This is a genomic window from Paenarthrobacter sp. TE3676, from assembly GCF_056279165.1.
This window is the reverse complement of the sequence record NZ_JBWBQU010000002.1, coordinates 396,662-750,898: the sequence shown is the minus strand read 5'-3', so window position 1 is coordinate 750,898 and position 354,237 is coordinate 396,662. Positions and strand designations below refer to the sequence as shown.

374 protein-coding genes, 5 tRNA genes, 1 rRNA gene, 1 pseudogene and 1 riboswitch (1 of these 382 running past the window's edge) are annotated in these 354,237 nt (G+C 62.0%); of the genes and pseudogenes, 232 read left to right on the top strand and 149 right to left on the bottom strand.

Annotated features, from left to right (window positions below; genetic code table 11):
• Positions 1-189 precede the first annotated feature (189 nt).
• A 5S ribosomal RNA gene (gene rrf / locus ACZ881_RS07595) occupies positions 190-306 on the top strand.
• A 99-nt stretch (positions 307-405) separates the two neighbouring features.
• Here rrf and ACZ881_RS07590 read toward each other — a convergent pair.
• The 4 genes from ACZ881_RS07590 to ACZ881_RS07575 form a co-directional block, all read right to left on the bottom strand.
• Positions 406-1,299, bottom strand: a complete 894-nt coding sequence (locus ACZ881_RS07590) for a glucose 1-dehydrogenase (protein WP_178994066.1) — start codon at positions 1,297-1,299, stop codon at positions 406-408.
• A 187-nt stretch (positions 1,300-1,486) separates the two neighbouring features.
• Entirely contained in the window at positions 1,487-2,320 is an 834-nt protein-coding gene (locus ACZ881_RS07585) for an alpha/beta fold hydrolase (protein WP_091464543.1), read from the bottom strand.
• Between the two features lie 60 nt (positions 2,321-2,380).
• Positions 2,381-3,235, bottom strand: a complete 855-nt coding sequence (locus tag ACZ881_RS07580) for an alpha/beta fold hydrolase (protein ID WP_476113835.1) — start codon at positions 3,233-3,235, stop codon at positions 2,381-2,383.
• The gene (locus tag ACZ881_RS07575; protein ID WP_476113833.1) at positions 3,232-4,140 is read right to left on the bottom strand and encodes an alpha/beta fold hydrolase; all 909 of its coding nucleotides are present in this window, start codon (positions 4,138-4,140) and stop codon (positions 3,232-3,234) included. Before ACZ881_RS07575 ends, ACZ881_RS07580 begins: the two co-directional genes overlap by 4 nt.
• 75 nt (positions 4,141-4,215) lie before the next feature.
• On the opposite strand from ACZ881_RS07575, the gene lysS reads away from it, so the two are divergent.
• The 15 genes from lysS (at position 4,216) to ACZ881_RS07500 (ending at position 18,852) form a co-directional block, all read left to right on the top strand.
• Positions 4,216-5,745: a lysine--tRNA ligase gene (gene lysS / locus ACZ881_RS07570; RefSeq protein WP_178994060.1), complete on the top strand. Its 1,530-nt coding sequence runs from the start codon at positions 4,216-4,218 to the stop codon at positions 5,743-5,745.
• Positions 5,746-5,747: 2 nt separating this feature from the next.
• Positions 5,748-5,921 (top strand): hypothetical protein, encoded by a 174-nt coding sequence (locus ACZ881_RS07565; protein ID WP_011772935.1) that lies wholly within the window; start codon positions 5,748-5,750, stop codon positions 5,919-5,921.
• Positions 5,922-6,052: 131 nt separating this feature from the next.
• On the top strand, positions 6,053-6,379 hold the full coding sequence (locus tag ACZ881_RS07560) for a histone-like nucleoid-structuring protein Lsr2 (RefSeq protein ID WP_014920382.1): 327 nt from the start codon (positions 6,053-6,055) through the stop codon (positions 6,377-6,379).
• Positions 6,380-6,740: 361 nt separating this feature from the next.
• Complete coding sequence (locus tag ACZ881_RS07555; protein WP_178994058.1) at positions 6,741-9,233, top strand: ATP-dependent Clp protease ATP-binding subunit; 2,493 nt, start codon at positions 6,741-6,743, stop codon at positions 9,231-9,233.
• 152 nt (positions 9,234-9,385) lie between these two features.
• Entirely contained in the window at positions 9,386-10,603 is a 1,218-nt protein-coding gene (locus ACZ881_RS07550; RefSeq protein ID WP_476113828.1) for a glycosyltransferase, read from the top strand.
• A 129-nt stretch (positions 10,604-10,732) separates the two neighbouring features.
• The gene (locus tag ACZ881_RS07545) at positions 10,733-12,829 is read left to right on the top strand and encodes a S9 family peptidase (protein ID WP_476113825.1); all 2,097 of its coding nucleotides are present in this window, start codon (positions 10,733-10,735) and stop codon (positions 12,827-12,829) included.
• Positions 12,830-12,990: 161 nt separating this feature from the next.
• On the top strand, positions 12,991-13,500 hold the full coding sequence (locus ACZ881_RS07540) for an amino-acid N-acetyltransferase (RefSeq protein WP_017197002.1): 510 nt from the start codon (positions 12,991-12,993) through the stop codon (positions 13,498-13,500).
• Positions 13,501-13,671: 171 nt separating this feature from the next.
• Positions 13,672-15,120 carry an FAD-binding oxidoreductase gene (locus tag ACZ881_RS07535; protein ID WP_476113822.1) on the top strand — a complete coding sequence of 483 codons (1,449 nt, stop codon included), beginning with the start codon at positions 13,672-13,674 and terminating at the stop codon, positions 15,118-15,120.
• A 14-nt stretch (positions 15,121-15,134) separates the two neighbouring features.
• The gene (locus ACZ881_RS07530; RefSeq protein ID WP_476113819.1) at positions 15,135-15,323 is read left to right on the top strand and encodes a hypothetical protein; all 189 of its coding nucleotides are present in this window, start codon (positions 15,135-15,137) and stop codon (positions 15,321-15,323) included.
• Positions 15,324-15,508: 185 nt separating this feature from the next.
• Positions 15,509-16,510, top strand: coding sequence for a dihydroxyacetone kinase subunit DhaK (gene dhaK, locus ACZ881_RS07525; protein ID WP_476113817.1), 1,002 nt, complete (start codon positions 15,509-15,511; stop codon positions 16,508-16,510).
• A 2-nt stretch (positions 16,511-16,512) separates the two neighbouring features.
• Positions 16,513-17,175 carry a dihydroxyacetone kinase subunit DhaL gene (gene dhaL / locus ACZ881_RS07520; RefSeq protein WP_476113814.1) on the top strand — a complete coding sequence of 221 codons (663 nt, stop codon included), beginning with the start codon at positions 16,513-16,515 and terminating at the stop codon, positions 17,173-17,175.
• Positions 17,172-17,864, top strand: coding sequence for a dihydroxyacetone kinase phosphoryl donor subunit DhaM (gene dhaM / locus ACZ881_RS07515; RefSeq protein WP_474660193.1), 693 nt, complete (start codon positions 17,172-17,174; stop codon positions 17,862-17,864). Before dhaL ends, dhaM begins: the two co-directional genes overlap by 4 nt.
• A 90-nt stretch (positions 17,865-17,954) precedes the next feature.
• Positions 17,955-18,131, top strand: coding sequence for a CsbD family protein (locus ACZ881_RS07510; RefSeq protein WP_035760998.1), 177 nt, complete (start codon positions 17,955-17,957; stop codon positions 18,129-18,131).
• A gap of 97 nt (positions 18,132-18,228) precedes the next feature.
• Positions 18,229-18,489 carry a DUF4235 domain-containing protein gene (locus ACZ881_RS07505; RefSeq protein WP_091464564.1) on the top strand — a complete coding sequence of 87 codons (261 nt, stop codon included), beginning with the start codon at positions 18,229-18,231 and terminating at the stop codon, positions 18,487-18,489.
• A gap of 3 nt (positions 18,490-18,492) precedes the next feature.
• Entirely contained in the window at positions 18,493-18,852 is a 360-nt protein-coding gene (locus tag ACZ881_RS07500; RefSeq protein WP_476113809.1) for a VOC family protein, read from the top strand.
• Positions 18,853-18,881: 29 nt separating this feature from the next.
• Here ACZ881_RS07500 and ACZ881_RS07495 read toward each other — a convergent pair whose 3' ends face one another.
• Entirely contained in the window at positions 18,882-19,394 is a 513-nt protein-coding gene (locus ACZ881_RS07495; protein ID WP_476113807.1) for a VOC family protein, read from the bottom strand.
• 77 nt (positions 19,395-19,471) lie between these two features.
• Between ACZ881_RS07495 and ACZ881_RS07490 the strand changes: the two genes are divergently transcribed.
• Positions 19,472-20,281 carry a helix-turn-helix domain-containing protein gene (locus tag ACZ881_RS07490; RefSeq protein ID WP_476113805.1) on the top strand — a complete coding sequence of 270 codons (810 nt, stop codon included), beginning with the start codon at positions 19,472-19,474 and terminating at the stop codon, positions 20,279-20,281.
• Here the strand turns inward: ACZ881_RS07490 and ACZ881_RS07485 are convergent.
• The 3 genes from ACZ881_RS07485 to ACZ881_RS07475 all read right to left on the bottom strand — a co-directional run bounded on the left by ACZ881_RS07485 (position 20,258) and on the right by ACZ881_RS07475 (position 22,321).
• Complete coding sequence (locus ACZ881_RS07485; RefSeq protein WP_476113803.1) at positions 20,258-20,746, bottom strand: MepB family protein; 489 nt, start codon at positions 20,744-20,746, stop codon at positions 20,258-20,260. The two genes, ACZ881_RS07490 and ACZ881_RS07485, sit on opposite strands and share 24 nt — an antisense overlap.
• Before the next feature lie 28 nt (positions 20,747-20,774).
• Positions 20,775-21,257: a hypothetical protein gene (locus ACZ881_RS07480; RefSeq protein WP_476113801.1), complete on the bottom strand. Its 483-nt coding sequence runs from the start codon at positions 21,255-21,257 to the stop codon at positions 20,775-20,777.
• Between the two features lie 113 nt (positions 21,258-21,370).
• Positions 21,371-22,321: an HhH-GPD family protein gene (locus ACZ881_RS07475; protein WP_476113799.1), complete on the bottom strand. Its 951-nt coding sequence runs from the start codon at positions 22,319-22,321 to the stop codon at positions 21,371-21,373.
• A gap of 135 nt (positions 22,322-22,456) precedes the next feature.
• On the opposite strand from ACZ881_RS07475, the gene ACZ881_RS07470 reads away from it, so the two are divergent.
• The gene (locus ACZ881_RS07470) at positions 22,457-23,185 is read left to right on the top strand and encodes a hypothetical protein (protein ID WP_429331013.1); all 729 of its coding nucleotides are present in this window, start codon (positions 22,457-22,459) and stop codon (positions 23,183-23,185) included.
• 20 nt (positions 23,186-23,205) lie between these two features.
• Here ACZ881_RS07470 and disA read toward each other — a convergent pair whose 3' ends face one another.
• The 4 genes from disA to ACZ881_RS07450 form a co-directional block, all read right to left on the bottom strand.
• Positions 23,206-24,282 carry a DNA integrity scanning diadenylate cyclase DisA gene (gene disA / locus ACZ881_RS07465; RefSeq protein ID WP_017197017.1) on the bottom strand — a complete coding sequence of 359 codons (1,077 nt, stop codon included), beginning with the start codon at positions 24,280-24,282 and terminating at the stop codon, positions 23,206-23,208.
• A gap of 288 nt (positions 24,283-24,570) precedes the next feature.
• A complete protein-coding gene (locus tag ACZ881_RS07460; RefSeq protein ID WP_476113796.1) occupies positions 24,571-25,194 on the bottom strand; it encodes a Pr6Pr family membrane protein in 624 nt (207 codons plus the stop codon).
• Between the two features lie 55 nt (positions 25,195-25,249).
• Entirely contained in the window at positions 25,250-26,623 is a 1,374-nt protein-coding gene (radA, locus tag ACZ881_RS07455) for a DNA repair protein RadA (RefSeq protein ID WP_017197019.1), read from the bottom strand.
• 104 nt (positions 26,624-26,727) lie between these two features.
• On the bottom strand, positions 26,728-27,855 hold the full coding sequence (locus ACZ881_RS07450) for an FUSC family protein (protein WP_091467432.1): 1,128 nt from the start codon (positions 27,853-27,855) through the stop codon (positions 26,728-26,730).
• A 237-nt stretch (positions 27,856-28,092) separates the two neighbouring features.
• Between ACZ881_RS07450 and pstS the strand changes: the two genes are divergently transcribed.
• From pstS to pstB, 4 genes are all read left to right on the top strand, one after another.
• Complete coding sequence (gene pstS / locus ACZ881_RS07445; protein ID WP_364307172.1) at positions 28,093-29,214, top strand: phosphate ABC transporter substrate-binding protein PstS; 1,122 nt, start codon at positions 28,093-28,095, stop codon at positions 29,212-29,214.
• Between the two features lie 136 nt (positions 29,215-29,350).
• Positions 29,351-30,283, top strand: coding sequence for a phosphate ABC transporter permease subunit PstC (gene pstC / locus ACZ881_RS07440; protein ID WP_017197022.1), 933 nt, complete (start codon positions 29,351-29,353; stop codon positions 30,281-30,283).
• Entirely contained in the window at positions 30,284-31,387 is a 1,104-nt protein-coding gene (gene pstA / locus ACZ881_RS07435) for a phosphate ABC transporter permease PstA (protein ID WP_178994029.1), read from the top strand.
• A 69-nt stretch (positions 31,388-31,456) separates the two neighbouring features.
• Positions 31,457-32,236, top strand: coding sequence for a phosphate ABC transporter ATP-binding protein PstB (pstB, locus tag ACZ881_RS07430; RefSeq protein WP_011772968.1), 780 nt, complete (start codon positions 31,457-31,459; stop codon positions 32,234-32,236).
• Positions 32,237-32,396: 160 nt separating this feature from the next.
• On the opposite strand, the gene ACZ881_RS07425 is transcribed toward pstB, so the two are convergent.
• Positions 32,397-33,413, bottom strand: a complete 1,017-nt coding sequence (locus ACZ881_RS07425; RefSeq protein ID WP_454809093.1) for an inorganic phosphate transporter — start codon at positions 33,411-33,413, stop codon at positions 32,397-32,399.
• Between the two features lies 1 nt (position 33,414).
• Positions 33,415-34,032 (bottom strand): DUF47 domain-containing protein, encoded by a 618-nt coding sequence (locus tag ACZ881_RS07420; protein WP_043469600.1) that lies wholly within the window; start codon positions 34,030-34,032, stop codon positions 33,415-33,417.
• A 195-nt stretch (positions 34,033-34,227) separates the two neighbouring features.
• Here ACZ881_RS07420 and ACZ881_RS07415 point away from each other — a divergent pair, with 195 nt between their 5' ends.
• Positions 34,228-34,959, top strand: coding sequence for a hypothetical protein (locus ACZ881_RS07415; RefSeq protein ID WP_364307176.1), 732 nt, complete (start codon positions 34,228-34,230; stop codon positions 34,957-34,959).
• 235 nt (positions 34,960-35,194) lie between these two features.
• Here ACZ881_RS07415 and ACZ881_RS07410 read toward each other — a convergent pair whose 3' ends face one another.
• Positions 35,195-35,854: a hypothetical protein gene (locus ACZ881_RS07410; RefSeq protein ID WP_091464593.1), complete on the bottom strand. Its 660-nt coding sequence runs from the start codon at positions 35,852-35,854 to the stop codon at positions 35,195-35,197.
• A gap of 240 nt (positions 35,855-36,094) precedes the next feature.
• Between ACZ881_RS07410 and ACZ881_RS07405 the strand changes: the two genes are divergently transcribed.
• Positions 36,095-36,167 (top strand) — tRNA-Lys (locus ACZ881_RS07405).
• Between the two features lie 83 nt (positions 36,168-36,250).
• Here ACZ881_RS07405 and ACZ881_RS07400 read toward each other — a convergent pair.
• From ACZ881_RS07400 to ACZ881_RS07380, 5 genes are all read right to left on the bottom strand, one after another.
• Positions 36,251-37,615 (bottom strand): tyrosine-type recombinase/integrase, encoded by a 1,365-nt coding sequence (locus tag ACZ881_RS07400; protein ID WP_476113786.1) that lies wholly within the window; start codon positions 37,613-37,615, stop codon positions 36,251-36,253.
• 62 nt (positions 37,616-37,677) lie between these two features.
• Positions 37,678-38,022 carry an ImmA/IrrE family metallo-endopeptidase gene (locus ACZ881_RS07395; RefSeq protein ID WP_476113784.1) on the bottom strand — a complete coding sequence of 115 codons (345 nt, stop codon included), beginning with the start codon at positions 38,020-38,022 and terminating at the stop codon, positions 37,678-37,680.
• 113 nt (positions 38,023-38,135) lie between these two features.
• The gene (locus ACZ881_RS07390; protein ID WP_476113782.1) at positions 38,136-39,023 is read right to left on the bottom strand and encodes a DNA adenine methylase; all 888 of its coding nucleotides are present in this window, start codon (positions 39,021-39,023) and stop codon (positions 38,136-38,138) included.
• A 13-nt stretch (positions 39,024-39,036) separates the two neighbouring features.
• Positions 39,037-40,392 (bottom strand): ParB N-terminal domain-containing protein, encoded by a 1,356-nt coding sequence (locus ACZ881_RS07385; protein ID WP_476113778.1) that lies wholly within the window; start codon positions 40,390-40,392, stop codon positions 39,037-39,039.
• Positions 40,393-40,499: 107 nt separating this feature from the next.
• Positions 40,500-41,111, bottom strand: a complete 612-nt coding sequence (locus ACZ881_RS07380) for a helix-turn-helix domain-containing protein (protein WP_476113775.1) — start codon at positions 41,109-41,111, stop codon at positions 40,500-40,502.
• A 173-nt stretch (positions 41,112-41,284) separates the two neighbouring features.
• Between ACZ881_RS07380 and ACZ881_RS07375 the strand changes: the two genes are divergently transcribed.
• The 52 genes from ACZ881_RS07375 (at position 41,285) to ACZ881_RS07120 (ending at position 75,521) form a co-directional block, all read left to right on the top strand.
• Complete coding sequence (locus ACZ881_RS07375; protein ID WP_476113772.1) at positions 41,285-41,650, top strand: helix-turn-helix domain-containing protein; 366 nt, start codon at positions 41,285-41,287, stop codon at positions 41,648-41,650.
• Positions 41,647-42,279, top strand: a complete 633-nt coding sequence (locus ACZ881_RS07370) for a hypothetical protein (protein WP_476113770.1) — start codon at positions 41,647-41,649, stop codon at positions 42,277-42,279. Before ACZ881_RS07375 ends, ACZ881_RS07370 begins: the two co-directional genes overlap by 4 nt.
• A gap of 71 nt (positions 42,280-42,350) precedes the next feature.
• Positions 42,351-42,599, top strand: coding sequence for a helix-turn-helix domain-containing protein (locus ACZ881_RS07365; protein WP_476113767.1), 249 nt, complete (start codon positions 42,351-42,353; stop codon positions 42,597-42,599).
• A 136-nt stretch (positions 42,600-42,735) separates the two neighbouring features.
• Positions 42,736-43,320, top strand: a complete 585-nt coding sequence (locus tag ACZ881_RS07360; RefSeq protein ID WP_476113765.1) for a hypothetical protein — start codon at positions 42,736-42,738, stop codon at positions 43,318-43,320.
• Positions 43,317-43,586 (top strand): hypothetical protein, encoded by a 270-nt coding sequence (locus ACZ881_RS07355; protein WP_476113762.1) that lies wholly within the window; start codon positions 43,317-43,319, stop codon positions 43,584-43,586. Before ACZ881_RS07360 ends, ACZ881_RS07355 begins: the two co-directional genes overlap by 4 nt.
• The gene (locus ACZ881_RS07350) at positions 43,583-43,783 is read left to right on the top strand and encodes a hypothetical protein (protein ID WP_420179659.1); all 201 of its coding nucleotides are present in this window, start codon (positions 43,583-43,585) and stop codon (positions 43,781-43,783) included. Before ACZ881_RS07355 ends, ACZ881_RS07350 begins: the two co-directional genes overlap by 4 nt.
• A gap of 22 nt (positions 43,784-43,805) precedes the next feature.
• Complete coding sequence (locus tag ACZ881_RS07345) at positions 43,806-44,129, top strand: hypothetical protein (RefSeq protein WP_476113759.1); 324 nt, start codon at positions 43,806-43,808, stop codon at positions 44,127-44,129.
• A complete protein-coding gene (locus tag ACZ881_RS07340) occupies positions 44,126-45,466 on the top strand; it encodes a ParB/RepB/Spo0J family partition protein (RefSeq protein WP_476113757.1) in 1,341 nt (446 codons plus the stop codon). Before ACZ881_RS07345 ends, ACZ881_RS07340 begins: the two co-directional genes overlap by 4 nt.
• A gap of 79 nt (positions 45,467-45,545) precedes the next feature.
• Positions 45,546-45,839 carry a hypothetical protein gene (locus ACZ881_RS07335; protein ID WP_476113755.1) on the top strand — a complete coding sequence of 98 codons (294 nt, stop codon included), beginning with the start codon at positions 45,546-45,548 and terminating at the stop codon, positions 45,837-45,839.
• Positions 45,836-46,126 (top strand): hypothetical protein, encoded by a 291-nt coding sequence (locus ACZ881_RS07330; protein ID WP_476113753.1) that lies wholly within the window; start codon positions 45,836-45,838, stop codon positions 46,124-46,126. Before ACZ881_RS07335 ends, ACZ881_RS07330 begins: the two co-directional genes overlap by 4 nt.
• Positions 46,123-46,629, top strand: a complete 507-nt coding sequence (locus tag ACZ881_RS07325) for a hypothetical protein (protein ID WP_476113750.1) — start codon at positions 46,123-46,125, stop codon at positions 46,627-46,629. The genes ACZ881_RS07330 and ACZ881_RS07325 overlap by 4 nt, the downstream gene beginning before the upstream one ends.
• The gene (locus ACZ881_RS07320) at positions 46,626-46,919 is read left to right on the top strand and encodes a hypothetical protein (protein ID WP_476113746.1); all 294 of its coding nucleotides are present in this window, start codon (positions 46,626-46,628) and stop codon (positions 46,917-46,919) included. The genes ACZ881_RS07325 and ACZ881_RS07320 overlap by 4 nt, the downstream gene beginning before the upstream one ends.
• Positions 46,916-47,341: an ASCH domain-containing protein gene (locus tag ACZ881_RS07315; protein ID WP_476113744.1), complete on the top strand. Its 426-nt coding sequence runs from the start codon at positions 46,916-46,918 to the stop codon at positions 47,339-47,341. Before ACZ881_RS07320 ends, ACZ881_RS07315 begins: the two co-directional genes overlap by 4 nt.
• A gap of 107 nt (positions 47,342-47,448) precedes the next feature.
• The gene (locus ACZ881_RS07310) at positions 47,449-47,685 is read left to right on the top strand and encodes a hypothetical protein (RefSeq protein WP_476113741.1); all 237 of its coding nucleotides are present in this window, start codon (positions 47,449-47,451) and stop codon (positions 47,683-47,685) included.
• Complete coding sequence (locus tag ACZ881_RS07305) at positions 47,682-47,807, top strand: hypothetical protein (RefSeq protein WP_476113739.1); 126 nt, start codon at positions 47,682-47,684, stop codon at positions 47,805-47,807. Before ACZ881_RS07310 ends, ACZ881_RS07305 begins: the two co-directional genes overlap by 4 nt.
• A complete protein-coding gene (locus ACZ881_RS07300; RefSeq protein WP_476113736.1) occupies positions 47,804-48,202 on the top strand; it encodes a hypothetical protein in 399 nt (132 codons plus the stop codon). The genes ACZ881_RS07305 and ACZ881_RS07300 overlap by 4 nt, the downstream gene beginning before the upstream one ends.
• Entirely contained in the window at positions 48,195-48,647 is a 453-nt protein-coding gene (locus tag ACZ881_RS07295; RefSeq protein WP_476113734.1) for a hypothetical protein, read from the top strand. The genes ACZ881_RS07300 and ACZ881_RS07295 overlap by 8 nt, the downstream gene beginning before the upstream one ends.
• Positions 48,644-49,015 (top strand): hypothetical protein, encoded by a 372-nt coding sequence (locus tag ACZ881_RS07290; RefSeq protein WP_476113731.1) that lies wholly within the window; start codon positions 48,644-48,646, stop codon positions 49,013-49,015. Before ACZ881_RS07295 ends, ACZ881_RS07290 begins: the two co-directional genes overlap by 4 nt.
• On the top strand, positions 49,012-49,533 hold the full coding sequence (locus tag ACZ881_RS07285; protein WP_476113730.1) for a hypothetical protein: 522 nt from the start codon (positions 49,012-49,014) through the stop codon (positions 49,531-49,533). Before ACZ881_RS07290 ends, ACZ881_RS07285 begins: the two co-directional genes overlap by 4 nt.
• A gap of 158 nt (positions 49,534-49,691) precedes the next feature.
• On the top strand, positions 49,692-50,300 hold the full coding sequence (locus tag ACZ881_RS07280; protein ID WP_476113726.1) for a hypothetical protein: 609 nt from the start codon (positions 49,692-49,694) through the stop codon (positions 50,298-50,300).
• Between the two features lie 177 nt (positions 50,301-50,477).
• A complete protein-coding gene (locus ACZ881_RS07275) occupies positions 50,478-51,533 on the top strand; it encodes an HNH endonuclease (protein WP_476113723.1) in 1,056 nt (351 codons plus the stop codon).
• Positions 51,534-51,535: 2 nt separating this feature from the next.
• Positions 51,536-51,868, top strand: coding sequence for a VRR-NUC domain-containing protein (locus tag ACZ881_RS07270; protein WP_476113720.1), 333 nt, complete (start codon positions 51,536-51,538; stop codon positions 51,866-51,868).
• Positions 51,865-52,653, top strand: coding sequence for a hypothetical protein (locus ACZ881_RS07265; protein ID WP_476113717.1), 789 nt, complete (start codon positions 51,865-51,867; stop codon positions 52,651-52,653). Before ACZ881_RS07270 ends, ACZ881_RS07265 begins: the two co-directional genes overlap by 4 nt.
• 125 nt (positions 52,654-52,778) lie before the next feature.
• The gene (locus ACZ881_RS07260) at positions 52,779-53,075 is read left to right on the top strand and encodes a hypothetical protein (RefSeq protein WP_476113714.1); all 297 of its coding nucleotides are present in this window, start codon (positions 52,779-52,781) and stop codon (positions 53,073-53,075) included.
• 161 nt (positions 53,076-53,236) lie between these two features.
• Entirely contained in the window at positions 53,237-53,803 is a 567-nt protein-coding gene (locus ACZ881_RS07255; protein ID WP_476113711.1) for a hypothetical protein, read from the top strand.
• A 1-nt stretch (position 53,804) separates the two neighbouring features.
• On the top strand, positions 53,805-54,203 hold the full coding sequence (locus ACZ881_RS07250) for a hypothetical protein (protein ID WP_476113708.1): 399 nt from the start codon (positions 53,805-53,807) through the stop codon (positions 54,201-54,203).
• A complete protein-coding gene (locus ACZ881_RS07245; RefSeq protein WP_476113706.1) occupies positions 54,200-54,853 on the top strand; it encodes a P27 family phage terminase small subunit in 654 nt (217 codons plus the stop codon). The genes ACZ881_RS07250 and ACZ881_RS07245 overlap by 4 nt, the downstream gene beginning before the upstream one ends.
• Positions 54,807-56,597 carry a terminase large subunit domain-containing protein gene (locus ACZ881_RS07240; RefSeq protein WP_476113703.1) on the top strand — a complete coding sequence of 597 codons (1,791 nt, stop codon included), beginning with the start codon at positions 54,807-54,809 and terminating at the stop codon, positions 56,595-56,597. Before ACZ881_RS07245 ends, ACZ881_RS07240 begins: the two co-directional genes overlap by 47 nt.
• A 17-nt stretch (positions 56,598-56,614) precedes the next feature.
• Positions 56,615-57,952, top strand: coding sequence for a phage portal protein family protein (locus tag ACZ881_RS07235; protein ID WP_476113700.1), 1,338 nt, complete (start codon positions 56,615-56,617; stop codon positions 57,950-57,952).
• Positions 57,953-57,966: 14 nt separating this feature from the next.
• Positions 57,967-59,238: a head maturation protease, ClpP-related gene (locus ACZ881_RS07230; protein ID WP_476113697.1), complete on the top strand. Its 1,272-nt coding sequence runs from the start codon at positions 57,967-57,969 to the stop codon at positions 59,236-59,238.
• A gap of 2 nt (positions 59,239-59,240) precedes the next feature.
• Positions 59,241-59,597: a capsid cement protein gene (locus ACZ881_RS07225; protein WP_476113694.1), complete on the top strand. Its 357-nt coding sequence runs from the start codon at positions 59,241-59,243 to the stop codon at positions 59,595-59,597.
• Positions 59,598-59,613: 16 nt separating this feature from the next.
• Entirely contained in the window at positions 59,614-60,522 is a 909-nt protein-coding gene (locus ACZ881_RS07220; protein WP_476113692.1) for a phage major capsid protein, read from the top strand.
• Positions 60,523-60,525: 3 nt separating this feature from the next.
• Positions 60,526-60,897, top strand: a complete 372-nt coding sequence (locus tag ACZ881_RS07215) for a hypothetical protein (protein WP_476113690.1) — start codon at positions 60,526-60,528, stop codon at positions 60,895-60,897.
• A gap of 15 nt (positions 60,898-60,912) precedes the next feature.
• Complete coding sequence (locus tag ACZ881_RS07210; RefSeq protein WP_476113688.1) at positions 60,913-61,344, top strand: hypothetical protein; 432 nt, start codon at positions 60,913-60,915, stop codon at positions 61,342-61,344.
• Complete coding sequence (locus ACZ881_RS07205; protein WP_476113685.1) at positions 61,344-61,694, top strand: hypothetical protein; 351 nt, start codon at positions 61,344-61,346, stop codon at positions 61,692-61,694. The genes ACZ881_RS07210 and ACZ881_RS07205 overlap by 1 nt, the downstream gene beginning before the upstream one ends.
• The gene (locus ACZ881_RS07200) at positions 61,694-61,975 is read left to right on the top strand and encodes a hypothetical protein (protein WP_476113682.1); all 282 of its coding nucleotides are present in this window, start codon (positions 61,694-61,696) and stop codon (positions 61,973-61,975) included. Before ACZ881_RS07205 ends, ACZ881_RS07200 begins: the two co-directional genes overlap by 1 nt.
• A gap of 4 nt (positions 61,976-61,979) precedes the next feature.
• Positions 61,980-62,393, top strand: a complete 414-nt coding sequence (locus ACZ881_RS07195; protein WP_476113680.1) for a hypothetical protein — start codon at positions 61,980-61,982, stop codon at positions 62,391-62,393.
• A 69-nt stretch (positions 62,394-62,462) separates the two neighbouring features.
• Positions 62,463-63,041, top strand: a complete 579-nt coding sequence (locus ACZ881_RS07190) for a phage tail tube protein (protein ID WP_476113677.1) — start codon at positions 62,463-62,465, stop codon at positions 63,039-63,041.
• Positions 63,042-63,141: 100 nt separating this feature from the next.
• Positions 63,142-63,504 carry a hypothetical protein gene (locus ACZ881_RS07185; RefSeq protein WP_476113675.1) on the top strand — a complete coding sequence of 121 codons (363 nt, stop codon included), beginning with the start codon at positions 63,142-63,144 and terminating at the stop codon, positions 63,502-63,504.
• Positions 63,505-63,533: 29 nt separating this feature from the next.
• Positions 63,534-63,827 carry a hypothetical protein gene (locus ACZ881_RS07180; RefSeq protein WP_420179689.1) on the top strand — a complete coding sequence of 98 codons (294 nt, stop codon included), beginning with the start codon at positions 63,534-63,536 and terminating at the stop codon, positions 63,825-63,827.
• A gap of 11 nt (positions 63,828-63,838) precedes the next feature.
• The gene (locus ACZ881_RS07175) at positions 63,839-66,667 is read left to right on the top strand and encodes a phage tail protein (protein ID WP_476113672.1); all 2,829 of its coding nucleotides are present in this window, start codon (positions 63,839-63,841) and stop codon (positions 66,665-66,667) included.
• 12 nt (positions 66,668-66,679) lie between these two features.
• Positions 66,680-67,597: a phage distal tail protein gene (locus ACZ881_RS07170; protein WP_476113670.1), complete on the top strand. Its 918-nt coding sequence runs from the start codon at positions 66,680-66,682 to the stop codon at positions 67,595-67,597.
• A gap of 1 nt (position 67,598) precedes the next feature.
• Positions 67,599-68,621 carry a hypothetical protein gene (locus ACZ881_RS07165; RefSeq protein WP_476113668.1) on the top strand — a complete coding sequence of 341 codons (1,023 nt, stop codon included), beginning with the start codon at positions 67,599-67,601 and terminating at the stop codon, positions 68,619-68,621.
• A complete protein-coding gene (locus ACZ881_RS07160) occupies positions 68,618-69,031 on the top strand; it encodes a hypothetical protein (protein WP_476113665.1) in 414 nt (137 codons plus the stop codon). Before ACZ881_RS07165 ends, ACZ881_RS07160 begins: the two co-directional genes overlap by 4 nt.
• A gap of 6 nt (positions 69,032-69,037) precedes the next feature.
• On the top strand, positions 69,038-69,361 hold the full coding sequence (locus ACZ881_RS07155) for a hypothetical protein (protein ID WP_476113662.1): 324 nt from the start codon (positions 69,038-69,040) through the stop codon (positions 69,359-69,361).
• Between the two features lie 11 nt (positions 69,362-69,372).
• On the top strand, positions 69,373-70,170 hold the full coding sequence (locus ACZ881_RS07150; RefSeq protein ID WP_476113660.1) for a M23 family metallopeptidase: 798 nt from the start codon (positions 69,373-69,375) through the stop codon (positions 70,168-70,170).
• A gap of 2 nt (positions 70,171-70,172) precedes the next feature.
• A complete protein-coding gene (locus ACZ881_RS07145; protein WP_476113658.1) occupies positions 70,173-70,439 on the top strand; it encodes a hypothetical protein in 267 nt (88 codons plus the stop codon).
• A gap of 22 nt (positions 70,440-70,461) precedes the next feature.
• Positions 70,462-71,571 (top strand): hypothetical protein, encoded by a 1,110-nt coding sequence (locus ACZ881_RS07140; protein ID WP_476113656.1) that lies wholly within the window; start codon positions 70,462-70,464, stop codon positions 71,569-71,571.
• Positions 71,572-72,552, top strand: coding sequence for a tail fiber domain-containing protein (locus ACZ881_RS07135; RefSeq protein WP_476113654.1), 981 nt, complete (start codon positions 71,572-71,574; stop codon positions 72,550-72,552).
• Positions 72,553-72,918, top strand: coding sequence for a hypothetical protein (locus ACZ881_RS07130; RefSeq protein WP_476113652.1), 366 nt, complete (start codon positions 72,553-72,555; stop codon positions 72,916-72,918).
• A 3-nt stretch (positions 72,919-72,921) separates the two neighbouring features.
• Positions 72,922-73,539, top strand: a complete 618-nt coding sequence (locus ACZ881_RS07125; RefSeq protein WP_476113650.1) for a hypothetical protein — start codon at positions 72,922-72,924, stop codon at positions 73,537-73,539.
• An 11-nt stretch (positions 73,540-73,550) separates the two neighbouring features.
• On the top strand, positions 73,551-75,521 hold the full coding sequence (locus tag ACZ881_RS07120; RefSeq protein ID WP_476113648.1) for an SGNH/GDSL hydrolase family protein: 1,971 nt from the start codon (positions 73,551-73,553) through the stop codon (positions 75,519-75,521).
• A 3-nt stretch (positions 75,522-75,524) separates the two neighbouring features.
• Here ACZ881_RS07120 and ACZ881_RS07115 read toward each other — a convergent pair whose 3' ends face one another.
• Positions 75,525-76,364: an SGNH/GDSL hydrolase family protein gene (locus ACZ881_RS07115; RefSeq protein WP_476113646.1), complete on the bottom strand. Its 840-nt coding sequence runs from the start codon at positions 76,362-76,364 to the stop codon at positions 75,525-75,527.
• Positions 76,365-76,521: 157 nt separating this feature from the next.
• On the opposite strand from ACZ881_RS07115, the gene ACZ881_RS07110 reads away from it, so the two are divergent.
• Positions 76,522-76,905, top strand: coding sequence for a hypothetical protein (locus ACZ881_RS07110; protein ID WP_476113643.1), 384 nt, complete (start codon positions 76,522-76,524; stop codon positions 76,903-76,905).
• Positions 76,906-76,916: 11 nt separating this feature from the next.
• On the opposite strand, the gene ACZ881_RS07105 is transcribed toward ACZ881_RS07110, so the two are convergent.
• Positions 76,917-77,153, bottom strand: a complete 237-nt coding sequence (locus tag ACZ881_RS07105; RefSeq protein ID WP_476113641.1) for a DUF3263 domain-containing protein — start codon at positions 77,151-77,153, stop codon at positions 76,917-76,919.
• Positions 77,154-77,737: 584 nt separating this feature from the next.
• Positions 77,738-78,343 carry a class I SAM-dependent methyltransferase gene (locus ACZ881_RS07100; protein ID WP_476113638.1) on the bottom strand — a complete coding sequence of 202 codons (606 nt, stop codon included), beginning with the start codon at positions 78,341-78,343 and terminating at the stop codon, positions 77,738-77,740.
• A gap of 202 nt (positions 78,344-78,545) precedes the next feature.
• Between ACZ881_RS07100 and arfA the strand changes: the two genes are divergently transcribed.
• Positions 78,546-80,072 (top strand): arabinosylfuranosidase ArfA, encoded by a 1,527-nt coding sequence (gene arfA / locus ACZ881_RS07095; protein ID WP_476113636.1) that lies wholly within the window; start codon positions 78,546-78,548, stop codon positions 80,070-80,072.
• Here arfA and ACZ881_RS07090 read toward each other — a convergent pair.
• A complete protein-coding gene (locus tag ACZ881_RS07090; RefSeq protein ID WP_476113635.1) occupies positions 80,069-80,443 on the bottom strand; it encodes a hypothetical protein in 375 nt (124 codons plus the stop codon). The two genes, arfA and ACZ881_RS07090, sit on opposite strands and share 4 nt — an antisense overlap.
• A gap of 313 nt (positions 80,444-80,756) precedes the next feature.
• Here ACZ881_RS07090 and ACZ881_RS07085 point away from each other — a divergent pair, with 313 nt between their 5' ends.
• The 3 genes from ACZ881_RS07085 to ACZ881_RS07075 all read left to right on the top strand — a co-directional run bounded on the left by ACZ881_RS07085 (position 80,757) and on the right by ACZ881_RS07075 (position 83,683).
• Positions 80,757-81,761, top strand: coding sequence for a LacI family DNA-binding transcriptional regulator (locus tag ACZ881_RS07085; protein ID WP_476113633.1), 1,005 nt, complete (start codon positions 80,757-80,759; stop codon positions 81,759-81,761).
• Between the two features lie 47 nt (positions 81,762-81,808).
• Positions 81,809-82,909 carry a D-TA family PLP-dependent enzyme gene (locus ACZ881_RS07080; RefSeq protein WP_476113631.1) on the top strand — a complete coding sequence of 367 codons (1,101 nt, stop codon included), beginning with the start codon at positions 81,809-81,811 and terminating at the stop codon, positions 82,907-82,909.
• Positions 82,910-83,023: 114 nt separating this feature from the next.
• Entirely contained in the window at positions 83,024-83,683 is a 660-nt protein-coding gene (locus ACZ881_RS07075; RefSeq protein ID WP_476113629.1) for a biliverdin-producing heme oxygenase, read from the top strand.
• On the opposite strand, the gene ACZ881_RS07070 is transcribed toward ACZ881_RS07075, so the two are convergent.
• Entirely contained in the window at positions 83,669-84,190 is a 522-nt protein-coding gene (locus ACZ881_RS07070; protein ID WP_476113627.1) for a flavin reductase family protein, read from the bottom strand. The two genes, ACZ881_RS07075 and ACZ881_RS07070, sit on opposite strands and share 15 nt — an antisense overlap.
• 205 nt (positions 84,191-84,395) lie before the next feature.
• On the opposite strand from ACZ881_RS07070, the gene ACZ881_RS07065 reads away from it, so the two are divergent.
• The 8 genes from ACZ881_RS07065 (at position 84,396) to ACZ881_RS07030 (ending at position 90,893) form a co-directional block, all read left to right on the top strand.
• Positions 84,396-84,698: an urease subunit gamma gene (locus ACZ881_RS07065; protein ID WP_091464608.1), complete on the top strand. Its 303-nt coding sequence runs from the start codon at positions 84,396-84,398 to the stop codon at positions 84,696-84,698.
• Positions 84,699-84,706: 8 nt separating this feature from the next.
• Positions 84,707-85,078 carry an urease subunit beta gene (locus tag ACZ881_RS07060; protein ID WP_454809104.1) on the top strand — a complete coding sequence of 124 codons (372 nt, stop codon included), beginning with the start codon at positions 84,707-84,709 and terminating at the stop codon, positions 85,076-85,078.
• On the top strand, positions 85,075-86,805 hold the full coding sequence (gene ureC / locus ACZ881_RS07055) for an urease subunit alpha (protein ID WP_476113623.1): 1,731 nt from the start codon (positions 85,075-85,077) through the stop codon (positions 86,803-86,805). The genes ACZ881_RS07060 and ureC overlap by 4 nt, the downstream gene beginning before the upstream one ends.
• 8 nt (positions 86,806-86,813) lie before the next feature.
• Complete coding sequence (gene ureE / locus ACZ881_RS07050) at positions 86,814-87,287, top strand: urease accessory protein UreE (RefSeq protein WP_091464614.1); 474 nt, start codon at positions 86,814-86,816, stop codon at positions 87,285-87,287.
• A 138-nt stretch (positions 87,288-87,425) separates the two neighbouring features.
• Entirely contained in the window at positions 87,426-88,097 is a 672-nt protein-coding gene (locus ACZ881_RS07045) for an urease accessory protein UreF (protein ID WP_476113620.1), read from the top strand.
• 21 nt (positions 88,098-88,118) lie between these two features.
• Positions 88,119-88,736: an urease accessory protein UreG gene (gene ureG / locus ACZ881_RS07040; RefSeq protein ID WP_091464617.1), complete on the top strand. Its 618-nt coding sequence runs from the start codon at positions 88,119-88,121 to the stop codon at positions 88,734-88,736.
• 214 nt (positions 88,737-88,950) lie between these two features.
• The gene (locus ACZ881_RS07035) at positions 88,951-89,841 is read left to right on the top strand and encodes an urease accessory protein UreD (RefSeq protein WP_476113619.1); all 891 of its coding nucleotides are present in this window, start codon (positions 88,951-88,953) and stop codon (positions 89,839-89,841) included.
• Positions 89,841-90,893, top strand: a complete 1,053-nt coding sequence (locus ACZ881_RS07030; RefSeq protein ID WP_476113617.1) for a HoxN/HupN/NixA family nickel/cobalt transporter — start codon at positions 89,841-89,843, stop codon at positions 90,891-90,893. The genes ACZ881_RS07035 and ACZ881_RS07030 overlap by 1 nt, the downstream gene beginning before the upstream one ends.
• A 57-nt stretch (positions 90,894-90,950) precedes the next feature.
• On the opposite strand, the gene ACZ881_RS07025 is transcribed toward ACZ881_RS07030, so the two are convergent.
• On the bottom strand, positions 90,951-91,928 hold the full coding sequence (locus ACZ881_RS07025) for a serine hydrolase domain-containing protein (protein WP_476113616.1): 978 nt from the start codon (positions 91,926-91,928) through the stop codon (positions 90,951-90,953).
• 292 nt (positions 91,929-92,220) lie between these two features.
• Here ACZ881_RS07025 and ACZ881_RS07020 point away from each other — a divergent pair, with 292 nt between their 5' ends.
• From ACZ881_RS07020 to ACZ881_RS07005, 4 genes are all read left to right on the top strand, one after another.
• A complete protein-coding gene (locus ACZ881_RS07020) occupies positions 92,221-92,844 on the top strand; it encodes a hypothetical protein (protein WP_429331031.1) in 624 nt (207 codons plus the stop codon).
• Between the two features lie 24 nt (positions 92,845-92,868).
• Positions 92,869-95,361: a signal peptidase I gene (locus ACZ881_RS07015; protein WP_476113613.1), complete on the top strand. Its 2,493-nt coding sequence runs from the start codon at positions 92,869-92,871 to the stop codon at positions 95,359-95,361.
• A gap of 103 nt (positions 95,362-95,464) precedes the next feature.
• Positions 95,465-95,974: an RNA polymerase sigma factor gene (locus ACZ881_RS07010; RefSeq protein ID WP_420179727.1), complete on the top strand. Its 510-nt coding sequence runs from the start codon at positions 95,465-95,467 to the stop codon at positions 95,972-95,974.
• A gap of 5 nt (positions 95,975-95,979) precedes the next feature.
• Positions 95,980-97,014, top strand: a complete 1,035-nt coding sequence (locus ACZ881_RS07005; protein ID WP_476113611.1) for a hypothetical protein — start codon at positions 95,980-95,982, stop codon at positions 97,012-97,014.
• 67 nt (positions 97,015-97,081) lie between these two features.
• Here ACZ881_RS07005 and ACZ881_RS07000 read toward each other — a convergent pair whose 3' ends face one another.
• A complete protein-coding gene (locus tag ACZ881_RS07000; protein WP_476113609.1) occupies positions 97,082-99,871 on the bottom strand; it encodes an alpha-amylase family glycosyl hydrolase in 2,790 nt (929 codons plus the stop codon).
• A 318-nt stretch (positions 99,872-100,189) separates the two neighbouring features.
• On the opposite strand from ACZ881_RS07000, the gene ACZ881_RS06995 reads away from it, so the two are divergent.
• Both ACZ881_RS06995 and ACZ881_RS06990 read left to right on the top strand, forming a co-directional pair.
• Positions 100,190-100,387 carry a hypothetical protein gene (locus ACZ881_RS06995; protein ID WP_017197046.1) on the top strand — a complete coding sequence of 66 codons (198 nt, stop codon included), beginning with the start codon at positions 100,190-100,192 and terminating at the stop codon, positions 100,385-100,387.
• Entirely contained in the window at positions 100,384-100,614 is a 231-nt protein-coding gene (locus tag ACZ881_RS06990; RefSeq protein ID WP_054808809.1) for a hypothetical protein, read from the top strand. Before ACZ881_RS06995 ends, ACZ881_RS06990 begins: the two co-directional genes overlap by 4 nt.
• A gap of 74 nt (positions 100,615-100,688) precedes the next feature.
• Here ACZ881_RS06990 and ACZ881_RS06985 read toward each other — a convergent pair whose 3' ends face one another.
• From ACZ881_RS06985 to ACZ881_RS06965, 5 genes are all read right to left on the bottom strand, one after another.
• Complete coding sequence (locus ACZ881_RS06985; RefSeq protein WP_476113606.1) at positions 100,689-101,732, bottom strand: lactonase family protein; 1,044 nt, start codon at positions 101,730-101,732, stop codon at positions 100,689-100,691.
• A 2-nt stretch (positions 101,733-101,734) separates the two neighbouring features.
• Entirely contained in the window at positions 101,735-102,565 is an 831-nt protein-coding gene (locus ACZ881_RS06980; RefSeq protein WP_476113604.1) for an aldo/keto reductase, read from the bottom strand.
• 61 nt (positions 102,566-102,626) lie between these two features.
• Entirely contained in the window at positions 102,627-103,664 is a 1,038-nt protein-coding gene (locus ACZ881_RS06975) for an NAD-dependent epimerase/dehydratase family protein (protein WP_476113602.1), read from the bottom strand.
• Positions 103,661-104,632, bottom strand: a complete 972-nt coding sequence (locus tag ACZ881_RS06970; protein ID WP_091464631.1) for an aldo/keto reductase — start codon at positions 104,630-104,632, stop codon at positions 103,661-103,663. The genes ACZ881_RS06975 and ACZ881_RS06970 overlap by 4 nt, the downstream gene beginning before the upstream one ends.
• A 34-nt stretch (positions 104,633-104,666) precedes the next feature.
• Positions 104,667-105,488, bottom strand: coding sequence for an aldo/keto reductase (locus ACZ881_RS06965; protein WP_476113598.1), 822 nt, complete (start codon positions 105,486-105,488; stop codon positions 104,667-104,669).
• Positions 105,489-105,674: 186 nt separating this feature from the next.
• Between ACZ881_RS06965 and ACZ881_RS06960 the strand changes: the two genes are divergently transcribed.
• Positions 105,675-106,550: a helix-turn-helix transcriptional regulator gene (locus tag ACZ881_RS06960; protein ID WP_476113595.1), complete on the top strand. Its 876-nt coding sequence runs from the start codon at positions 105,675-105,677 to the stop codon at positions 106,548-106,550.
• Positions 106,551-106,612: 62 nt separating this feature from the next.
• Here the strand turns inward: ACZ881_RS06960 and ACZ881_RS06955 are convergent, their stop codons facing one another.
• Both ACZ881_RS06955 and ACZ881_RS06950 read right to left on the bottom strand, forming a co-directional pair.
• Entirely contained in the window at positions 106,613-106,822 is a 210-nt protein-coding gene (locus ACZ881_RS06955; protein ID WP_011773002.1) for a dodecin, read from the bottom strand.
• Between the two features lie 113 nt (positions 106,823-106,935).
• Positions 106,936-107,742 carry an SDR family oxidoreductase gene (locus ACZ881_RS06950; protein WP_476113589.1) on the bottom strand — a complete coding sequence of 269 codons (807 nt, stop codon included), beginning with the start codon at positions 107,740-107,742 and terminating at the stop codon, positions 106,936-106,938.
• A 160-nt stretch (positions 107,743-107,902) separates the two neighbouring features.
• Here ACZ881_RS06950 and ACZ881_RS06945 point away from each other — a divergent pair, with 160 nt between their 5' ends.
• Positions 107,903-108,334 (top strand): universal stress protein, encoded by a 432-nt coding sequence (locus tag ACZ881_RS06945; protein ID WP_054808808.1) that lies wholly within the window; start codon positions 107,903-107,905, stop codon positions 108,332-108,334.
• Positions 108,335-108,415: 81 nt separating this feature from the next.
• Here ACZ881_RS06945 and ACZ881_RS06940 read toward each other — a convergent pair whose 3' ends face one another.
• The 7 genes from ACZ881_RS06940 to ACZ881_RS06910 all read right to left on the bottom strand — a co-directional run bounded on the left by ACZ881_RS06940 (position 108,416) and on the right by ACZ881_RS06910 (position 116,684).
• The gene (locus tag ACZ881_RS06940) at positions 108,416-110,092 is read right to left on the bottom strand and encodes a thiamine pyrophosphate-binding protein (RefSeq protein ID WP_476113585.1); all 1,677 of its coding nucleotides are present in this window, start codon (positions 110,090-110,092) and stop codon (positions 108,416-108,418) included.
• Entirely contained in the window at positions 110,089-110,880 is a 792-nt protein-coding gene (locus tag ACZ881_RS06935; RefSeq protein WP_476113582.1) for a cyclase family protein, read from the bottom strand. The genes ACZ881_RS06940 and ACZ881_RS06935 overlap by 4 nt, the downstream gene beginning before the upstream one ends.
• 7 nt (positions 110,881-110,887) lie before the next feature.
• Positions 110,888-112,522: a phytoene desaturase family protein gene (locus ACZ881_RS06930; RefSeq protein ID WP_476113579.1), complete on the bottom strand. Its 1,635-nt coding sequence runs from the start codon at positions 112,520-112,522 to the stop codon at positions 110,888-110,890.
• A gap of 42 nt (positions 112,523-112,564) precedes the next feature.
• On the bottom strand, positions 112,565-114,319 hold the full coding sequence (locus ACZ881_RS06925) for a flavin reductase (RefSeq protein WP_476113577.1): 1,755 nt from the start codon (positions 114,317-114,319) through the stop codon (positions 112,565-112,567).
• 27 nt (positions 114,320-114,346) lie between these two features.
• Complete coding sequence (locus ACZ881_RS06920) at positions 114,347-115,588, bottom strand: styrene monooxygenase/indole monooxygenase family protein (RefSeq protein ID WP_476113575.1); 1,242 nt, start codon at positions 115,586-115,588, stop codon at positions 114,347-114,349.
• Between the two features lie 34 nt (positions 115,589-115,622).
• Positions 115,623-116,411, bottom strand: a complete 789-nt coding sequence (locus ACZ881_RS06915; RefSeq protein WP_476113573.1) for an SDR family oxidoreductase — start codon at positions 116,409-116,411, stop codon at positions 115,623-115,625.
• 123 nt (positions 116,412-116,534) lie between these two features.
• A complete protein-coding gene (locus tag ACZ881_RS06910) occupies positions 116,535-116,684 on the bottom strand; it encodes a hypothetical protein (RefSeq protein WP_175538765.1) in 150 nt (49 codons plus the stop codon).
• A 220-nt stretch (positions 116,685-116,904) separates the two neighbouring features.
• Between ACZ881_RS06910 and ACZ881_RS06905 the strand changes: the two genes are divergently transcribed.
• Positions 116,905-117,828 (top strand): AraC family transcriptional regulator, encoded by a 924-nt coding sequence (locus tag ACZ881_RS06905; protein ID WP_476113571.1) that lies wholly within the window; start codon positions 116,905-116,907, stop codon positions 117,826-117,828.
• 25 nt (positions 117,829-117,853) lie between these two features.
• Here ACZ881_RS06905 and ACZ881_RS06900 read toward each other — a convergent pair whose 3' ends face one another.
• The 3 genes from ACZ881_RS06900 to ACZ881_RS06890 form a co-directional block, all read right to left on the bottom strand.
• Complete coding sequence (locus ACZ881_RS06900; protein WP_476113569.1) at positions 117,854-118,846, bottom strand: Fic family protein; 993 nt, start codon at positions 118,844-118,846, stop codon at positions 117,854-117,856.
• A 293-nt stretch (positions 118,847-119,139) separates the two neighbouring features.
• The gene (locus tag ACZ881_RS06895; RefSeq protein ID WP_476113567.1) at positions 119,140-119,841 is read right to left on the bottom strand and encodes a FadR/GntR family transcriptional regulator; all 702 of its coding nucleotides are present in this window, start codon (positions 119,839-119,841) and stop codon (positions 119,140-119,142) included.
• A gap of 75 nt (positions 119,842-119,916) precedes the next feature.
• Positions 119,917-120,735: an alpha/beta fold hydrolase gene (locus ACZ881_RS06890; protein WP_476113565.1), complete on the bottom strand. Its 819-nt coding sequence runs from the start codon at positions 120,733-120,735 to the stop codon at positions 119,917-119,919.
• A 129-nt stretch (positions 120,736-120,864) separates the two neighbouring features.
• Here ACZ881_RS06890 and ACZ881_RS06885 point away from each other — a divergent pair, with 129 nt between their 5' ends.
• The 5 genes from ACZ881_RS06885 to ACZ881_RS06865 all read left to right on the top strand — a co-directional run bounded on the left by ACZ881_RS06885 (position 120,865) and on the right by ACZ881_RS06865 (position 126,229).
• Positions 120,865-122,355, top strand: a complete 1,491-nt coding sequence (locus ACZ881_RS06885; protein ID WP_476113564.1) for a four-carbon acid sugar kinase family protein — start codon at positions 120,865-120,867, stop codon at positions 122,353-122,355.
• An 84-nt stretch (positions 122,356-122,439) separates the two neighbouring features.
• A complete protein-coding gene (locus ACZ881_RS06880) occupies positions 122,440-123,342 on the top strand; it encodes an NAD(P)-dependent oxidoreductase (RefSeq protein WP_091464645.1) in 903 nt (300 codons plus the stop codon).
• Between the two features lie 101 nt (positions 123,343-123,443).
• The gene (locus ACZ881_RS06875) at positions 123,444-124,910 is read left to right on the top strand and encodes a GntP family transporter (protein ID WP_364307235.1); all 1,467 of its coding nucleotides are present in this window, start codon (positions 123,444-123,446) and stop codon (positions 124,908-124,910) included.
• Positions 124,910-125,785: a class II fructose-bisphosphate aldolase gene (locus ACZ881_RS06870; protein ID WP_476113560.1), complete on the top strand. Its 876-nt coding sequence runs from the start codon at positions 124,910-124,912 to the stop codon at positions 125,783-125,785. The genes ACZ881_RS06875 and ACZ881_RS06870 overlap by 1 nt, the downstream gene beginning before the upstream one ends.
• Before the next feature lie 51 nt (positions 125,786-125,836).
• Entirely contained in the window at positions 125,837-126,229 is a 393-nt protein-coding gene (locus ACZ881_RS06865; protein ID WP_054808805.1) for a DUF1304 domain-containing protein, read from the top strand.
• A gap of 24 nt (positions 126,230-126,253) precedes the next feature.
• Here ACZ881_RS06865 and ACZ881_RS06860 read toward each other — a convergent pair whose 3' ends face one another.
• Together ACZ881_RS06860 and ACZ881_RS06855 are read right to left on the bottom strand one after the other, a co-directional pair.
• Positions 126,254-126,673, bottom strand: coding sequence for a VOC family protein (locus tag ACZ881_RS06860; RefSeq protein WP_091464652.1), 420 nt, complete (start codon positions 126,671-126,673; stop codon positions 126,254-126,256).
• Positions 126,670-127,725: an Lrp/AsnC family transcriptional regulator gene (locus ACZ881_RS06855; protein ID WP_476113556.1), complete on the bottom strand. Its 1,056-nt coding sequence runs from the start codon at positions 127,723-127,725 to the stop codon at positions 126,670-126,672. Before ACZ881_RS06855 ends, ACZ881_RS06860 begins: the two co-directional genes overlap by 4 nt.
• A gap of 112 nt (positions 127,726-127,837) precedes the next feature.
• Between ACZ881_RS06855 and ACZ881_RS06850 the strand changes: the two genes are divergently transcribed.
• The 4 genes from ACZ881_RS06850 (at position 127,838) to ACZ881_RS06835 (ending at position 132,259) form a co-directional block, all read left to right on the top strand.
• Complete coding sequence (locus ACZ881_RS06850) at positions 127,838-129,256, top strand: MFS transporter (RefSeq protein ID WP_476113554.1); 1,419 nt, start codon at positions 127,838-127,840, stop codon at positions 129,254-129,256.
• The gene (locus ACZ881_RS06845; RefSeq protein WP_476113550.1) at positions 129,253-130,461 is read left to right on the top strand and encodes a M20 family metallopeptidase; all 1,209 of its coding nucleotides are present in this window, start codon (positions 129,253-129,255) and stop codon (positions 130,459-130,461) included. Before ACZ881_RS06850 ends, ACZ881_RS06845 begins: the two co-directional genes overlap by 4 nt.
• Positions 130,462-130,550: 89 nt before the next feature.
• On the top strand, positions 130,551-131,906 hold the full coding sequence (locus ACZ881_RS06840) for an acyltransferase family protein (protein WP_476113548.1): 1,356 nt from the start codon (positions 130,551-130,553) through the stop codon (positions 131,904-131,906).
• A complete protein-coding gene (locus tag ACZ881_RS06835; protein ID WP_476113546.1) occupies positions 131,903-132,259 on the top strand; it encodes a GNAT family N-acetyltransferase in 357 nt (118 codons plus the stop codon). The genes ACZ881_RS06840 and ACZ881_RS06835 overlap by 4 nt, the downstream gene beginning before the upstream one ends.
• A 32-nt stretch (positions 132,260-132,291) precedes the next feature.
• Here the strand turns inward: ACZ881_RS06835 and ACZ881_RS06830 are convergent, their stop codons facing one another.
• Entirely contained in the window at positions 132,292-132,669 is a 378-nt protein-coding gene (locus ACZ881_RS06830; protein ID WP_476113544.1) for a hypothetical protein, read from the bottom strand.
• A 287-nt stretch (positions 132,670-132,956) separates the two neighbouring features.
• Between ACZ881_RS06830 and ACZ881_RS06825 the strand changes: the two genes are divergently transcribed.
• The 11 genes from ACZ881_RS06825 to ACZ881_RS06775 all read left to right on the top strand — a co-directional run bounded on the left by ACZ881_RS06825 (position 132,957) and on the right by ACZ881_RS06775 (position 146,153).
• Entirely contained in the window at positions 132,957-134,519 is a 1,563-nt protein-coding gene (locus ACZ881_RS06825) for a pyridoxal phosphate-dependent decarboxylase family protein (protein WP_420179755.1), read from the top strand.
• Complete coding sequence (locus ACZ881_RS06820) at positions 134,516-135,859, top strand: lysine N(6)-hydroxylase/L-ornithine N(5)-oxygenase family protein (protein ID WP_476113541.1); 1,344 nt, start codon at positions 134,516-134,518, stop codon at positions 135,857-135,859. The genes ACZ881_RS06825 and ACZ881_RS06820 overlap by 4 nt, the downstream gene beginning before the upstream one ends.
• Positions 135,856-136,446 (top strand): GNAT family N-acetyltransferase, encoded by a 591-nt coding sequence (locus ACZ881_RS06815; RefSeq protein ID WP_476113539.1) that lies wholly within the window; start codon positions 135,856-135,858, stop codon positions 136,444-136,446. The genes ACZ881_RS06820 and ACZ881_RS06815 overlap by 4 nt, the downstream gene beginning before the upstream one ends.
• Complete coding sequence (locus ACZ881_RS06810; protein ID WP_476113537.1) at positions 136,443-138,284, top strand: IucA/IucC family protein; 1,842 nt, start codon at positions 136,443-136,445, stop codon at positions 138,282-138,284. The genes ACZ881_RS06815 and ACZ881_RS06810 overlap by 4 nt, the downstream gene beginning before the upstream one ends.
• A 185-nt stretch (positions 138,285-138,469) precedes the next feature.
• Positions 138,470-139,513, top strand: a complete 1,044-nt coding sequence (locus tag ACZ881_RS06805) for a LacI family DNA-binding transcriptional regulator (RefSeq protein WP_256870470.1) — start codon at positions 138,470-138,472, stop codon at positions 139,511-139,513.
• Entirely contained in the window at positions 139,510-140,493 is a 984-nt protein-coding gene (locus ACZ881_RS06800; RefSeq protein WP_256870471.1) for an ABC transporter permease, read from the top strand. The genes ACZ881_RS06805 and ACZ881_RS06800 overlap by 4 nt, the downstream gene beginning before the upstream one ends.
• 7 nt (positions 140,494-140,500) lie before the next feature.
• On the top strand, positions 140,501-141,460 hold the full coding sequence (locus tag ACZ881_RS06795) for a carbohydrate ABC transporter permease (protein ID WP_091464669.1): 960 nt from the start codon (positions 140,501-140,503) through the stop codon (positions 141,458-141,460).
• 77 nt (positions 141,461-141,537) lie between these two features.
• Positions 141,538-143,145, top strand: coding sequence for an ABC transporter substrate-binding protein (locus ACZ881_RS06790; protein WP_476113533.1), 1,608 nt, complete (start codon positions 141,538-141,540; stop codon positions 143,143-143,145).
• A 120-nt stretch (positions 143,146-143,265) separates the two neighbouring features.
• Entirely contained in the window at positions 143,266-144,774 is a 1,509-nt protein-coding gene (locus ACZ881_RS06785; protein ID WP_476113530.1) for a glycoside hydrolase family 32 protein, read from the top strand.
• 114 nt (positions 144,775-144,888) lie between these two features.
• On the top strand, positions 144,889-145,668 hold the full coding sequence (locus ACZ881_RS06780) for an SDR family NAD(P)-dependent oxidoreductase (protein WP_178992921.1): 780 nt from the start codon (positions 144,889-144,891) through the stop codon (positions 145,666-145,668).
• Positions 145,669-145,736: 68 nt separating this feature from the next.
• Positions 145,737-146,153 (top strand): hypothetical protein, encoded by a 417-nt coding sequence (locus ACZ881_RS06775; protein WP_476113527.1) that lies wholly within the window; start codon positions 145,737-145,739, stop codon positions 146,151-146,153.
• Positions 146,154-146,190: 37 nt separating this feature from the next.
• On the opposite strand, the gene ACZ881_RS06770 is transcribed toward ACZ881_RS06775, so the two are convergent.
• A complete protein-coding gene (locus ACZ881_RS06770) occupies positions 146,191-147,264 on the bottom strand; it encodes an FUSC family protein (protein WP_476113525.1) in 1,074 nt (357 codons plus the stop codon).
• Positions 147,265-147,398: 134 nt separating this feature from the next.
• Between ACZ881_RS06770 and ACZ881_RS06765 the strand changes: the two genes are divergently transcribed.
• Together ACZ881_RS06765 and ACZ881_RS06760 are read left to right on the top strand one after the other, a co-directional pair.
• On the top strand, positions 147,399-147,869 hold the full coding sequence (locus tag ACZ881_RS06765; RefSeq protein ID WP_178992923.1) for an SRPBCC family protein: 471 nt from the start codon (positions 147,399-147,401) through the stop codon (positions 147,867-147,869).
• On the top strand, positions 147,866-148,381 hold the full coding sequence (locus ACZ881_RS06760; protein ID WP_476113522.1) for a GNAT family N-acetyltransferase: 516 nt from the start codon (positions 147,866-147,868) through the stop codon (positions 148,379-148,381). The genes ACZ881_RS06765 and ACZ881_RS06760 overlap by 4 nt, the downstream gene beginning before the upstream one ends.
• A gap of 14 nt (positions 148,382-148,395) precedes the next feature.
• Here ACZ881_RS06760 and ACZ881_RS06755 read toward each other — a convergent pair whose 3' ends face one another.
• Complete coding sequence (locus ACZ881_RS06755; RefSeq protein WP_476113519.1) at positions 148,396-148,797, bottom strand: VOC family protein; 402 nt, start codon at positions 148,795-148,797, stop codon at positions 148,396-148,398.
• Positions 148,798-148,870: 73 nt separating this feature from the next.
• Positions 148,871-149,791: a DMT family transporter gene (locus tag ACZ881_RS06750; RefSeq protein WP_091464685.1), complete on the bottom strand. Its 921-nt coding sequence runs from the start codon at positions 149,789-149,791 to the stop codon at positions 148,871-148,873.
• On the opposite strand from ACZ881_RS06750, the gene ACZ881_RS06745 reads away from it, so the two are divergent.
• On the top strand, positions 149,790-151,205 hold the full coding sequence (locus ACZ881_RS06745) for an aminotransferase-like domain-containing protein (protein ID WP_476113515.1): 1,416 nt from the start codon (positions 149,790-149,792) through the stop codon (positions 151,203-151,205). The two genes, ACZ881_RS06750 and ACZ881_RS06745, sit on opposite strands and share 2 nt — an antisense overlap.
• Positions 151,206-151,316: 111 nt before the next feature.
• Here ACZ881_RS06745 and ACZ881_RS06740 read toward each other — a convergent pair whose 3' ends face one another.
• Positions 151,317-152,945: an MFS transporter gene (locus ACZ881_RS06740; RefSeq protein WP_091464689.1), complete on the bottom strand. Its 1,629-nt coding sequence runs from the start codon at positions 152,943-152,945 to the stop codon at positions 151,317-151,319.
• 286 nt (positions 152,946-153,231) lie between these two features.
• Positions 153,232-154,101, bottom strand: a complete 870-nt coding sequence (locus ACZ881_RS06735; protein ID WP_476113512.1) for a putative protein N(5)-glutamine methyltransferase — start codon at positions 154,099-154,101, stop codon at positions 153,232-153,234.
• A gap of 184 nt (positions 154,102-154,285) precedes the next feature.
• On the opposite strand from ACZ881_RS06735, the gene ACZ881_RS06730 reads away from it, so the two are divergent.
• Positions 154,286-154,486, top strand: coding sequence for a hypothetical protein (locus ACZ881_RS06730; RefSeq protein ID WP_043469623.1), 201 nt, complete (start codon positions 154,286-154,288; stop codon positions 154,484-154,486).
• 34 nt (positions 154,487-154,520) lie between these two features.
• On the top strand, positions 154,521-154,781 hold the full coding sequence (locus ACZ881_RS06725) for a hypothetical protein (protein ID WP_054809225.1): 261 nt from the start codon (positions 154,521-154,523) through the stop codon (positions 154,779-154,781).
• A 79-nt stretch (positions 154,782-154,860) separates the two neighbouring features.
• Here the strand turns inward: ACZ881_RS06725 and ACZ881_RS06720 are convergent, their stop codons facing one another.
• On the bottom strand, positions 154,861-157,395 hold the full coding sequence (locus ACZ881_RS06720; RefSeq protein ID WP_476113508.1) for an ATP-dependent DNA ligase: 2,535 nt from the start codon (positions 157,393-157,395) through the stop codon (positions 154,861-154,863).
• A 38-nt stretch (positions 157,396-157,433) separates the two neighbouring features.
• Between ACZ881_RS06720 and ku the strand changes: the two genes are divergently transcribed.
• A complete protein-coding gene (gene ku / locus ACZ881_RS06715) occupies positions 157,434-158,300 on the top strand; it encodes a non-homologous end joining protein Ku (protein ID WP_091464695.1) in 867 nt (288 codons plus the stop codon).
• Between the two features lie 68 nt (positions 158,301-158,368).
• Here ku and ACZ881_RS06710 read toward each other — a convergent pair whose 3' ends face one another.
• From ACZ881_RS06710 to ACZ881_RS06695, 4 genes are read right to left on the bottom strand one after another with little or no spacing between them, the layout of a single operon-like run.
• Positions 158,369-159,205, bottom strand: a complete 837-nt coding sequence (locus ACZ881_RS06710; RefSeq protein ID WP_017197094.1) for a carbohydrate ABC transporter permease — start codon at positions 159,203-159,205, stop codon at positions 158,369-158,371.
• Positions 159,202-160,173, bottom strand: coding sequence for a carbohydrate ABC transporter permease (locus ACZ881_RS06705; protein ID WP_476113504.1), 972 nt, complete (start codon positions 160,171-160,173; stop codon positions 159,202-159,204). Before ACZ881_RS06705 ends, ACZ881_RS06710 begins: the two co-directional genes overlap by 4 nt.
• A gap of 6 nt (positions 160,174-160,179) precedes the next feature.
• A complete protein-coding gene (locus tag ACZ881_RS06700) occupies positions 160,180-161,475 on the bottom strand; it encodes an ABC transporter substrate-binding protein (RefSeq protein WP_476113501.1) in 1,296 nt (431 codons plus the stop codon).
• A gap of 56 nt (positions 161,476-161,531) precedes the next feature.
• On the bottom strand, positions 161,532-162,686 hold the full coding sequence (locus ACZ881_RS06695; RefSeq protein WP_476113499.1) for an aminotransferase class V-fold PLP-dependent enzyme: 1,155 nt from the start codon (positions 162,684-162,686) through the stop codon (positions 161,532-161,534).
• Positions 162,687-162,995: 309 nt separating this feature from the next.
• Between ACZ881_RS06695 and ACZ881_RS06690 the strand changes: the two genes are divergently transcribed.
• A complete protein-coding gene (locus tag ACZ881_RS06690) occupies positions 162,996-163,688 on the top strand; it encodes a FadR/GntR family transcriptional regulator (RefSeq protein WP_476113497.1) in 693 nt (230 codons plus the stop codon).
• Positions 163,689-163,691: 3 nt separating this feature from the next.
• Here ACZ881_RS06690 and ACZ881_RS06685 read toward each other — a convergent pair whose 3' ends face one another.
• Genes ACZ881_RS06685 through ACZ881_RS06675 form a run of 3 tightly spaced genes read right to left on the bottom strand, consistent with a single transcriptional unit; the run spans position 163,692 to position 165,233 of the window.
• The gene (locus ACZ881_RS06685; RefSeq protein WP_091464697.1) at positions 163,692-163,958 is read right to left on the bottom strand and encodes a DUF7218 family protein; all 267 of its coding nucleotides are present in this window, start codon (positions 163,956-163,958) and stop codon (positions 163,692-163,694) included.
• A gap of 25 nt (positions 163,959-163,983) precedes the next feature.
• Positions 163,984-164,697 (bottom strand): DUF6766 family protein, encoded by a 714-nt coding sequence (locus tag ACZ881_RS06680; protein WP_476113494.1) that lies wholly within the window; start codon positions 164,695-164,697, stop codon positions 163,984-163,986.
• Positions 164,698-164,702: 5 nt separating this feature from the next.
• Entirely contained in the window at positions 164,703-165,233 is a 531-nt protein-coding gene (locus ACZ881_RS06675; RefSeq protein ID WP_476113491.1) for a DUF6328 family protein, read from the bottom strand.
• A 117-nt stretch (positions 165,234-165,350) separates the two neighbouring features.
• Between ACZ881_RS06675 and ACZ881_RS06670 the strand changes: the two genes are divergently transcribed.
• Positions 165,351-165,575, top strand: a complete 225-nt coding sequence (locus ACZ881_RS06670; protein ID WP_476113489.1) for a hypothetical protein — start codon at positions 165,351-165,353, stop codon at positions 165,573-165,575.
• Between the two features lie 109 nt (positions 165,576-165,684).
• On the opposite strand, the gene ACZ881_RS06665 is transcribed toward ACZ881_RS06670, so the two are convergent.
• The gene (locus ACZ881_RS06665; protein WP_017197102.1) at positions 165,685-165,855 is read right to left on the bottom strand and encodes a hypothetical protein; all 171 of its coding nucleotides are present in this window, start codon (positions 165,853-165,855) and stop codon (positions 165,685-165,687) included.
• Positions 165,856-166,161: 306 nt separating this feature from the next.
• Here ACZ881_RS06665 and ACZ881_RS06660 point away from each other — a divergent pair, with 306 nt between their 5' ends.
• Together ACZ881_RS06660 and ACZ881_RS06655 are read left to right on the top strand one after the other, a co-directional pair.
• Positions 166,162-166,641: a Dps family protein gene (locus tag ACZ881_RS06660; RefSeq protein WP_024819119.1), complete on the top strand. Its 480-nt coding sequence runs from the start codon at positions 166,162-166,164 to the stop codon at positions 166,639-166,641.
• A 40-nt stretch (positions 166,642-166,681) separates the two neighbouring features.
• The gene (locus ACZ881_RS06655) at positions 166,682-167,638 is read left to right on the top strand and encodes a DNA topoisomerase IB (RefSeq protein ID WP_476113485.1); all 957 of its coding nucleotides are present in this window, start codon (positions 166,682-166,684) and stop codon (positions 167,636-167,638) included.
• 98 nt (positions 167,639-167,736) lie between these two features.
• Here the strand turns inward: ACZ881_RS06655 and ACZ881_RS06650 are convergent, their stop codons facing one another.
• The 5 genes from ACZ881_RS06650 to ACZ881_RS06630 form a co-directional block, all read right to left on the bottom strand.
• The gene (locus ACZ881_RS06650; RefSeq protein WP_476113483.1) at positions 167,737-168,012 is read right to left on the bottom strand and encodes an HPr family phosphocarrier protein; all 276 of its coding nucleotides are present in this window, start codon (positions 168,010-168,012) and stop codon (positions 167,737-167,739) included.
• Positions 168,013-168,082: 70 nt separating this feature from the next.
• Positions 168,083-170,104: a PTS fructose transporter subunit IIABC gene (locus ACZ881_RS06645; protein ID WP_476113481.1), complete on the bottom strand. Its 2,022-nt coding sequence runs from the start codon at positions 170,102-170,104 to the stop codon at positions 168,083-168,085.
• Positions 170,101-171,093: a 1-phosphofructokinase family hexose kinase gene (locus ACZ881_RS06640; protein ID WP_476113478.1), complete on the bottom strand. Its 993-nt coding sequence runs from the start codon at positions 171,091-171,093 to the stop codon at positions 170,101-170,103. Before ACZ881_RS06640 ends, ACZ881_RS06645 begins: the two co-directional genes overlap by 4 nt.
• On the bottom strand, positions 171,090-171,881 hold the full coding sequence (locus tag ACZ881_RS06635) for a DeoR/GlpR family DNA-binding transcription regulator (RefSeq protein WP_091464715.1): 792 nt from the start codon (positions 171,879-171,881) through the stop codon (positions 171,090-171,092). Before ACZ881_RS06635 ends, ACZ881_RS06640 begins: the two co-directional genes overlap by 4 nt.
• A gap of 775 nt (positions 171,882-172,656) precedes the next feature.
• Positions 172,657-172,989 carry a hypothetical protein gene (locus tag ACZ881_RS06630; protein ID WP_243836644.1) on the bottom strand — a complete coding sequence of 111 codons (333 nt, stop codon included), beginning with the start codon at positions 172,987-172,989 and terminating at the stop codon, positions 172,657-172,659.
• A 285-nt stretch (positions 172,990-173,274) separates the two neighbouring features.
• Here ACZ881_RS06630 and ACZ881_RS06625 point away from each other — a divergent pair, with 285 nt between their 5' ends.
• From ACZ881_RS06625 to ACZ881_RS06615, 3 genes are all read left to right on the top strand, one after another.
• Entirely contained in the window at positions 173,275-174,039 is a 765-nt protein-coding gene (locus ACZ881_RS06625; protein WP_476113474.1) for a GAF and ANTAR domain-containing protein, read from the top strand.
• A gap of 219 nt (positions 174,040-174,258) precedes the next feature.
• Complete coding sequence (locus tag ACZ881_RS06620) at positions 174,259-174,717, top strand: hypothetical protein (protein ID WP_476113471.1); 459 nt, start codon at positions 174,259-174,261, stop codon at positions 174,715-174,717.
• Between the two features lie 39 nt (positions 174,718-174,756).
• Complete coding sequence (locus ACZ881_RS06615; RefSeq protein ID WP_476113469.1) at positions 174,757-175,893, top strand: glutamate--cysteine ligase 2; 1,137 nt, start codon at positions 174,757-174,759, stop codon at positions 175,891-175,893.
• Positions 175,894-175,984: 91 nt separating this feature from the next.
• On the opposite strand, the gene ACZ881_RS06610 is transcribed toward ACZ881_RS06615, so the two are convergent.
• Positions 175,985-176,386, bottom strand: coding sequence for a VOC family protein (locus ACZ881_RS06610; RefSeq protein WP_476113466.1), 402 nt, complete (start codon positions 176,384-176,386; stop codon positions 175,985-175,987).
• Positions 176,387-176,405: 19 nt separating this feature from the next.
• Entirely contained in the window at positions 176,406-176,846 is a 441-nt protein-coding gene (locus ACZ881_RS06605; protein WP_476113464.1) for a helix-turn-helix transcriptional regulator, read from the bottom strand.
• Between the two features lie 26 nt (positions 176,847-176,872).
• On the opposite strand from ACZ881_RS06605, the gene ACZ881_RS06600 reads away from it, so the two are divergent.
• The 5 genes from ACZ881_RS06600 (at position 176,873) to ACZ881_RS06580 (ending at position 182,280) form a co-directional block, all read left to right on the top strand.
• Positions 176,873-177,490, top strand: a complete 618-nt coding sequence (locus ACZ881_RS06600; RefSeq protein ID WP_091464724.1) for an alpha/beta hydrolase — start codon at positions 176,873-176,875, stop codon at positions 177,488-177,490.
• Between the two features lie 206 nt (positions 177,491-177,696).
• Positions 177,697-178,698: a LacI family DNA-binding transcriptional regulator gene (locus tag ACZ881_RS06595; protein ID WP_243836645.1), complete on the top strand. Its 1,002-nt coding sequence runs from the start codon at positions 177,697-177,699 to the stop codon at positions 178,696-178,698.
• An 8-nt stretch (positions 178,699-178,706) separates the two neighbouring features.
• On the top strand, positions 178,707-179,438 hold the full coding sequence (locus ACZ881_RS06590; RefSeq protein ID WP_091464727.1) for an HAD family hydrolase: 732 nt from the start codon (positions 178,707-178,709) through the stop codon (positions 179,436-179,438).
• Between the two features lie 31 nt (positions 179,439-179,469).
• Positions 179,470-181,824, top strand: a complete 2,355-nt coding sequence (locus ACZ881_RS06585) for a glycoside hydrolase family 65 protein (protein WP_178992939.1) — start codon at positions 179,470-179,472, stop codon at positions 181,822-181,824.
• A 51-nt stretch (positions 181,825-181,875) separates the two neighbouring features.
• Positions 181,876-182,280, top strand: coding sequence for a hypothetical protein (locus ACZ881_RS06580; RefSeq protein ID WP_178992940.1), 405 nt, complete (start codon positions 181,876-181,878; stop codon positions 182,278-182,280).
• Positions 182,281-182,485: 205 nt separating this feature from the next.
• Here the strand turns inward: ACZ881_RS06580 and ACZ881_RS06575 are convergent, their stop codons facing one another.
• Positions 182,486-183,970, bottom strand: coding sequence for an MFS transporter (locus ACZ881_RS06575; RefSeq protein WP_476113458.1), 1,485 nt, complete (start codon positions 183,968-183,970; stop codon positions 182,486-182,488).
• A gap of 127 nt (positions 183,971-184,097) precedes the next feature.
• Positions 184,098-184,562, bottom strand: a complete 465-nt coding sequence (locus ACZ881_RS06570; RefSeq protein WP_091464735.1) for a MarR family winged helix-turn-helix transcriptional regulator — start codon at positions 184,560-184,562, stop codon at positions 184,098-184,100.
• Between the two features lie 129 nt (positions 184,563-184,691).
• Between ACZ881_RS06570 and ACZ881_RS06565 the strand changes: the two genes are divergently transcribed.
• Positions 184,692-185,027 (top strand): hypothetical protein, encoded by a 336-nt coding sequence (locus ACZ881_RS06565; protein WP_178992942.1) that lies wholly within the window; start codon positions 184,692-184,694, stop codon positions 185,025-185,027.
• Between the two features lie 92 nt (positions 185,028-185,119).
• Here ACZ881_RS06565 and ACZ881_RS06560 read toward each other — a convergent pair whose 3' ends face one another.
• Entirely contained in the window at positions 185,120-185,911 is a 792-nt protein-coding gene (locus ACZ881_RS06560; RefSeq protein ID WP_476113454.1) for a TspO/MBR family protein, read from the bottom strand.
• 111 nt (positions 185,912-186,022) lie between these two features.
• On the opposite strand from ACZ881_RS06560, the gene ACZ881_RS06555 reads away from it, so the two are divergent.
• Positions 186,023-186,553 (top strand): MarR family winged helix-turn-helix transcriptional regulator, encoded by a 531-nt coding sequence (locus ACZ881_RS06555; protein WP_178992944.1) that lies wholly within the window; start codon positions 186,023-186,025, stop codon positions 186,551-186,553.
• Here ACZ881_RS06555 and ACZ881_RS06550 read toward each other — a convergent pair.
• From ACZ881_RS06550 to idi, 6 genes are read right to left on the bottom strand one after another with little or no spacing between them, the layout of a single operon-like run.
• Complete coding sequence (locus tag ACZ881_RS06550; RefSeq protein ID WP_476113452.1) at positions 186,548-187,753, bottom strand: prenyltransferase; 1,206 nt, start codon at positions 187,751-187,753, stop codon at positions 186,548-186,550. The two genes, ACZ881_RS06555 and ACZ881_RS06550, sit on opposite strands and share 6 nt — an antisense overlap.
• Positions 187,750-188,100 carry a lycopene cyclase domain-containing protein gene (locus tag ACZ881_RS06545; RefSeq protein WP_091464743.1) on the bottom strand — a complete coding sequence of 117 codons (351 nt, stop codon included), beginning with the start codon at positions 188,098-188,100 and terminating at the stop codon, positions 187,750-187,752. Before ACZ881_RS06545 ends, ACZ881_RS06550 begins: the two co-directional genes overlap by 4 nt.
• A complete protein-coding gene (gene crtI, locus ACZ881_RS06540) occupies positions 188,100-189,752 on the bottom strand; it encodes a phytoene desaturase family protein (protein WP_476113449.1) in 1,653 nt (550 codons plus the stop codon). The genes ACZ881_RS06545 and crtI overlap by 1 nt, the downstream gene beginning before the upstream one ends.
• Positions 189,749-190,684, bottom strand: coding sequence for a phytoene/squalene synthase family protein (locus ACZ881_RS06535; protein WP_476113447.1), 936 nt, complete (start codon positions 190,682-190,684; stop codon positions 189,749-189,751). Before ACZ881_RS06535 ends, crtI begins: the two co-directional genes overlap by 4 nt.
• Positions 190,681-191,829 (bottom strand): polyprenyl synthetase family protein, encoded by a 1,149-nt coding sequence (locus ACZ881_RS06530; RefSeq protein WP_476113444.1) that lies wholly within the window; start codon positions 191,827-191,829, stop codon positions 190,681-190,683. Before ACZ881_RS06530 ends, ACZ881_RS06535 begins: the two co-directional genes overlap by 4 nt.
• Positions 191,826-192,380: an isopentenyl-diphosphate Delta-isomerase gene (idi, locus tag ACZ881_RS06525; protein WP_091464750.1), complete on the bottom strand. Its 555-nt coding sequence runs from the start codon at positions 192,378-192,380 to the stop codon at positions 191,826-191,828. Before idi ends, ACZ881_RS06530 begins: the two co-directional genes overlap by 4 nt.
• A 103-nt stretch (positions 192,381-192,483) precedes the next feature.
• Here idi and ACZ881_RS06520 point away from each other — a divergent pair, with 103 nt between their 5' ends.
• Positions 192,484-193,071 carry a MarR family winged helix-turn-helix transcriptional regulator gene (locus ACZ881_RS06520; protein ID WP_476113442.1) on the top strand — a complete coding sequence of 196 codons (588 nt, stop codon included), beginning with the start codon at positions 192,484-192,486 and terminating at the stop codon, positions 193,069-193,071.
• A 26-nt stretch (positions 193,072-193,097) separates the two neighbouring features.
• Here ACZ881_RS06520 and ACZ881_RS06515 read toward each other — a convergent pair whose 3' ends face one another.
• Complete coding sequence (locus ACZ881_RS06515) at positions 193,098-193,916, bottom strand: CPBP family intramembrane glutamic endopeptidase (protein WP_476113440.1); 819 nt, start codon at positions 193,914-193,916, stop codon at positions 193,098-193,100.
• A 174-nt stretch (positions 193,917-194,090) separates the two neighbouring features.
• Here ACZ881_RS06515 and ACZ881_RS06510 point away from each other — a divergent pair, with 174 nt between their 5' ends.
• From ACZ881_RS06510 to ACZ881_RS06500, 3 genes are all read left to right on the top strand, one after another.
• A complete protein-coding gene (locus ACZ881_RS06510) occupies positions 194,091-195,209 on the top strand; it encodes an EAL domain-containing protein (protein WP_476113438.1) in 1,119 nt (372 codons plus the stop codon).
• 115 nt (positions 195,210-195,324) lie between these two features.
• Positions 195,325-196,629: a glycosyltransferase family 87 protein gene (locus ACZ881_RS06505; protein ID WP_091464754.1), complete on the top strand. Its 1,305-nt coding sequence runs from the start codon at positions 195,325-195,327 to the stop codon at positions 196,627-196,629.
• A 34-nt stretch (positions 196,630-196,663) separates the two neighbouring features.
• The gene (locus ACZ881_RS06500; protein WP_476113890.1) at positions 196,664-197,926 is read left to right on the top strand and encodes a glycosyltransferase 87 family protein; all 1,263 of its coding nucleotides are present in this window, start codon (positions 196,664-196,666) and stop codon (positions 197,924-197,926) included.
• A 36-nt stretch (positions 197,927-197,962) separates the two neighbouring features.
• On the opposite strand, the gene mptB is transcribed toward ACZ881_RS06500, so the two are convergent.
• Both mptB and ACZ881_RS06490 read right to left on the bottom strand, forming a co-directional pair.
• Entirely contained in the window at positions 197,963-199,570 is a 1,608-nt protein-coding gene (gene mptB, locus ACZ881_RS06495; RefSeq protein ID WP_476113435.1) for a polyprenol phosphomannose-dependent alpha 1,6 mannosyltransferase MptB, read from the bottom strand.
• A gap of 187 nt (positions 199,571-199,757) precedes the next feature.
• Entirely contained in the window at positions 199,758-200,633 is an 876-nt protein-coding gene (locus tag ACZ881_RS06490) for an SGNH/GDSL hydrolase family protein (protein WP_364307324.1), read from the bottom strand.
• 269 nt (positions 200,634-200,902) lie between these two features.
• Between ACZ881_RS06490 and ACZ881_RS06485 the strand changes: the two genes are divergently transcribed.
• Both ACZ881_RS06485 and ACZ881_RS06480 read left to right on the top strand, forming a co-directional pair.
• Positions 200,903-202,135, top strand: a complete 1,233-nt coding sequence (locus ACZ881_RS06485; RefSeq protein WP_476113432.1) for an MFS transporter — start codon at positions 200,903-200,905, stop codon at positions 202,133-202,135.
• Between the two features lie 77 nt (positions 202,136-202,212).
• Complete coding sequence (locus ACZ881_RS06480) at positions 202,213-203,322, top strand: DNA alkylation repair protein (RefSeq protein WP_476113429.1); 1,110 nt, start codon at positions 202,213-202,215, stop codon at positions 203,320-203,322.
• A gap of 31 nt (positions 203,323-203,353) precedes the next feature.
• Here ACZ881_RS06480 and ACZ881_RS06475 read toward each other — a convergent pair whose 3' ends face one another.
• Positions 203,354-204,181 carry a helix-turn-helix transcriptional regulator gene (locus ACZ881_RS06475; RefSeq protein WP_476113427.1) on the bottom strand — a complete coding sequence of 276 codons (828 nt, stop codon included), beginning with the start codon at positions 204,179-204,181 and terminating at the stop codon, positions 203,354-203,356.
• 86 nt (positions 204,182-204,267) lie between these two features.
• Between ACZ881_RS06475 and ilvD the strand changes: the two genes are divergently transcribed.
• Complete coding sequence (gene ilvD, locus ACZ881_RS06470; protein WP_474660036.1) at positions 204,268-206,130, top strand: dihydroxy-acid dehydratase; 1,863 nt, start codon at positions 204,268-204,270, stop codon at positions 206,128-206,130.
• On the opposite strand, the gene ACZ881_RS06465 is transcribed toward ilvD, so the two are convergent.
• The 3 genes from ACZ881_RS06465 to ACZ881_RS06455 all read right to left on the bottom strand — a co-directional run bounded on the left by ACZ881_RS06465 (position 206,127) and on the right by ACZ881_RS06455 (position 208,811).
• A complete protein-coding gene (locus ACZ881_RS06465) occupies positions 206,127-207,944 on the bottom strand; it encodes a thiamine pyrophosphate-requiring protein (RefSeq protein ID WP_476113424.1) in 1,818 nt (605 codons plus the stop codon). The two genes, ilvD and ACZ881_RS06465, sit on opposite strands and share 4 nt — an antisense overlap.
• 88 nt (positions 207,945-208,032) lie before the next feature.
• Positions 208,033-208,530 carry a hypothetical protein gene (locus ACZ881_RS06460; RefSeq protein WP_476113422.1) on the bottom strand — a complete coding sequence of 166 codons (498 nt, stop codon included), beginning with the start codon at positions 208,528-208,530 and terminating at the stop codon, positions 208,033-208,035.
• Positions 208,531-208,601: 71 nt separating this feature from the next.
• Positions 208,602-208,811, bottom strand: a complete 210-nt coding sequence (locus tag ACZ881_RS06455) for a hypothetical protein (RefSeq protein ID WP_476113419.1) — start codon at positions 208,809-208,811, stop codon at positions 208,602-208,604.
• 134 nt (positions 208,812-208,945) lie between these two features.
• On the opposite strand from ACZ881_RS06455, the gene ACZ881_RS06450 reads away from it, so the two are divergent.
• Positions 208,946-209,683, top strand: coding sequence for a GAF and ANTAR domain-containing protein (locus ACZ881_RS06450; protein WP_420179810.1), 738 nt, complete (start codon positions 208,946-208,948; stop codon positions 209,681-209,683).
• A 1-nt stretch (position 209,684) separates the two neighbouring features.
• On the opposite strand, the gene ACZ881_RS06445 is transcribed toward ACZ881_RS06450, so the two are convergent.
• Positions 209,685-210,536, bottom strand: coding sequence for a LysR family transcriptional regulator (locus tag ACZ881_RS06445; RefSeq protein WP_476113414.1), 852 nt, complete (start codon positions 210,534-210,536; stop codon positions 209,685-209,687).
• A gap of 86 nt (positions 210,537-210,622) precedes the next feature.
• Between ACZ881_RS06445 and ACZ881_RS06440 the strand changes: the two genes are divergently transcribed.
• Entirely contained in the window at positions 210,623-211,495 is an 873-nt protein-coding gene (locus ACZ881_RS06440; protein ID WP_476113412.1) for an EamA family transporter, read from the top strand.
• A gap of 338 nt (positions 211,496-211,833) precedes the next feature.
• Complete coding sequence (locus ACZ881_RS06435; RefSeq protein WP_476113409.1) at positions 211,834-212,214, top strand: META domain-containing protein; 381 nt, start codon at positions 211,834-211,836, stop codon at positions 212,212-212,214.
• On the opposite strand, the gene ACZ881_RS06430 is transcribed toward ACZ881_RS06435, so the two are convergent.
• From ACZ881_RS06430 to ACZ881_RS06420, 3 genes are all read right to left on the bottom strand, one after another.
• On the bottom strand, positions 212,215-212,622 hold the full coding sequence (locus ACZ881_RS06430; protein ID WP_476113407.1) for a DUF6855 family protein: 408 nt from the start codon (positions 212,620-212,622) through the stop codon (positions 212,215-212,217).
• Positions 212,623-212,652: 30 nt separating this feature from the next.
• Positions 212,653-213,957 carry an MFS transporter gene (locus tag ACZ881_RS06425; protein ID WP_476113405.1) on the bottom strand — a complete coding sequence of 435 codons (1,305 nt, stop codon included), beginning with the start codon at positions 213,955-213,957 and terminating at the stop codon, positions 212,653-212,655.
• A 100-nt stretch (positions 213,958-214,057) separates the two neighbouring features.
• A complete protein-coding gene (locus ACZ881_RS06420) occupies positions 214,058-214,222 on the bottom strand; it encodes a hypothetical protein (protein ID WP_178992964.1) in 165 nt (54 codons plus the stop codon).
• 199 nt (positions 214,223-214,421) lie between these two features.
• Between ACZ881_RS06420 and ACZ881_RS06415 the strand changes: the two genes are divergently transcribed.
• Genes ACZ881_RS06415 through ACZ881_RS06400 form a run of 4 tightly spaced genes read left to right on the top strand, consistent with a single transcriptional unit; the run spans position 214,422 to position 217,277 of the window.
• Positions 214,422-215,240 (top strand): hypothetical protein, encoded by an 819-nt coding sequence (locus ACZ881_RS06415; protein ID WP_178992965.1) that lies wholly within the window; start codon positions 214,422-214,424, stop codon positions 215,238-215,240.
• Positions 215,224-215,973: a LamB/YcsF family protein gene (locus ACZ881_RS06410; protein WP_091464778.1), complete on the top strand. Its 750-nt coding sequence runs from the start codon at positions 215,224-215,226 to the stop codon at positions 215,971-215,973. The genes ACZ881_RS06415 and ACZ881_RS06410 overlap by 17 nt, the downstream gene beginning before the upstream one ends.
• Before the next feature lie 21 nt (positions 215,974-215,994).
• Positions 215,995-216,789 (top strand): 5-oxoprolinase subunit C family protein, encoded by a 795-nt coding sequence (locus ACZ881_RS06405; protein WP_476113401.1) that lies wholly within the window; start codon positions 215,995-215,997, stop codon positions 216,787-216,789.
• A gap of 53 nt (positions 216,790-216,842) precedes the next feature.
• On the top strand, positions 216,843-217,277 hold the full coding sequence (locus ACZ881_RS06400) for a hypothetical protein (RefSeq protein WP_476113400.1): 435 nt from the start codon (positions 216,843-216,845) through the stop codon (positions 217,275-217,277).
• A gap of 1 nt (position 217,278) precedes the next feature.
• Here ACZ881_RS06400 and ACZ881_RS06395 read toward each other — a convergent pair whose 3' ends face one another.
• From ACZ881_RS06395 to ACZ881_RS06385, 3 genes are read right to left on the bottom strand one after another with little or no spacing between them, the layout of a single operon-like run.
• Positions 217,279-218,088 (bottom strand): MBL fold metallo-hydrolase, encoded by an 810-nt coding sequence (locus tag ACZ881_RS06395; protein ID WP_476113397.1) that lies wholly within the window; start codon positions 218,086-218,088, stop codon positions 217,279-217,281.
• Positions 218,089-218,101: 13 nt separating this feature from the next.
• On the bottom strand, positions 218,102-218,530 hold the full coding sequence (locus ACZ881_RS06390; RefSeq protein ID WP_178992970.1) for a VOC family protein: 429 nt from the start codon (positions 218,528-218,530) through the stop codon (positions 218,102-218,104).
• Positions 218,531-218,575: 45 nt separating this feature from the next.
• On the bottom strand, positions 218,576-219,922 hold the full coding sequence (locus tag ACZ881_RS06385) for a DUF445 domain-containing protein (protein ID WP_476113395.1): 1,347 nt from the start codon (positions 219,920-219,922) through the stop codon (positions 218,576-218,578).
• Between the two features lie 50 nt (positions 219,923-219,972).
• On the opposite strand from ACZ881_RS06385, the gene ACZ881_RS06380 reads away from it, so the two are divergent.
• From ACZ881_RS06380 to ACZ881_RS06365, 4 genes are all read left to right on the top strand, one after another.
• Positions 219,973-220,860 (top strand): glycerophosphodiester phosphodiesterase, encoded by an 888-nt coding sequence (locus ACZ881_RS06380; protein ID WP_474660019.1) that lies wholly within the window; start codon positions 219,973-219,975, stop codon positions 220,858-220,860.
• 98 nt (positions 220,861-220,958) lie between these two features.
• Positions 220,959-221,393, top strand: coding sequence for a DoxX family protein (locus tag ACZ881_RS06375; protein WP_476113392.1), 435 nt, complete (start codon positions 220,959-220,961; stop codon positions 221,391-221,393).
• Positions 221,390-222,148: an AzlC family ABC transporter permease gene (locus tag ACZ881_RS06370; protein WP_091464795.1), complete on the top strand. Its 759-nt coding sequence runs from the start codon at positions 221,390-221,392 to the stop codon at positions 222,146-222,148. Before ACZ881_RS06375 ends, ACZ881_RS06370 begins: the two co-directional genes overlap by 4 nt.
• Positions 222,145-222,456, top strand: a complete 312-nt coding sequence (locus ACZ881_RS06365) for an AzlD domain-containing protein (protein ID WP_091464797.1) — start codon at positions 222,145-222,147, stop codon at positions 222,454-222,456. Before ACZ881_RS06370 ends, ACZ881_RS06365 begins: the two co-directional genes overlap by 4 nt.
• On the opposite strand, the gene ACZ881_RS06360 is transcribed toward ACZ881_RS06365, so the two are convergent.
• On the bottom strand, positions 222,453-223,082 hold the full coding sequence (locus tag ACZ881_RS06360; protein ID WP_091464799.1) for a TetR/AcrR family transcriptional regulator: 630 nt from the start codon (positions 223,080-223,082) through the stop codon (positions 222,453-222,455). The two genes, ACZ881_RS06365 and ACZ881_RS06360, sit on opposite strands and share 4 nt — an antisense overlap.
• Before the next feature lie 92 nt (positions 223,083-223,174).
• On the opposite strand from ACZ881_RS06360, the gene ACZ881_RS06355 reads away from it, so the two are divergent.
• The 6 genes from ACZ881_RS06355 to ACZ881_RS06330 all read left to right on the top strand — a co-directional run bounded on the left by ACZ881_RS06355 (position 223,175) and on the right by ACZ881_RS06330 (position 227,507).
• Positions 223,175-223,507 carry a thiamine-binding protein gene (locus tag ACZ881_RS06355; RefSeq protein ID WP_178992977.1) on the top strand — a complete coding sequence of 111 codons (333 nt, stop codon included), beginning with the start codon at positions 223,175-223,177 and terminating at the stop codon, positions 223,505-223,507.
• A 40-nt stretch (positions 223,508-223,547) separates the two neighbouring features.
• The gene (locus ACZ881_RS06350) at positions 223,548-224,219 is read left to right on the top strand and encodes an O-methyltransferase (protein WP_091464802.1); all 672 of its coding nucleotides are present in this window, start codon (positions 223,548-223,550) and stop codon (positions 224,217-224,219) included.
• The gene (locus ACZ881_RS06345) at positions 224,220-224,723 is read left to right on the top strand and encodes an N-acetyltransferase family protein (RefSeq protein ID WP_476113387.1); all 504 of its coding nucleotides are present in this window, start codon (positions 224,220-224,222) and stop codon (positions 224,721-224,723) included. It begins immediately after the preceding gene.
• 145 nt (positions 224,724-224,868) lie between these two features.
• Positions 224,869-225,348, top strand: a complete 480-nt coding sequence (locus ACZ881_RS06340; protein ID WP_476113385.1) for a hypothetical protein — start codon at positions 224,869-224,871, stop codon at positions 225,346-225,348.
• A gap of 2 nt (positions 225,349-225,350) precedes the next feature.
• Positions 225,351-226,556, top strand: a complete 1,206-nt coding sequence (locus ACZ881_RS06335) for a cupin domain-containing protein (RefSeq protein WP_476113383.1) — start codon at positions 225,351-225,353, stop codon at positions 226,554-226,556.
• Positions 226,557-226,652: 96 nt separating this feature from the next.
• On the top strand, positions 226,653-227,507 hold the full coding sequence (locus ACZ881_RS06330; protein ID WP_476113887.1) for a sucrase ferredoxin: 855 nt from the start codon (positions 226,653-226,655) through the stop codon (positions 227,505-227,507).
• Positions 227,508-227,539: 32 nt separating this feature from the next.
• Here the strand turns inward: ACZ881_RS06330 and ACZ881_RS06325 are convergent, their stop codons facing one another.
• Positions 227,540-227,710: a hypothetical protein gene (locus ACZ881_RS06325; protein WP_166660204.1), complete on the bottom strand. Its 171-nt coding sequence runs from the start codon at positions 227,708-227,710 to the stop codon at positions 227,540-227,542.
• A gap of 118 nt (positions 227,711-227,828) precedes the next feature.
• On the opposite strand from ACZ881_RS06325, the gene ACZ881_RS06320 reads away from it, so the two are divergent.
• Positions 227,829-228,749, top strand: coding sequence for a spermidine synthase (locus tag ACZ881_RS06320; RefSeq protein ID WP_091464808.1), 921 nt, complete (start codon positions 227,829-227,831; stop codon positions 228,747-228,749).
• Here the strand turns inward: ACZ881_RS06320 and ACZ881_RS06315 are convergent.
• The 3 genes from ACZ881_RS06315 to ACZ881_RS06305 form a co-directional block, all read right to left on the bottom strand.
• Positions 228,732-230,486 carry an ABC transporter ATP-binding protein gene (locus ACZ881_RS06315; protein ID WP_476113380.1) on the bottom strand — a complete coding sequence of 585 codons (1,755 nt, stop codon included), beginning with the start codon at positions 230,484-230,486 and terminating at the stop codon, positions 228,732-228,734. The genes ACZ881_RS06320 and ACZ881_RS06315 overlap by 18 nt on opposite strands.
• Complete coding sequence (locus tag ACZ881_RS06310) at positions 230,483-232,204, bottom strand: ABC transporter ATP-binding protein (RefSeq protein ID WP_476113377.1); 1,722 nt, start codon at positions 232,202-232,204, stop codon at positions 230,483-230,485. Before ACZ881_RS06310 ends, ACZ881_RS06315 begins: the two co-directional genes overlap by 4 nt.
• Positions 232,205-232,344: 140 nt before the next feature.
• Entirely contained in the window at positions 232,345-233,241 is an 897-nt protein-coding gene (locus ACZ881_RS06305) for a LysR family transcriptional regulator (RefSeq protein ID WP_179017598.1), read from the bottom strand.
• A gap of 137 nt (positions 233,242-233,378) precedes the next feature.
• Here ACZ881_RS06305 and ACZ881_RS06300 point away from each other — a divergent pair, with 137 nt between their 5' ends.
• The gene (locus tag ACZ881_RS06300) at positions 233,379-234,767 is read left to right on the top strand and encodes an MFS transporter (protein WP_091467451.1); all 1,389 of its coding nucleotides are present in this window, start codon (positions 233,379-233,381) and stop codon (positions 234,765-234,767) included.
• A gap of 4 nt (positions 234,768-234,771) precedes the next feature.
• A complete protein-coding gene (locus ACZ881_RS06295) occupies positions 234,772-235,521 on the top strand; it encodes a 3-hydroxybutyrate dehydrogenase (RefSeq protein ID WP_091464813.1) in 750 nt (249 codons plus the stop codon).
• Between the two features lie 94 nt (positions 235,522-235,615).
• Here the strand turns inward: ACZ881_RS06295 and ACZ881_RS06290 are convergent, their stop codons facing one another.
• Positions 235,616-235,981: a winged helix-turn-helix transcriptional regulator gene (locus tag ACZ881_RS06290; protein ID WP_476113373.1), complete on the bottom strand. Its 366-nt coding sequence runs from the start codon at positions 235,979-235,981 to the stop codon at positions 235,616-235,618.
• Between the two features lie 106 nt (positions 235,982-236,087).
• Between ACZ881_RS06290 and ACZ881_RS06285 the strand changes: the two genes are divergently transcribed.
• Positions 236,088-236,951 (top strand): SDR family oxidoreductase, encoded by an 864-nt coding sequence (locus ACZ881_RS06285; protein ID WP_476113370.1) that lies wholly within the window; start codon positions 236,088-236,090, stop codon positions 236,949-236,951.
• 81 nt (positions 236,952-237,032) lie between these two features.
• Here the strand turns inward: ACZ881_RS06285 and ACZ881_RS06280 are convergent, their stop codons facing one another.
• Positions 237,033-238,469 (bottom strand): amino acid permease, encoded by a 1,437-nt coding sequence (locus ACZ881_RS06280; RefSeq protein WP_476113368.1) that lies wholly within the window; start codon positions 238,467-238,469, stop codon positions 237,033-237,035.
• 271 nt (positions 238,470-238,740) lie between these two features.
• On the opposite strand from ACZ881_RS06280, the gene ACZ881_RS06275 reads away from it, so the two are divergent.
• Positions 238,741-239,547 (top strand): IclR family transcriptional regulator, encoded by an 807-nt coding sequence (locus tag ACZ881_RS06275; RefSeq protein ID WP_054809310.1) that lies wholly within the window; start codon positions 238,741-238,743, stop codon positions 239,545-239,547.
• Here the strand turns inward: ACZ881_RS06275 and ACZ881_RS06270 are convergent.
• Positions 239,544-239,981, bottom strand: a complete 438-nt coding sequence (locus tag ACZ881_RS06270) for an SRPBCC family protein (RefSeq protein WP_476113365.1) — start codon at positions 239,979-239,981, stop codon at positions 239,544-239,546. The genes ACZ881_RS06275 and ACZ881_RS06270 overlap by 4 nt on opposite strands.
• 162 nt (positions 239,982-240,143) lie before the next feature.
• On the opposite strand from ACZ881_RS06270, the gene ACZ881_RS06265 reads away from it, so the two are divergent.
• From ACZ881_RS06265 to ACZ881_RS06255, 3 genes are all read left to right on the top strand, one after another.
• Positions 240,144-241,871, top strand: coding sequence for a urocanate hydratase (locus tag ACZ881_RS06265; protein WP_476113363.1), 1,728 nt, complete (start codon positions 240,144-240,146; stop codon positions 241,869-241,871).
• An 8-nt stretch (positions 241,872-241,879) separates the two neighbouring features.
• Positions 241,880-243,472: a histidine ammonia-lyase gene (hutH, locus tag ACZ881_RS06260; RefSeq protein WP_476113361.1), complete on the top strand. Its 1,593-nt coding sequence runs from the start codon at positions 241,880-241,882 to the stop codon at positions 243,470-243,472.
• Between the two features lie 199 nt (positions 243,473-243,671).
• Positions 243,672-243,920 carry a hypothetical protein gene (locus ACZ881_RS06255; RefSeq protein ID WP_476113359.1) on the top strand — a complete coding sequence of 83 codons (249 nt, stop codon included), beginning with the start codon at positions 243,672-243,674 and terminating at the stop codon, positions 243,918-243,920.
• 187 nt (positions 243,921-244,107) lie between these two features.
• Here the strand turns inward: ACZ881_RS06255 and ACZ881_RS06250 are convergent, their stop codons facing one another.
• From ACZ881_RS06250 to ACZ881_RS06225, 6 genes are all read right to left on the bottom strand, one after another.
• On the bottom strand, positions 244,108-244,329 hold the full coding sequence (locus tag ACZ881_RS06250) for a hypothetical protein (RefSeq protein WP_017198995.1): 222 nt from the start codon (positions 244,327-244,329) through the stop codon (positions 244,108-244,110).
• A 103-nt stretch (positions 244,330-244,432) separates the two neighbouring features.
• Positions 244,433-249,334: an NAD-glutamate dehydrogenase gene (locus ACZ881_RS06245; protein ID WP_476113356.1), complete on the bottom strand. Its 4,902-nt coding sequence runs from the start codon at positions 249,332-249,334 to the stop codon at positions 244,433-244,435.
• Between the two features lie 158 nt (positions 249,335-249,492).
• A tRNA-Cys gene (locus ACZ881_RS06240) sits at positions 249,493-249,563 on the bottom strand.
• A 226-nt stretch (positions 249,564-249,789) separates the two neighbouring features.
• Entirely contained in the window at positions 249,790-250,269 is a 480-nt protein-coding gene (locus ACZ881_RS06235; RefSeq protein WP_476113354.1) for a hypothetical protein, read from the bottom strand.
• Between the two features lie 84 nt (positions 250,270-250,353).
• A complete protein-coding gene (hutG, locus tag ACZ881_RS06230; RefSeq protein WP_476113352.1) occupies positions 250,354-251,301 on the bottom strand; it encodes a formimidoylglutamase in 948 nt (315 codons plus the stop codon).
• A gap of 156 nt (positions 251,302-251,457) precedes the next feature.
• Complete coding sequence (locus tag ACZ881_RS06225) at positions 251,458-252,900, bottom strand: NCS2 family permease (RefSeq protein ID WP_091464829.1); 1,443 nt, start codon at positions 252,898-252,900, stop codon at positions 251,458-251,460.
• Positions 252,901-253,014: 114 nt separating this feature from the next.
• Here ACZ881_RS06225 and ACZ881_RS06220 point away from each other — a divergent pair, with 114 nt between their 5' ends.
• Positions 253,015-253,647 carry a copper resistance CopC family protein gene (locus tag ACZ881_RS06220; RefSeq protein WP_178993493.1) on the top strand — a complete coding sequence of 211 codons (633 nt, stop codon included), beginning with the start codon at positions 253,015-253,017 and terminating at the stop codon, positions 253,645-253,647.
• Positions 253,648-253,821: 174 nt separating this feature from the next.
• A riboswitch (cyclic di-AMP (ydaO/yuaA leader) is annotated at positions 253,822-253,989 on the top strand.
• Positions 253,990-253,992: 3 nt separating this feature from the next.
• Positions 253,993-254,787, top strand: coding sequence for an NlpC/P60 family protein (locus tag ACZ881_RS06215; RefSeq protein WP_091464833.1), 795 nt, complete (start codon positions 253,993-253,995; stop codon positions 254,785-254,787).
• 183 nt (positions 254,788-254,970) lie between these two features.
• On the opposite strand, the gene ACZ881_RS06210 is transcribed toward ACZ881_RS06215, so the two are convergent.
• Complete coding sequence (locus ACZ881_RS06210) at positions 254,971-255,663, bottom strand: FAD-binding protein (protein ID WP_476113347.1); 693 nt, start codon at positions 255,661-255,663, stop codon at positions 254,971-254,973.
• 418 nt (positions 255,664-256,081) lie between these two features.
• Here ACZ881_RS06210 and ACZ881_RS06205 point away from each other — a divergent pair, with 418 nt between their 5' ends.
• Both ACZ881_RS06205 and ACZ881_RS06200 read left to right on the top strand, forming a co-directional pair.
• A complete protein-coding gene (locus ACZ881_RS06205) occupies positions 256,082-257,119 on the top strand; it encodes a universal stress protein (RefSeq protein WP_476113344.1) in 1,038 nt (345 codons plus the stop codon).
• Between the two features lie 20 nt (positions 257,120-257,139).
• Complete coding sequence (locus tag ACZ881_RS06200) at positions 257,140-259,884, top strand: PEP/pyruvate-binding domain-containing protein (RefSeq protein WP_476113342.1); 2,745 nt, start codon at positions 257,140-257,142, stop codon at positions 259,882-259,884.
• Positions 259,885-259,891: 7 nt separating this feature from the next.
• Here the strand turns inward: ACZ881_RS06200 and ACZ881_RS06195 are convergent, their stop codons facing one another.
• Both ACZ881_RS06195 and ACZ881_RS06190 read right to left on the bottom strand, forming a co-directional pair.
• The gene (locus ACZ881_RS06195) at positions 259,892-260,812 is read right to left on the bottom strand and encodes a cation diffusion facilitator family transporter (protein ID WP_476113340.1); all 921 of its coding nucleotides are present in this window, start codon (positions 260,810-260,812) and stop codon (positions 259,892-259,894) included.
• 10 nt (positions 260,813-260,822) lie between these two features.
• Positions 260,823-261,323 (bottom strand): metallopeptidase family protein, encoded by a 501-nt coding sequence (locus ACZ881_RS06190; RefSeq protein WP_091464841.1) that lies wholly within the window; start codon positions 261,321-261,323, stop codon positions 260,823-260,825.
• Between the two features lie 91 nt (positions 261,324-261,414).
• Here ACZ881_RS06190 and ACZ881_RS06185 point away from each other — a divergent pair, with 91 nt between their 5' ends.
• Positions 261,415-262,338, top strand: a complete 924-nt coding sequence (locus ACZ881_RS06185) for a carbohydrate kinase family protein (protein ID WP_476113337.1) — start codon at positions 261,415-261,417, stop codon at positions 262,336-262,338.
• Here the strand turns inward: ACZ881_RS06185 and ACZ881_RS06180 are convergent.
• The gene (locus ACZ881_RS06180) at positions 262,335-263,288 is read right to left on the bottom strand and encodes a DMT family transporter (protein WP_476113335.1); all 954 of its coding nucleotides are present in this window, start codon (positions 263,286-263,288) and stop codon (positions 262,335-262,337) included. The genes ACZ881_RS06185 and ACZ881_RS06180 overlap by 4 nt on opposite strands.
• A gap of 259 nt (positions 263,289-263,547) precedes the next feature.
• Between ACZ881_RS06180 and ACZ881_RS06175 the strand changes: the two genes are divergently transcribed.
• The 3 genes from ACZ881_RS06175 (at position 263,548) to ACZ881_RS06165 (ending at position 263,900) form a co-directional block, all read left to right on the top strand.
• Positions 263,548-263,620, top strand: a tRNA-Glu gene (locus ACZ881_RS06175).
• A gap of 84 nt (positions 263,621-263,704) precedes the next feature.
• Positions 263,705-263,778: transfer RNA gene (locus ACZ881_RS06170), tRNA-Asp, on the top strand.
• A 46-nt stretch (positions 263,779-263,824) separates the two neighbouring features.
• A tRNA-Phe gene (locus ACZ881_RS06165) sits at positions 263,825-263,900 on the top strand.
• Between the two features lie 385 nt (positions 263,901-264,285).
• Here the strand turns inward: ACZ881_RS06165 and ACZ881_RS06160 are convergent.
• Positions 264,286-264,624, bottom strand: coding sequence for a MerR family transcriptional regulator (locus ACZ881_RS06160; protein ID WP_178993486.1), 339 nt, complete (start codon positions 264,622-264,624; stop codon positions 264,286-264,288).
• Positions 264,625-264,691: 67 nt separating this feature from the next.
• On the opposite strand from ACZ881_RS06160, the gene ACZ881_RS06155 reads away from it, so the two are divergent.
• The 3 genes from ACZ881_RS06155 (at position 264,692) to ACZ881_RS06145 (ending at position 267,157) form a co-directional block, all read left to right on the top strand.
• Positions 264,692-265,276, top strand: coding sequence for an RBBP9/YdeN family alpha/beta hydrolase (locus tag ACZ881_RS06155; RefSeq protein WP_476113333.1), 585 nt, complete (start codon positions 264,692-264,694; stop codon positions 265,274-265,276).
• Positions 265,277-265,559: 283 nt separating this feature from the next.
• Positions 265,560-266,090 (top strand): RNA polymerase sigma factor, encoded by a 531-nt coding sequence (locus ACZ881_RS06150; protein ID WP_476113331.1) that lies wholly within the window; start codon positions 265,560-265,562, stop codon positions 266,088-266,090.
• The gene (locus tag ACZ881_RS06145) at positions 266,087-267,157 is read left to right on the top strand and encodes a CU044_5270 family protein (protein WP_476113329.1); all 1,071 of its coding nucleotides are present in this window, start codon (positions 266,087-266,089) and stop codon (positions 267,155-267,157) included. The genes ACZ881_RS06150 and ACZ881_RS06145 overlap by 4 nt, the downstream gene beginning before the upstream one ends.
• Positions 267,158-267,252: 95 nt before the next feature.
• Here the strand turns inward: ACZ881_RS06145 and ACZ881_RS06140 are convergent, their stop codons facing one another.
• Together ACZ881_RS06140 and ACZ881_RS06135 are read right to left on the bottom strand one after the other, a co-directional pair.
• A complete protein-coding gene (locus ACZ881_RS06140) occupies positions 267,253-268,029 on the bottom strand; it encodes an aminotransferase class IV (RefSeq protein WP_476113327.1) in 777 nt (258 codons plus the stop codon).
• 288 nt (positions 268,030-268,317) lie between these two features.
• Entirely contained in the window at positions 268,318-268,602 is a 285-nt protein-coding gene (locus ACZ881_RS06135; RefSeq protein WP_476113325.1) for a hypothetical protein, read from the bottom strand.
• 604 nt (positions 268,603-269,206) lie between these two features.
• On the opposite strand from ACZ881_RS06135, the gene ACZ881_RS06130 reads away from it, so the two are divergent.
• Entirely contained in the window at positions 269,207-269,338 is a 132-nt protein-coding gene (locus ACZ881_RS06130) for a hypothetical protein (protein ID WP_476113322.1), read from the top strand.
• Between the two features lie 209 nt (positions 269,339-269,547).
• On the opposite strand, the gene ACZ881_RS06125 is transcribed toward ACZ881_RS06130, so the two are convergent.
• Entirely contained in the window at positions 269,548-269,742 is a 195-nt protein-coding gene (locus ACZ881_RS06125) for a hypothetical protein (RefSeq protein ID WP_476113320.1), read from the bottom strand.
• 205 nt (positions 269,743-269,947) lie between these two features.
• On the opposite strand from ACZ881_RS06125, the gene ACZ881_RS06120 reads away from it, so the two are divergent.
• Positions 269,948-270,304 (top strand): DUF6984 family protein, encoded by a 357-nt coding sequence (locus ACZ881_RS06120; protein ID WP_476113317.1) that lies wholly within the window; start codon positions 269,948-269,950, stop codon positions 270,302-270,304.
• A gap of 82 nt (positions 270,305-270,386) precedes the next feature.
• Here the strand turns inward: ACZ881_RS06120 and ACZ881_RS06115 are convergent, their stop codons facing one another.
• Positions 270,387-270,791: a DUF6228 family protein gene (locus ACZ881_RS06115; protein WP_476113315.1), complete on the bottom strand. Its 405-nt coding sequence runs from the start codon at positions 270,789-270,791 to the stop codon at positions 270,387-270,389.
• Positions 270,792-271,116: 325 nt separating this feature from the next.
• Here ACZ881_RS06115 and ACZ881_RS06110 point away from each other — a divergent pair, with 325 nt between their 5' ends.
• The gene (locus tag ACZ881_RS06110) at positions 271,117-271,374 is read left to right on the top strand and encodes a hypothetical protein (RefSeq protein ID WP_476113313.1); all 258 of its coding nucleotides are present in this window, start codon (positions 271,117-271,119) and stop codon (positions 271,372-271,374) included.
• Positions 271,375-272,008: 634 nt separating this feature from the next.
• On the opposite strand, the gene ACZ881_RS06105 is transcribed toward ACZ881_RS06110, so the two are convergent.
• Positions 272,009-273,211, bottom strand: coding sequence for a hypothetical protein (locus tag ACZ881_RS06105; RefSeq protein ID WP_476113311.1), 1,203 nt, complete (start codon positions 273,209-273,211; stop codon positions 272,009-272,011).
• 169 nt (positions 273,212-273,380) lie between these two features.
• Positions 273,381-274,463: an IS30 family transposase gene (locus ACZ881_RS06100; RefSeq protein WP_476113885.1), complete on the bottom strand. Its 1,083-nt coding sequence runs from the start codon at positions 274,461-274,463 to the stop codon at positions 273,381-273,383.
• Positions 274,464-274,853: 390 nt separating this feature from the next.
• Between ACZ881_RS06100 and ACZ881_RS06095 the strand changes: the two genes are divergently transcribed.
• From ACZ881_RS06095 to ACZ881_RS06055, 9 genes and pseudogenes are all read left to right on the top strand, one after another.
• Complete coding sequence (locus tag ACZ881_RS06095; protein WP_476113309.1) at positions 274,854-275,045, top strand: hypothetical protein; 192 nt, start codon at positions 274,854-274,856, stop codon at positions 275,043-275,045.
• A 148-nt stretch (positions 275,046-275,193) separates the two neighbouring features.
• Positions 275,194-275,768: pseudogene (locus ACZ881_RS06090) on the top strand (recombinase family protein).
• A 124-nt stretch (positions 275,769-275,892) separates the two neighbouring features.
• A complete protein-coding gene (locus tag ACZ881_RS06085) occupies positions 275,893-276,138 on the top strand; it encodes a recombinase family protein (RefSeq protein ID WP_476113307.1) in 246 nt (81 codons plus the stop codon).
• Between the two features lie 335 nt (positions 276,139-276,473).
• Positions 276,474-277,475 (top strand): SIS domain-containing protein, encoded by a 1,002-nt coding sequence (locus ACZ881_RS06080; protein ID WP_476113304.1) that lies wholly within the window; start codon positions 276,474-276,476, stop codon positions 277,473-277,475.
• A gap of 81 nt (positions 277,476-277,556) precedes the next feature.
• The gene (locus ACZ881_RS06075; RefSeq protein ID WP_476113301.1) at positions 277,557-278,441 is read left to right on the top strand and encodes a PfkB family carbohydrate kinase; all 885 of its coding nucleotides are present in this window, start codon (positions 277,557-277,559) and stop codon (positions 278,439-278,441) included.
• Between the two features lie 94 nt (positions 278,442-278,535).
• Positions 278,536-279,642 (top strand): LacI family DNA-binding transcriptional regulator, encoded by a 1,107-nt coding sequence (locus ACZ881_RS06070; protein WP_476113299.1) that lies wholly within the window; start codon positions 278,536-278,538, stop codon positions 279,640-279,642.
• 210 nt (positions 279,643-279,852) lie between these two features.
• Positions 279,853-281,178: an ABC transporter substrate-binding protein gene (locus ACZ881_RS06065; protein WP_474659963.1), complete on the top strand. Its 1,326-nt coding sequence runs from the start codon at positions 279,853-279,855 to the stop codon at positions 281,176-281,178.
• 11 nt (positions 281,179-281,189) lie between these two features.
• Positions 281,190-282,161, top strand: a complete 972-nt coding sequence (locus tag ACZ881_RS06060; protein ID WP_476113296.1) for a carbohydrate ABC transporter permease — start codon at positions 281,190-281,192, stop codon at positions 282,159-282,161.
• On the top strand, positions 282,155-282,991 hold the full coding sequence (locus tag ACZ881_RS06055; protein ID WP_178993481.1) for a carbohydrate ABC transporter permease: 837 nt from the start codon (positions 282,155-282,157) through the stop codon (positions 282,989-282,991). The genes ACZ881_RS06060 and ACZ881_RS06055 overlap by 7 nt, the downstream gene beginning before the upstream one ends.
• A gap of 76 nt (positions 282,992-283,067) precedes the next feature.
• Here the strand turns inward: ACZ881_RS06055 and ACZ881_RS06050 are convergent, their stop codons facing one another.
• The 3 genes from ACZ881_RS06050 to ACZ881_RS06040 are packed head-to-tail and all read right to left on the bottom strand — an operon-like array spanning position 283,068 to position 286,344.
• Positions 283,068-284,435, bottom strand: coding sequence for an ABC transporter substrate-binding protein (locus ACZ881_RS06050; RefSeq protein WP_476113294.1), 1,368 nt, complete (start codon positions 284,433-284,435; stop codon positions 283,068-283,070).
• A 59-nt stretch (positions 284,436-284,494) separates the two neighbouring features.
• Positions 284,495-285,376, bottom strand: a complete 882-nt coding sequence (locus ACZ881_RS06045) for a carbohydrate ABC transporter permease (protein WP_476113292.1) — start codon at positions 285,374-285,376, stop codon at positions 284,495-284,497.
• Positions 285,373-286,344, bottom strand: coding sequence for a carbohydrate ABC transporter permease (locus tag ACZ881_RS06040; protein ID WP_476113883.1), 972 nt, complete (start codon positions 286,342-286,344; stop codon positions 285,373-285,375). Before ACZ881_RS06040 ends, ACZ881_RS06045 begins: the two co-directional genes overlap by 4 nt.
• 497 nt (positions 286,345-286,841) lie before the next feature.
• Here ACZ881_RS06040 and ACZ881_RS06035 point away from each other — a divergent pair, with 497 nt between their 5' ends.
• The gene (locus tag ACZ881_RS06035) at positions 286,842-287,588 is read left to right on the top strand and encodes an MgtC/SapB family protein (RefSeq protein WP_476113289.1); all 747 of its coding nucleotides are present in this window, start codon (positions 286,842-286,844) and stop codon (positions 287,586-287,588) included.
• A gap of 9 nt (positions 287,589-287,597) precedes the next feature.
• A complete protein-coding gene (locus ACZ881_RS06030) occupies positions 287,598-288,425 on the top strand; it encodes a glycerophosphodiester phosphodiesterase (protein ID WP_476113287.1) in 828 nt (275 codons plus the stop codon).
• A 26-nt stretch (positions 288,426-288,451) separates the two neighbouring features.
• Here the strand turns inward: ACZ881_RS06030 and ACZ881_RS06025 are convergent, their stop codons facing one another.
• A complete protein-coding gene (locus ACZ881_RS06025; protein WP_476113284.1) occupies positions 288,452-289,177 on the bottom strand; it encodes a PKD domain-containing protein in 726 nt (241 codons plus the stop codon).
• A gap of 232 nt (positions 289,178-289,409) precedes the next feature.
• A complete protein-coding gene (locus tag ACZ881_RS06020; protein WP_476113880.1) occupies positions 289,410-290,057 on the bottom strand; it encodes a DUF6318 family protein in 648 nt (215 codons plus the stop codon).
• Positions 290,058-290,249: 192 nt separating this feature from the next.
• Here ACZ881_RS06020 and ACZ881_RS06015 point away from each other — a divergent pair, with 192 nt between their 5' ends.
• From ACZ881_RS06015 to ACZ881_RS05965, 11 genes are all read left to right on the top strand, one after another.
• On the top strand, positions 290,250-290,786 hold the full coding sequence (locus ACZ881_RS06015; protein ID WP_476113281.1) for a hypothetical protein: 537 nt from the start codon (positions 290,250-290,252) through the stop codon (positions 290,784-290,786).
• 92 nt (positions 290,787-290,878) lie between these two features.
• Positions 290,879-291,325, top strand: coding sequence for an Asp23/Gls24 family envelope stress response protein (locus ACZ881_RS06010; protein WP_178993569.1), 447 nt, complete (start codon positions 290,879-290,881; stop codon positions 291,323-291,325).
• Positions 291,322-291,513, top strand: a complete 192-nt coding sequence (locus ACZ881_RS06005) for a DUF2273 domain-containing protein (RefSeq protein WP_026542624.1) — start codon at positions 291,322-291,324, stop codon at positions 291,511-291,513. The genes ACZ881_RS06010 and ACZ881_RS06005 overlap by 4 nt, the downstream gene beginning before the upstream one ends.
• On the top strand, positions 291,510-291,890 hold the full coding sequence (locus tag ACZ881_RS06000) for a hypothetical protein (RefSeq protein WP_054808722.1): 381 nt from the start codon (positions 291,510-291,512) through the stop codon (positions 291,888-291,890). The genes ACZ881_RS06005 and ACZ881_RS06000 overlap by 4 nt, the downstream gene beginning before the upstream one ends.
• 32 nt (positions 291,891-291,922) lie before the next feature.
• Positions 291,923-292,534: a DUF6286 domain-containing protein gene (locus ACZ881_RS05995; protein ID WP_476113277.1), complete on the top strand. Its 612-nt coding sequence runs from the start codon at positions 291,923-291,925 to the stop codon at positions 292,532-292,534.
• Positions 292,531-293,142, top strand: coding sequence for a hypothetical protein (locus ACZ881_RS05990; RefSeq protein ID WP_476113273.1), 612 nt, complete (start codon positions 292,531-292,533; stop codon positions 293,140-293,142). Before ACZ881_RS05995 ends, ACZ881_RS05990 begins: the two co-directional genes overlap by 4 nt.
• Before the next feature lie 121 nt (positions 293,143-293,263).
• A complete protein-coding gene (locus ACZ881_RS05985) occupies positions 293,264-294,100 on the top strand; it encodes a DUF4397 domain-containing protein (protein WP_476113269.1) in 837 nt (278 codons plus the stop codon).
• Between the two features lie 124 nt (positions 294,101-294,224).
• The gene (locus ACZ881_RS05980) at positions 294,225-294,905 is read left to right on the top strand and encodes a class F sortase (RefSeq protein ID WP_476113267.1); all 681 of its coding nucleotides are present in this window, start codon (positions 294,225-294,227) and stop codon (positions 294,903-294,905) included.
• 16 nt (positions 294,906-294,921) lie between these two features.
• Positions 294,922-295,536 (top strand): RNA polymerase sigma factor, encoded by a 615-nt coding sequence (locus ACZ881_RS05975; RefSeq protein ID WP_014920569.1) that lies wholly within the window; start codon positions 294,922-294,924, stop codon positions 295,534-295,536.
• Entirely contained in the window at positions 295,523-296,314 is a 792-nt protein-coding gene (locus ACZ881_RS05970; protein ID WP_476113263.1) for an anti-sigma factor domain-containing protein, read from the top strand. The genes ACZ881_RS05975 and ACZ881_RS05970 overlap by 14 nt, the downstream gene beginning before the upstream one ends.
• A gap of 96 nt (positions 296,315-296,410) precedes the next feature.
• On the top strand, positions 296,411-297,121 hold the full coding sequence (locus ACZ881_RS05965) for a DNA alkylation repair protein (RefSeq protein ID WP_476113261.1): 711 nt from the start codon (positions 296,411-296,413) through the stop codon (positions 297,119-297,121).
• A gap of 13 nt (positions 297,122-297,134) precedes the next feature.
• Here ACZ881_RS05965 and ACZ881_RS05960 read toward each other — a convergent pair whose 3' ends face one another.
• Positions 297,135-297,536, bottom strand: a complete 402-nt coding sequence (locus ACZ881_RS05960) for a helix-turn-helix domain-containing protein (protein WP_091464885.1) — start codon at positions 297,534-297,536, stop codon at positions 297,135-297,137.
• 250 nt (positions 297,537-297,786) lie between these two features.
• Here ACZ881_RS05960 and ACZ881_RS05955 point away from each other — a divergent pair, with 250 nt between their 5' ends.
• The 4 genes from ACZ881_RS05955 (at position 297,787) to ACZ881_RS05940 (ending at position 302,320) form a co-directional block, all read left to right on the top strand.
• On the top strand, positions 297,787-299,133 hold the full coding sequence (locus tag ACZ881_RS05955) for an ABC transporter substrate-binding protein (RefSeq protein WP_178993582.1): 1,347 nt from the start codon (positions 297,787-297,789) through the stop codon (positions 299,131-299,133).
• A 96-nt stretch (positions 299,134-299,229) separates the two neighbouring features.
• Positions 299,230-300,195, top strand: coding sequence for a carbohydrate ABC transporter permease (locus tag ACZ881_RS05950; RefSeq protein ID WP_091464888.1), 966 nt, complete (start codon positions 299,230-299,232; stop codon positions 300,193-300,195).
• Positions 300,192-301,157, top strand: coding sequence for a carbohydrate ABC transporter permease (locus ACZ881_RS05945; protein WP_091464890.1), 966 nt, complete (start codon positions 300,192-300,194; stop codon positions 301,155-301,157). Before ACZ881_RS05950 ends, ACZ881_RS05945 begins: the two co-directional genes overlap by 4 nt.
• Before the next feature lie 113 nt (positions 301,158-301,270).
• On the top strand, positions 301,271-302,320 hold the full coding sequence (locus tag ACZ881_RS05940; protein WP_476113256.1) for a LacI family DNA-binding transcriptional regulator: 1,050 nt from the start codon (positions 301,271-301,273) through the stop codon (positions 302,318-302,320).
• Between the two features lie 30 nt (positions 302,321-302,350).
• Here ACZ881_RS05940 and ACZ881_RS05935 read toward each other — a convergent pair whose 3' ends face one another.
• From ACZ881_RS05935 to ACZ881_RS05915, 5 genes are all read right to left on the bottom strand, one after another.
• Positions 302,351-303,238 carry a DUF8083 family protein gene (locus ACZ881_RS05935; RefSeq protein WP_091464893.1) on the bottom strand — a complete coding sequence of 296 codons (888 nt, stop codon included), beginning with the start codon at positions 303,236-303,238 and terminating at the stop codon, positions 302,351-302,353.
• A 48-nt stretch (positions 303,239-303,286) separates the two neighbouring features.
• Positions 303,287-304,093, bottom strand: coding sequence for an exodeoxyribonuclease III (locus ACZ881_RS05930; protein ID WP_476113254.1), 807 nt, complete (start codon positions 304,091-304,093; stop codon positions 303,287-303,289).
• Between the two features lie 74 nt (positions 304,094-304,167).
• Positions 304,168-304,734 carry an HdeD family acid-resistance protein gene (locus ACZ881_RS05925; RefSeq protein ID WP_476113252.1) on the bottom strand — a complete coding sequence of 189 codons (567 nt, stop codon included), beginning with the start codon at positions 304,732-304,734 and terminating at the stop codon, positions 304,168-304,170.
• Positions 304,735-304,761: 27 nt separating this feature from the next.
• The gene (locus ACZ881_RS05920) at positions 304,762-305,388 is read right to left on the bottom strand and encodes a response regulator (RefSeq protein ID WP_476113250.1); all 627 of its coding nucleotides are present in this window, start codon (positions 305,386-305,388) and stop codon (positions 304,762-304,764) included.
• A complete protein-coding gene (locus ACZ881_RS05915) occupies positions 305,385-306,605 on the bottom strand; it encodes a sensor histidine kinase (protein WP_476113247.1) in 1,221 nt (406 codons plus the stop codon). The genes ACZ881_RS05920 and ACZ881_RS05915 overlap by 4 nt, the downstream gene beginning before the upstream one ends.
• 197 nt (positions 306,606-306,802) lie before the next feature.
• Between ACZ881_RS05915 and ACZ881_RS05910 the strand changes: the two genes are divergently transcribed.
• Both ACZ881_RS05910 and ACZ881_RS05905 read left to right on the top strand, forming a co-directional pair.
• Positions 306,803-307,378, top strand: coding sequence for a GlcG/HbpS family heme-binding protein (locus ACZ881_RS05910; RefSeq protein ID WP_208295724.1), 576 nt, complete (start codon positions 306,803-306,805; stop codon positions 307,376-307,378).
• A gap of 10 nt (positions 307,379-307,388) precedes the next feature.
• A complete protein-coding gene (locus tag ACZ881_RS05905; RefSeq protein WP_476113243.1) occupies positions 307,389-308,123 on the top strand; it encodes an ankyrin repeat domain-containing protein in 735 nt (244 codons plus the stop codon).
• An 18-nt stretch (positions 308,124-308,141) separates the two neighbouring features.
• On the opposite strand, the gene ACZ881_RS05900 is transcribed toward ACZ881_RS05905, so the two are convergent.
• The 3 genes from ACZ881_RS05900 to ACZ881_RS05890 are packed head-to-tail and all read right to left on the bottom strand — an operon-like array spanning position 308,142 to position 310,808.
• Positions 308,142-309,356, bottom strand: a complete 1,215-nt coding sequence (locus ACZ881_RS05900; protein WP_476113240.1) for an acetyl-CoA acetyltransferase — start codon at positions 309,354-309,356, stop codon at positions 308,142-308,144.
• Positions 309,353-310,057 carry a CoA transferase subunit B gene (locus ACZ881_RS05895; RefSeq protein ID WP_091464901.1) on the bottom strand — a complete coding sequence of 235 codons (705 nt, stop codon included), beginning with the start codon at positions 310,055-310,057 and terminating at the stop codon, positions 309,353-309,355. The genes ACZ881_RS05900 and ACZ881_RS05895 overlap by 4 nt, the downstream gene beginning before the upstream one ends.
• 19 nt (positions 310,058-310,076) lie before the next feature.
• Entirely contained in the window at positions 310,077-310,808 is a 732-nt protein-coding gene (locus ACZ881_RS05890) for a CoA transferase subunit A (protein WP_476113236.1), read from the bottom strand.
• 182 nt (positions 310,809-310,990) lie between these two features.
• On the opposite strand from ACZ881_RS05890, the gene ACZ881_RS05885 reads away from it, so the two are divergent.
• Positions 310,991-311,755 carry an IclR family transcriptional regulator gene (locus tag ACZ881_RS05885; RefSeq protein WP_476113876.1) on the top strand — a complete coding sequence of 255 codons (765 nt, stop codon included), beginning with the start codon at positions 310,991-310,993 and terminating at the stop codon, positions 311,753-311,755.
• On the opposite strand, the gene ACZ881_RS05880 is transcribed toward ACZ881_RS05885, so the two are convergent.
• Positions 311,748-312,320: an N-acetyltransferase family protein gene (locus ACZ881_RS05880; RefSeq protein ID WP_476113234.1), complete on the bottom strand. Its 573-nt coding sequence runs from the start codon at positions 312,318-312,320 to the stop codon at positions 311,748-311,750. The genes ACZ881_RS05885 and ACZ881_RS05880 overlap by 8 nt on opposite strands.
• A gap of 211 nt (positions 312,321-312,531) precedes the next feature.
• On the opposite strand from ACZ881_RS05880, the gene ACZ881_RS05875 reads away from it, so the two are divergent.
• Positions 312,532-313,212, top strand: coding sequence for a fasciclin domain-containing protein (locus ACZ881_RS05875; protein ID WP_091464912.1), 681 nt, complete (start codon positions 312,532-312,534; stop codon positions 313,210-313,212).
• Positions 313,213-313,289: 77 nt separating this feature from the next.
• Here ACZ881_RS05875 and ACZ881_RS05870 read toward each other — a convergent pair whose 3' ends face one another.
• From ACZ881_RS05870 to purU, 11 genes are all read right to left on the bottom strand, one after another.
• Positions 313,290-313,478 carry a hypothetical protein gene (locus ACZ881_RS05870; RefSeq protein ID WP_476113232.1) on the bottom strand — a complete coding sequence of 63 codons (189 nt, stop codon included), beginning with the start codon at positions 313,476-313,478 and terminating at the stop codon, positions 313,290-313,292.
• 45 nt (positions 313,479-313,523) lie between these two features.
• Positions 313,524-315,563, bottom strand: a complete 2,040-nt coding sequence (locus ACZ881_RS05865; RefSeq protein WP_476113230.1) for a BCCT family transporter — start codon at positions 315,561-315,563, stop codon at positions 313,524-313,526.
• A gap of 386 nt (positions 315,564-315,949) precedes the next feature.
• Positions 315,950-316,756: an IclR family transcriptional regulator gene (locus tag ACZ881_RS05860; RefSeq protein ID WP_091464916.1), complete on the bottom strand. Its 807-nt coding sequence runs from the start codon at positions 316,754-316,756 to the stop codon at positions 315,950-315,952.
• A gap of 119 nt (positions 316,757-316,875) precedes the next feature.
• A complete protein-coding gene (gene fdhD, locus ACZ881_RS05855; RefSeq protein WP_476113227.1) occupies positions 316,876-317,754 on the bottom strand; it encodes a formate dehydrogenase accessory sulfurtransferase FdhD in 879 nt (292 codons plus the stop codon).
• Positions 317,742-319,022, bottom strand: coding sequence for a molybdopterin molybdotransferase MoeA (locus tag ACZ881_RS05850; protein WP_476113225.1), 1,281 nt, complete (start codon positions 319,020-319,022; stop codon positions 317,742-317,744). The genes fdhD and ACZ881_RS05850 overlap by 13 nt, the downstream gene beginning before the upstream one ends.
• Positions 319,023-319,146: 124 nt before the next feature.
• On the bottom strand, positions 319,147-320,364 hold the full coding sequence (gene fdhA, locus ACZ881_RS05845) for a formaldehyde dehydrogenase, glutathione-independent (RefSeq protein ID WP_179016476.1): 1,218 nt from the start codon (positions 320,362-320,364) through the stop codon (positions 319,147-319,149).
• Between the two features lie 197 nt (positions 320,365-320,561).
• Positions 320,562-322,880: an FdhF/YdeP family oxidoreductase gene (locus ACZ881_RS05840; protein WP_476113222.1), complete on the bottom strand. Its 2,319-nt coding sequence runs from the start codon at positions 322,878-322,880 to the stop codon at positions 320,562-320,564.
• An 11-nt stretch (positions 322,881-322,891) separates the two neighbouring features.
• Positions 322,892-323,794 (bottom strand): bifunctional 5,10-methylenetetrahydrofolate dehydrogenase/5,10-methenyltetrahydrofolate cyclohydrolase, encoded by a 903-nt coding sequence (locus ACZ881_RS05835; RefSeq protein ID WP_476113219.1) that lies wholly within the window; start codon positions 323,792-323,794, stop codon positions 322,892-322,894.
• Entirely contained in the window at positions 323,791-324,417 is a 627-nt protein-coding gene (locus ACZ881_RS05830; RefSeq protein ID WP_476113215.1) for a cyclodeaminase/cyclohydrolase family protein, read from the bottom strand. The genes ACZ881_RS05835 and ACZ881_RS05830 overlap by 4 nt, the downstream gene beginning before the upstream one ends.
• 95 nt (positions 324,418-324,512) lie before the next feature.
• Positions 324,513-327,005: a GcvT family protein gene (locus ACZ881_RS05825; RefSeq protein WP_476113211.1), complete on the bottom strand. Its 2,493-nt coding sequence runs from the start codon at positions 327,003-327,005 to the stop codon at positions 324,513-324,515.
• Between the two features lie 57 nt (positions 327,006-327,062).
• On the bottom strand, positions 327,063-327,977 hold the full coding sequence (gene purU / locus ACZ881_RS05820) for a formyltetrahydrofolate deformylase (protein ID WP_091464930.1): 915 nt from the start codon (positions 327,975-327,977) through the stop codon (positions 327,063-327,065).
• A 119-nt stretch (positions 327,978-328,096) separates the two neighbouring features.
• Between purU and ACZ881_RS05815 the strand changes: the two genes are divergently transcribed.
• From ACZ881_RS05815 to ACZ881_RS05800, 4 genes are all read left to right on the top strand, one after another.
• Complete coding sequence (locus ACZ881_RS05815) at positions 328,097-328,777, top strand: GntR family transcriptional regulator (protein ID WP_017199251.1); 681 nt, start codon at positions 328,097-328,099, stop codon at positions 328,775-328,777.
• A gap of 153 nt (positions 328,778-328,930) precedes the next feature.
• A complete protein-coding gene (gene pdxS, locus ACZ881_RS05810; protein WP_476113205.1) occupies positions 328,931-329,845 on the top strand; it encodes a pyridoxal 5'-phosphate synthase lyase subunit PdxS in 915 nt (304 codons plus the stop codon).
• 4 nt (positions 329,846-329,849) lie between these two features.
• The gene (locus ACZ881_RS05805) at positions 329,850-330,074 is read left to right on the top strand and encodes a hypothetical protein (protein WP_179016472.1); all 225 of its coding nucleotides are present in this window, start codon (positions 329,850-329,852) and stop codon (positions 330,072-330,074) included.
• Between the two features lie 134 nt (positions 330,075-330,208).
• Complete coding sequence (locus ACZ881_RS05800) at positions 330,209-331,612, top strand: MFS transporter (protein ID WP_476113203.1); 1,404 nt, start codon at positions 330,209-330,211, stop codon at positions 331,610-331,612.
• Positions 331,613-331,753: 141 nt separating this feature from the next.
• Here the strand turns inward: ACZ881_RS05800 and ACZ881_RS05795 are convergent, their stop codons facing one another.
• Positions 331,754-332,686, bottom strand: coding sequence for a LysR family transcriptional regulator (locus ACZ881_RS05795; protein WP_364307492.1), 933 nt, complete (start codon positions 332,684-332,686; stop codon positions 331,754-331,756).
• 161 nt (positions 332,687-332,847) lie between these two features.
• Between ACZ881_RS05795 and ACZ881_RS05790 the strand changes: the two genes are divergently transcribed.
• Together ACZ881_RS05790 and ACZ881_RS05785 are read left to right on the top strand one after the other, a co-directional pair.
• Positions 332,848-334,149, top strand: a complete 1,302-nt coding sequence (locus ACZ881_RS05790; RefSeq protein ID WP_091464975.1) for an aromatic ring-hydroxylating oxygenase subunit alpha — start codon at positions 332,848-332,850, stop codon at positions 334,147-334,149.
• A complete protein-coding gene (locus tag ACZ881_RS05785) occupies positions 334,146-335,555 on the top strand; it encodes a ferredoxin reductase (RefSeq protein WP_476113200.1) in 1,410 nt (469 codons plus the stop codon). The genes ACZ881_RS05790 and ACZ881_RS05785 overlap by 4 nt, the downstream gene beginning before the upstream one ends.
• 5 nt (positions 335,556-335,560) lie before the next feature.
• Here the strand turns inward: ACZ881_RS05785 and ACZ881_RS05780 are convergent, their stop codons facing one another.
• Positions 335,561-336,835, bottom strand: coding sequence for a helix-turn-helix transcriptional regulator (locus tag ACZ881_RS05780; protein WP_476113198.1), 1,275 nt, complete (start codon positions 336,833-336,835; stop codon positions 335,561-335,563).
• 150 nt (positions 336,836-336,985) lie between these two features.
• On the opposite strand from ACZ881_RS05780, the gene hxlB reads away from it, so the two are divergent.
• Both hxlB and hxlA read left to right on the top strand, forming a co-directional pair.
• Positions 336,986-337,576: a 6-phospho-3-hexuloisomerase gene (hxlB, locus tag ACZ881_RS05775; RefSeq protein ID WP_476113196.1), complete on the top strand. Its 591-nt coding sequence runs from the start codon at positions 336,986-336,988 to the stop codon at positions 337,574-337,576.
• A gap of 80 nt (positions 337,577-337,656) precedes the next feature.
• On the top strand, positions 337,657-338,280 hold the full coding sequence (hxlA, locus tag ACZ881_RS05770) for a 3-hexulose-6-phosphate synthase (RefSeq protein WP_017199258.1): 624 nt from the start codon (positions 337,657-337,659) through the stop codon (positions 338,278-338,280).
• Positions 338,281-338,283: 3 nt separating this feature from the next.
• On the opposite strand, the gene ACZ881_RS05765 is transcribed toward hxlA, so the two are convergent.
• Positions 338,284-340,437: an amylo-alpha-1,6-glucosidase gene (locus tag ACZ881_RS05765; RefSeq protein ID WP_476113193.1), complete on the bottom strand. Its 2,154-nt coding sequence runs from the start codon at positions 340,435-340,437 to the stop codon at positions 338,284-338,286.
• Positions 340,438-340,714: 277 nt separating this feature from the next.
• Between ACZ881_RS05765 and ACZ881_RS05760 the strand changes: the two genes are divergently transcribed.
• The 9 genes from ACZ881_RS05760 to ACZ881_RS05720 all read left to right on the top strand — a co-directional run bounded on the left by ACZ881_RS05760 (position 340,715) and on the right by ACZ881_RS05720 (position 349,834).
• Entirely contained in the window at positions 340,715-341,053 is a 339-nt protein-coding gene (locus ACZ881_RS05760) for a hypothetical protein (RefSeq protein ID WP_091464981.1), read from the top strand.
• A 92-nt stretch (positions 341,054-341,145) separates the two neighbouring features.
• Positions 341,146-342,549, top strand: coding sequence for a cryptochrome/photolyase family protein (locus ACZ881_RS05755; RefSeq protein ID WP_476113189.1), 1,404 nt, complete (start codon positions 341,146-341,148; stop codon positions 342,547-342,549).
• 42 nt (positions 342,550-342,591) lie between these two features.
• A complete protein-coding gene (locus tag ACZ881_RS05750; protein WP_476113187.1) occupies positions 342,592-343,164 on the top strand; it encodes a hypothetical protein in 573 nt (190 codons plus the stop codon).
• Between the two features lie 121 nt (positions 343,165-343,285).
• Positions 343,286-344,785 carry a CoA-acylating methylmalonate-semialdehyde dehydrogenase gene (locus tag ACZ881_RS05745; protein ID WP_091467471.1) on the top strand — a complete coding sequence of 500 codons (1,500 nt, stop codon included), beginning with the start codon at positions 343,286-343,288 and terminating at the stop codon, positions 344,783-344,785.
• Complete coding sequence (locus ACZ881_RS05740; RefSeq protein ID WP_476113184.1) at positions 344,785-345,846, top strand: enoyl-CoA hydratase/isomerase family protein; 1,062 nt, start codon at positions 344,785-344,787, stop codon at positions 345,844-345,846. The genes ACZ881_RS05745 and ACZ881_RS05740 overlap by 1 nt, the downstream gene beginning before the upstream one ends.
• 11 nt (positions 345,847-345,857) lie before the next feature.
• Positions 345,858-346,799, top strand: a complete 942-nt coding sequence (gene mmsB, locus ACZ881_RS05735) for a 3-hydroxyisobutyrate dehydrogenase (protein WP_178993449.1) — start codon at positions 345,858-345,860, stop codon at positions 346,797-346,799.
• A 45-nt stretch (positions 346,800-346,844) separates the two neighbouring features.
• Positions 346,845-347,624: an enoyl-CoA hydratase gene (locus tag ACZ881_RS05730; protein WP_476113180.1), complete on the top strand. Its 780-nt coding sequence runs from the start codon at positions 346,845-346,847 to the stop codon at positions 347,622-347,624.
• Positions 347,625-347,761: 137 nt separating this feature from the next.
• Positions 347,762-348,997 (top strand): FG-GAP repeat domain-containing protein, encoded by a 1,236-nt coding sequence (locus ACZ881_RS05725; RefSeq protein WP_476113178.1) that lies wholly within the window; start codon positions 347,762-347,764, stop codon positions 348,995-348,997.
• Positions 348,998-349,144: 147 nt separating this feature from the next.
• Entirely contained in the window at positions 349,145-349,834 is a 690-nt protein-coding gene (locus ACZ881_RS05720; protein ID WP_476113176.1) for a hypothetical protein, read from the top strand.
• 20 nt (positions 349,835-349,854) lie between these two features.
• Here the strand turns inward: ACZ881_RS05720 and ACZ881_RS05715 are convergent, their stop codons facing one another.
• From ACZ881_RS05715 to ACZ881_RS05700, 4 genes are all read right to left on the bottom strand, one after another.
• On the bottom strand, positions 349,855-350,811 hold the full coding sequence (locus tag ACZ881_RS05715) for a carbohydrate kinase family protein (RefSeq protein WP_476113174.1): 957 nt from the start codon (positions 350,809-350,811) through the stop codon (positions 349,855-349,857).
• A gap of 119 nt (positions 350,812-350,930) precedes the next feature.
• Entirely contained in the window at positions 350,931-351,725 is a 795-nt protein-coding gene (locus tag ACZ881_RS05710; protein ID WP_178993446.1) for an ATP-binding cassette domain-containing protein, read from the bottom strand.
• Complete coding sequence (locus ACZ881_RS05705) at positions 351,722-352,768, bottom strand: ABC transporter permease (protein WP_178993445.1); 1,047 nt, start codon at positions 352,766-352,768, stop codon at positions 351,722-351,724. Before ACZ881_RS05705 ends, ACZ881_RS05710 begins: the two co-directional genes overlap by 4 nt.
• Before the next feature lie 88 nt (positions 352,769-352,856).
• Positions 352,857-353,969, bottom strand: a complete 1,113-nt coding sequence (locus tag ACZ881_RS05700) for a substrate-binding domain-containing protein (RefSeq protein ID WP_178993444.1) — start codon at positions 353,967-353,969, stop codon at positions 352,857-352,859.
• A 176-nt stretch (positions 353,970-354,145) separates the two neighbouring features.
• Between ACZ881_RS05700 and ACZ881_RS05695 the strand changes: the two genes are divergently transcribed.
• On the top strand, positions 354,146-354,237 hold the 5' portion of the coding sequence (locus tag ACZ881_RS05695) for a LacI family DNA-binding transcriptional regulator (protein WP_091467476.1). Its footprint extends 919 nt past the window's final position; only the first 92 of its 1,011 coding nucleotides appear in the window; its start codon is at positions 354,146-354,148; its stop codon lies beyond the right edge, outside the window.

Genomic DNA, 354,237 nt, shown 5'->3' with positions numbered 1-354,237 from the left:
TAATAGGCCAACAACTTACACCACACACAACACACTGCACGCGTCCACTATGTGGTTCCCGAACAACAACCCGCTTGTTCCAGGAACCAACAACTGAATAACAACCAAGCACCACAGTTGTAACCACCACAGATTTCCCACCCCGGAAAACGCCCACACCAGGCAAACCACGGGGACGGGTAACAAGGTTACGGCGGTCATAGCGTGGGGGAAACGCCCGGTCCCATTCCGAACCCGGAAGCTAAGACCCACAGCGCCGATGGTACTGCACCCGGGAGGGTGTGGGAGAGTAGGACACCGCCGGACAACCATTAGGTAGAGACCCCCCAACCCACACGGGTCGGGGGGTCTCCCGCATTTAACAACAAAACCCACACCGCACGCTGACGGCGGGAACGGAACAAACTACGGAGTGGGGCTGCCACCGTTGACGTTCAGCGTTTCCCCGATCACGTAGCTGGACTCCGGTGAGGCAAGAAACACATACGCGGGAGCCAATTCTGCGGGCTGGCCGGCGCGGCCCAGGGGAGTGGATTGCCCGAACTCCGGTAGCGCTTCCTTGGGCTGGCCGCTGCTGACTTGTAGGGGAGTCCAAATGGGGCCGGGTGCCACGGCATTAACCCGGATGCCCTTGGGCGCGAGCTGCTGCGCGAGTCCCTTGGTGAAGTTGTTGATGCTGGCCTTGGTGGTGGCATAGTCCACGAGGGTAGGCGACGGGTTGTACGCCTGAATGGACGTGGTGTTGATGATGGTCGAGCCAGCGGGGAGGTGCGGAAGGGCAGCCTTCGTCAGCCAGAACATGGCGTACACGTTGGTCTTCTGCGTGTGGTCGAACTGTTCGTCGGTGATCTCGGCCAGGTCTTCCTGAGCTACCTGTTTGCCGGCGTTGTTGACCAGAATGTCCACTCCGCCGAGGACTGCAATAGCGGTATCCACCACTTCCTGGCATGTGGCGGAGTCCTTGAGGTCTCCAGGCACTTTTACGGCCTTGCGGCCCGCGGCTTCGATGATGCCGGCAATTCTTGCTGCGTCTTCTTCCTCTTCGGGCAGGTATGAAAGGACAACGTCTGCGCCCTCCCGGGCAAAGGCGATGGCCGTGGCCGCGCCGATTCCCGAGTCCGCTCCGGTGACGATCGCCTTGCGGCCTTCCAGTCGTCCTGTCCCCCGATAGCTCTCTTCACCCAGGTCCGCCTTGGGCGTCAGTTCAGCATCGAGGCCCGGCTCGGGCTGGTGTTGTTTGGGCGGTGAAATCTGTTCGTAGGCGGTGACCGGGTTTCGGAACGTGTACTGATCAGTCATGATGGTCCTCCTGTTGCCGAGGTCTGGAACACGAAAGGGTGGTGCCGGGAAACTGAACCGAACACAGCACCCGCCCCTCAAAAGGTAAGGGGGCTTATGATTTACAGCCTAAAGGGGGCGTCAAATATCTGCAAAGACGCCTTCCTGGGCGTCAACACAACTTCGGCTAATTGTGCTGCCGGGGGGCCTAGCCCGAGTAGAACTCGGACAACTCCGAGATGAGCTTGTCCGGTGCTTTGTTGGGCCCGTCATGCCCGAACCCGGGGAGGATGGTGTAGCTGGATCCTGACAGGACGTCGTGGATCTGGCCGCACGCGACTCCGAAGTATGCTGGACTCTTTTCGCCCACTACGATCAGGGTCTCCAGGGGCAGTTCAAGGAAAGGCTCGGCAGGCATGTCCGCGGCGATGACTGCTTTGATTTCGCGGACGCCGCAGGTCATCAGTTCGCGCATCTGCTTGCCCAATGGTGTCCCGGCTGCCAGCTTGTTGGCCAAGGTCAGCATGGACAGGGGCATTCTCGCGAAGGCGCCGCCGGTCTCCACTCCCTTGATGAGCACGGCGAGGGCGCGATCATAGTCTCCCGCCGCCGTCGCGCGTTCGTAGTCCGGTGTCCAGTCGGCTTTGACGCTGTGGTTGACCGAGACCGCGGGATCGTAAACCGCGAGGCGCTCGACCGGCAGCGTCCGGGCCGCGTGCAGTGCGACGGCGCCGCCGAAACTGTGCCCGAACACGTCGGTGCTGGACGTGTGCTTCATAACAGCTTCGAGGTCCCGAATGTCGGCTTCGAGCGTGTAATCCTCGGACTGCGGAGAGGAATCACCGCGGCCACGCCGGTTGAAAGTGTGAATGGGGCGGCCAAGGGCCTCGCTGAGTTTCTGGGCGAAACGCGTGTAGTCGGTGGCTGTCACCATGGAGGCAGGAACGACGACGACGCCGGAGCCTGCCGCTGCCAGCTCACCGCCCGTGGTGAGTACTTCGAGGTGTCCGCCGTCGTGGGTCATGATGATGTCGCGCGTCATGACTCGAGCCTAACCGAGCCACCTGAATGCGGGCAGCATGCCGGCGCTTATATGGACAAGTCAGCGCTTAAAGTAGTCCGTGATGTCGGAGACGAGTTCGTTGACCGCCGCCGGGACGGAGCCGTGGAAGCCCTTCGGGGAGACCTCCAACGTGCTGCCAGGGACGGCCCTGTTCAGGCGGGCTGCGGTGACCTTGTAGAACCGGGGACTCTTCTTGCCCACCATAAAGTGCGTGTTGGGAGGTAGGACCGAGAAATCCTGCGGCGTATCGGCGGCGTCGAAGGCTGCCTTGAGTTCACCGACACCCGACGGCATGAGCTCCCGGAAGAGCCTGTTGACCTTAGTCCCCGAGACCACTGCCATGAGTCCGGCCAACACCGGCTCCGGGACCCTGGCGAGGGCGGTTCCGGGATGCATGCCACGCTTCATCCGGGCCATCGCCCGTCCAACATTTCCCTGATTGACGGACTCCGCGAATCCGTCCAGCCAGCCCGTGTCCATGCTGCCGTCAATGTTCACGGCCGCGTCGTACACCGCGAGCTTGTCCGGTTGGTGGTGTGTGCCTGCGAAGGCCTGGGCTGCGTTGAGGGCTACGGCGCCACCCAAACTGTGGCCCATGATGTTGCGGGCACCCGTGGCGTCCATGATGGTGCGGACGTCGGCGATTTCCGTAGCCATGGAGTAGTTGTGGGGTTGCTCGGTTGACTTTCCCCGGCCCCGGCGATCGTACACGTCCACGGCCCAGCCATCGCCCAGGCCTTTTGACAGGGCAACGGAGAAGGGGCGGTAGATCAGTGCGGTGAGGAATGCACCTCCGATGAGCACTACGCGGCGTTCGCCGGGTGCGTCTTCTGTGCCGTAGCTATACAAGGCGAGGTTGCCGCCGTCGTGCGTTCTGATGTCCCGTTCCTTCACCGAAACATCCTAGGTGGCACTGGCGGGTCTTCCTCCAGATGGTTCCCGGAGAGGAAACGCGCAATGCGCGACGCGAGGCGCTTCCCGGGCCGGAGCGGGCCTTCATGGAACTGCAGAGGCACAATTGCGAAGTCAATGGAGGGCACCGCCCCGGCCAGGATCCGACCGGTCTCCGCGAAGTACGACGGACTCCAGCCACCGCTGAGCATGAGCGTGGGGGTGGAGAGTTTCATGAAGTCGTGAAGGTGGGCGTCGGCATCGAGGACGGCCCGCATTTCCGTGACCGCAGTGGGTAGGAGGGAGCGCATCTCCAGTCCCAGCCGCGTTCTGGCGGAGAGGACGCTAAGCGCACGGAGCGCGCCCATGGGCAGGTAGGAAATCGGCCCCGCGGTTCCCAACCCCTGCACCAAGTGGGCCCAGGCATGATCGAGCTGGCCCGCAGTCACGGCCTCCTCAAGTTCGGGCCGCCACCGGCCGCTGAGGTTGCCGGAGAGGGACACTGCCGCGTCATAGGTGACCAAACGGTTGATTCCGCCGCGGCGGGCGGCCTGCAACGCCACGAACCCGCCATAGCTGTGCGCCACAACATCCGTGGAGCCGCTCGTTTCCATGACCGCTTGAAGGTCCGCGATCTCTGTGTCGACGGAATAGCCGGGCGGTTGCGGTGCGGATTGTCCGCGACCACGGCGGTTGTAGCTGTGAACAGGGCGCCCCAGCATGACGCTCAACGTCCGGGCGAAAGGCCAATATAGGGAGTCGGTCACCAGGGTGCCATGAACAAGCACGACGCCGGCTGGTTCAGCGGGTGCCTTCGAACCCGGGAACGAAGCACCCGACGCCGGCCGGAAGGTATGCACCTCAAGCTGCCCGCCGCCGTCGTTCGTTTCAACCGTCCACGTTTCCACAGCCCGAGTCTATGCGTTTCCCTGATCTTGATGCCCGGAAGTAAAGGCCCGCAATCACCGGTAAACTTAAGGACTGTGACTTCCGCAAACACCCCCGCCCTGAACACCTCCGCAGAGCCCATCGACGCCAGCGAGCAAATGCGCATCCGTATGGAGAAGCGCGCCAAGCTGATCGAGCGTGGCACCGAGGCCTATCCGGTGGGTGTTGAACGGACCCATTCCCTGAGCGAAATCCGCGAAAAGTACGCACACCTGGAAGCCGATGAGACTACCGGCGATACTGTGGGCGTCACCGGCCGCGTCGTGTTCGTCCGCAACACCGGCAAGCTGTGCTTCGCCACCCTCCAGGAGGGCGGCGTGGACGGCAAGGGTGTTCGCCTTCAGGCGATGCTGAGCCTGGCGAATGTCGGCGAGGAAGCGCTGGCCGACTGGAAGGCACTGGTTGACCTTGGCGACCATGTCTTCATCAAGGGCGAGGTCATCTCATCCCGCCGCGGCGAGCTGTCTGTCATGGCCGACTCCTGGTCCATGGCGTCCAAGGCACTGCGACCGCTGCCGGTCCTGCACGCGGAACTAAATGAGGAAACCCGCGTTCGGCAGCGCTACGTGGACCTCATGGTCCGCGACGAAGCCCGTGAAATGGTTTACAAGCGCGCTGCCATCACCCGCTCGGTCCGCGACACCCTTGACCGCCACGGCTATGTGGAGGTGGAAACCCCCATCCTGCAGCTGGTCCACGGCGGTGCTACAGCCCGCCCGTTCGAGACGCACATGAACGCGTTCGACCAGAAGATGACCTTGCGCATCGCAACTGAGCTGTTCCTCAAGCGCGCCGTTGTTGGTGGCATTGACCGCGTGTACGACATGGGTCGCGTGTTCCGCAACGAAGGCGTGGACTCCACGCACAGCCCCGAATTCACCACGCTTGAGTGCTACGAGGCATGGGCGGACCAGTTCGTCATGGCCGACCGCATGAAGGAAATCATCTTGAATGTGGCCGACGTCGTAGGTACCCGCACGATTCAGACGGAGGCCGGCGAAATAAACCTCGACGGCGAATGGGCTTGGATTTCGGTCTACCCGGGTATTTCTGAAGCGGTGGGAATTGAAATTACTCCCGACACCACAGTGGATGAGTTGCTGGCAATTGCTGCCAAGCACGAGGTCAAGGTGGACCCCAAGTGGGACGCCGAAAAGATCGTGGTTGAACTGTTCGGCGAGATTGTGGAGCCCACCTTGCTGAACCCCACATTTGTCTACGACTACCCGCCATCCGCGCAACCGCTGGCCCGCCCGCACCGCGAAGACGGCCGTCTCATTGAGGCCTGGGACCTGATCATCGGGGGAATGGAACGCGGAACGGCGTTCTCCGAGCTCATTGACCCAGTAATCCAGCGTGAGCGCCTTACAGAGCAGTCCCGCCGCTCTGCTGCCGGCGATGAGGAAGCCATGCAGCTGGACGAAGACTTCCTCCGCGCCCTTGAATACGGCGCCCCGCCCATGGGTGGCATCGGACTGGGCATTGACCGCCTGGTGATGCTGTTCACTGGTGCCGGTATCCGCGAAACCATCCTTTTCCCATTGCTGAAGCCTGAAGGTCACTGATCATGGAGTACATCGCAGTCCTGGCCCCGTCCATTGTGGTGGGATTGATCTTCTGGTTTGCCATGAAGTCGATCTTCAATGCGGACAAATCAGAACGGCAGGCCGAAGCCAAGGCACAGGCCGAAGCGAATTTGAAAAATTCAGGACCTGCATCCGAGGGCCCCGCAGCTAAATAGCCTTCCAATTGGGTTCCGCTCACTGAAGAGAATCCAATAACGCTTTGACGTGGGTGCTTGCCGTGAACGATAATCATCAAAGGAATCCGGGGAATTTCTGATTATCCAACCCTCCAAATGAGAGGCAACTCATGGCACAGAAAGTAAAAATCATCCTCGTCGATGACCTGGATGAAGGGGCAGCGGACGAAACTGTCCGCTTTGGCCTCGATGGCGTGAGCTACGAGATGGACCTGTCCACTGCCAACGCAGCCTCGCTGCGCAAGGCATTGGAGCCCTACGTTGCTAAGGCAAGGAAGACTTCTTCCGGCCGGGCAACCCGGGGCCGTGCTACAGCCGCACGTAACCAGGATTCCGCGCAAATCCGCCAATGGGCCCGTGACAACGGTTACACGGTCAACAGCCGCGGACGTATTCAGGCTGAAATTCAGGAAGCGTACCAAAAGGCAAATTCCTGATTCCCCGATTCAATGCCCCGGCAGTCACTGCCGGGGCATTGGTGTTTAACCGGCCAGTTTGTGGTGGCTGTGCTGTGGGCTTGGAATATTCTGTGAACCGCCTGTGTGGGGAAGGTCTGAATACAGGCACTAATGCCCTCTGGGAAAGCGGTGGAACAACATGCCGCAAAATGTTCACGGGCGGCCGGCGTTCAGGCCACTCAGCCAAGGCGGGAGGGTGCCACCGAGGGGTAGCAGCGGTCAAGGGCTGGAACCGGATTTATTCCACAGCGGCGTCATGTTTCCCCTGTGGCGAACACGCTCCAAAAGTGTTGCTCCGGCACGTAGCATCAAAGTACGTCGTAGCTAGGAGTGTGGCGAAATGTTTGAGAGATTTACGGACCGTGCCCGTCGCGTGGTCGTCCTTGCCCAAGAAGAGGCACGGATGCTCAACCACAATTACATCGGTACCGAGCACATCCTCTTGGGTCTTATCCACGAGGGTGAAGGCGTTGCTGCCAAGGCGCTCGAGTCCCTGAGCATTTCGCTCGATGGCGTTCGCGAACAGGTGCAGGAGATCATTGGCCAGGGCCAGCAAGCCCCTTCCGGTCACATCCCCTTCACTCCGCGCGCCAAGAAGGTGCTTGAGCTTTCCCTTCGGGAGGCACTGCAGCTCGGCCATAACTACATCGGGACTGAGCACATCCTGCTCGGCCTCATTCGCGAAGGCGAAGGCGTAGCCGCCCAGGTGCTGGTCAAGCTTGGTGCGGACCTTAACCGGGTCCGCCAGCAGGTCATCCAGCTGCTCTCCGGCTACCAGGGCAAGGAGGCCGCAGGCAGCGGCTCGGGCCAGGGCCAGCCGGAAGGTACCCCTGCCGGTTCGGTGGTGCTTGACCAGTTCGGACGCAACCTGACCCAGGCTGCCCGCGAAAACAAGCTCGATCCTGTGATCGGCCGCGAGCAGGAGATGGAACGCGTCATGCAGGTCCTCTCCCGCCGTACAAAGAACAACCCGGTCCTGATCGGTGAGCCCGGCGTCGGTAAGACTGCCGTCGTCGAAGGTCTCGCCCAGGCGATCGTCCGCGGCGACGTCCCGGAAACCATCAAGGACAAGCAGCTGTACACGCTTGACCTCGGTTCCCTGGTTGCCGGTTCCCGCTACCGCGGTGACTTCGAAGAGCGCCTGAAGAAGGTCCTCAAGGAGATCCGCACCCGCGGCGATATCATCCTCTTCATCGACGAGATCCACACCCTCGTTGGTGCAGGTGCTGCCGAAGGCGCCATCGATGCTGCGTCCATCCTGAAGCCGATGCTGGCCCGTGGTGAACTCCAGACCATTGGTGCCACCACGCTGGATGAATACCGCAAGCACATTGAGAAGGACGCTGCTCTTGAGCGCCGCTTCCAGCCGATCCAGGTCAAGGAACCTTCTGTCGCTCACGCGATCGAGATCCTCAAGGGCCTGCGTGACCGTTACGAGGCACACCACCGCGTGACGATTACCGACGGCGCCCTCGCCTCAGCTGCGCAGCTGGCCGAACGCTACATTTCGGACCGCTTCCTGCCGGACAAGGCGATCGACCTCATCGATGAAGCCGGCGCCCGCCTGCGCATCCGTCGCATGACCGCTCCGCCGGAGCTCAAGGCCATGGATGAGCGCATCGCGGAAGTGAAGATGGAGAAGGAATCCGCCATCGACGCCCAGGACTTTGAGGGTGCTGCCTCGCTGCGCGACAAGGAGCAGAAGCTCATTGCCGAACGGGCAGAGAAGGAACGCACTTGGAAGTCCGGCGGCATGGACGATATCTCCGAGGTTGACGAGGACCTGATCGCTGAAGTTCTCGCGAACTCCACCGGCATCCCCGTCTTCAAGCTCACCGAGGAAGAGTCCTCGCGCCTGCTCAAGATGGAAGACGAACTGCACAAGCGCGTCGTCGGTCAGAACGAGGCCATCAAGGCCTTGTCGCAGGCCATCCGCCGCACCCGTGCAGGCCTGAAGGATCCCAAGCGCCCCGGTGGCTCGTTCATCTTCGCCGGCCCCACCGGCGTGGGCAAGACCGAGCTCGCCAAGGCCCTTGCCGAGTTCCTGTTCGGTGAAGAGGACGCCCTCATCACGCTGGACATGTCCGAGTACTCCGAGAAGCACACGGTTTCGCGTCTCTTCGGTGCACCTCCGGGCTACGTCGGCTACGAAGAAGGCGGCCAGCTGACCGAGAAGGTCCGCCGGCGTCCGTTCTCCGTGGTCCTGTTCGATGAAGTGGAGAAGGCCCACGCGGACCTCTTCAACTCGCTGCTGCAGATTCTGGAAGACGGCCGACTGACCGACTCCCAGGGCCGAGTGGTGGACTTCAAGAACACTGTGATCATCATGACCACCAACCTTGGTACCCGCGATATCTCCAAGAGCGTGGCAACGGGCTTCCAGTCCGGCACGGACACCCAGACGGGCTACAACCGGATGCGTGCCCGGGTCACGGAAGAGCTCAAGCAGCACTTCCGCCCCGAGTTCCTCAACCGTGTTGACGACGTCGTGGTGTTCCCGCAGCTGACGCAGGACGAGATCATCGAGATCGTGGACCTGTTCGTCACCCGCTTGGAGCGCCGCCTCAAGGACAAGGACATGGGCATCGAGCTCACCCCCGCTGCCAAGGTTCTCCTGGCCACGCGTGGTTACGATCCCGCCATGGGTGCCCGGCCGTTGCGCCGCACCATCCAGCGCGAGATCGAGGACCAGCTGTCCGAGAAGATCCTGTTCGGCGAACTCCACTCCGGTGACATCGTTGTGGTGGACGTTGACGGCGAAGGTGACGACGCCAAGTTCACGTTCGAAGGCAACGCCAAGCCGCGTATCCCGGAGATCGCTCCGACCGCATAGGGCTCTACAGCACTTAGCCCCGTCCGCTCCCGCAAGGAGCGGGCGGGGCTTTTGCTTTGTCCGGCCAGGAAGTTCTGTACAGATAAAGCCCTTATGGTGGCTTCTAAATAGCTTTATTCATACGAAAGACGGCAGCGGGAAGTAGTGGTGGCATGCGGATACTCATGGTGACTCCGGGGACGCGCGGGGACGTCGCGCCCATGGCCGGGCTGGGTAGCAGCCTGCAGAGCTTGGGCTACGAGGTGGCGATTGCGGCCAACCCCGCCTACGCAGGTCTTGTTGTTGAGTCGGGTTGCGAGTTCAAGCCGTTGCCTGGGGATCTGACCGAGTTGATCACGCAGCCAGCGCCCGGTGCCAAGGCTTCCTCCGGCAGCGTGCTCACCTTTTGGCGGAAGCTCACCGACTATATGGACAACGCTGCCACGGGCGCCCTGGCAGCGGCCGAGGCCGGCGCCGACGTGATCCTGGCCAATTCGGTGGCGCCCTATGCATACGACATCGCGGAAGCTATGGGGATTCCGGCCCTCGGCGCACATTTGCAGCCCACGGAACCCAGCGCAGCGTATCCACCTGTGATCATGAATTCGGCCCGAAGCCTTGGTGCGTGGGGAAACAAGATCATTGGCCAGCGCGCAGCGGCAGGCCCGGCGCCTTACGATGCCCCCAGTGCGCGTCTTCGCAAGGAGCTGGGGTTGGGCAAGCAGAGCCGCGCGGCCGGTGAGCGCCGCCGTCGTAAAGCGAATGCCACTATTCTTCACGGCATCAGTCCCTCGGTCCTGCCAAGGCCTGCTGACTGGCACCCGGGCCTGGTTATGGCCGGATATTGGTGGCCGGCAATGAAGCCGGACTGGCAACCGCCAACGGACCTCCTGGACTTCCTTGCCGACGGTACCCCGCCCGTTTTTGTTGGCTTTGGAAGCAGCGCCCACATTGATCCAGCATTCATTCTTGAGGCCACCCGCCGGGCTGGAGTGCGGGCTGTTGTGCAGGGCGTTGAGGGCGCGCTGGGCGACGATGCGATCGCCGTCGGTAGCATTCCGCATGAATGGCTGTTCCCGCGGATGGCGGCAGTGGTTCACCATGCCGGAGCGGGAACGACGGCGGCCGGCTTCCGGGCCGGCGTGCCGGCCGTGGGGATTCCGGTGTACACGGATCAGCCGCTCTGGGCTTCACGGATCGCGTCGCTCGGGGCGGGTCCCCGGCCGATTCCCTACAAGATGCTGACTCCGGAGCGCCTTGGTGACGCCATTACGGAAGCTGTCAGCACGCCGTCGTACGCGAAGAGGGCAGCGGAAGTGTCGGCTGCCATCGCGACTGAAGATGGAACCGGGCCAGTGGTCGACGCCCTGCGAAACCTGCCATCCAAGTAGCAGCAGGGCGCGTTATGAGCACTCAAAACGCGCCCTGCTGCGACTTACTTGGGTGAATATGTGAAAGTACTGTTTCACTGTGAGTGAACCACCCTGTGATCGGTGGCACAATCCGTGTTGAATCGGAACATGGACTCTGCTGACACCCAGGGCGGGCAGCCCGAAACCCCGTTTGACGACATCGACCATTACCTCGCCATCCCGCGGGTTGGCGGCCTCACCCTCAGCCCGGATGGCAAGCGCCTGGTCACCACTGTCACGACGCTCAACGCCCAGGGAACTGAGTTCGCCACCGCACTCTGGGAACTCGACCCCAGCGGCCGGAATCACGCCCGCCGCATTACCCGCAGCTCCAAGGGCGAAGCAGGTGCGGTCTTTGCTGCCAACGGCGACCTCTACTTCACCTCGGCGCGTCCTGATCCGGAGAGTCCTGACGCCGACCCCGTCAATGCACTGTGGCTGTTGCCTGCCGATGGGGGAGAGGCCCGTGTGGTGCACTCACGTGCAGGCGGCATCGCTTCAGTGATGGCCGCCAAGGATGCGGACGTCACCTTCGTCAACGCCGAGGTCCTGGCCGGATCCGCCGACGAAGCGAACGACGAGGAACGCCGCAAGGCACGCAAGGACAACAAGGTCTCGGCCATCCTGCACAGCGGCTACCCGGTCCGCTACTGGGATGCCGACCTTGGCCCGGCCGAGCCGCGGCTTTTCGCCGTGGAGCAAGGTGCGGAAGAAGAGCCCGGCAAGCCCTCCACAGTGGATGCATCAGCGCCGCTTCAACTCCGGAACCTGACGGCCGGCGTCGGGAGTTCGCTGCGCGAAGCCAAAACAGTGGTGAGCCCGGACGGCAAGACCATCTACACCAGCATGACCAAGGCGCTGGCGAAGGCTGACAGTCGTGAGGTGCTCGCCGCCGTCGACGTCGCCACCGGGACCGTCAAGGTGCTGCTCGACCACGAAGGCATGAGCTACTTCCCCGGGCCGGTCAGTCCTGACAATCGGACCCTGGTGGTCCAGAGCGAGAGCGATACGACGCCCACGCAGGCTCCCCACGTGAAGTTGCACCTGGTGGACGTCAGCGGCGGCGAGACCACGGATCTTGAGCCACTCGCGCACCAGTGGGACCGCTGGGCTACGCCCGTCGCATGGCTCCCGGACGGCACTGCGGTCCTGGTAACAGCGGACGACGACGGCGCGGGGCCGCTTTTCCGGATCGACGTCGCGGACGGTGCTGTCACCCGGGTGACGCCGGATGCTGCCGCCTATTCCGACGTCGTGGTTTCTCCGGACGGGACCACGGCGTATGCGCTTCGAAGCTCGTACGAATTCCCTGCAGAAGCCGTTCGGATCAACCTCGCCACCGGCGAAGTGGTCCGGTTGCAGGCGCCGGCGGAGCGACCCCTCTACAGGGGTCGCCTTGAACGCGTGGAAACGACGGCCGAAGATGGCTCGCGCGTACCGGCGTACTTGGCGCTCCCGGAAGGTGCCTCTGCGGGCAATCCGGCACCGCTCCTGCTGTGGATCCACGGAGGACCGCTGAACTCCTGGAATGCCTGGACATGGCGCTGGAACCCGTGGTTGCTCGTGGCCAAGGGCTACGCCGTTCTCCTGCCTGATCCTGCCCTCTCCACCGGGTACGGGCAGGAATTCATCCAGCGCGGTTGGGGCGAATGGGGAAAGAAGCCCTTCACCGACCTCATGACCATCACGGACGCAGTGGTTGCCCGGCCGGACATCGACGAATCGCGGACCGCGGCCATGGGTGGATCCTTCGGCGGCTATATGGCCAACTGGGTTGCCGGGCAAACTGACCGCTTCAAGGCGATCGTCACCCACGCAAGCCTCTGGGCGTTGGACCAGTTCGGCCCCACCACCGACGCGGCGCAGTACTGGCTCAAGGAAATGACCGTGGAAATGGCAATGGAAAACTCGCCGCACCTGAACGTGGGCAACATCAAGACGCCTATGCTCGTCATCCACGGAGACAAGGACTACCGCGTACCCATCAGCGAAGGACTGCGCCTCTGGTATGAACTCCTGTCCTCATCGCAGCTGCCCGCCGACGACAACGGCCAGAGCCCGCACCGCTTCCTGTACTTCCCGGACGAGAACCACTGGGTCCTGCAGCCGCAGCACGCGAAGGTTTGGTACGGCGTAGTGGAACACTTCCTGGCAAAGCAGGTGCTGGGCGAGGAAGTTGCTTTGCCGGAGGAGCTGGGTTTATAGGCGATTCGTCCGGGCGACAACCGGGACATTTGCCGCGTGCTCGCTCGTTCCTCGCTTAGACGCACGCTACACAAATGTCCCGGTCGTCGCCATCGTGCCCGCACTCCTTCATACGCGGTACTGAAGGATCCGGTACCTGTTTGCCTCGCTAGGATGGGGGAGTGAATTCGACCTTTAGCCTTCGCCCTGCCCGCACCAGTGATGTGGCGGCCATCAAGAGGCTTGTGGCGCCCCTGGCCGAGGAACGGATTCTCATGGCCAAGGAGACGGTGGCGTACTACGAGAGCCTCCAGGAATTCCGGATCGCCGAGTCTGATGAGGGTGAAGTCATTGGCTGTGGGGCCCTCCATGTGATGTGGGAGGACCTTGCAGAGATCCGCACCCTGGCCGCGGCTGACTCCTGGCGTGGGCGGGGTGTGGGGCACGTCTTGGTGGAGAACCTGCTGGAGGAAGCCCGGGCCCTTGGCGTGAGCCGCGTGTTTTGCCTGACTTTTGAGGTGGACTTCTTCAAGCGCCACGGGTTCGAAGTCATGGCGGACCAGTCTGCCGTGGATCCTCAGGTGTACTCCGAGCTGCTGCGCTCGCATGACGAAGGCGTGGCGGAGTTCCTGGATCTTGCCCGCGTAAAGCCCAATACTCTGGGCAACACCCGCATGATCAAGCAGCTCTAGCGCCCTCGGATAGCACTCGCGCGCCACTGATACCGCGCCTACACGGCGGGTCGATCAACCCTGCCCGATTATGAGTGATTTATTAGCTCTTCTCTTATATCCAGTTGATGGATAAACTGGTCTAGGCTTGCTGGGGAAGCTTCCACCACATCGGTCAATTGAGAGAAGATCATGCAGTCCCACGCGTCCTTTTCAGATGTTTCAGAACTCCAACTCAGCGTGCGCGGTCCCGTGTTCACGCCTGCCGATCCGGGCTTTGCTCCCGAAGTAGCGGCCTTCAACCTCTCTACACAACACCAACCTGATCTGGCCTTCGGCGCCCTCGACGCAGAGGACGTTTCCGCGGCTATTCGCTGGGCGGCAGAGCGGGGAATGCCCGTCGCCGTCCAATCCACCGGACATGGTGCCACTAACGCCATTGAAGGCGGCCTGCTCATCAGCACCCGACGAATGCTGGAACTCAGCATCGATCCCGTTGAGAAGACGGCCCGCGTTGGTGCGGGCGTCCGCTGGAAGGCCGTGGTGGATCTCGCCGCGACCTTCGGCTTGATGGGGCTCTGCGGTTCCACCACCGACGTCGGAGTGGTGGGCTACACCTTGGGCGGTGGCCTGCCCATCCTGGGGCGCAAATACGGCTTTGCTTCAGACCACGTGATTGCTTTCGAGATCGTCACCGCCGACGGCACGCAGCGCCGGGTGACCAAGGACGAGAACTCGGAGCTGTTCTACCTCCTCCGGGGCGGCAAGGGGAACCTGGGCATCGTTACTGCCATGGAATTCCACCTCTTCCCGGGATCGGACCTCTTTGCCGGCGGGTTGTACTACGACGGCGAGCATGCCGCTGCTGTCCTCGAGCAGTTCAGCGACTGGGTGACCTCGCTCCCCCAGGAGGCATCGGCGTCGTTGGCTTTCCTGCGGCTGCCGGACATGGACATCGTTCCCGAGCCGCTGCGCGGCAAGTTCGTCGTTCATCTTCGTTACGCCTACCAGGGTGACGCGGCGGTGGCCTCGCGGCTGCTGGAGCCGATGCGCCAGAGTGCGCCTTTCATGATGGACGGGACCGGTCCATTGGATGCCACACAGTTCGACATGATCCATCAGGACCCGGACCAGCCCGTGCCCGTGCGCGAGCGGGGCTTCCTGTTGGACCGTTTGGACAGTGGAGCAAAAGAGGCCATCCTGCGGCACTTCGGCCCCGGCGTCGAAAGTCCCGTGTTGATGGCTGAGCTGCGGCTGCTCGGCGGCGCCCTGGCCAAGAGCGCCGAAGGCGAGGACACCGTTGGCGCCCGCGACGCCGCGTTCAGCTTCTTCATGGCAGGCATGGCGGTCCCGCCGCTGGCGGAGCTGCTTCCGGTAGTGTTCGACGCCGTTCGTGAGGACCTGCGCGACGCCTCCAATGGCGGGACTTTCGTGAACCTGCACGGCCACTTTGTTGACGCTGAGGACCGGGAGCGAGCCTGGGGCCCGACAGTCCGCGAACGGCTGAGGAAGGCCAAAGCAGAGCTTGATCCGAAGAACATGTTCAGTTTCGGGCACGTTGTGGGGCTTCCGGTCATTGATCAGACCGTGCTGCTCGAGGACGTCGTCACCGCCGGCGGCGACGCCGTCCTGAACAGCTGAAGGGGATGCGGACAATGGACCATAGGGTCACGTTCCCGGATTTTTCCGCTTTTCAGATCGACATTCCCCACGGGTCATGGCAGCACGAAGCCTCATGGCAGGACGCGGGGCACTCGAACCCGGATCTGTACTCGGCCTTCTGGCCGGAGTACCGGGCCCGGAATGAGTCCGAGGTGGTGACAACACAAGCCGCCGAGGATTAGCGGATCCAATGGATCAGCGAAAGGGACAGTCATTGGGGGCTGTCCCTTCCGCTTTTAAGCGGTGGGCACCGTTCTTAGGCGCCGGCACCGCTATTTATGCACAGGCAAGGCCGCTAGGCCTACCGTGGCCCCAGCCGCCGGTAGTAGGGTCGGAGCACCAGCCACAGCACGCCCAGGAGCATCACATGAAAAAGCTCATCAATGATCCACGCGCCGTGGTGGACGAGTCCGTTGAAGGTTTCGGCATGGCCCATGCCGACATCGTGGACGTCCATCCCGAGCCTAAGTACGTCATCCGGAAAGGTGCTCCTGTAGCGGGCAAAGTCGCCCTGATTTCCGGCGGAGGCAGCGGCCACGAGCCACTGCATGCGGGCTTCGTGGGCCTCGGCATGCTGGACGCGGCAGTCCCCGGCGCAGTCTTCACCTCGCCTACACCCGACCAAATCATCCCCGCGACCGTGGCGGTGGACTCAGGCGCCGGCGTCGTCCATATCGTGAAAAACTACACCGGCGATGTCCTGAACTTCGAAACCGCCGCCGAAATGGCTCAAGCCGAAGGCATCCACGTACGTTCGGTGCTGGTGAACGACGACGTCGCCGTGGAGGACTCGTTGTACACGGCTGGCCGGCGTGGAGTTGGGGGAACTGTCCTTGTGGAAAAGATCGCAGGTGCATCCGCCCAGCGTGGCGACGATCTTGACGCGGTCACGGCCATCGCCGAGCGCGTGGTGGCCAATGTGCGGACCATGGGTGTAGCCCTGTCCGGCTGCACGGTTCCGCACGCCGGGACGCCGAGCTTTGAGCTCGCGGAAGATGAGATCGAGATTGGCATCGGCATCCACGGCGAGCCTGGCCGGCACAAGATCGCAATGGAAAACGCTGACGCCATCACGGACCGCCTCTTGGAGCCTGTCCTTGAGGACCTTGCCCTCGCATCCGGGGACAAGGTGCTGCTGTTCGTCAACGGCATGGGCGGCACCCCTCAAAGCGAGCTGTACATCGTGTACCGGCGGGCGGCCCAGGTCCTCGCCGAGCGTGGCGCCACCGTGGAGCGCTCCCTGGTGGGGAACTACGTGACGTCCCTGGAGATGCAGGGATGCTCAGTGTCGGTGCTGCGCCTCGATGAGGAGATGACCAGGCTCTGGGACGCTCCCGTCCACACGGCTGCCCTGCGGTGGGGAGCCTGAGCATGGGGTTGGATGTTGATTGGGCTGTTGATTGGCTGAAGCTCTCCGCAAAAGCCATGGCCGAGCACCGGGTGGAACTGATTGAGTTGGACCGTGCCATTGGCGACTCGGACCACGGCGAGAACATGGACCGAGGTTTCCAAGCCGTGCTGCAGAAGCTCGATGAGACCCCGCCTGAAACTCCGGGAGCAGCATTGAAAGCTGCGGCGATGGCGCTCATGTCCAAGGTGGGTGGGGCTGCGGGACCGCTCTACGGCACAGCGTATCTGCGGGCCGCCACCTCTTTGGGGGACATCAGCGATATTGATGCAGAGGCGCTGGCTTCGGCGCTCGCAGCCGCCCGGGATGGGGTGGTGGCCAGAGGTAAAGCCGAGCTCGGGGATAAGACGATGATCGACGCTTGGACGCCGGCCGTTGAAGCGGCCCAAATGGCCGCAGCGGGCGGCTCTGACCCCGTTGGCGTGTTGGAAGCGGCCGCGGAAGCTGCCGAAACAGGGGCCATGGCCACGGATCCGTTGGTGGCACGCAAAGGCCGGGCCAGCTATCTGGGGGAGCGCAGCGCAGGGCATCGCGACCCTGGCGCCGCTTCAACCGCCCTTCTCCTTCGCGCGGCCGCAGCTGCAGCTGCAGGCTCCACCAGTGACACGGGAACCGACGCCGTATGACGGTGGGGATAGTGGTTGTATCGCACAGCAGCAAGATCGCTGAGGGAGCGGTGGAACTTGCCGCGCAGATGGCTCCCGACGTCGAACTGGTCGCCGCCGGGGGAACCGACGACGAGCGCATCGGAACCAGCCTTGAGAAGGTGCTTGCCGCCGTCGAGCAGTCCCTGGTGGATTCCGGGGGCGATGGCGTGGTGGTGCTGACCGATCTGGGTTCGGCCGTGATGACAGCGGAGTCGGCGGTGGAGTTCGCCAGCGATCCGGACGCTGTGCTCCTTGCTGATGCGCCGCTGGTTGAGGGGCTCGTGGCCGCAGCCGTCGCCGCGCAAGGAGGTGCCGGCGTCGAGGATGTTCGCAAAGCGGCAGAGGCTGTGGCTTTTGGCAACGTGCCCGCAGGCGTGGGGGGTCCCGAGATCCCCGACGACAAGGATGAACCAGACGCAAGCGGCGACTTCGAAGTCATCAACCCCCTCGGAATGCATGCACGGCCTGCCGCGAAAATCGCCGGGGGCCTGTCCGGGCTGGACGCGGAGGTGACGGTCAACGGCGTCGACGGGATGTCCATCATGGCGCTGATGGCGCTCGCTGCGGGTAAGGGTTCCACCCTGCGGGTCGAAGCCCGCGGCAAGGATTCGTTGAAGGCGGTTGAATACGTGGGGCGGCTTGTGGAGGAAGGGTTCGGGGAGCTCTAGTTCAGGGAGATTTTCTCTCAAATATTGCTAAGTACACTGATTAGTGATGTTGTAGAGGTACAGGTTCACTACAAGGAAGAGGTGCGACACATGGGTGCTGACGACAAGATGGAGAACGCTGGCGAGAAGCTCGGTGGCAAGGCTAAGGAAGCCGCCGGAAAGCTGACGGACAACGAGCGACTGGAAGCCGAAGGCAAGGGCGACCAGACGAAGGCCGACCTCAAGGGCGCCGGCGAGAAGCTGAAAGACGCTTTCAAGAAGGACTAAGAATCCAGGCAGGGCCGCTGCAATTGCAGCGGCCCTGCCTTGTTTTGCCCCTTGTGAGGCGTCGCTCGGCGGCGCGCTATCTGATGGAGGAACTTCGTTGAACATACTGGTGAAAATTTTCGGCCTGGCAATTGGCCTCGGCGCCGGCGCGCTCGCAAACAAGACGCTGGAGGGCCTCTGGGAGAAGAAGACCGGCAAGCCTGCCCCCAAGGACAGCACGGACCTCAACGACTCACTCCCCGGTGTGCTGGTCTTCGCTGTTGTCTCGGCTGCCGTCGCAGCAGTAGTTCACGTTCTCACCCAGCGGGGCACCAAGAGCGCCCTGGCCCGCTTGAAGAAGACAGGTGACGAGGTTTAACAAATGGCTATAGCTAAATTCCCGAGTGTCGTCATCGATTGTCCCGACGCAGCCGCACTGGCCGCCTTCTACGGCGAGCTTTTTGGGTGGGAAATCGAGGACAAGGGCGACTGGTTCGACATCCGACCCAGCGACGGCGGCAACTGCATCTCCTTCCAGCAAGTGGAGGTGTACCAAGCGCCAAAATGGCCCGGACAGACCATCCCGCAGCAAATGCACCTCGACATGGTGGTGGAGGACCTGGACAAGGGCGAGGAAGCTGCGCTTTCCTTGGGAGCGACCAAGGCCGACCATCAGCCTGGAGAGACGTTCAGGGTGTTCCTTGATCCGGCCGGGCACCCGTTCTGCCTCTGCCTGAGCTAAGGTCTCCCGAGGCTAAGGCCTCCGGTGTCTTAGCCCTGCTGCGCGGCCCACTCGTCAACGCGGCGATTGCTCTCCTCCTCGGACAAGTCCTCGACGCGCGTCATGATGGACCAGCGAACGCCGAACGGATCACGGATGCTGGCGTAGCGGTCACCTGAGACGAAGGTGGACAGCGGCTCACGGATGGTGGCTCCTGCTTGCTCTGCTTTCCTGACGAGTCCGTCTGCGTCCTGGCAGTAGAGGCCGAGGGAATAGCAGTCGTCCTCCCCGCTCGGCGCCGGGACCAGGTGGAATTCCGGGTTGGGCTCGCCCAGTTGGAGGTGGCCGTTGCCGAAGTCGAGTTCGGCGTGGACCACGATCCCTCCCATTTCGGTTTCGCCCACAACCCGGGCCCCAAACACGTCACGGTAGAACGCGATGGCTTCCTTGGCGTTGGGCACCGCAAGGAACGGCGTGAGGCTGGTCAGACCGTTCGGGATGCCATGGGTGGTGTATTCGCCGTGGGCTGCCGTGGTGGACTCAGTGCTTGTAGTATCTGTCATGGTTATGACGCTACGGGCTTTCTGCCAGCTAGCGCTTGGAGTTTTGCGACAGCTTTGATGCGCTTGGGAAAGGTCCGATGGAGGATTCGTTCAAGGGCATCCTCTATCCGGCAAGACTGCCCACCTTCCATCGATTTCCGGCCCCGGCTTCCGTTGCAGACCTGGTGCAATGGTTCTGGATCCCGGAGTGGAACATCGAGCCCGGCCGGTCATCCCGGCAGCACGTCATCGCCTACCCCACGTCCAATCTGGTGGTGCAAGGCGACGTCGTCGAATTCTCCGGGCCCACTACCCGGGCGGCTTACCGCGACCTGACCGGCCAAGGTTGGGCTGTTGGCGCACTTCTCCGCCCGGCAGCGGTGCCGCTGTTCACCGACAATCCGGGAGCTCTCCGCGATCAGGAAATCGTTCTGGCGCTGGCTGACCTCCACGGGGCCGTGTCGGCAGCCATGACCCCGCCTTCCGGTGACAGGCACGACGGCGGCGCTCGCCGCGAGGGGGCCGTGGAAGCCTTTGTTGCGTGGCTGGTTTCCTTGGAGTTTGTTGCTTCAGAGGAGGCCTTGCTCGCCAACCGGATGGTGGACGTGATCGCTTCAGAGCCTGACGTTTCAAGAATTGAAGACGTGGCTGCTTCTCTGGCGGTCTCACCCAGAACGCTGCAGAGAATCGCCGGAAAGTACGTCGGGCTGAGCCCTTCAGCCCTGATCCGGCGTCGAAGATTGCAGGATGCCGCCGAGCGTACCCGGTCCGACCCAACGGCGGACCTTGCCGCGATCGCCGTCGAACTTGGCTACGCCGACCATGCGCACCTGACGAACGACTTCCGGAAGTACCTGGGGTTCACGCCGAGTTCCTACCGGCGGTCAGTTGAACCCCGGGAGTCCTGAGGTTTCTTTTCGATCCCTGAAATATTCGCACTGCCATTGCTGGGTCCTTATGGCCTGTCGGTTGCTCACTTCCGACCATGGCGGATAAACCCGGAAGCCGCGCTTTCCGCCGGAGCCTTTCACTGAAACGATGCCGTGCTTGACCAGCGCCGACGTGGGAAAGGAAAAGTGGCCCATGTTGCTCCCTTCCCGTACCGTCACCACCAATAGCCCGATGCCGTCTTCTGCGGGGAAGGGTTCTGTGGATCCGTCTTGGGCGCGGCGCCACACCGCAACGAAGAGGCCCACTTTCGTGGGGGTGAGCTTGCCAACGCGGAACCGGATCCGTTCCGGCCCGAGGCTGGCGACGGCGGCGCCATACTCATGATTGTCGGCCTCCGGCACTGGCAAGGAGTCCCACGAGACGGACTGACCCAGAGCCTTCAACGCCTCGGATACGTCGGGGTGGACATCATGATCAGGCACGCTCCCATCTTAGGACGCAGCCTCAGCCCTACCGCTGCCGCAAAGCTGCTCCGTCCAGCGTCAGGGCCGCGGAAATCACCCGGCCGCACTGCTCGCCATAGGGGTAGTCGCCCTTGGGTGTAAAGGTCAGCGTGCGGAGCGGCAACGCGGTTCCGGCGGGGGAAGTGCCGGTCACGGTCGCCTCGAGGGGGCTTTCACTGAGGGCGGGCAGCTCAAGAAAACCCTGAAGAGTCCCGTCCGGCGACGACGTCGCTGAGCACACGCCATCCGGAGTGCAGCCTTGGTCCACAGCTGTCGCCCCTGGGTTCAGCATGAGGTCTTTTTCCGTGCAGATTCCGTCCTGGCAGGCCTTCAACCGTAACGATGCAACGTCGTCCGCATAGTCCGCGGCGACGGCCAGGGAAACACCGGCTACGTGCCCGATCGCCGGGCAGGCCACAGGTTCGGCGAAGCAACCGGGAAGCAGTGCTGCGGTTCCGGCAAGGGTCAAAGCCAATCCGATTCTGCCCATGCTTCAGAGTAGGACGGGGCGCAGCAACTGTCTCCAGCGTCTGCCAAAGAGGCAGCTGCATCGTTACTCGTCGCCCAGTCCCGTGGCCGAACTGATACCGCAGCGGACGAACGCTACGCCGGAAGCCGCAGGCCGCCGTCGTGCATTTCCGCCAAACCGTCCACCAACAGGCCCGCAAGTGCCCGCTCCAGCTGCTCGGGCGCGGAGTTGAGCCGGTGCAGTGCGGCGAGCGGGATTCCGACGCCGGACGGCGCGAACCCGAGGTCTGCTGGCGCTTGCTCGAACATCTCGCGGGGGACCGGGGTGGCTGCTTCTCGGAGGACGGCCATCACGGCGCCGCGTACTTGGCGGTCCGTGCCGTGCCAGGACTGGCCCTTCGGGGTGTACGACGGCGGCGGCTCACCGGCCGCGAGCCAGGCGCAACTGGAGCGAACAGGACAGTCAGCGCACTTGGGGCTGCGGGCGGTGCAGACCATGGCGCCGAGTTCCATGACGGACGCGTTCCACCGCACGGATAAATCCTGGTCCTCGGGCAGGAGGGCGTCAGCCAGCCGCATCTCCCCGGCGGTCAAGGCAGGAGCGGGGAGCGCACTTCCGGAGATAAGCCGCGCGTGGACGCGCCGGATGTTGGTGTCCACCACGGTTTCGCGGCGGCCGAAAGCAAAGGCTGCGACGGCGGCCGCTGTGTAGTTGCCGACGCCCGGCAACCCCAGAAGTTCAACGTAATTATCAGGGACCTGGCCGTCATGCTGCTCGCGGATTGCGACGGCGGCCGCGTGCAGTCGCAGGGCCCGGCGTGGGTAGCCGAGGCGACCCCAATGGCGGACGGCAGCGCCAGATGGCTCGTCGGCAAGGTGGGCGGGTGTGGGCCAGCGTTCCATCCAGTCCAGCCACACGGGGAGCACCCGCACAACGGGTGTCTGTTGGAGCATCACTTCGCTGACCAGGATGCCCCATGGGCTGCAATCGGGCTCGCGCCACGGAAGGTCGCGGGCGGTCTCGGCGAACCACTGATCAAGGGCTTGGTGGAGGCCTGCCAGCTGGCCTGAATCGGGAAGTGTCATGCTGCCATCCACTGTAGTGGAATCCCGGGGCCGCCACCCTTGGCAGTGCTCATGGCCGACGTCACACAGGCCGGGATTGGACCCCTGCGGCGTGGAGGTTAGGTGCCCACGCGACCGCGAGCCTAGCCTAGAACCATGGCCAACAAGGGTAAGCAGCAGTCGACCGCGCGCACATCAGCGCCGGCGAAGGGTGCTGCCCGTGGCTCATCCCGCGCCGGCACGCCGGGCAAAAGTGCCCCGGCGAACAGGCGCCGACCTAGCCCTGCCGTGTATCGCCGTCGTCGGCAGGTGGTTTTTGGCGCCCTGCTGCTAGTCATCGCACTGATCGTTGGCGGAGTCGTGGCGCTCACGGGTGCGCTCGCCGGGAACCCGGAACCGCAGGCAGTCAGCACGCCGGACGTATCAACGGCGCCGACGCAGGGGACTGTGCCGACGGGATCAGCGGCGCCTTCGCCTTCGGCCTCGCCAACGCCTGTCTGCGATTTCAACCTGATGACCGTTGCCGCCAAGACCGACAAGCCCGCTTACGGCCCGGAGGAAAAGCCGCTGCTGACCATGACCATCACCAACGGCGGCACCGCCCCGTGCGAGGTCAACGTGGGCACCTCCCAAATGGAGTACCTGCTGATGAGCGGATCGGACCGGATCTTCTCGTCAAAGGACTGCCAGACGGGCGGCGAGGACCTCATCAAGACCATCCAACCCGGCAAGAGCGAGACCGCAAACTTTCCGTGGCAACGCAACCGGACGCTGGAAGGCTGCGCCGAGATCACCGCCAAGCCTGGCGCTGGAGGGGCCTACTACACGTTTGAAGCGCGCCTTGGGAACAAGTCCAGTGCCAAAGTTGCCTTCCAGCTGAACTAGCAGCCTTCGACGGCGGCGGGCTAGAGGAAGCGGTCCAGGAGGCTCGCCTCGGCCATGCGGCTCAAGCCCTCGCGGACTGTGCGGGCGCGCTGATCGCCGATGCCGTCCACGGTCATGAGGTCGTCGATCGTTGCTGCCATGAGGTTTTGGAGCCCGCCGAAGTAGTCCACCAAACGGTCCGCCACGGCCTTCGGCACGGACTTCAAGCCGGAGAGTAGCCTGTAGCCCCGCGGCTGCACGACGGCGTCCAGCTGCTCCACACCACCGGCGAAGCCGATGATGTGGGCAATCCGGCTGAGGTCGATCAGTTCCGTGGGGCCCAGATTGAGGAGGGCCTGGACGGCTTCCTCGATTTCCTCGGGCGTAGCGTTGGGATCGGAGTAGTCCCGGATGATGACATCGCTGCCCGGGCCGCGACCCACGGTGAGTTCTTCAACCTGGAGGGACAGCAGGCGGCCGTCTTCACCCAGTTCCAGGACGTACTGGGCGATTTCCTCGGAGATGCGGCGGACCATTTCCTGGCGCTGCAGCGTGACCGCGACGTCCCGAACGGTAACCAGTGCCTCGATTTCCAGGGCAGAAAGAGAGCTGGTGACCTGGTCCAAGCGGGCGCTGTACCGCTCCAGGGTTGCGAGGGCCTGGTTGGCGCGGGCGAGGACCTTTTCGGAGCCCTCCAGGACGTGGCGCAGGCCGTTCACGTAGAGCGCGATGATTTGCATGGACTGGCTGACGGAAATGACGGGAACGCCGGTCTGGATCGCGACGCGCTCGGCGGTGCGGTGCCTGGTGCCGGATTCCTGGGTTTCAATGCTTGAATCGGGGACCAGCTGGACAGCTGCCCGGACAATGTTGCTGGCGTCCTTGTCGCAAATGATGGCGCCATCCATCTTGGCCAACTCACGGAGGCGTGTTGGGGAGAAATCGATGCCGATGTCGAATCCGCCCGAACAGATGGAATCGATGGTGCGATCGTAGCCCAGCACAATCAAAGCGCCTGTGCGTCCACGGAGGATCCGTTCCAGGCCATCACGCAATGGAGTTCCGGGTGCGACTCTGGCCAAGGTCGCCTTGAGCGACTCTTCCGGACTCCGGGCCATAGGGTTTCCCTTCGAAGGTGCAAGCCACGGCTCACAGACAAGCTGAATCGGGCGTCAGCGCGCTCTCCGAAAAATGCCCACATGACGACAAGCACAATGATAGGGCTTCCGGGCACCGTTAACCGCACCAGCAAGCCCCAAAGTGGGTCATTTCGTTATGTTCGGCGCTGCTCGCAAGGTGCATTTTCCGAGCTGTCCGACAGGTGCACTTTGCGGAAGTTTGTCTACTGACATGGGCGAATATAGCCAGTTGCTGTAGTTAATGCGCCGTTCCTTGGGGAAGATCGCCTAGTAATCTACCTGCCGCTTGAGCTTGTTCCCGAGCCACAGCATCGCCAGGCTCACAACCATGAACCCGACGGAAATGGCTACGGCAAACACCACCACGCCGCCCCAGCCACCAGCACGGGCGGGATCGATGAACCAGTACGGGTACCAGTTGACGAAAGCCCCGCGGATGAGGCTATAGACCAGGTAGCCCACCGGGTAGAGCAGCCAGTACCAGATGTGCTTGGGGCGGAGCGTGGCCCGGGGCGGTTGGAAGAGCCAGTCCGCCACCATCACGACAGGCATGAGGTAGTGGACCACAAAGTTGACCCACGGGAGCAGGGAGCCGAGGTCTTCACCAGCCAGCAGCGCACCAAACACCAGCCCCACAACGGCCATGGCAATGGTGGCAGTGCCTCGGGTGACGTCATCGATTTCACTGGGCCGCTTTCGTATCAGAACGCGATAGCCACTGATCAGCAGCACAAGGGCAGCGAAAATGTTGGACAGGTTGGTGAAGTAGCTGAAGAAGTTCCAGAGGTCATAGCCCATGCCCAGATGAACTGTCAGCTGGGTTCCCACTGCCACCAAGGTCAGAAGGCCAAAGAAAAAGCGTCCCCCGATAAGCACATTCCGTTTGGTCATGTCTCTCATCCTCGCGGAAACCGCACCTCAGAAGGCTCCCGACACCCCGGCAGGATTACGTGATCAGCAGTTCAAGTGCCTCAGCCAAGTGGCCTACTTCGCGCACGGAGAAACCGTCCGGGATAACGCCGGCACCTGCCGGGCTTGCCGGAACGATAGCGTGCGTGAACCCGAGACGGTGAGCTTCCTGAATGCGCTGGTTGATGCCCGGCACGGGACGTACTTCGCCGGCCAGGCCCACCTCGCCGAACGCAATGAGCCGCTGGGGGAGTGCCTTGCGGGACTTAGCCGATGCGACAGCCAAGGCAACAGCCAAGTCTGTGGCCGGCTCCGTCAGCTTCACTCCGCCCACGGTTGCTACATAGGAGTCGTCCTTATGAAGCATGCAGCCGGCACGCTGCTGAAGTACTGCGAGCAACATGGCAACCCTGGAGCTCTCCAGTCCGCTAGTGGCACGGCGGGGCTGGGAATTGGCGCTCTCAGCGAGAAGGGACTGAACCTCCGCCAGCAGTGGCCTGCGACCCTCCATTGTCACCGTGATGCAGGTTCCGGAGACCGGCTCCCGGGTCCGCGAAACGAACAGTCCGCTGGGATCGGCCAACCCCTCGATGCCGGCCTCATTGAGATCAAAGCATCCGACGTCGTCCGTAGCCCCGTAGCGGTTCTTCACAGCCCGGAGCAGCCGCAGACGTGAGTGGCGCTCGCCTTCGAACTGGCACACGACGTCCACCAGGTGTTCCAGTAAGCGCGGCCCTGCGATGGTGCCTTCCTTGGTCACGTGGCCCACCAGCAGCGTTGTCATGTTGCGTCGCTTTGCCGCAGAAATGATCGACGCCGCGACCTCGCGCACCTGGGAGACGCCGCCGGCGCTGCCCTCCACGTCCGCACTGCTCAGGGTTTGTACGGAGTCAACAATCAGCAGCTTGGGCTCAAGCTTCTCCACCTGGCCCAGCGCCTGCCCCAGGTCGGTTTCCGCGGAGAGATAAAGAGTATGGGCGACGGCATCGATTCGCTCAGCGCGCAGCTTCACTTGCGCCGCAGACTCCTCACCCGTGATGTAGAGGACGTCCTGTCCCGTGCGGGCGAACTTCGCCGCGACGTCCAACAGCAGCGTGGACTTTCCGACGCCGGGTTCCCCCGCCAGCAGGATGACGGCACCTGGAACGAGCCCTCCGCCCAGGACGCGGTCGAGTTCGTCAACGCCAGTGGGCAGGAACGCCGCTGTGGTCCCATCCACCTCAGCGATACGGCGGGCAGGCTCCAAAACGGTAGCGGCCGCCGTCGTACGCGCTACCGTGGCGCCGTACTCCTCCACTGTTCCCCAGGCCTGGCACTCGCCGCAGCGGCCCACCCACTTGATGGCGGTCCAGCCGCATTCGGCGCACTTGTAGGCGGGTGTTTTGGATGCTCGGGAGGTCTTGGAAGCCATGGGTTCAAGCGTAGTGGCGGGCACCGACAGGATTAGCCGCCGAGGTTGCACTTAATGACGGTGTCAGGCCGTGGCATCGTCATCAAATGCCATCTCGGCGAAGGCTACAGCGCCGGGAGCACCGCCCGGGCCTCGTCCGGTTCCATCCCGCTCGCTTCCAGCAGGTCCACCATGAGCGGACGGAAAAGCATGACTACGGTTTCGCCCTCGAGCCTCTGGACGTCCAGCATCTTGGGATGCAGCCGGGCTGCGATATCTGAAAGATCATTCCGGGCACGGCGGAGATGCACACGGCGGGTACCCTCACTTTGCTCGGACAAGCCGATGTTCATCTCATCAATCGCGGCCGCAGTTTCCTGAAGGACATCGGAGATGCTGTCGATCGCTTCATCGGACAACGCTGCATGGTTGATTGCGCTGGTGAGGCGCCGCGCAAACACCCGGCTGTTACGGAGCGCGAGGTCAATGTACTCCAGCGAATGCTCCAAGCCGGCGAGTTCGTCGCGATGCCTGCGGTGGGCCGGAGCCAGGGTGGCAACTTCACCGGAAGCGCGCAAAGTCTGCCGCATCCGGTCCACCAATGGCTGGCAGTTCCGGCCGCGGATCAGGGCGTGCCAGGCAGTAGTGGAGTCGCTCTCGGTCAATGCCTTGGCGCACTCACGGAGCACCTCCGCGAGCTCATGAAGAATTTTCTGGACGTCCTTCCGGGGCTCCCGTCGCGGATCTTTGGGCACCAGGATGGTCACCAGCAACGCAAACACTCCACCGATCACGGCGTCGAGGCTTCGCGTAAACGGCCCGCCAGCCGGCGCCGGCAGCAGCACCACCAGCAACGACTGCAGTCCCAGCTGGGTGGTGAAGATCGTGCCGCTGTCCAGGAACCTGGCCAGCAGGATGGAGAAAAGAAGCACGACGGCGGCCTGCCAGATCCCGGCGCCCAGCCAGTGAAGCAACAGGTCACCAACCACGATGCCCAGCGTGCAGCCAAGGCCTACCTCGATCACGCGACGCAGCCGCGGATCGCGGGAGAAGCCAAGGGCAATCAACGACGAGGTCGCCGCGAACAGGGGTCCTTGGTGGCCCAGTACGTACTCGGCGAAAGCGTAGGCACCGACGGCGCACACCGTCATCTGAATGGCCGGAGTCAGGGAATTGCGGCTGCGGACCAGGCCCGTCCGGACTCTGGCGCGCAGGAACCTCTTGCTTGCAGAAAATCCTTTCGCGGCAGCCATGCCTTCCAGTCTATTTGCCCAACCCCCCTCAACTACCGCAAGCCGGGTGCCGCTCAAGGTGGCACGCGCCACATAACCCAATGGTCCGCCGTCGTTCACCTTCCGTTCACCTTTCACCGCAGATCCCGTTACCTGCACTCCTTACCTTCAGTAAAGGAACAAAAAGGTCCACAGCTCGCGCACGCCGAAATCTCCGTTCGGCCCGCATCGAAGAATCCCTGGAAGGGGCACATCCAAGTGAAGGCAACTCACTTCGGCCGCAACGCGGCAATCGCGGTCATCGCAGCCGGCGCTCTCGCGCTCACTGCTTGCGGTTCAGACAACGCAACGGGCACCACTGGCGGCACCCAGTCGGCAGCCTCCGGCCCCAAGGTCACCGGCACCCTGACCGGCATTGGCGCTTCCTCCACCGGCGCAGCCATGGACGCCTGGAAGGCCGGCTTCTCCGCCGCGAACTCCGGCGCAACTGTTCAGTACTCCCCCGATGGTTCCGGCGCAGGCCGCAAGGCCATCATCGACGGCTCGGCACAGTTCGCCGGCTCCGACGCCTACCTGAAGGACGAAGAGCTCGAGAGCTCCAAGGCCAAGTGCGGCCCCGAAGGCGCCATCAACATCCCGGTGTACATCTCCCCGATCGCTGTTGCCTTCAACGTTCCCGGCGTCACGGACCTGAAGCTGGACGCCACCACCGTGGCCAAGATCTTCCGCGGCCAAATCGCCAACTGGAACGATCCCGCAATCGCCGCCCTCAACGAAGGCGTCACCCTGCCGGACCTCAAGGTCACCCCCGTGAACCGCTCCGATGACTCCGGGACCACCACCAACTTCACCGACTACCTCGCATCTGCTGCACCCGAGGTTTGGACGGACAAGGCTGCCGGCATCTGGCCCGCAAGCCTCGCCGGCGAGAACGCCAAGGGCACCTCCGGCGTCGTCAAGACCGTCACCGACACCCCGGGTGCCGTGACCTACGCTGATGACTCCGCTGTCTCCGGCAAGCTGGGCACCGCGTCCATCAAGGTGGGCGAAGAGTTCGTCAAGATCTCCGCAGAAGCCGCTGCCAAGGCTGTCGAAGCAGGCAAGCCTGTTGAGGGCCGCGCCGCCAACGATGTCGCCATCAAGCTGGACCGCAAGACCACCGCATCGGGCGCCTACCCCGTAGTCCTCGTCTCGTACCACGTTGTCTGCAGCACCTACGAGACCAAGGAAGTTGCTGACCTGGTCAAGGGCTTCGAAAGCTACGTCGTTTCCGACGAGGGACAGAAGACCGCCGCTGACGCCGCGAAGTCCGCACCGCTCTCCAAGACGCTGCAGGACAAGGCCAAGGCCGCTATCGAAACCATCAAGGCCAAGGCCTAAGGTTTCCCGGCGGGTTTGCCGAACCCGGCTGAACACTGAAGTTCCCTGTCCCGCGCGACGTGGCCGCAGAGCCGCTCGCGCGGGGCAGGGAACTTAGCCATGTAAGACCAGTTCACTGAGACTGAAGGATCGTGAAGTGACCACCAACTCCCTGACAACCTCCCAAGGCGCAGGACGCGCCGGGGACAAGGTTTTCTCCGGGGCCGCCATGGCCGCAGGGTGCCTGATTCTCGCGGTCCTCTTCGGAGTCGCGCTATTCCTTGTGGTGCAGGCAATCCCCGCCCTCACTGCCCCGGCTGAGGACATCCAGGGCGGCAACGGCTTCTTCGCCTATATCGCCCCGATCGTGGTGGGCACATTGATTGCCGCCGTGATCGCCCTCGTCATCGCCACTCCCGTGGCCATCGGCGTGGCACTGTTCATCTCGCACTACGCCCCGCGCCGGCTCGCTTCGGGCCTCGGCTACGTGGTGGACCTGCTCGCCGCCATCCCCTCCGTTGTCTACGGCGCCTGGGGTGCAGCATTCCTGGCCAAGGAAATCTCCCCGGCCTACGACTGGCTGGCCACGTACCTCGGCTGGATCCCGATCTTCGAAGGACCGGCATCCGCCACCGGCAAGACCATCCTTACCGCCGGCATCGTCCTGTCCGTCATGGTCCTTCCCATCATCACCTCCCTGTCCCGCGAAATCTTCCTGCAGACCCCCAAGCTGCACGAGGAAGCAGCGCTCGCACTTGGAGCTACCCGATGGGAAATGATCAAGATGGCCGTGCTGCCCTTCGGCCGCCCCGGCATCATCAGCGCCATCATGCTGGGCCTCGGCCGAGCACTCGGTGAGACCATGGCCGTTGCCTTGGTGCTCTCGTCCGGTGTCCTGACTGCAAGCCTCATCCAGTCCGGCAACCAGACCATCGCCGCGGAAATCGCCCTGAACTTCCCCGAAGCCAGCGGTATCAAGGTCAACACGTTGATCGCAGCCGGCTTGGTGCTGTTCGTCATCACCCTTGGCGTCAACATGATCGCCCGCTGGATCATCACCCGGCACAAAGAATTCTCGGGAGCCAACTAAATGTCCGCCACAGTAGTCCGCAAGCGCTCAGCGCTCACCAAGGGCCAACTGCCCAAGTTCGCGCCCTACATTGTCCTGGCCGTCGCGCTCATTGTCGGCGCGGCCATCCTGGCGCTCATCGGCTTCAACGCCTTCGGCTGGGGCATCGTCTCCGCCATCCTGTTCGCGGTGGGGCTGGTCTCCTGGAGCGGCGCTGTTGAAGGTGCCCGCAAAGCCAAGGACAAGCTCGCCACGTGCCTGGTGGTCGGTGCCTTCCTGGTTGCATTGCTGCCCCTGATCTCGGTCATCGTCACCGTCCTGGTCAACGGCATCCCCGGGCTCATCACACCCGGCTTCCTGGGCACCTCCATGAACGGTGTTACCGGTGCCTTCGATAACAAGGCAGTGGAGGAAGGCGCACCCGTCCTCGGCGGCATCTACCACGCGCTGCTGGGCACCATCCAGATCACGCTACTTGCCACGGTGATCTCCGTGCCCGTGGGCCTCCTGACTTCCATCTACCTGGTGGAATACGGCAACGACCGTCCGCTGGCCCGCGCCATCACGTTCTTCGTGGATGTCATGACCGGCATCCCGTCGATCGTGGCCGGCCTTTTCGCGGCAGCGTTCTTCTTCGCCATCGTGGGCCCCGGCACCAAGACCGGTGCGGTGGCCGCCGTCGCACTATCCGTCCTGATGATCCCTGTTGTGGTCCGCTCCAGCGAGGAAATGCTCAAGATCGTCCCGAACGAGCTCCGCGAGGCCTCGTACGCGCTGGGCGTGCGGAAGTGGCGCACCATCACCAAAGTGGTCATTCCGACGGCGATCTCCGGCATCGCGTCCGGCGTCACCTTGGCGATCGCCCGCGTCATCGGTGAAACCGCGCCGATCCTGGTCACCGCCGGGTTCGCGACCACCATCAACAACAATGTGTTCGGTGGCTGGATGGCCTCGCTGCCCACGTTCATTTACACGCAGATCCTCAACCCGACGTCGCCGTCCAACCCTGGCCCCTCGGACCAGCGTGCCTGGGGCGCCGCGCTGGTGCTGATCATCCTGGTGATGCTCCTGAACCTCGGAGCCCGCCTCATTGCCCGTCTGTTCGCACCCAAAACGGGACGCTAGCCGGGCCGGCCAACGGTTACCCGGCGGCCCCTTCAAACTTCCACACCCCCCAAGGAACAAAGGAACACCATGTCTAAGCGCATCGACGTCAAAGACCTGAATGTCTACTACGGCAACTTCCTGGCCGTCGAGGACGTCAACATCAACATCCAAGCCAAGTCCGTTACGGCTTTCATCGGCCCGTCCGGCTGCGGCAAGTCCACCTTCCTCCGCACGCTGAACCGCATGCACGAGGTCCTTCCCGGCGCGCGCGTTGAGGGCGAGGTCCTCCTGGACGGCGACAACCTCTACGGACCCGGTGTTGACCCCGTGACCGTCCGCACCCAGGTTGGTATGGTTTTCCAGCGCCCCAACCCGTTCCCCACCATGTCCATCCGTGACAACGTGCTGGCCGGCGTGAAGCTGAACAACAAGAAGATCTCCAAGGGCGCAGCTGACGCCCTGGTGGAGAAGTCCCTGGTGGGAGCCAACCTCTGGAACGAGGTCAAGGACCGCCTGGACAAGCCCGGTTCCGGCCTTTCCGGTGGTCAGCAGCAGCGCCTTTGCATCGCCCGCGCCATCGCCGTCGAGCCCCAGGTGATCCTCATGGACGAGCCCTGCTCGGCCTTGGACCCCATCTCCACTTTGGCCGTTGAGGACCTCATCAACGAGCTCAAGGACCAGTACACCGTGGTGATCGTTACCCACAACATGCAGCAGGCTGCGCGTGTGTCCGACAAGACCGCGTTCTTCAACATTGCGGGCACCGGCAAGCCCGGCAAGCTGATCGAGTTCGCTGACACCACCAGCATCTTCAATAACCCTGGTCAGAAAGCAACGGAAGACTACGTCTCCGGCCGCTTCGGATAAGGGGTTCTACAGGTTCCGGCTTCTCTGGGGGGAGTCGGCACAGAACGACGGCGGCCGTCGCCTTGGGGGTACGGCCGCCGTCGTTTTTTCTTACCCAAGTAGGTAACAGCAAACGTCGCAATGAGCGCTCATTGCGACGTTTGCTGTTACTCAGTTGGTTTTACAAATCTGCGAGGGGCGAGAACGCCAGCTCCAGGATGAAGGCCGCGGCTGCCGTGATCAACGGTGTGGCCACCCAGAACAACAGCACCCTCCTGACCAAGCGCCTGTTGACGGTGTGGAACCGCTGGTTCACGCCCGAACCCAGCACGGAGGCGGTCAACGTATGGGTGGTGGAAAGCGGCAGGTGAAATCCGATTGCGCCGATGAAGAGCATCACGGACGTCAGGGTCTGTGCCACGAAACCGCGCAGCGGATCCACCCGAATGAGTTTGTGGCCGAGGGTGTGGGAGATTCGCCAGCCGCCAAACATGGTCCCTGCCGTGAGCATGATGGCGGTGAGCAGGAGGATCCAGAGAGGTACGTCGCTGCCGCTGGACAAGCCCGCGGCCACCATGGCCAGGACCATGACGGCGGCCGTGCGCTGGCCGTCCTGGAGTCCGTGGCCGAATGCCACAGCGGCGGTTGAGATGGCCTGCGCCCGCCGGAACCTCCGGTTCACAACGTTCGGTTGGGTGTAGCGCGCAGCCCACGTCACAGGCCACACCAGCAGGTATGCAGCCACGAACGCGATGACAGGGGAGAGCACCAGGGGCAGGGCCACCTGGGTCAGCAGGACATTGTCCATGCCTCCCACCGCGTTGCCGCCCACAAGGACACTCGCGGCCCCGGCACCGATCAGGCCGCCGACCAATGAGTTCGTGGAGGACAAGGGAATTCCTCGCCACCACGCGTACACGCCCCACAAGATGGCCGCGGTGAGCGCGGACGCCAGCATGGTGAGGCCACTGGTGCCCTCCGGCAACGTGATCCACGATTGCGTAAAGGCGAGGATGAAGGTGCCGCTGAGCATGGCACCCACAAAATTGAAGACTGCAGCCAAAAGCACGGCGACTGACGGCGTGAGGGCGCGGGTCCGCGTGGACAGCGCGACGGCGTTGGAGACGTCGCGGAAGCCGTTGAGGAATGCGAACCCGGAGGCCAGAGCAACCACGAGGACCAGGAATGCGATGGTCACGTCATGATTCCTTGACGATGATGCTGCCTACCTGGGTGGCGACCTTCCGCATGTCCTTGGTAACTTCCACCAGCTGGTTGGCGATGTCCCGGTGCCGAGCGTACTGCGTGGACTTCATATCCTTGAGCATCTCGGCCACCCAGATCCGGTGCGACCGCTCTGCACGTTTGGCCAGCCGAAGGATCTCGATCCAGTAGTCCTCAAGTTCGTCCAGGTCCTCAAGCTTCCGCATCGCATCCACCGTGAGCTCAGCCTGCCGGCTGATGATCTCCAACTGGTCTGCAGCGCGCTTGGGGAGCCGATCCAGCTTGTAGAGAGCTACAAGATCTCCGGCGGCGTCCAGCTTCTCCATGGCCTCATTGAGGTGGCGGGAGAGCGTGTACATGTCCTCGCGGGGGAGCGGGTTCACAAAGCTGGTGCGCATGTGCGTCAGCAGCGCGAAATGCAGGTCCAAGGACTTGGACTCGTGCTCGTGCAATTCTTCGGCGAGACGCTGGTGCTCACTGGCGGGCGCCCCGAGTATCTCCGAGAGCGTTCCAGTAGCGGCAACGATGACGCCGGCCATCTGCGCGAGCAGTACGAGCCCGGCAGGTTCCTGGGGAAAAAGGCGCAGCTTCATTTCGCTTCCGGGCTGGGGACGGATGGGCACGGGTGGTTTGACTTGACGCCGCCCGTTTCGCTCCCAACTTTACCGGCACTGCCACGGCGTCGGTGAAGGGCAGGACACCGTGACGGGGAGTAGTCCCCATCGCTGAGCCTCCGTAACCGTGCAACACTGGGTAAGCACTTAATTAATCCACTCAATGGGGGAACTATGCGATTCAACAATGTAGTGAAAATCACGGGCCTCGCCGCTGCCGGCCTGCTGGCCCTGACCGCCTGCGGCGGAGCAACGGCGGGCCCGACGACGGCTGGTCCCGAATCGTCGTCGTCCTCGTCTGCGTCCAACTCGCCTTCAGCGTCTGCTTCCCCGTTGGCCTCGACTTCGTCCGAAGGCGCCGGCACCTCCTCGGGTTCTTACAAGGTAGCGGCCTGGGCGCTGCCCATTTCGGAAGCAGGGGACAAGCTGGGCAGCCTCAAGGGCGATAGCTTCAGCGTGGACATCTACCAGGTGGCTACCGATGTCGCGTCCAAGGACAGCATGTTCGTGGACAAGGAAACCAAGGAAAACCTGCTCAAGAAGGGCGATCCGGTGGTTTACCTGAACTACGTGGTCACCAACACCTCGTCCGCGGACATTCCCCTGAGCCACTCGCTGATTACTCCCAGCGCGAAGTACACGGACTGGAAGTACATGGGCGGAATGCCTTCGGACTCCAGTAGCGACGGGTATAAGAAGCACGGGCTCAGCAGTTCCGGCACCAAGCTCAAGGAAGAGGCCCCGTTCGTGCTGAAGCCGGGCGAGTCCTTCAATATTGCGGAGAACTTTGCCTACACCGCGGGCAAGGAAACCGAGATCGAGGCGACCATGACTCCTGCTGCAGCAGACGGCAAGCTGGACCACGACAAGAAGGAAAAGGCCGAAACCACGGTCACGCTGAAGTAGTTTTCAGCGCGTTTGCCCGGGTCTGCCACAGTGCAAGCCCGGGCAAAGCTGCGTTTGGGCATAAAAATGGTGCCGAACCGGATACGCCTCTCGGCGGTAGGCCGCTCGAAGCGGCTGTAAGTTGAAGCCCGGGGGTTTCGCGGTTCGACACCAGTTTTAGTTTTCACCGTCAGGCGGGCTAAGTCAACATTGACAGTCCGGGCCCGACGTGGGTACGTTTTGCCCTTTTACCTGGTTAGTCGAGCTCTCCCAAGCGCCACGCATTGGCCGCGTGCTCGAGGTCTTCGGCAGTCTTCACCAGCTGGTGCGAATTACGTGTGAGCTTGCTGGCGTGGCCCTCGTTGCTGTGTTCCGCGCCGTCGGCAAGAGTCGCTTGGCCGAGTGCCACCACGCGGCAGAACGCGGCGGAGCGTTCCAGCGCGACGTCGAACTCGCCGTCGAAAGCGCCGGACAAAATGGCGTCAGCCATGGTCTTCATTTCGTCGGCTCCCGGCGGCTCTGCTGCGCCGGCCACCACGTTGGAAACCTGTGCGGTGTCACGTCCTGCCCTGAAGTAGACGGAGATCCGTTCGGGGTTCTGGATGGTGGCGGCACGGAGGGCATAGAGCCTCCAAAGAGCGCCGGGCAAGGAACGCGCAGGGCTCTCGGCCCACATCTCGGCGATGGCTTCGAGGCCCTGCTCGTCAGCCAGCTTCACCAGGCGGTGGGTCACCTTGGGGTCATCGCTGTCCCGGCCGCGTCTCACCAGCGCCTGTGCGGCCAGATGGGCTGCCTCCGAAACCCGGGCGGGATCTGCCCCGCCCGCGAACGGCTCGAAATCGATGGGCGCGAAGGGCTTGGGTTTGTGATGCCTGTTCGCTCCGCCGTACGCACGTGATCCTGGCTGTTCGCTCATGAGTTCACCGTACTCCTGTGCTCTGGTGGGGTCGAGTAACGGTTGCCGGGGCTGCCGGTCGTGCTCTCGGCGTGCCGTCACCACCTACTTTGCCGCCGCCCCGGGCCCGGCACGCCGCAGCCGCCGCGCACCGCCGTCGAACTTTCTCCCAAAGCAGGTGACGACGGCGCATGCCGCCTTGAGTTCCGCAACGGCCTTGACGTTGGGGTACAGTATTCATGGCTGTTTCTACAGCTGGAGGGGCCTTTAGCTCAGTTGGTAGAGCATCGGACTTTTAATCCGTGGGTCGTGGGTTCGATCCCCACAGGGCCCACCCTCCGAATCCCCCGGAACCACACGGTTCCGGGGGATTTTTTATGTGCCCGGCCATAGGGGCTTGAGGGCCTATTTGAGGGCCTATCCGCTGCGGCGCTTCCGGAACGCGGCCATATCGACCACGGGGGAGGGGGCTGCTGGTTCGGGCTCAGGTTCCGGTTCCGGGTCCGCTGCCCAGAGGGCGTTGCCGACCTTTCGGGCCGCGTCCACCTTCATTTCGTCCAAGACGTGCTGGTAGCGGGTGAGCATCGACATCTGAGACCAGCCCATGATGTCCATGACCACACGCCCGGGCACGCCCATGAGCAGCAGGACCGTCGCGGCCGTGTGGCGGGAGTCGTGGACGCGCACCTCATCGACACCGTTCTCCGTCAGGAAGTCTTTCCATGCCGCATGGTCTTTGCGGGCGTCAAGGGCTTTGCCGTTGCGTTGGCTGAAGACAAGATCCACCGTCTCACCGTTGGCCGAGGTGAACGGCGCCCAGCGGTCGCCTTCCTCGGCCCGGATCCGCAACTGCTCACGACGGTGCACACGGAAGGCCTTCACCAGGTCATCGGGGAGCGGGACATCACGCTTGCCGGCCTTAGACTTCGGCTCGCCCAGGTACAGGCCGCCGCCGTGACGCTTGGGGCAGTCCGCTCCGCGCTTACCTCCGCAGCTCGGCTTCTTCTCTGTCGCGCCTGGGCACCCGTGTTCCCACGGCAGCCGGAACAGCTCGCGGTGGATGCTCAGCTTGCCGCCGTCCAGATCCATCTTGTCCCACGCGAGGCCCAACACTTCGCCCTGCCGCGGTCCCATGGCCAGGGACACCAACCACCGTGCGCCGTTCTCCTGGTCAGTCACCGCGGCGCGCACCAGCTTCTTGGCATCGGCCGTGGTGAGGATCTGAGGTTCGAACGCTGCTGCTTGTGGGCCGTCCATCCGGTCGGTGGGGTTTGTCGCTATCCGCTGCCGTTGGACGGCGATCTTTAGGGCCCTGTGCAGAATGCGGTGCAGCTGCGCGATGGTGCTCTCCGATTTGCCCAGCTCGCGCATGCCGGCATAGGCCAGCTCGAAATGCTCAGGCTTGAGCTTGTCCAAGCGAACCTTGCCAAGTGGCTTGTCCTCAACCCAGACGCGGATATAGGAGCGGTAGCCCACCATAGTTCGCGGACGCACCCGTCCGGAGGTGGGGGCGATGGTTGTCAGCCAGTGATCCAGCCATACCTGCAAGGTGGGCGGACGGGAGGCTGAGAGGACGCCGTCTTCCTTCTGGCGGACGGCATCACGTAACGCCCTGTTGGCTTCTGCCCTGTTGGCACCGTAGACCGAGCGTCGGCGCCTCTTGCCGTTGGCGCCGATGCCGAGGTCTACCTCTGCCCGCCAGCGGCCATCCGCTTGCTGGTACGCTTCAGCGCCGTCACCTTTTGGCCGCCTCTTCTTCTTAGGCTTCTCTGGTTCGGACATGGCTTCCCCTCCATGATGCGAGTATGTGCAGGCGAGGCCGGAGGCGCTCGCGTGCTTGATTGTCAGTGCTGCTGTAGTTCGACGCCCAGGAGGATCGACCATTCAGCCTCGGTGAGGCTCTTGAATCGGTCCTGGAGGACCTCCGGCGTGACCCAGAGTTCATCGGCCAGCTCCCCGAAGGAGCGTGACCAGGCCAAACCTGCTGTCAGGTGCTCAATGCGGACGAGGCGTCGGGCTGTCTCTGCGCAAACCTCGGCTTCGATAGCTGGCGGCTGACAGCCGAGATGCTTACGCTCCAAGTGGATCAGTTCATGGGTGATTGCGCACCGGCGTTCAACCTGGTCGAGGGCCTTATCGAGCCAGATTGTGTCGATACCGTTGGTACGCCCAGGAGCCCCGTCGGGCATGACGATCCACGAAAGCCGTACGTGCGCCAGCGTTCTAAGAGCCCTCCAAGGATGAAACACCCCGAGAACATATCGTGGCGGTACGACAGTCTGGCCTGGAAGGATGCTGTTGGCTAGACAGCGTCAGCGGCAAGAGTAGGAAGGAATCTTCCTGTGCGATTCGGAGTGACTCGAAGATCAGGAACCGCTAAATCGGGGCTGAACAGCATGTATTCACTGCCGACATGCTGTTTTTGAGCCGTGTGAGAGATCTCGAAGATCGCGCATCGCAGTTCGGAGTAGAGCGTCTGCCGAATGTCTTTGTGCACGTCGTAGGTTAGGACCCAGGGAAGGCTTGTTGCGGCGAGGTGCGCGGAGAGACTGCCGTGTGATGCGCCGAAGGCGTGGAGGTACAGCCGTTCTCCCTCTTCGATGTAAGGGGGATCCACGTAGACGAAAGTGTCATTCCCGAGGGGTTCAAGGTCGTTAAGGAACGCTAGAGCATCCTTTTGGTGGATGGTTACGGCGTTGGAGTATTGGCCGAGGAAGCGAACCCGTTCTGCTAGAGCTGTCTTATTAAACCTGGCATCGATTTTCCACGTTCCTGTTTGGTCCAGCCCGCCAATCGGTCGAGCTTCCAGGATGCCTGATCGGTTCGCACGGTTCAGGAAGAACGTCGCGAATCCGAGATCGAATCGGTCTGCGTCTTCACCGGCGGCGTAAATCTGACGCCATTCGTGCCATTTCTCTAGCGAGACTTCTGCTGTTTCAATGGCTCGGGCGAAGCGCTCCGTGTCGTTGAACACACCTTCCCAGAATGCACCTATGCCAGGGTTGATGTCGTTGATGTGGATCCGATCGACATGTCCTTGCGTTAAGAGGGCAAGGGCGGCTCCGGCACCTCCGGCAAATGGTTCCGCGTATTGCCGTGGTCGGGAAGGCTGCGCGTCGATGAGTCGCCGAAAATATGGCGCCAGTCGAGCTTTCCCGCCGGGGTATCGGAGTGGGGAGATGTACCTCATGCTAGTGATTCTTTCAGGGTTTCGTGTTGGTGGCCACCGCGTTGCTGCCTGTGTCTCCGCGTTCCAACAGAGCCTTCAGGAGATCGTGGATGGTTCCCCAAATATTCTTGACCTCTGCGGGGGTGAAGACAGCCCACTCGTTGTGGTTCGCGGCATTCAACGCATCGGCAGAAAGCGTCCAGCTCTTATCCTTGCCAACGCTCATTTGCTGGACAGTGCCCTGAAATCTCTTCAGGTCATCTTGGAGTTGCACATGCCCGGACAGCCATTTCAGGCAATCGCCGTAGCCCACGAAGTTGCGGTGGGTTGGAATCTTCTCGCCCTGAAGGTGGGCATACGACTTGACTGTCTTCTCGACCAGGGTGCGAATGGCGTCGATAGTGATGTTGGGCGCATCGTCAACGTTAATTCTCCCAAGTTCGGCAACGAGCTTCCTGACGGAATTCGAATAGCCGTCATGAACCTTGACGCTGCTGAATCTCAATTTCGGACCAGCAAAGGGATCGCGCGGAGCTCTGGATGCACCGTTTGTCGTGCTGCTGCCCTCGGGAGCCGGTGGTCTTGCTCCGGGCCGCCCCTGGGTGGGTGCGTGCTGAGCTACGGGCTTGTCTTTCCTGAGTTCTTTGCTTGGGGCGGAAGACTCGGGTCCGTCAAGCCACTTATTTCGATGGTCTGTAGTGTTCCAGACGCGTGACCAAGGCGTCTGACCCACCGCCAGTGGCGTAGCCAACTTTTCGACCAGTCCGGAGAAGAATGGCTTGAGGTCCAAGGGGTCGTAGAAAGCGATGACCTGCCCGTCAGAGATCTCCAGGCCGAGCTTCTCTTTGGTCTCTTTCGCGTCCAGAATGCGATCGAGGTTGGTGTATTGGTTGCCGTGCACTACGGCATCCAGTTGTTCCATGAGCTGCCGGTCGTCTCCGTACCATGCCTCCATGGCGCTGATGATTCGCTCAAGATTACTGATGTTGCCAGTGCGCCTAGCTCGGAAATTCTCTTTCTGCCTCGCGCCCCAGCTCTTGATGCCGCGGCCGCTGGCTTGACTGTGCTTCATCTCTATCCAGTCATCCGCTTGGTCGCGATCGGCTGCGACAGCAACAGATGCAGATTTGATGGCCGCGACCCGGATCTTATTCAGCCGCTCATACTTCGACCGATCTTCTTCAGGCGCTAGCCTGGGCCGGTCCATTAGGCGAAGAGCGCAGAGCCGACGATTACCTTCTAGAACGATGAACCGCCCGCCCTCCTCGACGACGATCATGGGCTCGACAGGATTCAGCTGACCGCGCCTGGCGATGTCCGAAGCCAGTTTGAGGATGGAGTCCCCTTCGACTGCCAGCATTTCAGCGAGGGCCGACGGCTGATCCGTCATCACGCGGGCCAGCCGCGGGTTGCTGAGGTCAAGATCCAGCTTTGACACTGGAACTGTTTTCGTCTTCATTGGTCCCCCATATCTCGTGGCCGTTAGATCGGCCGGTACTAATTGTCAGTGTCAGAGTCCTGCGACTCTTCCCCTATGCCATCCCATTTGCGCTCGCGGTCTTTATGGCTCGTGGGGCCGGTGTACGCGGCAAGGTCCTGCCAGTTGTCCGGCAATGGAATATTGCCATCAGCAGGAGCGTCATGGTCTGACAGGAGAGACGCTAGGTTGGTCTTCTGTCCAGAGCGAGGGTTACGGCGTTTGCCGGCATCCCGGATGTCGGTTGGCTGTTCGTGGTCTGCGGTGTTACTGGCATCTTCGGCCTTCTCCAAGTCCACGAGGACCCGTGCCAGGTCGATCATGATCTTTCGCGACTTCGGCGAAAGATTATCGACTCCTGGTGGGAGTTCCTCGGCAAACGGTGGACCGGGGGCAGGTTGCCCCGCGGCCGTGAATGCAACCGAATCATCCACTCCGGCCAGCCAGGCTAGGGCACGCAGTGTCGGCTCCCTGGGGATCGACTTATAAGTGCCTTGGCGAATCTGGTTGATCGTCGTGTAGGTCACCGTGTAGCCGGCCCCTTGGGCCATCTGCGACAGAGCCAAGCCAGACGCGTCGTGACGCTGGATGGCCAGCTCCACGAGTTCCTTCAGGCTTTCAGGTTGCTTCACGACAACGACTCTCCCTTTTCGACATCACCTTGTGAAACCTGCTGATGACGGAACCATTACAAGTAGACAGCCCTACTTTACAGACGGGAGTAAGGGAAAACCCCTTGTGAGATTGACAAGTAGCTGCAATATGGTCAGACTAAGCTTGTAATCGCCACAACAAGGGAGTAGAAATGTCGGTATCAACATTCAGGCGCCGCAGGGCGCAGTCGAAGAAGGGGACGTGGATGAGGGTCAAGGACGCTGACCGAATCCGGCGCTGGCGCAAGCAGCGCAGGTTCTCCCAGGCTCAACTAGCCGCCCTGGTTGGATGCTCTCAGCAGATGATCAGTTACTTGGAGACCGGCGTTGAGAAGACGTGCACGTCTCCCCTCGGCGTCGCAATCGGCGCATGGCTCGAAGTGCCCTGGGAGGAACTCTTCGAGGCTGAAGAGTTTGAAGTTGTGCCAGGAGTTGCAAGTTCGAATATCAACATTTCTAATCCCCATGGGTCTCGCCGGAGCGGGTCCGGAACGCACCACCGAAGGATGTCGGCATGAACCAGTTTGAGAACCAAGAGGAGCTGGAGCCGAAGGCTGACACCGGTGCGGGAGCGGTGACCATCAACATTGTTGGAGCGCCCGAAGTAGATGCGACGGAGCTTGCCGCAGCGATCATCCGCAAGCGGCACCCGATCAGTCTCGCCATGAAACCTGCCCGGGCACACGCCCTGGCTGAAGTAAACGAGGTCATCGGCGGATGGCATCTGTATAGGGAGGTCGGTTGTGAGGACCGGGCCACACTCATCGTGGTGGACAAGCTGACCCGGTTCCTCAAAGACCTCCTAGGAGCGGCGGTCGTTGTTGATGACGAAGGCGGTCTGGGACTTCCCGACGATCAACGTGCCGAGAACATCACGCTCCTCACCCTCCAGAGTCGCGCCGTGGTACGTCGCAGTCTGGTCGCTGCTGAGAACGTCGTCGATGTCCTTCGCAAGCTGCTGGCGAGTAATGCCGTCAACGGTGTACCAATCCCCGTTGATGATGACCTGGGCCATGAATCTTCCCCTTCTGTAGGTGCACCAGATGGTGCGGTGTGTGACAACCCGAATCCTACAGACGGGGAACCCCTATCCGGCGCGGCAGCACCTTCCCCCGCTGCTGCCGCGCCGGACCCAAAGACCACATGAGAAAGCCCTCAGCTGATGCAACAGCTGAGGGCCTGAGTCGAAAACCCAATCCATCACGAAAGGAATCTCCAATGGGAAGCGTATCAATGTTCCCCGGACCGTCCGAGTCCAAAGCCGCCGAAAGAGGTGTCACCGCGCTCCTGAGCGTCGTTGACGCAGCGGCAGTTCTCGGCGTCTCCAAGCACTACGTCCAAGACAGGATCACTGCGGGGGAGTTGCGAGTCGTGGAGCTGGCCACGAACGTGCGCCAAAAGATCCGCGTCCGCGCTGACGATCTCCAAGCGTTCATCGACAACAGAACGTCAGCAGGTGCAGCATGAGCACCCTCGCAAAACGGCCAAGAACGATGCGCCGAAAGCTGGCGCGTGCCTCGTGGGAAGCATTCGTAACCGTGGGATGCCCCGCGATAGGCGCCCTTGCATTCTTTGCAATCGCCAAGGGCTTGGGGTGGTAGACGTGTCGAACAAAAAACCCGACCTCCTGCCCCGTAACTCCTACTTTCAAGCCGTCGATCGGCAGATGGAAACGGACTCCTTCCCGTCCAAGATCATCCCGACCGAACAGGGACGCCGGCACAAGCTGCTGACCCTCGCTATTCAGGATGCTGAGCACCTCATTGGTGCACTCAAGACTGCGAAGCACTTCGACCGCCTGGGCAACATTGAGCACGCCCTCCCGCAAATCAGCGATGCGCTCGCTGATGTGGTCGCGAAGGCAAACAACTTTGTTTCAGACGTGGAGGTATCAACGGATCGCTATCGCCGCGCCGTAGCCGATTCCTCCAATGAGGCTGCCGGGGGGCAGTCCTCTGATCCGGCAGCTGCCGTCGAATCCCCCGATGTGCCGGCGGCAGCTGCCTCCACTCCGGATGAAGAGGGCAGCAACATAGTCCACTTTGAGTGGAGTGGTCCCACGCTGGTGGGGACCGCGCCGAAGCCGGGACCGCATCTCGTTGCCTCAACCAGTCCGAGGCTTGTTTCGGTAGAGCAGATCCAGTCCAACGTGGAGCGCATCTTTGGTTTGAACGGTGGCAGAAGATGAAGGCCAGGAAGAAGTCGTTCGCGGTCGTTCATCCCATCGGACACCGGCCTTTCCAGGACACCTGCGATTTGCACTACCGCAGCACTGCGGAGTTCAAGCAGCAGATGACCGCTTATGCCCGTCGCAAGTGGCCGCTGCCCCAGGCGATCGAGATCGACCTTTCAACGAACACGATCGTTGTAAACGGTGTTGATCGGGGGAAGTTCTCGGAGCACGAGCACCGGGAGTCGGCCCGTAAGGCTATCCAGCTTGGGTTGGAACTGTGAGGCGCCCGACGGCGCGGGTCGGCCTGTATCGCCGCCGCGCCTGCCTTTACGGTCCCCTTGTGGTCCTGGGCGCAGCGCTGATCCTCATGACCAGCCCCAATATCAACGGCGCTTACCTCGCTGGTCTGCTGATCATGCTGACCGGTGCTGGTGGTTTCGTTCTCGAGTCGGGCCCGCAGCCCGGGCGTAGAAGATGATGGCCGGCGATTGGGGGTGCCGATGACAGATAGACCACCAGGCGCCCGCCCCGGCGCCGCCCCGTTACCCCAGACAGCGGACGCTGTCCCGGTCCTTACTCAGAAGGACCAGGAGAACGTCCACCGCCAGAGGCAGGAAGCAGCCACCGAACAAGAGTGGCTTGGCAACCCAGTAGTCCGTGATGACGCTGCGTTGCGCCTTCTCCGCATCGAACGTACGACCACCCGCGCCCTTTCGGCGTTGCAGGATGGCGAACTCGATGCAGCTATCAGCCGGCTACAGGCCGCGCTGACCCTTGCCCTGGCGGAGCAAGCACTTACCGAACCTTGCGAAGGACAATCATGACCACCATCGAAACAAGAAGAATCGCCGTCGATGACCTTATCGACAACCCCGACAATCCCCGTTCTGATCTCGGTTCCGACCAGGACCTTGTTGAACTGGCGAACAGCCTCGGCAAGGACGGCAACACCGACGACTGCCACGTAGTCCCGATCACCGAAGGCGTGGACGCTGGCAAATTCATGCTGCTGGAGGGCCACAGAAGAAAAGCCGCGGCCCGGCTGGGCAACGTCGCAGATCTCGCCTGCAAGATCCGGAATGACCTCGACACGAAGGCGAAGCAGATCGCTTTCATGATTGTGGCGAACACCCACCGCGAGAACTTCACGGAGATGGACGCGGCCCGCGGCGTGCAGTCCCTTCTGGACTGCGAGGGCATGAACGTCAAGGCTGTGGCCAAGTCCCTGAGCCGTGGTGAAAAGTACGTCCGTACCAGGTCGAAAATAACGAAGCTGTCAGAGGCAGCTCAGACCAAGATCGAAGACGCGACCCTGAACATTGATCAGGCTCTGGAGCTCCTCGCTTTCGCTGACGATGAGAAGGCAGAGGCGCGGCTGCTACAGGTGGCGGACAAGCCAAATGACTGGGAGGTACGGCTCGCCGCCGAGAAGGAAGTACGCGCTTGGAAGGAGAACCTTCCGCGCCTGACAGCTGAGCTGCAAGGAGCGGGAGTCGAGGTTGCCGACCGCCCCGAGGGTCCCCAGTGGGAGTGGAAGGAACTTTCACCGACGTACGCGGAAGCGACCGTGGCCGAAGCTGTGGCCGGTGATCTAATCGCCATCCTCCACCCGGACTTCCCTAAGATCACGTGGGCCAGGAAGCGCGTGCCCCATACGCCTTGGACGCCGCCCGAGAAGACGGCCGAGGAGATCGCCGCCGACGTGCGCCGTGGCGAGATCATCCGAGGCTTGGAGCTTGCTGCTCCTGTCCGTGAGGCGTTCCTCAAAGGCAGTCTGAAGAAGCCATCTGCCGACGTCGTGCACCAGCTCGCGCTGGACATGGCCGAACAGCTCGACCTTGGCTCCGTCAGTTTCTGGCTCGGCATTGAAGAGCACGAGGAGATCGACGAGCAGGAGGTCGTTGACGGCATCGCCAAGCTTTCCACTGACCAGCTCATCGTTCTCAACCACCTGGTGCGTCACGGCGGGAACAAAGAAGAGCTGCTCACGGACCTCGCCTCTTGGGGCCGCGATACCGGCTACATGTCCACTGGGCCTTGGCGCGAGTCCCTGGAACACTCCTACGGCTACAAGTGGACCGAAGCAGAACTGGAGGCCATCCAGTACTTCGCCGCCCAGAAGGCAGCTCTCGCGGAGGGCTCCGACGATGACGACGCCTAGCCACTTCCTCAAACGAAATGCTGACAACGAGCCGGTCTGCGCATGCGGTTTCCGGCCGGCAACTCTGGATACCTTCTTGGTGAGCAACCGGACTCACAAGTCCAAGACGAAGGTCCTGGACCACGTGGACGCCATGCTGGGATTCAAAGCCTCGGCACCGTTCGACGGGAACCCTGACCGCCGCTACCCGCGTGCTGGAGTCCGGCCAAGCGCCAGCGGTCGCTGGAAGCTCACGCTCTGGGACGAACCAGACGTCATGCACCCAGTCGAGAATCCCTGGCACGACACCGCCCGGGAAGCATTCGACTACGGCCAGCTCATAATCCACCAGCACCGCAAGGCTGGCACACGCCTGAACGGGATGGCCAAATGAGCAGCCGCCCATCATTCGCGGAGCAAAAGCTCAACGTCTACCGCGGACGCTACGACGAAGCATCACAAATCGTGGACGCGCTCAGGACCCGACGTCGGAACCTCCTGTACGCCATCGTCGCGGACGACCTGGACGGCAAAGACACCACGCTCGACTCCCGCCGCCTCCAGCAAACCGACGACGAGCTGGACCTCGCCCGGGTGAGCGAGTCCGCCGCATGGTTCGCACTCCGCGCCGAAGAACGCCGAGACCACCCCACCCACCAGCCACGAGAGGCCAGAAGATGACCGCCGAGGACGCCAAACGCCGGACTAAGCGCCGCTACGCCCACGAACTCTACCCACTTGGCGAAGAGTTCGAAGTGCGCCCCCTGGAAGTAGAAGTGCCTTACCTGTATGCCCGGGCCATCGGATTCCAGGTGTGGGGAACAAGCTGGTTCGATGGCGACACCGAACTCGCCAAGGAACAGAGACGCGCCCGCACATTGCAGATGATCGATGCCTGCCACATTGCACTTATGGCCGACGCGATGCACCAAGGTCTCAGCGGCCAGGAAGCATGGGCTTGGGCCGAGAGCCGCATGGACGAAAGCGGAGAGTGGATCTACCAGCGAGCCGTGCACTACGGCGTGGACCCCGGGCTGATCAAGCCATACCAGTGCGGCCCGGAGCCTGACAGCCACGATCACGACGAAGCGGTTGAAGGTGTCACTTGGACCCGCGTCCACCGCATCGAGGGCAAGGAGAGCGAGTGCGAAGAATGCACCGAACCAGTGGAGGAGGCATCGTGACACGGCCCAACACCGCGGACAGGGTGGTCAACGGGAAGCGCACCATGACCGTCAAGCGCTGCTGCGACGGCTGCGGCGAACCCATTGGTGATGCCACCGATCAGGAGCTGGAGGCCGCAGTTATGGGGCGCCTCCCCTCCGTCATCGACGAACACGGCTGCCACAAGCCCATAGCCCAGGCGGAAGAAGACGCTATGTGGGCCCAGCTCCTCAGCCGTCCAGCGAAGCTCAACACCTGTAGTGCCTGCAAGAAGGCGCTCAACGGCCAGGGCGAGTGTGATTGCTCATGAACGACGCCGAAGCACCCACCCTAAAAGCTGTCACGGTAAAGAACCCCTGGGCATGGTCGATCCTCCATGCAGGCAAGGACGTCGAGAACCGATCGCAGTCCATCAACCACCGTGGAACTCTCTACATCCACGCTGCGAAGCGGGACGACGAGGCCGGGTACGAGAACGAGACGTTCCGCCAGGCGCGAGCCGCGGCGCCGCAGACGGTCAAGAACCACCTCCACCTGAAGGGTCACGTGCTCGGCACGGTGGAAGTCGTGGGCTGCCACTACTCCACTGAATGCCGAACCGCAGACGGTTACTGCTCGGAGTGGGCCCGTCCCGGTTTCTACCACTGGGAACTAGCGAACCCGAGGCCGCTCGCGTGCCCGTTCCCTGAGATCGGGCAGCTTGGCCTGTGGAATCTGGCGGCGACTGCATGAGCCGACCCATGGAACTCACCATTCACCCACCCATTCCGACGTTCCCGCCAGAAGTGCCGCGAGGAGGCACGCCGTTTTCTCAGGCAGTTGGTAGCTTCCGGGCATCTGTGGAATGGCAGGTGGATCGGATCAAGGAAGCAGCACTATCGCAGAGTAAGCGCCTCACGGGAGTGGAACTGGCGGCCGAGTTCTGGCATGCGGCCCAGGTCGCCACCTACGCTCGCGGCCGTCTCGATTGGGGCTTGCCTGGCTACAGTCCGATCTCAGCGGACCGCGCCGAAGACATTGAGCACATTCTGTGCCGGTTCGCGGAGCTTCCCCACTACGACGAGGACGAACAGTGACAGCGGCAGCCGACGAACCCCCGCCGGCCGAATCGCAGACGCCCATCCTCGACCGGAAGCTGCGGAACCTCCCGCCCGAACAACTCCAAACCATCCTCACAGAGAAGGAAACGAACCGATGAGCGCAAACCTGGACGCGACACCCATCTACCGCATCACCGAGGAGATCTTGTGTGAGCGACTTCGCCAGCACGCCAAATGGGGCGAGCAGAACCACCCAAACGGCACCGGTGAGAAGACCACGCCCATGGCTGAGATCGTTCGCGGCCCGGCAAACGCGATCGTGAACAGGCATTTTGCCTTCGGCCTCGCTTTCCAAGCCAAGAGCGCCACTGACAACCATGCCAAGGAAGGCACTCTCACCTACGCTGACATCTTCCTTGAGGAAGTCTTCGAAGCTCTGGCTGAGGATGACCCGGAGAAGCTACGTGCCGAATTGATCCAGTGCGCGGCCGTCGCCACGGCGTGGGTTGAGAAGATCGACCGTGACACAGCGCGGGCGGCCACCAATGCCTGACATCACTGATTTGTTGCAGCCCCTGAAAGACCGACTCGCCGCAGCCACCGGCGCAGCACCTGTTCCTTGGCAGGCAGTCGGAACCGGCGTCCGAGGCGGTGACCACTGGTACATCTGTGCAGAAGGGCAGAGCATAGCCAGCATCGCCTGCAATGACGGCGAGAACGAAGAGCATCGCGAACCTCTCGCCCAGTTCTTTACTGCTGCCCCCACGGATCAGGCCAAGCTCATCGCAGCCATAGAAGCCGCCGAACGCGCCATGGCGGGAAGGGCCGAGTCCTACGGGGAAACATGGGAGCGGCTCAACCAGCAGGTCTTGGACCGCCGCCCTGACCGTGATCCCGAAGCGGCGGCGCGATACGCAAACTACGCCAACTCAGCCAATGCAGCACTTGACGCGTTCCGCCACGCGATCACCCAGGCACTGGGTGGTGACACGGCATGAGCGAGCCACAAAGCAACCATCCGCTTGGCATGTTCGAATGGTCCGAGTTCGGAGCATGGTATCCGGATACCTACTGCGAAGAGGGCATGCTTTTCGACGCTGACAGCAACTGCGGAGGAGAGATCCCCTGCATGTTTTGCAACCCCGCGGCGTACTGGGAATACCGATTCGATGGCGGCTACGTCAGCCCGACGTGCTCCAAGTGTGAAACGATCCTGCCCCACAAGACGCCGCTGGTGTTCCTTGACGGTGAGACCCTGAAATTCAGCGCATGCTGCCCCCGCTGTGGGGACCAGCCTATGCTCTACCGCGACTACGAGAACGTGGACGACTACAGTGCCGAGCCGGAAGGCTGGGTGGCGGCATGAGCACTGGAATGCCCCAAGGAATCTGGCTGAACAAATTCGGCGTCATTGTGGAGCAGGTATTCGGGCATACGCCTTACCATGTGGGGTCCTCGCTCAAATCGAAAGATTGGCGTGACATCGATGTGAGGTTGATCCTCCCCGACGACGAGTACGACGCAATGTTCGGGAAGGCCCGACTGAACTATGTGGATCCAAAGTTCGCGGGTCTGACACTTGCCTTCGCGGCGCTGGCCAAGGAGATGACCGGGCTGCCTGTCGATTTCCAGATCCAGCGGCAGTCGTACGCAAACAAGGTGTACGGCCAAGAGTGGAGGAGTGCTCTAACGGAGCACTCGCCCGTGCCTGATGAAGTAGCGAAGCTTGAGGAAGCCCTGGACGCTGTGGAGGCTCATTGCGAAGAGATCATCTCAAACGCAGACGGCCACAAGCCTCCGGGACCGCCTAATCCGACGCCGCAGCAGGGAGTGGCGGCCCGTATCAGGACGATCGTTCGCAAGGCACGAGGAGAGGGTCAGTAGGTGAGGCAAGCCCATGAAGCTGTGTGCTGATTGCGGCCACCACCATGGCGACCCTGATAACCGGTGGCCGTCTTGCAACGGCTACACCTACCCAGAGAATTCGAACGGTATTCGCCGGTGCGCGTGCACCGGCCCAGGAACAAGAACAGGAGAGGTAAATGAGCGCAGAAAATCAGACTGAACGAACAATGCTGGATCTCCTCCTGGCTCGATACAACACAGAGCGCCAAGGGACAATCGCAGACCGTTGGGTCAGGGCTGAGCATGTTCGGTCATCCCAATGCGTTTGGGAACCACTGAGCATCGCGGACTTCATTGCCATCGATAAGTACGCCAGCAGCCAGGCCATCCACGGCCACGAGGTCAAGGTGTCCCGCTCCGACTGGCTGACGGAACTGCGAGACCCGTCCAAGGCAGAGCGGATCAAACGATTTTGCCACCGCTGGTGGCTCGTCGTGCCGGACGCCAAGATCATCAAGCCGGGCGAACTTCCCGACGGCTGGGGCCTCATGGTCAAGAGCGGAAACCTCCTCCGAACTAAGAACCGAGCGCCGGAGCTGGAACCCGAACCGCTGACGCTCGACTTCGTAGCCGGCCTCACCGCAGCAGTCCAACGAACCGCAATGCGCGAACCGCTCCACCGCGATGCGCGCACGATCTCTACCTGGAACGAGCGCCACGGGAGCAGGCAGCTCTGTCAGGGCTGCGGCGAACTAGCGCCCTGCCAGCTTCACCAACCCCGAGCCGTAAAGAAGGAGGCGGCGTGAGTAAGCGGAACCCACATGACCTCGTTCAGTTTGCGGAGGAGGTGCTGGGCGTGGAACTTCTGCCTTGGCAGAAGGAACATCTACAGCGCATGGCTCTACCAAGGACCGTCGTACTGCACGGCGGCTATAGAAACAACATGCCGAGACCGGCGATCACCACGAAAGAAGGTCCAACCAGTGCCATGGCTGAAGCAGGGCGACGCGGCGGCGAATCACCCGATCGTCCTATCAGCAGTGGAGATGGAAGATGCAGATGACCGGATCCTGAACGAGTGCTTCGGATTCGTGGCCCGCTGCGCCACCCAGGCGGCAGCGTACGAGCAGGATTACATCATCAGCGTCGGCACAGCCAAGCTCATGGCCGGCTCGCTGGGGAGATACAACGAGCTGATCAAGGCGGCGAAGTTCTGCGGCTACCTCACAGAAACGTCGATCACCGTTGAAGGCGAAGAGCGCAGAGCTTTCAAGCTGGTTGAGGACAATGACCTCTTCCACATGATCCTCAAGGCAGAGCGCGAGTGGGACAACCAGAGAAAGAAGGACACCAGGAACAATGAGCTGACGTGGAGAGTAAGAGCCCGTGACGGCGACGCATGCAGATACTGCGGCAAGTCCGTGGCTTGGGGAGACACCAAGTCGGGCCGAGGAGCCACCTACGATCACGTCAATCCGGGCAAGGCTGCGACAGTAGACACGCTCGTTGTCTGCTGCCGCGAATGCAACGGCCGGCGCCAGAACGATCCAGAAAGCACTTGGAAGACCCTCCAGGTTCCGGCAGAGCCGATCATCGGCCCAGCAACGGCCGCTTTCATCGCCAAGCACGGCACACCGATAGAGCCCACCTACACCCGACCAGCAGCAACACCGGCCAGCAGCATCAAGGCAACGGACGACACGCACCCCGTAGAGCAGCCCACAGCGGCCGCTCCGGAACCAGGCGAGGCAACGGCTCACTCCGGCCCGTCCAGCGAAACACCGGCCCATACAGCACAGGCCAAGCACCAACCGGCAGCAACGGCACACCCGGCTGCAACGGGATCCAGGACCAACACCAGACCAAATCCTGACCCAGGACATAGGTCTCCCGGATCTGGATTCGTCGGGACGGGTAGGGACGGGACGGGTCTGGCAGGTAAGGGCAGTGAAGGGCAGGAAGCCCCGCACTCAACCCAAGGCAAACCCAAGAACCAAACCAAGAGACGAAGACGCCCCCGCAACCGAGGACGGAACTGAACATGCCTACCAAACGACTTTCATCGCACAACTCACCATCAGAAGATCAGCTCCAAGAGTCTGTCCTGGAACTCGCCCAGTACTTTGGCTATGAGCTTCGCTATCACAACCCAGATAGCCGGCGTTCGCAGGCTGGCTTCCCGGATCTCGTCCTTGGCAGTTTGTCCAGGCGGCGCGTCCTGTTCCGGGAGCTGAAGACTGCAACGGGCCGGGTGCGTCCTGCCCAGGTCATCTGCTTGAAGATCATGAAATTGGCCGGCCTCGATGCTGACGTGTGGCGTCCCGAAGATCTGCGGAGTGGGCGTATCCAGCGAGAACTGAGAGGGGACAAATGACCACCTGCACGACAGAGGACTGCGGTCAGCTGACCTCGCTGTACCTCTGCACTGATTGCATCGTGGAGCTGGACTCGCTGCTCCAGGACGTTGGGCCGCTCCTGAACTTCATCGGCGGTGCCATCGATCAGACAGCAGTAACCAGGAGCCCGGGCGCAAGCGGTGGCGGTGGCGGTGGCGGTGGAGGTGTGGCGAAGTCCCGCCCGGCGATGAACGTGGACGCCTACCTGCTCCGGGCTTGGCTTCACCAGCTGCCTGATCGTGCTTACGAAACGGCGGCGGAGAATCCGAAAGCCGGAGAGGTTCTGTGGATGGCGCGGGATTGGGTCAAGAGGGCACGAGATTTGGTATGGGGGCCGGAAGACACCCGCGTCTACGGACAGTGCGAGGAGCCTATTGAGCTGACACTCGAAGAGGCAATGGATGCTGAGGAAGGAGCCCCTCAAACCAAGCCATGCGTAGGGCGACTCGTAGCCCATCCTGACGATGTCTCGGTCAAGTGCCCTGAATGCAACACGGTCCACAACGTCACCGACATCATGGACAAGCTGAGGCAGAAAGTCAGAGGGGAGCCGATGCCACCGTCAGGAGTGCGGCAGCTGCTTCGGGCAAAGGCGAAGGCCATCATTACCAAGAAGGACATTGAGAACTGGGTAAGCCGCGGGAAGCTCCGCTACGTTCTGGACCACGTCAGCAGTACTGGCAAAGACCGGAAGATCTACTACCCAGGGGATGTGCTGAAGGTGTTCGAAGACATGCGGGCGCGGAGCAGAACGTCAATGTGAGATTGTGGCGCTGAATGTAGTACCCTCAAAACGAGGGGATAGCTGTCCCTACAGCTTTGAGTGAAGGCCTCGACGGATAACCGTCGGGGCCTTTGTCATGTCCAGCCAAAGGTGGTGAGACTGATGTGAACGGACTGAGCATCCCCTCGTGGTCAGGCAGGCGAGCAGGTGAAGCGCTGGCCAAGGTCAAGGCCGAGGGCCGACGACGCAACGCAGTCTGCTGCATCTGTAAGCAGAGCATCGATTACTCACTGTCGTATCCGCATAAGCAGTCGTGCAGTGTGCAGCATGTGAAGTCCCGCAAGCTGTACCCGCAACTGACGTGGGAACCGAGCAACTGGAAGCCCGCGCACTTGGACTGCAACAAGGCCGCCGGTACGGGCGAGGACCTCGGTATGGGCGTCACTTCCGAAGACTGGTGACCGTGCGGGCCTCGAAAAAATCCAGCAAGGCGAATCGCCGGACACTCCCCGCCTGCTCCTCCCTCTCCCCCCGGGAATTTCCCCGACGAATTTGCCCCCGAAATCGTTGAATTGGCGGGGAAAACGGACCCATCATAATACCTGAAAGGCGTGATCGAATCATGGCCAAGATCGGAAATCTCACAATCGTCATTTCCGCCAGGATCGGCACCGGAGAGCCACACGACATCGGCGAAATCGAACTTCCCGTCGTCACTGAGAACACTCACACCGCCGGCCACGTGACCATCACGGCTAGGGTCCGCGTAGACGAGGATGAACTGAAGCGCCGTTTGGACGAATTCTCTGCTGCCGTCTCCGATGAGATGGCAGCGGCCGCACCCAAAAAACGACATGCCTGGATACAGGAAGCGCTCGCATTTGCTGAGGCTGGTAGGCGCGTGGCCATCATCGAAACGAAAACCCAGGAGGCTCAAACTTGGTTCAATGAATTCGTGGAGGTCCTGGACGAGAGTCAAGTTACTCGAATCTCCCGGGTGAACGGCCGTCAGGGCATCGACTTCCGCTCCGGAGGTGTTCTGAGGTTCACCTCCGTCCGCAGCCAGGGAAGCCGTGGCGCGTCATTTGACCGTTTGTACGTTTCCGCCGCTGTCGGCCAGGAGGAGAAACTGCAACTCGCTCCTTTAGTTGACACCAGCGAAGAGCCGGCCATCATCAGCTTCCCCTGACATGCACGACCGTCCAGCTATCCGGGAACAGCGGGACGAGGGCAACTCCATCCGGAGTATCGCGAGGGAGCACGGAGCCTCTCGGAATGCCGTCCGCCGGGCAATCCGGCCGGGCGCTCGCGATGGCTACTACCGGCCCTCTGCAATTGACGAGGCTGAGCCGGCCGTTCGGGACGTCCTTGCCGACTATCCGCAGATGTGCGTCGCGGATGTCGCTCTCCTGATCGACTGGAGGAAGTCCCGCAGGCAGCTCTCAGACCTCGTGGCACGCCTCCGACCGAAGAGCGCGAACGAGTGGCCGACTGTTCAAGCCCGCACGCTCGAATCACTCGCCGCCGGCACGCTCACCACAAAGCCCCTCCAATGCGGCTCGATGAAACTCGGGGAGTTGAAACTATGACCTCAGCTGAGAATCACATCGACCCTCCTGACCACCTTCCGGAGCCTGTAGCGGATGTATGGCGGGAAATCGTCGCCAGCAACGACCTGGTGGGAAACGTGGACCGCTCTGCACTGGAGACCTTCTGCACCCTCATGGCGAGACTCCGCGAAGCACGAAAGCGCATCGAAGACGAAGGCATGGTGGTCACCGACCCCCGAGGCCGCGTCATCCCTCACCCGGCGCTCGCCGTCGAGCGGTCCACCGCTGAACAGATCCGGGCATGGGGTGACCGCTTCGCCCCACTCGTGAAGCCAGCAAGGAAGCGCGGCTACATGGCTGACGCGACGGCGCTCACCATCGCAGCAGCGAAGCACCTTGAGGGGGCTCGCTTCGCTGGCCCCGTGGCGGCTGTAAAGACCCTTGCTTGGATGATCGATGAGGCCCAGCGCGACAGCATGGAAGCCCTTCAGAAGGCCATGACCACCACAGTGCCGAATTACCTCAAGGCATGCTCTGAGCTGCAAATAACTCCTGCGTCTCTTCCATCTGGCGTCGGAGTCGCAGCCCCTCAGCCTGCCGAGGACGAAAAACCGGCAGAAGAGGGAAAGCCGGGGGTAGCGGGTGTCTCAGACTTCCAAGCTCGCGCCAGGGCACGCCGCGCCAGTTAGTGGTCCCAACGCGGTCGACCCGGGCGACCACTACCGCTCGGTTTGCCATGTCGCAGAACCTGATCAGTCCGGAGCTAAGCGGAAGAAGATATTCGGCTACGCGGAACCTCGGATCTGCACGCCGCCCCTCCGGGCCCTCACTCCGGAGACAACGCTCGGCTACGACGTCATTGACTTCGCACGCGATGTCTTGGGGCTCGACCTTTACCCGTGGCAGAAGGTCCTGCTCTGCCGCATGCTGGAGCTGCTCCCCGACGGGTCGCTGAGGTTCAGGACCGCAGTGGTCCTGATCGCCCGCCAGAACGGCAAGAGCACCCTTTCACAGGTCCTCGCCCTCTGGTTCATGATCGTTTGGGGCTGGCCACTGGTCATGGGTACCGCCCAGGACCTCGAAACGGCAGAAGAAGTATGGCAGGGCGCCGTCGATCTCGTGGAAGAGGATGAGGAACTCTCCAAACTCCTCAAACGCGTCGTCAAAGTCAACGGCAAGAAAGCCCTTGAGCTGAAGGCCGGCAGCAGGTACAAGGTGAAAGCTGCAAACCGTCGGGCCGGACGTGGTTTCACCGGAAATCTGATCATGCTTGACGAGTTGCGCGAGCACCAGAACTGGGAAGCCTGGGGAGCGATCACCAAAACGACCATGGCGCAGGCCGAGGCGTTGATTTTGGCGCTTTCCAACGCCGGCGACATGACGTCAATCGTCCTCAAGTACCTCCGCAAGATGGCGCACGAAGCCATCGGAGATCCTGACGGGATTTGCGAAGAGATCGGGGCCTCAGGCCCAACCGCATTGGACGTCGCGGACCTCACTGAGGACGACGAAGAGCTTGACGACGACGAGCTGGCCGACTTTGAACAGGATGAAGACACTCTTTTCCTCGGAGAATGGTCCGCTCCTCCAGGTTGTGACAAACGCGACCGTCAAGGTTGGGCGCAAGCTAACCCGTCGCTGAACTGGAACCCCGGATTCACGGAACGGACCATCGCCGCTGCATGCAAGACCGACCCTGAGTGGGTTTTCCGCACGGAGGTGCTCTGCCAGTGGTCTGAAGGCACGCTCCTTGGCCCATTTCCGCCAGGCACTTGGGATAAAGGCAAGAATCCCGTCCTGATACTCGAAGACGGCACTCGATTCGTCGCAGAAGAGCACCGGATAGTCCCAGGCTCAGAAGTCTGGGCCGGTGTTGACCAGTCCCACGACCGGTCGATGACATATGTAGCCTTCGGCGGCTTCAGGGCTGACGGCAAGGCCCAAATCGAGATTGTGGCGGCACGCCATGGCTCGGATTGGGTCAAGGGCTACCTGATGGACGAAAAGCGGCGGGGCCGGATCAAAGCTGTAGCCGGCCAATCAAAAGGTGCCCCGATTTCGCCGCTGATGGAGAGCTTGGCTGCTGACCGAGAGTTCAGCATCCCGGTTATCGAATGGTCAGGCAGTGACCTGACCAATGGGTGGGCCGATGTCTTCGACTCCGTTCGTGACGTGACCGTTTTCCACAACCCTCAGCCGGTGCTGGACACGGCAGCGGCGACCGCAGTGGTGAAGGTGTTCAGTGGCGGGGCTTCCATTCCCGACCACCGGGCCTCACCGGCCGAGGTAGCGCCCTTGATGGCATTTACAGCTGCCAAGTGGCTGATGGGCCGCCGCGAGATTGCACCACCTCCGGCAGCTCATTCTCCCGAGGCGCTACAAACCGCCGATACCGACTACGCAAGTGACGACGTCGCCCTCATGGGCTTCTGAAATGAGAGGAGCACCGCATGGCAGTTCCGGAATCCGCTAAGGGTTACGCGGTGAACACTTCTCCGTGGTGGGCCGCACCTGACGAAGAGGAAACACCAGAGCTTCAGTGGCCTAAAAACGTGCGGGTCTACGATTGCATGCGCCGGCAGGACGCCCAGGTTGTTTCCACCCTCCGGGCCATCACACTGCCTATCCGGAGGACAACGTACCGGATCGATCCCAACGGGGCTCGGGACGAAGTCACCCAGCAAGTCGCTGATGACATGGGCTTGCAAATCGTGGGAGATTCCGGCCGTTCCATCCTCCGAACCCGCAACAGGTTCTCCTGGGCTGAGCATCTGCGTCTGGCGCTGACCATGCTCCCGTTCGGGCACTCGTTCTTCGAGCAGGTCTATCGGATTGAGGGCGGAAAGGCGCGCTTGCGGAAGCTGGAATGGCGCCCGCCTCGCACGATCAGCAAGATAGACGTCGCATCGGATGGCGGGCTTGTGGCCATCGAGCAGTTCTCCGCAAAGGCAGGCACCAAAGACCCAAGAATTGCCGTGAACAACCTGGTGGCTTACGTCAATGACCGAGAGGGCGGCAACTGGCTGGGTCAGTCGGTCATACGGCCCGCTTATAAGTACTGGCTGCTCAAAGACCGGGCGTTGCGTGTCCAAGCGCAAACTCTGGACCGAAATGGCATGGGCGTTCCTGTCTACACAGCTTCGAAGCTCCCCGACGGTCTTGCTGAAGCCGAATACGTCAAACGTCAGAACGAAGAAATCAAGGCCGGCCTGAAGATAGCCAAGGGTCTGCGCTCAGGGGACAATTCCGGAGCGTCAATCCCCGACGGCGCCAAGCTCGACATGAAAGGCGTCGAAGGCGACCTTCCGGACGCTGATAAGCCGATTCGTTACTACGACGAGCAGATGGCGCGCGCGGTTCTCGCTCACTTCCTGAACCTCGGCACGGAAACCGGCTCATGGGCTCTGGGATCAACGTTCGCGGACTTCTTTACACTGTCACTCCAGACGGTTGCCATGCAGATCGCGGACGTCACGAACCAGCACGTTATCGAGGATCTGGTGGACCTCAACTGGGGGCCCGACGAACCAGCGCCGAAACTCGTCTTTGACGAAATCGGTTCACGGCACCCCGCAACAGCTGAATCCATTGCGCGTCTGATCGATGCCGGCGCTTTGACGCTCGATGACCCGCTGGAGGCCCACCTCCGGAATCAGTACAGCCTCCCGGCAGCAGACCCAGGCACGGCCCGCGAGAGGCCCGCCAAGTCACAGCCAAGCCAAGGGGCCGCGCCAACCAGACAAACGCCAGAACAGCGACCAAACCAAAACCGCTGGCCCGGCTCATGACAAGGAGAACTCAGATGAGCAGACCACTGAAGATGGCGACCGAGGGTAAGCAGTGGTACCGGATGGAAGCCAAATCCGGAGATGCCGCGGATGTCTACATCTACGACGTAATTGACAGCTACTGGGGTGTGAACGCATCCGAGTTCGTGACAGAGCTGGCCGCCCTGGACGTCGAGAACATCAACCTCTACGTAAACTCCCCGGGCGGATCAGTGTTCGACGGAACGGCGATCATGAACGCGCTGCGCCGCCACAAGGCACATGTGACCGCCACGGTGGACGGATTGGCAGCCTCCGCGGCTTCCTTCATCGTCCAAGCTGCCGACGAAGTGGTCATGGGCTTCGGTGCGGAAATGATGATCCACGACGCCTCAGCCGTGTGCTGGGGTAACGCCGCGGACATGGAAGAAACCGCCAAGGTCCTCAACCAGCTTTCCGAAACGATCGCTAGCGTCTACGCAGAACGCGCAGGGGGCACCACTGAAGAGTGGCGCACCGCTATGCACGCAGAGACCTGGTACACCGCAGAGGAGGCCGTTGCTGCTGGCCTTGCCGACCGCGTTGTTACCCGCAAGGGAAATGACGCGGACGACGAAGCGGAGGCCTCAACCGCCAAGTTCGATTTGTCGATCTTCGCCCATGCCGGCCGACGCGACGCGCCGCGGCCGATGGTCCCCACAAACCACTCCCGCAAGGAACGTCTGAGCCTCGCAAGTGGCCAGGCTCTCCAGAAACTAACCAACCTGGTCGATAAGACCTCCACAATGCCTCCGGCCGAGCCGAAGGACACCACCCACCCCCAAGAGGAAGGAACCGACACCATGTCGGATGCACTGAAAAAGGGGCTCCGTGAGCGGCTCGGCATCTCCGCCGAAGCAAACCTGGACGACGACGCCTTGCTGGCAGCCGTTGACGAGGTCCTCGCAGAGCAGGACACCGCTGCACCAACCGCAGCAGCAGGAACCGTCGTACTGGACGAAGCCCAGTACGCAGATCTCCAAGCCGCGGCTGCCGAGGGTCGCGAAGCCCGCAACCAGCAGCTCGCCGCAGAGCGGGAAGCCATTGTCGACTCCGCAGTGAACGATGGCCGGATCCCCCCGGCACGGCGTGACCACTGGATCAAAGCGCTCGCCGCTGACCCGGGAATCGCTGAGACCTTGGCGGGCCTCGCACCGGGCTTGGTCAACCTTTCCCCGGCTGGCTACACGGGAGGCGTCGACCAGGCGTCGGACGAAGACGACACCTACTACTCCAAGGTGTACCCCACTGAAAACAAGGAGGCCTGAGAATGCAGTACTTGCCGATCTTCCGTCCAGGAGAGACTGTCACGTTCGATGTCACCACGGCAGTAACCGGAGGACATCCGGTTGAGGTCGGAGCGGCTGACCGCTCCGTGGCCCCCGCTGCCGCTGCTTCTGCGAAGTACGTCGGCGTTGCCGGCCACGACGCAGCGGTTGGCGACAAGGTGACTGTTGAGGTCAACAAGCCCATCCATTCTCTGACCGCTCTTGGCGCTGTAACTCGCGGCCAGAGGGTAGAGACGGCCGGCGCGGGCAAGATCCGCACACTGGCAGCTGGCACCGCCATCGGCCTCGCTCTCACTTCCGCGGCCGACGGCGCAGCCGTACAGGTCCTCGAGTTCTAAGAAAGGACTACAGAGAATGTTGACCTACCCTTACACTCCGAGCCAGCTGGCAGCAGCCAGCGCTACGGACCTGATCGCTTTCGTCAAATCTCCGACTCTTCTTGCCCGGCGCCTTGGAGAAATCCTCAACGCCCAGCAGTTCATCGGAAACTTCCTCCTGCAAGGTCGTTACACCCTTCAGGGTGGAGCAATCGCGGTTCCGTCTAACGAGACGATCCGAACCGAACGCGGCGCCGAGACGGTGGCTCCCGGTGCAGAGTACAAGCTCACGACTATGAGCCGTGAGCAGTACGAGCTGTACACGGGGTCGAAGGAAGGCCTCGCAACCGAGATCGCGGACGAGGAAATTGGCCGCAGCCTGCGCCAGCCTGTCGATGACGCGATGACGTTCCTCCAGACCGAGATGGTCTTCAGCGCCAATGAGATCGCTCTTGGAGTCATCTTGTCGTCCGTAACGCGGACGCTGGCCGCCAGCGCTCCGTGGACCAATGGCAAGACGATCCTGCGGGATGCACTGCGCGTCCAGGCTGCCACGCGCAAGCTCAAGCTGGGCTACTCCATCGACACAGTGGTGTTGCCCGGCGAGCAGTACGCCGACGTCCTCCCCGAATTGCTCGACGTCCTTCCGGACAACGACAACACGGCACTGACCGGCAATTTCCCAACGATCTCGGGCATTACCTGGGTACCTGCTGACGACGACGACTTCACGAACCCCATGTTCGTGGACCGCCGTCGCCTTGGCGGTATCGCCCGCGAAAACATCCCGTCGCCGGAGTACAAGCCTGTCGGTGGGGACACGGGCGTGGAGATCGCTTCTTTCCGCGAGAGGTCGGACAAGACCCGCATCCAGGCACGCAACCCGCACGTGCCTGTCGTTACGAACCCGCTCGCCGGGGTCGTTCTTACCGGAACGGAGGCCTAAGAGATGGCAACTTTCTACCGAGCTAAAGCCAAGGTTGTGAAGGTCTCCATCGGCCCCGCATCCGGAAACCGAGTGGCACGCATCCTTACAGGTGGCAGTGTGATTCCGGAGGGCGTTGAGCAGGACCAGTTGGACCGTTTGGAGACGGCCAACCTCATCGAGAAGGTAACCGTTCAGGACGGGCCTACCGAGGAAGAGATCGCCGCCAAGGCAGCGAAGGCCAAAGCAGCCGCCGAAGCCAAGGCAGCTGCTGCCGCAAAGGCGAAAGCGGAAGCTGACGCGAAAGCAGCTGCTGATGCCAAGGAAGCAGCTGACGCTAGAACGGCGGCCGAAGTGGCGAAGGTTACAGCTGCCAAGACAACCCCAGCGAAGTAAGAGGAGGTGGACGCCATGGCTACTGATCTGGCAACAATTCCAACGATCGAGCAGGCATGGCGTTCACTCAACTCTGTGGAGAAGCCAAGGGCGGAGTACTACCTCGGCCAGGCTTCTCGCGCCATCCGGCGTCGTTGGCCCGACGTCGATCAACGCATTCTCAACCCTGACGATTACCTGACTGCGGATGACGTCTCTGACGTCGTGGTGCAGATGGTCCTCAGCGCGGTGGATGTTCCGCCCATACGGGGTGCGAAGTCCTTCTCAGAAGGTGTTGGGCCAATGTCGCGGTCAGCCACACTGCTGGCTGGCAGCACCAATCCGACCGAGATCCACGGCTGGATGGTGGAAGTGTTCGAAGGGCGCAGCGCAGCCCTTCCGGTTTTCCACTCGCCACCCTCAGGCCGCTATGAGGGCCTGTTCGTATGGCCGGAAGGGCGGTGCTGATGTTTCCCCTGGCGAACGGCGAGACGGCGGTTCGGGAACGGGCCCCACTCGTGAATGACAAGTACTCGGGCGAAGCCACCAAACGGGACTGGACGGACCCGGCCACGATCGACATTGAAGGTTGCGCCATTGCCCCGTCCAGCAGTGTTGAGACGCAGACGGAGAATCGGAACACCGTAACCACGGCGATGAGTCTCTACTGCGCTCCAGGTACGGATGTGCTTCCCCAGGATCGGATCAGGGCGCGATCTGGGCTCTGGCAGGTTGAGGGTGAGGTTGCTGACTGGCGCAACGCGCTCACTGGCTGGAATCCCGGCGTTGAGTTCCGTGTGACGAAGGTGGTGGGCTGATGGCCGGTGTGGACTTCAACGATTCATTCTTTGAGCAGCTCGGGCGCTCGCCGGCCGTGACCGGCTTGTGTGTGGAGAAGGCCAACCGGATCGCGGCCGCCGCCCGTGCATCGGCTCCGAGGGACAGCAACGCGTATGCGAACAGTATCCGAGTGGAGGTTGTTCGCCGCGGCCGCCGTAACGCGGCGCTCGTAATTGCGGATAGCCCTATTGCGTTGCTGGTCGAGTCCAAGACGGGCAACCTTGCCCGGGCTTTGAACCAGGTGAAGAAGAGTGGGTAGCCGCGTGATCCACTCTGACCTTGAGGAGTTCCTTACCGGGTTTATTCGTCGAGAGCTGGAGGCCATCGGATCTGCACTCGCTTCTGATGTGTTCGTGAGCAACGAATTTCCCGACCCGGCGCGGCCTAAGTCGGTGATCGTCCGAGATGACGGCGGCCCCGACGTCTCTATCGTCACGAATGAACCAACGGTCGGAATCACGGTCCTGACTGACGAAGACCCTACCGAGGGTGAGACAGCCACAAACCTCGCTTACCTGGTCAAGGCCATAGTGAAGGGCTGCGCTCGCGTAGAGCCGGGCAACCCAGTAGCTGCTGTGCTCGGCTTCAACGGCCCGTACAAGGTCCCCGACGAGTCAGGCAAGCCCCGGCGTTACATGACGGCCGAGCTGTCAGTAGCCGGCAAGGCACTCACCTAAAGCAACAACCTAAACCAATCAACCAGCCATTCACGCCTGTGGATGGTTTTTTCTATTTGGAGGCAAATAATGGCTGCTGATGAACTCGGCAACGACGTCGAAGCTGTTGGTGTACCGGTAACCGGTCACATCGGCTTTGCACCTTTCGGGACGGCTGTCCCGACCCCTGTGGCCGGTAAGGCTCTCGATTACGAACTTCCGGTCGATTTCAAGATCCCGGGTCTTCTCACGGAGGACGGCGGCTTTGAGTGGACCATGGAGGCCGACGGCGACGCGATCACCTTCTGGCAGGAGGGATACTCCATCCCGTCCGGCCTCGCCAACGTTGAACTGAAGGTCAAGTTCGCCCAGACCGACGAGACGGTGCGCCAGATCATCCGTGGCAAGACTGCGGACGCGAATGGCTACATGACCATCGACGGCGGCGGAACGTCCACCAGGTACGTGGCCTTCACCGAGGAGATCTTCAAGAACGGCGTGATCCGCCGGCGCGTGGCTGCCAACGTCGGTGTGAAGTCGGTCAAGGAAGACAAGTCCGAGCGCGGCAAGGTTCTTGGCTACGAAGTCACGTTCTCGATTTCCCGCGCACCGGAGCTGGAAAACCAGCACCTGGGCGAATGGCTGATCCCGCTGCCCGTCACCCCTTAGCCCTCCGGCTCCTTAGACCTGTGGTCCCGTGCTCTCGATGGGTGAGCGCGGGACCACAGCTTTTAACCCATCAAACCCATCGCACCCATTAGGAGTAGCAATGACCAAGCAGGAAGCAGCACCCAAGCCCAAGTTCCTCGTTGTCGAGAACGCCCTCAAATGCCAAACCGAAAACGGCGAGCTTTCCCTGCCGCTCTCGGTCAAGTTTGGAACCATCCGCAAGCTCATGGGCGGTGAACAGAAAACCCAGTACGAAGAGTTCGAATTCTTTATGTCGGAGATCTTCAGCGAAGCCGACAACAAAGCCTTGGATGAACTGGACGCTCCCGAGGCCGGCGAGATCCTCACGGAATACAGCGAGGCCCTTTCGAAGCGGTTCCAGGTGAGCATGGGAAAATCCGTTGGCTCGTCGGACTCCTCGGAGAGCACCGAGGAGCAATCGCCTACGACTTCCGAAAGCTAGGCATCTCGGTTGAGGACATTGGCGAGTCCTTGCCCGTCTGGGAGGCAGTTGAGCTTGCCGAGCAAATAGCCCTGGACATGGGCTCGCGCCTGTTCGCTGCGCTCGCCGGATGGTCCTTCCCGATGACCCGCGGGGAAATGATGGCCACAGCCTCATTCACCCGGGAGTTCAACGCAAACCGGGACAAGGACACTCCGCCGTTTGTCCCCGACTGGCCATGGCCCACTGAGGCGCCGGTTGAAGAAGTCACCCCCGAGGAACGCGCCCGAGCTGAGGCGCAACTGAGGCAGTACAGCGCCTTCGGGCAAATCAGAACTAAATAAGGGGGCCGCTGGTGTCTGAAGTCGGGTCCGGTCAAGTAGCAATCTTCCCCACATTTCGGGGGTTCCGGTCTTCAGTCAACTCAGAGGTTGCTGGCGCTGGACGCGAGGGCGGCAAAACGTTCAGCTCCGCGTTCAGCGCCGGCGCGGGTGATCCCGGCCAAGCGCTGGTCAAGAAGCTCAATGCACAGATCGCATCCGGCGCGAAGGCACTCTCAGCGGCACGTCTCCAGGAGCAGGACGCCACTGGCAAAGTCCGCGTAGCCGAAGCAGCGCTCAACGAGGCCCGCGCCAGGGGCGAGCAGGGTAGCGCTCGCGTTATCGCCGCAGAAGAGCGTCTGGCGACAGCGAAACGGAAGCTGTCCGAGGCCAGCGGAAAAACCATTGCGGCATCGGACCAGCTGCGGCAGTCCCAGACGAAACTGGCTGAGGCGATGGACTCCGCCGGATCTTCGGGCGAGCAGGCTGCCGGCCGCTTCGGGCGGGGCTGGCAGAGCCTGAAGTCAAAGCTTTCCGGGGCGGCCAAGAGCGCCGTGGACGACGAAGGCAACAAAGCCGCTGCCGCTGCTGACAAAGCAGGCCAAGACGCTGGCGGACGGTTCGGTAGGGGCTTCAAAGCTCTCGTAGGTCCGGCCATCGCCTTGGCCAGTGCAGGCGTGTTCGGTGGCTTTGTTGCTGAGGCGGCGCGGGCCAGCGATGCTACGGACAAGTTCAAAGCCACGATGGACTTCGCCGGACTCGACACCTCGGCTATCGATGCCGCGTCCAAGGCGGCGAAGGACTACGCGGATCAGACCGTATTTGATCTGCCAACCATTCAGAACACCATCGCGCAGCTGGCATCCAACGGCGTGCAGGACTACACCGGCCTGACGAAGGCTGCGGGTAACCTCAACGCCGTAGCCGGCGGCAACGCTGACACCTTCAAGTCAGTGGCCATGGTCATGACCCAGACCGCCGGCGCGGGCAAGCTCACGACGGAGAACTGGAACCAGATGGCTGACGCCATCCCTGGTGCAGCTGGTCCGTTGATGCGCTCGCTCGAGGAGGCCGGCGCTTACACCGGAAACTTCCGTGACGCGATGGCCGCCGGTGAGATCACCGCGGACGAGTTCAACGCCGCGCTGATGAAGCTCGGCAACGATCCCGTTGCGGTGGAGGCCGCCAAGTCCACCAAGACCTACGAAGGCGCGCTCGGTAACCTCACTGCCACGATCAACTCGGGCCTGATGGGCGCCCTGGACAAGATGAAGCCCGGCATCACCGGTGCCATCAACCTCGTCTCCGGCGGACTCGGCAAGGCCTTTGAGTGGACAGGCAAGGCCGCTTCTGGCCTGATAGATGTCTTCGCCAATGGCGACTTCACCACCAACTTGCGTGAAGCGTTCAACGTCGAGGAAGACTCTGGTTTCGTCGGGTTCCTGTTCAGCATCCGGGACGCGGCCCAAGAGGTAGGCGGAGGCTTCCGAGCCTTCGGCGCTGCCTGGAAAGCAGCAGACGGTGACGTAACCTCATCCGGTTTCCCCGGCTTCATGGAGCAGCTCGCCAACGCTGTCAGACCAGTCTTTGAGGCCTTCGGTGCGCTGGTCCCAACGGTGCTGGGGCTGTTTCAGTCCTTCTCACCAATCGGGCTGCTGTTCCAAGCTCTGCAACCGGTCCTTCCGGTTCTAGCCGCTGCGATAGGGCAGCTGGGCATGGCGCTCGCCGGCGTTCTGGGCTCAGCGCTGACAACCGTTCAGCCGTTGATTCAGACACTGGTCGGTGTGCTCAGCGGAGTGTTCATCGCGATCATGCCGAGCATCGTCAGCCTGATCTCGATGTTGGGCGACGCGTTCACCATGCTCTCTCCGGTGATCAGTATGGTTCTGGGAGCGGTGCTCCCGCTCATCACTACGCTGGTGTCTCAGCTCGCGCCGATCATCATCAGCCTGGTCACTTCGATCATGCCTCCGCTGATCAGCATCTTCAGCATGGTCATTGCGGCGATCGCTCCGCTGATCACCCAGATCATGGATCTCCTGATTCCGGTGATTCAGGCTCTGATGCCTGTTGTGGTGACGGTCTTTGGCGTGATTGCCGAAGTGATCAAAGCGGCGATGCAGATCGTGCAAGGCATCATCCAGGTAGTCACCGGGATTATTTCCGGGAACTGGTCGCAGGTTTGGTCCGGGATCCAGAACATCTTCGGCGGTATTTGGAACACCATCGTCGCAGTTGTCCGGGGAGCTATTCAGATTGTCGGTTCTGTCATTCAGGCGGGGCTGAGCATCGTCGGAAACGTCGTCTCGTCCGTTCTGGGGGGAATCGGATCGTTCTTCGCTGACACTTGGCGGAACATCACTAACGGCGTCTCCGGGTTCATCTCCGGTTTCCTCGGGTTCTTCAACGACCTCCCGGGGAAGATCATGAGTGCCCTATCCGGTGCCAGCACCTGGCTTGTGGACGTCGGTAAGAACATCGTCCAAGGCCTGATCAACGGCGCCAAGGGAATGATCGACGGCGCCGTGCAGGCCATCAAGGACGTCGGCGGGGCAATGCTCGATGGCGTCAAGGGATTCCTTGGCATCAAGTCACCGTCCCGGCGATTCCGGTTCGAGGTTGGCCAACAGGTCGGTGAGGGCGCCCGCCTGGGCATCCTCGACAAAGTGAAGTCCGTGGCAGAGGCCGCTAAGCGGCTGGTGACTATCCCGAACGTAACTGGTGTGGGTGGTGCCGGCGGGCTGAGCGGTACTGCGGCGGCTGTAGGGGCTGGCCAACACATCGAAGTCACCATCAATGAAGTGACTGACCCCAACGGGACGTCGGCTGCTGTCGTCAGGCGCCTCGGCGCACTAGCACCATAGGAGGGGCCTGACATGCCTTACCCATCCCCGATCACCTACCCGTCCAGGTTGCTGTTTCCGGGAACAACGCTCCCGGAACTTCAGGGCAGGTCACCCATTGCTTTGGGTGACCTGCTCATGAACTGGGTAGATGAAGACGGCACGATATGGGCGGTGGAGAAGAACCCCGGCTGGCTGGGCTCGCCGGCCTCCACCGCCCAGTTCAACCAACGCGCTCGCGGCAACGGGACGACAACAACTGAGGGGTTCCTGACAGGCAAGGTCCTGCCTATGGAGGGCAAGATCCGGGCGCGATCGCCTGAGGCACTGTCCTTCGCTATCGACAGGCTCAACGCGGCCGTCAGTGTGGACCCGTTCACTCTGCTGGTTTCGGAGTCTGGCAGGGTCCGTCACATGCAGGTGCAGCGTCAGGACGAGATCCTGACAGACACCCTCAGGGACGGGTTCACGGCCACGTTCAGCATTCAGGTGTTCGGCAAGGACCCCCGCAAGTTCGGAGACCTCGAGTCCGCATCGACGCTGCTGCCCTTCGCGAGAGGGGGCCGGACATACCCGGCCACCTACCCCATGGTCTACACAGGCGTTTCCAACACCGGACGGGTTCGTATCCACAACCCGGGAAACACCCAAGCCCCGGTCTGGCTGCGTATCGACGGGCCAATCCCCGCCGGTGGCTGGACTGTGACCCACACAGGCAAGAAACGAGCGCTCACGTTTGCTTCGGCGCTGGCGCTGGCTTCGGGCGAGTTCGTCACCGTGGACATGGACCGACGCGAGGTTCTCGCGCAAGGCCAGTCGGCAAGGCAGGGGTACATCACTTCCCGCGGCTGGTTCTCTCTGGATCCAGGGGATAACGACATTGCATTCAGCGCAGCCAATTACTCGGCTACCGCGCAACTGACCATACTCACGAAACCGGCTTGGAGCTGAGATGACTATTACTTGCCAGCCTATGGACGCGGCGGAGGGCACCGACGTTCCGGCCTACTCGGCGTCGAACGAGCGTCAGGCGAACGCTGTCATGTACGGCGGCGGCTCTGGTTTGCCGTTGGCTGCCCGGTCTGGCTTTCGCCCAGGGACCGGGAATGTCCTGACGGCCAGCTCGACCACGTGGACGCTGCAACCCTGTGCGCTCGCGATCTCGCCGAAGGCGACCACCGCTCAAGGGTCGTACCGATGGGCATCTGATCAAAACATCTCCGGTGGTCTCGTCGCCGCTAACTCGACGCTCCCGCGGAAAGACATCGTCTACATTCAGGTCAACGACGATTCCTCCGGGGACGGGTCAGGCGCTCTTAGCGCTCCCGTGGCGTACCTGGCCGGCACGCCGTCAGCGACTCCGGAAGCCCCGGATCTTCCGGAACGAAGCTTCTTGGTAGGGACGATCACGGTTCCGCAAGTCGGAGCAGGATCACCGACAGTGGTTCGCAACCCGGCGGTGTTCGTTTCGGCTGGAGGCATCCAGCCGGTTTCGGGTCTGACGGAGCGCGGCGAGCTGTCCGCATATGACGGCTTGGTTGTACGGCGCATGGATCTCCCCGGGCGTCCGCTCGATGTCCGCGACGCAACCGGGTGGCAGGACGAGACCCCCGCACCAATCACGTTCGCGGCCGGCGCCCCGCCGGAATACCGGAACGCTGGGACCTACTACGATGCCACGTTGGCCGACGCGGCTGTGACCCGCAACGGGCGCCGCATATCGGGCCAGGGCGCGATCGCCAACAACGTGCCCATCACGTTCTTGGCGAACACGGAGTACATCATCGGCACCGTACCGGCAGGCTTCCGTCCTTCCAGCAGGTCCCCACTCTTTCAAGTCGCGCCTGGTGGCTACGTCTGCAACATGTGGGTGACTCTCGCCGGACAGATCCGCGTCAGCTTCTTTGTGCCAGTCCCTTCGCAGGTCGTTGGGAAGATGCTCTGGCCGCTTGACGGGATCGGATGGAACGCATGATGCTCACGTTGCGTAACCTCTGGCTCAAGGTCCAAGAACCGCGGGCACTGTCTGTGATCTACTTCTTCGCGTACCTAGCAATCAGCGTCCTTGGCTTGGCGGTGGCTATAGACCCTCCACGCTCCGTGCAGTCCAGCATCGGCAGTCTGGTCATCGTCTGGGGTGCGCTGCTCCTCATCGGCGGGGCCATCGGATCAGCTTCTGTTCTTCCTGGAATCTGGTGGTTGGAACGGGCCGCGACCGGCTTCTGCATGACAGCGATATCCATCTACGGGGTTGCGGTGGCAGCCCTGCCGGTGACGCAGGTGAGCACTCGCATCGCGACTCTTTGCTTCGCGATCTTCGCGCTACTCGCGTTCGCTGCACGTCTCGTGAAAATCCGGCATTACGCCTATGACCCTGAAAAGTAGGCACGCATGGATCCCACTCAACTGCTCATCACGATCATCACGACGGTGGGTAGCACTGGCGCTCTTCTTGCGCTGACAAACGGTCTGATCAAGTACTTCAATGGCTCAGCTGGCCGTGAGCGTGCACGGAACACAACGCTGAAAGACCAACGGAATGAGGCGTGGAAGGACGCAGAGCGGGAGCGAGACAGGGCTGAGCTGGAGGCGCTGAACCGCCGCCGCACTGAGGAGTACACCTCCCGCGTGCGGCGTTTCTGCACCGAAGAGCACGGCACTGACAAGGACGAGTTCCCTGCATGGCCGCCGCTCCTGACCGAACTACCCAAGTAAAGGAGGCCCCGATGGGCAAGTATGCATACCCACACGAATCCAAATGGCCGATCTCGTACGTTGCCGGGATCCTCCGCACGTTCGGTTCCGCGCCAGGCGGTGTGAACCCTGTTCGTGGGCACACCGGCGAGGATCGGGCAGTGCCCATCGGCACGCCGGTCTATGCGCCGGCTGATGGATATATCGAGTTCGAGCAGTTCTGGCTGACTTTGGACGGCTCGGACAATCGATGGCTCATGACAGCCGGCGGCGGCCTCACGGTCGGTGTACAGGCTGACGACGGGCCACTTTTCATCGTGGCGCACCTGTCGGAAACGCTGGTGAACCGAGGCCAGCGCGTCCGCAAGGGTCAGCTCATTGCACTAAGCGGCAACTCCGGGATGTGGACCACTGGCCCTCACTCGCATTTTGAGGTCATCCCACCGCGCCCCAACTACAACAACGGCACATACGGCCGGGTTGATCCAGCGATCTATTGCAGCGAATACCCGGACCTGACTGCCGGTGCCTCACTTGGCCCGGCAGGCTCCATCACCACAAAACCCCAGGAGGACGACGACATGCCCGATATGCACACATTCCTGAATTACCCGGCCTACACCGGAGGCCCGACCATCTCTGACATGTTCGTCAAGATCGAGGTGGCCTGCAAGAAAGTGGATGCGATTCATGAGGCCATCTTCAACAACGAGGGGACCAACAAGTCCATCGTCGGCGGCGAATCTCTGCCTAGCCTGACCAACAAGAATGACCTCAAGATTCTGGCCCGCCTGGATGAGATCCAGCAGGCCGTGGAAGCGAAGGGCTGAGCATGTTCACGTCCATTCTGCGAACCATCGTCCCTGCCCTGTGGGGTTCGTTTATCGGCTGGCTCCTCGCACTCGTGCCAGTCCTGGAGCCGCTCCGTGAGGACCTGCTCGCCTACGCGGAGGTGCTCTTGCCGATCATCTCCGCGCTACTGATCGGCGCCTGGTATGCGTTCTGGCGTTGGCTAGAACCGCGCCTGCCGGACTGGCTGACACGAATCACTTTGGGCTCCGCCAAGGCGCCGGCCTACCAGGGGAAACACGAAGCGTAGCTTCCAAACGTAGGGGGCTCACTTGGCCATTTCTTGGGTTGCCGTGGATGCAAATGACGGCGCGATCATTGCGGACCTCCCAACGCTGTCCGTGGGCGGCGCTCTCAAGCAGACGCTGATGCGGTACGAGTCTCAGACGGCGAATCTGCCGATGGATGGCGCCCCTGAGAACTGGCGGGAGGCTACGCGGAAGGGCGCCGCATTCTTGGTGGCCCTTTCCGAGCCGGAAGAGAACGAACCTCGCGGCGTGCCCCTCTGGGGTGGTCTGATCATTCGTCGGACGCGGAAGGTCGGTAGCGGGGTAGACCTCAGCTTGGTGACAGCTGAGGGCTACTTCGATCGCGTCTACGTCGAAGACGAGGCCTTCACGGCCACTGCGCAGAACATCATCGTCAAGACCATGGTGGAGAAGTACGCCAAAACAACGGGAACCAAACGTGGCATCCCCATGCGCGTGCAGATCGTGGGCGGCAACGGCGTGCTGCGCGACAAGAACACTTGGAAGGACGCGGCCGACAAAACGCTGTACTCCGCACTGACGGACTTCTCCGGACTCATCGGCGGCTCAGAATGGACCGTCGGTTGGGAATGGGTAGACGAGGAGAAACTCGGCCTCGTCCTATACGTCGGTGACCGAATCGGCAGAACACCACCGGCAGGCCTCGGCCCGGCAGCCCAGTTCTACCTGCCCGGCTCCGTCACTGAAGCCGAACTGGTGGAAGGATTCGGAGCCGACGAGGGCGCCAACGACGTCATGGCCGTATCCACAGGCACGGAAGGCGCTCGCCCGCAGTCCCCACACCAAAAAGTCACCACAGACCTCCGGCCACGCTTCGAATACAGGTGGACCCCGGAGAGCGACATCAAAGACATCTCCACCCTCACGGCGCACGCTCAACGGGCGCTCGCCGCGATGAAGGACGGTTCATTGGCCATGACGTTGACAGCTAATCGGGGCGAAGCCCCGAAGCTGGGGCTGGATTGGTTCATCGGCGATGATGTGGGGTTCGACATTGAGGCCCCGGAGTTTCCCGATGGTCTAGTGGGCACGGCTCGCTGTGTCGGCTGGGAGCTCACTGACGAGACGATCACTCCGCTGATTGATGTAACTGCCGTGAGGGGGATCGACTAAATGGCTCAGCCAGGACTGCCGGGATCTCAGTTCCCGGGTGAGGACGCAATCAACCGCAGGATCCGAGAGCTGGAGCAGCGTGTCCAGCAATTCAGTGCGGCGAACATTCTTGCAACGGCCGGCATCAACGCTGCAGCTGGTGGAGTGCTGGTCAACGGCTTCATGCAGTTCCGGCGCACTGACGAAACAGTAGGCGTGCAGGTTGATCCGGAGACGGGAACCTTCACGGTGTTTGATGATGCCGGCGCTGCGCCTGTTACCCGCTTCGGTGAGCTGCTGGAGACTGCACCAGGTGAGTATGGCGTGGAAGTGCTGGTTGGTTCCACGTGGGTGCGTCTCGGTAACCAGGTCACAACATGGGATGCCGTATCTGGGAAGCCGGCGACCTTCCCACCGTCAGGCCACTCACACGCAGGGACTGAAATCACCTCGGCCGTAGCCAATGCAACCAACGCAGTGAACGCTACGAACGCGATCACGGCCACCAACGCAACAAATGCCACAGAGGCAACTCACGCGGCCCAAGCTGACGGATCGCAGTACGGGTGGACAAACAACGTAGCCGGTGGCACCTTCTATGCCCTCTGGGTGGGCAACGATGGCGGATACCACTTCGGACGGAACGTCTCCTCCATCAAGTACAAGGAAAACGTCACCAACGCTGACGTGGACCCACTCAACGTCCTCCAGCTGCGCCCGGTCAGATACGACCGGAAGGCTACCTACCGGTTCCCCCAGGACGCGGACGGCAACAGGCTCATAGGCCCTGAACAGCAATTCCTCGGCGCAAAGGGCGAGTTCGGCCTCATCGCGGAAGAAGTTGAGGAATGTCTACCCGAGATCGTCACCCGCTACGACGGCGAGGTGGACGGCGTCCGTTACGACCTGCTGGGCGTGGCACTCCTGCCCGTTGTCCAGGACCAACAAAAACAGATCGACAAGCTCACCGCGGCTGTCCGCGCTCTCGGAGGAGATATTTGAATGGCACGCAGGACCTGGGCCAACGGAATCATCGGAAACACCCCGCTGAACGCAGCCAGACTCAACGATCTGGAAGAGGACTTGGAAGCCGCGCTCATGCAGCTCGCGCGCTCGCCGGAAGCACTCTTCAGCGGCTCAGTGGTCGTGAACGGCGACGGCGCCCCAACCTCAGCCAACGTCGTCTGGCCAGACGGCTCCACCGGCGTTTACTCCGGCACGGCCTCCGTGGCGTGGCCGGGCGCAGTGAACTCCTACACCATCACCAAGACCGGCATCCCGGTACTGAAATTTACCCAGCCCATGGTCACCCGCAACGAGGCTGGCGACATCACCACCCGCCCAGCTATCACAGTCACCGAGGAGTAGCACGTGACCACCGTCCATATCTCCCTGGTCAACCCGCAACCGGACGGCTCTACAACGCCGGCCCGGGCAATCCACAGGTTCACCCCCACAAAGCGCCGGTCCCTGACAGAAGCGCCAGGCACCATCGTTCTGCCCACACCCTTCGAGGTGGCGCTCTCCGATGGAACGGCCGACGTCGAACTGGAATCAAACGGGCCGGATTGGGCGTGGCGCGTCGATGAGCTTGTGCCAGGAGCCGCAACCCGCACCACCTACGTGGCCGTCCCCGACGTTGCCGAGGTGGACTATCCGGAACTCGTGCAACTCGACCCGTCCACACTCGACCCAGCACCCATCCTGCAACCCGCCTGGATCGCAGCGCAGAACCTCGCGCTCGCCGCGACGCCTGAGCTGCTCATGGTGGGTGCGATTACTCGAGATGTGGACGGGGCACCGATGGCCGCTGCGGTCTTGTGGCCTGACGGGACTGCCGGTACCTACGCCGGCACGCCTTCTGAGGATTTCCCGGGTGTGGTCGATGCGTACAGCGTCACGCACGGGACGATCACCTACACCCAGCCCTTGGTCACCCGGAACGCTTCGGGAGAGATCACGGCAAAACCACCCATCACCCTTACCTGAGGAGCAGCCCTATGGGAATCCTGGACTTCAAGCGCGTGCCCGATAAGGCACTTCCGGAACGCCTTTCCGATGAGGCGCTTAATGCCACTTTTGGCCCTGCCGCGGAGGCCATGAAGCAGGCGTTTGCGCCAGTTCCTGGCCCGGCAACGGCGGCAGCAGGCACCCACCGTTACTTGTCACTGGAAGCGGAAGACCTCCGCGACTTGAGCGAGCTGTGGGTGGGTGACTCCATCGGTAACGAGCAGGTAGAGCACATCTTTCTTCTGCTCCAGGCGCGGGCCGCGCTCAACCCGACACGCAGCTACATCTACCACCTGATCGACTCCAGCACGGGAATGACGTGGCTGGCGCCGGTCACGATCCAGACTGGCACTGGAACTGGCGACGGCGGACAGCCGTTCGAGACTCACATCTGGAACTTCAGCGTCTCGGGGATGAACAGCTCTTACGCCTTGGGTGCCCGGTACCCCGCACTTATTGCCACCAACCCTGACATCATCGTCCTCTTGCATGGCAAAAACGAGGGTCAGACCTCTGGTGGCATCGGCGAGGACCATTGGCGCGGACAGTACCTGTCATTCACTGAGACCATCGTGCAGGACTTGCCTTACGCAGATCTTGTCTGCGTCCTCCAGATCCCGAACCGGGATGACAAGGAGATGGCGAAAAAGAACCGCGTCTACGCCCAGATCGCGGCGCTTCGGGGATATGGCGTCATTGATCTGCACCGGCTATTCCTCTCTGCCATCAGCAGTGCGGGTGGGACGCTCAACCAATACATGAAGGCTGACGGCATTCACCCCACAACGTCGGCTGACGCGCCTTCGCCGAACGGCTCTGCGCTTATGGCTCAGCTTGAGCTTCCGTTCTGGACTCACAGCGAGGAAACCGGCGCGGTACGGGCGCATCAGATCAGCTCCTTGGACGCGACGGCAGACCAGTTGCTGCCCAACGGTGACTTTTCAGCCTGGGCTGGCTCAGTCCCAGATGGGTGGGAGGTGATCAATGCCACGACCACGAAGGACACTCGCGCTGGCTACTTCGAGAAGGTCACGGATACCGGCTACGGGTGCCGGGTCCAAGCGGCATCAGCCGCGTCATCATCCATCAGGGTCAGCTTTGATGCTGAGTTCCGTGCGAAGTGGGCAGGCAAGCCAATCACGGCAGTAGTCCGCGTCCGGGCGGATACCAAGACTCCCACTGATTCTGTCTCCCAAGCCCGCATCGGCTGGTCTGACGGTATCCAGACGCTGAACTCTGGCAACTACGCCCAGGCGCGTGACGCCTTCCACTACCGTGTGTTGACCTTCACTCCTGACCCGGCGGCCATGTACCTCCGCCTGACGATCTACGCTGACAGCGCAGCCAACGCTTCTGCTGACATCACAGTTGCTCGGGTGTGGTTGGTCCCGGGGGTACTGCCTAGGCGGGGCAGCATGGGCCAGCAGGGTAACCAAGGGGCGCCGGGCGATCCCAGCCTGACACAGATCGACTTCTGCTCCACTGTTGGCAGCAACCCTGTGGTTGCTGCTCTGGCTCTGGGCACCTCGGCTGTCATAGGGGTGGCCAATGCCGGCATCGTCATGCCGGTCAAGCCCCACAGGGACATTGACCTCTCGGTTCTGGAGTGGAACGTTGGCTCCGTGTCCGCTGGAAATTATGACATCGGAATTCTGGATTCAGCTGGCGTCCGGTTGTGGTCCAAGGGATCAACGCCTTGGCCCGCCGTTGGCGCCATCGTCACTGAGACGGTGTCACCCATCGTTACCCTCACAGCTGGCGAGACGTATTACATCCTCCTGGTGGCCGACAATACGACCGCCACATACAAAGGGCTCAACACGTCCACAAACATGCTCAAGCTCGTGACTGGTCTGCCGCACTCTCGTGTTGCTGGAAGCGTGTTCCCAATCCCGGCCAACGTCACCCTTGGCTCGACAGTGACCGGGAAGCTGCCTGTGGTGATACTGCGGGAGGCCTAGTGGCTAGGCGTTGTCCAGCAGGTACCGCTGGACAACGCCGGCCCATATCGTGGAACCTGCGTCATTCACGTGGAGCAGGTCAATGTACAGGGACTCGAAATTAGGCGTCCTGTTGATTGCTTCGAAAACGCTGACGCTGGGGTATCCCCAAGTGCGGGACCAAGTCATCATGGTGCTCACGGTCATCCGTTGACGCTCGAAGCGCACCCCTGTCGCCGGGTTCTGTCCGACAATTAAGACTTGAGCGTTGGGCCATTTCCCCTTTATTGCTCGAGTGAACTTCTCCATGTCGGGAGAGACATTGGCAGGAAGCTGGTTGTGCCCGATTGATACGACGATGAGCGACGGATCTTCAGGGAAGAGCCCCTCGAACCGAGTCGTGATTGCCTCTGCTGTGGCGCCGGGGATGCCCACGTTGTATATCTCGACAGGCTGAGTTTCTGGCCCGTACACGCGCTTTTCTGCGTACCTGCTTGCCTGCGGGTTGTAGTTAGAGAACTCGACCCTTCGGTTTGCCTCGGTAGCTAGTCCTTGAGACATCTTTCCAACCCACTCGTCGGGACCGTTCCCAGTTGAGTCGCCCAAGACCCCGACCACGAAGCGCCCGTTTGGGTTCTTGAGAGCATCACTGACTCCCTTGAGTTTGGGCAGGGCGACATCCGTTGGCGCTGATATAGGTGCGGGAGTGAACGCGGCCGCTTCGGCGCGGTTAGCAGCCGCTGCCGACTGAGTCTCAGAGGCTTTGATGGCGATAAATGAACCCGCCCCAGCGAGGACCACAGCAGTCGCAGATGCTGCAGCAATTAGCTTCGCTCGCTTGTGTCGGTGAAAGCCAAAGCCCATGAGTGCGTCCCCCAAGATGAAGTTACAAGTTTGCGCCAATTCTAAGGCCGATGGAAGGCAACATAAGACCGGTTACCTTCCCCTGCGTCACAGATCCCCACCCTGCCGCTTTGGGGGTGGGGATCTTTTGTCGTACCCAGAGGCGCATTATGAGTGCATGAATGGGTATGACGCGGAAAAGTTCGAAGCGGATGCGCTGGCTGGCGACTGGAGGGCCGCCGTTGTCGTCCTTTCCAGATCGAACCTGCGACCAGAAGTTTTGTCGGCGCTTATGACAGAGGACGCACATCTGGAAGTGGTGCTGAGTGTCATCGGTCGCCAAGACGTGACTCCAGAACGTTTAGCCTGGGCGGCGACGTTCGACAATGCGCAAGTCCTCGGTCGAGTGGTTTCGAACCCAAAGACGCCAACGCCGTTAATCAGGGAGATTCGAGATCGGGCAGACGGTAGGGAGGCCGACATTTGGGTGCACCTGAGTGAGTACGCGGACAGAGTCCTGTCCCGGATCGACCGCGAGTCAGGTCTTCACGGCGGCCGCTGAAACCGGTCAGGCTAGCGGAGTAGACGACTGGCAGTCCGCACCATGGATCGACGTCTTGTCTTGAGCTGGGCGACGGTAGTGGGGCGGTAAGCAACGGCGGCCTCTGTCTGGATGAGTCGGTTCACCACTTGCCAGTACCTTGTCGGACTCATGCCGAAGCGTTCCATAGCAGCCGAGTCTAGAGAGCCTGCGCGCTTGAAGTGTTCGCCGGCCAAATCGAGTATGGCCTTCTGTTGGTCGGTGAGCATTGAGAGAGCTTATGACTTGGCACTGACAGTGACGGGTAGGCTCCTAAGATGGTCACCTCTTCCACCCGGCTGTCAACGGGTCCGTGTCAGTTGCCGCCAGAAGCCCAGCCCTACATCGCGGCCGCAGGCAGAGTCCTTGCCGAGGCGACGGCTCGCATGAACATGATGAGTGCTCGTGAGATTGCTGAGGCAGCCTTCACTCCTGGCGGGCCATCACTGGACCAGCTAGAGCGACTCGCGGAGGCAAGGTTTCGCGGGGAGTCAGCCCGGGGGATTGAGGGCCTATTTGAGGGCCTATCTTCCAGCTGACCCGTTCCCATCGGGTCCGCTATGGAGTGTAAAAACCCCTAGTTTCCGGGGTTTTGGATTACCCGTTCTGACCTGATTTCTTGCCTGACCAGACTTTTAATCCGTGGGTCGTGGGTTCGATCCCCACAGGGCCCACCCTCCAAGACAGGCCGGAGACGTTGAGTCTCCGGCCTGTTTTTTTGTTTCCCTCGCCCCACGAATCCTGCTTTGGTACGAATCTCCCGCCGCACAACGGCGGGGTGAGCAAACAAGGGTGAGTGGGGGTGTGCTGAAAGTCAGAGTTCCGCACGCCGGGCAATGATGGCGGCATGTGGGCGGGCTCCGGGGTTGACGCGGGAGTGGGTGCTGACAACTTTGAACCCGGCCGTCCGAAGCCGAGCCGACAGCTCCTCCACAGGCCAGAAGTAAGCCGGAGTCACCGCATGAGGGAAAACCTCAAGGGCGGGACCTTCGAAGAAACCGAGCAGAAGGCTCCCGCCGGGCTTGATGCACCGGGAGAACTCGTCCAGAACCGCATCCATGGCATCAGAGGGAGTGTGAATCACCGAGTACCAGGCGAGGATCCCTGCTAGTGACCGATCCGCCGTCGGCAACCTTTCCATTGATCCGACAGAGAATTGAGCGTCCGGGTAATGCTGCCTGGCAGTTTTGATGAACGCCTTGACCAAGTCCACGCCCTCGACGGACACTCCGGCGGAGTGCAGGAAGTCCGTCCAGTGTCCGGGTCCGCAGCCGGCGTCGATGACCTTGCCGGAAAGGCCCCGTGCCCACGCGAGAATCAGCTGCTGATCGGCCGGATGCGTGCAGCTGATCGACCCGAACAGCGAGGTGTACTCGGCTGCGCGGGCGGAATAGGCGGCTGTAACGTTCCCGGATGACATGCGGCTCAGCCTAACGTGGCATCCAGACCCGCACTCATCTGAATCTCCCGCCGCACAACGGTGTGCCCGGCAAACAAGAGCGGGCTTGGGAGAGTCGGGGGAAGAAAACCCTTGACTCGCACCCCTCAGCACAGTCAGCATAGTTTCTATAACGTTGTAGAAACCGGCAAAAGCAGCAACCCAGCAGATAAGGACTCACCCTTTGGGAAATCAAGAGAACCCCACGGCCAAAATCACCCTTGACCCCGCGTTCGTGGTCGGCCCCGTCAGGAGGAAGACGTTCGGCGCTTTCGTGGAGCACCTGGGCCGTTGCGTCTACACGGGCATCTTCGAGCCCGAGCACCCCAAGGCCGATGACGACGGGTTCCGCACCGACGTCCTGGAGCTCACCAAGGAACTGGGCGTCTCCACGGTCCGGTATCCGGGCGGCAACTTCGTGTCGGGCTATCGCTGGGAAGACGGAGTTGGGCCCAAGGAAGACCGTCCCACCCGGCTCGACCTCGCCTGGCATTCCAGCGACCCGAACTTGGTGGGCGTGGACGAATTCGCCAAGTGGTCCGAGAAGGCCGGCGTCGAGCCCATGATGGCCGTCAACCTGGGCACTCGAGGAACCCAGGAAGCTTTGGATCTGCTGGAATATTCCAACATCAAGGGTGGAACGGCCCTGTCCGAACAGCGCAAGGCGAATGGCGCCGTCGAGCCCCACAACATCAAAATGTGGTGCCTCGGAAACGAAATGGACGGCTTCTGGCAGATCGGCCATAAGAAGGCGGGCGAGTACGCGCGGGTTGCCGCCGAAACGGCGCGGGCGATGCGCATGGTCAACCCGGATCTTGAACTGGTTGCCTGCGGAAGTTCGGCACCCACCATGCCGACGTTTGGTGAATGGGAGCGTGTGGTCCTCAGCGAGACCTATGAACTGGTGGACCTGATCTCGGCGCACCAGTACTTCGAGGACTTCGGAGACCTGCAGGAGCATCTCTCCGCCGGCCACCGCATGGAAGCCTTTATCAAGGACCTCGTGTCTCATATCGACCATGTAAAGTCGGCCACCAAGTCCGAGAAGCAGGTCAACATTTCCTTCGATGAATGGAATGTCTGGCACATGTCCCGCGACGAGTCCAAGGCCCCCACCGGGGACAACTGGCCTGTCGCGCCCGTGCTGCTCGAGGACCGCTACACGGTGGCGGACGCCGTGGTGGTGGGCGACCTCCTCATCACGCTGGTGCGCAACACGGACCGCGTCCACTCCGCGAGCCTCGCGCAGCTGGTCAACGTGATCGCGCCGATCATGACTGAGCCAGGCGGCCGCGCTTGGAAGCAGACCACCTTCCACCCGTTCGCGCTCACCTCGCAGCACGCCTCGGGCACGGTACTGAATCTCGCCGTCGAATCCCCACGGCTTTCCATCGAAAAGACGTCCGGATTCACGTCGCTGTCAGCTGTGGCAACCTACGATGCCGAAGCCAACGAGGCCGTGGTGTTCGCTGTGAACCGCTCTGCCGCCGAAGCGCTGACGTTGGATGCCGCCGTCGGAAGCCTGAACCCCGCGAGGATCATCGAGGCTGTCACCTACACGAACAAGGACCCGTACTGGCAGGCGACGGCTGACGATTCGACCTCGGTCCTGCCGTCCGAAAACGTCAGTGTAAAGCTCGACGGCGGCCGCCTCACCGCAGAGCTTCCGGCCGTGAGCTGGAGCATGATCCGCCTGGCCCTCAACTCCTAGGCAATAGCCTGCGAGCCGTCCCTGAAGATCGGGTACGCCGAAATGGGCGTGACCGTGGCAGTCGGGGTGGGCTCCGGTGCCTGCGTTGCAGGCGCCGGGGCCGGCTCGTCGCCAGTCACGATTTCCATTGACTCCATGTCCAGCAGGCGGCGGCTGCCGGTTTCGTCCTGGAGCCAAAAAAGGTCGGTGCCGGCCACTGTTTTCACTACGGTTCCCCGATGATAAAGGCGGCCGTTGTGCCACGCCTCGATGAACTCGCCCGGCTTCAGCGCGTGTGGTTCATCCTGGCCTCCGGGCAACGTGCCGAACGCCTGCGCCAGGCTTGCCTGCGTCTTCAGTGCCTGGAAAAGATCCCTGTTTACAATGCTCATGTCTGCACCCCTCAGCTGGCTGCGCGTCTTCTATAGGACCAGCTTTGCGCAAGTTTGTTGCGGGCGCGTTGCAGGAAAATGTGCGGTGTGTGTCGGGTGGAGGGCTGTGATGGGATGTACTCAACCGACAAAAGAAGGGCGTCCATGCCCAGCGCAGTAAGCCTGATTCGCTCCAATAAGCTCAGTCCGTCGCCCAAACCGGAGGTAGTGCGTGCTGCCTTCGGAGATCGTGACGTCCCCAGCACCGTGATGGACCCCGTTTGAACGGCCTCATCTGCAACGATGTATGACAACGTACAGAAGGAGCACCTGCATGGCGGTCACCATGAACGACGTCGCACGCGCGGCGGGGGTCTCGTTGAAGACGGTCTCCAACGTCATCAACAACTACGAGTTCATCCGGCCCGCCACCAAACAACGCGTCCTCGATGCGATCGACGAGCTCGGCTACGAAACCAACCTGACGGCCCGCAGCCTCCGATCCGGTAAGACCAGCATGCTCGGATTGGTCCTCGCCGACCTCTCCATCCCGTACTACGCCGAGCTCGCATCGGACATCATGAAGGCGGCGTGGGCCCGCGGTTACCGTGTTCTGGTGGAGCAGTCCGGCAACGAGCCAGAGCACGAGAAAGCTGCGCTTCAAGGACAGTTCCGCAGCCTCACGGACGGCCTCCTCTTCATCCCGCTAGCGCTCGACGCCGAACAGATCATCTCCGCTGCCGGCAGGAAACCGCTGGTCCTCCTGGGTGAATTCGTACAGGACCCGCGGCTGGACATGGTCCTCATCCAAAACCAGGAAGCTGCCGCCGCGGTTACCACGCACTTGCTGGCGGGTGGCCGCCGTCGTATAGCAGTCCTGGGAGCGCACGACGGCGACGAAGCCGGCAGCAACGGCCTTCGCCTCCGCGGGTACCGGGCTGCGCTCGCTGCCGCAGGTGTGGAGCATGACCCGGCGTTGGTGGTCCCCTGCGATTGGCGTCGCGACGCCGGGGCGGACGCCACCGCGAGGTTGTTGGACAGCGGTGTGGAATTCGACGCGGTCTTCGGGCTCAACGACGTCCTCGCCTTGGGGGCGCTGCACGAACTCCTGGTGCGCGGCAGGAAGATTCCGGAGGAGATAGCAGTAGCCGGCTTCGATGACATTGATGAGTCCCGGTTCGCGTCGCCGTCGTTGACCACTGTGGCGCCGGGACGGACGGAAATTGCGGAGCGCGCTGTCGAACTCCTCATCCAGCGAATTGAAAGCAAGGACGCCGCGCATACTGTCCAGCAACCGACGGCGGCGTTCGAAATGCGCATCAGGCAGTCAGCGCCGTAGGGGTTTGGCTTCGGGGCGCCAGGGTCCCGGCCGTTAGTGTTTAAGGAATGAACGTGATTCCCCCTGAAGTCATCACCCCTGCCGTCCTGATCGACGTCGATGTCCTGGACCGGAACATCGAGCGGATGGCATCGAGTGTGCTCGGGCGTGGGCTGGGACTTCGTCCGCACGTGAAGACGCACAAAACGCTGGAGATCGCGCGTAAGCAGCTCGCGGCGGGAGCCGTCGGTATAACTGTCGCCACGATCGGCGAGGCCGAGGTCTTCGCGGCGGACGGCGTGAAGGACATTTTCATCGCCTACCCGCTCTGGGTTGAAGCGCCGCACGCGGAACGCCTACGCGCCTTGGCGGCTCAGTGCCGCCTCGCTGTCGGCGTGGATTCAGCGGAAAGTGCGACGGCGATGGGCGGCCAACTGGGCGCGGATGCCGGAAGCATTGAGGTACTCATCGAAGTGGACAGCGGGCATCACCGGAGCGGCGTACTGCCGGACGAAGTGGTGGATGTTGCCCGCGCTGCCGTCGCTGCCGGGTTGACTGTGTCGGGAGTTTTTACGTTCCCTGGGCACAGCTACAAGCCCGGCATGCCGACTGGCGCGGCGAGCAACGAGAACGAATCGTTGGCGCAGGCCGCTGAGGCTTTGACGCAGGCCGGCTTTGATGTGAAGACCATCAGCGGGGGATCCACACCTACTGCCCTGATCTCCGGTGACACCGCGGCAACCGAACTGCGTCCCGGAGTCTACGTGTTCGGCGATGCCCAGCAGTTGGAACTCGAACGTTGCGGCTGGGAGGACATTGCACTGACCGTTGCCGCCACCGTGGTCAGCAGGCACGAAGCCCGCGATGGGAACGTGCGCCGCGTTGTGGTGGATGCCGGCAGCAAGATCCTAGGCAGTGACCGCCCGGACTGGGCCACCGGATACGGGCGGCTTCCCGAATTCCCCGAAGCCAAGGTGACCGCACTGTCCGAGCACCATGCCACGGTTGTGTGGCCGGATTCTTCGGACTTGCCGCCCTTGGGCACGCGGCTCCGGGTCATCCCCAACCATGTGTGCCTCACCATGAACCTCGTGGATGCGGTCACGGTTGTCCGCGCCGGGGCCGTGGTGGAGCAGTGGGCTGTTGCAGCCCGCGGCCGGAACTACTAAGCCGGGCCAGCGCTCGCGGAACTGGCGCGAATAAGCTTTACCCCTTATGGGTCCTGTGACAGAGTGTCATCAAACAGCCTTTTGGTCCGTTTAGCGTGATGACTGGAGTCAACTATGACCGCCTTATCCGAGGAGCTCAAAAGCCATACAGCCTCCGCTCACGAGCATGCCGAGCAGGCTGGATTTGTCACTGAATTGCTGGCCGGCCGGATGGAGGCTAGCCAAGTAGCAGCCATGCTGCTGCAGAACTACGTCATCTACCGGGCTTTGGAATCGGCGTTGGAAGTCAACCCGGACCCTCGTCTCGCACCCTTCGCTGACCCGGCGCTCATGCGGGGCCCGGCACTGCAAAAGGACTTGGCGGTGCACTTCGGAGATGACTGGGAGCGGAAGCTCGGCGCTGGCCAACTGCATGTGACGCTCGGCGCCCAGACGTACGCCGATGAACTCGGCGCACTCGGTCCGGGCTCGGCCACGTATCTTATGGCACACCACTACGTCCGCTATCTGGGTGATCTTTCGGGTGGGCAGATCATTTCCGCTCTTGTTCAGCGGCACTACGGCGTCAACCCCGAAGGGCTCAACTTTTACGCCTTTGACAGCATTGGGAAAATTAAGCCGTACAAGGACTCATACCGCTGTCACCTGGACGAGGCCGATTTCTCGGACACCGAGAAGCAGGAAATCCTTCACCATGCCGAAGTGGCCTTCGAAACCAACCGGCAGGTCTTTGTGGACCTGATGGACCAGTACCTGCAGCTAAGCCACGGCTGACACACTCTGGAACAGGGTGTGGAACTCCCTGTTGTGGTAAACCAGTGGAGCTGAAGCTGACGGGTTGGACCTGATGTCCAAAACCCTCGCGGCCAGCAGCACCGAGCCGCCCATCGGTGCGCGGTGGATGATTTCGCACCGCAATGCCCAAATGGCCTCCTTGAGCAGGGGCTCTCCCGTGGGCAGTACCTCCCAGTCCATGGCGTCCGTGAAGCGCGGGGCTGCTGGGTCTGCAAAGGTCCGGACGAGCTCCACCTGATCGGCGCCGACCAGATGGACCACGATTGTCTGTGCGGCTGCAATGTGAGAAGCCGAGCGGCCGCCGGTTACAGAGAATGCCAGCGTTGGTGGATTAACTGCCACGGAAGCCACTGAGGATGCCGTCAGCCCCACCGCTCCCTCCGGTCCCGCTGCCGTGACAATCGAGACTCCTGCCGGATGAGCGCGAAACGCGGCCCTGAAAAGCTCGCCGACTGGTTCGGATGGCAGGGGCTTGGGGTGGGTCATTCATACACCTTCGTGGGACTTGAACTGTGCTTGGGATAGCGCCTCGTGCAGGCACACACCTGATTGATGCTAGGACCTCAACTTTAGTTGAGGTCAATTCCGGAGAAACCGACCCTCGACTGAGACGATTTGGAAACGTAGCCGAAACTTCTGCTCCCTACGCTGGTCACAATCTGTCCAGGTGCCCGGCGTCCAAGGAGTAACCATGCATCTTTTGCCCCGTGAGCAGGAGAAACTCATGATCGTGGTGGCCGCCGACCTTGCGCGGCGGCGCCAAGGGCGAGGGCTCAAACTGAACTACCCGGAAGCCGTGGCGATCATCAGTTACGAACTCATCGAAGGGGCCCGTGACGGCCGAACAGTTGCCCAACTCATGAGCTACGGAACCACCGTGCTCCGCCGCGAAGACGTTATGGAAGGCGTGCCGGAAATGATCCACGACGTCCAGATCGAAGCCACCTTCCCTGACGGCACCAAGCTCGTCACCGTCCATAACCCCATCCGTTAGGAGCCCCCATGATCCCCGGTGAATACAGGCTCCAACCCGGTTCCATTGCGTGCAACGGCGGCCGTACGGCGATCGCCGTCGAGGTTGTGAACCGCGGCGACCGGCCCGTGCAGGTCGGTTCGCACTATCACTTTGCTGAGGCGAACAGCGCCCTGGAGTTCGACCGCGAAGCCGCTTACGGCCGCCGTCTGGACATTCCCGCGGGCACAGCCGCCCGTTTCGAGCCGGGCGACCGAAAGACCGTCCAACTGATTGAACTCGCCGGGACGCGCGAGGTGCACGGGCTCAGCAACGCAATCAACGGAAAGCTCGACGGCGGCACGCGCCTGAGCGGGACTGCTTCGCTGAGCGGGACTGCTCCAGAAGGAGACACCAAGTGAGCTTCGAGATTCCCCGCAAACAGTATGCCGAGCTGTACGGTCCGACGACGGGTGATGCCATCCGTTTGGCCGACACCGAACTGTTCCTCGAAATCGAGAAGGACCACACCGTCTACGGCGAAGAAGTAGTGTTCGGCGGAGGTAAGGTCATACGCGACGGCATGGGCCAGAACGGCCAACTGACCCGATCCGAGGACATTCCGGACACGGTCATCACCAACGTGATCGTGCTCGATTACAGCGGCATTTACAAAGCCGACGTTGCCCTGAAAGACGGGCATATCTTTAGGATCGGTAAGGCCGGCAACCCGCAGATCACCGACGGCGTGGACATCGTGATCGGCGCCAGTACAGAGATCATCGCCGGCGAACGGAAAATCCTCACCGCCGGCGGCATCGACACCCACATCCACTTCATCTCCCCTGAGCAGGTCCCCGCGGCACTGTGCAACGGCATCACCACCATGGTGGGCGGCGGCACCGGCCCGGCCGAAGGAACCAAAGCCACCACCATCACACCCGGCGCCTGGCACATCTCCCGGATGCTGCAAGCCGCCGAAGGGCTCCCCGTCAACATCGGCCTCTTCGGGAAAGGCCACGCATCCGCCGTCGAGCCCCTCGCAGAGCAGATCCGCGCCGGTGCCGTCGGGCTGAAAGTCCATGAAGACTGGGGGTCCACCACCTCATCCATCGACATGTCGCTGCGGGTGGCCGACGAATACGACGTCCAGGTTGCCATCCACACAGACACCCTCAACGAGTGCGGCTTCGTGGAAGACACCATCCGGGCGATCGACGGGCGCGTGATCCACACCTTCCACACCGAAGGCGCAGGCGGTGGCCACGCCCCCGACATCATCAAGATCGCCGGCCTGCCCAATGTGCTCCCCGCCTCCACCAACCCCACGCTGCCGTACACCAAAAACACCATCGAAGAGCATCTGGACATGCTCATGGTCTGCCACCACCTCAACCCGGACATCCCGGAGGACGTGGCCTTCGCCGACTCACGAATCCGCGCCGAAACCATCGCCGCGGAAGACGTCCTGCACGACCTCGGTATCTTCGCCATCACGTCCTCGGATTCCCAAGCCATGGGACGCGTAGGCGAAGTGGTGACCCGCACTTGGCAGGTAGCCGACGCCATGAAGCGACAACGCGGGGTCCTGAAGGACCCATCCGGGACGGCACACGGTTCCGCCGAATCCGACAACTTCCGGCTCAAGCGCTACGTGGCCAAATACACCATCAACGCGGCCATTGCCCAAGGCATGGCCGACGTCATCGGCTCCGTGGAGGAGGGCAAATTCGCGGACCTCGTCCTCTGGGACCCCGCGTTCTTCGGCGTGAAACCCGAACTCGTCATCAAAGGCGGACAAATCGCTTACGCACTCATGGGCGACGCCAACGCCTCCATCCCCACCCCCCAACCACGGACCATGCGGCCCATGTTCGCCACGTACGGCAAGGCCCTCCAGAAGACGTCCATCACGTTCCTGTCCCAAGCCGCCATCGACGCCGGAGTGCCCGCCCAGCTCGGCCTCGAACGCATCATCAAACCCGTCACCGGCATCCGCAACCTCACCAAAGCCGACCTCAAATACAACGGCGAAACCCCGGACATCGCCGTCGACCCCGAATCCTACAAAGTGAGCGTCGACGGCGTCGAAGTCACCTCCCAGCCCTCCGACGTGCTGCCCATGGCCCAGCGCTACTTCCTCTTCTAGGAGCTTCCATGATCATCGAAAAAATCCTGGGCAACCTCCACGAACAGCCCAACCACTATGCAGGCCGACACAAAGAAAAAGTGGTCCTGCCCAGCGCCCTGCTGGTCAAACGCATCCAACGCGTCACCACCGACCACGGCAAAGAACTCGGCATCCGCCTCCCCACCGGAACCGGCGACCTCCGCGACGGCGACATCCTCGCCGTCGACGACCACAACATCATCGTCGTGTCCGTGCTGCCCACCGACGTCCTGGTGATCGCGCCGCGCAGCATCCACGAAATGGGGGTCGTGGCTCACTCGCTCGGCAACCGGCACCTGCAGGCACAGTTCTTCGACGCTTCATCCGAGTACGGCGCGGAGGTCATGGTTTGTCAGTATGACCACACGGTCGAAGACTATCTGAAGAGCGTCGGTGTCCCCTACGACAGGCAAGAACGGGTCATGCCGGTTGCCTTCCGCCATGCCGAGCATTCGCACTAGGCGAATCCCGGTGCTGGCTTTCGGGGTTGGCAAGCCTGCGGCGGGTGATAGGGGCCGTGCCCGCTTCGCGATGCCCACCACACCGCGGCCCCTATCACCCGCCTCTGCTTGTCGAGCCCAGTTCCAGCGCGGTGCGCTTTGAGCGCTGGATATCAGCTGGCGCTGCAGCAACTGACCGACTCTGCGTTGCCTACGGGGGCGTTTGCTCATTCTTTGGGGTTTGAGAGCTATATCGAGCGTGAGTTGGTCCGGGATGAGGTCACTTTTGGGAAGTGGTTGGGTGTTTTTGTGGGGCAGCAGCTGACTTATTCCGATGGGTTGGCTTTGCGGTTCTTGTTTGAGGGGGTGGATGTGGGCTTGCTCGATGGGGTGTTGTCTGCGCAGTTGTTGGCTCGGGAGGTTCGGGAAGCCTCTTTGAAGATGGGTGGGCGGTTGTTGGAGATTGGCGGGGAGGTGTTTCCTTCGGGGGAGTTGGAGGCGTATCGGGGGCTTGTTCGGGAGGGGTTGGCTTCGGGGCATCAGCCCTTGGCTTTTGGGGTGATTGCGCGGTCCTTGGGGGTTCCTTTTGAAGCGGCGCTCTCTGCCTATTTGTTTGCCACCGTTACTTCGCTGACCCAAAACGCGGTGCGGGCCATACCGCTTGGGCAGAACGCCGGACAGCGCGTACTTCGGCAAGCGCACGACGTCGTCGCTACCGCCGTCGATGATGTAGCACAGCTGTGCTGGGACGACTTCGGGGCCGTCAGCCCCGGCCTTGAAATTTCACAAATGCGGCACGAACGGCAACGCGCGCGCATGTTCATGAGCTAGCTAGCGTAAAGGACAGAAAACATGACCGAACCCATCAAAATCGGCGTTGGCGGACCCGTCGGAGCAGGCAAAACCCAGCTCGTGGAACGCATCACCCGGCACATGAGCGGCGACATCTCCATGGCCGCCATCACCAACGACATCTACACCATCGAAGACGCCAAAATCCTCGCCGCCAACGGAATCCTCCCCGAAGACCGCATCATCGGCGTCGAAACCGGCGGCTGCCCCCACACCGCCATCCGCGAAGACACCTCAATGAACACCGCGGCCATCGAAGAACTCAAAGCCAGGCACCCCGACCTCCAAGTCATCTTCGTCGAATCCGGCGGCGACAACCTCTCCGCCACCTTCAGCCCCGAACTCGTCGACTTTTCCATCTACATCATCGACGTCGCCCAAGGCGAAAAAATCCCCCGCAAAGCCGGCCAAGGCATGATCAAATCCGACCTGTTCATCATCAACAAAACAGACCTGGCACCCCACGTCGGAGCGGACCTCGCAGTCATGGAGAGGGACTCCAAGGAGTTCCGCGGCAACAAGCCGTTTTGCTTCACGAACCTCAAAACCGACGAAGGGTTGGACGCCGTCCTCAACTGGATCCGGCGCGATGTCCTGATGCTCGACTTGGCATCGTGAGGGCGTCTTCCAGTGCCGAAGCGGTGAGCGGAAGTGCGGCCGCTTCGCCGGGGATAAGGGGCCGTGCCCGTCCCCAGCCGCTCCCAACTCTCGCAAGCTCGAGTCGGGGCCCTCGCGGCAGTGGGCCCCTCGCGTGGCCCGCCACGCCGCGGCCCCTTATCCCCGGCTACGCAGCCTCGGCTCTCGGTCACCTTGAGACAGTGGGCATCACACGATGACCGCCACTTTGGGGAACGTAGAGCCCCACGCTGGGTTGGCTTTTAGGGAGGGGGTGCGGGGGCGGTTGGAGTTGGGCATTAGTGTGCGGGGCGGGCGGTCAGTTGCTTCGCGGCAGTTTCATGAGGGCGTGTTGAGGGTGTTGCGGCCGCACTATTTGGATGAGTCCGGGCAGGTTTGTTATGTCATGGTCAATCCGGGCGGGGCCTATCTTGGGTCGGATCTGTTTGTTGTTGACGTGGAGGTCGAGGCCGGGGCGGATCTGTTGCTGACCACTCAGTCGGCCACCAAGGTGTATCGGACTCCGGGGTCGTTCGCTGAGCAGCGGATGACTGTGCGGCTGGGGGAAGGCTCGCGATTGGAGCTGATGCCCGATCAGTTGATTGCGTATCGGCAAGCGAGCTATCGGCAGAATTCGCACATCAGTCTCCATCCGACGTCGAGCCTTGTCATGGCCGAGGTCATCACGCCGGGATGGTCCCCGGATGGCGGGGCGTTCAGGTACGAAGAGGTGCGGCTGCGCAACGAGATCCGGGTGGAGACCGGTGATGGGTCCAAGTTGTTGGCGCTGGACAATCTGCTGATCCGGCCACCCTGCAACGATGTGACCGGGATGGGGTTCATGGAGGGCTTCAGCCATTTGGGGTCGTTGGTGGTGGTGGATCCGAGGGTGGACCAGAGGCTTGCTGATGAGCTGGACCAAATAGTCCGTGGATTTGACGCTCATACGGGGGTGTCCTTGACTGCGACTATTGCCGGGACTGCCGGGATTGTGCTGCGATCGTTGTCCAACAGCACTGAGGAACTCAACAATTTGCTGGGTGCTTGCACCGGCGTCCTGCGGGAACGTTGGTACGGGCAGGCGCCCTTGAACCTGAGGAAGTATTAATGACTGCGCTGACCGAGTTCGCCACCATGTACCGGGAGCGGGAGACGTTGTCCTTGCGTACCCGGCTGTTGTTCACGTTCGGCGCCGTCGCCGCTTTGCACCTTGCCGCCGTCGTGCTGTTGCTTGTTGGGTCAGCGGGTGGCGCGCAGCCGTTGGCGCTGGGGCTGCTGATCACCGCCTACGTGGCCGGAATCAAGCACAGTTACGACTGGGACCACATCGCTGCAATCGACAATTCCACGCGAAAATTCGTGGCACAACACAAGGATCCTGTGAGTGTGGGGTTCGCGTTCAGCTTGGGCCACAGCTCCGTGGTGATCCTGGCCGGGCTGCTGGTGGTTGCGGGTGCGACACTGATCGGGCAGTTCATGGAGGACGGGACCACTGGAAACAAGGTGTTGGGCCTGATCGGCAGTGGTGTTTCCGGGCTGTTCCTGCTGGCTATGGGCTTGTTCAACGGCTCGGCGTTCTTTCGCGCCACGAGCGTCTACCGTCAGGTGCGGCGCGGAAGCGAGGCACGTCCCGAAGACCTTGAAGCGAAAGGCTTCGTAGCCCGGTTGCTCGCCAAACCGCTGTCCAAGGTGGAGCGGCCACGGAACATCTACGTGATCGGTTTCCTGTTCGGGCTCGGGTTCGACACCGCCACCACCATCGGGCTGCTGGTCATCACCACGACGGCGTCACTCGCCGGGGTCTCGCCGCTTGCCTTGATGGCCCTTCCGCTCGCGTTCACCGCCGCCATGACCCTGTGCGATTCCGTCAACGGCGTGGCCATGATGAAGATGTATAAATCGGCCATCCACAACCCGAGACGGAAGCTCGGATTCAACGCCGTGATTACCGGCATCTCAGCGGTCTCGGCGCTGTTCATCGCAGTGATCACCCTGGGGGGATTCGTCAACGCTGCCTTTGAGTTGGAGGATCCCCTCACCACGTGGCTTGGCAGCATTGACCTTGGTGACGCCGGCTTGATCCTGGTGGGGCTGTTCGTGATTGTTTGGGCGGTGTCCGCGGTGCGTGGGCGCGTAACACGGCCAGCGACGCCCAACTGAGTCGCAGTACAGCGCGTTTAGAGCCCTCAAAACGCGCTGTACTGCGACTCACTTGGGTTAGGAAGCTGCCACCGCGTTGAAGAGCTCGTTCGTGTCCACACCGCGGTCCGGGGTGTCCAGCACGTTGGTCAGGAACACAACGCAGCGATCCTGCTCCGGGAACATCCACCACTCCGTTCCGGACCAGCCCGGGTGCCCATAAATCCCCTGCGCGAACAGATCTGACTCGTTGGCGGGCATCTGGAACCCGAGCCCGGTGTGGCGGAGCGGCTGCGGCCGGGTGGTGATGTGGGAAACCTCCCTGGTTCGGGGCCTCCGCATGGCAGCCAGCGTTGCTGGCCGAACAGCTTTTCCGGAATTCCGAAGGAGCTCAGTACCAAGATTGAGGAGATCCGTGGCCGTGCCGAACAGGCCGGCTCCGGGATGCCTGTTCTTGTACATGGCCTGGACATCAAGGCCCGCAGTGTCGGCGCCGTGGACGGTGTGCGGATTGCACTCCGTGTTAAACGTAAGGCCGTGGGCTCCCGTGTCCGCAGCCAAGGCCAGGAGCTGATCCTCGAACGGGCGTCCGTCGGTCCATTCGGCCATTGCCGCTGCGCCCTCGAAAGCGATGTTGCAGTACTGGACCAGGGAGCCGGCGTAAAAGGCTTGCCCCGCTGAGGTGAGCGCTTCGCGGAGGGGAGTGCCGTCGTCGAGCGCTGGGTCGGAAATTCCGGAACGGTGGCTGAGCAGCTGATCAAGGGTCACGGTGTCCGTGCGGCCGACGCCAAAGCCCGGCAGCGCGTCACCGAGCGAAGCTGCAAGCGCAAGTTTCCCCGACTCAACCTGTCGCATGACCGTGAGTGCGCTGATCGGCTTGGTGACCGAGAACAGCGCGAAGTGGTCGTCGGCTGTGGCGTGCCTGCCGCCGTCGGACCCGAAGGCCACAATGTCCTCAATGCCGTGGCTCGACGCGACGCCCAGAACCGATACCGGCACACGGTTGTGGTTTACCTGCTTACGGGCCCAGTCTGCAGCGGGTCCTGTTTCCACCATGGTTGTTTACGCCTTCGTTCGGGGTCTGTGCATCGAACATATCGTGCGGCGCGGCAACGCCGCAGGGACGTTGCGGGCAAAACTTCACGAAACAGAAAATCACCCCGAACAATATCGAGTGTGACATAGAGTGACAAGTCAATGACTAAAATGTCAATTACATGACTAACTCGTAGATAGAGGCCCATATTTACCGTATTCTGGGCTCGTCGTTACGCAGTGAATGGGGTGCCTGGTCTCGATGCTTCCCAGCGTGCGGCCTCGGACCGGTCTCAAACAAAGGATTCGCACCATGAAAACCCCTTCCTCACGTACAAGGGCCATTGCGGCCTTCACCGCTGGGCCTATCGCAATACTTATTGCCGGCGCAATGGTCTGGCAGGGCTCGCAAGCCGCGTTCACGGCATCCACGCGCAACTCCGGAAGTGCCTGGAGCACCGGCAACGTCACGTTGGCTGACGATGACCTCGGCGCCGCGGCATTCACAGTGGAGAACATCGTCCCCGGACAGACCGGCCAGAAATGCATTGTGGTCACATCGAATTCGAACGTTGCCGGAGAAGTCCGTGCCTATACACAAAACCTGATCGCCGACCGCGGCCTTGAAAACCAGATCTTCTTCGATCTGGAGCAGGGCACTGGCGGATCTTTCAATGACTGCACGGGCTTTACGCCCATCGCCAACACGGTTCCGGCGCTTCCTCTTTCCACACTGTCAACCCAAAACCGCGACTTCGCAACCGGCGGATCCTCTTGGGACACAACTGGCACGCCCGGTGAAACCCAGAGCTATCGCGGAACATGGCGATTCGACACCACTGGCCTGACTCAGGAACAGGTGAACGCTTTGCAGGGCGCCCGGGTCAGCATTGACCTTGTGTGGGAACTGCAATCAGACACCGCACCTACGCCGTAGGCTGATTGGACTCTTTGCTTCGACGTGGGATTGGACACCAAGGACAGCGCCGGGTCGGCCCTGTTCTCCGCTGAGGGATGGGTTCCATTCGTCGTGGGCATTATCGCCAGGGTCTATTTGGGCATTTCCCTGAGCCTAGCGGTGATCGCTCTCTTTCCAGCTCTACTCGGTTGGAACGGGAGTGTGGTTCAAAGCGGTTCCATGGAACCGCACATCAGCCCCGGCGACGTAGTCCTCACCTCTGAGCTTTCCGACGCCGAACCCGTTCCGGTTGGCGGCGTGGTGGCCTATCTGAGTCCAGCCGAGGCTGAACCCGACGGAACAGCAAAAACACGGCTTCATCGCGTGGTCGGTGCCAACAATGACGGCACCTACGTGACAGCCGGCGACGCCAACATGGACGTAGACAGCACGCCGATGAAGCGCGACCAGATCAGCGGCAGGGCCCGCATCCTGGTGCCGATGGTCGGCTTACCCGGACTCTGGATCTCCCACGGGACGTTCCCGCAGATCGCCATTTGGTCTGTGGGAACGCTTCTGGCCGTGCTCTGCGCCATCTACGTGGGTGGCTCCGCAGGCGAAACGCGAACACCCGGCCCCCAACGGAACAGCCGAGGGCGACCTTCCGCCGTCGGGGTCGGACCCACCGATGCCGGACCCACCGATGCCGGACCCACCGCTGCCTGGCCCACGCTGTGGGCCAACCCGCGCGTCAAGGGCACAGCGGCGTTCCTCCTTGCTGCGGTCATTGCTGTCCTGGTAATCCTGGGCGCCACGGCTGGTACGTCCGCCGCCGCCTTCACATCGGTCACGTCCACGTCCGGGAACGGTTGGGCGGCCTCCCCGGATTGGAACCCGCCCACCGTAGCGCTCGCGGACCCCGGCGACTCGGTCAAGGACACCGTTACCATCTCGGCATCAGCGCAGGACGCCGAGTCCGGCATCCGGAGCATCGACGTCGAGTACCTCCGCGACGGTACAACCACCTGGACCACCATCTGTTCAGCTGCCACCGCCGCAGCCACCTGCCACTGGAACACCAAATCAGTGCCCGACGGCGGCTACAGTCTCCGCGCGCGGGCTGCGGATAACGCCGGGCTCACCTCTGTTAGCGCCCTCCGCGCCACAACTGTCGCCAACAACCTGCTGGTGGTCCTGGCTAGCCCGGCCGAAGCGGTTCGCGGCAACGTTCCTCTGTCCACCAGCCTGCTCGGCGCCGCTCACCCGCTTTACAGCGTCCGGGTTGAGTACTCCTTGGCAGGGGCCAACAAGTGGAGCATTCTGTGCCTTGATGTGACGGTTCCGTATAACTGCACGTGGAACACAGCCTTCACGGCGAATGAAACCTACGATCTTCGGGCGGTTGCTGTCGCGGGTCTGACCTCCACTTATTCGGCGGTGGTCACGGACATCACCGTGGATAACGTGGCTCCCGCGGTGACCATGACGGACCCGGGAACACCACTCAGCGGCGTGCGTACTTTGGCCGCCACGTCCACGGACGCTCATTCCGGGGTTGCCCAAGTCAGCCTTCAGTACGCCCGCACCGGGACAAACACCTGGACCACCTTGTGCGCGCTAACGGAGAGCCCCTACGCTTGCCGCTTCGATACCACCACCGTGGCCGACGGCGGCTACTCCTTCAGGGCCATCAGTGTGGATGCCTCGGGAAACAGTGCTACCTCCGCGACCCTGAGTAGAACTGTCGACAACACGGTGGCATCGGTCTCCTTGGAGGATCCCGGCGCTTACCTGACGGGTGCCGTGCCTCTGACCGCCGCAGCGAACTCGACTGCCGGCGTCGCTTCTGTTCGGATCCAAGTCGCACCCGCCGGGTCAACAAGCTGGAGCACCCTCTGCACCATTGCTGCTGCCCCCTACGGTTGCAGTTGGAACACGGCCGGTTACACCGACGGAATCTACGACCTCCGGGCGGTACTCACTGACCGCAACGGGAAGGAAGTCATTTCCGCAACGGTGGCGGCCAAGAGGGTGGACAACAGCCCGCTCCGTGCTGCCGACATACGAACCACCAACGGTGGAGCCATCCAGGGAAAGCTCGAACCAGGCGACTCGATGAGCTTCGTCTACAGCCAGCAGGTCAACTTGGCAACTGTCAGTCCGGGCTGGGCGGGGGCGCCCCTTCCCGTGACAGTTCGATTGCGGGACGGCAACCTGCTGGGCCTGGGTAATGGGCAGGATGTAGTCGACGTGCAACGGACCGGGAGCAGCGTCAACCTCGGATCAGTCAACCTGAAGCAGAACTACGCAAAGAATCGTAAGTCCGTGGTGTTCAACGCCACCATGACGGCTGCAACCGAAACAGTGGGCGGAATTCCCCGCACAGTAGTCACAGTGCTCCTGGGTAGCGCGGCGAGCGGTGGCGCCGGTGTTAGGACTTCAGGCGCGGCCGCAAACTTGGTCTGGACGCCGACGTCGGCCGTCAGTTCTCCTGCAGGAGTCGCCTGCTCGCTGGCGCCGCTGACCGAACCGGGGACGTTGGACAGGGATTTCTGACACCGATCGGGGAAATCTTTCACCGCCTGTAACCCTGGCCGCCCGGCCGGAAACTATACAAGTATCCTGCAGTTCAGGGCTCTAATTATCAGGGGGAACAATCGTGCTTTCAGAGCGCGAATTGGCGTTCATCGCCATTCACAAAGACAGCTACCCATCCGTTTTCAAGTTCGTCTGCCGACGGGTTGAATCCGCGGAGGTAGCTGAAGAGATCGCGGCCGACGTGTTCCGGGTCGTATGGCAAAAATGGACCGACGATTCCCGCCCGGACCTCCCGTACCTCTTGACGGTTGCACGGAACCTGGTGGGAAATGCGTACAGGAGCCGTGACAGGCGCCTGGCGCTACAGGAAAAGCTGCGGACGACGGCGGTCCAACGGTTTGGTGACGACTCCGAGAACGTTGCTGTCCAGGATGCGATGGAACGCCTGCGCGAGAAGGACCGCGACATTTTGCAGATGGCGTACTGGGACGGTTTGGGGAGCGCCGATATAGCCAAGGTGCTGCAGTGCAGCGAATCGGCGGCTAAAGTCCGCCTTCACCGGGCACGGACAGCCTTCAGAAAACAACTGCCTGCAGGGGCCGAATCGACTACACAGAAGATGGGGGTCTGAAGTCAATGGATCCGATCAAGAACCAGATATCAGCGATTGACCCGCTCACTATCGATCCAGTGGCGGAACCCAACGGCGAAGAAGCGCTCCACAAAATTCTGTCGGGCACCACGGTGTTCAGCGACAGCCGCCCGATCGCCGCAGTGACGTCCCTGGAACAGCGCAGGCGACGCAAAGCCCAGATTGCCGGGGGACTGTTGCTCGGAGCTGCTGCCGTTACAGCGGGAGTGCTTGTGGCCGCCAACTTTGGCTCGATTAACACCGCGCCAGCGCCTGCCGTCACGGTTGCGTCCACAGAAGCGACACCCACGCCCAGCGTTTCGGTGACCCCTACTCCGACGCCCTCAGTTACTCCGACCGCAACGCCCACCGCCACACCTACACCGACGCCCACCCAAGTGCCCGCACCCGCCACACCTCCAGCTGTCGCCTCGGCGCCAGTGGTGCCACCCGTGCAGGCGCCGACCACCCAGACCTACACTTTCCCGGACGGGCATTTGTCCTTCAACTATCCGGTCGGCTGGAGTATCCGGGCGGAACAAGGACCATTCGATCCGCCCGGGACTGCGGAAGCCTCGCGCATTGTGACTGTATTCGATGGCGCTGGGGCAGAGGTAGCCCGCCTGTTCAATGGAAACTACGCGGATGGGACGGGCGGCTGGGTGAAGAGAACCGTTTATGACCGTGCCGTAGTACCTGGTGTTGTGTCCTCAACTTCGCCCAACGACCCCGTGCAGTTCGGGTTCTTTGCCCACCAGGCGGCCGTCATGACGCACCCGGGAGAGGAAGCTCCGGCCACGCCGCTGGACGAGACACCCACCTACATCATGGACGTTCGCCTGGGCTCCGAGATGCAAGCCGGTGAAACAGGTTCTGGCATCAATCAGATCCGCGTACCTAACGGCATCATGAGTGCCTACGCGGTTTTCGATCCCGCCAAGCAGCCCGCCTTTGCCACCCCGGAAGCTGCCAAGGCCTGGATGAATACCACGCAGTACGCCCAGCTGAAGGCGATGTTCCTGAGCCTGAATTACAAATAAGCCCATCTGAGTAGCAGTTGAGGCCGTTCTGACAGTTCAAAACGGCCTCAACTGCGACCTACTTGGGTTAGCGGACGGTGACCAGATGGCTGGCGGCGTCGTACCGGAAGGTGACCGGGCCGCCGTCGTGCTTCAACGCGATGTTGCTGCCGTTCGGGGCTCCGGACAGGCCGTAATTCTCGGCCCATGAGCCGTTGATGGCGGCCTTGAACTCGTAACTTCCTGCGGCGAGATCGGGCACAGTGAGCTTCCAGAGTCCATCAGCGGCATCCAATGCCAGCTGGGCCTGGGCGCAATCCGGCATCCAATCACCCGCGCAGCCGAGCTCGGAGTTCAGGCTTCCCGGCACGGAGACCGCCGCTGGCTGCTGGCCCGGAACCGCTGCGCTGATCACGTTGGTGGCGTGGTCGTACAGGAACGTGACAGCGCCGCCAGCGTGCTGGAACACCACGTTGGGTCCGTCCAACTCGCCACCGGCACCGTAGTTTTCGTCCCAGGTGCCGTTGAGCGCAGCCTTGAACTCGTAGCTGCCCGCCGGCAGGTTGGGGACGTTCAGTTGCCACAACCGATGCGTCGGCTCGTAGCTCATGAGCGCTTGCTCGCAGCCCGGCTGCCAGTCCTCGGTGCAACCCAGTTCGGTGTTGAGGCTGCCAGCGACGGTGACGGTTTCGGGTTGGGTTGGTTCTCCCACGACGCCGCTCTTCGGCTCACTCGTCGACGTCTGCCCGCGGTTGTCCAACACCACGGCGCGATACTCCACTGAGGACCCCGCCTCCACGGACGATACGTCGTGGAACACCTGGTAGGGCGCGTTGTCGTCGGTGCCGATCGGCGTCCACTCGCCGCCAGCAGTGCGCGCCTGGAAGGTGACTTCGTAGAACGAGTTACCGTCGACGTCGGCCGTCACCTTCAGGCGAGCAGCGTCACCAGCCGCGGTGACTGGTTTCTTGAGCACGACGCCGGGTGCTGCCTTGGATTTGGCAAGTCGCCCCGCTGCTTCGTAAACCACAGCCGAAAGCGGCGGGACGGTGACGGCCAGGTTTGCCTGGGAGTCGGTCTTGGCGTTCTTCGCGGCGTCACCGTAGATCAGCTTGAACGGCTGCTTGGCTTCATACGTGGGGATCGCCGCGGTCTGGGCGGTCTCGCTGTTGTTTACGGCAACGATGTACTCGCGCTGGTCCTTGGCGTCGATGCGGGAGAAGGCGTAGATCCCTGCACCATCCGCTGCAAAGCGGTTCTGCTGGGCACCGCTACGGAGCGTTGGATGCTCAGCCGTGAGGGCCGCGAGTTCGCTGATCTTTTTGTACAGCGGGTGCTGGGTGTCGAAGTTGTCCGTGGCGTGGGTGGAGCCGGTGCCCAAGAGATCGTCATCCAGGTATTCCTGGACCTTGCTCGCGAACATCGTCTGCCGTGAATCCTGGTCCCCGCCGGCACCGGTGAAGCCCTGCTCGTCGCCGTAATAGATCACGGGGTTGCCGCGCGAGAAGTACATCAACTCATGGGCGAGCTCGTCGCGTTCCACCAGTTCGCCCTCGGTTGCTCCTACGTTGTCCTGGGCGATGAAGGTGCCGATGCGGCCCATGTCGTGGTTGCCCAGGAAGGTAGGCAGTTGGTAGACGTTGGAGTCGGCATCCGTGTACCAGTCATCCCCATTGAAGAAGTCCGCCAGGCCGGTTGCCTTGCTGCTCTGGGACGCGAAGCTCCGGGCCGCTCCTTGGAAGCCGAAGTCCAGCACCGCCTGCATCTGGTTCTTGGTGGTGAACTTGGACGTGATGCTCTTGGAGGTGTCGAAGACCTCGCCGAACATGAAGAACTCGTCCTTGCCTTGTTCCTTGGCATAGCTGAGAACCTGGGGTCCGAACTGCTGCCAGAATTCGTCGTTGACGTGCTTCATGGTGTCGATGCGGAAGCCGTCGATCCCGAAGTCGCGGATCCACGTTTTATAGACGTCCATCATCCCGTTCACCACCTTCGGGTTCTCGGTGAACAGGTCATCCAGCCCAAAGAAGTCGCCGTAGAGGGAGTCCTCACCGGCAAAGTTCGTGTTGCCGCGGTTGTGATAGAGCGTGGGGTCGTTCAGCCAGGACGGAACCTTGACGTCCTTCTCTGCCTCGGGGACCACTGGCGTGTACGGGAAGGACGTCGCCGGATCCAGCGCGGGGAAGTCCTGCGTCCCGGCATAGTCGCGGTCATCGAAGACCTCCCCGGCAGCGGTCAGATAGGGTTCCGCTTCCTTGGAAATGTAGGGAGCCGAGGCGGTCTCCTCATACTGGATCACGTCCGCGGTGTGGTTGGTGATGATGTCGAAGTACACCTTCATGCCACGGGCGTGTGCGGCATCGATGAGGGTCTTCAACTCGGCGTTGGTGCCCAAGTGGGGGTCGATCTGGGTGAAGTCCGTGACCCAGTACCCGTGGTAGCCGGCCGAACTGTTCGCCAGGGTGCCGTCACCCTGAACCGCCTTGTTCTTGAAGCTCGGTGTGAGCCAGAGGGAATTGGTGCCCAGCCCTTGAATGTAGTCCAGCTGGTCCTGGAGGCCCTTTAAGTCGCCGCCGTTGAAGAAGCCTTTGCGGGTGGGGTCAAAGCCGGACACCATCGGATCGGTACCCAGCCCGCCGTCGTCGTTGGTCTTGGTGCCGTTGTTGAAGCGGTCGGCCATGACGAAGTAGAAGTTCTGGTCGCTGACACCGCCTCGGATTGAGTGCTGGGCGGCCGGATCGGGTGTGCTGGCTGGTGCGGCACCTGCGGGGAGGACGGCCGAGGCGGTGAGTGCCGCCGTCGTCAGCACAATTGCTGCGATTCGGCCGAGTGGTGGGCGCTGGGGGCAGAGGTGGTGTCTATTGCTGCGAGATAACAAGTGATGGAACCTTCCGCTAAGCGACAGTGCTGTGGGACAAGGATGCTGTGTGGCACGTCACAACTGTAAGCGCTTCCGTGATCTCATGCCATAGATAGCAGGCATTTCGGATTATGACGGGCTGCTTCGGTTCCGTTTATTGGAAGCGCTTGCACCGTTTCTAGCTGAAATTGCGCGGACTTTTCACTGTGCCTCTGCATGGCGCTGGCGGGAAACGTTATGCACTTGCCCATAACCAAGCTCGCGTGACTTGCATAGGGTTGAAGAGATCTGCTTCACAAAACGCCCCCGATCTACCTCCAAGGATGAGTTTCAACGATGAAGAGCATCGCCCTCCTGCGCGAACGAGCCACCCGCGTCATGCCTACCGGATCCCACTGCCCGGCGTCAGGCCTGTGGAGCCCGGATTCCGATCCCGATGCCGTCCAGGTTTTCGCGGAAGGCCACATTCTGCCGGCACACAATGGCGTACCCACTGTGTGGCGCCGCCGCACTGCCGCTGAAGTGTCGGCATGACCAGCACCATCCTGAACAGGCCCGCCGATTACCGCCACGTACCGGCGGCAGAATGGACTGAACTCAGCTCCGGCGATCCCGTGTGGATCTACGACGTAGCGTGGGGTGCCGGGACCGGCCGCGTGGACGATGTTTCCAAGCACCAGGAATTGCTCTGGGTCATCCTTGAACCGACCGGTCGCAGGCTCATCTGCGGAACGGACGACGTCGAGGTCTGGACCGTCTAAAAAGACTCGCCGAGGTGGCATTTAATACCAATGTCTGAGCGGATCATACGTATTAAATGCCATCTCGGCGTCAGTTAAACGGCGGGAATCAGCACGCTCGGAGAGCCCGTCTCCACCCGACTCATAACGCCGTCCGGCAGGCCGGTTTCACGGTCCAGTTTGAAGCTCACGACGTCGTCCGAGCCTTCGTTGGCGACGTACAGCCAGCCTTCGCGGACCAGGTGGTGGCGCGGCCACTCGCCGCCGCACGGCACGTCTGCGACGGGCTCCAGCTCGGCCCCGCCGTGGGTCACCTTCAAAACACAAATACGGTTGGATCCCCGCACGCCAACGTAAGCGAAGCGGCCGTCGGGCGAGAGCGCAATCTCCGCACCGGCGTCGCCCTCTTTTGCCCCGGTGGCACTCGCCGGAACCATGGTTGTGAGCTCGTAAGTGCCGTCCGGTTCCATCCGAAGTGCGGCTACTTCCACGGAATATTCCGTGTCCACGAACACAGTACCGCTGTGATGGCGGGCCATATGCCGGGGCCCGGAGCCCGCCGGCAGGATCACCTGATGATCCTGCCGCAATCCTTCGCCGGGCGAGTACCGCCACACCCTGACCAGATCATGCCCCAAGTCTGTGGTCATGACACGGCCGTCCGGGAGCATCAGGCTTGAATGCGCCCGACTCGAGCGCGGCTCGTCCGGAGATGTTGCAGTGTGGGGATCGACGGCGGCTGCCGCAATCGTGCGCGAGGTGATGGCGCCGTCGTCGTCCAGTTCGTACAAGATCACTTGGCCGTCACCCCAACAGGTGGCCACAATAAAGCGTCCCTGCGGATCGGCGGCTACGTGGCAGGTCGCTTCGCCTGCGGGCCAGGGATCGCCAAAAGCCTCCAGCCCAGCATCCCCCGTCCGGCGATACGCGCGTACGGTCTTGCCTTCCTCGGCTACGGCGTAGACCACCGGGAGTGACGGGTGCAGTGCAAGGAACGATGGTGAGTTGGCGGCAGTCGCCAAACCAAGGGACGTCAGCTGACCGTCATCATCGGCCGAAAGTGCGACGATGCCCTCGCCGTTGCCATTCCTGTCGGCTGTGTACGAACCAACCCAGATCAGTGCCTTTTTGGTCCCCATGCTCAGTGCCCCTGTACGTCTGAGTCCACACCGGCGTCCGGTCCGGCGTCGAGGGTTTGCAGCTTGGTGAGGTCGTCGTGATCCAGCTCGAAGTCAAAAATGTCCAAGTTCTCCTTCATGCGCTGCGGATTCGCGGTTTTGGGTATGGCCACCAAGCCCTGCTGGATGTGCCATCGGAGGACCACCTGGCCCGGCGTCTTACCGTACTTATTGCCGATGCCGGCCAACACTGGCGCGTTCAAGAGGTCGCTGCCGGCACCCAGCGGGCTGTACGACTCGGTGAGGATGCCATTCGCTTCGTTGAAAGCCCGGGCGGCGGGCCGCGGGATGGAGGGGCTGACCTGGATCTGGTTGACCGCAGGAACAACATCGGTCTCCCTGAACAGTTGGTCCAGGTGGGAGGGCTTGAAGTTGGAAACACCAATGGACCGTGCTTTGCCGGAGGCCTTCAGTTCCTCGAAGGTCTTCCACGTGGACACGAACTCACCCCGGCGGGGGAGCGGCCAATGGATCAAAAGGAGATCGACGTATTCCAGCCCCAAGCGCTCCAACGAGCCGTCCAGCCCTGCCACGGCTTTGCCGGAACCTTGGAATTCCCCATCCAATTTGGTGGTGATGAAGAGCTCTTCGCGATTCACCCCGCAGGCCCGGATGCCGTTGCCCACGCCCTTCTCGTTGCCATACTTCTTCGCCGTGTCCACGTGCCGGTAGCCGTGAGATACCGCCTCCACCACGGCATCGGCAACCTGGACATCATTCAACGGCCACGTGCCGAGCCCCAGTTGCGGGATCTTGTGGCCGTCGTTGAGTTCAATGAGCGGGGCAATTGTCATGCGCGTGATCTCCTTTGGGTCTGTTGCTGTTCTACGCTTGCCGCTTGCTGCTTGGCAACAGCTACCGCCGCGACCATTCATGGAGCCGATCACTCAACTCCATAAAATCCTCGCTCACTGTCTGCAGCTCAGGGTGGGCGTCGTGCCACGCGACGATCTCCCTGGCGCCGTCCGCGAACGGAATCGTGGCCCTGTAATCAGGGACGATTGCCTTGATTTTAGAGTTGTCGAACACCACGGAGTGCGAGCGGTCGCCCAACAGATTGGGGCCGAGCTCGGAACTGTGGGCTGCGATGGTGTCCGAAGAAACGTGGAACAGTTCCGGTTCCTCCACCCCGGCCGCACGCGCAAACAAGCGGTAGATCTGGTTCCACGGCAGGAACTCGTCCGAGGTAATCGTGTAGCTCTCACCCACGGCTTGCGGTCGGCCCAGAAGACCGACGAACGCCTTGGCGAAGTCCCGGCTGTGGGTCAGCGTCCAGAGAGACGTTCCATCGCCGTGCACCATGATCGGCATTCCGGCCCGCATCCGGTGGATGTCGGTCCAGCCGCCCACCATGGCGATCTTGGTCCGGTCGTAAGTGTGGGATGGTCGCACTACGGTCAGCGGGAAATCCTGCTCACGGTAGGCCTCGAACAGCAGTTCCTCGCAAGCGATCTTGTCCCGAGAGTACTGCCAGAACGGGTTCTTCAGCGGCGTCGATTCCAGAATCGGCAGCGTAGTGGGTGGCTTCTGGTAAGCCGAAGCGGAACTGATGAAAACGTACTGTCCGGTCCGCCCACGGAACAGTTCCAACCCGGCCCGCGCCTGGTCCGGTGTGTACGAGATGAAGTCCGCGACGGCGTCGAACTCTCTTCCTTGAAGTACCTCGCGCACGGCGGCGGCGTCCCGGACGTCCGCATGGAGTACTTCCGCGTCTTCCGGCACCGGCCTGCCGGCTGACCTTCCCCTGTTGAGGATGGTCAGCCGGTGGCCCAATGCGACGGCGCGTTCAGCCGCCGCCGCACTGATGACCCCGGTCCCGCCGATGAAAAGGATGTTCCGCGGCGAGACGGTGTCCGCTGCCGGTCCGAGGGCGTCGGGGAGAGAACTGCTCACCAGGCGTAGTCCTCGGGGGCAGTGCGGTGACCCGGGAAGATGTCGTCGAGGCGCTTGAGGGCGTCCTCGTTCAGGGTGACGTCCAGGGCGCGGATAGCGGCATCGAGCTGTTCCTGGGTTCGGGGCCCCACGATCGGGGCTGTCACCGCAGGCTGGTGAAGCAGCCACGCCAGCGCTACATCTCCGGGGGCGTGGCCCAACTCATCCGCAAAATCCTCGTACTGGCGGATCTGTTCCTCATGCTTCTTGAGGGTCTCAAGCGCCCGGCCCTCGGCACGGCGAACACCCTGCTCTTCCTTCTTCAGCACACCACCAAGGAGCCCACCCTGCAGCGGGGACCAGGGGATCAGGCCCAGGCCGTATTGCTGTGCGGCCGGAATGACTTCAAGCTCAACTTCGCGCCTGAACAGGTTGTAGATGGACTGCTCGCTGACCAGGCCCGTGTAGTTCCTCCTCCGGGCGGCTTCCTGGGCTTGGGCGATGTGCCAACCCGCAAAGTTGCTGCTGCCCGAGTACAGGATCTTGCCCTGCTGGACAGCTACCTCGATAGCCTGCCAGATCTCGTCCCACGGCGTATCCCGATCGATGTGGTGGAACTGGTAAATGTCGATGTAATCCGTCTGCAGCCGCTTCAGGCTCGCATCGAGTGCGCGGCGGATATTGAGCGCCGACAGCTTGGACTCGTTGGGGCGGTCCGTCATGGTGCCATACAACTTGGTGGCCAGGACGGTGCGCTCGCGGCGCTCGCCGCCCTTCGCGAACCATCGGCCGATGATTTCCTCGGTCCATCCGCGGTGCCCGGTTCCTCCGTACACGTTGGCGGTGTCGAAGAAGTTGATGCCGGAATCCAGTGCGGAGTCCATGATCGAGTGGGCTGTCGCTTCATCCGTCTGCGGACCGAAGTTCATGGTGCCCAGGCAAAGACGTGAAACTTTCAGGCCGGAACGGCCCAGATGCGTGTACTGCATGTTTGTCCTTTTCTTAGAGCTGGGTGAAAGCTGCTTAGAGCTGGGTGAAAGCAGCGACGGCGGGATCGGACCCTATCCGGGCGCCCGCCTCGAGTGCCGTGATGGCAGCCAGTTCGGATTCGGTGAGGGTGAGATCGGCCGCGCCGAAGTTCTCGCGCATCCTCTTCGAGTCCGCGGACTTGGGGATCACAATCGTCCCCTGGGCGAGGTGCCAGGCCAGAATCACCTGTGCAGGGGTAGTGCCGTGGGCAGCAGCCACCAGGGCCACCTGCTCGGAGTTCAGGTCCTTGCCCTGCCCCAGCGGGCTGTAGGCCTCCACTGCGATGCTGAGGTCGCGGCACTTGTTGGCCAGTTCGCCCTGCTGGTATGTGGGGTGGACTTCAATCTGGTTTACGGCGGGAACCACATCTGCTTCTTTTAGCAACGTGTCCAAGTGGTCCGAGAGGAAGTTGGAGATGCCGATGGCCCGGACCTGCTTGTCCTGGTACAGCTTCTCCATTTCCTTCCATGCCTGCGTGTAGAGGCCCTGCGACGGGACAGGCCAGTGGATGAGGTACAGGTCGATAACGTCAAGGCCCAAGGCGTCGCGGCTGCGCTGGAAGGCGTCATAGGCCTCGCCTTGCTCCCCGTTGCGGAGCTTGGTGGTGATAAAGAGTTCTTCCCGGGGGATCCCCGAGGCCGCGACGGCAGCGCCGACTCCTGCCTCGTTGCGGTAGGCAGCCGCGGTGTCGATATGACGGTAGCCGGCTTCCAGGGCGTCTTCCACGACCTTCTGCGTTTCCTCAGCAGGTACTTGGAAGACCCCGAATCCGAGCTGGGGGATGGTGACGCCGTTGTTCAATGTCAGCTCTGGCATGACGGTCTCCTTCGACGGAATGGTTATGGTGGTGACACTCCAGAAAGCGTTTTCGGAGGCTCTGTACTGAGCCTATGCACTTTTGGTGGCAGAGTCAGCAATCCAACCTGATCCTGTTTTTCCTAGGTCTGGTAGTCCTACCCAAAATGGTGGTCTTTCACACGCCCCGAACGGCAGAATGGACGGATGGGTCAAAGCGCCGAGTTCGGTAAATTCCTCAAGGTCATGCGTGCCCGCCTCTCACCCGAGGACGCTGGAGCGCAAGAGCCCAGCGGTGCCCGCAGGGTGCCCGGACTCCGTCGCGAAGAAGTTGCCCGACTCTCCGGAGTGAGCACCGATTACTACACCCGTCTGGAACAGGGACGCAACATCCACCCATCCAAGGCGGTCCTCGACTCTGTTGCCCGCGCATTGCGCCTTGACGCGGGGGAGCAGGCGCACATGATGGACCTGCTGGAGCACTGTGCGGGTTCTGCAGTCAACCCCGGCCCCGTGCAAAAGGTGAGGCCCGGGCTCCGGCAGCTACTCGACGCCGTCGGCGATGTTCCGGCCATGGTGCTGGGCAGGCGCGCCGATGTCCTGGCCGGAAACCGGATGGCTCACCTGCTTTTCACCGACTTCACTGCGCTGCCGGCCGCGGAGCGCAACCTGACGCGCTGGATCATTCTGGACCCGTCCGCCGGGGCATTGTTCAGGGACTGGAAAACCGTGGCCGCTGAAGCCGTGGGCGCCCTCCGGATGGACGTGGGCCGGCATCCGAACGATCCGCAGACCAACCAACTCGTGGGCGAGCTGGCCGTACACAGCGAGCATTTCCGGCAGTGGTGGGCCGGGCACAGGGTGGCATCGCGATCCGCTGGAACTGTTCGGCTGCACCACCCGATTGTGGGTGACCTGGAACTGAACTTTGAGACGCTAAGTCTCCCGGACGACCCCGACCAGGTGCTGAGGATCTATTCCGCGAAGGCCGGTTCGCCGTCGTCGGACGCTTTGACGCTGCTGAGCTTCGATGAGGCGACCGCCGTGCCCGAACCCGAACCCGCCCGCCGAGACGACAGTTAACGCCCATGTTTTCGGAAAACATGGGCGTCAACTGCCATCTCGCGGGATGGGTAGAGGGGTGATCAGCGCTCCAGGCGGAAACCAAGCTTGATGGTGACCTGCCAGTCGGCCACGGCGCCGTCCTCAAGGTGGCCGCGGATTTCCTTGACCTCAAACCAGTCCAGGTTCCGCAGGGTTTGGGAGGCTGTTGCGATGCCGTTCTTGATCGCGTCGTCAACGCCTTCGGTGGAAGTTCCTACAATTTCGGAAACGCTATAGGTGTGGCCAGCCATGGTGCTCCTCATCAACGTCTTACGAATCTCTGGAATAGAAAATCAGGCCCGCTAGGCAGGCCGTTCATGCAGACTAGCCCACGGATCACCGTGCGGCCAGAGTCTGCAGGGGCTTAGCTTTCGCGCCAGTCGTTGCTGGTGATGTGTGAACCTGCCTGTGGTCCCATCTGCAACATTCCGCCGTCCACCGGCCACGAAGCGCCGTTGACGTAGCTGGAATCCGGTGATGCCAGGAAGGCGATGACGGCGGCGATTTCCCGGGCATCTCCGGGGCGTCCCAGCGGCACCCCGGGTCGTTCCTTCTGCCTGGGGTCCTGGTCTTCCTGGCCGGTCATGGGAGTGGCTATTTCGCCCGGTGCCACGTTGTTGGCCGTGATGCCATACTCAGCGAGTTCCAAGGCCATGGTCTTGATGAGGCCACCCAAGCCATGCTTCGATGCGTCATATGCCGACGCCCCGACCCTGGGCTGGAACTCGTGGACGCTGGTGACGGCGATGATGCGGCCACCACGCCCGGCCTTCACCATGCGTTTGGCAGCAGCCTGCATTGCCACGAAAGCGCCGTTGAGGTTGGTGTCCAAGGTGGACATCCACGTGTCGTAGTCCAGCTCAAGGAACTTAGTGCCGTCGCCGGTTCCCGAGTTGTTGACGAAGACGTCCACGCCGCCAAGTTCCTCAGCGAGCTTGTCGATGGCCGCGGCCGTTCCCCGGACATCCGTGGTGTCCAGTTGGTGGACCACTGCTTTCCGACCCAGGCCGCGGACCTCCTCCGCGGTTTCCTCAGCGCCCTGCTGATCCGAGTGCCACGTGATCCCCACGTCCATTCCTGCTTTGGCCAAGGCCACCGCGGTGGCCCGCCCGATGCCGGAATCCGATCCCGTGACGATGGCGGTCTGCGGGGAAAATGGTGCGTCGCTCATTGTCTTGCCTTTCGGTCGTGTGATCGCTCCGATGCTTAATCACTACCCAGTGATTCCGGCCGTAAACACTCCCGGCGCAAAAGGGTCATCCCGGCGGATGGGGATGGAGTGTAGATTTCTTGCAGCAGCACCCAGTGATTCCCCACAACCAGGAGTACTCATGTCAGAAGTTATTGTGGTCGGCGTTGACAGCAGCGAGACGGCCAAGCGCGCAGCAGTGGCAGCAGCGAAGCTCGCCACCGCCCTCGGCGCCGAACTGCACGTGATCAGCGGCTTCTCCGATGACCGCATTGAAGAATTCGGCAGCGGCAGCGACCGCATCACCGTCTCCTCCGCGGACTCCGCGGAATACGTGGCCCGCAAGGTTTCCGAAGAGCTGGACGTTCCCGCCGGCAACATCAAGTACTTCGCAGCCCGCGGCACACCGGCCAACGCCCTCATCAACTACGCCGAGACCAACAACGCCTCGCTGATCGTGGTTGGCAACAAGCGCATGAAGGGCCTGGGCCGCGTCCTGGGCAGCATCGCCAACAGCGTGGCGCATGGTGCTCCCTGCGACGTGTACATCGTGAACACGGACGTCGACGCATAACCACCCCAAGTAAGTGACAGCAAACGTCGCTATGACCGCTCATAGCGACGTTTGCTGTTACTCAGTTGGGCGGCCCGGGGCTTAGTGGCCCTGAAAGGCCTCAGCCAGCCACCACGAGCCGCCGTCGGAGGCGATCTTCGCGTCGATGACCAGCGGCCGGTCTTGTGTTCCGGCTTCATAAGCGGCGATCCACGGGCGTACGGCGTCCAAATCCGACACGGTCCGGACGGTGATGCCTTCGGCGCCGAATCCGCGGGCGATGGCGGCGATGTCGGTATCGGGGAACACGACGCTGGAAAGCTCTGCTTCCGAGTGCTTCGAAGCGAAGTGGTGGACCTCGGCTCCGTAGGCGGCGTCGTTGTAGACGATGGACACCAGCGGGAGTTTCAGCCTTGCGGCGGTCTCCAGCTCGCTGATGCCCATGAGGAATCCGCCGTCACCTGCACCGAGGACCGGCAAGCGGTTCGGCTGGGCAAGTGCTGCGCCGATGGCCGTGTACAGTCCGAGCCCGATGGCTTGGAAGGCTTGGGTGAAGCAGAATCCGTACTCGTCCGGCACAGCAAGGTATTGGCTGGGATAGCCCATGAAGTTGCCCGAATCCACGGCCACGATCCTTTCGGCCGGGAGCAGGGTGTCGAGTTCGCGGGTGAGGACGCGGGGATCGATGGATGTTGCCGTGGACAAGTCTTCAGTCTCCACGTCTCGCCACCGCGAACCCTGTTTGATGGCCAGCGCGTTGGCCTCGGTGCGGTACTTTTCTGCCGGTTCGGGCTGTGAACCGGTCAGCGCGGCCAGCACATCGGCCGCGGTCAGCCCCGAATCGCCCAAGACACCCAGTGAAATGGGCCGGTTAGCGCCCAGGGCAGAGTCTTCGACGTCGATCTGCACCACCGTGGTGCCGGCGGAAATCAGCCGTCCGTGCCGCATGGTCCACATGTTCAGCGCGCAACCCCATCCCACGATCAGGTCGGCACCGCTGATGAACCCGGCAGTGGCAGGCGAGGAGAATCCGCCCGAGATACCCAGGTTGTGGGAATCGCCGTTGAATAGCCCGCTCGCCACCGCGGACGTTGCCACCAGCGCGCCAGCATGCCGGGCCAGCGCCAGTATTTCGTCCCGGGCGCCCCGCCCGCCGCGTCCGGCAACGAACACCGGCCGTTCAGCTTTCGCTATCAGTGCGGCCAGTTGCTCCACGGCGCCAGCGTCCGGGCGCACCTTCAACGGTTGAGGCACGACGACGGCACTCACCTCGTCCGCGGCGGCTCCGCTTTGAACGTCCAGCGGCAAACTAAACACCACGGTGCGGCGTTCATTCACCGCAGTCCGGAAGGCCCTGACAGTGTCCGCGACGGCTGTTGCGGGGGAGTGGATGCGTTCGGCCACGGCTCCGACGCTGCGGGCCAGGGCGTCTTGATCGATCTTGAAGTTGGACCGGATGGCCGCGGCCTGGGTATCGGCGGTCAGCACGATCATCGGCGTCCGGCTCTTCGCTGCCTCACCGATGCCGGTGATGGCGTTGCTCAGCCCGCAGCCTTGATGCGTGGTGACCACCCCGACTTTCCCGGACATCCGGGAGTACGCGTCGGCCATGGTCGCCGCACCGCCCTCGTGCCGGGTGGCCGTGAACGGGATGCCCTCGGCCATGAGGGTGCCGGTGACATCGAAGTTACCGGAGCCGACCACGCCGAAAACATGCCCGACGCCGAGCTTCGCCAGCGTCCTGCCCACCAACGTGGAGACCCGTACTTGTTCGCTCATGCTGCTACCCCCGTGTCCTTTTCGACCAGTGCGAACACGCGGCTGGGGCTGCCGGTGCCGCCCACGATAGGCAATGGCGCCACTACCAACGTGGCACCAGTGACGGGGAGCCGGTCGACGTTCCGCAGCGAGGTGACGCCGTACTTGTCTGCGCCCAGGAGGAAGGAGTGGACAGGGAACATCGGATCCAAGCCGCCGGCCTGGCCGGCGTCAATGCCCACGGTTTCCACACCGAAGCCGCTGATTGAGGCGTTACCGGCAAGCCACTTGGCACCCGCGGCAGAGACCCCCGGGGTGTGGGGACCGGCGTCGTCCGCGTTGACGAATGCCGCCGCATCAGTGCCACGGGCCGCCCATCCGGTCCGGAAAATGACCCAGCAATTCTGAGGGAAGGCACCGTGCTCTTCCTGCCACTGCTCAAAGTGTTCAGGTTCCAACAGAAAATCAGGGTTGCCGGAAACTTCGGCTGTCTTGTCCATCACGGCAATGGGACCCACCAGTCGGTGTGGTTCAATCTGGTCCACGGACTTTCCGTCCTTACCCGTGATCCAGTGGACCGGGGCGTCCAAGTGCGTCCCGGCGTGTTCGCCCACGGTGACGTCGTTCCACGCCCAGGCCGGACCGGCGTCGTCGAAATTGCTCACCGGCGAAACGGACAACCCCACCGTGTTCGCGAACGGCTGCGGCAGGTTCAGGATGGGGGTCTCGGAACTGAGCGGCGTGGTGAGGTCGATGATCTCCACGGAACCACTCGAAAGGGCTGCAGTGAGCCCGGCCAGAACAGACATTGTTCTCCTATCGCTTGCTTGGTTTCAGTGCTGATTGAATAAGGGAAAATCGTGAGGGTTTCGCGGTCAATTTCTGCGCAACCAGATGTCCGGAACCGCCGGAAAGCCCGGGACCGGGATGGGTTGAAGCGCCGATGTGCCACAGCCCTTGGACGGCAGTCCGGTGTCCGGCGGCGGAGGGGAAGGGCCGCCACAGCAGGTTTTGGAAGAGCTCCGCGGAACCGCCGTAGGGGTCTCCGTTCACCGAGTTGGGGTTGGCCGAGGACAAGTCCGTCGGCGCCAGAATGTCCGAAGCAAGAACAGTGGCGCGTGTGCCCGGAGCGAACTGTTCAATCCGTGCCAGGACCCGTTCCAGATATCCCTGCTTCAGTTCGTGGGTCCAACCTTCGGTAACCGACAGTTGGCCCGCCGCATCACCCACGGGAGAGAACGGCACTTCCTGCAACTGCAGCCACAGCGTGGCCTTGCCCTCCGGAGCCCGCGACGGATCCAGGACGCATTGCTGCCCCAGCACCACCGTTGGTTCGCTGGGCAGGAAGCCGGCTTCGGCTTGGGCGCAGGCAATTCCCGTGCTGTCCGAGCCGTTGCTGATGTGAACCAGCGGAACGCTGTTGAGCCTGGGATCGAGCCACTCGACAGGACGGTCCAGGGCCAGGTGGATCTGCATGGCCCCGCGGCCGTTTTGGTAGCGTTCAGCGGCTTCGGCAGAACCGGCCGGTGGCTGGCGAAGGAGTTGGGTGTAGAGGGCCTGGGGCGATACGTTCGCGAGCACCGTGTCTGCGGTGACCACACCTTGCGATGTCTGCACTCCGGCCACGGCACCGGATGAGTCCACCAGGATCTCGTCGGCCTCCGCACCCAGCATGATCCGGACGCCGTTGTCCCTGAGCAAAGAGTCAAAGGCAGCCACAAACTGCGAGGCGCCGCCCTTCACAACAGGAAGCCCGAAGCCGTGCATGCTCATGGCCATCACGGGCAGCATGACTCCACCGATTGCCTGGTCCGGGCCGAGCCCTGCGTGCAGGAGCCAGGGCGACCACAGCTGGTCCGCTTCCCACCCGTCAAAGCGGCTGCGGGTGTAATTCCGGCCGCTCATCACGGAATCCCGGACAAAGGCCTCCGTCCCTGAGAAACGCCCGCGTCCCACTGCTCCGAAGGCAATCTTCGCCACCTCCCCAAACGACCGAAGTTCCGCCCCGAAAGCCCCGAACACGGTTCCGGCATTGCGGCCCAGATCATCGAGCATGGCCAGATACGCGGCCCCATCGCGTGGCTCCTTGAAAGCAGCGGCTGTTTCGGCCGGGTCCCTGTGTGCGATGACCACGCGGTGGGCTCCAGTGACAGGATCCGAAGCGACGCTGGCCGTCACTGGGCCGGAGGTGTTGCAGTACTCCAGACCCCGGCGGTGCAGTTCTTCTCCCAACGCCGAGTAGGCGCCGCCGGACACGAACAAAGGGTGCCAGGAGGAGAAGGTGTCGTGGATGAAACCCGGGAGGGTACGCTCCGCGGATTGGATGAACCCACCCAACCGATCCGAGCGCTCAATGATGCACACGCGCTTCCCTGCCAAGGCCAGCTCGGCTGCCGCGACCAGCGAATTGATGCCTGAGCCTATGATCGCGACATCAAGGGGATGCTCCATATCCGTTCCTTTCAGAAGTGCACAGAAGTCAAAAGGGAGTGCTTAGAAATCCGGATGGCTGGCAGTGGCGTGGTATTTTCCGCCGTGGAACACCAGGGGAGCGCCGTCTTGGTGGTTGTAGCTTTCCACCTCACCCACGTAGATGACATGGTCCCCGGCATCATGTCGCGCGACGGTGCGGCACTGGAATGTTGCTACTGCACCCTCCAGTAGCGGAACACCGGCGATGCCGTCAGCTGTTTCCACGCCGGCGAACTTGTCCGTGGCGGGCGTGGCGAACTGTCGGGACAGGACGTGCTGGTCACTCGCCAGGATGTTGATGGCAAAATGCGTTGCGTCCTCGAAATCGCCCAGGCTGGGGGCGCGTTTGCTGGGGCACCAGAGCACCAGCGGCGGATCCATGGACACTGACGTGAAGGAATTCGCGGTCATGCCCACTTTTCGGCCGTCCGCAGACACAGTGGTAACCACCGTGACGCCCGTGGCGAACTGACCCAACGCACCCCTGAAGTCCCTCACATCGAAGGCAGCAGCATCGTCCTCTTTCCGGGCCTGCATGAAGTCAGCGGCCGCGGTGGGATCGAACCACCAGGGGTATGACGTCCGGGGATCATCGAAGCCGCTGACGATGCTTGCCGCCAGTGCCGGATGGTCAGCGGCTTCACGGAGGAGCGTCTTCTGATGATCGCGGCGTGGCTTCAGGAGATCGTTGGTCCACTCCACCGCCCATTGCCCCCAGCCGCGCCAAAATTCGTCGAAGGTGCGCTCCATCCAGGCACGGTCAAAAGGCTGCTGGCCTCGGCGAACTATCGAATCAAGGTAGTACTTCGCGGCCAGGGTGGCGTTGTTGGAACCCTGCCCGGTGAGGGGATCGTTGAGGACCACGGCGTCACCGAGCCCGAACACCAGCTTCCCGTTGCCGAGTTCCCCGACGGCGGACCTCACCGTGGGCGTGATGCGCCCCAGGAGCGTCGCGCCGCTGTCGGTCAGCTCCGCGGTGGCAAAGTTTTCTGCCTCGTGCGGGAAATGTTCCCGCAGGATTTCCAGCGAACGCTCGAGCTGCTCTTCGGGGGTTCCGACGTCGGTCCAGCGGTCCATGGGGCCGCCCACCACGCCCTCGAACACCATCATGCGGCAGGGGCCCGATACGGTCAGGCCCGGGAACGTGAAGAATTCGCCGACGCCGGGGGCCATGGACATGCGGATGGCGTCGCCCGCGCTGCCGGTACCGGTGGCGGACGAGCCGGCGGAAGCACCGTCGTCGGACGTGACGTAGTTCAGGGCCAGTACCCGCTGCGGCCGGTCGAAGGGCGACTTGGCCTTGTCCCGCGGGAAGATCTGGCCGATCTCGCCCTTGCCGGTGCTCACAATGACCAGCTCGTAGTCATGGGCGAGTTCCTCCAGCATGCGCGGGGTGACCTTCTCAATGCGGAAGTCACCGCCGGCTGCAACAAATGTTTCGATCCAGAGGGCACTTTTGATGCGCTGGTCAATGGACCGGGCGGGACCGTCCAGGGGTGCTTCCCATTCGATGGGTTCATCAGCATCCACACGTAGCCGGATTGAGGTGATGCCAGGGACGGATCCGGATTCGTAGAATTCGGTGAGCGCCGTTCCCATGTGGGCTTCGGCGTCGAGGGCGGTGGAGAACATGCACTGGCTGGACATGACCTTGCCGGTGCGGATCTGGGCAGCGGAACGGTCGGACAGAAGCGTCACCGCGTAGCCGTCACGTTGCAGGCCCAAGGCCAGCTGGGCGCCGGATTCGCCGGCCCCCACGATTGCTATCTTTCGCATGGTTGAGTCCTTATTAGCAGGGTCGTGCTACGAAGCTTTGGCGGCAGACAGGTCCGCGAGGTAGCTCGCGGCTTTATCCGGATACATAAACCACTCCTGGAATTCCGGTGGGTGGTTGAAGCCGTTCGCGAAGCGATGCGCGATAGCCGGCTCGCTGTTCGCAGCCCCCAAGAGCTCGAGGACATGGGGCGGAGGCGGAGCCAGGAGGGCATTCGTCCAGTGTGCAACGTGCTGCGCGTAATCCCAATAGCGCTCAAAAGTGGCCTGCATGAACGGCGCATCGAAGGCCTGTCCGTAGTGGGCGATGATGCTGGCCAGATACGACGCCGCGCACTTGCTGGCGTTGTTGGAGCCCTGTCCGGTGATGGGATCGTTCAACACCACGACGTCGGCCAGGCCCAGTACCTGCCTGCCGCTGGGCAATGTGGCAATCGGGTGGCGGACGGTAGGTGCGAAACGTCCCTGAAGCACGCCGTTGGGATCGGTCAGTTCCACATCCGTGGCACGCTCGGCTTCCCACGGCAGGAAGGTGTTGAGGATGTTTCTGGAGTTCTCCAGGTGTTCCTCGGGGGACAGGCCCTTCCACGTATCCATGGGGCCGCCCGGAACTCCTTCGAAGACCATGATTTCGCAAGGGCCGGAGGTGGTCAGTGCCGGGAAGACGAAGTATTCGCCAACGCCCGGGATGAGATTGAACGAGACCGCGGAGTACTCTTCCCGCGGCCTTAGGCCCTTCACGTAGGTCAGGGCCAGTGCGCGCTGCGGTGCGTCGTAGGTGCTGCGTTCGGCGTCGCGGGTGAACAGTTGGGCGATCTCACCCTTGCCGGCGGCCACAATCACCAGATCCGAGTTCTGCGTGTATTTCTCCAGCTCAGCTACGCCGGCATCTTCGAGCACCAGCTCGCCGCCCCGTGCGGTGAACTCCTCCATGAACTTGGGGAACTTCACCCGCTGATCGATGGACTTGGCGTGGTTGTCCAAGCGGGAAGCCCAGCTGATGGCCTTCTCGCCCGGCAGTTCGGGGTGCGGGATGGTGAAGGAGATCCCGTCCACGGTTGGCGCGTCCGGCCAGAAGTCCAGCCCGAGGTCACGCTCGTGCTCCAGGGCGTTGTGGAAGATGCACTGGCTGGAGGCTACTTTGCCCTCGGCGATCTCTTCGGGTGTGCGGTTGGAGATCGTGGTCACTTGGTAGCCGGCGTCGAGCAGGCCGATGCCGAGCTGCAGTCCGGACTGGCCGGCGCCGACGATGGTGATGTGGCGTTGCGTCATGATGTTTCCCTTTTCTCTGGTCTGGTTGCGATGGTCAGTTGGAGGCAAGCAGGGGAATGGTTTCTTCAGCGCGTTCCGGCCCCAGGGCGGAGTAGCCGCCGTCCACAGCCCAGTCCGCCCCGGTCACAAAGCTGGCTTGGTCACCGGCGAGGAACGCGACGACGTCACCCACCTCGTGCGGGCGGCCGACGCGCTTGAGTGCGTGGAACGGGGCCGCCACGGAGTCGGTCTTCTCGAGGCTCCCGTTGCTGAGCGAATCCATGATGTTGCTCCACACCCAGCCGGGGCTCACGGAATTTACCCGGATACCGTCCGCTGCGAAGTCCACGGCCATGCTGCGGGTGACCTGGACCAGGGCTGCTTTGCTGGCCGGGTAGAGCCAGCGGCCGGTCTGGGCTACTGAGCTGGAAATGGAGGTGAAGTTGATGATGGCGCCGTGGCCGGACGCCTTGAGGTAGGGGCGGGCCGCATTGCTTGCCACCACGGCGCTGACCAGGTTGACGTTGAGTGCTTCGAGCCAGTCTGCTCGCCCGGAGGCTGCGCCGTCGTCCTTGTAGGTGCAGGCGAGGTTCACCAGAATGTCCACGCTGCCGTGCTGTGCAGCCGCCCCGCTGACCAGCCGGTTCACAGCGTCATCATCAGTGATGTCAGTGTGGGAGTAATGGATTCCTTCGCCCAGCCCGGCGGTGAGTGAGGCGCCATCGGGGTCTATATCCGCCACCACCACCGTGGCCCCGGCGTCCCGCAATGCGGTGACCACGCCTTGGCCAACCTTGGTGGCTCCACCGGTAACAATTGCTGTCCTACCCTTGAGTGCTGACATGTGCTGAACCCTTCCCGCGATGACGATGTTACGTAAATATGACGTGCGTCATATTTGCCCTGCAAGCGACTCTAGGCAGCCACTGCCGGAGGGAATATCCACTTGGCGCGGGAATTATCCGAATTACGCAGGGTCTTCCTCTTCCTCGTGCCAACCAACCCACGCTGCGGAAGTGAGGTGGGTTTCCCTGGCCTGAAGTTCCGCCGCCCAGAGTTCGAAGTGGCTCCTGTCCCATTCGTCCCTGCGGTCATGTACCACCTTGATGTTCTTCACTGGCCCTCACCTCGCTTCGGCTGTTGGTATGGTTTGTGAGCTGCGTCATACTTGTCTTAAAAGCGACTCTAGACAGACGCTGCACTCCGGAATATCCACTTGGCGCGGGGATCATCCGAAAGGCGAAAAGCTCCAGAAAACCGTGTGACGCAATTACCCGTGAAGTAGGTGGCGGATGGTCAGGATTCTTGCCCGTGATGTTTTGCGCGGGCAGCCAACTATGGCCACAACCAATGTGGACGAGGCACATGCCAAGATTGCGGAGTTGTTTTGCAGCCATGAGCTCGCCCCGCGGACGCGCGCATCCTTGATGGACATGAAGCTGCGTTCCTTGCACCGTGGCGACGTTGGGATCGAATTCCTGGATTACGGGGCCGACGTTCGGATTGAACCCGAGGGCTTGCAGGATTTCCATCTGGTGCAGATCCCGCTGGCCGGACACGCTTCCATGCAAGTGGGCTCCAGGACGGTGGAATCCAGTCCCCGCATGGCCACGGTTCCGCCTATCGACCGCCCATTTTCCATGAGCTGGGACGGCGGCAGTCCGCACCTGATTGTCTACGTGAGGCGCTCCGCGCTGGAGCGGGTGGCCGGGCAGTTGTACGGAAACAGCGCCGTGGACCTGGGCTACGGCATGGACCTTTCAGGTGCCGCCGGCCGCGCATTCTTGAGGTCCGTCGTCGAGCTTCATGACGACATGATCAGCCAGCCACAGGCCGCGGCTCCCGCATTTGTGCAGGGTTTGCTGGCGGACAGCATGGTGTCACGCTTGCTGATGGCGATGGAGATGCCCAGCGGTGAGGCCCGCGATGCTGAGTCCGAAAGCCGGTTGGTCCGGGAATGCCGCGAGCTGTTGGAGCGGCATGCTTGCGAGGAACTCACAGTGCCGGACATCGCCGAGTGCTTGGGTGTATCAGTCCGAACGCTGCAAACAGCCCTCCGGGCGGAAACTGGAGCGACGCCGTCGGAGCTGTTGCGCAGTATCCGGCTGGACCGTGCCCGGGGGATGCTTCTCGAAGCGAACCCCCGCGAGCAGAGCGTCACGGCAGTGGCTGAGCTATGCGGCTTCACGCACCAGGGGCGCTTCTCTGCGCTCTACATGAAGGCCTTCGGCGAGCTGCCCAGCGAGAGCCTGCGCCGCTAACCAAGGGCATCTGCAGCCGCGGAGATCATTGTGAATCGCGCAGAATGCGGGGCAGGAATCCCAGCCGATCCAGCTCCCGAACCAGGAGGGGTGTTAGCTCACTCGGGGCGAGGCGAAGCCGGTAGGATCTCTTGCCTTCCGCCACCGGTTCAATGACTCCGCGGTCCAAGAGTTTTCGAATGTCTTGGCTTCGTGTCGCGGCTGAGCCCGTGAACGCTGAACTAAGGTCTCCCGCCTTCACTTCGACTCTGCGCGCGATGATTTTCAAGGCGAGGGCTTCTTCTCCGGTAAAGCGCGATGACGCAAGGCCTCTTTCGATAGCGGGAATCAGGAGACCTTCCGTGACGAAGTCCTTGTTGCCGAGTTTCACCAATCTGCTGAGGTCCGTCAACAATCCTTCCAAGACGTAATTCGACCAGCGAATCAAAGATTCGGGTTCGAGGGAGTCGGCGTCTTCGAGCCGTTCGTAGTAGAGGTCGCGGTTCTCCCCAAACACGGCCGTTGGGTTGAGGGCTCCGTATCCAGCGGCGTCGGAGAACCCTTGCTGTCGCATGGCTGCGTACGTCAGGAGTCTCCCGACTCGACCGTTCCCATTGCCGAAAGGATGAATCCAGACGAACCGATGGTGGGCAAGTGCGATCTTGAGCAACTCATAGTTCTGATCCACATCTTCATTGATGAAGTCCAGGAGTGCCGTCATGTCACCGTGCACGCTCCCCGGCGGTGGGGGTCGGTGCGACGAGCCACTGATGATGACATCGGCGAGTCTGTAAGCGCCAGGCGTGCGGTCCCCTTCACGTTCCAAACCGGCCACGGAGATGCGGTGCAGCTCCCGGACGAACCCATGCGTCAGTGCCGTCCCCCGGTCAATGGCGGAGTCGACGAAGGCTGTTGCTTCTTGAAGCTGGACAATTTCTTGGACCCCATCGTCCGTCGCGACGTCAGTGCGGTTCGCGTGCTGAACACCGGCAACAGCATCGACAATTGACGTGCGGTTGCCTTCGATACGTGCGCTCATGATGCTCGACAGCAATTGAAACAGAGTGCGGAGCTGCGCGAAGACCTCGGGAGGCGTGGTTCCTTCCCCTAAAGCTGCGCGAACCCGTTCAAGTTGGATGATGGCTTTCGCCAACGGAGAGCTAAAGGGAAACTCGGGAAACTCAAGTGGTCTCACGCGCAGAACTTTCGAAGGGCGACAGCAACAATTAAGAGCATGAGGCAATTCTGCCGTAAAAATCAAGGATTCTCTGATCCCGCGCCAGTGCAAGATTTAAATCAGCTGCGCCCAACACTTAAGGTGTTGTCTGCCTGTCACGCCTCCAGCACGTACGTCTTCAGATCGTCCAGCGTCTGCTGCATGTGGGCGTCCATTGCCAGGCGTGCCTCGTTGGGATTGCGCGATTCCAAAGCGGCGGCGATCTTCCGGTGATGGCCGATCGCGTGTTCCTGGATCTCCGGGAAGGCTGAAGTCTCGGCGCGCCGGGCCTCCAGGACCCTGTGCAGGGGTTCGAAAAGGACGGCCACAAAGACATTGCCGGAAGCGTGCAGGATGACGTCGTGAAAGGCGAGGTCGGCTTCCACAAACCCTGCGAGGTCGTTGACTTCGTGGGAGGCTTGCATCTTTTCCACGTGGTCCCTGAGTGCGGCGAGCTCGTCATCGGTAATGCGCTCGGCGGCCAGTTCGCATGCCCCTGTTTCGAGCATCCTGCGGAGCTCGATCAACTGGATCGCGGCCGCCGCGTCCTTGGTTCCTTCGGAGGCGGCACGCAGCACGGCTTCCAAGGATGCCCACTGATTGAGGGGGTTGACGAAGGTTCCGCGGCCGCGTTCGACGCTGAGAATCCGCTGCGCCTCGAGCGTTTTCATGGCCTCGCGCACGGTCATGCGGCTTACCTCGTGTTTGGCGCTGAGCTCCAGCTCGCCCGGTACAACCGTTCCGGGCGGAAACTCGCCCGCGATGATGCGGTCCAGCAACTCATCAGCGACGACGCCCACCAGCGACTTACGTGCCATGTATCCCCATTTCCTGTACTTCTGACCGCCCGGCTCCCCTTGGATTTCCCTCGGGACGGGTGGATGTCAGACATCTTACGCTGGCGGTGGCCAGCTTGTTTCCCAAAACTCAGTGAGTGCCTGTGCGCATTGTTCGGGCTGTTCCCAGTGGACGTTGTGGCCAGCGCCAGGGATGGCTTTCAACCGGCGATCCGGGCTTTCGGCCACAAATGCGCGCATTTGTTCCATAGGGCGCACCCGATCTCCAGTCCCGGCGATCACCAGCAGTGGCGCGCGGACGCGCCCCGGTACTGAAGGTTCGACGCCGGACATGGCCGCCACAGCGCTGGCGGACAGAACCGGGAAGGGCGTTTTGAACCCTGCGCTGAGCCGCACCATGTCTGCTGAGGGCAGATCCCCGTACCAGGCGTGCATGAGCTTGGCTATAGTCCCGGAATCGAAGAATCCTTGGTCCAGCTGCGAGCTGAGCACTGTCTTGAACCCTTGGCTCTGCGGCACCGGCGCCATACCCACCAAGGTCAGTGAGGCCACCAGATCGGGGCGGGCTGCCGCAAGTGTCAACGAAACACTGCCTCCCATCGAATGTCCCACTAGATGCACGGCACTTCGGCCCGCGGGCGCGGCACTCCGGGCGTCGAGGGCTGCTGCCACCGAAGCCGCTGCCGAGTCCAAGGTCCATTCGAAGTCCGGCGGCAATTCCTCGCCCGGGTGGTAGCCGGGGAGGTCCACAATCCAGACCTCACGGCCGGCGTCGAATAGTTTCCTGGCGAGGGGTTCCCAGTACACGGAACCGGACGCCCAACCGTGGATCAGCACTGCGGGAACCGGCTGACCTGCGGGAACGGCAGGCGTGAGGACGTTCACGAACGGGAGCGGAACAACGCTGTCAGCCATCCACCCAGCCTAGTGATGCGCAGCACCTTGCGCGGTCAAGAGCCGTGTGTCACACTAATTCAAATGTTAGATGTCTGACATCTTACATTCACCAAACCGCTACAGAGATTTCCCACGATGGAGTGCACAGTGACCCTTGAAGCCGACGTTCTGGCCGCTTTCCCGGCGGAAGTCCAGATTCCTGCTCAGTTGGTTGCCGACGCCGTTGCGGCGTCCTCGGCAACGTCTCCCCGCGTTCTGGTAGTCCTCGACGACGACCCCACCGGCACGCAGTCCGTCGCGGATCTCGCCGTGCTCACCCGATGGGACGTCGAAGACTTCACCTGGGCGTTCACCCACATCCGCGAGAACCAGACCAAGCCTGCCGTCTACGTCCTCACCAACACCCGCAGTCTGGACCCGACCGAAGCCGCAGCGCGCAACGAGGAAATCGTCCGCAATGCATTGGCCGCCGCCGGTAACTTGAGGCTCGGTTTCGTCAGCCGCAGCGACTCCACCCTCCGCGGCCACTACCCCCTGGAGCCGGACGTTATCGCCGCCACCGTGGCTGCCGAGACCGGTGAAGCCACTGACGGTGTGGTGATCGTTCCAGCATTCCCCGACGCCGGACGCGTCACCATCGGCGGCGTGCACTACATGCGTGGCGACGCCGGCTCCCTCACCCCTGTTGCGGAGACGGAATTCGCCAAGGATGCGAGCTTCGGTTTCGCCAACTCCGAGATGGCCAAGTATGTGGAGGAGAAGTCGCAGGGCCGGTTCCCGGCCAGCGATGTGATCGTCCTGGACCTGAACATCATCCGCGCCGGAGCGTCAGCGCAAGATCCCACCATCTCCGCCAAAGCGATCGCCGACGCCTTGGAGTCCGCCACCAACTCCACGCCGATCGTGGCCGACATCGTCACCGAGAACGACTTCCGTGCCCTCGCCCTGGGCTTGGAGGAAGCAGAACGCCGCGGCAAGAAACTCCTCTACCGCGTGGGCCCGCCTTTTGTCAGGGGCCGCATTGGCCAGGAGATCCGCACGGCGCTGACGTCCGAGGAGGCCTTCGCGGGCAACACTCCCTCCACAGCCGGCGGCTTGATTGTGGTTGGCTCCCACGTTGGCGTCACCACCCGGCAACTCAATGACCTCACAGCCGCGCACAGCTCGGCCCGGACCATCGAGATCGATGTGGAGAAACTCGTTGCCGAAACCCATACAGAAACGGAAGCTGACGCCTACATCGCAACGGTCGTGTCCGACGTCGTCGACGCACTTCGCCAGGGCGACGTCATAGTCCACACCAGCCGCCTGCTCATCAAGACCGACGACGCCGCAGCAAGCCTGAAGATCGCCCGCACCGTCTCGGCCGCCGTCGTCGCCGTGGTGAACCGGACGCTGAAGACCTTCCCGCCGCGGTTTGTCATCGCGAAGGGCGGCATCACGTCCTCGGACGTCGCCGCGCACGGGCTGGAAATCCGCCATGCAATTGTCCGCGGCCCCATGCTGCCGGGCATCGTCTCGCTCTGGGAGCCGGTGGACGGTCCTGCCAAGGGCATCCCGTACATCGTGTTCGCCGGAAACGTGGGCGATGACCAATCCCTGACTGAAGTCACCCGAAAGCTCAGCGCCATTTTCTAGAACCATCCCCACTTGCCCCTAACCTCGCAAGCTCGGCCAGGGAACCCGGCAAGCGTGGGCCCTACCTATTCAATGGAGAACACCATGACCAGCAGCAACTACACCGTCACCGTCCTGGGCCTGGGCGCCATGGGCCTGCCCATGGCTACCCGGCTCGCGTCCGAGCTGACTGTCCACGGCTTCGATATCGCCGAGCCCCGCTTGGAACTCGCCGCAGAAGCCGGCATCAAGACCTTTGCTTCTGCACGCGAGGCATCGGATGGCGCCGACGCGCTGCTCTTGGCCGTCCGCAACGGCGAGCAGCTCAACGACGTCCTTTTCGGCGAGAACGGCGTGGCTTCGGTACTGAAGCCAGGCGCCGTCGTGATCCTCGGCAGCACCGTTGGTACCGAAGCCATCCCCGCCACGGTGGAAAAGCTTGCGGAATATGGTGTGGCCCTGGTGGATGCGCCGCTCTCCGGCGGCCCGAAGCGCGCCGGCGAAGGCGATCTGCTGATCGTTGTCGGGGCGGAGCCCGAAGCACTTGAAAAGGCGCGTCCTGCCTTGGAACTGCTGGCCTCCACCCTGAGCATCGTGGGCGACAAGCCCGGCGACGGCCAGGCCCTCAAGACCGTCAACCAGCTCCTCTGCGGTGTCCACATCGCCGCTGCTGCCGAGGCCATGGCTCTTGCCGACGCCCTGGGACTCGATCAGGCCAAGACCCTCGCCGCCCTCGAAGCCGGAGCCGCCGGATCCTTCATGCTTTCAAACCGCGGCCCGCGCATCCTCGAGGCCTACTCCGAGGACGGCGCCGAGGTACTCAGCCGCCTGGACATCTTCGTCAAGGACATGGGCATCGTTGGTAAGGCAACCCGGGCCGCCGGCCTCGCCGCACCCGTTGCCGCCGCTGCCGAACAGCTTTACCTTCTCGGCCAGGCCCAGGGTCTCGCCGCCGCCGACGACTCTGCCGTCATCAAGGTTGTAGCGCCCGCAAAGCGCACCGCCTAAGCACCCCACCAGAACGCGCGACGACGGCGATCCCCCCTTCGCCGTCGCCGCCACCTCCCGCCGGTCTTCTCTAGACTGGTATGTCAAAGGAGACACCCCCAATGAATCCCCTCGTCAACTCTTTGATGGTTCAGGCGGCGGACGCCCCCGCCATCAAGCCCGCAGTGGAGCTGGGCACACCTCTGCTGCTGACCATCGCCGCAGCGGGCATCGCCCTGTTGCTGGTGCTGATCATCCGCTTCAAAATCCAGGCTTTTGTTGCCTTGCTTGCCGTCAGCATCCTGGTGGGCGTCGCCGCGCAGATTCCGCTCAAGGACATCTTCACTGTTGTGACCACGGGCGTTGGCAGCACCATGGGCAAGGTCGCCTTGCTGATCGCCCTTGGCGCCATCCTCGGCCGCATGATTGAAGTTTCCGGCGGCGTGCAGTCGCTGGCCACCCACTTCACTGAGAAGCTCGGCGCCAAACGCGTTGCCATTGCGCTGACGGCCGTCGGCTTCCTCGTGGCGATCCCCGTGTTCTTCGAGGTGGGCGTGATCGTCCTCGTTCCCATTGTTTATGCGTTCGCGAAGATCGCTAACGTACACCCGATCAAGTTCGGCCTGCCCATGGCCGGCATCATGCTGTCCATTCACGTGGCCGTCCCGCCGCACCCGGGCATCGTTGCCGGCGCCGGCGTGTTCGGTGCGGACATTGGACTCATCACCCTGATCTCGCTGATTATTTGCGTGCCGCTTGGCTTCCTGTCCTACTGGGTTGCCAGCATCATGAACCGTAAAGAGTACGAACTGCTTCCAGGCGTCAAGCAGCAAGTGGACGAGTTCGGTTCCGAATCACTGGTCCACGTTGGTCATGACGGCCCCGGTGCCCACGCCATCGCTCCTCCGCGGCCTGGCCTGATCATGTTCCTGATCGCCGCTCCCATCGTCCAGATCCTCCTCGGCACAGTGGGAACGCTGACCCTCCCCAAGGACAACTACTGGTACGGCGTGGCCGCCTTTGTCGGCAACCCGTTCTTCGCACTCCTGGTGGCTGTGGCTCTGTCCTTCTTCCTACTGGCCGTCCGCCGCAACTGGTCCCTCAAGGAAACGGGCGAGATTTTCGAAGGCGCACTTCCTCCCATCGCTTCCATCCTCATGGTGGTGGCCGCTGGTGGTGTGTTCGGTGAAGTCCTCCGTGCATCCGGAATCGGCGCAGCTCTGTCCCACACCTTGGATAGCCTCGGCCTGCCGGTCATCGTGCTCGGCTTCATCATCTCCCTGGCACTGCGCGCCGCCCAGGGTTCTGCCACTGTCGCAATCGTGACGACGACTGGCCTGCTTACCTCTGCCGTGATGGAAGGTGGCTACACGCCGGCCCAGATCGCGGTAATCGTCATTGCCATTGGCTTCGGTTCATTGGGCCTTTCCCACGTTACCGACGCCGGGTTCTGGACGGTCGTCCGCTACTACGGCCTCACAGTGTCCGACGGCCTGAAGACCTGGACCGTCCTCACCACCATCCTGGGCCTGGCAGGCTTCGCGTTGACTTACGTTGCCTGGATCCTGGTAGGAGGTTTGGCCCACTGATGCGCGCCAACCTCGGCCATATGGTCAACTCTGCCCTGGCCTCCGGCTCGGCTGTTCCGGCTTTCACTTGCTACGACTTCACTACAGCGCTGGCTGTTGTTGGCGCGGCGGAAGAATCGGAGCTCGGCGTGATCCTGCTCGTCGCTCCGAAGACTGCGTCCACGCCTAATGGACTGCGCCTCATGGCGGCCCTTCGCGGCCTGGCCAACGACGCCAGCGTCCCGGTTTCGGTGCAATTGGACCACGCCTCCGACCTCAGGGTCATCCTGGAATCCGTGGCGGCCGGTGCGGATGCGGTGCTCGCTGACGGTTCATCATTGCCCTACGAGGACAACATCGCCCTTGTCCGTGAAGTCCGTGCGGCGCTGGACGAGGCAGGCGCTGCCGACGTCGTGATTGAGGCGGAGTTGGGCGGCCTTGCGGGAGACGAGGACAAAGCCTTCGGTGCCGAACGTTCAGCGCACGACGCCGGCGCTTCAGTTGCGGGACTTACCAACCCGGCACAGGTGGCCGACTTTGTGGAGCGCACCGGTGCCCAGCTACTGGCTGTCGCCGTGGGCAACGTGCATGGGAAGTACAAGGGCGAACCAAACATCCGTTGGGACGTACTGCAGGAAGTCGCTGCCGGGACAGAGGTGCCGCTGGTGCTCCACGGCGCCTCCGGCATTCCGGCCGACGAACTAGCGAAGGCTCCCTCCATGCAGGTGGGCAAGGTCAACTTCAACACGGAACTGCGCACAGGCATTCTGTCGATGCTGGAGTCGCAAACCGCAACCCACCGGGCCGATGGCGAGAATCTTCAGGGTTTGCTGGCCCAGTGGAATGGCTCGGCTTCAGCTTTTGCGGGCGCCACACTGGAGTTGCTCAGCGCCTGACGGGCCGCGCGACAACCAAGTCCGGCAACCAGGGAGGCTAGGATCAAAACCATGATCCTGGCCTCCCTGATTTTCGCGACGATTGCCGCCTTGCTTCACGTCTATATCTTCACCATGGAGTCCATTACCTGGACAAAGCCCAAAACCTGGAAGACATTCAGCATCACCTCCCAGGCCGACGCGGAAACCACCAAGCCGCTCGCGTACAACCAAGGTTTCTACAACCTGTTCCTGGCCATCGGCGCACTGATCGGCATTGTTGCAGTGGCTATGGGCGCACCCCAAGTGGGATGGACCCTTGTCTTCAGCAGCTGCGGTTCCATGCTCCTGGCCGCCCTTGTGCTCGCAGCAAGCGGCAAGAAGTACCTCCGCGCAGCTACCCTCCAAGGCACCACGCCGCTTCTCGCCGTCGTGCTTGGCGTGCTGGCAGTGACGCTGGGCTAAGCCAAGATGGCCTAAGCCAATGGGCTAGGACTCCGGCGGACCATCCTGGGCTGCGGCGTCGTCCATCCAGAGGACTTCCCAGTGGTGGCCGTCCAGGTCACGGAACGCGCGGCTGTACATGAAGCCAAGATCCTGGGCGTCGTAGGTTTCGGAACCGCCGGCTTCGAGCGCCTTGGCAGCCAGGGCATCTACGTCCTCACGGCTGTCGGCTGAAATGGCGACAATTGCCGCCGTCGAGTTCTGCGTGTCCGCGATGGGCTGCTTGGTGAATTCGCTGAACTTGGCGTGGGTCAGGAGCATTGCATAGATGGTGTCGCTGAAGACCACGCAGGCCGCAGTCTCGTCGGTGAAGTTCGGGTTGATGGAGTAGCCAAGGGCCGTGTAGAAGGCCTTGGATGCCTCGAGGTCGCTAACGGGCAGGTTCACGAAAATCGACGTAGTCATGGGTCTGATCCTGCCGGTGTTTCGGCGGCTCGTCCAGACCCCTCTCTCCACAAAGGCAGCGGCACCACGCTGAGGCTGCGCCCGGACTCATCGAGGATATGGCCCAGCCGCTTGTAGGTCCGGACTACCGCCTGCCGTGAGATCACAATGCTGCCGGGCGCCCGTTCGGCCAGTTCGCGTTCGAATGCCTGGGCTTCCAGATAGTCGCGGACCCACAGTGTGACCACGAGGTTCTGTGCGCCGAGCACCTGGGCGCTGAGCCGGCAGTTCGTTTGCGCGGCGAAGTAGCGGCCAATGTCGTCAACGAATTGAGCAGGGACGTTGAGCATGAGCGTGACCTCCCTCAGGCCTCTGGTCGCCGCCGCAGACGCATCGCACCTCAGCGTGATGTAGCCGGACGCCAGAAACCGTTCCACCCGTCGTCGGGCAGTTTGCGGTGAAACGCCACAGGCGGCACCCAGATCAGCCCAACTGGCACGGCCGTCCTTGGAAAGTTCCTCCAGCAGCGCGGCGTCAAGGCGATCCGGCGAGTAGCCTGCCGGTGCGGGCTTGGCTTCCGTTGAGACCAGCCGCGCGCGTGCGGGTTCGAGTGTTCCGCTGCGCCATTCCGAGGCCTGCCGATAAAGCTTGGTGACAAAGACGACTTCTCGGTGGGTGATGCCGGGGAGCGCAGGAAAGGCTCCGGTCACGATGTCCATGAGTTCCTCATGACTGGACGCGAAGCAATCCATGAAGACGTCGTGGGAGCCGGTGACCATGGAGACGGTGCCGAAAGCCGGCACCTCGCAAAGCCTCTGGATCAGTGCTTCGCTTTCGCCGGGCAACGAAGACAGTTGGATAAACGCCGACCAGCCAGCGCTGAGGTAGCGCTGTCCCGGAGACGGCGTGATCCACGCCAGTCCCTGTTCGGCCAACACGTACCAGCGCCTGGCGACCGTAGGGCCGGACAGGCCAAGAGCATCCGCTATCCGGCTCCATTCCGCCCGTGGATTGATCTGGAGGGCATTGACGATTTCAAGGTCCAGTTCCGAGATGGTGGCTGATTCATTCAATATTGGCTGCCTTGTGTGGGTTTCAAACAATCTGAGGGCCAGTGTAATCGACGGTCATAACGTTGTGACTCGCATCACCACAGGCGAAACCTCCCCGGACTCAAGGAAGCTCATGGCAAGCAAGACAGCACCACCTGCGGCAGCGGCCCTCACCCGCAGGACCATCGCAGGCATGATCCTGGCAATGGCGCTCATCGAATCACTTAGCGGAGTAACGCAGGGGTATCTGAACCCCATCCTGCCCGCACTGGGACCGGTCTTCGAGATCGACGATCCCACCATCAACGGCATTTTCCTGATCTCCAACGTGAGTTTCGCCGTCCTGACGCCCATCATTTCGAGGCTCGGCGACAGCTACGGGTATCGCCTTGTACTCCGGTGGTCCACGGGTGTGGTGACGGTCGGCGTCTTGCAAATGGCGCTGTGGCCATCGCTGTGGACGGTGACCATCGGCGTCGTCATGCTGACCTGCGTGGTGGGGTTCATCCCGCTCATGATGGGAATTCTCCGCGTGACCAGCCCCGCCCCCACGCGCACGGGTGTCAGCGTCATGATCGGCATGCTCATGATCATGGTGGGCGCCGGTGGCTTGCTCGCCGGCGTCGTTGGCGTCACCGATCCGACGCTCGGTTTCTGGGTGGCGGTTCCGTTCGCGGTGGTCGCTTTCGTGTGTTCCTTCTTATTGCCCGACGCCGGGGTCCCGACGCGTGAGGGCATCGCCCTGTCACCCCTGCTGGCATGCTCGCTGGGTCTCATTGGCTTTGTTGTGGCGTTGTCGATGGCGCCGGAATGGGGCTGGCTGGACGCCCGCACCCTCGCGGCCGGCTTGTTGGGGCTTGCCCTACTGGTCTTCTGGGCCAGGCGCGACTACAGCGGTGCCGCAGGACAGCGGTTCATGGACCTGCGCATGCTGGCTAATCCGCGGATCCGCGCCATCTCCGTGGCAACGTTCTTCTTCGGCTTCGCTTCGATCAGCTACTTCGGTACCAACGGCATCTTCCTGCATTCCAACCCTGACAAGACGGGGTACGGGTTCGCCCTCAGCCCGCTGATGATCGCGATTGTCCTTGCCCTGGCGTCCGTACTTTCCTTGGTGTCATCGCTCCTGACAGCACGGGCCTTGCGACGTTTCGGCGAGCGGGCCACCCTGGTCTTTGCCGGCGTTCTGCTGGCAGGCGGCTTCCTGGTCATGATGCTCGCGCACGGCTCCCTTACCGGATATTGCATCGGCTTCGCCATGTTCAACCTGAGCCTGGGGATGTACCAGGCGGGCACCCGCTCCCTGTCGGTTGAGGGCGTTGCCATGGAGGAAACATCGACGGCCGCAGGGCTTAACGAGCTGGCATTGTCAGTGGGCATCGCTGTGGGAGCGGCAGTGGTCAAGCTCTTGTCCTCTGCCTCGGTTGAATCCGGACGTATCACCGAAACCGGATTGTTGACCATCTGGAGTGCCTTGGCAGTTGCTGCGCTGATAGCCGCCGCGGCCAGTGCCCGGTACCCGAAGCGGCAGGCCGCCGAGGTGACGGCATGACCGCCGGACTGGGCACCGGGGGCCGAAGGTCCGTCGTCGTGCTTTCCTCCCAGGGCGACGTCCACGCCACGCTGGACAGCGAAGTCCAGCGCTGGAAACCGGACATTCTGGACCTTAGCCACGCCATCCACGCCGACCCGGAGCTTGGCGGCCAGGAATTCCGTGCCGTCAAACGCGTTCAACGGGTGCTCCGCAAAGCCGGGTTCACGTTTGATGAAACACAACCGGAACAGCCCACCGCTTTCAGTGCGCGCTTCGGGTCCGGCCAACTCGTGGTGGCACTCTGCGTTGAATACGACGCCTTGCCGGACATCGGGCACGCCTGTGGACACAACGTCAACGCAGCCAGCGCAGTGGGAGCCGCCCTGGCATTGACCGCCGTCGCAGAGCAGCTGGACATCACCGTCAAGGTTCTCGGCACACCGGCGGAAGAGACCACCGGAGGCAAAGTGGACCTGATAGAGGCAGGCTTCTTCGACGACGTCTCGCTGGCCATGATGGTCCACGCCGGCGCCGCTGATGTGGTGGGTGGCTCGTCTTTGGCGATGTCGATGTGGGACGTGCTCTTCGAAGGGCGCCCGGCCCATGCAGCAGCGGCACCGTCGGAGGGCGTCAACGCGTTGGATGCGCTGGTCATCGCGCAAATGGCTATTGCTTTGGCAAGGCAGCAGCTGCCGCCCGGATCGATCGTGTCGCTGATCGTCACCGAGGGCGGCAGCGCCGTCAACGTTATTCCCGAGCGTGCGCGGGCGAGCGTCGAAATGCGGGCTCCAAGCATTGACCAGCTGCGCCTGATTCAGGACAAGATCCGGCGTTGCCTGGAAGCCGGCGCCCACGCGAGCGGTTGCACGCTAAGCATGACCCCAAAGGGCAACGACTATGCGGAACTGCGCCAGGATCCTTATTTGTCAGGGGCCTACCAGGAAGCGATGAAAGCCAGGGGAAGGGACGTTGCTTTCAATGCCGATCCGGTGGCCTCCACGGACATGGGCAACGTTTCGCAATTGGTGCCCTCCATCCACCCGGTTGTGGGTTACGACATCCGGGGCGCCGCCCACCACACAGCCGAGTTCGCCGCATTCGGCGCCTCAGCAGGCGCTGACCAGGCCGTTCTGGACGGATCGTTCGGCATGGCCGCGGCGGCCTGTGCTGCGGCCATGGACGCGGAGCAACTGAAACGCCTGCTGCAAAAGGCGCCTGTGTAGTCCGCCGCGGGGCCAGCCTTATGGCTCCATTGGCCGCGCGGGCGGACAATGGAGTCAGCACGCAGGCGCGTGCCATTGTAGGGAGAACCATGGAGATGGATGCGCATCCTCCCGCCAGCCAGGAAAGGGCTGTGCATCGGGACCCGGCGATCGACCTTGTCCGCTTCACCTGCCTGCTCCTGGTCGTCGCGGCGCACTGCATGATGGTCAGCCCTGTCCTGCACAAGGACGGCACTGTCAGCACCCTGAACGTGCTCATGGAGCAAAGCTGGTTCACCCCTGTGGCATGGGGGCTCATGATTGTGCCCCTGTTCTTCGTCCTGGGCGGCGTGACCGGGCTGCAATCGTGGCGGCGCCTGAAAGCGCACGGCGGCAACGGCTTCGACTTCGCCCAGTTAAGGCTCCTGCGACTGGTCCGCCCGGCCATGGCTGTGTTGGCCATCATGTGGGGAGGGCTATGGGTCGCGCTGCTGCTTGGTGTCCACCCGCAAGTCATCCAGTTGATGACTGCCGGGGCCGCAATGCCCCTGTGGTTCCTGGCGGCCTACCTCACGGCCCAACTCAGCATCCCGCTCATGGCCCGGCTTCATGAACGCGTGCCTCTGCTGACTTTCGCTGTGCTGGTGGCACTGATCATCGCCGTGGATTCCCTTCGCGGCGCTGTCCCCGTCGTGGCGTTCGCGAACATGATCTTCGTGTGGTGCGCTGTCCAGCAACTGGGATTCCTCATGGCCGATGGCTTCTTCGAGAAACGTAGTCGCAGCTGGCTTCTTGGCGCCGTGGTTTCCAGCAACCTTCTGCTGGGATTGGTGACCGGCGTGGCCGTGTATCCGGGGAACATGGTGGTAAACCTTAATCCGCCCAATTTTTGCCTGCTTCTCTTGGGCATTTCCCAGGCGGCGACGCTTCAACTGCTCCACAAGGGCATTCGGTGGATCGCGGACCTCCGATGGGTCCAGGTAGTCATAGCTGTAACGGGGCGGCGTTCCATGACCGTCTATCTCTGGCACCTTCCACTGCTGGTGGGCATGTCCGGGTTGCTGTTGCTCACCGATGTGCCCCAGCCATTCGCAGGGACTGCAGAGTGGTGGTGGGCGCGGATTCCAGTCTTCTTCGCTGTGCTGACCCTGCTGGTCCCGGTGGTGTGGCTTTTTGGTCGTTTGGAGAACCGACCGACGGCGGCCAGCCACGCGCGGGGACCGTCACGTACCGCTGTGGTGACCGCCGCCGTCGTGGTTTTGGTCCCGCTGGCGGACGCCGCCTTCAACGGATTGACCCTTGCCCTGTTGGGTGGGGGAGCGGCGTGCTTTGCCCTTTCGGTCCTCTTGCTTGGCAGGGTTCCGACGCCGGTGCTGACGCGGCCCACGCAGGAAGGCGCTGAATTCCGCGGGGGTCGGTGGCGCACGTTGCCAGAGCCGGATTTACGTGCCAATCTCGAAACATGACCGAGTACACGGATTCACTGGCAGAGTCGTTCCGAGCTGGCGTCACCACGGTGCGCAACGACAAATTTCACCGCTATGAGCTGCACGTGGACGGTGAGCTGGCCGTGGTCTCCCAGTTCATGGACAAGCCCGGTCATATTGATTTCATTCACACTGAAACGAAACCCGGGTTCAACGGCCAAGGCCTCGCAAAAGTACTGGCGCACTTTGCGCTGGATGACGTGGTGGCCTCCGGAAAGCGCATCATCCCGCATTGCCCCTACATCGCCGCGTACCTGACGAAGCACGAGGGCTACGAGCAGGACGTCGACTGGCCCGCGGAAAAGCCCGTGGGCGAACCGGAGAACGAGTAACCTGCCGTTCCCTTCCCTGGGGAACCGGTTCGCTAGGGAAGCAGGGACCGCTTTCTTTGCCATTGCACTGCATGCCACAAGAGGAGGGCGGCAGTGATCAGCAACGCAGCCAGCAGTGCATAGGGTGCGTTGGAGAGCATGATGAAGTTTATTTGGGCTGTCTGGGCTGATTCGGCGGACTGAGCTTGCGCAGTGCTCACTATCGCGCTGGCCGCCGTCGTAAGGGCCCATAGTCCAAACCATGCCAAGCCGGCGTCCAGGGCCCACAAGGCAATGATGAATGGATTGAGCTGGACGCGCTTGCGTTCCGGGCCCGCGGTCTCCGGCACGTGGGGGCTAACGGCGGGCTGGGTGTTGCCATGCTCGTCGATTTCGCGGAAGCCGATTCGCTCGTGGGCGTGGTCCTTCATGTGGTCCCCCAACCGTGGGCAGCGGATAGTCCTAGCACTCTACCCCCTGGAGACCGGAAGACAGCAGGCCGTGTACACGCGGCCCAACGAGCCTTCGGTCCCGGAAAGAGTGCCATATTTTGCACCCAAAGCGGTCCCGAACAAAAGTCAATGACGTATATCCGCGCGGCGCAGGCACGAGAAACCGCCTTCTCAGCGAAATACATCACAAAAGTTTGACGGAAAGGATTACCTAAGTAAGGCTTACCTTGCTAACAAGCGCCCCAACGCAATGGAAGGAAGCTGACGTGACGTCACCTAGTGTCGAAGAGCGGATCGCTCAGGAGCAGGATTTTGGCTCCAAAGTGGAACTGGCCCTCGCTGCCACAAACCAGCTGTTCAACGCACGAAATTCACCCAGTTACGTCGCTCAGGTTCTCCAGGGGGTCAATGCGGTCTCAACCAAAGTTCAGCGGACAGCCCAGCCGTTCACCGGCGTCGGGCATGCTGAACTGAAGGCCAAGGTTGGTGCAGTGGATCTTGAACGCCCGCTTCCGGACACGGCTGCGGCGCTGGAAGAGCTCGATGAGCTCTACCTCAAGGACGCCATCTACTTCCACGATTCCCGTTACGCGGCGCACCTCAACTGCCCGGTTGTCATTCCGGCCCTGGTAGGTGAAGCAGTGCTCTCGGCGGTGAACTCCTCCATGGATACCTGGGACCAGAGCGCCGGTGCCACCATGATCGAGCGCCGCCTTATCGATTGGACGGCGGAACGCATCGGCTTCACGGAAGACGCCGATGGCGTGTTCACGTCCGGTGGCAGCCAGTCCAACTTCCAGGCTCTGCTGATCGCCCGGAATCATGCCGTAGCCAAGCTGCGGGCCGCGAATGGGGACGCGCGCCTGCCGCACCTGCTTGACCGCCTCCGGATCTTCACGTCCGTGGACAGCCACTTCAGCATCCAGAAGTCCGCTTCAATGCTGGGCCTGGGCTTCGATGCCGTCATCGCAGTGCCCACCACCGGGGACCACCGCATGGACCCCACCGCCCTCGCGGCTGCTTTGGCGGAAGCGCACGACGCCGGACTGGTGCCGATGGCGGTTGTGGCCACCGCCGGGACTACGGACTTCGGTTCGGTTGACCCTTTGTCCGAAATGGCTGCGTTGGTTCGCGCGTACGATTCGTGGCTGCACGTGGACGGCGCCTACGGTGGAGGGCTCATCGTTTCCGGCAGGCACCGTCACCTCCTGGACGGGATCCACCTGGCGGATTCCGTCACAGTGGACTTCCACAAGACCTTCTTCCAGCCCGTCAGCTCCAGCGCAGTCCTGGTCCGCAACGGCTCCATGATGGGGCATGTCACCTACTACGCGGACTACCTGAACCCGGAGAGCGCGGCAAAGGCAGAGATCCCCAACCAGGTGGATAAGAGCATCCAGACCACCCGCCGCTTCGATGCCCTGAAGCTGTGGCTGACCCTCCGCATCATGGGTGCAGACGCCATCGGCGCACTCTTTGACGAAGCGATCGACCTCGCCGCCCGGGTGGGAACCTTGTTGGCTGATGACGCTGAGTTCGAGCTCGCTGCCCCACCCCAGCTGAGCACCTTGGTTTTCCGCTACCGCCCAGTGGTTGACGGCGCAGCCCTCGATGAAGATGCTGCAGACGTTCTCAACCCGGCTATCCGCGCCGCGATCTTCGCTTCCGGTCAGGCCGTTGTTGCCGGCACCAAGGTCGCTGGCCGGCACTACCTCAAATTCACCCTCCTCAACGCCGAGGCGAGCCTGAGGGACATCCAGGAAATCATCGAACTTATCCGCCGGACGGGCGACAACCTGTTGGCGAACACCACGGAGGCCGCAGCGTGAGCACCCAAGACAATGGCAAGATTTACGACGTCGCAGGCATCGGCGTCGGGCCTTTCAACCTGGGCTTGGCCGCGCTGAGCGAGCCCGTGGAAAACCTCGACTGCGTTTTCCTGGACCGCCGCGAGTCCTTCGACTGGCACCCCGGCATGATGTTGGAGCCGGCGCACCTGCAGGTCCCGTTCATGGCGGACCTCGTGACGCTCGCCGACCCGACGTCGCCGTTCTCGTTCCTGAACTTCCTGAAGCAGACCGGGCGCTTGTACCGTTTCTATATCCGCGAGAACTTCTACCCGCTGCGTGCCGAGTACAACCAGTATTGCCAGTGGGTGGCCGGCCAGCTTGAGTCCGTGCGTTTTAGCACGGATGTGCTGGATGTGACCTACGACGACGGTGTGTACCGGCTTTCGGTGCAGGGGCCGGCGGGTGCTGAGGTGCTTCGCGCCCGCAAGCTGGTCCTGGGCACCGGGACTTCTCCGTATATCCCGGACTCCTGTGCAGGAATAGTGGACGCCGGTGGACTTGTCCTCCACAATGCCGATTACCTGTCGAGGAAGAGCGAGCTGCAGTCCAAGCGCAGCATCACCATCGTGGGCAGCGGCCAGAGTGCCGCGGAGCTTTACTACGAGTTGCTGCAGGAAATCGATGTCTACGGTTACCAGCTCAACTGGGTCACCCGTTCGGGCCGTTTCTTCCCGCTTGAGTACACCAAGCTCACCCTGGAGATGACCTCGCCGGAGTACGTTGACTACTTCCACTCGCTCCCGGGCGAGCAGCGTGATTCGCTGATCAAGAGCCAGAAGAACCTGTACAAGGGCATCAACTCGGACCTGATCGACGACATCTACGATCTCCTTTACACCAAGAGCCTCTCCGGAATGGTGGACACCCAACTGCACACGCACTCCTCCCTCACCGCTGCAGAGTGGGATGCCACCACCGGCACCCATACACTCCGGTTGCACCACGAGGAACACGGGCAGGGCTACTCCTTGGAATCCGAAGCCGTGGTCCTCGCCACCGGCTACACGTACAAGGAGCCCGCCTTCCTGGCAGGCATCCAGGATCGGGTCCGTCGTGACGCCAAGGGCCGCTTCGACGTCGAGCGCAATTACGGAACCGGCGTTGAACCCGGCGAAATCTTCGTCCAGAACGCTGGGCTGCACACGCACGGCTTCGTCACCCCGGACCTCGGCATGGCCGCCTACCGCAACTCCTGCATCCTGCGTGAAATCACCGGCCGTGAGGTCTACCCGATCGAGCGCAGCATCGCGTTCCAGCAGTTCGGCGCTCCGGCTCCCATGACTGCTGCCGTCCCCGAAACCGCTGGAGCCGCGGTATGAGCTTCACGTTCCGGCCCGTTGATCCCTTAGCGGACGCACCCCTCCTCCACAGCTGGGTCAGCCAAGAATATGCGCGGTTCTGGGGCATGGTTTCGGCCACTGAGCAGGACGTTGTGGAGGAGTACTCGAGGATCGCCGAGTCCGGCCATCACCAAGCGTTCCTGGGGCTCGACGACGGCGTCCCCGCCTTCCTGATGGAGCGGTACCGCCCCGAGTCATCGCCGTTGGCGGACGTTTACGAGGTCCAGCGCGGTGACGTCGGCATGCACCTTCTGGTGGCGCCGCCCAACGGGGAGCCGCAGTCTGGTTTCACCACCGCCGTCATGCAGTCCGTCATGACGGAACTCTTCGATGACCCGGCAACCCGGCGTGTCGTCGTCGAGCCTGACGCCCGCAACCACAAGATCCATGTCCTGAACGAGAAAGTGGGCTTCCGGCCGCACGGCGTGGTGACCCTTCCCGCCGTCGACCCTGCCGAAGACCACAAGCAGGGGCTGCTCAGCTTCTGCACCCGCGAGGATTTCCTGGCGACCCTGACCCCAATTCTGGCCGCGCATGCCGCGGCGACCAGAGGAGAATCCCTGTGACCACAACTGCCGACAACGCGACTATCACCGCCGTTGATTCCGTGTCGCACCTGACCCCCGAGCGCTGGGCCATCGCCAACCGGCATCTGGTCCGCAAGGCGATCGCTGAGTTCTCGCATGAGCGCATCCTGGTGCCGGAAGTGATCGGCGCGGAGGAAGCCGGCGTCAGTCTGTACAAGGTAGTGAGCGATGACGCTGCTACTGAATACCGCTTCCGCGCCCGGCTGCTGCAACTGGAGCACTGGTCCGTATCCGCGGAATCCATCGTTCGGGTGCGGGACGGGGAAGAGCTCCCTGTGGATGCCTTGGACTTCATTGCCGAGTTCCATGAGGCACTGGCCATCCGCCAGGAAATGCTGCCTGTGTACCTTGAGGAAATCAGCAGCACGCTGGCCAGCCACGCCTATAAGCAGGGCAAGCCGTTTAGCTCGGCCCAATTGGCTGCGGGCATCACCGGCGGCACTGACCGCGCCGCTGACTTCCAAGCCATTGAGCACAGCATGACCGAGGGCCACCCGTGCTTCGTGGCCAACAACGGCCGGCTTGGGTTCGGGATCGCCGACTACCATGCATTTGCACCGGAAACCGGCGCAGCCATAAAGCTGCAGTGGATCGCCGTGCATCGCAGCAAGGCAGTATTCACCTCCAGTGCAGGGTTGGATTACCGGACGCACTTCGAGGCCGAACTTGGGCCCGCGACTCTTGCGTGGTTCAACGCGGAACTGTCTGCATCCGGACTGGATCCGGAGGACTACCTCCTCATGCCGGTCCACCCCTGGCAGTGGGACAACAAGCTCACGGTGACGTTCGCTGCAGAAATCGCGCAACGCCACATCGTGAACCTTGGCACCGGTGAAGATTCGTACCAAGCGCAGCAGTCCATCCGTACGTTCTTCAACACCGACTATCCGGAAAAGGCCTACGTCAAGACGGCCATGTCTGTGCTGAACATGGGCTTCATGCGTGGTCTTTCTCCGCAGTACATGAAGGCAACGCCGGCTATCAACGACTGGTTGCAGGAATTGATCGGCAATGACCGGGAGCTCCAGGACCGGGGCCTGACCATGATCCGTGAAACCGCGGCCATCGGCTACCACAACCACTACTACGAGGCTGCTTCGGCCAAGGGGTCCCCCTACCGGAAGATGCTCTCGGCCCTGTGGAGGGAAAGTCCGTTGCCGTTGCTCAAGGACGGGCAGCAGCTGGCCACCATGGCGTCTTTGCTGCATGTGGACTCCTCCGGAGAATCGGTAGTGACTGCCCTGATTCAGCGCTCCGGCCTGGCACCCACCGAGTGGCTTCGGCGCTACTTCGAGGCCTACCTTGTACCGCTGGTCCACTGCCTCTATGAGTACGAGCTCGCGTTCATGCCGCACGGCGAGAACGTCATACTGATCCTCGAAAACGGTGTGCCCGTCCGGGCGATCATGAAGGACATCGCCGAGGAAATCGTAGTCATGGGGGACCGGCTGGAACTTCCGGAGGAGGTTTCCCGCGTCAAGGCTGAGATCCCTGCCGAGGAAATGGTCCTGGCCATCTTCACGGACGTGTTCGACTGCATCTTCCGCTTCCTCGGAGCCCTCCTGGTGGAGGACGGGACGCTGCGCGAGGACGAATTCTGGGGAACCGCGGCCGCAGTGTTGCGGGAATACCAGCAGCGCCACCCGGAGCTTGCAGACCAGTTCGCCATGCACGATCTCTTTGCCCCGGACTTCGAGCTCTCCTGCCTCAACCGCCTGCAGCTCCGGAACAACCAGCAAATGCTCGACATCTCAGATCCCTCCGGTGGGCTCCAGATGGCGGGCCGCTTGGCGAACCCCTTGGCCAAGTTCGCCTAATCACTCCGCCGAGGTGGCAGTTAATACCAATCCTGCTCGCAGACATGGGTATGAACTGTCACCTCGGCAGAGCGGGTGCTCCCTAACCCTTGACACTCCAACGTGACGCGGGATACATTTAGGCCCGTTATACGAATAACTAATACGAATAACCCGTATGTTGGAACGGCCCAAGGAGGTGCCCCATGGCTAAGTCGAAGCCGCATTCCAAGCCGACCATGCACGATGTTGCTGCTGCTGCCGGTGTTTCGCAAGCCACTGTCTCCCTGGTGCTGAACTCGGCGGGCGGGTCGCGGTTCTCCGACGAGACCCGACGCAAGGTCAAAGATGCCGTCGCGCAACTCGGTTACCGCACGAACGCCCACGCAAAGATGCTTCGCGATGGACTTGCCGGCATGGTGGGCTTCATCGGCGACTCCGTGGCAACATCCCCCTTTGCCGGGGCGATCATCGAAGGCGCGCAAGAGCGCGCTTGGGAGGATGGGCTCCTTCTGGTAACCATGAATACCGGCGGGGACAAGGAACTTGAAGCCGCCTCCCTGGATGCCATGCTTTCCTACAATGTGGCAGGCATCGTTTATGGCTCCATGTACCACCGGCTGCTGGAGGTGCCCAAAGCCCTGGCCGGTGTCCCCTCGGTGGTACTGAATTCCCAGGACCGGGACGGTCAGCTTCCCAGCGTGGCGCCCAATGAGGTGAGCGGCGGCTATTCAGCTACACGTCACTTGATCGATGCCGGGCATACCCGTATTGGGATGATCAACATCGAATTGCTCGAAAGTGGCCTCCCCGCCGCAGTGGGTCGCTACGAGGGCTTCAGGGGCGCTCTTGAAGAAAGTGGATTGGACGTAGATCCGGCCTTGGTGCGCTTCGGCCGGGGTGGTGAGGACGACGGCTACAAGTATGCAATGGAGCTGATGACCGCCCCAAAGCGGCCTACGGCAATCTTCTGCGCCAACGACCGCACAGCGTGGGGCGCCTATCAGGCAGTGGCCGATCTTCGGCTTTCGATTCCCCACGACGTGTCGATTGTGGGTTTTGATAACCAGGCCATCGTTGCGCCCCATCTTCGTCCGGGGCTGACAACCTTTGAGCTGCCTTTTGTTGCCATGGGTAGGCGCGCCGTTGAACTCATCCTCCAAGGCGCCGAACCCGACGGTCGGGTGGAGCTGATGGAGTGCCCCCTTGTTGAACGAAAGTCAGTTACACACCCTAAGGAGATGCCATGAGCCGCACTATGCCGGCGAAACGCGGGCGTCCGTCTGCGGCACCGGTGCCGCAAGTTCCGCAACGAAAAATTTCTGCTTCGCTCCGCCTCCGCCGCATTTTTCGGGCCTGGCAGTTATACGTATTACTAGCGCCTGCTCTTGTGTACATCCTGGTTTTCAAATACTGGCCGATGTATGGCGTGCAGATTGCTTTCAAGAATTACAACCCGGTGGATGGCTTCACGGACAGCCCCTGGGTGGGGCTGGACCACTTCGTCCGGTTCGTGAACTCTTACCAGTTCGGCCAGGTGGTGGGAAACACTCTCTGGATTGCGGTTCTGGGCCTTCTGGTGGCCTTTCCGATCCCCATCATTCTGGCTCTGCTGGTCAACCAGCTCCAGAGCGAGAGGTTCAAAAAGTTCACCCAAACGGTGCTCTACTCACCGGCCTTCATTTCCACGGTTGTGGTGGTGGGAATCATGTTCGTGATCCTGTCGCCGCGGTCAGGGCTGGTGAACAACGCCATCCAACTCACCGGAGGCGAGCCGATCTTCTTCATGGGCTCGGCTGAGTGGTTCCGGCCGGTGTACGTCATCTCGGATGTCTGGCAGAACGCGGGGTTCTCCATGATCGTTTACCTCGCAGCTTTGGCCGCTATCGACCCCGCACTTCACGACGCCGCGAAGGTGGATGGTGCGTCAAAGCTCCAGCGCATCCGCCACATCGACCTGCCGGGCATCATGCCGGTGGTGACCATCCTTTTCATCCTGGCTATCGGCAACCTGCTGAACGTGGGCTTCGAAAAGGCATTGCTGATGCAGACACCGTTGAACCTGTCCACATCAGAGATCATCCAGACCTACGTCTACCACGCTGGTTTGCAGCAAGCGCAGTTCAGCTACTCGGCCGCCATTGGCCTGTTCAACTCCCTCCTCAACCTTGCGCTGTTGCTCGTCTTCAACACGATCGCGCGCCGGGCCAACCAAGCGACCCTGTGGTGATGCCGAAATGTCCCTGACAACCGAACCCTCAACCATCCACCAGGCCAACCGTGCTCCCAACCCGGGGCGCCGCAAGCAGACGCTGCGCGACAAATACGGCGATCGCGTCTTCAACGTTGGCGCGACGGCAGTGCTGCTGTTGTCCATCCTTGCCGTGGTCTACCCGCTCTACTTCATTGTGATCGCTTCCATCAGTGACCCCAATGCCGTCTATGAGGGGAAAGTCTGGCTGTTCCCTTCCGGAGTTACCACCGAGGGCTACGAACGGATCTTCGCTGACAGCAGGATCTGGAACGGCTTGGGTAACACGCTCATGTACACGGTCCTGGGAACTGCCATCAGCGTTACCACCATCCTGTGCGGCGCCTACGCGCTGTCCAGGAAGGACATGCCGGGCCGTAAGATCCTGATGCTCCTGTTCGTGATCACCATGTTCTTCGACGGCGGACTCATCACCAAGTATCTGGTGGTCCGGGACCTGGGAATGCTGGACACCATTTGGGCAGTGGTTCTGCCGGGAGCCGTGGGCGTCTGGAACTTGATCATCGCCAGGTCATTCTTTGAGCACACCATCCCGAACGAACTGCGCGAGGCTGCCCAGATGGACGGGGCAACGGACTTCAAGTTCTTCTTCAACATGGTCCTGCCACTATCCAAGCCATTGATCATGCTGATGATCATGGTCCACGTCGTGGCCCACTGGAACTCGTTCTTCGATGCGCTGATCTTCCTCAACGACGACACCAAGTACCCGCTGCAGCTGGTGCTGCGGAACATCCTGATCCAGTCAGACGTCTCCTCCACCGGAACAACCGGCGGGGACATCGAATCCTATGCGGCAGCGCAAAGGATCGCAGAGCTCACCAAGTACGCCATGATCGTCGTCTCGAGCCTGCCACTCATGATTGCCCTGCCATTCATGCAGAAGCACTTCACCAAGGGCGCCATGATCGGCGCCGTCAAATAATCGCTCACCTCTAAGAAACTGTCCAAGGCATTCGGGCCCCCGGACTTCATCCAAAACACCTCAGAACAGGAATGACCATGGCAATCAGCCGCAAACTCGCCGTCCTTGGGGCCGTGCTGGCCGGAACGTTGACGTTCACCGCCTGCTCGGGCTCCAACTCGGGCACCACGGAGATCAAAGATGCCTCCGCAGACTTCGGCTTTCAGGAAAAAGGCTTCCCCATTGTCAGTAAGCAGCTGACCTTGAAGTTCTCCGGGACGAAGGCGGCCCTGGCTCCGGACTACAACACGATGACCGTAGTCAAGGAATGGGAAAAGGCCACCAACGTCCACATCGAGTGGGAAAACCTTCCCGAGACGGTCTTCCAGGAAAAGAAGAACCTGATCCTGGCCAGTGGCGACCTGCCGGACGCGTTCTTCAACACAGGTTTGACGGACGCCGAGATCGCCACATACTCCGCCAGCGGCACATTGATCCCGCTGGAAGGACTGATCGAGAAAAACGCGCCGAACCTGTCCAAACTCCTCTCCGAACGCCCCGACATCAAGGCGGCGATCACCTCTTCGGACGGGCACATCTATTCCCTGCCGTCCGTGGAAGAGCTCGGCCTGGTGCAGTTCCCCAACGAACTGGCCATCAACACCTCCTGGCTCAAGAAGCTCAACATCCCCATGCCCAAGACCATCGATGAGTTCCACGACGCCTTGGTGGCTTTCAAAGCCCAGGACGCCTCCGGCACAGGCAAAACCATTCCCCTGAGCTTCATGCCCGGCTCGTGGTGCGGTGACATTGTGGACCTGATCGCTGCCCTCGGCGGAGTGCCGGACAACCTGGACCATCGCATCGTCCAGGATGACAAGGTCATTTTCACAGCCACCCAGGACGGCTACAAGAAGGCGATCCAAACCCTGCACGAGTGGTACAAGGAGGGCCTGATTGACCCGGAGTCCTTCTCCCAGGACGACAAAGCCTATCTGGCCAAGGGCAAGGCCGCCACGGAAAACCTCGGCTCATTTGTCTGGTGGGAAATTCCTGAAATGGTTGGAGCGGACCGCGCCGGCGACTACGCCTTGGTGCCCGTCCTTGAGGGCGTCGACGGCAAGCGAATCGCCAGCCAGTCCAACAACCAGGAAATCGCACGCGGCGCATTCGCCATCACCCGGGCCAACAAATACCCGGCAGCCACCATGCGCTGGGCCGACAACCTGTACGATCCCATCCAGTCCGCCCAGGCCAACTGGGGACCCATTGGTCAGACCCTCCAGAAGGACGCCAGCGGCATCCTGACCCAAATCCCGGCGCCCGCCGGAACCAGCGAAGGCGAACGCCGCCAAAAGGTCGCCCCGGGCGGACCGAAGGCAAACACCGCCGAGAACTTCACGTCCGTCGTCGCGCCCGAACCACGCGCCGCGGCCCGCCAAAAGACGGTCACTGAAAACTACAAGCCCTTCGCAGGTAACGACGGCTACCCGCCCGTGGCACTGTCCAACGAAGAGCTCCAGCAGATCAGCACCGTCCAGACCGACGTCACCTCGCTCGTCAAGCAAAACACCGCCAAGTGGATCGTCTCCGGCGGCATCGAGCAGGAATGGGACGGTTACGTCACCCAGCTCAAGAACGTGGGAGTCGACAAGATGATCGAGGTCTACCAGGCGGCCTACGACCGCTTCAAGAAGAACTCCTAACTGCCAACACCCAAGGTGGAACCGGCGCCCAGCGCGCCGGTTCCACCTTGACCGCTCTTCCGTCTGCGGGACTCCCACGAGAACTGCAGAAATCACCTGCCAAGAAAGAGACTCACTTTCATGACTGCCGCCGCCGCCACGACAACCGACATCTTCCGGCCCGCCCTTCATTACAGCACCGGAGGCACCTGGCTCAACGACCCCAACGGCCTCATCTTCCATGACGGCGCCTACCACCTCTACTACCAGAACAACCCGTTCGGCAGCGAGCACGCCAATCTGTCCTGGGGCCACGCTACGTCCACCGACCTCGTGAGCTGGACTGACCATCCCGTCGCCATCGCCTGTGACGAGAACGAAGACATCTTCTCCGGCAGCATCGTCTTCGACAGGCAGAACACCAGCGGCTTCGGCAAGGACGGAACAGCACCCCTGGTAGCCATCTACACAAGCGCCTACAAAGCCACGTCAGGGTTCGAAGGAATTCAGGCCCAGTCACTGGCCTACAGCCTCGACGGTGGATACACCTGGAGCAAATACGCAGAGAATCCCGTTCTGGACCGCCGTTCAGCTGATTTCCGCGACCCTAAAGTGTTCCGCTACGAGGGTGACGCCGGCAGCTACTGGGTCATGGTGGCCGTTGAAGCGCAGGACTTCCAAGTCCTCCTCTACAACTCCCGGGATCTCAGGAACTGGGAGTACCTGAGCACCTTCGGTCCTGCGAACGCGACAGGAGGGATCTGGGAATGCCCGGACCTGTTCCCCCTGCCCGTCGACGGCGACCCCGAGGACGTCAAATGGGTGCTCACCGTCAACCTGAACCCGGGCGGTCCAAATGGCGGCTCGGCCGGGCAGTACTTCGTAGGTGACTTCGACGGCGCCACGTTCACCTCAGCCACCACAGTGACCGAAGGTCTTCAGGACCCAGAGAGGCTGGGCGAATACCAGTGGCTGGACTGGGGCCGGGACTACTATGCCGCCGTCTCCTTCAGCGATGCACCAGAGGGCCGACGCCTGATGATCGCGTGGATGAACAACTGGCAATACGTCAACGAACTCCCCACGGCATCATGGCGAAGCCCCATGTCACTGGTCCGGGAACTGACACTCCAAACAATCGGCGGCGAGACGCACCTGGTGCAGCAGCCGGTGGGGGACTGGGCTGCCGTAAGTGGCTCGGTCTCAAACTTCAACCTCCCTGAAACCACCATCCCGGCGGGCACCACGATTCTTGACGGTGCGGCTGGAACGGTCCAACGCCTTGACATTTCCTGGACGCCAGGAGCAGCCGAAGAATTCGGGCTCGTTGTCCGAGGCGGGGGTTCGCAAGGAACCCGCATTGGTATTCGGCCTGCCGAGGGGACCCTGGTCGTCGACCGCCGCGAATCGGGGCATACAGACTTCCATGAAGCCTTCGCATCCATCGACACCGCCCCCATCCGGTTGGTGGAGGGTCAGTACCAACTCGCCCTCTTCGTGGACCGCTGTTCAGTGGAGGTATTTGCTCAAGGCGGCCAAGTCACCATGACGGAACTAGTCTTTCCGTCCTTGACGAGCAACGACGTCTCCCTTTACTCGGTAGGCTGTTCAACCACGCTCAACAGCCTGCACATCACCCAGTTCGCGTAGACAACCGGCACATCCCCTTGCGCCGAGGTGGCAGTTAATACCAATCCTGCTCGCAGACATGGGTATTAGGTGCCATCTCGGCGCGGGGAAAAGGGGAGGGGCTAGTCTAGGCGCATGACCACTCGAGCCAACGAACTCACTGCCTTGGTTACCGGCGCCACCGCCGGGCTCGGTGCAGAATTCGCCCGCCAGCTTGCCGAAGCCGGACACCACCTTGTCCTGGTAGCCCGCGATGAAGAGCGCCTCAAAGAGAAGGCCGAGGAACTTGAGCGCGACTTCAGTATCTCGGCGGAGGTCCTTCCCGCGGACTTAACCACCGACGTCGGCGTCTCGGCAGTCGCTGACCGCTTGCGGGACGCTGCGCGGCCTGTGGATGTCCTGGTCAACAACGCGGGCATCGGGCTGTTGAAGTCGTTCGAACGGAATGACTTGGACGAGGAACGTCGCCACCTGAGACTCCACGTCCAGACACCCATGGAATTGAGCCACGCTGCACTTGAAGTCATGCTGGCACGCGGCAAGGGGCGGATCATCAACGTCGCCAGCGTGGCAGCGTTCGCCAACAGGGGTACGTACTCCGCCGCCAAAGCATGGCAAGTGACATTCAGTCGGTGGGCCAACATCACCTACGCGAAATCCGGAGTGCAGGTCACCGCTGTTTGCCCAGGTTTCACCCACACCGAATTCCACGACCGTATGGGCATGGACAAAACCGTTGCTCCCCGGTTCTTGTGGCTCACAGCCGAGCGTGTAGTGCGCGAGGGGCTGGAGGACAACGCCAAGGGCAAGGGTGTCTCCATCCCTACGCGACGGTACAAAGTGGTCAGTTTCTTTGCACGTATCCTGCCGGCGAAGCTCACCTCGGGCCCACCCCGGCGTCCGCTCGAGCCGTAAATCTGAGGTCCGGGTTACTATGACAGTTCATTCGAGCCTGAGGGGGCAGTGCTGTGAGGAATAAATCCTTGGCATTCATTGTGGCCATGGTTGTCAGCGGACTTCTACTGAGCGGCTGCACCGGAACGAGCAACACGGGCTTCAAGGCGCTGGAGCGAGAGGCGACGGAGACCGACACTCCGCCGACGGGCCTGAAACTCGAGCAATTCGAACTGGAAAAGGTGCTGTTGGTCGCTGAAGCGAACGGGAAGAAGTACTACTTGGGGCAGGGCAAACAGGGCCGCCCGTCCTGCTTGATCGTAGAAGCTGCGGAACCATACTTCTCGCATAGCGGCTGCAGTGATTCCATCCAGGGAGAGATGCTGAGAATCAGTGGTCCCGACCAGAAATCTGCTGTTTTGGTTGCCGACGACTATGACACCCATGAGCTTGAGTCGAGTGGCTTGACGAAAATCCACCCGAACATCCTCGTCGTTACGAACTGAAACAGTTACGAACTGAAACAGTTACGAACTGCCCCTGTTACAAACTGACCCGGCCCCGCGGTGCCCGCACCAGCACCGCCACGGCGATCCCAACAACGGCCCCCACAAATGTCTCGATGGCACGCTCCATGACCAGCACGCCTGGGTCCATAGGAGCAGCGAGTTGGGCGATCAGCAGGATCACGGGAGTAAAGAACACCATGGCCCAACCGTAGTGCCGTGCCATGAACAGCTCGGTGGGGAACTGACACAAAACCACCAGCACAGCGAGCACCAGTGCGGTTTGGCCCGGGAAGTACTGCAGAGGCGATAGCGGACTGGGGAAAAGCACGACGGCGACTATCCCCAACCCGAGGAACGTCCCCACGATGCGGTGGATACCTCGGTGGACGCGGCTTGGGAGGTCGGCTCCTGCGAGGGGCACAGCCGCGGCGGCCATGGCCCAATGTGGGTGGCCGCTGCCGCTCAGCACCCCGATGGCCCCGGCCACGCCGACCGCGAGCGAATAGCGTGCAGCATGGACCAACGCGGCCTGGACCAACGCGGCCTGGCGCTGCGGGCCGCGAAGGACGGGAACATCGCGGCCTGCCCCGGACACCCACGTGCGTCGCCGGAACCAGCCGCTAAAACCCACCGCCAAGGAAAAGGCGGCGGACGCGACACCGATGAGTACCGCCGTCGTGAATGGCACGTTGGTTGGGACGGAGGCGCAGGCGCCCAAGGCGAGGATGCCGAAGAACGGGCCTATGGGCCGGAGGCGTACGGCGTCCGCATAGAGGGAACCGGCGCCCGCAAAGAAGGTTGCCACGAGTACCAACCACCAGGACTGGATGTGGTTGACGGAGAGAAACACCCCGATGGTGAGTCCGCCAACCAGGAACAGGGCAGCCTGGGCTTGGTGTTTGAGTCTGAGCTGATGCGTTTCGTTGCGGCCGTACATGCCGGTTAGTGCACCGAATACGGCGTACATCATCAGGTCCGGGCGGCCGATGAGAATGAGGAACAAGCCAGGCACTGCGACGCTCAAGGCCACCCGTACAGCCGAGAGGTGGTCGTTGTTGGCAGGACCCATCCGGTGGAGTTCACGGGCGTGCGAGATGAGTGCGGGCATGCGGGAACACCACCAATCGGTCAGGGCTTGTCTCTGGAAATTAGCATCATCGCGGCCCAGGCCGCCATTAGCCCGGTCACAACCCGTAGGGGACTTGGGCGCGCGGACGGAGGAAGTTCTGGGAAGATCAAGGTATGCCCGTCGCTTTCGTCTGCCGCACCCGCTCCAGCATGCCACCGCAGGAGCTATTTGATCTTTCCCGCAACATCGATGCCCACGTAGGGTCCATGACGCAGAGCCGGGAGAAGGCAATCGGCGGCGTCACCACTGGGCTCATTTCGGAAGGTGAGACTGTCACCTGGCAGGCATGGCACCTCGGAGTCCGGTTCCGCATGACCAGTCGCATTACGCGGATGGAGGCGCCGTCGTCGTTCTCTGATGAACAGGTGAAGGGCCCTTTCAAGTACCTGCGCCACACGCATGAGTTCCGGCCGGACGGCAGCGGGACCCTCATGGTGGATACCGTGGAATTCGCTGCACCGTTCGGCCCGCTTGGCCGTTTGGTGGAGAAGCTGATTCTGGCCCGATACCTGCAGAACCTGATTGAGAAGCGCAACGCGTTCCTGGTGGCCCCAACCCCTCCTGCCCTGGATTCGCGGCAATGATCAGGCTCGCGCACGCGGACGACCTGCTGATTCTGCAGGACATCGAGCGTGCCGCGGGCGAGGCTTTCCGTGCTCTGGGAATGGAGTCCGTCGCGGACGACGAGCCCCTGTCCATTGATGAGCTGAACAGTTATGCCACGGCCGGGCGCGCCTGGGTTTCCGTCGATGGGCTCGACTACCCGGTGGCGTACCTGTTGGCGGACATCGTTGACGGCAACGGTCACGTGGAGCAGGTCAGTGTCCATCCGGATCAAGCACACCAAGGCCTGGGCCGTGAGCTCCTGCATGCCGCGCGCGTATGGACGCGCGGACACGGGATGCAGCGGCAAACCCTGAGCACGTTCCGGGACGTGCCGTGGAACGCCCCGTACTATCGCCGCCTCGGCTTCGAAGTGCTCGACGCCGGCGGCTGGGGTCCGGAGCTGACCCGCCTCATGGAGCACGAGGCTGAGTTGGGCCTGACCCGCTGGCCCCGCGTAGCCATGTGGCGCCCGGCAGTTCCGCCCAAGTAACCCAGCCGGTCGGGTTAGCCTGCCACCAACTCGACCTCATAACTGTCCGTGTTGAGCAGGTATGCCGCGTAGTGGTCCGGCCCGCCGGCGTGCGGATACTTCGACTCGAACATCTCGTACCAACCGGCATCCGCCCCGAGTGCCCGGATCCTGTCCACGTTCTCCCGGGTCCCGGCGTGGAAGGCTATGTGGTTGACCCCGGGATCAGTGCGTCGGTGGCTTGTGGCGGTGGTTGCATCAGTCTGCTCCACCACCACATACGTGCCGTCAAGCTTCCAGCTGCACCCCGTGGGCCACTCCTGGAATGGCTCATAACCCAGCTCACCCAGCAGCCAGCCCCACTCTTCCCTTGCCCGGTCAAGGAACGGCACCCAGATCTCAAGATGGTGGATTGACCCCACCGGAACCTCACGCATGCGCCGATTCTACGAGGTCCGCACCCGTTGCACATCGGTTGCGCTCGCCGAGTCGCAACGGGCACACGGGTTCCTACTTCCTGAGCCTGACGCGAACGGCAGCGCCGGCGCACAGGATCACCGCGAGGCCGCCCACCACGGTGGTCCACGTCATCGACTCACCTAGCAGGAGCCCGGCCCAGGCGATGCTCATGACCGGTTGGACAAGCTGGATCTGGCTGACCTGCGCCATGGGTCCGATGGCCAGGCCCCGGTACCAGGCGAAGAAGCCAAGGAACATGCTCACCACTCCCAGGTACGCGAAGGACAACCACTGGACGGGAGTGGCAGAAGGTGCGCCAAAGCCCAGCGATACCACCGTTAGCAGGATCATCACTGGCGCGGCCACCACTAGCGCCCAGGAAATGGTCTGCCATGCACCGAGTTCCCGGGCCAGCAGCCCGCCCTCTGCGTAACCGATGGCGGCAGCCACCACGGCACCCAGCAGCAGAAGGTCCGCCCAGTGAAGCGCACCAAATCCGCCGGACTGAACCAAAGCGAATACCACCGCGGCGATCACGCCCACCACTGTCAGTACCCAGAACAATGGACGAGGATGTTCCCGTCCCCTGATCACCGCTACAGTCGCTGTGGCTGCGGGCAGTAGCGCGATGACCACAGCTCCGTGACTGGCGGAAGTGCTGGTCAACGCGAACGTGGTCAGCAGCGGGAATCCGGCCACGATTCCCCCGGCCACCACGGCAAGGCGAATCCATTGCCGGCCGCGCGGCAACCGTTGTCGAGTCAGCGCGAGGGCAAGGGCCGCGAGGATGGCGGCAACGACTGCCCGGCCAGCACCGATAAACAGGGGTGACATTCCTTCCACAGCCACCCGTGTCAGTGGAACAGTGAAGGAGAAAGCGACGACGCCAAGGAGGCCCCACCAGATACCGGTCGATGTCTTGGTGGATACCACTGGCCGTAAAAGTGTAGTAGCGCTACTATTAGGACTCATGAACAACGATAGCAGTTCCCGAATCGTCTCGCGACTAAAAGAATGGATCGCAGGGGCTGCGCCGGGAGCCAAACTGCCATCTACGCGCCAACTCGTTGCTGAGTACCAGGCCAGCCCCGTCACGGTTCAGAAGGCCCTCAGGACACTCACGGCACAGGGCCTGATTGAGAGTCGGCCCGGCGTTGGAACTTTCGTCCGGGCTTACCGCACGGCCAGGCCCTCTGACTACGGCTGGCAAACAGCAGCCTTGCGGGCAGCCCAAGTCGCGCGTCCACTGACCTCTGGCGCCATGCGGAGCGCTACCAACGACGTCATCGCATTCCATTCCGGATACCCGGACCGCGAACTCCTCCCCGAAAGACTCGTCCGCGCCGCCCTCACACGGGCCGCAAGGGGAGACGCTGCCCTGTCCCGGCCGCCGGCGCAAGGACTTCCCGAACTCCAGACCTGGTTCGCGCAGGAACTCAGTACCTCAACGCCGGTGGGCGTCACGCCGCCCCAGCCGAGCGACGTCGTCGTTCTTCCCGGTAGCCAGAGCGGACTCAGCTCGATTTTCCGAGGTCTGGTGGGGCACGGCCAACCGCTGTTGGTGGAGTCGCCCAGCTACTGGGGTGCGCTGCTGGCGGCGGGCCAGGCGGGCGTCAATGTCATACCTGTTCCGAGCGGCCCGGATGGTCCCGACCCGGAAGAACTGGACCGGGCTTTCGAGGAATCGGGCGCGCGGCTGTTCTACGCGCAGCCCAACTTCGCCAATCCCACGGGAGCGCAGTGGTCGGCCGACCGGGGGGAAGAGGTGCTCCGGATAGTCCAGCGGCACGGAGCTTTCCTTGTGGAGGACGACTGGGCGCACGACTTTGGCATCACCGCGCCGTCGGTCCCGTTCGCCGCCAAAGACGATTCCGGGCATGTGGTCTACATTCGCTCGCTGACCAAGAGCGTCTCGCCGTCCATCCGTGTCGCAGCCGTCATAGCGCGAGGTCCGGCACGCGAACGCATCATGGGGGCGCAGGCCGCCGAGTCGATGTACGTCAGCGGCCTGCTTCAGGCAGCAGCGCTCGACGTCGTCACGCAGCCGGGTTGGCACACGCACCTGCGCGGCCTCAGTCATCAGCTGCAGTCGCGGCGAGATCTGCTGGTCACCAGCCTCCGCGAGCATGTTCCGCAGGCACATCTCAGCCACTTGCCAAAAGGCGGTTTGAACTTGTGGTTGCGGATGCCGGACGGGTTCGACGTCGATCAGCTCACCAAGGATTGCGAAGCGGCCGGGGTGCTCATCGCCTCGGGCACGGAGTGGTTCCCTGCGGAACCGGAAGGGCCATACATCCGGCTCAACTACGCCGGCCCGAATCCGGGCGGTTTTCCGGAAGGTGCACGGATCATTGGCGCGGCGGTGCAGGCCCAGTTGGGGCTTTAACAGCCGTAGCCACCAACCTCAAGAAGAGCGCCTTGAGGTGGTGGCTACGGTGCGCGGCAAGCTGCCGCGAACTAACTGAGTCGCTGCGCAGAAGTTGCAGGCATTGAGTTCCTAAGCGGGAGTCAGGTCCTTGTTGCCTTTGCCGAACACTGTGTCATCAATCGGCTGGCCGTCGAACGGCATCTCGTCCAGGTTGATGAGCGGGTTGGTGTCCTGCGTTGCTACGAGCTCACGTGCCTCGGCCTGGGTGTCCACGCTGGGCATGGAGCCCGGCAGGGGGCGCTGGGCGGATTCACGCAGGAAGTAGATGGCGATTGCGCCCACAACGGACGTGGCCATCAGGTAGTACGCCGGCATCATGTCGTCGCCAGTGCCTTCGATCAGGCCCTGGACGATGAACGGCGTGGTTCCGCCGAAGATCGCAACTGAGAAGTTGTAAGCGATGCCCATTCCGCCATATCGGCTGGACGTCGGGAACAGGGCGGGCAGGGCCGAAGCCAGGTTGGCGATGTAGAACGTCACCGGGAAGGCGATCAGTGCGAGGCCGGCCAGTGTGGACCAGATGTCGCCAATGCCGATCAGCATGAAGGCCGGAATGGCGAAGACGATGGTGCTGCCTGCGCCGATCCACAGCACGGGACGGCGGCCGATGCGGTCGGAGAGCTTACCGGTCAGTGGAATGCAAACAGCCATGATCACCAGGACCGGGATGGTCAGCAGCGTGCCGTGGACGGGGTCGTATCCCTTGGAATCCGTGAGGTACGTGGGCATGTACGACGTCAGGGCGTAACCAACAGTGTTGGCGGCGGCCGCGAGGATCATGGCCAGCACGATCTGGCGCCAGTAAGCCTTGATGATGCCAATGGGTCCCTTGGCGACGGCAGCATCCTGAGATGCCGCGTCCTTGGCAGAGGCTTCCTGGGCGTCCAGGGTTGCCTGGAACTGGGGTGATTCCTCGATCTTGCTACGGAAGTACACGGCAATGAGGCCCAAGGGACCGGCGATCAGGAACGGGATCCTCCAACCCCATTCCTCCATGGCTGCCTGTCCGAGCGTGAGCTGCAGGACCGAAACCAGGGCTGCACCGAGGGCGAAGCCAATGTAGCTGCCCATATCAAGGAAGCTGGCAAAGTAGCCGCGGCGCTTGTCCGGGGCGTACTCGCTAACGAAGGTTGTGGCACCGGCGTATTCGCCACCGGTGGAGAAGCCCTGGACGAGCTTCAGGATCACCAGCAACGCGGCGGCCCAGATGCCGATCTGCGCGTAGCCGGGAAGGAGGCCGACGGCGAACGTACTTGCCGCCATGAGCATCAGTGTTGCTGCGAGGACCTTCTGACGGCCCACCTTGTCGCCAAGCCAACCAAACACGATGCCACCGAGGGGACGCGCGATGAAGGTTGCGGCGAAGGTGCCCAGAAGGAAGAGTGTTTGGACCGACGGGTCTGCTTCGGGCAGGAAGACAGGGCCCATGGTGGTGATGAGGTAGCCGAACACGCCGACGTCGTACCATTCCATGGTGTTGCCGACGATGGTGCCTCCGAGTGCTTTACGTAGCATCGGCTTGTTCACCACGTTGACGTCGGACTCTTTCAGCCGGCGCTTCGGGCGAAGCTTCTTCGTTGCGTTCTTTACTGCATTTGCTGCGTTCGTGGCGGCCGGGGTGGGGCCTGCCAATACCTGGGTCCCGGAGGCGTTCCTTGCGCCATCCGGAGAGACGGTGTTGCTTTGGTCTGTGGGCATTTGGGGTTCTCCTAGGGAGGTCATTTGCTTGCGACTTCTGCTGCCCCGCTCTGGGCAGGCCTTCAATTTTACGGGTTTTTGCACGAAAACCCGAGTTGAGATCCGATTTTTGGGTCATATGAGAGTGCAAATTGCCTAGCTGTGTTGCATCTCATTGCCCGCTCTTGCCCTGCAATCATGCGGATCCGGGCTCATTTTTGCCCTCCGGAGCACGTTGTTACCAAATTGTTTAGCGGAGCCCACTTAACAGGCCGGATTCGGGCCTAAAAGCTGATGGTTTGAGGGGTTACCTTTGCGCAGCGAGCACCACCGTTGCATCCAATTCTTCGTCCGAGGCCACCTCCGCGAGCAACCCCGCCTCGTTCAGGAGCCGGACGGTCCGCGGTGCCTGCTGCTCCGAGGTTTCCATCACGATGGACCCACCCGGCGCCAGCCACTGAGCCGCGCCAAGCGCTAGCCGACGCTGGACATCCAAACCGTCAGCACCGCCGTCGAGCGCTACCCGCGGCTCATGGAGGCGTGCCTCCTGCGGCATCATCGCGATGGACCCCGTTGGAACATAGGGCGCGTTCGCGAGCAGCACGTCCACTTTCCCGCGCAGTTCCCGGGGGAGTGCAGCGTAGAGGTCCCCTTGATGGACGCGGCCGCCACGAGGCTCAACGTTACGGCGCGCGCACCGAACCGCCGCGGGGTCGACGTCCGTCGCGTGCAGTTCGCAGCTCCCCAGGAGATCGTTGAGTGCTGCACCTATCGCCCCGGAACCACAGCAAAGGTCGACGACGACGGCTCCGGGTTTGGTGATCATCGCCGCCACCCGCACCACGAACTCCGTGCGACGGCGCGGCACGAAGACGCCCGGTTCCACGGCGATGCGCGTCCCGCAGAAATCGGCCCACCCCACAATGTGTTCCAAGGGGAGTCCTCGAAGGCGTTGGTCCACCATGTGGGTGAGCTGGTCCGGATGGTGGGCGGCATCGATGAGTAGTCGTGCTTCATCCTCTGCGAAAACGCAGCCGGCGGCACGCAGAGTGGTGGCGATGGATGCTCTCCGGGTCACGTTTGCCATGCTAGCCGAGGATGAATTCTGGTGGAGCAGGAAGAAGCTGCAGGTGAGGGGTTCACAAATCTGCCGGGACTTGGTTAGGGTATGAGGCATGGGAACACTGATTTTTGAGTAGACCGGCCTCTGCCTTAGCGGCACAGCCGAGTTTCACCTGACAAAAATCCACGCCTGTTGAGGCCCTGCCTCCATGCCGTTCCCGTTCTCGACGCCTTTTTCCCGAACCGCAACGACATGGGATACTTGTCTCTTCAGGACTCACACTTTTAGGAGTCCACGTATGACTGCCAACCCTTCCGAAAACAAGAAGACCCCGGCTTCCGGTGGTATCAAGTCCAAACTGACCGACGCCCAGAAGGCCATGCTGGCCAGCAAATCCGGGGGTGGTGCACCGGCCGGCTGGCAGAGCACCGGCAAGGGGCACAAGCCCACCTCCGCCAGCGGCAAGCAGGCTAAGACCGAGAAGAAGGTCCGCTGGTAAAACCTGCGGACAGGCACACTGGAAAGGAAGAACCATGACTGCGAATCACGATTCCGACCGCATCAATCCTGAGGTTGCAAGCCACTTGGTGGAGTCCATGGACATGGCCCCTATGCCCGAACCGACCGCCATCGCCGTTGCACTGGGCGCTGACCAGAGCAGGCAGTGGCCGGACGGTAACGGTAAACGTCGCCACCCGAAGGAACGCGACCAAGCCCACGGCCGCATGGGCCAGGGTGCAGCTGTGACGGCGATCCATAGGACCAGCCGCCCGCAGATGCCACATTCCTCCTAACCGCACCACCCCGTGTAGCCAGCCCAACTAAGTAACAGCAAACGTCCTACTGAACCTTCAATAGAGCGTTATCTGCGACTCAGTTGGGCTGGCTTACGTCGGCAGGGGACTTGTCCGGACGCCAGCCACGCCACACCGGGTGCCGTAGCCGGCCGGGACCCGTCCATTCACCGAAAGTTACCTCGGCCACCAGCTCAGGGCTCACCCACTTGGCGCCCGCAGCATCCTCCCGGGGAATGTCCGCGAAGGGGGAGTCACTCACCACCAGGGGCTCCAATTTCTCCATGACGTCCCGGAGCTGCCAGTCCTTGAACCCGGTGCCCACCCGGCCCACGTAGTGCAGCTTCTCGCCGTCGGGGATGCCCAGCAGCAACGCACCGAAGGTCCCGCCCCTTGCGCCCGCACCGGGACGCCAACCGCCCACCACCACTTCCTGGCTCTGCTCCAGCTTCAGCTTGATCCAGGCCCTGCTGCGGCGACCAATCACATAGCGACTGTCAGCCTTCTTGGCCATGACACCTTCCAAGCCAAGCTCGGCGGCGCTGGTCATGAGGTCCTCTACGTCGTGGTCCAACACCGCTGAAAGATGTAGCGGGCAACCTTTGCGCAGGCGCCCCGCAAACCCGGAGAGTCTTTCGCGGCGCTCTCGGAAGGGCAGCCCGCTCAGGTCCGTGCCGTCGTCGTAAAGAAGGTCGAACAGCATCAGCTGCACCGGAACCGTTGATCGGGCACGTTCGATGTCCGCAGCTTTGACCAGGTTCATCCGGAGCTGCAGCCGCCCGAAATCAGGCCGGGAGCCTTTGCCGAGCGCCACAATTTCGCCATCAGCCACGAAGTCGCCGTCGGGCCAGCATGCGCGGTCCGTCAGTTCGGGATAGGCGGCGGTGAGATCGTTCCCGTTGCGGCTCATGAGCCGGATCTTGCCGTCGGTGCCGGTGATGATCGCCCGGATTCCGTCCCACTTCAGTTCATACAGCCAATCGTCGCCGCGGAGATCGGTGGTGGTTCCGGAGGTGGCGAGCATGGGGGTGTAGTTCGGCATGGGTTGTGGAGACGCCGGAGTGGACTTGGGTGCCACAGCTTTGCTGGCCGCTGCGGTAGCCCGCCGCCCTCCCGGCTGCTCCTTCATAAGGTGGATGAGCCAGTTCTGACCAGTGTTGATGATCGCGAAGCGTTTGGTGCCGCCCAGGCCACCGCCCGGCTCGCCTGTGAGGGTCGCGATTACTTCCTTGCCGTCTCGCCACTTCTCGCAGGTGTACTCGCCACGGTCCCAAATGGTCATGGTCCCGGCCCCGTACTCGCCCTTCGGGATGACGCCCGCGAAGGTGGCGTACTCCATGGGGTGGTCCTCGGTATGGACGGCGAGGTTGTTGCGGTCGGGGGTTTCCGGGATGCCACGCGGCAGCGCCCATGAGGCCAGGACGCCGTTGTGCTCCAGGCGCAGATCCAGGTGGTAGCGGCGGGCGTGGTGCTCCTGGATGACGAAGATGCCTCCCGGCGGCGGAGGGTCGCCGGGCTTCGGTTGCTCCGAGGACGAGGCCCGGGTTGGTGTGGGAGAAACGGCCGACGACGACGGAAACGGCTCCGGGGTCTTGCCCGGATCGCGCATCCCGACGTATTTGGCGAGACGGTTCTCGACCGTCACCACACGCCCACGGGCACCGGAGTCACCCGAAGCAGCACCGTCGTCGTCATTCTCATCCTCGCCGTGCGGCGGCAGGTGCCGGTCGGAGATCGACGCGAAGTGGTCCTTGCCGGTAGCAACCCGCTTCATGACGGCCAAGTAGTCGAGGTGGCCCAGCGAGGGGGAGGCGAGCTCCCGCCAGGTGCGGGGCGCGGCGACTGTAGGGTGGGCTTTTCCGCGCAGCGAGTAGGGGACGATGGTGGTCTTGTTCCCGCTGTTCTGGCTCCAGTCAACCAACACTTTGCCGTGGCGGAGGGACTTCTTCATGTCGCTGACCACCAACTCCGGGTGGTCCGACTCCAAGGCCCGGGCGAGCTCTTTGGCGAAGGCAGACACTTGCTCGGACTTCAAGGTCCCGTCGAGGCCTGTGTAGAGGTGAATGCCTTTGCTGCCGCTAGTGACAGGGACTGGATCCATGCCCATGTCCTGCAAGATGGAGCGGGCCAGCTTGGCCACTTCAACGCACTCGGAAAGTCCGGCCCCCGGCCCGGGGTCAAGGTCCAGAACGAAGCGGTCGGGTCGGAGCGGCTTCCCTGAGGGATCCACTTGCCACTGGGGAACGTGGATCTCCAAGGATGCGATCTGGGCCATCCACGTGAGCGTGGCCAGATTGTTGACCATGGGATACACGTTGGTGTGGTCCGAATGTTGGATGGCGGCACGGGGTATCCATTTGGGCGCGGAGTCCTCGAGGTTCTTTTGGAAGAACACCTGCCCGGGGTCTTCAGCAGTTCCCACTCCGTTGACCCAACGCTTCCGCGTGACGGGCCGATTGGCAGCGGCCGGGATCAGGAAAGGTGCGACGGCGGCGTAGTACCCCAGCACTTCTGCCTTGGTGGTGCCGGTTTCGGGGTAGATGATTTTCCCCAGGTTGGTGAGGGTGAGCTCGTGGCCTTCCACGTTCACCCGCTCCTGTTGCTTGCCTGCCACCTCTTCTCCTCTGCTGTGTTGTGCTGTTGACTGGGTGCATGAGGGCCATATGGAAGGGATCTATCGCGTTCGGTCTGGTCAACGTACCAGTGAAGCTCTACAGTGCCACGGAGGATCACGATATTGGCCTGCACCAAGTCCACAATAAGGACGGCGGGCGCATTCGGTACCAGCGTAAATGCGAAATTTGCAGCGAGGTTGTGGCGTACGAGGATATCGACAAGGCCTACGAAGAAGAAGGCCGCACAGTGGTCCTGACGTCTGCCGAATTGAAATCGTTGCCTGAAGAGAACAGCCGCGAAATTGAGGTGGTGGAGTTTATCCCCGCCGAGCAGTTGGACCCCATCATGTACGAGCGCAGCTATTTCCTGGAGCCGGACTCCAAATCTCCCAAGGCGTACATGCTTCTCCGGCAGACGCTGGAGGACACGGACAGGATCGCCATCGTCCAGTACGCGCTGCGGCAGAAGACCCGTTTGGGGGCGCTGCGGGTGCGTGGGGACGTGCTGTTGCTGCAGGCACTCCTGTGGGGCGATGAGGTCCGCGAGGCCAAGTTCCCGTCGTTGGAGACCGACATCAAGATCTCCGACAAGGAACTGGAGATGTCCTCCGCCCTGGTGGAATCCATGGCGCACGACTTTGACCCCGATGAATATACCGATGACTATCAAGCGCAGCTCCGAACGCTGATCGAGGCCAAATTGGAGAAGGGCGAGGCCCTGGACACCGAGGCCACCTTCGGCGCGGTGGAAGGAGAAGGCGAGGGTGGGGACGTTATCGACCTCATGGAAGCACTCAAGCGCAGCCTGGACAAGAAACGCGGCAAGGAAAAAGCGGACGACGACGCCGCTGCCGCCAGCAAAACTGCCAGCAAACCAAAGGCGCGGGCCAAGAAAAAGGCGTGAACCGGCGTCGGGCGTTAACGGAAAGCAGCGCCAGAAACCTGGCGCTGCTTTCCTGTTGTGTGCCTGGTTCAGCCTTTGACTGACCCCGCAGTAAGTCCCTGGACGATGAACTTGCTGGCAAAGGCGAAGATCACCAGCGTGGGAACAACTGTCAAAACCGCGGCAGCGGACATGGAGCCCCAATCGATGTTGAAGCTGGAGATAAAGCCAGCCAACGCCGTCGGGATGGTCTTGTTGCTGTCGCTGTTCATGAGTGTCACGGACAGGAACAACTCGTTCCAGCAGTTCACGAAGTTGAACACGAAACTCGCCGCTATGCCCGGCAGCATCACCGGAACGATAACCCTGAAAAGCGCACTCAGCCTTGAACAGCCATCAATCATGGCGGCTTCTTCCAAGGCGTCGGGGACGTTCTCGAAGAAGCCACGGAGCATGATGGTGCAGAACGGGATGCAGATGGCGATGTAGATGAGGATCAGGCCGGTCTTGGAATCAACCAAGCCGAAGTCCGTCATCATCAGATACAGCGGGCCCAAGGCAATGAACCCGGGAATCATCTGCGTGATGAGGAACGCACCAAGCACAGCCCCGCGTCCGGAGAACTGGAACCTCGCCAGGACATACGCGGAGAGCAGCGAGATGAGTGTGGCCACCGAGGACGCCACCAGCGCCACCACCAGGCTGTTGAGCATGTACTGGCCGAAGTCCGACTTCGTGAACAGCCCGATGTAGTTGTCCAAGGACAACTGCTTTGGCCAGTAATCCAAGGGCAGCGAATAGATGGCCCCCGGTTCCTTCAGGGAGGTCACCACGATCCAGTACAACGGAAAAACTGTGACGATCAGGCAGAGGCCCAAAAAGACGATCTTTGAAACCCGGCCAATAAGCGTGGGACTGTTGATCATCGGTCTGCCTTTCGAAAGCGGACAGCCATGAGGTAGAAGGCTGCAAAGAGCATGAGGGTGACCATCACGATCAATCCAAGGGCGGACGCCTTGCCGTAGTCGCCTTCCTGGGTAATTTTGATCATGTACGTAGTGATGATGTGGGTTTGGTCCGCCGGCCCGCCGCCGGTCATGGCGAAGATGATGTCCGGGAAATTGAAGATCCAGATCACCCGCAACAGGATGGTCAGCGCCAGTGTCGTGGAGATGCTCGGCAGCGTGATGCTGAAGAATGTCCGCCCCTTGCCCGCGCCATCCAAGGCGGCGGCCTCATACATTTCATCGGACACCGATTGCAGCGCCGCGAGGATCATGATGGCGAAGAAGGTCACGCCATACCAGATATTGGCAATGATGATCGCTGTCATCGCGAATCCGGGATCGGACAGCCACGGAATAGGTGAGCTGATGAGCCCCGCCTTCATCAGGAGGTCATTGACCACACCGAATTCCGCATTGAACATCCACCGGAACAGCATGCCGATGAGGAACCCGGACACAGCCCACGGGAAGAAGATCATGGCCTGGTACGCTCCACGCATCCGGAACCGCCGCTTCAGGAACAGTGCCACCGCGAAGCCGATGACAACCTGCGGAACCAGCGAGCCAACGACCCACACCACCGTATTGCGGACGATCGTGCCGAATTCGGGAGCATCGAACAGGCTCCTGAAGTTCCCAACGCCAACCCAGGACGTATCGGAAAGGTCATTAAGGTTCCAGTTCCGGAACGCCATTTGGCTGCCGGCGATCATGGGGTAGTACGTGAAGATCCCCACGAAAACCGCAGCCGGCGCCAGGAAAGCCAGCAAGGTCAACGCGGTCCGGCCGTTGAACCGTCGCTTGGACGAGCTGCCCCTGCCGGGTTCCGACAGAGCGGCTTTCCGCCCCGAAGGGGGCGGTGCGGCCTGCTTGACGTCGAGAGTCACCGGAAGCTATCCCTTCATCTTTTCGGTCCAGTAGCTGTCCCAACTGGACAGCAGGTCAGCCGTGGACATCTGCCCCGTAAGGACGCGCTGAAGTTCGCCGTCGGCCTTCTTGATCCACTCCGTCCACCAAGAGACACTGCGCGGCTGGATCGCGGAGACGTACGTGTCAGGGTTTTCAGTCATCTTCACGTAGGCCGCCCACGGGCCGGTGCTGTAGAAAGTGTCCTGGGCGGCAGACTTCTGGGTGGGAACCAGGCTGTTGTCCTTGCTGAAGGTTGTGGCAGCGTCTCCCTGCGCCAAGTACTTGATGAGCTTGACTGCCTCGGGCTTGGACTTGGAAGACTCCGCGATACCCCAGCCGGCGGAAGCTACGGGCTGGATCGCCTTGCCGCCCGGTCCCACCAGCAAGGGTGCAACGTTCCATTGGTCCTGCTTGATGGCCTGTGACTCCTTGACGGTGGCGATGACCTCAGGATCCTGCAGCAGGAAGGCCGTGGAACCGTTGCTGAAGCCCTGCACCATTTCCGGATAACCCCACGCCACCGACGACGGCGGGGATCCCTTCTTGAAAAGGTCGATGTAGAGATCCATGGCTTGTTGGGCCTTGGGGGAGGAGAAGATCGTCTTGCCGCTGGTCAGCTTGAAGGCGTTCTCGCGATCGATCTCGTCAGCCACGTAGGCCTCGATGATGGCGACGGCGTTGGAGTTTGCGTTGGTACCGCCGCGGAATGCATAGCCGAACTTGTTCTCGGCGGGTTTGTTAAGTGCTTCGGCCTGCTTCGCCATGTCCTCCCAACTGCTCGGCGGACCGTCGAAACCGGCCTCCTGGACCAGATCCGAACGATAGAACAGGGACAGCCCGTAGAAGCCGTACGGGATGTAGTAGGTCTTGCCATTCTGCTTGGAGTAGGTGACGGCGTTCTCCGTCAGGTTGTTCCAGCCGTCCCAGCCGTCCAGATCCTTTGTCATGTCATACAGCCAGTTGTTGGCACCGAAGGATCCCACTGTGATGTCCCGGGCTTCCACAACATCAATGCCCTTGCCGGATTGGAGCATCTGCTGGATCTTCTGGTCGGCCTGATCAGTGGGCGGTGAAATCAGCTCCACCTTGATGTCGGGGTTTGCTTGCTCAAACCCGGAGATGAGCTTCTTCAGGGTTTCCGTGCGGGTGGGATTGGTGAGGCTTTCCACCATCTTCAGGGTGACCTTGCCGTCGCTGGCCGCCTGGCCTCCTCCACACCCCGCCAGTACAAGAACAGCCGCCAGGCCTGCTGCCGCAGACGCCATAATTCTGGATTTCACGTGGGTCCTCCGTTGATTAGTTTGAGTGATTGCACCGCTTGGGGTGCGGGTGGGGTCTAGAGGGATCGGGCGAGCCGGACGAGTTCCGGAACAGCTCTTTCCGCGAAGATTTCGTAATCCGCGGGGGAGTTATAGAGATGGGCTGAAAGCCGCAGATAACCCTCCCCGTTGAACGTGGTGATGGCTGTTTCGATGTCCAGTTGATCCGAGATATAGCCGCGGACTTTGTGGGAATCTTCGTGGGTTGTGGCGAGGCCCCCCGGCAGGCGGACCAGGCGCAAGGGCCCAACCTCCATGCCAACATCCACTGCCGGGTTCCGGCCGGTCGCAGCAGCAAAGGCTTCGCCGATCAGTGATTGGCCGTAGTCGCAGAGTTCCTCGGCATAGCTGCGGAAAGCCGCCCAGCCATAACGGTCTTCTATGGTGTCGAATGCCGTTCGCGCCGCCATCCACGAGGTAACGTCCTGCGTGCCGACGTGGTCGAAGTTCTCCGGGAAACGGTAAGGAAAGCCCCAAGAGTCAATCAGTGGTTCCAGCCCCTGAGCCTGTGGTCCCCGCGCCACCAACGCTGCGGTTCCCCTGGGCGCGCAGGCAAATTTGTGGAGATTGCCAACCCAGAACCCTTCAATGTCCGGCACAGGGAACTCCAACACACCGGGTGCATGTGCTGCGTCCACCAGCACGGGCACGCCCACGAGGGAAGCCGCGCGGGCGATCTCCTGCACAGGAAAGGCGCGGGCAGTTGCCGAGGTGATCTGGTCAACCACAATGAGGGCCGTTCTGGGAGTTACTTGGGCCATGACCCGTGTGCAGACCTCGTCCGCATCCGCCGCGAGCGGGATTTCCGCGATCCGGACCTGCCCGCCGACCCGCCGGGCCACCCGCTCTGCGCCCTGCAACACAGCACCGTAGGCGTGATTGGTGGTCACAATCTCGTCGCCGGGTGCGAAGAGCAGCGAGTTGTACACGGCACTAACACCCGCGCTGGCGTTGGTGACAAGGGCCAGGTGTTGGGGGTCGACGTTGAGGAATTCCGCGATCTCCTTTCTCGCCGTGGCTACCAGCTCGAACTGGCCCATGAACCAAGGGCAGGGGTTTTGGTCCATGAGCTCTTTGAGCTTCCGTTGCTGCACTTGGGCTGCCCGGGGAACGGACCCGTATGAACCGTGGTTGAGGTGGACCTTGGACGGTATAAGGCTCCAGTCAGCCATTGCGGGGTGGCCCTCTGGGGTCAACATCGGGCGGGGGACTGTCAGGGGTGCTGGAAACACGGCGTCCTTCGTCGGCGGGATGAGTCAACGCTCTGTAAGTTACATCACAGGCCATGATGAGACAACGGACAATTCCAAATAGTCATAAGATGACTTTGGTATTGAGAGGGCCTTTTGACCGCAGAACTCCCGCATGTTCGTGGCAAAGGTACGATCTCTTGATTCAAGAGGCATGACAATGATTCACTTCAACCGTACTGAACGCCCAGTGCGGTAGCGTGATACGGACATCTAAAGGAGGCGACGTACTTGGGTGCTGTCGAGACGGCTATGCAGGGCCTGAGGAACAAGATTGCCTCTGGTGAACTCGCGGCGGGGCAAAAGTGCCCACCCGAGGCCGAGCTCTCCGCTCAGCTGGGCGTATCGAGGAGCTCCCTGAGGGAGGCGGTGCGAGCCATGTCTGCCCTGGGCGTCATGGAATCACGGCACGGTTCGGGGACCTATGTATCCTCGCTTGAGCCGACAGTCATCCTCCAGAATTTCGCCCTCCTGGTGGATTTGCTTCCGCTCGACGGACTGCTGGAACTCTTTGAGATCCGCAGGCTCATGGAATCCCATGCTGCCGCCGTCGCGGCGGCGAATGCCACGCCGGAGGTCCTGGACACGCTGACGGGGCTCGTAAAAAGTATGGAGGCCACGGACAGTCCCTCCGAGTACTCTGAACTGGATTCACGATTCCACGAGGAGATCTGCCGTGCGAGTGGCAACTCGACCCTTGCGGCGCTTGTTAGCCTTTTCCGTTCCCGGGGTGGACATTTCCGTATCTTCGACGGTGAAGAGGGGGTTGAAGTGCGCGAAGGCAGCACAGTAGGCCATAGTGCGATCGTGGACGCGATCGCCCGCAAGGATCCAACGCTGGCGGCCACTGCAGCAGCCTCGCATATTGCCCAGAGTGAGGCCTGGTTGAAGAAACTGCGGCCGGCCCCCCGGCTCCAGGATTAATTGCTAGTGATTCCGCAGCATCGAGATGAGCTCGGATTTCTTCTTGTCTGAATAGCCTTTGAGGCCAAGTTCCTTGGCTCGGGCTTTCAATTTGTCCACAGTCCAGTCATCGTAATCACCGGACTTTCCGCCCTTGCGTCCTACTTCCTTGCGGCCCTTGGCCGCGGCAGCGTTCGAGACGCGGGCAGCCTTCTCCTTGGATGCGCCATCCTCGCGGAGCTCTTCATAAAGTTTGGGGTCCTTCAAACTGGAGTTCTTCTTTCCAGGCATGATGCCTTCCTTTCTCTGAATTGGTTTAGGCGCCCGTCTCGTAGTGTGGCTCTGCCACCGGTTTGGACTCGGGTGAACCCCGTTCGCGAAGGTACACGGAGGCGCCGACCAGGACGGCCACGGCCAGGAATTCGCTTTGCCAGTTCTGGAAGGATTCGAACCAGAACCGGCTTGAACCGAGGTATTCCCACGTGGAGATCTCGGGCAGGCCATGGCTCAGCTGCTCCTCGTTGTAAGCGGCCGTGCCACCCACCGCGTGCAAGGTGAACGAAGCGAGGAATATGAGGCCCAGCAGGCCCGAGAGCGAGTGCTCGTAGACCTTCAGGACCCAGCCGCCCCGCCGCACCGGCCAAGGGGTCTTGGCTGTCATCTTGGCGTCGCGGGGGTCCTCGTCCTGTGGAGCGTCCTTGTCCACTGGCTTCGACTCGGAGGAGCCTCTTTGGAACAGGAAAACCGTCAGGACCACATACATGGCCATCTGCAGGAACTCCGACTCCCAGTTCTCAAAGACGGATTCCCAGAAGGCGCCGGACGTCAGAAAATCGGAAATGCCGGTCGCGGGCTCTCCGTGCGCTTGTTGTTCTTCGCTGTAATTTGCCGCCCCTGAGATGATCATTCCGCCAAGGAAGACGACGAACAGGCCCGCGTTGACCAGCAGCAGGCCATGATCCTTGACCCAGTGGCGCGCCGGCTTGTTGTCCTTGCCGGAAGTTTCCTGGTGTTTGGAGGGCCGCAGCATCTTCCTTACGCGTCCCTTGCTTGTCCGTTGTTGCCGTTGCCGTTGCCGTTTCGGATGGCGCGGCGGTGCAGCCATAGCGGAGTGCCCACTACAAGGAGCAGCAGCACCAGAATGATGAATCCGGCGGCCACAAGCCCGGCCGTCCGTCCGGCGGTGAAGTCGAAGACCAAGGTGGCAGAGCCAACGATCAACAACGCCACGCCAGCCAACGCCCACTTGGTGACAATATCGGCGCTGGAGACCAAGGTGGCCTTGAGCCCCCTACGGAACAGGCGGCGATGAACACTGACGGGCAGCACGATGAGGACTGTGGTTAGTGCTGCCACCATCACGTTGGACAGGTAAAGACTCCGTTGCCAGTCGTCCAGGAGTTCGAATCGTTCCTGAAAGGGGAGCGTGAGCAGGAAGCCGCCAAGGATCTGTACCCCTGTCTGGAGAACCCGTAACTCCTGGATCAATTCCATCCAGTTGCGGTCCATCCGTTCCTCGGTGGACTCGTTCCTGCCGATCCTGGGAGCCTGCTCCGGCTCTACCATTTGTGCACCTCCGTGGTGGTTTTGGTGGACGACGACCATGCACGCGACTACGGTCGAACTGTCAGCATTCCTCGATCTTTTCTATCGGGGCCTCATCGGATTTCCAAGGAGGAAGCAATGAACCAGGACGAACACCGCGTGGACCCCGAGAGCGACCCCGGCGGCTACGGCACACCCACCCCGGAACAGGAAATGCCTGGTCAGGGTGATGAACGCGAGACGCCGGAACGGCCGGCCCAGGGAGTCCCCGACACCCCTGGTGACGAGTTCCCCACACCCCAGGACCCTGATGCAGCCCCGCCGCCTTCAGCGACCGGTAAAGGCGCCGACGGCGACGGGTGATGCCAGAGGGCTGCTCCCAACGCACTTGCAGTGGTGGGAACAGCCCTCACGGTCTGTAAGTGCTTAAGGCCTGCCCTTTGAATCCGGGTGGGGTATGTCCGGTTCTGGTTTATACCGTGTGTCCCCTGCGACCCGACATGAAGCTCAGCAACCAGCCGATGGCCGCAATGACGAGGAGGATGACGCCTACCCACAGCAACCAACTCAGGGCTTCGGTGAAACCGCCTACCAAGAGAAGAACAATTGCTACTACACCAGCAATGATCAGAAGTGTATTCATGGTCAGCACATTCCTTTCTGGAGGAATCTTTGATGAATCGCCGATTCCCAACTATGCATTCCGATTTACTTCGATTTAGTTATGCCGGTACTTGGAGGCGTTCCACGGCCTCAAAGTGCCTTTTCGTGTATCACATTCCGGTCTTCGCCATGTGGTGAAGTTCGCCAGTTGTGAACAGTAACACTCCTCATTGTACTACTAAGCAACCTTATGAAAGGCTTATTGAAGTCGTCACCTGATGATTGGGCAGTTGCCGCAGACATTTGCGGCGCGTTTGGCTCACATGAACGTCCATGAGAGGAACACATGAAAGCGTCACAGCAGCTTGCAGACAACCTTCAGATCGTCCTGACAGACCTTATTGAGCTACAGCTCCAGGGAAAGCAGGCGCACTGGAACATCGTGGGTCCGAACTTCCGCGACCTTCACCTCCAGTTGGACGAGCTTGTAGTGGCCACGCGCGAGTTCGCAGACGACACCGCCGAGCGTATGCGTGCACTCCACGCCCTGCCCGATGGCCGCAGTGCGACCATCGCCAAGGGCACGCGCCTGGAGGAATTCCCGGCCGGTCTGGTCAACACCAAGAACGCCGTCAAGCTGGTGACTGACCGAGTTGAGCGTGCAGTCCAGACTATGCGTGATGTCCATGACGAGGTGGATGAGGAAGACCCCACGACGGCGGACCTGCTGCACGCGTTCATCTCCCGCCTTGAGCAGCTGGTGTGGATGATTAACGCCGAAATCATGAATGCCGGTGCTGCCGTGACGGATCCGGACGAGGCCTAGACCTACCGGACCGGTTCGATCAGAGTAGGGCGGAAGAACCGTGCCCCGGCTTAAGCGCAGTGACCTGTCCAAGCCCGGCATCGTCCGCCGCAAGGTAGGAAAAGGGTTCAGCTACAGGCACCCGGACGGAAGTCTGGTCAGCAAAGAGGATCGCCAGCGCATCAATGCGCTGGCGATCCCGCCTGCTTGGACCGATGTGTGGATCAGCCCTTACGAGCATGGCCACGTCTTGGCCACGGGCGTGGACGGTGCAGGGCGCAGCCAGTACATCTATCACCCCCGGTGGCGGGAACGTAAGGACACCGAGAAGTTCCTTCGGGCCGCCAAGCTTGGTTTGGTCCTGCCCGCAATTCGGCGCAACGTCACAGTGCACCTGCAGAACACCGAAGATCCCAAGCAACAGACCCTCGCCGCAGCAGTGCGGCTGATGGATCTTGGTGCGCTTCGGGTTGGCTCCGAGGTCTACATGAAGCAGAACGGCTCTTATGGGCTCACGACGCTTCGATGCCGTCACGCCCGGGTGGAGGGGCAGGACGTCTTCCTGAAGTTCCCCGGGAAGAGCGGCCAGTTGTGGGACACATCCATCCGCGACCCCGCTCTGGCAGCCTTCCTTGAGCCCCTTGCGCAGCGGCCGGGTAAAGAGAGGTTGTTGGCGTATCAAGTCAACGGGTCATGGGTTTCCGTTGACGCGTCCATGATCAATGAATACTTGCGGGGTATCGCCGGCGAGGCCTACACATCCAAGGATTTCCGGACGTGGAAGGGCACCGCGGCTGCGGCGCTATGCCTGATCAAGTCAGGCCATAAGGGCACGCCACGCCAAGCGATAGTGCGGGCCATTAAGGAAGCTTCGGAGTTGCTGGGCAACACCCCGTCGGTAGCCCGCTCTTCCTACGTCGACCCGAGGATCATCGAGGCCTACCTCTCGGGCAAGCTCACGGAAGTGAAGCCCACGGAGGCATCGGTTGCGGGCTTCCTCAACGAAGAGAAGACTTAGCCGTTTATCGGCGGTGACAGACACTGAAAGAGCCTGCCATCACCCTTCTCCGGGTGCTGGCAGGCTCTTCCTGTGTCGCTGGGGGTGCTTACCCCTGTTTAGGCGTCGTGGTCCGTTTCGAGGATCTTTACCAGGCTTTCCAGGGCTGCATCCGCACCTTCACCTTCGGCGCGCAGCACCACGACGTCGCCGTGGGAAGCGCCCAGGCTCATCAGTGACAGGATGCTCGCGGCGTCCATGGCGTCGTCCGCGGGCTCACCCTGGCGTGCGATGGTGACGTCGAGATCCAGGTCTCCGGCTGCTTCGGCGAAAATGGCTGCCGGGCGGGCGTGGAGGCCGACGCGGCTTGCGATGGTGGCTGTACGTTCTGGCATTGGTGCTCCTCTTTGTGGAGGGTGGCTGTGGTGAGGGGTTGCTTTGTGGGAAGTCTAGACCGTGGTGGCTCTAGACGCTGGCAGTAGCAGGAACGGGTTCCGCTTCCACGGGCTTCTTGACCGCAAAGCGCTTGAGGGCGATGACGGCCAGGGCACTGACCACCATTCCGGCAACGATGGCGACGACGAACATCGCCAGGTTGCCGATGGCGAAGAAGACGAAGAAGCCGCCATGGGGAGCCTGCGAGGTGACCCCGGTAGCCATGCAGAGTGCGCCGGTGAGGGCACCGCCCAGCATGCTGGCCGGGATGACGCGCAGCGGGTCAGTTGCAGCGAAGGGAATAGCGCCTTCTGAGATGAAGGAAGCGCCGAGCAGCCAGGCTGCCTTGCCGTTCTCGCGTTCGTTGAGGGTGAAGAGTTTCTTGTTCAGGACTGTGGCGAGAGCCATTGCCAGCGGCGGAACCATGCCCGCAGCCATCACGGTGCCCATGATCAGCCAGGGTGCCTGGTTGTCGGCGCTGCCGGCGCTCAGGCCGGCCACTGCAAAGGCGTAGGCGACCTTGTTCACGGGACCGCCGAGGTCGAAGCACATCATGAGCCCAAGGATGACGCCGAGCAGTACTGCCGAGGCGCCACTCATGCCCGTGAGCCAGTTGTTGAGAGCCACCGTAAGGCCTGCAATGGGACCGCCGAGGACCAGGAACATCAGGCCCGAAGCGAAGATGGAGGCAAGCAGGGGGATGATGACCACGGGCATCAAGCCACGGAGCCAGCGCGGTACCTGCCACGTCCCAATCCAGTGGGCAGCGACGCCAGCCAGAAGGCCGCCGGCAAGGCCGCCCAGGAAGCCTGCGCCCATGAAGCCGGCTACGGCACCGGCGGTGAAGCCCGGTGCTATGCCCGGGCGATCAGCGATGGCGTAAGCGATGTAGCCAGCCAAGGCCGGGACCAGGAAGGCTATCGACAGATTGCCGATCTTGAACGCTACAGCCCCGAGGTAAATCGCGAGGCCGCCATCCGGAAGATCAAAAAGCGTGTTTTGGGCCAGAATGTCGTTAGCCCTGGTTCCAAGGGCGATGTCGTATCCCGCAAGCAGGAAGCCGAGCGCCATCAGCAGCCCGCCACCAGCTACGAACGGAATCATGTAGCTCACGCCGGTGAGGAGTGCTCGCTTCAGCTTCTGGCCGATGTGCTCGCCCTTCTCCTCCTCATCGCGCTGGGCCTGCTCTTCAGCGCCGGCATGGGGAACACGGCGTGCACGGGGGTCGTCGGCGGCTGCAAGTGCTTCCTGGACCATCTTGGTGGGTTCGTCGATGCCCCGCTTGACCGGTGCGTTGATGACCGGCTTGCCGGCGAAACGTTCCTTGCCGCGAACATCCACGTCAACGGCAAAGATCACTGCGTCAGCCGCTGCGATCACTGCCGGGTCCAGGGGCTTCGCGCCAGAGGAACCCTGGGTCTCGACCTGAAGGTCCACGCCCATTTCCTTGGCAGCGGCAACCAACGAGTCAGCAGCCATGTACGTGTGCGCAATACCTGTGGGGCAAGCGGTCACGGCCACAATGCGCTTGGGTGCGGCAGCCGTCGTCGTGCTTGCGGCAGCGGCGGCCGGCGCAGCCTCCGCAGGTGCGGCCGCAGGCTTATCGGCCAGTGCACCGTCAACGAGGTTCACGATGTCCTGCTCCGTAGCAGCCGCACGTAGTGCTGCCGTGAAGTCCTTCTTGATCAGTGATCGGGCCAGTTTGGACAGCAGCTTCAAGTGCTCCTGGTCCGCGCCGTCCGGGGCTGCGATGAAGAAGATGAGGTCAGCGGGGCCGTCCTTGGCGCCGAAGTCCACTTTGTGGGACAGGCGGGCCATGGCAAGGGCAGGCTCCTGGACTGCGGCAGAGCGGCAGTGCGGGATTGCGATGCCGCCGGGGACGCCGGTTGCGGTCTTTTGCTCGCGTGCGAAGGCGTCGGCGAAAAGGCCTTCAACCTCGGAAGCACGGCCGGTGGCGGCAACTTTGCCAGCCAGGACGCGGATGACGTCGGCAGGGGAGTCGCCCAGGTTTTGGTCGAGGGTGACCAATTGGGGTGTGATCAGCTGGGTCACTGTGAGTCCTTCTGGAGGGCCGTGATGGTTACGGCATCGGGGGTTGTCTGGTGGACTGCCGGGACAGTGGAGCCCGGCAGCGAAGCAGCAGCGGCACCATGTGCCACGGCTTGACGAAGGCAGTCCTGCGCAGAGCCGCCTTGGGTTGCAGCCAGCAAATAGCCGGCCAATGAAGAGTCCCCGGCGCCCACCGTGCTGACGGCTTTGATGGGCGGATGCGTGGCGAACCATGCTCCGTCCGCCGTCACCAGGACTGCTCCTTTGGACCCGAGTGTTGCGAGAACGGCACCTACACCGCTGGCGACGACGGCGGCTGCAGCTTCAGCGGCTTTGGCCGGATCTGCTTCCAGTTCGTCAGCAGTGGAGACGTTGGTAAAACCGGCGGCGGCGGCGAGTTCTGCGAGCTCTTCCGCGTTCGGCTTGAGGAGGTCGGGCTTTCCTGCGGCATCGCCCACCAGGGCGGCCGCGAGCGGCGCCCCGGAGGAGTCAATGGCGATGCTTGGGGCTGCCGTACCGTCCACGTTCGACCGGAGTCGACGAGCGATGGTGGCGTAGAAATCCGCGGGCACTCCTGGTGGGAGTGAACCTGCGAGAACCACCCAGCTGGCGCCACGGGAGCGTTCCAGCAGCAGCCCGATCAGGGCTTCCTGCTGTTCACCGCTCAACTCCGGGCCGGGTTCGTTGATCTTGGTGGTGACACCGTCCGGTTCGGTGAGCGTGACATTGCTGCGCAATGCCTGACCGATGGGCAGCGCCGCGAACGGTACGCCGCCGTCGTGCAGTCCTGAAAGTACAGGATCCGAATCGGCGCCCGGAAGGACTGCCAGGGTGTCCAGGCCGGAGGCAACCAGAGCCCGTGAAACGTTGACACCCTTTCCGCCGGATTCCTGGTGGACGGCCACCGCGCGCTGAACCTCACCGCGGGCCAAGGCTCCGGGAAGCTCCACCGTGCGGTCCAGGCTGGGGTTGGCGGTCAAAGTGATGATCATGCGATCACCACGTCTACGCCGGCATCGGCCAAGGCTGCTGCGAGTTCCGCGGACGGTTCGCTGTCTGTGATCAATGTGTCAACATCCTTCAGGGTGGCGAACTGGACCAGTGTTTCGGCGTCCAGCTTGGAGGAGTCGGCCAGGGCCACCACGCGGCGGGCTGACGTGACGAAAGCGGCTTTCACCGCGGCTTCTTCGGGGTCCGGGGTGCTGAGCCCAAACGTTGCGTGGATGCCGTTGGCACCTACGAAGGCAATGTCCGGGCGAAGTTTGTGAGCTGCCTCCACGGTTGACTGGCCGACGGCGGCCTGCGTCAGTCCGCGGACACGGCCGCCAAGGATCTGGAGTGCTATGCCCTGCGTGGAGGAGAGCTTGCCGGCGATGGGGATGGCGTGCGTGATGACCACGAGCTCATCATTTCCGTTGCTCGGGGGCGTGCGCTGGGCCAGTAGGTCGGCGAGGGTTTCGGTGGTGGAACCCGCGTCCAGGAGGACGCTTCCCGTGGTGAGTTGCGGGATCAGGGCGAGTGCCGCGTTAGCGATGCGAAGTTTTTCCACCTGACGCTGGACGGCGCGCTCCAGGATGCTCTCCTCGCGGGTGCTCAGGAGGTCGGAAGGGACGGCCCCGCCATGAACGCGCCTCAGGTTTCCGGAAACCTCAAGGGCCGCGAGGTCGCGGCGGATTGTCTCAGTGGTGATGCTGAAACGGTCGGCAAGGTCAGTGACGCTCACCCGTCCGCGCTCTGCGACGAGTGCGGAGATCAGTTGCTGGCGTTCTTCGGCGAACACTTACCCTCCATAGCGGTCAAACTGCGTATTAGTGCAGCCACATCAGTGACTGCTGTCACAACGATGTGGAATTGCTTGACTCTATCTTTGTTTATGTTGGTAAGTCAATAGAAACCAACATAAACACAGATGCAGATGCGGATAAGTCTGGACAGCGCAAGACTCCAGGCGCACGAAAAGAGCATGCCGCGCTCCCTGTAGCGCGGCATGCCCTCGTTCGGATCCCGACTGGGGGATATCTACGGGATCCGGCCTGTGGAGTGAACCTGCCTGGTTTCCTTGCCGGCTTGGGCTAGGTCAAAAGGCCAGGGGGTTCTCCCGGTGTTGGCGGCCCCGGCGTCGGTGGCGAGGGCACTGTGGGTCCCGGCGTGGGGTCCGGGACGGGTGGCGGCCCTGGTTCCGGCAGCGGAACGGGCTCAGGAGTGGGTCCTGGCTCGCGGGTGGGATCAGGATGCGATGGGTCCGACGGGAATCCGCTCATGATCAGGCGCTCTGCCGGTGGGCGGAGTGTTGCGGCCGAAGGCTCCCCGGAACGGTAGAGGGATACCTGCTGGAGTCCCACCCCAAGTCCGGGTAGTCGATGGGAAGGTTGTCCGGATCCGGCGGATCCGGAAGGCGGCGCTTAGCGGCTTGCCCCAGCTTTCCACCTGTGGTCGAAGGTTCTTTCCGTTGTGATTCTGCGTGCATGCTATCCCTCCCGGTAGCTCCGGAATTGTTGGTGTAGCTCCCCATGGCGTTGCTCCTCATGGCTCTGCCTCTCATGTCGTATCCAATGTCAGTCCGGCATTTCCATGCGGAAGCCGCAGTGGCACCCGAGGATGCGTGTATTGATAAGTACCTCGTACATCCGCAGCTGCGCTCCCGGAGTCAGCACCAGGGGTGCCTGGACCCTGCGAAGCTCGCAGCTTTTGGTTTTCATGGGTTCACCGCAGTGGAGGTACTGGCCGCCGAATTGCAGAACCCCTTGGGGGACGCCGGGGCGGTTCAGGACCGCGGCCACGCGTCGTACGGAGGCGACATGTTGGTAGGAGTACCTGCAAACATGGCACTCGTACGCCACTTCCACCATGTTGGGCGCGGGCGGATAGTGCGACTGAATGGAGTTCACCAGGAGGTGCTGGTCGGTATCGCAGCGCGAGCACCAAAGCGGTTCATCGGGTGGTTGATGTGCTTCGTCCGGGACTCTGGACGCTGGCTGAGCCGGCATGGGTCTGTACCTCTGCATCAAAAAATGCGGGGTGCCCGTCTGCATGAGCTGGAAAACCTGAGTCCCGTGATGTGGACTACAGGTCGATTGTGCACATAGGTGCACGCCAGATGCAAGGTTTTTGATTCCTTTGCTGATCCGGTGACGAGTTGGGCTTGGGCGACCGTAAAATGAGGCATGGACGAAATGAGCATTGATTTTGCGGCGCCTGATGCTGTCTCTGCGCCCGACGATGTTTCGGTACCCGAGCAGCTGCAGGACCTGGTGATAGACAGTGAAGATGTGGGCGGATTCCTACATGAGCTCGCGGTTTTTTCGGCTTCTGCCGTATCGCAGGCCGTTGGCATGGATGTGCTCTGCGGCATCACTCTCAGCCGGCGCCGCCGCACTGCCACGGTAGCTGGAAGCACCCATGAAGCCAGGCTGATCGATGAAGTTCAGCAGGCGTACGGTGATGGTCCTTGCCTGGAGGCCATGCGAAGCCGCAGCACCCAGCATGTTCCCGACACATCAACCGAAGAAAGGTGGTCCGAGTACTGCTCAGTGATTGCCGAGCGGGGACACCTTTCCGCGCTCTGCGTGCCCTTGGAACTGGATGAAGGCGCCACGGCGGCGCTCAACTTCTTCGCGCCGCAGGCCAACGCCTACGACGAAGCAACCATCCGCAATTGCGAACTGTACGCAAGCCAAGCCGAGCGCTCACTGCGGCTGGCTGTACGGATTGGTGTGAAGCAGCAGCACGCTGACGATCTGCAGGAAGCCATGCAGACCCGTACGGTGATTGACCTCGCCAGTGGAATCATCATGGGCCAGAACCGCTGTACGCAGGAAGAGGCGTTCCAAATTCTCAAGAAGGCATCGAGCACCCGGAACCAGAAGCTGCGCGACGTGGCAGAGACTATCGTCAAGAGCGTGGCCAACGAAACTCCCGTGGCGCACTTCGAAGCGTAAAAGCGCGCGCACAAGGGGCAGGCAGCAAGCCCATCACTTGTGACGGGTGCCACTAGTGAACTACATTCATACATGGGTTAAGCAGATAGCCCTTGGAGCCTCATGAGTTGTACCATCCCGGATGGTCCAAGAACTGCACCTTTTCAGCCGCGGCCCCTTTCGGCCGGCTCACAGCGTGCCTCCATGCAGGTTCCTTGAAGGAGCAAAAGGAGAATGGCAATGACGCTTGGATCCCCGATTCCCGCCCCGAAGCCTGCAAGCGGACGGGCACCTGCAACTGTCGATAACGGAGCACGCCCTTGGTGCACCGTTTGCAATACTGATTCCTACATTTTTGTAGAGACGGTTGTGGAAGCAACACCGAATCAGTCGGAGATCGTCGAAGTCAGCTACACGTGTAGCGAATGCGATACGTTTTACGCCCACGCAGTCCGCCTGGATGCCTTGGTACCCGCCATCCAGAGTGAATTTCTTTCAACGTCTGCAGCGGGCCTCTGGTTCAGCTGCACCCACTGCGGTGATCCCATGACCTTGGGACGCCCCACGGAACGCGTCATCGAGGCGCCCCGGACCACTGACGATCCGGACAGTCCCAGCCTCCTTGAGGTGTACCTGCAGACGCAGGTGCTCCACTGCCGTTGTGGTTTCCAAATGGAGGTTCCGCGCCACGTTGGATAACCGCCGTCTCTAAATAACTCGTCGCGGGGAGGGGTGGCTATGCGTACGTTTGGCGTCGAAGAGGAACTACTTATTGCCGATCCGGTGGACGGCATGCCCCTGGCATTGGCCGCCGACATCCTGGATGTGACCTCCCCTGAAGGCCCGGAGTCAAACCCTCAAGGGCCTTCGCTGAAGTCGGAGTTCAAACAGGAACAGATTGAGGTCAACTCGCTGCCCTGCCGGACTGCCAAGGAACTCAGGGTCGAGATCCGCGCCGGGCGGGCGTTGGCCGACTCTGCTGCCCTGGCTGTCGGGGCGCGGGTTGCCGCGTTGGCCACCCCGCCGGTCTTCCATGCCACGCCGACTACGGGCAACCAGCGCTACGCTGCCATGGGCGCGGAATTTGGTTTGATTTCCCGCGAGCAACTTACATGCGGCTTCCACGTCCATGTGTCCATTGAGTCGCCGGAGGAGGGAGTTGCAGTCCTGGACCGGATGCGCCATTGGCTGCCGGTCCTCTTGGCGCTGAGCGCCAATTCTCCGTTCTGGATGGGCGCTGACACGGGGTTCGCCAGTTACCGCACGCAGATCTGGAACAGATGGCCCACGGCGGGCCCCATGGATGTTTTCGGCTCGGCGGACGGCTACCGGGCTGTGCTTTCAGAGTTGCTGGGGACCGGAGTTCCACTGGATGAAGGCATGATCTACTTCGACGCCCGCTTGTCCAGGGGACACCCGACGGTGGAACTTCGGGTTGCCGACGTCTGCCTCTACGCCGAAGACGCCCTCACCATTGCGGTCCTCGCACGTGCGCTTGTGGAAACGTCGGCAAGCGAGTGGCGCAAGGGGGAACCGCCGTCGAGCACTTTGACGCCGGTAATCCGCATGGCCAACTGGAAGGCCAGCCGTTTCGGCATCAACAACCAATTACTGCACCCGCTGGAGCAGGCGCCATATGCTGCCGCCGATGTGGCCGGTGCCCTCCTCTGGCACATCCGACGGGCATTGACTGAATCCGGAGATCTGGCGCTCGCGCGGACAGGGGTGGCGAACATCCTCCGGCGCGGAACCGGCGAGCGGCTGCAGCGGCAAGCTTATGGCCGGCGGCTGCGGCTGTCCGACGTCGTAACTGCGGCAATCACATCCACGCATCAGGACGGCGAGCGGTCGGATGCCAGCCTGATTAGTCTCTGACAACAGAAGAACGACGACGGGACGTCGCCGTGGGTGCCCACGGTAACGTCCCGTCGTGCGTGCTTACGGGCTGTGAACCCTGCGAGGATGGTTAGCCCTGGTTGATGCGGATCATGTTGCCCGAGGGGTCGCGGAAGGCGCAGTCGCGCGGGCCCCACGGCTGGTCGATGGGTTCCTGGAGTACCTCGGCGCCGGATGCGCGCAGCTTTTCGAAGGTGGCGTCGAGGTCATCCGTGGTGAACACGAGCATGGGCATGACGCCCTTGGTGAGGAGTTCCTGGATGGCGTCGCCGTCGGCCTGTGAGCGGCCTGCGTGCGGCGGGGAAAGGACCAGCTCAAGATCAGGCTGGGCTTCGCTGCCGATGGTAACCCAGCGCTGGCCGTCCGAGCCGACGTCGTTCCGAACGTCAAAACCCAGGGCGTCCCGGTAGAACGCGAGCGACTCATCGACATCGTTGACTGTGACGTGTGCGTACTTCAATGAAATGTTCATGAATCACACGCTATTGCAGCTAGGACGCGGGCGCTTCTTCAATCCTGCTCAGGTTCTTGTTACCTGTTCTTTCAGGACGGGTGTGCTGTTTGGCGATGCAGTTGGGCATGGCCTTCACGGCGTGGTGCTCCCGGGCCCGGTATTCGCTGGGGTTGATTCCCACAATCTCCGTGAAGCGGGTGCTGAACGAGCCCAGCGAGGTACAGCCGACTTCCATGCAGGCATCTGTCACGCTTGCTCCTGCGCGGAGTAGGGCCATGGCGCGCTCAATGCGCCTGGTCATGAGGTAGTTGTACGGCGATTCGCCGTAGGCGGCCTTGAACTGGCGGGAGAAATGTGCGGGAGACATCAGTGCGCCGGCGGCCATGGTGGGCACGTCCAGCGGACGCGCATACTCGCGATCGATGAAGTCGCGGGCGCGCCGCAGATGGGCCAGGTTGGCCAGTTCCTGCGGAGTCATGGGCACAGTCTACTAGGCTCGTCCCCATGGAATCAGTGGTGTGGTCGAAGCCCGAAAACCAGCGCAAGGGCACGCCGTTGCTGGTGATGATGCACGGGTATGGCACCAGCGAGCAGCGTATGGTTGACCTCTTCCCGCACCTTCCCGGCGAGTTCACCTGCGCGGCACTTCGCGGCCCCAAGAGCATCGGTGACCACTACGGCTGGTTCCTGCTGGACTACTTCCTGACCAACGACTTCGCGGATGTCATCGCGTCCACCAACTCGGTGTTCAACTGGATCAACTCCGTCAAGGACAACCACAGCAGCGTCAGCCTGCTGGGCTATTCGCAGGGCATGGCAATGGCCAGCACGCTCCTACGCCTGCGGCCCAACGCGTTCAAGGCAACGGTCGGGCTGTCCGGGTTCGTCCTGGACAACGATCTCCTGGCCCTGAGCGAGTCCTTTGACGCCCCGCCACCGTTCTTCTGGGGACGGGATAAGGCCGATCCGGTCATCAACGAGGACGCCATTGCCCACACCGAGGAGTGGTTGGACGCCAACGTCGCACTGACGGCGCGGACCTACCCTGGGATGGGACACAGGATCGAGCCGCCCGAATTGGTGGATGTGAGCGCGTTCCTGAAGTACTACGTCTTGGGTTAAGCCCCAAGGATTAGAAGGCATCCAGACCACGGAATCAAGCTTTCGCCGAGATTCGCGTCACAATATCGCATTCGACCACACTCTATTGAATGACAAAATTGTAAGCGCTTACACTTTTGGCTGGTGTCCCGGTTAGGGGCTCACGCGAAGGCGTCAGACGAGGATGGAAAGGGTTGAGGCCGTGTTGCATGGTTAGGACTCACAGAGTGACAATCCAGGACGTAGCCGTTCTCTCCGGGTTGTCCATTTGCACGGTGTCCCGGGCCCTCAGAAACCTCCCCAACGTTTCTGAAAAAGCCCAGCGACAGGTGGCGGAAGCCGCCAGCAAACTTGGCTACAAAGCCTCCGCCGCAGCGTCCAGGCTGGCCGGTGGGAGCACGGGTTCGGTGGCCATCGTGGCCCCGACCGCCACTGCCTGGTTCTTCGCCCAGGCCGTGGAAGCAGCAGAGGAAGTCTTCGGGGACAGTGGCTACGACACAGTCCTGATCAGCCTGCGCAACAAGGCCGGCGTGCGGCAACAGTTCTTTGCGGATCTGGGAAACCTGGCGCAAAGAGTGGATGGGCTGCTCCTGCTCAATATTGACCTCGCCCCCACAGAAGTGGAAGCGTTGGAAGCCTGCGGACTGGCAGTGGCCAGCGTGGGCATGCGAAATGTTCCGTGGGACAATGTAGGTATCGATGACGAACACGCAGCCTGGCAGGCCACCCAACACCTGCTGGGGCTGGGCCATTGGGACTTGGCAGTTCTCTCGAGCAATGAACACTCCGTTGTGACTGAGACTCCACGGTTCCGTGGCTTCAAACGTGCGCTGGATGATCACCACCTCACCGTCCACCCGGACCTTGTGGTGGGAGCCGGGCCAAGCATCGACGACGGCAGGCGGGCAATGACTGAACTCATGACCCGCGGCGGGAGGCCCACAGCAGTGTTCGCCCACTGCGACGAGGCCGCGTTCGGTGCCCTGATGGCACTGCGTGAACACGGCCTTTCCGTGCCCAAGAATGTATCCGTGATCGGCATAGACGATCACCCCATGAGTTGGTTCCTGGGCCTGAGCACCGTGGCGCAACCCGTTGCCGACCAAGGCGCCTTCGCAGCAAACCTGCTGTGTGAACGCCTGCTGAATACTGAAACCCCCCATCAACCCTCCAACCACCTGCTCGATACCAAGCTCATCGAACGCAAGACCACGCGCCACAAGCGCTGAACGGAACAATGCACATGACTGATCTTCGTAATGCCTGGACTGGCGCCTCGGCGCTGTTGTTCGACCTGGACGGCGTGCTGACGCCCACTGCCGTGGTGCATGAGCAGGCGTGGCAGGAGCTTTTCGACGGTTACCTGGCCGCAACGGGCCATCCGCAGGGCTACCAGGAGAGCGACTACTTCGATCACATCGATGGCAAGCCCCGCTTCGACGGCGTCCGTGACTTCCTGACATCCCGCGGCCTCACACTGCCCGAAGGGCCGGTTCATGACCACCCGGACAACGAGACCGTGCAGGGCCTGGGCAACCGCAAGAACGCGATTTTCAACGAGATCGTGAACTCCCGCGGCGTTGAGCCGTATGAGGGCTCGGTCAAGTTCATCAACGCCGCAGTGGAACTGGGTCTCAAGGTGGCTGTGGTGTCCTCCTCGCGCAACGCGCCTGCGGTACTGAAGGCCGCCGGGCTCGACCACCACTTTGAGGTGGTCGTCGACGGTCAGGTTGCTGCCGGCGTCGGACTTCCCGGTAAGCCGGACCCCGCCACCTACGTCTATGGAGCAAGCCTGCTGGGCGTGCCTGTGGAGGAATGCATCGTGGTTGAGGACGCAGTGTCCGGCGTGCAGGCCGGCGCAGGAGCCAACTTTTACGCCGTGATCGGCGTGGACCGCGGGGCGGGCCGGAAAACCCTGCTCGACGCCGGCGCCACGCTGGTGGTGGACGACCTCAACGATCTTCTCTGACCCTACTTTTTTCGAAGGACTTCAACAGCCCATGGCACTCATCAGCTCCGATCGGCTTCGCTTCCCCTGCGAGCCCTGGAAGCTCGTAGAGAATATCCACGTCCCCGGTGACGAGGGAACGCTGGAAACGCTATTCGCGCTTGGCAACGGCCACCTTGGTATTCGTGGCTCGCATTCGACCGCCGGCGACGGCGAGCTTCCCGGCACGTTCATCAACGGCTTCCATGAGATTTGGGACATCAAGCACGCCGAAAATGCGTATGGCTTTGCCCGGACCGGCCAGCGGATCGTCTACGTGCCGGACGCCAACAACTTCACAGTCTCCATTGATGGCGAAGCCCTGAGCCTTGCCGAATCCACGGTGCTGGACTATCACCGCAGCGTGGACTTTTCCACAGGGGTCTACGAGGAAAGCATCACCTGGGCCTGCCGCTCGGGCGCTACCGTCACGACGGTGGAGCGTCGCGCCGTAGGCTTCGATTCCCGCGGATGTCTTGGCTTGGAACTGTCGCTGACAGCTGACCGCGACGTGTCCGCGGACATTACCTCCGGCGTCGTGAACCGCCAGGACCAGCCTGTGGAGGACCACTCGGTCCACGACCCCCGCCGCTCTGGCCGGCACGCTGGCCGGGTCTTGCTGCCGCTGCACCTCCAGGGCACCGACGGCTCGCTTCGCCTGGCATGGGAAACGTCCGAGTCCCGCCAGCGCGTCGCCATGGCCGTTGACCACTGGATTTCGGCTGAAGGCCAGCCCTTCGAGACCTTGGTGGCGGAGGACGAATCGTCCGTCCGCTACGTTTTGGCCATTCACGACGGCGACACTTTCCGTTTGGAGAAGTCGGTCAGCTACGTGGTTGCCGGCTCCTCTGACGCCGAAGACCGTGGTGAAAGCCTCGCGGCCGAAGCCGAAGTGAACCTGGTGTCCTTCTCCGACATCCTGGCCCAGAGCAAGGCCCACTACGCCGAATACTGGACCACGGCGGACATCTCCATTGGCGGTCAGCCGGAGATGCAGCAGGCGGTGCGCTGGGGTTTGTTCCAGTTGGCACAGGCTACTGCCCGGGCGGGCGTTGCGGGTATCCCGGCCAAGGGTGTGAGCGGTTCCGGTTACGAGGGCCACTACTTCTGGGACCAGGAGGTCTACCTCCTCCCGTACCTGACCTACACCAATCCCTGCGGTGCGCGGAAGGTGCTGGAATCGCGGCACGCAATGCTGCCGGACGCGCGTGTCCGAGCCAAGGAGCTCAGTGTGGACGGTGCACTGTTCCCGTGGCGGACCATCAACGGCCTTGAGGCGAGTGCCTATTATGCAGCCGGTACTGCCCAGTTCCACATTGCCGCGGCCATCGCCTTCGCAGCCAACCGATACCAGTGGGCCAGCGGCGATGACACCTTCCGGGGCGAACTTGGCGCAGACCTGCTGATTGAGACAGCACGCATGTGGGCGTCGCTGGGCTTCTTCGGCAAGGACGGAATGTTCCACATCCACGGCGTCACCGGCCCGGATGAGTACACGGCCGTGGTCAACGACAACCTCTACACCAACGTCATGGCGCGCTTCAATCTGCGGGCCGCCGCCGCACTGGAACACGAAGGGGTCGCCGAAACTGAGCGCATGGTGTGGCGGCAGGCGGCCGAGCGGATGTCGCTCCCGTACGACCCCCACCTGGAAGTCTTCAGCCAGGACAACGACTTCATGACGCTGGAGCCGTGGGACTGGAACACACCCAAGTCCAAGTACCCGCTGCTGCTGAACTTCCACCCCTTGGTGATCTACCGGCACCAGGTCCTCAAGCAGGCTGACACCGTGCTGGCCATGTTCCTGCAGTGGCAGGACTTCACAGCGGAGGAAAAGCAGCGCGCTTTTGACTTCTACGATCCCATCACCACCGGTGACTCCACCCTGTCCGCCTGCGTGCAGGGCATCATGGCGGCTGAAGTCGGGTACGGCGACGTCGCGTTGAAGCACTTTACCGAGGCACTGTTCATCGACCTCGACAACTCCCACGGCAACACCATCGACGGCGTCCACATCGCCTCCACTGGCGGTATCTGGAGCTCCTTGGTGTGCGGTTTCGCGGGCATGCGGGACCAAGGCGAGGTGCTGCGCTTTGATCCTCGCTTGCCCTCGGAGTGGGAAGGCCTGTCCTTCCGGCTCAAGGTGCAGGGACGCCTGCTGGCCGTGGACCTCTCGCAGGGTTCCATGGCCCTGACGCTCGTATCCGGTGAGGACTACAGCGACGAGCCGTTGAGGATTGATGTGCGGGGTTACGACGTCACTGTTGGCGCGGTGACCGTCACCGTGCCGCTGGACACCGTACCCGTCCCGCCGCCGTCGATCTTCCCCAGCGTCTTCCCGACGGCGGGCCTTCCGATCATCCGGTAGGAGCGGGCTGCAACCTCAGCCCGAGCTGTAACTTCCGGATGCCCACGACGTGTGGTGCTCAAACTCAAAGTGGCCGGCCATCTAAGCGGCACCCCGTTCCGGAACGTCCGCGGGCGCCTTTGCCCCTGGCATCGATTGCCGAGCCGCGGCGTTTCGACGCCGTTCCAACTCACAGTTGATGAGGTCCAGCAACGCTTGGGCCGGCTCCGACAAGTGGTGGGTGTCCGGAGAACCCAGCTGGTCGCAGTGGATGAGGACGTGACGGATTCGTTCCAGCTCGCGGGAGGGCACCAAAGGCCAGCGATGGAAGAGTTGCCTGACGGCTATGGCTCCCAAGAGGGCGTCGGGTTTGTTGGCAGCGCGATGGTGGCCATGGTTCTCGGCTGCTCTTCGTCGAGCAACACTGGCCGCGGAGGGTGCGACACCATGGGCCAGGAGAATCTCGGCCTTGAGTGAATTGGGGGCCATTGGGGACCTGCCAAACGTGAAGCGAGGGAAGCCGGCTGCGTGACTTTGAATTCAGCTTACAGAATGTGAGTTATCTCACGCCATTATTAACGTGAGGCGTCCGCCGTCGTAATCCTGAATTCCGGTCCACGGCGCATCCAGTGCCGCAGCGCAAGGCGCCGCCACCCTTGCCGGGGTGGCGGCGCCTCTGCGTTTATCCGAGATGGATGTGGGGAGTGTCCTCGGCGCCACTGAAGGTCTTGCGGTCGATCCTGATGAGGAGCAACGCAATCGGGGCGATCAGTACCGCCACTCCTGCCGCCCATAGGAACACCAGTGAGTAGCCCGAGGTCAAGGCGGCCAGTGTTCCGCCGCCGACTGCGGCCGTGGCCGCGGCCGCAATGGTGCTGAAGAGCGCGATGCCCAGCGAGCCGCCGATCTGCTGTGACGCGTTGACCAGTGCGCTCGCGACGCCGGCATCGTCCTTGCTCACTCCGAACAGGGCCAGGTTCTGCATGGGTACGAAGACCATTCCCAGGCCAATGCCCATCAACACCAGCGCAGGCAGCATGTTCACGGTGTAAGAGCCCTCGGGTGTGACCTGAGTGAGCCACAGCATGGCAGCGGCCATGAAGACAGGCCCCAAGGCGCTGGGGATTCTCGCACCCAACCTGGGCAGGTTCTTCGCAACGAGGCCCGCCGTGACAATCAGGACCACCGTCATGGGCAGCGATGCGATTCCTGCGGCAAACGGCGCGAAGCCCAGAACGATCTGCAGGTAGAAATTGATGAACAGGATGCCGCCGATCAGCACTGCCCCCGCCAGGAACGACGCCAAGAAGGCTGCCGCGCGATTGCGTTCCGTAGCGACACGCAGCGGGAGCAGTGGATTCTTGACCTTGCGTTCGACGGCGACGAACAGTACCAGCAGCACCGCACCTGCGGCGATGAAACCCCACGAATCGATAGCGCCCCAGCCGTGTTCGGCATTGGCGAAGCCGTAGACCAGGGAGCCCAGCCCCAGTGCGGCAAGAACGACGCCGGGCCAGTCGTATTTGGTGGAACCACCGGCTTTGCTTTCACTCACCAAAGTCCAAACGCCGATGAGGGCGATGACGGCGATGGGGACGTTCACGAAGAAACACCAGCGCCAGGAGACGAACTCGGTGAGAAAACCGCCGAGTAAGACTCCGGCCGCAGCGCCCACTCCGCTAATGGAGCCAAAGATGGCGAACGCGGTGCCACGGTCCTTGCCTCCCGGGAAAGCGACCGTTAGAAGCGCCAGCGCCGCCGGCGCGAGTAGTGCTGCGAAGATACCCTGCAGCGCTCGTGCTCCGATCAGTTCCCACGGCTGCTGCGCAAGTCCACCGATCAGGGACGCGATGGCGAAGCCCGCCGAGGCTGTGATGAAAGTCCGCTTCCGCCCCCAGAAGTCCGCGATGCGCCCCCCGAGGAGCAGGAAAGCTCCGAAGACCAGTGCGTAGGCGGTGACCACCCATGCCCGGGTCGAGTCGCTGATGCCCATCTCCATCTGGAGGCGGGGGAGTGCCAGGTTCACGATGGTGCCGTCCAGGACAACCATGAACTGGGCCAAGGCCAGGAAGGGGAGGGCCCGCCAGCCGACCCCCTTTTTGTTGTGTTGGCCTTGTTTGCCGCCTTGACCCAAAGAGCCCGGCGTCTCGAGTAGTTGTGATGCCACGCGTCACCCATTCTTGTAAGTAGTAATACTTATGAAAGTATAAGTACTTTTGGGGAGGCGTGTAAGCCGTAGGGGAGTGACTTATGTCCTAGTGATGTTCTGGTTGTGGGGTTTGTGCCAGTTCGGTTTACTGTTCGGGTGCCTGTTCGGGTTCGGCAAGGAACGAAGCCAGTCGCTTCAAGGCGGGCAGGCTGGCCGCGATCTGTTCACGCTCTTCGGGAAGCAATCGTTCGCTGGCTTTCGTCAGCGCATCAGCCCATGCACCCTCGAGGAGTGACTTGATGCGCATGGATTCGTCCGTGGGGTGGAGGGAGACGTACCGCTTGTCCGCTGCATCCTTGACTCGCGTGACCAGGCCGGCAGCCACCAGCTCGCGCAACTGGGCGCTTACGTTGCTCAGTTGCCTGCCCAGGCGCGCGGCCACCTCAGCAACGGTGACGCCAGGGTGGCTCTCGACGACCCTAAGGATCTCCAGTACGCCGTTGGATATGGGACGGAGGCCTGTTTCGTTGAGCGACTTTCGCCGGATGTCGGACGAGATATCGATCATGCAGACGGCCAACGCCACATGGTCCACTGGCTTTTCTCCCATCCGTCAAGCATAGGTGGGTGCAATAGTGGAACCATGATCAACCAGCAACCGCTCTGGGACGACGAAGCCGCAAGCCAGTACGACACCCCTGGCGAAGTGATGTTCTCGCCCGATTGCTAGGCTGGACTCATGACCCGTCGCCTTGCCGCCCTGACCGCCGTCCCCTTGTTGCTACTGCTCGTCGGCTGCGGAGCCGTGGAGGAAGCAGCTACAAGCGCAGCCAGCGACGCCGCATCGAAGGTGGCTACGGCCGCCGCCGATGAAGTGACCAAGCAGGTGTGCGCTGTAGTCCAGGACGGTTTGGTCAGCGTTCAGGACAAGCAGTTGCTTGCCGGCTTGGTCTCAGCCGCTGGTGCTGCCGGCGTTCCCGCTGAAATCACGACGCCGTTGAACCAGATCGCTGAAGCCGGGGACGAGGTGCCGGCCGAGTCGGTTCAGGCCCTCAAGGACGCCTGCGCACCTTAATCCCTGAACCCGCGCTTATCCGTGTGGCTCACCGCTGTGCGGGTCGTGCAGCGAACTAGTGCGGGTTTCGCAGCCGGGCCAGCGCCCGGAAGCTAGCGCCCTGCCAGCACCGCCCGCGTCCGCACTGTGATTGCAGCACCGAGGACCAAGGCAGCAGCAACAGCCGCCGCGATCGCCGTCGGGAGTGACTCGGGTGCATTAGCGCTGCGGCCCACCGTAATCCACATGAGGCCCCACGCGATGGCGGCCGCCAAAGCGATGCGCCCGTGACCCTTGATCGCCAGGGCGATGCCCACCACGGCAACCACCACCAAGACGGCGACGGACCAAACTTCGGGACGGAGCCCGAAGCCCCCAAATCCTGAGGCTTTCAAAGCAGCAGCAATGTTGGCGCACACGGCCACGCTGGTCCAGCCCAAGTACAAGCCCAGGGTTCCGTCAACAACAACAGCCTCAACCCATGAGCCGGCCGGCCTCTGGCTGTAGCGCAGGAAAGCCAGCACAAGGGTCATCAGCAAAGCCAGGATCACCAAGACGCTAAGCAGGAGCCATCCAGCCTGCACGGACAAGATCCACGCAGCATTAAGGATCATGGACACGGCGACGATCCAACCAAGCGACCGCTGCCGCATGCTGGAGCGCTGGGACGGCAGCCACTGCCATACCGTGAAAGCGGCAAGCCCGGTGTAAACCACAGACCAGATGGAGAACGCCGGGGTCGCGGGCGCCAAAAGGGTTGAATCGGCGGCCAAAGCGCCGCCGGCTGCCTGCGCGATAGGCGTCCCGCCGAAGACGCCGACGCCGATCATCGAACCAACGATGCAGACCACCAGGCTCACGGTGACCGTGATTTGCCGCAAAAGATCTGAGCTTCGGGTAGCCATTTGCTGAGCCTCTTTCCTTGTGGGATGTGCGGTGTCATGCATTCACGAGGTACGTGACCTAGTATCAAAATGCTAGTGAAACGAGCTTTACGCTTATCGAAGGAATGTGGGATGGACTCGGAAGGCCACGCAAAGGGCTATTGGTACGGGAAAGACCCGGGCCAGAAGGCCATTGCCATTGATGTCCTGAACGCCTTGCGGGATTACCGCGCCTCCGAGCAAGCGATGCGTCGCAGGACCCGCTCGTCCATGGGAATGGGAGAGAAGGATCTGTTGGCCCTGCGCTATCTCTTCGAAGCCGAGGCCGCGGGCAAAGTGATGAAGCCGAAGGATTTGGGCGACAAGCTCGGCATAACGTCGGCGTCCATGACCACACTGATTGACCGTTTGGTGGAGTCCGGCCATATTCGGCGCGAACCCCATCCCACTGATCGTCGGGCATTGATCCTGAAGGCCACTCCGGGGTCCGACCAGGAAGTGCGGCACACTTTGGGTGGAATGCACCGCCGAATGCTGGACGCAGCGTGCGCCTTGAGCCCTGACGAGTCGCAGGTGGTGGTGAACTTCCTGCAGCATATGCGTGAAGCCTTGGACACGATCGACGAAGAACCTGAGGCGCCCGGACAAACGCCGCCTTCATGACGTGAGGCTCCACTGCAGGATAAAAATGAGCGTTACCAGGAATCCTGAACCGTAGTTGAGCCAGATGAACCGCCGCCATGCCACATTGGTGCGTGCCGCCGTCGTATCCGTGACGGTCCAGTGCGGGGCGCAGTTGACGATGTATGGGATGGCGATGATCGCCGCGAGTGGCCCCGGCCACGGCGTGGCCAGCATGGCCAGTCCAGCAACAAGCCAGAGTCCGACGGCGAGCCTCACCGTCCGGCGGGCACCGATGACGGTTGCTATGGAGCCAATGCCGGCCTGCCGGTCGGGTTCAATGTCCTGAACCGCGCCGAAGGCGTGTGCGGCCATTCCCCACAGGAAAAACGCGCCCAGTAGGATCAGCAGCCCCGGCGTCACGTCAGCGCCGGCCAATGCCAACCCGACGACGGCGGGACTGACGAAGTGCGTGCTCGACGTCAGCGAGTCCAAGACGGGGCGTTCCTTGAAGCGAAGTCCGGCGACCGAGTAAGCCACCACGGCGAATGCACTTACGGCCAGGCTGACCCACGCGGCAGGCCCACCAGCGAACGCCAGTACCAGCAGGAACGGAATGTTGGTGATCGCCGCGAGCCACAGCATGGGCCGGTGAAGGTGCGGCTGGAGGAGCGCGCCTTCGATGCCGCCCTTGCGCGGGTTCTTGAGGTCCGACTCATAATCAAACACATCATTGATGCCGTACATGGCCAGGTTGTACGGGATCAGGAAGTAAAACGTGCCAACGATCAGAATCCAGTCGATCTCGCGGGTGGTCAAGAGCATGGCGGCGGCAAACGGGTAGGCAGTGTTGATCCAACTGACCGGTCGTGACGCCAACAGGGCTTGGGGGACGAGGCCTTCGAGGTTGGATGAACCGGAACTGGAACCCTTACGTTTGCGCGTCAGCCACATCCACAAGCCAGGGAGCGCCACGACACCCGCCAGCGGATAAGCGAAATCCTCGATGGGCGCCAAGCCAATCTTGAGGCCGAGGATGTGCGAAGAGTCGTAGTGGAAGAGCTCCATCCCGATCATGACGGAGTCGAAAACGGCCGTGAGGACGGCCAAGGCCGCGAACGCGAGTCCTACGGCTTTCCAATGCTTGCCAGCCTCGCCTGGTCGGGCGCCCTGGCGAGCGAAGATCACGCCGGCAACGGCTGCCGCGGCGATGAAGGCGAGCGCGAGCCACAGGTACGTCATACGGTCTCCCGCTCTTTCTCACGGCGAGTGACCGGTAAGCGGTCAAGCAGTCGCCGCGCGCCCGTGTACAGGACCATCGTGCACAGCACCAGGAAAATCAGGAACACGGGTTCTTCGATGGGCAGCTCCGGTGCGAGCAGCAACCCGGTGGCGATGGTGCCTTCCCCGCGCAGGAAGATCCCCAGTCCGATACCGGCCAGGTCCCACGCAAGAAGGAACAAGAGCCCGACGGCGGTCACGATTGCCGCTGCTTTTGCGTCCCGCCAGAAGAACAGCCGGAAACGGTGGTCGAGCAGGAGCATGCAGGTGATACCCAGCAGCAATGAGACCAAGTAAAGAACACCCATTAGCCAATCCTGCTAGCTACAGGCCTCACAGTGGTAGGGCCGGTGCTGTGATCGCCGCGGATTCGCTTCAACACCAGCTCGGCGCTGATGAGGCACATGGGCACACCGACACCCGGTGCAGTGGTGGCGCCCGCGTAGTAGAGGCCGCGAACACGTCTGGACGAGTTCTGGGCCCGGAACATCGCGCTTTGCCGGAGGGTGTGGGCGGGGCCAAGCATGCCGCCCCGCCAAGAGTTGTAATCTCGTGCGAAGTCGGCCGGTCCGATGGTGTGCCGGACCACCACGCGTTCGCGGAGATCCGGAATGTTGGCCCACTGGGCGATCTGGTCGATTGCGGCGTCGGCAGTCCGCTCGATCAGCACATCGCCGCTGCCATCAGGTCCACCCGCTCCCAGGGATGGGTCGGCGGGGATGGGAACCAGGACAAAAAGGTTCTCGTGGTCCGGTGGTGCGACACCGGCGTCGGTAGCACTGGGCTTGCAGACGTAAATGGACGCGGGATTCGGAATGCCCGGTTCTTCACCGAAGATTGAGGCGAAGTTTGCCTCCCAATCCCGGGTGAAGAACAAGGAATGGTGGGGAAGGTCCGGCAGCTCACCCTTCACACCCAACATCACCAGCACAGCTCCGGGCCCACTGGTGCGGCTCTGCCAGTACTTTTTGTTGTAGCTCCGGTCCCTAACGCCCAGGAGCTGGGTTTCGGTGTGGTGCAGGTCGGCGCCGGAGACCACTTGGTCGGCAACGCTATAGTGATCTGCCCCGGAGTTGTCGCGCCACTTAACGCCGGTGACTTCCCGGCTGTCCTTGCCGGTGAGGCCGGCGGGAAGGTTCAGGCCGTCAAAGCGCCCCAGTTTCTTGGTGTGGGTGGCTTCGCGGGTGGTGATCTTGAGGGCTTCCGCGCCCGTGTGGATTCTGACCCCGGCGTCGAGCGCCAGTGCTTCGAGGCGCTCAACGAGGGCCCAAAAGCCGCCCATTGGGTACTGCACGCCGTCCCCCAGGTCCAAAGCACTCATCAGGTGGTACATGGCCGGCGCATCGGAGGGGTTGGTGCCCAGGAAGACTGCCGGGTAGCCAAGAACCTGGCGGAGCACTGGATGCTGGAATCGCTGGGCCACGTATTTATCGAGTGACGTCAGGAGCAGCTGCGCGAGCTTGGGAAGGCTGCGCACAACCTGTGGTTGAAGCAGCGCCTGGAGTTTGGTGAACGGGTTGTAGAGGAAGAACCTTTCGGCCATTTCCGCGGTGTGCCCCGCGGAAGCCAGGTAGGACTTGAGCTGTTTGGAGCTGCCGGGCTCAACTCGCTCGAAGGTTTCCAAAACCTGGTCGCTGCCAAACGGGACGGTGAGCGGGTCGGGCCGCACGCCGTCGTGGTTTGGTTCGCTGAAGATGCGGTACGCAGGGCTGAGCGTCCTGAGGTCCAACTGTTCGGCGGTGCTGGTGCCGAGCAGATTGAAGAAGTGGTCGAAAACGCCGGGCATCAGGTACCAGGAAGGGCCGGTATCCCAGCGGAAGCCGTCCCTCTCGAGGCTGCCGGCACGGCCGCCCACCTGGTCGCGCTGTTCGAGGAGCTGGACCTCGTGTCCTTCGTGGGCGAGGAGTGCGGCGGTGGCAAGCCCAGCGATGCCACCGCCGATCACCACTGTCCGGGTCATCGGTGCAACTCCATCCAGGTTGAGGCGACGGCGCGGGCGGCAAGCCCGGCTTTCACGGGATCCGGTACACGGACCCGGGAGCGGTAGAGTTCGTCCACGGTGGTCTGTTCGATCCTGTCCGTGAGCGCTTGGAACAGGGCCAGCGCGCTCCGGACAGCAGCCCTGGCGTCGCGCGGAAGCATCGGAATGACGGCGTTGGCGTCAGCAAGCTGCACCCGAATGGTGCTGACCCAGCCCATGCGGTCGCGGTCCTCAAGATGGTCTGCGGTGCCAAGGTAGCTGCGCCCCAGCCGGGTGGTGTCGTCCGCAAGATCCCGGAGGAAGTTGATGTTCTGGAAAGCAGCGCCCAACCTGCTGGCGCCGTGCTCCAAAGCCGCAGCGTCGCCGTCGTCGATCTTCTCATCCCGCATGAAGACGCGCAGGCACATCAGCCCCACCACCTCCGCGGAACCGTGGACGTAGCCGTCGTGGGCATCGGCGTCGAAACGAAGGGGCGTCGGCTGTTCAGTGGCCGAGGCAGAAGTGCGCTCAAGTAAGTCAGCGCGCTCGCCGAGGTCCATGCGCATGGAGTCAAAGAACGGATCGATGAGCGAGTCATCGATCCCCGCCGCGCGGGCCGACTGGGCGAATGCGTGGATGATGAGGTCGCTGCTGTAGCCGAGTTTGACGGCCCGGTGTGTCTCATCAATGAAGTGCGTCAGGGCGTCGCACTGCTCCTGGTAGCTCAGGCCGGCTTCCGCCGTGACGCCGTCCACGAGTTCGTCGGCCACCCGTACCAAGGCGTAGATGTTGCGGACGTGCTGGCGGTGCCTGGATCCCAGCAGCCTGCATGCCAAGCCGAACGAGGTGGAGTATGCGGAGATAACCTGGTTGGCGGCGCGCTCGGCCGTCCGGGTGAAATGCGTCAACGAGGTATCGGTGGCGACAGTCATGATTGCCGTCCTTCCAGCTGTCCCGCGAGGTCAAGCAGGACGTTGCGTACGCTTGCCGGGATGGTGGTGGTCAGCTGACGGTTGAATGCATGCATTTGTTCCTCGATAAGGCCTTGGACGAATGCCTCGGCTCCGCAATCGCTGAGATGCCGGCGGACGTGCTCGCCATCGCCGACACTGAGCTCAGGCATGCCGAAGAAGGGCTCGATGTCCGGCCAAGCGTGCGTTGTCCGTGCATGGGCGATGATGGCCGTCTCCTTGCCCTCGCGGAGGTCCGAAAAGGGATCCTTGCCGTGGCGGCGAGGATCCCCGAACGTGGACAGGAGATCGTCCTGGAGTTGGAAAGCCAGCCCAAGATGCCTGCCGGCGGTTGCGAGCGAATTCTCGACGGCGAAGTCGGCGCCGGCCAGCGTAGCGGCGGCACGGAGCGGGAGCTCGAAGGTGTACGTGGCGGTTTTGTAGCCGCACATCACCAGGATGGTCTGGAGGTCCGGGGCTATGACGCCGTCACCAAGGCCCACATCCAGTTGTTCGCCGGCCACTGTCTCGTTGATGGTGTGTTCCAGGAGGTCGAGGAGCCGCAGGCGAAGCTCGTGGGGGAGATCCGCCCGGGCGAAGGACTGGTGCGTAGCCGCGAGGAGCATGTCGCCCATGAGTATTCCGCCGGTTTGGGCCCAGTGGAGGCTGCTACCGGCACGGGTTCCACGAACGCCGTCAGCGCCATTAACGCCGTCCGCGCCGTCCGTGCGGGCGGTTGCGGAAGCTTCCGCGAGGAGGGAGCCGATCAGGTTGGGGTGCCCGCGTCGGACAAGGTCGCCGTCGATCACGTCATCGTGAAGCAGGAAGGCGTAATGCAGGAGTTCAATGGCGGCGGCGATGCTGAGGGCGGTCTCGCGCTGACGTGAGTCTGCGGCGTCGTACTGTTGATGCCGCTGGCAAAGGGCGTCGTACGTTTCCATGAGTAACAAGGGCCGGACGAACTTGCCGCCCAAGACGTTCTGGCCCGCGAGCGCCCATAGCCTGGCGAAGTCCGGGCCATAGGCGGTCGCTGCGCTGGCCCTTTTGCCGATGAGTCCGCTCAACTCGTTTTCGATCGCAGTGCAAAGATCGGTGCGGCCGCGTACGGCGCTTGAGGTGATGGTCATGCTTCGGCTCCAGCTTGGAGTGGCAATGCGTTCGCTTGGAGGAGTTCCGGGAATTGAAGCCCGAGCCACGGGCTGAAAGCGGACGGTGTGTGTTCCAGAGCATCGGCCAGCAGCGCGGGTGAGATCCAGGCCCAGTCCGCTACCTCGGCGGGATTCGGCTTCAACACCCCGGTGATGCGGGCCAGGTACACGGGGCAAATTTCGTTTTCCACTATGCCCGTTGGATCTACTGCCCTGTATCGGAAGTGGGGGAGGACCAGTTCAATTCTGTTGGCGTCCACTCCGAGTTCGAACTGCGCGCGTCTAAGGACCGCATCCTCGAACTCTTCACCGGGGCCCGGGTGGCCGCAGAAGCTGTTGGTCCAAACACCGGGCCACGTTTTCTTCTCGGGTGAACGGCGGGTCAGGAGAACTTCCCCGGCGTCGTTGAGCAGGTAGCAGGAAAAGGCGAGGTGGAGGGGCGTATCCAGTGTGTGAACTCCTGCCTTGGGAGCCTCGCCTATGGGCGCTCCGGCGTCGTCAAGGAGGACCACCATCTCTGTCGCGTTCATGTTGCGCCTTCCTCCACACCCTGTTTCTGCCCGAAACCTGAATATTGCTAGACAAGCTAGAAGAAAGGCTACCATGTAGGAAGTTAGGTGTAACATACCAAACATGTCCAGTCCTGAAGAGATACCTGAAGAAGCCGGGACCCCGGTTTCCGCTGGCATCTACGATTTGGACGCCAACGATCCTCATCAGGAACTGGTGGATCGCTCAGACCTCTCCGAAGCGGATGTCCAGCAAATCAGCGACGTCATGGCAGCGCTGGGAAGATTGCGCGAAGCCGAACAACGCCTCTCCGACGCCTCGCTCCGGGACATGAAACTCAACCAGTCCGACATGCGTGCACTGCACTACCTGATTGTCTGCGCCAACCATGGCGTGATAGCCACACCAGGCGCAATAGCCTCCCGGCTCAATATCTCGACGGCGTCAACCACCAAGTTGCTCGACCGGTTGGAACGCGCCGGCCACGTCACGCGACGCGCGCACCCCTCCGACCGCCGCGCCCTCGCCATCGCCATCACACCCGAAACGCACGAGGCCGCCATGAGGACCGTTGGACGGCAGCAGGCCAAACGGTTCCTCGCTGCGGCCAAGCTGAGCCCTCCCGAACGGGAATCGGTGATTCGATTCCTTGATGACATGGCGCAGGAGATCGAAGTTTCACATGAAGCGTGGGCAGGTTCGGGGACGTAGGCCCGCCGCCGATTCAGAGAGCCGGACTAGTAAAGGAAGATCGGCAGCCAGTCCCGGTTGTGTGCATGCACCAGCGCGAGGAACAGCACGAAGTCGAACAGCAGGTGTACGGACACCACATACGTGAATGACTTGGTGAGCTTGAAGGTGTAGCCCTGCAGCAATGCGAACGGGAACGTCAGGAGCGGACCCCACGACTGGTAGCCGATCTCCCACAGGAATGACGAGAACACCACAGCTTGCAGGAGGTTGGCCAGCCAGTCCGGAAAATGCTGCCGCAGCAGGGTGAAGGTGGTGCAAATGAAGAACAATTCATCCCAGATACCCACGGCGTTGACGCCAAGGAAGAGCCGCCAGAAGATATCGGGATCGGAAGCATCCGGCCAGTTTTGGTAAACACCAGTCCGGATCAGGTACACCGGCAGGATGAAGTAACCGAGCGCCACCACGCCTATCAGGTACAGCTTCGCTGCCAAGGGCCACTTGCGGCCGGTGTTCACGGGAAATTTGATGATGTCCTCGCGGTAGACGAACCGGGACACCAGCCATGGCACCAGCACAGCCAATGCCAGGGCGCCGCCCATGAGGGCCATGTGCTCTGTGCTGAGGTCGGCGTTGAGCGGTACCAAGCTGAAGATGGTCATGCCCGCCGCGATCAATGCGAGGTGTCGCATCAATCGGTGGTCGATGAAAGCCGCGGTGGCCACGCTCGCCAGCAGCAGGCCATAGCCGAGCAGCTCGTTGCCCATCGCAAAGAGCGGCACGCCGGACAAGGAAAGCAACGCCGCCGGCAGCAGCTTCCAACTGAGTGCGGTGCGGGGTGATTCCGTTGAAATGGATGTCACCCCTCCAGCATGTCAGGGCTTGTCGTCCAAGGACACGTTTTCCCTTGTCAGGAGTCATTGCGGTGTCTCGGATGCTCAGATTCCTCTGTAAGATTCGTGACAAGGCCCACACGTTTTCGTGGAGGTCATGTCATGGCTGGCTTTGCCAGTGGGGGACACACAAAGGAATAATTAATGGCTCAAGACGCGGGCTCTTTTAAACCGGAAAGCGGCAGCTCACCGAAGAATGGCGCTGCGGCGGCCGATGACGCTGTTGTGGCGCCGGCCAGCGAAGACATGACCATGCGCGAACAAGTGCTGGATATCATTGAATCCATCCTTGCCGACAGTGATGCCCGGAGCGAAGGAGCAAGGAAAAACCTTCGCGCGTTGATTGAGGCACGTCCCGACGACCCGGAGCGTGCGTTGCTGGAGCACTTGCTCGAGACCCGCAAGCCGCCGGGTTCTGCGGCCAAGGTCCCGGTTCAGCGTGAAGTTGCCAGCCTGCACTTGGAGTCTTCGGACACAGCCCGGACAGTATCTGTCCCTGTTAGCCATGAGGTCCGCGAAGGCATCCAGTCGATCCTGGCGGACAAACTCCTGCTGACAGCTTTCCAGCCCGTCCATGCACTGCCTGGAGGCGAGGTGGTGGGCGTAGAGGCGCTGACCAGGTTCGTTGGTGAGGATGGGGCCGGAGCCGATGTGTGGTTCAACGAGGCCGCAGCAGCCGGATTGGGCACGGAACTCGAAATTGCCGCACTGCACTGCGCCCTGACGGCAGCGCACGACGTCCCGGACAACATGTCCGTGGCGCTGAACCTCACCCCCGCAACGTCCAATGACCCCCGAGTGCGGAATCTTCTTGCTGCAGCAGCACTGGCTCCGGACAGGATCATTGTTGAACTGACGGGCAGCCTGGAATCCGTGGAAGGGCAAACCGGCGACGACGGCCTGGGGCCACTGCGAACCCTGGGCCTGCGGCTCGCCATCAGTGCGTCCGGTGCAGCTTTGGTTTCCATGGAACGGATTGAACAGCTGCGCCCCGACATCATCAAGCTGGACCGCCATTTGATTGAGGGAATAGAAAGCAGCGACGGTCAGAAAATCCGGGCCAGGGCCATCGTGGAACTTGCCCGGGAGATCGGCGCGGACATCATTGCAGAAGGCATCGAAACTGCAGCCGAGCTTGATGAAGTCACCGCGCTGAAGGTCACAGCAGCGCAAGGTTACCTCCTGGGCCGCCCCTCCGTTCACCCGTTGGATTGGTCCGCATGGAGCATACGCGCGCAGACGGAAGCCCAGCCCGCAGGGTAAGCAACTGCCGGGCGTTTGGGTGTCTCGCGTAAAGTAGCATGCGGGGGTTTTTCGGTCCCAAGAAAATTGGGGATTGCTGAGGCAAGGACCCACCTAGCCAGGAAGTTCTTCGTTGATGGACAGTTTTTTCAGTAAGCTCGCGGAAATCCGCGGTAAAACAATCCCAGCGAGGTTGGCGGCACGCATGAACTCCCCGCGGGGCCTGCTATGGGGCTTCGTAGTGATTCACCTGGTGTTCCTGGTCTTCGGGGCCGTGCTCTCGTTGCGCGGCGAAGCCTTCAGCGACACCTTTATCTACCGTGAATGGGCGCTGGCCGGATTCGACGAAGCAAACCTCACCGGGGGACCCAGCCCGTGGGTTTACCCCATCCTGGCGCTGATTCCCATGGGCCTGGCGGCTGTAGCCGGTCCTGGCCCTTTCTTCTTCCTTTGGGTCCTGCTCACCACACTGCTGAACGGCTGGGCGGTGCTCAAACTCACTGACCGCGGCCGCCGGCAGGAAGCAATCCCGGCTGCCTGGTGGTGGCTGGTATTCGTCTTCCTCATGGGCTGGTTGGGCTTCGCCCGCGTTGACGGACTAACTGCCCCCATAGTCCTCGTGGCCCTTGTTTACGGGGTTACGCGGCCCTTCGTCGCGTCGGTCCTCCTGAGCGTCGCCACCTGGGTGAAGGTGTGGCCCGCCGCTGTAATGCTTGCCCTGTTCGCAGTGGTTAGGAAACGCCTGCACGTTGTGGCGGCAGGAATTGCGACGACGGCGGTTGTGGTTGGGCTGGCAGCGGCAGTTGGTGCCGTTCCCAAGCTGCTGAACTTCCTGACACAACAGGGAGATCGCGGCATGCAGCTCGAAGCGACCTTCACCACCCCATGGCTGTGGTTGTCGGTCCTAGGCGTCGGGGATTCCCGCATGTATATGAACACTGACATCAACTCCATGCAGGTGGACGGACCCGGCACTGCGTTCATGTCCGTGCTGATGCAGCCCCTCCTCCTGCTGGCAGCGGCCGCCGTCGCGGGTTTGACCTTCTGGGCCCTGCACCAAGGCAAGCTCAACGGCGGAGTGGACCGGACGGAACTCCTGCTTTCAGGAGCCCTCACACTGGTGACCGCGTTCATCGTTTTCAACAAGGTGGGCTCACCGCAGTTCATGGTGTGGCTTGCACCGGCTGTAGCTGTAGGGCTGGCGCACAACTGGAAAGAGTGGCGCGTTCCGGCCACCATGCTGATAGTGATCGCCGTTGCCACCTACTTCATCTACCCGCTCTTCTACGATGCTTTGAGTCACAACAATCCTTGGATGGCCCTGGTCCTGAGCATCCGCAACGTCCTGCTGGTGGTCCTCTTCTTCTGGTCGGCGCGTCGCCTGTATTCACTGGGCCGTAAGCCCTCCGTGGTCAGTGCACCAGCGGGCAAGGAGCACTAAGATTTCCGCGACGTTCTTCGACCAGCTGGTCCGTATCCGCAGCCGTGTCCTTCCTCCCGCAGTTGTAACGTGGTTCGCCCGCCCCTCCAGCGTGTGGTGGGGATTCGCCGTGGTGCATTTCTACTTCCTGTGCTGGATGGCTTCTTTCTTCCTCAGCGGCAACACCTTCAGCGACACTGAGCAATACCGCCAGTGGGCGATGGATGGCTACAACCCGGAGAACCTCAACGGGAAGATCAGCCCGTGGGTTTATCCAGTCCTGGCCCAGATTCCCATTTTCCTGGCCGCGATTGCCGGTCCGGACCTCTACTTGCTGATGTGGACCCTGCTGATCACGGCCCTCAACGCGTTGGGTCTCTGGTACCTGACGCGTGGCCCACGGCGGGTCACCGGGATCGCGCCCGCATGGTGGTGGCTGTTCTTCACAATGTTCATGGGATACCTCAGTTTTGCCCGCGTTGAAGGCATCACCACCTCCATTGTTTTGATTGCCTTGATTTGCGCTGCCCAAAGGCCGGTTGTTGCCTCCGTCCTGTTGAGCATCGCAACGTGGATCAAAGTGTGGCCTGCAGCGGTGCTGGTACCCATCATCATCGCTTCCCGCAACCGGCTGCAGATGATCGCTGCCGGGGTGGGCGTCACCGCCGTCGTAGGTTTAGGAACCTACCTCGCTGGTGGCTTCAGCCACATCCTGGACTTCCTGATCAACCAGGGCGAGCGCGGTATGCAGCTGGAAGCCACTTTCTCCACGCCCTGGGTGTGGCTGAGCGTCTTCAACATCGCCGGATCCAAAATGGCAGACAATACAGCCATCAACTCCACAGAGGTCTACGGGCCCGGTGCCGAGGTTGCGGCGTTCCTGATGCAGCCGCTGCTGATAGTTGCCGCGATTGCGGCCGCCATACTCCTGATCCGTGCACTCAATCGTGGAGCGGAGCGCGAGGAACTGTTCCTCGAGGGTGCCTTGATGATGACCACGGCGTTCATCGTGTTCAACAAGGTGGGCTCGCCGCAGTTCATCATCTGGCTGGCCCCTGTGATCATTGCCGGCCTGACGCACGACTGGAACCGTTGGAAGGTGCCAGCCGCCTTGTTGATGGGGATTGCCATGACCACGTTCGTGATTTATCCGCTGTTTTACACCCCGCTCATCCACGCCCACCCGATCATGGCCGCTGTGCTCACCACCCGGAATGTCTTGCTGGTGGTGCTGCTGTGGTGGTCGGTGCAGAGGACGGTTGAATTGGGGCGGCGCGTGAACCGGGATGGCGCTCCGGTAGTCCCGAAAGCGCTTTAGGGTCCAGGCCAGCGCTTTAGGTTCTCAAACAGCGCTTTAGCGGATAGTCGGAGGGCGGTGGAGCAGGCGACGGTCAGTCTGCCCCACCCAGCGCGACAGTTTGCCTTGGACCAGAAGCCTGCGGGTATGGATGTCCAGGAACACCAGGTAGAACGCGAACAGAAGCGCGATGGCGAATGCCAGCGAGGACAGGTCCACGGAGACCTCCACGAAGGACCAGACTGACAACTGGTCCTGCGCGCCGAACACCACAAAGAATGTCACGCCGACGTAGAGGCACCGCATCTGCCAGTCGTCCCTGATCCCCGTCACGGCCAGGAAGGGGACGAACCAGAGAATGTACCAGGGCTGAATGATGGGGGAGAGCAGCACGATAGCTGCGAAGGCGAGGGCCATGCGCCGCACCACGCGGGAGTGGTCTCCGCGGAACATCAGGACGAGGACCAGGGCCACAGCGCCCCACTTCATGGCCGCTCGAAGGACGTCCGCCATTGCATTGCCAGGCAGGCCCAAGGCGTTGCCGAGGAACTCGATTTGCTGGCCGAGGAATCCCGACGGCGAGTATCCGGTGAACCCGGGAGTGGGGTCCGTGATGGCCCAGGCCCAGCCCAGGCCCAGGCCGTAAGGGATGCCGCTGATCACCAGAACAGCGAAACTGATGCTCGCGGTCGCGGCCCAGATTCCGAACTTGCGCGGCCAGGACGCCCCGGCACCGGCCCACATCAGCCCGATGAAGGGCAGCAACAAAACGGTGGCCGGTTTGATTCCGATGGAAAGTGTGACCAACAGGATCCCCAGTAACGGCCGCTTGGTGGCTGCGAAGTAGGTTCCCGCCACGGCGAAGCCCACCATGATGGCGTCGTTGTGGGCGCTGGCGACGAAGCTGATGAGGAAGAGTGGGTTGGCAACCGCAATCCAGAGCGCTCGGGCACCATTGATCCCGTGAAGCTCCGCGAGTTTGGGGACGTATACAACGCACAACAGCACCCCACCGGCGGCCAAAAGCCGGAAGAGCAGGACTGACACGTCCGGCTGGGCGCCCGTAATAGCAACCACGGCGTGGGCCATCCACAAAAAGTAGGGCCCGTACGGAGTCCGGGCTTCCGCCCAGGCCGGGTCCGCACCCAAGGCGAACCAGTTGTTCAAAGCCGAGATACCGACGTCGTAAGGGTTTTGGCCCTCCATCATCAGGCGGCCCTGGCCTATATACGCATAGACGTCACGGGAATAGACGGGCACAGCGAACAGCAACGGAAGAGACCATGCTCCGATCGCTGCAACGATCGGTTTGAGGGAGTTCCCCTCCCAACTGCCCATCCGTTGGCCCAACCTCAGCCAGGACCGAACCAGTAACATGGCGCCCACGGTCAAGAGGACGGCGGAGATCGTTACTCCCCAGCCCTCAGTGCGCAGGGCAATGACTATGGGGTGGCGGATCATCGGGGATCCGTTGGCGATCCATCCGATGCCAATGGACCCTGCAAACATGAACAGCGAACCGAGGAACCCCTGCAAAATGGCCGGGTACGCTACGGGCTTTGTTGCAGGAGCTGCTGGCTTTGGGGCCTTCGTCGTAGTGGAGGAAGGCTGGTTGGTGGCTGCTGAAGTGCCGGGATGCGGACTGGGGGTACTACCTGCCGTCATGACTGGTCGGTTCCCCCACTCACGGTATGGCGCTCCTAAGAAATACAACGCGGATTGATGCCGAAGAGCTTGTACTTGCGGCAAGTGAAATTTTAGCGTTCATCCAGCCAACACCACTACAGGCGCGGCAAAGGGTGACGGACTCCATAGCTGCAACACGGAGTAGTCGGGCGTTTCATGCCTGGTCTCAGTCGATACGCGGGTCCAGCCCTACGTATGCCCCGGGAGGCATGCTTGCCCCAAAGACAGGGCCTGGCTCGGGTCGCTTCGGGTGCCGTCCGTCGTCGGCGTTTCGTTGCGTCAGGCGCCGCACCACCCACGGGAAGAGATGTTCCCGAGCCCAGATGATGTCGCCCGCCCGCGCCTCACGCCAGCTGCGCTCGGGTAGGGGCTTGGGTGCCAAAGGTTCCAGGGTATGCGGAACATTGAGGATATCGAGCACCATGATGGCGATGGTGTGCTGGCCCAGCGGCGAGAAATGCAGCCGGTCCGCGTTCCACATCCGAGGTTCCGTGAGCTGGCGTAGCGCCCAAAGATCTGCGATCAGGGCATCATGGCGGGCGGCAACTACCCGCATGTTCTCGTTGTAGATGGCCACTTTGCCGCGAGTGTGGCCCAGCACCGGGGTCGCACCCCAGTCGGGGCCGGTAAAGAGCACGATCGTAGCGCCGGTCGAGGCCAGTCTTTCCACGCCCGCGTCCAGTTCAAGGGCAAGTTTGTCCGGATCGCTCCTGTGGAACAGCAAGTCATTGCCGCCTGCGTTAAGAGTGATCAGATCAGGTTGGAGCTCGATGGCCGGACCCACCTGCTCTTCGAGAATCTCGTGAAGCAGCCTCCCGCTGATGGCCAGGTTCGCATAGGCGAAATTTTCGTGACCGGTGGCCAATTCTTCCGCGACCCGGTCCGCCCAGCCGCGGAGGCCGCCGGGGCTCCGGGGTTCAGGATCGCCCAAACCTTCGGTAAATGAGTCGCCCAAAGCCACATAACGGCACCACGGGTGCAGGCCAGCCCCGAAGCTACCGGAACCACCCTGCGCAAAGCCGTTGGCGCCGGGAGCGTTCATGCCTCCATAGTGCGCCGAATTGTGGATTTTTTGTACAGCTATTGCCCTGTGGAGGCCACATCGTTCCGCCAAAGCGACTGATGCGTGAAATAGCTCACGTTATAGAATCACAATGCTAAGATACATGGCATCAAGAAAATGAGTAATTATGCACCTCGTTGGTTCCCGGACGGCATACCCTGCTTCGACTTCGAAGCCCTCACAACTTAAGGATGTCCAATGGACACGATGAGCGAACCCAAAATGCAACATGAGATCAAGCCGAATTGGTGGGTGCTTTGCCTTGCATTTGCCGCTGTAGTGCTCGACGGATACGACACCGTCGCACTCGGGGTGTCCATACCGTCGATTCCAAGGAATGGGGAGTTGAGCCCGCCCATTTCACCCCGGCCCTCGCATTTACGAGCGCTGGGGTGGCTCTCGGTTACATGGCAGTAGGACGCTTAGTAGCAAAAATGGGCACAAGGAATGTCATCTTTTCCGCCGTTGTGCTCTTCACCGTTGGTTCTCTGCTGACGGCGTGGTCAGGTTCAATAGTGGAGCTGACCATCCTTCGCTTCGTGACCGGGCTGGGGTTAGGGGCCGTGCTGCCTGCGGCTGTCTCACATGCGACCGCTGTCAATCCGTCGCGTTTGCGCCAGTCGATTGCGGTGGTCGTGATGACAGGCATTTCATTCGGGGCCCTCATCGCTGGACTCGGCGGGGGTATTGTCACAAATGCGCTCGGGTGGGAATGGGTTTTCATTCTCGGAGCCATCGCCTCAGGCGTGCTCCTGCCGTTCCTGTGGATCGGCCTATCGGGTAAACAGGCGTCGATCACTCCCATGGATCCTTCAGTGGCCAAGCACCACGCCGCGGTTGCCCGCCTTTTCGATGGGCCTGTACGGAGCAGGACGCTTCTGCTGTGGTCTTTCTCATTCCTTATCTTCGCCGTTTACTACGTGTTCTCCTCGTGGCTGCCCACCCTGCTCACGAGCTACGGTTTCGGCCTTGGTCTGGCACCGTTAGGATCGGCGGCGTTGGGCGTAGGAAGCATCGTTGGCGCCTGTGTGCTGATTCTGGGATCACGCAGACGCCGGATGACCACAGTCTTGGCCTGGACCTCAGCAGCAGCCGTCGCGTTCCTCGTCATTTCCGCATTCCTCGGTCCGGATAAGGCGCTGTTGCTGATCGTCTTCGGTGGCGTCGGTCTTGGGCTCCAAGCCGGCATGATCGGCCAGGCGGCGGTGGCGGTGTCTCTGTATCCTCAAGCAACCGTGACCGCGGGAGTGGGGTGGGCGGCTTCATTGGGGCGACTCGGGTCGGTAGTGGGCCCCATATTCGGAGGCGTTCTCATCGGCCTTGGAGTGGACACGGGCACCATAGTTCTCGCTGTGTGTATACCTGTGATTGTGGCTCTGGTTTTGGTGGTGATCCTAGGACGGATTACAGCCGAAAAGGCTACAGCTCCCGAATCGTCGCAGCTCGAAAGACAACCTCTCGCTGCCCCGCCTAAGGGCTAGTACAACGTGGGTTGCCAGCCCGCTTTCGTTGTCACCCCCATCGCCTACCATGGCAACACCGGCGAAGGAGAAAACGTATGGGCGCCATGGATGAGCTGATCAATGCCAGTGTTGTCACCGAACTGCGATCCATACTCATGAGCGCCGAACCCAACATTGAGCTGCCAAGACTGGAGCGCTCACGTGACTTGCTTGGCGGGCAGCGCCTCCGGCAGCGTGTTGATGTCGTCAGGGATGCGCTCCTTGAGGACTTGCCGGCAGGCTACCTCGCTGTTGAGAAGGTCATGGTCGATTCTCTCGACGACCCTCGGTTTACGGGATGGATGGTCTGGCCGGCAACCGAAGTCGTGACCGGGAGGGCCCTGCAATCGGCGTCGCTCGCGGACTTTGATGCCGCTCTTGCAGTCCTGTCCCGCCTAACCAGCAGGCTAACGGGAGAGTTCGCCATCCGTGACCTCATAGCTGCCCGGCCGGAACGAGCTATCGCGACCATGCAAACCTGGACGAATCACGACGACGAAAACGTCCGCCGGCTCGCTACCGAGGGCTCTCGCGCCTACTTGCCGTGGGCCAAAAGAGTTCCTTGGCTTGTGGCCAATCCAACAGCAACGCAGGGGATCCTGGATGCCACCTATCAAGATCCCGCCGAATACGTTCGGCGTTCCACGGCGAACCATCTCAACGATCTGAGCCGGATCGATCCGCAGCTGGTGATAGCTACTGCGCGCCGCTGGTCAGGAAAACCCGATGCCACGACACCTAAGGTGATCCGCCATGGACTCAGGACCCTGGTCAAGCAAGGCAATCCGGATGCACTCGGCCTCCTGGGTTATTCGGGTGGCCAGCTCGTGGTTACGGAACCTGGAATCCTCCACACTTCAGTGGCATGGGACGGAACCGTGGAATTTTCAGCCGAGGTGGTGAATGAAGGCCCCCAGCCCGCTAAAGCAGCCATTGACTATTCCATCGGTTTCCAGCGGGCCAACGGCACGGTAAGCGCTAAAACTTTCAAGCTCACGTCCCGGCGGATTGGGCCCGGTGAGACCGTCACTGTCAGAAAAACCCATTCCTTCCGCCCAATAACAACCCGGTCCTACTACCCGGGGCAGCACTACGTAGTAGTCCAGGCAAACGGCGTCGCGTCGGCGCCGGCGGATTTCGTCCTGAACAAGAGGGAGCCCAGCTGAAGGCAAGCCCCGCGGGGTCCCCTGATGTACATCAGACACCCATCAGCCGCTGCATCTGCTCGCCCGCGTCACTCCCCGGTGCCGGCGTGTAGACGACGATGTGAAGGTCGGGCCGGTCAGAGGGTGAGACCTGATGGTGCTCCATGTGCAGGACGCCAACTGCGGGGTGGTGGAACTGCCGCTCGCGGGATTCGAAGCCGAGGATGTCGTAGCGGTCCCAGCTTTCCTGGAACTCCGGGCTGGCGTCCTTAAGCCGGCCTACCTGGTACTCCACATCGGGGTCGCCCAGGCGCTGCCCGGTTTCTGCCCTGAACTCAGCAAGGAAGCGCTTGCTCGTGACGTCCCAGTCGGGCAGCAGATCGCGGATGTAGGGGTCAGTGAAGACCAGCCACAGCAGGTTCCGGTCCGAGGCATCGAACGTTCCGATGTTGGGGTACAGCGCCTCGTATGCGCGATTCCACCCGGCAATGCCCCAATCCGGGGACAAAGCGTAGGAGGGGTTGGGGTCCAAAGCGTCCAAAAGTCGCTGCACATGGGCCGGAGCGTCGGCCGCGACCGGTCCTTTGGGCAGGGCGGACGAGTACCCACCCAGGGAGAGCACGTAACTCAACCCGGTGTCCGAAAGATGCAGCGTGCGGGCCACGGCTTCCAGGACTTGGCGCGATGGGCTGATGTCACGGCCCTGCTCCAGCCAGGTGTACCAAGTAACACTGACCCCTGAGAGGAACGCGATCTCTTCCCGGCGGAGGCCGCGTTCGCGGGATCGCCCCACAGGCGGCAACCCGTAGTCCGATCGGAGGGCCTGGTTTCGGCGGGTCCTTAGGAAGAGCCCCAGTTCTTTGCGTCTCTCATCTTTCACGCACTCAACACTATTACTCTGGTACTTTCACTACTAGTAGCAGCACCGTCTTCCGCCAGCCGTAGAACAACAGCAGGATGGTAATCATGCCTGCACTTCGCTCCAGAACAGTTACCCACGGCCGCAACATGGCCGGGGCCCGCGCACTGCTGCGTGCCTCCGGTGTTGCCAACACCGACATCGGCAAGCCGATCATTGCCGTGGCCAACTCCTTCACCGAATTCGTCCCCGGCCACACCCACCTGGCCCCCGTGGGCAGGATCGTCTCCGACGCGATCCTCGCTGCAGGCGCTGTACCGCGCGAATTCAACACCATCGCCGTGGACGACGGCATCGCCATGGGCCACTCAGGCATGCTCTACTCCCTGCCGTCCCGAGACCTGATCGCCGACTCCGTGGAATACATGGTCAACGCACACTGCGCCGACGCCCTGGTCTGCATCTCCAACTGCGACAAGATCACCCCGGGCATGCTGATGGCCGCGCTGCGCTTGAACATCCCGGTGGTGTTCGTCTCCGGCGGTCCCATGGAGGCCGGCCGCGTGACCCTGACCGACGGCTCCGTACGCTCCCTGGACCTGGTGAACGCGATTGCCGACGCCGTGGATGAATCCATCTCCGATGAAGACATCAACCTCATCGAAGAGAACGCCTGCCCCACGTGTGGTTCCTGCTCGGGCATGTTTACTGCCAACTCCATGAACTGCCTCGCCGAGGCCATCGGCCTGGCCCTGCCGGGCAACGGCTCCGTGCTCGCGACCCACACCGCACGCAAGGCGCTGTACGAGAAGGCCGGCGCCACCGTCGTCGAGCTCGTTAAGCGCTATTACGACGGCGACGACGACTCCGTTCTGCCGCGCTCCATCGCAACTGCCGAGGCTTTTGACAACGCCATGGCCCTGGACATCTCCATGGGCGGCTCCACCAACACGATCCTGCACCTGCTGGCCGCGGCCCAGGAGGCGGGCGTGGACTATGGCTTGGAAGAGATGGACGCCAAGTCCCGCCAGGTGCCCTGCTTGGCCAAGGTGGCTCCGAACGTCGCCGGGGACAAGACCTATTACATGGAAGACGTGCACCGTGCCGGAGGCATCCCCGCCTTGCTGGGTGAGCTGAACCGCGGCGGCCTCTTGCACAAGAACGTCCACTCCGTGCACTCCAACGATTTGGATGGCTGGCTGGACGACTGGGACATCCGCGGCGGCAAGGCCACTGAGGAGGCGCAGGCACTATGGCACGCGGCTCCCGGCGGCGTTCGTTCTTCCACAGCTTTCTCGCAGTCGAACCAGTGGACCTCCCTGGACACCGACGCTGAGGGGGGCTGCATCCGATCCGTGGAGCACGCTTTCTCCAAGGACGGCGGCTTGGCTGTGCTGCGCGGCAATGTCGCAGTGGACGGCGCTGTGGTGAAGACCGCAGGCGTTGACGAGTCAATCTGGATCTTCGAAGGCCCGGCAGTAGTGTGCGAGTCGCAGGACGAGGCCGTGGAAAAGATCCTGAACAAGAGCATCAAGGAAGGCGACGTGGTGGTCATCCGCTACGAAGGTCCCAGGGGTGGCCCGGGAATGCAGGAAATGCTCTACCCCACCTCATTCCTCAAGGGCCGCGGCCTGGGCAAGAAGTGCGCCCTCATTACGGACGGTCGCTTCTCCGGCGGTACCTCGGGCCTGTCGATCGGGCACATCTCGCCGGAGGCTGCCTCCGGGGGCGCCATCGCCCTGGTGGAGAACGGCGACATTATCAGCATCGACATCACCCAGCGCTCGCTCCAGTTGCAGGTCTCGGACGAGATCCTTGCCGAACGCCGCGAAAAACTCGAGGCCAACGGCGGCTACAAGCCGAAGGACCGCGAACGCCACGTGTCTCCCGCGCTCCGTGCTTACGCAGCCATGGCCCTGTCAGCAGACAAGGGCGCCGTCCGCGACGTCTCGCTGGTGGAAAACCTCTAGGCTTCGTTTGGCGCTGAGTCACGCAGGCGGGACTCGCCCTCTCCGTACGTGTCCAGCAGTCTCCGTGCGTGCTCACCGTCTGCGCCCTCTTCCTCCAGCGCCGAGCGCATGCCCTCCAGCTTCTCCGCTCCGGCAGGGAATGGTGGGAGAAGCGGGATGCTCGGATCTGTCAGGACTTCGATGACGGCCGGGCGATCCACGGAAAGCGCGTAGTCCCAAGCGTCGCCGAGCTTGGCGGGGTCCTCCACCCGGATTCCCGCCAGGCCCAGCAGTTCCGCATAAGCCGCGTAGGGGAAGTCGGGGATTTCCTGGCTGGCGGGGAACCTCGGCTCTGCCTCGGTTTCACGCTGCTCCCAGGAGACCTCGGCGAGGTCGCGGTTGTTGAAAACGCAGACCACAAACCGAGGATCCGCCCAGTCGCGCCACCGGTGCGCTACGGTGATCAATTCGGCGACACCGAGCATTTGCATGCCACCATCCCCCGCCAGCGCCACAAGGGGACGTTCCGGGTGGGCTAGTTTCGCCGCTAATCCATAGGGGATGGCACACCCCATGCTGGCGAGCGTGCCGCTCAGATGGGCAGGGACTCCGGGCGGAAGGATCAGTTGGCGGGCGTACCAATAAACGCAACTGCCGACGTCGATACTCAGCTGAGCGTTGTCGGGGAGCCTGCCGTTGAGCTCGCGGACCACAAGTTCCGGGTTTACCGGCTGCGCGGGAATGTTGGCGCGTTCTTCTGAGAGCTGCCGCCATGCGCGGACCTGCTCTTCGACGTCGGCACGCCACGCTGTGCGTGATGGCTGTTGTTTGCCGTCAAGGTGTTTAGCCAGCATGCTCAGCGTTTCCGCCGCGTCTCCTACCAGGCCCACCTCAACGGGGTAGCGGTTGGCGATCTTGCGCCCGTCGATGTCAATTTGCACAGCTTTGGCGGTGCCGGGCTTGGGGTAGAACTCCGTCCAGGGGTCGTTGGATCCGATGATGAGCAGGGTGTCACATTTTTCGAGGAGAAACGCACTGGCGGTGGTGCCAAGGTGGCCCATGGTGCCCACGGCGTGGGGGAGTGTCTCGTCAACGTAAGGCTTGCCGAGCAAACTGGTGGTGATGCCGGCGTCGAGCTTTTCTGCAAGCGCCTCAACTTCTTTTTTGGCTCCCTTGGCACCCTGCCCAACGAATAACGCGATCCGCTCACCCTTGGAAAGGATGTCCGCTGCGGTCTCGAGTTCTTCGTCCCGGGGCATAACGCGTGCCGGATGCCAGACCGGAGCAGTGACCACGATTCCGTGTTCGTGCTCAAGCTCGGGCGCTTCGGCGGTCTGGATGTCGTGGGGGACGATCACGACGCAGGGCGATCTCGTCTCCATGGCAGTGCGGAATGCGCGGTCGATCAGCATGGGGACCTGCTCGGGTGAGCTGGCCAGCTGGGCGAACTGGGCTGCGACGTCTTTGAAGAGCGTCAGCAGATCAATTTCCTGCATGTAGGCCGAGCCCAAAACCGTGGTGCTCTGCTGCCCGATGATCGCCACCACCGGGACGCTGTCCATCTTGGCGTCGTAGAGACCGTTCAAAAGATGGACGGCACCGGGACCTTGCGTGGAGGTCATGACGCCGACGCCGCCCGTGTACTTGCCATGCCCTACGGCCATGAAAGCCGCTGCTTCTTCGTGTCTCGCCTGGACAAATTCGATCTTGCCCTGGGACCGGCGAAGTGCGCCCATGAAGCCGTTGATGCCGTCGCCGCTATATCCGAAAACCCTGTCCACGCCCCATTCTTGGAGGCGTTCCACCATGAGGTCCGAGACCGTTCGTTGAGTCATGCTTGGCTCCTCGTCAGTAGTTGAGTCACTGCCCGAAACCATAGTAAGCATGCTTAGCTATGCGGCACGCGGGGTGTTCAGTGCTGCCTCAGCGCAGTATCTCCACCAAGGCCACCCACGAGAAAACCACTGCGCCGATCAGGGCGATGATTGTTCCGAGGGCCACAACGACCGGGCCTGCGGGCAGCGACAACATTGTCAGTGCGCCCCCTACCGCGTAAATGGCCAATGGAAAGACGAACGACGCGATGTGCTGTGCATCCCAACGGTGCGGATGCCCGGGCGTGTCATCGTCCAGGATGGCGCGGGCGGCCAGGAAAGCGATCACCCCGCCTGCGAGGGTTCCAAGTAGAACTTCGACGCCGAAGGCCCATAGCTCCTGCCCTGGGATGAGCGCCGCGCATGCCAGGACCACACCGAGGATGAGCGCGGAGATGGCAGCGCCTGCCCGTGCGGCAAGGCCCCGCGACTCGGCAATCTGTTTGATGTTCACGGATAATGCCACGATTAGCAGCCCTCCAAGGGCTGCGCCGGCACCGGCGATCGCGACGTTGAACTCGCCCCAAGATTCCAATCCGGATTCCATGGGCTCAGGGTAGCTATACCGTGGCCGTGCGTGGAAGGTCTACCGGACCATTGGCGCTGGGTGTTGTCCTCTCAAAGGGCGGCGTCGGCGCCCAAATCCTCAAGGGCCCATGACAAGATGCGCAGCTCGAAGGGGTGCCCTTCCTGGACTTCAAAGACATAGGCGTCCAGTTCAAAAATGGGGGCATTTCCGCCTTGGGCCCAGTACTTGATCCAGAGGTCTTCAAGATCAATGGTCCGGCTTCGTATGAGGTTTCGCGCTGTTCGACGTGGATCTTCCATGGCAGATATCCCGCTGCACGCGGCGGCTCGCTCTCAAGTGAACTATTCAGGTTACTTGCTTTTGAACTGTACCTCCTGCTCTGTTTCCGGGGCAATGGGTGACGGGAAGCCGAAGTGTTCCTACGATTAGGCTCATGGAACCCACCGGAAATGCCGAACATATCAGAAGCCTGCATGAGCTGGTGGTCGGTAGTTCCGACATCCACGGGATTCTCAATGGCGTGACCAGCTTCGCTTGCGATGCGATGAGCAAGGTAGCCGGGGAGAACATCGACTGTGCCCTGACGTTGCGCCGGCGCAAACGAACCGCCACTGTTGCAGGCAGCAGTGAGAGGGCCGTGTATCTGGACAAAATTGAACAGCAACTTCGGCAGGGCCCCTGCCTGGAAGCCCTGGACCTTGGCCGACCTGTGCTGCTGGCGGACGTTGCCACCGACACTAACTGGCCGTTGTACAGCAAGGCCTTGGAAGCTGAGGGCGTGCACAGCGCCTTGGGCGTGCCTATGGACCTTGGGGAGACATCCGAAGCGGTTATCAACTTTTTCGCCCCTACCGCTGGAACCTTCACGGATGTTGTGATGGCTGAAGCTGCCGCTTTTGCTGACGTAGCCGGCAGTACGTTGCGCCTGGCCATCAGGATCGAAACCGTAGAGCAGCTCAATGCTGATCTGAAGACGGCGATGTCCTCCAGGACAGTCATTGATCTTGCCTGCGGCGTCATCATGGCCCAGAACCGTTGCGGCCAGGACGAGGCGTTCAGTGTCTTGACCAAAGCTTCAAGCCATCGAAACCAGAAACTTCATGCGGTCGCGTCAGAGATCATCGCTAACCTTAGCGGCAGCAGTGACAACCAGCTGCGCTTTGACGACTGAGCTAGCGATACAACCCCATGAGCAGCTCGACAATCTGCTCGCGCTCGCGTGGCGGATCCTTTCTGATCCAAGCAGCGTAAACCGGCACAGGAGGGGCGTCGCGCACCGGACGGTAGACGAGGCCCCTCCGCCGATATTGATGGGCGGTCGATTCGGCGGTGATACCGCGGGCCTTGCCGCTGCCGATCACGTTCAACCAGTCCTCGATGTCGTGGATGGGAATGACCTCCCGCGGACGCCCGTGTTCAGGCCAGAGTTCCAAGCTGGTGCTGCCCGTGCGAAGGTCCATCGCCACCGCCCGCTGCGCTATCTGCTCCAACGTCACTGAGCGTTTCGCGGCGAGGGGATCATCGGAGGACATGGAACAGTATCGCTTTTCCTCACCAATTCGGACATGCTCGACGGCGGCCGTGGCAGGCAGGCGACGAAGGATGGCGAAGTCGGTGGTCCCGTCGCTCAGGCCTCCGGTGGGCGTATTGGAGCGGACGAGTTGCAGTTCAGTCGAGACGAAGGCAGCAGCCCATCGACGCTGGAACTCGGTGGTGTGCTCGCCCAGCGCAGACCAGGCATAGCCGATTCGAACTCGCCCGGTTCCGGCCCGGGCGTCGCGTTCGAGGTCTGCCAGGAGCGAGAGGATGCGCCGGGCTTTGGCGAGAACGCGCTCACCTGACGTGGTCAGGTGGATGCTCCGCGTGGTGCGTTCCACGAGCCTCACGCCGAGGGACTGTTCCAATGCTGCGATGTTGCGTGAAACAGCCGCTTGAGACATGCGGAGTTCGATAGCGGCGTCCGTGAAGGTACCCTCATCCATCACTGCGGCCAAGCACCGCAAATGTCTCAATTCAACGTCCATACCGCCCATCCTATTCATGCGTGCAGCGTATAAATATGGGTGCTCGTGCATTTAGCGGGAGTGCTGCCGAAGCGCAGAATTTCCCCATGATCCAGTCCACCCCAGCAGGTGCCCCCGGGCAATCCCACCGCAAGGCAGGTGGAGTCGCGACGCTCATCGGGAGTGCGCTGTCCAACCAGCTCGGTGCCGCCACCGGGTCCATGGCATTCCCTACGATGGGGCCGGTTGGTGTCGTGGCGGTCCGTCAACTCGTTGCCGCCGCCGTCCTCTTACCGATGGTCCGGCCGCGGCTGCGGGACCTGAGCTGGAGGCAGTGGTGGCCGGTTCTCCTGCTGGCTGCGTCTTTCGGCACCATGAACCTGGGGCTTTACGCCTCCATCGAGAGGATCGGCCTCGGTCTGGCCGTGACACTGGAATTCCTGGGCCCGCTCGCAGTAGCCCTGATCAGCTCCCGAAAGAAGGGCAGCGCGCTCTGTGCGGCAATGGCAGCAATCGGTGTCATCGCCATTACCCAGCCGAAAGCGTCCATGGATTACCCAGGCATCGGCTTCGGGCTCATCGCTGCCTGCAGCTGGGCTGCATACATTCTTCTTAACCGCACCGTTGGCCAGCGAATTCAGGGCATTGAGGGGACAGCTGCCGCAACCGGGGTATCCGCAACCTTGTTCCTGCCGGTGGCGATCGTGATTTTCGTGAACCAACCTTTGGATGTTTTCGCAGTTATGTGCGCAGTGGGTGCCGGCATTCTTGCGTCCGTGTTGCCTTACGTGGCGGACTTGATCGCACTGCGAAGGGTTCCGGCGAACCTCTTTGGTGTGCTGATGAGCATCAACCCTGTATTCGCTGCGATCATCGGCGCACTGGCCCTTCACGAGGACCTTGCCGTGGGGCAGTGGGCGGGCATTGGACTGATAGTCGCGGCAAATGCCGCAGTGCTGCTGCTGGCGCGACCGCGGTGATGCTGACCCCAGGCAGCTTTGTCGCTGAAATAATTCTCGAAACGTCGCGTCACGTTTCCGCAGGTCAAAGCACATATCCAGTGCCCATGTCGTTTGGACCGCGTACTGCGCCGTTGCCCTTTTCGGCTGCGTTGCGGTTCATCGACGGAGTTAGCAGTGGTGGGTGTGGCGGGTTCTGGGGCCCGCCCGGGGCGCCATCACTGCGTAAACGGGCTAGTGCGGTCGGTCGTCTGAGTCGCGACCGACCGCACGATCTCCGGGTACGGGCGCCATCAGATGTCTACGGGCAGTCGTCCGAACTCTGGTGAAATCCGGAGGAGTAAACCTAGACTGACCGCATGGCGCAGACCCAGACCCGCACCGTCCGCGTTGTTTCCCTTGCATTCGTTGCGGTCGCCTTGTTGGCGGGCTGCATGGGAAGCGGCACCAGTCCCTTCGTCGGCGTCTGGGGTGACACCAGCGACCCCAAGCAACCCTCCCTTGAGCTGAAATCGGATGGTAATGCGACCGGAACTGATGGCTGCAACAGGCTCATGGGTTCCTGGAAAGAGGACGGCAAAACCATCGCGTTCGGGGGGCTCGCCTCCACCCGCATGGCCTGCGAAGGCGTCGACACGTGGCTGTCCAACGCCTCCACGGCAAGGATTCAGGAAGACGGAAAGCTAGCGGTATTCGGCCAGGGCGGGGAGGAGATCGGCACGCTCGCTGCCGGCAAGTAGCTACTTCGTGACTGCCCGCATGGTGTTGTTCCGCTTCTCGTGGGTGAGCTCAGCCAAGCCGAGAGCCTCCAGCAGCGGCGGCATGTACATCCCAAACCGGCCACGGTATCCCTTACGAAGTCCGTACCAACCGCCTACGGGGTTGTCCTCACTGCGACCCCAGGCCTCTACTGTTCCAGAAGCAGCATCCTTGCCTTCGTCCGCGGCGCCGAGTAATACCCAGTCACCCTGCTCTACGAGCCATGCGTGCAGGTCCTCAATGGCACGCAACTGGTACAGCAGTTTTGTGGAACCCACCTGGCAAACAAGGGCCGGAGGATCGGCGGCCTCGTCCTTGTACATTGTGTAATCGGACGAGCCTGGGGGAGTGGTGAGCTGCCAGGGATCGTCTTTGGTGCCAGCGGCCATGGGTAAGTCCTTCCGGAGATAGTGCACACGCTACACAGTGTCAGGCTGTGTGTCTGCAGATTCCGTGTCCACAGCGCTGGAGTGCAGGGGGTTCTCGATCTCATCGGTCATCATCCGTGCGGCGAACAGCGCCACAAAGGCCATGATGGGGCACGCCAAACCACCAATGAAGAAAATGAGCCAGATGGGGACAACCTCGGCGATCGGGCCGGCGAGAGCCATGGACACCGGCATTAGCGCTAGCGAAACGAAGAAGTCCAAGCTGGAAATCCGTCCCAACAGATGCCGTGGCACACGCCGTTGCAGCAACGTGCCCCAGATGACAGTTCCGATCCCCTCTGTGACTCCGAAGATGAGCATGGCAACGCCGAGCATCCAGAAGCTGTCCATGAAACCAATGGCGGCAACCGGCAGGCTCCCCAACCCCCATGTCACCACCATCACGGTCAGGTAGCGGCGGGGAAGGCGCAAGGACGCCGTTGCCAGTGCAGCTATGGCACTGCCGACACCCATGATGGCCAGGAGAAAGCCGAACATCCTCGAGTCGCCGCCCAGCTGGTCCTGGACAACGAAGGGAAGCAAGACCTCAATGGGTCCGATGAGGAACAGCACGGACAGGCAAGCCCAGATCAGCGTCCATAGAAGCCACGGTGTCCGGATGGTGTAGCTGAATCCTTCACGGAGGTCCCTGAAGAGGGAGGATTTTGCCGGGGCCTCACCCGTCCCGGGGGTGTTTGGCCCCAGCGTCCGGCGGCCCAGGAAGTTCACGATCCCGAACGCCAGCAAATGGCAGACAGCAACGCCTGCCACCGCGTGCGCCGGGGAAAGCGCTGCTACAAGAATTCCCGCAAGGGCAGGACCGGCCGCCTGCTGCAAGACCGGCCGTATAGTGCCTTCCAAGCCATTCGCTGCCAGAAGGTCGTCCGCCGGCAGGATGCGCGGCAGGATGGCCGAGTACGCGGGAAAGAAGAACGCCTGGCCCACTCCCAGGACGAAGGCGCCGATAGCGAGGTGCCACAGTTGAAGGACATTGAACATGGCAAGTCCTGTGATCGTGGCAATGACAGCCAGATTGGCGCCTTCCACGGCGATGATCAGGAGTCTCTGCGGGAGCCTGTCTGCCGCTATGCCTCCCGCCAACACGAAACCCACCAGTCCGATGCTGGCCGCGGTGGCAACCAAGGACAGTTCCAGCGGCCCGCCACCAAGATGGATCACCTCGTAGACCATCGCCACTGCCCACATGCCGGATCCGAAGATGGAAATGGACAGCGCAGAAATCAGCACCCGGAATTCCCGGTGCGCAAAGGGGCGCAGCGCCCTCAACGCGGCCATCCCACTAGCCTAGACCTGCGGAATGACGCTGTGGAAGTGTGGCTGTTGTCCCGTTGGTGGGGGTTCCGGTGACCGGAACGACGTCCGGGAGGAAGCTAAGTTATGAAGCGCCCGACGGCGGGTCGTCGTCGTCGATGTCCGGACCTTCCGCTGCGTCCTGGCTGTGGATGCCGGTATCGTGCGAAACCCAGCCTTCCGTTTCACCCTCCGCCGGAGCGTCGGTGTGGTGCCGGATGACATGCTCGGTCTTGTCTGTCGCCTTCATTACGGATACTCCCTGTCCTCGCTTGGACTGCTTCCGTGAATGCATCCCAGTCTACGCCGCAGGACCCCGGTTTTGGGGTCAGCTCTGCGCGGAATACTGTCCACATACGGCGCTGAACAGGTCTCGCAACGTGGAGGCGTGGCATAGGCTGAAGCCAGCAGTTCCCCGTGAAACGACTAACTGCCAAGGAGAGGTGAAGATGCCCAAGCGCCCCAACCCGGCGGTGAAGATCGCCCAGGAAACAGCCCATAACGCAGTGTTTGACAACGAAGGCAACGCCAAGCCCGGAGTTCACAATGTGCTGCTGAAGGCTGTCGAAGTCCAGCGACCCCTGGTCCTGGCCAACCTTCGCAGGCTCCAACGCAGGCACCCCAACGATTCACCGGCACAGCTTGCCGCCAAACTCGAGCGCCACTACCTACTGGCCATTTCCGGCGGGGGTGCAGCAGTGGGTGCTACCGCCGTGGTGCCTGGTATTGGAACCGCGGCGTCGCTGGGACTTTCCGCGCTCGCAACGGTGGGCTTCCTGGAGACCACCGCGCTGTATGCGTCGTCCCTGGCGGAGCTCCACGGCATCCGGCTCACTGACCCTGTGCGTGCCCAAACCATGGTTATGGCCATCATGCTGGGCGAGGAAGGCACGTCCATGCTGGGCGCCCTGAGCGGACAATCGCTAGGACGCGGCAAGGGCGTGACCAACGCCTGGGGCCGGACGCTTACCAAGAAGATTCCCGGAAGTGGCTTCGGTGTCATCCGCGACTCCATCCAGCGCGCATTCCTGAAGAACCTCCTGAAACGCCAAGGTACCGCGTTCCTCGGCCGCGCCCTGCCGTTCGGCGTCGGCGCCGTGGTGGGTGGTGCGGGCAACCTGATGATGGGCCGTGCCGTGGTGTCCACCGCGAAGGAAGCTTTCGGCCCGCTGCCGGACACTATCCCTGGCGAATTGCTCCCAAACGCACCAAAGAACGTCTTGGACAACACGACGCTGGAAGGCGGTAACGGTGGATCTGAACGCTGACCTGGGGGAGTCATTCGGCTCCTGGACCATGGGAGACGACGCCTCGATGTTCCGCATCGTGAGCAGCGCCAACGTGGCCTGCGGCTTCCACGCCGGTGATCCCCTCACCATGCTGGACAGCTGCCGTGCGGCGTTCGAACTGGATGTGCGCGTTGGTGCGCATGTTGGGTACAGGGACTTGGCCGGCTTCGGCCGGCGCTCCCTGGATATGACCTTTGACGAGTTGTTCGGTGACGTTCTCTACCAACTTGGCGCCCTCGACGGCATGGCCCACGCGGTGGGAGCGTCGGTGGATTACGTGAAGCCCCATGGTGCGCTCTACAACAGGATCGTTCGGGACGCCGAGCAGGCGGAAGCCGTAGTGGCCGCCGTCCACGCTTACGATCCCGGGCTGCCGGTCCTGGGTTTGCCGGGCTCGGCGTGGCTGACGCTTGCTGAGGAATCCGGGCACCCGGTGTTCCGCGAAGCATTCGTGGACCGCGCCTACCTGCCCGACGGAACGCTGGTACCGCGCACCCAGGAAGGCGCCGTGCTGCATGACCCGGACGCCGTGGTGGCCCAGGCCGTGCGTCTCGCAACACGCAAGGAGGTTCTGGCCATCGACGGAACCGTGGTGCCAGTGCTAGCCGACTCGTTGTGCATCCACGGCGATACACCCGGTGCGGTAAACATGGCTGCTGCCGTGAGGGAGGGCCTTGAACAGGCCGGCGTTCAGATTGAAGCGTTCGCCTAAAGCTGTGACTGGGGAGGCCCTGTGGGTGCGGTAGTGGTGGAGCCGGGATCCGCCACATTGGTTCTCGGCCCGGAGCAAGTACTGGACCGCGCGTCCATGCACATGGCCAATGCCCTACTGGGTAACCCGGACTCTGCGGCCGGACTTGAGGTGCTGTTGGGTGGGTTGAAGTTGAGGTTCGTCACGGGGTCGGCCGTGGCAGTCACCGGGGCCGAGGGCATGGTGAGACTCAACGGCAACGAACTGCCCTTCAACAAGGCTGTACGGGTGGCGCCCGGCGCAGTGCTTGAGTTCGGCCCTGCCCTGTTTGGTCTCCGATATTACGTGGGGGTCCAAGGCGGCATTGCGGCCCAGGAAGAGCCGCTGCGAGCTGGTGCGGCGCTGACATTTGGTCGGCCGCACGGGCACCGTTTCCCCGAGGTGACGCACCCTGCCCGGCGTGCTTTGGACCCGGAACGTCCTGTGGTTGCCAGAGTTTCGCGCGGGCCTCAGGCACGGAATTACGACGCCGGTACATGGCTTCGGCTGACCAGCGAACCATGGATTCTCTCGCCGGAGTCGGATCGGGCAGGAGCGCGTTTGGCCGGCAGGCCGCTTGATGTTGCAGCGGCCTCTGAGGATGCCGGCGGTGAAGCACCCCAACCCCAGCCGCTGGTATCAGGCTCCGTCCTGTTACCGGCGTCGGGCCTTCCGGTTATCGCGTTGGCCGCCCATCCGGATACTGCAGAGTCACCGGTGATCGCAGTGGTCCGGGACGAGGACCTGGACTTGATCGGACAAGCAAGGCCTGGTCAGATGGTGCACCTGCTGGGCTGAACGGGAGAAGAGTTCTACGCTGAACCTGTTCATACTCTCGAAGAGAGGCTGCCATGGCACAGGATCCAAAACCCACGTTAGAGCAACTGAACATCCTCATCGGCGAATGGGAAACGTCCGTCCCGGGGTTGGATGCCCCCGGCCGGACCACCTTTGAACGGCTGGAAAGCGGAGGCTTCCTTATCCAGCGCTCCACAGTCGAGCGGTCCGAGTATCCCAATGCGGTCAGCATCATCGGTGGCACCGGCTCGGATGGTGCCTTCCAACAGCACTACTTCGACTCCCGCGGCGTCGCACGGATCTACGACATGACGCTCAAGGACAGCGTGTGGACCCTTTTTCGGGATGGACCTGACTGGCCTCAACGCTTCGTTGGCCGCTTCAGTGCGGACGGCAACACCATCCATGCACGCTTGGAACGGGGAAGCTACCCTGGTGGTCCCTTGGAACACGACTTTGACATGGTGTACACCCGGATCCTGCCCTGAACTATTTCGTTCCTCTTTCTGCCAACCGCTGGAGTTGCCATGAATGCACGTCCGGCAGCCAATCCAAGGGTGCAGATGGGCCGACGCGCGGGTCCTCGGGGTCTCGGCCAACCTGCAGTGCCTGCACGTACGCGCGATCCATGGCAATGCGTTCCCGCAGCTGCGCAACGCCACCCACCGAACCATGGCCGGGGATCACAGCAGCAACGTCGCCAGCCGCGGTCTCGAACTGGTCCAGAGCTTTGAGATAGTCATTGAGCGGATCCGCTGCCTCCAAGTCGAGGAACGGCATGAGGATGTCAGAAAGCATGTCGCCCGCGACGAGCACGCCGGATTCTCCAACCAAGAGAGCTGCGTGGCCTGGAGCGTGGGCTTGGTGCTCCAGGATGCGGACGGTGGGCCCATCCCACGGAATCTCCGTAGCGCCGTCGGGTAGGCCGGTGATGAGTCCGAGCAGATCCATGGGGATCTCCCCGGCGTGCTCCGGCGGCAAACCCTCAGCCACTTGGTCCCTCCAGTCCGCCTGGGACACGACGTCCCGGATGGAAGCCGCGCAACGGGCTGTGCCGTAACGCGGCGCATCGCCGAAGTCCGGGTGCCACAGCACATGGTCCCAATCAGGATGCGTGGAGAAACCTGCGACGACGGGTTGGCCCGCGTCGCGAAGGTCGCTGGCGATACCCGCCATTTCATTGACGGTGATGCCGGGGTCGATCAGCAACACACCGTCCCGCCCCTGCACCACCGTGCAGTTGCTCTGGATGAATTCGCTCTCGTGAACCAGCACGCCTTCAGCAACTTGCTTCAGCATGGGCATGCCTTCCTTAGAGCTTCTGCGCCAGCATGACCAGGATGCCGCTGGGGCCGCGAAGATACGTCAGCTTGTAAACGTCCTGATAGTTCGCCACCCCACGCAGTGGATGGCATCCGTGCTTTGCAGCGATCTCAAGGGCATGGTCGATGTCGTCAACTGAGAAGGCGACACGGTGCATTCCGATCTCGTTGGGAAGCGTTGGGTTCGTCTCGATTGCGTCAGGGTGGAGATATTCGAAGAGCTCAAGTTGACCGTTGCCGTCCGGGGTTTGAAGCACCGCAATTTTGGCATGGTTGCCATCCAGCCCAACGGCAGTGTCGGCCCACTCGCCACTGACCGTGTCCCTGCCCAGAACCGTGAGGCCGAGATCCGTGAAGAAGGCGATTGCTTCCTCAAGATCGCGAACCGCTATACCGACGTTCTCAAGTTTGATAGGCATGGGTTGAAGCTACCAAGGCCCATCGGATAGCTCCAGTGCTGCCGGTTACCCAAACAGCAGATGCGCCACTGTGAAAATCGCCAATCCGGCCAATGCACCCACCACTGTTCCGTTGATGCGGATGTACTGGAGGTCTTTGCCCACCTGGAGCTCAATCTTCTGGGACGTTTCCTCGGCATCCCAGCGGGCTACGGTGTCTGAGATGACCCCGGCGATGTCAGAACGGTACGTATTCACCAGATAGCCTGCAGCATCACCGATCCAGGTGTTGACCTTGCCGGCCAGTTCTTCGTCGTTGACCAGGCGAGTGCCGAAGTCCCGGACGGCGCTCTTGAAACGCTGGCTCAGTTCGCTGTCGGGATCGTCGACGGCGTTCAGCAGCGCAGTCTTCACCGTTCCCCACGTGCGTGACGCCAGTTCGCGGACCTCGGGATCGCCGAGGATCTGGGCCTTGATGGATTCCGCGCGCTCGATCATCGCGGGGTCGTGCTGCAAGTCCTGGGCCAGATCAGTCAGGTAGGCGTCGATCGACTGCCGCACCTGGTGGTTCTGGTCCGCCTGTACTGCGCGGACAAACTTGGACAGTTCCACGTAGACGCGGTCACCCACCAGGCCATCAACGAATGTCGGTACCCACAGGGGCGAGCGATCCGAAACGAGCCTGTTTACCGTTGTATGGTTGGCGTCCACCCAGTCGGCTGCCCGGTCAACCAACAGGTCAACCAAGGTGTGGTGGTGGCCGTCGGCGAAGATCCGTTCGGCCATCCTGCCCACCGGTGGCCCCCAGGGCGGCGTGAGGAGGTGCTTGCGGACCATGCCCTCGATTACTGCCTGGACGTCGTCGTCGTTCAGTACTGTGAAGGCGCCTCTAATCACGGCCCCGCCTTCCTTGGCCACGCGCTCGGCACCTCCTGGCCCGGATAACCAGCGCCCGGCCTTGCGGGCAATATCAATGCTTGCCAGCTTGTCCTGGACAACCTCTTGGGACAGGAAGTTGCTCTCGACGAAGTCGCTGAGTGATTCCCCGATCTGGTCCTTGCGACGCGGAATGATGGCCGTGTGCGGGATCTTCAGGCCCATGGGGTACTTGAACAGCGCAGTGACAGCGAACCAGTCTGCCAGCGCCCCCACCATGCCGCCTTCGGCTGCAGTCCGGACATATTCGAGCCACGGGTACTGCTTCTGGAACGCGAACGCCACGGTAAAGATCACTGCCATCGCGATCAGCAGCGCCAATGCCAACCGTTTCATCCGGAGCAACGCGGCCGCTTTTTCCATATCTCCCGCGGAGGGAGCGACGACGGCGGATGCCCCTCGTGCGGGTGAGGCGCCGGCGGTGGGAGCGGGGTTGGTGACGTCTTCGGTTGGGATTTGTTCAGAGTTCACCTGCATTAGCCCAGCGTAGCCCCCGAGCGTCAGGCAGGGTGGGCTAACGTGTCTGCATGACTAGCGACGACTTCGCCCCGAGCCGGCCCAAGGTCTACGCCCACCGCGGCGCCAGTGCTGCCTTCGCCGAGCACACCCGGGCTGCCTATCTGAAGGCCCTCGCCGATGGTGCCGACGGTGTTGAATGCGATGTTCACCTGACCCGGGACCAGCATGTGGTGCTGCTGCACGATGCGAACCTGGACCGGACTTCCACGGGCACGGGCCCGGTTGGTGAGCACACTCTCGAGGAGCTCCGGGCTTTGGACTTCTCGTCGTGGAAGGGCGCCCGCATACCGGATGCCTACGGGGGAGTAGCTGACCAGTTCCTTACCTTGCCGGAGTTGCTGGATATCCTCCGTGCAGCCGGGCGCGACATTGGGTTGGCCATTGAGCTCAAGCACCCCAGCCCCTACGGCCTGAAACTGGAGGATCGTGTTCTTGCCTTGCTGGAAGAGGAGGGCTGGACGCCTGAGGAATCCCGGCTGGAGAACATTCGGATCTCCTTCATGAGCTTTGACACCGACTCCGTTCAGCGTTTGCTGCAGACCGTTCCCAAGGAGTACATCTGCCAATTGGTGGACGACTTCACCGTGAAAGAGATCCGACAGGAGCTCGGCCTCGGGTTCCTAACTGGCGGCGCAGTAGCGAACGTTATGCGGGCAACTCAGCTCGAGGCCGAACGCGTCCTGGATGCAGGCGAAGTAGCTATCGCCGGCCCGGGCATCGATTACGTGAGGGAGCACGCGCGGAACGTTCAGCGCTGGTTGGAGTCAGGCCGCATCTTCCGGGTGTGGACCGTTGACTCGGAGAAGGACGTGGCCCTGTGCCAAGGACTCGGCATCCACGAAATCACCACCAACAGGCCGGCCCAGGTGCTCGCGCAGTTGATGGTACCCAATTAGGTCGCAGCAAAGCGCGTTTTGAGCCGTCAAAAGGTGCTCTGCTGCGACTCAGTTGGGTCTCGCTTTGGGGGTCACCGCGCTTGTGATTGAGTGGTCTCATGCCTTTTCGCTGGTCAGCACAAGCAACCCGAACCACCTCAGCATTAGCTTTGAGCGCACTGCTCCTGGCCAGCGCCGCCAAGCACTTCCGTACTCCCAGGTTCTATTACCCGGTGGTTCCGGATTACCTGTGCCGCAAGGATGAGCCGGGAAGCCGTCCAAACGGCCCTTTGGCAGTTATGTCCCGCGAGGAATGGATTGCGTCGTCCGGCCTGCTTGAGGTGACTGCCGCCGTCGGACTCTTGATCCCTGCCACCCGCGAGGTTGCCGCGGACGCCACCACAGCGATGTTTACTGCATTCCTTGCAGGGCATATAGATGCGCTCCGACGCGCGTATGGTCCCAAGGGTACGGCCGTCGAGCGCCGCATCCACACGGTTCGGCTGCCCCTGCAGATTCCGCTCATCCTGTGGTCCTGGAGCCTGCGGAAATGAGCGCCGGTACTGCCCCTATGAAACTCAGGGAGTCGCCGGCATTCAAGGTTGCACTGTCCCTCAGTATTGCCACCGGACTGTATGGCGTGTCATTCGGTGCTTTGGCTGTGGCGTCAGGGTTCGATTTCTGGCAGACGATGGTGCTGAGCTTGCTGCTGTTCAGCGGAGGTTCGCAGTTTGCCTTCATCGGTGTCGTTGCCGGCGGCGGCTCGGGGGTCGCAGCCATGACGGCCAGTGCGTTGCTGGGTTTGCGCAATGGGATCTACGGCATGCAGATCAATGCCATGCTTCGCCCCGGTGGGTGGAAACGTTACGCTTCCGCGCATGTAACCATCGATGAATCAACGGCGACGGCGTCAGGCCAGTCTGATCCCGACGAGCAACGCCGCGGGTTCTGGACTGCCGGCATAGGAATATTCATCCTATGGAATATCTTCACGGCCATTGGTGCCTTGGCTGGTGACGCCATGGGTGATCCCAAACAGTGGGGCCTGGATGGTGCTGCAGTTGCGGCGTTCCTGGCGCTGCTGTGGCCGAGGCTGAAAGGCCGGGAACCCTGGGCAATCGCCGCAGCCTGTGCGCTGGCTACCATCCTGGCCGTGCCGTTCGTTCCCTCCGGAGTCCCCATCCTCGTGGCGGCAGTAGTGGCGGGCGTCATCGGTTGGTTCAGCCACGCACGCATGGATGAAGGACTGGAACCGGACGTGGATCCGTATGCCGAGAAGCACCAGCGTGAACACGGAGGCAAGAAATGAACCTCTGGCTTTGGATCCTCATTGCCTGTGCGCTGGCGTATTTGACCAAGCTGGTGGGCTACTTCGTCCCGGCCAAACTGCTGGAAAACCCGCGCATCATGCACATCGCCGGCACCATGACCATTGGGCTGCTGGCATCCTTGACGGTTGTTAATGCTGTGGCTTCAGGGCAAGGCCTGGTCCTCGATGCGCGCATCGGCGCCTTGGTTGCCGCCGCCGTCGCGCTTTGGCTCCGCGCGCCGTTCCTCGTCGTAGTGATTTCAGGCGCAGCAGCCGCAGCATTGCTGCGGCTGCTGGGTTGGGGCTAGACGGCCTCGGTGAACGTCACGCCCGGGATGCCCGACTGATCGGGGAGCGGCCGCGAGGGGCGTTCGGTCCGGATGGCATCCTCAATCAATGCCACGGGACGCTTCCAGGCTTCGGATCCAGGTTCCATGGTGTCCACTGCGCCGATCAGCATTGCCAGCAGCCTGACCATGTCCTCGATGGTTATATCGCGGCGCAGCGTGCCTTGGCTTTGCCCGCGCTTGAGCAGGAACTCCATGGATCCGATGAGGCCGCCCGTGATGCCCATGAGGAGGCCGCGTCGGCCTGCGACCGCGTCGAGGAGGTTCGCGTCATCGCTGGCGACCTTCATCACGGCGTCGATGACGTTGATGAGACCTTCGGCGGCGTCCATGCCGTCAGCCGCGGCGGCGGCAACCGGGTCCACATGGAGGCGTAGCTGGCGCGACAGTGCCGCAAGCACCAACTGTTCTTTGTCCGAGAAGTTGCGGAACAGCGTTGCGGGGCCAACTCCAGCGGTGGCGGCGATGGTCTGAAGGGGTACGTCGGGGCCGTGTTCCCGGAAGCACTGCCTGGCGGCGGTGATGATTTTGTCCACATTACGTGCGGCGTCTGCCCTGAGGGGCTTGCGTTCAGAGGGCTGTTCCATGCTTGTCAGGGTAGCAATGGAGGCCTCCCGGCCCCTTGTTACGCGGGAGTAGGTTGTTTTGTGACAAACCGGCACGTGAAACACTGGATTTCATGTTGCTTGCATTTTCAGTCGCCCCTTCGGGCCAGCCTGCTTCCGCCGCCAACGGCGGACCCACCCCCGACGCCTCCGTGCACGACGCCGTCGCTGCGGCGGTCAAGATCGTCCGCGAGTCCGGTTTGCCCAACCAGACGGATTCAATGTTCACCACTATCGAGGGCGAGTGGGATGAGGTTTTCGACGTCGTGAAGCGCGCCACTGAGGCTGTTGGCCGTTACGGCAGCCGCGTCTCGCTGGTAATCAAGGCTGACATCCGGCCCGGATTCAGTGGAGAGCTGACCGGCAAGGTGGAGCGCTTGGAAGAAGCCATTTCCGCCACGGACTAGATCCTTTCCCCAAGCTGCGGTGAGTGCCAGACTGGGGGCCATGATTGAACACGGAACCGAGCCTGGTTGGGTCGACGTCGAGCATTACCTGACTGACGTCGTCGTGCGTCCTGATCCGGCCCATAAGCGCGCCGTGACTTCTGCCGCTGAGGCAGGGATGCCTGCCATTGAAGTAGCACCCAACGCCGGCAAGCTGCTGCGCATGCTGGTTCAAATGTCGGGGGCCAGGCGGGTCCTCGAAATTGGAACCCTTGCGGGTTTCAGCAGCATGTGGATGGCTCAGGGACTGCCCGACGACGGCAGGATAGTCACGTGCGAATTCCTCCAAAAGCACGCCGACGTGGCGCGCGCCAATTTGGATGCCGCCGGAGTGGGACACAAGGTGGACATTCGCGTTGGTGCTGCGTTGGACACCCTGCCAACCTTGGCCGGCCAGGAATCGTTCGACTTCGTGTTCATCGACGCCGACAAGGAAAATGACGCCAACTATCTCGACTGGGCCATCCGTCTAGGTCATCCGGGAACGGTGATCGTGGTGGATAACGTGATTTGGGATGGGGCCATCCTGGAGCCCGAGCGGGACGAGGTCAACGCACCAGGCATTGTGGCCATGCTGGAAAGAATGGGTCAGGATCCGCGACTCGATGCCACCGCCATCCAAACTGTGGGCAGCAAGGGTTGGGACGGTTTTGCGATAGCGCGGGTGCGGTAAGTGGATTTCACGATTCGGCCGGCAACGGTGGATGACGCCGAGACCATGGCGCTCATGCATGTTCAGTCGTGGAGGGAGAGCTACGCGCATTTGCTGCCTCCGGAGTTCTTCGAGAAACAGGAAGCGAGGTTGCCCGACCGCATCGAACGGTACCGGGCCTTCATCGCTGCAGGCCACACCCGGATGCTGGCCCACGATCCGGATGGCCAACTGGTTGGCCTCGGCGCAGCTGGTCCCGGACAGGACGAGGACGGTCCCTACGAACGGGAGCTCTACATGCTCTACACCTTGGAACGCATCCATGGCCGGGGTGTTGGGCAGGCGTTGGTGGAGGCGCTGATCGGCGATGGACCGGCGTACTTGTGGGTGCTGGACGACAATCCCCGTGCCCAGGCTTTCTATCGTCGCAACGGTTTTGTGCCGGACGGCAAACGTCAGCTCTGCGACCCATCCTGGTACTCGTTGCCCGAACACCGGATGGTGCGCCCCGCAGCCGGGACTTAGCGGAATCCCAACGCTCGCGAGCTGTTCCCACAGCTGACTCATGTCGATATGGTGATCACGGGCGGTGTCGGTGACGACCCGTCCGGTTGGAATCAGGCGTCGATAACCGGAGCCTGTGTACGCCATTCGATTCTCGGGAGGAAGCATGACCATTCCAGAGCAGGATCCAAGCGAGCAGGAAGGCCCGGCAGACGGCGGCGCGGCCGGCGTCCCGGGAACGCACGACGGCGGTGCTGACGGTGGTGCCGACGGCGGCGCTGATGGTGGTGCCGAAGGCCCGGCGGACGGTGGCGCGGCCGGCGTCCCGGGAACGCACGACGGTGGTGCCGACGGCGGTGCTGATGGTGGTGCCGAAGGCCCGGCAGACGGCGGCGCGGCCGGCGTCCCGGGAACGCACGACGGTGGTGCCGACGGCGGTGCTGATGGTGGTGCCGAAGGCCCGGCGGACGGTGGCGCGGCTGGCGTCCCGGGAACGCACGACGGCGGTGCTGACGGTGGTGCCGACGGCGGCGCTGATGGTGGTGCCGAAGGCCCGGCGGACGGTGGAGCGGACGGCGTCCCGGGTACCCACGACGGCGGTGCAGATGGCGGCGCCGACGGCGGCGCCGGACAACAAGGCAGCTAAGTTTGAGCTCTACCAGTACTGATTTCCAGGACCCCGGCGCTGTGAAGGAGGCCGGGGTCTTGGAAAGACGCCTGATCGACATCGGTCAGGAGAGGTTCGCCAGCGAGGTCTGGGGGCGCACCGCGTTACTCACGCGTGGTGTCAGCGATTTCTCTGATTTGTTCTCGGCCAACGCGGTTGACGAGCTGATTTCGCGCCGGGGTCTGCGGACACCCTTCCTGCGCGTTGCCAAGGGTGGCTCCACTCTTCCCGAGTCCTCCTACACTTCTCCGGCAGGCGTTGGTGCCACCATCTCCGACCAGCTGGACGACACAGCGCTTTGGCGCAAGTTCGGCGACGGAGCCACCCTCGTGCTGCAGGCGTTGCATCGCACGTGGGAGCCTGTGTCGAGCTTCAGCACAAAGCTAAGCACCGAGCTCGGACATCCTGTGCAGGCCAACGCATACGTCACCCCGCCTCAGAACCGTGGTTTCGACGATCACTACGATGTCCACGACGTCTTCGTCCTGCAGATCGAGGGGACCAAGCGTTGGATCATCCATGAGCCGGTCCACGTGGACCCACTGCGTAGCCAGCCGTGGACGGATCGCCGCTCCGCCGTCGAAGAAGCCGCTCAGGGTGAGCCTTATATTGACACCGTCTTGGAGCCCGGCGACGTCCTCTACCTGCCGCGCGGTTGGCTGCACGCCGCACAGGCGCAGGGGAAGGTCTCGATCCATCTCACCCTGGGGATACACAGCTGGACCCGCCATGCGCTGGCCGAACACCTGGCGCAGGCCGCTCTTGCGGCCCTATGCGACGATCCCGGGATGCGACGGTCCTTGCCAATGGGCGTCGATGGTCCTGAAGGGGAGATCACCGCGATTCGCAAACATCTCGCCGCCGCTGTCATGGAGGCTGATACCACTTCCCTTTTCCAACGCGCACGGCGGGGACAGGGACGCCCGGCCCCGCTTGGCCCGGTGGCCCAGCTCGCGGCCGTCGAGAACCTTGGCCCGGAATCGCGGGTGCGGCTTCGGGAAGCACTTGAAGCCCGGTTTGAGGGCTCACGTTTGACTACCCGCGTCGGCTGGCTCGACTTCCCGGAGGTGGATCTGCCGTCCGTGCGGCGCCTGCTGGACGGCGAGGCTCACCGCGCGGCTGATCTCGGCGTTGAACTTGTGGAGAGGCTGTTACGCGCAGGAGTTCTCGTCCCCATTGAACAGTGATGTCGGCGTGAACAGTGACACCAGATGGTGACATCCCCAGCTGCCGCAACGGGCCGTTTCTTCTGCGCGGAACGTGCCCGGCTGCGTGGCGACTCGATGGCAGGCACGGCGTCACCGGGCCGGGTTTGGGTTCTCATAGAGTATCCGGGCGCCTGGCCGCCCAACGGTTTCGAGGGCCTTGATCTTGAAGCTACGACCAAGGCCCTGGTCAGCTCCGCCGCGCGGACTGCGAATGCACGGATCCTCCTTGTGCGGCGTCCTGGCCCCCGGCGGCTCGGTGCTCGTCAGCGCCATGGTCCGGGCAGCTGGGCCGTACTCCGCCATCAAAGCTCTGGCGCCTATCAACAGCTATGGGGAACATGGAACCGCGACGAGGACCTTGCAGGGATCGTTTCAGCTCTGGCATCTCCCGGGGATCCCGGCCTTCCGCCGGTCATCCTGGTCTGCGCTCATGGGCAGCATGACGCCTGCTGCGCAGTGCGGGGCCGGCCTGTGGGGCGTGCGCTCAGTGAGCGATGGCCGGAATTGGTGTGGGAATGCTCCCACATTGGCGGTGACAGGTTCGCGGCCAACGCCGTCGTCGTCCCCGACGGTGTGTACTACGGAGGGCTCGACGCCGGGACCTCCGTCGCCACTGTTGAGGGTCACCTCACCGACCGCATCGGAGCAGAGCACTTGCGCGGTTACACGGACCTCCTCCCGCCGCAGCAGGCTGCCGTCGCGGCCGTGATTGAACGTTTCGGCCCTGCCGGGCGGCATGATTATCTGGTCACGGAGACGCTGCGCGAGGGCGACCACTGGCGCATCCACATCACTGGCAAGCCGCCCCAACCGGCGCATATCGATGTGGAATTGCACGCCCGTCGCACGCCACTACGTCAACTCACCTGCCGGGCGCCTATGGAGGGCTCGGTGATAGTTTACGAACCCACTTCCATCCGCAGAACCTGACATTTGCGGACCGTGGCACGGGTTACCAGGCTTTAGCGGGGCTCTGGATCTTCAGGCTGATCCATATCCAGCGGTGAACCCTCCAGTGGTGAATCGAGGAGGCTCGGTGGCTTAGGGACGCGAGCGAGTATCAGGCAGACCACCGTCAGCCATGCGACTGCGACCGTCAAAACCTCCGCCCACACCGATGCTCCGAGTTCCATGTAGAGATCATATGGCTCCTGAAGGCAAAACGGTAAGTAGCCTTACTTTCAATGTGGACGTTCGGAGTAATGTGGCGCTCCACTAGGCTTGGAGCATGACTCATGCAGGGCTGAAGTAGTGGCGAAACGCGGCAAGGCAAACAGGTCCCAGAGGTCGACGACGGGAGTCGTCGAAGTGCCTTCGGGCACCCGTCCTGACGGTCCGGTCGCGGGGGTCTACTACATCGATACCGGCGACTGCGAGCTGCTGCAGGACCAGGACAACTCCAATGGCTGGCTTCTCAGAATCAACGGCGTCATGAGCTCGCACATTGACCTGGCTGACCCGCTGTTCCTGGATTTCGAGTACATGCGCTGGATCGCTGCCCTGGTTGAATCGCGCTGGCCGCGCGAGCAGAAGCCCAAGCTACGTGGCCTTCATCTTGGTGGGGGAGCGTGCTCCATGGCCCGCTACTTCCACGCGGCCTACCCTGAAGCGCGGCAGGTAGTTGTTGAACTCGACGGCAAGCTGGCTGACTACGTGCGCGGCTGGTTCGATCTACCCAAGGCGCCCTTCCTCCGGATCCGCGTGGGTGAAGCCCGGCAAGTTACTGAATCCCTTACTCCGGACAGTCGGGATCTCATCATTCGCGACGTCTTCGCCGGAGCTTTCACGCCCCGCGCCCTGACCACCCGGGAGTTCACAGCGCACGCGGACTCGGTTCTCGCACCCGACGGACTGTATGTGGTGAACTCGGGCGATGCCCCGGACCTCAAGAACGCCCGGGCTGACGCTGCCACCATCGCGGACACTTTCGAGCACACTATGATCATTGCCGATCCGGCCATGCTGAAGGGGCGCCGCTACGGCAACATGATCATGGCGGGCAGCCATGCGCCGTTCGGCGATGACCCCACGTTGGCCCGCAAGCTCCTGGGCGGAGGCGTCCCCGCGCACATTTGGGATGACGCAAAAGTGCGCGCATTCGCCAGGGGAATCCCGGTGCGGCACGACCCGGCGGCCGAGCCATTGGTTGAAGCCTCAGTTCCGGCTGAGTGAACTGTTCCAGGCTTCCCACAGGTGTGCGTAGCGGCCGCCGCCGGACAGCAGTTCCTGGTGCGAACCCGACTCGACAATCCGCCCCTGCTCCATGACCACCACGGTGTCCGCCGACGCTGCCTGGGACAATCGGTGCGCGATCACCACGGACGTCCGGCCCGCCAACGCGGCTTCGGCAGCCTGATCGAGCATAGTGGCAGACCCGGTTCCCGCTTCTGCAGTGGCTTCGTCGAGCACTGCAATGGGCGGGTCCTTGAGCATCAGCCGAGCCAAGGCCAGCTGTTGCGCCTGCTCAGGTGTGAGCTGATGCCCGCCTGCGCCTACGGAAGTCTCCAAGCCGTCGTCGAGCGTTTCAACCCAAGCAGCCCCGACAGCCTGCAGGGCACGTGTGAGTTCCGCGGGGGAAGCGTCCGGTTTGGCAAGCTTGAGGTCCTCGGCCAGCGTTCCGGAGAAGACGTGAACCTCCTGGCTGACCATGGCAATGCGCTGATGCAGGTCCGCCGGGGCAGCGGCGGCTGAGTCCAGCCCGCCCACCCAGGCTGTCCCGCTGCGGGGGTGCTCCAAACCCATGATGATTTTGGCCAATGTGGTCTTGCCCGCACCGGAAGTGCCGACAATCGCCACCCGCTCGCCCGAGCCAACCGTGAGGGAAACTCCTTTGAGGGCTGGCCGCTGGCCCGGGTAAGCAAAGGTGACATCCTCCAGGACGATGCCGGCATCAGAGGCAGCTGGCGAGGCCGGGGCAGTGGTTTGCCCCGCGGACATCGTCAGGCCGAACATGCGCCCCAATCCGGCTGCGGCTTTCTGAAGCTCATCGAACTGCCCCAGAACCAGCCCGATCGGATCGAACAGCCGGTAGAAGTAAAGTGCGGCCGCCGTCGCCGCGCCGATGGTGACGGCGCCCTCGGCGTGGAGCCAGAATCCCACTACCAGAACCGCGGATAGTCCAATCAATTCCGCAAGGTTGAGGCGGTTGTAAAAACGGGTCAGGTAACCAACCCCGCGCAGCGAATGGCCGATGTTCTCGTGCGAGGCGGCTGCCACAAGAGCCGCATGGCGTGACCCGAGGCCCAAGGCCACAACAGACGGGGAGCCATGGACGGTCTCGATGATCTGCTCGGTTCGGTTGGCCTCTGTGATCCTGACCGTCCGGTAAATGGGTGCTGTTCGCTTGAGGAACCACCGAAGGGTGAAGATCTGCAGGGGTGCTGCGACGAGCACGGCCACCGCGAAGCGCCAGTCGATGACGCCCAAGCCCAGCAGGGTCACCCCAATGGTGAAAGCTGCGCTGGTGAACGCGGGCAGCACCCCGGAAATGGCCTCGCTGACAGCCTCGACATCGCCGGACACCCGGGCCACGACGTCGCCGACGCCCGCCTTTTCCAGTTGTGCCAGCGGCTTCCGAACGGCTGCCGCGAACACTTCCTCGCGCAGCCCGGCGAGCGCTTCCTCGCAGATACGGGCCAGGAGGTTCTGGCCCACGATGCCCAGCAGTGCGCCCAGGCCACCGGCCACCAGCAAGCCGATGGCCAGCCACAGCAGGGACAAGACGTCCCCTCCGGATGCTGCAATGTTGACCATGACGCCCAGAAGTGCCGGGGCTGCCAAGCCGCAACAGGATGCCGCCAGCAACACGAAGATGGTGAGGGTGAGCCTACCGGGGCGTTGCGCCAACAGGCGCCACATTGCTTTCCGGGTCTCGCGAGGGGTGGCTATAGGCAGGATTTCCGAGTTCACGAGCCCACCACTTCCCGGTAACCAGCCGACTTGGCGAGAAGTTCCCGGTGCGTACCGGTTTCCGGTGCCCCACCGGCTCCGCCCACCACCACCCGATCGCAGATGGCCAGCAGCGTGGGACTCGTGGTGACCAGCACCAAAGCTTTGTCCGGGAAGTTCCGCAGACCGTCCGCGATGACGGCTTCGGTGGCAGTGTCGACGGCGGTGGTGGGGTCATGCAGGACCAGCACGGGCTGTTGCTGGTGCAGCGAGCGGCCAAGAACCAGCCGCTGGCGCTGCCCACCGGACAGGCTCTGGCCATGCCCGGTCAGGACGGTCTCGGTGCCTTCCGGCAGTTGTGACACGAAATCCTCGACGGCGGCAGCCGCCATGGCGCGTTCCGTCAGTTCGGCGTCGGCTACTGCCACGTTGTCGCGGATACTGCCGCTAAAGAGGACCCCGTCATGGTTGTCGGCGAAGACCCTTGAACGGGCGTGGTGGGGGTCGAGGTCTGCGGCATCGTGGCCGTCGATGGACACTACGCCGCGGGGAGAGGGTGTGCGAAAGCCCAAAGTGTCTACCAACTGCCGCGCTTGTGTGCTGTCCGGAAGGACGACCCCCACAATTTCGCCGGCGGACGCCGTGAAAGGCGGGAAAGCAGTGTGCGTAGTGCTCGGCAAGAGCTCCAGCAGCGGAGCTGGTCCGCCCGGTGGGTTTGCCGGCGAGACTGAGCCGATTGCCGTCGTCGAACGTTCCGCTGCTTCGGGTGCGGGCACCGCTTCGGGTTCTTCCAGCAACACTGCTATGCGTGCGGCGGAGGCGCGTTTGCCGGCGAGTTCGACGCTCACGAAACCGAGCCCGGTCATGGGTCCCTGAACAAACTGCGCCACTCCAACAACGGCCACCAACTGCCCCACCGTGATGCTGCCTTGGAGCGCAAACCATGCTGCAAAAAAGGCGATACCGGCCAGGAACGCTGCGGACAGTGCTGTGCTCGCGCCCGTGTAAGCGGACTTGGCGCGGATGGCCTTCAGGGCGGACGTCAGCGACGCCCGGCTTTCGGCACGATAGCGCGCGATGGCAGCGTCCTCTGCGCCTAGCCCTTTCAATGGGCGGGAGCCGGTTATGAAATCCGTGGCCAAGGCGCCCGCGCGAGCTGCTGTGGACTGCTCCACGTCGCTGCGGTTTTCGAGCGGTTTGGTGAGCCGGTGCATCACCAGCAGCATCACCGGTGTTGCAAGGAGAACGGCAAGCCCCAGAAGTACTGAGATGAGCAGGAGGGTGACGGCCGATGTGATCACACCGGCGGCCGCAGCAAGGCCACCGCTGATCAGCCAGGACAGCCCGGCAACCCTGTCGGCGTCGGAAGAAGCTATGGCTACGATTTCGCCCGGTGCCCGTCGGGCGGCCATGCCGCGGGGATGAAGTGTCCGCTCCACCACCAGTTGGCGGAGATCATGCGAGCCGTAGTTAAAGGAGCGCTCCGTGGCCAGGGTGCCGAAGCGCCACGAGAGAGCCAGCACAACGAACACCACAGCCAAGGCACCTAGCCACCCCAGGAGGGCGCCGGCGTCGTTCGGTTTAACGGCGTTGTCCACCGCGGCGCCGATGGTAGCCGGCACCAAAGCCTCGCTGACCTGATGCAGGGAGAGTCCGGCGCAGCCCGCCAACAGCAGCTTCCAGCGGCCGTTGGCGAACAAGGTGAAGCTGAAGAGCCGGGAGGCCGAACTGGAGGGCATGCTTACCATAGTAAGGCTCGCCTTACTTCAAGATGGCCACATTACCCGCCCACCTCCCGCCGAGATGGCAGCTGATGCCCATGTTTTCGCGGAACATCGGCATTAAGTGCCACCTCGGCGCGGTCTGCCACCTCGGCGCGCTACTCAGCGCCGAGCAGCTCCTCCCGCCGCTGCTCCGTCTCCTCCCGCAAAGCCTGCACGACGGCGGCTACCGCAGGGCGGCGCATCGAGTCCGGGCGGAGGACCATCCAATAGGGGAGCAGCTCGGCGAAGTCCGACGGCAGCAGCCGCACCAGGTCAGCGTGCCGATCGGCCATGAAGCACGGCAGGAAGCCCACGCCGGCGCCGGCCCGGGTAGCTTCCACATGCACGAAAACGTTGGTGGAACTCAGGCCGTCACGCATGGTCGGGACAAGCCTGCGGGGAGCGTCCAGGTCATCCACTTGCAGCATGGAGTCAACAAAATAGACCAGTTGGTGCTGCGTGAGTTCCTCAATGCTGGAAGGCGTTCCGTTGTCTGCCAGGTAAGCGCGCGAGGCATACATCCCCAGCCGGTACTCGCCCAGTTGGATCGCCTCGGCCCGGTGAACCTGCGGCGTCCCCACCACCACTTCGATGTCCAGCCCCGAGCGCTGTTGCAACGCCCTTCGCGTCACGGTCACGATCTCAACGCTGAGTCCGGGATGTTCGCGTCGCAAGCGGGCCACTGCTGGTGCGGCGATATAAGCGCTGAAGCCATCAGTCGCGGTCATGCGTACGACGCCGGTGATGGGGTCTGGGGCACGGTCGCTCGGTCCCAGCGCGCTCACCGCAGCTTCAATCCGCTCAGCGACAAGTACGGCTTCGGCACCCAGCTCGGTCACTTCCCAACCACCGGCCGCACGCGCGAGGACCCTGCCGCCCAGCGCCTTCTCCAGCGCCGCTATCCTGCGCGAAACCGTGGTGTGGTTGAGCCCCAAGGCTTGGGCCGCCGTCGTGAATTTTCCTGAACGTGAGACGGCGAGGAAGATGAGGAGGTCGTCGGGGTTCGGATTCATATCTGCAATTCTGCACACATAGGGTGCCACTTTGGTCATTGAGCGCGGGAGAATCTGCAGCAATACTCAGTGGAGCATTTCGTGTTGTGGATCACATCACGTTCAAAAGGGTCAAAGAGGACACTGAGGAGATGGATATGAGCGTAGAGCAGCGCTCCGCATCAAAAGCAGGGAAAGGCGCCGGCGAAGGTTCCGGACTCAAGAAGATCGTCGCGGCGTCGATGGTGGGCACCGTGGTGGAGTGGTATGAGTTCTTCCTGTACGCCACGGCCGCCACGTTGGTTTTCGGCAAGTACTTCTTCCCGAGCACAGGCAATGAACTGGACGGCATCATCCAGGCGTTCATTACCTACGCGGTTGGCTTCGTGGCCCGTCCGCTCGGCGGCATCGTGTTCGGCCAGATCGGCGACAAGCTGGGACGCAAGCCCACCCTGCAGCTGACCATCGTGATCGTGGGTGTTTCCACCTTCCTGATGGGCTGCCTCCCGGGCTTCGTGGAGATCGGCTACTGGGCACCGGCCATGCTGGTGGCGCTCCGCTTCATCCAGGGCTTCGCGCTCGGCGGTGAATGGGGAGGTGCTGTGCTGCTGGTAGCTGAGCACAGCCCCAACAAATCCCGCGGTTTCTGGTCATCGTGGCCGCAAGCAGCAGTGCCGGTAGGTAACCTCCTGGCCACCGCCGTCCTGTTCACCATGTCCACAGTGCTCAGCAGCGAAGCCTTCCTCGGCTGGGGCTGGCGCGTAGCGTTCTGGCTGTCCGCAGTGATCGTGTTCGTCGGCTACTACATCCGCACCCACGTCACCGAAGCCCCCATCTTCCTCGAAGCCAAGGCGCAGGTGGAAGAGTCCAAAGCCATTAGCTACGGCGTCGGCGAAGTCATCCGCAAGTACCCCAAGGGGATCCTCCAGGCCATGGGCCTCCGCTTCGCGGAGAACATCATGTACTACCTCGTGGTGAGCTTCGCGATCGTGTACCTCAAGAGCGTCCACAAGTACGACACCTCATCGCTCCTCCTGGCACTCCTGATAGCCCACGTCATTCACTTCCTGGTCATCCCGCAGGTCGGGCGTCTGGTGGACTCGTGGGGACGCAAGCCCGTGTATCTGGTGGGCGCGATCACCGGCGCAACCTGGCCGTTCTTCGCCTTCCCCATGTTCGACACCAGGAACGCAGTGATCATCGTCCTCGCCGTGACCATCGGCCTGTGCTTGCACGCGTTCATGTACGCTGGCCAGCCGGCCATCATGTCCGAGCTCTTCCCCACCCGGATGCGCTACTCCGGTGTTTCGCTCGGCTCGCAGGTCACGTCGATTTTCGCGGGCTCGCTCGCGCCGTTGCTGGCCACACAATGGCTCAAGGACACTGGCTCCTGGGTTCCCACAGCGATCTACCTCGTGGTTGCTTGCGCCGTCACCGTCGTCGCAGTTGTTTCGCTGAAGGAGACCAAGGGCATCGCCCTGCAGGAAGTGGACCAGGCCGACGCCATCCGTCACGGACTGGCCACTGCATCTACGTCGAAAGGCTAGCTCCATGGACAACTCCCTGAACGGACGCAAGGCACTGGTTACCGGCGGGGCGAGCGGAATCGGGGCAGCCTGCGCGCGGGCGCTCGCCGCCCGCGGGGCGAAAGTAGTAGTGGCCGACGTCGATGCCTCCGGAGCTGCGGCCCTCGCCGACGAGTTGGGCGGCACAGCCTGGACGGTGGATCTCCTGGACGTCGACGCCCTGGCCGCCCTCAGCCTCGACTGCGACATCCTGGTCAACAACGCCGGCATCCAGAAAGTTGCCCCGATCGAGGAGTTCGAACCTGCGGAGTTCCGGCGGATCCTGGCCCTGATGCTGGAGGCACCGTTCCTCCTCATCAGGGCCGCCCTCCCGCACATGTACGCCAACGGATTCGGCCGGATTATCAACATCTCGTCCGTCCATGGCTTGCGCGCCTCCGCCTACAAAAGCGCTTACGTTTCGGCGAAGCATGGGCTCGAAGGGCTGAGCAAGGTCACCGCCTTGGAGGGTGGAGAGCATGGCGTCACGTCCAATTGCATCAACCCTGGTTACGTGCGGACGCCCTTGGTGGAGAAGCAGATCGCCGATCAGGCCCGGCTCCACGGCATCCCCGAAGCCGAGGTCCTGGCCAAGGTGATGCTCACGGAGTCTGCTGTGAAACGGCTCGTGGAGGTGGAGGAAGTCGCGTCGCTGGCAGCGTGGATGGCCTCCGACGACGCCGGCATGGTCACCGGCGCGAGCTACACCATGGACGGTGGCTGGTCCGCGCGATAGTTCCACCCCGCCCCCCGCCCCGCGAGCTGACAGTTAATGCCAATGTTCTGCGTGAACATTGGCATTAACTGTAGTTTCGGCGCGGAGATCCGGGCTAACTTTGGCCGCCGATGATTGCCTCGGCATTATCGAAGGCCCAGGTCACCAAAGGTATAAGCAGTGCCGTCAGCTCGCGGCCGCGTTCAGTCAGGCTGTAGTCCACGCGCGGCGGGATGACGGGTTGTGCGTCGCGGCGTACCAACCCGTCCCGTTCGAGCGTTTTCAGGGTTTGGGCCAGCATTTTTTCGCTGACGCCCTCAGCGCGTCGTCGCAATTCGCTCCATCGCTGATCGCCTTCGGAAAGCGAAAGCAGGATCAGCACTCCCCATTTGCTGGTGATGTGGTCCAGTACTGTTCGGCTGGGGCAGCCTGCAGGGAAGACGCCGTCGGCGACGGTGGACGGGAGGGTACTTACTTTCATGTCAGTACCTTACCTTAAAGTGCGTACTCTCTTTCGGGAAGTTATCTGCGGAAGCGTTGGTTGTGATCGGTGACCGACCCATTAACTTCCTTGAAAGGAACCCGTCATGAGCATCGTCATTACCGGAGCAACAGGCCAGCTGGGCCGTCACGTCATAGAGGCCCTCCTTGAACGCAATGTGCCCGCTGACAGCATTGTCGCCACCGGGCGCTCCATCGAAAAGCTGTCCAATTTCGTTGCTCGCGGCGTTCGCGCCGTTGCAATGGACTACGACGACGTTGCGTCGGTCGCCCAGGCGCTTAAGGGTGCCACCAAGGTCCTTCTCATTTCGGGAAGCGCCGTCGGCCAGCGGGTAGATCAGCACCGCGCGGTTATCGAGGCGGCAAAGGCCGAGGGTGTCGAGCTTCTCGCCTACACCAGCATTGCCAACGCAGACACCACCCGCATGAAGCTGGCCACAGAGCACCAGGCCACGGAATCCATCCTCAAAGAATCCGGCGTCCCCTTCGCACTCCTTCGCAACAGTTGGTACATCGAGAACTACACCGACCAGTTGCCGGGAACGCTGGCGCAGGGAACGCTTGCGGGCAGTGCCGGAAACGGCAAGGTTAGCGGTGCCTCCCGCGCAGACTATGCGCAAGCTGCGGCCGCAGTTCTGGTTGCGGAGCACCAGGCCGGCAAGATCTACGAGTTGGGCGGGGACGAGGCATTTACCTTGGACGAGCTGGCCGCCGAAATTAGCGCCGCATCAGGCAAGTCCATCGAATACCGCGACCTTCCGGCAGACCAATACGCCGATCTCCTGACTGGCGCAGGGGTACCGGAAGTTTTCGCGCAGATCCTGGCCGATACCGATCTGGGGATTGGCCGCGGCGACCTTTTGGTGACCACCGGTGATCTCAGGAAACTAATCGGGCGCCCGGCAACTGCCTTGTCCGAGGCCGTGCGCTCCGCTGCTGCTGCCATCTGAGCCGAGCCTCCTCACGAGCTGACAGTTAATGCCAATGTTCGGCGTGAACATTGGCATTAACTGTAGTTTCGGCGCGGGAAATCAGGCTGTCTCGTCCACCAGCTCTGCCCGGCGCAGACCACCACCGCGAACCCACAGCTTGTAGGCCACGAAGAGCAGCACGAGCCAGGTGCCGCCAACGTACAACGCAACCCGAGTGTCCTCGAAGACGCCGAGGATCACGATCACCATTGCCATGAACGCCATGGTCAGGATGGATGCGACCGGCCACAGCGGAGAACCGAATTCCGACGCCGGCAGGCCCTTGCGCTTGATCTCCCGTTTCATGGCGACGTGCGAAGCAAGAATCATCACCCAGACCCACACGGTGGCGAAGGTAGCGATGGAGGCGATGAGCACGAACACGTCCTCCGGAATGACCGCATTCAGCACGACGCCCACCAGCAGGATGCCGCCCATCATTACCACGGTCATCCATGGAACGCCGTGTCGGGAGATCTTGCTGAAGCTCTTGGGTGCGTGTCCCTGCTGGGCCAGGCCGAAGAGGATGCGTCCGGCCCCGAAAATGTCGCTGTTGATCGCCGAGAGAGCGGCTGTGATGACCACGGCGTTGAGAATGTGAGGTGCGGCAGGAATGCCCAGGCCATCGAAGATCTGCACGAACGGACTGCCGCTGCTTCCGATTTCGTTCCACGGGAAGATGCTCATCAGCACGCCCAGAGTCAGTACGTAGAACAACAAAACGCGGACGGGCACAGTATTAACTGCCTGCGGGATGACCTTCTTGGGGTTTGTGGCTTCGCCCGCCGTGATACCGATCGTTTCGATCCCGCCAAAGGCAAACATCACGACGGCGAACGCGGCCAGGAGCCCCTCGAAACCGTTCGGGAACAAACCACCGTGATTCACAAGGTTCCCAAGTCCCGGTGCCACGTCACCGCCGTCGCCCGTTTGGAAGCCGAACACGACGATCGCTGCGCCGCCCACGATCATGGCGATGATCGCCACCACCTTGATGAGCGAGAACCAGAACTCCAGTTCGCCAAACACTTTCACGCTGAGCAGGTTCATGGCGCCCAGGAACAGGATGATCGCGAGCACCCAGATCCATCTGTCCACCTGTGGGAACCAGAAGCCCATATAGATACTGAAGGCGGTGACGTCGGCTATGGCTACGATCGCCATCTCGAACACGTACGTCCACCCGGTCACGAACCCGGCGAACGGGCCCAGATATTTGCTTGCGTACTGGCCGAACGAGCCGGAAACGGGGTGTCGGACAGCCATCTCACCGAGGGCGCGCATCACCATGAACACGGCCGCACCGCCGATGATGTAGGCCAGCAGGACGGCAGGACCGGCTTTCTGGATGGCGGAGGCGGAGCCGTAGAAGAGGCCGGTGCCGATCGCAGAGCCGAGCGCCATGAAGCGTATGTGACGGACGTTGAGGCCTCGGCTGAGCGCCGTACCTGCGGCTTGGAGGACAGAGCTCTCCGCAGCCAGCTTGGTTTGTTGCATAGTAAAACCTTCTCGTCTTTGGGAGGGGATCGCTATCCAGCAGATCACTTTTGGGCGCCTTGTGATCGGACTCACGAGGCTTTGGTGTCTTTGATCGCAGACAGTGGGCCAACGGCACCACTCGCCGGGAGCATGGTTCGGGGAGTGTCCGGTATTCCGGACGCTGTTGACCGGTCCGTGCTGGTGATTGGCCTGCGAAGGGTGCACGCTAGAGTACGGGATACCGGACAGCAACGGTTCGACGATCCCGAAATCCGAGCAGCGAGGAACCATGACAAGCACGCCAACCGCATCAGGCAAAGCCACGTCCAAAGTCCCGGCCGCCGAAAATACGCTGCGCATCCTCAAGCTGTTGGCCTCGCGCCGTGGTCCCATGGCGGCGTCGAACATTGCAACAGCGCTCGGCCTGCCGCGATCCAGTGTGTACCACCTGCTCGGCGTGATGGAGGCGAATGGCTTTGTCCTCCATCTGCACGAGGAACAGCGTTACGGGCTTGGCATCAGCGCATTCGAGCTCAGCTCGGCGTACTCGCGGCAGGAGCCGTTATCGCGGCTCGGACGGCCGATGCTCGCCTCGCTGGTGGACGTCATCGGTGAGAGCGCGCACTTGGCGGTGCTCCACGGGCGCGACGTTCTCTACATCGTGGAGGAACGCGCCAAGAACCGCCCGAGCCTGGTGACCGACGTCGGCGTCCGCCTGCCCAGCCACCTCACCGCCTCGGGCCGCGCGATCCTTGCCGCGCTACCAAAATCGCAAGTTCGCGCGCTGTATCCGAATGCCGCGGCCTTCACCTCGCGACACGAAGTCGAGTTTCCCATCATGAAGTACTCCGCGTTGTCATCCCATCTGGATCAGGTTCGGCAACGCGGCTACGCCACGGAAAACGGCGAAATCACGCCGGGTTTCGGTTCCATCGCGGCCGCCGTGACGGACCATGTGGGATGGCCGACGGCGGCAGTCGCCGTCACGTTCCTGGAGGACAAAGTGCCGGCTGAGCAATGGCCGGTCCTGGCTGCCCGCATCCGCAAAGCGGCAGACGAACTGTCCGTACGGATCCACGGCCGCCCCGCAGGCTAACCCAGCCCCAAGGCATCGCGCTCGACGAGTTTTCGGAAAGTCTCCAGCTCGCCCCGGAAGCTGCCGCGGTAGGAGCCCATGGCGAACAGCCGCCCGAAGATTCCGGCGATAAACCCCCGGGTCACGAATTCCTGGTGGATGCGCGTGCCCTGCCCCTCGCTGGCAAACCGCACATCTGACTCGCCCTTCAGGATGGCATTGCCGAAGCGGGTGCGGATGTGCCAAGGCCGCTCAACCTCAAGGATTTCGGTGGGGCTGGCCATCCGCCCGAACCAGACCGTGTAGCGGCTGCCGGCCTGGTCGATGGAGCCCACGCGGTCCGTCACCCGGGTTACTCCGCCGATCCATTCCGGAAACCGGTCAAGATCCGTCCATGCTGCGAAGACGCGCTCGGGCGGCGCGGCGACGAGCGTGGTTACCCGGTGCGTTCCCATGCGTCCAGCATGCTCCTTTTGTCGCGCGAATGCGAGGGGGTGAGCGGGTCTGTAATCCCGGACAGCACCACTCCAAAAGCCGTTCCGGCCGCAGGATAAAGGGGCTTTAGTAGAAGCAGAAGATCTTTCCACCACATACTTCCCACAGACGAAGGAGTCACCATGGCACCCGCCGATTTCACTACTGGTGCCCGTCCGGTTAAGGCCGCGCGGGGTACTGAGCTTACTGCCAAGTCGTGGCAGACCGAGGCGCCGTTGCGCATGTTGATGAATAACCTGGATCCGGAGGTTGCTGAGCGTCCGGATGATCTGGTGGTTTACGGCGGCACGGGTCGTGCTGTCCGTTCGTGGGCTGCGTTTGATGCGATTACCCGGACGTTGGAGACGATGGAGAAGGATGAGACGCTCCTGGTGCAGTCGGGCAAGCCGGTGGGTGTGTTCCGTACTCATGAGTGGGCTCCGCGCGTTCTCCTGGCGAACTCGAACCTGGTGGGGGATTGGGCGACGTGGCCTGAGTTCCGCCGTCTCGAGGCTGAGGGTTTGATGATGTATGGGCAGATGACGGCCGGGTCGTGGATTTACATCGGTACGCAGGGCATCCTGCAGGGCACGTATGAGACGTTCGCTGCGGTGGGGAACAAGCTGGCTGCGGAGGGCCGTCACCCGGCCCCCGCCGCGGAGGGTTCCACGGAGGGCCCGTTGGCCGGGACGCTGACGTTGACCGGTGGTTGTGGTGGCATGGGCGGGGCGCAGCCGCTGGCGGTGACGTTGAACGACGGCGCGTGCCTGATTGTCGACGTCGACGAGTCCCGCCTGCGCCGGCGTGTGGGTAAGCGGTACCTGGACGAGGTCGAAACCGATTTGGATGCTGCGATCAAGAAGGTCCAAGCCGCGAAGGACGAGCGCCGCGGCTGGTCTGTGGGGTATGTGGGCAACGCCGCGGAGGTTTTCCCGGAACTGCTGCGTCGGCATAAGGCCGGGGAGGTGACCTTTGATGTGGTCACGGACCAGACCAGTGCCCATGATCCTCTGTCCTACCTGCCGGAGGGTATTACCGTGGCGGAGTGGCATGTTGAGGCCGCGGCGGATCCGGAAGGGTTCACCAAGAAAGCCCAGGCGTCCATGGCACGGCAGGTCCAGGCGATGGTGGAGTTCCAGGACGCTGGTGCTGAGGTGTTTGATTACGGCAACTCGATCCGTGACGAGGCACGCACGGGCGGGTACGAGCGGGCGTTTGAGTTCCCCGGCTTCGTTCCGGCCTATATTCGTCCGTTGTTCTGCGAGGGTTTGGGCCCGTTCCGCTGGGTTGCGCTGTCGGGGGACCCGGAAGACATTGCCGTCACGGACAAAGCCATCAAGGAGTTGTTCCCGGAGAACAAGCACCTGCACAAGTGGTTGGATGCTGCTGCGGACCGGGTGGAGTTCGAGGGTTTGCCGGCGCGTATTTGCTGGCTTGGGTACGGCGAACGCGCCAAGGCCGGCCTGCTGTTCAACCAGCTCGTTGCCGAGGGCAAGGTCAAGGCCCCGATCGTGATCGGCCGTGATCACCTGGATTCGGGCTCGGTGGCGTCCCCGTACCGGGAGACCGAGTCCATGGCCGATGGTTCGGACGCGGTTGCTGACTGGCCGTTGCTCAACGCCCTGATCAACACCTCTTCGGGTGCTACCTGGGTGTCGATCCATCACGGCGGCGGTGTCGGTATTGGCCGGTCGCTGCACGCCGGGCAGGTCTCCGTCGCTGACGGCACGGACCTGGCCGCGGAAAAGCTCGAACGGCTCCTGACCAACGACCCCGGCATGGGCGTCATCCGCCACGTCGATGCCGGCTACGACCGCGCCGTCGAGGTCGCCAACGAACGCGGCGTCCGCATCCCAATGAACGAGAAGTAGGCAACAAAGTGACTACCACAACCCACGAACAGCTCACCGTCACCCTCGGCTCCAGCGGCGTCACCCCGGAAGACGTCGTCGCCGTCGCCCGCCACGACGCCAAGGTGACCATTTCCCAGGAAGCCCTGGACAACGTCGCCAAGGTCCGCGCCCACATTGACGATCTCGCTACCAGCGATGTCCCGGCGTACGGCATTTCCACGGGCTTCGGCGCGCTGGCCAACCGCCATATCCCCAACGATCTCCGCACCCAGCTGCAGAAGTCGCTGATCCGCAGCCACGCCGCCGGCATGGGTCCGGCCGTGGAACGCGAAGTGGTCCGCGGCATCATGTTCCTCCGCGCCAAGACCCTGGCCTCCGGCCGCACAGGCGTCCGGCCGGTGGTCCTGCAGACCATGGTGGACGTCCTCAACGCCGGTATCACCCCGCTGGTCCGCGAGTTCGGTTCGCTCGGTTGCTCCGGCGACCTCGCCCCGCTGTCCCATTGCGCGCTGGTCCTCATGGGCGAAGGCGAAGCAACGGGTCCCGACGGCGAACTCTACGGAATCGCTGGCAAGCCGCCTGTCGCTGAGCTGCTCGCGCAGCACGGCATCGAGCCGGTCACGCTGGCGGAGAAAGAGGGCCTGGCCCTCGTCAACGGCACCGAAGGCATGCTGGGTATGCTCCTGATGGCCATCGCCGACATCCGTTTGCTGCTTGCGACGGCGGATGTCACCGCAGCGCTGAGCGTCGAGGCATTGCTCGGTACTGACCAGGTATTCCTCCCGGAGCTCCACGCAGCACTGCGTCCCCACCCGGGCCAGACTGCCAGCGCTGACAACATGCTGCGCGTGCTCTCCAATTCGCCCATCGTCGCGTCCCACCGGATCAACGACACCAAGGTCCAGGACGCCTACTCGCTGCGTTGTGCCCCGCAGGTTGCCGGGGCTGTCCGCGACACCGTGGACCACGCCGCGCTGGTGGCTTCCCGCGAACTCGCTGCAGCGATCGACAACCCGGTGGTCCTCCCGGACGGCCGCGTCACGTCCAACGGCAACTTCCACGGCGCTCCCGTGGCCTATGTCCTGGACTTCCTGGCCATTGCGGTGGCGGACCTCAGCTCCATCGCCGAGCGTCGCACCGACCGCATGCTTGATCCGGCCCGTTCACACGGACTTCCGGCTTTCCTCGCCGGAGATCCCGGCGTCGATTCCGGCCTGATGATCGCCCAGTACACGCAGGCAGGCCTGGTTTCGGACAACAAGCGCCTCGCCGTTCCGGCATCCGTGGACTCCATCCCGAGCTCCGCAATGCAGGAAGACCACGTGTCCATGGGCTGGCACGCTGCCCGGAAGCTGCGCAAGGCGGTGGAGAACCTCCGCCGCGTGCTCGCCGTCGAGCTTGTCACCAGCGCCCGCGCCATTGACATGCGGACGCAAATGTCCGACGGCGAACTCACCCCTGGTCCCGCCGGTACGGCCGTCCTTGAGGTGCTTCGTGAAGTGGTCCAAGGCCCGGGCACCGACCGGTTCCTGTCGCCGGAACTGGAAGCAGCTGACCGTTTGGTTGGCTCCGGAGCGGTCCGCGCGGCCGCCGAATCCGCCGTCGGGATTTTGGCCTGATGTCGAATAAAACGCTCATTTGATGGGCATATTTGTCACGCCCCGGTCTTTGTTCGCAACGCAAGCACCGGGGCGTGGCAAATGTAGTAAAACTTATGGTGTACGTCACGTCCACGCCAACGATGTCGTGGGCCTGACGGTCAACCGTTGACACAACTCAATACACAACAGAGAACATCCACAAAGGGGTAGAAGTTCAATGAAGGCACGCGGAGCAGTCCTGTCCAGGCGAAGCGCTCACACGGCTATGGTTACCGACTGGAAGACGCTGAAAGTTGGCGAGCGGGTGGAAGTGGTCAAATACGCCCACGTGATCGCCGCCGGCCGGGTCGAGGAAGTTTCCGGAAGCGGGAACGTTGTATGGCTTGAGCACGCGGGGTCGGGTGTTACCGAAGAGGGCAAGGAACTCTTCATGAAATCCGACGGCGTGACTCTCCGCCGGGCGTAGGCACCCAACTGAGTCGCAGTTAAGCGCGTTTTGGACGCTCAAAACGCGCGTAAATGCGACCTACTTGGGTGGGGATAGTTGTTAAAACAGAAACCGGGGCTCGTTCCCTTTCCGCGGGCAGTATATGCGGAAGGGGGACGGGCCCCGGTTTTTTGTTCGTTGCCGTGAGTGCCGTCAGGGGCGGCAATCAGGCAGCGAGTACTTCGCGGGTCTGACCGAAGGGAACGGATTCGTCCAGAGCCACTGTGTAGGTGCCGGGTTCGTGCCGGGTCACCAGAATGCCGCAGTTAGCGTCTGCTGCTGCGTTTTCGATCAGGGCATCCACGGCGCGGTCGAGTCCGTCGTGGATCTCGTCTGCCTTGGAAAAAGACAGGCGAATTTCGCGTTCTGCAATCATTGCAGGGGTCATTTGGGGGCCTCCTATTACTTGCCGCATGCGAGGGCGACCCATCAATCATAGAGTGTGAGCGTCAAGTATTTGTAAGATGACCGGCAGCTCAGTGATCCGGGTCTCATCTGCGAACCATGGCGCGGAGTAGTTTTACTGCCACCGAAAGTGCGGCAATATCCACCGGACCTGGCTTAATAGCCTCCTGGATGGTCTCTTGGATGCGCGCCAGTTGTTCGATGTTTCCGTGCTCCCAATCCATAATCCTTTCCACAGGGTCAGCCGCAGCCGGGGTGCGCGGCGTGTGCCGGACCACGGCTTTGGTCATATCGGCCAGCACCAGATACATGTCGTCCCTCAACGCGGCTCTCGCCAACGACTCCCAGTGGGTATCGCGCGGGAGCATGGTGATGTGTTCCAGCAAAGGGATGGCGGAAATCCGCTCGAAGACTGCGAAGTACACCTCTGCCACCGCGTCCGCCGGTTCCTGAAGCTCCTCGGCAATAGCCGAGATGTCCAGCAGGCCATAGCTGACCAGGAGTTCTGAAGCACGGATCCCCAAAGGGCGGGGCAACCCCACGGCGTCCGTGTGCGCAAGGCGCTTCAGGGAATGCGCAAGGTTGATGCCGTGGAGGAGCCCGGTGAAGCTGCCCCGCATCAAGGACATGGGATGTTCCAGTCGTTCCAGGGCGTCGGCAATGGGTTTATCGCGGAAGTCGTGGGTCACGTACCACCGCACGGAGCGGTCAAGCAGCCGGCGCATGTCCAGCGCGACGGCGGAGCCATGCTCGCTGGGTGTGCTGGCCGGCAGTTGGGCGATGGCCTGCGTGACAGAATCCAGATCCCAGATTTTCCGCATCACCACGAAGGCGCGCGCTACGGCCGCCGCTGACACGGTGGTCTCTTCCATGGCCCGGAAAGCGAAGGCGATGCCACCCATATTGATCATGTCGTTGGCCAACACTGTGGCTACGATTTCCCGGCGGAGCGGATGCGTGGAGAGATGTTCGCCGAACCGTTCCGAAACCTGTTGGGGGAAATAGTCGCGGAGTGTCTGCGAGAACCAGGGATCGTCGGCGAGGCCGCCCTCAGTGAGTTCGCGGGCGAGCTCGATCTTGGCGTAGGCGGCCAGCACCGCAAGTTCGGGAGTGGTTAATCCCTTGCCCGTGAGGACGCGGGCCTGCAGTTCCTCGTTGCTCGGGAGAAACTCCAATCCCCGGTCCAGGTCCGTGACGGTCTCCAGCCAGTCCATGGTCCTTTCGAAGCTGGGGCTCCATTCGACGGCTAATTGCTTGTCATTGAGGAGTAGGACGTTTTGGTCATCGTTGGTCCTGAGCACCAGCCGGCCGACTTCGGCCTGCAGGGAATGAAGGAACGCCGGCCGTTCCCCGGCGGACATCCTGCCCGCGGCGATCATGCGGTCCAGGAAGATCTTGATGTTAACCTCGTGGTCGGAGCAATCCACGCCCGCTGAATTGTCGATCGCGTCAGTGTTCACCAGGACGCCAGCCAGCGCAGCCTCGATCCTGCCGCGCTGCGTGACGCCGAGGTTGCCGCCTTCGGCGATGATGTGGGTCCGGAGTTGGTTGCCATCGACGCGGATGGCATCGTTCGCTTTATCCCCGACGTCGGCGTGGGACTCCGTGGACGCCTTGACGTAGGTGCCGATTCCGCCGTTGTACAGGAGGTCTATCGGCGCCATGAGGATCGCCCTCAGAAGCTCCGGCGGGCTCAGGGCCAACTGCCCCTCTGGATCCGCGTTCTCCGTCAATCCGGGGCCCTCTTCCAAACCCAGGGCGAGCCTGACCTCTTCAGTGATCCGGATGGACTTGTCCGTACGCGCGAAGACGCCGCCGCCGTGGCTTAGTTTGGTGCGATCGTAGTCTGCCCAACTGGAACGGGGCAGTTTGAAGAGGCGTTCCCGCTCTGCGTAGGACACCATGGGATCTGGTCTGGGGTCCAGGAAGATGTGCCGGTGATCGAACGCGGCTACCAGCTTGATGTGGTTGGAGAGGAGCATGCCATTGCCGAAGACATCGCCACTCATATCCCCGATGCCCACCACGGTGAAGTCCTCGGCCCGGGAATCGATCGTCAGTTCGCTGAAATGGTGCCGCACGGATACCCAGGCGCCGCGGGCCGTAATGCCCATCTGCTTGTGGTCGTACCCCACCGATCCACCGGAAGCGAAGGCGTCTCCAAGCCAAAAACCGTACTCCACGGCAATGGCATTGGCGAGGTCCGAGAAGGCGGCTGTTCCCTTATCCGCAGCGACAACAAGGTAGTAGTCGTCGCCGTCGTGCCGCACCACGCGCGGCGGCGTCTCGACGCGACCGTTGGCGCCGCCGTCGGGATCCGGCACCAGGTTGTCCGTCACGTCCAGCAGCCCGCGTATGAAGGTCCGGTAGCTTTCCTGGCCCTCCGCGAGCCAGGCCGCGCGGTCCTCCATCGGATCGGGGAGCCGCTTGGGAAAGAAACCGCCCTTTGCACCCGTGGGAACAATCACGGCGTTCTTGACTGTCTGCGCCTTCACCAGCCCAAGGATTTCCGTGCGGAAGTCTTCGCGCCTGTCCGACCATCGGAGTCCACCGCGGGCTATCGGTCCGAAGCGCAAGTGGACCCCTTCAACCCGTGGTGAGTAGACCCAGATTTCGAACCTTGGCCGGGGCGCCGGGGCCGCCGCAATGCTGGACGGATTGAGTTTGAAGCTGACGTACGGTTTGTCCAAGTAGAAATTGGTGCGCAGTGTGGCTTCCACCAGGCTGGAAAGTGTCCGGAGGAGGCGGTCGGCATCCAGGACAGGGATAGCGTCAATCGCTTCTGCCAGTTTGGTTCGGGCTGCGTGGATGGCCTGCGTCCGATGGCTCAGTTCGCTGCTGCCTTCCTCGAAAACGTCGCCGTCAGTCTGGTGCGGGTGGCTGATGAGTTCTGGATCAAACAGGTCCGGCGCGTAGTTGTCCGGGTTGAACTTCGCCTCGAAGAGCTCCAGCAGCGCATGTGTTGCCTTCGTGTTTGCCCGGAGGGTGTCTGCGATGAAGCCGTAAGAGTTAGTGCTCCCCAGCTGCCGCAGGTACTTTGCATACGCACGCAGGATAGCCACCCTCCGCCAGTCGATGCCTTCCTTGATGACCAGGGCATCAAAGGCGTCCGACTCGGCGTCCCCCCGCATAGCGGCGCAGAACGAACTGGCCAACAGATCCCCGGTGGCCAACGGGTCCACTCCGCGCGGGTACTTGAGCCCCAGGTCGTAGAGGAAGAACTGCCGGCCGTCCTCACGCTGCACGTCGAACGGCCGTTGGTCCAGGACCCTCAAGCCAAGATTATGGAAGAACGGCAGGATCTGGGTGAGACTCTGTGGCCGGGTCAGGTACAGACGGATGCGGGCATCCTCCGTGAGGACGGCAGTGCCGGGACGCTTGTAGACCGTCAGCAGCGGGTCGCTTTCTTCGCTTGGTTCGGCCGGGAAGCTCTCGAACTTCGAGATGTCCTCAACAGCGTCTTCCACCTCGTAATCGGCCTTATAGCTGGGAGGGAACGCGGCAGCCCACTGTCGGGAGAGCAGGGCCGCTTCGCCGGACGGGTATCGCGCCTGCAGCGCCTCGGCGAGGCCCTGCGCCCAGGTCCTGGTGGCGGCGATAATCCGCGGCTCCAGGACCAGAGCATTTACGACGCCGGGAGTCCCCTGATGCGGCGACGCCGCATGCGGTAACAGCACGCGGAAGAAGACCCTGGCCATGGCGGATTCGCCCAAACGGAGCTCAAACTCGATGGAGTCCGAGCCGAAGGCCTCGCGCAATTCACGTTCAATGTTGAGCCTGACGGCGGTGCTGTACCTGCGGCGCGGGAGGAACACGAGCGCTGTCATGAACCGTCCATAGGAGTCCGGGCGCAGGAACAGCCGTGTGCTGTGGCGTTCTTGCAAGCGCAGGATCTCGCGGGCATGGGCAGCCAGTTGTGCGGCGTCGATATGGAACAGTTCGTCCCGCGGATACGACTCCATGACCGCCAGGAGCTCCTTGCCGTGATGCGAGCTTGGCGGGTAGCCGAAGGCCTGCAAAACGTTGTTCACGGTGTCGCGGATGACCGGAATCTCCAAGGCTGAGTGCGATGTGGAGCTGGGGGAGAAAAGGCCCACAAAGGTATGCTCGCGGCCCATTCCTGTGCCGGTCGTTTCTGTCCCGTTCGTGGCGATGCTTATTTCGTCGAGGTAAGCCCGGCGCAGGACCGTAGAGCGCTGTGTGGACTTGGTGAGCGTGAGGAGGCGGGACTCCGCCTCTGGAAAGCCTCTGTAGGAGTCCTCTCCTGGTTCCCGCAGCAAGCCAAGCCCATGCTGCCCGCGGTACCCGAGGAAGACAAAGTTCCCCTCACCCAGCCACGCCAGCAGCTCCTGGGCTTCCTTGGCTTCGGCGTCTGATGGTGCAAGTTCGCCCAATGCCCTGACGAGGCTTGCGAGTTCCTGGTGCATTGCTTCGGTGTCCTCTGCCGCGGACCGAACATCCTGCAGGACTCCCCGTAGCCGCCCGACAAGGAGCTCCGCCGCCGCCTCATCCGGGAGCCGTGGGATCTCGATCGCCATCCACGCCTCGGTGAGCAGTCCGCCGTCGTGCTGTTGTTGGGTGGCCGGCCCGGCCGGGGAGCCTGTATTGGAAGGTTCGACGCCGGTGGGCAGTGCCGTGCGGTGCGGTGCCCTGTGGACTTCGGTCAGGCGGTGCGTGACGGGGTCGCGCTCGACGCTGAAGGTCGGATGGACCAAAAGCCGGATGGAAGCGGTGTCCCTGGCGATCTCTGCAGTAACGGAGGGGAGAAGATAGGGCATGTCATCGGCGACGATCGCAACAACGCTGGCATCGGACTCGTTCAGGACCCCGATCACGGCTTGCCCCGGTTCGCGTCGTTCGGCCAAAGTTCGGTGGTAGCGGGCACGTTCCAGCAGCGTTTCGGGGGTGTAGTAGCGGACGTCGTCCTCTGAAACGTGCTCGTAGTAGTCGGTCAGGAATCCGTCCGCCGGCTCCACCCTGGGTGACATTTCCGCGCGCCTCCGCTGCGCAAAGGAGAGGCCGTGCGTTGCGGCCCGGCGAAGTCCCTGCGCCTCACTTCATGCTCCCGCGAGGTGGCATTTAAAGCCAATGTTTGAGGGAAACATTGGCATTAAATGCCACCTCGCGGGAGGTTTGCGCCCCCAAGACGTGGTGGCGGGATTCGAACCCGCGTGCGCTGCTTTGCAGGCAGCTCCCTGGCCTCTCGGGTACACCACGTGCAAACGACACTAGGCGCCGGGATGCGACGGGATCAAAGTTCATTTCCCAGGCTTTCTCAGGGCTACGCAGGGTGTCTCTGAGCTACTGGGTGGTGTCGCCGGGCTACGGGAAGGTTGCGCCGCGTTGCCTCCAATGACGGCTGATCTGCGCCCCTGCGCCCCTCCGCCCCTCCGCCAGCGGATCAGCGCCAGCGGATCAGCGGCTTGTTCGTTGAGCGGTACGTTCAAGGGTGGGATCCGCGGACAAATGCGGGATCCGTGCCAACGCGGCGCTTGGCACGCATCCCTGCCAGCTTCGTGGTTGCGGCTGTGACCAAGAGTGTGAGGATGGCCGCGGCCGTGTGCGTGTATAGAAGGAGGTGAACGGAGCCACCACTGGCTGCTGCCCCTGCCGGCGCGTCCCCCAAGGCTGGGCCGCCGTGCAAGTGGTCCAGGAACCCGTTACCGGGAAAGTACCCGCCAAAGGCGTCAAAACCCAGGTGCAGCAACTGCTGGGCAAGGCCGGACAGCAGCAGCAACAGCAAGGGTCCGTGCACCCAGCGGGCAACGAGTTGGGCCGCCAGGCAGGACAGTGCGGCGAAGCCCAGAAGGACTGGAACGGCGGGAATGCTGCCGCCAGCCAGCATGTGCGCGGCCAATCCAAGGGCCACCGCGGCCAGCCCTGCAACCCAAGCCCACTTCTCCTGCACAAGAGGTGTGCGCATCGCTGTCCTTTCCTCCACACAGGCTATGTGGAGGAACGTGCCCATGAACAGGGCCTTCCAAACGCGTCTACGCCAAATGCCCGTCTACGCCAGGAGCGTGTTGATCAGCCGCGCGGCAACCTTCGCGGTCCGGGAGTCAATGTCGAACTCGGGATTCAGCTCTGCCACGTCCAGGTGCAGCAACTTTCCGCTGGCAGCAACTTGCCTGCAAATCGCACTGATCACCGGCAGCGGCACACCGTACGCAGCGGGCGCGCTCACCCCGGGTGCCACCGACGCCGGCATCACGTCCAGATCGATGGTCAGGTACAACACGTCCACCCCGGCCAGGAAGTCGGCAACAAAGACGTCCACTGCTTCCGGAGTGCACTGCTCATCAAGCAGGTACTTCACACCCAGGCGCCGGGCCGTGTTGAAGAGCGTCCTCGTGTTGTTGGGCTCCGAGATGCCGACGACGGCGTAGTGAAGTTCACGCCCCGCGGCGGCTTCCGCGTGGGCCATCTGCAGGAAGGGCGTCCCTGAGCTCGGCGTCGGTTCTTCCCGCAGGTCAAAGTGGGCGTCCAGGTTCAGGACACCGAGTCGCTTGCCGCGAACTGCTGCGGAACCAGTCACGCCCAAGTAGCTGGCGAAGGCGGTCTCGTGGCCCCCGCCCAGCACCACGGTGAGATTGCCGGCGTCGAGCAGTCCCGAGATGGCGCGTCCGGCGCGCTCTTGGCCCGCCTCCAGTGAGTCGTCCTCCACAACCACATCACCGGCGTCGAAAACGTCACGATCAAGGTGGAACGCCAGCGGCCCCAACGCAGAGCGGATGGCGGCGGGAGCGGCAGCAGCACCAACGCGCCCTTGGTTTCGGAGGACGCCGGCGTCGCTGCAGAAACCAAGCACGACGGCGGGGCGCGAGGCTGCTTCGGAGGCAGACGTCTCGTGGGGTGCTACTGCTTGCCACCACCGCCGGTGTTCATCGCCATCGCCATCAAAACGACCCGTCCAGGGGGCAGGCGCGACATCTACGGTGAAGGGGCTGGTTTCCATGCTTCAAGCACACCGGACATAGAGCCCCAAAACCAGCCATTCCGCCACGGGGGTGTCTGAAACCCCGGACTCACACTCCCCGTAGACGCCGCGAGATGGCATTTGATGCCAATGTTCGCGCCAAACACCGTCATCAAATGCCATCTCGGCGAGGACCTACTTGACGCCCAACAACTCCTCCACAGTTCCGATGCCGAAGAACAGCAGGAACGCGGCTGCCACAGCCCACATCAAGGGGTGGACTTCGCGGGCGCGGCCCTGGAACGTGCGGATCAGGACGTAGGAGATGAAACCGGCGCCGAGGCCGTTGGCAATTGAATAGGTGAACGGCATGAGGGCGATGGTCAGGAACGCGGGGATTCCAACGCCCCAGTCCTGCCAATCGATCTTGCCCACCTGGGAGACCATCATGAAGCCCACAACCACCAGGGCGGGAGCCACAGCCTCGAACGGCACCAGGTTGATGAGCGGCGTGAAGAACATGGCCACCAGGAAGAGGACACCGGTGACGATCGAGGCGAGGCCGGTTCGGGCACCTTCTCCAATGCCGGCGCCGGACTCGACGAAAATCTGGTTGGAGGAAACGGAAGCTCCGCCGCCCACGATTGCACCGAGGGCATCAACCTGAAGGACGCGGTCAACGTTGGGGATGTTGCCGTCTTTGTCCACGGTTCCGGCCTCGTTGGCCAGCCCAACCATGGTGCCCATGGCGTCGAAGAAGATGCTTAGGAGGATCACGAATGCCAGCAAAGCCGCCGCGATGAAGCCGAGGTGTTCAAAAGCACCGAAAGGGTTGGCCTTGCCGATGAGGGACAGATCCGGGGCGCCCCATTCGGTGAGCGTGGGGGCCACCAATGACCAGCCGCGGGGGTTGACGTTGGTTCCGTCAAAGCTTGGGCCGATGTGCAGCGTAAATTCGAGGATGGCGGCCAGCGCAGTGGAGACCACGATGCCGATCAGGATGGCGCCGCGGACCTTTCGGACCACCAAGGCGATGGTCAGGATCAAGCCCACTGCGAAAACGAGTGTCGGCCAGCCCATGAGCTTTCCGTCCACGCCCAGGCCCAACGGAACGGTGGTGCCGGCGGCATCAGGGATGCGGCGGACGAAACCGGCGTTGACCAGGCCAATGAGTGCGATGAAGAGGCCGATGCCCACAACGATTGCCGTCTTCAGGGCCTCCGGAACCGCCTTGAACACGGCTGTTCGGAAACCGGTCAGCACCAGGATGAGCATGGTGATGCCGGACAGCACCACGAGCCCCATCATGTCCGGCCAAGTCAACCCGGGATGGGAAGCCACAGTGACTGCCACGAAGGCGTTGACGCCCAAGCCTGTGGCCACGGCAAACGGATGTTTGGCCCACGCGCCCATGAGGATGGTCAAGATGCCGGCAACGAACGCCGTGGTGGCTGCCACGGCCGTGAAGCCCAGCGACGCGCCACTCGAGTCGGGTCCGGAGAGGATCAGCGGGTTCAGCACCACGATGTAGCTCATGGCGAAGAAGGTCGCGAAGCCGCCACGGATTTCCCGCGAATACGTGGATCCACGTTCGGAGATTTTGAAGTAGCGGTCGATTGCAGAACCTTGTTTGAGCATGAAGGTCTCCGGGGATCGAGGGGAGTTTGCTCTCAAATCCTATGTTGTCCGGTGTGGGCCCTTTGAACCATTCGCCTAGTCTGTAAGGAAGCCAACACTAGGAGAAACCGCCCCATGCGTACCATCCGCCCGCTTCTGGCCGCCGTCGTCGCTGCCCTTGCTTTCGCGTCCGCCTTGCTGTTTTCCGCGGCTCCGGCGTCCGCGCACGACGTCGCCGAGTCAACCGCGCCAGCCAACGGTGCCAGCGTGGCGGAAGTCCCGGCGTCGGTCTCCATCACGTTCAACAACCGCCCGCTCGCGATTGGTTCCGGCGTCACCGTGACGTCCGGCGGTGAGAACTGGGCGGACGGTCCGGTCGAAATCATTGATAGTCAGGCTGTACAAAAGCTTCGCGAGGGCGCTCCAGCTGGTGAATACACCGTGGTATGGCGTGTAGTCAGCTCGGATTCCCACCCCATTGAGGGCACCTTCACGTTCACGGCCGCCGCGGGAAGCACGACGACGGCGAGTGGCCCGGTGGGTGCCTCGCCGTCGGTGTCGGCGCCGTCAGCCGCAGTACCGACGGCGGGTACCGCAGCGCCGGGAACGGGCAGCAGCGAGCCTGCCGCTGACGCCTCCCAACCCTTCCCGTGGAGCATTGTCGGGCTGGCTGTTGTTGCTGTGGGTCTCGTTATTTACCTTGCTGTTACCGCACGGAAGAAACTTGCAGCTTCCAACAGCCCTGATGGCGATACTTCCGCGGAATAACGCGGTTTTCTACGTACCTGCGAATATCTCGAAACGGACACTGCGACACGCCAGAAGCCCACTTCCCGTTACTTAAATGTGACTTCGGAGGAATCATCGCGTACGGTAGTACCTGTGCCTGTTCCACGTAGCGGGCACTTCCGGCCTGATTGCCTAGCTCTGCCGCAGTCCGGAATCCGTTCGCAGACAAACCTACGGCAGAGACGGGGAACCCAATTTAGGCCGCTTTCGAGCGTGCCTTGGGGTGAAGTCACGAAGCTTCCGCTGAACAGCGGGGGATAGTGGCCGGGTGACTCCCATCCGAATCCGACAGCTAACCTCGCAGGCATCGGGAGAGGCTCTTTCATGTCTTCACGCATTCTTCGCGGCCGTCGTAAGGCGGACAGCGTACGTCCTAATCCGTTCATCTCCATCTCGAAGGCAGTAGCCAGCAACGCTTCCGGCGCTGGCCGCCAGGCAGCTGTTATCGCAGCAGCCTCGGGCCTCGTTTTGACCGGCTCCATTGCTGCTCACGCAGCTGAGGCTCCGGTTCAGCGCGACTCCAGCCCCGCAACGGTCGCTGAGACCGTTTCAGAGGCACCCACCAAGGTTGTTACCGCCCTGGCGACGGCTACCGTCAACTTCGAGCGTCCGGCCGTTGCTTCCGTAGCAGCTCCGGTCATCGAAAAGCCGGCTCCCGTAGTTGAGGCCCCTGTGGTCCAGAAGGCAGCCGTCACCACTGCTGCTGCAACAGCTCCCGTCGCCGCCCAGGCTGCGGTTGCTGCTCCTGTTGCTGCCGCACCGGCTGCCCCTGCTCCTGTAGCTGCTGCTCCCGCCGTTGGCGGCGTCAACGCAGCCATGGTTGCCTCCGCTTACGCACAGATCGGCGTCTTCCAGGACTGCACCGCCATGGTCGAGAAGGCTCTCGGCTCCGCTGGCATCCCGGTAGGCGACCTCGGTCCCATGCAGTTCATGAACTACGGCAAGGTCGTTAGCGATCCCCAGCCCGGTGACATGATCGTCCAGTCCGGCCACGTTGCTATCTACATCGGCAACGGCCAGGCAATCAGCGGTGGCATCAACGGCAACCAGACGGGTATCCACCCGATCAGCTGGTTGACCGCAACGGGTCCCCTGACCTACGTACGCGCTGGCGCATAAAGCCTCACGCTTCAGTTCAAAGGCCGGTGCCTTCAAAGACTATTGTCTTTGGAGGCACCGGCCTTTGGCGTTAAGTTCTGTTTATTAATGTTCAGCGGGGAACGTTCGACGGCGGGTCGATAGTCGCGTGGGCGGCGGGGCCCGTGGGGGCACCTAGGCGTAGTGCCCCTAGGTGTAGTGCCCCTAGGCGAGGGCGACGCCCGGACCTGCGGGCAGGGCAACCTTTGAGGAGATGGCTTGGCCCACTGCCTTGGCTTGCCGCAGCACTTCCTTGGGAGACGGGGTGATGAGGTCCCCAACGCCCACCAGGTGCATCCCTACCGCCCGCATGGCGGCCGCGAAGTTCTGGCCAACGGCTATCCCAAGTTCGGCGAGCATGCGCCGCAACTGGCTTTGGGCACAGCGTGTGACTACTACGTGGTCTGCCAAGAGGACGCCGTGGGCCGTGTGGACTGCCCACTGGCGTGGAGTGGATTCGAGGGGGCCGGATACGTGGAGGCCTGTTCTGAGACCGGCCGTGGTCATGCTGGCCGCCAATCCGTACCCGATCTGCCGGGAGGGGTCTGACCCCAGGAAATCAAGGCGGACGGCACGGGTGGTGTTGCGAACGTCCAGTTGGTGGTTGGCGGCGTAGTTCCGAAGGTGTCGGAGGATTTCGTTGCGTTCTTGCATGGCTGCAGGATCGGCCACCTCGGTGCGTTGAAGCATGCCTGTGTGGACGGAAGGCCCTGCGGTGGACAGTGCACCAAACCCGTCTACGACGATGGAGCCCACGCCATAGCGGCTGAGCTCGCTGGCAACTGCCAAGCCGGACAGGCCGGCTCCGATGACCACGGTGGTGGTGCGCTCCGTGCCGGAATCAGGCGTGAGTGACACTGCTTGGTTCCTCCTTGACGTGTGTGCCTTACGGCATCGCGTGGGATCGCGTCCGAGTTCCCCAAGCGGCCGCAAATAAATGGCCGGAGTGTGTGGTGTGAGACACGTTTGCCGGCCATTCGGTGACTCGAACACTACCGAACTTTTTCGGCCATGGATAGCCTCCGCGACTGCGCGTTTTGTGTGTTCGTCCGCAGCGCAATGTGGGAGCCCGGGAACCGAGCCCGGACCGTTATGCACATAGCCCGATGTCGCCTTGATTCGGTACTGCTGACCGAGAATAGTTGGCCTTGGGAGGAGAAATTTCCCGGTTTCTCCTGCTCCGGCCATTGACAATGAAACAGTGAGGGAATCCGACGCGGAGAACCTCTGGCAGAATAGCCGGAACATCAAGCAGTAGGTGGAGAGGCAGGCCCCCATGGACCAGCACGGCAGACACAGTGAAGAGCCACAGGACGGCCAGGATCAAGCCGTGGAACCCGGTGGCATCGTGGTGGGAGTGGACGGTTCAGAGCATGGTCAATGTGCTTTGGTTTGGGCCGCGCGGGAGGCTGAACGTCGGCAACTTCCCTTGCATATCGTCACGGCTTACTCCGTGCCGATCTTTGCCGCGTCCGGGCTGGATGGCGGCTACGCAACAGTCGATGATTCCGTGATTCGCGAGGGCGCGGATGCGATTGTCCGGCAGGCCCTGGATAAGGTGTCCGGATATGCCATCGACGTCGACGCTTCTGTCGAGAACGGCGACGCCGCCGGTGTCCTGTTGGATCTTTCCAGCGAGGCCGCCCTCCTTGTTTTCGGCAGCCGGGGCCGCGGTGGATTCGTTGGGCGTTTACTTGGCTCGGTCAGCAGCGCCTTGCCCGCCCACGCCAAATGCCCCACGGTGACAGTCCCGCTCTACTGTGCCGACCGCCTTGGTGAAATCACTGAGGACAAACACATCAAGGCTGAACATGCCAAGGCAGGCCCACGTACTGTGGAAAACGTAGTTGCCGTAGGCGTGGACGGTTCCGAGCAGGCCCGTGTGGCCGTGCTCGAAGCTGCCGAGCAAGCACAGCGCATGGGTGCCAAACTCCGGGTGATTTGTGCTGTGCCGCAGTACAGCGGTTCCTTGGCATGGGTTCCGGCACCCTTGGACCGGGATGCCTTGTTTGCGGATATCAAAGTCCAGTTGGACGCCGGGGCTGATTGGCTCAGAAGCCACTTCCCTTCATTGCCCATGGAAACGGAACTCCGGGACGGTTCCCCGGTTGATGTTCTGGTGGAAACCAGCCGCAGCGTCGAGCTGGTGGTTCTGGGTACACGGGGCCGTGGCGGCTTCGCGGGGATGCTGTTGGGTTCTACATCGGACGGGGTCCTGCACCACTCCAAGGGGCCGGTGATGGTTGTTCCCGACCGTGAGGATCCCAGGCTCGCTGACCGCCACAAGTTTGGGCCTATGCTCGGCGCTGCCTAAGCCCTGAGCCTGTTAAGTCCATGGACAAGAAGCAGCCCGGGGAGCCGTCGCAGGATGCGGTACTGGTCCTGGACATCGCCGAAATTCGGGGAACCATGCTTCCCCGCGTCGGTGGCAAGGCCGCCAATCTGGGCGAGTTGGCCAGGGTCGGCCTGCCGGTTCCGCGCGGATTCTGCCTCACAACTGACGCATACCGGCGGGCTCTCTCGGGTGTGGGCCTGGAGTCTGTCTTTGCGGCTTTGGAGGAGGCCAGCGCCTCCGGGATGGACGCCTCCGGCATGGACCAGCTCAATGAGCTTGCCGCCCGCGCCCGGTCCTTGGTGCTCGACGCCGGGGTGCCCGATGTGATCGCCGAAGCCGTACGGTCTGCCTACGAAGATTTTGGGGACAACGTCCCTGTCGCGGTGAGGCCGTCGGCCACTGCAGAGGACTTGCCGTTCGCCAGCTTCGCCGGACAGCAGGACACCTTCCTGAACATCGTTGGCGTTGAATCGGTCCTTGATGCCGTGAGCCGCTGCTGGGCATCGCTCTGGACAGATCGTGCAGTGACCTACCGGACCACCAACGGGATCGACCACGGAACTGTGTCCCTCGCAGTGGTTGTGCAGGAGATGGTGAATGCCGTTACCGCGGGCGTCATGTTTACCGCCAACCCGGTGACGGGGAATCGCTATGAAACCGTCATTGATGCCAGTCCTGGCTTGGGGGAGGCCGTAGTTTCGGGCGCTGTGAATCCGGATCATTACGTTGTGGACGCCCATCGTGGCGCCATTGTGGAAAGGGCCGTGGGGGATAGGCAAGTGGAGATCCGTGCCAAGCCTGGCGGTGGCACGGAACGCTTGGAACGCCCCGGCCAGCCCGGGATCGAGGAACCGCAGCCCTGCCTTAGTGACCGTCAGGTCCTCGAGCTTGCCAAGCTGGGCCTTGAGGTTCAGGAGCATTACCGCGCTCCGCAAGACACCGAGTGGGCAATCGACGACGACGGAAAGTTGTGGCTTACGCAAGCTAGGCCCATCACCACGCTGTACCCGCAAACCACACGCACGCCCCCGGCCTCCGGCGAGCACGCGTTCCTGAACTTCAGCCTCGCACAGGGCCTCACCAGGCCTCTGACGCCCATGGGGTTGGCCGGTATCCGGCTGATTGCCTCAAGCGTTGCCAAGACGGCGGCTTTCGACGTTCCCGATCCCCGGTCAGGGCCGCCTGCCTACTACGAGGCCGGACAACGAATCTTCTTCGATTTCACCGCGGTGCTGCGAAGCCGGGTAGGCCGGACAATCGTGCCACGGGTTTTTGACGTCATGGAAGCGCGCTCCGCAGCCATCATGCGTGGGCTCTTCGACGACCCGCGCTTCGCTGTGACTATCAAGACACCCAGGAAAATGATCCGCCATGTCGCCCCGGTGGCGGCTAAGTACCGTGTCCCGGAGTCACTGTTCCGCGGTCTGTTCCGTCCAAGCACAGCAATGCGGCGTGTGGAGCGGCTCAACACGGAGTTACGCAGCACCTTCTCCGTCCCCAGTGGAGCCACACCCCACCAGCGGCTCGGCCACGTCCAGAGAATCCTGGGAGAGGAAGTGTTCGCCACGGTTCCGCAAGTGTTGCCCCTTCCTGCTCTCGGCTTCGCGATGCTGGCGATGGTGAGGCGGATTCTTGGTGACCAAGCGCCGTACAGCGAGCTGCAAACAGTAGTCCGTGGCCTACCTAACAACGTCACCACGGAGATGGACCTGGCTTTGTGGCAGGTCGCCTCTGAGATTCGTGAGGATCCGGCCGCCGTTGCTTCCATGGTTGGCCGAACGCCGGCAGAGCTGGCGGAACAGTATCGGGCAGCCAAGCTCCCGGCAGCTGCACAGACCGGTCTTGAGAGGTTCTTGGGGAATTATGGACACAGGGCGGTTGCAGAGATCGACCTTGGCATGCCCCGCTGGTCCGATGACCCTACGCACATACTCGGTGTCATAGCCAACTATTTGAGGCTCTCCGACGGCGCCGAAGCGCCCGACCAACAGTTCACGCAAGCAGCACTCGACGCCGATGAACAGGTAGCGCGTTTCGTGGCCCGCGCCAGGGCGAAGAGTCCGTTGCACGCGGTGATCGTGAGACTTGCTTTGGACCGAACACGGCGCTTCGCCGGGCTGCGGGAGTTGCCCAAGTACAACCTGGTTCTGGGACTGTCAGCCGCGAGGAAGCAGTTGTTCCTGATCGGGACCGAGCTTGTGGCAGCGCGTCGGATCGAACGTGTTGAGGACATTTTCTTCCTGGACCTGGACGACGTCGAGATCGCCTTGGCCGGAGACGACGTCCACGAGGTCGTTGCTGAACGTCGTGCTGCTTACCACCAGGAACTCCGCCGCAGGCACATTCCCAGGGTGTTGTTGTCTGACGGGACTGAACCTGAGGCTACGCCCGGACGGAACGAAGGCAAGCAGCGCCCCGGCACTTTGTCCGGCAGTCCGGCGTCGGCAGGTCTGGTGTCTGCTCCCGCGCGCGTCATCATGGATCCGGTTGGCGCCCACCTGGAACCGGGGGAAATCCTGGTGGCCCCGTCAACTGACCCTGGGTGGACGCCGCTGTTCCTCACTGCCGGAGGTCTGGTCATGGAGATGGGAGGAGCCAACTCGCATGGAGCTGTGGTGGCCCGTGAGTACGGTATACCTGCTGTGGTGGGCGTCCCCGACGCGACATCGCGCATCAGCACAGGCCAGCACATCACCGTGGACGGCGCTGCCGGAACCGTCAGCACCGAAAACTCCGGGCAATGAAATAGTTTCAGGCGTGCTGGTGTGACTCGTGCTCGGAGTGGCTCACCGGTTCCAACTGGAAAGTGCAATGCTCGGTGTCGAAGTGCAGGCCAAGGCAGGAGCCCAGCTGATCCAGGATGCTGTCCGCCCCGCTGGCGTTGAGGACCGCGTCCTCCACCACCACGTGCGCTGAGAACACGGGAACGCCGGATGTAATGGTCCAGATGTGGATGTCATGGGCATCAACCACACCGTCCACGGCAACGATGTGTTCCCGGATCATGTTCACATCAACGCCCTTGGGGGTGGCTTCCAAAAGCACATCCACAACATCCCGCAGCAGATGCCAGGCCCTCGGAATGATCATGAGGGCAATCAGCACGGACGCCAGTGGGTCGGCGGCGCTGAATCCCGTGGTCATGATCACTACGGCCGCCACAATGACGGCAATGGAGCCAAGGAGGTCACCGAGGACTTCAAGGTAGGCGCCGCGGACATTGAGGCTTTCCTTCTGCGCACCTTGGAGGATCAGTAAGGAAACGAGGTTGGCCACAGCACCCAGAATGGCGGCCCACAGCATGACGTCCGTTTGGATTTCGGTTGGCTCGCCAAAGCGGCGAATGGCTTCGATCATGATCACCACGGCGATGACGATCAGGATCAGGGCGTTGGCCAAGGCAGCCAGAACCTCGGCCCTTTGGTAGCCGTAGGTTCGCTGGTCGCTCGCGGGCCGGGTGGCAATCCACGCCGCCATCAGGGCAATGAACACACCTGCCGCGTCGGAGAGCATGTGTCCGGCATCGGCCAGCAGGGCCAAGGACCCGGACACGACGGCGCCAATCACCTGGATGCCCACCACACCTAAGGTGATGGCGAGGACGGCAATAAGCCGTTTCCGGTGCTTGCCGGTTGCTGTGACTCCGTGGGAGTGGTTGTGGTCGTGCCCCATGCTTATAAGGCTAGCCCCAGCCGAGCTCATGCAAGCGGTCGTCGTCTATTCCGAAGTGATGCGCGATCTCGTGGACCACCGTGATGGCCACCTCATCAATGACTTCTTCGCGGGTGCTGCAGATGTTCAGGATGGGTTGGCGGAAGATCGTGATCCGGTCAGGCAGGGAGCCTGCCTCCCACCAGGAATCGCGTTCAGTCAGCGGAACTCCCTCGTAGAGTCCCAACAGCACGGCGTCCGGATCTTCGCCTGGCTGCGGCGTGTAGTCGTCCTCGATAAAGATCGCCACGTTATCCATGGCGCTCGCCGCTTTGGGCGGGATCAACTGCAAGGCGTCGCTCACGGCTTCTTCAAAATCTTCGGGCGACATCTCGTAAGGCCCCGAAACATGGGCCTCTTCCACCGGGGCATGCTCAAGAGGACTGTGCACCGCATTCCGTTCGCGTAGCGGCGATGAAGGGCGCTCGCCGTCGGGAACTATCGGCAGGCCGGGAGGGAGATTCGCGGGCATGATTCGACTTTAGTCCGCTTGGGCATCATTGGCTCCGTGCGTGATGGGAGATACTGAACTCAATCCTCCTTTCGACAGACACAGGAACCGCATGACCGGCACCGCTTCCCACGCACCTGAGCCCCTCGACGTCGTCGTTGTGGGTGAGGCTTTGATCGACATCGTCCAGTCGGCTGACGGGCAGAAGGAGTACCCGGGAGGATCGCCGGCCAACGTCGCTTACGGCTTGGGCCTGTTGGACGTGAAAACGGGCCTGCTGACGGCCATTGGCCGGGACGAGCGGGGCGATGCCATCGCCGCGCATCTGCAGCGCGCAGGTGTGGTCCTGCTGCCCGGATCCATGTCGGCAGGAAAAACCGCGACGGCGACCGCCCGGATAACTGCCGACGGTTCGGCCGATTACACCTTCGACATTGACTGGGCACTGGCTCCACTTGCCCTGCCCTACGCGCCGAGGATCCTGCACACCGGCTCCATCGCGACGTTCCTGGAGCCGGGCGCAAGTGTTGTGAGGAGTTTGCTGGAGCAGGCGCAGGGCGGATGCATGGTCACGTACGACCCCAATATCCGCCCCGATCTCCTGGGAAGCCACCACGAGGCCCTGTCCCTGTTCGAAGAGATGGTGCCGCTGACCGACGTCGTAAAAATGAGTGGCTCGGACGCCCGCTGGCTGTACCCCGGCAAGTCGTTGGAGGACACTGCAAACCACCTCTTGGCCTTAGGTACGGGGCTTGCTGTGGTGACTCAAGGGGTCAAGGGAGCGCTCATGGCAACCAAGCACATCCACATCAATGTCCCGGCCGTCCCGGCTACCGTCGCCGACACCATCGGCGCAGGTGATTCCTTCACGGCTGCGCTCATCATGGGGCTGCTCTTGCGGGGCAGCGATGGTTTGGCGCCTACTGTGTTGGAACGGATCGGGACCATCGCATCCATGGCCGCCTCAATTGCTGTTGGCCGCTCCGGCGCCAACCCTCCCACGCACCGTGAACTTCTGGTGGGCATGGCCCGTTAGTGGCGGAGTTGGCGGGTCCGGCGCCGGGTCAAACCGACGCCGACCAGGCAGATGACGCCGCCGATCAGTCCCCAGATGGTTGGTACTTCCTGAAGCACCGCCCAGGAAATCAAAATGGTGGTGCCTGGAACAAGGTACGTCGTGGCAGCCAGCTTTCCGGCCGAGATCAGGGATAGCGCGTAGGCCCACGTGGTGAATGCGATGGCCGTCGGGAAGATCCCCAAGTAGACCAGGCCGAGCGTGGCGGGGAGCGGCGCCGCTTGGACTTCGGAGATGAGCTGACCGGTCCACGGCAAGCAGCAGATCGCGCCCACCATGATGCCGAACCATGTCGCTTGGCCTGCTGTGAACTTCCGGAGCACGGGTTTCTGCAGGATTGCGCTCACCGAGGCGAGTACAGCGGCAAGCAAGCACAACAGCACACCGGCCACGTCCGCCGTCGAACGCTGTCCGGAACCCAAAGCGATCATCGCAACGCCGCAGAACGCGACTCCGCTGCCGATCAGAAGCCAGCGTGGGAAGCCCTCTTTGAGGAAGACACCGGCAAGGATGGCGATGAGGATGGGCGAGACGTTGATGAGCATGGCGCTGGTGCCGGCGTCGAGCATGTGCTCCGCGGCGTTCAGCGCAACGTTGTAGCCGCCGAACCACATCACCCCGTATGCCACGATAGGCAACCACTCGCGGCCGCTCGGCCAGACCTTCAGCGTCGGCAGCACCACGATTCCAAGCACGACGGCGGCAACCGCCAACCGTCCGAGCGTCAAGGAACCGGGGGAGAAGCTGGGGCCGACTGCGCGGATGCCCACGAAAGCCGAAGCCCATAGGACGACAGTGATGATGACGGCCGCGATGCCGAGCTTGCTGATGATTGCGCCCGGCGCGGGGGTGGTGCGCGGGGGCAAATCCGGGGAAGGCTGGCCGGGTTCGGCCGGGGTGGTGGTTGTCATAGGGCAAATCTATCCGTCGGGGGCCGGGCGCGGCTGGCGGTTTCCGGACGCGTCAGGACAAGATCCCGCCAATGTTCGGCTGGCACCCTCGATGGGGCCCTTCGAGGGCCCAGATCTGTGGTCCGGGACACCATGCAGACCTCGATTTGGGAATATCGCCATCTATGCTCTAAAGTTTTAGAGTCCAGTTCGGACGAGCGAGACACGGAAAGAACGCGTAAAGCGTCGCTTTTCTTTGCGAAACCCGAATTGAGTTCAGGCCCCCATCGTCTAGCGGCCTAGGACACCGCCCTTTCACGGCGGCGGCACGGGTTCGAATCCCGTTGGGGGTACGCAAGGAAGTGGTAAACCGGATGAAAAAAGTCTGGTAAGCTAGAAGCCTTGAAAAAAACGCGGTAGAGATACTGCAAACGCAAGGCCCTGTAGCGCAGTTGGTTAGCGCGCCGCCCTGTCACGGCGGAGGTCGCGGGTTCAAGTCCCGTCAGGGTCGCTCTGAGCGCCGAAGAAATTCGGTTCTCAAGGTGACGTGTCACCTAGGCTCTGTAGCTCAGTTGGTAGAGCGTTCGACTGAAAATCGAAAGGTCACCGGATCGACGCCGGTCGGAGCCACCACTGGGAAGCATCAGTTCTTCGGAACTGGTGCTTTTCTTCTTTAACGCGGCTGGCACGGCGGGGCCCGGCCGCCATGTCCGTAAGAGGATCGACTGGTGGTGCAGAGCCTTTGACTCTGCCTAACCGTTGAGTTCTTCGATCCCCGGAGTGGAGTTTGTTCATGAATTCGCGGCTCCGTTCGATCAGCTGCGGAGCGTCGTCGGAAAGGCTGTAGCCCTTCTTCTGCCAGTCCTCGATGCCCCCGGGACAACGGTGAACGAGGTGGCATGCCTCGGATAGGCGGGCCGCCCTCGATCATTGACCAACAACGGTCGAGACCAGCCATAGGAGACACCCAACGATGGCTATCATGACGACGGCAATCCACGGCCACACCGTGACACCACTATGTGAGGTGAGCCAACATCTTCTCGCGCTGCCGGGTCAGCGTTTTAGCTTGAGCTTCCAGTTCGGCGGCTCGCCCTGTTAGGTGTGACCGCAACTCGGCGCACATCTCCAGCTGTGGTGCACTACCGCGGGCGCATGGAAGGTACTGGCGGACCGCGTCGGAGTCGAAGCCGGCGGCGAACAGACCCTGTATCTGGCTGACGATGAGGGGAGCATCCTGGGCATAGACGCGGTATCCATTGCAGGCCCGCTCCGGGACGAGCAAGCCTTGCTCCTCGTAGTAACGAAGCGCACGCCGACTGACTCCCGTACGCTCTGACAGCTCCCCAATCAGCAAACCTGCGCCCCCTTCCGCTGACGATGTTTGACCCTCACGCTGACGTGACCCCTTAAGGTTCCATGCTATGAACATAACAACCACGCCCGCTACGTTTCATTCCCTCCGACGTGTCCTCGTCGTCCACGGATACGCTGCCGCACCGGATGCGCACTGGTTTCCCTGGCTCCGCGACTCACTCCAGACCACTGGCATCGGCGCAGCTGTCGTGACTCTCCCTACTCCCGATGCTCCCAAAGCCGCAGCATGGACGGATGCAGCCGCGGAAGCGATCGGAATACCCGATGCAGGAACATGGATCGTGGCTCACTCCCTGGGAGGCATAACGGTGCTGCGCGCACTTGCAACGTTGACGGAGCCATGGCAACTCGGCGGACTCATCCTCGTCTCCGGTTTCACCGGAGCACTGAAGTCACTGCCAGTGCTGGACGAATACCTCAGCACTGATATCGACGCGGAACGCATCGCAAAAAACATAGGCATACGTGCCATGGTCCGCTCGGACGCAGACGCCTTCGTGCCAGCGGCAGCATCCGACAAGCTTGCACAACGGCTCAACGCGGAACTGCACATACAGCCCGGCGCCGGCCATTTCCTCACCGAAGATGGAGTGTCCGACCTCCCACTTGTGCTGGAGCTTATGCAGCGGTAGAACGCGATTCCCGCCCAAATCAGCGGAGAGAGGCTGCGTCTGTTTCAGAGGAACCGTCCCGTACCCGGTTCCCCTTATGGGCCTGAAGCTGTGCCCGTTTAGGGATCCCTCACCGTGCACTTGGAGCGTCTCTTGGGCCGCCGTCTTGCGGGTGGTGGGATAGAGCTGCAGCGCCGTAGGGACGATTGAGAGCTTGCAGCTCCGCCTGGAGTTCCTTCCAGCGGGTTGGGGCTGACAGGAAGTTTCAAGATACTCGTTACACTTTCGACGTTGCCGGACATTAATGGGTATGAGCTTTCAAACAGTCCGGAAGGATAGAGCGGAATTGGAGCGGGAAAAGCGTTTTTTGCTTGCGCATGCGGCCGCCCACGACCGGATCTACCACTATCTCCGCCGGCGAACTGAGAATGCAGCAACTGCCGAGGACCTGTGTGCAGAGGTTTTTCGGATCGCTTGGGAGAAAACGACTAACAGTGAGTCCCTATCAGTGATGGTTCTCTTCGGTGTGGCCCGTAACGTGCTCCGCAACCATGACAGGTCGTCCGTCCGCGCTGCAAAGCTCATTGGAGAACTCCGGCCGCCGAAGCAACATGGAGACACAGAGGACCTTCCCTGGGAGTCTCCAATCCAGGACGCCCTGCACCGCTTGAACCCGGAAGACCGCGAAGTTCTGCTCCTGACGTACTGGGACGGCTTCAACTCCAGGGAAATATCCGACCTACTGAATACCAGTGCTACGGCAATCAGAATGCGTCTGCATCGAGCCCGTAAAGCACTGGCCCACCTATTAGAAACAGAGGGGGCAGAATCATGAACCAGAAAATCTTGGACGAGCGCCTACGACGCTATCTGGCCGCAGCTGATCCAGCATCTCGTATCACGGAGCAGGAATTGGCTGCGAGCAGGGAGCGCACCCTCAACATCCGGACAACGGAGGTAAATTCTTCTGGCGAAATGTCCGTGGTCAACAGCCCGGAGCAGTTATCGACCGCCGTCTCGTTATCAGATAAGCGACAACAGCGGAGACGGAAGTGGGTTACCTCGGTAGCTGCAGCAGCCGTTCTAGCCACGCTTGTTGTCGGTGACATCGTAGGACTTGCCGGTTGGCGAGGAGGTGCCACCGCTGAAGCTGCTGAAGTTCTCAATACGGCTGCAGAAACGGCCATTACCAGCACCGACCCTACCGTGAAGCCAGGTCAGTATCTAAGGATCAAAAGTATCAACGTCTGGTCAACCGAGACGTGGACTGAGGACGGTTCCCAGTACCAGTGGCTGGACACAGAAAAAATGGATATGTATATCCCGGCTGACCAAAACGCTGAATGGGTGTGGCTACGTTCCGGGCGGTTTCCTACAACCTTTTTTGATGAGAAGGCACGAAAGTACGTCCAGGAACAGGGCATCCAAGCGCATCCCGAGACGCTACGGGCGCCCAAGGGGGAGTTCTATGGCCAACCGGGCGGCACACTCACAACGGATATGTCTGCCTTCCCCCGGGATCCGTACCGGCTGCTGAACCATATCTACATACGAACACTGGGTGCAGGACAGTCAGTTGATGGAGAGGCCTTGGTCTTCATCGCTGATCTCCTGCGAACTGGCCGCGTCCCCGCGGATCTGCGGGCCGCACTATACAAAGCGGCGGCCATGATTCCCGGGGTGACAATCATGGAAGGGCAAGCAAACCTCGACGGACGAACAGGTGTGGCCATCGGTCGGACAGAAGGCACTCTTATGAGACAAGAGATCATCATCGATCCGAAAACAGGCCAGCTAATCGGGGAGCGCCAAGTCCTCACAAAAGAAAATGGCCTCATGCCTTCAGGCACAGCCATCTCGTGGACCTCGGTGGAAACCTCCGTGTCAGACGCGGCTCCCTAAGCAGAAGGACACACCGGGCCTCACGTGGAACGCCCGGTGCGGGATCCTTTACCGGACGTGAAGTCCTGAGTTCGACATGGTGGACCGTCTGGTTGCTAGATGCTGTCCCATGGGCTGGATTCATATATCTTTCCGATGGCATGAACAGGCGCCTCGTCGTTGAATACAACTGTGCCAATCTTTGAGACGGCCCCAACGCCGATAGAACTCGTGATGAATGCTCCGGAGAATCCGGAAATATCGTTTAGCGTGACGGGCTGTCTGCGAGTCTTGATTCCCGCGTTTGCAAGGGTGACGTCAAGTATCTGCCAAGTGACCCCGTATAGCGATGGTGCTGATGGCCACACGAGTGTCCCGTCGCCATCAATGAAGGCGATATTGGCTGTGGCCGTTTCGGAGATCTCGCCGTCCGCTGTAGTGAGCAGTGCGTCATCGAAGCCCTGCCGGGTGGCCAAGCGACCAAAGTAGAGCTGGCCAAAACTGCCTACATGTTTGATATGTGCGACGGGCCGTTGATAGATGACCGGAAGAAGGCCAACTGGTGCGGAGGATGGGGCGACGGGCGGACGAACAGCGGTCATGACCCGTATCTCCCCCGGCTCGCTCTCAAAGAGCGTCACCCGGAGATATGAATCAGGCGCATCAACTGCGGCGTCCCGGACCCTGCCTAGGACGATCGCAGGATCAACGACGGTTCCGTACAACTCTGTGTGGGCGGATCGCAGACGATCCAGGTGGAAGGAAAGCCCCCGCACACGCCCGCCGCGAATCTGCATCGCGGTGAAATGCCCGTAGTTGACCAGAGCGAGTTGCGAAATTGTTTCGTCGACAATCTCACGGCCGTCAACTCTGATACTTACATTGCCAGTCATTTCATCAGCCTATGGCAGGGCAGAAATTGCCAACTCGCACCGACTACGACTGGGAGAACTGCTTGGGCTGCCGGTTGATCCGCCACTTCGTCCCGAAAGGGATCCCACATAGGCATGTTCGAATCGAACGTAAGCCGATCCCTGAACGGACGGCGTAGCGTCCGGTGATCCACCGGCCATCGGGACCGGTTCGAAGCCGGACCTTGACGGGACGTGCTCATCCTCATCGCCTGGTCCATCTTGCTTTTTCGCCGCGCGTTTTTGTCCAGGTTCAGGCCGAACCAATGCTCAGTCGCCACCACCGCCGCCCCCGCCGTCACCACCACCACCGCCGCCGCTACCGCCGTCAGCACCGCCGCTATCCCCATCAGTGCCGCCCCGTTCGTCAGAAGACGCAGCCGCACCCCCTACGGCCACACCTGAGTCACCGTGGCCTGCGCCGGTCCGGGCGGACCCAGAGCGTTTGGAGGCCCGCCGGCGGCGCTGCGAGATGACGCCTGAAACGAATAACACCGCGGCCAGCGCTGCGACCCCGACGAAAAAAGCCAGCATCTTGATTGCGCCTTCGTCCATATCAGAATCCGTTCTTAAAGTTCAGCGTGAGGAACAACCCCACGATCCAAGATTTGCACATGGCCCCTTTCACCAGCACTCCGGCAATGGCTTCCACACGCCCGCAAATGTCCACGACGGTCACGCCAAGAAACGCTCTGCGATCCCTCACCGGCAGGGTGGATGCGACCTCCCCCGCCACTTGTCTTAGGGCATTGACCACGCCGTTAGGCTCAGGGCATGAGTTGGCTTAAGAAGCAGCCATCCAAGGGCCAATCCTTGTTCATGGCTGTCATTGCTCTACTGTTGCTGGCAAGCACAGTATTCGCTGTTGTGGTCGAGGGCCGTCGGGCAACAGTTTTTTATTGGGTCACAGTCGTCATTGATGTAGCGCTCTTAGGTTTGAGTATCTGGTTGTACCGTCAAGCGGGAAAGACAACGGACACATGACACTAGCGTGCCGTGCCGACGTCGAAAAGAAGGCTGGGCCCCGCCGCCAATACGCCTGGCGGGGTCCCGAACCGCCCTTTACCGGCCGTAATGCGTTAGAGGATCCTCCACCGGACGCTGCCATATTCTGCCCAAACCACGCCCGATATGCTGCGACGCCGGTTAGTCTGCGTGTATGAAGCCTCGCGGAACTCTCATCGCTGCTCTAGTGCTGGTGATTATCGTGGTTGCAGTCATTGTGGCTTGGACAAGTTTCGGTGACCGCCCAAGCCCCATGACCACTACGGGGCTCAGCAGCGCCCGGTAACCGATCCCTGACCGGACACTTAGAGCATCCGTTGAGTCACCGGTTAACGGGCAGGTCTAAGCCACAACTGCTGAGGGCGCATCGCACGGCTGCCACCAGTTGCGCCAACCCGCGCCTGTGAGCCACCGTCATGGACAGGCTCACCTTCAGTGGCAGCGACTCCTACCGCGTCGCACAACAACTGCGGGCTAACCGGGCCGGTCAACCGACTACGAACGAGGAGGGCCAGGTGTCCTGGTAGCTGAGCGACCGTGGATGATCTTGAGGATTAGGAGGACGGTCACGATGGCGACGAAAACAATGCCGATGATCATGCGATCAGTGGACAGCGGGGGCCAAAAGACTGTTCCGCAGATCAGATACAGCAGACCTATTTGCCACCACGACGGATCTTGATACCGCATCTCATCTCCTGAAGGGAAGAAAGTCATAAGGGCGCGCCTGCCATAGTCGAGGGGAGGCTGCCAGGCCCGCCGGCCTCGCCAAGCACCTCCCACCTTACTCATGCCTCATTCGATGCAATGAGTGGGTCGCAGGGAAAGTCTCCTCGGCCGATCCCTTACCGGGCACTCGTATCCTGTGGGTAGGTTCGAGCATTAAGATCATCAAATGAAAGAACGGCCCCTAGAAGAGGGTGAGGTCCTAGTACTGTCGGTGCTTCTGAGCCGGGCAACGGAATGGAACCGTGGACCGGTTGATCTGGGGGCGCTGAGAGTGTCCGACATGGCCGACGGCGGAATGGGTAGTCTGCGCTTCGATTCGGGCAAGAGTCATCCTCGGTATGGACGAACTATTGCCGAGGGGTGGTTCAAGGACGCAGACGGTATGCCAGTCGCTCTGGCCTTGTATGTGGACCGAGAAGATGACCTCTTTGAGCTGGACAGTTGGAAAGTCGACTTCTCACCCAGGCTGAAGCTTCCACACGATAAGTCCGAACTTCGTGACGGCCCTCCCAGCGGCAACTAGCGACGGAACTCACGGACGGCGCAAAATGGGCGTTCCCTTGCCTTCAGTGAGTTATACGTAGATCCGCCCGGTGAGGGATCCCTCACCGTGCAGAAACTAAGGCCCTCAGCTCTTCCACGGCAGCTGTCAGTTCTTCGCCTGGATCCAAAATGATCTCGCCCTTGGCCGCCCAGGCATTCGGCCGGTCGAAGTCCTCTAGCTCGAAGAAGACACGGACGTGACCATCGTGTTTTGCGGAGAGTCCAAAGTCTCCCTCCAGAGACTTGAAGCTCTTGTCGCCGTCCCAGCCCCGCCAGTTATGTTCGAGTTCCTCGAAATAGGAAAGAAGGGGCGACCATTTGTCGTAGTCGTAGACCCGTTTACTGGCACGAAGTCCTTCAAGGTCCACCGTGACTATGAGGTAATCGGACGTCCCGTCCGAATTGCGCTCACTTTGTTCAACACGGAAGTGGAACGCGCCCTGATGACCGATGAACACTTCATTCATGACCTCATTCTGCACCAGTTGGGTATCTCGTCTTCGCAGCCAATCACTTGAGGCGGGCAGAGTTGTAATGGCGTTCGCGATGCGCGTCTCGGTGAGGGATCCCTCACCGGACAGTAGCTAGCTTCTTGCCTCGGGCAGGTTTGGCCTCTCAAGCAGTCGAGGATTCCTTGCGCCGCCATGCGTTTCTTCCCACACGAAACTGAATCACTGCTTTCCTACTCCCCGGTCGTCTGCCTGGCTCGAAAAATAGAGAAATCGCTATGGTCAAGCCAAGCTATGCTCGGGACCAAGACTGAGAACTGAGAAACGGCTGAAAGCGGACACAATGAAGCCTTGGGTTCACCCGCAGGAGAAACGCTCCAGGATTTACTGGTCGATTCAGATTGCCGTGGGTGTGGTTGCAATGATTGGGATACCGATTCTCCTTCTGAGGGAGCCGACAGTGGACCATGTCATGATCTCTGTAGCCGTCGTCCTTATCGGCATCGCGGCGGTGGTTTTCAGCATAAGGGAGCTCAGAAGGCTGCCAAATGAATACCGGCATGAGGAAGAGGGGGAAGACAACCCTACTGGTCAGGCTTGAAGGATTGTGGCCGCCTGCCGGTACCTTAACGCGAAACACCCTCGCCTAGCGGAAGAAACCGCCGGATGCCACATAGGCCAAAGGAAATTAATGCACCTGTTCTATCTAGCCTTCGCGATACTTTGCGCACTCCTCATCCTGGTTCTACTTCTACGTGCAGTAGTTAGACTGAAAAAAGAAAAGCTGACGATTGCCCGCCGAGAGTATTGGCTGATCATAGCTGCCGCCCTCGTAGGCCTCGGATGCATGGTGTTGTTTGCAGTCAGTAACTAAGTTGGCACGACCAAGTTACAAGTGCTTTCACCGCATGGCGGTCCCAGTAGCCGGCGCGAGGCGCACGTCCATCGAAAGGATGGGGTCTTCCGAGGATGCTCATCCTGTTTACATCCCTGACAGTAGAACCCTGCAGAGGCCTTACCCCTTGTCCGTAAGCCGGTCGATCACCGTGCTGCCAAAGCCTGTTGCCACCCTCCGCGCTACTGCGGGCTTGGGCCATGTACGTAAGACCCGCACGATGAAATGAACGGTGACGGGGGGCGGATTCGAGTGGTCGACGCAACACTGGCCTCTATTTGGGGGCAGTTTGTCGTCCCTTGTCGACGCTATATGGCGGTGGTGTCGGCAGCAAATATAGTCAGGCCGTTCTTGGTGGGTTATAAATGCCTGGCGGAAGGTCTAGAGGTTCGCGGTTGCGCAGGACTTCGGGAATGACCCTCGCAATAGCGAGAGGCGTCATTTGCATGTACTCGTCGGAGTAGGTTGCGGAGTATTCGGCCGGGATCCACGGTAGGTTTTCGGGACCGAGAACGTCCGTGAGGGCGTCGCGGTCCAGTGGCTCGTCGCTGAAGGCACGGAACAGCCCCCCGTTGTGCTCTTCGGCGCTTGGACCAAGAAAACGACCAATTTCGGGTGTGAGCCGGGGCCCGGCCCATACCCACCAGAGCGGGTAGGGCTGGAAACCCACCCACTGTGGGGGGCGCATGTTGAAGATGGGCACGCGGCGGGTGTCTTGGTAGCGTCTCACTTCGGCCGAAGCGTAGAGCGCCCCAAGCTCGGTTGCCACGGCAAGGAAGAACCGGCGAAGTGCGCTCCTGAGCGGACTATCGGCGAGGGCATGACCGTCCACGACCAGGGTGATTCGGGTGAACGGGTTACCTGCGGAGAGCTGCGGGGCCTCGATCTTTCCGTAGGTGACCGGTGCCGGGTTCTTGTAGTAGATGTCCCAGCCATTGGAATCGTCGTTGTAAAACTCATCGATGAAACCTTCTTCGCCGCTGGAATCGAACCGGAACTGAAGGGGTTCGTACTTGCCGAAACGCACGGGGACTGCTTCGGGAAGAACCTCTCGGGCGATCCGGAGATAGCCCTCCAGAAAGTCTGTCGGGAGGTCCTCTTCCAGGATCAGCCAGCTGATCCAAACGTCTCGTCGGTCCGGCTTCGGCTCCGTTCTTGGTGGTGCTTTTACGGTCCTGGGTTGGGGCCAGAGGTCGCCTGTTTGTTCGTCCATGATTACGCCTTGGCAGGCTTTGGCTAGTTTCCGGGCGAAACGTATACCGTGCGGGATCTCAGCCTCCTGGGTGCCTTCGACCAGGACCTGGAACATTGTCGTGGCCTCAGGTAGGACCGCGGTGATCTCCTCCGGGAGGTCTTCGGCCTCGACGGAGAACGGCCCGTCAACGGTGAAGCTGTAGCCGCGCTTTACTCCGCGAAGGACGAGGACGCCTTGGTCGTTGGAGTTCTCAGGATCGGCGTGCAATCCGCGGGTGTTTCCTACCAGCAGCAACACCTGATCGATGGTGGGGTCTCCCGGGCAGTAAACCGTCAGGTCATAAGACATGCCCACAGGCTAAAGGGGTTTGTGCTTTCGTCAAACAAACGAGACGGCGAGTCCAGTAACGGCACGGGTCAATAGGTCCGTTCTGCGGAAACAAGACAGGCTGATGAACACGTTGCGAATCGAGGGGATGATTCAGCTCGTCACGCAAGGTTCCAGGTCGCCTTAGGCATCACTCTAGTCCGGTGCGGATCCGGTACTCGGCCCGGAGGGCCGTTGCTGGGCTCAGGTAGTTCAGACTCTTCCGTGGCCTGGTGTTGAGCTCGTCGCAGACTTTCTCGACGTGCTCGTCTGTGTGCATCGAGAGATCCGTGCCCTTCGGAAAGTACTGGCGGGCCAAGCCGTTGAAGTTTTCGTTCGCGCCGCGTTGCCAAGGGCTGGACCGCTCCGCGAAGTAGATCCGCAGTCCGGTAGCGGCCGCTAATTCCTGGTGACGGGCCATTTCCACGCCCTGATCCCAAGTCAATGTCCGCTTCAGGTGAGAGGGCATTGTTGAGAAGGCAGCGATGATCGCTTGGTTGGTCTGCACTGCGGTGTGTCCGTGTGGGAGGTTGATGATGATTCCGTAGTGGGTCTTGCGTTCTCGTAGGGTAACCATCGCCGAGGCTGAGCCGACGCCCACGATGAGATCACCCTCCCAGTGGCCGGCCTCCGCTTTGGCCTCGACCTCGGCTGGTCGTTCGCTGATCATGGTCATGTTCTGCACGACCGACCCGTGCCCGGATCCGGTCCGCCAACGATGTTTGCGGATCTTCCGCCCCGTGCGCAGCCGCGTCTTGCCGTCCGTTCTTAGTCCACCATGATCGCCAAACAAGAGCGCTTGATAGATCGTCTCCGGGCAGAGCCGCAGTGCTGGTTCGCCGGGAAATTCCAACGCTAACCACCCGCAAATCTGCTCCGGGGACCAGTGACTGGTCAGCTTTGCTTGGACCAGTGCGTGCAGGCGTGGATTAGCCTGCAACTTCCGCTCCCGTGGTCGACGCCGCTGGGTGCGTGCATCGTGATCGGCTACATGGGGTAAGTACCGCCCCTGGGGATCACGGTGCCGGTCGAACTCCCGCTTGATGGTCGACGCATGCCTCCCCAACTCCCTGCCGATTTGCCTTAGAGAGTATCCCATGCGGAGCAGGTCCGCCATGTGAAGCCTTTCGCGCAGGCACAAATATCTGCCCGACGGAGGTTTGAGGCTGGCTCGTGGTTGTTCTGACCTGCGGTTCCGAAGCCTTGTTCCGATAACCCTGCTCACGCCCAACATCCTGCAGGCGGCAGCATTGGATGCACCGGAGCCCACCAATTCCCAATATCGTGTCTCCCGTAAAGCGCGCAGCTTTTGCGCTGGTGACAAGGGAACTGCTAAGCGCTCTGCAACGATCCGCGCAGTGCGGATCACGTCCCGCTCGGCCTTCTGCAGGCGTGCTTTCTCGGCTTCCATGTCCTTCCGACGCTGCGCCTCCCACCTGACGGAGGTCCCCGGCGAGAGCCATAAAGCATTTACAACCTCCGCCAAGGGAAGCCGGCTTCGCAAAACAACGAAACGACGATAGACCCACCGGTAACCGGTCGTATGCTTCACGCCTGCTGATGCGGCAGCAGCTCCTACACTCACGCCAGCCGAGTATGAGGCCCAGAACGTTTCCTCGACCGCATGATCGACTTGGAAGTGATGGCGAACAGTACCTCTCAGGAAGCGTTCGTTCCATTTCTCGGCATTGCGCGAGGTGAAGCCAAGTTCCACTTGGGCCGCCGCATGATCGAGGCCCTCATTTCGGAACCGGAGGTACTCATCACGCAACCACCGATAACCGGTCTCCTTACCTATCCCGGCCACCCGTACTGACTCTCTGAAACTCCTGCCTTCCTTGATGAGGACAAGAAACCTGACACCCGTAGGCGAATCGAACCGTTGATGCATCGAAGGAACTCCCGTATTGGGTGTTGCTTCGACCAACAGAATCCGGGGGGGGATTACTGCAACCATGTTCCTTATGACTGGAATGAAGATCGGTTATGCCCGGGTCTCCACGAACGACCGGGACCTCACCGCGCAGCAAAATGCTCTCTTTGCCCTGGGCGTAGACGAAAAACTGATCTTCGTCGATCACGGACTGACGGGAGCGAACCGGGTCCGCCCTGGGCTCCGTGAAGCGATGGCGGCCTGCCGAGCTGGCGATACGCTCGTGGTGACCAAGCTCGACCGGATGGCCCGTTCTCTTTCTGATGCCAGGGACATTGCCGATGAGCTGACGGCTAAGGGGTTGTACTGAGTCTCGGTGGAAGCACCCACGATCCGACTGATCCGGTAGGCCGTCTGCTGTTCAACGTCCTGGGAATGGTGGCCGAGTTTGACGCGGATCTGATCCGGATGCGTACCCGCGAGGGCATGGCGGTAGCCAAAGCGAAGGGACGTCTGAAGGGCAAGCAGCCAAAATTGTCCAAGACGTAGCGGAAGCACCTCTTGACATTGCATGACGCCGGCGATCATATTCAGGCCGAACTGGCTGAGCTGTTCCGCGTGTCACGGACGACGGTGTACCGCGAGCTCCAAAGGCGCACCATCTGAAGACCGACGCGGAGTCTACTGCTAGGAACACGCCAAATAGCGCCGCAAAAAGACCGCCATTTATCGCCGAAAGTCACAAGGAATTTGTCCTGGGATGTCACTTTAACGAACGTATAAATGACAAGTGAGAACTGCCGTGCTGATCGGATACATGGGCGTCTCGAAAGCCGACGGCTCCCAGACCACCGACCTGCAGCGGGACGCGCTTCTGGCCGCCGGCATCGATGCAGTATCGCTCTACGAAGACCGGGCGTCCGGAAAGAAGGACGACAGACCAGAGCTGACGGCTTGCCTTCGGGCGTTGCGCCGCGGCGACACCTTGGTCGTCTGGAAACTGTTGAGCAAGCGGAATGGCTCGACCCGGACCTAACCGATAGGGCCGACGTCCAACACCTGATGGAGTCCCTGCCGGAACCCACGCTGACTCCGCGCATCGTCACCACCCGCGTGAATAGCACCGGGCAACAGCGCCCCGAGCTGATGAACCAGGTCAGGGGCGGTTCCACGGGCAAGATGACCTCGTCAGGGCACCCATGAGGACGCCCTAACGTTTCAGCACGCCGCAACAGCTTTCCTGCTCCCCGAAAACCAACCCAGCTCAATCTATTGACGCCCCCGATTCCCCATGACACCATGATGACCACATCTTGATACCGGTATCAACATGTTTCAACTCTCTCAGGCGTCATATCGAAAGGACCATCCGTGCTTGGCTTCAAAGAAGAGGAATTCCTCACGCAGACCCGCAGCGCACTGGCGTTGCAGGGGCAGATCGAATCGGTTGTTGACTCCATCCAGCGGCGGGAACTGACCAACCTGTTCCTTATAGGCGCTGGCGGAACCTACGCCGCGATGCTGCCGTACGAGCACTTCATCCGGTCCCGCTCCACCCTGCCTGTCCGCGCGTCCATCGGCAAAGAGCTCATGCTCACGGATGACCCCACGTTCGGCCCCGGTTCCGTGGCTGTCTTTGCCTCCGTTTCGGGCACTACGGAAGACGTTATCGAGGCCATCGAGTTTGCCAAGACCAAGGGCGCCTACACCGTTGGGTTTACAGGATTCGGAGATAGCCCCTTCGCCAAAGCCCTCGATGTCGCCCTGGTGACCGAACCCAAAACCTGGCCGTTCGACATTCCCATGATTCTCTTGAGCGCCCGACTTCTCTCTGCGCGGGGCGAATTTGAAGGGTACGAGGAACTGGCGGCGGAACTAAAGACCGTTCCCGAAAGCTTGGTCGGCGTCGCCCGTCAAGCAGAATCCGTGGCGGAAGCCTTTGCCGAGAAGAACAAGGACGCTGACTACCATTTCCTTGTCGGCACCGGAAACCTCTGGGGCCTCACCTACCTCTATTCCATGTGCATCCTCGAAGAGATGCAGTGGCTTCGCACAACCCGCGTGCACGGTGCAGAGTTCTTCCACGGCTCCCTGGAACTCATCGAAGAAGACACCAGCCTCATGCTGCTCCTGGGCGAGGATGAGACCCGCCCGCTGATGGACCGTGTGGCCAAGTTCGCCGAAAACTACAACAAGAACACCACTTTGCTGGACAGCAAGGACTACGAACTCCCGGGGGTTAGCCCACGATTCCGTGCACTTCTTGCCCCGCTGATTCTGGACACGGTTCTTGACCGTTTCAGCAAGCACCTCGAACGCGTCCGCAACCACTCCCTGGACCTGCGCCGCTACTACCGGGTGGTCGAATACTGACCAACACGACGCCCGCAAAGGCATAAGGCCGCGCTGCGGGCCCGGCTCTGCCCGGGCCCGCAGCTTCGAGACAGGAAGAGCATGAAAGTAATCGGGTTCGGGGACAACATCGTGGACCGTTTTCTCGACCGCAAAGTGATGTACCCGGGGGGAAACTGCGTCAATGTCGCGGTCTTTGCCCGCCGGCTGGGCGTTGAGTCCGCCTACCTCGGCGTCTTTGGCTCGGATCCGCTGGGCGCTTTTGTCCGCGATGCGATTGATGCGGAGGGTGTTGATACCAGTCAGTGCATCATCCGCGACGGCCTCAACGGGGTCACTGAAATCAAAGTGGTGGACGGCGATCGGATCTTCCTGGGCTGGAATGAAGGAGGCGTCACCACTAGTGATCCCTTCGCGCTGGAGGATGAACACCTGAAGTACCTGGCCTCAGCCGATCTGGTGCATTCCAGCGTCTATTCTGCGTCTGAGACCCAGTTGCCTGCCGTTCGAAGCACCGGGACGCTGGTCAGTTTTGACTACTCGTCCGAGCCGGAGCGTCGAACAGACTCCTATCTGATGCAGACGGCGCCCTACGTGGACCTGGCGCTTTTGTCGTGCGGAAACATGACCGTTGCCGCCGTCGAAAATGACCTCAGGCGAGTACATGCGGCGGGCGTTGCGCTTGCGGTGGGGACACGCGGCCAGTCAGGCGCAATGATGTACGACGGCGAACGCTTCCTCACGCAGGCAGCGGCACCCACCGACCCGCTTCGGTTCGCGGACACCATGGGTTGCGGGGATGCCTTCCTGGCGGGACTCGTGGTCAGCCTGCTTGGCTCCGGCTGGAGCCGGGCGTACCGGCCGCCGGCCGACGCTTTGCAGAAAGCCCTGGCTCGTGGCGCGGAGTCGGCCGCGGCCCAGTGTTATGTGGAGGGCGCCTTTGGATACGGCAGGGCAGTCGAGGTAGCGGCCGGGCAGTCGCGGTAGCGGCCGGGCAGTCGCGGTAGCTACTAGGATCTGATGCAGAGACAAATCAACGGACGGAACCGCAAACGCGGATTCCACAACTGAAGGGGGCCGGATGGCGACGGATCATCAGAACCACCCGGCTGCCCCCACCATTACCGAAGTAGCAGCAGCTGCGGGAGTGGGGAGGGCCACGGTCGCCCGAACCCTGGGGAACTATGGTTCGGTCAGTGAAGCCACGCGTGCCAAGGTGATGCGGGCCGCCGAGAAATTGGGCTACCAGCCGAACACGCTGGCTCGAAGCATGACCACAGGGGTCACCAAAACCCTTGGAATTGTGCTGGCGGACGTGGCCAACCCGTTCTTCTCGGGCGTGCTCAAAGGCATCTCGGAAACGGCGAAAACGGCCGGCTACGACGCCATCATCTTGAGCACGGACGAGAAGCTTGAGCTGGAGCGCGATGCCATTGCCGTCTTGATGGCAAAGCAAGTGGATGGCCTCGTTGTGGCCTCCGCGGCCGGCCGGAGCGACGACGTCTCGCATCTGTCCAATGCCATTGACCGTGGAACTCCTGTAGTGCTAATCGACCGCTTGGTGGACAAGCTGGAGACCGATTCGGTGGTCATCGACAACCGGGAAGCTGCGCGATCGGCCGTAGCCTCGCTCATTCACAACGGTCATCGGCGCATTGCGTTCGCGTGGGGGCCGGTGACCCTGAGCCCGGCGACGGACTTGAAACAAATGCACAGCATCCTGGATGAGGCCCTCTGGAGTGATGGTGAACGGTTGAGGGGTTACCTCGACGCGCTCGAAGAGGCCGGGATCCCTTTTGACACTGCTCTCATCACTCACGTCCTCAAGAACGAGGGCCAGGCGACGCGGGCTGTCAGTGGAATGCTGGCTTTGGCGGACCCGCCAACTGCCATTTTCACTACCGAGACTGAGGCGACGGTTGGGGCATTGCATTCGCTCCGCGCCAAAAACCTGCGCCTGCCAAAGGACGTCTCCCTGATCGGGTTCGACGACAGCCCTTGGGCGGCCGTCATGGATCCGCCGCTGACCATGATCCAGCAACCCATGCGCCAGATGGGGGCCGTTGCTTCCCAGCAGCTCATTACCAGGATCGACGGCGATACCTCTGCCCCGAAGAAACACGTCCTGCCTTCCCTGCTCGTCGCCCGTTCCTCGGACGGCCCTGTGCGGGCTGCCCCCAGCGACTAGAAATTCCTCCCTGTAAATTTCTCTAGCGCTCTTCCCCGCTGCCGCAAATCATGATTCACTGTGGTACCGGTATCACAAGTTTCACCCCCAAGTCCCATCCCAGGAGTTACCCCTTCAGCCCGTCTCCGTGAAGCACATCCCAACGGCGGGCATGACTTCCCACTCCCTAGAGGAACCCCCGGCTGATCGGCCCTTCGACCGAAAGAAGACATGATGCGTAAAAGCACCCAATCACTGATGGCATTGATGGCCGGCGCCGCTTTGGCTCTGACCGGCTGTTCCGACGGCGGTAGCCAACCGGCTGCTGTCCTGGATCCCAACGCTGAGCCACAGTACACAGGAACCCTCAGCATCCTCACGAAGTTTGGCGGAGACCCGCTGGAGCCGTACTTTGAGGACTTGGCTGCGGAGTACAAGAAGCAGCACCCGGAAGTGTCCTTCGATCTCATCCAGGAGACGGACCAGAGCATCAAGGACAAGACCAAGACGCTGACCGCTTCCCAGGCCATGCCCGACATCTACTTCACCTGGGCTGGCAGCTGGGCCAACAACTTCATTGATGGAGGACTCGCGGCAGATCTGACCCCGGTCATTGCCCCCGGCACAGAGTGGGGGAACAACTTCGGCGAATCCGCACTGAAGGCATTTGCCAAAGACGGCAAGTACTTCGCGGTCCCGCTCTACAACAACGGCAAGTTCATGGGTTACAACCAGCGGATCTTCAAAGAACTCGGCCTGACACCGCCGTCCACCTTCGACGAACTCATCTCATCGTGCTCCGTGCTCAAGGGAGCCGGCTACGAGCCGATCTCGTTCGGAAACAAGGACGGCTGGCCGGGGCTGCACTACCTGCAGCAACTTTTCGCCTACGAGGTGCCGGCCGAGACGCTGCAAGCAGACTTCAGCCCGGAAACGGCCAAGCTCGAGGACAAGGGTTACCTCAAGGCCATGGACCAGTTCACCACCTTGGTCAATGAGTGCACTGGTAGCGGCAAAGACTCCAACGGTGTTCTCTACACCACGGCGCAGCAGGCATTGGCTGAGGGGAAGTCAGGTATGTACTACCAGGAGATCCTGGAGTTCGACTCCACCGCATCTGCCGAGTCAAAGCTCAAGCAGGATGGATTAGGTATCTTCAAGCTTCCGGCGGCAACAGACGCCAAGGGCGATCCGAAAGCAATTGAAGGTTCCCCCGAGGGCTACATCATCAATGCGCGTTCCAAGAACGCCGCACTGGCAGCAGATTTCATGAAGTTTGCCACCAACAGCCAGAATGCTGCGAAACTCTCCGCTCCGCCGTATGGGCAGCCCAGCGCAGTCAAGGGCGCAGTTTCCACTGAAAATTCTTCCGGACCTGTCATCGAGGGCATCAAGCAAGTTAATGAAGCGTCCGCGGCGATAACCTGGCTGGACTCCGTTACTGTTCCCGCGGTGGCTGATGCCTGGCTCGCCGGCGGTGAGGCCTTGGTGGCCGGAACTCAGACCCCCGATCAGGTTCTTGCCTCCGTCCGTGCAGCTTCCAGTGCAGCAAAGTAGCAGGCGAAGCCATGACCGTTTCCGATACTGCCTGGAAGCCGGCGGCCCCGCCACCGGCGCCCGTTTCCACTAAGTCCCCGAAAGACCGGGCTGCCAAGTCTGCGCGAACACGTCGCTGGCGCAACGTTGTGTGGGTGCTGCCGGCTGTCCTGCTGCTGGGTGTGTTCGCCTACCTGCCCTTGGTGCAGAACCTTGGCTTCAGTTTCCTCAAGTGGGATATCTACAGTGGCCGCCAAACCTTTGTGGGAGCGGACAATTACGTCCGCATGTTCAACGACCCCATCTTCTGGAAGTCACTCCTTAACAACACGCTCTACGCGGTCATCTCCATCGCATTCCAGGTATTCGGGGCGATGATCCTCGCTGCGATGATCGAGGGACTACGGAGCCAACGCTGGAGGGGAATCCTTCGAGCCGTCTACTTTGTACCCTCCGCGATCTCTCTGACAGTCGCTGGTCTCTTGTTCTACTTCATCTACGAACCCGAGATGGGCATCCTGAACGCGTCCCTGGACTTCCTGGGCCTCGGAAACTTCACTCAGGCCTGGCTGGGCCAGGAAAACACGGCGATCTTTGCCATCATCGCAATGAGCCAGTGGCAAGGCTTCGGGTATTGCACGCTTCTCTTCTCGGTGGCACTCCAGCGGATCCCCTCGGAGCTGTATGAAGCAGCGTCCATCGACGGCGTTGGTCCCTTCCAGCGATTCTTTTCGATTTCTTTGCCGCTCGTCAGGGAAATGACCGGCCTCATGATGATTGTCACGGTGTCCGGAGCCTTCCAAGTGTTCAACGAGGTCATGGTGATGACCAGCGGAGGACCGAACAATTCCAGCCAGGTCCTCGGCACCTGGCTCTACAGAAGCGGATTCGTCCGCAACGACTTTGGCTACGCGGCCGCCGTCGCCACTGCTGTCTTCATCATCACGCTGGTCTTGGCCGTCATTCAGCTTCGTATCTCCAAGAAAAGGAGGGTCCAATGGTGACGCGCTCAGCTGTACTGCTGGTACTCGGCCGGGTCCTGATCAAAGCGTTCCTGGTTGCCCTCGCCGTCGTCGTTATTTATCCGTTGGTCTGGATGATGCTGAACGGCGTGAAGTCCAACTCCGAGCTGTTCTCCAATCCCTTCGCCCTCCCCGTTGCGTGGAAATGGGATAACTACGTCACTGCATGGAATCGGGGAGTGGGTGACTACCTGACTACCAGCGTTTTGGTCACGGTTGCTTCCACCGTTGCGACTGTATTCATCAGTGCTTGGGCAGCCTATGGACTGACCAGGGTGAACATCCCCTTCAACAGGGTGGTGCTCGTTCTCATCCTTGGCGGCCTCATGCTTGCTCCCACGGTTGCCCTGATCCCGCTGGTCAAGATGTTCCAGAGCTTGGGTCTCTACAACAATCTCTGGGCATTGCTGATTCTGTACACGGCGTTCCGTGTTCCGTTCACAACGTTCCTCATCCGGGCTTACATGATGGACCTGCCCGCAGAGGTGGATGAGGCAGCATCAGTGGACGGCGCTTCCAAAGCCCGGGCGTTCTGGCAGGTCATTCTGCCCATGTGCAAGCCGATCCTGGTTTCGACTGTCCTCCTCAACATCCTGTTTACGTGGAACGAGTACCTGTTTGCCATGGTCTTCACCAGCGGGGGAGCGTTGCAAACCCTGCCGGTTGGGCTGACGAATCTTATGTCCAAGCACGGCACGGACTACCCCGTGGTGTTCGCGGGCATGGCCATCGCCGCAATTCCAGTGATTGTGCTCTTCTTCGCCGGGCAGCGGTACTTTATCCGTGGACTTGCCGATGGAGTTGGTAAGTAGCTGGGGGTTGTCCTACCGCTACGCGAGCGTCGCACACCCTGATGGCGGCGACGCTCGCGCGGTACGTCACGCGATGCTAGGCCTTTAGTTTGGGCTTCACATCCTTGTTGTAGATACCTTCCAGGGTTCCTCTGAGCTCGGTCAGCGTCGACTTCACATCGGCTTTTTCGTTCATGATTTTGGTAGCAGCCTTGGCCAACTCCTGGTCTCCGCCGGGGAGGAACGTTCGCGCGAAGTCCTGGGTCCTGGTTACTTTGAGCTGGTCCACCACGGTTTGAAACTCCGGTGTCTGAGCAACAATCGACGAAATATCTGCTGCCGCAGCCACCGGAAGGTACCCGGTAGCTGCAGACAAAGCCGTTGTGCTCTGCGCGTTGGTCACAAAGGTCACAAATTTGGCGGCTGCCAGCTGACGTTCCGGAGAAGTCTTGCTGGCCACCACCAAGCCTGAGCCGCCGGTTGGGCAAACTTGCGTACTCGCGGTGGAGCCTCCCGGCAAGAATCCGACGCCGATCCTCATGTTTGCTTCCTTCGCCGCCTTTAAGGTGGCAGCCAGGTCTGCGGACGAGCTGATGGTGGCACTTACCGCCCCTGCCTGCAGATCCGTGATGGCGTTCTTGGACGAGACTCCCGCCCAGCCATGTTTCACAATGGAATCCTGCACCCACTGCATTGCAGCGGTGGAAGCCTTTGAATCAGCCGTAATCTCCCATTCCTTTGACCAACTGCCGCCTTGTCCCCAGAGAACGTTCTGCAGGGTCCACCCGGCATAACCCGCGATCGCCGGGTATTGATAGGCATTCTGGTATCCGGAGCCCGCCGAATTTGCAGACTTGATTCCGGGCGCCCACTCGGCGAATTCCTCCCAGATTGCGGGTGCGCGTTCAGGCACGCCCGCAGCCTTGAAATGGTCCTTGTTGAAGTAGAACAACGGCGTGGAGCGGGCATACGGGACGGCCCATTGCTGGTTAGCGTGTTTGTAATCGCCGATCAGGCCGGGGTTGTAGTCGGAAGTGCTCACGCCGACGGCTTTCAGGAGATCGTCAATTGGCAGGATGGCCCCCGAAACGGCGTACCGGAACCACCACACGTCAGAAGCGACAACGACGTCCGGTACTTCACTGCCTGCCTGGGCGGTTTGGAACTTTTGTGCCACTTCCTCGTAGTTTGATCCGCCCGTGATGAGGTTGACGGTGATGCCCGGGTTTGCTGACTGGAAGGCTTCAATCAGCTTCATTTCCGTGTCCCGGGATTTCCCTGGGTGGCTGGACATAAAGCTGATACTTGAGGCCGGCTTGATCTTGGACCATTCGTCCGGGGAAAGAGTCTTGAGCGCCGTGCCGGCACCGTCGGTGGAGGGGCCCGCGCACGCTGCCGTAGCTGCGGCGCCGAGAGTGGCTCCGGCCAAACCGAGGAAGTGCTTTCGGGTAAGTGATATCGACATGGAAAAGCTGCCTTTCTAGTGGTCGAAGTGCATTGAGCAGAACTTCGATGTGGTGGGCTTCAGCCTGTGACTGAGCCTTGAGTGAGGCCGGAGACGATGTAACGCTGCAATGCAGCAAAGATGACCAGAATCGGCAGGAGGACGATCACGGCGCCGGCCATGAGCATGCCCCAGTTCTGCGTGCTGCCATCACTATTGACCAGCTGCGTCAGCCCGACGGGAAGGGTCATCATGTCCGGATGGTCCGTGACGATGAGCGGCCAGATGTACTCGTTCCACTCGGAAACGATGGTTACCAAAGCAACGGTCGCGATGCTTGGCACCGACACGGGCACAACAATCCTCCAGAGCTTTCGCCAGTGTCCCGCGCCGTCGATTTCCGCTGACTCCATGATTGCCTGAGGCAGGGTAAGGAAGTGCTGCCGCAGGAGGAAGGTGCCGAAGGCGGTTCCCAGGCCGGGAAGGATGATCCCCCAATAGGTATTCAGGCCTCCCATTCCAGCTATCAGCACATAGTTGGGAAGAACCGAAACCTGCGGTGGGACCATCAGCGCCACCAGGATCAGCAGGAAGATGACCCTCTTGAACGGGAATCGGACAAAGACCAGGGCATAGGCCGTAAATACGGCCAGGATGCATTTGATCGTGGACCCAACAACGGTAACGATGACGCTGTTGAGGAAGAACCGGGCGAACGGCACGGTGGACGCTGCGTCCGCATAGTTCTGCAGGTTCGGGTCTTTTGGGAGCAGGGTCAGGTTTGTTGTGACTATTTCCCCTGGTGCCTTCAATGACGACAGCATCATCCACAGGAGAGGAACGAAAACAACGAGCGTTGCCAGAATGAGTGGAACGTAACCTCCCGCGATGGTCCTGCCCAGGTTTTGCCAGGAGAGCGGACGGTCGCGGGTGGGAGGAGCTTCAGTGGTATCGGTGCTCATGAGTAGTGAACCTTTCGCTCCACAAACCGCAACTGCACGGCTGTCATGATGAGCAGGCCCACGAACAAAACAACGGAGATAGCCGCCGAGTATCCCGCCCGGTTGTAGGAACCGAACGCTTGAAGGTAGGAATCGAAGATCAAAGTGCTGGTTCCGTTGCCTGATGGAGTCATGATCCGAATGATGTCGAACGCCTGCAGGGAGCTTAGTAATGAGGTGATCAGGAGGAAGAACGTGGTGGGGGACAGCAGGGGAACCACAATCGACACGAAGCGCCGGACATTGCTGGCACCGTCCAAGGCCGCTGCTTCCATGAGCTGCGTGGGAATGGACTGCAGGCCGGCCAGATACACCACGGCGCAGTAGCCGAGATTTTTCCAGACATAAACGATGGTGACCATCACAAGGGCAAGCTTCGGATCATTTACCCATTGCGGGCTTGCCTGCCCCACACCGCGAAGGATCCAGGAAAGGACGCCGTACGTCGGATCGAAGATGAACAGCCATACCAAGCCGACGCCCACGCCTGAAAGGACGTAGGGGGCGAAGACCACAGCCCTTGCAAAGGTCCTGCCTTTGAGTCTCTGATTCAGCGCAAGCGCCACCAGAAGACCCAGAATCATGGCGCCACCAACAGTCGTGACGGTAAATACGGCGGTGATGCCCAAGACGCTTGAAGCATCCGGAGACGTGAAGAACTCCACATAGTTGCCTACACCCACGGCAGTGGCACTGGCGGACCCTAGAGTCCAGTCCAGAGTGGAGTAGTAGATGTTCGTGAGGAGCGGACGGTAAGTGAATAGAAGGATGAGCAGGACATTGGGTGCCGCAAATGCAGCAAATACCCAGGCGTCCCTTTGCGTTCTTCGATTCCAGCGTCGCCTCTTGATGCCGGCTATTGGCGGTCTATTGACCGGCCCCCGGCTTGATTCAGCACCGTGGCTTTCCCGGTGAACCCGTTCATGCATTCCACCCGGCGCCGTAGAGGCGGCGACCGGTGCGCCATTTGTGTTTGATCTGCCCATAGAGAACCCTCACGTTGACCCCCTCGTCATCGCTGTCCGGGCGATTTAGCACTTGCTGAAAAGCGGTTGTTTCATATTTGACCTGACAACTTAACCTCAGGTCATTGCTCAACCTACACACTTATGTGAGCTATCACAAGACTCATTTTCGGAATTGTGGATATCGCCGATTCCGCTGCCAGCGCGGGGTTTCTGACCTCACACGAGCGCTGAAAATAGCATGTAGTTACATTCTGACAAAGCCTTGGGGGAAGATCTGCACAAACGTGCAGATCCATTGACTGGAACGTCCACACGTTGGAAGCATTGCAGCCAGACCGGCTCACGCCGCGTTTAATTTTCGAACGGCTTCTGCCTGGAACATCCGCTATCGGACTGGGTCTTCCACTTGGACTACAGAAGAAGGGGGTCTTACCGAGTAACAGGAACAGGAGCATGAAGTGATCTTCAGCGCTGATACGCAGTGGTGGCATATGTGCTTGGCCTTGGCCGTGGCGCTTGTATTGTCCACCGCCATTGGATTTGAACGTCAAAGCAAAAACAAGTCGGCGGGTATGCGAACACACGCCATGGTGGGTTTGGGTGCTGCGTTGTTCATGGTGGTCAGCAAATATGGGTTTAGCGACGTGCTGACGGTGGATTTGGTGCGGTTGGATCCCTCCCGCCTGGCGGCACAGGTAGTGTCCGGCATTGGCTTCATCGGAGCTGGGCTTGTATTCGTGAGGCGAAATCAGGTGCGGGGCCTCACCACGGCCGCCTCCGTTTGGGTGACTGCAGCTGTCGGAACTGCCGCGGGAGCTGGCTTGGTGTTGCCCGCAGTGTTCGTTACTGCAGCCCATTTTGTCATCGTCTACGTCTACCCTGTGGTGACCGGGAAACTTCGCTTCGGCTTTCCGAGCCAGTGGCTGCTCAGAGTTAGCTGCGTGGATGGGGTCGGCGCCCTGAGGGATGTTCTCCATACATGTACCGAGCAAGGATTTCGCGTTCAGGGCTTTGCCACTATGCGGGGTTCGGGAGAATCCAAGGGCGTGATGGACCGATTGATGCAAGGCTCGGAAACCGCTGTGGCTGACCTCGTTGAAATTGAGCTGGAAATTGAAGGAACCATGGCTGCATCGGACATCGTGGCCAGGCTCTCCCAGCTCTCCACTGTCACTGAAGTTTCCGTCGTTGACGAAGCCGAGTAGGGAGCACAAGTGATTGAGATTCAAGGACACCGGGGCGTATTGGCCGATCGTCACGGCAACACCCTGGCGAGCTTCGTCGAGGCGCTCCGTCTTGGCGTCGATGCCATTGAAGTGGACGTCTGGCTCACTTCTGATGGCCAGCTTGCGCTGCGCCACGATGCGGTTATCGATGATAGGGACATCAGGCTTGAGAAGCTTCGTGAAGCCAAAGTAGAGAAGCACCCCGCGACGACAACCGACGTCGATATCGAAACCCGTGTGCCATCACTTTCTGAAACCTTGGCTCTTCTGCGTTTTGCCAATGCCAGTGGCGTCATTTTGGATATTGAGGTCAAAACTGAGGGGGCAGCTTGGGACGAGTACGGTCATGGGATTGTGACGGCGCTGTCCAAGGTCTTGGCGGCTCATCAAGATGAACAAGCTTTGCGGGTCAGGAGCTTTGATCCCCAAATCATCAAGGCAATGTCCGGCGTATTGCCGGGAGTCCCTTTGGTCGCGCTCAGCAGGGCAACCCCGTCCCGGTCTCCCGGACTCTACCCGTCGACTGCTCAAGACCTGGTGGACGCGGCCTTGGCCACCGGAGCGTCCGCCGTTGCGCCGGCCGTTGGAATTCTCGACGCCGGTTTGGTCGCCATAGCCCATGCCGCTGGACTGAAGGTGTTTCCGTGGACATTGGAGACAGGCGAAGAGATCAGCGCCGCAGCCGGTCTTGGCGTGGATGGAATATGCGTGAATGACGTCGCCATGGCCCGGCGAGCTTTGACTGAGCTGGGCAAGCCGCTTCCAGCGGCCCGCGCGATATCGCTGCCTCTTCTGCACCCCGCTACCTCCGCCTGATCGGGAAGGAGCCGCTGGGCTCAATGTCACTGTATTCCTGTGCCGGGGCAGCCCCAGGAGTTGGGGTTTTCCTGGCAGGTGTCGGCGACGAGTGCTTTTTCTGTTTTCCAGACTTGGATGGTTTTGGCGGGTGTGGTGATGTCCAGGGTTCCGTTGATGGGTAGTGGTGGTCCGTTGTTGACGGAGTAGGTGCCGGTGAAGCTGGTGGTGAGGGTGGCTTGGTAGTTGCCGGTGTCTGTGTAGATGTGGCTGGTGCGTGTCTCGTTGTTGAGCCATTCGGCTTCGGGGATGGAGTAGCCGGCGGCGGGTGTTGGTCCGAGGGTGGTGCCGTCGCCGAAGGTGTAGCTGTAGTTGGCGGGTGTGGCGGTTAGGTGGACTGTTTGGCCGAGGATGGTGACGTCGAAGCCTTGTTCGCCGGTGGTGGCGTAGAAGTTGGTGGGTCCGCCTTTGAGGGTGTGGGGGAAGGGCTGGGCTTCGAGGTTTCCCGGGTTGACGGGAAGTTGTCGGAAGTCGGTGAGGATCCTAGCCGCGATGTTGGCCAGGACGTTCTCGGGCTCGGGGTCGTAGAGGCAGGTGGGTCCGCTGACAGGGATCCAGTCTGTCCAACCGGGGTTGGTGATCGCCTTTGGTGCCTCCTTCCAAATGACTGGCGTGCCTTCTTCGCCTGCGGGCGTGGTGGCAGGGCAGTCGAGAGCGTCGCAGCCCGGGTCCTTGGTGTCGGGTCCGTCGGCACGGCAGTGGGTATCAGCCAAGTACTGATTTGGATCCTCCGAACCTGCAGGGGAGCTTGACGTTCCACCGAGATTGGATATCAGCTGTCCGGTTGTAGGGTCGATTTTGAACCGGGCACCAATATCAATTCCACCATCGCCTGCATTGTGTGCAGCCCATGTGTCATCAGCATTCGCGGACGGTAATGCCAGAGTGCAACACGCTGTTAACCAAAATGCGATCCCGATGGCTGCGCGGATGACCACGGAAGTCCTAGTCGATGACGCCAAGGTCTACCACCGTCCAAGCGCCGTCAGCAAAGCTAGCGAAAAAGGCGAATGCATCATTTGATGCTTCTGATCTCGGCCGCCCGACACTTCCGTCCGCGTTGTAATAGTCGATATGGTCTTGAATGACCTGCACCTTGGCCGTCTTCAGCCTGTCGACAGTCCACTGCATCTCTATGACCGGCACGGAAATCTTGCCACCTGCTAGCCATCGCCCATCTACAAATCCGTCCTCGCCGGACTCTTTGAGACGAAGACAAAGCCGGCAATCTTGGGAAATCAGGGGTAGCCAGGCCGACATGTCACCTGTCTCTCCTACGTAGGACAGCTGTGCGTACCAGTACCCGATAAACGCCTCCAGCCCCGCCTTTGAATTCTCCTTCGCCAGCTCGGGCATAACAGGCACGGGGACATTCTGTGCCTTCCCTTGTGCATCAGCTGGCTTGTAAACGGCAGGCGCTGACGGAGTAGCCGAAGCCTCGGGAAGTGAAGCGCTCGAGGCGGGAGGCGCCGTCGTCGTGCTTGTTTCCGTCGGTGAGCTGCTGGGTGTGGCACCGCCCTGGCAGCCGCTCAAGAGGATCGCAAGAGCGAGAGCCAAAACCGCTGGACGGGCGCGAACAAAAGACGAAGACATGAACGAGTGGCGTGGCATGACAGGCTCCCCAGCAGCTGTTTTGGTGGTGTGTCGGCCAGTCTAGGTGGGTCGAACAACCGCGTCCCAGTCAGGAATTCGGGGTTGTGGATAACCCGCCTATGGTCTCCGAATGTTCCCGGGCGTATTCTTGCCTCGCCGGCTTGTCATCGCATGCATCTTATTGGGGGAACCATGGTCACGATCGAACGCCCACACCTGTCCACGTCCGGGCGCCTGCTATCGGCTGTCCTGTTGATTGTCATGCTGACGCTCAGCGCCTGCTCTTTCCCGACCCCTGTTGCTCAGTCCACGCCCAGTGCGGCGTCGTCGTCGGAGGCGCCTGCCGCAGGCGTGGGCGCAAGCGCGAATCCTGACGCAACCGCGAGCCCCAATGCAAGCACGAGCCCCGATGCGCCCACGGGAACCGGTGGTGTCTACGGCGAGTTCGGATCTATGTCTGAGGCCTGTCTTTCGGTAAGCGCCACCATGCTGAGCGTCACCATCCTTCCGCTTGCGGCAATGGCTGGAGGCACGCCCGAGGACATCGAGAAGGCTAAACAGGAGTTGTCCCAAATGGAGGGCAAAGTGCCGGAAGAACTTAAGCCGGCCTTCGAGAAACTTCGGGCCTTCACGGAGGCTGCGGGCTCGGACTTCAGCAAATACGGCGACGGGCAGTTTGAAGAACTGATGAAGCCCATCCAGGACTGGACCGAGAAGAACTGTAAGTAGCCGCCACCGGGCACGCTCCCTTCTCTCCGACGCTTCTCCCAAAGCGTCGGAGCTAGACGCTAGGGTGGTACTCAAGAGAAGGGGAGTGCTCCGTGGAAGACCAGAACGTGCAGCTTGATCCCGTGCCTGGGGGCGAAATCCTTGGTACCGGACGCACCATCATTTCCGAGGCGGCCGTCGCCAAAGTAGCGGGTATCGCTGCCCGCACAGTGCCCGGCGTCTACTCCTTGGGCTCGGCTCCGTCCCGCGCGCTGGGTGCCATTCGCGACGCCGTCGGCAGCTCGGACCACGCAGCAGGCGTCCGCGCCGAGGTGGGGGAGACCCAAGTGGCCGTGGACATCACGTTGGTTGCACTCTACGGTCACCCTTTGCACGGCGTCGCCAACCAGGTCCGGGCTGCGGTCTACCGGGCTGTGGAGGAACTGGTTGGCCTTCAGGTGATTGAGGTCAACATCGAGATCACTGATGTCTTCATTGCGCCGCCGGCCAAACCCGCGGGTAGCAAGACAGTGGTAGTGGAAAGGGAGGTTCTCCAATGAGCATGACCGTGGTGGGAATCGCTATCGGCGCTTTCGTGGCTTTCATGTCCTTCTCGTTCGGACTATGGGGCTTCCTGATCTCCCTGCTGTTCATGGGCATCGGCGCGCTGCTTGGCCGCGCGGCTGACGGCAAGCTGGATCTCCGCAGTGTGCTGGACGCCATTACGGGCCGGCGCTCTTCGTCATGAGCGTGGCTGAGGCTGTGGACTACACCACCAGCCTGGCCGGCCATAACCGGATCAGTACCCAGGCATTGACATCGTTGGCTCGGGCCGCTGCAGCGGAGGCGCTCGGCGTTGAGGCCCACGACATCCGAGCTGATTGGGCGGACGACGACGGACTGTTGGCTTTGTCCATCGTGGCACCTATCAGCGTCCCGGCTTTGACCGAGGTGTTGCGTGATCCGCAGCGTGTCCAAGGATTTGGAGGGTCCATCTGGGATCGTGCCGTGGCGGCCAAGGCTTTTGTTCTTGAAACGGTGACGCGGCTTAGCGGCTCCCAACTCAGCAGGGTGGATATCAGGATCAGTGGAGCGCACGTCACTGAGGGAGGCCGCGTCCAGTGACCCAGGATCAGGAAACACAACAATTGAAGTCAATGGACCCGAACGCGGGAGCCAGCCCGGTTGCCGGCGAAGACCCCGGGATGAGCCGTATCCTGCGCCGTGAGACGCATTCGTCCCGCGCTGGAGCGTCCGTTATCGCGGCCGTCCTGGTCATCGTTCTGTGTGTCTACGCACTGCTCGAAGCAGGTGTCCGTGCCATCGGGCAGCCACCTTGGCTGATCGATCCCACCACTGCCGCGGAGCGCGTCATCGCACTCCCGGAAGGCATCTCACCCCTGCTGCTCGGCGCGAGTGGTGCCGTCATCGCCATGGTTGGGCTCTTCTTCCTCCTCCATGCTGTTCTGCCGGGCCGGCGCGCCCGCCACCTGCTCCGGGACCCGCGTACCGCCGTCGTGGTTGATGACGAAGTCCTGGCCTCTGCGTTGGCGCGTCGTGCACGAACTGCCGCGAACGTCACCCAGGAACAAGTCATGGTGGTTGTCTCGCGACAGATGGTTGTGGTGAACGTGCGGCCAACCTCGGGCAGCCGGGTCAGCGAAGAAGCAGTGCTTACTGCTGTGCAGGCTGAACTTGAAGAAATGTCGCCGGTGCCCATGCCTGTTGTCAAGGTGAACCTGGCGTCGTCGGGGGTGATCGGGGCGTGAACGGAACACCGCGGGCCCTCAACCGTGTACTGCTCTTCATCATCGGTGCGAAACTGCTGGCCGTCGGGCTGCTTCTCCTGCTGTTGGCCACCGTCCCGGCAGCGGCCACGTGGTGGCATGGTTGGTCGGCTTCTGTTTGGGCGGGCGCCGAAAATGCCTTCAGGCAAACGCACCTCCCAGGACGTGAAGAGAGCTGGCTGTGGATCGTGGCAGGCCTCATCCTGGTGGCCATCATCATCGCGATGATCGCTTGGTTGTCGCAGCAAGGCAAAGGCAGGGCCAACCTTCTGGTGGCCAGCGACGACGACAGCGACGTGGACGGTGAAGTCCGGATCGGCGGGGGCGTCGCCGAACAGGTGCTACGGGCCGCCCTATCTGAACGGACGGACCTCGCTGGTGCATCGGTTGCGACCCTGGAGGTAAAGGGCAAACCGGGCCTGCGCATTCGCATCCAACCGAGGCAAGGAGTGGCGCCTCATATCCTCGCGGCTGAAGTGTCTCAGCTCGTTGAAGCGCTGGACCTCGTGATCGGACAAAAGACCCCGGTGCTTGTCCACATGGTTTCCGGTGCCCGATCCAGGTTCACCAAAGCCGAAAGGGTCCGCTGACAAGGCGCACACAGAGAAACATACAAAAAAATACAGCGCATCCGCATCCATGGCCTGCCTTGTGTCGGTAGTAGGGGTATCAGCAAAATCCCCGCACGTCGGGCCGATTGAGGAGAAGGATATGCGCAGCAGAATACTTACGGCAGGAGCAGGAGCCAGCGCCGCAGCACTGGCAGCAGCAATCGTCTTGGCTGTCCCCGCGCAGGCGGCGGAGGGTGACGCGCACCTGTCCGTACTTCACGGAGTGCCTGGGCTTACCGTTGACGTCTGGGTCAACGGAGCACGAACCCTGGACGACTTCACTCCCGGCACTCTGGCCGGGCCGTTGGCACTTCCGCCCGGTGCCTACGATCTGGCCATTACCGCCTCGGACGCCGCGGATGCCTCTGCCCCTGTTATCGGGCCAGTGACGGTGACCTTGGCGGCGAACGGCAACTACACCGCCGTCGCCAACCTCGATGCGGCCGGGAAGCCAACCGCGAACTTCTTCACGAACGACGTCTCGCGCATCGATGCCGGCAAGGGCAAGCTGACGGTCCGGCACACGGCCGCGGCGCCAGCTGTGGATGTGCTTGCCGGCGGCACAGCCGTGGTGACCAACCTGGCCAACCCCAATGAGCAAACGCTCACCCTTGACCCGGGTACGATTTCGGCCGCAGTGGCCGCAGCGGGTACGACAGCACCTGTCATTGGCCCGGCCGATGTGACGGTGGCCGAAGGCACGCACACCATCGTCTATGCGTGGGGAAGCCTGACTGACAAGAACCTTCAACTAGCGGTGCAGACCATTGACGGGCTGCATTCGGCTCCCGGATCGGTACCAGGCGCCCTGGACGGCTCATCGGGCGGTGTCCCGACAGAACAGATGGTTCTGGGCGGCGGACTCGCGGCGGCAACGTTGCTGCTGATCGTCGTGAGGCTCGGAAAGGTTCGCACTTCCGCCGCAAGGAAGTCTTAAGGCCAAGTCAACAGCATGACGTAAGAGCGGAACAGGTCCTGGTCGTCCGAAAACGACGGCCAGGACCCCGCATCAATCACGGCAGCCGGAGCATCCTGCCGTAGACCGCCAGGAAACAACCGTTATGACACCAAGTAAGCCAAGCCGAAGCCGCCGGATGGCGGCGCTCGCCGGGATGGCAGTGCTCGTTCTGACGGCATGCGGAACCGCGACACCGTCGACGGCCGGTAGTTCTTCCAGTGAGGCAAGCGGCCCGAACCCCAGTGAGCAGCAGACTCAACCGTCGCTGCCCCCTGCCGAGCCTTCCCGACCACCTGCCGAAGTCTCGCTGAAGGGCACAACTCCCATGCAGCCCGCGTCGGCTCCCCCTCCTGTGTCGCTCAAGGTGGCCGGAACGTCAATTGACATGGCCGTTATCCCCGTGGGGGTCGCGCGCGGTGGGGCTATGGAGATACCGGAGACCTTCTATCAGGCCGGATGGTACCGATTCGGATCCGCCCCTGGAGCCGCGGAAGGCACAGCTGTCCTGGCCGGACACATCGACACCACCTCTGACCAAGCGCCGTTTTCCCAGCTGAAATCCTTGCCGGCCGGAACCTTGATAACCGTAGGGCGGGAGGGTGCTCCCGCACTCAACTATCGGGTTGTCTCCGTCACGCTGATGGCCAAGGACGCCTTTGACGGCGACTCGCTGTTCCGCCGGACCGGACCGCACGAACTCAAGGTGGTCACCTGCGGTGGCAGATGGCTGGACGAACGAATGGACTACAGCGACAATGTGATTGTCACCGCGGTCCTTGAATAAGCACCCCAACCCGGCCGTGGTCCTCGTCGCTGACGCCGGGAAGGAGTCTCCTTTGGTATCCCCAAACGAGGTTTCTTCCGAGTGGGACGATACGTTGACCGCCTCATTCATGGCGGGGGATGAGTCTGCACTTGTGGCTGCTTACAGGCAGTTTGCCCCGCTGGTTCACACGCTCGCTTTGAGGTCCTTGAGGGACCGTGCCGCGGCCGACGACGTCACCCAAGAGGTGTTTATCCGGGTGTGGCGTTCACGGGACACCTTCAACCCCGAGGTCGCGCGCCTGCCGGCATGGATAGTGGGCATTGCACGCCACGTGATTGCGGATGCCCACTCAGCGTCGAACCGGGAAGTTCGTAGAGTCCTTGCCGTCGCCCAGGTCCAAGACACCGGCGGCGGAGGTCCTACGGAGGGAGCTGTCGAGGTGCTGGCCGACAGGCTGCTCCTGGACGGCGAACTCGACCGGCTTGGTGAACCCCAGGGCGCCATCATGAAATTGGCATTCTATGAAGACCTGACGCACGAGCAGATTTCCCGCAGGCTTGAACTACCGCTTGGTACCGTCAAGAGCCACATTCGGCGCAGCTTGATCCACCTAAGAAGCAGACTGGAGGTTGACCATGCCGCACATTGATCCGGAAGAGTTGAGCCTCCTGGCGCTATACGGTGACTGGCTCGATGATGAGGGCCGGCAGCACCTTAGCGGCTGCGATGCCTGCTCGGCGGAGTACGCCGCATTGCGCCGCGCCGTTGACGCCATGAAAACCACGCCGGACAGCAGCACCCTTGAGGTGCCTGGGCCCAGCGTGTGGAGTGGGATTCACCGGGAACTGGGTTTGTCGGACGCAATCCGGGAAGACCCCTTGGGCTCCGCAGCGGGCCCTGCAACAGGAACTGAAACCAGCAAGCCCGGCATTAACGGTCCAACCGAACCAGAGCAACCAGCAGCACCACCCGCGGACATACGTTCCGTCAAGAAACGTCCCCAAGGGTGGCAACGCCGCGGGACCTGGCTGGCGGTCGCCGCAGCAGGTGCCTTGGTCATCGCCGGTGCAACCCTATGGAACATCAACCAGGCGGCAACGCCGTTGGCACGAGCAGAGTTGTCGCCACTTGCCCAGCACACTGCTACAGGATCGGCGACAGTCCTTGAGTCCCCTGATGGAACGCGAACCCTGGAAGTGAAACTGAGCAAAGAAGAAGCGCAGGGCTACCAGGAGGTCTGGCTTATTGGCACGGACCTCACACGGCTGATCAGTCTGGGAATCATGAAGTCGGACTCAGGTACCTTCCCGCTTCCGGCGGACCTGAATCTGGCCGATTTCCCCATCGTCGACGTTTCGGATGAACCACTGGACGGAAATCCCGGCCACTCCAGCGTCAGCATCGTCAGGGGCTCGCTCACTTCCTGAAGGCCCTTCACTGGTGTGAATCGCATTGGCGTGGGCTGCCCTGGCGCTCTCAGTTGCGGGTAGCCTGAATCCCATACCGAAGGACAGGAGGCCCCAGTGGCTGGCACAACAGTGGCTTCAACATCTGCGCCTGACAAATCTCTGCTCGAGACCACCGTGGCCGGACTTATGGCGGAACTGGCGGCACTGGAAGAACCCCGTGCCCGCGAGGTGAATGAGAAGCATGGTGATGACCATGGGGTAAACCTCAGCAAACTGCGCGCCGTCGCGAAGCGGCTGAAGACCCAGCAGGATCTCTCGCGGGAGCTCTGGGACACGGGTGACACCGCCGCCAGGTTGCTGGCACTCCTGATCTGCCGACCTAAGGCTTTTGAGCGGGCCGAGTTGGACAGCATGCTGCGCGAAGCTCGGACTCCCAAAGTGCAGGACTGGCTGGTGAACTACGTCGTCAAGAAAAGCCCGCACTCTGAAGATTTGCGGGTGGCATGGTTCTTCGACCCCGATCCCGTGGTGGCAAGTGCCGGCTGGGCGCTGACCTCCGAACGAGTTGTTAAGAGGCCCGAAGGCCTGAACCTCGTGCAACTGCTCGATGTTATCGAGGCCGAGATGAAGGGCGCTCCCGACCGCCTCCAATGGGCCATGAACCACTGTCTGGCCCAGATCGGGATTGAGTTCCCGGAGCACCGGGCCAGGGCCTTGGACATTGGTGAGCGCTTGGAAGTGCTCAAGGACTATCCCACGCCGCCTAACTGCACCTCGCCGTTCGCGCCGGCCTGGATCAATGAGATGGTGCGGCGCAAAGGCTGACCATCCGCGAGGCTTAGCCCCTGTTCCGGTGCATCATCCGGTAGGTGAGCTCGGCAAGGAGCTCTTCGTCGGAGAGGTGCGAGGCCCGGGCAACGGGAGCGCTCGGAACGGAAACGCGGGGAGGGCCTGGGCGTGATTCCTCACCTGAGCGCATGTCATCAGGGGTGATCATGTCCGGTGCGAAGTTCGACTTACCTTTCAGGACCTCCGAAACGGATCCTGCCCTCCAGCCCAGGGCGTGCTCAAGCTTGCGTTGGTTGATCTCCTGCGTCCGGCGGGTCCCGGATTCCAGTGTTCGGACTGTCTTGATGGCAGTACCAGCCTGCTTGGCCAGCTGAACCTGGCTCAGGCCTTGGGCCAGTCGTTCTTCTTTGATCAGGCGGCCGATAGTCTGCAGTGCTTCAAGTTCATCCACGATTCCCAGTTTTCCATAGGCAATAGTAGGCAATCAAATCAGAGTGCGGAATGGTGGGGCAGGGAGCCCTTACGCCACAGCCTGTTAGAGCCCCCGAAGGGCGCTCTACGCAGATAAGCGAAGGCTACTTGGTATCAATGCGGTTACTTTATGTGTAAGCGCTTGCATTGCGTCGCGGATCATGGCTAGTGTGAGCGTCACCACATCAATTGCGCCGCCGAATCTTTGTACTCAGCGAGGAGTCTTTAGCATGAAGAAAACCAAGTACCTGCTACCGGTCGCAGCCGCCGGTGTTCTGGCACTTACCCTTTCCGCCTGTAGCGGAGATGGTGGCGGTGGAGGATCCACCGCCGGCTCGGATGATTGCTCCGCCTACGAAAGCTATGGCAAGCATGACGGCAAGACCGTCTCCGTCTACTCGACGATCGTCGATATCGAAGCCACCAACCTCGAAGAATCCTGGAAGCAGTTTGAAGACTGCACAGGTATCACCGTCAAGTACGAGGGCAGCAAGGAATTCGAAACTCAGATTGGCGTGCGTGCCCAGTCCGGCACCGCCCCTGATGTGGCGATCTTCCCGCAGCCCGGCCTTCTTGCCACTCAGGCACGGGCAGGCTACTTGAAGCCCGCTCCGAAGACCGTCTCTGATCTCGTGGACAAGAACTGGTCCCCGGACTGGAAGAAGTACGGCACCGTGGACGGTACGTACTACGCCGCTCCGATGCTTGCGAACGTCAAGGGCTTTGTTTGGTACGCGCCCAAGACCTTCAAGGACAAGGGCTGGGAAGTTCCCAAGACGTGGGACGAAATGATCGAACTGTCCAAGAAGATCGCCGCGGATGACCCGAACATGAAGCCTTGGTGCGCCGGTTTCGAATCCGGTGAGGCAACTGGCTGGCCCGGCACTGACTGGATCGAGGACGTGGTCCTGCGCGCCCATGGCCCCGAGGTTTACGACCAGTGGGTGGCTCACCAGATCCCGTTCAACGACCCCAAGATCGTTGACTCCTTCAACAAGGCCGGCGACATTCTGCTCAACCCGGACATGGTGAACGGTGGCTTCGGTGACGTTCGCACTATCCTGAGCACCGGTTTCGCACAGGCCGGCCAGCCGGTCCTGGATGGCACTTGCGCCATGCACCACCAGGCCAACTTCCAGGCTGCCAACTGGCCTGCAGGCACCAACGTTGCTGAAGATGGCGACGTATGGGCCTTCATCACCCCGCCGATTGACGAAAGCAAGGGCAAGGCAGTCACCGGTGGCGGCGAGATGGTAGGCGCCTACAAGGACACCGCTGAGGTTCAGTCGTTCCTGGCTTACCTGGCCAGCGCCGACTTTGCCAACAACCGCGTGAAGCTGGGCGGCGTGGTCAGTGCAAACAAGGGCCTGGATCCCAACAACGCACAGTCGAACCTGGACAAGCTGACCGTCCAGATCCTTCAGGACCCTGAGACCGTCTTCCGTTTCGATGGCTCGGACCTTATGCCGAGTGCAGTTGGTTCCAACTCCTTCTGGAAGGGCATCGTGCAGTGGATCAACGGCACGTCTTCACAGGATGTTGCCAACAGCATCGAATCCAGCTGGCCTAAGAGCTAACTCCCAAAGCGCTGCCTCCCCTGACTGGAACTGCCAGCCGGGGAGGCAGCGCTTTTCCCGGAACTTAGTGATTCACTCACGCCCCGGAGGTTGGGTATGGAATTTATTGGAGAAAAACTCCTTCAAGTAGTGATAGCCCTGGCGATATTCGCCGCGGTCATCGGTCTCATCATGCTGCTGGTGGACAGGGCACCCAAATCGGTCAAGGACAAAGTAACCGTTGCGGGCTTCCTTGCCCCCGCGGCCATCCTGATGCTGGTGGGCCTGGTCTATCCGGCAATCCGCACGTCAATGTTGGCCTTCACGGATGCCAGTGGCAATGGCAACGGTCTTGACAACTTTGTATGGATGTTCACGCAGCCCGAGGCTCTGACCACGCTGCGGAACACCGTGATTTGGACCGTCCTGGTTCCCCTGCTGTCTACGGGCTTCGGACTCGCCTACGCAGTATTCATTGACAAGGCCCGCGGCGAAAAAGTACTCAAGTCGCTCGTCTTTATGCCAATGGCCATCTCCTTTGTGGGAGCCGGCATCATCTGGAAGCTCGTCTACGACTACCGCGGTCCGAACATCGAACAAACCGGTGTGATTAACTTCTTCCTCGTCGCCTTGGGGATGGAACCCAAACAGTTCCTCCTTGACGCACCGGGAAACACCATGTTCCTCATCATTGTGATGGTCTGGATTCAGACCGGCTTCGCAATGGTGATCCTGTCGGCAGCCATCAAGGGAGTGCCGGTGGAACTCACCGAGGCAGCCCGACTGGATGGCGCCAACGCCTGGCAGCAGTTCCGTAACGTCACGATCCCGGGTATCCGTGGAGCTCTGGTGGTTGTCCTGACCACCATTACGATCGCCACGCTCAAGGTCTTCGACATTGTGAGAACCATGACCGCCGGAAACTACGACACCTCGGTAGTTGCCAACGAAATGTACACTCAGGCCTTCCGGGCCGGCGAGCCAGGACGCGGTGCGGCCTTGGCCTTGATCCTGTTCCTGATGGTGCTGCCCATCGTTGTGTACAACGCACGAGTCCTTCGTAAGCAAAGGGAGATCCATTGACAGCCACGCCAGCCCCGAAAGAGGCCTCGAAGGGCGCCACCCGGCAGCGTCCTGGATCCGATCCCACCGAGGACGCCCAGCCGATGATGCGGCGGGTAAAGACCAAGCTCACGTCCAAGTGGGCAACAGCGGCAGCGATCATTATCGCCGTCGTATGGTCTGTGCCGACGTTCGGTCTCTTTGTTACCTCTTTCCGTCCCGCCGCCAAGCAGGTTGGCCCCCGCTCCGACGGTTGGTGGAATGCGTTCACTGACTGGCAGTTCACGTTCAAGAACTATACGGACGTCCTGGTCCCGGCGGGGTCGCAATCTGCCAACCTTTCCCAGTACTTCGTCAACTCCATAGCGATCGTCATCCCGGTCACCATCTTTGTGCTGGTGCTGGCGTCCATGGCCGCGTACGTCTTCGCGTGGGGGAAGTTCAAGGGGCGCGACGCACTCTTCATCTTCGTCTTCGCACTGCAGATCATCCCCCTGCAGATGGCGCTGATTCCGCTTCTGCAGTTCTTTACGCAGACCTTGCAGCTCCCCGCGGGTTCGTACGCGCAGTTGTGGATCGCCCACACCATGTTCGGCCTTCCGCTGGGCATTTTCCTGCTCCACAACTTCATCTCGGAAATTCCCGGTGAAGTCATCGAAGCAGCAAGGGTGGACGGTGCCGGACACAGCACCATCTTCTGGCGGATTATCCTGCCGCTCTCCGTCCCGGCATTGGCATCGCTGGCTATCTTCCAGTTCCTCTGGGTCTGGAATGACCTGCTGGTGGCCTTGGTGTTCTCCGGCGGAACGGCGGACGTGGCTCCGATTACGCAGCGTTTGGCGGAGCTCTCAGGTACCCGTGGTGCCAGGGACTACCTGAACCCGGCAGCAGCATTCGTCTCCATCATCATCCCGCTCCTGGTGTTCTTCGGATTGCAGCGCTACTTCGTGCGCGGCCTGCTGTCCGGCGGCCTCAAGGGCTAGGAACTGCGCCCTCGGTTACGCAGCGCATTACATCGCTGCGTAACCGAGGGCGGCAAAGCACCAGTCCACATTTAAGGTGAAGGCGGAGCAACGGCGGCCGGAGAGGGGAGCCTGTGTCAAAAACAACGGGTAGGTCCCAACGCGGCGGCCATACCGGCGTCAGTATTGAGGACGTCGCCGCAGCTGCCGGAGTTTCCACTGCGACAGTTTCCAGGGCGGTCCGGGGACTGCCCCGGGTGTCGCCCGCGACCCGGGAAAAGATCCTCGAAGTCGCCAGTTCTTTAGGGTATGTGGCGTCGTCGTCAGCGTCGGGCCTGGCGACGGGCCGTACCCGCACCATCGGCGTGCTGGCACCTTTCGTCAGCCGCTGGTTCTTCTCCAAGGCCATTGAAGGCGCGGATCGGGAACTGCATTCACGCAAGTACAACCTTTCCCTGTTCAACCTGGGCGGCCACGGCAGCAACCGGGAGCGGCTCTTCAGTTCCACCATGGTCTACAAGCAGATCGACGCCCTGCTGGTGTTGTGCATGTCTTTGACCGAGGAAGAGCTGGAACACCTCCACAAGATCGATATCCCGCTGGTTGTGGTGGGTGGCCACGTGGAGGATTGCGCATACATCGGCATCAATGATTACGACGCCGCGTCCACCGCCGTGCGGCATCTGCTGGACCTGGGCCACAAAGACATTGCACTGCTCCATGGCGACGACGAAACGGACCTGAACTTCGACGTCCCCCGCGTGCGTATCCGCGCCTTCCAGGAAGTTATGACCGACGCCGGCCTGGAAGTCCGCCCGGAGTGGGACCAGTGGGGGGATTTCACGGTAGCCAGCGGGCAGCAGGCCTTCAATCGTCTTTGGAGTCAGCCCGGCCGCAAGCCAACGGCCATTTTCTGTTCCTCGGACGAGATGGCGATGGGTGTCATTTTCGAAGCAGCCCGCCACGGTGTCCGCGTACCGGAGGACCTCTCGGTCATCGGGATCGACGACCACGACTTCTCGTCGTCCATCGGGCTCACCACCGTCGGGCAGCGTCCAGACAACCAGGCCGAGCTGGCCACTAAGATGCTGCTGGATGAACTGGACGGCAACCCGGGAGCAGTGCATTCACAGGTGGCCCCCCACAAACTGATCGTGCGCGAGACAACGGCCCCACCAAGCTAGCGCCGAAGCCAAGCTAGCGCCAGAGCCAAGCTAGGAAGCGCGCGCCAACTGCCGGATGGGAATCCACCGCGAGGCGAGCCGACGGTAGGCGGCGGCCGCACCTGTCATGTCGCCTTCAGCCAGGCACTCGATCCCCAACCGAACATCCATGGGGGACTCGTCCGGATACACTTTGTCAGCTACGGCACCGTAATCGAGCTCCACCATGGACTGGACGTGGAAAAGTTCCAGCCATTCCGTGAGCTGTGTCAGGTCATCCAGCATGTCCAAATCCGGTGCTGCCAGCGCCAGGTGGGCAACGGCGAACCGTGCCCGGTCCAGGGCTTCAGTCAGGGGCGTCCATACCCGGACGGTCAGGATGCGCCCCTCGGATTCCACTACGTCCTTGCGGTCGGACTCGTTGAAAAGCGAGAACCAGCTGAACGGGATCCCCCATGTTGAGGCACGGGTATGCACGCGTTTGGCGGCCTCCCCGGCGTTGATGCGATCGATCCTTGCCTGGTGCTTGTCGCGCTGCGAGACCGGAATGAGGAGGTCGGCCAGGGGACTGTGCACGCCGTCCATGAGCGCGTTGGCCGCCAAGCCGGCCCGAATCACCAGCTGGCTGGGGCAGTAAAGCAGCCGCCCGGCGTCGTTATCTTCTTTCCCGGACACCGCGGCGTGACGCCCGCTGGGCACGCGCGTCATCCGGACCAGGTCCGTGCGGCCCGTGGGGAAAGGATCGCCGCCGGAGCGCGTGATGCGTCCCAGCGACGCCTGGAGTTCAGCATTTTCGACGGCGGCCCGGGATCCGTTCTTGCTGCCCTCGGCAACGAGTTGGCGCTGCTGTTCAGGCGGGAACGCGTCCAGGGGCTCGTAAATGCGCAGCGACGAAGAGAACGGCAGACCTGCCTGGCCCCGATACAGGTTTCCAGTCATGTCAGCCGCCCCTTTCGTTAGTGACCTTGTACTTGGTCTGCGAGGTACTTAGTCTGCGATTTCCACGATGACGGGAGCGTGGTCCGAAGCACCCTTGCCCTTGCGCTCTTCGCGGTCGATGGAGGCCCCGGTGACGCGTGACGCCAACGCCGGGGAGGCCAGGCAGAAGTCGATGCGCATGCCTTCCTTCTTGGGGAAGCGAAGCTGCGTGTAGTCCCAGTAGGTGTACACGCCGGGGCCCGGAGTGTAGGGACGGACGACGTCGGTGAACCCTGCGGTTTCGAAGGCGTGGAAGGCGGCGCGCTCGGGTTCGCTGACGTGGGTGTAATTGTTGTTGCGGAAGAGCTCGATGTCCCATACGTCGTCGTCGAACGGGGCGATGTTCCAGTCACCCATGAGCGCGATCTGGGCGGTGGGATCGGACTTCACCCATTCGGCCGCGTGGCCCTGCAGAACGTCAAGCCACTTGATCTTGTACGGCATGTGTTCGTCGTCCAGCGACCGGCCGTTGGGAACGTAGAGGCTCCAGATGCGGATGTCGCCGCAGGTGGCTGCTATGGCGCGGGCTTCCTGCGCGGGATCCTTACCTGCCTTGCCGAACGCAGGCTGGTCCAGGAAGGTTCGCTGCACGTCCTCCAGGCCCACCCGGGAAGCGATGGCAACACCGTTCCACTGGTTCACGCCAAAGTGCGCAACCTCGTAACCCATGCGCTCGAAGAGCTCCCACGGGAAGTTCTCGTCCTTGCACTTGGTCTCCTGGATGGCCAGGACATCACAGTCGCTGCGCTCAAGCCAGGCTTCTACGCGGTCGGCACGGGCGCGGAGGGAGTTCACATTCCAGGTTGCTATCTTCACAGCCACTAACTTACCGAACTTGGCGCTGAGCGCATCCCCTGCTGCCCTTTTTGCCGTTCACAACCAGCGCAGAACTAGCGCGCGAACAGCGGCGGTGAACTGGCCAGCTTGCGGAGCCCGATGCCCGAGGCGATGAGGAGCAACCCTGTCAGGATCGCGAACCCGGCCAGCATCCACACCAGGCTTAGGAAGCCCAGCCCCGGGTTGAAAAGGACAACGATCCCAAACACAGTGGTGACGAGTCCCGTCAGGAACCAGAGGCCCCAGCTACGGATGAAGCTCCTGGCAGCCAGCGCCAGGATGATTTGCGAGAGACCGAGGACCAGGGCCCACAATCCGATGAGGACGCCAATTGCTGCTGCCGTTATTCCCGGCAACGCAATTGCCACGATGCCGGCCGCGATGGAGATAAGGCCGCCCACTACAGTCCAGCGGGAACGGCCTGCGGGGTCGTAGAAATAATGCGCCACGCTGGTAATGCCGTCAATGATTGCGAAAATGCCGAACATGACAACTACCACCAAGGCAGTAGCGCTCGGTAAAACAGTGATCAATAGACCAAAAACTATGGAAAGGACTCCCCGGACCAGCAAAGCAGTTCCCGGGGTTTTGAACATTTTGCGATCCGCTACGTCCGACATACGGTCAGCGTAACCAACGGCGTGCCTTTACCGCATCCCCTCGCGCCGGATAGCTGTGGCAATTGCTGCGGCCCGCGTCTCCACACCCAGTTTGGCGTAGATGTGGGCGAGGTGGGTTTTGACTGTTGCCTCGGAAATGAACAGGCGTTTGCCCAGATCGCGGTTGCTGAGGCCCTGGGTGAGGAGGCTGAGTAACTCTGCTTCGCGGGGAGTGAGGATCTCGTCAGGATTCCGCAATTGCTGGAACAGGCGTGAGGCCACCGGTGCACTCATCACGCTCTTCCCCTGCACCGCGCCTCGCACGGCAGCGAAGATCTCCTCCGGTGCGGCGTCCTTGAGTAAATAGCCCATTGCTCCGGCATCAACTGCGCGGACGATGTCGGCGTCGGAATCGTAGGTGGTGAACACGATGACGGCCTGCTTCGGGTTCCACTGCCTGAGTTGCTTGATCGCTTCGATGCCATCCATTCCGGCGCCCATCGCGAGGTCCATGAGGACTACCGCGGGCGTATGCTTGTGCGCAGCTTCCAGTGCTTCTTCGCCTGAGGCTGCTTCCCCGACGACGGCGATATCACCTTGGGTACCCAACAGCGCCCTGAGCCCGCTCCGGACTACGGTGTGGTCGTCCACGAGGAGCACGGAGATGGTGTTCACAGTGCCTCCTTCAGGGCATTTGCCGGATCAGCAAGCCGGGTCAGCGGGAACTGCGCCGCAATGATGGTTCCTTCGCCGGGCGAGCTCTCCACAGACAATTCTCCGCCCAACTGTTCCACACGCTGTCGCATGGCCCGCAGGCCGTATCCTCCGTTAGCAGAAGGCGGAGGTACCGCTGCAGGATCGAAGCCGCGGCCGTCGTCGAACACGTCCAAGGTGACGGCATCCGGAAGGTACCCCAAGGTCACACTGGCGTGCTCCGCGCGGGCATGGAGTTTGATGTTGGCAACGGCGCTTTGGGTGACGCGGAGCAAGGCATGCCGCACCTCGGAAGGAAGGGGCCGGGGGGCACCCGTGACCTGAATGTTGGCGGTCTCAACGTACTGCCGGGCGGCGTGTTCCAAGGCCTCCGGGAGCGGGCCTGTTTCCAGGCCCGGGGCGGAAAGTTCGTGCACCAGGCTACGGGTATCGGCGAGGTTACGCCGGAGCAAATCTGTTGCCTTGCATACGTCTTGGTGGGCGGTTTCAGCGGGCCACGCGCGCTGGGCGGCCTCGAGGAGGAGCAGGCTGCTGGCCAAGCCTTGGGTGACGGTGTCGTGGATCTCGCGGGAAACGCGCTCGCGCTCAGAAGCGACTCCGGCTTCACGTTGCTTGGTGGCCAGCTGCTCCTGGGCCTGGGTGACGTCGTCGAAAAGCCTGCGTTGCAGTGCCGCGTCACGCTCGATCTTGTCGTAGATCAGGGTGAGCAGGGCGCCCGCTGCGAGCGGGCCGAGCAGCATGGCGATGTCCGTCCAGTCGCTCATCCGGAAGAGCCCGACGGCGGTAGCGGCCGCCGTCGCGCCTCCCGCCACGTAGCCGGCCCAGCCTCGGAAAGCCGTCCGCGTGAGGAAGAAGATGGCGAAGGAACACCACGCGAAGCTCGGGGCGATCACCACCAACGCGGCCCAGGCTGCCAGCAACGCCACCATCCACGGAATCCACAGCTGTTGCGTGCGTTGGTCCGGGTGCTGACGGTGGACCAACACGGCGGTAACCGCGTACAGGGCACACACCGCAATGGCCAGGGCAACGGTCCACAAGTTGTCCGCGGGGGAGTGGCGCATGACGTACCTGACCGCAGAGGCCACCATCAGGACGGCAAAGCCCAAGTGCACAACTACATCAATGCGGCCATCAAGCCTGTTGCCCGGCTCTGGTCGTGGACGTGCAGTTGGCATGGGTGGTTCCCGTTCCCGGTTTTCGGTGGAAGGCGTTCTTTCCATGCTAGATCCCGGCGCTGGCATTGGTCTCTCCACCTTTTGGCTGATACCGGTGGCGGAAAGGCTGAGGGCGGGAGGGGCGCCCGGCCGATGTGGCTGCGGGCCATCCGCGGAAGCATGGAGCTGTACCCGATGCTTACAACGAGGAGAGCCCCATGAAGAAGTCCAACAAGATGATTGCCGCCGCTGCTGCCGGAGCATTGTTGCTCACCGGCGGTGTCACTGCCGTGGCCAACGCCGTGTCACCCGCCGCCGCGCCTGCTGCCGCACCGGTAAAGGTTGCCGCAGACGTTCTGCCTGCCCCGGAGAACGTCGTAGCCCAGAACCGCATCTCTGTGGGGGCGTCCAGCAAGGCCGTCAATGCCGCGCTCGCAAAGTGCCAGGCCGACAAGCTGCCGTTCGTGACCGTGGCACTGGTTGACCGCTTCGGCACCGTCCAGGCCCTCCTCCGTGGTGACAACGCCGCCGAGCACACCATCGAAGCCGCCAAGCAGAAGGCCTACACGGCAGCAGCTTTCGGTGCTCCCACCAGTGAACTCGCCAAACGCGTCAACGGTAACGGCCCGTCCATCGCCGACCTTCCCGGTACCTTGTTCCTGCCCGGCGGCGTTCCGCTGAAGGTCAACGGCGTTTCAGTGGCCGGCATCGGAGTTGGTGGCGCCCCCGACGGCGCCCTCGACGAGGCCTGCGCCACAGCCGGTGCCGATGCGTTGGCTGCGGCCGCGAAGTAGCCTCGACAGTATGGATTCCCTGAAGGGGCGGGGCCTGGCAGCGGGTTCGGTGATCGGTGCTGGTTTGCTGATCGCCGGGCTCGTGGCCGGCTGTGCTCCATCGTCGCCTCTGCCGACAGGCACAGGCACGACGGCGGCCCCGCCTTCCAGCCCGGCCCCGCCTCCCGTAGCCCCCAGCCCGACCGCGACGTCGAGCGCAAGTCCTGGCCCGACGTCGTCGGCTGCTGTGCCACCCAAACTGTCACCGGAGGCCCAAATCGACACAGACCGGCTCCTGATCCTCGCCGCGAAGGCCAACGATGTTGCCCGTGTTGGTGAACTGATCGCGGCGGGTGGGAACGTCAACGCGAAGGACGACGTTCAGGACTCCGCGTTCCTCTACGCCGGCGCTGAAGGCTTCAACGAGGTCCTGCAGCTGACGTTGAATGCTGGAGCGGATGTTCGCAGCACCAATCGGTACGGCGGCACCGCGCTGATCCCTGCGAGCGAGCATGGACATACGGAAACGGTCAGGATTCTGATCGCAGCGGGTGTGCCCGTGGACCACGTCAACAATCTGGGCTGGACCGCCATGCAGGAAGCCATCCTGCTCAACAATGGCGGGCCCAATCAGCAGGACGTGGTCCGGCAACTCCTGGCAGCCGGAGCCAACCCGGACATCCGCGACCCCCAAGGCCGAACCGCCCTGCAAAATGCAGAGCGGCTCGGGTTTACGGAAATCGCGGAGCTGATCCGGAACCGCTGACCCAACGACTCAGTTGGGCTAGAGCGCTTCCAGCACGCTCACATAATTGGCGATACCCACTCCGCCCATGTTCTGGACCGCGCCCCGGCGGGCATTGGACAATTGCATGTCGCCCGCCGTGCCGCTGAGCTGCATCGCGGCGATGACGTGCTGCGACACACCAGTGGCACCCACCGGGTGGCCCTTCGCCTTGAGTCCGCCGGAGATGTTGACGGGCAGCTTGCCGTCCTTGTAAACCCAGCCCTCTTGGACGGCTCGCGCACCCTCACCGCGGGGAGTGAGGCCCATGGCTTCGTACATGATCAGCTCGGCGATGGTGAAGCAGTCGTGCACCTCCGCGAAGTCCAAGTCCTGGAGCCCAACTCCCGCCATGCCCAGCGCACGCTCCCACGAAGCCCTGGTGGCAGCAAACTCGGTGGGATCGCGCTCCTCCGCCGGGAAGAAGTCGTTGGCGTGGCCGAAACCAGTCAGGCGCACCGGCGCGGTTGCGCCTCCGGTAGCGGAGGTGGAAAGCACGACGGCGGCGGCACCGTCCGAGACCGGCGAACAGTCCGTGCGGCGCAAGGGTTCGGACACCATGGGGTTCTTCTCTGAGATGGTCCGGCAGAACTCCTCGCCGAAGTCGCGGTGCATTTGGGCGTAGGGGTTGTCCATACCGTTGTGGTGGTTCTTGGCAGCGATGGAACCTAGGACATCACCGAGGCCACCTTCGAATCCCGGGCCGGTGATGCCGGCCCCGTAGCGCTTCCCGTAGTGCTTGGCCACATCAGCGAACAAACCTGTGAATCCCGTAGAAGAGGCTTTTCCTGCCATCTCGTACGAAGCACCGAGCAAGGCCGCCCCCACAACGTCGGCGCCGGCGTCGGTCATCTTCTCAGCCCCGATCACCAGGACGTTGCGGGCAGTCCCGGCCAGGACGGCTTTGACGCCCTGCTGGAAAGCCGCGGAACCGGAAGCGCAAGCATTCTCGGTGCGCGTCGCGGGAACGTTAGCCAGATCTGCGGACAACTGAAGTGCCAGCGACGACGTGAATCCCAGGGGCTGCATTCCGGAGTTGAACTGCCCGAGGTAAATTTCGTCGATGTCCTTGGGATCGAGCCCAGAGTTCTTAATCGCTTCGCCGGCAACCTGGACAATGAGCGACTCCAAGGTGTCATCAGTCAGTCTGCCGAACTTGCTGTGCCCCCACCCTGTGAGCAGAATGTCCTTGCCGAATTGGTCCTTCAGGCTCATGCGTTTACTCCTTCAAGTGCGTGTTCCTCAGAGGCGAGCGCCACCGTGAACTCTGCCTCGGTGTTGCTGCGGATCTCTTCCACCGTGACGCCAGGGGCGAGGCGGGTCAGCAGCAGCTGCGTGCCGCCGTCGGGTGTTTCCGCTGTGGACGGTGTTTCCTCGATGTCGAAAACGGCGAGGTCCGTGATGATCCGGTCAACGCACTTGAGTCCCGTCAGCGGGAGCGTGCATTCGGCCACGATCTTGGCCGAACCGTCCTTGGCGTTGTGCTCGGTGAGGACCACCACCCTCGGTGTACCCGCCACCAGGTCCATGGCTCCGCCCATGCCTTTGACCATCTTGCCGGGGATGGTCCAGTTGGCCAGGTCGCCCGAGCCGGACACCTGCATGGCGCCCAGGATGGCAACCTTCACGTGTCCGCCGCGGATCATGCCGAACGACGTGGCGGAGTCGAAGATGCTGCCACCGGGGGTGATGGTGACGGTCTGCTTGCCTGCGTTGATAAGGTCGGCGTCTTCCTCGCCCTCATACGGAAAAGGGCCCATACCGAGCAGACCGTTCTCGCTTTGGAGGACCACCCGCACGCCGTCAGGCAGGTTGTTGGCCACCAACGTAGGAATGCCGATGCCGAGGTTGACGTAATCGCCGTCGTTCAGTTCTTCGGCCGCGATGGCGGCCATTTGGTCTCGTGTCCATGCCATGGTGATGTGCTCCTTGTTCTTAGGCCGTTACTGATTCGGCATGCTGTGCCTCGAGTCGCTGCCGGACCGTGCGCTGTTCTATGTCCTTGACCCGATCAGTGGCTTGGACCAGCCGCTGGACGTAAACGCCCGGGGTGACAATGTGATTCGGGTCCAGCTGGCCGGGTTGAACAATGACCTCAGCCTCGGCGATGGTCACTGCACCCGCTGTGGCAACCACCGGGTTGAAGTTGCGGGCCGTGTAGCGATAAATCAGGTTCCCGTCCGTGTCTGCAGTGTGGGCGTGGACCAGGGCGACGTCGGCGGTGATGGCGCGCTCGCGGACGTACGTCACGCCGTCGAACTCTTCCAGCGGCTTGCCTTCGGCAACCAGGGTCCCCACTCCGGTTCGCGTGTAGAACGCCGGAATGCCGGCTCCGGCAGCGCGGAGACGTTCGGCGAGGGTGCCTTGCGGCGTGAACTCGACCTCAAGCTTCCCGGCCAGGTACTGCTCGGCGAACAGTCTGTTCTCACCGACATAAGATGCGATGACCTTCCGGACCTGGCCCGCCTCGATGAGGACGCCTAGCCCCTTGCCGTCCACGCCCATGTTGTTGGACACGATCGTGAGATCCTTGGCGCCGGACTCACGGACGGCGTCGATGAGGTCGGCGGGGATGCCGCTGAGTCCAAAACCTCCGACGGCGATGGTCAGGCCGTCTGCCATCAGGTCATGTAACGCTTGGGCTGCGCTCGCTTGGATCTTGGTCATGCTCGACTCCTCTTTGAGTTCCTTGCCGGTGCATCCACTTTGTGGACTGCTCTCACTCTTGAGAAGGAGCCTAGGTTGCCTCTGTTAGGCGGTCAATGCGCGTACCTCCCAGATACTCAGGGTATGGACACTACAATGGAGGGTGTCCATACTATGGATGAAATCTTGTGGAGGGTGCTGTGGTGGTACAGGGAGCGCAAGTGGTGGGTCGGGTGGCCCTGCTGCTTAGGCTGGTGGGACGCAGGCCCGAGGGCACCTCTTTGGCGGGCTTGGTGCGCGAGTCCGGGCTGACCCGGCCAACCGTCCACCGGCTACTGACGTCACTGGCCGCGGAGGGCTTGCTGGAACACGATTCCACCTCCGGGAAGTGGGTGTTGGGTCCGGAGATCTTCCTGCTGGGATCAGTGGCCGCCGCACGTTTCCCTATGGAGGACATTGCGCGGCCCTCGCTGCGCAGGTTGGCTGCAGAGACCGGGGAGAGCGCTTTCTTCTCCATTCGTCGTGGCAACGAAACAGTGTGCGTGCTACGGGAAGAAGGCTCCTTTCCGGTGCGGTCCTTCGTGCTGCACGAAGGGGTGCGCTTTCCCTTGGGAGTCGCTTCGGCCGGCACTGCCATCATGGCTTTCCTGCCTCCAGACGAACAGGAGTCGTTGCTGGGCGACTGGGCTACGCATGCCGGCGACTTTGCGGCGGGCCACCCTGCAGACGTGGTGCGGGGCAATCTGGAACGGACGCGGCTGGCTGGCTACTCCGTCAATCCCGGGTTGATCCTGGAAGGTAGCTGGGGCATGGGAGCGGCTGTGTTTGATCAGCAGGGACGGCCAGCATGGGCTCTTTCCTTGACGGGAATTGAGCCGCGATTCCGTGCGGACCGCCAGGAGTTCCTCGGGAAACTGCTGCTCGAGGAAGCGCACAGGATGACGGCGCGCCTGCAGGGAGCTAGCTGAGGTCCAGCCGCATCAGCACTCTCGGGAAACCGTTCAGGACCGACGTCGTCTCGGCCACCTTTCTGAAACCGGCCTTCTCGAAAAGCCTCCGGGTGCCAACGTAGGCCATGGTCAGGTCCACCTTGCCGCCTTTGTTGTCCACGGGATAACCCTCAATCGCGGGCGCGCCGTGGCTTTTTGCGAAGTCAATCGCGCCGCGGAGCAGCTCGTGGGAAATTCCCTTGCCGCGATGCCCGGGCCGCACCCGGATGCACCAGACCGACCACACCTTGGTCTCATCCACGTGGGGAATCTTGCGGTTTTTCGCAAAAGTAGTGTCCTCGCGAGGGTGGACCGCTGCCCACCCAACTACTTCGTCGCCGTCGTAAGCCAGAACGCCGGGAGGCGGGTCCTCGGCCACCAGCTTCTTCACAAACTTTCCGCGCTCCTGTTTTTGGAGCTCCTGGTTCAGTTTCGACGGAATCCTGTAGCTGAGGCACCAGCACACGTTGGCATCGGGGCTCTTGGGCCCCACCATGGTCTTCACGTCGTCGAACACCGTCGCTGGGCGAACCTCGATAGCCATTCGCCCATCCTGTCACCGGGACAAACCCCTCCACTAGGCCTGCGGAGACTGGCTCCAAAAAAACTTTTTCAATCCGCACCCATCCACCCTGTCCCGACCTCCGAATAGCTGGTGAGACACAAACCGCTGGTGAAGCAAAAGCAACACTTGCAGCCCGTGTCCCACCACCCACTGGACCCAACGCCCTGGTTCCAAAAACAAGGAGAATGACATGTTGTCCACAAAGCGCCCCGCCCTCGCCTTCGTTGGCCTCACTGCAGCCGCCCTTCTCGGTCTCACTGCCTGTGGTGGTTCCAGCACCTCCAGCACACCGGCTGCTTCATCTGCCGCCCCGGAAACCTCGATGGCGGCACCGTCGCCGTCGGCCTCCGCCATGAGCAGCGCCGCCATGGATCCGGCCGCTAACCTTGTGGGCCCCGGCTGCGCCGGTTACGCCGCACAGGTTCCGGACGGTGCCGGATCGGTCATGGGCATGGCCCAGGACCCGGTAGCCGTAGCAGCATCGAACAACCCGCTGCTCAAGACCCTGACCGCCGCTGTTTCGGGCAAGCTCAACCCCAAGGTGGACCTGGTTTCCACCCTGAACGGCAGCGAATTCACGGTGTTCGCACCGGTTGACGATGCCTTCGCCAAGATCGACCCCGCAACAATCGAGACGCTCAAGACGGACGATGCCCTGCTGAGCAAGATTCTCACCTACCACGTAGTCCCCGGTCAGCTGACCCCGGACCAGATCGTCGGCACCCACAAGACTGTCCAGGGTGGCGAAGTGACGGTTGCCGGCACCAAGGATGCCCTCACGGTTGACGGAGCTTCCAATGTGATCTGCGGTGGCGTCCAGACCGCCAACGCCACGGTCTACCTGATCGACTCGGTGCTGATGCCCAAATAGGCTTTAGCTTCCACCAGTACTAACAAAAAGCGGGCGCCGGAATCAATCCCGGCGCCTGCTTTAGTGTGTGTTGCTGTTTAGCGGCTGAAGTCAGTGTCGACGTAAGAGCCGGCCCTGTTGTGTTCGGACCCGCAGGGGCAGTGGTCAACCTCTATACGCACGGTCATTGGATTGGATGAGTCCAAGGTAAGAGTAACATCCTTGCCGGCCTGGGCGCTGGACTGGGTGTTGAGGCGAAGGGTGCCCTGGGAAGCGATTTTGGACATGGTAAACCTTCCTGATGTCTTAAGAGAGGGGCAGTTGAAGCCGGGCTATTTGTCGTCTGATTCCAGCTGGGGTTTGCCGACCAGGGGAATGGTTCCCGTGGGCGTTCCCCCGGCGCAATCGGAGTCCGTGCACTTTTCGGCGCAGTCGTGTTTGGTGACGAGGTCGAACTGAACGCCGCCATGTTGCTCAACGCCCGTTCGGATGGCTCGCTCCACCACCGAAGTGGCCAAGCGCTTGTGCAACTGGAGCGGGTCCCGGCGAAGGTCCTTGACCAGTGCGAAACAGAGCAACAGCATGACGATCACGAATGGCAGAGCCGCCACGATGGTTACTCTTTGCAGGCCTGACAAGGCCTCCGACGGTTTATCGCCGCCTGCAAGCAGCATGACCGCTGCCACTGCGCCGGTGAGGCTTCCCCAGAAGATCACCACTCCTCGACGCGGGTGCTCGGCACCATTGGAACTGAGGGAACCCATGACGATGGAGGCTGCATCGGCGCCGGTGACGAAGAAGATCGCCACCAGGACCATGGCCAGGACGATGACCGCTGCTGTCAGCCAGCCCGGCATGCCCAGGTTCTTCACGAGGTCGAAGAGGGCACCATCGAAGTTGATGGAGGGTGCGCCATCCACCATGGTCACAAGCCCGGGCGTGCCGGCCTTGTCTGCCTCCTGCTGGACGTGGAAAGCGGCGCCGCCGAAGATGCCGAACCAGATGACGCTGACAACGCTGGGCACCAGCAGGACGCCGGTGACGAACTGGCGGATGGTGCGTCCGCGGCTGATGCGGGCGATGAACATCCCGACGAAGGGCGTCCAGGAGATCCACCAGGCCCAGTAGAAGATGGTCCAGCTGGTCATCCAGCTACGCAGGGACTCGTCTCCCACAGCTTCGGTCCGTGATGACATTTCGGCGAGGTCCCTGGCGTAGTCGCCTACGGCGGAAGGGATCAGGTTAAGGATGAACAGGGTGGGTCCGGCTACAAACACAATCAGGGCGAGAATAACAGCCAGGACCATATTGATGTTGGAGAGCCACTGGATGCCTCGGCTGATGCCTGACACAGCGGATGCCACGAAGCAGAAGGTCAGGATGGCCACAATAACCACGAGCACCGGAGTGCCGATCTCACCCAGCCAGCCATTTGACGTCATGCCGCTGCCGATCTGGAGGGCGCCGAGGCCCAGCGAAGCGGCAGTTCCGAAGAGTGTGGCGAAGATGGCCAGGATGTTGATGAACTTCCCGAGCGGCCCTTCCACCATGCGGATGCCGAAAAGCGAGGTGAAGGCTGCCGAAACCAGTTGCTTGCGGCCCAGGCGGTAGGTGCCGTATGCCATGGCGATACCGACCACTGCGTACATGGCCCACGGGTGCAGGGTCCAGTGGAAGATCGATGTGGCCATGGCGGTCTGGATGGCTGCCGGAGTGCGGCCGTCCACTGTTCCCGGCGGCGGCGAGATGTAGTGGTAGAGGGGTTCGGCCACACCGTAGAACATGAGCCCGATGCCCATGCCGGCGGCGAACATCATGGCCACCCAGGAAATGGTCCGGAACTCGGGCTTCTCGCCGTCCTTGCCCAGCGGTATGTTGCCAAACTTGCCGAGGGCAAGCCACAGGACGAAGACGACGAACAATGAGGCGAGGACCATGAAGAGCCAGCCGGTGTACTCCATAACCCAGTTCAGGGCGCCTTTGGAGGTATCTGAGAGGCTGTCGCGCCCGACAAATCCCCAGACCACGAAGGCGACGGCGATGGCGCCCGTGATCCCGAAGGTGACTTTGTCGAGGGTAAGTTTGCGGTTCCGGCGGGCCGAAACGGCCTGCTCGGTCTTGGCGTGGCGCAGCTCTTCCATGATCTGTTCGTATTCTTCAGAATCGGGAAGGGTTTCGGCGCCTCCGTCCTCAGCGTCGAGGGCGGCCAAGTTGGTGTCGTCGGTGGAGATCCTGATGACTTCCTCAGGGTTCTCCGCGTGGGCAGGGCTGGTTGATGTGGTGGAACTGGCTGCTGCTGAAGCACCCGCCAATTGATCGTCGGCAGGTAACTCCTCTGGTGTTAAGGATTTTGTGTCGCTGTTTATAGCCATGAGCGGGTCCTTTGCTCGGCGAGTCATGGGTTTGCGTTTATACATGGCCCTGGAGGATGAGGCCGAAGGGAAGGCTGGGGGGCTTCCCCGCTGACCATGATTTGCTGTCCCGGATCTGCACTTCAGGAGCGTAGATGGGCAGTTTCATGGGGCACCTCTTTGGTCGGACGGGTTGGTTGAACGCTGGGCTCATGGAGCCCTAAAGGGCGTTCCGCATGAATCAACAACATTCGCGCTAAGCAACAGAGTGCGCCCCGTCACACTCAAAGTCAAGGACTTTTCCTTGCTTGGCGACAGTTTGACGCAACGAATGGGAGGGGAAGCGTTCGTTGCGTATGATGGCCCGTGTTGCGCCTAGAGCGCCATAGACCCGCGCAAGGCAGGGCTTAGCGGTGCCTGTAACCCATCCGGGCGCTGATGGTCAGCCCGGCCTCGCGAAGGCCGTCGATAAGACCCGGCTGGTCCTCGGGTGAAAAGCGGAACGCCGGGCCGGAGATACTTACCGCAGCGATGACGCTTCCCGAGTGGTTGAAAATGGGCACGGCAATAGCGGTGAGGCCGATTTCAAACTCTTCGTGAACTGTGGCGTAGCCGTTACGAGCTACGTCCAGCAGCTGCTTTTCCAGCTCTCCGCGGTTGGTTACCGTACGTGGTGTTCGAGCGGGCAAGCCCACTGCCTTGAGGACCTGGGTTCTTTCGTCGGCGGTCAACGCGGCCAGAAGGACCTTGCCGCTGGATGTGGCATGCAGCGGCGTCAGGCTGCCCACCCAGTCGTAGGTGGCCAGTGTTGAGGGCCCCATCGCCTGGTCCACGTTGACGGCATAGTTGGACCGCAGCACAGCCAGGTTGACGGTTTCCTTGTATTCGGCCGCCAGGGCCTCCAGAACTTGGCGTGCCTCATGAACCACGCTCAGTCTGCCGGGGATGGAAGAAGCCAGGCGGAGGATTCCAAAGCCCAACTGGTACTTGCCGCGTTCACTGTTCTGCCGGACCAGTTCGCGGTTGACCAAGGATCCAACCAGCCGGGACACGGTGGACTTGTGGACGCCCATTTCCTCAGCGATGTCGCTCACGCCGGCATCGCCTTCCCGGGCCAGGATTTCCAGGATTTGGAGTGCGCGGTCTACTGACTGGACGCCTCCGCCCTGGGCGTCTACGTCCTTGTCGAAGTCCGGGTTGCTGCGTGCGGCCATGGTGCCTCGTGTCGTTGTCCAGGCAGGCCACCCTGAGCTGGTACCCCCTTTGGCCTGCACCCTCGTCTTTCCTCATCCTAGACGGAGTTTTGCGCGGACCTTTTCACATCATGGATGATTCACCCGTTCATGGCAGCCTCCTGGACAGCCTTTCGTGGGTTGCTCAGGCGCTCCCTTCCGGCATAGACGTTGAGGCTATGTCCCCGGCTGAAGCCAAGCAGGGTCACCCCGGTCTCGGTGGCAAGATCGACGGCGAGGCTGGAGGGGGCGCTGACGGCCGCGAGAACCGGGATGCCGGCCAAGGCTGCCTTCTGGACGAGTTCGAACGATGCCCTGCCCGAGACCTGCAGGACGAGGCCGGTCAAGGGCAGCAGGTCCTGCCGAAGGGCCCAGCCCACCACTTTGTCCACCGCATTGTGCCGGCCGACGTCTTCCCGCAGACACAGCAGCTCCGGGCTGGCGCCATCCACTTTGAACAGTCCAGCTGCGTGGACCCCTCCGGTTCTGTCGAAGACTGCCTGCGCTTCGCGGAGCCGGTCCGGGAGCTCGGCGAGGACATCCACCGGAACCTGTAGACGGTCCAAGGACGGATCGAAATGGATGGTCTTGCGTACGGCTTCAATGGAGTCCGTGCCGCAGATGCCACACGAGCTCGACGTATATACGTGGCGCATGGTGTCCGGCAGGGGAACGTCCGGCCGTAGCTGGGCTTCCACCACGTTAAAGGTCTGCACCCCGTCCTTCTCGCCCGCACAGAACCGGAGGGAGATCAGCTCCGAAGGGCTGCGGATGATGCCCTCGGACACCAAAAATCCAGCCACCAGATCAAAGTCGTCGCCCGGCGTCCTCATGGTCACGGCAAAAGAGGTGCCTCCGATCCTGATTTCCAAGGGTTCTTCGGCGGCCAGAACATCCTCCTTGAACCGCACGGAATGTTCGGTGTCCGCCGCGTCCAAGCGGAAACGATGGATTTTCCTGCGCTGGGTCATGCGGGCCATGCGGCGTACCCTCCTGATTGGTCCGGAGAATTGATAGGAGCTGTCCAGGGCAGCGGCAGGACAGGTACGGGCGCACCGGCTGCGACGCCTTCAGGGGGAACAGCCATATATCCGTCTGCCCAGGCAAGCCCGCGCATCATCCCCGGACCCGTGCGGGAGGCTGGGAACGCTAGATCGTGGATACGGGTGCAGGGCATGAGGCGTGTCCGCCCTGGGTCCGGATCGATGTCGGCCCCGGAGGTCATCAGCACAGCTGCCCGGAGGGGCCTGCTTCCCATAGCGGCCAGCAAGGGTTCTCCCAGGGTCATCAGCGCCATCATTGCGGCCAGCGGATTTCCCGGAAGCCCTATGACGAAACGCCCATCAGGAAGTTCGGCCAGCACTGCCGGATGTCCCGGCCGCATGGCGATTTCGTCCAGGAGGAGCCGACCCCCGAGTGCCGCAACGGCATTGCGGAAGTGGTCTGTCCCGGATTTTCCCGTCCCGCCGGTGGTGATCGTCACGTCGGGCGGTAAGCCATCAGGAACGCGGCCAAGCGCCGCCATCCACTCTTCGTATGAGTCGCCTATCCTGCGCTGGCCACCCGGCTCCCCGCCCAATTGCGAAATCACGGCATCCAGCTGCGGGCCGAACGCGTCGCGGACCTGTCCTGGCGCCGGCTCGCCTGAGGTGACCACTTCAGAACCGGTAAGTACGACGGCGACCCTCGGCTTGCGCTGCACCTGAACGTGATCGTGGCCTGCCACTGCGGCCAGGGCAATATGAGCCGGATTGAGGAGCGTGCCGGCGGGTATGAGGACATCTCCGGCTGCGGCTTCTTCTCCGGCGGGACGAATGTGCCGGCCTGGGAGTGTCTCACCCGGCTTGGCGTCGTGTCTGAGAGAGAGGTGCCCGTCCGCGGATGCGTGGCCGCTTTCCTTGCGCAGGACTGCCGAGGCGCCGGTTGGAACGAGCCCGCCGGTGGCGATGACGCTGGCTTCGCCCGGCGACAGCGGCAGCCCCGCCGTCGTTAGTATCCAAGGGCTGCCGCCGTTGATGGCCCAGCCGTCCATGGCTGACGACGCGTAATGGGGCAGGTTCCGTTGAGCGGTGACGGGGCTGGTCAGGGTGCGCCCGATCGCCTCGCCGAGGGTGACTTTCCACGACGGGAGTGGGCCGGCACACTGGTAGGCCAGTTCACGTGCTTCGGCCCACGAGGGTGCGTGCCGCGGTTCGCCGCTCACCACGAACCCTTCGTGAGAGTCGGTGAAGGTTGCTTGTGCAAGCATGGGTGCCCGCTTCCTGAGGTGGTGCTTCCGGTGAAACGCAGATACCGGGGACTGCCCGGCCTTCCCGTAATTCTTGCCGCGCAGTCCCCGGTATCCGTGTGGTGCGTACTGAGCCGGGCGTGTATTAGGACTTCACGTAGCCGTTGGGGTTCAGCACGAACTTTGTTGCCGCTCCGGCGTCGAACTCGGCGTAGCCGCGCGGAGCGTCCTCGAGCGGGATGGCTTGGGCGTTGACTGCCTTGGCGATCTGGACCTTGTCATGGAGGATCGCCATCATCAGTTGCCGGTTGTATTTCATGACCGGGCATTGGCCGGTGGTGAAGGACAGGGACTTGGCCCAGCCGGTACCAAGGGACAGCGAGAGTGAGCCGTGCTTGGCGGCATCGTCGATTCCGCCCGGGTCGCCGGTGACGTAGAGCCCCGGAATGCCCAAGGATCCACCGGCGGCGGTGATGTCCATGAGGGAGTTCAACACAGTGGCAGGAGCCTCGTGTGAGGCATCCTTACCGTGGCCGCGGGCTTCAAAGCCCACCGCGTCCACACCGCAATCCACTTCCGGAACGCCGAGGATCTGTGCGATCTGCTCCTTCGGATCGCCGTTGGACACGTTGACTGTTTCACAGCCGAAGGAACGCGCCTGTGCCAGGCGGTCCTCGTTCATATCGCCCACAATCACGACGGCGGCGCCAAGCAGCTGTGCGCCCACGGCAGCAGCAAGGCCCACGGGCCCGGCACCTGCGACGTAAACTGTTGACCCCACGCCGACGCCGGCAGTGACGGCACCATGGAAGCCAGTGGGGAAGATGTCCGAGAGCATGGTCAGGTCCATGATTTTTTCCAGGGCCTGATCGCGGTCCGGGAAGCGCAGCAGGTTCCAGTCGGCGTAAGGGACCAGCACGAACTCTGCTTGTCCGCCCACCCAGCCTCCCATGTCCACGTAGCCGTAGGCGCTGCCGGGGCGGTCGGGGTTGACATTGAGGCAGATGCCGGTCTTCTGCTCCTTGCAGTTCCGGCAACGGCCACAGGAAATGTTGAACGGCACCGAGACGATGTCGCCTACCTTGATGAACTCGACGTCGGGTCCCACCTCCACCACTTCGCCCGTGATTTCGTGGCCGAGGACCAGGTCCTGCGGAGCAGTGGTGCGTCCGCGAACCATGTGCTGGTCCGAACCGCAGATGTTGGTGGTTACAGTGCGGAGGATCGCGCCATGAGGCACCTTCCGGCCGACGTTGGCCGGGTTGACGCCCGGTCCGTCCTTAAGCTCAAACGTTGGGTAGTCGGTGTCGATGATCTCGACGACACCAGGTTCCTTGTAGGCGACTGCTCTGTTTCCTGACATGGTCACTCCCTCTTCTTTGGCTATTGCTGAACTGCTGCCCAATGGTCCGAAAGCGGTGCTTCGATGAGGAAATACCTCCCCAGGTTTCAGGCCATCGAAGCACCATTCACGGACAACCGGACAGCTGATATTTCCATCAGTGCGTGATAGATATATCAGTCATACTATGTGACGCAACTCATGGTGTACAGCGGCTCCTAAGCCTTCTCCAACCGGATGATCACGGATTTGGAGGTGGGCGTTCCGCTGGTGTCCGCCACAGAGTCCAGAGGAACCAGGACATTGGTCTCCGGGTAGTACGCGGCGGCACAACCTTTCGGCGTTGAATACGAGACGATGCGGAAGTTCTCGGCCCGCCGGTCCGTTCCTTGGAATTCCGAGATCAGGTGCACCATGTCGCCGTCGGCAAAGCCCAGCTCGGTGATGTCGTCAGCGTTGATGAGCACCACGCGACGCCCACCATGGATGCCACGATAACGATCGTCCTTGCCGTAGATGGTGGTGTTGTACTGGTCGTGTGAACGCAGGGTTTGCAGGACCAAGCGGCCAGGCGGGATCTTGATGAACTCCAGCTCATTGCCGGTGAAGTGTGCTTTTCCTGATGCGGTGTCGAACTTCCTGGCATCGCGCGGCGGGTGTGGCAGGACAAAACCGCCCGGGTGCTGAATCCGTGCTTCGAAGTCTTCAAAGCCGTCAAATACCGCTTCAATATGTTTGCGGATCAGCGAGTAGTCATCCCTCATGGCCAGCCAGGAAGCCTGCGGGGTGTTGGGCAGGCGCTGGTGGCCGTCTCTGAACAGCCTGTCTGCAAGGTTGCACACAATTGCTACTTCGGAGTGGAGGTGCTCACTTGCAGGCTTGAGGCGTCCCCGTGATGCGTGGACAGCGCTCATGGAGTCTTCCACGGTGACCCGCTGGTCTCCGGTCCGCTGGGTATCCTTCTCGGTGCGTCCCAGGGTAGGCAGGATCAGGGCCCGGCGACCCGTGGACAAGTGCGAGTGGTTCAATTTCGTGGAGATCTGAACGGTCAGCCGGGTGTTGGCCAGGGCTTGCTCGGTGACGTCGGAATCGGGGGCGGCCCGGACGAAGTTGCCGCCCATGCCCATGAAGAAACGGACTTTGCCGTCCCGCATGGCGCGGATGGCTGCCACGGTGTCAAAGCCGTGCTCGCGCGGAGACCGGAACTCGAATTCCTGGTCCAGCCGGTCGTGGAACGTCTCCGGCATCTTCTCGAAGATGCCCATGGTCCGGTCACCCTGGACGTTCGAGTGGCCGCGCACAGGACAAACGCCGGCCCCGGGCTTGCCGATGTTGCCTTGAAGCAGGAGAACGTTGACTACATCGCGGAGGGTGGGTACGGAGTGTTTGTGCTGGGTCAGGCCCATGGCCCAGCACACGATGGTGGCGCTGGAGGCGAGCATCCGTTCACCTGTTGAATGGATCTGCTCAAGGGTGAGGCCGGTTGCCTCCACAATGTCTTCCCACTCCACCTTTTCCAGATAGCGCAGGTAGTCGTCGATGCCCACGGTGTGGTTGTTGATGAAGTCATGGTCCAGGACAGTTTGCAGGCCCGGGGTGTTCCGTCCGGCAGCTTCGGCTTCAAGCAGGTATTTGCCCAAGCCTTGGAAGAGGGCTTGGTCGCCGCCGGCGCGGATCTGCAGGAAGTCGTCCGTCAGTTGGGTCCCTTGAATCATGCCGGCCACGTGCTGCGGGTTCTCGAAGTGCAGGAGGCCTGCTTCGGGAAGGGGATTGACGGACACGATGACAGCGCCGTTTTTCTTCGCGTTTTCCAGCGCACTGAGCATGCGCGGGTGGTTGGTACCGGGATTCTGCCCGGCCACGAAGATCAGCGACGCCGTCTCCAGGTCCACCAGGCTGACGGAACCCTTGCCGATGCCGATGGTTTCCACCAGTGCGGAACCGGAGGACTCGTGGCACATGTTGGAGCAGTCCGGGAGGTTGTTGGTGCCCAGGCCGCGAACCAGGAGTTGGTAAACGAATGCTGCTTCATTGGAGGTCCGGCCGGAGGTGTAGAAGACGGCTTCGTCGGGGTGTTCCAGGCTCCGCAGCTCCTCAGCCATGAGGTCATAGGCTTCCTCCCAGTCGATGGCCCTGTAGTGGGTAGCGCCTTCGTCCAGGAACATCGGGTGGGTGAGCCGGCCTTGCTGGCCCAGCCAGAAGTCGTCGCGCGTCTTGAGGTCGGCGATGGAATGCTGAGCGAAAAACTCCGGCGTGACACGGCGCCGGGTGGCTTCCTCGGCCACTGCTTTGGCACCGTTCTCGCAGAACTCTGCCGCGTTGCGCTTTTCGTGCTCGGGCCAGGCGCACCCCATGCAGTCGAAGCCATCCAGCTGGTTCACTGCCAGCAGGGTCTGAACGCTGCGCAGTGGTCCCATCTGTTCCAGCGAAATCTTCAAGGCGTTGGCAACAGCGGGGATGCCCACGGCCTTGGTCTTGGGTTTGGTGACGGTCAGCTTTGACTCGTCGATGTTCTCGCGGGGGGCTTTGGAATGCATGGGGGAACCCTTCAGATCCGGGAAGTGGAAGCAGTGAGCAGCGTGGTGCGGGACTGTTGCCGGGCGGCTTCAACCGTGTGCAGCAGCAAAAGCGCGGTGGTCACTGACCCGACGCCGCCCGGAACCGGACTCAGGCCCGCCGCGACGCCGGTGACGCTGGCTTCGTCAACATCACCCACCAGGGAACCATCGGGCAGGACGTTCGTGCCGACGTCGATCACCACAGTCTCCGGGGAAAGGTGGCTGCCCTTCAGCAGCCCGGTCCGCCCGGCGGCAACAACCACGACGTCGGCCGGCTGGGTATAGCGTTCCAGCGGCCCTGATTTGGAATGGCAGATGGTGACGGTTGCGTCCCTTTCGAGGAGGAGCAGGGACAGTGGCTTGCCCACCACGGCGGAACGCCCGACGACGGCCACGTTACGCCCGGCAACCGGAATCTGGAAGTGGTCCAGTAACTCCAGCACGGCCTGGGCAGTAGCGGGTGCGAAGGCGGGCTGCCCCACGGCCAAGCGGCCGAGGCTGAGCGGATTGGCGCCGTCGATATCCTTTTCCGGAGCGATGAGGCCCACCAGCCGGTCAGCGCGGACAGCCGCAGGCAGGGGAGTCTGGAGGATGATGCCGTGGACGGATGGCTCGGCGCTGAGGTCGGCCAGGACGCTGGCCAGCACTTGCTCGGTGGCATCGTGACCAAGATCGACGATCCTGCAACCAATACCGGCACGTCCGGCTGCACGCTCGATGGAGCGGACGTACCAGTGCGTCGCTTCGTCGTCCGTTGCAACAACAACAGCCAGGACCGGGCGAATGCCCTCGTCATCCAGGAGGGCGGTCTCCTCATGGGCGCGCTGCTGGATAAGGGCAGCGAGCGGCTTGCCGGAAAGCACTTTGGTGTTCCCGCGCAGTTTGGTGGTCATGAGAGGATCCTTTCGCGTACGCGCTGCACCAGGGCATCGGCGGCGAGAACCACTTTGTCCTCAATGCCGTTCGTCTGTTCCGCCAGGCGGGAACGGGCTTCGCCGTGCTTGATGGCGACTACATTGATGTCGATGTTGACCCGGGCCGTGGTGGCAGCTGCTCGGGCTGCATCGGCAGCAGCGGCGATGTCGCTGATGACGTTGGGATTCGCCACGTCAAAGAGTTCCGTGGCAAGATCCACCACTTCGCCGGCAACTTTGATGAGCTGCGCGGGGGTATGGGCGGCCTGAACCAGGGCCTCCTGGATGGCGGCGGTCTTTGTTGCCTTGAGTTCGTCGGATTCCGAGGGGAGCTTGTAGGAGTCGATGACTGACTGGAAGGCGTGCTCGTCGGCGTCCGCGAGACGCAGGGCCTCGACGATCAGGTGGTCGGCGGCGCTGGTGATCCGGGTTACCAGTGCGGCGTGCTCTTCGTACTTGGCACCGGTGGTGTACCTGGCCACCATGGCTACCAAGGCAGCACCTTGGGCGGCATGCAAGGCAGCGGCTGCGCCTCCACCGGGAGTGGGCTGACGTGAAGCGAGCCTGGAGAGGTAATCATGGATGGTTTCTGAACTGATCATGGGTCTTCCTGGCTGAAGGGGGAAAGCAGCGGCCCGGACCCGGTCTGTGCGAGGGGAAGGGTCCGGGCCGCATGCGTTGGTGGCTGCGTGGGCTGTTAGCCCCGGAGCCGGCTCATGGTGGGGTCGTACAGCGGATCTTCGGTCACGGTGGCTTGGATGCGGCGTCCGAAGTACTCAATTTCCACGGAGTCTCCGAGGGACACTGCAGAGGGCAAGTAGGCGTAGGCAATCGGCTTGCGGACGGAGTAACCGTAGGCTGCGCTGGTGACGTAACCCACCGCCTGGTCCTTGTAGAACACCGGTTCCTTGCCCAGCACCAGGCTCCTGCCGTCGTCGACGGTCAAGCAGCGCAGGCGGCGGGCCGAGCTTTCCTCACTGCGCCCTTCCAAGGCGGCTTTGCCGACGAAGTTCTCCTTGGTCATCTTCACGGCGAAGCCAAGGCCGGCTTCAAAGGGGTCGTGCTCAGTGGTCATGTCCGAGCCCCAGGAACGGTAGCCCTTTTCGAGTCGCAGCGAGCTGAAGGCGGCACGGCCCGCGGCGATGACGCCGAACGGCTGGCCGGCCTTCCACAAGGCGTCCCAGAGGCGCTGCCCGTTGTCGGCGCTGGTGTAGAGCTCCCAGCCCAGTTCGCCCACGTAGGAGAGCCGCATCGCGGTGACAGTGACTCCTCCGATGGTGACTTTCTTGGCACGGAAGTACTTCAGGCCGTCGTTTGTGAAGTCGTCGCTGCTCACCGTGCTGATGAGGTCACGGGCGAGGGGACCCCACAAGCCGATGCAGCAGGTGCCGCCCGTGGTGTCGCGGACCTGGACCCAGTCTCCGGCGCCTCCATTTTCGGTCTGGTGCCGGGCCGCGCGCTCGAAGTAGGCGGTGTCCATGTTGCCGTTGGCGCCAAGCTGAAAAGTGTCTTCACTCAGGCGGGCCACGGTGATGTCGCTTCGTACGCCACCGGCTTCATCCAGAAGCAGCGTGTAGGTCACGGCGCCGGGCTTCTTGGCAAGGTCGCCGGTGGTCAGTTCCTGCAGCAACTTCAAGGCTCCAGGGCCGGACACTTCGAGGCGCTTCAGCGGCGTCATGTCGTACATGGCAACTGCTGTGCGGGTCTTCCAAGCCTCAGCCGCGGCGATGGGGGAGCTGAACATACCGGACCAAGCGTCGCGGGCCGGCGGCTGCCAGTCGTCCGGCATTTCCTTGAGGAGCTCGGCGTTGGCTTCGAACCAGTAAGGGCGCTCCCATCCGGCACCTTCCAGGAAGTAGCCGCCCAACTGCTTGTGGCGCGCGTGGAAGGGGCTGACGCGGAGGTTGCGGGGAGAAAGCTTTGGCTGGAGCGGGTGCATCACATCGTAGATCTCCACGAAGTTCTGCTGGGAGGTTTCGCTGACGTATTCGGGGGTCAGCTGGACCTCTTCGAAGCGGTGGATGTCGCAGTCACCGAGGTCAATCTGCGACTTTCCTTCGATCAGGAGCTCAGCCACGGCACGGGCGATGCCGGCGGAGTGAGTGACCCACACGGCCTCGGCAACGAAGAAGCCGTCAACTTCCTTGGACTCGCCCACCAGGGAGCCACCATCCGGGGTGAAGGAGAAGATGCCGTTGAAGCCATCCTCGATTTCGCTTTCACGCAGTGCCGGCAGGATCTGCTTGGTTGCTTCCCACGCGGGAAGGAAGTCTTCCAGCGTGAAGTCCAGGCGCGAGGGCATGTTGTGTTCGGTGATGCTGCTGGGCTCGTAGCTTCCGAGTTCATCGAGATCCACGGGCATGGGGCGGTGGGCGTAGGAGCCAATGCCGTAACGGTCACCGTGCTCGCGGTAGTACAGATCCTGGTCCTGGTGGCGCAGGATCGGCAGCCGGGCACCGTTGGGAAGTTCGTTCTTGCCCTTCTGGGCGGGGACCGGCGTCGTTTTTACGTACTGGTGGGCCAGCGGGAGGAGCGGAACGGACATCCCGATCAACTCGCCCACCTTGGCGCCCCAGAAGCCGGCACAGGAAACCACGATGTCCGCCGGGATCACGCCGTCGGGGGTCTCGACGCCGGTCACGCGGCGGTTTGACTGCTCGATGCCGGTTACCTCTGTGTTGCCGATGTACTTCACGCCGGCGGCTTCAGTGCGTTTGATGAGCAACTGCACGGCGCGGGCAGCAAGAGCCAGGCCATCCGTGGGGACGTGGAGGCCGCCCAGAATGTCTTCCTCATTGATCAGGGGGTAGAGCTCCTTGCATTCCTCGCGGGAGAGGATCTTGCCGTCGATGCCCCATGACTGTGCGTAGCCGAGCTTGCGCTTCAGGTCGGCCAGACGGGTCTCGGTAGTGGCAACTTCAAGGCCGCCCACCTGGTTGAAGCAGCTTTGGCCGTCCTCCGTGAGGGACAGCAGCTTCTCCACTGTGTACTTGGCGAAGAGTGCCATGGACTTTGAGGGGTTGGTCTGGAAAACCAGGCCCGGTGCGTGGGAAGTTGAGCCACCGGGCATGTTCAGGGGTCCTTGATCCAGGACGGTGATGTTGTTCCAACCGCGGGTGACCAGTTCGTCGGCGAGGTTGGTGCCAACAATCCCAGCTCCGATGATGACAATGCGAGGCGTGGATGCCATGGGGGTTCTCCTGCTGAAGTTAATAGGGGTGAGTCTGCTGGTGTTCTGGTGCTTGGTTTAGCGGAAAACCACGGTGCTGGTCTGGTCCAGCAGCACGCGGTGTTCGCAATGCCACCTGACCGCGCGGGACAATGCCAAGGCTTCGGCGTCCTGGCCCACGGTTGAGAGTGTGGTGGGACCGTAGCTGTGATCGACGCGGATGACTTCCTGCTCGATGATCGGTCCCTCGTCCAAGTCAGCGGTGACGTAGTGGGCAGTGGCACCCACCAGCTTCACGCCGCGGTCATAGGCCTGGTGGTAGGGGCGGGCCCCCTTGAATCCCGGCAGGAAGGAGTGGTGGATGTTGATGGCGCGTCCTTCGAGGGCACGGCACAGGTCGTCCGAAAGTACTTGCATGTACCGCGCCAGCACTACGAGGTCAACGTTGTACTCTTCCACCAGGTCCAGGAGCCGCTGCTCAGCGTCCGCCTTGGTATCCGGGGTGACAGGAATGTAGACAAAGGGCAGGCCAGCGGCTTCAGCCATGGCGCGGTGGGTTTCATGGTTGGAGGCAACCACAACGATGTCACCGCCGAGGCTGCCGCCCCGCCAGCGGAAGATGAGGTCATTGAGGCAGTGCCCGAACTTGGACACCATTACCAGGACCCGCTTCTTGGTTTGGTCGTGGAAGCTGAACTTCATCTCGAAGCGGTCAGCAATCGCTCTGAATTCCTCTTCGAGCCGCTCCGGGGAGTAGGACAGCGGGCCGGAGAAAGCAGTCCGCAGGTGCAGTGTCTGGCGGAGTCCGTCGTCGAACTGCTGGTGCTCTTCGATGTTGAAACCGCGCTCGAAAAGGAAGGTTGTGACTGCCTGGACAATTCCGGCGCGTTCGACGCACGACAATGTGAGTACGAACTTCTGTGCTTGCTCTTCTTTGAGCATTTCGGGCTTCGGTAGGGTGCTTACCGGTGAGTCTGTCGCCACGAGGGTCATGTCTCCTCCTTAAGATATATTCCTGGGTCCTGTACTGATATATTAGGATTGGATTCAGCGTATACTGGTGTTCAGGGCAGGTCAATAGATTTTTTGGTTGTGAAGAAAGGGATGGCGCAGTGGCTTTTGGAACTCTGGCAGTCACCGGCGAGGCCACGAAGAAATCCTTGGCTGACGTCGCGTACGAACGCCTCCGGGATCGCTTGTTGATGCTGGACATCAAACCTGGCGACCTCCTCAATGATGACCAACTCGCAAGGGACCTGGAGATTGGCCGGACGCCGGTGCGTGAAGCATTGAAGCGCCTGGAGTTGGATCGGCTTGTCATTACGTATCCGAGGCGGGGGACCTTTGCCACCCGCGTGGAAGTAACTGACCTTGCCTTTATATCGGAGATCCGGGCGCAGCTGGAACCCCTGGCTGCTGCAAGGGCTGCACGCGTTGCTTCGGCAGCCACCAAAGAACACCTCCGCGAAGTAATGCGCGCAGTGGAGGACTTTGACGTCAGTGCGGCATCCGTGGTTGAAACCCTGCGACTGGACGCCAGTGTTCACCAAGGCATCTATGCCGCGGCCGCGAACCCGCACCTCGAAGACATTCTGATCCGCTATGACAATCTGGCTACCCGCATCTGGTGCATGGTCTTGGACCGGTTGCCTGATCTGGAACACCATGTGCGCGAGCACCTCGACCTGCTGAGGGCCGTCATTGATGGTGATGAGGATCAGGCTGCCGAGTTGGCCCGCGTCCATGTCAGTGGCTTCGAGCACGCTGTGCGGCAGGCACTTTTCGCAGCCTAGGTTAGCGCCGATCCCACTGTTGACTCCGGGCTGTGGTGCTTGCATACTGAAGACTCCAACTAATATATCACCCGGATATCACGCGTTCTCCTACTCTGCGCTGAATCCGGGCGCTTGTGATGCAATCACAGCCTTCAGCCTTTGGAGTATCACGTGACGACAAGACCCCACCTTTTTGAACACATCCCCTTGACTGGCGGCAGCCGTGTTAAGAGGGGCATGGCGGAGATGCTCAAGGGCGGCGTCATCATGGACGTCGTTAACGTCGAGCAGGCCCGCATCGCCGAGGATGCCGGTGCCGTCGCTGTCATGGCGCTCGAGCGTGTCCCGGCCGATATCCGCGCCCAGGGCGGCGTGTCCCGCATGTCCGATCCGGACATGATCGATGCGATCATCGCCGCCGTGTCCATCCCGGTCATGGCCAAGGCCCGCATCGGCCACTTCGTCGAAGCCCAGGTCCTGCAGTCCCTCGGTGTTGACTACATCGACGAGTCCGAGGTCCTGACCCCGGCTGACTACATCAACCACATCGACAAGTGGAACTTCACTGTCCCCTTCGTTTGCGGTGCCACCAACCTCGGTGAGGCTTTGCGCCGCATCAACGAGGGCGCGGCGATGATCCGTTCCAAGGGCGAAGCCGGCACCGGCGATGTTTCCAACGCCACCGGGCACATGCGCAAGATCCGTTCGGAGATCGCCAAGCTCGCCGCCCTTCCCGAGGACGAGCTGTACGTTGCGGCCAAGGAGTTGCAGGCCCCGTACGAGCTGGTCAAGGAAGTTGCTGCCACGGGCAAGCTCCCCGTGGTGTTGTTCACCGCCGGTGGCATCGCCACTCCGGCTGACGCTGCGATGATGATGCAGCTCGGCGCCGATGGCGTGTTCGTTGGTTCGGGGATCTTCAAGTCCGGCAACCCGGCAGAGCGTGCCGCCGCCGTCGTGAACGCAACCGCTTACTATGACGATCCTGACGTGATCGCCAAGGTCTCCCGTGGCCTCGGCGAAGCCATGGTCGGCATCAGCGTCGACGACATCCCCCAGCCCCACCGACTCGCAGAACGCGGCTGGTAAGGGCATGACCGATCTTGCTCTCGTCAAAACCGTTCACGGCCGCGGCCTCCGGAAGGACTGGGCTCAGCTGACCGGCCACACGGTGGAGGTGTGGTTGATGGGGGACCATGTTCTCACCGGCGTGGTGGAGCAGGCGTCCGACGACGACTCCGTGCTGTGGATCGCCGCCGAAGGTCTCTCTACGAGGAAACTGTTCGATAAGTCGACGGGGTACCAGGTCTGGGCCTGAGCAGCCACTACGCCTGGGGATGTAACAAATTGGCGGGGTGTGAAGCCCACCACTACGTTCTCGTATATTAGTTGTCGTATTTCTAATATATTCATGCTTCCCGCAGCGTCGCGGGGAGCAGGCCAAGGAGAACCATGGGACTTAGCTCCACTCTCGATTCAGCGCGCTTTTCTCCCTTTCATCGCAAACTTGTGGTCGGCTGCATGGGCGGCCCTCTCCTCGACGGATACATGCTGAGCATCATCGGCATTGCAATGGTGGGTTTGACGGCGCAATTTGGTGCCAACGAGCTCGAAGTCAGCCTCATCGGCGCTTCTGCCCTGGTGGGTATCTTTTTCGGTGCCCTATTCCTGGGGCCGTTGACGGACAAAATCGGCCGGCGCCTGATGTACACCATTGACTTGTGGGCGCTGGTAATAGCGTCCGCCCTTCAATTCGTGGTTCAGGATGCGACGCAACTGATCATCCTTCGCTTCATCGTGGGACTAGCCATCGGGGCTGACTACCCTATCGCCAGCGCATTGTTGGCGGAGTGGTTGCCCCAGAAGCGGCGGGGAAAGATGCTTGGCATGCTGATCACGGGCTGGTTCGCCGGCGCTGCGCTGGCCTCCCTGGTTGGGTTCATCATGTCCGAGGTCTTCGGCCCGGAAAGCTGGCGGTGGATGTTGGGTAGCTCTGCCGTGCTGGGCATTGCTGTTCTGGCCATGCGGCACGGAATTCCTGAATCACCCCGCTGGCTGCTGAACAATGGCCGGCGGAAGGAAGCTGAGGATGCACTGCGTGTGGGACTGGGCGACCAGGTGGACGCGGCTGCCGTGTTTGCCGCCGAAGCGCAGTCTCCCGCCCGGACAGCGGCCAAGGGAAAAGTTGACTTCTCCTTGTTGCTGCGCCGTCCGTACCCCAAGCGACTGTTCTTTTGCAGCGCTTTCTACATTCTTCAAGTGACACCGCTGTTCGCAATTTTCACTTTCGGGCCGGTCATCCTCAGTTCGTTTGGCCTGGGTGAAGGAAATCTGGCCAACCTTGGCTCCGTGATCATCAACGCGGTCTTCCTGCTGGGGTGCCTTCCCGCCCTTCGTCTGGTCGAGACCGTGGGACGCCGGCCGCTCATCATTTGGAGCTTCGCCCTCATGGCACTCCCACTCTTCGTCCTCGGATTCGCCCCCGGAGCGCCTGTGGCGGTCATCATTGCATGCTTCTGCATGTACGCCTTCTTCTCGGGAGGTCCCAACATCCTCGAATGGGCCTACCCCAGCGAACTCTTTCCCACCGAAGTGCGGGCAAGTGCCATCGGCATCACCACCGGTGCAAGCCGGATCGGCGCTGCGATAGGCACCTTCGTGATCCCCTTCGCCCTACGGGATTGGGGCATTGGGCCCACCATGCTCGCAGCCGCCGGACTCACCGCCCTCGGCTGGCTGATCTGCGTCTTGATGGCCGAAGAGACCAAGGGCATGTCGCTGGCGGCAGCCGCCGGCGGCAAAGAAACAAACCCGGCAGCAGCCAAGGAGAGCAGGGTGGACATCGCATCCGTCTAATGGGAGGCGCCCAATAAGCCGCCCGTTCAAGACCCGGTGAGTGGCGCCGTCGGACATTCCTATACCTATTAATGGGCCAAATGCGCCCGCCACCGCACAGTCCGTGTGGTGACGGGCGCATAAGGCGTGCCCGGGCGTCCCTCAGCGGTCGTCTTCGGGGCGGGCCGTGAGGATCCGGTGGGCGCTCTCCTGAAGGATGCCGAGCGACTCCTGGATCAGGGGTGATGCGATGCTGCCCCTGCGCACCGCTGCCACGATGCGTCGCGCAGGCTTGCCTTTGCCGGTAATGCGGAGTCGGACCACGTTCTCGGCATTATGCAGCGGCGCCAGTCGCGGCAGGAGGCCCACGCCCAGTCCAGCGCCCACGAAAGCGATTTGGGTTTCCCATTCCACGGCTTCATGGGCAATGCGCGGTGTTACTCCCACGGCCGTGAACGCCGCTGTGAAGAGGGCGTGATAGGTGGACCCGGCTGATTCGGTGATCCACGGTTCGGACGCGAGTTCTTCCAGTGTGACCGTTTCCCGTGACGCCAACGGATGGTCAGCCGGAATGATCACGTCCAGGGGGTCATCGAGCAGCACCGTCTGTTCGAAGCGCGGATCGTCCTCAACATACGTGTCGGACTGCATGGCAACTATGACGGCAAGGTCGATTCGCTCGGCGACCAACAAGTCGAAGCAGCGGGCCGGGTTCGCCTCGAGTACCTGTACCTCCAGCAGAGGGCGTGTTGTGCGCAAAGTAGCGGCTAGCGGAGCCAACAACTGGGCCGCCGCCGTCGAGAATCCGCCGAGACCGAAACGGGACTGTACCTGGTCGCCGGCCTCCATGGCTGCTGCGCGGAGGCGCTCCCATTCGGCGATTAGCGTGTCCGAACCAGCCACCAGAAAGCGGCCCGTGGCGGTCAGCCGCACACCCCGGCCGTCCTTGGTCAGCAGCTGCATTCCGAGCATCCGCTGGAGCTCGCGGAGCTGCGCGGAGACGGCGGAGGGAGAATAGCCGGTGAGCTCCGCGGTGGCACCGATGGTGCCGCAACGGGCAAAAACTCGAAGTGTGATGAGTCTCGCATCAATCATGCACCTATTGTGCACGGTTATCTTCTGAATCTTGCGCTTTTGTTGCGGATCAATGATCCCTAATCTCATGACTATAAGGATTTCGACAACGCCGCTCGCACCCCACGCAGCCGTGGTCCCACGAAACACACATTTACCCCACGCCTCCCGGGAGGAAATACATGTCTGCTCCAGTCTTGCCCCTCAACTCACGCGGAAAACTCGCTTCATCTTTGCCTGCAGAGCAGCTGGCGGAGATCAGCGAACTGTTCGAGTTCCGGCGCAAGGGATATTCCCTCGATGCGCCTTTCTACACCGATGCCACGATCTTCAAGATCGACATGGAAGCCATTTTTGGCCAGCACTGGATCTTTGCAGCCAGCATCGCCGAACTGCCGGAGCCGGGCGACTACGTCACCGTCGACTATGGTCCCTACTCCCTGATCGTGCTGCGCAATGACGACGGCGGCGTGAACGTCCTGCACAACGTCTGCCGCCACCGCGGCGCCCGTGTCCTGACCGAGCCCGCCGGGTCAACAGGCAACCTGGTCTGCGGCTACCACTCCTGGACCTACTCCCCGGAGGGCAACCTGATCCACGCCTCCGCGCCGGGGGAAACGAAGTTCGACAAGGGCTGCTTCGGCCTCAAGCGCGCCCACAGCCGCGTGGTTGCCGGACTGATCTTTGTCTGCATTGCGGACGAGCCGCCCACCGACTTTGACGAGACCTCCAAGATCTTTGAGCCGTACCTCGCGCCGCATGATCTCTCCAAGACGAAAATCGCCTACCAGCAGAACATCGTTGAAGAGGGCAACTGGAAGCTCGTCATGGAGAACAACCGTGAGTGCTACCACTGCGACGGCCACCCGGAGCTCGCTTGTTCCCTCTTCCCCACTTGGGGCCTGACGGAGGGTCTGATCCCGGCCCACCTTGAAGAGGTGTGGGACCGCAACAAGGAAGCACAGGCATCGCTCGAGGAGCGTTGCCGCCGCTACGGCCTTCCCTACGAGGTGGTGGAAGAGCTCGACACCCGCATTGCTGGAATCCGCATCTCACGGGAATCGCTGGATGGCGACGGCGAATCGTTCTCGCCCGATGGCCGCAGGCTCTCCAAGAAGCTGCTCGGTGACTTGCGTGACTTCCGTCTTGGCCGCTGCTCGATGCACCTCCAGCCCAACAGCTGGTTCCACTTCCAGAGCGACCACGTCATCACGTTCGGGGTCTTCCCCATCAACGAACACCAGTCCCTGGTTCGCACCACGTGGCTGGTGGCCGACGACGCCGTGGAAGGCGTCGACTACGACCTGGAGAAGCTCACCTACACCTGGAAGCAGACCAACCTGCAGGACAAGGCCTTTGTGGAGCTGTGCCAGACGGGCGCCGGCAGCCCCGCCTACGAGCCCGGCCCCTACATGAAGAGTGAATACCAGGTGGAGGCATTCATCAACTGGTACGTACAGCGCGTCCAGGAGCACTTGGCATGACGGAACTCCTCACTGAGACGTTAGTCCAGGAGCCACATCGTATTCGCGGTCTTGAAATGCCGTGGAACAGGGTCATGGGCAGCACCGAGGGACCCGCCAGCGCAGCACGTGCGTTGGGTCCTTGGCATCCGCAGGAGTTCATGGCCGAATGCGTCGAGATTGTTCCCGAAGTGGGCGGCATGATGACCTTCGTGTTCCGTCGCACCGATGGCGCACCCTTGGCGTTCCGTGCAGGCCAGTACGTTAATGTTGCTTTCCCGGTGAACGGCGAGGACGAAGATCCGGTGGATCGCAGCTACTCGCTGTCCAGCGCTCCCACCAAGCCGTGGACCTTCGACATCACAGTCAAGCGCGACGCCACGGGCCTGGTTTCACCGTGGGTACACGAGAACATCAAACCCGGCACCGTCCTGGACATGCTCGGACCGGTGGGGGCATTCCACTTGCCCGACGCCGACCGCCGGGCCCGGTACCTCCTGCTGGCCGCCGGTGCAGGCATCACTCCCATCATGTCCATGGTGCGGACCATTCACTCCCTGCCCGGACAAGCCGATGTGGTGGTGCTCTACCACGGGGCAGAGGCCGGAGGCTTTGCCTTCAACAAGGAGCTGGCCTACATCGCGTCCGTTGACTCGCGCATCAAGGTCTTCTACTCCCTGGGTGACCGCAGCAAGCCCGAGGGCTGGGAAGGCCTCAGTGGAAGGCTGACGGCGGCAATGCTGGAGGAGGTTGCCCCCGACGCCAATGGCCGGCAGGTATACGCCTGTGGACCCGAGGGCTACCTGAACACCGCAACCGAGCTCCTGGGCAACGTGGGCGTGGACGATACTTCCATCCACATGGAATTCTTCACGGGAGATCGGCAGACGATCCTTGAGTACCAGGCAGAGCTCGCTCTCGCAGTGGACATTGCCGAGGAAATCGCCGAGGAAATCGCCGATTCCGCTGAGGACTACTACGAAAGCCAGCCCACGGCGTTCGGGCTCTACGAGCCCGGCTACGACGCGGAGGGGCCGCTGAAGGCTTCAGGGTTGCCACTGGAAACTGTCGACCCGGACGCGCCCGAAGCGTCCGACGACGGTTCCGATGCGGGAGCGAAGGTCGATGCGCCTGACGCATCGAGCTTTGAAACAGTGGGAACGGGAAGCCTCACCCTGTCCTTCATGCGCACGGGCATCAATGTGCGCATCGACCCCACCGAGCACATCCTTGGTCCGGCCCAGCGTGCCGGAGTCAGGATCGGCGCGAACTGCAAAGAGGGCATGTGCGGCTCCTGCAAGGTAGTCAAGCTTTCGGGGGAAGTGGAAATGAACCACCAAGGTGGCATCCGCGCCCGTGAAATCGATGCGGGCAAGTTCCTGCCCTGCTGCTCCACCGCACAGACCGATATGGTGATCGACGCCTAGGACGTCTATCTGAGTCCCGCACTGTGGGCCAACGCAATGGCCTCAGTGCGGGACCGGACGTCAAGCTTCCGGAAGAGGTTCCGGAGGTGAAACTTCACAGTATTCTCGCTGATGCCAAGGTCAGCGGCAATCGAGCGATTACGCTGGCCGGCAGCCAGCAACTGAAGGACCTCAAGTTCCCTGCCGGCCAGCCCCCATTCTGCTACGTCCCCAGCGGGAGTCGACGGCGGATCCAACGGCAGGACCACGGAGATATCGGCGCCCCATCCCTGCATGACGTCCACGTTCATGGTCCCGTCCACGGCCTGCACACGTTGAAGCAACCGTTCAAGCGTGGGACCTTCAGGGGAAAGCTCCCCGCCGCCGTCGTCCCTGACATTGATCAGCAGGTTCTCTCCATCACAGTCCCATTGCGTCCGGACCCGATGAACATCAGACTGCTCGGCGATAGCCAGGACCAATCCTCGAACCACAGCCCTGGCGGCGTGGGCCACCTCGCCGGGCAGTGCCCTTCCGTTTGCAGGCGGTTCGATGAACTGGATGTCGATGTTGCTGAAGTGCATGAGTGGCCTGAGGTCTTCCCGAAGCCTCTCGAACGCCTTGGCGACGGGCTCTTCCACAAGGTTGCTGGTGCGGTCACTGAGGGTCCGGAGGCCAACCAGGGCTTTGGCGGTTAGATCGGTCACGAACGTACGGGCCGCACGGTCGTCCAAGGAGTTTGAACGTAACGCCGCGAGCACAGTTTCCAGGGTTGTTGAGTGCTGGTCCACCAGCTCGCCGGTGACTCGGACACGCTCCGCGGATGCGGCCCGGGACTCCAGAAGATACGACGGCGGAGCGTCGCTCACCTTCTCTTGGATGCGCCCCGCTGCCAGTTCCCAAAGGTAGGTCACCATCCGTAGGGGTCCACTGTCTTTATCTGCGGCAGGTAGCACCGGATCGGTGAGAACCAGCAGGGCGTTGCTTGGTGGATAGCGGAATGCGAGGACGTCCCGCTGCTGACCACCAATCATGGCGGCCCCCTGCCACGGTCCTTCCCCGTCCACTAAGGCACGCAAGCGTTCCAATTCCGGGATGGAGACCCTGCTGACGATGTCCTCGGCGCCGGCCTTCTTCTGTGGGCGGCCCGTGCAGTCCTCAGTGAAGATGACCAAGGCACTCGATGTAAGGAACGGCAGGGTGGCCGCGCGAAGCTCTTCGGCAATGCCCATCAAGGGGGCTTTTGCAATGGACGCAACCGCATCGAGAAGGGGCCAGTGGAAGTCGTTGGGCTGGGGCATGCCACCAAGCCTAAAGGAGTTCCAGCCAGCCGCCTACCCAAACGGGTGGTTATTACTGTCCATTTTTGGCGTTACCCCTACCTGAAATAACCGGAACAATCGTTGTAGGCCCCTTGAGGGAAGAGGCACCCACCTGCAAAAGGAGTGAAAGTGAACGTCACCGCAGAAACAGCAACAACCACCAGTGCCGACGTAGCCAGTAACGTGTCCCTGATCCTGGGCGAGATGGGACACACGGCCTCCCGCATTGATTACGCACAGGTGTCCCGCCTGGCAGACGAGATCAGTGGTGCTGAACGCGTCTTCCTCGCCGGAGCCGGTCGGAGCGGCTTGGTCTTACGGATGGCAGCCATGCGCCTCATGCACCTCGGAAAAACCGTCCATGTTGCGGGTGACACCACAACCCCCGCCATCAATGCAGGGGATCTGCTGATTGTCGCTTCCGGTTCGGGTACTACATCCGGGGTAGTCAAAGCGGCTCAAACAGCACTCTCGGCAGGGGCCCAGGTTGCGGCAATCACCACCAACTCATCGTCCCCCTTGGCTGGCCTTGCCCAGACGGTGGTGGTTATCCCCGCCGCCCAGAAGACGGACCATGGCTCAGATGTTTCGCAGCAGTACTCCGGCAGCCTCTTCGAACAGTCGCTCTTCCTGGTAACCGAGGCGGTTTTCCATTCTCTCTGGGGAGCCACTGACGAGCCCGCTGAGCAGCTCTGGTTGCGACACGCCAACCTGGAGTAGACCCGGTCAACACCCTGAGATCCGCGCAACACCCCATACCCACCCGATTCACCAACCATTCCAAAGAAGGAAACAACACCATGAAACTGCAAGTTGCACTCGACCTCCTCACCATCGAAGACGCCCTGGAACTCGCCGGCAAAGTAGCCGAGCACGTGGACATCATCGAGCTGGGCACCCCGCTGATCAAGGCTGAGGGTCTCTCAGCCGTCACGGCAATCAAGGAGGCCCACCCCACCAAGATCGTGTTCGCGGACATGAAGACCATGGATGCCGGTGAGCTTGAAGCCGACATCGCCTTTAAGGCAGGCGCCGACCTGGTGTCGGTCCTCGGAACGGCGGACGACTCCACCATTGCCGGTGCAGTCAAGGCGGCACAGTCCCACAACAAGGGCATCGTGGTGGACCTGATTGGTGTGGCCGACAAGGTTTCCCGCGCCAAGGAAGCCCGCGCCTTGGGCGCAAAGTTCATCGAATTCCACGCTGGACTTGATGAGCAAGCCCAGCCGGGTTACGACCTTCGTGGGCTGCTGAACGCCGGCGAAGAGGCCCGCGTACCGTTCTCTGTGGCCGGTGGAGTGAACGCATCAACCATCGGAGCTGTGCAGTTGGCCGGTGCCGACGTAGCGGTTGCGGGCAGCGCAATCTACAGCGCCGCTGATCCGGAACTGGCTGCAAAGGAACTCAAGGCAGCAATTCAGTAGTTCCTAGGGTTCTGTCCGCCGCAGCTCGGCCTTTTCCACAAGCTCGGTGATCCAAGGCCGTTGCGCACGGTGGAGTGTCAGGCCCTCCGGAAGTCCCTGCACCTGGGATGTAGAGCCGGTGACATCAATGGTGATGCGCCCGCTCCCCATGGGGGCATTGCTGATGTGCAGGTCACCGAAAGATTCCGGCAATACCGGATCCAGCCAGACGCCGCCCAGGGAAATGTGGGCGTCGTAACGCATGAGTCCGGTGATCAGCTGGATGGGAGTGGTGGCAGCCCATGCCTGCGGGGAGCAGGCAGTCGGATACGGCACGGGCTCCCTGAACTGTCCGCGGTCAAAACCGCAGAACAGTTCGGGGAGCCTGCCGCCCGAAAACTCGGCAGCCTCAAGGAGGGCCGTGGCAATGCGCTGCGCTTCCTCCACGTAGCCGTAGCGGAGCAGCCCCGCCGCTATCAGGGCGTTGTCATGTGGCCAGACCGACCCATTGTGGTAGCTGGCAGGGTTGTAGGCGCCCATGTCGCTGGCCAGTGTACGGACGCCCCAGCCGCTGAACATTTCCGGGGACATGAGCCGCTCCGCCACGAGGGGTGCCTTGTCTTCATCCACCAGCCCAAACCACAAGCAGTGCCCCATGTTTGAAGCACACGCATCCACGGGTCGCTTGTCCTTGTCCAAGGCCACCGCGTAGTAGCCCTTGTCCGGGAGCCAAAACTCCTCGTTGAACTTCTTTTTGAGGCGATCCGCGCGTTCCCGAAGCTCGGCTGCCAAGGTGAGGTCGCCGTCGTCGTAAGCCATCCAAGCGCGCGCCATATAGGCACCATGCACGTATGCCTGGACTTCGCACAGCGCCAGTGGCGGCTCGGCAATGGTGCCGTCGGCAAAGTTGATGCCGTCCCAGGAGTCCTTCCAGCCCTGGTTGATGAGGCCGTGCTCGTTGGGACGCCCATACTCCACGAAGCCGTCGCCGTCCCGGTCGCCGTAGTCCCTGATCCACTCAAGCGCGCGATCCGCATTGGGGAGGAGCTCCGCAATCACATCCTTGGCGAAGCCCCACCGGCTGACGGAACCCAGGACGATGACGAACAGGGGAGTGGCGTCCACGCTGCCGAAGTACGCGGACTTGCCGCCCAGGGCCAAGCCGCTGGAGACGTCCAGCCGAACTTCATGCAGGATCTTGCCCGGTTCTTCCTCGCTGTTGGTGTCCACTACCGTTCCCTGACGGTCAGCCAGCGTGCGGAGGGTTCCCAATGCCAGAGACGGGTCAACGGGCAGTGCCATCTCTGACGCCCACAAGGAGTCGCGGCCAAACAACGTCATGAACCAGGGTGCCCCGGCCGCAACAACCACCCTGTTCGGATGGTCCGGATCCTGGATCCGCAACGCGCCCAGGTCTTCGTAGCTGCGCCTCAGGGTGCGTTCGATGGAACGATTGGCCACCTGCAGGCGGGGGATCTTGGCCACCCATTCCTCCCGGCGACGATCGCTGGGAGACAACTCCCCGCGGGCCGGATGGGCGAACGGCGTGCCTGCACCGTCGAGGGTGGGGACGACGCTCACGCGGGTGCTCCAGCTGCCGGAAGCTGGAATCTTGGCCGTGAAGCCCAACGCCCTGGCTCCTGCGCCGGCGCCCTCGGCCCGGATCACGACGCTTTTCCGGATACCCTCCCACTTTCCGCGGATCTCCAAGGAATCGCCTCCCGGGACGCGGGTTTCCGTCCACTCCCGGGTTATTCGGGCTTCCTTCACTTCAAAGAGGTCCGCGAAATCCGATTCGGCAGTCAGCAGGATCCGGCACTCTGCAGGCCGCTTGGAGTAATTCCGGACGGTGATCTCTTCCAGGATTCCTGCCCCGACTTCCCGTAAGCGTTCCACCAGCAACGGGCTGTCCGCGTACCCGTCCGACCGCGGTACCCGGCCTGCGAACAGGGCGCGGTAAGGTTCCCGGGTTTCAGCTGCCAAGGGTTCGATCGTTTGGCCGTTGATGGTCAGCTCCCATCGGGAGAGTATCCGGGTGTCCAGATGGAAGACGCCGTGGGGAAGTTCGGGGTTGATGTCCCCGTTGGCAGAGGAAATGCAGAAGGATGAGCCTTCCACCAGGGTGACCGTTCCGGAGCCCAGCGGCCCCGCTGCCGTGTCAGCATTCCATCCAGCCACTTGATGCTCCTTATCAGTGAGCTTGCGGATAGCTTGAGCTCTCGCGGCCGCCCGGTGGGCGGCCTTCTGCATGGATGTAAATGACGGTACGCCGGAGTGGGAGCGGGCACCAGAGCCCTGCCATGCCCGGCGCATCTGCGGAGGACAATCACTCCCGCAACCCAGAGTTAATCTCTTTTCCTCGTCCGGGCAACCAGAACGGGTCTATAGTGAGGGATAGGACATTCGCTGATGCAGCCCGGCGGCCCGCATTTCTTCCGACGCCGGAGGCCCCGTAATGACCGACACCCAAATTGGCAGCTTTATTCGCGACTGTGTGGTGTTTGAGGACGACACTGAGAACGGCTTGGACTTTGACACTTTCTACGGCCTGTACATCAGCTGGTGCGTTCTCGGACGCAAAATCCCCATCCCCGACTCCGCCTTCAAAACAGCCCTTGAACTCCAGGGACTCAAGCCCGTCAAGATCAGTGGCCAGAGAATCTATCCCGGCATGAGCATGATAGGTGCAGCCGCGCGGGACTACGTGGTCAACAGTGTTCCCATGTGGAGCGAAACCGCCACGGACATCCCGGTTTCCGAAATTCGCCAACAAGCAGTGGCATCCATCGCCTGATCCCATTCCACCAAGTATTCAGCCCATGCCCCTAGGATTCTTAGGGGGCATGGGCTGTTCCTGTTTCCGGAGGTTCTCGCTGAAAGGCTCTAATGAAACCGTCCATCGTTTGGTTTCGCGACGATCTGAGGGTCGCCGATAACCCGGCCTTGCGTGCCGCCGTCGACGACGGCGCGGCCGTTGCCCTCTACGTCCTTGACGAAGAATCGCCGGGTATCCGCCCCCACGGAGGCGCCGCGCGCTGGTGGCTCCACCACTCGCTGACCGCCCTCCGCGAAGACCTGGACAAGCTGGGTGTTCCCCTGCTGCTCCGCCGCGGACCTGCAGCCGACGTGGTTCGCGAAACCACGACGGCGATTGGTGCCGGAGGGCTGTACTGGAACCGGCGGTACGGTTCCGCTGAGCGAACGGTCGACGCCGGCATCAAGGCTTGGGCGGGAGACGCGGGACTGCATGTCTCGAGTTTTCAGGCTTCCCTTCTCCACGAGCCGTGGGAAGTGACCACTAAAACGGGTGGGCAATACAAGGTCTTCACCCCTTTCTGGCGGACTGTTTCTGCGCAGGACTTCCGCGAGCCGCTGGCCGTTCCGGAAGCGGGGCACGGATTCTCCGGAAAACTGCCAGCCCATGACCACCTGGAATCGTGGCAACTGCTTCCCACCACGCCGGACTGGTCCGGCGGATTGGCCGAAATGTGGACGCCGGGCGCTGCCGCCGGGCACAAGCGGCTCGCCACGTTCGTGGCGGGCGGCCTCTCCAACTACAGCGAGGGCCGCAACCGTCCGGATAGAGATGGCAGCAGTTGCCTGTCTCCCTATCTGCGTTGGGGTGAGTTGAGCCCGTTTGAGGTGTGGCATGCTCTGGGCTCCAAGCGGTCCGAAAGCGCCTCTATCTATGCTTCCGAGTTGGGCTGGCGCGAGTTCTGCTGGCACCAGTACTTCCACAATCCAAGCCTCGCAACGGCCAACCTTCGCCCGGAGTTTGACCGCTTTCCCTGGGCGTGGCCGGGCACCAACCATAACGGCAGCAGTAACAACGGCAAGCATCCCGGCCACGAGTCAGCGCCGGAGGAATTCCGGGCCTGGCAGCAGGGCCGCACCGGTTTCCCCATGGTGGACGCGGGGCAACGGCAGCTTTGGCATACGGGCTGGATGCACAACCGCGTCCGTATGGTTGCCGCGAGCTTCCTGGTGAAGAACCTGGGCATTCATTGGCAGCTGGGGGAGCAATGGTTTTGGGACACCTTGGTGGACGCCGATCCGGCGTCGAATCCGGCCAACTGGCAATGGGTAGCCGGTTCCGGGGCGGATGCTTCGCCGTTCTTCAGGATCTTCAATCCGGAGGCCCAGCGCGTGAAGTTCGATCCCCAGGGGAAGTACATCGCCCACTGGATTCCCGAGTTCGGAACACCGGACTACCCGGAGGGAATCGTGGACCTCAAGACCACCCGTGCGGAAGCGCTGGAAGCGTACAAGGAAATGAGGGAGGTCCACTAAGGGCTCCGGAGGTTGCTGCAGGGCCGACTATAGGCTGGGGGCATGTCAACCGAACTCATCCTTAAGCTCGTCATCGGGGCACTCGTTGCAGTGCTCCTTGCTGTGGGTGCCTGGTGGGCCCGGAAGCACCCCAACAGGTCCAAGGAGTATCCGGAACAGGTGCGCCTGCCCAAAGTGGTGCCCTTCATCGGCTGGCTGTTCTTTGTTTTCGGCCTCCTCATGAGCTTGGTCTCGTTCGCCTATGCTCCTTCTCCCTTGGGTGCCCGCATCACTGCGGTTGCCATCCTCCTGGGCGGCCTGGCTTTCGTGCTGATGTACCGCAACTGGTACGTGGCTCCGCGGGCCCATGAGGTTGCCTTCCGTACCGTGCTCGGCAAGGAACATATAGTTCCCTACAGCGACATTGCGCACTACCGGGTCCAAGTGATGAAAGGGCAGCCGATCCTGACGGTCAAGTCGGTCAATGGAGCGAAGCTCAGCCTGAATATCCGCACCTTCGACGTGACACCCCTCATGACGGCGATCGATTTCCACAAGGTGACCGGCCGCTGGCCTGCCCGCACGGACGTGGTGGGTGGGAGCCCCGGGGCAGAAAAATACCCCTCTGGAAATTAGTAGGAAGTCCGAGTATATTCGGATTCAGAGATGACCTGGATCACAGTTGGTCACGTGTTCCGCAACGGTCCCAGCACCCGGCGGCACGGCAGTCATTCACGATGCAAAGGAGCATTCCACCATGGTGCGCGAGCTTTCCCACTACGTAGACGGCCAGAGGATCGAAGGCACGTCCGGTCGGTTCAGTGATGTCTACGATCCCTGCACGGGCGAAGTCCAGGCGCGGCTTCCGCTGGCCAGCGCGGACGAGGTTCGCAACGCCGTCGCAAATGCCGAAAAGGGTCAGCTCGAATGGGCGGCAATGAACCCGCAACGCCGGGGGCGCATCCTGCTCAAGTTCGTGGACCTGGTCAACCAGAACATGGACGAACTCGCAAAGCTACTGTCCTCCGAACACGGCAAGACTTTCGCCGATGCCAAGGGCGACATCCAGCGCGGCATCGAGGTCGTTGAGTTCTCCGCCGGGGCACCGCATCTGCTGAAGGGTGAATTCTCGGACAACGCCGGCCAGGGGATAGACGTCCATTCGCTCCGCCAGCCGCTCGGCGTCGTCGCGGGCATTACGCCCTTCAACTTCCCGGCCATGATCCCGCTGTGGAAGTCCGGCCCGGCGCTCGCAGCCGGCAACGCCTTCATCCTTAAACCGTCCGAACGGGACCCCTCCGTGCCGCTGCGCCTCGCCGAGCTGTACAGCGAAGCCGGCGTGCCGAACGGCGTCTTCAACGTGATCAACGGGGACAAGGAAGCCGTGGACGCGCTGCTCGAAGATCCGCGGGTGAAGGCCATCGGCTTTGTGGGATCCACCCCCATTGCCCAATACATCTACGCCACCGCAGCTGCGCACGGCAAGCGCGCGCAGTGCTTCGGCGGGGCGAAGAACCACATGGTGATCATGCCCGACGCCGATCTGGACATGGCTGCCGACGCCCTGATTGGTGCCGGGTACGGTTCCGCCGGCGAACGCTGCATGGCGATCTCCGTTGCCGTGCCCGTTGGCCAGGAAACCGCCGACGCTTTGGTGGCCAAGCTGACTGAGCGTGTGAAGGACCTGAAGGTGGGACACAGCCTGGACAAGGACTCGGACTTCGGTCCCGTGGTGGCCGCTTCTGCCAAGGAAAGGATCGAAGGCTACATCCAATCCGGCGTGGACGAAGGAGCAACACTGGTCACCGATGGTCGAGGCCTCACCGTGGACGGCTACGACGGCGGCTTCTGGGTGGGCCCAACGCTCTTCGACAACGTCACCAAGGACATGAAGATCTACAAGGAAGAGATCTTCGGTCCCGTCCTCAGCGTGCTGCGCGCGGCTGACTACGACGAAGCGCTCAGGCTCTGCAGCGAGCACGAGTTCGGCAACGGCGTCGCCATTTTCACGCGCGACGGCGACTCTGCCCGCGACTTTGCCAGCCGGGTAGAGGTAGGCATGGTGGGCATCAACGTGCCCATCCCAGTGCCGATCGCGTACTACACGTTCGGCGGCTGGAAGGCGTCCGGTTTCGGCGATCTCAACCAGCATGGCGCAGACGCATTCCGCTTCTACACCAAGACCAAAACCGTGACGTCGCGGTGGCCTTCCGGCATCCGCCAAGGCGCCAGCTTCATCATGCCGGCAGGCAGCTGATGGGGGCTTTGGAAACCGAAGACGTTCTCTTTGAGCGTCGCGGCCACCTCGGCATCGTGACCCTCAACCGCCCGAAGGCAGTCAATGCGCTGAACGATGGAATGGTGAAAGCCATGCTCCGGCAGCTGACCGCATGGGCTGACGATGACGCCGTCGCCACTGTCCTGGTGCGCGGAGCGGGCGACCGCGGGCTGTGCGCCGGCGGCGACATCGTGGCCATCTACAAGGACATGCTGCACGGTGGCACCGCGACAGCCGACTTCTGGGCTGACGAATACCGTCTCAACGCGCTCATCGCTCATTATCCCAAACCGTACGTCGCATTCATGGACGGGCTCGTCCTGGGTGGCGGCGTGGGCATCTCTGCGCACGGCTCGGTTCGCGTGGTCACCGAGCGGACGCGCACCGGCATGCCCGAAACCACCATTGGATTCGTGCCCGACGTCGGCGGGACCCTCCTGCTTTCACGTTCGCCGGGGGAGGCAGGAACGCACGCCGCTTTGACGGGGGCGCACTTGTCCGGCGCGGACGCACTGTTCCTGGGGCTTGCGGATCACTTCGTACCATCGGCCGAGCTGCCCGCGCTGGCGGAAGCGTTGGAAAGCTCGACAGCGGAGGCCGCCGTCGAGCGTTTTGCCCAAGCCGGGCCGGAGTCAGCATTGGCGGCGCAGAGGGAGTGGATCGATGCCGCTTACGCCCATGAGGATGCGGAAGAGATCGTCCGGGGCATGCGCGCTTTGGGCGACGAGGCCGTAGCTGCCGCTGACACGATTGAGGCCAAATCGCCGACGTCGGTAAAGGTGGCGCTTGAGTCGCTGCGGCGGGTCCGTGGACTCTCTTTGGAGGAGGCGTTGGATCAGGAATACCGAGTGGGCCTGCGCTGCCTGGCCGGACCCGATTTCAGGGAGGGCATCCGCGCGCAGGTGGTGGACAAGGACCGCAACCCGCAGTGGAAGCCGCCGACTCTCGCCGAAGTCCGGGAGTCCGACGTCGAGGGCTACTTTGCGCCGCTCGGCGAACGGGAGCTGGGGCTTTCAGCCAGTCGAGTCCAGTCGAATTGAAGGAGACCATCATGACAGAGAACGCAGCTATGTCAGATATCCAAGCCCCGGCAACGGGACTCATCGCTTTCCTGGGCCTGGGTCATATGGGTGGTCCCATGGCGGCCAACCTGATCAAAGCCGGGCACGATGTGATTGGCTACGACCCCGTTCCGGCGGCCGTCGACGCAGCCCGGGCGCACGGAATTCCCATGGCATCAACGGCTCATGAGGCTGCTGCGGAAGCGGCTGTCGTTTTGACCATGTTGCCCAGCGGTAAGCATGTGCTGGATGCCTACCGTGGTGTGGACGGGCCGGGGCTGCTTTCCCTTGCGAAGCCAAACACTTTGTTCCTGGACTGTTCCACCATCAACGTTGATGAAGCCCGTGAGGCCGCTGTGATCGCGCTGGAAGCCGGTCACCGTTCAGTGGACGCCCCTGTTTCAGGTGGCGTGGTGGGGGCCGAAGCCGGCACCTTGACCTTCATGGTGGGCGCTTTGCCGGAGGACTTTGAGACCGTGAAGCCCATTTTGGAGCTCATGGGTAAGAGGATCGTCCACTGCGGAGATCACGGTGCAGGGCAAGCTGCCAAGGTCTGCAACAACATGATCCTGGGGGTGTCCATGATCGCCGTTGCCGAAGCATTCGTGCTCGGCGAGAAGCTCGGGCTCACGCACCAGGCATTATTCGACGTCGCCTCCAACGCGTCCGGCCAGTGCTGGGCACTAACCACCAACTGTCCTGTTCCCGGGCCGGTTCCCACAAGCCCCGCTAACCGCGACTATCAGCCTGGCTTTGCCGGCGCGTTGATGGCCAAGGACCTGCGCCTGGCAGTGAATGCGTTGGAAAGCACGGGCGTTGCAGCGGAAATGGGTCCTTTGGCCTCACGGATCTACGACGCCTTTGCCGCGGGTGAAGGCGCTGGGAGGGATTTCTCGGGCATCATCACGGAAATCCGCGACAAGTCCGTGTGAGAGGTTGGAACTTAACTTATGACGAGCTTGGCGGAGAGGGAGAGCATGACTGAGCAGTACAAGAACATTGTGGTTGAACGTCGGGGACGGGTTGGCTTGGTGACGCTGAACCGGCCGGAGGCGTTGAATGCGTTGAATACCGCCCTCATGAACGAACTCGTGGACGCAGTGACGGCCATGGACACTGATCCCGACGTTGGCGCCGTGGTGATCACGGGATCCGCCAAGGCCTTTGCTGCCGGTGCCGACATCAAGGAAATGTCCTCCAACAGCTATATGGAAATGTATGCGGCGGACTGGTTCCGGCGTTGGGAGGATCTCACACGCCTGCGTATCCCTGTTGTTGCTGCCGTGTCCGGTTTTGCCTTGGGTGGTGGCTGCGAACTGGCCATGATGGCCGACTTCATCATCGCGGGGGACAACGCCAAGTTCGGCCAGCCTGAGATCAACCTTGGCGTTGTCCCGGGAATGGGTGGCTCGCAGCGGTTGACCCGGGCCGTGGGCAAAGCCAAAGCCATGGACATGGTGCTGACTGGCCGGTTCATGGACGCCGACGAAGCCGAACGCTCCGGTCTGGTCTCGCGGGTGGTCCCTGCAGCCGAGGTGATCGACGAAGCACTCAAGGCAGCCGAAGTCATCGCATCCAAGTCCAAGCCCGCGGCGATGGTGGCCAAGGAAGCCGTGAACGCAGCCTTCGAGATGGGCCTGGCGCAGGGTGTTCTGTTTGAGCGCCGCGTGTTCCACTCACTCTTCGCCACCGAGGACCAGAAGGAAGGCATGGCCGCGTTCAGCGAGAAGCGCCAACCGGAGTTCAAGCACAGGTAGGGCCGCCTCTGGAGCGTTTGCCTTTACCCATTGCCCTGCCGACGGTTCGCCCGCACACTGTAACCAGCCGCTAGCCGAATAATCTCTCAGCATTGGGCTCGGCACAAATTTCTGTTGGGGCAGGACTTGGGGGGACCATGGGAAACTTTCGTGCGTTTGCGGTGAAATCGGCGGCTCTTGCCGCGTTGTTGGCGGGTTCAACGCTGGTTAGCGTGGCTCCAGCCGCGCAGGCCGAGTCTGAGGAGTGGGTGCCTGCAATGCACGGAATGCCCGTCGTCGGCTCAGACCTGACCATGGGGCTCACCAGGACCGACCTGATTGACTGCCCTGAGACAGAGGAAGCCCCTCAGGGCCTGGTCTTGGAATGGCTTAGCAATGGTGTTCCCTTGCCGGCCGAACGGCAAGGGGAGATTCTGAAGCTCACCACCGAGGACCGGGGTAACCGTATCTCCTTCAATGTTCACGGCGTGTGCTCTGAATCGGAGGTCTTCCACAGCCCAGCGACCCCTCCTATTGCCGCGTCTAACCGGGCGATGGGCTGGACGGGTCGTGGAAACTTTGAGCTTCTGGGCCGCACTGACAGCGGCGAACTGGTCCTGTACCCGCGGACTTATGAGTCCGACTGGAAGGACATTGGAATGTCAATCAGAGTTCGCTATTACCCTTCCTCGTGGGATGTGCCGAGGGTTGTCGGCACGGGCTGGAACATCTTCAATATCGTTTTCTCCGCCGGTGATTTCGACGGGGACGGGTTCAACGACGTCCTTGCCCGGGATGGCGCGGGAAATCTGTTCCTGTACCCGGGTAACGGTGACGGAGGCTGGCTGCCTACAGTACAAGTCGGCTCAGGCTGGAGCATTTTTGATTCCATCGTTGGTGCCGGAGATTTCGACGGCGACGGGAACAACGATGTCCTGGCACGGGACAGCGTGGGAGGCCTGTTCCTCTATCCCGGTGATGGTGACGGGGGTTGGCTCACGCCTCAACTGGTTGGTATGGGCTGGCAGGTGTTCGACAAAATCATCGCGTCGGGTGACACCGATGGTGACGGCGCGATGGATATCTTCGCGCGCGACCGTAGCGGAGTCTTGCATCACTACCCAAGCGACGGGCACGGTGGCTGGAAATCCCCAGCCGTGATGGGCTCCGGATGGGAAGTCATGACCGAAATCATCGGCGCCGGCATGTTCTTCAAAGACAGCATGAACTCTAGAACAGGAAACAGATATGCCTCCGTCCTCGAAGCCAGAAATGACATAACCGCAGTGGACAAGGACGGGTACCTTCGCCATTACTACGGGTTACCGGAACGAGGACTCTACGGCGGACATTACATCGGCAACGGCTGGGACATCTTCAACGCCCTCATCTGATTCTTGGCCTGAATTCAGGCGCCATAATTTGCGGGTACGCATGGCAGGCACCAGATGCCGACTGGTAGGTTAATCAAGTTGGTAGATATATTGACTTGAAGTTAGCCGGCTCGCCTCCGCACGTACCCCGCACATCAAAGGATCGTCATGAAGACCCTGAACCCATCCCGCGTGCTCTTCCTTACGTTGTTCCCGTCCGTTCTTGCCATCGCGGTGCTGGGAGGCTGCGCGGTCGGGGCACCGGCCCCCGTCGACGTTTCCGCCACTGCTGAGGCAAGCCCTACCGCGTCGCAGAACCCAAGCCTCAGCGGGAGGCTCGACGCGGCCACGGAAGATCTTTCCTGGGACAACGGCAACAGGATTCTGGGCGATGAAAACGGTGGACACACTCCGGATATCGCCAGCTCCCTGACAGATCCCGCCGCTGGGTGGCAGGGCGACTACAGCCGTATGGCGACAGACGGGGTAATGACCTTCACCTCGGAAAACACGCAATGCAAGGTGCGAACGATCCAGGTGCGCAACCAACCCTCCGAACTAGTGCCCGGCGACGACAGGGCGTCCACCTTGAAGGTCCTCGCCATCCTCATCCCCGGCAAGACAGACCTCGCCGCAAAAGCCAAGGACGCGACGTTAGGCTACGGCATGGCGGGCAATCGTGAGGTGGATATGCTGTCGCTGACCTACACATCAGGTGACGCCTATGGCTATACCGCGGTACGGACCTTTAGTAAGCCGGCGGTCACACTCAAGGTCGAAGCGCTCTGCCCCACACTCGACACCCTCAAATCCACCCTGCCCGAGATCAGTAAAAGCATCACCATCAACGCGTCTTGAGGCCGGAGGGGGTGAATGGACTACACAGCGGCGAGCGGCGCCTGCTTGAGTCCGTCCAGCCGCATTTGAAGTTCCTCGGAGGTGGGAGGGTTGGCACCGGGCCGACTAACGGTGATGGCTGCGGCCGCGGCTGCGGTCTGTCCGATGATCTCGAGGGCTGTTGGTGCAAACGCCTTTTCGGCTCTGGTCAACAGCTCAAAGATCAGGGCGCTCATGTATGAATCACCGGCGCCGATGGTGTCTGCAACGGCGGTCTTCAATGATGGGATGTTCAGGCGTGTCCCGGATGTGGCAAGTAGCGCGCCTTCAGCGCCTCGGGTGATAACGGCAAGCCGAGCCCCCTGTTTGAGCAGCCGGGATGCTACGTCGTCCGGCGAGGACGTGGGATACAGCCACTGAGCGTCTTCGTCGCTGAGTTTGACCACGTCTGTAAGGGGGAGCAGGTCCTCGAAGATCTTCTTTGCTTCGGCGTGGCTACCAAGGAGGGCCGGGCGGATGTTGGGGTCGTAGGTGATGAGGCAGGAGTCGTGGCATTGTTCGAGGAGGGTGCGCACGGTAGCGGCTCCCGGGGCCAGGAACGTGGCGATGGATCCGGTATGGACGACTTTCGGGATCATTGCCGGTGCTACGGGGGCAAGTTCCCAGAGGATGTCGAACTCGTAGCTGGCCGAACCGTCCGTTGCGAGTGTGGCGGTAGCGGTTGCGGTGCGGTTGAGGGACTTTGACCCGGGGAGTAACTGAACGCCTGCGCTTTGGAGGTGGGCGGTGATGGCGGCTCCGTGGTCGTCCTTGCCGATCGCGGTGAGCAGCCCGGTCCGCGTACCGAGGCGCCCCAGGCCGTAGGCGACATTCGCGGGGGAACCGCCAGGGTAGCTGATGGTCCCTTGTCGGGTATTCACAATGTCGACCAGGGCTTCGCCGATGACGAGAACGTCCAGTTGGTTTTGGGCGGAGGCGTCCGGGTGAAGGTTGTGCATCTCGGTTCTTTCGTCGGTCACCGGTGGTACGGCGGAGGTATGGGTCCGTCCGCGGACCTGTTGGCAGGTCCGCGGACGGAGATGGGGGTTCCGAATGGACGGAAGGTCCGGCGTGCCCGTTAGGCTTTGGCCGCACCTGTCATGATGGCGACAGCGTCGGTCATCGTGTGGGATTGCGGGGTGATGGTCGCCGCGCATTTGCCCAGGCGCTGAATGTGTATGCGGTCTGCAACGTCGAACACGTGAGGCATGTTGTGACTGATCAAGATCACCGGCAGGCCTCGGTCGCGGAGGTCACGGACCAGCTGGAGCACCTGGTTGGATTCACGTACGCCCAAAGCGGCTGTCGGTTCGTCGAGAACCACCACCTTGGATCCGAAGGCCGCTGCGCGGGCCACAGCGACAGCTTGACGCTGGCCGCCGGAGAGATTTTCGACCGGCACGGTGACGTCCTGCAGGGTGGAGATGCCCAGTCGGGTCAATTCTTCCTTGGCCTTCTTGCGCATGCCCTTGGTGTCGAGTATCCGAAACAGGCTCCCCAACGGTCCGGGGAGACGTTCTTCCCGGCCGAGGAACAGGTTCGAGGCGACATCGAGGGCCGGCGAAACGGCAAGGTTCTGGTACACGGTTTCGATGCCGTGGACGCGGGCGTCCTGTGGCCGTTTGAAGTGCACCTGCTGTCCGGATACGAACAGTTCGCCGGTATCCGGAACTTCGGCGCCGGTGAGGCATTTGATGAGTGTGGACTTACCTGCGCCGTTGTCGCCGATAATTGCCAGGACTTCGCCGGGGTAGAGGTCCAGGCTGACGCCGTCGAGACCGACGACCCGGCCGAAGGTCTTGACGAGGTTCCTGGCTTTGAGGATGGGCTCGCGTGTTTCGGTGCGGGGGGCTTCAAATTCTGTGGTGGTCATGACTTGACCTTTCGGATCCATTGATCGACGGACACGGCGATGATGATCAAGATGCCCACGGCGAGTGTCTGATAAAGCACGTCCAGGCCGGCGAGGGACAGGCCGTTGCGGAAGACACCAACGATCAGCGCTCCGAGCAGCGAACCCCAGATCGAGCCGCGGCCGCCGAAGAGGCTGGTGCCGCCAATCACGACGGCGGTGATGGAGTCCAGGTTCAGGTCGACGCCGGCATTAGGGCTGGCGGCGTTGGTACGCCCGATCTGGATCCACGCGCCCATGGCGAGAACCGCACCCGCGGCAAGGTAGACGCTCATCAGGACCCGGTTGACGGGAATGCCGGCCAGGCGGGCTGCTTCCTTGTCATCGCCGACGGCGTAGACGTGCCGGCCCCAGGCGGTCTTGCCCAGAATGAAGGCCACGGCCACGTAGAGGAGGAGCATCATGACGACGCCGGTGGAGATCCGGACGGGTCCGATTGGGAATGTGCTTCCCAGCCAGGTGAGCATGTCCGGCATCGCGGAGCCACGCACGGTGCTACCGCCAGAATAAAGCAGCGTCAAGGCGATGAAAATGTTCAAGGTTCCCAGCGTGACGATGAACGGGGGGAGGCGGAACCTTGTCACAAGGAAGCCGTTTAGAGCACCGGATCCCAGTCCGACCGCGAGACCGGCCAGCAGCGCAATGGGCCCTGGAATGCCGTTGCTGACTGCGAGCTGGGCGATCACCATTGAGGACAGGATCATGACCGCGCCTACCGAGAGGTCAATTCCGGCGGTCAGGATGATCAGCGTCTGGGCGATCGCCAGGGTACCCACCACGGCAACCTGCTGAGTAATCAAGGACAGGTTCTCAACGCGCAGGAAACGGTCGTTGAGGAGCCCAAAGACCACTACGGCGATCAGGAGAACAATGGCCGGGCTGAGGGCTGGGTATCGATGAAGGATGTTGCGGATTCTGCTGAGGGGGGTCTGGCGGTCGAGGAATTCCTCGGCCAAATCAGCATGCCCGGCGCTCGGAGGGCCGGCGGTCTGTTGCTGGGTCACTTTAGGTTGCTCCTGAACTTCCATGTTCTGTATCTGCTGGTACGCGGGGAGACGCTACTTGGATCGTCTCCCCGCGTTCTGTGAGGTTCTACTTGCCCCAGCAGACCTGGGATGCCTCAGTAGTGGTGATGCTCTTCACGCCATCGGCGGGCTTGTCGGTGACGAGTTCCACACCGGTGTTGAAGAAGTCCAGGCCCTCAGAGTTGGCAGGCTTTTTGCCGGTCTTTGCCAAGTCAACAATGGCCTTTACGCCCATCTCGGCCATTTTGACCGGGTACTGCTGTGCCGTTGCACCAATCACGCCGGACTTGACGTTGTTCACGCCTGTGCAGCCGCCGTCAACGGAGACGATCAGAACATCTTTTTCCTTGCCGGCGGACTTCAAAGCCTCGAAGGCACCTGCGGCAGCGGGCTCATTGATCGTGTAGACAACGTTGACATTGGGGTTCTTGGCCAGCAAGGTCTCCATGGCAGTACGTCCACCGTCTTCGGCGCCCTGAGAAGCCTGGCTGCCGACGATTTCGTAGTCGCCGCCCTTGCCGCCGGTGTACGTTCCCGTCTTGGCTTCGTCGCCGTTCTTCTTCTTATCCGCGGTGTCTATGCCCAGGCCGGTCAGGAAGCCCTGATCGCGGTTGTAGTCCACCGAGACAACCTTGTCGTCAAAGAGGTCAATGAGGGCGATGACGGCCTTCTTGCCCGCCAGTTGCTGAGCGGTCCACTTGCCGATGAGCTCTCCGGCATTGAAGTTGTCCGTGGCGAACGTGATGTCAGCGGCGTCGGCCGGGTCCGGCGGCGTGTCCAGTGCAATGACGAACAGCCCCGCATCCTTGGCCTTCTTCAGGGCGTCCACCACTGAGGGGCCGTTGGGAGTGATCAGAATGCCCTTGTCGCCCTTGGAGATTGCGTTCTCAATGGCCTGGATCTGGGTGTCCTCGTCGCCGTCGGCCTTTCCGGCCGCGAGCTTAAGGTCGACGCCGTCCGTCTCGGCGGCCTTCTTGGCGCCGTCCTGCATGGCCACGAAGAATGGGTTGGATGTGGTCTTTACGATCAGCGAAACACCGATCTTCTCATCTGCGCCGCCGCTGGATGAAGGGGTGGAGCTGCCTCCGCAGGCTGTCAGGCTAAGTGCGCCGAGGGTCAGGACTGCACCGGCGGCGAGAAGGCGGGTCCGGGCGGACCGCGTAACTTTGGAACTCAACATTGAAACTCCTGTTTTTGTGGCTGTTGGCGGCGCATTTTCTGCGACTGACAACGTTGTCAGGTAACATGTAAGCAAGCTCACACGATAGAGTCAAGTATTAAATCGAGTTGAGGAGCAGCAAGTTGACAACGATGTCTAATCGTTACCAGTCCGACTCCGGACGCAAGCGCCCGACGATGAAGAATGTGGCCGATCTCGCGGGGGTTGGGATCAAAACAGTCTCTCGGGTAGTCAATGATGAGCCGGGGGTCTCCGAGGCGACCCGCCA

What these genes read in the sequence shown, in the direction of transcription:
- ACZ881_RS06450 (WP_420179810.1), top strand. Translation starts at nt 208,946, where the DNA reads ATGGAACCCACCGGAAATGCCGAACATATCAGAAGCCTGCATGAGCTG.
- ACZ881_RS06620 (WP_476113471.1), top strand. Translation starts at nt 174,259, where the DNA reads ATGACGCTTGGATCCCCGATTCCCGCCCCGAAGCCTGCAAGCGGACGG.
- idi (WP_091464750.1), bottom strand. Translation starts at nt 192,380, where the DNA reads ATGAACGCGACAGAGATGGTGGTCCTCCTTGACGACGCCGGAGCGCCC.
- ACZ881_RS05745 (WP_091467471.1), top strand. Translation starts at nt 343,286, where the DNA reads ATGGTGCGCGAGCTTTCCCACTACGTAGACGGCCAGAGGATCGAAGGC.
- ACZ881_RS07330 (WP_476113753.1), top strand. Translation starts at nt 45,836, where the DNA reads ATGAGCAGCCGCCCATCATTCGCGGAGCAAAAGCTCAACGTCTACCGC.
- ACZ881_RS06155 (WP_476113333.1), top strand. Translation starts at nt 264,692, where the DNA reads ATGAACATAACAACCACGCCCGCTACGTTTCATTCCCTCCGACGTGTC.
- ACZ881_RS07130 (WP_476113652.1), top strand. Translation starts at nt 72,553, where the DNA reads ATGGCACGCAGGACCTGGGCCAACGGAATCATCGGAAACACCCCGCTG.
- ACZ881_RS07390 (WP_476113782.1), bottom strand. Translation starts at nt 39,023, where the DNA reads ATGAGGTACATCTCCCCACTCCGATACCCCGGCGGGAAAGCTCGACTG.
- ACZ881_RS06780 (WP_178992921.1), top strand. Translation starts at nt 144,889, where the DNA reads ATGACCACTCGAGCCAACGAACTCACTGCCTTGGTTACCGGCGCCACC.
- ACZ881_RS06250 (WP_017198995.1), bottom strand. Translation starts at nt 244,329, where the DNA reads ATGACCCCTGCAATGATTGCAGAACGCGAAATTCGCCTGTCTTTTTCC.
- ACZ881_RS05905 (WP_476113243.1), top strand. Translation starts at nt 307,389, where the DNA reads ATGGATTCCCTGAAGGGGCGGGGCCTGGCAGCGGGTTCGGTGATCGGT.
- ACZ881_RS07420 (WP_043469600.1), bottom strand. Translation starts at nt 34,032, where the DNA reads ATGAAGCTGCGCCTTTTTCCCCAGGAACCTGCCGGGCTCGTACTGCTC.
- ACZ881_RS06940 (WP_476113585.1), bottom strand. Translation starts at nt 110,092, where the DNA reads ATGAGCGAACAAGTACGGGTCTCCACGTTGGTGGGCAGGACGCTGGCG.
- ACZ881_RS06830 (WP_476113544.1), bottom strand. Translation starts at nt 132,669, where the DNA reads ATGAAGGACCACGCCCACGAGCGAATCGGCTTCCGCGAAATCGACGAG.
- ACZ881_RS07300 (WP_476113736.1), top strand. Translation starts at nt 47,804, where the DNA reads ATGAGCGCAAACCTGGACGCGACACCCATCTACCGCATCACCGAGGAG.
- ACZ881_RS06510 (WP_476113438.1), top strand. Translation starts at nt 194,091, where the DNA reads ATGGCTCAAGACGCGGGCTCTTTTAAACCGGAAAGCGGCAGCTCACCG.
- ACZ881_RS06200 (WP_476113342.1), top strand. Translation starts at nt 257,140, where the DNA reads ATGGACAAGAAGCAGCCCGGGGAGCCGTCGCAGGATGCGGTACTGGTC.
- pstA (WP_178994029.1), top strand. Translation starts at nt 30,284, where the DNA reads ATGTCCGCCACAGTAGTCCGCAAGCGCTCAGCGCTCACCAAGGGCCAA.
- ACZ881_RS06380 (WP_474660019.1), top strand. Translation starts at nt 219,973, where the DNA reads ATGACTAGCGACGACTTCGCCCCGAGCCGGCCCAAGGTCTACGCCCAC.
- ACZ881_RS05980 (WP_476113267.1), top strand. Translation starts at nt 294,225, where the DNA reads ATGACACCAAGTAAGCCAAGCCGAAGCCGCCGGATGGCGGCGCTCGCC.
- ACZ881_RS06375 (WP_476113392.1), top strand. Translation starts at nt 220,959, where the DNA reads ATGCCTTTTCGCTGGTCAGCACAAGCAACCCGAACCACCTCAGCATTA.
- ACZ881_RS06300 (WP_091467451.1), top strand. Translation starts at nt 233,379, where the DNA reads ATGAGCGTAGAGCAGCGCTCCGCATCAAAAGCAGGGAAAGGCGCCGGC.
- ACZ881_RS07225 (WP_476113694.1), top strand. Translation starts at nt 59,241, where the DNA reads ATGCAGTACTTGCCGATCTTCCGTCCAGGAGAGACTGTCACGTTCGAT.
- ACZ881_RS06305 (WP_179017598.1), bottom strand. Translation starts at nt 233,241, where the DNA reads ATGAATCCGAACCCCGACGACCTCCTCATCTTCCTCGCCGTCTCACGT.
- ACZ881_RS06800 (WP_256870471.1), top strand. Translation starts at nt 139,510, where the DNA reads ATGAGCCGCACTATGCCGGCGAAACGCGGGCGTCCGTCTGCGGCACCG.
- ACZ881_RS06565 (WP_178992942.1), top strand. Translation starts at nt 184,692, where the DNA reads ATGACCCGTCGCCTTGCCGCCCTGACCGCCGTCCCCTTGTTGCTACTG.
- ACZ881_RS06545 (WP_091464743.1), bottom strand. Translation starts at nt 188,100, where the DNA reads ATGGGTGTTCTTTACTTGGTCTCATTGCTGCTGGGTATCACCTGCATG.
- ACZ881_RS06110 (WP_476113313.1), top strand. Translation starts at nt 271,117, where the DNA reads ATGAAGCCTTGGGTTCACCCGCAGGAGAAACGCTCCAGGATTTACTGG.
- ACZ881_RS07245 (WP_476113706.1), top strand. Translation starts at nt 54,200, where the DNA reads ATGACCTCAGCTGAGAATCACATCGACCCTCCTGACCACCTTCCGGAG.
- ACZ881_RS05710 (WP_178993446.1), bottom strand. Translation starts at nt 351,725, where the DNA reads ATGACCACCACAGAATTTGAAGCCCCCCGCACCGAAACACGCGAGCCC.
- ACZ881_RS06970 (WP_091464631.1), bottom strand. Translation starts at nt 104,632, where the DNA reads ATGCAGTACACGCATCTGGGCCGTTCCGGCCTGAAAGTTTCACGTCTT.
- ACZ881_RS06430 (WP_476113407.1), bottom strand. Translation starts at nt 212,622, where the DNA reads ATGGCCGCTGGCACCAAAGACGATCCCTGGCAGCTCACCACTCCCCCA.
- ACZ881_RS06325 (WP_166660204.1), bottom strand. Translation starts at nt 227,710, where the DNA reads ATGGAACTCGGAGCATCGGTGTGGGCGGAGGTTTTGACGGTCGCAGTC.
- ACZ881_RS05750 (WP_476113187.1), top strand. Translation starts at nt 342,592, where the DNA reads ATGTCAACCGAACTCATCCTTAAGCTCGTCATCGGGGCACTCGTTGCA.
- ACZ881_RS06725 (WP_054809225.1), top strand. Translation starts at nt 154,521, where the DNA reads ATGACTGCGAATCACGATTCCGACCGCATCAATCCTGAGGTTGCAAGC.
- ACZ881_RS06330 (WP_476113887.1), top strand. Translation starts at nt 226,653, where the DNA reads ATGGCAGGCACGGCGTCACCGGGCCGGGTTTGGGTTCTCATAGAGTAT.
- hxlA (WP_017199258.1), top strand. Translation starts at nt 337,657, where the DNA reads ATGAAACTGCAAGTTGCACTCGACCTCCTCACCATCGAAGACGCCCTG.
- ACZ881_RS07470 (WP_429331013.1), top strand. Translation starts at nt 22,457, where the DNA reads ATGGCCAACAAGGGTAAGCAGCAGTCGACCGCGCGCACATCAGCGCCG.
- ACZ881_RS07510 (WP_035760998.1), top strand. Translation starts at nt 17,955, where the DNA reads ATGGGTGCTGACGACAAGATGGAGAACGCTGGCGAGAAGCTCGGTGGC.
- ACZ881_RS06850 (WP_476113554.1), top strand. Translation starts at nt 127,838, where the DNA reads ATGGCAAGCAAGACAGCACCACCTGCGGCAGCGGCCCTCACCCGCAGG.
- ACZ881_RS06945 (WP_054808808.1), top strand. Translation starts at nt 107,903, where the DNA reads ATGTCAGAAGTTATTGTGGTCGGCGTTGACAGCAGCGAGACGGCCAAG.
- ACZ881_RS05880 (WP_476113234.1), bottom strand. Translation starts at nt 312,320, where the DNA reads ATGGCTATCGAGGTTCGCCCAGCGACGGTGTTCGACGACGTGAAGACC.
- ACZ881_RS06535 (WP_476113447.1), bottom strand. Translation starts at nt 190,684, where the DNA reads ATGACTGTCGCCACCGATACCTCGTTGACGCATTTCACCCGGACGGCC.
- ACZ881_RS06265 (WP_476113363.1), top strand. Translation starts at nt 240,144, where the DNA reads ATGGCACCCGCCGATTTCACTACTGGTGCCCGTCCGGTTAAGGCCGCG.
- ACZ881_RS07460 (WP_476113796.1), bottom strand. Translation starts at nt 25,194, where the DNA reads ATGACCAAACGGAATGTGCTTATCGGGGGACGCTTTTTCTTTGGCCTT.
- ACZ881_RS07550 (WP_476113828.1), top strand. Translation starts at nt 9,386, where the DNA reads ATGCGGATACTCATGGTGACTCCGGGGACGCGCGGGGACGTCGCGCCC.
- ACZ881_RS05835 (WP_476113219.1), bottom strand. Translation starts at nt 323,794, where the DNA reads ATGACCACCAAACTGCGCGGGAACACCAAAGTGCTTTCCGGCAAGCCG.
- ACZ881_RS06920 (WP_476113575.1), bottom strand. Translation starts at nt 115,588, where the DNA reads ATGACGCAACGCCACATCACCATCGTCGGCGCCGGCCAGTCCGGACTG.
- ureG (WP_091464617.1), top strand. Translation starts at nt 88,119, where the DNA reads ATGACCGAACCCATCAAAATCGGCGTTGGCGGACCCGTCGGAGCAGGC.
- ACZ881_RS06845 (WP_476113550.1), top strand. Translation starts at nt 129,253, where the DNA reads ATGACCGCCGGACTGGGCACCGGGGGCCGAAGGTCCGTCGTCGTGCTT.
- ACZ881_RS07415 (WP_364307176.1), top strand. Translation starts at nt 34,228, where the DNA reads ATGCGATTCAACAATGTAGTGAAAATCACGGGCCTCGCCGCTGCCGGC.
- ACZ881_RS07190 (WP_476113677.1), top strand. Translation starts at nt 62,463, where the DNA reads ATGGCTGCTGATGAACTCGGCAACGACGTCGAAGCTGTTGGTGTACCG.
- ACZ881_RS05955 (WP_178993582.1), top strand. Translation starts at nt 297,787, where the DNA reads ATGAAGAAAACCAAGTACCTGCTACCGGTCGCAGCCGCCGGTGTTCTG.
- ACZ881_RS07450 (WP_091467432.1), bottom strand. Translation starts at nt 27,855, where the DNA reads ATGGCTGCCGCGAAAGGATTTTCTGCAAGCAAGAGGTTCCTGCGCGCC.
- ACZ881_RS07325 (WP_476113750.1), top strand. Translation starts at nt 46,123, where the DNA reads ATGACCGCCGAGGACGCCAAACGCCGGACTAAGCGCCGCTACGCCCAC.
- ACZ881_RS06990 (WP_054808809.1), top strand. Translation starts at nt 100,384, where the DNA reads ATGACCAGCACCATCCTGAACAGGCCCGCCGATTACCGCCACGTACCG.
- ACZ881_RS07290 (WP_476113731.1), top strand. Translation starts at nt 48,644, where the DNA reads ATGAGCGAGCCACAAAGCAACCATCCGCTTGGCATGTTCGAATGGTCC.
- ACZ881_RS06900 (WP_476113569.1), bottom strand. Translation starts at nt 118,846, where the DNA reads ATGAGCGCACGTATCGAAGGCAACCGCACGTCAATTGTCGATGCTGTT.
- ACZ881_RS06560 (WP_476113454.1), bottom strand. Translation starts at nt 185,911, where the DNA reads ATGGCTACCCGAAGCTCAGATCTTTTGCGGCAAATCACGGTCACCGTG.
- ACZ881_RS06895 (WP_476113567.1), bottom strand. Translation starts at nt 119,841, where the DNA reads ATGGCACGTAAGTCGCTGGTGGGCGTCGTCGCTGATGAGTTGCTGGAC.
- ACZ881_RS06640 (WP_476113478.1), bottom strand. Translation starts at nt 171,093, where the DNA reads ATGATCATCACTTTGACCGCCAACCCCAGCCTGGACCGCACGGTGGAG.
- ACZ881_RS07395 (WP_476113784.1), bottom strand. Translation starts at nt 38,022, where the DNA reads ATGCCCGACGGGGCTCCTGGGCGTACCAACGGTATCGACACAATCTGG.
- ACZ881_RS06095 (WP_476113309.1), top strand. Translation starts at nt 274,854, where the DNA reads ATGATCGACTTGGAAGTGATGGCGAACAGTACCTCTCAGGAAGCGTTC.
- ACZ881_RS07085 (WP_476113633.1), top strand. Translation starts at nt 80,757, where the DNA reads ATGGCGGTCACCATGAACGACGTCGCACGCGCGGCGGGGGTCTCGTTG.
- ACZ881_RS05935 (WP_091464893.1), bottom strand. Translation starts at nt 303,238, where the DNA reads ATGACTGGAAACCTGTATCGGGGCCAGGCAGGTCTGCCGTTCTCTTCG.
- ACZ881_RS05850 (WP_476113225.1), bottom strand. Translation starts at nt 319,022, where the DNA reads ATGCTTGCACAAGCAACCTTCACCGACTCTCACGAAGGGTTCGTGGTG.
- ACZ881_RS05950 (WP_091464888.1), top strand. Translation starts at nt 299,230, where the DNA reads ATGGAATTTATTGGAGAAAAACTCCTTCAAGTAGTGATAGCCCTGGCG.
- ACZ881_RS07400 (WP_476113786.1), bottom strand. Translation starts at nt 37,615, where the DNA reads ATGTCCGAACCAGAGAAGCCTAAGAAGAAGAGGCGGCCAAAAGGTGAC.
- ACZ881_RS06840 (WP_476113548.1), top strand. Translation starts at nt 130,551, where the DNA reads ATGGAGATGGATGCGCATCCTCCCGCCAGCCAGGAAAGGGCTGTGCAT.
- ACZ881_RS07385 (WP_476113778.1), bottom strand. Translation starts at nt 40,392, where the DNA reads ATGACGGATCAGCCGTCGGCCCTCGCTGAAATGCTGGCAGTCGAAGGG.
- ACZ881_RS06435 (WP_476113409.1), top strand. Translation starts at nt 211,834, where the DNA reads ATGGCGCAGACCCAGACCCGCACCGTCCGCGTTGTTTCCCTTGCATTC.
- ACZ881_RS06965 (WP_476113598.1), bottom strand. Translation starts at nt 105,488, where the DNA reads ATGCCAGAGCTGACATTGAACAACGGCGTCACCATCCCCCAGCTCGGA.
- ACZ881_RS06100 (WP_476113885.1), bottom strand. Translation starts at nt 274,463, where the DNA reads ATGTTGGGCGTGAGCAGGGTTATCGGAACAAGGCTTCGGAACCGCAGG.
- ACZ881_RS06875 (WP_364307235.1), top strand. Translation starts at nt 123,444, where the DNA reads ATGAATCCCCTCGTCAACTCTTTGATGGTTCAGGCGGCGGACGCCCCC.
- ACZ881_RS07560 (WP_014920382.1), top strand. Translation starts at nt 6,053, where the DNA reads ATGGCACAGAAAGTAAAAATCATCCTCGTCGATGACCTGGATGAAGGG.
- ACZ881_RS07345 (WP_476113759.1), top strand. Translation starts at nt 43,806, where the DNA reads ATGACAGATAGACCACCAGGCGCCCGCCCCGGCGCCGCCCCGTTACCC.
- ACZ881_RS06890 (WP_476113565.1), bottom strand. Translation starts at nt 120,735, where the DNA reads ATGGCTGACAGCGTTGTTCCGCTCCCGTTCGTGAACGTCCTCACGCCT.
- ACZ881_RS06455 (WP_476113419.1), bottom strand. Translation starts at nt 208,811, where the DNA reads ATGGAAGATCCACGTCGAACAGCGCGAAACCTCATACGAAGCCGGACC.
- ACZ881_RS05900 (WP_476113240.1), bottom strand. Translation starts at nt 309,356, where the DNA reads ATGAGCCTGAAGGACCAATTCGGCAAGGACATTCTGCTCACAGGGTGG.
- ACZ881_RS07020 (WP_429331031.1), top strand. Translation starts at nt 92,221, where the DNA reads ATGAAAACCCCTTCCTCACGTACAAGGGCCATTGCGGCCTTCACCGCT.
- ACZ881_RS06185 (WP_476113337.1), top strand. Translation starts at nt 261,415, where the DNA reads ATGACCGGCACCGCTTCCCACGCACCTGAGCCCCTCGACGTCGTCGTT.
- ACZ881_RS06570 (WP_091464735.1), bottom strand. Translation starts at nt 184,562, where the DNA reads ATGGGAGAAAAGCCAGTGGACCATGTGGCGTTGGCCGTCTGCATGATC.
- ACZ881_RS06985 (WP_476113606.1), bottom strand. Translation starts at nt 101,732, where the DNA reads ATGGGGACCAAAAAGGCACTGATCTGGGTTGGTTCGTACACAGCCGAC.
- ACZ881_RS06310 (WP_476113377.1), bottom strand. Translation starts at nt 232,204, where the DNA reads ATGCCCTCCAGTTCGGCCTCCCGGCTCTTCAGCTTCACCTTGTTCGCC.
- ACZ881_RS06685 (WP_091464697.1), bottom strand. Translation starts at nt 163,958, where the DNA reads ATGCCTGGAAAGAAGAACTCCAGTTTGAAGGACCCCAAACTTTATGAA.
- ACZ881_RS07285 (WP_476113730.1), top strand. Translation starts at nt 49,012, where the DNA reads ATGAGCACTGGAATGCCCCAAGGAATCTGGCTGAACAAATTCGGCGTC.
- ACZ881_RS06070 (WP_476113299.1), top strand. Translation starts at nt 278,536, where the DNA reads ATGGCGACGGATCATCAGAACCACCCGGCTGCCCCCACCATTACCGAA.
- ACZ881_RS06135 (WP_476113325.1), bottom strand. Translation starts at nt 268,602, where the DNA reads ATGGACGAAGGCGCAATCAAGATGCTGGCTTTTTTCGTCGGGGTCGCA.
- ACZ881_RS06280 (WP_476113368.1), bottom strand. Translation starts at nt 238,469, where the DNA reads ATGCAACAAACCAAGCTGGCTGCGGAGAGCTCTGTCCTCCAAGCCGCA.
- ACZ881_RS06360 (WP_091464799.1), bottom strand. Translation starts at nt 223,082, where the DNA reads ATGGAACAGCCCTCTGAACGCAAGCCCCTCAGGGCAGACGCCGCACGT.
- ACZ881_RS06600 (WP_091464724.1), top strand. Translation starts at nt 176,873, where the DNA reads ATGGAATCAGTGGTGTGGTCGAAGCCCGAAAACCAGCGCAAGGGCACG.
- ACZ881_RS05795 (WP_364307492.1), bottom strand. Translation starts at nt 332,686, where the DNA reads ATGATTGATGCGAGACTCATCACACTTCGAGTTTTTGCCCGTTGCGGC.
- ACZ881_RS06440 (WP_476113412.1), top strand. Translation starts at nt 210,623, where the DNA reads ATGATCCAGTCCACCCCAGCAGGTGCCCCCGGGCAATCCCACCGCAAG.
- ACZ881_RS06610 (WP_476113466.1), bottom strand. Translation starts at nt 176,386, where the DNA reads ATGAACATTTCATTGAAGTACGCACACGTCACAGTCAACGATGTCGAT.
- ACZ881_RS06605 (WP_476113464.1), bottom strand. Translation starts at nt 176,846, where the DNA reads ATGACTCCGCAGGAACTGGCCAACCTGGCCCATCTGCGGCGCGCCCGC.
- ACZ881_RS05970 (WP_476113263.1), top strand. Translation starts at nt 295,523, where the DNA reads ATGCCGCACATTGATCCGGAAGAGTTGAGCCTCCTGGCGCTATACGGT.
- ACZ881_RS06385 (WP_476113395.1), bottom strand. Translation starts at nt 219,922, where the DNA reads ATGCAGGTGAACTCTGAACAAATCCCAACCGAAGACGTCACCAACCCC.
- ACZ881_RS06065 (WP_474659963.1), top strand. Translation starts at nt 279,853, where the DNA reads ATGATGCGTAAAAGCACCCAATCACTGATGGCATTGATGGCCGGCGCC.
- ACZ881_RS06740 (WP_091464689.1), bottom strand. Translation starts at nt 152,945, where the DNA reads ATGCCCACAGACCAAAGCAACACCGTCTCTCCGGATGGCGCAAGGAAC.
- ACZ881_RS07120 (WP_476113648.1), top strand. Translation starts at nt 73,551, where the DNA reads ATGGGAATCCTGGACTTCAAGCGCGTGCCCGATAAGGCACTTCCGGAA.
- ku (WP_091464695.1), top strand. Translation starts at nt 157,434, where the DNA reads ATGAGGGCCATATGGAAGGGATCTATCGCGTTCGGTCTGGTCAACGTA.
- ACZ881_RS07145 (WP_476113658.1), top strand. Translation starts at nt 70,173, where the DNA reads ATGTTCACGTCCATTCTGCGAACCATCGTCCCTGCCCTGTGGGGTTCG.
- ACZ881_RS06180 (WP_476113335.1), bottom strand. Translation starts at nt 263,288, where the DNA reads ATGACAACCACCACCCCGGCCGAACCCGGCCAGCCTTCCCCGGATTTG.
- ilvD (WP_474660036.1), top strand. Translation starts at nt 204,268, where the DNA reads ATGCCTGCACTTCGCTCCAGAACAGTTACCCACGGCCGCAACATGGCC.
- ACZ881_RS06995 (WP_017197046.1), top strand. Translation starts at nt 100,190, where the DNA reads ATGAAGAGCATCGCCCTCCTGCGCGAACGAGCCACCCGCGTCATGCCT.
- ACZ881_RS06770 (WP_476113525.1), bottom strand. Translation starts at nt 147,264, where the DNA reads ATGCCCGCACTCATCTCGCACGCCCGTGAACTCCACCGGATGGGTCCT.
- ACZ881_RS06680 (WP_476113494.1), bottom strand. Translation starts at nt 164,697, where the DNA reads ATGCTGCGGCCCTCCAAACACCAGGAAACTTCCGGCAAGGACAACAAG.
- ACZ881_RS07315 (WP_476113744.1), top strand. Translation starts at nt 46,916, where the DNA reads ATGAACGACGCCGAAGCACCCACCCTAAAAGCTGTCACGGTAAAGAAC.
- ACZ881_RS06760 (WP_476113522.1), top strand. Translation starts at nt 147,866, where the DNA reads ATGATCAGGCTCGCGCACGCGGACGACCTGCTGATTCTGCAGGACATC.
- hutG (WP_476113352.1), bottom strand. Translation starts at nt 251,301, where the DNA reads ATGGAAACCAGCCCCTTCACCGTAGATGTCGCGCCTGCCCCCTGGACG.
- ACZ881_RS05860 (WP_091464916.1), bottom strand. Translation starts at nt 316,756, where the DNA reads ATGGCCGCACGCAGCAACCCGGACTTCGACAAGGACGTAGACGCCCAG.
- ACZ881_RS07200 (WP_476113682.1), top strand. Translation starts at nt 61,694, where the DNA reads ATGGCCGGTGTGGACTTCAACGATTCATTCTTTGAGCAGCTCGGGCGC.
- ACZ881_RS07105 (WP_476113641.1), bottom strand. Translation starts at nt 77,153, where the DNA reads ATGCTCACCGACCAACAGAAGGCCATACTCGATTTGGCCGGCGAACAC.
- ACZ881_RS06050 (WP_476113294.1), bottom strand. Translation starts at nt 284,435, where the DNA reads ATGTCGATATCACTTACCCGAAAGCACTTCCTCGGTTTGGCCGGAGCC.
- ACZ881_RS05995 (WP_476113277.1), top strand. Translation starts at nt 291,923, where the DNA reads ATGGACCCGAACGCGGGAGCCAGCCCGGTTGCCGGCGAAGACCCCGGG.
- ACZ881_RS06340 (WP_476113385.1), top strand. Translation starts at nt 224,869, where the DNA reads ATGACCATTCCAGAGCAGGATCCAAGCGAGCAGGAAGGCCCGGCAGAC.
- ACZ881_RS06425 (WP_476113405.1), bottom strand. Translation starts at nt 213,957, where the DNA reads ATGGCCGCGTTGAGGGCGCTGCGCCCCTTTGCGCACCGGGAATTCCGG.
- ACZ881_RS07100 (WP_476113638.1), bottom strand. Translation starts at nt 78,343, where the DNA reads ATGTCATCCGGGAACGTTACAGCCGCCTATTCCGCCCGCGCAGCCGAG.
- ACZ881_RS07185 (WP_476113675.1), top strand. Translation starts at nt 63,142, where the DNA reads ATGACCAAGCAGGAAGCAGCACCCAAGCCCAAGTTCCTCGTTGTCGAG.
- ACZ881_RS05730 (WP_476113180.1), top strand. Translation starts at nt 346,845, where the DNA reads ATGACTGAGCAGTACAAGAACATTGTGGTTGAACGTCGGGGACGGGTT.
- ACZ881_RS06040 (WP_476113883.1), bottom strand. Translation starts at nt 286,344, where the DNA reads ATGCATGAACGGGTTCACCGGGAAAGCCACGGTGCTGAATCAAGCCGG.
- ACZ881_RS06195 (WP_476113340.1), bottom strand. Translation starts at nt 260,812, where the DNA reads ATGGGGCACGACCACAACCACTCCCACGGAGTCACAGCAACCGGCAAG.
- ACZ881_RS06870 (WP_476113560.1), top strand. Translation starts at nt 124,910, where the DNA reads ATGCGCGCCAACCTCGGCCATATGGTCAACTCTGCCCTGGCCTCCGGC.
- ACZ881_RS06075 (WP_476113301.1), top strand. Translation starts at nt 277,557, where the DNA reads ATGAAAGTAATCGGGTTCGGGGACAACATCGTGGACCGTTTTCTCGAC.
- ACZ881_RS06905 (WP_476113571.1), top strand. Translation starts at nt 116,905, where the DNA reads ATGGCCACAACCAATGTGGACGAGGCACATGCCAAGATTGCGGAGTTG.
- ACZ881_RS06140 (WP_476113327.1), bottom strand. Translation starts at nt 268,029, where the DNA reads ATGACTGGCAATGTAAGTATCAGAGTTGACGGCCGTGAGATTGTCGAC.
- ACZ881_RS06865 (WP_054808805.1), top strand. Translation starts at nt 125,837, where the DNA reads ATGATCCTGGCCTCCCTGATTTTCGCGACGATTGCCGCCTTGCTTCAC.
- ACZ881_RS05700 (WP_178993444.1), bottom strand. Translation starts at nt 353,969, where the DNA reads ATGTTGAGTTCCAAAGTTACGCGGTCCGCCCGGACCCGCCTTCTCGCC.
- ACZ881_RS06795 (WP_091464669.1), top strand. Translation starts at nt 140,501, where the DNA reads ATGTCCCTGACAACCGAACCCTCAACCATCCACCAGGCCAACCGTGCT.
- ACZ881_RS07150 (WP_476113660.1), top strand. Translation starts at nt 69,373, where the DNA reads ATGGGCAAGTATGCATACCCACACGAATCCAAATGGCCGATCTCGTAC.
- ACZ881_RS05895 (WP_091464901.1), bottom strand. Translation starts at nt 310,057, where the DNA reads ATGGCATGGACACGAGACCAAATGGCCGCCATCGCGGCCGAAGAACTG.
- ACZ881_RS05910 (WP_208295724.1), top strand. Translation starts at nt 306,803, where the DNA reads ATGAAGAAGTCCAACAAGATGATTGCCGCCGCTGCTGCCGGAGCATTG.
- radA (WP_017197019.1), bottom strand. Translation starts at nt 26,623, where the DNA reads ATGGCTTCCAAGACCTCCCGAGCATCCAAAACACCCGCCTACAAGTGC.
- ACZ881_RS06835 (WP_476113546.1), top strand. Translation starts at nt 131,903, where the DNA reads ATGACCGAGTACACGGATTCACTGGCAGAGTCGTTCCGAGCTGGCGTC.
- ACZ881_RS06215 (WP_091464833.1), top strand. Translation starts at nt 253,993, where the DNA reads ATGTCTTCACGCATTCTTCGCGGCCGTCGTAAGGCGGACAGCGTACGT.
- ACZ881_RS07545 (WP_476113825.1), top strand. Translation starts at nt 10,733, where the DNA reads ATGGACTCTGCTGACACCCAGGGCGGGCAGCCCGAAACCCCGTTTGAC.
- ACZ881_RS07410 (WP_091464593.1), bottom strand. Translation starts at nt 35,854, where the DNA reads ATGAGCGAACAGCCAGGATCACGTGCGTACGGCGGAGCGAACAGGCAT.
- ACZ881_RS07355 (WP_476113762.1), top strand. Translation starts at nt 43,317, where the DNA reads ATGAAGGCCAGGAAGAAGTCGTTCGCGGTCGTTCATCCCATCGGACAC.
- ACZ881_RS05870 (WP_476113232.1), bottom strand. Translation starts at nt 313,478, where the DNA reads ATGTCCAAAATCGCTTCCCAGGGCACCCTTCGCCTCAACACCCAGTCC.
- ACZ881_RS06390 (WP_178992970.1), bottom strand. Translation starts at nt 218,530, where the DNA reads ATGCCTATCAAACTTGAGAACGTCGGTATAGCGGTTCGCGATCTTGAG.
- ACZ881_RS07215 (WP_476113690.1), top strand. Translation starts at nt 60,526, where the DNA reads ATGGCAACTTTCTACCGAGCTAAAGCCAAGGTTGTGAAGGTCTCCATC.
- ACZ881_RS07270 (WP_476113720.1), top strand. Translation starts at nt 51,536, where the DNA reads ATGCCTACCAAACGACTTTCATCGCACAACTCACCATCAGAAGATCAG.
- ACZ881_RS06670 (WP_476113489.1), top strand. Translation starts at nt 165,351, where the DNA reads ATGAACCAGGACGAACACCGCGTGGACCCCGAGAGCGACCCCGGCGGC.
- ACZ881_RS06285 (WP_476113370.1), top strand. Translation starts at nt 236,088, where the DNA reads ATGAGCATCGTCATTACCGGAGCAACAGGCCAGCTGGGCCGTCACGTC.
- ACZ881_RS07080 (WP_476113631.1), top strand. Translation starts at nt 81,809, where the DNA reads ATGAACGTGATTCCCCCTGAAGTCATCACCCCTGCCGTCCTGATCGAC.
- ACZ881_RS06225 (WP_091464829.1), bottom strand. Translation starts at nt 252,900, where the DNA reads ATGCTCAAACAAGGTTCTGCAATCGACCGCTACTTCAAAATCTCCGAA.
- ACZ881_RS06745 (WP_476113515.1), top strand. Translation starts at nt 149,790, where the DNA reads ATGAACAACGATAGCAGTTCCCGAATCGTCTCGCGACTAAAAGAATGG.
- ACZ881_RS07585 (WP_091464543.1), bottom strand. Translation starts at nt 2,320, where the DNA reads ATGACGCGCGACATCATCATGACCCACGACGGCGGACACCTCGAAGTA.
- ACZ881_RS06000 (WP_054808722.1), top strand. Translation starts at nt 291,510, where the DNA reads ATGAGCGTGGCTGAGGCTGTGGACTACACCACCAGCCTGGCCGGCCAT.
- ACZ881_RS06815 (WP_476113539.1), top strand. Translation starts at nt 135,856, where the DNA reads ATGAGCTTCACGTTCCGGCCCGTTGATCCCTTAGCGGACGCACCCCTC.
- ACZ881_RS07370 (WP_476113770.1), top strand. Translation starts at nt 41,647, where the DNA reads ATGAACCAGTTTGAGAACCAAGAGGAGCTGGAGCCGAAGGCTGACACC.
- ACZ881_RS06520 (WP_476113442.1), top strand. Translation starts at nt 192,484, where the DNA reads ATGTCCAGTCCTGAAGAGATACCTGAAGAAGCCGGGACCCCGGTTTCC.
- ACZ881_RS07500 (WP_476113809.1), top strand. Translation starts at nt 18,493, where the DNA reads ATGGCTATAGCTAAATTCCCGAGTGTCGTCATCGATTGTCCCGACGCA.
- ACZ881_RS05715 (WP_476113174.1), bottom strand. Translation starts at nt 350,811, where the DNA reads ATGCACAACCTTCACCCGGACGCCTCCGCCCAAAACCAACTGGACGTT.
- ACZ881_RS06255 (WP_476113359.1), top strand. Translation starts at nt 243,672, where the DNA reads ATGAAGGCACGCGGAGCAGTCCTGTCCAGGCGAAGCGCTCACACGGCT.
- ACZ881_RS06615 (WP_476113469.1), top strand. Translation starts at nt 174,757, where the DNA reads ATGCGTACGTTTGGCGTCGAAGAGGAACTACTTATTGCCGATCCGGTG.
- ACZ881_RS06370 (WP_091464795.1), top strand. Translation starts at nt 221,390, where the DNA reads ATGAGCGCCGGTACTGCCCCTATGAAACTCAGGGAGTCGCCGGCATTC.
- ACZ881_RS07110 (WP_476113643.1), top strand. Translation starts at nt 76,522, where the DNA reads ATGAATGGGTATGACGCGGAAAAGTTCGAAGCGGATGCGCTGGCTGGC.
- ACZ881_RS07250 (WP_476113708.1), top strand. Translation starts at nt 53,805, where the DNA reads ATGCACGACCGTCCAGCTATCCGGGAACAGCGGGACGAGGGCAACTCC.
- ACZ881_RS06960 (WP_476113595.1), top strand. Translation starts at nt 105,675, where the DNA reads ATGGGTCAAAGCGCCGAGTTCGGTAAATTCCTCAAGGTCATGCGTGCC.
- ACZ881_RS06295 (WP_091464813.1), top strand. Translation starts at nt 234,772, where the DNA reads ATGGACAACTCCCTGAACGGACGCAAGGCACTGGTTACCGGCGGGGCG.
- ACZ881_RS06980 (WP_476113604.1), bottom strand. Translation starts at nt 102,565, where the DNA reads ATGACAATTGCCCCGCTCATTGAACTCAACGACGGCCACAAGATCCCG.
- ACZ881_RS05840 (WP_476113222.1), bottom strand. Translation starts at nt 322,880, where the DNA reads ATGCATTCCAAAGCCCCCCGCGAGAACATCGACGAGTCAAAGCTGACC.
- ACZ881_RS07155 (WP_476113662.1), top strand. Translation starts at nt 69,038, where the DNA reads ATGGATCCCACTCAACTGCTCATCACGATCATCACGACGGTGGGTAGC.
- ACZ881_RS06270 (WP_476113365.1), bottom strand. Translation starts at nt 239,981, where the DNA reads ATGGGAACGCACCGGGTAACCACGCTCGTCGCCGCGCCGCCCGAGCGC.
- ACZ881_RS07295 (WP_476113734.1), top strand. Translation starts at nt 48,195, where the DNA reads ATGCCTGACATCACTGATTTGTTGCAGCCCCTGAAAGACCGACTCGCC.
- ACZ881_RS06150 (WP_476113331.1), top strand. Translation starts at nt 265,560, where the DNA reads ATGGGTATGAGCTTTCAAACAGTCCGGAAGGATAGAGCGGAATTGGAG.
- ACZ881_RS06955 (WP_011773002.1), bottom strand. Translation starts at nt 106,822, where the DNA reads ATGGCTGGCCACACCTATAGCGTTTCCGAAATTGTAGGAACTTCCACC.
- ACZ881_RS06660 (WP_024819119.1), top strand. Translation starts at nt 166,162, where the DNA reads ATGAAAGCGTCACAGCAGCTTGCAGACAACCTTCAGATCGTCCTGACA.
- ACZ881_RS07070 (WP_476113627.1), bottom strand. Translation starts at nt 84,190, where the DNA reads ATGACCCACCCCAAGCCCCTGCCATCCGAACCAGTCGGCGAGCTTTTC.
- ACZ881_RS07490 (WP_476113805.1), top strand. Translation starts at nt 19,472, where the DNA reads ATGGAGGATTCGTTCAAGGGCATCCTCTATCCGGCAAGACTGCCCACC.
- ACZ881_RS06765 (WP_178992923.1), top strand. Translation starts at nt 147,399, where the DNA reads ATGCCCGTCGCTTTCGTCTGCCGCACCCGCTCCAGCATGCCACCGCAG.
- dhaL (WP_476113814.1), top strand. Translation starts at nt 16,513, where the DNA reads ATGGGGTTGGATGTTGATTGGGCTGTTGATTGGCTGAAGCTCTCCGCA.
- ACZ881_RS07475 (WP_476113799.1), bottom strand. Translation starts at nt 22,321, where the DNA reads ATGACACTTCCCGATTCAGGCCAGCTGGCAGGCCTCCACCAAGCCCTT.
- ACZ881_RS07365 (WP_476113767.1), top strand. Translation starts at nt 42,351, where the DNA reads ATGGGAAGCGTATCAATGTTCCCCGGACCGTCCGAGTCCAAAGCCGCC.
- ACZ881_RS06880 (WP_091464645.1), top strand. Translation starts at nt 122,440, where the DNA reads ATGACCAGCAGCAACTACACCGTCACCGTCCTGGGCCTGGGCGCCATG.
- ACZ881_RS06290 (WP_476113373.1), bottom strand. Translation starts at nt 235,981, where the DNA reads ATGAAAGTAAGTACCCTCCCGTCCACCGTCGCCGACGGCGTCTTCCCT.
- ACZ881_RS07340 (WP_476113757.1), top strand. Translation starts at nt 44,126, where the DNA reads ATGACCACCATCGAAACAAGAAGAATCGCCGTCGATGACCTTATCGAC.
- ACZ881_RS06465 (WP_476113424.1), bottom strand. Translation starts at nt 207,944, where the DNA reads ATGACTCAACGAACGGTCTCGGACCTCATGGTGGAACGCCTCCAAGAA.
- ACZ881_RS06245 (WP_476113356.1), bottom strand. Translation starts at nt 249,334, where the DNA reads ATGTCACCCAGGGTGGAGCCGGCGGACGGATTCCTGACCGACTACTAC.
- ACZ881_RS05790 (WP_091464975.1), top strand. Translation starts at nt 332,848, where the DNA reads ATGTCTGCTCCAGTCTTGCCCCTCAACTCACGCGGAAAACTCGCTTCA.
- ACZ881_RS06925 (WP_476113577.1), bottom strand. Translation starts at nt 114,319, where the DNA reads ATGCGAAAGATAGCAATCGTGGGGGCCGGCGAATCCGGCGCCCAGCTG.
- ACZ881_RS06490 (WP_364307324.1), bottom strand. Translation starts at nt 200,633, where the DNA reads ATGAACGCTCCCGGCGCCAACGGCTTTGCGCAGGGTGGTTCCGGTAGC.
- ACZ881_RS06395 (WP_476113397.1), bottom strand. Translation starts at nt 218,088, where the DNA reads ATGCTGAAGCAAGTTGCTGAAGGCGTGCTGGTTCACGAGAGCGAATTC.
- ACZ881_RS06935 (WP_476113582.1), bottom strand. Translation starts at nt 110,880, where the DNA reads ATGTCTGTTCTGGCCGGGCTCACTGCAGCCCTTTCGAGTGGTTCCGTG.
- ACZ881_RS06190 (WP_091464841.1), bottom strand. Translation starts at nt 261,323, where the DNA reads ATGCCCGCGAATCTCCCTCCCGGCCTGCCGATAGTTCCCGACGGCGAG.
- ACZ881_RS07255 (WP_476113711.1), top strand. Translation starts at nt 53,237, where the DNA reads ATGGCCAAGATCGGAAATCTCACAATCGTCATTTCCGCCAGGATCGGC.
- ACZ881_RS07035 (WP_476113619.1), top strand. Translation starts at nt 88,951, where the DNA reads ATGACCGCCACTTTGGGGAACGTAGAGCCCCACGCTGGGTTGGCTTTT.
- ACZ881_RS06145 (WP_476113329.1), top strand. Translation starts at nt 266,087, where the DNA reads ATGAACCAGAAAATCTTGGACGAGCGCCTACGACGCTATCTGGCCGCA.
- ACZ881_RS06585 (WP_178992939.1), top strand. Translation starts at nt 179,470, where the DNA reads ATGGCACTCATCAGCTCCGATCGGCTTCGCTTCCCCTGCGAGCCCTGG.
- ACZ881_RS05785 (WP_476113200.1), top strand. Translation starts at nt 334,146, where the DNA reads ATGACGGAACTCCTCACTGAGACGTTAGTCCAGGAGCCACATCGTATT.
- ACZ881_RS06805 (WP_256870470.1), top strand. Translation starts at nt 138,470, where the DNA reads ATGGCTAAGTCGAAGCCGCATTCCAAGCCGACCATGCACGATGTTGCT.
- ACZ881_RS06235 (WP_476113354.1), bottom strand. Translation starts at nt 250,269, where the DNA reads ATGCGCACACCTCTTGTGCAGGAGAAGTGGGCTTGGGTTGCAGGGCTG.
- ACZ881_RS05865 (WP_476113230.1), bottom strand. Translation starts at nt 315,563, where the DNA reads ATGGCTATAAACAGCGACACAAAATCCTTAACACCAGAGGAGTTACCT.
- ACZ881_RS05725 (WP_476113178.1), top strand. Translation starts at nt 347,762, where the DNA reads ATGGGAAACTTTCGTGCGTTTGCGGTGAAATCGGCGGCTCTTGCCGCG.
- ACZ881_RS05760 (WP_091464981.1), top strand. Translation starts at nt 340,715, where the DNA reads ATGACCGACACCCAAATTGGCAGCTTTATTCGCGACTGTGTGGTGTTT.
- ACZ881_RS06530 (WP_476113444.1), bottom strand. Translation starts at nt 191,829, where the DNA reads ATGACCATCACCTCAAGCGCCGTACGCGGCCGCACCGATCTTTGCACT.
- ACZ881_RS06420 (WP_178992964.1), bottom strand. Translation starts at nt 214,222, where the DNA reads ATGAAGGCGACAGACAAGACCGAGCATGTCATCCGGCACCACACCGAC.
- ACZ881_RS05985 (WP_476113269.1), top strand. Translation starts at nt 293,264, where the DNA reads ATGCGCAGCAGAATACTTACGGCAGGAGCAGGAGCCAGCGCCGCAGCA.
- ACZ881_RS06020 (WP_476113880.1), bottom strand. Translation starts at nt 290,057, where the DNA reads ATGTCTTCGTCTTTTGTTCGCGCCCGTCCAGCGGTTTTGGCTCTCGCT.
- ACZ881_RS06785 (WP_476113530.1), top strand. Translation starts at nt 143,266, where the DNA reads ATGACTGCCGCCGCCGCCACGACAACCGACATCTTCCGGCCCGCCCTT.
- ACZ881_RS07060 (WP_454809104.1), top strand. Translation starts at nt 84,707, where the DNA reads ATGATCCCCGGTGAATACAGGCTCCAACCCGGTTCCATTGCGTGCAAC.
- ACZ881_RS05890 (WP_476113236.1), bottom strand. Translation starts at nt 310,808, where the DNA reads ATGACCAAGATCCAAGCGAGCGCAGCCCAAGCGTTACATGACCTGATG.
- ACZ881_RS07590 (WP_178994066.1), bottom strand. Translation starts at nt 1,299, where the DNA reads ATGACTGATCAGTACACGTTCCGAAACCCGGTCACCGCCTACGAACAG.
- ACZ881_RS07065 (WP_091464608.1), top strand. Translation starts at nt 84,396, where the DNA reads ATGCATCTTTTGCCCCGTGAGCAGGAGAAACTCATGATCGTGGTGGCC.
- ACZ881_RS07555 (WP_178994058.1), top strand. Translation starts at nt 6,741, where the DNA reads ATGTTTGAGAGATTTACGGACCGTGCCCGTCGCGTGGTCGTCCTTGCC.
- ACZ881_RS05830 (WP_476113215.1), bottom strand. Translation starts at nt 324,417, where the DNA reads ATGATCAGTTCAGAAACCATCCATGATTACCTCTCCAGGCTCGCTTCA.
- ACZ881_RS07025 (WP_476113616.1), bottom strand. Translation starts at nt 91,928, where the DNA reads ATGGTGGAAACAGGACCCGCTGCAGACTGGGCCCGTAAGCAGGTAAAC.
- ACZ881_RS07565 (WP_011772935.1), top strand. Translation starts at nt 5,748, where the DNA reads ATGGAGTACATCGCAGTCCTGGCCCCGTCCATTGTGGTGGGATTGATC.
- ACZ881_RS06005 (WP_026542624.1), top strand. Translation starts at nt 291,322, where the DNA reads ATGAGCATGACCGTGGTGGGAATCGCTATCGGCGCTTTCGTGGCTTTC.
- ACZ881_RS06415 (WP_178992965.1), top strand. Translation starts at nt 214,422, where the DNA reads ATGCCCAAGCGCCCCAACCCGGCGGTGAAGATCGCCCAGGAAACAGCC.
- ACZ881_RS05925 (WP_476113252.1), bottom strand. Translation starts at nt 304,734, where the DNA reads ATGTCGGACGTAGCGGATCGCAAAATGTTCAAAACCCCGGGAACTGCT.
- ACZ881_RS05800 (WP_476113203.1), top strand. Translation starts at nt 330,209, where the DNA reads ATGGGACTTAGCTCCACTCTCGATTCAGCGCGCTTTTCTCCCTTTCAT.
- ACZ881_RS06460 (WP_476113422.1), bottom strand. Translation starts at nt 208,530, where the DNA reads ATGGAATCCGGATTGGAATCTTGGGGCGAGTTCAACGTCGCGATCGCC.
- ACZ881_RS07280 (WP_476113726.1), top strand. Translation starts at nt 49,692, where the DNA reads ATGAGCGCAGAAAATCAGACTGAACGAACAATGCTGGATCTCCTCCTG.
- ACZ881_RS06790 (WP_476113533.1), top strand. Translation starts at nt 141,538, where the DNA reads ATGGCAATCAGCCGCAAACTCGCCGTCCTTGGGGCCGTGCTGGCCGGA.
- ACZ881_RS06915 (WP_476113573.1), bottom strand. Translation starts at nt 116,411, where the DNA reads ATGTCAGCACTCAAGGGTAGGACAGCAATTGTTACCGGTGGAGCCACC.
- ACZ881_RS07530 (WP_476113819.1), top strand. Translation starts at nt 15,135, where the DNA reads ATGGACCATAGGGTCACGTTCCCGGATTTTTCCGCTTTTCAGATCGAC.
- fdhA (WP_179016476.1), bottom strand. Translation starts at nt 320,364, where the DNA reads ATGTCAGGAAACAGAGCAGTCGCCTACAAGGAACCTGGTGTCGTCGAG.
- dhaK (WP_476113817.1), top strand. Translation starts at nt 15,509, where the DNA reads ATGAAAAAGCTCATCAATGATCCACGCGCCGTGGTGGACGAGTCCGTT.
- fdhD (WP_476113227.1), bottom strand. Translation starts at nt 317,754, where the DNA reads ATGGCCCGCATGACCCAGCGCAGGAAAATCCATCGTTTCCGCTTGGAC.
- ACZ881_RS07230 (WP_476113697.1), top strand. Translation starts at nt 57,967, where the DNA reads ATGAGCAGACCACTGAAGATGGCGACCGAGGGTAAGCAGTGGTACCGG.
- ACZ881_RS05805 (WP_179016472.1), top strand. Translation starts at nt 329,850, where the DNA reads ATGACCGATCTTGCTCTCGTCAAAACCGTTCACGGCCGCGGCCTCCGG.
- ACZ881_RS07205 (WP_476113685.1), top strand. Translation starts at nt 61,344, where the DNA reads ATGTTTCCCCTGGCGAACGGCGAGACGGCGGTTCGGGAACGGGCCCCA.
- ACZ881_RS06365 (WP_091464797.1), top strand. Translation starts at nt 222,145, where the DNA reads ATGAACCTCTGGCTTTGGATCCTCATTGCCTGTGCGCTGGCGTATTTG.
- ACZ881_RS06710 (WP_017197094.1), bottom strand. Translation starts at nt 159,205, where the DNA reads ATGATCAACAGTCCCACGCTTATTGGCCGGGTTTCAAAGATCGTCTTT.
- ACZ881_RS07005 (WP_476113611.1), top strand. Translation starts at nt 95,980, where the DNA reads ATGGATCCGATCAAGAACCAGATATCAGCGATTGACCCGCTCACTATC.
- ACZ881_RS06060 (WP_476113296.1), top strand. Translation starts at nt 281,190, where the DNA reads ATGACCGTTTCCGATACTGCCTGGAAGCCGGCGGCCCCGCCACCGGCG.
- ACZ881_RS06930 (WP_476113579.1), bottom strand. Translation starts at nt 112,522, where the DNA reads ATGGAGCATCCCCTTGATGTCGCGATCATAGGCTCAGGCATCAATTCG.
- ACZ881_RS07090 (WP_476113635.1), bottom strand. Translation starts at nt 80,443, where the DNA reads ATGAGCATTGTAAACAGGGATCTTTTCCAGGCACTGAAGACGCAGGCA.
- ACZ881_RS06650 (WP_476113483.1), bottom strand. Translation starts at nt 168,012, where the DNA reads ATGCCAGAACGTACAGCCACCATCGCAAGCCGCGTCGGCCTCCACGCC.
- ACZ881_RS07235 (WP_476113700.1), top strand. Translation starts at nt 56,615, where the DNA reads ATGGCAGTTCCGGAATCCGCTAAGGGTTACGCGGTGAACACTTCTCCG.
- ACZ881_RS07535 (WP_476113822.1), top strand. Translation starts at nt 13,672, where the DNA reads ATGCAGTCCCACGCGTCCTTTTCAGATGTTTCAGAACTCCAACTCAGC.
- ACZ881_RS07210 (WP_476113688.1), top strand. Translation starts at nt 60,913, where the DNA reads ATGGCTACTGATCTGGCAACAATTCCAACGATCGAGCAGGCATGGCGT.
- ACZ881_RS06555 (WP_178992944.1), top strand. Translation starts at nt 186,023, where the DNA reads ATGGACTCGGAAGGCCACGCAAAGGGCTATTGGTACGGGAAAGACCCG.
- ACZ881_RS07115 (WP_476113646.1), bottom strand. Translation starts at nt 76,364, where the DNA reads ATGGGCTTTGGCTTTCACCGACACAAGCGAGCGAAGCTAATTGCTGCA.
- crtI (WP_476113449.1), bottom strand. Translation starts at nt 189,752, where the DNA reads ATGACCCGGACAGTGGTGATCGGCGGTGGCATCGCTGGGCTTGCCACC.
- ACZ881_RS07170 (WP_476113670.1), top strand. Translation starts at nt 66,680, where the DNA reads ATGCCTTACCCATCCCCGATCACCTACCCGTCCAGGTTGCTGTTTCCG.
- ACZ881_RS06115 (WP_476113315.1), bottom strand. Translation starts at nt 270,791, where the DNA reads ATGAATGAAGTGTTCATCGGTCATCAGGGCGCGTTCCACTTCCGTGTT.
- ACZ881_RS05780 (WP_476113198.1), bottom strand. Translation starts at nt 336,835, where the DNA reads ATGCCCCAGCCCAACGACTTCCACTGGCCCCTTCTCGATGCGGTTGCG.
- ACZ881_RS06735 (WP_476113512.1), bottom strand. Translation starts at nt 154,101, where the DNA reads ATGCCTCATACCCTAACCAAGTCCCGGCAGATTTGTGAACCCCTCACC.
- ACZ881_RS05740 (WP_476113184.1), top strand. Translation starts at nt 344,785, where the DNA reads ATGGGGGCTTTGGAAACCGAAGACGTTCTCTTTGAGCGTCGCGGCCAC.
- ACZ881_RS07075 (WP_476113629.1), top strand. Translation starts at nt 83,024, where the DNA reads ATGACCGCCTTATCCGAGGAGCTCAAAAGCCATACAGCCTCCGCTCAC.
- ACZ881_RS06045 (WP_476113292.1), bottom strand. Translation starts at nt 285,376, where the DNA reads ATGAGCACCGATACCACTGAAGCTCCTCCCACCCGCGACCGTCCGCTC.
- disA (WP_017197017.1), bottom strand. Translation starts at nt 24,282, where the DNA reads ATGGCCCGGAGTCCGGAAGAGTCGCTCAAGGCGACCTTGGCCAGAGTC.
- ACZ881_RS06015 (WP_476113281.1), top strand. Translation starts at nt 290,250, where the DNA reads ATGGTCACGATCGAACGCCCACACCTGTCCACGTCCGGGCGCCTGCTA.
- ACZ881_RS06055 (WP_178993481.1), top strand. Translation starts at nt 282,155, where the DNA reads ATGGTGACGCGCTCAGCTGTACTGCTGGTACTCGGCCGGGTCCTGATC.
- ACZ881_RS06275 (WP_054809310.1), top strand. Translation starts at nt 238,741, where the DNA reads ATGACAAGCACGCCAACCGCATCAGGCAAAGCCACGTCCAAAGTCCCG.
- ACZ881_RS07220 (WP_476113692.1), top strand. Translation starts at nt 59,614, where the DNA reads ATGTTGACCTACCCTTACACTCCGAGCCAGCTGGCAGCAGCCAGCGCT.
- ACZ881_RS07165 (WP_476113668.1), top strand. Translation starts at nt 67,599, where the DNA reads ATGACTATTACTTGCCAGCCTATGGACGCGGCGGAGGGCACCGACGTT.
- ACZ881_RS05915 (WP_476113247.1), bottom strand. Translation starts at nt 306,605, where the DNA reads ATGCCAACTGCACGTCCACGACCAGAGCCGGGCAACAGGCTTGATGGC.
- ACZ881_RS06130 (WP_476113322.1), top strand. Translation starts at nt 269,207, where the DNA reads ATGAAGCCTCGCGGAACTCTCATCGCTGCTCTAGTGCTGGTGATTATC.
- ACZ881_RS06860 (WP_091464652.1), bottom strand. Translation starts at nt 126,673, where the DNA reads ATGACTACGTCGATTTTCGTGAACCTGCCCGTTAGCGACCTCGAGGCA.
- ACZ881_RS07495 (WP_476113807.1), bottom strand. Translation starts at nt 19,394, where the DNA reads ATGACAGATACTACAAGCACTGAGTCCACCACGGCAGCCCACGGCGAA.
- ACZ881_RS06355 (WP_178992977.1), top strand. Translation starts at nt 223,175, where the DNA reads ATGTTGCTTGCATTTTCAGTCGCCCCTTCGGGCCAGCCTGCTTCCGCC.
- ACZ881_RS07030 (WP_476113617.1), top strand. Translation starts at nt 89,841, where the DNA reads ATGACTGCGCTGACCGAGTTCGCCACCATGTACCGGGAGCGGGAGACG.
- ACZ881_RS06445 (WP_476113414.1), bottom strand. Translation starts at nt 210,536, where the DNA reads ATGGACGTTGAATTGAGACATTTGCGGTGCTTGGCCGCAGTGATGGAT.
- ACZ881_RS07375 (WP_476113772.1), top strand. Translation starts at nt 41,285, where the DNA reads ATGTCGGTATCAACATTCAGGCGCCGCAGGGCGCAGTCGAAGAAGGGG.
- ACZ881_RS07480 (WP_476113801.1), bottom strand. Translation starts at nt 21,257, where the DNA reads ATGGGCAGAATCGGATTGGCTTTGACCCTTGCCGGAACCGCAGCACTG.
- ACZ881_RS06105 (WP_476113311.1), bottom strand. Translation starts at nt 273,211, where the DNA reads ATGTCTTATGACCTGACGGTTTACTGCCCGGGAGACCCCACCATCGAT.
- ACZ881_RS06350 (WP_091464802.1), top strand. Translation starts at nt 223,548, where the DNA reads ATGATTGAACACGGAACCGAGCCTGGTTGGGTCGACGTCGAGCATTAC.
- ACZ881_RS06505 (WP_091464754.1), top strand. Translation starts at nt 195,325, where the DNA reads ATGGACAGTTTTTTCAGTAAGCTCGCGGAAATCCGCGGTAAAACAATC.
- mmsB (WP_178993449.1), top strand. Translation starts at nt 345,858, where the DNA reads ATGACAGAGAACGCAGCTATGTCAGATATCCAAGCCCCGGCAACGGGA.
- dhaM (WP_474660193.1), top strand. Translation starts at nt 17,172, where the DNA reads ATGACGGTGGGGATAGTGGTTGTATCGCACAGCAGCAAGATCGCTGAG.
- mptB (WP_476113435.1), bottom strand. Translation starts at nt 199,570, where the DNA reads ATGACGGCAGGTAGTACCCCCAGTCCGCATCCCGGCACTTCAGCAGCC.
- ACZ881_RS05875 (WP_091464912.1), top strand. Translation starts at nt 312,532, where the DNA reads ATGTTGTCCACAAAGCGCCCCGCCCTCGCCTTCGTTGGCCTCACTGCA.
- ACZ881_RS06120 (WP_476113317.1), top strand. Translation starts at nt 269,948, where the DNA reads ATGAAAGAACGGCCCCTAGAAGAGGGTGAGGTCCTAGTACTGTCGGTG.
- ACZ881_RS07265 (WP_476113717.1), top strand. Translation starts at nt 51,865, where the DNA reads ATGACCACCTGCACGACAGAGGACTGCGGTCAGCTGACCTCGCTGTAC.
- ACZ881_RS06755 (WP_476113519.1), bottom strand. Translation starts at nt 148,797, where the DNA reads ATGCGTGAGGTTCCGGTGGGGTCAATCCACCATCTTGAGATCTGGGTG.
- ACZ881_RS06400 (WP_476113400.1), top strand. Translation starts at nt 216,843, where the DNA reads ATGGCACAGGATCCAAAACCCACGTTAGAGCAACTGAACATCCTCATC.
- ACZ881_RS07160 (WP_476113665.1), top strand. Translation starts at nt 68,618, where the DNA reads ATGATGCTCACGTTGCGTAACCTCTGGCTCAAGGTCCAAGAACCGCGG.
- ACZ881_RS05825 (WP_476113211.1), bottom strand. Translation starts at nt 327,005, where the DNA reads ATGGCATCCACGCCTCGCATTGTCATCATCGGAGCTGGGATTGTTGGC.
- ureE (WP_091464614.1), top strand. Translation starts at nt 86,814, where the DNA reads ATGATCATCGAAAAAATCCTGGGCAACCTCCACGAACAGCCCAACCAC.
- ACZ881_RS06730 (WP_043469623.1), top strand. Translation starts at nt 154,286, where the DNA reads ATGACTGCCAACCCTTCCGAAAACAAGAAGACCCCGGCTTCCGGTGGT.
- ACZ881_RS06625 (WP_476113474.1), top strand. Translation starts at nt 173,275, where the DNA reads ATGAGCATTGATTTTGCGGCGCCTGATGCTGTCTCTGCGCCCGACGAT.
- purU (WP_091464930.1), bottom strand. Translation starts at nt 327,977, where the DNA reads ATGACCCTCGTGGCGACAGACTCACCGGTAAGCACCCTACCGAAGCCC.
- ACZ881_RS06480 (WP_476113429.1), top strand. Translation starts at nt 202,213, where the DNA reads ATGGGCGCCATGGATGAGCTGATCAATGCCAGTGTTGTCACCGAACTG.
- pstB (WP_011772968.1), top strand. Translation starts at nt 31,457, where the DNA reads ATGTCTAAGCGCATCGACGTCAAAGACCTGAATGTCTACTACGGCAAC.
- ACZ881_RS06590 (WP_091464727.1), top strand. Translation starts at nt 178,707, where the DNA reads ATGCACATGACTGATCTTCGTAATGCCTGGACTGGCGCCTCGGCGCTG.
- ACZ881_RS06550 (WP_476113452.1), bottom strand. Translation starts at nt 187,753, where the DNA reads ATGACGTACCTGTGGCTCGCGCTCGCCTTCATCGCCGCGGCAGCCGTT.
- ACZ881_RS06675 (WP_476113491.1), bottom strand. Translation starts at nt 165,233, where the DNA reads ATGGTAGAGCCGGAGCAGGCTCCCAGGATCGGCAGGAACGAGTCCACC.
- ACZ881_RS06695 (WP_476113499.1), bottom strand. Translation starts at nt 162,686, where the DNA reads ATGGCTGACTGGAGCCTTATACCGTCCAAGGTCCACCTCAACCACGGT.
- ACZ881_RS06220 (WP_178993493.1), top strand. Translation starts at nt 253,015, where the DNA reads ATGCGTACCATCCGCCCGCTTCTGGCCGCCGTCGTCGCTGCCCTTGCT.
- ACZ881_RS06205 (WP_476113344.1), top strand. Translation starts at nt 256,082, where the DNA reads ATGGACCAGCACGGCAGACACAGTGAAGAGCCACAGGACGGCCAGGAT.
- ACZ881_RS06125 (WP_476113320.1), bottom strand. Translation starts at nt 269,742, where the DNA reads ATGCGGTATCAAGATCCGTCGTGGTGGCAAATAGGTCTGCTGTATCTG.
- ACZ881_RS06665 (WP_017197102.1), bottom strand. Translation starts at nt 165,855, where the DNA reads ATGAATACACTTCTGATCATTGCTGGTGTAGTAGCAATTGTTCTTCTC.
- ACZ881_RS06950 (WP_476113589.1), bottom strand. Translation starts at nt 107,742, where the DNA reads ATGAGCGACGCACCATTTTCCCCGCAGACCGCCATCGTCACGGGATCG.
- ACZ881_RS05755 (WP_476113189.1), top strand. Translation starts at nt 341,146, where the DNA reads ATGAAACCGTCCATCGTTTGGTTTCGCGACGATCTGAGGGTCGCCGAT.
- ACZ881_RS06750 (WP_091464685.1), bottom strand. Translation starts at nt 149,791, where the DNA reads ATGAGTCCTAATAGTAGCGCTACTACACTTTTACGGCCAGTGGTATCC.
- ACZ881_RS05720 (WP_476113176.1), top strand. Translation starts at nt 349,145, where the DNA reads ATGAAGACCCTGAACCCATCCCGCGTGCTCTTCCTTACGTTGTTCCCG.
- ACZ881_RS07135 (WP_476113654.1), top strand. Translation starts at nt 71,572, where the DNA reads ATGGCTCAGCCAGGACTGCCGGGATCTCAGTTCCCGGGTGAGGACGCA.